Origin of the sequence: Lysinibacillus capsici, assembly GCF_020217405.1 — a bacterium.
GTDB lineage: Bacteria > Bacillota > Bacilli > Bacillales_A > Planococcaceae > Lysinibacillus > Lysinibacillus capsici.
On record NZ_CP084108.1, the window covers coordinates 2,998,920 to 3,460,292 of the forward strand.

Annotated in this window: 443 protein-coding genes, 1 tRNA gene, 1 other RNA gene, 7 pseudogenes, 5 riboswitches and 8 other annotated features (1 of these 465 cut by a window edge); of the genes and pseudogenes, 96 read left to right on the top strand and 356 right to left on the bottom strand. The window is 37.1% G+C overall.

The genetic code is table 11. The annotated features are described in order from the left end of the window. The 8 genes from LCP48_RS14790 to nusB form a co-directional block, all read right to left on the bottom strand. Positions 1-12, bottom strand: the 5' end (the start) of a protein-coding gene (locus tag LCP48_RS14790; protein WP_004231167.1) for a TlyA family RNA methyltransferase. It extends 807 nt beyond the left edge of the window; 12 of the gene's 819 nt are visible here — the first part of the coding sequence; it begins with the start codon at positions 10-12; its stop codon lies off the left edge, out of view. Further along, positions 12-1,913: a 1-deoxy-D-xylulose-5-phosphate synthase gene (gene dxs, locus LCP48_RS14795; RefSeq protein ID WP_004231165.1), complete on the bottom strand. Its 1,902-nt coding sequence runs from the start codon at positions 1,911-1,913 to the stop codon at positions 12-14. The genes LCP48_RS14790 and dxs overlap by 1 nt, the downstream gene beginning before the upstream one ends. A gap of 163 nt (positions 1,914-2,076) precedes the next feature. Further along, a complete protein-coding gene (locus LCP48_RS14800; protein WP_004231163.1) occupies positions 2,077-2,958 on the bottom strand; it encodes a polyprenyl synthetase family protein in 882 nt (293 codons plus the stop codon). A 3-nt stretch (positions 2,959-2,961) separates the two neighbouring features. Next, a complete protein-coding gene (locus LCP48_RS14805; RefSeq protein ID WP_004231161.1) occupies positions 2,962-3,195 on the bottom strand; it encodes an exodeoxyribonuclease VII small subunit in 234 nt (77 codons plus the stop codon). Next, a complete protein-coding gene (gene xseA, locus LCP48_RS14810; RefSeq protein ID WP_004231159.1) occupies positions 3,192-4,550 on the bottom strand; it encodes an exodeoxyribonuclease VII large subunit in 1,359 nt (452 codons plus the stop codon). The genes LCP48_RS14805 and xseA overlap by 4 nt, the downstream gene beginning before the upstream one ends. A gap of 230 nt (positions 4,551-4,780) precedes the next feature. After that, positions 4,781-5,596 (bottom strand): undecaprenyl-diphosphate phosphatase, encoded by an 816-nt coding sequence (locus LCP48_RS14815; RefSeq protein WP_004231157.1) that lies wholly within the window; start codon positions 5,594-5,596, stop codon positions 4,781-4,783. A gap of 129 nt (positions 5,597-5,725) precedes the next feature. Beyond that, entirely contained in the window at positions 5,726-6,580 is an 855-nt protein-coding gene (folD, locus tag LCP48_RS14820; RefSeq protein WP_004231154.1) for a bifunctional methylenetetrahydrofolate dehydrogenase/methenyltetrahydrofolate cyclohydrolase FolD, read from the bottom strand. A gap of 31 nt (positions 6,581-6,611) precedes the next feature. Further along, positions 6,612-6,995 carry a transcription antitermination factor NusB gene (gene nusB / locus LCP48_RS14825; RefSeq protein ID WP_004231146.1) on the bottom strand — a complete coding sequence of 128 codons (384 nt, stop codon included), beginning with the start codon at positions 6,993-6,995 and terminating at the stop codon, positions 6,612-6,614. 385 nt (positions 6,996-7,380) lie between these two features. Between nusB and LCP48_RS14830 the strand changes: the two genes are divergently transcribed. Continuing rightward, complete coding sequence (locus tag LCP48_RS14830) at positions 7,381-8,283, top strand: MerR family transcriptional regulator (protein ID WP_004231145.1); 903 nt, start codon at positions 7,381-7,383, stop codon at positions 8,281-8,283. A gap of 129 nt (positions 8,284-8,412) precedes the next feature. Beyond that, a complete protein-coding gene (locus LCP48_RS14835; protein WP_009370205.1) occupies positions 8,413-9,582 on the top strand; it encodes an MFS transporter in 1,170 nt (389 codons plus the stop codon). A 95-nt stretch (positions 9,583-9,677) separates the two neighbouring features. Here the strand turns inward: LCP48_RS14835 and LCP48_RS14840 are convergent, their stop codons facing one another. Next, a complete protein-coding gene (locus LCP48_RS14840) occupies positions 9,678-10,088 on the bottom strand; it encodes an Asp23/Gls24 family envelope stress response protein (protein ID WP_004231142.1) in 411 nt (136 codons plus the stop codon). 111 nt (positions 10,089-10,199) lie between these two features. After that, the gene (locus LCP48_RS14845) at positions 10,200-10,526 is read right to left on the bottom strand and encodes a nucleoside triphosphate pyrophosphohydrolase (protein ID WP_004231140.1); all 327 of its coding nucleotides are present in this window, start codon (positions 10,524-10,526) and stop codon (positions 10,200-10,202) included. Positions 10,527-10,629: 103 nt separating this feature from the next. Between LCP48_RS14845 and LCP48_RS14850 the strand changes: the two genes are divergently transcribed. Next, positions 10,630-11,037 (top strand): hypothetical protein, encoded by a 408-nt coding sequence (locus tag LCP48_RS14850; protein ID WP_004231138.1) that lies wholly within the window; start codon positions 10,630-10,632, stop codon positions 11,035-11,037. Positions 11,038-11,213: 176 nt separating this feature from the next. On the opposite strand, the gene accC is transcribed toward LCP48_RS14850, so the two are convergent. From accC to LCP48_RS14915, 13 genes are all read right to left on the bottom strand, one after another. Continuing rightward, positions 11,214-12,581 carry an acetyl-CoA carboxylase biotin carboxylase subunit gene (gene accC / locus LCP48_RS14855; protein WP_004231135.1) on the bottom strand — a complete coding sequence of 456 codons (1,368 nt, stop codon included), beginning with the start codon at positions 12,579-12,581 and terminating at the stop codon, positions 11,214-11,216. Between the two features lie 14 nt (positions 12,582-12,595). Further along, complete coding sequence (gene accB, locus LCP48_RS14860) at positions 12,596-13,102, bottom strand: acetyl-CoA carboxylase biotin carboxyl carrier protein (RefSeq protein ID WP_004231133.1); 507 nt, start codon at positions 13,100-13,102, stop codon at positions 12,596-12,598. Between the two features lie 200 nt (positions 13,103-13,302). Next, on the bottom strand, positions 13,303-13,857 hold the full coding sequence (locus LCP48_RS14865) for a SpoIIIAH-like family protein (protein ID WP_004231131.1): 555 nt from the start codon (positions 13,855-13,857) through the stop codon (positions 13,303-13,305). Next, the gene (locus LCP48_RS14870) at positions 13,858-14,277 is read right to left on the bottom strand and encodes a hypothetical protein (RefSeq protein WP_004231129.1); all 420 of its coding nucleotides are present in this window, start codon (positions 14,275-14,277) and stop codon (positions 13,858-13,860) included. Between the two features lie 62 nt (positions 14,278-14,339). Continuing rightward, positions 14,340-14,483 carry a hypothetical protein gene (locus LCP48_RS14875; protein WP_004231124.1) on the bottom strand — a complete coding sequence of 48 codons (144 nt, stop codon included), beginning with the start codon at positions 14,481-14,483 and terminating at the stop codon, positions 14,340-14,342. 1 nt (position 14,484) lies between these two features. Continuing rightward, the gene (locus LCP48_RS14880) at positions 14,485-15,396 is read right to left on the bottom strand and encodes a stage III sporulation protein AE (RefSeq protein ID WP_004231121.1); all 912 of its coding nucleotides are present in this window, start codon (positions 15,394-15,396) and stop codon (positions 14,485-14,487) included. A 12-nt stretch (positions 15,397-15,408) separates the two neighbouring features. After that, positions 15,409-15,786 (bottom strand): hypothetical protein, encoded by a 378-nt coding sequence (locus tag LCP48_RS14885; RefSeq protein WP_004231118.1) that lies wholly within the window; start codon positions 15,784-15,786, stop codon positions 15,409-15,411. Positions 15,787-15,791: 5 nt separating this feature from the next. Beyond that, on the bottom strand, positions 15,792-16,001 hold the full coding sequence (locus LCP48_RS14890) for a hypothetical protein (protein ID WP_004231117.1): 210 nt from the start codon (positions 15,999-16,001) through the stop codon (positions 15,792-15,794). A 90-nt stretch (positions 16,002-16,091) separates the two neighbouring features. Continuing rightward, positions 16,092-17,099: an NAD(P)H-dependent flavin oxidoreductase gene (locus tag LCP48_RS14895; protein ID WP_004231116.1), complete on the bottom strand. Its 1,008-nt coding sequence runs from the start codon at positions 17,097-17,099 to the stop codon at positions 16,092-16,094. 195 nt (positions 17,100-17,294) lie between these two features. Beyond that, positions 17,295-17,852, bottom strand: a complete 558-nt coding sequence (efp, locus tag LCP48_RS14900; RefSeq protein WP_004231115.1) for an elongation factor P — start codon at positions 17,850-17,852, stop codon at positions 17,295-17,297. Between the two features lie 17 nt (positions 17,853-17,869). Then, complete coding sequence (locus LCP48_RS14905) at positions 17,870-18,931, bottom strand: M24 family metallopeptidase (RefSeq protein ID WP_004231114.1); 1,062 nt, start codon at positions 18,929-18,931, stop codon at positions 17,870-17,872. Positions 18,932-18,933: 2 nt separating this feature from the next. Beyond that, complete coding sequence (gene aroQ / locus LCP48_RS14910; RefSeq protein ID WP_004231111.1) at positions 18,934-19,368, bottom strand: type II 3-dehydroquinate dehydratase; 435 nt, start codon at positions 19,366-19,368, stop codon at positions 18,934-18,936. Positions 19,369-19,490: 122 nt separating this feature from the next. Further along, a complete protein-coding gene (locus LCP48_RS14915; protein WP_009370203.1) occupies positions 19,491-19,919 on the bottom strand; it encodes a hypothetical protein in 429 nt (142 codons plus the stop codon). A 109-nt stretch (positions 19,920-20,028) separates the two neighbouring features. On the opposite strand from LCP48_RS14915, the gene LCP48_RS14920 reads away from it, so the two are divergent. Then, positions 20,029-21,000 (top strand): DUF1385 domain-containing protein, encoded by a 972-nt coding sequence (locus LCP48_RS14920; protein ID WP_050779473.1) that lies wholly within the window; start codon positions 20,029-20,031, stop codon positions 20,998-21,000. 36 nt (positions 21,001-21,036) lie between these two features. Here the strand turns inward: LCP48_RS14920 and LCP48_RS14925 are convergent, their stop codons facing one another. The 6 genes from LCP48_RS14925 to LCP48_RS14950 all read right to left on the bottom strand — a co-directional run bounded on the left by LCP48_RS14925 (position 21,037) and on the right by LCP48_RS14950 (position 25,690). Continuing rightward, positions 21,037-21,771: an ABC transporter permease gene (locus tag LCP48_RS14925; RefSeq protein ID WP_009370202.1), complete on the bottom strand. Its 735-nt coding sequence runs from the start codon at positions 21,769-21,771 to the stop codon at positions 21,037-21,039. After that, a complete protein-coding gene (locus LCP48_RS14930; protein WP_009370201.1) occupies positions 21,768-22,493 on the bottom strand; it encodes an ABC transporter ATP-binding protein in 726 nt (241 codons plus the stop codon). The genes LCP48_RS14925 and LCP48_RS14930 overlap by 4 nt, the downstream gene beginning before the upstream one ends. Next, complete coding sequence (locus tag LCP48_RS14935; RefSeq protein ID WP_009370200.1) at positions 22,483-22,950, bottom strand: DUF3021 domain-containing protein; 468 nt, start codon at positions 22,948-22,950, stop codon at positions 22,483-22,485. Before LCP48_RS14935 ends, LCP48_RS14930 begins: the two co-directional genes overlap by 11 nt. 10 nt (positions 22,951-22,960) lie before the next feature. Then, positions 22,961-23,401 (bottom strand): LytTR family DNA-binding domain-containing protein, encoded by a 441-nt coding sequence (locus tag LCP48_RS14940; protein ID WP_004231099.1) that lies wholly within the window; start codon positions 23,399-23,401, stop codon positions 22,961-22,963. 399 nt (positions 23,402-23,800) lie between these two features. Then, complete coding sequence (locus LCP48_RS14945) at positions 23,801-24,727, bottom strand: alpha/beta hydrolase fold domain-containing protein (protein WP_004231098.1); 927 nt, start codon at positions 24,725-24,727, stop codon at positions 23,801-23,803. Between the two features lie 486 nt (positions 24,728-25,213). Beyond that, positions 25,214-25,690: a hypothetical protein gene (locus tag LCP48_RS14950; protein ID WP_004231078.1), complete on the bottom strand. Its 477-nt coding sequence runs from the start codon at positions 25,688-25,690 to the stop codon at positions 25,214-25,216. 478 nt (positions 25,691-26,168) lie between these two features. Between LCP48_RS14950 and LCP48_RS14955 the strand changes: the two genes are divergently transcribed. After that, entirely contained in the window at positions 26,169-29,129 is a 2,961-nt protein-coding gene (locus LCP48_RS14955; RefSeq protein WP_225340323.1) for an S-layer homology domain-containing protein, read from the top strand. Between the two features lie 115 nt (positions 29,130-29,244). Here LCP48_RS14955 and LCP48_RS23525 read toward each other — a convergent pair whose 3' ends face one another. From LCP48_RS23525 to LCP48_RS15020, 13 genes are all read right to left on the bottom strand, one after another. After that, complete coding sequence (locus LCP48_RS23525; RefSeq protein WP_081456929.1) at positions 29,245-29,370, bottom strand: IS3 family transposase; 126 nt, start codon at positions 29,368-29,370, stop codon at positions 29,245-29,247. Positions 29,371-30,115: 745 nt separating this feature from the next. Continuing rightward, complete coding sequence (locus tag LCP48_RS14965; RefSeq protein WP_225340324.1) at positions 30,116-31,819, bottom strand: hypothetical protein; 1,704 nt, start codon at positions 31,817-31,819, stop codon at positions 30,116-30,118. Between the two features lie 97 nt (positions 31,820-31,916). Next, positions 31,917-32,153, bottom strand: a complete 237-nt coding sequence (locus LCP48_RS14970; protein ID WP_225340325.1) for a hypothetical protein — start codon at positions 32,151-32,153, stop codon at positions 31,917-31,919. 220 nt (positions 32,154-32,373) lie between these two features. Continuing rightward, a complete protein-coding gene (locus LCP48_RS14975) occupies positions 32,374-33,312 on the bottom strand; it encodes a hypothetical protein (RefSeq protein ID WP_225340326.1) in 939 nt (312 codons plus the stop codon). Positions 33,313-33,417: 105 nt separating this feature from the next. Next, positions 33,418-34,416 carry a DUF4238 domain-containing protein gene (locus LCP48_RS14980; RefSeq protein WP_225340327.1) on the bottom strand — a complete coding sequence of 333 codons (999 nt, stop codon included), beginning with the start codon at positions 34,414-34,416 and terminating at the stop codon, positions 33,418-33,420. A gap of 133 nt (positions 34,417-34,549) precedes the next feature. Further along, positions 34,550-36,826: a hypothetical protein gene (locus LCP48_RS14985; protein WP_225340328.1), complete on the bottom strand. Its 2,277-nt coding sequence runs from the start codon at positions 36,824-36,826 to the stop codon at positions 34,550-34,552. A 136-nt stretch (positions 36,827-36,962) separates the two neighbouring features. Beyond that, a complete protein-coding gene (locus tag LCP48_RS14990; protein ID WP_225340329.1) occupies positions 36,963-37,691 on the bottom strand; it encodes a hypothetical protein in 729 nt (242 codons plus the stop codon). Positions 37,692-38,382: 691 nt separating this feature from the next. Further along, entirely contained in the window at positions 38,383-38,739 is a 357-nt protein-coding gene (locus LCP48_RS14995) for a hypothetical protein (RefSeq protein ID WP_225340330.1), read from the bottom strand. A 24-nt stretch (positions 38,740-38,763) separates the two neighbouring features. Beyond that, the gene (locus LCP48_RS15000; protein WP_225340331.1) at positions 38,764-39,117 is read right to left on the bottom strand and encodes a hypothetical protein; all 354 of its coding nucleotides are present in this window, start codon (positions 39,115-39,117) and stop codon (positions 38,764-38,766) included. An 18-nt stretch (positions 39,118-39,135) separates the two neighbouring features. Further along, a complete protein-coding gene (locus tag LCP48_RS15005; RefSeq protein WP_225340332.1) occupies positions 39,136-41,277 on the bottom strand; it encodes a sacsin N-terminal ATP-binding-like domain-containing protein in 2,142 nt (713 codons plus the stop codon). Between the two features lie 115 nt (positions 41,278-41,392). Further along, positions 41,393-42,388, bottom strand: a complete 996-nt coding sequence (locus LCP48_RS15010; RefSeq protein ID WP_225340333.1) for a hypothetical protein — start codon at positions 42,386-42,388, stop codon at positions 41,393-41,395. Positions 42,389-42,867: 479 nt separating this feature from the next. Further along, complete coding sequence (locus LCP48_RS15015; RefSeq protein WP_225340334.1) at positions 42,868-44,868, bottom strand: TnsD family Tn7-like transposition protein; 2,001 nt, start codon at positions 44,866-44,868, stop codon at positions 42,868-42,870. A 60-nt stretch (positions 44,869-44,928) separates the two neighbouring features. Beyond that, positions 44,929-45,924 (bottom strand): DGQHR domain-containing protein, encoded by a 996-nt coding sequence (locus tag LCP48_RS15020; RefSeq protein WP_225340335.1) that lies wholly within the window; start codon positions 45,922-45,924, stop codon positions 44,929-44,931. A gap of 150 nt (positions 45,925-46,074) precedes the next feature. Here LCP48_RS15020 and LCP48_RS15025 point away from each other — a divergent pair, with 150 nt between their 5' ends. After that, positions 46,075-46,425, top strand: a complete 351-nt coding sequence (locus tag LCP48_RS15025) for a helix-turn-helix domain-containing protein (RefSeq protein ID WP_225340336.1) — start codon at positions 46,075-46,077, stop codon at positions 46,423-46,425. 42 nt (positions 46,426-46,467) lie between these two features. On the opposite strand, the gene LCP48_RS15030 is transcribed toward LCP48_RS15025, so the two are convergent. The 13 genes and pseudogenes from LCP48_RS15030 to LCP48_RS15090 all read right to left on the bottom strand — a co-directional run bounded on the left by LCP48_RS15030 (position 46,468) and on the right by LCP48_RS15090 (position 65,849). Further along, positions 46,468-46,962 (bottom strand): hypothetical protein, encoded by a 495-nt coding sequence (locus tag LCP48_RS15030; protein ID WP_225340337.1) that lies wholly within the window; start codon positions 46,960-46,962, stop codon positions 46,468-46,470. A 9-nt stretch (positions 46,963-46,971) separates the two neighbouring features. After that, on the bottom strand, positions 46,972-49,017 hold the full coding sequence (locus LCP48_RS15035) for an AAA family ATPase (protein ID WP_225340338.1): 2,046 nt from the start codon (positions 49,015-49,017) through the stop codon (positions 46,972-46,974). Further along, complete coding sequence (locus tag LCP48_RS15040) at positions 48,998-49,183, bottom strand: hypothetical protein (protein ID WP_225340339.1); 186 nt, start codon at positions 49,181-49,183, stop codon at positions 48,998-49,000. The genes LCP48_RS15035 and LCP48_RS15040 overlap by 20 nt, the downstream gene beginning before the upstream one ends. Further along, positions 49,173-51,263 (bottom strand): DEAD/DEAH box helicase family protein, encoded by a 2,091-nt coding sequence (locus tag LCP48_RS15045; RefSeq protein ID WP_225340340.1) that lies wholly within the window; start codon positions 51,261-51,263, stop codon positions 49,173-49,175. Before LCP48_RS15045 ends, LCP48_RS15040 begins: the two co-directional genes overlap by 11 nt. 17 nt (positions 51,264-51,280) lie before the next feature. Then, the gene (locus LCP48_RS15050) at positions 51,281-54,397 is read right to left on the bottom strand and encodes a hypothetical protein (RefSeq protein WP_225340341.1); all 3,117 of its coding nucleotides are present in this window, start codon (positions 54,395-54,397) and stop codon (positions 51,281-51,283) included. A gap of 140 nt (positions 54,398-54,537) precedes the next feature. After that, positions 54,538-54,856: pseudogene (locus LCP48_RS23435) on the bottom strand (heteromeric transposase endonuclease subunit TnsA); the annotation flags it as partial. Positions 54,857-55,033: 177 nt separating this feature from the next. Continuing rightward, positions 55,034-56,854: a TnsD family Tn7-like transposition protein gene (locus LCP48_RS15060; protein ID WP_225340343.1), complete on the bottom strand. Its 1,821-nt coding sequence runs from the start codon at positions 56,852-56,854 to the stop codon at positions 55,034-55,036. A gap of 235 nt (positions 56,855-57,089) precedes the next feature. Beyond that, positions 57,090-58,766, bottom strand: a complete 1,677-nt coding sequence (locus LCP48_RS15065; RefSeq protein WP_225340344.1) for an ATP-binding protein — start codon at positions 58,764-58,766, stop codon at positions 57,090-57,092. Next, entirely contained in the window at positions 58,741-60,903 is a 2,163-nt protein-coding gene (locus tag LCP48_RS15070; RefSeq protein ID WP_225340345.1) for a Mu transposase C-terminal domain-containing protein, read from the bottom strand. Before LCP48_RS15070 ends, LCP48_RS15065 begins: the two co-directional genes overlap by 26 nt. Continuing rightward, the gene (locus tag LCP48_RS15075) at positions 60,900-61,739 is read right to left on the bottom strand and encodes a TnsA endonuclease N-terminal domain-containing protein (protein WP_225340346.1); all 840 of its coding nucleotides are present in this window, start codon (positions 61,737-61,739) and stop codon (positions 60,900-60,902) included. The genes LCP48_RS15070 and LCP48_RS15075 overlap by 4 nt, the downstream gene beginning before the upstream one ends. A gap of 151 nt (positions 61,740-61,890) precedes the next feature. Then, positions 61,891-63,672 (bottom strand): annotated as a pseudogene (locus tag LCP48_RS15080) (vitamin B12-dependent ribonucleotide reductase); the annotation flags it as partial. A gap of 399 nt (positions 63,673-64,071) precedes the next feature. After that, positions 64,072-64,869, bottom strand: a pseudogene (locus LCP48_RS15085) (ribonucleotide reductase N-terminal alpha domain-containing protein); the annotation flags it as partial. A gap of 200 nt (positions 64,870-65,069) precedes the next feature. Beyond that, positions 65,070-65,849, bottom strand: coding sequence for a lipoate--protein ligase family protein (locus LCP48_RS15090; protein WP_004231074.1), 780 nt, complete (start codon positions 65,847-65,849; stop codon positions 65,070-65,072). Positions 65,850-66,110: 261 nt separating this feature from the next. Between LCP48_RS15090 and LCP48_RS15095 the strand changes: the two genes are divergently transcribed. Then, positions 66,111-66,497 carry a rhodanese-like domain-containing protein gene (locus LCP48_RS15095; protein WP_004231073.1) on the top strand — a complete coding sequence of 129 codons (387 nt, stop codon included), beginning with the start codon at positions 66,111-66,113 and terminating at the stop codon, positions 66,495-66,497. A 545-nt stretch (positions 66,498-67,042) separates the two neighbouring features. Further along, positions 67,043-67,119, top strand: a riboswitch (glycine riboswitch). A 164-nt stretch (positions 67,120-67,283) separates the two neighbouring features. Then, positions 67,284-68,621 (top strand): amino acid permease, encoded by a 1,338-nt coding sequence (locus tag LCP48_RS15100; protein ID WP_004231071.1) that lies wholly within the window; start codon positions 67,284-67,286, stop codon positions 68,619-68,621. Positions 68,622-68,654: 33 nt separating this feature from the next. On the opposite strand, the gene LCP48_RS15105 is transcribed toward LCP48_RS15100, so the two are convergent. The 21 genes from LCP48_RS15105 to comGA form a co-directional block, all read right to left on the bottom strand. Next, positions 68,655-69,620, bottom strand: a complete 966-nt coding sequence (locus tag LCP48_RS15105) for a glutaminase (RefSeq protein ID WP_004231070.1) — start codon at positions 69,618-69,620, stop codon at positions 68,655-68,657. A gap of 69 nt (positions 69,621-69,689) precedes the next feature. Beyond that, a complete protein-coding gene (locus LCP48_RS15110) occupies positions 69,690-71,105 on the bottom strand; it encodes a M20 family metallopeptidase (protein WP_004231069.1) in 1,416 nt (471 codons plus the stop codon). 19 nt (positions 71,106-71,124) lie between these two features. Then, positions 71,125-72,345 (bottom strand): MFS transporter, encoded by a 1,221-nt coding sequence (locus LCP48_RS15115; RefSeq protein WP_004231067.1) that lies wholly within the window; start codon positions 72,343-72,345, stop codon positions 71,125-71,127. 304 nt (positions 72,346-72,649) lie between these two features. Next, a complete protein-coding gene (locus LCP48_RS15120) occupies positions 72,650-73,951 on the bottom strand; it encodes a hypothetical protein (RefSeq protein WP_225340347.1) in 1,302 nt (433 codons plus the stop codon). Between the two features lie 153 nt (positions 73,952-74,104). Further along, positions 74,105-76,954 carry a hypothetical protein gene (locus LCP48_RS15125; RefSeq protein ID WP_004231066.1) on the bottom strand — a complete coding sequence of 950 codons (2,850 nt, stop codon included), beginning with the start codon at positions 76,952-76,954 and terminating at the stop codon, positions 74,105-74,107. 275 nt (positions 76,955-77,229) lie between these two features. Continuing rightward, on the bottom strand, positions 77,230-79,566 hold the full coding sequence (locus tag LCP48_RS15130; protein WP_004231064.1) for an ATP-binding protein: 2,337 nt from the start codon (positions 79,564-79,566) through the stop codon (positions 77,230-77,232). Beyond that, a complete protein-coding gene (comX, locus tag LCP48_RS15135) occupies positions 79,557-79,715 on the bottom strand; it encodes a competence pheromone ComX (protein WP_004231062.1) in 159 nt (52 codons plus the stop codon). The genes LCP48_RS15130 and comX overlap by 10 nt, the downstream gene beginning before the upstream one ends. Positions 79,716-79,992: 277 nt before the next feature. Next, complete coding sequence (locus LCP48_RS15140) at positions 79,993-80,376, bottom strand: SMI1/KNR4 family protein (RefSeq protein ID WP_225340348.1); 384 nt, start codon at positions 80,374-80,376, stop codon at positions 79,993-79,995. A gap of 29 nt (positions 80,377-80,405) precedes the next feature. After that, entirely contained in the window at positions 80,406-81,353 is a 948-nt protein-coding gene (locus tag LCP48_RS15145) for an ADP-ribosylglycohydrolase family protein (protein WP_225340349.1), read from the bottom strand. Between the two features lie 30 nt (positions 81,354-81,383). Further along, complete coding sequence (locus LCP48_RS15150; protein WP_202341209.1) at positions 81,384-82,151, bottom strand: macro domain-containing protein; 768 nt, start codon at positions 82,149-82,151, stop codon at positions 81,384-81,386. A 436-nt stretch (positions 82,152-82,587) separates the two neighbouring features. Next, positions 82,588-84,051 carry an aminomethyl-transferring glycine dehydrogenase subunit GcvPB gene (gene gcvPB / locus LCP48_RS15155; RefSeq protein WP_004231058.1) on the bottom strand — a complete coding sequence of 488 codons (1,464 nt, stop codon included), beginning with the start codon at positions 84,049-84,051 and terminating at the stop codon, positions 82,588-82,590. After that, positions 84,044-85,390, bottom strand: coding sequence for an aminomethyl-transferring glycine dehydrogenase subunit GcvPA (gene gcvPA / locus LCP48_RS15160; protein ID WP_004231057.1), 1,347 nt, complete (start codon positions 85,388-85,390; stop codon positions 84,044-84,046). The genes gcvPB and gcvPA overlap by 8 nt, the downstream gene beginning before the upstream one ends. 25 nt (positions 85,391-85,415) lie before the next feature. After that, positions 85,416-86,519: a glycine cleavage system aminomethyltransferase GcvT gene (gcvT, locus tag LCP48_RS15165; RefSeq protein ID WP_004231055.1), complete on the bottom strand. Its 1,104-nt coding sequence runs from the start codon at positions 86,517-86,519 to the stop codon at positions 85,416-85,418. Positions 86,520-86,767: 248 nt separating this feature from the next. Further along, a riboswitch (glycine riboswitch) is annotated at positions 86,768-86,860 on the bottom strand. Between the two features lie 144 nt (positions 86,861-87,004). Further along, positions 87,005-87,520 (bottom strand): shikimate kinase, encoded by a 516-nt coding sequence (locus LCP48_RS15170; RefSeq protein WP_004231053.1) that lies wholly within the window; start codon positions 87,518-87,520, stop codon positions 87,005-87,007. A gap of 20 nt (positions 87,521-87,540) precedes the next feature. Further along, entirely contained in the window at positions 87,541-87,702 is a 162-nt protein-coding gene (locus tag LCP48_RS15175) for a hypothetical protein (protein ID WP_225340350.1), read from the bottom strand. 16 nt (positions 87,703-87,718) lie between these two features. Continuing rightward, the gene (gene comGF / locus LCP48_RS15180) at positions 87,719-88,144 is read right to left on the bottom strand and encodes a competence type IV pilus minor pilin ComGF (protein WP_004231048.1); all 426 of its coding nucleotides are present in this window, start codon (positions 88,142-88,144) and stop codon (positions 87,719-87,721) included. Continuing rightward, positions 88,137-88,454 (bottom strand): hypothetical protein, encoded by a 318-nt coding sequence (locus LCP48_RS15185; RefSeq protein WP_009370183.1) that lies wholly within the window; start codon positions 88,452-88,454, stop codon positions 88,137-88,139. Before LCP48_RS15185 ends, comGF begins: the two co-directional genes overlap by 8 nt. Further along, on the bottom strand, positions 88,447-88,884 hold the full coding sequence (gene comGD, locus LCP48_RS15190; RefSeq protein ID WP_225340351.1) for a competence type IV pilus minor pilin ComGD: 438 nt from the start codon (positions 88,882-88,884) through the stop codon (positions 88,447-88,449). Before comGD ends, LCP48_RS15185 begins: the two co-directional genes overlap by 8 nt. Further along, on the bottom strand, positions 88,884-89,222 hold the full coding sequence (gene comGC, locus LCP48_RS15195) for a competence type IV pilus major pilin ComGC (RefSeq protein WP_004231042.1): 339 nt from the start codon (positions 89,220-89,222) through the stop codon (positions 88,884-88,886). Before comGC ends, comGD begins: the two co-directional genes overlap by 1 nt. Positions 89,223-89,232: 10 nt before the next feature. Then, a complete protein-coding gene (comGB, locus tag LCP48_RS15200) occupies positions 89,233-90,306 on the bottom strand; it encodes a competence type IV pilus assembly protein ComGB (protein ID WP_004231041.1) in 1,074 nt (357 codons plus the stop codon). Then, entirely contained in the window at positions 90,281-91,300 is a 1,020-nt protein-coding gene (gene comGA / locus LCP48_RS15205; protein ID WP_225340352.1) for a competence type IV pilus ATPase ComGA, read from the bottom strand. The genes comGB and comGA overlap by 26 nt, the downstream gene beginning before the upstream one ends. A 327-nt stretch (positions 91,301-91,627) precedes the next feature. Between comGA and LCP48_RS15210 the strand changes: the two genes are divergently transcribed. Together LCP48_RS15210 and LCP48_RS15215 are read left to right on the top strand one after the other, a co-directional pair. Beyond that, the gene (locus tag LCP48_RS15210; RefSeq protein ID WP_004231037.1) at positions 91,628-92,338 is read left to right on the top strand and encodes a helix-turn-helix transcriptional regulator; all 711 of its coding nucleotides are present in this window, start codon (positions 91,628-91,630) and stop codon (positions 92,336-92,338) included. 117 nt (positions 92,339-92,455) lie between these two features. Beyond that, positions 92,456-92,698, top strand: coding sequence for a DUF2626 family protein (locus tag LCP48_RS15215; RefSeq protein WP_004231035.1), 243 nt, complete (start codon positions 92,456-92,458; stop codon positions 92,696-92,698). Between the two features lie 75 nt (positions 92,699-92,773). Here LCP48_RS15215 and LCP48_RS15220 read toward each other — a convergent pair whose 3' ends face one another. Beyond that, positions 92,774-93,418, bottom strand: a complete 645-nt coding sequence (locus LCP48_RS15220; protein ID WP_225340353.1) for an MBL fold metallo-hydrolase — start codon at positions 93,416-93,418, stop codon at positions 92,774-92,776. A gap of 169 nt (positions 93,419-93,587) precedes the next feature. Between LCP48_RS15220 and LCP48_RS15225 the strand changes: the two genes are divergently transcribed. Further along, positions 93,588-93,767, top strand: coding sequence for a DUF2759 domain-containing protein (locus LCP48_RS15225; RefSeq protein ID WP_004231029.1), 180 nt, complete (start codon positions 93,588-93,590; stop codon positions 93,765-93,767). Between the two features lie 55 nt (positions 93,768-93,822). Here LCP48_RS15225 and tyrS read toward each other — a convergent pair whose 3' ends face one another. The 5 genes from tyrS to rpmG all read right to left on the bottom strand — a co-directional run bounded on the left by tyrS (position 93,823) and on the right by rpmG (position 98,880). Further along, positions 93,823-95,037 carry a tyrosine--tRNA ligase gene (gene tyrS, locus LCP48_RS15230; protein WP_225340354.1) on the bottom strand — a complete coding sequence of 405 codons (1,215 nt, stop codon included), beginning with the start codon at positions 95,035-95,037 and terminating at the stop codon, positions 93,823-93,825. 109 nt (positions 95,038-95,146) lie between these two features. Beyond that, positions 95,147-95,389: a binding site (T-box leader), on the bottom strand. Between the two features lie 257 nt (positions 95,390-95,646). Further along, a complete protein-coding gene (locus LCP48_RS15235) occupies positions 95,647-97,542 on the bottom strand; it encodes an LTA synthase family protein (RefSeq protein ID WP_004231024.1) in 1,896 nt (631 codons plus the stop codon). A gap of 280 nt (positions 97,543-97,822) precedes the next feature. Beyond that, on the bottom strand, positions 97,823-98,032 hold the full coding sequence (locus LCP48_RS15240) for a YqgQ family protein (RefSeq protein ID WP_004231021.1): 210 nt from the start codon (positions 98,030-98,032) through the stop codon (positions 97,823-97,825). Beyond that, a complete protein-coding gene (locus LCP48_RS15245; protein WP_004231015.1) occupies positions 98,025-98,618 on the bottom strand; it encodes a 5-formyltetrahydrofolate cyclo-ligase in 594 nt (197 codons plus the stop codon). The genes LCP48_RS15240 and LCP48_RS15245 overlap by 8 nt, the downstream gene beginning before the upstream one ends. A gap of 112 nt (positions 98,619-98,730) precedes the next feature. Continuing rightward, complete coding sequence (rpmG, locus tag LCP48_RS15250; protein ID WP_008408521.1) at positions 98,731-98,880, bottom strand: 50S ribosomal protein L33; 150 nt, start codon at positions 98,878-98,880, stop codon at positions 98,731-98,733. A gap of 159 nt (positions 98,881-99,039) precedes the next feature. On the opposite strand from rpmG, the gene LCP48_RS15255 reads away from it, so the two are divergent. Together LCP48_RS15255 and LCP48_RS15260 are read left to right on the top strand one after the other, a co-directional pair. Further along, the gene (locus tag LCP48_RS15255; protein WP_004231013.1) at positions 99,040-99,483 is read left to right on the top strand and encodes a hypothetical protein; all 444 of its coding nucleotides are present in this window, start codon (positions 99,040-99,042) and stop codon (positions 99,481-99,483) included. Continuing rightward, positions 99,484-99,969 carry a hypothetical protein gene (locus tag LCP48_RS15260; protein ID WP_225340355.1) on the top strand — a complete coding sequence of 162 codons (486 nt, stop codon included), beginning with the start codon at positions 99,484-99,486 and terminating at the stop codon, positions 99,967-99,969. It abuts the gene before it with no gap. Between the two features lie 44 nt (positions 99,970-100,013). Here LCP48_RS15260 and LCP48_RS15265 read toward each other — a convergent pair whose 3' ends face one another. From LCP48_RS15265 to LCP48_RS15305, 9 genes are all read right to left on the bottom strand, one after another. Next, positions 100,014-100,586, bottom strand: a complete 573-nt coding sequence (locus LCP48_RS15265) for an anthranilate synthase component II (protein WP_004231011.1) — start codon at positions 100,584-100,586, stop codon at positions 100,014-100,016. Further along, the gene (gene trpE, locus LCP48_RS15270; protein WP_004231010.1) at positions 100,583-101,968 is read right to left on the bottom strand and encodes an anthranilate synthase component I; all 1,386 of its coding nucleotides are present in this window, start codon (positions 101,966-101,968) and stop codon (positions 100,583-100,585) included. The genes LCP48_RS15265 and trpE overlap by 4 nt, the downstream gene beginning before the upstream one ends. A gap of 140 nt (positions 101,969-102,108) precedes the next feature. Then, positions 102,109-102,319 (bottom strand) — a binding site (T-box leader). A 39-nt stretch (positions 102,320-102,358) separates the two neighbouring features. Next, on the bottom strand, positions 102,359-103,429 hold the full coding sequence (locus LCP48_RS15275) for a mechanosensitive ion channel family protein (RefSeq protein ID WP_004231009.1): 1,071 nt from the start codon (positions 103,427-103,429) through the stop codon (positions 102,359-102,361). Between the two features lie 76 nt (positions 103,430-103,505). Next, on the bottom strand, positions 103,506-104,378 hold the full coding sequence (locus LCP48_RS15280) for a vWA domain-containing protein (RefSeq protein WP_225340356.1): 873 nt from the start codon (positions 104,376-104,378) through the stop codon (positions 103,506-103,508). 177 nt (positions 104,379-104,555) lie between these two features. Beyond that, positions 104,556-105,215, bottom strand: coding sequence for a phosphate signaling complex protein PhoU (gene phoU, locus LCP48_RS15285; protein WP_004231007.1), 660 nt, complete (start codon positions 105,213-105,215; stop codon positions 104,556-104,558). 13 nt (positions 105,216-105,228) lie between these two features. Continuing rightward, positions 105,229-106,062 carry a phosphate ABC transporter ATP-binding protein PstB gene (gene pstB / locus LCP48_RS15290; RefSeq protein WP_004231006.1) on the bottom strand — a complete coding sequence of 278 codons (834 nt, stop codon included), beginning with the start codon at positions 106,060-106,062 and terminating at the stop codon, positions 105,229-105,231. Between the two features lie 12 nt (positions 106,063-106,074). Continuing rightward, a complete protein-coding gene (gene pstA / locus LCP48_RS15295) occupies positions 106,075-106,953 on the bottom strand; it encodes a phosphate ABC transporter permease PstA (protein ID WP_004231005.1) in 879 nt (292 codons plus the stop codon). Position 106,954: 1 nt separating this feature from the next. Further along, the gene (gene pstC, locus LCP48_RS15300; RefSeq protein ID WP_225340357.1) at positions 106,955-107,902 is read right to left on the bottom strand and encodes a phosphate ABC transporter permease subunit PstC; all 948 of its coding nucleotides are present in this window, start codon (positions 107,900-107,902) and stop codon (positions 106,955-106,957) included. Positions 107,903-107,966: 64 nt separating this feature from the next. Continuing rightward, entirely contained in the window at positions 107,967-108,941 is a 975-nt protein-coding gene (locus tag LCP48_RS15305; protein ID WP_225340358.1) for a PstS family phosphate ABC transporter substrate-binding protein, read from the bottom strand. A 243-nt stretch (positions 108,942-109,184) separates the two neighbouring features. On the opposite strand from LCP48_RS15305, the gene LCP48_RS15310 reads away from it, so the two are divergent. Next, positions 109,185-109,376, top strand: a complete 192-nt coding sequence (locus LCP48_RS15310; RefSeq protein ID WP_009370174.1) for a hypothetical protein — start codon at positions 109,185-109,187, stop codon at positions 109,374-109,376. A gap of 145 nt (positions 109,377-109,521) precedes the next feature. Here LCP48_RS15310 and LCP48_RS15315 read toward each other — a convergent pair whose 3' ends face one another. The 4 genes from LCP48_RS15315 to LCP48_RS15330 all read right to left on the bottom strand — a co-directional run bounded on the left by LCP48_RS15315 (position 109,522) and on the right by LCP48_RS15330 (position 114,964). Further along, complete coding sequence (locus LCP48_RS15315; RefSeq protein WP_202341218.1) at positions 109,522-111,726, bottom strand: peptidoglycan D,D-transpeptidase FtsI family protein; 2,205 nt, start codon at positions 111,724-111,726, stop codon at positions 109,522-109,524. Between the two features lie 283 nt (positions 111,727-112,009). Next, a complete protein-coding gene (locus LCP48_RS15320; protein ID WP_004231000.1) occupies positions 112,010-112,615 on the bottom strand; it encodes a superoxide dismutase in 606 nt (201 codons plus the stop codon). Positions 112,616-112,790: 175 nt separating this feature from the next. After that, a complete protein-coding gene (locus tag LCP48_RS15325) occupies positions 112,791-113,270 on the bottom strand; it encodes a DUF456 domain-containing protein (protein ID WP_004230999.1) in 480 nt (159 codons plus the stop codon). A 62-nt stretch (positions 113,271-113,332) separates the two neighbouring features. Further along, the gene (locus tag LCP48_RS15330) at positions 113,333-114,964 is read right to left on the bottom strand and encodes a Na/Pi cotransporter family protein (RefSeq protein ID WP_004230998.1); all 1,632 of its coding nucleotides are present in this window, start codon (positions 114,962-114,964) and stop codon (positions 113,333-113,335) included. A 194-nt stretch (positions 114,965-115,158) separates the two neighbouring features. Between LCP48_RS15330 and LCP48_RS15335 the strand changes: the two genes are divergently transcribed. From LCP48_RS15335 to LCP48_RS15350, 4 genes are all read left to right on the top strand, one after another. Then, the gene (locus LCP48_RS15335) at positions 115,159-115,677 is read left to right on the top strand and encodes a DUF1189 family protein (protein WP_004230997.1); all 519 of its coding nucleotides are present in this window, start codon (positions 115,159-115,161) and stop codon (positions 115,675-115,677) included. Positions 115,678-115,729: 52 nt separating this feature from the next. Beyond that, positions 115,730-116,074 (top strand): hypothetical protein, encoded by a 345-nt coding sequence (locus LCP48_RS15340; protein ID WP_004230996.1) that lies wholly within the window; start codon positions 115,730-115,732, stop codon positions 116,072-116,074. 96 nt (positions 116,075-116,170) lie between these two features. Beyond that, entirely contained in the window at positions 116,171-117,286 is a 1,116-nt protein-coding gene (gene ispG / locus LCP48_RS15345; RefSeq protein WP_004230987.1) for a flavodoxin-dependent (E)-4-hydroxy-3-methylbut-2-enyl-diphosphate synthase, read from the top strand. Positions 117,287-117,298: 12 nt separating this feature from the next. Next, entirely contained in the window at positions 117,299-117,871 is a 573-nt protein-coding gene (locus LCP48_RS15350; RefSeq protein WP_004230984.1) for a 5' nucleotidase, NT5C type, read from the top strand. A gap of 59 nt (positions 117,872-117,930) precedes the next feature. Here LCP48_RS15350 and LCP48_RS15355 read toward each other — a convergent pair whose 3' ends face one another. Both LCP48_RS15355 and LCP48_RS15360 read right to left on the bottom strand, forming a co-directional pair. Beyond that, positions 117,931-120,018 carry a methyl-accepting chemotaxis protein gene (locus LCP48_RS15355; protein WP_009370171.1) on the bottom strand — a complete coding sequence of 696 codons (2,088 nt, stop codon included), beginning with the start codon at positions 120,016-120,018 and terminating at the stop codon, positions 117,931-117,933. Between the two features lie 160 nt (positions 120,019-120,178). Then, the gene (locus tag LCP48_RS15360) at positions 120,179-122,266 is read right to left on the bottom strand and encodes a methyl-accepting chemotaxis protein (protein ID WP_225340359.1); all 2,088 of its coding nucleotides are present in this window, start codon (positions 122,264-122,266) and stop codon (positions 120,179-120,181) included. A 406-nt stretch (positions 122,267-122,672) separates the two neighbouring features. On the opposite strand from LCP48_RS15360, the gene LCP48_RS15365 reads away from it, so the two are divergent. Together LCP48_RS15365 and LCP48_RS15370 are read left to right on the top strand one after the other, a co-directional pair. Further along, complete coding sequence (locus LCP48_RS15365) at positions 122,673-124,022, top strand: IS1182 family transposase (RefSeq protein ID WP_225340360.1); 1,350 nt, start codon at positions 122,673-122,675, stop codon at positions 124,020-124,022. Between the two features lie 154 nt (positions 124,023-124,176). Further along, positions 124,177-125,534, top strand: a protein-coding gene (locus LCP48_RS15370) for an IS3 family transposase (protein WP_085986378.1) whose coding sequence is annotated in 2 segments (ribosomal slippage) — positions 124,177-124,630 and positions 124,630-125,534 — 1,359 coding nt in all. Because the reading frame shifts where the segments join, the coding sequence is not laid out codon by codon here. Between the two features lie 99 nt (positions 125,535-125,633). On the opposite strand, the gene LCP48_RS23365 is transcribed toward LCP48_RS15370, so the two are convergent. Then, on the bottom strand, positions 125,634-125,762 hold the full coding sequence (locus LCP48_RS23365; protein ID WP_004227289.1) for a hypothetical protein: 129 nt from the start codon (positions 125,760-125,762) through the stop codon (positions 125,634-125,636). 198 nt (positions 125,763-125,960) lie between these two features. Here LCP48_RS23365 and LCP48_RS15375 point away from each other — a divergent pair, with 198 nt between their 5' ends. The 6 genes from LCP48_RS15375 to LCP48_RS15400 all read left to right on the top strand — a co-directional run bounded on the left by LCP48_RS15375 (position 125,961) and on the right by LCP48_RS15400 (position 130,450). Then, positions 125,961-126,446 carry a hypothetical protein gene (locus LCP48_RS15375; RefSeq protein WP_225341044.1) on the top strand — a complete coding sequence of 162 codons (486 nt, stop codon included), beginning with the start codon at positions 125,961-125,963 and terminating at the stop codon, positions 126,444-126,446. Positions 126,447-126,661: 215 nt separating this feature from the next. Beyond that, a complete protein-coding gene (locus LCP48_RS15380) occupies positions 126,662-127,003 on the top strand; it encodes a MerR family transcriptional regulator (protein ID WP_036218600.1) in 342 nt (113 codons plus the stop codon). 32 nt (positions 127,004-127,035) lie between these two features. Next, positions 127,036-128,370, top strand: a complete 1,335-nt coding sequence (locus LCP48_RS15385) for a hemolysin family protein (protein WP_004227284.1) — start codon at positions 127,036-127,038, stop codon at positions 128,368-128,370. A 91-nt stretch (positions 128,371-128,461) separates the two neighbouring features. After that, positions 128,462-128,866, top strand: coding sequence for a hypothetical protein (locus tag LCP48_RS15390; RefSeq protein WP_004227282.1), 405 nt, complete (start codon positions 128,462-128,464; stop codon positions 128,864-128,866). Positions 128,867-129,004: 138 nt separating this feature from the next. Continuing rightward, positions 129,005-129,454 carry a helix-turn-helix transcriptional regulator gene (locus LCP48_RS15395; RefSeq protein ID WP_009370152.1) on the top strand — a complete coding sequence of 150 codons (450 nt, stop codon included), beginning with the start codon at positions 129,005-129,007 and terminating at the stop codon, positions 129,452-129,454. A 261-nt stretch (positions 129,455-129,715) separates the two neighbouring features. Further along, positions 129,716-130,450, top strand: coding sequence for a metallophosphoesterase (locus LCP48_RS15400; RefSeq protein WP_225340361.1), 735 nt, complete (start codon positions 129,716-129,718; stop codon positions 130,448-130,450). A gap of 70 nt (positions 130,451-130,520) precedes the next feature. On the opposite strand, the gene cyoE is transcribed toward LCP48_RS15400, so the two are convergent. From cyoE to LCP48_RS15425, 5 genes are all read right to left on the bottom strand, one after another. Continuing rightward, positions 130,521-131,471 (bottom strand): heme o synthase, encoded by a 951-nt coding sequence (cyoE, locus tag LCP48_RS15405; RefSeq protein WP_004227273.1) that lies wholly within the window; start codon positions 131,469-131,471, stop codon positions 130,521-130,523. Between the two features lie 314 nt (positions 131,472-131,785). Then, on the bottom strand, positions 131,786-132,439 hold the full coding sequence (locus LCP48_RS15410) for an alpha/beta hydrolase (RefSeq protein ID WP_009370150.1): 654 nt from the start codon (positions 132,437-132,439) through the stop codon (positions 131,786-131,788). Between the two features lie 38 nt (positions 132,440-132,477). Continuing rightward, entirely contained in the window at positions 132,478-133,035 is a 558-nt protein-coding gene (locus LCP48_RS15415) for a hypothetical protein (RefSeq protein ID WP_225340362.1), read from the bottom strand. 319 nt (positions 133,036-133,354) lie between these two features. Further along, complete coding sequence (locus tag LCP48_RS15420) at positions 133,355-134,056, bottom strand: tetratricopeptide repeat protein (RefSeq protein WP_216486782.1); 702 nt, start codon at positions 134,054-134,056, stop codon at positions 133,355-133,357. A gap of 100 nt (positions 134,057-134,156) precedes the next feature. Next, complete coding sequence (locus tag LCP48_RS15425) at positions 134,157-134,636, bottom strand: thioredoxin family protein (RefSeq protein WP_009370145.1); 480 nt, start codon at positions 134,634-134,636, stop codon at positions 134,157-134,159. 192 nt (positions 134,637-134,828) lie between these two features. On the opposite strand from LCP48_RS15425, the gene LCP48_RS15430 reads away from it, so the two are divergent. Then, positions 134,829-137,126, top strand: a complete 2,298-nt coding sequence (locus LCP48_RS15430; protein ID WP_225340363.1) for a YhgE/Pip domain-containing protein — start codon at positions 134,829-134,831, stop codon at positions 137,124-137,126. Positions 137,127-137,205: 79 nt separating this feature from the next. Further along, a complete protein-coding gene (locus LCP48_RS15435) occupies positions 137,206-137,718 on the top strand; it encodes a PCYCGC motif-containing (lipo)protein (protein WP_004227258.1) in 513 nt (170 codons plus the stop codon). Positions 137,719-137,750: 32 nt separating this feature from the next. On the opposite strand, the gene LCP48_RS15440 is transcribed toward LCP48_RS15435, so the two are convergent. Both LCP48_RS15440 and LCP48_RS15445 read right to left on the bottom strand, forming a co-directional pair. Next, the gene (locus LCP48_RS15440; protein WP_004227256.1) at positions 137,751-138,170 is read right to left on the bottom strand and encodes a hypothetical protein; all 420 of its coding nucleotides are present in this window, start codon (positions 138,168-138,170) and stop codon (positions 137,751-137,753) included. A gap of 304 nt (positions 138,171-138,474) precedes the next feature. Then, complete coding sequence (locus tag LCP48_RS15445; RefSeq protein ID WP_004227254.1) at positions 138,475-139,011, bottom strand: hydrolase; 537 nt, start codon at positions 139,009-139,011, stop codon at positions 138,475-138,477. A 395-nt stretch (positions 139,012-139,406) separates the two neighbouring features. On the opposite strand from LCP48_RS15445, the gene serC reads away from it, so the two are divergent. Both serC and LCP48_RS15455 read left to right on the top strand, forming a co-directional pair. Next, positions 139,407-140,495, top strand: coding sequence for a 3-phosphoserine/phosphohydroxythreonine transaminase (gene serC, locus LCP48_RS15450; RefSeq protein ID WP_004227251.1), 1,089 nt, complete (start codon positions 139,407-139,409; stop codon positions 140,493-140,495). 280 nt (positions 140,496-140,775) lie between these two features. Then, positions 140,776-141,135 (top strand): hypothetical protein, encoded by a 360-nt coding sequence (locus LCP48_RS15455; RefSeq protein WP_004227250.1) that lies wholly within the window; start codon positions 140,776-140,778, stop codon positions 141,133-141,135. A gap of 582 nt (positions 141,136-141,717) precedes the next feature. Here the strand turns inward: LCP48_RS15455 and LCP48_RS15460 are convergent. The 3 genes from LCP48_RS15460 to LCP48_RS15470 are packed head-to-tail and all read right to left on the bottom strand — an operon-like array spanning position 141,718 to position 143,766. Then, positions 141,718-142,146, bottom strand: a complete 429-nt coding sequence (locus LCP48_RS15460; RefSeq protein ID WP_004227247.1) for a Fur family transcriptional regulator — start codon at positions 142,144-142,146, stop codon at positions 141,718-141,720. Continuing rightward, positions 142,143-143,006 carry a metal ABC transporter permease gene (locus tag LCP48_RS15465; protein WP_009370139.1) on the bottom strand — a complete coding sequence of 288 codons (864 nt, stop codon included), beginning with the start codon at positions 143,004-143,006 and terminating at the stop codon, positions 142,143-142,145. The genes LCP48_RS15460 and LCP48_RS15465 overlap by 4 nt, the downstream gene beginning before the upstream one ends. 13 nt (positions 143,007-143,019) lie before the next feature. Continuing rightward, a complete protein-coding gene (locus LCP48_RS15470) occupies positions 143,020-143,766 on the bottom strand; it encodes a metal ABC transporter ATP-binding protein (RefSeq protein WP_004227240.1) in 747 nt (248 codons plus the stop codon). A gap of 165 nt (positions 143,767-143,931) precedes the next feature. On the opposite strand from LCP48_RS15470, the gene LCP48_RS15475 reads away from it, so the two are divergent. Beyond that, positions 143,932-144,168, top strand: a complete 237-nt coding sequence (locus LCP48_RS15475) for a Nif11 family protein (protein ID WP_004227236.1) — start codon at positions 143,932-143,934, stop codon at positions 144,166-144,168. Between the two features lie 44 nt (positions 144,169-144,212). Here the strand turns inward: LCP48_RS15475 and LCP48_RS15480 are convergent, their stop codons facing one another. Both LCP48_RS15480 and LCP48_RS15485 read right to left on the bottom strand, forming a co-directional pair. Continuing rightward, positions 144,213-145,106, bottom strand: a complete 894-nt coding sequence (locus tag LCP48_RS15480) for a deoxyribonuclease IV (protein WP_202341232.1) — start codon at positions 145,104-145,106, stop codon at positions 144,213-144,215. Positions 145,107-145,118: 12 nt separating this feature from the next. Further along, positions 145,119-146,420 carry a DEAD/DEAH box helicase gene (locus tag LCP48_RS15485; RefSeq protein WP_004227232.1) on the bottom strand — a complete coding sequence of 434 codons (1,302 nt, stop codon included), beginning with the start codon at positions 146,418-146,420 and terminating at the stop codon, positions 145,119-145,121. Between the two features lie 293 nt (positions 146,421-146,713). Here LCP48_RS15485 and LCP48_RS15490 point away from each other — a divergent pair, with 293 nt between their 5' ends. Next, positions 146,714-147,769 carry a 2,3-butanediol dehydrogenase gene (locus LCP48_RS15490; RefSeq protein WP_004227230.1) on the top strand — a complete coding sequence of 352 codons (1,056 nt, stop codon included), beginning with the start codon at positions 146,714-146,716 and terminating at the stop codon, positions 147,767-147,769. Positions 147,770-147,819: 50 nt separating this feature from the next. On the opposite strand, the gene kdpC is transcribed toward LCP48_RS15490, so the two are convergent. The 3 genes from kdpC to kdpA are packed head-to-tail and all read right to left on the bottom strand — an operon-like array spanning position 147,820 to position 152,249. Further along, positions 147,820-148,464, bottom strand: coding sequence for a K(+)-transporting ATPase subunit C (kdpC, locus tag LCP48_RS15495; RefSeq protein ID WP_004227228.1), 645 nt, complete (start codon positions 148,462-148,464; stop codon positions 147,820-147,822). Between the two features lie 11 nt (positions 148,465-148,475). Next, on the bottom strand, positions 148,476-150,539 hold the full coding sequence (gene kdpB / locus LCP48_RS15500; protein ID WP_009370137.1) for a potassium-transporting ATPase subunit KdpB: 2,064 nt from the start codon (positions 150,537-150,539) through the stop codon (positions 148,476-148,478). A 15-nt stretch (positions 150,540-150,554) separates the two neighbouring features. Then, positions 150,555-152,249: a potassium-transporting ATPase subunit KdpA gene (kdpA, locus tag LCP48_RS15505; protein ID WP_009370135.1), complete on the bottom strand. Its 1,695-nt coding sequence runs from the start codon at positions 152,247-152,249 to the stop codon at positions 150,555-150,557. 373 nt (positions 152,250-152,622) lie between these two features. Between kdpA and LCP48_RS15510 the strand changes: the two genes are divergently transcribed. The 4 genes from LCP48_RS15510 (at position 152,623) to LCP48_RS15525 (ending at position 157,728) form a co-directional block, all read left to right on the top strand. Then, the gene (locus LCP48_RS15510) at positions 152,623-155,328 is read left to right on the top strand and encodes a sensor histidine kinase (RefSeq protein WP_225340364.1); all 2,706 of its coding nucleotides are present in this window, start codon (positions 152,623-152,625) and stop codon (positions 155,326-155,328) included. Then, positions 155,321-156,028, top strand: a complete 708-nt coding sequence (locus LCP48_RS15515; protein ID WP_009370132.1) for a response regulator transcription factor — start codon at positions 155,321-155,323, stop codon at positions 156,026-156,028. The genes LCP48_RS15510 and LCP48_RS15515 overlap by 8 nt, the downstream gene beginning before the upstream one ends. Before the next feature lie 160 nt (positions 156,029-156,188). Then, complete coding sequence (vrrA, locus tag LCP48_RS15520; RefSeq protein WP_004227219.1) at positions 156,189-156,683, top strand: VrrA/YqfQ family protein; 495 nt, start codon at positions 156,189-156,191, stop codon at positions 156,681-156,683. Positions 156,684-156,759: 76 nt separating this feature from the next. Then, positions 156,760-157,728, top strand: coding sequence for a 4-hydroxy-3-methylbut-2-enyl diphosphate reductase (locus LCP48_RS15525; RefSeq protein ID WP_004227216.1), 969 nt, complete (start codon positions 156,760-156,762; stop codon positions 157,726-157,728). 46 nt (positions 157,729-157,774) lie between these two features. Here LCP48_RS15525 and LCP48_RS15530 read toward each other — a convergent pair whose 3' ends face one another. Both LCP48_RS15530 and LCP48_RS15535 read right to left on the bottom strand, forming a co-directional pair. Next, a complete protein-coding gene (locus LCP48_RS15530) occupies positions 157,775-158,476 on the bottom strand; it encodes a response regulator (protein WP_004227213.1) in 702 nt (233 codons plus the stop codon). An 18-nt stretch (positions 158,477-158,494) separates the two neighbouring features. Next, on the bottom strand, positions 158,495-160,075 hold the full coding sequence (locus LCP48_RS15535) for an ATP-binding protein (protein WP_039884643.1): 1,581 nt from the start codon (positions 160,073-160,075) through the stop codon (positions 158,495-158,497). Positions 160,076-160,186: 111 nt separating this feature from the next. On the opposite strand from LCP48_RS15535, the gene LCP48_RS15540 reads away from it, so the two are divergent. The 3 genes from LCP48_RS15540 (at position 160,187) to LCP48_RS15550 (ending at position 163,451) form a co-directional block, all read left to right on the top strand. Then, the gene (locus LCP48_RS15540; protein WP_004227208.1) at positions 160,187-161,236 is read left to right on the top strand and encodes a TRAP transporter substrate-binding protein; all 1,050 of its coding nucleotides are present in this window, start codon (positions 160,187-160,189) and stop codon (positions 161,234-161,236) included. A gap of 264 nt (positions 161,237-161,500) precedes the next feature. Next, positions 161,501-162,760, top strand: a complete 1,260-nt coding sequence (locus tag LCP48_RS15545; RefSeq protein ID WP_009370130.1) for a dicarboxylate/amino acid:cation symporter — start codon at positions 161,501-161,503, stop codon at positions 162,758-162,760. Between the two features lie 154 nt (positions 162,761-162,914). Next, a complete protein-coding gene (locus tag LCP48_RS15550; protein WP_004227203.1) occupies positions 162,915-163,451 on the top strand; it encodes a tubby C-terminal domain-like protein in 537 nt (178 codons plus the stop codon). A gap of 56 nt (positions 163,452-163,507) precedes the next feature. On the opposite strand, the gene LCP48_RS15555 is transcribed toward LCP48_RS15550, so the two are convergent. Next, a complete protein-coding gene (locus tag LCP48_RS15555) occupies positions 163,508-164,134 on the bottom strand; it encodes a hypothetical protein (RefSeq protein ID WP_004227202.1) in 627 nt (208 codons plus the stop codon). 232 nt (positions 164,135-164,366) lie between these two features. Here LCP48_RS15555 and LCP48_RS15560 point away from each other — a divergent pair, with 232 nt between their 5' ends. Then, positions 164,367-164,546 carry a hypothetical protein gene (locus LCP48_RS15560; protein ID WP_004227198.1) on the top strand — a complete coding sequence of 60 codons (180 nt, stop codon included), beginning with the start codon at positions 164,367-164,369 and terminating at the stop codon, positions 164,544-164,546. A 184-nt stretch (positions 164,547-164,730) separates the two neighbouring features. On the opposite strand, the gene LCP48_RS15565 is transcribed toward LCP48_RS15560, so the two are convergent. The 16 genes from LCP48_RS15565 to LCP48_RS15640 all read right to left on the bottom strand — a co-directional run bounded on the left by LCP48_RS15565 (position 164,731) and on the right by LCP48_RS15640 (position 180,659). Next, positions 164,731-166,056 (bottom strand): purine-cytosine permease family protein, encoded by a 1,326-nt coding sequence (locus LCP48_RS15565; RefSeq protein WP_004227197.1) that lies wholly within the window; start codon positions 166,054-166,056, stop codon positions 164,731-164,733. Positions 166,057-166,114: 58 nt separating this feature from the next. Further along, on the bottom strand, positions 166,115-166,432 hold the full coding sequence (locus tag LCP48_RS15570; protein ID WP_004227194.1) for a cupin domain-containing protein: 318 nt from the start codon (positions 166,430-166,432) through the stop codon (positions 166,115-166,117). 2 nt (positions 166,433-166,434) lie between these two features. Further along, the gene (locus LCP48_RS15575) at positions 166,435-168,189 is read right to left on the bottom strand and encodes a hydantoinase B/oxoprolinase family protein (RefSeq protein WP_004227191.1); all 1,755 of its coding nucleotides are present in this window, start codon (positions 168,187-168,189) and stop codon (positions 166,435-166,437) included. After that, the gene (locus LCP48_RS15580) at positions 168,189-170,231 is read right to left on the bottom strand and encodes a hydantoinase/oxoprolinase family protein (RefSeq protein ID WP_004227188.1); all 2,043 of its coding nucleotides are present in this window, start codon (positions 170,229-170,231) and stop codon (positions 168,189-168,191) included. Before LCP48_RS15580 ends, LCP48_RS15575 begins: the two co-directional genes overlap by 1 nt. A gap of 24 nt (positions 170,232-170,255) precedes the next feature. Beyond that, entirely contained in the window at positions 170,256-170,801 is a 546-nt protein-coding gene (locus LCP48_RS15585) for a helix-turn-helix domain-containing protein (protein WP_036218593.1), read from the bottom strand. 225 nt (positions 170,802-171,026) lie between these two features. Further along, positions 171,027-171,566: an NADPH-dependent FMN reductase gene (locus LCP48_RS15590; protein ID WP_004227183.1), complete on the bottom strand. Its 540-nt coding sequence runs from the start codon at positions 171,564-171,566 to the stop codon at positions 171,027-171,029. A gap of 214 nt (positions 171,567-171,780) precedes the next feature. Beyond that, a complete protein-coding gene (locus LCP48_RS15595) occupies positions 171,781-172,029 on the bottom strand; it encodes a DUF2164 domain-containing protein (RefSeq protein ID WP_004227180.1) in 249 nt (82 codons plus the stop codon). Positions 172,030-172,142: 113 nt separating this feature from the next. After that, entirely contained in the window at positions 172,143-172,367 is a 225-nt protein-coding gene (locus tag LCP48_RS15600) for a hypothetical protein (RefSeq protein WP_048392200.1), read from the bottom strand. 14 nt (positions 172,368-172,381) lie between these two features. Next, positions 172,382-173,503, bottom strand: a complete 1,122-nt coding sequence (locus LCP48_RS15605) for a Nif3-like dinuclear metal center hexameric protein (RefSeq protein WP_009370121.1) — start codon at positions 173,501-173,503, stop codon at positions 172,382-172,384. A gap of 1 nt (position 173,504) precedes the next feature. Next, positions 173,505-174,197 (bottom strand): tRNA (adenine(22)-N(1))-methyltransferase, encoded by a 693-nt coding sequence (locus LCP48_RS15610; RefSeq protein ID WP_004227171.1) that lies wholly within the window; start codon positions 174,195-174,197, stop codon positions 173,505-173,507. Positions 174,198-174,361: 164 nt separating this feature from the next. Beyond that, positions 174,362-174,727: a c-type cytochrome gene (locus LCP48_RS15615; RefSeq protein ID WP_004227169.1), complete on the bottom strand. Its 366-nt coding sequence runs from the start codon at positions 174,725-174,727 to the stop codon at positions 174,362-174,364. Between the two features lie 461 nt (positions 174,728-175,188). After that, positions 175,189-175,755 (bottom strand): hypothetical protein, encoded by a 567-nt coding sequence (locus LCP48_RS15620; RefSeq protein WP_004227167.1) that lies wholly within the window; start codon positions 175,753-175,755, stop codon positions 175,189-175,191. Between the two features lie 244 nt (positions 175,756-175,999). After that, positions 176,000-177,127: an RNA polymerase sigma factor RpoD gene (rpoD, locus tag LCP48_RS15625; RefSeq protein ID WP_004227165.1), complete on the bottom strand. Its 1,128-nt coding sequence runs from the start codon at positions 177,125-177,127 to the stop codon at positions 176,000-176,002. Between the two features lie 32 nt (positions 177,128-177,159). Beyond that, entirely contained in the window at positions 177,160-178,992 is a 1,833-nt protein-coding gene (dnaG, locus tag LCP48_RS15630; protein WP_004227161.1) for a DNA primase, read from the bottom strand. Positions 178,993-179,198: 206 nt separating this feature from the next. Beyond that, positions 179,199-180,011, bottom strand: coding sequence for a pyruvate, water dikinase regulatory protein (locus tag LCP48_RS15635; RefSeq protein WP_004227157.1), 813 nt, complete (start codon positions 180,009-180,011; stop codon positions 179,199-179,201). Between the two features lie 15 nt (positions 180,012-180,026). Then, positions 180,027-180,659 (bottom strand): transcriptional regulator CcpN, encoded by a 633-nt coding sequence (locus LCP48_RS15640; RefSeq protein ID WP_004227151.1) that lies wholly within the window; start codon positions 180,657-180,659, stop codon positions 180,027-180,029. A 427-nt stretch (positions 180,660-181,086) separates the two neighbouring features. Between LCP48_RS15640 and LCP48_RS15645 the strand changes: the two genes are divergently transcribed. Further along, positions 181,087-182,472: a glycine--tRNA ligase gene (locus tag LCP48_RS15645; RefSeq protein WP_004227145.1), complete on the top strand. Its 1,386-nt coding sequence runs from the start codon at positions 181,087-181,089 to the stop codon at positions 182,470-182,472. A gap of 52 nt (positions 182,473-182,524) precedes the next feature. On the opposite strand, the gene LCP48_RS15650 is transcribed toward LCP48_RS15645, so the two are convergent. After that, positions 182,525-184,243, bottom strand: a complete 1,719-nt coding sequence (locus LCP48_RS15650; RefSeq protein ID WP_004227139.1) for an HD-GYP domain-containing protein — start codon at positions 184,241-184,243, stop codon at positions 182,525-182,527. Between the two features lie 836 nt (positions 184,244-185,079). Here LCP48_RS15650 and LCP48_RS15655 point away from each other — a divergent pair. Continuing rightward, positions 185,080-186,480, top strand: coding sequence for an S-layer homology domain-containing protein (locus LCP48_RS15655; RefSeq protein WP_225340365.1), 1,401 nt, complete (start codon positions 185,080-185,082; stop codon positions 186,478-186,480). Between the two features lie 24 nt (positions 186,481-186,504). On the opposite strand, the gene recO is transcribed toward LCP48_RS15655, so the two are convergent. The 13 genes from recO to rpsU all read right to left on the bottom strand — a co-directional run bounded on the left by recO (position 186,505) and on the right by rpsU (position 197,842). Continuing rightward, on the bottom strand, positions 186,505-187,290 hold the full coding sequence (gene recO / locus LCP48_RS15660; RefSeq protein ID WP_004227133.1) for a DNA repair protein RecO: 786 nt from the start codon (positions 187,288-187,290) through the stop codon (positions 186,505-186,507). A gap of 219 nt (positions 187,291-187,509) precedes the next feature. Next, positions 187,510-188,427 carry a GTPase Era gene (gene era, locus LCP48_RS15665; RefSeq protein ID WP_004227129.1) on the bottom strand — a complete coding sequence of 306 codons (918 nt, stop codon included), beginning with the start codon at positions 188,425-188,427 and terminating at the stop codon, positions 187,510-187,512. Then, positions 188,414-188,827, bottom strand: coding sequence for a cytidine deaminase (locus LCP48_RS15670; RefSeq protein ID WP_225340366.1), 414 nt, complete (start codon positions 188,825-188,827; stop codon positions 188,414-188,416). Before LCP48_RS15670 ends, era begins: the two co-directional genes overlap by 14 nt. Before the next feature lie 59 nt (positions 188,828-188,886). Further along, positions 188,887-189,237: a diacylglycerol kinase family protein gene (locus LCP48_RS15675; protein WP_004227121.1), complete on the bottom strand. Its 351-nt coding sequence runs from the start codon at positions 189,235-189,237 to the stop codon at positions 188,887-188,889. Continuing rightward, positions 189,238-189,711 carry an rRNA maturation RNase YbeY gene (gene ybeY / locus LCP48_RS15680; RefSeq protein ID WP_009370108.1) on the bottom strand — a complete coding sequence of 158 codons (474 nt, stop codon included), beginning with the start codon at positions 189,709-189,711 and terminating at the stop codon, positions 189,238-189,240. An 8-nt stretch (positions 189,712-189,719) separates the two neighbouring features. Next, positions 189,720-191,840 carry an HD family phosphohydrolase gene (locus LCP48_RS15685; protein ID WP_004227107.1) on the bottom strand — a complete coding sequence of 707 codons (2,121 nt, stop codon included), beginning with the start codon at positions 191,838-191,840 and terminating at the stop codon, positions 189,720-189,722. Positions 191,841-192,145: 305 nt separating this feature from the next. Next, positions 192,146-193,102 carry a PhoH family protein gene (locus LCP48_RS15690; RefSeq protein WP_004227104.1) on the bottom strand — a complete coding sequence of 319 codons (957 nt, stop codon included), beginning with the start codon at positions 193,100-193,102 and terminating at the stop codon, positions 192,146-192,148. A gap of 2 nt (positions 193,103-193,104) precedes the next feature. Continuing rightward, positions 193,105-194,217: a sporulation protein YqfD gene (locus LCP48_RS15695; protein ID WP_225340367.1), complete on the bottom strand. Its 1,113-nt coding sequence runs from the start codon at positions 194,215-194,217 to the stop codon at positions 193,105-193,107. A 1-nt stretch (position 194,218) separates the two neighbouring features. After that, positions 194,219-194,467: a hypothetical protein gene (locus LCP48_RS15700; RefSeq protein WP_004227095.1), complete on the bottom strand. Its 249-nt coding sequence runs from the start codon at positions 194,465-194,467 to the stop codon at positions 194,219-194,221. Between the two features lie 54 nt (positions 194,468-194,521). Continuing rightward, positions 194,522-194,998: a hypothetical protein gene (locus LCP48_RS15705; protein ID WP_004227092.1), complete on the bottom strand. Its 477-nt coding sequence runs from the start codon at positions 194,996-194,998 to the stop codon at positions 194,522-194,524. 26 nt (positions 194,999-195,024) lie between these two features. Continuing rightward, on the bottom strand, positions 195,025-196,029 hold the full coding sequence (floA, locus tag LCP48_RS15710; protein WP_004227087.1) for a flotillin-like protein FloA: 1,005 nt from the start codon (positions 196,027-196,029) through the stop codon (positions 195,025-195,027). Between the two features lie 3 nt (positions 196,030-196,032). Continuing rightward, a complete protein-coding gene (locus LCP48_RS15715; protein WP_004227083.1) occupies positions 196,033-197,361 on the bottom strand; it encodes an NfeD family protein in 1,329 nt (442 codons plus the stop codon). A gap of 307 nt (positions 197,362-197,668) precedes the next feature. Beyond that, positions 197,669-197,842 carry a 30S ribosomal protein S21 gene (gene rpsU / locus LCP48_RS15720; RefSeq protein ID WP_004227078.1) on the bottom strand — a complete coding sequence of 58 codons (174 nt, stop codon included), beginning with the start codon at positions 197,840-197,842 and terminating at the stop codon, positions 197,669-197,671. A 252-nt stretch (positions 197,843-198,094) separates the two neighbouring features. Further along, positions 198,095-198,236: riboswitch (cyclic di-AMP (ydaO/yuaA leader) on the top strand. A gap of 115 nt (positions 198,237-198,351) precedes the next feature. On the opposite strand from rpsU, the gene LCP48_RS15725 reads away from it, so the two are divergent. Continuing rightward, a complete protein-coding gene (locus LCP48_RS15725; protein WP_009373828.1) occupies positions 198,352-199,689 on the top strand; it encodes a TrkH family potassium uptake protein in 1,338 nt (445 codons plus the stop codon). Between the two features lie 25 nt (positions 199,690-199,714). After that, a complete protein-coding gene (locus LCP48_RS15730; RefSeq protein ID WP_004227067.1) occupies positions 199,715-200,371 on the top strand; it encodes a potassium channel family protein in 657 nt (218 codons plus the stop codon). Positions 200,372-200,422: 51 nt separating this feature from the next. Here LCP48_RS15730 and LCP48_RS15735 read toward each other — a convergent pair whose 3' ends face one another. The 16 genes and pseudogenes from LCP48_RS15735 to LCP48_RS15810 all read right to left on the bottom strand — a co-directional run bounded on the left by LCP48_RS15735 (position 200,423) and on the right by LCP48_RS15810 (position 215,875). Further along, complete coding sequence (locus LCP48_RS15735) at positions 200,423-200,992, bottom strand: manganese catalase family protein (protein ID WP_004227065.1); 570 nt, start codon at positions 200,990-200,992, stop codon at positions 200,423-200,425. Between the two features lie 24 nt (positions 200,993-201,016). Then, positions 201,017-201,280 (bottom strand): spore coat protein CotJB, encoded by a 264-nt coding sequence (locus LCP48_RS15740; RefSeq protein ID WP_004227063.1) that lies wholly within the window; start codon positions 201,278-201,280, stop codon positions 201,017-201,019. Continuing rightward, positions 201,273-201,500 (bottom strand): spore coat associated protein CotJA, encoded by a 228-nt coding sequence (locus tag LCP48_RS15745; RefSeq protein ID WP_004227061.1) that lies wholly within the window; start codon positions 201,498-201,500, stop codon positions 201,273-201,275. Before LCP48_RS15745 ends, LCP48_RS15740 begins: the two co-directional genes overlap by 8 nt. Before the next feature lie 135 nt (positions 201,501-201,635). Next, positions 201,636-202,307, bottom strand: a complete 672-nt coding sequence (gene deoC / locus LCP48_RS15750) for a deoxyribose-phosphate aldolase (RefSeq protein WP_009373827.1) — start codon at positions 202,305-202,307, stop codon at positions 201,636-201,638. Positions 202,308-202,515: 208 nt separating this feature from the next. Continuing rightward, positions 202,516-203,850: a tRNA (N(6)-L-threonylcarbamoyladenosine(37)-C(2))-methylthiotransferase MtaB gene (gene mtaB / locus LCP48_RS15755; protein WP_004227055.1), complete on the bottom strand. Its 1,335-nt coding sequence runs from the start codon at positions 203,848-203,850 to the stop codon at positions 202,516-202,518. A gap of 15 nt (positions 203,851-203,865) precedes the next feature. Further along, the gene (locus LCP48_RS15760; protein WP_009373826.1) at positions 203,866-204,603 is read right to left on the bottom strand and encodes a 16S rRNA (uracil(1498)-N(3))-methyltransferase; all 738 of its coding nucleotides are present in this window, start codon (positions 204,601-204,603) and stop codon (positions 203,866-203,868) included. An 80-nt stretch (positions 204,604-204,683) separates the two neighbouring features. Beyond that, on the bottom strand, positions 204,684-205,625 hold the full coding sequence (gene prmA, locus LCP48_RS15765) for a 50S ribosomal protein L11 methyltransferase (protein WP_004227050.1): 942 nt from the start codon (positions 205,623-205,625) through the stop codon (positions 204,684-204,686). A 21-nt stretch (positions 205,626-205,646) separates the two neighbouring features. Further along, the gene (gene dnaJ, locus LCP48_RS15770; RefSeq protein WP_004227049.1) at positions 205,647-206,765 is read right to left on the bottom strand and encodes a molecular chaperone DnaJ; all 1,119 of its coding nucleotides are present in this window, start codon (positions 206,763-206,765) and stop codon (positions 205,647-205,649) included. Between the two features lie 233 nt (positions 206,766-206,998). Further along, positions 206,999-208,840, bottom strand: coding sequence for a molecular chaperone DnaK (gene dnaK, locus LCP48_RS15775; protein ID WP_009373824.1), 1,842 nt, complete (start codon positions 208,838-208,840; stop codon positions 206,999-207,001). Positions 208,841-208,915: 75 nt separating this feature from the next. Continuing rightward, complete coding sequence (gene grpE, locus LCP48_RS15780; RefSeq protein ID WP_004227038.1) at positions 208,916-209,488, bottom strand: nucleotide exchange factor GrpE; 573 nt, start codon at positions 209,486-209,488, stop codon at positions 208,916-208,918. A gap of 17 nt (positions 209,489-209,505) precedes the next feature. Continuing rightward, positions 209,506-210,534, bottom strand: a complete 1,029-nt coding sequence (gene hrcA, locus LCP48_RS15785) for a heat-inducible transcriptional repressor HrcA (protein WP_004227036.1) — start codon at positions 210,532-210,534, stop codon at positions 209,506-209,508. A gap of 89 nt (positions 210,535-210,623) precedes the next feature. Continuing rightward, positions 210,624-211,769, bottom strand: a complete 1,146-nt coding sequence (hemW, locus tag LCP48_RS15790; RefSeq protein WP_009373821.1) for a radical SAM family heme chaperone HemW — start codon at positions 211,767-211,769, stop codon at positions 210,624-210,626. Between the two features lie 172 nt (positions 211,770-211,941). Continuing rightward, positions 211,942-213,105, bottom strand: a complete 1,164-nt coding sequence (gene chrA, locus LCP48_RS15795) for a chromate efflux transporter (protein ID WP_009373820.1) — start codon at positions 213,103-213,105, stop codon at positions 211,942-211,944. An 85-nt stretch (positions 213,106-213,190) separates the two neighbouring features. After that, a complete protein-coding gene (locus LCP48_RS15800; protein ID WP_004227019.1) occupies positions 213,191-214,039 on the bottom strand; it encodes a DUF4179 domain-containing protein in 849 nt (282 codons plus the stop codon). A gap of 103 nt (positions 214,040-214,142) precedes the next feature. Further along, positions 214,143-215,341 (bottom strand): annotated as a pseudogene (locus LCP48_RS15805) (DHH family phosphoesterase). A 306-nt stretch (positions 215,342-215,647) separates the two neighbouring features. Beyond that, positions 215,648-215,875 (bottom strand): hypothetical protein, encoded by a 228-nt coding sequence (locus tag LCP48_RS15810; RefSeq protein WP_009373817.1) that lies wholly within the window; start codon positions 215,873-215,875, stop codon positions 215,648-215,650. Between the two features lie 702 nt (positions 215,876-216,577). On the opposite strand from LCP48_RS15810, the gene LCP48_RS15815 reads away from it, so the two are divergent. The 5 genes from LCP48_RS15815 (at position 216,578) to LCP48_RS15835 (ending at position 221,477) form a co-directional block, all read left to right on the top strand. Beyond that, positions 216,578-217,006 carry a hypothetical protein gene (locus LCP48_RS15815; RefSeq protein ID WP_004227005.1) on the top strand — a complete coding sequence of 143 codons (429 nt, stop codon included), beginning with the start codon at positions 216,578-216,580 and terminating at the stop codon, positions 217,004-217,006. Between the two features lie 20 nt (positions 217,007-217,026). Further along, entirely contained in the window at positions 217,027-217,302 is a 276-nt protein-coding gene (locus tag LCP48_RS15820; protein WP_004227003.1) for a hypothetical protein, read from the top strand. Between the two features lie 237 nt (positions 217,303-217,539). Continuing rightward, on the top strand, positions 217,540-217,815 hold the full coding sequence (locus LCP48_RS15825; protein WP_004227001.1) for a flavin-dependent monooxygenase: 276 nt from the start codon (positions 217,540-217,542) through the stop codon (positions 217,813-217,815). Positions 217,816-218,152: 337 nt separating this feature from the next. Further along, entirely contained in the window at positions 218,153-219,796 is a 1,644-nt protein-coding gene (locus LCP48_RS15830) for a pyridoxal phosphate-dependent decarboxylase family protein (RefSeq protein ID WP_225340368.1), read from the top strand. Next, positions 219,780-221,477, top strand: coding sequence for a methyl-accepting chemotaxis protein (locus LCP48_RS15835; RefSeq protein ID WP_004226996.1), 1,698 nt, complete (start codon positions 219,780-219,782; stop codon positions 221,475-221,477). The genes LCP48_RS15830 and LCP48_RS15835 overlap by 17 nt, the downstream gene beginning before the upstream one ends. Positions 221,478-221,555: 78 nt before the next feature. On the opposite strand, the gene LCP48_RS15840 is transcribed toward LCP48_RS15835, so the two are convergent. From LCP48_RS15840 to LCP48_RS15875, 8 genes and pseudogenes are all read right to left on the bottom strand, one after another. After that, positions 221,556-221,984 (bottom strand): GatB/YqeY domain-containing protein, encoded by a 429-nt coding sequence (locus tag LCP48_RS15840; protein ID WP_202341256.1) that lies wholly within the window; start codon positions 221,982-221,984, stop codon positions 221,556-221,558. Positions 221,985-222,037: 53 nt separating this feature from the next. Then, entirely contained in the window at positions 222,038-223,057 is a 1,020-nt protein-coding gene (locus tag LCP48_RS15845; protein WP_225340369.1) for a DUF1835 domain-containing protein, read from the bottom strand. Positions 223,058-223,357: 300 nt separating this feature from the next. Then, positions 223,358-224,347: a zinc-dependent alcohol dehydrogenase family protein gene (locus LCP48_RS15850; RefSeq protein ID WP_225340370.1), complete on the bottom strand. Its 990-nt coding sequence runs from the start codon at positions 224,345-224,347 to the stop codon at positions 223,358-223,360. Positions 224,348-224,365: 18 nt separating this feature from the next. Continuing rightward, positions 224,366-224,479 (bottom strand): hypothetical protein, encoded by a 114-nt coding sequence (locus LCP48_RS15855; RefSeq protein ID WP_404805905.1) that lies wholly within the window; start codon positions 224,477-224,479, stop codon positions 224,366-224,368. Then, positions 224,477-224,775 (bottom strand): annotated as a pseudogene (locus tag LCP48_RS15860) (GNAT family N-acetyltransferase); the annotation flags it as partial. The pseudogene LCP48_RS15860 and the gene LCP48_RS15855, both read right to left, overlap by 3 nt. A gap of 69 nt (positions 224,776-224,844) precedes the next feature. After that, entirely contained in the window at positions 224,845-225,528 is a 684-nt protein-coding gene (locus LCP48_RS15865) for a VOC family protein (RefSeq protein WP_225340373.1), read from the bottom strand. Positions 225,529-225,614: 86 nt separating this feature from the next. Then, positions 225,615-225,953, bottom strand: coding sequence for a cupin domain-containing protein (locus tag LCP48_RS15870; protein WP_004226984.1), 339 nt, complete (start codon positions 225,951-225,953; stop codon positions 225,615-225,617). Positions 225,954-226,025: 72 nt separating this feature from the next. Continuing rightward, positions 226,026-226,778 carry an SMI1/KNR4 family protein gene (locus LCP48_RS15875; protein WP_004226982.1) on the bottom strand — a complete coding sequence of 251 codons (753 nt, stop codon included), beginning with the start codon at positions 226,776-226,778 and terminating at the stop codon, positions 226,026-226,028. Positions 226,779-226,927: 149 nt separating this feature from the next. Here LCP48_RS15875 and LCP48_RS15880 point away from each other — a divergent pair, with 149 nt between their 5' ends. From LCP48_RS15880 to LCP48_RS23370, 3 genes are all read left to right on the top strand, one after another. Next, the gene (locus tag LCP48_RS15880; protein WP_225340374.1) at positions 226,928-227,257 is read left to right on the top strand and encodes a hypothetical protein; all 330 of its coding nucleotides are present in this window, start codon (positions 226,928-226,930) and stop codon (positions 227,255-227,257) included. 13 nt (positions 227,258-227,270) lie between these two features. Then, positions 227,271-227,816, top strand: a complete 546-nt coding sequence (locus tag LCP48_RS15885; RefSeq protein ID WP_004226976.1) for a GNAT family N-acetyltransferase — start codon at positions 227,271-227,273, stop codon at positions 227,814-227,816. A 357-nt stretch (positions 227,817-228,173) separates the two neighbouring features. Then, entirely contained in the window at positions 228,174-228,308 is a 135-nt protein-coding gene (locus LCP48_RS23370) for a hypothetical protein (RefSeq protein ID WP_004226973.1), read from the top strand. Between the two features lie 133 nt (positions 228,309-228,441). Here the strand turns inward: LCP48_RS23370 and LCP48_RS15890 are convergent, their stop codons facing one another. From LCP48_RS15890 to LCP48_RS15925, 8 genes are all read right to left on the bottom strand, one after another. Beyond that, positions 228,442-229,311: a GH25 family lysozyme gene (locus LCP48_RS15890; protein WP_225340375.1), complete on the bottom strand. Its 870-nt coding sequence runs from the start codon at positions 229,309-229,311 to the stop codon at positions 228,442-228,444. Positions 229,312-229,535: 224 nt separating this feature from the next. Beyond that, entirely contained in the window at positions 229,536-229,925 is a 390-nt protein-coding gene (locus LCP48_RS15895) for a tautomerase family protein (RefSeq protein ID WP_004226969.1), read from the bottom strand. A gap of 508 nt (positions 229,926-230,433) precedes the next feature. Next, on the bottom strand, positions 230,434-230,673 hold the full coding sequence (locus LCP48_RS15900; RefSeq protein WP_009373799.1) for a hypothetical protein: 240 nt from the start codon (positions 230,671-230,673) through the stop codon (positions 230,434-230,436). A 602-nt stretch (positions 230,674-231,275) separates the two neighbouring features. After that, positions 231,276-231,557, bottom strand: a complete 282-nt coding sequence (locus LCP48_RS15905; protein ID WP_225340376.1) for a hypothetical protein — start codon at positions 231,555-231,557, stop codon at positions 231,276-231,278. Positions 231,558-231,576: 19 nt separating this feature from the next. Further along, positions 231,577-231,705, bottom strand: coding sequence for a polymorphic toxin type 50 domain-containing protein (locus tag LCP48_RS23530; RefSeq protein ID WP_081456915.1), 129 nt, complete (start codon positions 231,703-231,705; stop codon positions 231,577-231,579). Between the two features lie 221 nt (positions 231,706-231,926). Further along, positions 231,927-232,646, bottom strand: a complete 720-nt coding sequence (locus tag LCP48_RS15915) for a hypothetical protein (protein ID WP_225340377.1) — start codon at positions 232,644-232,646, stop codon at positions 231,927-231,929. A gap of 755 nt (positions 232,647-233,401) precedes the next feature. Next, entirely contained in the window at positions 233,402-233,743 is a 342-nt protein-coding gene (locus LCP48_RS15920) for a DUF2834 domain-containing protein (protein ID WP_004226958.1), read from the bottom strand. 314 nt (positions 233,744-234,057) lie between these two features. Further along, positions 234,058-234,198 carry a hypothetical protein gene (locus LCP48_RS15925; protein ID WP_004226955.1) on the bottom strand — a complete coding sequence of 47 codons (141 nt, stop codon included), beginning with the start codon at positions 234,196-234,198 and terminating at the stop codon, positions 234,058-234,060. A gap of 349 nt (positions 234,199-234,547) precedes the next feature. On the opposite strand from LCP48_RS15925, the gene LCP48_RS23535 reads away from it, so the two are divergent. After that, positions 234,548-234,742: a tyrosine-type recombinase/integrase gene (locus tag LCP48_RS23535; protein ID WP_404805906.1), complete on the top strand. Its 195-nt coding sequence runs from the start codon at positions 234,548-234,550 to the stop codon at positions 234,740-234,742. A 102-nt stretch (positions 234,743-234,844) separates the two neighbouring features. Here LCP48_RS23535 and lepA read toward each other — a convergent pair whose 3' ends face one another. The 4 genes from lepA to gpr form a co-directional block, all read right to left on the bottom strand. Continuing rightward, complete coding sequence (lepA, locus tag LCP48_RS15935; RefSeq protein ID WP_004226914.1) at positions 234,845-236,671, bottom strand: translation elongation factor 4; 1,827 nt, start codon at positions 236,669-236,671, stop codon at positions 234,845-234,847. 507 nt (positions 236,672-237,178) lie between these two features. Beyond that, on the bottom strand, positions 237,179-239,056 hold the full coding sequence (locus LCP48_RS15940) for an acyltransferase family protein (protein WP_004226912.1): 1,878 nt from the start codon (positions 239,054-239,056) through the stop codon (positions 237,179-237,181). Positions 239,057-239,652: 596 nt separating this feature from the next. Further along, positions 239,653-240,507 carry a stage II sporulation protein P gene (gene spoIIP / locus LCP48_RS15945; protein WP_225340378.1) on the bottom strand — a complete coding sequence of 285 codons (855 nt, stop codon included), beginning with the start codon at positions 240,505-240,507 and terminating at the stop codon, positions 239,653-239,655. Positions 240,508-240,627: 120 nt separating this feature from the next. Beyond that, complete coding sequence (gene gpr / locus LCP48_RS15950) at positions 240,628-241,644, bottom strand: GPR endopeptidase (protein WP_004226908.1); 1,017 nt, start codon at positions 241,642-241,644, stop codon at positions 240,628-240,630. Between the two features lie 163 nt (positions 241,645-241,807). Here gpr and rpsT point away from each other — a divergent pair, with 163 nt between their 5' ends. Continuing rightward, a complete protein-coding gene (gene rpsT / locus LCP48_RS15955) occupies positions 241,808-242,056 on the top strand; it encodes a 30S ribosomal protein S20 (RefSeq protein WP_004226906.1) in 249 nt (82 codons plus the stop codon). Positions 242,057-242,151: 95 nt separating this feature from the next. On the opposite strand, the gene holA is transcribed toward rpsT, so the two are convergent. Beyond that, positions 242,152-243,162 (bottom strand): DNA polymerase III subunit delta, encoded by a 1,011-nt coding sequence (holA, locus tag LCP48_RS15960; RefSeq protein WP_216485515.1) that lies wholly within the window; start codon positions 243,160-243,162, stop codon positions 242,152-242,154. Between the two features lie 165 nt (positions 243,163-243,327). On the opposite strand from holA, the gene LCP48_RS15965 reads away from it, so the two are divergent. Further along, positions 243,328-243,465 (top strand): YqzM family protein, encoded by a 138-nt coding sequence (locus LCP48_RS15965; RefSeq protein ID WP_004226902.1) that lies wholly within the window; start codon positions 243,328-243,330, stop codon positions 243,463-243,465. Positions 243,466-243,493: 28 nt separating this feature from the next. Here LCP48_RS15965 and LCP48_RS15970 read toward each other — a convergent pair whose 3' ends face one another. The 12 genes from LCP48_RS15970 to LCP48_RS16025 form a co-directional block, all read right to left on the bottom strand. Next, positions 243,494-245,389: a DNA internalization-related competence protein ComEC/Rec2 gene (locus tag LCP48_RS15970; protein ID WP_263643090.1), complete on the bottom strand. Its 1,896-nt coding sequence runs from the start codon at positions 245,387-245,389 to the stop codon at positions 243,494-243,496. Between the two features lie 395 nt (positions 245,390-245,784). Further along, positions 245,785-246,354 carry a ComE operon protein 2 gene (locus LCP48_RS15975; RefSeq protein WP_225340379.1) on the bottom strand — a complete coding sequence of 190 codons (570 nt, stop codon included), beginning with the start codon at positions 246,352-246,354 and terminating at the stop codon, positions 245,785-245,787. A 105-nt stretch (positions 246,355-246,459) separates the two neighbouring features. Further along, the gene (locus LCP48_RS15980; protein WP_216485518.1) at positions 246,460-247,086 is read right to left on the bottom strand and encodes a helix-hairpin-helix domain-containing protein; all 627 of its coding nucleotides are present in this window, start codon (positions 247,084-247,086) and stop codon (positions 246,460-246,462) included. Between the two features lie 239 nt (positions 247,087-247,325). Then, a complete protein-coding gene (locus tag LCP48_RS15985) occupies positions 247,326-248,063 on the bottom strand; it encodes a class I SAM-dependent DNA methyltransferase (RefSeq protein ID WP_004226893.1) in 738 nt (245 codons plus the stop codon). After that, positions 248,064-248,408 carry a ribosome silencing factor gene (gene rsfS / locus LCP48_RS15990; RefSeq protein WP_004226890.1) on the bottom strand — a complete coding sequence of 115 codons (345 nt, stop codon included), beginning with the start codon at positions 248,406-248,408 and terminating at the stop codon, positions 248,064-248,066. Continuing rightward, on the bottom strand, positions 248,405-248,977 hold the full coding sequence (gene yqeK / locus LCP48_RS15995) for a bis(5'-nucleosyl)-tetraphosphatase (symmetrical) YqeK (RefSeq protein ID WP_004226888.1): 573 nt from the start codon (positions 248,975-248,977) through the stop codon (positions 248,405-248,407). The genes rsfS and yqeK overlap by 4 nt, the downstream gene beginning before the upstream one ends. Further along, positions 248,946-249,536, bottom strand: coding sequence for a nicotinate-nucleotide adenylyltransferase (locus LCP48_RS16000; protein ID WP_004226885.1), 591 nt, complete (start codon positions 249,534-249,536; stop codon positions 248,946-248,948). Before LCP48_RS16000 ends, yqeK begins: the two co-directional genes overlap by 32 nt. Positions 249,537-249,545: 9 nt before the next feature. After that, entirely contained in the window at positions 249,546-249,848 is a 303-nt protein-coding gene (gene yhbY / locus LCP48_RS16005) for a ribosome assembly RNA-binding protein YhbY (RefSeq protein WP_004226882.1), read from the bottom strand. Positions 249,849-249,853: 5 nt separating this feature from the next. Next, positions 249,854-250,684, bottom strand: coding sequence for a shikimate dehydrogenase (gene aroE, locus LCP48_RS16010; protein WP_004226879.1), 831 nt, complete (start codon positions 250,682-250,684; stop codon positions 249,854-249,856). A gap of 32 nt (positions 250,685-250,716) precedes the next feature. Continuing rightward, entirely contained in the window at positions 250,717-251,820 is a 1,104-nt protein-coding gene (gene yqeH / locus LCP48_RS16015; protein ID WP_225340380.1) for a ribosome biogenesis GTPase YqeH, read from the bottom strand. After that, a complete protein-coding gene (locus LCP48_RS16020; RefSeq protein WP_004226872.1) occupies positions 251,817-252,338 on the bottom strand; it encodes a YqeG family HAD IIIA-type phosphatase in 522 nt (173 codons plus the stop codon). Before LCP48_RS16020 ends, yqeH begins: the two co-directional genes overlap by 4 nt. Before the next feature lie 36 nt (positions 252,339-252,374). Next, positions 252,375-253,157, bottom strand: coding sequence for a phosphatidylserine decarboxylase (locus LCP48_RS16025; RefSeq protein WP_009373781.1), 783 nt, complete (start codon positions 253,155-253,157; stop codon positions 252,375-252,377). A 136-nt stretch (positions 253,158-253,293) separates the two neighbouring features. On the opposite strand from LCP48_RS16025, the gene pssA reads away from it, so the two are divergent. After that, entirely contained in the window at positions 253,294-253,794 is a 501-nt protein-coding gene (gene pssA / locus LCP48_RS16030; RefSeq protein ID WP_048392670.1) for a CDP-diacylglycerol--serine O-phosphatidyltransferase, read from the top strand. Positions 253,795-253,880: 86 nt separating this feature from the next. After that, positions 253,881-254,588 (top strand): RNA polymerase sporulation sigma factor SigK, encoded by a 708-nt coding sequence (gene sigK / locus LCP48_RS16035; RefSeq protein ID WP_004226867.1) that lies wholly within the window; start codon positions 253,881-253,883, stop codon positions 254,586-254,588. A 330-nt stretch (positions 254,589-254,918) separates the two neighbouring features. Here sigK and mtnN read toward each other — a convergent pair whose 3' ends face one another. The 16 genes from mtnN to recD2 form a co-directional block, all read right to left on the bottom strand. Continuing rightward, positions 254,919-255,611 (bottom strand): 5'-methylthioadenosine/S-adenosylhomocysteine nucleosidase, encoded by a 693-nt coding sequence (gene mtnN, locus LCP48_RS16040; RefSeq protein ID WP_004226864.1) that lies wholly within the window; start codon positions 255,609-255,611, stop codon positions 254,919-254,921. 60 nt (positions 255,612-255,671) lie between these two features. Next, entirely contained in the window at positions 255,672-256,331 is a 660-nt protein-coding gene (locus LCP48_RS16045) for a YrrS family protein (protein ID WP_004226862.1), read from the bottom strand. Between the two features lie 143 nt (positions 256,332-256,474). Then, entirely contained in the window at positions 256,475-256,963 is a 489-nt protein-coding gene (greA, locus tag LCP48_RS16050; RefSeq protein WP_004226860.1) for a transcription elongation factor GreA, read from the bottom strand. Positions 256,964-257,138: 175 nt separating this feature from the next. Beyond that, positions 257,139-257,777, bottom strand: a complete 639-nt coding sequence (gene udk / locus LCP48_RS16055; RefSeq protein WP_004226858.1) for a uridine kinase — start codon at positions 257,775-257,777, stop codon at positions 257,139-257,141. Next, positions 257,777-259,057, bottom strand: a complete 1,281-nt coding sequence (locus tag LCP48_RS16060) for a peptidase U32 family protein (protein WP_004226855.1) — start codon at positions 259,055-259,057, stop codon at positions 257,777-257,779. Before LCP48_RS16060 ends, udk begins: the two co-directional genes overlap by 1 nt. Positions 259,058-259,071: 14 nt before the next feature. Continuing rightward, positions 259,072-260,004, bottom strand: coding sequence for a peptidase U32 family protein (locus LCP48_RS16065; RefSeq protein WP_009373774.1), 933 nt, complete (start codon positions 260,002-260,004; stop codon positions 259,072-259,074). Between the two features lie 5 nt (positions 260,005-260,009). After that, positions 260,010-260,642: an O-methyltransferase gene (locus LCP48_RS16070; protein ID WP_004226849.1), complete on the bottom strand. Its 633-nt coding sequence runs from the start codon at positions 260,640-260,642 to the stop codon at positions 260,010-260,012. Positions 260,643-260,928: 286 nt separating this feature from the next. Continuing rightward, positions 260,929-262,056 carry an endolytic transglycosylase MltG gene (mltG, locus tag LCP48_RS16075; RefSeq protein WP_009373773.1) on the bottom strand — a complete coding sequence of 376 codons (1,128 nt, stop codon included), beginning with the start codon at positions 262,054-262,056 and terminating at the stop codon, positions 260,929-260,931. Positions 262,057-262,205: 149 nt separating this feature from the next. After that, complete coding sequence (locus LCP48_RS16080) at positions 262,206-262,733, bottom strand: DUF1292 domain-containing protein (protein ID WP_004226844.1); 528 nt, start codon at positions 262,731-262,733, stop codon at positions 262,206-262,208. Between the two features lie 372 nt (positions 262,734-263,105). After that, on the bottom strand, positions 263,106-263,414 hold the full coding sequence (locus LCP48_RS16085; protein WP_004226842.1) for a DUF1292 domain-containing protein: 309 nt from the start codon (positions 263,412-263,414) through the stop codon (positions 263,106-263,108). Positions 263,415-263,432: 18 nt separating this feature from the next. Next, entirely contained in the window at positions 263,433-263,849 is a 417-nt protein-coding gene (gene ruvX, locus LCP48_RS16090; RefSeq protein ID WP_004226840.1) for a Holliday junction resolvase RuvX, read from the bottom strand. Positions 263,850-263,851: 2 nt separating this feature from the next. After that, positions 263,852-264,118 carry an IreB family regulatory phosphoprotein gene (locus LCP48_RS16095; RefSeq protein WP_004226839.1) on the bottom strand — a complete coding sequence of 89 codons (267 nt, stop codon included), beginning with the start codon at positions 264,116-264,118 and terminating at the stop codon, positions 263,852-263,854. Positions 264,119-264,206: 88 nt separating this feature from the next. After that, the gene (gene alaS / locus LCP48_RS16100; protein ID WP_225340381.1) at positions 264,207-266,867 is read right to left on the bottom strand and encodes an alanine--tRNA ligase; all 2,661 of its coding nucleotides are present in this window, start codon (positions 266,865-266,867) and stop codon (positions 264,207-264,209) included. Positions 266,868-266,954: 87 nt separating this feature from the next. Further along, positions 266,955-267,170, bottom strand: a binding site (T-box leader). Positions 267,171-267,238: 68 nt separating this feature from the next. Then, complete coding sequence (corA, locus tag LCP48_RS16105) at positions 267,239-268,204, bottom strand: magnesium/cobalt transporter CorA (protein ID WP_004226828.1); 966 nt, start codon at positions 268,202-268,204, stop codon at positions 267,239-267,241. Positions 268,205-268,448: 244 nt separating this feature from the next. Then, positions 268,449-268,614: riboswitch (M-box (ykoK) riboswitch) on the bottom strand. A 57-nt stretch (positions 268,615-268,671) separates the two neighbouring features. Beyond that, on the bottom strand, positions 268,672-270,105 hold the full coding sequence (hpaB, locus tag LCP48_RS16110) for a 4-hydroxyphenylacetate 3-monooxygenase, oxygenase component (protein WP_004226827.1): 1,434 nt from the start codon (positions 270,103-270,105) through the stop codon (positions 268,672-268,674). A 123-nt stretch (positions 270,106-270,228) separates the two neighbouring features. Beyond that, positions 270,229-272,661, bottom strand: a complete 2,433-nt coding sequence (gene recD2, locus LCP48_RS16115; protein WP_009373770.1) for an SF1B family DNA helicase RecD2 — start codon at positions 272,659-272,661, stop codon at positions 270,229-270,231. 189 nt (positions 272,662-272,850) lie between these two features. On the opposite strand from recD2, the gene hisA reads away from it, so the two are divergent. The 3 genes from hisA to LCP48_RS16130 all read left to right on the top strand — a co-directional run bounded on the left by hisA (position 272,851) and on the right by LCP48_RS16130 (position 275,608). Beyond that, positions 272,851-273,618, top strand: a complete 768-nt coding sequence (gene hisA / locus LCP48_RS16120) for a phosphoribosylformimino-5-aminoimidazole carboxamide ribotide isomerase (protein WP_004226824.1) — start codon at positions 272,851-272,853, stop codon at positions 273,616-273,618. Then, positions 273,615-273,902, top strand: a complete 288-nt coding sequence (locus LCP48_RS16125; RefSeq protein ID WP_004226823.1) for a hypothetical protein — start codon at positions 273,615-273,617, stop codon at positions 273,900-273,902. The genes hisA and LCP48_RS16125 overlap by 4 nt, the downstream gene beginning before the upstream one ends. A 956-nt stretch (positions 273,903-274,858) precedes the next feature. After that, on the top strand, positions 274,859-275,608 hold the full coding sequence (locus LCP48_RS16130; RefSeq protein ID WP_009373769.1) for a GTP pyrophosphokinase: 750 nt from the start codon (positions 274,859-274,861) through the stop codon (positions 275,606-275,608). Positions 275,609-275,697: 89 nt separating this feature from the next. On the opposite strand, the gene LCP48_RS16135 is transcribed toward LCP48_RS16130, so the two are convergent. The 5 genes from LCP48_RS16135 to cymR form a co-directional block, all read right to left on the bottom strand. Then, positions 275,698-277,143: an MDR family MFS transporter gene (locus LCP48_RS16135; RefSeq protein WP_225340382.1), complete on the bottom strand. Its 1,446-nt coding sequence runs from the start codon at positions 277,141-277,143 to the stop codon at positions 275,698-275,700. Positions 277,144-277,316: 173 nt separating this feature from the next. After that, positions 277,317-277,976 carry a tetratricopeptide repeat protein gene (locus tag LCP48_RS16140; RefSeq protein WP_004226819.1) on the bottom strand — a complete coding sequence of 220 codons (660 nt, stop codon included), beginning with the start codon at positions 277,974-277,976 and terminating at the stop codon, positions 277,317-277,319. Positions 277,977-278,050: 74 nt separating this feature from the next. Then, a complete protein-coding gene (gene mnmA / locus LCP48_RS16145; RefSeq protein ID WP_004226816.1) occupies positions 278,051-279,175 on the bottom strand; it encodes a tRNA 2-thiouridine(34) synthase MnmA in 1,125 nt (374 codons plus the stop codon). Positions 279,176-279,253: 78 nt separating this feature from the next. After that, positions 279,254-280,402: a cysteine desulfurase family protein gene (locus tag LCP48_RS16150; protein WP_004226813.1), complete on the bottom strand. Its 1,149-nt coding sequence runs from the start codon at positions 280,400-280,402 to the stop codon at positions 279,254-279,256. Between the two features lie 277 nt (positions 280,403-280,679). After that, entirely contained in the window at positions 280,680-281,099 is a 420-nt protein-coding gene (gene cymR, locus LCP48_RS16155) for a cysteine metabolism transcriptional regulator CymR (RefSeq protein WP_004226809.1), read from the bottom strand. A gap of 203 nt (positions 281,100-281,302) precedes the next feature. Between cymR and LCP48_RS16160 the strand changes: the two genes are divergently transcribed. Continuing rightward, on the top strand, positions 281,303-282,589 hold the full coding sequence (locus LCP48_RS16160; RefSeq protein WP_004226806.1) for a replication-associated recombination protein A: 1,287 nt from the start codon (positions 281,303-281,305) through the stop codon (positions 282,587-282,589). 82 nt (positions 282,590-282,671) lie between these two features. Here LCP48_RS16160 and LCP48_RS16165 read toward each other — a convergent pair whose 3' ends face one another. From LCP48_RS16165 to hisS, 15 genes are all read right to left on the bottom strand, one after another. After that, the gene (locus tag LCP48_RS16165) at positions 282,672-283,388 is read right to left on the bottom strand and encodes a hypothetical protein (RefSeq protein WP_004226804.1); all 717 of its coding nucleotides are present in this window, start codon (positions 283,386-283,388) and stop codon (positions 282,672-282,674) included. A 278-nt stretch (positions 283,389-283,666) separates the two neighbouring features. Beyond that, positions 283,667-284,185: a hypothetical protein gene (locus LCP48_RS16170; RefSeq protein WP_004226800.1), complete on the bottom strand. Its 519-nt coding sequence runs from the start codon at positions 284,183-284,185 to the stop codon at positions 283,667-283,669. Positions 284,186-284,394: 209 nt separating this feature from the next. After that, entirely contained in the window at positions 284,395-284,781 is a 387-nt protein-coding gene (locus LCP48_RS16175; RefSeq protein ID WP_004226797.1) for a hypothetical protein, read from the bottom strand. 141 nt (positions 284,782-284,922) lie between these two features. Further along, a complete protein-coding gene (locus tag LCP48_RS16180) occupies positions 284,923-285,684 on the bottom strand; it encodes a tRNA threonylcarbamoyladenosine dehydratase (RefSeq protein ID WP_004226795.1) in 762 nt (253 codons plus the stop codon). A 302-nt stretch (positions 285,685-285,986) separates the two neighbouring features. Continuing rightward, positions 285,987-287,069: a DUF871 domain-containing protein gene (locus LCP48_RS16185; RefSeq protein WP_004226790.1), complete on the bottom strand. Its 1,083-nt coding sequence runs from the start codon at positions 287,067-287,069 to the stop codon at positions 285,987-285,989. Between the two features lie 23 nt (positions 287,070-287,092). Further along, complete coding sequence (locus tag LCP48_RS16190) at positions 287,093-288,418, bottom strand: PTS sugar transporter subunit IIC (RefSeq protein WP_004226788.1); 1,326 nt, start codon at positions 288,416-288,418, stop codon at positions 287,093-287,095. 47 nt (positions 288,419-288,465) lie between these two features. Further along, positions 288,466-288,786, bottom strand: a complete 321-nt coding sequence (locus tag LCP48_RS16195; protein WP_004226783.1) for a PTS lactose/cellobiose transporter subunit IIA — start codon at positions 288,784-288,786, stop codon at positions 288,466-288,468. Positions 288,787-288,804: 18 nt separating this feature from the next. Then, complete coding sequence (locus tag LCP48_RS16200) at positions 288,805-289,116, bottom strand: PTS sugar transporter subunit IIB (protein WP_004226780.1); 312 nt, start codon at positions 289,114-289,116, stop codon at positions 288,805-288,807. A gap of 226 nt (positions 289,117-289,342) precedes the next feature. Further along, a complete protein-coding gene (locus tag LCP48_RS16205; RefSeq protein ID WP_004226776.1) occupies positions 289,343-290,518 on the bottom strand; it encodes a GNAT family N-acetyltransferase in 1,176 nt (391 codons plus the stop codon). Positions 290,519-290,605: 87 nt separating this feature from the next. After that, entirely contained in the window at positions 290,606-290,884 is a 279-nt protein-coding gene (locus LCP48_RS16210; protein WP_004226773.1) for an HPr family phosphocarrier protein, read from the bottom strand. A gap of 18 nt (positions 290,885-290,902) precedes the next feature. After that, a complete protein-coding gene (locus LCP48_RS16215) occupies positions 290,903-291,622 on the bottom strand; it encodes a sugar isomerase domain-containing protein (RefSeq protein ID WP_004226771.1) in 720 nt (239 codons plus the stop codon). A 4-nt stretch (positions 291,623-291,626) separates the two neighbouring features. Next, positions 291,627-292,349 carry a GntR family transcriptional regulator gene (locus tag LCP48_RS16220; protein ID WP_004226770.1) on the bottom strand — a complete coding sequence of 241 codons (723 nt, stop codon included), beginning with the start codon at positions 292,347-292,349 and terminating at the stop codon, positions 291,627-291,629. 557 nt (positions 292,350-292,906) lie between these two features. Continuing rightward, positions 292,907-293,106, bottom strand: a non-coding RNA gene (gene ssrS, locus LCP48_RS16225) — 6S RNA. A 139-nt stretch (positions 293,107-293,245) separates the two neighbouring features. After that, on the bottom strand, positions 293,246-295,015 hold the full coding sequence (aspS, locus tag LCP48_RS16230) for an aspartate--tRNA ligase (protein WP_004226768.1): 1,770 nt from the start codon (positions 295,013-295,015) through the stop codon (positions 293,246-293,248). 65 nt (positions 295,016-295,080) lie between these two features. Continuing rightward, complete coding sequence (gene hisS / locus LCP48_RS16235; RefSeq protein ID WP_004226766.1) at positions 295,081-296,349, bottom strand: histidine--tRNA ligase; 1,269 nt, start codon at positions 296,347-296,349, stop codon at positions 295,081-295,083. 188 nt (positions 296,350-296,537) lie between these two features. Continuing rightward, positions 296,538-296,780, bottom strand: a binding site (T-box leader). A 164-nt stretch (positions 296,781-296,944) separates the two neighbouring features. Between hisS and LCP48_RS16240 the strand changes: the two genes are divergently transcribed. Continuing rightward, the gene (locus tag LCP48_RS16240) at positions 296,945-298,531 is read left to right on the top strand and encodes an N-acetylmuramoyl-L-alanine amidase family protein (protein WP_202341285.1); all 1,587 of its coding nucleotides are present in this window, start codon (positions 296,945-296,947) and stop codon (positions 298,529-298,531) included. Positions 298,532-298,574: 43 nt separating this feature from the next. Here the strand turns inward: LCP48_RS16240 and LCP48_RS16245 are convergent, their stop codons facing one another. The 7 genes from LCP48_RS16245 to LCP48_RS16275 form a co-directional block, all read right to left on the bottom strand. Beyond that, positions 298,575-299,981: a YfcC family protein gene (locus LCP48_RS16245; protein ID WP_225340383.1), complete on the bottom strand. Its 1,407-nt coding sequence runs from the start codon at positions 299,979-299,981 to the stop codon at positions 298,575-298,577. Positions 299,982-300,610: 629 nt separating this feature from the next. After that, entirely contained in the window at positions 300,611-300,826 is a 216-nt protein-coding gene (locus LCP48_RS16250) for a DUF2642 domain-containing protein (protein WP_004226745.1), read from the bottom strand. Positions 300,827-300,897: 71 nt separating this feature from the next. Beyond that, entirely contained in the window at positions 300,898-301,338 is a 441-nt protein-coding gene (gene dtd / locus LCP48_RS16255) for a D-aminoacyl-tRNA deacylase (protein ID WP_004226741.1), read from the bottom strand. A gap of 32 nt (positions 301,339-301,370) precedes the next feature. Beyond that, the gene (locus LCP48_RS16260; RefSeq protein ID WP_004226739.1) at positions 301,371-303,566 is read right to left on the bottom strand and encodes a RelA/SpoT family protein; all 2,196 of its coding nucleotides are present in this window, start codon (positions 303,564-303,566) and stop codon (positions 301,371-301,373) included. 205 nt (positions 303,567-303,771) lie between these two features. Then, entirely contained in the window at positions 303,772-304,686 is a 915-nt protein-coding gene (locus tag LCP48_RS16265) for a pseudouridine-5'-phosphate glycosidase (protein ID WP_216485522.1), read from the bottom strand. Positions 304,687-304,690: 4 nt separating this feature from the next. Continuing rightward, on the bottom strand, positions 304,691-305,782 hold the full coding sequence (locus LCP48_RS16270) for a carbohydrate kinase (RefSeq protein WP_009373750.1): 1,092 nt from the start codon (positions 305,780-305,782) through the stop codon (positions 304,691-304,693). Positions 305,783-305,896: 114 nt separating this feature from the next. Continuing rightward, a complete protein-coding gene (locus LCP48_RS16275) occupies positions 305,897-307,147 on the bottom strand; it encodes an MFS transporter (protein WP_004226733.1) in 1,251 nt (416 codons plus the stop codon). 184 nt (positions 307,148-307,331) lie between these two features. On the opposite strand from LCP48_RS16275, the gene LCP48_RS16280 reads away from it, so the two are divergent. Further along, positions 307,332-307,790: a MarR family winged helix-turn-helix transcriptional regulator gene (locus LCP48_RS16280; protein ID WP_009373748.1), complete on the top strand. Its 459-nt coding sequence runs from the start codon at positions 307,332-307,334 to the stop codon at positions 307,788-307,790. Positions 307,791-307,829: 39 nt separating this feature from the next. On the opposite strand, the gene LCP48_RS16285 is transcribed toward LCP48_RS16280, so the two are convergent. From LCP48_RS16285 to LCP48_RS16320, 8 genes are all read right to left on the bottom strand, one after another. Next, positions 307,830-308,342 carry an adenine phosphoribosyltransferase gene (locus LCP48_RS16285; protein WP_004226730.1) on the bottom strand — a complete coding sequence of 171 codons (513 nt, stop codon included), beginning with the start codon at positions 308,340-308,342 and terminating at the stop codon, positions 307,830-307,832. Positions 308,343-308,365: 23 nt separating this feature from the next. Continuing rightward, positions 308,366-310,696 (bottom strand): single-stranded-DNA-specific exonuclease RecJ, encoded by a 2,331-nt coding sequence (recJ, locus tag LCP48_RS16290; RefSeq protein WP_009373746.1) that lies wholly within the window; start codon positions 310,694-310,696, stop codon positions 308,366-308,368. A 141-nt stretch (positions 310,697-310,837) separates the two neighbouring features. After that, the gene (gene trpA / locus LCP48_RS16295; RefSeq protein WP_225340384.1) at positions 310,838-311,629 is read right to left on the bottom strand and encodes a tryptophan synthase subunit alpha; all 792 of its coding nucleotides are present in this window, start codon (positions 311,627-311,629) and stop codon (positions 310,838-310,840) included. Then, positions 311,626-312,837 carry a tryptophan synthase subunit beta gene (gene trpB, locus LCP48_RS16300; RefSeq protein ID WP_004226717.1) on the bottom strand — a complete coding sequence of 404 codons (1,212 nt, stop codon included), beginning with the start codon at positions 312,835-312,837 and terminating at the stop codon, positions 311,626-311,628. The genes trpA and trpB overlap by 4 nt, the downstream gene beginning before the upstream one ends. After that, the gene (locus LCP48_RS16305; RefSeq protein ID WP_004226715.1) at positions 312,837-313,451 is read right to left on the bottom strand and encodes a phosphoribosylanthranilate isomerase; all 615 of its coding nucleotides are present in this window, start codon (positions 313,449-313,451) and stop codon (positions 312,837-312,839) included. Before LCP48_RS16305 ends, trpB begins: the two co-directional genes overlap by 1 nt. After that, positions 313,448-314,239 (bottom strand): indole-3-glycerol phosphate synthase TrpC, encoded by a 792-nt coding sequence (gene trpC / locus LCP48_RS16310; RefSeq protein ID WP_004226713.1) that lies wholly within the window; start codon positions 314,237-314,239, stop codon positions 313,448-313,450. Before trpC ends, LCP48_RS16305 begins: the two co-directional genes overlap by 4 nt. Beyond that, complete coding sequence (gene trpD / locus LCP48_RS16315; RefSeq protein WP_004226710.1) at positions 314,239-315,267, bottom strand: anthranilate phosphoribosyltransferase; 1,029 nt, start codon at positions 315,265-315,267, stop codon at positions 314,239-314,241. The genes trpC and trpD overlap by 1 nt, the downstream gene beginning before the upstream one ends. Further along, on the bottom strand, positions 315,267-316,595 hold the full coding sequence (locus tag LCP48_RS16320) for a glutamine amidotransferase (RefSeq protein WP_009373658.1): 1,329 nt from the start codon (positions 316,593-316,595) through the stop codon (positions 315,267-315,269). The genes trpD and LCP48_RS16320 overlap by 1 nt, the downstream gene beginning before the upstream one ends. 99 nt (positions 316,596-316,694) lie before the next feature. Continuing rightward, positions 316,695-316,931: a binding site (T-box leader), on the bottom strand. A gap of 320 nt (positions 316,932-317,251) precedes the next feature. On the opposite strand from LCP48_RS16320, the gene LCP48_RS16325 reads away from it, so the two are divergent. Then, positions 317,252-318,940, top strand: a complete 1,689-nt coding sequence (locus LCP48_RS16325) for a methyl-accepting chemotaxis protein (protein WP_004226707.1) — start codon at positions 317,252-317,254, stop codon at positions 318,938-318,940. Between the two features lie 103 nt (positions 318,941-319,043). On the opposite strand, the gene secDF is transcribed toward LCP48_RS16325, so the two are convergent. Beyond that, complete coding sequence (secDF, locus tag LCP48_RS16330; RefSeq protein ID WP_216485525.1) at positions 319,044-321,311, bottom strand: protein translocase subunit SecDF; 2,268 nt, start codon at positions 321,309-321,311, stop codon at positions 319,044-319,046. Positions 321,312-321,656: 345 nt separating this feature from the next. Next, entirely contained in the window at positions 321,657-321,965 is a 309-nt protein-coding gene (locus tag LCP48_RS16335) for a post-transcriptional regulator (RefSeq protein ID WP_004226703.1), read from the bottom strand. Positions 321,966-322,058: 93 nt separating this feature from the next. Here LCP48_RS16335 and LCP48_RS16340 point away from each other — a divergent pair, with 93 nt between their 5' ends. Continuing rightward, the gene (locus LCP48_RS16340; protein WP_004226701.1) at positions 322,059-323,576 is read left to right on the top strand and encodes a putative polysaccharide biosynthesis protein; all 1,518 of its coding nucleotides are present in this window, start codon (positions 322,059-322,061) and stop codon (positions 323,574-323,576) included. On the opposite strand, the gene LCP48_RS16345 is transcribed toward LCP48_RS16340, so the two are convergent. Next, positions 323,573-324,208: a DUF421 domain-containing protein gene (locus LCP48_RS16345; protein WP_004226699.1), complete on the bottom strand. Its 636-nt coding sequence runs from the start codon at positions 324,206-324,208 to the stop codon at positions 323,573-323,575. The genes LCP48_RS16340 and LCP48_RS16345 overlap by 4 nt on opposite strands. A gap of 138 nt (positions 324,209-324,346) precedes the next feature. On the opposite strand from LCP48_RS16345, the gene LCP48_RS16350 reads away from it, so the two are divergent. Continuing rightward, positions 324,347-325,198 carry a polysaccharide deacetylase family protein gene (locus LCP48_RS16350; RefSeq protein ID WP_004226697.1) on the top strand — a complete coding sequence of 284 codons (852 nt, stop codon included), beginning with the start codon at positions 324,347-324,349 and terminating at the stop codon, positions 325,196-325,198. A gap of 73 nt (positions 325,199-325,271) precedes the next feature. Here the strand turns inward: LCP48_RS16350 and yajC are convergent, their stop codons facing one another. The 7 genes from yajC to LCP48_RS16385 all read right to left on the bottom strand — a co-directional run bounded on the left by yajC (position 325,272) and on the right by LCP48_RS16385 (position 331,689). Next, positions 325,272-325,538 carry a preprotein translocase subunit YajC gene (gene yajC, locus LCP48_RS16355; RefSeq protein WP_004226696.1) on the bottom strand — a complete coding sequence of 89 codons (267 nt, stop codon included), beginning with the start codon at positions 325,536-325,538 and terminating at the stop codon, positions 325,272-325,274. Positions 325,539-325,791: 253 nt separating this feature from the next. Further along, entirely contained in the window at positions 325,792-326,937 is a 1,146-nt protein-coding gene (tgt, locus tag LCP48_RS16360; protein WP_004226695.1) for a tRNA guanosine(34) transglycosylase Tgt, read from the bottom strand. Positions 326,938-326,994: 57 nt separating this feature from the next. Beyond that, the gene (gene queA, locus LCP48_RS16365; protein ID WP_004226694.1) at positions 326,995-328,035 is read right to left on the bottom strand and encodes a tRNA preQ1(34) S-adenosylmethionine ribosyltransferase-isomerase QueA; all 1,041 of its coding nucleotides are present in this window, start codon (positions 328,033-328,035) and stop codon (positions 326,995-326,997) included. A gap of 17 nt (positions 328,036-328,052) precedes the next feature. Continuing rightward, a complete protein-coding gene (gene ruvB / locus LCP48_RS16370; RefSeq protein ID WP_004226692.1) occupies positions 328,053-329,057 on the bottom strand; it encodes a Holliday junction branch migration DNA helicase RuvB in 1,005 nt (334 codons plus the stop codon). 18 nt (positions 329,058-329,075) lie between these two features. Next, entirely contained in the window at positions 329,076-329,696 is a 621-nt protein-coding gene (gene ruvA, locus LCP48_RS16375; RefSeq protein WP_004226690.1) for a Holliday junction branch migration protein RuvA, read from the bottom strand. 111 nt (positions 329,697-329,807) lie between these two features. Then, positions 329,808-330,587, bottom strand: a complete 780-nt coding sequence (locus tag LCP48_RS16380) for a phosphotransferase (RefSeq protein WP_009373667.1) — start codon at positions 330,585-330,587, stop codon at positions 329,808-329,810. Between the two features lie 88 nt (positions 330,588-330,675). Further along, the gene (locus tag LCP48_RS16385) at positions 330,676-331,689 is read right to left on the bottom strand and encodes a LysM peptidoglycan-binding domain-containing protein (protein ID WP_225340385.1); all 1,014 of its coding nucleotides are present in this window, start codon (positions 331,687-331,689) and stop codon (positions 330,676-330,678) included. 141 nt (positions 331,690-331,830) lie between these two features. Here LCP48_RS16385 and LCP48_RS16390 point away from each other — a divergent pair, with 141 nt between their 5' ends. Further along, complete coding sequence (locus LCP48_RS16390; RefSeq protein WP_009373670.1) at positions 331,831-332,364, top strand: transcription repressor NadR; 534 nt, start codon at positions 331,831-331,833, stop codon at positions 332,362-332,364. Between the two features lie 116 nt (positions 332,365-332,480). On the opposite strand, the gene LCP48_RS16395 is transcribed toward LCP48_RS16390, so the two are convergent. The 22 genes from LCP48_RS16395 to LCP48_RS16500 form a co-directional block, all read right to left on the bottom strand. Continuing rightward, on the bottom strand, positions 332,481-332,873 hold the full coding sequence (locus LCP48_RS16395) for a thiol-disulfide oxidoreductase DCC family protein (protein WP_004226682.1): 393 nt from the start codon (positions 332,871-332,873) through the stop codon (positions 332,481-332,483). Between the two features lie 24 nt (positions 332,874-332,897). After that, entirely contained in the window at positions 332,898-333,776 is an 879-nt protein-coding gene (gene pheA / locus LCP48_RS16400) for a prephenate dehydratase (protein WP_004226680.1), read from the bottom strand. Between the two features lie 165 nt (positions 333,777-333,941). Beyond that, positions 333,942-334,397, bottom strand: coding sequence for an ACT domain-containing protein (locus tag LCP48_RS16405; protein ID WP_004226679.1), 456 nt, complete (start codon positions 334,395-334,397; stop codon positions 333,942-333,944). 24 nt (positions 334,398-334,421) lie between these two features. Continuing rightward, entirely contained in the window at positions 334,422-335,711 is a 1,290-nt protein-coding gene (gene obgE, locus LCP48_RS16410; RefSeq protein WP_004226677.1) for a GTPase ObgE, read from the bottom strand. Between the two features lie 5 nt (positions 335,712-335,716). Continuing rightward, positions 335,717-336,244 (bottom strand): Spo0B domain-containing protein, encoded by a 528-nt coding sequence (locus LCP48_RS16415; protein WP_004226675.1) that lies wholly within the window; start codon positions 336,242-336,244, stop codon positions 335,717-335,719. A gap of 179 nt (positions 336,245-336,423) precedes the next feature. Further along, positions 336,424-336,723, bottom strand: a complete 300-nt coding sequence (gene rpmA / locus LCP48_RS16420) for a 50S ribosomal protein L27 (protein ID WP_004226673.1) — start codon at positions 336,721-336,723, stop codon at positions 336,424-336,426. Continuing rightward, positions 336,720-337,076, bottom strand: coding sequence for a ribosomal-processing cysteine protease Prp (locus LCP48_RS16425; protein WP_004226670.1), 357 nt, complete (start codon positions 337,074-337,076; stop codon positions 336,720-336,722). Before LCP48_RS16425 ends, rpmA begins: the two co-directional genes overlap by 4 nt. Positions 337,077-337,092: 16 nt before the next feature. Continuing rightward, complete coding sequence (gene rplU, locus LCP48_RS16430) at positions 337,093-337,401, bottom strand: 50S ribosomal protein L21 (protein WP_004226667.1); 309 nt, start codon at positions 337,399-337,401, stop codon at positions 337,093-337,095. A 14-nt stretch (positions 337,402-337,415) separates the two neighbouring features. Beyond that, positions 337,416-337,493: a sequence feature (ribosomal protein L21 leader region), on the bottom strand. Between the two features lie 45 nt (positions 337,494-337,538). Further along, entirely contained in the window at positions 337,539-338,150 is a 612-nt protein-coding gene (locus LCP48_RS16435; RefSeq protein ID WP_004226666.1) for a zinc metalloprotease, read from the bottom strand. Next, entirely contained in the window at positions 338,140-338,694 is a 555-nt protein-coding gene (locus tag LCP48_RS16440; protein ID WP_004226663.1) for a peptidoglycan DD-metalloendopeptidase family protein, read from the bottom strand. The genes LCP48_RS16435 and LCP48_RS16440 overlap by 11 nt, the downstream gene beginning before the upstream one ends. 93 nt (positions 338,695-338,787) lie before the next feature. Next, on the bottom strand, positions 338,788-339,585 hold the full coding sequence (minD, locus tag LCP48_RS16445; RefSeq protein WP_004226660.1) for a septum site-determining protein MinD: 798 nt from the start codon (positions 339,583-339,585) through the stop codon (positions 338,788-338,790). A gap of 1 nt (position 339,586) precedes the next feature. Beyond that, positions 339,587-340,255, bottom strand: a complete 669-nt coding sequence (gene minC, locus LCP48_RS16450; RefSeq protein ID WP_004226657.1) for a septum site-determining protein MinC — start codon at positions 340,253-340,255, stop codon at positions 339,587-339,589. Positions 340,256-340,282: 27 nt separating this feature from the next. Then, positions 340,283-340,807, bottom strand: a complete 525-nt coding sequence (gene mreD / locus LCP48_RS16455; RefSeq protein ID WP_004226656.1) for a rod shape-determining protein MreD — start codon at positions 340,805-340,807, stop codon at positions 340,283-340,285. Continuing rightward, positions 340,807-341,721, bottom strand: a complete 915-nt coding sequence (gene mreC, locus LCP48_RS16460) for a rod shape-determining protein MreC (protein ID WP_004226655.1) — start codon at positions 341,719-341,721, stop codon at positions 340,807-340,809. Before mreC ends, mreD begins: the two co-directional genes overlap by 1 nt. A gap of 13 nt (positions 341,722-341,734) precedes the next feature. Beyond that, positions 341,735-342,754 (bottom strand): rod shape-determining protein, encoded by a 1,020-nt coding sequence (locus LCP48_RS16465; RefSeq protein WP_004226654.1) that lies wholly within the window; start codon positions 342,752-342,754, stop codon positions 341,735-341,737. Positions 342,755-343,333: 579 nt separating this feature from the next. Beyond that, complete coding sequence (gene radC, locus LCP48_RS16470; RefSeq protein WP_192807141.1) at positions 343,334-344,005, bottom strand: RadC family protein; 672 nt, start codon at positions 344,003-344,005, stop codon at positions 343,334-343,336. 33 nt (positions 344,006-344,038) lie between these two features. Beyond that, positions 344,039-344,632 carry a Maf family protein gene (locus tag LCP48_RS16475; protein WP_004226650.1) on the bottom strand — a complete coding sequence of 198 codons (594 nt, stop codon included), beginning with the start codon at positions 344,630-344,632 and terminating at the stop codon, positions 344,039-344,041. Positions 344,633-344,730: 98 nt separating this feature from the next. Next, a complete protein-coding gene (locus LCP48_RS16480; RefSeq protein WP_004226648.1) occupies positions 344,731-345,375 on the bottom strand; it encodes a hypothetical protein in 645 nt (214 codons plus the stop codon). Between the two features lie 168 nt (positions 345,376-345,543). Then, positions 345,544-346,794, bottom strand: a complete 1,251-nt coding sequence (locus LCP48_RS16485) for a bifunctional folylpolyglutamate synthase/dihydrofolate synthase (protein ID WP_004226646.1) — start codon at positions 346,792-346,794, stop codon at positions 345,544-345,546. Continuing rightward, complete coding sequence (locus tag LCP48_RS16490; RefSeq protein ID WP_192807140.1) at positions 346,791-348,071, bottom strand: bifunctional folylpolyglutamate synthase/dihydrofolate synthase; 1,281 nt, start codon at positions 348,069-348,071, stop codon at positions 346,791-346,793. The genes LCP48_RS16485 and LCP48_RS16490 overlap by 4 nt, the downstream gene beginning before the upstream one ends. Before the next feature lie 134 nt (positions 348,072-348,205). Further along, the gene (locus tag LCP48_RS16495; protein WP_009373683.1) at positions 348,206-348,604 is read right to left on the bottom strand and encodes a hypothetical protein; all 399 of its coding nucleotides are present in this window, start codon (positions 348,602-348,604) and stop codon (positions 348,206-348,208) included. A 265-nt stretch (positions 348,605-348,869) separates the two neighbouring features. After that, the gene (locus LCP48_RS16500; protein ID WP_009373684.1) at positions 348,870-351,515 is read right to left on the bottom strand and encodes a valine--tRNA ligase; all 2,646 of its coding nucleotides are present in this window, start codon (positions 351,513-351,515) and stop codon (positions 348,870-348,872) included. Between the two features lie 82 nt (positions 351,516-351,597). Further along, positions 351,598-351,855: a binding site (T-box leader), on the bottom strand. A gap of 90 nt (positions 351,856-351,945) precedes the next feature. Between LCP48_RS16500 and LCP48_RS16505 the strand changes: the two genes are divergently transcribed. Then, positions 351,946-352,152, top strand: coding sequence for a hypothetical protein (locus LCP48_RS16505; RefSeq protein ID WP_225340386.1), 207 nt, complete (start codon positions 351,946-351,948; stop codon positions 352,150-352,152). Here LCP48_RS16505 and LCP48_RS16510 read toward each other — a convergent pair. From LCP48_RS16510 to LCP48_RS16590, 17 genes are all read right to left on the bottom strand, one after another. Continuing rightward, entirely contained in the window at positions 352,129-352,893 is a 765-nt protein-coding gene (locus tag LCP48_RS16510) for a hypothetical protein (protein ID WP_004226638.1), read from the bottom strand. The genes LCP48_RS16505 and LCP48_RS16510 overlap by 24 nt on opposite strands. A gap of 81 nt (positions 352,894-352,974) precedes the next feature. After that, positions 352,975-353,421 (bottom strand): SRPBCC family protein, encoded by a 447-nt coding sequence (locus LCP48_RS16515; protein WP_004226635.1) that lies wholly within the window; start codon positions 353,419-353,421, stop codon positions 352,975-352,977. A gap of 532 nt (positions 353,422-353,953) precedes the next feature. Further along, on the bottom strand, positions 353,954-355,246 hold the full coding sequence (gene hemL, locus LCP48_RS16520; RefSeq protein ID WP_004226632.1) for a glutamate-1-semialdehyde 2,1-aminomutase: 1,293 nt from the start codon (positions 355,244-355,246) through the stop codon (positions 353,954-353,956). Next, a complete protein-coding gene (hemB, locus tag LCP48_RS16525; RefSeq protein ID WP_004226631.1) occupies positions 355,247-356,227 on the bottom strand; it encodes a porphobilinogen synthase in 981 nt (326 codons plus the stop codon). It abuts the gene before it with no gap. Next, positions 356,224-356,985, bottom strand: coding sequence for a uroporphyrinogen-III synthase (locus LCP48_RS16530; RefSeq protein ID WP_004226630.1), 762 nt, complete (start codon positions 356,983-356,985; stop codon positions 356,224-356,226). The genes hemB and LCP48_RS16530 overlap by 4 nt, the downstream gene beginning before the upstream one ends. Beyond that, positions 356,975-357,907: a hydroxymethylbilane synthase gene (gene hemC, locus LCP48_RS16535; protein WP_004226626.1), complete on the bottom strand. Its 933-nt coding sequence runs from the start codon at positions 357,905-357,907 to the stop codon at positions 356,975-356,977. Before hemC ends, LCP48_RS16530 begins: the two co-directional genes overlap by 11 nt. 18 nt (positions 357,908-357,925) lie before the next feature. Then, a complete protein-coding gene (locus LCP48_RS16540) occupies positions 357,926-358,753 on the bottom strand; it encodes a cytochrome C assembly family protein (RefSeq protein WP_004226624.1) in 828 nt (275 codons plus the stop codon). 183 nt (positions 358,754-358,936) lie between these two features. Then, positions 358,937-360,301: a glutamyl-tRNA reductase gene (hemA, locus tag LCP48_RS16545; RefSeq protein WP_004226621.1), complete on the bottom strand. Its 1,365-nt coding sequence runs from the start codon at positions 360,299-360,301 to the stop codon at positions 358,937-358,939. Between the two features lie 197 nt (positions 360,302-360,498). Continuing rightward, positions 360,499-363,417 carry a vWA domain-containing protein gene (locus LCP48_RS16550; protein ID WP_004226620.1) on the bottom strand — a complete coding sequence of 973 codons (2,919 nt, stop codon included), beginning with the start codon at positions 363,415-363,417 and terminating at the stop codon, positions 360,499-360,501. 18 nt (positions 363,418-363,435) lie between these two features. Then, positions 363,436-364,884, bottom strand: a complete 1,449-nt coding sequence (locus LCP48_RS16555; protein ID WP_004226619.1) for an S-layer homology domain-containing protein — start codon at positions 364,882-364,884, stop codon at positions 363,436-363,438. Between the two features lie 181 nt (positions 364,885-365,065). Next, positions 365,066-366,727 carry a hypothetical protein gene (locus tag LCP48_RS16560; protein ID WP_004226616.1) on the bottom strand — a complete coding sequence of 554 codons (1,662 nt, stop codon included), beginning with the start codon at positions 366,725-366,727 and terminating at the stop codon, positions 365,066-365,068. A 145-nt stretch (positions 366,728-366,872) separates the two neighbouring features. Further along, positions 366,873-367,046, bottom strand: a complete 174-nt coding sequence (locus LCP48_RS16565; protein WP_004226614.1) for a YjfB family protein — start codon at positions 367,044-367,046, stop codon at positions 366,873-366,875. Positions 367,047-367,181: 135 nt separating this feature from the next. Next, positions 367,182-367,763 carry a ribosome biogenesis GTP-binding protein YihA/YsxC gene (gene yihA, locus LCP48_RS16570; protein WP_004226613.1) on the bottom strand — a complete coding sequence of 194 codons (582 nt, stop codon included), beginning with the start codon at positions 367,761-367,763 and terminating at the stop codon, positions 367,182-367,184. 4 nt (positions 367,764-367,767) lie between these two features. After that, the gene (gene lon, locus LCP48_RS16575) at positions 367,768-370,092 is read right to left on the bottom strand and encodes an endopeptidase La (RefSeq protein ID WP_004226610.1); all 2,325 of its coding nucleotides are present in this window, start codon (positions 370,090-370,092) and stop codon (positions 367,768-367,770) included. A gap of 229 nt (positions 370,093-370,321) precedes the next feature. Beyond that, on the bottom strand, positions 370,322-371,593 hold the full coding sequence (clpX, locus tag LCP48_RS16580) for an ATP-dependent protease ATP-binding subunit ClpX (protein ID WP_004226608.1): 1,272 nt from the start codon (positions 371,591-371,593) through the stop codon (positions 370,322-370,324). A 681-nt stretch (positions 371,594-372,274) separates the two neighbouring features. Further along, a complete protein-coding gene (tig, locus tag LCP48_RS16585) occupies positions 372,275-373,564 on the bottom strand; it encodes a trigger factor (RefSeq protein ID WP_004226607.1) in 1,290 nt (429 codons plus the stop codon). Positions 373,565-373,682: 118 nt separating this feature from the next. Continuing rightward, positions 373,683-374,666: a hypothetical protein gene (locus LCP48_RS16590; protein ID WP_009373690.1), complete on the bottom strand. Its 984-nt coding sequence runs from the start codon at positions 374,664-374,666 to the stop codon at positions 373,683-373,685. 215 nt (positions 374,667-374,881) lie between these two features. On the opposite strand from LCP48_RS16590, the gene LCP48_RS16595 reads away from it, so the two are divergent. The 7 genes from LCP48_RS16595 to LCP48_RS16625 all read left to right on the top strand — a co-directional run bounded on the left by LCP48_RS16595 (position 374,882) and on the right by LCP48_RS16625 (position 382,156). Then, positions 374,882-375,346, top strand: a complete 465-nt coding sequence (locus LCP48_RS16595; protein WP_004226605.1) for a hypothetical protein — start codon at positions 374,882-374,884, stop codon at positions 375,344-375,346. A 240-nt stretch (positions 375,347-375,586) separates the two neighbouring features. Continuing rightward, positions 375,587-376,429, top strand: coding sequence for a DUF2785 domain-containing protein (locus LCP48_RS16600; protein ID WP_004226593.1), 843 nt, complete (start codon positions 375,587-375,589; stop codon positions 376,427-376,429). Between the two features lie 826 nt (positions 376,430-377,255). After that, positions 377,256-378,161 (top strand): cytochrome aa3 quinol oxidase subunit II, encoded by a 906-nt coding sequence (gene qoxA / locus LCP48_RS16605; protein ID WP_004226591.1) that lies wholly within the window; start codon positions 377,256-377,258, stop codon positions 378,159-378,161. Positions 378,162-378,222: 61 nt separating this feature from the next. Beyond that, positions 378,223-380,166, top strand: coding sequence for a cytochrome aa3 quinol oxidase subunit I (gene qoxB, locus LCP48_RS16610; protein WP_004226589.1), 1,944 nt, complete (start codon positions 378,223-378,225; stop codon positions 380,164-380,166). Position 380,167: 1 nt separating this feature from the next. Continuing rightward, on the top strand, positions 380,168-380,767 hold the full coding sequence (gene qoxC / locus LCP48_RS16615; protein WP_004226587.1) for a cytochrome aa3 quinol oxidase subunit III: 600 nt from the start codon (positions 380,168-380,170) through the stop codon (positions 380,765-380,767). Next, positions 380,767-381,051 carry a cytochrome aa3 quinol oxidase subunit IV gene (gene qoxD / locus LCP48_RS16620; RefSeq protein ID WP_004226585.1) on the top strand — a complete coding sequence of 95 codons (285 nt, stop codon included), beginning with the start codon at positions 380,767-380,769 and terminating at the stop codon, positions 381,049-381,051. The genes qoxC and qoxD overlap by 1 nt, the downstream gene beginning before the upstream one ends. Positions 381,052-381,298: 247 nt before the next feature. Further along, a complete protein-coding gene (locus LCP48_RS16625) occupies positions 381,299-382,156 on the top strand; it encodes a DUF6612 family protein (RefSeq protein WP_225340387.1) in 858 nt (285 codons plus the stop codon). A gap of 60 nt (positions 382,157-382,216) precedes the next feature. Here the strand turns inward: LCP48_RS16625 and LCP48_RS16630 are convergent, their stop codons facing one another. From LCP48_RS16630 to LCP48_RS16650, 5 genes are all read right to left on the bottom strand, one after another. Then, positions 382,217-382,636 carry a universal stress protein gene (locus LCP48_RS16630; RefSeq protein ID WP_004226579.1) on the bottom strand — a complete coding sequence of 140 codons (420 nt, stop codon included), beginning with the start codon at positions 382,634-382,636 and terminating at the stop codon, positions 382,217-382,219. 50 nt (positions 382,637-382,686) lie between these two features. Beyond that, positions 382,687-383,763: a PQQ-dependent sugar dehydrogenase gene (locus tag LCP48_RS16635; protein ID WP_004226575.1), complete on the bottom strand. Its 1,077-nt coding sequence runs from the start codon at positions 383,761-383,763 to the stop codon at positions 382,687-382,689. Positions 383,764-383,807: 44 nt separating this feature from the next. Further along, positions 383,808-383,969, bottom strand: coding sequence for a hypothetical protein (locus LCP48_RS16640; RefSeq protein ID WP_004226572.1), 162 nt, complete (start codon positions 383,967-383,969; stop codon positions 383,808-383,810). A gap of 151 nt (positions 383,970-384,120) precedes the next feature. After that, complete coding sequence (locus tag LCP48_RS16645) at positions 384,121-384,537, bottom strand: YugN family protein (RefSeq protein ID WP_202341304.1); 417 nt, start codon at positions 384,535-384,537, stop codon at positions 384,121-384,123. A gap of 171 nt (positions 384,538-384,708) precedes the next feature. After that, positions 384,709-384,798, bottom strand: coding sequence for an SDR family NAD(P)-dependent oxidoreductase (locus LCP48_RS16650; RefSeq protein ID WP_004226567.1), 90 nt, complete (start codon positions 384,796-384,798; stop codon positions 384,709-384,711). A gap of 278 nt (positions 384,799-385,076) precedes the next feature. Between LCP48_RS16650 and LCP48_RS16655 the strand changes: the two genes are divergently transcribed. Next, on the top strand, positions 385,077-385,232 hold the full coding sequence (locus tag LCP48_RS16655) for a LuxR C-terminal-related transcriptional regulator (protein ID WP_009373937.1): 156 nt from the start codon (positions 385,077-385,079) through the stop codon (positions 385,230-385,232). A gap of 133 nt (positions 385,233-385,365) precedes the next feature. Here LCP48_RS16655 and LCP48_RS16660 read toward each other — a convergent pair whose 3' ends face one another. The 4 genes from LCP48_RS16660 to LCP48_RS16675 all read right to left on the bottom strand — a co-directional run bounded on the left by LCP48_RS16660 (position 385,366) and on the right by LCP48_RS16675 (position 389,892). After that, complete coding sequence (locus LCP48_RS16660; RefSeq protein ID WP_004226563.1) at positions 385,366-385,827, bottom strand: SAM-dependent methyltransferase; 462 nt, start codon at positions 385,825-385,827, stop codon at positions 385,366-385,368. A 91-nt stretch (positions 385,828-385,918) separates the two neighbouring features. Continuing rightward, positions 385,919-387,109 carry a Ger(x)C family spore germination protein gene (locus tag LCP48_RS16665; protein ID WP_004226561.1) on the bottom strand — a complete coding sequence of 397 codons (1,191 nt, stop codon included), beginning with the start codon at positions 387,107-387,109 and terminating at the stop codon, positions 385,919-385,921. Continuing rightward, on the bottom strand, positions 387,106-388,203 hold the full coding sequence (locus tag LCP48_RS16670) for a spore germination protein (protein ID WP_004226558.1): 1,098 nt from the start codon (positions 388,201-388,203) through the stop codon (positions 387,106-387,108). The genes LCP48_RS16665 and LCP48_RS16670 overlap by 4 nt, the downstream gene beginning before the upstream one ends. A gap of 21 nt (positions 388,204-388,224) precedes the next feature. After that, positions 388,225-389,892 carry a spore germination protein gene (locus LCP48_RS16675; RefSeq protein ID WP_225340388.1) on the bottom strand — a complete coding sequence of 556 codons (1,668 nt, stop codon included), beginning with the start codon at positions 389,890-389,892 and terminating at the stop codon, positions 388,225-388,227. A 224-nt stretch (positions 389,893-390,116) separates the two neighbouring features. Here LCP48_RS16675 and LCP48_RS16680 point away from each other — a divergent pair, with 224 nt between their 5' ends. The 3 genes and pseudogenes from LCP48_RS16680 to LCP48_RS16690 all read left to right on the top strand — a co-directional run bounded on the left by LCP48_RS16680 (position 390,117) and on the right by LCP48_RS16690 (position 394,293). Next, a complete protein-coding gene (locus LCP48_RS16680; protein ID WP_004226553.1) occupies positions 390,117-391,121 on the top strand; it encodes a nucleoid-associated protein in 1,005 nt (334 codons plus the stop codon). A 386-nt stretch (positions 391,122-391,507) separates the two neighbouring features. Then, the gene (locus LCP48_RS16685) at positions 391,508-392,632 is read left to right on the top strand and encodes a hypothetical protein (RefSeq protein ID WP_009373933.1); all 1,125 of its coding nucleotides are present in this window, start codon (positions 391,508-391,510) and stop codon (positions 392,630-392,632) included. Positions 392,633-392,802: 170 nt separating this feature from the next. Then, a pseudogene (locus LCP48_RS16690) lies at positions 392,803-394,293 on the top strand (serine hydrolase domain-containing protein). A 117-nt stretch (positions 394,294-394,410) separates the two neighbouring features. On the opposite strand, the gene LCP48_RS16700 reads toward LCP48_RS16690, so the two are convergent. Both LCP48_RS16700 and LCP48_RS16705 read right to left on the bottom strand, forming a co-directional pair. Beyond that, positions 394,411-395,406, bottom strand: a complete 996-nt coding sequence (locus LCP48_RS16700; RefSeq protein WP_004226547.1) for a DUF4179 domain-containing protein — start codon at positions 395,404-395,406, stop codon at positions 394,411-394,413. After that, on the bottom strand, positions 395,407-395,937 hold the full coding sequence (locus LCP48_RS16705; protein WP_009373927.1) for a sigma-70 family RNA polymerase sigma factor: 531 nt from the start codon (positions 395,935-395,937) through the stop codon (positions 395,407-395,409). 359 nt (positions 395,938-396,296) lie between these two features. On the opposite strand from LCP48_RS16705, the gene LCP48_RS23540 reads away from it, so the two are divergent. Further along, on the top strand, positions 396,297-396,491 hold the full coding sequence (locus tag LCP48_RS23540) for a YjcZ family sporulation protein (protein ID WP_004226543.1): 195 nt from the start codon (positions 396,297-396,299) through the stop codon (positions 396,489-396,491). A gap of 669 nt (positions 396,492-397,160) precedes the next feature. Here LCP48_RS23540 and LCP48_RS16715 read toward each other — a convergent pair. The 3 genes from LCP48_RS16715 to LCP48_RS16725 all read right to left on the bottom strand — a co-directional run bounded on the left by LCP48_RS16715 (position 397,161) and on the right by LCP48_RS16725 (position 401,461). Continuing rightward, complete coding sequence (locus LCP48_RS16715) at positions 397,161-397,799, bottom strand: NAD(P)H-binding protein (protein WP_004226539.1); 639 nt, start codon at positions 397,797-397,799, stop codon at positions 397,161-397,163. A 773-nt stretch (positions 397,800-398,572) separates the two neighbouring features. Beyond that, a complete protein-coding gene (locus tag LCP48_RS16720; RefSeq protein WP_004226535.1) occupies positions 398,573-400,525 on the bottom strand; it encodes a lipoteichoic acid synthase in 1,953 nt (650 codons plus the stop codon). A 414-nt stretch (positions 400,526-400,939) separates the two neighbouring features. Then, positions 400,940-401,461 carry a DinB family protein gene (locus LCP48_RS16725; RefSeq protein WP_009373921.1) on the bottom strand — a complete coding sequence of 174 codons (522 nt, stop codon included), beginning with the start codon at positions 401,459-401,461 and terminating at the stop codon, positions 400,940-400,942. A 606-nt stretch (positions 401,462-402,067) separates the two neighbouring features. Here LCP48_RS16725 and LCP48_RS16730 point away from each other — a divergent pair. The 5 genes and pseudogenes from LCP48_RS16730 to speG all read left to right on the top strand — a co-directional run bounded on the left by LCP48_RS16730 (position 402,068) and on the right by speG (position 405,239). After that, entirely contained in the window at positions 402,068-402,253 is a 186-nt protein-coding gene (locus LCP48_RS16730) for a hypothetical protein (protein ID WP_009373919.1), read from the top strand. 264 nt (positions 402,254-402,517) lie between these two features. Continuing rightward, positions 402,518-403,072 (top strand): hypothetical protein, encoded by a 555-nt coding sequence (locus LCP48_RS16735; protein ID WP_004226519.1) that lies wholly within the window; start codon positions 402,518-402,520, stop codon positions 403,070-403,072. A gap of 664 nt (positions 403,073-403,736) precedes the next feature. After that, positions 403,737-404,408, top strand: a complete 672-nt coding sequence (locus tag LCP48_RS16740; protein WP_004226517.1) for a vWA domain-containing protein — start codon at positions 403,737-403,739, stop codon at positions 404,406-404,408. A gap of 31 nt (positions 404,409-404,439) precedes the next feature. Beyond that, positions 404,440-404,562: pseudogene (locus LCP48_RS16745) on the top strand (IS3 family transposase); the annotation flags it as partial. Between the two features lie 152 nt (positions 404,563-404,714). Continuing rightward, a complete protein-coding gene (gene speG / locus LCP48_RS16750) occupies positions 404,715-405,239 on the top strand; it encodes a spermidine N1-acetyltransferase (RefSeq protein WP_004226515.1) in 525 nt (174 codons plus the stop codon). 89 nt (positions 405,240-405,328) lie between these two features. Here the strand turns inward: speG and LCP48_RS16755 are convergent, their stop codons facing one another. Both LCP48_RS16755 and LCP48_RS16760 read right to left on the bottom strand, forming a co-directional pair. Next, a complete protein-coding gene (locus tag LCP48_RS16755) occupies positions 405,329-405,766 on the bottom strand; it encodes a hypothetical protein (RefSeq protein ID WP_004226513.1) in 438 nt (145 codons plus the stop codon). A gap of 23 nt (positions 405,767-405,789) precedes the next feature. Next, on the bottom strand, positions 405,790-406,011 hold the full coding sequence (locus tag LCP48_RS16760) for a hypothetical protein (protein WP_216486125.1): 222 nt from the start codon (positions 406,009-406,011) through the stop codon (positions 405,790-405,792). A 557-nt stretch (positions 406,012-406,568) separates the two neighbouring features. On the opposite strand from LCP48_RS16760, the gene LCP48_RS16765 reads away from it, so the two are divergent. Further along, positions 406,569-406,901, top strand: coding sequence for a tyrosine-type recombinase/integrase (locus LCP48_RS16765; protein WP_216486122.1), 333 nt, complete (start codon positions 406,569-406,571; stop codon positions 406,899-406,901). Positions 406,902-407,071: 170 nt separating this feature from the next. On the opposite strand, the gene LCP48_RS16770 is transcribed toward LCP48_RS16765, so the two are convergent. Further along, positions 407,072-407,145, bottom strand: a tRNA-Arg gene (locus tag LCP48_RS16770). Between the two features lie 221 nt (positions 407,146-407,366). Between LCP48_RS16770 and LCP48_RS16775 the strand changes: the two genes are divergently transcribed. Further along, positions 407,367-408,113, top strand: coding sequence for an SDR family NAD(P)-dependent oxidoreductase (locus tag LCP48_RS16775; RefSeq protein WP_225340391.1), 747 nt, complete (start codon positions 407,367-407,369; stop codon positions 408,111-408,113). Positions 408,114-408,206: 93 nt separating this feature from the next. Next, the gene (locus tag LCP48_RS16780) at positions 408,207-408,857 is read left to right on the top strand and encodes a hypothetical protein (protein WP_004226452.1); all 651 of its coding nucleotides are present in this window, start codon (positions 408,207-408,209) and stop codon (positions 408,855-408,857) included. On the opposite strand, the gene LCP48_RS16785 is transcribed toward LCP48_RS16780, so the two are convergent. The 13 genes from LCP48_RS16785 to LCP48_RS16845 all read right to left on the bottom strand — a co-directional run bounded on the left by LCP48_RS16785 (position 408,854) and on the right by LCP48_RS16845 (position 419,082). Continuing rightward, positions 408,854-409,552, bottom strand: coding sequence for a YqjF family protein (locus tag LCP48_RS16785; RefSeq protein WP_004226450.1), 699 nt, complete (start codon positions 409,550-409,552; stop codon positions 408,854-408,856). The genes LCP48_RS16780 and LCP48_RS16785 overlap by 4 nt on opposite strands. A gap of 59 nt (positions 409,553-409,611) precedes the next feature. Then, the gene (locus LCP48_RS16790) at positions 409,612-409,773 is read right to left on the bottom strand and encodes a DUF2639 domain-containing protein (protein ID WP_004226448.1); all 162 of its coding nucleotides are present in this window, start codon (positions 409,771-409,773) and stop codon (positions 409,612-409,614) included. A 108-nt stretch (positions 409,774-409,881) separates the two neighbouring features. Continuing rightward, a complete protein-coding gene (locus LCP48_RS16795) occupies positions 409,882-411,342 on the bottom strand; it encodes a protein adenylyltransferase SelO (protein ID WP_009373891.1) in 1,461 nt (486 codons plus the stop codon). A gap of 129 nt (positions 411,343-411,471) precedes the next feature. Next, positions 411,472-411,975 (bottom strand): metallophosphoesterase, encoded by a 504-nt coding sequence (locus LCP48_RS16800; RefSeq protein WP_009373890.1) that lies wholly within the window; start codon positions 411,973-411,975, stop codon positions 411,472-411,474. A 12-nt stretch (positions 411,976-411,987) separates the two neighbouring features. Then, positions 411,988-412,581: an XTP/dITP diphosphatase gene (locus LCP48_RS16805; protein ID WP_004226443.1), complete on the bottom strand. Its 594-nt coding sequence runs from the start codon at positions 412,579-412,581 to the stop codon at positions 411,988-411,990. Between the two features lies 1 nt (position 412,582). Next, the gene (gene rph, locus LCP48_RS16810) at positions 412,583-413,332 is read right to left on the bottom strand and encodes a ribonuclease PH (protein WP_004226442.1); all 750 of its coding nucleotides are present in this window, start codon (positions 413,330-413,332) and stop codon (positions 412,583-412,585) included. A 132-nt stretch (positions 413,333-413,464) separates the two neighbouring features. Further along, positions 413,465-414,262, bottom strand: a complete 798-nt coding sequence (gene racE / locus LCP48_RS16815) for a glutamate racemase (protein ID WP_004226440.1) — start codon at positions 414,260-414,262, stop codon at positions 413,465-413,467. Positions 414,263-414,272: 10 nt separating this feature from the next. Further along, complete coding sequence (locus tag LCP48_RS16820; RefSeq protein ID WP_004226439.1) at positions 414,273-414,725, bottom strand: MarR family winged helix-turn-helix transcriptional regulator; 453 nt, start codon at positions 414,723-414,725, stop codon at positions 414,273-414,275. A gap of 74 nt (positions 414,726-414,799) precedes the next feature. After that, on the bottom strand, positions 414,800-415,021 hold the full coding sequence (locus tag LCP48_RS16825; protein ID WP_004226437.1) for a helix-turn-helix domain-containing protein: 222 nt from the start codon (positions 415,019-415,021) through the stop codon (positions 414,800-414,802). Positions 415,022-415,208: 187 nt separating this feature from the next. Further along, positions 415,209-415,673, bottom strand: a complete 465-nt coding sequence (locus LCP48_RS16830; protein ID WP_004226433.1) for an acyl-CoA thioesterase — start codon at positions 415,671-415,673, stop codon at positions 415,209-415,211. 194 nt (positions 415,674-415,867) lie between these two features. Next, entirely contained in the window at positions 415,868-416,647 is a 780-nt protein-coding gene (gene sdhB, locus LCP48_RS16835; RefSeq protein ID WP_004226431.1) for a succinate dehydrogenase iron-sulfur subunit, read from the bottom strand. Between the two features lie 5 nt (positions 416,648-416,652). After that, complete coding sequence (gene sdhA, locus LCP48_RS16840; RefSeq protein ID WP_004226429.1) at positions 416,653-418,407, bottom strand: succinate dehydrogenase flavoprotein subunit; 1,755 nt, start codon at positions 418,405-418,407, stop codon at positions 416,653-416,655. A 66-nt stretch (positions 418,408-418,473) separates the two neighbouring features. Next, positions 418,474-419,082: a succinate dehydrogenase cytochrome b558 subunit gene (locus LCP48_RS16845; RefSeq protein WP_004226428.1), complete on the bottom strand. Its 609-nt coding sequence runs from the start codon at positions 419,080-419,082 to the stop codon at positions 418,474-418,476. Between the two features lie 272 nt (positions 419,083-419,354). Between LCP48_RS16845 and LCP48_RS16850 the strand changes: the two genes are divergently transcribed. Continuing rightward, on the top strand, positions 419,355-419,789 hold the full coding sequence (locus LCP48_RS16850; protein WP_004226426.1) for a YslB family protein: 435 nt from the start codon (positions 419,355-419,357) through the stop codon (positions 419,787-419,789). A gap of 98 nt (positions 419,790-419,887) precedes the next feature. Here the strand turns inward: LCP48_RS16850 and LCP48_RS16855 are convergent, their stop codons facing one another. The 14 genes from LCP48_RS16855 to zapA all read right to left on the bottom strand — a co-directional run bounded on the left by LCP48_RS16855 (position 419,888) and on the right by zapA (position 436,619). Beyond that, positions 419,888-421,114: an aspartate kinase gene (locus tag LCP48_RS16855; RefSeq protein ID WP_004226424.1), complete on the bottom strand. Its 1,227-nt coding sequence runs from the start codon at positions 421,112-421,114 to the stop codon at positions 419,888-419,890. Positions 421,115-421,248: 134 nt separating this feature from the next. Then, a riboswitch (Lysine riboswitch) is annotated at positions 421,249-421,426 on the bottom strand. Between the two features lie 107 nt (positions 421,427-421,533). Then, positions 421,534-423,324 (bottom strand): excinuclease ABC subunit UvrC, encoded by a 1,791-nt coding sequence (gene uvrC / locus LCP48_RS16860; RefSeq protein WP_004226422.1) that lies wholly within the window; start codon positions 423,322-423,324, stop codon positions 421,534-421,536. Between the two features lie 124 nt (positions 423,325-423,448). Then, entirely contained in the window at positions 423,449-423,760 is a 312-nt protein-coding gene (trxA, locus tag LCP48_RS16865) for a thioredoxin (RefSeq protein WP_004226420.1), read from the bottom strand. Between the two features lie 121 nt (positions 423,761-423,881). Beyond that, positions 423,882-425,261, bottom strand: coding sequence for an amino acid permease (locus LCP48_RS16870; protein ID WP_004226418.1), 1,380 nt, complete (start codon positions 425,259-425,261; stop codon positions 423,882-423,884). A gap of 28 nt (positions 425,262-425,289) precedes the next feature. Further along, positions 425,290-425,523: a binding site (T-box leader), on the bottom strand. Positions 425,524-425,661: 138 nt separating this feature from the next. Next, the gene (locus tag LCP48_RS16875) at positions 425,662-426,639 is read right to left on the bottom strand and encodes an electron transfer flavoprotein subunit alpha/FixB family protein (RefSeq protein WP_202341317.1); all 978 of its coding nucleotides are present in this window, start codon (positions 426,637-426,639) and stop codon (positions 425,662-425,664) included. 47 nt (positions 426,640-426,686) lie between these two features. Beyond that, complete coding sequence (locus LCP48_RS16880; protein ID WP_004226415.1) at positions 426,687-427,460, bottom strand: electron transfer flavoprotein subunit beta/FixA family protein; 774 nt, start codon at positions 427,458-427,460, stop codon at positions 426,687-426,689. 114 nt (positions 427,461-427,574) lie between these two features. Continuing rightward, positions 427,575-428,348: an enoyl-CoA hydratase gene (locus LCP48_RS16885; RefSeq protein WP_009373887.1), complete on the bottom strand. Its 774-nt coding sequence runs from the start codon at positions 428,346-428,348 to the stop codon at positions 427,575-427,577. Positions 428,349-428,362: 14 nt separating this feature from the next. Continuing rightward, positions 428,363-428,944, bottom strand: coding sequence for a fatty acid metabolism transcriptional regulator FadR (locus tag LCP48_RS16890; protein WP_004226411.1), 582 nt, complete (start codon positions 428,942-428,944; stop codon positions 428,363-428,365). Between the two features lie 138 nt (positions 428,945-429,082). Further along, positions 429,083-430,777: an AMP-binding protein gene (locus LCP48_RS16895; RefSeq protein ID WP_004226408.1), complete on the bottom strand. Its 1,695-nt coding sequence runs from the start codon at positions 430,775-430,777 to the stop codon at positions 429,083-429,085. Positions 430,778-431,224: 447 nt separating this feature from the next. Next, positions 431,225-431,638 (bottom strand): DUF350 domain-containing protein, encoded by a 414-nt coding sequence (locus tag LCP48_RS16900; protein WP_004226406.1) that lies wholly within the window; start codon positions 431,636-431,638, stop codon positions 431,225-431,227. 22 nt (positions 431,639-431,660) lie between these two features. After that, complete coding sequence (locus tag LCP48_RS16905; RefSeq protein ID WP_225340392.1) at positions 431,661-434,027, bottom strand: endonuclease MutS2; 2,367 nt, start codon at positions 434,025-434,027, stop codon at positions 431,661-431,663. An 18-nt stretch (positions 434,028-434,045) separates the two neighbouring features. Further along, entirely contained in the window at positions 434,046-435,755 is a 1,710-nt protein-coding gene (gene polX, locus LCP48_RS16910; protein WP_004226402.1) for a DNA polymerase/3'-5' exonuclease PolX, read from the bottom strand. Between the two features lie 58 nt (positions 435,756-435,813). Then, a complete protein-coding gene (locus tag LCP48_RS16915; protein WP_004226395.1) occupies positions 435,814-436,353 on the bottom strand; it encodes a CvpA family protein in 540 nt (179 codons plus the stop codon). A gap of 5 nt (positions 436,354-436,358) precedes the next feature. Further along, positions 436,359-436,619, bottom strand: a complete 261-nt coding sequence (zapA, locus tag LCP48_RS16920; RefSeq protein WP_004226393.1) for a cell division protein ZapA — start codon at positions 436,617-436,619, stop codon at positions 436,359-436,361. Positions 436,620-436,754: 135 nt separating this feature from the next. On the opposite strand from zapA, the gene rnhC reads away from it, so the two are divergent. Beyond that, positions 436,755-437,678 carry a ribonuclease HIII gene (rnhC, locus tag LCP48_RS16925; protein ID WP_225340393.1) on the top strand — a complete coding sequence of 308 codons (924 nt, stop codon included), beginning with the start codon at positions 436,755-436,757 and terminating at the stop codon, positions 437,676-437,678. A 243-nt stretch (positions 437,679-437,921) separates the two neighbouring features. Here rnhC and pheT read toward each other — a convergent pair whose 3' ends face one another. The 3 genes from pheT to LCP48_RS16940 form a co-directional block, all read right to left on the bottom strand. Then, positions 437,922-440,339 (bottom strand): phenylalanine--tRNA ligase subunit beta, encoded by a 2,418-nt coding sequence (gene pheT, locus LCP48_RS16930; RefSeq protein ID WP_216486115.1) that lies wholly within the window; start codon positions 440,337-440,339, stop codon positions 437,922-437,924. A 12-nt stretch (positions 440,340-440,351) separates the two neighbouring features. Next, entirely contained in the window at positions 440,352-441,389 is a 1,038-nt protein-coding gene (gene pheS / locus LCP48_RS16935; RefSeq protein WP_004226385.1) for a phenylalanine--tRNA ligase subunit alpha, read from the bottom strand. A 390-nt stretch (positions 441,390-441,779) separates the two neighbouring features. Continuing rightward, positions 441,780-442,544: a TrmH family RNA methyltransferase gene (locus LCP48_RS16940; RefSeq protein ID WP_009373879.1), complete on the bottom strand. Its 765-nt coding sequence runs from the start codon at positions 442,542-442,544 to the stop codon at positions 441,780-441,782. A 172-nt stretch (positions 442,545-442,716) separates the two neighbouring features. On the opposite strand from LCP48_RS16940, the gene LCP48_RS16945 reads away from it, so the two are divergent. Continuing rightward, positions 442,717-443,112, top strand: coding sequence for a (deoxy)nucleoside triphosphate pyrophosphohydrolase (locus LCP48_RS16945; protein WP_202341320.1), 396 nt, complete (start codon positions 442,717-442,719; stop codon positions 443,110-443,112). Between the two features lie 7 nt (positions 443,113-443,119). Here the strand turns inward: LCP48_RS16945 and LCP48_RS16950 are convergent, their stop codons facing one another. From LCP48_RS16950 to LCP48_RS16960, 3 genes are all read right to left on the bottom strand, one after another. Then, a complete protein-coding gene (locus LCP48_RS16950) occupies positions 443,120-444,097 on the bottom strand; it encodes a sensor domain-containing diguanylate cyclase (protein WP_004226379.1) in 978 nt (325 codons plus the stop codon). A gap of 24 nt (positions 444,098-444,121) precedes the next feature. After that, entirely contained in the window at positions 444,122-444,913 is a 792-nt protein-coding gene (locus LCP48_RS16955) for an alpha/beta fold hydrolase (RefSeq protein ID WP_004226375.1), read from the bottom strand. A 125-nt stretch (positions 444,914-445,038) separates the two neighbouring features. Continuing rightward, positions 445,039-446,388 (bottom strand): FAD-binding oxidoreductase, encoded by a 1,350-nt coding sequence (locus tag LCP48_RS16960; RefSeq protein WP_004226374.1) that lies wholly within the window; start codon positions 446,386-446,388, stop codon positions 445,039-445,041. Positions 446,389-446,539: 151 nt separating this feature from the next. Here LCP48_RS16960 and LCP48_RS16965 point away from each other — a divergent pair, with 151 nt between their 5' ends. The 3 genes from LCP48_RS16965 to LCP48_RS16975 all read left to right on the top strand — a co-directional run bounded on the left by LCP48_RS16965 (position 446,540) and on the right by LCP48_RS16975 (position 448,449). Next, on the top strand, positions 446,540-447,949 hold the full coding sequence (locus LCP48_RS16965) for a glycoside hydrolase family 18 protein (protein ID WP_009373875.1): 1,410 nt from the start codon (positions 446,540-446,542) through the stop codon (positions 447,947-447,949). Positions 447,950-448,080: 131 nt separating this feature from the next. After that, positions 448,081-448,245 carry a YfhD family protein gene (locus LCP48_RS16970; protein ID WP_004226371.1) on the top strand — a complete coding sequence of 55 codons (165 nt, stop codon included), beginning with the start codon at positions 448,081-448,083 and terminating at the stop codon, positions 448,243-448,245. Between the two features lie 12 nt (positions 448,246-448,257). After that, positions 448,258-448,449 (top strand): H-type small acid-soluble spore protein, encoded by a 192-nt coding sequence (locus tag LCP48_RS16975; protein ID WP_004226369.1) that lies wholly within the window; start codon positions 448,258-448,260, stop codon positions 448,447-448,449. 44 nt (positions 448,450-448,493) lie between these two features. Here LCP48_RS16975 and LCP48_RS16980 read toward each other — a convergent pair whose 3' ends face one another. Both LCP48_RS16980 and LCP48_RS16985 read right to left on the bottom strand, forming a co-directional pair. Beyond that, positions 448,494-450,638 (bottom strand): bifunctional diguanylate cyclase/phosphodiesterase, encoded by a 2,145-nt coding sequence (locus LCP48_RS16980; RefSeq protein WP_009373873.1) that lies wholly within the window; start codon positions 450,636-450,638, stop codon positions 448,494-448,496. A gap of 198 nt (positions 450,639-450,836) precedes the next feature. Next, positions 450,837-451,364: an RNA polymerase sigma factor gene (locus LCP48_RS16985; RefSeq protein WP_004226364.1), complete on the bottom strand. Its 528-nt coding sequence runs from the start codon at positions 451,362-451,364 to the stop codon at positions 450,837-450,839. Positions 451,365-451,599: 235 nt separating this feature from the next. On the opposite strand from LCP48_RS16985, the gene sspI reads away from it, so the two are divergent. Both sspI and LCP48_RS16995 read left to right on the top strand, forming a co-directional pair. Next, positions 451,600-451,809: a small acid-soluble spore protein SspI gene (sspI, locus tag LCP48_RS16990; protein WP_004226361.1), complete on the top strand. Its 210-nt coding sequence runs from the start codon at positions 451,600-451,602 to the stop codon at positions 451,807-451,809. A 79-nt stretch (positions 451,810-451,888) separates the two neighbouring features. Beyond that, on the top strand, positions 451,889-453,268 hold the full coding sequence (locus tag LCP48_RS16995) for an FAD-binding oxidoreductase (RefSeq protein WP_004226359.1): 1,380 nt from the start codon (positions 451,889-451,891) through the stop codon (positions 453,266-453,268). Between the two features lie 46 nt (positions 453,269-453,314). Here LCP48_RS16995 and LCP48_RS17000 read toward each other — a convergent pair whose 3' ends face one another. The 9 genes from LCP48_RS17000 to argF all read right to left on the bottom strand — a co-directional run bounded on the left by LCP48_RS17000 (position 453,315) and on the right by argF (position 461,126). Beyond that, positions 453,315-453,827 (bottom strand): GNAT family N-acetyltransferase, encoded by a 513-nt coding sequence (locus tag LCP48_RS17000; RefSeq protein ID WP_009373866.1) that lies wholly within the window; start codon positions 453,825-453,827, stop codon positions 453,315-453,317. Positions 453,828-453,842: 15 nt separating this feature from the next. Continuing rightward, positions 453,843-454,556, bottom strand: a complete 714-nt coding sequence (locus tag LCP48_RS17005) for an amino acid ABC transporter permease (RefSeq protein WP_004226356.1) — start codon at positions 454,554-454,556, stop codon at positions 453,843-453,845. 12 nt (positions 454,557-454,568) lie between these two features. Further along, complete coding sequence (locus LCP48_RS17010; RefSeq protein ID WP_004226355.1) at positions 454,569-455,273, bottom strand: amino acid ABC transporter permease; 705 nt, start codon at positions 455,271-455,273, stop codon at positions 454,569-454,571. A gap of 24 nt (positions 455,274-455,297) precedes the next feature. Beyond that, positions 455,298-456,122 carry a transporter substrate-binding domain-containing protein gene (locus LCP48_RS17015; protein ID WP_009373865.1) on the bottom strand — a complete coding sequence of 275 codons (825 nt, stop codon included), beginning with the start codon at positions 456,120-456,122 and terminating at the stop codon, positions 455,298-455,300. A 20-nt stretch (positions 456,123-456,142) separates the two neighbouring features. Continuing rightward, on the bottom strand, positions 456,143-456,421 hold the full coding sequence (locus LCP48_RS17020; protein ID WP_009373864.1) for a glutaredoxin family protein: 279 nt from the start codon (positions 456,419-456,421) through the stop codon (positions 456,143-456,145). A 13-nt stretch (positions 456,422-456,434) separates the two neighbouring features. Beyond that, positions 456,435-457,448, bottom strand: a complete 1,014-nt coding sequence (locus LCP48_RS17025) for an LLM class flavin-dependent oxidoreductase (RefSeq protein ID WP_009373860.1) — start codon at positions 457,446-457,448, stop codon at positions 456,435-456,437. Positions 457,449-457,493: 45 nt separating this feature from the next. Next, the gene (locus LCP48_RS17030; protein WP_004226347.1) at positions 457,494-458,822 is read right to left on the bottom strand and encodes an LLM class flavin-dependent oxidoreductase; all 1,329 of its coding nucleotides are present in this window, start codon (positions 458,820-458,822) and stop codon (positions 457,494-457,496) included. A 143-nt stretch (positions 458,823-458,965) separates the two neighbouring features. Further along, positions 458,966-459,862: a LysR family transcriptional regulator gene (locus LCP48_RS17035; protein ID WP_009373859.1), complete on the bottom strand. Its 897-nt coding sequence runs from the start codon at positions 459,860-459,862 to the stop codon at positions 458,966-458,968. Positions 459,863-460,160: 298 nt separating this feature from the next. Then, positions 460,161-461,126 carry an ornithine carbamoyltransferase gene (argF, locus tag LCP48_RS17040; protein WP_004226343.1) on the bottom strand — a complete coding sequence of 322 codons (966 nt, stop codon included), beginning with the start codon at positions 461,124-461,126 and terminating at the stop codon, positions 460,161-460,163. Positions 461,127-461,373: the final 247 nt, after the last annotated feature.

The window sequence follows — 461,373 nt, forward strand, 5'->3', positions numbered from 1 at the left end:
TTGTTTTGTCATTATTTATTCAAACCCACTTGCTGTTTTTGTTGAAGTAATACGTGCATACGTGCAACCGTATCTTCTGCTGTCATATGAATTTCCGCGAGTAGCTGATCTACGTTGCCATGCTCAATATATTGATCTGGGATGCCCATTCGATCAACTAACGCATTTAAATAGCCGTGGTCATGAGCAAACTCTAATACACCACTACCAAACCCACCCTGTAGAACAGCTTCTTCAATTGTTAAAATCGGTTTTTGACTAGATAATATACGATGTAGCATATCCTCATCCATCGGTTTGATAAAGCGAGCATTGACCACTTCAATATCGATTCCTTGTTGCGCTAGCATTTCAGCAGCAGCCATTGCCATTGGAATCGTTGTTCCAAATGTCAAAATAGATGCGTCTTTGCCCTCACGTAAAACTTCCCAGCTACCAATTGGTAAAGCTATCAGCTCATCATCTAATGGGACACCCATTCCATTACCACGTGGATAACGAAGTGCAATTGGACCACCATCATAATCAATCGCTGTTTTTACCATATGTTGCCCTTCATTCTCATCCTTTGGCATCATGATGGTCATGTTTGGAATATGACGAAGGAAAGCAATATCAAATACACCTTGATGTGTTTCCCCATCTGCTCCCACTAAACCAGCCCGATCAATACCAATAAAGACATTTAAATTTGGGCGAGCAATATCATGCAATACTTGGTCATATGCACGTTGCAGGAACGTAGAATAAATCGCTAAAAATGGTTTCATCTTTTGCGTAGCTAATCCTGCAGCCATCGTTGCCGCATGTTGCTCCGCAATCCCTACATCGAAGAAACGATTTGGGAAGTCCTTTTGAATACCTTGTAGCTTTGAACCTACAGGCATGGCAGGTGTAATCGTTACCACTCGCTCATTTTCATGAGCAATTTTACGAACCGTCTCAGCAATTAAACTACTCCAAGCGGGTCCAGTAGTCTCAGACTTTACAAAGGCACCATTTTCAATTTTATAAGGACCTGTTCCATGCCAATTCCCAATTGTATCATCCTCGGCTGGCTTATAGCCCTTTCCTTTTTTCGTAATCACATGAACAAGGACTGGCCCTTTTACTTTTTTCGCATGTGATAATGTCATTTCAAGCGCTTCAAAATCATGTCCATCAATTGGACCAAGATATTTAAAACCTAGCTCCTCAAAAAACACTCCAGATACTACTAAATATTTTAAGCTATCCTTTACGCGTTCAACAGTAGAGGCAAGCTTTCCACCTAATACTGGAATCTTATTAATAAGTGACTCCAGCTCTTCTTTGGCTTTTGAGTACTCCTTGGCTGTACGTAGACGACCTAAAACATTGTGTAATGCACCAACATTTGGTGCAATCGACATTTCATTATCATTGAGGATGACAATCATATTTGTTTTTGCATGGCCAATATGATTTAAAGCCTCAAGTGCCATACCACCTGTTAAAGCCCCATCACCAATAATAGGAATAACAAAGTTGTTTTCTTTTTTTATATCACGTGCTGCTGCCATACCCATGGCTGCTGATAAAGATGTCGAGCTATGACCTGTTTCCCACTCATCATGTTCACTCTCCACGCGCTTTGGAAATCCACAAAGCCCTTTGAACTGACGTAGTGTGTCAAATTGACTCGCACGACCTGTTAAAATTTTATGCACGTAAGCTTGGTGGCCAACATCCCACAAAAACTTATCTTTAGGACTGTCAAACATTTTATGCAGCATCATCGTTAACTCAACTACGCCTAAATTCGGCCCGATATGCCCACCTGTGACAGAACATTTTTCGATTAAGAAGGTACGAATTTCTTGGGCAAGCTGCTCAAGCTCCTTCTTATTTAAGTTTTTTAAAAAGGATGGACTAGTTATTTTATTTAAATCCACCTTTCTCACACACCTTTTCAATAAAATATTCACCGCAATTGTGTTTCCACCATTATAGCAGTGTTATCAATATGCTAAAAGTACGAGCACTTCATTGTTTACATATTGCAAACGTTCCCACCTATTCTAGCATATTCTTTTCCTTCAACGCCTTGATTTTCTCTTAGTTTTTACGATGAACGATATAAGCAGCAAAGTCACGTAATAGGCTGACATCTATTGGTAATTGATCGAGTGCGTTAATGGCATGTTGATAATGCTCAGCAAGCTTTTCTTTCGCTCCTTCTAGGGTTAAGAGGGCTGGATAAGTGCTTTTATCACTAGCGACATCTTTTCCAGCTGTTTTTCCTAGTTCTTCAGTCGTTCCCTCAATATCTAAAATATCGTCTTGAATTTGGAAAGCTAAACCAATATGATGCGCATATTCTTTCAATGTAGCACGGTCTTGTGCTGATACATCTGCAAGTACGGCTCCCGCTTCAATACTAAAACGCAATAAAGCACCTGTTTTATTGACATGGACTTGTTCCAATTCAGCTAAATTAAGCTGACGTTGCTCCCCTTCCATATCTAGTACTTGACCACCAACCATGCCTTCTGCACCTGCTGCAATGCTTAGCAATTGGACAAGTTCAATACGCTTTTCAGCAGCGATATCCATGCGTGCTAAAATGCCAAATGCCAGTGTGTTTAATGCATCACCAGCAAGCGTAGCGAGCGCTTCTCCATAAACTTTATGATTTGTTGGCTTGCCTCTTCTGAAATCATCATTATCCATGCTTGGTAGATCATCATGGATTAAAGAATACGTGTGAATGATTTCAATGACCGAACCGACAATCAAACCGTCCTGAAGATTTTCACGGTAAAGCTCTAGTACCGCTAACACAAAAAGCGGACGAATTCGTTTACCCCCTGCCTTTAATGAATAAAGCATAGATTCCTTTAAATCTGCTGGTGCATCAATTTGTTCAACAAGCGAAAACATCGTCTCTTCAATTTGTGGTGTATTGCTTTCAATAAAGTACTTTAATGGCTCATTCATTTCCTAATTCTCTCCCTTTAGTGGATCAAATGCTGTTGTTTCACCAGTCTCTTGGACAATTGATACAAGCTGCTCCTCAGCATGTTGCAGCTTACTATGGCAAAACTTTGATAGCTCCATTCCTTGCTTGTATAAATCAATCGCATTTTCCAATGGCACATCACCCTGTTCTAACTGGCGAACGATTTCTTCTAGTGACGTCATGGCTTCTGCAAATGTTTGTTGTTTTTCAGTCACAACAATTCCCCCTCATTCTTTGGCAAGATATTCGTCACTTTAGCCACAACCTTTCCATCATGGAAGGTCAGTGTCAGTTGATCTTGCTTTTGCACCTCAGTGGATGATTTGATCATTTGCTGATCTTTATATGCTACTGTAAATCCTCTTGTTAGAATAGACAGTGGATTTAAAGCTTCTAATGTTCTAACGGTTGACTCAAATTGTTGTTGCTGTTTTGCCACATAATACGTTGTAGCACGTGATAATTGTTGGATCCGCGCTTCAAGCTCTCTCTGATGAAAAGCAAGTGCCTTTTTGGGTGAATGTTGCTCCACCGTACTATGTAATTGTTGAAGTTGGGTAGCTTTTTTCATCAAGCTCATTTGCATTGCTGCCTGTAATCCTGACTCAAGCTGTGCCAATCTTTCTGTAAAAGGTCGATAAAGTCTTTCCGGCATTGACAATGGATAAGACTGTTGGAGCTTATTTAGACGTTGTCGCTCTGCCATAAGTTGCGACCTAACCATTTGATGAAGCTGTGATTTCTGCGTAAGCACTCGTTGGTAGAGATCCGCTTGATCTGGCACAGCCATCTCAGCAGCAGCTGTTGGTGTAGGTGCACGTAAATCGGCGACATAATCGGCGATCGTTGTATCGGTTTCATGGCCAACCGCACTTATAATAGGGATTCGGCTTTCAAAAATAGCTCTTGCCACAATTTCTTCATTAAAAGCCCATAAATCCTCGATGGAGCCTCCTCCTCGCCCGACAATCAACACATCACAGCTTCCCTCTTGATTAGCCCGTTGAATATTTTGCACAATATTCGGTGCAGCCTGAGCTCCTTGTACAAGGGTTGGATAAATCAAAATTTCAGCAAGTGGGTAACGCCTCTTTAAGGTTGTACAAATATCCCGTATAGCTGCACCAGTTGTTGATGTGAGCACACCAATTTTTTCAGGAAATTTTGGTATCGGTTGTTTCCACTCAGGTTTAAAAAGACCTTCTTTTTGTAATTGCTCTTTTAATTGATTGAAGGCAACAAATAAGCTACCAATGCCGTCCGGTTGCATTTCCTGTACATATAGCTGATAGGTTCCATAGCCTTCGTAAACGTTTACATCCCCTCGGATAAATACTTGCATACCTTCCTTTGGTTCAAACGCTAATTTGGTAGCAGCTGTTTTAAACATCGTCGCAGCTATTCGGGCACCATCATCCTTTAATGTAAAGTAAATATGGCCAGATTGATGAATTTTCACATTCGATAATTCACCTTTTACATACACTTCACGTAAATGTGGATCTGCATCGAATTTTCGTTTAATATATTTTGTTAACGCCTTTACTGTTAAATAAGAAGCAGAGGACATGTTTTCGGCTCCTTTACTAAAATCAAGTTTTTCACAAAACTACACCTATCATAACATTTTTTGCAGTCGTTGACGTGCCAAAATGCAGTTTCGGTAGAAAAAATGACTGTCTTTCTTCTATCGAAAAACAACTATAACACATTCCTACACGTTCTCACTATTAGAAACCGTATATTATGACAAATAACAAACAAAGCCCCATAACTTCATACGTTATGAGACTTTATATTTTAATAAAATAGTAATAAAAGAGTTCCTACAATAAAACAATAATACGTAAAGTAGCTAAGTTTGCCACTTTTCATAATGCCCATAAACCAACGCATCGCAAAATAAGTCATAATGAGTGTTGCCAAGAAAGTGGCGGCATATGGAAGAGCTAAGGCACCTTTATTCGGCTCGTCTAAAAAATCTGTAATGCCAAGGACTACCCCACCCAAACTTACAGGAATATAAAGCATAAAGGAAAAACGTAAGGCTGTATCCTGCTTCATCCCTACTGCTATGGCGGAAATAATCGTAGCTCCTGAACGGCTAATGCCTGGCGTTAAAGCAACTGCTTGCCCCAGCCCTACAATGATGGCATCTTTAGCACGTAAATCTGCATCTTTCTTCTTGCCACGCATATTACGAATTAACCATAATGCAGTCCCTGTCACAAATAGCATGAGCGCAATCGTCGTCATACTTACGTTATCTGCAATCACATCACTTAATAACACCCCTAAAACGCCAGCAGGAATTGAACCGATGACAATATAGAGAGCAAAGCGAAAATCTGCGTTATACCGCTTTTCTCCAGTTTTCAAGTAAAGAAAAAAATGACTGATCAGACGAACAATATCCTTACGATAAATATACATAATAGCAAGTAACGAAGCTGTATTGGTTAAGATGGCAAAAGTAAAACCTTGTTCACCTAGTCCCAGCATTTCGCTAGCAATCATTACATGTCCACTCGACGATACAGGAATTGGCTCTGTAAAACCTTGGACAAGTCCAATAATGATATGCTTGACAATTAACATCATATCGATATTTTCCATAAAAACCTCCTCCTCAGTATGTATGTTCCAAACGTTACATTAGACGACCAAATCGAAGAAAAGTTCTGATTTTACACAACAAAAAAGTCACCTCACACAATGTTGAGATGACTTTCTTCAAAAGGTTTTTTATTTTGCAAGCATATTTTCAGCTGCTTGCACTGTGTTGAATAGTAACATCGTGATGGTCATTGGTCCTACACCACCTGGTACAGGCGTAATATGAGACGCAATTCCATCTACTTCTGCAAAGTTTACGTCACCGCATAATTTATTGTTGTCATCGCGATTAATGCCTACATCAATAACAACAGCCCCTTCTTTCACGTGCTCTTTCGTAATAAAGTTTGCACGTCCAACTGCAGCAATTAAAATATCTGCTTGTTTTGTAAATGAAGGTAAATCTGGCGTTTTAGAGTGTGTATAGGTTACCGTTGCATCCTTTTGTAGAAGTAGTTGTCCCATTGGTTTACCAACGATATGACTACGACCTACGATTACAGCATGCTTTCCTGCGATTTCAATTCCTGAATACTCAAGAAGCTTCATCACGCCAAACGGTGTACAAGGTAAAAATGTTTCTTGGCCAAGCATCATTTTTCCAACGCTTACAGGTGAGAATCCATCGACATCCTTCTCGACAGCAATCGTTGCAATGACTGTATCCTCATCAATATGTTTTGGGAGTGGTAATTGAACTAAGATACCATGAATATCCTTACGTTGATTTAAAAGCTCAATTTTTGCTAGTAATTCCTCTTGCGTTGTCTTTTCTGGTAATTTAATGAGTTCTGAAAACATACCAATCGCTTCACAAGATTTTTGTTTATTTCTCACATATGTAGCTGATGCCTGGTTGTCTCCAACTAACACAACCGCTAAACCAGGTGTCAAACCTCGCTCTTTTAAACGAATGACACGCTCTGCTACAGCATTACGAATTTCTTGACCAATCTCTTTACCATTAATAATTGCACTTGACATAAACCTTCGTTACTCCTTCCAATTCAACACATTATTCTTGTTCTGTAAATTTAGAAAGTACACCATTGACGAATTTAGATGAACTATCATCGCCAAATGTTTTACATAACTCGATTGCTTCGTTTAGTACTACTCTTTTTGGTGTTTCTGGCATGTATAACAATTCATATACAGCTAAACGTAAAACCGTTCTTTCAATTTTGGGTAGACGGGCAAGTGACCACTTTTCAAGATGCTGTTCTAATGTAGCATCGATTTCCTCCAGATGTTCAGCTGTTCCATTCACGATCTTTTCGTAGAAGGCATTGGTAGGTTGACCTTTAATATGGCCCATTGCTTCTTCAACGGTTAGATCCGTATTGTCTAGCTGAAACAAAACTTGCAACGCTTTTTCGCGTGCTTCATGTCGTTTCATGTAAAGCTCTCCTTCTTAAGTGGCATTAAGGTTTATAATAGCATAAAATCACACGAGAAACACGATTTCAAGCAAGTTTTCAATAATCTGAACCTTTTTCAAGGAACTTTTTGTTTAAGCCCACTTCTCATGGAATAGTGGTACTCAAAAATGAATGTTTCCTGTTCGTAATGGTATAATAAAGAAAAAACTTTAGAGGTGTCACAATGCAACATGAAGCTATATGTCCTAGCTGCAAAAAACATTTAAAATGGTTGACAGAGAAGAACAATATCAACAAATGAAGGAACGTAAATCTCTCCTATTTTACTAGGTGGATTGCAAGCATAAAATTCGTTTTGATGCCATTCGAAACTTTTTTAGCTTTTATTAGTGGAGGCCATTTATGAAGGAACATTATTATACGATAGGTGAGGTTGCCAAACTTTCAAACTTATCGGTTCAGACATTACGTTATTATGATCAAATTGATTTATTTAAGCCTGCTTATATCGATACCTTCACCAATTATCGATATTATAAAGGCAACCAGCTATTCTATTTAGACATTATAAAGTCCCTTAAATATATCGGCGTGACGCTCGATGATATAAAAAAAGCACTTAGATTAACCTCTGAGGAATTGCTTGATTTTTTAGCACAGCAGGAGCTACGCATCAATGAAAAAATTTCACGTTTAAACGAAGCAAAAAATACCCTACTGAAAACAAAAAAGCAATTACAAGAGCAAATTGATATCCCAGTCTTCGGTGAGATTTATGTGCAGATAGAGGAAGCAATGCCCGTTCTTCAAGTAACCACTACTGAATTAACACCCACATCGAGCACCAGTACATACTATGCCACTTTAATTAAAATCATCGAAAAGGAAGGCAGTGTCTTAAACAGTCGTTATGGTTGTATTTATCCACTAGAGCCTTATAAAGATGTCAATGACATCATTTATGATGCTATTTTCACTCCTCTATTAACGGAGCGCACATTTTCGCAGCTTTCACCAAACATACAACAAACCATTATTCCTGGAGGTAAATATGTATGCATTGCCTTTATTTACGACCCTGATACTTATTTTTCATTCTATGAAAAATTGAGAAATCATGTATTAGCTCAGCAGGAATTATTTGAGTCACAAGTATATGAGCTATACATGCCCGCAACGCTCACGATGGAGCAAGAAAAGAAATTTATAGTAGAATTAAAGATTAGGCAAAAACAAGAGACACAAAAATGCTCCGAAAAATTAGTGGCGCATTCGTATAACTCCCTACTAGAACTCCCAAACTGATAAAAATTTTAAAAAATAAAAACAAATCTTTTGACCCTATAGTTACTATAGGGTTTATCGTATTACATGGAAATATTCTATTCTAGTAGATTGAAAACATGTATCGCGAACAATTAGAAGGAGAAGTTTATGAGCAAGAAGCAAAATATAACCTTAGCTATTTTATTATCTAATCTTTTCATTGCCTTTTTAGGGATCGGTTTAGTCATCCCTGTTTTACCAACCATCATGAATGAACTGCATATTTCTGGTTCTGTTGTTGGTTATATGGTGGCAGCCTTTGCCATTACACAACTAATTGCATCACCAATTGCAGGTAAGCTTGTTGATACTATTGGCCGCAAAGTTATGATTGTTGCAGGTCTTTTTATTTTTGGACTTTCTGAATTTTTATTTGGATTTGGTCGTTCTGTTGAAATTCTTTTTGTCTCGCGTATGTTAGGTGGCGTGAGTGCAGCTTTCATTATGCCAGCCGTAACCGCCTATATAGCTGATATTACGACATTGGCACAGCGCCCTAAGGCACTTGGCTATATGAGTGCAGCCATTAGCACAGGTTTTATTATTGGTCCTGGGATCGGTGGATTTTTGGCTGAAATTGGTACACGTGTCCCATTTTATGCAGCTGGGGTACTTGGTCTGTTCGCAGCTATCCTGTCATTGCTGTTTTTAAAAGAGCCAACACGTGCTACAGACAATGAAGAAGTAGCACAATCCATGTTAGGTAGTGTCAAGCGTGTGTTTAGTCCACTCTACTTCATACCATTCATTCTTATTTTCGTGTTATCATTTGGCCTCGCTGCATTCGAATCATTGTTTAGCTTATTCGTCGATCACAAATTTGCGTTTACACCATCGGATATTGCCATAATTATTACAGGAAGTGGTATTGTTGGGGCACTAGCTCAATTAATACTATTTGATTGGCTGACAAAGAAAATGGGTGAGATTAATGTTATTCGTTACTCACTAATCCTTTCAGCAGTATTAACATTCGCCATGACGATCGTGAGTCATTATTTTGCCATCTTATTCGTTACATTCTTTATTTTCGTAGGCTTCGATTTAATTCGACCTGCTGTTACTTCATATTTATCGAAAATTGCGGGAAATGAACAAGGATTTGTTGGTGGAATGAACTCTATGTTTACAAGTCTTGGTAATATTTTTGGCCCAATTCTAGGTGGGGTATTGTTCGATATCAATCTGAACTATCCATACTACTTTGCTACAATCGTATTGGTGCTTGGCGTCATACTTGCGTTATTCTGGAGAAAGCCAAAGCATATAGAATTATAAAAATAGCGATACATCCACATGAACCCTAGAGAAATCCATATAAAAAGGACTGCCCTTTGATGAACGAATCATCATTGGGCAATCCTTTTCTTTTTTTATTCATGCACTACGGTTTCTTCTTTTTCAAAGTGAATACCTGTAATATGCACATTTACTTCTGCTGTTTCTAGTGCCGTCATATTAAAAATAGCCTGACGGATTTGCGTTTGAACTTCTTTTGCTACCTTAGGAATGGCATATCCATATTTCACAGAGCAAAATACATCAATTGCAATTTCACCAGTTTCCGTTACACCTGATTTAATGCCTTTATTGTGTACTTTTTTACCGAAACGTTCCACGACACCCGTCGCAATATTCCCACGAGTTGCAGCAATGCCTTCGACTTCATTGACAGCAATCCCAGCCACAACCTCGATCACCTCTGCCGCTACCTCAATTTTTCCAAGCTCTTCTTTCCCAGAAGGTGTTGGTTGTACGAAAGATTGTCCTACTTTCTCTGCCATACAAATATCATCCTTTCCCTTACACATCACAAACAAGTGCTGTACTTACATTTATTATACTATAAAAAGGAAGGTTTGGCTGTCGAAAGCCGTTTTAATTTAAAACTGACTTTACTGATCCACTACATCGATTAAATAAATTCCCTTTTCAAATCCTCCACGAGCTTTTCTCTTGTGTTCACGGATCGCTTCTAGCTCGTCAAAGCTTACATCTAGCACACCGATAGCCATATGAATGAGCTCCAGTATGTCTGCGAGCTCTTCAACACTTTCTTTTTTATCCTCGGCTTCGTAAAATTCTGTAGCTTCTTCTATCATTTTAGCTTTTATTGCCTTTATCAGCTCACTAGGTTCTAAAATGCGTGCATGATAGGATAAACCCTTCGCTTCCATTACTTCTAAAATTTTATCCCTCACTAGCTTATTGTATATAGGCATCCATTGTTTAACTCCTTTTCAGGGGGATTACTATCACTATCTTCTATTATATAGTATTATTTCTATAATATAGAATTGATATAAGATAAAGTAGAGGTAGAGTATGTTACAAAAATGGTTGTTTGGTATCGGTGGGGTTGTCCTCATGTTTACAATGTGTTTTTTATTTTTTGGGAATAGTGCTAGTGAAGATACATTGCTTGCGAAAAATATAATGGAAAAAGCAAATATTGGTACAACTGTAGTTTCACTAAATAAATTAACGGATTTTGATTGGGAAAAAGCGCAAATTTTTGGACCTTATACAACGAAAGATGCGATTGAAGAAACAATGGACATTCAATTTAAAGGTAGTATTAGTGGATTAGATGTACGGGAAGATATTTTCCTTCTTGTATTTGCGAAAGAAGGCCATGCGATAAAAACAGCTGTGCTTTACAGAAACATAGGAGACTATTCAACAAAGAATGGTATGTTAACACCAGATAACGATCTTCTATCTATAAAATAGAACTTTTATAATCTTTTTCACCACACTTCAATTAGTAACGGTTTAAGCTTCTATAACGGTCAATCTTTCTTCTATGATTGATCTTCCTACCTGCAAGTAAGTCCTCTATCTATTTTTGCTTAGACATAAAAAACCTCCTAACTAATAAAAGCTAGGAGGTTTAAACTTGCGTACGCTTACTTCACTTTTTCTGCTACGCCCAATACATCGTTCTCTTCTAGGAATTTTGTATTGAATTGTGCTGATTTGAAGACGTCATTGTTCATTAGTGCTTGGTGGAATGGAATGGTTGTATTAATTCCAGGACCAGATACTTCGAATTCACTTAAAGCGCGGTTCATTTTTGCAATCGCTTCTTCACGTGTATCCGCATGAACAATTAGTTTTGCTACCATTGAATCGTAATATGGTGGGATTGTATAGCCTGCATACACAGCAGAATCAATACGTACACCATAGCCACCTGGTGTTATATACGTATCAACAGTTCCTGCTGAAGGCATGAAGTTTTTATAGGCATTCTCTGCGTTAATACGGCATTCAATCGCCCAACCATTTAATTTTATATCATCTTGTGTGAATGGAAGCTTCTCACCAGATGCAATTTTTAATTGTTGTTGTACAAGATCTACACCAGAAATCATTTCTGTTACTGGGTGCTCAACCTGAATACGAGTGTTCATTTCCATGAAGTAGAACTTGTCCTCTTGATAGTCATAGATAAACTCGATTGTGCCAGCACCTTCATAGTTACATGCCTGTGCCGCTTTTACTGCAGCTGCACCCATTTCAGCACGACGCTCAGAAGATAGGGCTGGAGATGGAGCTTCCTCTACTAACTTCTGCATACGACGTTGAACCGTACAGTCTCGTTCGCCTAAATGCACCACGTTACCGTAGCCATCTGCTAAAACTTGGATTTCACAGTGACGGAAGTATTCGATAAATTTCTCTAAATATACGCCAGGGTTACCGAATGCTGCAGCAGCCTCTTTTTGCGTAATTTCAATACCTTTTACAAGATCTTCTTCTGTACGTGCTACACGGATTCCTTTACCGCCACCACCAGCAGTTGCTTTGATGATGACAGGGTAACCAATTTTAGCAGCCCATTCTTTACCCGTTTCGATATCTGGTACAATACCAGTACCTGGAACAAGTGGAACGCCTGCTGCTTCCATTGTTGTACGTGCAACGTCCTTGATGCCCATAATTTTAATAGAATCAGAGGATGGACCGATAAATTTAATGCCAGCGTTTTCACAAGCTTCAGCAAAATCAGCGTTTTCTGATACGAAGCCATATCCTGGGTGGATGCCATCAGCACCTGTCTTTTCAGCTACACTAAGTAGCGCTGGGAAGCTAAGATAAGAATCTTTTGATAGCTTCGGTCCGATGCAATAAGCTTCGTCTGCTAACTTCACATGTAATGCGTCAGCATCTGCTTCAGAGTACACAGCAACCGATTGAATGCCTAACTCTTTACAAGCACGAATGATACGCACAGCGATTTCGCCGCGGTTTGCAATTAAAACTTTTTTCATTTGTTTTGCACTCCTTACTCAGCTTTTACAAGGAATAATGGTTGGCCGTACTCTACTAAGTCGCCATCTTTAACTAGAATTTCAACGATTTCCCCTTGCACTTCTGCTTCGATTTCGTTGAATAATTTCATTGCTTCTACGATACATACGATTGTTTCGTCCCCTACTTTGTCACCCACTTTTACGTATGCAGGAGAATCTGGGTTTGGTGCTTGATAGAAAGTACCGACCATTGGAGATACAATTTTATGTAACGATGGGTCGTTAACTGATGGTGCCGCTGCAGCTGGTGCTGGCGCTTCTTCTTTCGCTGGTGCAGGTGTTACTGCTGGAGCTTCTGCTGGTGCAGATTGTTGTACAACAGGGGCTACTACTTCTTTTTTAGGTGCTACAGTTTCTGTAACAACAACATTATTCTTTTTAAGTTTTACTTTTGCGCCATCTACTTCATACACAAACTCGTCAATTGAAGAAGAATCCACTAATTTGATAATTTCACGAATTTCTTGAATTTTGAACATTTCTAACTCTCCTTATGAATTAAAATCTACTACAATAACTATTCTATATTTTTTCGTATCAATTTGAAATAGTTAAATGAAAATTAAGTAAATATGAACAAAATAAAAGGCTTTCCTTTACTAAGCGAAAGCCTTTTCATGAAGCTGATATATAACAACCTTTTATGAATTAACTAAAAATTTATTTTTTTCTTTATTTTTTAATAATTATTTGCACTGAACTTGACTTGCACATCATTTGCGCCTTCCATCTCTGTTTTTACCAGATAAATAATTTCGTTTGCTTGTGCTTTTGACAATTCCTCTGCCATCACTGTCACCGACACTTTTTCTCCCTCAGCACGTACAAACGCATCAGAGTAGCCTAATGATTTTACGAGCATCTCAAGCATAGCTTCCGCTGATTCACGTTTAATCAGGCCATCCATTTCATTGTATGCCTCATTTTTTTCTTCGGCAGAATATTCTTCTGAGGCAATCTTTTGTGTTAACTGTTCACGAAGTTGGCTTCTCTCATCACTAACCTGCATACGCATTTCTTCAAATAAGTGACTTGGTGAAGATACTTCTTGTGTTATATCATTTGTTGCTTCCTGATCTGTAACACCTGTGACAGCTGTTTGTTGCAGTGTATCATCTGTAAAAATAGTAAGACCATTGAATTGCTTTGCTGGATCTACCAAATAATACACTGAAATGACTGCTACTAAACTTAATAATGTCATAAACCAAACTGTTCTTCTACGTACGCGCATTTACTTTTCCTCCTTATTTTCCATTGGAACGATAATAATTCGATGAATCGGTAATTGCATCACTTGACTGACGACAGCACGAATTTCATTTTTTACAAAGATATCGGAAGCACCCTCTGAAACAACGAGCATTCCTGTCACGTTTTTCGCGCCTTGTTCAGTCCCTCGAAAATATTGGCTGAATAGTTTATTGGCATCCTGATCATCTGTCATCTCTCCATAATAAAAGTAGACTTTAACCTCCCCAACACCTTCCATTGCCTTCAGGGTTTGCTCAAGTTTTTCTTCATTTGTGAGCGGTGAACCTTTGTCGCTTGTTGAATTCGTTTGATACATAGGTAAAATGATGAAAATTCCCACGGAGGCAGCTATCAAAATTAATACCATTAATGACGTTGTTTTTTTTCGTGTCTTTTCCACATCACTTGTACATTGCCTCCTTTCATCTTCTCTTTTTCAAGTGTATGTACGCTTGTTTCTTCCTATGAATTGATAAATGGAATCTTTAATAGCAATTGCAAAAATACTAACGTGATGACCAACTTTGTCAGCGAAATTATTTCCTTATCATCCGTTAGAAACACAAAAATCTGACAGACAAACAGCAATGCTAATAAAAGAATCAATCTATCTCCCCCCTGCCATGACTTGTACGAACACAATGAGGAAAAAACAAGAAAACATAAATGAAAAAGCAATTAAAAATGATACAGCACATAAAGTAAATAGCGATTTGCTAACTTGATCTAGTAGTCTACAAATATCATCAAAGGCAATCGGTTCTAAAATAGCAGCAAGCATTTTCAAAGAATAGGCACTAACTACAAGCTGTACGGTTGGGATAAAAGACACCGTAATGACGGCAATAAAGGCGCTAATACTTGTAAGAGAAGATGTAAATTGAGTCATATGCTGAAACATCGAAAAACTATCTACAATAAAAGAACCTACAACTGGAATATTTTCTTCAATTAATTTTTTGACGGGCTCTGCTACAGCCGCATTGACACTAAATGCTGCTACACCGCTTGCGGTCATTAGTAAGACATAGCAAATAACTGAGGCCGACACGATGCTCATAATTGTAAATCGAATCAATTCAGCTATTCGAGTAAAGGATATTTCCTTAACAATCACACTGCATACATCAAAGACAATGGCCAAAAGCACGCCAGGAATAAGCCACTTACTACTGATAATGGTGAGGACTTGTACAAAAAACAGTAAAAAAGGCTGCCAGGAAGCAATCGCTGTAATACTACTGGATAATAAAAAGCTCGATGTAAGAATTGGATAAAATGCTGTAAATAGATGGGCTAGTCCTTGTGCAATTTCATCGATTAATGTAAAGGAGTTGACAACAACAGGACCGATTGTTGCTAAAACGATAAGAAAAAAAAGTATCCTTGTCCCTTTTTCAAACTCTGGTAATAGCATGTTCACAATCAAAATGATGATGACGTAGCTGCAAAGCATGAGTGTCATCTTGAGCAAGAGAAAGAATGGGTCGATTAAAAACGATAATATTTGCTCCTGCAATGGCTTCGCTCCTTAGTTTAGCCTTTTTAAAATGGCCGACACCTCCTGTAGAACAGCCAGAAATTCTTTGAACCAATACAGCAAAATCACAATTTTCACTGCAGCAAAAACGATGTTCCCGAGCACTTTATAATTATGTTCTGCCAAAAGCAATGCCAACCACTGCCCGACATAGAACATACTTGCACTGATTAAAATAGCCTTTGCATAAGGTAAAAACGCAAGTGTTTCTAACAATTGTTTGGTGAACGGCAATAAAAGTGTCGAGAACAACATGCCAAAAAGCAAAAAAGAAAACATCACACTGATTAGCGCATGGAGTGGCTGTATAACTTCTTTTATCAGCAATAATAAAAGCAGCATGACAACAGCAACGATGACAATTTCCATTCACATTACCCGGATGAGGTAAGCCATTGGAAGAAGGTTAAAATCTCATGAAAGAATAGACGTAAAAATCGAAGTAATTCTGCTGTCATATATAAATAAGCAATGAAAAAGAGGAAAAATGAAAACTCCTTCTTCCCTGTTTGATCAAAGAAAACATGAAGAAGCGCAACGACTAGTCCCACTCCAGCAACTCTTAATACGTCTTGTAATTCCATTCCTACGCCCCCTCGTGTACAGCAATATATGTCGCTCTTCAAAAAAAAAGACCTCTATACAGATGTATAGAGATCTTCTACGATTAAAAATTATAATAGTTTGCTCACAATGTTTTTGACCGTATCCGTTTGCTGTATGAGATGACTGTTTTCACCCATCCACATGGATAAATATTCCGCATTACCTTGCTCAGCACTTTCCTTACGAATGGTAGTCGTTAGATAATTTTGTAGCGGATAGGGTGCTACTGTCGCATCCTCCATACGTTTCGTAAAATCATTTGCTAAACCTCTTGCTGGTTTACCAGTAAATGCAAGCGTAATCGTCGTTTGTTGTTCTTTTGATGCCAATACAGCATTTTTATAGAGTGGCGAAATTTCGCATTCATCTGCCACTAGTAAAGCCGTCCCAATTTGAACTGCCTGTGCCCCACTTTCAAGTGCCTTTTGAATATCCGCTTTGGTCACAAGGCCTCCCGCAGCTATAATCGGAATCGCAACTTTTCCCACTACTTGTTGTAGTAAGTCATGTAATGGAATTAATTGCAAAGGGTCAGTAAAAGAGCCTCGATGACCACCAGCCTCTCCCCCTTGTAATACAACTGCATCCATTCCTGCTTGCTCCACTAGTATGGCTTCCTCTAATGTGGTAGCAGTACCAATCGTATAGACGCCATGTTCTTTTAATTGTTTAAGAACCGCCGGAGATGGCAGCCCAAATGTAAATGAACAAATCGCTACCTTTTCTTCAATCACAGCTTGAACCTGTCCTGCAAAAACTTCCTTTGATGTTACGCTCTGTACAGGGGATAATCCTAATTCATCGTAAAAAGGTTGCAGTGCCATTCTGGCTTGTTGTAAAACCTCGATATCAATTTTGGGTTCTTCTTGCACAAATAAATTAACCGCAAAGGGCTTTGTCGTTAACTTCTTCACTTCTTGAATAAACTGCTTGGTTTGTTCACCATCTAAGTAACCAGCACCAATTGAACCTAATAGCCCTGCCTCAGCACAAGCCGCCACAAATTTAGGCGATGTCACGCCTGCCATTGGTGCTTGTATAATTGGATATCGCATATCAAATGTTGTTTGTAACATACCTTTCACTCCTTACTCTGATTGTAAACAATTCTACCAGTAATGACCATCTATCTGATGATAGACACTTGATAGTATTTCAATAAAAATTAACTAGTGCTTCTATCTATTATCACATTAAATGAACGGTTTGACAGTATATGTATAAGAAAAAAATAAAAACCTACTCTTTAATCGAAAAGAGTAGGTCGATCATTATGCACGTGAAACGTAAGAACCTTCATCCGTGTTAATAATTAAAACGTCACCTTGGTTAACGAAGAATGGTACTTGTACGATTAGACCTGTTTCAAGTGTAGCAGGTTTTGTACCGCCAGAAGCTGTATCACCTTTGATTCCTGGTTCTGTTTCTGTTACTTCTAATTGAACAGTGTTTGGTAATTCAACACCTAACATTTCACCTTGGTAAGATTGAATATGCACTTCCATGTTTTCTTTTAGGAATTTTAATTCATACTCAATAGCAGATGAAGCTAGTTCAGTTTGCTCATATGATTCCAAGTCCATAAATACATGCTCGTCACCTTGTGCATATAAATATTGCATTTTACGATTATCGATTTGTGCCTTTTCAACTTTTTCACCAGCGCGGAATGTTTTTTCATTCACTGAGCCGTTACGTAGGTTACGTAATTTAGAACGTACGAATGCAGCACCTTTACCTGGTTTTACGTGTTGGAAATCTAACACGCGGTATAATTGGCCATCAACAATAATTGTTAGACCTGTACGGAAATCGTTTACTGAGATCATTTGTGTTCCTCCATAGTTTATAAAATAATGAGTTCTTTTGACGAATGTGTTAGTAGTGCATTACCCGTTTCTGTGATTAAAATATCATCCTCGATACGGACACCACCGATTCCAGGTAAGTAAACACCTGGTTCAATCGTCACGGCCATACCTGGCTCTAGCACTGTATCAGAACGCATCGATAAGCCAGGGCCTTCATGTACTTCAAGACCAATACCGTGTCCTAAAGAATGACCAAATGCTTCGCCATATCCTTTTTCTTTTAAGTAGTCACGTGCAATCGCGTCCGCTTGAATGCCTGTTAATCCAGGACCCACTTTTTCAAGTGCTAACAGTTGAGAAGCAAGGACTGTATTGTACATATCTACCAATTTTTCAGATGGTTCTCCCACAGCCACAGTACGTGTGATATCCGAAATATAGCCATTATAAAGCGCACCAAAGTCTAATGTAACAAAGTCGCCTTTTTCAATCACTTTATTCGTTGCAACGCCGTGTGGTAATGCTGAACGAAGACCAGACGCAACAATCGTGTCAAACGAAGACTGAGTTGCTCCTTGTTTACGCATGAAAAATTCTAATTCATTCGAAACTTCAAGCTCGGTTTTACCAGGCTTGATGAAGCCTAAAATATGTGTAAATGCGTGATCTGCAATTTCACACGCAGCCTTAATAATATTAATCTCTTGTTCCGTCTTAATCAAGCGAATTTTTTCAATTAGCCCAGAAATCGGCACTAAATCTGCTTGAATCTTCGATTTATACAGTTCATAAGTGCCATAGCTTACAGTATCTTTCTCAAAGCCCAATAATTTGATACCCATATTATTTACTTGAGTAGCAATTTCTTCAATAATTGTGGCTTCATGCTTGACAATTCGGAAGTCCTGAATTTGTGCAGCAGCCTGCTCTGTATAACGGAAATCTGTAATAAATACAGCATCATTTTGAGACACAATTGCTACGCCTGCTGTCCCTGTAAAACCTGTCATATAGCGACGGTTGTACCCATTCGTAATTAAAATACCATCGATGCTTTGTTCTTGAAGTGCTTTACGTAGCTTTTGTAATTTCAACATAATCAATTCTCCCTCTCGATAAATGTACGTAGTGCCAGTTCATAGCCTTTCGTACCTAGTCCACAAATTTGACCAAGGCAGGCAGGAGCAAGATAGGAATGATGTCGGAAAGCCTCACGTTTGTGGATATTGGAAATATGTACTTCGATAACTGGCACGGAAATACCTGCTATCGCATCATGCAATGCGATGCTTGTATGGGTATATGCACCAGGATTAAAGATAATACCATCATATTTTTCGTCCTCTGCTTCATGCACCCAATCTACTAGTACCCCTTCATGATTGGATTGACGAAATTCAACTGTAGCACCTAAAGATGCCGCAAGATTTTGAACATTTTCTCGAACATCATCCAATGTTTCATGTCCATAAATATGTGGCTCTCGTTTACCAAGTCGATTTAAGTTAGGTCCATTCAAACATAATAACTTCACGCTTCTATTCGCCTCTTTCTATGTACTTGCCATTTATTTTATCATACACCATGCATTCAGCAACTAATTTCAACTAGTGGTGCCATAAATACCCCCTTAAACGAAGGGGATATTTTGTACCTTCAACTTTGTTTTTGTGCCGTATGTTCCTTTTGATGGAAATTGGCGGTTTCAAGCAAGAAACGTAATAAACAAATAACGGTCACCATAAAGGGAATTGACAGTTTTTTAAAAGACGTAAGCTGTAATGGTAAATCTAAAGCAATCCATTCCAATGTGATGGTCACCAACAGACCTAATAAAAGGGAAGAAAAGACAGCTGGAATGATATATACATAGCGCATAGTCATGTATAAAAATAAGCCGATAATAAATAGTAGAAAAATAAAAAAGGTCCATTGAAATAATTTAGAGCTTTCTTCAAACCAATTCCATTTTTTATAAAACCCTATCGGATGCCATTTAATGAGATGGAAATAATGTAAACCTTTTAAGCACAGCGCTAAAACAAGCGCATTAACAAGTGCTGTAATTGTCGCTACTTTCATCATATACCTCTCCTTTATGCACACTAATTATTTCCTAAAATGTACGTTTAGTGTAGCCATATAGAAAATTTACTATGCGTAATTGTAGAGGTTTTTCACTAAATTTAGTACAATGGTACAGTTGAAATATATAAAGAGAGTGGTGTTAGCCTTGAGCAATTCACCTGTATACGGGGGACAAGCACAATTAGAGGGTGTGATGTTCGGAGGAAAGGAACATACTGTTACAGCCATTCGTCGTAACGATGATTCCATTGATTATTATCATTTCAAAAAAGTACAAAAACCTTTTTTACAAAAGCTTAAAAAAATCCCATTTGTACGAGGCGTGGTCGCACTGATTGAATCCGCTGGCTTAGGCTCTCGTCACATGCAATTTGCTGGGGATCGTTATGATGTGGCACCTGGTGAAGAGGAAGATCATAAAGAAGAAGGCTCTAAACTTCAAATGATACTAGGCGTTGCTGTAGTAGGTATTCTTTCCTTTTTATTTGGAAAATTTGCCTTTACATTAATTCCTGTTTTTATAGCTGATTTTTTCTCAAAATGGATTGAAGGAAAAACGGGACAAATTTTACTAGAAAGCGGTATTAAACTATTATTACTGCTAGCCTATTTATATTTTATCTCGTTAACGCCCCTCATTAAACGAGTATTTCAGTACCATGGTGCAGAGCACAAGGTGATAAATTGCTATGAAGCTGGATTAGACATTACCGTAAAAAATGTTCAAGCTCAATCACGCCTACACTATCGTTGCGGCAGTAGCTTCATATTATTCACAGTGTTCGTTGGGATGTTTTTATATTTCTTTGTGCCTACAGATCCACTGTGGCTTCGTATTTTAGATCGTATTCTATTAATTCCTGTTGTTCTGGGGATCTCATTTGAAGTCTTACAAGCGACAAATGCCTGCCGTAATATTCCAGTGTTACGCTTCCTTGGCTACCCTGGCTTATGGCTCCAATTACTTACAACTCGTGAACCGAAGGACGATCAAGTAGAAGTAGCGATTGCTTCCTTTAATATGCTACGCCAAGTAGAGCAGCAACCTGAAATCGCTGCGACATTAAATCATGATTAATAAAAAAGGCAGCCCAACGTCGGAGCTGCCTTTTTTTCATTTTGTACTGCCTTGCATTTTCCGCTTAAACATAAAGATGGCGAGAATTGTCATAATTACAGTATAACCAAAGACGACAATAAGTGAATAAAACATATGAGCATACTCTGCATATAGGATAGCCCTAGCTGCATCGACTGCGTGCACGAAAGGTAAAAGCTGCGCAATCTTTTGAAATGTTCCACCAATCATATCTAATTCGAACCATGTTCCACTTAACCAAGTTGTCACATTAACAAAGATGGCAAATATCCCTCCTACCTGCTTATCTGTAAATAATGTCCCAAATAATAATCCAAAACTAATATAGAGTGGTGAGATCATTAGAAGTACAAGGATTAGAAAGAGGATCGACTTATTAAATGGCAACCCTAGAAACATGGCGGTAGCTAAACAAACAAAAGTTTGTAGCAGGGCTATTGGTAGTAAAGGTATCATATACCCTAAAATGTAATCAGCGGCAGACAAAGGAGAAACAAAAATCCTCATTAAAAAGGATGAGCTTTTATCTTTTCCTAGTAACATTCCTGAAAACAGTGTGAGAAAAGAAAAACTAAATACAATGACGCCTGGTGCTAGATTATTCATTTCATATAAAGCAAGTGGCATATTTTTTTGCATAACAGAAAACAAGCCTAATAAAAGGATTGGTAAGCCTATACCAAATAATAAAGTGATTGGATCGCGGACAATCTCTTTATGATTCCTTGTTGCAAACGCAGCTACCCTCACAATAACACCTCCTCTGTTTTTTCCAAGAATACTTCTTCTAAAGAATGCTTGCCTGTTTCAGTGATCAATTGTTGTTTCGTGCCTAGTGCACATATTTGTCCATGATGCATAATTCCTACACGATCAGCCAAAGCCTCTATCTCTTCTAAATAATGGGAGGTCAAAATAATCGTGACATGTCCTTTTAAGCGCTTCAATGTGTTCCATACATCATTCCTTGCCCGTATGTCCATTCCTAAAGTCGGTTCATCGAGGAACAATACCTTTGGGTTTGACATTAGGGCCATTGCTACACTTAAACGACGCTGATAGCCGCCTGATAGTGTCTTAGCCTTGTCATGCTGATGTGGTGTCAGTCCGAATAAGGCCATTTTGTCATATACTTGTTGTTGTGCTTTTTCTTTTTTAAAGCCATAAATCTGACTGAATAATAATAAATTTTCATATACCGTTAAATTAGGTGCAACGGCCGTTTCCTGGGGCGAAATATTAATCACTTGTTTTACAGCCTGTGTATTTTGCACAATGCTTTTTCCATCTATTGTGGCATCCCCCTCTGTAGGTGAAAGGAGCCCACACAACATTTTGATTGTGGTTGTTTTGCCAGCGCCATTTTGTCCTAAAAGAGCAAAAAGTTCACCTTGATGGATTTGTAAATTTAAGTGATTAACGACTACACGCTCTTTATAAAGCTTTGTTAAATCTCTTATGTTAATCATCATGCTCTTCACCTCGATTAGTAAGAATCGCATTAATTTTTTCTATGTCACGCTGTGAAAATCGATATTGTAAAACCCATGTCACAATATAAGTTCCGAGAAAGCTGGCTACGAGAGAAAAAACATTCGCCATTGTTTTTGGCATCCATAGTAGCGTTACAATCGGTATCCAAATCATTGCCGTTATGAAAAAGTGGACGAAATATTGCTTCAACATTCCCCAGCTAGCCATTTCAAAAATAAGTGCTGCAAGAGCAAAGGTAATGCCTATCACACCCGTTAATAGAATTTGAGTAATAATTGCAATTATTTCATCTGTAAAGTAAGTACGAAATTCTGGCACCACCCAAACATATTTTCCTTGCCCTATGCCCATCGAGACAAAGAATTGCACAATTTGTCCCATCACTATACCGATCAAAAATCCACCAATAATACGTGTTAAAATGTCTTTTCGCATATTTATCACCTCAGATTCCTAATTGCTTCTTTATTTTGCTCACATAACGCCTAGAAGCGTATGTTTTCGTGCCATTCTTTAATTCAACTCCGATTGTACCTGTTCTACTAATGTCCATATGCTTGATCATATAGCGATTAACTATTTCAGCATTTGAAATACGGAGAAACATTTGAGGATTGAGCTTTTCCTCCAGCTCATAAAGACGCAAACGTACCGTATAAACACCGTGAATGCTTTGGACACAGACCTTTTTTTGCTCTGTATAAATACGCACGATCTCCTTACTATCGATCAATTCAACGCCTTTATGTGAGAAAGCTAATAAAGTGCTTTCCGCTGACGTAGTAATAATTTGCATAAGATGCTCAATGTCATCAGTCATTTTATCTGTGAGAATGATTACTTTGGGTTCTTTATATGTAGGGTCAATCGATATTTCCACCTTCATATGATCACTGTCCTTTCTACGCCTCACTATAAATTTTTCCATACATGTTGTAAATGGATTATCGACAACTGGTCGTTATCAAGGAATAAGCGGTAATCTCAAAGATTCTGGCGAACAATAAAAACACCCTTTAAATAGGCCTATCCAAAGGGGTTAAACGTACAAGTTAGCTTACTTAGAATCTTTTTTTACTTACGTAAAAACACCCATCCTATTCAGGAGCTTTTAAAATATTGGAGGTAAGCTCTAATGATTGATTAAATTTTCCCAAATCAATTGCAATGATTGAGTGTTTTGAGACACTTTTATTTTTCAAACATCTACAGATAAATAAACCTGCTAAAAATGTACATAGAAAAAAACGTATTTTGAATGGCTCAAAACACGTTTTTCTGTGAATTATTTACTTAGGATATTGATAATCTTTTGTTGCGCATCCACTGCCTCAGGGATCGGCATCACAACAAACACATGATTCATCTTAGGATAAACAAAGGTATTGATTGCAACGCCTTGTTCTGTTAGCTTTTCATCAAATTGTATTGCATCTGGATATAAGCTTTCGTGAGTCCCAATAAAATGAGTAATCTTGCTAATCCCTTGAAAATCACCGTAAATAGGACTAATCAATGGGTCCTTCAGAGCTTTATCAGCTGCCCATATCTTTGTTATGACTTCCATTCCTTCACTAGCTAACATGGGATCGTTTTCTTCATATTCCTGAATAAGTGGATTTTCTAAACTCATATCAACACATGCCGACAATAAAATAATATCTTGCGGCTGAGGAAGATTGTCCCGCTTCAACTGTTGTATTAGACCGAGTGCTATATTTCCACCTGCTGAATCTCCTATAACGGTTAATTGATTGGAGCTTTCAATAGATGCTAGAATCTCTTTATAGAAGCTGAGCATTTTTGGGTACGTATCTTGATAGTTAAAATGAGGCACTTTTGGATAGATAGGCGCAATAACTTTTGCATTTAAGGCTTGTGCCATATTATCCATGAACAACCAGTGTAAATTTAAAGGTTGATTTGTCCAAGCTCCACCATGTATATAAAGAATCACCATTTGTGATGAGGACTTTTGGTCATTTAAAATAAAAACCTGCATATCCTCAAATGTTTGCTCCTTCACATCGCTTAAAAGATTAACATCCTCCCCAATCACATAGGGGTGAATATTTTCTGTTCCTCTTTGCTTAATAAATTGTTGAGCATTTTCAATACTAGAAAAGCTCTTTTTATTACTTTGTGAAAACAATAATTTTTCAAATTGCACACTCTCTACAGATCGTTCTCCATTAAAAATTTCTATACTCATGTTTTTCTCTCCTTTTATTGTTCATTCTGTTTCCAAACATGTAATGATTAATAAAGTGATGTGCCAAACCACTAAAACTGAGTATCGATGATGGTAAAATGCATTTTTTTATCGAACTTTATTTTAATTCCACATTTCGAAGAATACTCCTTCCAAAATCTATCATCAAATAAAAAGACCTTCTTGTTGTCAAAAAGCTGCCATTTTGAAACAAAATGACAGCTTTCGATTAGGTATCTATTCCCTCCAACTACCGCTATATTATTGGATTTTAATTTGAGACGACTAACTATACCTATACCTTTTCTAACCTCTTCCACTCTGTGAATGAGGCTAATCAATTTTGTCTTGATAACATGTAGAGAGTTAAGATTAATCATCCTGAAATAATTTATCTACTTCTTTTGATAAATTTCTACCTCATCTTCTGATAACGCTTGATTTTCCTCTGCATCTATTATGTGGAATTCCATCATTCAGAGTTAGCTATACAAAAGCGACACGTATGTATTCCTCGTTCTTTAAGCTTTCAAGGTGATGCAATTCAAGGTCTTTCATCGTGATACGACGGCTTTTTAGTTTTTTATCATAATCCTCTGCCCAAAACCTAATTAATTCAGCTCCTTGCTGTGGTTGTATATGTTCCTTCAAATAACTTAAAAAATCTTCTAAAAATTGAGGACCCCAATTTCCCTCGATGCCGTATACAAAGGGTTTTTCATTATAAAGCTCTAAGTCATAAGGTGGATTATTCCATTGGTATATATTCAAATTTCCAAAAGCCGATTCATCTGCTGCATGTAAAACTCGTGCATCATCATCCATCAGATGCCACGGCTGTGTTGGTGTACTCTCTGTAATTGGATATAATTTTTTTAATTCTCTTACTGTTATTTCAGCAATTCCTGTACAATCAACTGTTTGTAAAGAACTGTTCGCCACTAGGACAGAATATAACGTCATATGCTTGTCTCCTTAAGCTTTAATATTCTAAGCAAATCAATAAACTAACCTGCTCCACATACATTATAGTGAATTTAACATAAATATCCAAAAAATCATCTCGTTCTACAAATCTAGCTAGATGATTGGCTCTCTCTATTCCCTCAAAAAAAACAAGGAGTAGCAATCGAAATGATTTCTTAATAATTGTAAAAACTGCTCATTTAAAAACAAAGAGCAAAATTTAGGGGCATATTTAAAATAACTGATAAAAATCTGATAAATTATTGAATAACACGAAAAGATTACATATTCAAATATAAGTATGGAGTAAATGTATTTATTAAAGACTTGAAAACTCTTCTATCTAAATAGGAAAATTCATTAATTTTTTGAGAGTTATTTGAGAGTTTGTTTATTTATAATAACTTTGTTAATGAATCCTCATTATAAAAAATATAAAACGAGGCATTATCCTATTCGGAAAGGAGAAAAAGTTATGAAAAAAAGCAAAGGATTATTAATAATGACAATTTGTATGTTATTACTTAGCTTGTTTCCTGTAAATTCTGTAGGAGCAGAAGAATCACAAATTGAAGAGCCGATAGCGCCCGAAAAATCTCAACCTGAAGAGATGATAGTTCCGGAAAATGTTTCCTATGCGAGGCATGAAAAAGTTGGTGATGATATCTTCCTTGGAGGAAAATATATCGAAATGGGGATTTCAAAAGGTGGTTCGTTTGGAACGGAAAGTGCAGCCCCGATAGGTTTCCATCCTACTGGACGTCCAAATTTAGGATTTACAGTGGATTCTGATGGGTTTGATAATGGGGAAGCAATGAGCAGTGGCGATTATTTCTTACCTGGAAGCCCATACGAAGGATTTTATGTTGGTTATAAAGAAAGTGATGATAGCACAAAATTATTTTTAAATGCAAATGCTTTAGGATCTATGGAGATTCTAATGAGCACTAATGAAGATTTATCGACAGAAGATAATTTAGTAGCAAAAACGAGTGGGCTAACATCTGATGGTGCATTAAAAATAGAACAAACTGTTTCATTTAAAGCAAATGATAAATTCTTTAAAGCTACAGTGAAAATGACGAATATGACAGATAGAGAACTTTTAGATGTACGTTATATGCGTTCTGTAGATCCTGATATTGACGCGGATAAGAATCTTGTATTTGATACTATCAATTCGGTTCCATTTAACTATCCGAATGATGCTAAATCTGTTGTATTATCGAAGGGTCCTATTACTGGGAATGCATTGATTTTGATGTCTACAGATTCTAAATCACGCGCATCCATTGATAGTTCCAACCCATTTGATCCAACTGCATTTAATGATGACGGTAAAGTAGCTGAAACAACTTATGATTCATGGATTGGTTTAACTTTTGCTGTTGGTAACATGAAACCTGGTGAAGCTAAAACAGTTGAGTATTTTTATAGTTTAGATAGCAATATTGAACAGACTTTAGAGGATGTTGAAAATAATTCAACACCAACTGTAAGCAATAATGCAACATTAAGAGACTTAACAGTTAATGCTTCAACTGTAGCAGAGTTTGAATCTGAAAGGGAAATATACAACGTAGAATTACCAGCAGGTACTACTACGGTTCCAGGTGTAATGGCGACTGTTGCAGATAAGGATAAAGCGAATGCTGTTGTGACAAATGCAACAAGTTTACCAGGCACAACAACAATTGTTGTCACAGCAGAAGATGGGATTACAACCAAAACATATAGAATTAATTTTACGGTTAAGAATTTAACACCAACTTTAAGCAATAATGCAACATTAAGTAATCTAATTGTTAACGCCTCACCTGTAGCAGAATTCGAATCTCAAAGAGAAATATACAACGTAGAATTACCAGCAGGTACTACAATGGTCCCGAAGGTAATGGCGACGGTCGCAGATAAGGATAAGGCGAGTGCTGTTGTGACGAATGCAACAAGTTTACCAGGTACAACAACAATTGTTGTCACAGCAGAAGATGGGTTTACAACAAAAACATATAAAATTAATTTTACGGTTCAAAAATCAAGTAGCAATGGTGATACATGGACGCCAAATTCTATCCCTGCAACAACTAATCCAAGCTCGACGACAACGAAAATCAAAGTACCATTAGAAATTGATGGTAACCATCCACTTGAAAAAACAACAGTGGAAATTGAACGCACTAAACATGCCAATGGTGAAATGACAGACTTCGTCAACTTCACACCATCGCAAGCATTAGAAACTGTAGAAAAAGCTAAACAAATTGGCAATAACATTGCCCGTATCGTCATTCCTGATGTGAATGATGAAGTGGATAAAGTAACAGTAGAAATTCCAAAGCAATCTCTACAAACATTACGTGACAATGGTTTATCACTAGAAATTTCAACAGTAAATGGTCATATTGCAATTTCACATAGCTCAATGGAAGGCCTTGACGATAACTTCTACTTCCGTTTAGTACCAGTGAAGAAAGAAAGCGAGCGTCAAGCGATTGAAGAACGCGCTAAAGTAGAAAAAGTTGTCCGAGAGACACTACAAAGTAACGATTGGGGTGTGGTAGCTCGTCCAATGACAATAGAAACAAATATGCCAAGTCGTCCAGTACAAGTAACACTACCACTAAGAGATGTAAATGTACCAACAGAAGCAGCAGCACGTCAAAAATTCTTAGAGCAACTAGCCGTCTTTATTGAACACTCAGATGGTGAGAAAAAAGTGGTCTTTCCTGAAGTCGTCACAATGGCAAAGGGTGAGCTTGGTCTACGCTTCACTGTAGATAAGTTCAGTACGTTTACCATTATTCAATTTGAAAAGCCAGAGGTAAGCGAGCATGATGTTTATATTAAAGGATTCCCAAACGGCACATTTGGTCCTGATAAGGATGTTACACGTGCACAAGTAGCGATCATGATGGCTCGTATTTTAGGCTATACAGAAGGACAAGTATTGAAGAAAGCACCATTTAAGGATGTAGCCAAAAACCATAGTGCTGCAGGAGCAATTGCCTTTGTAAAAGAACAGGGCATTATGAATGGTGATAATAATGGTAACTTCCATACAAATGCCAACATCACACGTGCTGAAATGGCGGCAGTCGTAGCCAACTATAAACAGCTTTCTGTAGAAGAAGGGGCAGCGATTACATTCAAGGATACAAAAGACCACTGGGCACAATGGATTATTGAAGCAAACCGTACTGCTGGCATCATCAATGGTCTTGAGAATGGAAGCTTTGCACCAAATGCTGCTTTAACACGTGCACAAGTAGTCGTAATGATGAATCGCATGTTTGAACGTGGTCCATTAAACGGCGTCACAAAACCAAGCTTCCCAGATGTCAAAGCAACACATTGGGCATTCAAGGAAATTGAAGAAGCCGCAAACTCTCACTCTTATATAAAAGATACAGTTGGAAAAGAACAGCTTTCAGAATAGAAAAAGCCAAATACAAGAGGCTAAAAACAAAAAGAAAAAATGTTAGACCGCTTGTATTGGTAGTGACTCCTTAAAGTTAGAGTTTTATTTATGCAGCTAATTGGCTGGCATAAGTTCAGTAAAATACTGAACTCATGCCGGCCAATTTTTGTTTAATTCGATCATTATTATAGTAATCGATATACTTTTCTATTTTCTTCTTTAACGTTTTGTAGGATATTAATTCTTCTCCGTAATACATTTAGCCAAAGAATTCTCCATTACGGCATTGTCTGCACAGGTTGCTTTACGAGACATGCTTTGGAAAATCTTATTTTGCTTTAATGTTATCACCCATAAAATGATGTTGATAGTGCCACCCCTAACTTGAATGAATTGCTGCACAAAATCATTTTCAATTAGTTTATTGAATATATCTAACAACACTTCTTTTGGTTGGACTAAGCTTCCCCGTAGCTCAACAAAAGTCTCTTAATTGAAGTAATTTGCATCTAAAAAATTCTTCTTGTTATATAGCCAATTTTAGATGTTCTGTTTGTGTTAGACATAAAAAATACCCCTTTAGATAAAATATCTAAAGAGGTATTTCATTGCCATTATATAGATCGCAACTTTATTTCAAAGCCACAACAAATTGTAGGTTTGAAATAAAGTTTGATCAAAATGAAGCCATTAAGCCTAATTTTATAAGACACATTAAAAACCCGTTTTGAAATAAAGATTGATCAAAACGGGTTTTAGTTTGTGAAGTGTTTCACAGTTGTTTGTAAAAAAGTTTGATCAAAAAAATATAATAGACAAATAATCAATTTAACCAAGCAATAAAAATGAAAATTTAACTGTAAAAGTTGAGCAATAACAAAAAGCCCGCCAAAGATTATTTTCTTCGACAAGCCTTTTTCAATTTCAAGAAATTCTAAAATAGGACACAAAAACCGTCTCCCTGTCCTCGAGAGTCACAAGTTTAACATAACACTATATATACACTAGATAAAATTGTTTACAATGTCAGTTACTACGGCATCAATTGAATTGTCTTGTTTGCAAGTATTGTTAATTGCATCAACAACATAATTTCTATTTACCAATAAATAATACTGGATAGTAGCCTCAGTATCAGTATAATTTTTGTACAATTTGTTAAACAATGCTTTTCGTAAAAGATTTTGTTGAATCTCAAGCGTGGTCACAGTACCGTCAAAAATAGGCTTTTCATTACGATCTACCAATGGATTTTCAAGAGAAATTTTTGAAATAAGATAAGTAATCCATCTTCTAGCTGTAACGGCGACAACTGCTGTTGTTGCATAACGTAGTTTACCATTATTCATTGTTGTTATGCCACCTCGTGGTCCTATACGAGAACCATTTAAAGATGGATTTGTAATATCGTTGTTAATATCACTACAAGATAGATATTGCAACTGCGGTTTCGTAAAACTCGTTGCTCCATATCCAACATATGGATTATCGTAGCGTGAAAAATCATTTTTCAATTCTTGTATTCTAGCGTTATTTTCAGTCATAATAATATTTTTTGCAATATTTGCTTCAAAAATTAGTTCCATACCTTCCTGTAATGCCGAAATCATGTTCAGCATTTTTTCAAAAGAAGCATTAACAGTCAATGTATAAAACCCAAAATCTGATTCTTCTAAAAAATCATTTTCATCTTCTGAAAAAGAAGTACATGAAGGTAACAGAAATTGAATTTTTTCATTTGTAAAATACGAGTCATTAAATCTAAACTTTTTCTTATCAGACTTATCTTTATAAAATTCGCCAATGTCCAATTGATCTAATAGTTTAAATGTAGATTTGGATTTTACAGCAACTGCTTCTGGACTAAAAACTGGATGTTTTTCTTCTTGAATATTTTCTATCATATGTCTTATATTATCGACTGTAGCTTTTTGACCATTTGACTTAAATATTTCGAACATAAAGTCTGTTCTATTATGAACTAAAAACACAGGCAATGATTCAAAGACACTTTTCAATACATCTTTATATAACTCCGTAACAATGTTTGGATATGTGTCACTACAAAAGAACACAATTCCATCTAAATTATCTAGTCCTAATTCTGATAGTGACTTTGAAGTTTGAGACTTTAGATCATTATTAAGCACAATATCTAATAATCCTCTAGTGTCCCTAATTCTTAAATCTATATTTTTGTCCTTTAAGAAAAGAGTTAATGTTGAATTCGCTGGAACACGTAATATTAATTTGCGAACAAATGTATCAATTGTTTCTGAACACATAAGTTTTTTCAAAAGTTGCTCGCTAGCTAGTTCACTTTTCAAACTTTCAATCTGCTCTTTAATATGCTCCTTTACATTTTGCCCTTCATCAAGTGTAGTTAATTTTAAAACATCAGTTAGTACCTTATATTTCTTGATTTGAAGATTATATTTCTCTAAGTTGCCATCTACTGAACCCATAATATTTTGCTCAAATAAATCAATATCTTCAATAAATATCCCATTACCTTCAGTGTTTTGAACGATGTGGTACTCGACAGTTGTTTTTGTTCTACCATCATCACCACTAGCAAGATTAATAATTATTTCCGGTACATGTGTTAATGCCGCAATTGATGTAGTTTTACCACATTTGGTTGTTCCTATGTTTGCTAATGTAATTGTTTTTGCCGATGTGCTGCTAATGTTTAAAGAATTATTCATAATAATTCTCCTTTCATCTTTTTACAGTACTCGTTATTTAAAACAAAAAAGCAGTTGCAACTAAACTTAGTCACAACTGCAATAATCTCAGTTCGTTCTAAGTACAAGTCAAACCAATAGGTAGAATCTTATCTGCAATAGTAGAATAAGAGTACTGATTTATTTCCATTTTAATACATTTTAAATGCCACGTCAAAATTTTTTCATCTTTTATTTTTTGCTTATTTTGCAAGTTATTAATTTCCACCATACCGTTTAAGAAATTCCCATAAGGAATTTTTAACCTATTTATTACTATAAAAGGAAAAATTTCATTATAAAACAGAACTTTCACTTCGAAGTTCACCCAAATTAATTAACCCATAATTCTGATTACTAGAAAACCTAGGTATTGTTTTTTTATAGATCATGTGTGGCATACATTTCAATAATTATTAAATCAAAACAGCAGGTTAAAGGTTCACTAAATCCTTGCGGAATGCCGTGGTCAAATTCGAATATCTTTAATTTCACTTAGTCATCTCTTTATATTACTTACTAAAGTTATAACTTCTTTAGATCGTATTTAACTTATGTATAAAATCTGTTTGTAATTTAACATATTTAACAAAACTTATCAGTAGCAACATGGTTTCCGTTTCATCCTTTATAGTATCTGTTGGATGACTTACTTCATTTCTTGTAAGCCTAATAAATTGATTAAATGTTGTACGAGCTTGTGAATCAATATGCCCTCTAATTTTGTTATCTAAATTCAAATTAGTTAGATATTCTTCTAAAAATTTATATTTCGTAGATATCTTCCAATCACTATCAATATCTGAACTAAATTGCTTATCAAAATTATTTTTCACTCTGAAGTTCTTTTTAGCTGTTAAATTACTTTTATGTCTAATTAAATGTTTTTCAAACGCCTCAATAATATCTAAAGTAATCTTTTCAGAAGCAAGGCCCACCATTATATTTGTCGCTTGATAACAAGCAGTATTAAAGCATCTTACTGCTTCTGTCAGATAGTATTCAACCCAATTATCTAAGTTTTTTATTGACTTTATTTGCGTCAAGAAACCATTGTAATCATAAGGAAGTATATCTATTTCCTTCAAACAACTATGCCCATGATCTGTTACATGAAAAGATGGTAAAAAAGGGCTTTCTCCATAGATTCCTGGAGCAATAATGTTTTGATTCAACAACAGAGCAAAAGCCTCATACATAGTTTCAATTTCATTTCTAGAAAAATTCGTATTTCTTCCTTCAAATAAATTCATACCACTTGAACCCCAGGCAAAATTAGAGAGTGGGATTGAATTTTTAATTAATCCTTTTTTTATAGCCAAACCTTCTGTTAATGAAAACAATGCATGTGCATTACCTGAATAACCATATTTTTTAAACGTAGCTTTATTAGCTAAAATATTTTCATCCTCTGTAGCAAGAGCTTCTAACATTAATTTTTTCATTTGATGAATTGTTAATCTTTTTTTAGTCATAACATTCCTCTATTTCTAAATAATTTTTAAAAGATAACTTATCACGGCGACGAAGATAAATATTATTTAAAACGCTAAACAACTCATACACACATAGATTATTATTTAACAATGAATAATAAACTCATCGGCATTAGAACGAATAATATCGTTATAATTTTTTACTGCTTCATCAGTGATGTGCGTAACGTAGTATATCTTATAGCTTTCTTTATACTTCCCCTTTGCCATTAAAATTCTAGGAGTTATAGGAAGTAAACCAACCAACTTCTTATCTTCCCTCACATACGTGAACGCTGGACTGTCGCTCGTAATAAATTTCGTCGGACCATCAGCTATTAAAAAATGAAAATTTGTATATTTTAAATTAGCATTCACCTCTTCAAAGATTATACCTGTGTCGTTTAGATACTGCCTGAAAAACTTTAATAATAAATTGTGTCGAAATTCATCAGATGCGGTTTTTAATGATGGCAATAATCTTTCATTTGATGGTATCTCAATATTGCCTAATGAATTACTTGTTAAATTTTTATATATTTTTTCAAAGACCTGATTTGAAATAAAACCTCTCCAATCCAAAGCAGTAAAAAATTTCATTAGATATTCTCTGTCAAAGATAGCAACTTCGCCATTAGGCATATTTAACAAAGTTGATTCAATCTTCGCAACTTGTGAAGCCCAATTATTTTCATATTTGCTAGACCAATTACTTTCAATATCCTTTATTTTTATTTTTTCAATTTCTCTCTTAATACTTTTTTTACTTACTAGGCTACCATCCGCTCGCTTAACTACCCACTTTTCAAAATCATAATAGTATTTATTCATATCGAGAGGAGATTCAAGTACATTACCTTCATATTCAACAATATACGACAAAATAGGTTCAAAAATTATATTTGCATCACTTTCTGTGCAGATAGGCATTCCAGCTTTAATTGAATGAAAATCTGTTATTCCCGCTATTCTCTCTTTATTACGTTCAACAATTTTGCCAGGTGACTTTAGAAATTCTATGTTGAGTGTACCATTCCCATGCGCCCATGCTGACATATATGTTTGGGGAACAAGATGATGGTATTTTGCTTGTGTTTCATTCATAGTTTATTCCTCCATTACTTAAATTCCCATCCATATTAGCTTAAATTCGGACTTTGAATACCATATACGTGCAATTGCAATCTCTTATATTATTGACTTACCTTTTATTACTTTATTTTCACGTACTCATTTATTATATGGAGGGATTTTTTATGCTGTACCTAGATTTCCTTATATTTTCCCTAGTTTGCATCAACAGTTCAAAGGAGCTAACATCTAACTTCTTAAATAAATTAACATCAACTAAATTCGTTAATAATTTCTTAATATCTCCTTTTCTTTCTATTCCTACCAAAATACACAAAGTATCTTCTTCATGATTTGTTACTCGTTCCATTAAAAATCTTCTTCTTAAAATTATATCTTTAAATAACTTACTAGATGCCTCCATAATAAAAATCATAATCACTGGAATCTCATCAATTTTATGTTCTCTCTCATAGTTATAAGCCGCATAAGGATTGTAAAACATTTTCCTATACCTGCTTTCAACTAATCTCCTAGTCCTAGTTCTTAAAAAATCTGCTATATGCCCTCTCGTATATGAATCAAGTAAGAGAAGATAGCGGGCTAACTTTATGTCCAATACATTATTGGACTCATCCAGCAAACGTATTAATTTTTCAAATTCACTTTCCATACTTTGCTTTGGTTTTTCTTTCTTCATATCATATAAAATAAAATCATTTTCATCTAAACCCAACTTTTTCATATGCTTATATGCCATATATTCATTAATTTCATCTCTATGGCTTGCAAAATGAATCGAGGCTAGACCATTATTTCCATCAAATTCTTCAAGTAATTCCTCAACATAATTTGAATAATCATTATAAGCTAAATACATACCCAAGTGATCTAATTCATCATCTAACTTAATATATTCATTACACGATGCTTTACTTCTTTGATATAAAAAATTTAAGAAGTGACTAGGTGAATCTAGAATTTCCGCATACACCCTTAAATCCCCAACTGAAATACACCATACAGGTAGAGAAGAATTTTGGATTAAATCTGTTTTTTCAATTTGTGCAGCCAGCTCGTTTAAATCATCTAATGTTACACAACACGCTTGAACAAAATTAGCTTCTTTTAATTCTGCAATAAATTGGTATTTCTTCTTAGATTCTTTATGATAAATTTCGATTTTATTGTTCCTTTTATATTCTTCATAAAATCTAATTGTTTGGTTATAAGGGTTTTCTGTCAATTCTTTTAGTGATGATTTAAAACTTTCCTCATCTGAAAATGGTGATGCTGGCGAAATTGCTCCTGCTTTAACTTCAACAATAATCATCACATCATCATAAATTATTACTCCGTCACACTCGCACCATTCATTTCTTCCATTTGCACCAACAGGAGCCTTATAGTATATGTTTTTATATACCTTGGCTTTTGGTAGCAACTTCTCTAATAACTCAAATGGTAACTCTTCAGATAAAGATTTCTGTATTTCATTTATTTCCAATGATAAATTAGGATTAGCTTTTCTTAACACCTTTACAAATGTTCTATAAAAATTATCCAAAAGATTATCTATTGAAGTACAGTAGAATTTATTATTATATTTTAAAAACGGCTTATACTTTTGAGGTAATTCTTTATTCATTACTTCAATATCGTATTGATAATAATCCGGTAATTCACCAATTGAAAGTGAAAAATGATTAATAAATTCAGCAGGCCAGTTTGTTATTACTTGAACATTAAAGAATTCTGCAAAATCTATTATTTTTTCTTTATCAGCAAATTTAATAGCAGTTTCTATGTTAGGTATAATCTGCATTAATCCACTAGTTCGTAATTGCATACTAATTTTTTGGAGACCACTTACTATATCCTCACTTGTCAAACCAAATTCATCTTTACAAATTTTTGAATAGGGTGTTATTAATGATGTAAAATGTTCTTCTTCAAAATATGGATATAATTTTCCTGAAACATTTGTCGTCATTCCTTGTGAATACTTAATTAATTCGTCCTTTTCAACAACATTTATATACACTGCATTCAAAATATATAATTCTTCAATATCTTTTATTAACTTTCGAGATTTTTTATCATTAATAAATCTCTCATGGTTTTTATCATTTGAAGATGTAACTAAAATACTTTGTATAAAATCTTGAATCTTGTTTAACCCTGGAGAAACGTTACCATTAATACTAACCTCTGGATTACCTAAGTGTTTTATAGTCCTATATAATTCAATCAAAATTATATTTAATAGCGGATCAGTTTCATTAATTATTTTTTTTATAGATATTATTTTATTTGATATTTCACTTTCTAATTTCTCTATATCCATAAAAGCTAATGGTTTTTCGCTCACTCCTGGTAACCTTCCTCTCCACTTTAGATTCCTAAATCGCTTTTTTAATCTAGAAAAAATTTGTTTAGACACCTGCATTCCCCCATCTATAATCTCAGGTCATATAGTTGAATTAGAATTACTAGTAGCCGTTCTTACTACTAAAAAAAACAACATCTCAATTCCAAAATATTGAGATGTTGTTTTGGGCAGAAAATTCATTAAATTTTTATCTATTCCGTTGTTTCCACTCTTCGGCTCTTTTAAATTTATTTACCATGATTTCAACATTCTTTTCATAACTCTCTCTACTATATTTTTGAGGCAAAGTTTCAATTTTAGCATAGACAGTATCAAAATCTCTTTCGAATGTTCTTGGTGACGTTGAAATTTTAATTATCATCTCAATGATTAATTTAGCTTTTTCCAATCTTTCTTTGGACTTAAAATAATTATTACTATGAATTAATTGTTGTACTCTAACTTCTGGTGAATCAACATTTGTATTGAAAGTATAATACCACTGACCATGTGCAATTTTATTTCTAATCAGTATAATTTCATTAATATCTCGGTTTATAAAATTTAATATATCCTCATAACGCACTTGATTAGTACGACCTAATTTACTTTTTATATCAAGGCTAGAAAAATTTCTCCCGTTAATAGGAATAGCAAAAGCTTTGGCAAATGCCCAATTCAAAACATGCTTCCATTTTTGCTCTAAACTATTGGCATTCAACAAAACTAAATCTCTATCATCTTGGGAAAATTGCGCTTCATGTATTAATTTATAAAAACTGACTTCCATCCAAGCGCCTATTAAAAATGAATGTATATTTGTATGCATTTTGGCTTCAATATCATTTTCAAATTTTAAAGCTTGTTTAATAGCTTTTTCAGTATTTTTAATAGTTGCCGAAAGTTCCTTTAAATTTTTACTGTGTTTACTATACATATTTTCACCCCTGATTCCTAAACGCCAAAAAATACAAATCAAGTTATATTTTTTGGCGTTTGGGAATCGAACCCATGCCAGAACTACTTTACCCTTTTAGCTCTAGCGATTGCTATAACAAATAAGATGGGTAATACCATAGCAATCGTGTTAACCATTACACTATACGCCCTAATTTAATTATATCATTCTGATTTAGTTATTTTTACCATGAATTTTTGCTATCTTCACAGATAAATATGATCTTATACCTTGTTTTTTATCGTTTCAAATTCTTATCACTCTGTTTTTTGAATAATATAATCTGTTAGATAAGGTCTTATTTCCTTGAAATTCTTACTCTCTGTCGCACAAGCTTCTCTAGCCTTGGAAAAATATACAATACCCTTCTCCTCTAGCATTTTATCAATCATTAAACAGCAACATCTAATTCTAAATTCCTGTACTTTATTGATTTTATTTGCGTATGGTAAGAATGTACTTTCTCCATAAATTCCTAGAGAAATAATATTTCGGTTCAATAAAAGTACACAAGCCTCATACAGAATTTCAATTTCACTTCTTCAGTACATTACTAATCTAGAGTTCGTTATACATCTATAACTAAAAGGTGTTAAAAAATCAAAAAAAACGATTAGTATTAACACTAATCGCTAATTATTCTTAAACCTTCTATCATAATATTTTGTAACTACCATATAGTAGCTGGATTCCTTACAGGATACACTCTAATTTTTGCAATCTCTTCATTACTAGCAACATGAACATTAAAAGAGAATGTATCAATTCCTTCAAACCCGTCTAAGTCAATTCTTTCTCTAAAACTTGTACCTATAATTTCCCCCTCAGAATTATAAACACTTCCAATTATAATTATATCATCAGAAAGTTGTCCCCCAATAATTTCACCAACGATTTTAATCCCATTATCTCCACCATACCAAGAATCCTGAAAGGCACTCACGTTAAATTCTTCGATTAGAAACTCTTTTTCAAAAACATCAAACCTTTCAATTATTTCTTTCGGGAATTTCTCACCGTTCTCCATTGTTTAAACCTCCTCTAAAAATAATTATGCTCTCGGAAATACACGAATCTTTCCAACTTTATGTCCATTTGGTACATCTACACTGATCCTAAACGGAAATATCCCTTTAAAAGATTCTGGCTTAATATTACTCGTTACTAACCCATTACCATATGAATCATTTTCATCTGATGCAATAATATCACCGTCTTTATCATACACACTACACATAATTAAAAAAGAATTCTTTAAGTTATCGCCAAATATTTCACCATTAACAATAACTTCATTCTCAGTTGGCATATACGCATATAAATTCATTTCGTCAATTCCATATTTCTTCTCTATGTTATATAATCTTTGAATTTTATCTTTCGATATTTTTCTTGGGTGTCCCATAAAATATAATCCCCCTTATCAATTGAAAGAATAATTAGTAAAATCACCTTTATAAGAATCACAAATCCATTCCCAGCGAGTAACTCTTTTGGTTAATTGTAGCGTATCAATTGGATTTTTTATGTAGCAAACTTCTAATCCATCGTTCGTTTGCTTTACGATTGCTAGAATATAACTGTCTTTTAATTCATGTGCTGTTGAATATTCATTATTTGTTAATGATATAGTTGATCCTAGTTTATCTACACTCTTAACCTCTATATAGTCGGTTCGATTTGATCGCTGCACCTCTAGATCATAGCCTAAATTACTTTTACTAACATCAATCACTTTTTTTACATCCTCATCTATCTCTAAAAAAGCAGCTAAATTTGTTTCAGCTGCTCTCCATTTGCTTATAGAAGCCCTAATGTTGAGACTTTTTTTATTCATCTCCTTTTCCTTTAAACTATTATTTCCCCTTTGATAAAAGGAGTTTGAAAAAATATGAGTTTTATTCAATTCCTCTATTCTGTTATTTTTTAAAAGAACGTTAACTACATTATCTTTTTCAAAATCTTCTAGATTTTTATCGTTTAAAGCTGATATTAATGAAGGTTGCATTTTATTAATGAACCATTTGAAATCTTGTGGATCATTTAAGTTATTTTCAATTATCTTCAAAAACTCATCATCAAATTTAGAAGTAGGTTTTTCGTTTAAAGAAAAAATCCCATCTGAGAAATATATAATTTTTGCATTTTTTATTTTCTCCTGAATAGTTGTATTATGACTAAATCTATATTTACGAATAAACTCACCTATAATTTCTTGACTCCCATTTATAAAAGGAGTTTTCTTACTTGTAGCTTCTAATATTTCTTCTAAAAATAATGGTTTAACGCCAAATTTTTCTCCAAACTTTAGAATGCCAGGATATTTACTTTCCATTCGTTTATCGAGAGGTGTAAAATCGAAAAAATCGCAAAATTTATTGAAATCATTGAAATTTAACCATTCAGGGTTGATTCGTATTTTTTCTATTGATTGATTGTTAAACCATTTCTCTTTCTTTAGCTGGTCTTTTAAGTTTGTTAAAAAAATATCTTTGAATTTTACAACTGAAGAAAAGCGAGAAACCAAACTTTCCTCAGTAGTGCTTAGTACCTCAAATAGACCTGTAAAAACATCATCTTTTCCTTCATTTACATATCCCTTTATAATGTCAACAATCAATTTCGAACATCTGTTCAAAGATTCTTTGGATAAATCATCATTGACTATTTTTGTTCTTGATGGGTCAGTTGAGAAGTCTCCATTAATTTTAAAAGGTAATCCTACATTGTCTTTGGTAGGCATAAAAGAGTGAACCACTGACCTTTCATTTGATAATGGTATAATTCGCTTTTGATTATCCAGTAAGAAGGCTACAGATGTGGTTTTATCTTCTGATCGAGAATTTCTTAAAACCAGCCATTCTTCTTTATAATCATCATCGCTAATTGTTATATATTCTTCAAAACCATTATTAACTCTTTTCACACTGATGGTTTTAGATAGCTGCGTTTCAAATACAATCTGTTTTATACTTCTTAAAAAAAGTAGCGAACTTGAGTCAAATGAATCAATTTCTTCTTCTAAATTATTAGAGTTTGTATTTTCAAAGATAAAAATGGTTTTAAAATTTCTATCCAGGAGATTCGAAATAATATCTGAATGTTCCATTAAAGGATTATATTTATGTGGGATCCTTATTAAAGGTACTGGGATATCTGAATCTATTAGTTCGTTAGTCAGCTCTCTAGAAAAAGTTAAACCTAAATCGCCACTTATAATGTGTACACGCTCCGCTAAATTCACTACGGATTTAAACCCAATACCTCTATATCCAATGGATTTTCCATCTCTCTTTTTGGTCGAAGATCCGCTACGACAAATGGAAATGATATCATTTTCATTAAAAAACCTTCCATCATTAGCAACAATTATATAACCTTTATTTTTACTGATATAAAATCTAATTGAAGCAGCATCATCGGCATTTTGTAATAATTCTATAATGGATCGATTATGATAACTTTCCGCTATATAAGTTTCCATATGAGCTAAATCTGACAAAAGCAACGGTGAATTTTTGGCTTCCTCCAGAAAATTACTTTGTATTTTTTCTATAATTCCCATTAAATCTCCCCTTAGGTGAAAAAGGATATATTTTAAATTATGATAATCAAATTACTTTACTATTTTTTCTTATGATTAATAATCTCTTCAAATTCTTATTTTCAAATGAATAGTCTTATTGAACAGTATTTACTCTACTACGTAATGGCAACAATTCTGGATATATATTATTGTGTTTGTTCAGTTTTGCCTCTGTTCTTAAACTTTTATTTTGTTGGGTATGTTGAAAAGAGAAAATTTGTGTTAATAATTCTACTCCCCCTGCTGCAAGACAAATTTCGTTTACAGATTTATCTTCATATCCAGAATTCTCTTCTAAAAATTTTTTAATAACATGCGAATTATTAAAATTTTTCATAGTTATTTGATAGTCTAAACAATAATCTTTATGCATTTCGATAAATGATGCTTCATCATACTTTATAATATATATAGACTTTTCTAAATCGTTATTAGGTTGAAAATCGATAGCACTATCATCCATTTTAGTGGACATAGAAAGTAAGGTAGCTGAGTAAGTACTTACGGAAAATATTTTTGAGCCAACTCGATTATCGAAATCTGTGTTACTCAGATATACACGTCCAATATCGAATTTTTCATCCTTATAATATAAATTCAAAATGTATAAGGCACCTAATGCATTTAATAAGTTTTCAATTGTTGCTTTTTTTAATGAATTTCTTCGATCATGTTTAACTGCTTGATAAGCTTGCTTCCATTTACACCCACTAGATCCTCGCTTATTAGCTTTATATAAGGGTTTTAAGACTTTATTTGAATCATTATTAAAATACAGATTTGTAGCAGAAATGGCGATTTCTTTTTTACTTATCTTCCATTTTCGTTCTAATAAATCAAGACAATCCGTATCAAAATACAAATCTCTCCGACTACCATTTGTGTCTGTTAAGGTCATATTTCCACCAAGTTCTTGATAAATTTCTTTTGAAATAGCCTCAATTTCTATGGCACAACGAACAATCAAGTCTGCTATATGCATAGAATACACCTTTAGTTGATCATCCGTGATGTGAATGTAATCAGCCAATTTCAAAAATTCTTTCTCCAGGTTTTTATAAACCGGCCAATATAAATTTAATTTACTCATAACATCCCTCCATCACATTATTTAATTTACAATAATTCCCATATGAATAATTCGTCTATAAAAAGTGTAAAATGATTAATTAGAAATTCAACTGGATTATTTGCTATTGCTTCTACATAAAAAGAATCTACAAAATCAGTTATTTTTTTATTCGCATCTTTAAATAACTGTTTCTAAACTAGGCATAAATTGCATTAATCTATTAACACGTAATTGCATACTAATTTTTCGAAGACCACTTATTCTATCTTCACGTGTCATACCAAATTCCTGTTCACAAATTTTTAAATACGACGCTATTAAAGTTGTAAAAGGCTGTTAACTCATTTGGACAACCTCTTTCAAATTATAAAACAGAACCACATAACCATAATATGTAAATTATACCTTTTTAACTATATTAATTAAATGTAAAAAATCATTTCAAATAAAAAATCCTCCAATAAATTTATCTCATTGAAGGATTTTGAATTCTCAAGTTAATTATTAGTGATATATTTTTCCAAATAAGGTTTAATCACCTTGAAATTCCTACTCTCTATCGCACAAGCCTCTCTAACCTTCTCAAAATATACAATCCCCTTCTCTTCTAACATTTTGTCAATTACTAAACAACAGCGTCTAATTCTGAACTCCTGTACTGATTCGGTAATTTCACTTAATAGGGCAGTTGTTTTCGGCAGCTGAGCGTTATGCCTATTATTTGAAAGAGCTTCAATTTCTAAGTGCCTGCTAAATAATTTCTTTGTAATTCTAACTGGCTTTTCTAGTTTCAATAGTTCAGGATAGATTTGCCTGATTCTATTACAATATTCTTCATCCCGCGCTTTCCAATCAACAGCTGGAGCGTTTTTATTATTTTGCACAGGGCTTGGCATATTTGCTTCAAACCACTGCAAATCATTTTCATGCAACCATTTACAAACTCTGTGCAATTGTTTCCACAGCTGTGTTCTTGTAATCGTTGGTTTATTCTCTATTGCACCTAAAATTTGCGCTCGGTATTGCGTACGACGTTCTTCACTATTTCGTGATAGGACCTCACGCTTTGACGGTAATTTGCTATCTAGCATTTCTGTATCGTTTTTATAAAGATACATAAATACTTTTTTTAATTCTGTTTGAAATTGCTTTCTGCTACCATTAGGATTTTTACTGAGCCATTCTAATAGCTCGGCTCGATATGCCGCTGTTCGTTCTGCGGATTTTTGATTAATTGACAGTTTATTTCGAACCGTACCTTCACTTATCCCTAAAGCTAGCGCAATCTCTTCACGATGCATGTTTAAATTTACTAGTTCATTAAATTTCGCTTCCCATACATCCCCATAGGCTGTGATACGACTTCTAGTCCACTTTTCACTTTCATCCTTCTCTGGACCCGTCCTTGTGTATTCAAAACCGCAAGAACACTTGAATTTACCAACGAGAACGTCCGTTTTTTCTCTTTTAGTAATAGATACTTTCGGAACAACAAACTCCTTGTAATGGCTTGCCGCAGGATTTAAGCACGGCCACGGTCCTTTACCAAAAGGTCCATCATCTGCCTTTACATCCAAAAATGAATCAATGTCTTGATCAAAAAAGTATAGTACTAAAAGATGACGAAATGGATGAATCCCTTGCCGCTTATAATTTGTAACGGTGCTTTGCAGCAAATTGTTGTCTCCTGCATCTCTTATATATGAATGAAATCTTTCTAAAAAGCCTTTTGGAAATTTCGCTTTAAACGCTTTTAATAGCTCTGTTTGTCTCACTGATGAATTTTTCATAATCCAATTATTTTCTCTAAGCAAAGACCGATACTTATTAAATGTCACTTCCAACGATATGTTTTCAAGAGGTGCATTTAACAGCTTATAAGCCATTTGTGCAAGCTTTATTTCTACTTCTCTATGCGCTGCTATTTCATCAGTGGTATTTTGACATTTCAATGTATCTAGCACACGCGGATCAAGTCGTATATAGCCATGTCTACTATGATTTTTATAGTCGATAGGATATTTTATTAAATGTTGCTCATGATGTGGGCAATAGTAAATCGCAAGAAGATGATGTTCTCGATGTAAATACGGCTCTCCATAACGCTCAATATCTTCGCTGACACATTTCCTGCAGAAGAAAATTCCTTTTTTATTATCAATTTTCGTAGGAAGAGTCCCTAATCGCCCTTGTAGCCCTCTAGCATCGTTTTTAACATCCTCTAAAACTTTTTGTTGCTTTGCCTTAGTTATAAAAGGTGCAAAGAAAGGATATATAGTATTTTCCGATAAAACCCGTTCTACTGTATATCCTGGGCCTAAATTTTGCACAAGATTAGATAAATGACTGCCTAATTCAATCGTTGGTATCACTGTTCTACTATCAAATAATTCTTCAAGAGTATCTACAAAACTAACATTGCCATTATAAAAATGATACCGGCTAATGGCTGAATACAGCAATTCATTTGGATATGGATCCGTAAAAAACGGTAACACTATCCCCCCTCCCATTTCACAAGGAATTTATTAAAATTTAATTGGTATATGCTACTTACCTTAACTTTTTAAGCAGTTTATAATGTCTTTTGCCAAAATTTTCGATCCAGCAGCTCCCTTCAAATATTTCAAATCTCCACTAGCTAACCAGTCAATCTCTTTTAGATTCAATAATGTTTTAGCAATTTTTGAAGAGTCTGGCTGTTGTGATTTTGTAAGATAATTTTCATTAATGACTTGATTTCCAGCTATAGCTAAAGCATTTAAGCCAGTTATATGAGTCATTCGATACAATTTGTTATCCGCCCACTGCTCTGGAAATAGTTCCTTAATTGTATTGAAATAAAATAGGCACAGGTTTAATTTCTTCTCCTTAGGAAGTTTCTCAAGATTTGATTTCTTAGTTAACAATTTCACCATGTTATATAGATTTTGGAGCGTAATATTCTTTTCTTTACTACGATTTCCAGTTAATGTTCCTTTACTAAAAAATGGACTTTCTGGTTTCAAGATTAAATTCGTTGCGACCCAACTTAAATCATCATTATTTCGATTTAAATATCGACTTAATGATGTTCCAATGCCCTTAGCCTTTGTATTAATCACATCAAAAAGCTTAATTTCCTCATCTTCATCCAAATAATGAAATGCTAAAAATGGGATGATTAACGTACTCGCTGTATCATTAATATACTTTTCAATTCCCCCAAGACGATGTTGACCATCCATTAAAGTACCTTTCTTTTTACAAATAAGACGCCCAACATTTGGTCGATGCTTATCATACGCATGAAACTCCCAGTTACCAGCTGCATTTAATAAAATCGGTGTATATAAGGAATCCTCTCCCTGAGATAAATAATCTGCAAAATCTTCACAACGCTTACGGTTGATCAGCCGCTGATATCCTTTCCCTGACGAGTCATTATATAACTTTGAATATGAAAAATTAACTGCAACTTGCGAAGACACAAAACCTTGATAAGCTACTCGACCACGCATTTTAGATTGAATTACATTCTCAATCGCTATATTTGAAGGTAAATTATTACTCATATTTTTTCTCCTTTACATTTAATCTATATCATTTTAATACCAAAAGATAATATAAATCAATTAAAATAAACTTATAAGTTATTTTTTTTATAATTCAATGGTATGTAATGCTTGTTTCACCTCACATACGCTTAAATGGGGTGATACAAAATGGACTTAAATAAAAGAGTAGGAATGAACATCAGAGCAATTAGAAAGGCACAGAAATTAACAATCGATGAACTAGCTGAAAAATGTGACTTTCAATCCCCTTATCTGTCGGATGTTGAACGCGGAGAGAGAAATATTACGTTACAAACTTTAAATAAAATATTAGATGCGCTTGAAGTAGATCCAGGAAGTGTATTAATTCCTGAAAGCAGAACTAATGAAAAGCCTGAAAATATTAGAGAAGAACTTTTAAACATTTTATTTAATACACTTGAGGATAAGAATGAAGATGATATTCGAATGTTATTGAATATCACTAATGAGATTTTTGGTCGATTTAAAACAAATTAAAAAGCAGCTTGTGAATTTTAATCACAAGCTGCCTTCTATTTCTTAATAATCTTCATACTCCATTAAAAATTGTAACCAACCTTTTTGAAAATCTAAAGAATCAATACCACCGATAAAAGTATAATGATTATCTCTATATGTAAAATAATCCTTTAAGAAGTATTCCCACAACAATTCCATACCTTTATCTGCGTAATGTTCAACAATAGACTTCAGAGACTTAACATCATCAAAACTTTCAGATTTTAATCCCTCTCCCCCTAAAGTTGCAATTAAGAAATATATAGTTCTTAACTCATTTGATTTTATTGAAGAAAAACGAAACTCAGTAGTATCTGTAATTGATTCAGATTTTTCCCCTTTACTTAAAGCTAATGTAGCACAGAATAAAAATAGTTCACCATTATCCTGAAATAATAGTCCTTCCTTTCCATTATCTCTATCACCAGCTAACTCTTTATATATTCCTTGAAAAGACTTTCTATATCTTAGACGTACATCATCACCGAAATTAATATAACGAATAACTTTATTCATGCCTTTACCCTAACGTTTAGCAACAAATGTTTCAACGTTTCCTTCCTCAATAATTGCTTTACCTGGTCCAACTAATTTAATTTCATATAATTTTCCCCAACGTTTTGTAGGTCGTAATGCTTTTACTTCAGCATTAGTAAATTCGGTATCGGTAACTAATAAAATCCATTGAGCTGCTTTCTGAGGAATTATTTCTAACAAATTGTCCCGATTTTCACCTGATATTCGACCAAAAGGTGTGTCCATAAATAACGGTGTCTTTAATTGATCTCCTGTACCTTCAGAAATTTCCAATAATGCTAAGATAAATGAAATTGATAAAATATGCCTTTGACCAGATGAAATGTTTGATAAGAACTCAAAATTACTAAATGATTTAACATCTAATGAAAAATCTTCTTTTACAATAACATTACTAAAGTTCATCCTTGAATCTTCGTCTAATAACTGTTTGAAAATTCTAGTTGCAACTGTTGATACTTGCATTGCCATTTCTTGTGTAAATTGATCTTTAACTTTTTCTAATTCTTTTAAGGATTTTTCTGCGAATTCTTTGTAATCTTCAAAGACCGTTTGACTTGCTTCTAATTTTTTTAATTCTCCACATTTTCGATTTTGAATGTTATACTCTTCGCGTTTAGTAATAAGTGTCTGTTTTGCCTTTTGAATTTTTGAGTCCCACTCTCCCATCTTACGAACAAGATTTTCTCGTGAAATCTCCTTTTCTTTAGCTTCTTGATCACCTATATTACCAATTACTTTATCAATTTCGTCAATTTTTGTACTTACTACTTTAATTTCTCGTAATAAGATTCCTATATCTTCACGTAATTGCTGGATATCTTTTTTACTATCCATCGACTTATTATTAATAATTGCTACATTTAGATTTAATTCATTTAATGCATCTCTATATTCAGATTCATTAATATTACTTAGAATGTTTTCAATATGTAAATACTCAATGGAACCTTTATTTGCAGATGTACCACAAACCCCGCATTTTTCCTTATCCAAAAATTCCTTCAGCAGATTGTAACTTATATTAAAACTCTCTCCTAAATTATTCTTTTCCATTTCAATATCCGTATCTGCTGCGTATAAAATAGTATCAGATATAGCAAATATAGCTTTACTTCCAGCTTCTCTAACACTTTGCTCCAGTCTTTTCTGTGTTTTTTTCAGAGATTTCAATCTCTCTTCAGCTAATTCACGTTCTTTTACTTTTTCTCTTACCGTTCTATTTTCTTCTAAATATTTATCAATTTCTTCTTTATCTCGCTCCATTTCTTCTAGTTGAACTTCTAAGGTTTCTATTTGTTCCTCGAGTTCTTTTTTCTGTCTTTCAATATCATCAAGTTTGTCTAAAGCTAAAGAATATTCTCCTTTAGCTTCCCCCTTAATCTTTTGTTTATATGATTTATATATTTTTTCAATTGCATCAATTGAGTTGTACAAAGAATCTATACCTAATAATTTCTTAATACCTTCTCTTACCTGACGACGTTGTTCAACTGTAGATTTAGTCATCTCTTCTATTTGCTCTCCATCAAATAAAAAATATTGTCGCATTTTTTTACTTAGAGCTTCTTCAGCAAGACGATTAATATCTTCGATTTCTCTATATGCATTGGTACAACCGTTTTCATCAACAACTTTCAAATAAGTTTCATCCCATAAATCTGCTTCTTCAATATCTGTACCTTCTTGTGTAACTGCCATGCTACGCTTTATTTCGTAATGTTTGCCATTATGCTCATATGCAACTTTTACAGAAACATCAACATAGCCATCCTCTTGAAGTGCAGCAATGTTTCCTATGTGTAAAATTTCCTCTTCATTTTTCTTATTCTTACTTAATTGACCATCTCGTTCTAGTTGCTTATCACCATGAAATGCATAAATAAATGCACGATAAATAGTTGTTTTTCCTTTACCATTAGCCCCATAAACTACGGTTACATTTTCAGTACCATCTTCCGAATTTGCAAATTCAATTCGATGAGTGCCATAATATTGCTTAAAGTTTGTCATTTCAATCCATTTTAGTTTCATGGCTTACCTCCACATAGTTTGAAATATTTCTTTGATATTTTTTAATTACTTCATCGACCGTTCCATTCTCACTATCTATTAAAACGTCCTCTATAAACTTTTTAATTTGGACATTATCAGTTTCAAGCATATCAATAATTTTTTTGTGTATATTATTATTCGTCATATTCTCCTCCTAATATGCTATATATTTCTTCACGACTTAAATATAATAAATGAGTTAAATTAAATTTCTTTAAAAAAGGTCTAATGTAATTTAGACATTCTTGACTATTCAAAGCGCAAAACTGAAACTCCATAAATCTTGCCAGTTCTTTTTTTATAAGTAATTTATTCGATTCTAAGTCCCGATTATCCGTTGGAAATACTAAATAATCATGAATAATAGCTTTACTTTTTCCATCAGATAATCTTAAAACTCTTCCTCTGCGTTGAATAAATTGTCTTGGATTACTTGTATTAGCTAAAAAATATGCTCGTTTTGTTGCAGGTATATTAACTCCTTCGTCTAAGCATTTCATGGCTACTAAAATTTGGATTTCTTTATTTCCGAATTCTTCTAAATATAAAAGTCGATTCTTCACTTTAGTAGTGCCTACTATTTCTTGCACAAATAAATCATAATTTGAAATTTCTTTTAAAATACTTCTATGACTCCCCTCTGGACAATAAACAATAGTATATGCAATATTTTCAGTACCTTCTTTTTCTATCTGTTCTTCTAAATCCATAAAAAATTGAAACTGTTTATTCTCTGCTACATGTATAATTTGATTCCTTTTTCGAATTAAACTCTCTAGATGCTCCTTAGATTTATTTATAGCACCTGCTATTTGACTAGAAAGACTAGTATATTCTTTTTGTTCTTCTTCATTTAAGAAAACTATTTTGGGAATATAATCATAAGGAGTTAGGAAACCTTCTTCTATAGCCCTTTCAATTGGAAAATTGAATACTTCTTTATCAAAGTAGTTATTTAAGATTTCAGTACCTTCTAAATCCATCCAGCGCTCAGGTGTAGCTGACAAACCTAAACGCAATTCTATATTCTCAACTAGACTTCGTCTCAACATTTTGGATCCTAAGTAATGAACTTCATCAGCTATAAATAAAATTTCATTTTGTCTTTTTATTCTTCCTAATAAAGACAAAAAACCTTCTAAATCAGCATTAGACTGATGTGTTACTATTAACGTTAAATGTGTAATATCACCATAGTTATAATCATCAATAGCTGATCGCATCTGAAGCTTCCAATTACGATTTGTACTTAAGCATTCTAATGGTTCGTAACCAAATTTTTTAGCATCCTCTGCCCATTGATCAACTAAATGTTGAAAAGGTACTGATATTACATTAACTATTCGTTTTTGTTTTCTAAATTGTTTCACACTCGCTGCAAGGGCTGTAACAGTTTTTCCTGTACCAGTAGCCATAGATAAAAAACCTTTATTATTATTATTCTCCCATGCTTCAATGGCTAAATGTTGGTAATCATATAGCTTATAATCTGAAGGTATAAAGGGTCCATCTTGTTTATCTTGCTTATCCTTTTTTTCTGAATAAGGTCTTTTATCATTTATTCCTTTTAGTTTTACTATTTCTTGCTTTATACTTTCTGGAATGTCAAATACCTTATAAAAGTCATTCTCTCCCTTATTCAATTGTTCAAATTTTTTGTCATGAAATTCAATATAAGGGGCTAAACCAATTTCCCAAGATTTAAACAAAGATACCCCCTCTCCATTTTGCATATATGCATTATAAGAATCATTTAACGAACCATGTAAAACTATTTTGTCTCCAGCCTTGTCTGTAAAAATCGCATATTTGTCATGAAACATCCCTGAAGAATTTCTTGGGATTGCAATTTTAAATGTTAATAATTCGTCTGCTACTAACCATGCTAATAACACTTTACTATCATAGTTCATATTACGATTCATTTTTTCGACTTCTCTTAAAAGAACACTATGTAAAGTAGCACTAGTTTTAGCCTTTTCGCCGTACTCTATTGCTCCTAAATCTATATTTTCTAAATGGGGAGAAGTAATAATCGTTGCATGACCATTATTATTTATGAAATCCAATAAGCCACTCAGATTTATTGATAACCATTGGCTTGTAAAATAGCCTACACCACGTTTATACTCAATCGATTTTTTCAATAAAGGGACAATTAAATCTTCGCTAATATTATCAATTGAAGTATCGTAAACAGCTTTTAGATTCAAAGATTTAAACATAGCTCACCTCAATTTTTTTATTGCCTTATCCATATAATTATGCCATCGTGTTGATATTGAGCTTCATCATCTTCTAAGATACGTTTAAAATATTTATACGTCATAACTTCATGACTAACTAGCCATTGCTCTAATTTTTTTATCGTTGTTCTACCTTCAAATACCACTTTCAATGTATGAACTATTATCGATTCTATATCTTCCAAGTTAAATTTATTATCTCTTGTAAAGAGTACTGTGTCCTTTATAAATGGAGTAAAGAACCGGCCAGATATTTTTAATACAGCTTTTAAAAGATCTACTGTCCAAACTTGATTATCGGTTAATTTAGGAAATTCTATTGCTTGTTGTAATAGATACAACATATCGTCATTAACTGAAATAAAAAAATACCCTTGATTTTCTTGATTTTCAACATAATATTCATAAACTTGTTTAGCTAATTTATCAATCTTCGCTTCAGTAAGTTCTAAAATATCTCTATGCACATACATAGCGCCTTTTTCAATAGGTACTATCATATGAGACAATGAAAATCTGATTGAAATCTCATTTTGAGTCCATCCCTGACTAGTAAAATGATTATTAATTTGCGAAATAAATACAACTTTCCCTTGTTCTAATAAGTATTGTTCTAACTGCCCCTTTAATGAAACTTGTCCTAATTTAATTACTTCTTTATTGGATATCTGAGGGTATCTATAAAATGTGAATACATCAGGATAGTAATATTTAATTAATGAAAATAATAAATGATATGAATTTATCTTTGCACGCTTCAATAAAGCTTTTTTTATAATCGTAATTGGAATGGGAACATCAAATTTCTCAACTTCATTTTTTAATTGTGTTACCAGCATATTTAACTTTTCTTCGTCTACCTCAACATTATCAATATGAACATATTGAGTAGCATTATATTGTACGATACTATTACAATCTAATGTGAGCCTTTGTTCAAAACTAAATGTAGGTAATCCTACAGTCTTTGTGAAGTATTCAAAAGCTGCTGAACGATCCAATGGTTCTCCTGCATTAAAGAAAAATTCTTCTATTTGTTCAACTTGTGTAACATGTTCACTATCAGCATTTTCAATTAAACGAATATAAGGAACTTTTCTAAAATAAATTGTACTTGGCTCTAAAAATTTTAAAATTGTGTACAACGCATAGTGATTATCAATATTCATAAGTGCCAATTTCTCTTGAAAACGTTCAAAAATTAAATTAATACTCATTTCAGGTAAATTATTTTCTTTTAAATGCAACTCGATAGATTCTATGATTTCATTAAATTGCTCTAACTTATAATTTTCAATCTTTGTTTTAGGTACATAATATCCTCTGTTCCAAAGATATGCTGTACGCTGAATATAAGCTGTAATACTTCGTTCTGTAAAATTGAATTCTACACTAGGTAATTCTTGTTTTAGCATGTCAATTAACTTCGCTGCTTCTTTAGGTAAAGATAGCCCCTCTGAAAAATACATACAATAAACTTTATAAGCCATGCTCTCTAAGGATGCTTTTATAAATAAATTTGTATTACCTTCTATTATCAATTGCTTAACATCACTATTTTCCCAAATTAAATATACAGGGATAGTAGTATATTCTTTTTGTATTTTTTGTAATAAATTATTTAAATCTGAATCATTAACATATAGCTTAGATGAAAATAAATTTTCCATCTCAATTTGGACAATTCCTTGCATCATCTGAATTTCTTCATAAGATGCCTGATGATAAAACCCTTCTTCCTCATATTTCCAGCCGTTACTTAATTCTGCTAATATCGCTCCAATAAATCGGCACTCTTCAAATGTAAATATCACATCAAATAATTCCTCTATTTGATTCACAGTGAAAAAGGGTTTAGATTCTTTATAGTCACGAAGTTCAATCCAAAACCAATAAAAATTGTTAACAAATTTTATTGCAGTTTTTTTTACTATTTGCCTAACTCTTTCTCTAGTTAAATTATATTCTTTAGCTACAAATTCTAGAGTATTCACACCACCAGTAAAGCCTTTATAGCGACTTAAAAAAATTGCTAAATTTCTTTCATCACAACCTGTTTTCTCATCTGATTCACAAACTAGCTTACAAAAACCCTTAAAATCTATAACATCTTGATTTTCAAGATTATACTGTGTTAAGCCAATTAAAAATTGAAGAAACTGATCTATTTTTTTACTCCCTAATTTCGGTACCCGTCCTAATCTATCCATAATATTACCTTTTAAATCTTTGAAGAAAATATCACCTTCATTCTCTAAATATTTTGCTATTGTAGGGGTAAAACATTTATAATCAATTTCTCTATCAAGATACTTGAGGGGAATTTGATAGATTGCACCATTAATTAATAATTCTCCTTCACCAAACTCTTTATGAGCTACTACAAGGTTATTTTCTATTTCATTTTGTTCTATATATATTCTATTTGAAATTTTATCTAAATATTCAAATAATTTTTCTTTCTTTCCAATACCAACACCCATTTTTCTGCTAAAATATAAATCTAAATCCTCAGGTAAATCTTCTACATACCTAATTTGATCATCCTCAAAATGCTGATTAATTATTCTCATAGATGTATCTGTGATTTTAATTTCTAGCTTAAATTGGTCAGAAGAGAAATTCAGAAATTCATTATTAAGCTTTACATTTTTATTTAAACTAACTAATACCCCATTAATACATAAATCCCCAAACTCTTTTTCGATAATTTCCATCGGTATATAACCGCTTAAATAGTTCATTAACTTTTGTCGATTAACACCACTCAAACTTTCTTTAGTTTCGAAACCAAGATTACTTAAAATACGTTTAAGTTGTTCATGTTGGAAAATATCATTTAATTTTAAATAATCCTCAAAACTAAAAGTATCTTTTGTATCTACAATAATATTAAGCCTACTGTGAAATCCTTTAAATGTTATATTATAAAGAGCTAATACTCGTAAAAGCTGGTTAAACATATTTGGATTTTCTTTAGATATTTTATTTAAATTTTCGTCATTAAAATCGCCAAACCAAGATGCTTCAAAATATTCTTGGCATTGTTGAAAATTTGTTTGATATTTCGAAATTTTAATCCCCTTTAAAGTTTCATCAATATTATCAATCACAGAACTTCCTATCCCCTTTTATATTTATATTTATATTGCTGTTCACTCTATTAGTTCTATATTATCACATAATTCATTACAAACTTCCCTTTATTATTCTATATATTTACAAAAAACTGTAATCTGTATTATAAATCTAAGTCATTTTTGAAGGCAAAATTAAAAATGAGTCCATCTGGCTCATTTGTTTTTGGAATTGTCGGATGTTTAATACCTAATTCCTCGGCAATAACAATTGTTTCTGCCAAAGGTAATAAAGGAAATTGTTCTCGAATATCGAAAAACAAAATCAGAATATTCATATAAATAAAAGTGATTTCGTTCCAAGTCTGATAGAAATTCATGCTGTCTATTTATTTTATTACCTTTTAAACGGGTAATTCGACCGTCTGAAGACACATCTTGAATAGTTAACCAAGGTTTATAATCCGCACCAACTCCAGAACCCCGACCTGGTATGTTTACTAGTCAGTTAAAAACTAAGTCAGAAAAAGAAATTCATTTAATAATTAAATTAGCCAGTGAAATTTTTGAAACATATGCAAAATAAAAAGGCGTGACTTAAAATAAAGTCACGTCTATGTTGTCATAGATAAAATTCTTAAGTCATATATTGGAAAAATTTTGGATGCAAAGCTACATCAATAATTTATGATTAATGTATTCTTTTAAATCATTTTGGATTTCTATAAAGTGTTCCTTTTTAGTTATATTAGCTATAGTTCTTATTTTAGATAATGAAATAGTTTCATTTTTTTCTATTAATTCATCTATAATTTTTGTACATCTACGGTACTGGTATTCCCTGACTGTCTCAATTATAGAATGTAGTAATTCATTACTTCTAGGTAACTTCTCTATTTGATTTTCTAAATTAGAAAGTATACCTAGTTTCTTCCCTATAATAGATTTTGAAATTCTTACGGGCTTATCCAATTGTATTAGCTCATCGTAACAATTCTTTATTAATTCAGCATATTCTTTGTCCCTTTCTTCCCAGTTAACAATCTGTTTATTCTGAGCCTTTTTTCTTCTCTGGGGTAACATTTCATCAAACCAATTTGGGTCATTTACCCTTAGGTAATCATATATTCGAGGAGCTATCTTGTATAAATCAGCTCTATGATATTCAGGGAAGTTTCTCATTAGTTCTTTCATTTGTCTTTTATATGAATCAAGTTTAAAGAATTTCCTTTTATACTCAGGAGGATTTGTTAAATAGTTCTTTACTGTTTTTGGTGTTACATTTAATTTTTGAGCTATTTGTTTTAAATTATATCCCTCTTCATATAAAACATATAATTTGCTTACCCACTCCTCTCCAAACCTATAAATACTATAATATTCATATTTATTTTCCCCTTCTGTATCTGGTCCTTTTCTTGTGTAAGAAAATCCACATGAACATGTAAAGATTCCTATTAATCCATATTTCCTCGTACTTATTGAAACTTCTTGAATAGTATCTTCTTTATAATGCTTAGCCACCATATTCAAACATGGCCATGGACCTGCACCAAATGGTCCTTTATCTTCTTTAATCTCCATAAAAGAATATATATCTTCACCTAAAAAATGAATCAACAATAAATGACGGAATGGATGAACAGCAGTTTTTGAATTACGCGAAATATTCCTTAACCAATTTTCACTTTTAGTCATATCTACGAAGGATTCATATTTTTCTAAAAAACCTTTAGGAAAACTTCCATTAAAATAATCGTGAAGCTTTTCCTGTTTAACTAAGCCCTCTCCCATGATAAACCCATGTTTTCTTAATAAGGTTCTATATTTTAGATTTATTTCTTGTACTGAATATTTATTAAATTGTAAAATAAATAATTGATTTGCCATCTCTGCTAATTTAATTTGAACTTCCTTATATAGATCCTTTTCATTCTCCTCAATATTAAAATCCATTATATTCATATCTAATCGAATATATTGAAACCTACTTTTTTCGGAAAAGTTAAAAGCATATTTTTTTAGTTTTATAGAGTGATACCCACAATAATCAATTCCTTGTAGTTGATGTTCTCTATGTATGAAGGGTTCTCCCCAAAAATTTATATCTTCTTTTGCACATAAAGAACAATAATATATTCCGTCTTTTTTGCAAATACTCCCTGCAGTCATTCCTAATGCATTATATATTCCATTTCCATTTCCACTACTTAAATTTATTATTTGTATTTGACGCTCCTCAGTTAAAAAAGGAGAGTAATATGGATATATGGTATAATTTCCTAAAATCAGTTCTACAGAATAATTTCCGCCTATATTTTTAACAAAATCATAAATCCTAGTTCCTATTTCCAAATTCGAAGTAACTGTGCGACTAGAAAAAACCTCTTCTAAAGTATCCTTAAAGTCAATATTTCCAGAATAAAAATGATATCTTGCAATTGCTGAATATAAAAGTTCATTTGGATATGGATCTGTGAAAAATGTTAACATTCCATTTCATTCCTAACTTTTTGTTTTAAATAACCGCTCTCTTAAAATAGATGTTCTTATCTTACTTTCTATATATCTTTCTAAACGAGGTTTTATTTCATGAAAATGCTACGTTTTAATTGCCGCTTTTCGTTGCACTCTCCACATTATTACTGACTCATTATTTTTAATCCCCTTTTCACAATAATCCATCACCAGTATCAACCTATATCAATACCATTTAATATTTTGCACTTTATACCTCAGATTTTATATAACCATTATCTTTTAATAATTCGTAAGGATGTTTCTTTTTTCTCAATGCTCGCTCTCTTAAATCCAATAATTGTAATATTTTATTTGAAGTATCTACATGTTTTTTCTTTTCTTTTGCTTTTTCATTCAATTTAATTAAAAATGGAATCAACCTAGCCTTAAGAGTATTCTCATCCGTATCAATCGGTGCATCTTCAACTATTTTTTTCGTAGCTTTTGCGATTTCACTTGAAGATAATGAATCAAATATACCTATAGCTGCTACTTCCAGGCTTAGACCTTCAATTATTTCCTTTTGCTTGTAAGCTATCGTATTCTTTCGTTCTTTCATCGCAGCCTTAATCTTACCTTCATACTGCGTACCCCTCTTATGATTCATCATCAATTCATCCAAATTAATCATTATATCCTCGTACTTATACATAGCAGCAAAATCATTATTCCTAATTGCATTTAACATTGGCTGGATAATTTTCATATCCTTCTTAGCAGTTTGTTTTAGCACCCTTACTGTAATGATTTCATTTTCATTACTCTCATCAAACAATACCCTCTCTTGAGCCAAGATAAAGAGGTTTACAGCTACTGATGTTATTCCCTGACATTCCTCATAGAAAGTCTTTTTAACCACATCTGTAAGCTCTGAACGTGTTTTAAGACATTGTAACTCCCAAAGTGTTTCTAAAAAGAATTCCCATTCTTCACTATCTTCAGCCATACGATCCCATATAATAGCCCCTTCACTTGCTGCACGACGAGCTTGTCTAAAGTTACCTTTGAATAATTGCTGAGCTTTAGACGTACCAATTAAAACAGTTGGAATACCTACTGTATTTGATAACGTAACGAAGAAGTTTAGCATTTCTTCTTGTTCATTTTTTGCATTTAACAGGTGCTGAATCTCATCAATAACTAATACACCAATTCCATACATGCTCGCTAGTGAAGTCATATGCAGTAGCATTGTAGATGTCAAACGGTTTAAATATCCAAACTTTTCTAAATATCGTGTCCCTAGTAAATCGTCAATAGCTTTGAAAAAGCTCTTACATAATGTTGAAAGACTTCCATCATAGGGACAATCAATCTTTAACCAAACAATTTGCGTCCGATTAAACGGATGTTGTTCGTATATTTCATGTTTTATTATCTGAGGGTACATTAATAACAGACGCTCAATTGCAGTTGTTTTACCGATGCCTGAGATACCAATAATCGATAGGCTATCTGCTGTTGAGCGAATATGATTTAAACGCTCATCAATATAATTATGGGCTTGCTCCTCATCTTCACGCAGTTCATGTAGCATTCGAATTCTTTCAAAAAATGTTTTATCTAAAGGATTTCTAGCTAAATAACCACGGCGAATCAACGTTGATAACCTACGCTCTACTTCAAAATGTATCGGTAACGGCTGAGTAAAATTTTTCACACGTTTCAGCACATGATAACGAATATTTGTTTCACTCTGCTTATCTCGCTCACTAATACTTGGTGTTACTATAAAGCGTTCTAATACATCATCTTCACTAAAAATTGGTGGAAGAGCTTCAATAAAAGGGTTTTGAGCGTATTCCATAAGCAGCTGTGGCTTATAGTTGGCTTCTTCCCTATCACCCTTTAAGACGGCATTATTCATCTTTTCCAAATTTCTCATCTCGCTTCCTTTTCAATTTTTCCATAAGACGTGAAGATGTTTTCTCTTCTGGTTGTTCTTCAATTTTTGTTTTCATTGTAAAATCTATAATCTCTGTTGGTTGTTTATCTACAGCAGACGTAGGCGATAAATCAAATTTCTCTTCTTCTCTATTAACTTGTTTTTCATTAGCTTTATTATCTCGAATCGTGGCTAGCTTTTCTTTTTTACTTGTTGGTTGATGTAGTGCCTTTTTCTTCTTTTGCTCTGCTGCCTTAATAATTTGATCCATCATCGTATCTGTATTAATTGTCAGTTGCACTTGCTTAGAGCGTTCCTCTTCCTCTAATTCATTTCGGAGTTGGTGCTGAAAAATAATATCCTCTAAAAAATCCCATTTATATTGTTGGCTCACCTCTAATAAAATGCACGTCTCATAATCCATTCCGTTATCATTCGGGATATAAATTTTGTCTAAATAGCGTGGGTCATACACAATATTGATACTTTTATTTTTTAACTTGGCATACCATTGTTCTTCAATTGCCCGTTTTGAGCCGTATAATAAATTTTTGAACTTGATACCTGCTCGTGAAATGGTTGCTTTGCCACGTGGCAATACATTTAGACGTAAAATATCTCTATCTACTATACGGAGACGCCCTTTACGATTTTGAATGCCCCAGTTCCATAGATTAATAGGTGTTGGTACAACCCCATCGGTAATCATCTCTTTTTCCATTGGATACTTATCGATAATTTTATGGTTATGCTGTAGCATCATTGTGATGATTAATGCCGTAAACTCTTTTAAATTCAGCGTAGCATCTAGCCTATAATCTCTGTCCCCACGCTCTCGATATTCTTTTTGAATAGCACCAGGTGCTTTTTGCTTCACTTTTCCGTTAATTGTACGGAACTTACGCTCAACAATACCTTTTAAATCTCCTCGATACGCTGTTGTATTTTCAATTTTGATGTTTAAATTATTAATAAGTCCTTCTACGGCATAGCCTTCAAATTCTCCTCGGTCTGCAATAATAATTTCCGGCAAATGATGTGTCGGCCATTGCTCTTCTATAATATCGATATTATATTGCTTACAAAATTCAACTTTATCAGCAACCATATTATCTAAGGCCATCATTGCACCTAGCCAAGACGGTCCTTCTAAGCCTACATAAATTCCTGTAACGATACGTGAGTACACATCAACAATTGCATAAATAACAGGTCTACCAATAATACGATTCACATCAAAAGCACTCACTAAATAAATATCTGCAATTGTTGCATCAATTTGAAAACGAGTACCAGGTCCATTCGTTTCAACCTTTGAATTACTTAAAATCGGACGATGCTTTAATTCATATTCTTTAGCGCTTTTACGGAACTCAATGTCCTTTTTAGGGTCCTCTAATTTCTTGAACCAATAATAAAATTGATGGTAAGATGGAATGCGATTAGACTCCCAAATGTGATATTGGATTTCCCCGTTTTCTTTATAACGGTCTGAATAAAAATCACGCAAAATAAAATGGTATACATCTTTTAACGAATAGTCATTAGCCTTGCGGTAGTATTTATTTATAGCATGTTCAAATTGCATTTTTATCTCATCTGTTATATTAATACCGCTTCGATACTCACTATTTACAGTTACTCTACGTGGACGACCTATTTTGTCATTGCTTAATTTTTTCGTTTTCCCTCGACCACCTGAGTTTGCGTAATCAGGTAACATAGCATTTTTATTCATGCCACGCTGCCAGTAACGACTTAATAGTTTTTTCACCTTTGTTTTTCCTAGTCCGCTCTTAGATACAATCTCTACAATCTTTGCTTCACGTCCCTGTTTCTTTAGAAGCTCCTTAATATTAGGAAGAAGAAACTTTTCTACGGTTTCCCAATCCTCGTCTCGCTTATTCATTTGTACAGGCGTTAATTCGCTATCTGGAATTGCTCTAGCAAAAGGATCTGCTACTATCAATAACTCTCCTTGTGCAAGCTCTAATTCTAAATGGCTGTACAACTCTCTTTTTGGCATTGCACTCGTAGTATCGATATTAACAACGTAGACATAGGATTCTTCAATTTCAATAATACGAATACGCTGTGAATCAGCTGTATACTGTAAAACTTGGTTAATATAAATCATCCATATTTCACCTGCTTCAGTTTGCTTTCATCGATTAACTGAATGACAATGGGTTGCTCTACGTTTAGTGGCTCTAACATATCTACTCGTATAATTTTTTGCACTAGCAAATGATAAAATAATGTCATACTACTACCTAGAGGCATATGTGTTTCTTTATCAAATACATTTGTAATTTCTCTAACACTTTGGCTACTTTCTAAAAGTCGCTGCAATAATGCCATCGCTAAATCTTCAATATGCTGAGGGCTTAAGTCTTGAAAAGCATCATAATGTTGGAGGTTATAATAATCATGAATATAGCTAATGTTCCTCGCCATTTCTTTAGGAATTTCTAGCTCCGTTACAATCCCCCAATCAATTTGTCTTCTTTCCCAATAAACTCTTTCAATTTCAAACTTCTCGATAACCCGCTCTTTTAACAGTTCGTCTTTCATTTTAATTGTTCTAGCAAGCTCAACAAATCCTTCACCTTTATCTACGGTTAATAAAAAATCCGTTGTCATTACAACTGGCTCATTTGTTTTTGGGTCTGTAGGATGTTTAATACCTAACTCATCTGCAATGACAATTGTTTCTTCCAACGGTAATAAAGGAAATTGCTCTCGAATATCAACAACAAAATCCGAATATTCAGTTAAATAAAAGTAGTTTCGTTCCAAATCTGATAAAAACTCATGTTGTCTATTAGTTTTAATACCCCTTAAACGTGTAGACCGACCTTGTGAAGATACATCTTGAATGTTTAACCAAGGTTTATACTCGGAACCGATACCAGAACCCCGCCCTTCTTTAATCCATTTTTCTATTCTAGATGTTCTTGCTCGTTTAGACATAAAAAAAACACCCCTTTAGACAAATATAATCTAAAGAGGCATTTCATCGCAACTTTTTTACAACCGTCGCAACTTTATTTTAAACATCGTATCTTTTTTATAAACATCGCAACTTTATTTCAAAACTACACAAATTAATTTAAAATATTATTTACAGGCCACATTTCAACTGTGCGCCACAGTTTGTACATGTATTACAGCCGCCCATTTCTTCGACTGTGCCTTTACGGCATACTGGGCATGTATTCCCAACGTCTGAGCCAATAACAGTTGTTGACTCTAACGCTTGAATCGTATCTACTAATACGACTGGACGTTTTGTATGTTCTTCAACTAATTCCTCTTCAAATGAAAGTTGATCCATATCATTTTCTTCTGCTTTTAGTGTAAGTACTTGTGAATCACGGCTACCGTCAACATAGACCGTACCACCTTTAGCGCCACCTTTATATAGTCGCTCGTACACTTTTTCAACTTGCTGTACTGTATAGCCTTTTGGTGCGTTTACAGTTTTAGAAATAGAGGAATCGATCCATTTTTGAATAATACATTGCACATCAGCATGTGCTTCTGGTTTTAGCTCCATTGCTGTAACGAACCATTCTGGAAGCTCTTGCTCATTTACTTCTGGATGACGGTTCAAATATTCTTGGACAATTTCAGCTTTTACTTCAATGAATTTACCTAGACGACCAGAACGATAGTACGTGAAGGAGAAGTATGGCTCAAGACCTGTTGCTACCCCTACCATTGTTCCTGTTGACCCTGTTGGTGCAACCGTTAATAGATGTGAGTTTCGGATACCAGTCGCTAAAATTTGCGCTTTGATATGAGCAGGCATTTTTTGCATAAAGCCTGTCTCTGTGAAGGCTTTACGTAAACGAGCTGTTTCTTCGTCTGTAGCACCTACTAAGAATGGGAAGCTTCCACGCTCTTTCGCAAGCTCTGTAGACGCCTCATACGCAGTTTCAGCGATTGTTTTAAAGATTTCATCGACTAACGCATTACCAGCTTCTGAACCATATTCTTTTTCACAGTAAATCAGCAAATCGGCTAAGCCCATAACGCCTAAACCAACACGACGTTCACCAAGAGCTTGTACACGATTTTCTTCCAAGAAGTAAGGTGTCGCATCAATCACATTATCCTGCATACGAACACCAACACGAACTGTTTCACGTAGTGCTTCGTAATCAACTGATTGATTTTCTTTATTCGCAAACTGTGCTAAATTCACAGCAGCTAAGTTACACACAGAATAGGGTGCAAGTGGTTGCTCGCCACATGGGTTCGTCGCTACAACACTTTGACCGTATGCCTTTGCATTTGTCATGTCATTGGCGTTGTCAATGAAGAAAATACCTGGCTCTGCTGAGTATGTTGCACATACATTAATTAAATTCCATAATTCTTTTGCTTTCATTGTACGGTATGTGCGGACTTTATAGCCCATTTTCTCCCATTCACGAACATCACCAACTTCATGCCATTTCGTGTTGTAAACGCTCATTTCTTCCTTTGTATATTCTTCAACGGCTGGGAAACGAAGCTCGAAGTCAGCGTCTTTTTCAACTGCTTCCATAAATTCTTTTGTTAATGTCACAGAAATGTTGGCACCTGTTAAAAACTCTGGGTTATGAACAGTGTACGTGCCACCATCACGTAATTTATTTTCAGCATCACGAATGATCGCTGTATCAAAGCCACCTAAGCCTTCAATGTTTTTATAATTCACGATGCCTTGATACATCGCTTCTTCTTGCATAGAAAGTGGCTTGAAGTTTAATTTTTCTTTGGCTAGACGGATGATTGTTTCATCCGTAGTATTTTCGATCAGGTAACGCAGAATACGTGGATTTTGCATTTTGGAAATAATAAACTCCACAATATCTGGATGCCAATCTGCTAGCATAATCATTTGTGCCGATTTCTTACGCGGGTTCGCTACCCCCACTCTCTATGTCACCATAGAAGTTGAGACCATATCTTACATCTTATTAGATGCCCTCGCACTTCGGAGTGGCTTCACTCCTACTCTACTCACTTCCGCTAACCTAGCGTGTTTTCGATGGTCGTTGAACCTTCCCCTTTAAAAGGAGCTTGGCTGCTGATTGTCTTTATCCCACTGCTATTTTCAAGCATTCACGTTTACCGTTTCCGATTACGTTGTAGCTAGCAGTGCATTTATAATGCGTTTTTTAACATTTTCATGTGGTTGTATCGCATCATAAACATCCATATTTCCCACCTCGATTAAAGTGACAATATTTCCGTTAAAGAGTTTCCAGCAATTCACGAGGTTTGTTTACGCAGAAGCACCTAGATTATGCTTACCTCTGCGGCTACCACCTTGTTCGACAAGATGAGTCAGCTTCGCAATATCATCTAACCATGAGACAGATCCAGATGATTTACCGTTTACACCACGAGCTAGCGTGTTGCGTGGACGTAAAGTTGAACCATTTGTTCCTACACCACCACCACGGCTCATAATTTCCATTACTTGCTTACGATGATCACTGATCCCTTCACGAGAGTCAGCGACAAATGGCATCACGTAACAGTTAAAGAAAGTTACATCTGTTTCAGAACCTGCTCCATAAATTACGCGCCCTGCAGGGATGAATTTTAAAGAGACTAATTGCTTATAAAATTTCTCAAACCACTCTTGGCGTTTTTCTGGTGTTTTTTCAACAGCAGCAAGACCTGTTGCATTTCGTTTTGCAATTTGTTCATAAAATATCTCAAGAGGCTTTTCTAACACGTCAATTGAACGCGTAATCACACCCGTTTCTTGCTCTTGCGGATCGTCTAATGCGCTACGATAATCTTCTTCAATCAAAATCTCTGCTGTTTTTGTAGACATATCCAATTTTTGAATTGTCCCTAAACCACGTGCAGGAAATTTCGGATCAGCTTTTACCGTTAATACAACAAAGTCGCCAGCTTTCAATGTTTTCTTTTCTGTGTCTTTAAACGAATAGCGATCGATCATGACAAGTCTCGATACACCTTTGTGTGTAATATGCATATCAGATGTTACGGGGTGTACCTGCGGGAATTGTTCAATATCCTTGTTTAACTGTTCAAATTGATTGTTTACTTCGGGTTGATGATTTGTGAGTACCATCGTTTTGCCTCCCTTATTTTCTTCATTACAAAATAAATACACAATATCTCGTGTTGTTAAACACTACATATTGTGTATATGTCTTTAAAAAAGATACTATATATAGTTTTTTAATTCAACTCTTGCTTTTTTTAATAGATTCAGAACTACTTGTTATGACTAGGATTAAACGTTAAAAAATATTTTTTTCATACCATTTTTTACTTTTTAAAGTTCCACTCATCTGAAGCATATTTTTTTTCTTCTAAAGCTCGGACATATTCTAATTGCTCCTCAGAAAGTGTAAATGGTTTTAGTTCAATTTGCAACGATTTTGCAAAGCCATCTCTAAAAGCTGTCACACATTGTTCAACTGTCACTGGCTCTTTTACAAGACTGTTGATGGCAACAGCCTTTTCTGGTAGCTTTCTACGCATACGATTCTTCGCTTCTTCACTGGAGAAATTAAATACAGATAATAATTTCTCTTGATCTAAATCTAATAAAATGGCACCATGCTGTAAAATGACACCCTTTTGACGCGTTTGAGCACTTCCAGCTATTTTTTTCCCTTCTACGACAAGTTCATACCAACTTGGTGCGTCAAAGCAAACAGCACTTTTTGGACTCTTCAGATCCGCTCTTTTTTCCTCTGTATCAGGTACACTAAAATAGGCATCCATACCCAGGTTATGGAAACCTTGCAAGATTCCCTCACTTAACACACGATATGCCTCTGTTACAGATTCTGGCATATTCGGATAGCTTTCTGTCACGATGACACTATAAGTTAGCTCATGTTCATGTAGGACAGCTCGTCCACCGGTTGGACGACGAACAAAACCTAAGCCTTGTTCACGCACGGCATCTAAATTAATATCTCTCTTAGCTTGTTGAAAATACCCAATGGATAATGTCGCAGGCTCCCACTCGTAGAAACGAATTACTGGTGGAATTAACCCCTCACTATGCCAATCAAGTAATGCTTCATCTAGTGCCATATTAAAAGAAGGACTACATTTCCCTGAATTTAAAAAATACCAAGTTGTCATATGTTCATCTCCTACAAATATACTGATCCATCAGGCCCCACCCGTGGGTCAACTTGAACGAATATTATGCTACAATTCAAATTGCAAACAATTGCTTGTGAAACGAAAAAGGCGAATTCACTACAACCTAGTTAATTTTATCAAACTCATTGGACTATCGCTAGCGCATCTTTTATAATAATAGAGAAGATAGAAAGGGGTAAGAAAATCTTGGACATACTTATCACAATCGGTGTCGTTTTAGTAGTCACAATTGCATATATCGGAATTAATGCACTACGACTCAAAAAAGCCGTAACCAACCTAACACAAGAGCAATTTATTGAAGGCTATCGTAAAGCGCAGCTGATCGATGTTCGTGAGCAAAAGGAATTTGATGCTGGTCACATTCTTGGTGCACGAAATGTTCCTTCGACAACACTACGTCAACGTTATAAAGAAATCCGCCCAGATTTACCAGTATATCTATACTGTCAAAATACAGGCCGTAGCTCACGTGCTGCACTATTTCTTAAAAAACGTGGGTACAACCAAATTTACCAACTTCAAGGTGGTTTCAAAACTTGGACAGGTAAAATAAAAGCAAAAAAATATTAATGCTCCCATCAAAAGAAGTCGTCTCAAAGTACTATGAGACGACTTCTTTTTTAAAAAATTCAGAGTTTCTACTATATTATATCTATTTCGAATGATGCTGTACGAGCTTTTTGTATATTAAGTCTGTGATAATATGTAGGGATAGAAAAAATCCAGCAGTAAAATGAAATATAGTCCCCTTTTTGATACCAAGTCTACTTTGAACGAGTTTCACTACTTGAGTCGGGTCCTCATCAAAATGAGCGCTTTAATACTCTTTTGGAGAAGGTTTCTCATATGTTTGAGCGCTTCGATAGCTATAACCAAGCGAGCTTCCAATAATCCACCTCATATTTAAAAACCCCTTCACGAAACACTTTGATGACCAAAAATACTATTTTTCGTTAGAGATATACCAGTTATGAACCCTATTCTTCTATTTTTCTGAAAATAGCTAAAGTTTATTGTTGAATAATTTTAGAAGCACTGTTAGGATGTATAATATCTTACAATAATAATTGAATATCAAGTTAATAAGCTATGAATGCTATGGATCAAACTATAGCAGGAGCAGTTCTGGAGAGAGCGCACATTGCGTCGCCGAAGGGTTCACTATCTCAGGCAAAAGGACAGAGGAGTAATACGCTTTTATAAGCGATGCTACATAAAATATTTTACCTATTTCATGTAGACATCTGCGAGTAAATGGTATTTGTTATTCTGACGTTTTTCCGAGACTAGTGTTACAACTAGTCTCTTTTTATTTTTCCAGTCATAGTTTTTTATGCATCTTTGAGGGGGATTAACGTGGAACAGCAACAATTAAAACGAGATTTAAAAAATCGCCATGTGCAGCTTATTGCCATTGGTGGAACAATTGGGACTGGTTTATTTTTAGGCTCTGGGAAAGCCATTGCCTTAGCAGGGCCTTCGATCATCCTAGCTTACTTAATTGTAGGGACAGCGCTATTTTTTGTGATGCGTGCCTTAGGTGAATTATTACTATCCAATGCAGGCTACACTTCATTTACGGATTTTGCATCCGAATACATAGGGCCTTGGGCAGGTTATGTAACAGGTTGGACATACTGGTTCTGTTGGATTATGACGGCGATGGCAGACATTATTGCGGTGGGGGTTTATACACAATATTGGTTTGATATCCCACAATGGGTGCCAGCCATTGGTTGCCTCGTATTGTTATTATTACTAAATCTATTAACTGTTAAGCTTTTTGGTGAGCTAGAATTTTGGTTCGCTATTATTAAAGTTATTACGATTGTAGCGCTTATTATTATTGGTCTTTTTATGTTAGTAACTGGCTTTCAAACTAGTTCAGGAGCAGTATCAGTTGATAATCTGTGGGCACATGGAGGCATGTTCCCAAATGGTATATACGGCTTTTTAATGGCCTTCCAAATGGTTGTCTTTGCATTTGTTGGGGTGGAATTAGTGGGGGTTTCAGCAGCTGAAACAGCAGATCCTCAAAAAAATATTCCTTCTGCCATTAATAAAATTCCATTTCGTATTTTGCTTTTCTATGTAGGGGCATTATTTGTCATTTTATGTATTAACCCATGGTATGAGATGTCTGCTTCAAGCAGCCCCTTTGTCCAAGTGTTTACATTAGCAGGTATCCCGATTGCTGCTGGTATTATAAATTTTGTTGTGCTTACTTCAGCGGCTTCAGCAGGTAACAGTGGGTTATTCTCCACAAGTCGGATGCTCTATAATCTTGGTAACAATAAACAGGCATCTCCAGCATTCGCAAAACTCAACAGAAACAGTGTACCAAGTAATGCACTCGTTATTTCCGCTATTGTTGTATCAATTGGTGCTCTGTTAAGTAAGTTGATGCCAGAGAATGCCTTTAGTGTTGTGACGACCATTAGTGCAATTTGTTTTATATGGGTGTGGAGCATTATCATCATTTCGCACATCATCTACAAACGAAAAAAACGCGCTTTACATGAAGCTTCCATCTTCAAAGCACCACTGACACCTTTTATCAACTACGTTGTGCTTGCGTTTTTTGCCTTTTTATTAATGGTGATGTTTATTTCTGAGGCTACGCGTACAGCACTGCTGTTAACACCAATTTGGTTTATCGCTTTATTTATTATTTATAAAATGAAAAAAAGATGACTTCAGACTAATCGCTGAAATCATCTTCACTTATTAAAAAATAGTCATATCCCATTCTGTTGCTAGCTGTTTTAGCAACTTTACACCTGCCACACTGTTTCCTATTGGATCAATCGCTGGTCCGTAAATTCCAATACCACAGCCAGTAGGAAACGGTGAGTGCAGACCTGCATGCCCTGGAACAGCCGCAAGAATCGCGCCTGATACACCACTTTTGGCAGGAAGGCCGATGAATGCCGCGAACTTCCCTGAGGCATTGTACATACCACATGTCACCATCAAGGCCTTCGCTAATTTTGCCACTTGTTTAGGGAATAGCTGTTTCTTTAACAGTGGGTGATAGCCATCATTCGCAATAACTAGGCCAATCATGGCTAAATCTGATACATTGACTTCAATTGCACATTGCTTCAAATAAACCTCAAGCGCCGCTTCTACTGGACAATCTAAGAACCCTGAATCCATTAAGTAGTAGGCTAATGCTCGATTACGATTAGCCGTATGCCACTCTGACTGGAATACTTCTTCATTGATACTTAATTGCTTGCCGATGATTTGTTCTAAAAATTGTAGAATCTTTGTGACCTTCTCTTGTGGAGAATGACCAGCCAACATGGAGGATACCGTAATAGCTCCAGCATTAATCATCGGGTTAAAGGGTTTACCTGGCTGATGACTTTCTAAGCGAATAATTGAGTTAAAGGTATCTCCTGTTGGTTCAACATCTACTCTTTCTAAAACATATGGTAAGCCTCGATCCATACAGGCTAAAATAAAGGTAATGACCTTGGAAACGCTTTGAAGGGTAAATAGTTCTTCGGTATCTCCCGCTTTGATTTCGTGGCCTTCAGTCCCAACAATCGCCACAGCTAATTGGTTGGGATCTTTTTGGGCTAAAGCAGGGATATAACTAGCGCATTGCCCTTCTTTGGCAGTAGCACGATACTGTGATACCCACTGTGTTAAAAGTTGATGCTGATGATTCGGTTGTGTTGACATGTTGTGTTCTCCTTTCAAAATGAGGCAAAAACAGAGCCTCCATAGTTCTCCTATGAAGACTCTATCCCGTTAGCGCTTAGGTGGCTGTGTTCCCTCTGGAATTAAAGATTGATATGTTTCACCATCAAGACGTTCTTGCCATTCCTTTTTCGCTTTTTCAATATATAGAGGATTATCCAGCAACGCTAAGGCTGTACAAGCCATAATTTTAGCAGCCTGTAGCATTCCTTTATGCGCTATTGGGGTAACTCCCTGAGACACTACCTGCCATGTATGTAATGGTGTCCCTAATGCCATGCATACAGTTGTACACTGCACGGTTGGTACGTTCCAGCTAACATCTCCAACATCTGTAGAGCCACCCATAATAAATTCAGGTAGCATGCCTGGAACATGATTAGCAATCACTTTTCCTTGTAATAGCTTGGCATCTTCTTTACGCAAGCCCACTAATGAAGCTGCTTGTACTTCTGGTGTAAACGTATTGAAAATAGCCTGCGCATACTGTTCATCCTCTATTGTATAGTCTGGCATACCGATTTCAAGTATTTGTTGATACATCACATCATAAAGTGTTTTATTTGTAATAAGACTCGAAGCAGCACCTTCAAACTCAATGTCCACTGACGTCCCTGTCATCATTGTGGCTCCCTTTGCAATGTTCTCAACGCGCTGATAAATTTCCTGCACTTGCTGCTTTTTAGGTGCCCTAACTAGATACGTTACCTCTGCATATGGTTGAACTACATTTGGCGAAGTCCCGCCTGAATTAGTAATGGCATAATGCACACGAGCTTCTGGAATGATATGTTCTCGTAAGTAGTTTACCCCAACATTCATAAGCTCAACAGCATCTAAAGCACTTCGTCCAAGATGTGGTGCAGCTGCGGCATGAGCACTTTTGCCCGTAAACTTAAACGTTGCTGCATAGTTTGCTAGAGAACTACATGTCATCACAGTCGAAAACGTACCTGGATGCCAAGAGATCGCGATATCAACATCATCAAAAAGGCCAGCCTTTGCCATATAAGCTTTACCAGATCCATTCTCCTCTGCAGGACAACCGTAAAAACGGATTGTTGCTAACTGATGATTTTGCTCTAAATAATCTTTTACAGCAACAGCAGCTGCGAATGCGCCAGTACCTAATAAGTTATGACCACAGCCATGTCCGCTTCCACCATCCTCAAGAGGCTCATGTTGTGTTGCCCCACCTTTTTGACTCAAGCCTGGAAGCGCATCATATTCACCTAAAAAGGCAATGACAGGCTTGCCAGAACCATAAGTTCCAACAAGCGCTGTTTCAAGACCAGCAACACCGACTTGTGTTTGAAAACCCTCTTTTTCTAGTGCCTGTTTCATATATTCCATCGATTTCTTTTCTTGAAAATGAAGCTCGGGCACAGCCCAAATCGCATCGCTTAATGCTACTGTAGCTTGCTGTTTTGCTTCAATTAACGTTGAAATTTTTTCATGATAACTCATATGTGTCCCTCCAATTTCATTATGCTTTTAACAATGTTCCTTTTTGGTCGTTTAGTGTGACAAGCGACACAATACAGATAAGCGCAAAGCCAATTAACATCCAAAAGGCTGCATCAAAGGAGCCATTAAAGGCATCAACCATAAATCCAATTGCCATTGGTGTAACAAATCCTGCTAATTGTCCACCTGTATTAGCGATCCCCATTGCAGAACCTGTGATAGAAGAAGGTAATTTCTTGAGTACAATAACAGGTAGTAATGTAATGACAAACGCAATAAATATCGACACGACTGTTTGGTAACCAATAAATAACGACACTGTTTTGGCAGTAAACATTAAATACAATAAAAGACCAATGACTGCGCAGGAGATGGAGCCTAACACCTTCTCCATACCTTTTGGTAGCTTATCAATGATATAGCCACTACCATATACACCAATTATCGTTGTAATGGCAGGTATTGTTTGCGCCCAACCAATGGACATTAAATCCAAGCCTCGATTTTTTTGAAGATATGTTGGAATCCAAGAAACTAATCCCCAGTTCACTGCATAAATACAAAAATAAGCAATGATTAAATTCCACATTAGGGGTGTTTTCAATAATTCTTTAAAATTCACTTTGTTCGTAGTATTTTCTGTTCCAGCTATAGCTGCCTCATCTTGTGGGAGTTTAATGTATTTCCAATATAAAAAGGCAATTATTGCTCCAATTGCCCCAATAATGATAAACATCATACGCCAGCCAATCGTTCCCAATAAATAAGCAGCTAGTAAAGGGACGATGAGTGAAACAATGCCACCAGAAGTAAGCATAATGGACATCGCTCTACCTCTTTCCTCTTTTGGGAAAATCGTAGCAATAATTTTAGAGCTTGATGGCTGAAATCCACCCTCACCAATGCCAAATAAAAAACGAATCACAATCATCGCTGTTAAAGACCACGCAATAGCTGTTAGACCCGTAAAAATAGACCACATAATAACAGCCATCAATAAAACTCGTTTTGCGCCAAATTTATCGGCCAGCCAGCCACCCGGTATTTGCATAATGGCATAGCCTAAAAAGAAAGCGCTTAAAATAATACCCGTAGAAGATGCATCCAGTTGCAAATCCCCTGTAATCGAAACCACTGCATAGTTCATAATATAGCGATCTAAATTCCCTAAAGACCAGCCTAAAAATAAAAGTGCAAGGATGACATTTCTAGATTTCTTCGTTATTTCATTTGTTGTCATTTATATCCCTCCCATATATAGAAATCCTCTCTTTATTGCCACGACTATTCTTGAATATGTTTGCCCCCTTGTCCGTAAATCCCCTTTTATATACCGACATTTTCGTTATATATTCGTATAATAATCAAAGTTCAATAAAAAGACAAGATTTTTTTGAAAATTTCTAATAGATAATCGTCTTCGTAAATCCCTATTATTTACCTAAATAACCGCTGAATTTAGTGATTTATCAGTATTTAAGGCTTCAAAAAGCATAAAAAAATGTCCCACACCATTTATTGGTTTGGAACATTTCTGTAATTTTTCAGACAAGTTGATACATTTTAATAGGTCTGCCTCGGGTATGCTGCAATTCTTCCCCACAAATTCTCGCCAAATCTACTTTACATAAATCTGCTACGATTCGTTGGGCATTTCTCTCGCTCATTTGCAGTTGTGTCGCTAAATCCTTTGTCGTAAAATGCTTCCAATGCATTTTTTGTACAAGTGCATGGATTTTCATATAGGTTTTAATACTAATATTCCCTTTTTTTAGTTTTTCTAAAATATAAGGGTCTTCTGCTCGGTAGGAATAGGATAGCTCTTCTACATTCCCTACTGATTCAATAATGGTGCCATCATCCTGTATCATCACGATGTCAATAGCCTCATTTTTCTTCGTCTGTCTTAGTCCTCGGTGAGCATGTAACTCAGCATTGAACACTGTTTGAGCAAAGCCAATGCCTGCTGTCACCTTTGTCTCCATTTCAATCGACAACTGATACATTTTTTCCTGTAAAAATCGTATTTGCCCTTCAATGGCACCTCTTGTACTAAAAATCGTATATTTGCCATTCCCCTCTTCAATAAGAGAGCCATCAATCTGTTCACAGAGCTGTAGTAGATTTTCCTTCGTACGCAATTCTAAATATTGAATACGATAGCCTTGCTTCATGCGCTCTTTTAATGAATCGAAGTCCTTAATTTCAAGCATGACTGCACCAATTTGTGTCTCTTTGTAATAGGACGTTTTGATCTTCTCTGTAAAAAGTTGAACTGTATGATAAATTTCTGTTTTTGTCGGGGAAACCCAATAAGATGGAACTCCTCGTTTCTTCAGCTCTTCATCTACAGAGGGATAACAAGTAATCGCAAAATCAATTTTGCCCGACTGCCAAAGACTATAGTGGAAATCAAATAGCTCTTGTGGATCAATAGCGACATCAAATTCTTTTAGATACATATGATGGACATTATGCTGAATCTCTGCAAGACTTTCTGAAGCCATTTGAGAAGGCGAAGGAATAATATCGATACTAACATTTTCTATAAACTTTTTTTGCTGATAGGATTGCTCTAAAAAACCCCGATAAATAGCCGCTTCGGAAAAAATAATATGGGTCAATTTATCTTTGGATACATTCGTTTGACTGGCAAGCTTATAAGGGATGTAACCAGAAAACAACCAGAAATCGACAGCCTGATTATGTGTCTCCACAAGATGCTTTGTTTCCGTCGCCATTTCATATATATACGGAATAAATTCCATATCCTGTTCGATTTCTCGTGCTAAGGCAATAATTCTTTCAACGGATTGAATGGGACCAACAACACCTATTTTATACATCTTTTGTTCCTACCTTCTTTGTGAAACTACAATCTTTATGTAAAAAATTTCTTCCTTTGTTGTACATAGTATAGCGGACAATCAAATTACTAGACAAATCTTATGTATAAAGAAAAGCCTCGAAAATTGTTCGAGGCCATCTGAAAGTAGCAATTATTGCTCCGTTGGATACATGTTTGTATAGAGTAACTCTAATCTTTTAGAGAGCTTTCCATAGGCTGTTTGCCACGCTTTACGTGCAGCATCATTACTGCTCCCTGCTGGTTCGTATATAGCATGCACCTCTTCAACCTTCTTCAAATCACCCTCTGCTTGTGTGAGCTTCGAATAATTTTTAACAACCTTCTTATCAGCATCACTCAGAGCATCATAGGCTTTACGGATTTCACTTACTTTCTCCTGTAAACCATTGATATATTCACCTTTTACAAGAAGTGAATTGATGGATTCAATTAATGACAATGCATTTTCATTCGTTTGCTGTTGTCCTTTTTGCTTATCAATAATCAATTGTCTAGTTCCTGCATCAATCAGGCTCACTTGTTTAGATGTAAGCTTTTCATATGCCTTGATCACAGTGCTTGGATTTGAAGCAAAGGATTTCTCATAGGTCTTCATAAAGCTTTCCACTTTTTTCACGTCTGCAAGCGCAGTTTTTAAAATATCATAGTTCGTAATCAGTTTTTTCTCACTTGAACTAAGGCTACTATATTGTGTAGAAAGATTTTTAATACGTTCAATCGTTACGACATAGAGATTATTGGAAACAATTGTGGCAATATCATTATTTAACTGTGTAATTTTCGATGCATTTTCATCTATATTTTGATTTTTTAATAAAGCTTCATATTGTTCTTTTGCTAAATGCTGCTGATTCGCAGGTAATTTCGCATAAGCTTTTTGCACTGTTTCAATTTTTTTAGCCTTTTTCGCAGCATCTGTTTCTTCTCTAGCAGTCTGTATTTTTTTATAGAAGGATTTTACACCTGTAATATCCTTATTTGCTGCTGTTAATAAATAATAATTTGTCACGTATTTTCTTGCAGCTGAAGACAATTTTTTATAGGATTCAGAAGCTGTATTAACAGCGGTTTCTAATTGATTGAATGAATATTTCGTAACATCCGCAAATTTGGCAATATCCGCCTTTAACAACTCTGCTGCTGCTTTATCTGTAGGCACTTTACCATTGCCATCAACTGAAATCTTTGGCGTGTTTAGTAAAAATTCTTCAGCATTATATACAAGTGATTGCTGTAAATTTGTAAGATTATTATAAGCCTTTAAAGTACTGGTATAGCTTGAATTAAGTTTACTTTCCGTCACACCAGTTGTTGCAGATAACTTTTGATAGGCATCCATATCTTTAATTACTTTTTCAGCTGCTTTTAAATCTTTCTGTAAGGTAACAAGACTATCGTAGCCAATAATTTGTGCTGCCGAGGCTTTCGTTAAGCTCTTATACTCCTTAATCATTTGATTAACATTATTGACATGACTTTGCCATGAACCAGCAGACGGATTGAACGGATAGACATCATCGCTAATATAGCTATCTATCACATTATTTAAATTTATAATTTGGCTTTCTTCTGCACGTTCTGCTGTAGTCAAACGCTGCACATACACATCTGGCACTAACTTTAATTGTTTATATGTTAATTTTTCATAGGCTGTACGGATTGATTTAGCAGTCGTCACTTGTTTATTAGGCGTACTATTTGTAGCTAATTTATCAAATGATTTAATGAATTGCTCGACCTTTTTAATATCCGATTTAGCCTCAGACAAAATTGCTTGGTTTTGAACAGCAGCTCGGTAGCTTTGTGATAATTTCTCAATATCTGCTTCGATTGTCTTCACGCTTGCTTGTAAGGAATCAACATCAGAAGCTACATACTTCACAAGTGAATTCTCATAAGATAATAAATTAATAATAGCTTGATTGAGTTTTCTCACTTCTTTTATCTCTTCAAGATCATTTGGCTCGTTTAACAGATTTTTAATGCCCGTATATAGGGTCTCACCTACATCTAAGCTACGCTGTAACAGATCTAGCTTATTATAAGCATCTTCTAGTTCCTTTATTTCTTTTTCATTACTAGTCTCTATTTTGCTCCATTTTTCATTTAACTTAGTTATTAATTCAATATCAGCAAGTGCTCGCTTTAAGACATCATAATTAGACACATTACCTTTAGCTGCTGCTGATAAGGATTGATAGTTTTTTTCTAGTTCCGCAACTTTAGCACCAAATTCTGCTATGCTTGATACATTGTATTTATTATCATTGACCAGTAAAGCTTTAATCTCTTTCGTTAAAGTATCAGTGGGTTGTTTAGAGACCGTGATGGTATCAGATAGTTTAGATTCCGCAAAGGAAAGACCCACGTTTGCTTTGACAGTGACAGCAATATTTTTAATATCCTTTTCAATAGCATCCTTCGGAATCGTATATGTACTACCTGAAGCACCCTCTATGATAGTAAAGGAGTTATCACCTAATTTATAAAACCATTGATAACTATATGTAATTTGATCACTTTGCAATTTTGCACCTTTCTTATCAGTTACAGTAATACCAGCTACTTTCACTGTTTCTCCAGGTGCTACAAAACCAGCGGATTGACCTTCTAACGTCGGAATGGTGATATCGAGCTCTAATGGCTGAATAGTGCGCGGTGCACTTTTAAATTTTTTACCGTCTGTCGTAGTTGCTTCCACAAAAATGCTTTTTCCAGCTGCTTCAACAGGCACTTTTAAGGAAATAGATGTTGCTCCAGAAATGGGCTTATTTGTTGAACCCTCTTCCCCAGTAATTTCCTCTAGATAATACCATTGATAGGCATTGACGATACTATCATTTGGTAATTTTTCTACTTTTAATGTTGCGTTGACGATATTATCTCCAGTGACTGAAACTGTTTCGGCCGCACCTGCTACAGTGGGAACAATAAGTGCAACAGGAATAGCTGCTGCTGTTAAAAATAATTTTTTATTCAAATCTATTGACCTCCTCAATCCTTCTCCTGATTATATCGGTCATATGGCCATAATTTCCTTGAATATTAGGTAAATACTCTAAAAAGTGCATTTTTTCCTGATTTACTATTCACCAAATGATATTTTTTTGATAACATTTTATCATTTTTGATTTATTAACTTATATAAATAAATACATTTTCAAACAAAAGCCTTCTAACCCACATTCGTAGCCTCTACGAAGAGATTAAAAGGTGTTAAAAAAGTATATGCACGTATGCTTCCGCTTCATCTGGTTATCCTTGTATCATATAAGTTGGTCGGGTCAGGGTCTTATAGGTATAGGGATTCGTATGTTGGGTTTCACTTACTTGAATACGAATCGTCATCCCTTCTCCTACTTTGCTATCTAATGCGAATTTCCCATTAAAAGCTTGAACTCGCTCCTGCATTCCTTGTATGCCCATAGAATCGGCAAGTAGAATATCATCTATATTACAACCAACACCATCATCACTATACAAAATTTGGAATCCTTCTTCGGTGCCCAGTAAATGTATTTCAACTGTATTAGCATAGGAATGTTTTAACGCATTGTTTAATAGTTCTTGGAACAGTCGATAAATCATTAAATTTAAACGCTCATCCTCTAAATAGAGGCGGTCAATCGTATATATCAAAACAAAATTAGCACGTTTATGAATTTTTTGTATTAATTTTTCAAGGGCTGCATTTAAGCCTAATGTATCTAATAGAGGTGGCTTTAAGTTTTCGCAGTAGCCCCTCAAATCATTCAGAGAGATAATCATATGTTCATGAAGCTTTATAAGTTTAGATGGGATCTCCTCTCTTTCTTTTGTATGCATGAGGACATCCATCTCCCTTGCAATGTGCAATTGTTCTTGTAAAATCGTATCATGAAGTTCCTGTGCCAACTGATATTTTTCTTCCTCGAACCTTAGCCAGAGTAATTTATTGAGCCATGGTAGCTGTCGATTATCGGCTTCTTTCATATGCTTTAACTGATTTAAAAGCTCCTCAACCATTTTTGTGTTTTCGATAAAATTATTTAAATAGAGCAGCAATAATTCTAGCCATAGCAGTTCCTCGTCCTTGAGATAAATCGTTTTATTATGATCCACAACAAGGATTCGTTTATAGTTCACATCTTGATGAATAAAGGCAATATAGAAATGATCTGTCTTTTTAATATCTCCCAAGCCTAATCGTTCGACTAATACCTCATCTATTTGATGCTGCGTGTATTCTTTGGATTTATTTGTTAAGGTAACTTGATGCGTTTGAAAATCATATGTGAGCACATACACACTTTCCATTTCAAGCTGAACCACAACCTCTTGTACAAATTTCTCTAATAAGTCCTCAATCTTCACCACTCTACCAATACTCTCAACGGTCGTATACAAGCGGTGGATGTAGTCGCCTTTTGTAGAAAATAAAATTTTCCGCTTACGATAATCAATCCGCTCTTTGATGTAGAACAACGCCATTAACGATAGAAAGGCAAAAAAGAAAATCTCCGTCATGCGCGAAACTGATAAATCTGCAAATAAATATAAACCGATTAATAGCCATATCGTAAAGCCAAATGAGAAATTAAAATAATAACGTAATCGAGAAATGAAATACTCCATATCAAAAATACGTTCAGTGAGTTGTGTAAAAATGAAGCTGAATGGAATTAGTAAAAGAAATATTGAACTTATATCTGCCGAAAGAATTTGATTGTGGAAAAAAATTTCTGGTAACGCATATAGAAAAAGGAATGGTATAAAAGGAATTATTATACTACTTAATAGGATTTTAAGTTCTGGAATTCTATATTTAACGTAACTAAAAATCATTATACTAAGAATAGCTACTAGTAATAAAAAAAATAGACCTAAAATAATACTTGAAACTATAGAATGAATTCCGTCATAAACTATTCCGAAGATACTTAAAATAATTACAGCTATAGGAAGTATATATAACGAATTAATATTTTTTATAAACGGCCATCTTATATTTAGGAAGCCAAAATACTCTTTCAAAAACTTTAATAAAAGAACTAGACAGAGAAGCATGCTCCCACGGTTTACTATAATTCCAAAAGGGTTTAATATACCTGAAGCACCTATGCTTAGATATGCTAAAGAAACAGATAAAATAAACAAAATTAATAAGTTTATTAAGATTGTATTTTTAGGTTTTAGATACAAATAAATTGAAATTAATAGAGATAATAAATAGTAACTAGTTGGCACAAGGAGAACAGAATAGAACTGTTGAGTGATGTCAAACGGCTTTATTTTTATCTCTTTTAGTTCCCCGTTCGGTTTCATTATTGTTATTTCATTTGCTGATCTAATTACTAAATCATATTTAAGATTAGTTATTTTATCTATATTACTCCCATTTACACTTAAAATATTATCTCCAATCTCTATTTGCTGCTTTAAAGCCCAATCTTTATAATAAGGATTCGTTATTTTCCAAACATCATTTTCCTCTTTAACCTCTATATTAATAAAAGGTTTACTATAAATGATAAATAATAAATAGAGACCTATTATTAAATATACACTTATAGTAAACCAAAACCTTTTATTGTTATTTGTCTTTAATTCCACAAACGATTTTCAAGGTTCAGTTCTTCATCAAACGAATCCAATATTGCCTTTTGTTCTAATGCTGTTACACCAATGAGAGAAGCTTTTTTTTCTTTTAACAATGTCACTAACGTCGGATTTTGCTCTAAATACTGAATCATGTTAATCATTAAAATCGCCTCATTTCTTCATTTTTTTAAATTTATAGTCACTATTTTTTGCCAATAATTCCTCTTAATAAGGAATTATTAACCATTTATGTAACTATATTTTCATTATACTACCTCTCTCCAATAATTCAACATAATTTTCTAAAAAATTCAAAAAATAATAGATTACGTAATAATTTTGCTTTATTTTCAATTATTTTTCTCCAATAATAGACATAAAAACAAATGAAAAGCTCCTTCCTTCTAGTAGGAAGAAGCTTTTCATTTGTCTCTTTTGCTAATACTGACACCCTTCTTGTAGCCACTTGTAGAAATCACAAGTAATCAATGTTGCATGCTTTGGATTCATATCACCACTATCTACTGCTAAAACACGACAATCCTCTACCTTTATGTCCATTAAAAAGACCATTCCTCCACTATCATCACCAATTGCAATATAGCCTTTTGCATATTCCTCCACTTCCCAAGTCTCGTTTCTTTCTAAAACTTCCTCTGTACCATAAATGAACACGCCGTTTGTAAATGTTAAACCGTTACTTTCCTTTAATACAAGTGTATACGCACTAGGAAGTTGGCAATTCAGCCTATGTTCTATGTGTACAATATGGTGATCTGTTGCTGGTGGATTTGCTGTATAGCTATTATGTATAGGTAACATGTCGTCACCGTCCTTTCCAATAAACTTTTTTACGTCTGTGCTGCACAAAATTCATAAAACGCCAAGATTAAGTCATCTACCTTTTGTTTACTGACAATTTTACCTAACCATTCTTCTGGAATTTTGTCCAACTGTTTATACATACCCGCGATTGATCCTGTAATCGCCCCAACGGTGTCCGTATCTTCTCCTAAATTAACTGCTTTTAGAATCGCGTCTTTAAACGTTGTAGAATTACCTACACACCAAATGGCCGCTTCTAGCGAATGAACAATATAGCCGTTTGATTGAATCTCATCTTCAGGCGTATTTAAAAAGTTTTCATGAAAAATCCTTGCATAAGCATTTAGCTCTGCTCTCATTTCATTCTGTAAATTATTTTGCAGTAAGTCAAAGACCTCTTTTAAGGCCACTTCTAGTGAATTATTTCGGTATAAGCTTAATAATAGTTCAATGTAAATGATGGACCCTACTATGGAACGCGGGTGACCATGAGTAATCTCTGTATACTGATGAACTAATTCTTTTCTTTTAGTAAAATCTACCTCATGCATGACCATGAATACTAAAGGAGCTATCCTCATTAACGTACCATTGCCATTATCAAACTCGCCCGTTTTACCACATTGTGCTGGCGGAACACCTTTTTTATAGTTCGAAACGGCTTCGGCTGTAGTAATTCCAATATCAAACATTTCGCCAAATGGTGTGAGATAGCCCTGCTCCATGTATTGTACAAATTTGTTCATTAATGTTTTGGTATCCCCATTTTCAATAATGTTCTCGACTAGGCAGAGTGTTAGAGAAGTATCGTCAGACCAAGTGCCAGGTGGCTGATTATAAGTACCGTACCCCATCACATCTTGCACATGGAAAGTCCCTCTTTGTTTAAACTCAACAGGTACGCCCATTAGATCACCAATAATCCCACCGTATAAAGTGTCAAACACCCGCTCCCGCAATTTTGTATCTACCATAGATACCACCCCTAACTTTTTTTTAAATTATCACAATTCAAAAACAGTACATTCAACTTTATAATAAATCAATTCCTTATTTATTATTTTTTCAATCTCTCTCCAATCTCCTCCAGTTAAACCTGAACCAATTTTAGGCATCTGTATCGATAATCTATTTTTTAATGCAAATCTCGCAACTTTTCTTAAACATAAACGAAGCGCATCATAATCCATATAGGTTGTACGATCTTTGTCATTTTTCCTCACACCATGTTGTGCAAGCATATTAGCAACAAAAGTAGCTTTCTGCTGGTCTACACATACAAACTGAACTTCTCCTAACTCAAAAGTTTCTTTATCCTTAGACCATTTTACATATTCCCTTTTGGCTAAAGGGAATTGCTTTGATAAAGATAAAACAAAGCCTTTTCCCCAAATTCCTAAAATATTAACAACATGGATGATGAGTGTATGTTCTTCTAAAGGAAGAGAAGCATCGCCCTTTAAGTAGTTAATTTGAGATTTGTTAGCTACAATTCCTTCCTGCCATTTATTCTCAAATTCTAATCGAGTAATAGGTATACTATCGCTTAAATCTAAATTATCGATATGTCCGTCATACAATAAAAATCCAATATCTTCGTTCCAATCATGCAATGATGAAGAACTATACATATCGTTGTTAATTATGTTGATCTGCCTAGTTGCAACGCCATCATCAAATTCTGTATATAATTGTCCATAACCTTTTAAAAATTCAATATTATCACATTTATAGTATAATAGACTATCACCAAACTTGATATCTTCTTCCACTACTTTAACCCCCTTAATAGAACCACCCTAAACCTATCAAAGATTTTGATTAATTATACTATCGATTGTAGATAGTTAGGCACTAACTCTAAGTCCATAAATCGAATCCCTTTATGGTGCCTTTTCCACACAATGATTTAAATTTTTCTGAACATTACAAGTATCTTCCCAGTTTAAATCGTTTAATGGAAATAAATCAAGATCAGTGTCTTTTATCACCAATCTTATATACTTATCAACGAAACCTCTATTGCCTGTCTTTTCATACATTTAATAAAGCAAAATGAATCTTTTACTTTTGATTTACCTTTTGTACTTACAACATGCAAATTAGCTATCACATAATCCTGTAATACATTTCACTATTGAAGATTTATTTAGCTTGTAATTTAAGGTGCAAAAAAACCGTTCACATGAATGTGAACGGTTTTGTAGACTATGCTTTTTGATAACGAAGCACTGGTGTACGAGCAGCGCGTGTTTCGTCTAGACGAGATACGACTGTTGTATGAGGTGCTTCTTGAACGATTGATGGATTTTCTTCTGCTTCTTTCGCAATTTGAATCATTACATCACAGAATGCATCTAACGTTTCTTTTGATTCTGTTTCAGTTGGCTCAATCATCAATGCCTCTTCCACATTTAATGGGAAGTATGTTGTTGGTGGATGGTAGCCAAAGTCTAACAGACGTTTTGCGATGTCTAATGTACGAACGCCTAGTTTCTTCTGACGACGACCCGATAAGACAAATTCATGTTTACAGTGACGGTTATATGGTAGATCATAGAATGGCTCTAAGCGACGCATCATGTAGTTGGCGTTTAATACAGCATATTCTGTAACAGCTTTTAAGCCATCAGGACCCATTGTACGAATGTACGTATAAGCACGAACATTGATACCAAAGTTACCATAGTAAGGTTTTACGCGTCCGATTGATTGTGGACGATTGTAGTCAAAGTGGTATGTGCCTTCTTCAGTTCTTACTAATACTGGTTTTGGTAGGAATGGAATTAAATCTGCTTTTACACCTACTGGACCAGAACCTGGACCACCGCCACCATGTGGGCCTGTAAATGTTTTGTGTAAATTTAAATGCACACAGTCAAAGCCCATATCGCCAGGACGTGCTTTACTCATTACAGCATTGAGGTTCGCACCATCATAGTACACTTTACCGCCTACAGAGTGAATTAGCTCTGCCATTTCGATAATGTTTTCTTCAAACAACCCTAGTGTATTCGGATTCGTTAACATTAGAGCTGCTGTATCAGAACCTACTACTTTGCGAAGGTCTTCGATATCAACTAAGCCATTTTCATCTGATTTAACAGTGATTGTTTCAAAGCCCGCTACTGTCGCTGATGCTGGGTTTGTACCGTGAGCTGAATCAGGAACGATTACCTTGTTACGGTGTCCTTCACCATTTGCTTCATGGAAGGCACGAATCATCATTAACGCTGTCCATTCACCATGAGCACCTGCTGCTGGTTGTAATGTAACTTCATCCATCCCAGTAATTTCTACTAAAGAAGTTTGAAGATCATAAAGAAGCTCCATTGCCCCTTGTGCTGTTGATTCATCCTGTAATGGGTGAACATTTGCAAATCCTGAAAGACGTGCAACTGTTTCATTAATTTTCGGATTATATTTCATCGTACAAGAGCCAAGCGGGTAGAAGCCAGAGTCTACTCCATGGTTTCTACGAGAAAGTGCTGTATAATGACGCATAATATCAAGCTCAGACACTTCAGGTAGTTCTGCTGCCTCTGAACGTACTAAGTTTGCAGGTAATAAATCTGTTAGGTCTACCTCAGGCACATCTAGTGCTTCTAAACTATAGCCAACGCGACCTTCTTTTGAAATTTCAAAAATGAGTGATTGATTTTCGTTATGCATTAAGAGCCCCCATTTCTGCAACAAGTGCATCAATTTCTTCTTTCGTGCGTAATTCAGTTACTGCGATTAGCACATGATTTTTAAGAGAGTCATAATTTTGACCTAAAGGATAGCCACCGATAATACCCTTTTCGATTAAGCCTTTATTGATTTCCTTCACACATTTATTCGTTTTCACAACGATTTCATTGAAGTGTGCGCCTTGGAATGCTACTGTAAAGCCTGCTGCTTCAAAGGCATTTTTTGCATAACGTGTTTTCGCGATGTTTTGAGTAGCCATTTCACGAATTCCTTGTTTTCCTAGAGCTGTCATCGCTACAGAAGCTGCAAGTGCAAGTAGTGCTTGGTTCGAGCAAATATTCGAAGTTGCTTTATCACGACGGATATGTTGTTCACGTGCTTGTAGTGTTAATACGTATCCGCGACGGCCTTCACCATCCACTGTTTCACCAACAAGACGTCCTGGTACCTTACGCATCAATTTTGTTGTCACTGCAAAGAAACCACAGTGTGGGCCGCCGAAGGCTTCAGAAATACCAAATACTTGCGCATCACCTACACAAATGTCAGCACCAAGCTTGCCAGGAGGCGTTAAAATTCCTAATGCCAATGGGTTAGAAGATACAACGAGTAAGCTTTTTGCAGCATGTGCAATATCCCCGATCACTTGGATATCTTCCACTTGGCCAAAGAAGTTTGGATATTGGGCAATAACAGCTGCTGTGTTGTCATCGATTAACTCTTTTAATGCATCCACATCTGTCACACCGTCTTTTTGCGGGATAGTCACGATATCAATGGATTGACCATATGCATATGTAGCAACAACATCGCGATATTCTGGGTGCACTGCTTCTGACACTAAAATTTTCTTGCGACGCGTATGACCAGCTGCCAACATACCTGCTTCTGCCAATGCTGTACCACCGTCATACATAGAAGAGTTAGCAAGATCCATTCCCGTTAACTCAGCAATCATCGTTTGGAATTCAAAGATGGCTTGTAGCTCACCTTGTGAAATCTCTGGCTGATATGGTGTATAAGCTGTATAGAATTCTGAACGAGAAATAACATGGTCTACGATCACTGGTTTATAGTGGTTATAAACACCTGCACCTAAAAATGATACGTTGGCATTTGTGTCCTTATTTTTAGCAGCAAGTGCCGTTAACTCTTTTAATAAAGCAGATTCTGATTTTGCTTCTTTAATATCATAAAGGCCTTTAAAACGGACTTTCTCAGGAATATCCTCAAATAACTCATCGACTGAGGATACACCGATTACGTCTAACATTTCTTTTTGATCTTGCTCCGTCATAGGTAAATAACGATGTTTCATAAATGTAGGTCCCTCTTTTCAACTATTATTTTGAACGCTTGTAAAACGGTGTTTCTACTGTTATTACCTTTAAGTGTTTACCGCGAATTTCAATTTCTAACTCAGTTCCGATTGTTGCGAATTGACTGTCAATTAATGCGTGACCAACATTACGTTTAGATGAAGGAAGCTGTGTACCCGTTGTCACTTCACCGATTTCTTGACCATCCTTAAACACTTTGTAGCCATGGCGTGGAATGCCTTTATCAACCATTTCAATGCCTACAAGTTTGCGTGGTAGACCATTTTCCTTTTGAGCTACTAATGCTTCATGACCAATGAAGCCTTCTTTATTTAATTTCACAGCGAAACCAATACCAGCCTCTAGAGGAGAAATTGTTGCTGATAGCTCTTGACCATATAGTGGTAGCCCAGCTTCAAAACGAAGTGTATCACGACATCCTAGTCCAGCTGGAACAACTCCTTTTTCTTGACCTGCCTCTAAAATTTTACCCCAAAGCGCTTTGATGTCTTCTGGAGCACCATATAATTCAAAGCCGTCTTCACCAGTGTAGCCACTGCGAGAAACTAAAACTTTATGTCCTGCAACCTCCACATTCTCTTGGAAGCGGAAAAATTTAATGGCACTTACATCCGTCGAAGTAAGGGATTGAAGAACCTCTTCTGCTAGTGGACCTTGAAGAGCTATTTGTGCATAGGCATCCGATTGGTTATCAATCGTCACATCATATTGATGTTGATTTTCCATCATCCAATCATAGTCTTTTTCAATGTTAGCTGCATTGACACATAATAAATAGTGATTGTCAGCTAATTTATATGTTAGTAAATCATCAACAACGCCACCATCTTCGTAGCACATTGCCGTGTACTGTGCTTGACCGTCAACAATTTTTGATACATCATTTGATAAAAGATTTTGTAAAAAACCTAATGCATCGGGACCAGTTACTAAAATCTCTCCCATATGTGATACATCAAATAAGCCTGCACGATTACGCACTGCATCATGTTCTTCTTTAATAGAAGAGAATTGAACAGGTAATTCCCATCCACCGAAGTCAACTGTTTTTGCACCATATTTCGCGTATTCTTCAAATAGAGGTGTACGTTTTAATTCATTCGCCATTCTTTTTTTGCCCCCTTATTGTTAGTTACATTTTTACTGGTAGTAGTTCGTCTGCTTTTTGTATTCCTACAGTCAATTACATAAATCAGGCTATAGACATAAAAAAAGACAGACGAACCCCTTTTCGGGATTCTCTGTCCTTGCACCTGAAAGTTACACCAGACTGGCTCGCAAGCTCTACGTTGCCAATCAGTCGGCTTTCCCCTTTGGTGGCTGTTATTGTTATACTACAGCTCTCTCCAGAGTTGCGTCTTGTACGAGTCCTTTTACCTGAGAGATTCATAGCCCATTGCTACTTGCTCCTTCGGTGGCGTCTACACGCTCTCTCCCCGCACAATCATCCGCCCAAGATAAATCTTGGTACTATTTAGTATTCAATGAACATTTAGTTACTTATTTGTCTATATCCTAACATTAAATGCATTGGAAAGGCAATCATTTTTTAAAAGATAATAAAACACGAACATTAAATAAAACAAAGTAAATCATCGTTCGTTTTTCAACCTTTTTACTTGAAATACTAAATACTCTAGAATTTGGCGAATCGTCCTACCTTCTGTCAGTACCTGAATATGACCTGCATCACGGTAAAACTTCCTTCTGTAGTGATACAGACTTTCTAGCTCCTCCTTTGTAGAGCTCTGTACAATGGGTCTATTTGGATCATGCTGAACTCGTTTATAAATATCCTCAAACGACGCATCTAAAAAAAACACCAGTCCACTGCGTCTCATAATTTTTCGATTTTCAGCATTGATGGCAACGCCCCCACCAGTCGAAATAATACAAGCCTCGTCCCTGAAATTTTTCAAAAATTCTGTTTCTATTTCTCGAAAGTGGGCCTCACCGTATTTTTCAAAAATCTGTGGAATTGTCATCCCCTGCTGACGCACAATCTCATGATCCATATCATAATATGGCATCTTCAATAAATAGCTTAAACGTCTTCCTAATGCACTTTTTCCACTACCCATAAAACCAACTAAATATATTTTTCGCAATTCGATTCACCTTCTTATAACTACGATTCTACACTGTCTGACAAAATTTGTCCCAATAAATTTATCGTAGCTCGAACATTCAATTTTTCTAGCCCATCATATGTTCGATACTGCATTTCATAAGACATATAATACGCAAGAACAAAAGTAGTTACAAAAAATAATAATGCAATTGCGATCAAAAAAATAGCCCCTCTGTCATTTTTCAATAATTGGCACATAAAAGGTTCGCTCCTTTTGAATACCACTATCCATTTCAACAGCTATCGTCAGCTTATTTTCGGAATAGCTAAATTGACATTTATTGATTCCTATTAGCATAGGAACATGTCCACCCTTTACCTGCTCACGAATAATATTCGAGTAGCAATCAATATGATGGAGCGTATTAGCTGTTTGGAAAGTTATTCTTTTTTGATCCTCCCGAATGGAAAAGGTGGAAATATCTTTTAGAGAGAGGTTCAAATCAGAAACAAATAGTTCCCACTTTGTTTGTTCATCTGTTAGCATAGTGGACTTCATTTCAGCAAACCAAAGTATTATAAGGACAAAAAAATGAGAAATAAGCACAAAAACGACTAATTGAAACATAGCTTCTATTAAAGTATAGCCTTTCTCATTCATGCACTTCACCTGTCACTTGAATACATTTTTGGCGTGACTCCAGTAAATTTTGAAATTGGACACAAACTTGTTGTTCGTCAACTTTCCAATGATAAGCAACCTGTTCAATGATTCGAGAGCCCTCTGTTACTTGTATCGCATGGTACTGTTTTAAACCTTCGTATGCTGTTTCAGCTGCAATTAGCTCCATTTTTTTATTAGCAAGATTTGTTTTCATCGTATAGGTAATGGGGATTAACGAGGTGCAAAGTAACATCAAAATACCCACACCTAAAATAGTTTCTACAAAAGAATAGCCTGACTCATTCAATCCTAGCTCTCCCTCGTCCTAATGTTATGATTACTTTTTTCTTGCCCTGTGGTGTTTTAAATGCCATGGTGCCTGCTGTCATCACATTGCCGCTATAGTTATAGACAAGTGTTTGAATTGAACTCTCAGCTGGCAAAAATTCAACCCCCTTTGGAAAAGAGCGTTCATATAAATGAGTATAAATATCTTTTTGAATAGTATAACGATTTGTTGAACCTTCCATTTTCAGGGCTATATATTGTCGTTGGCTCATACTAGAGGTTTGAATATATTGAATATCCAGTTGTAATTGCATAAAAAACCGTTCTAATTCCTTGGTTTCTGCTATTTTCAATGAGAATTTACTAACAATCGCTGTTAAACTCATAACAAGAAATAAGACAACCAGCATTTCAAGAATCGTAAAACCACCGTTTTTATGAACATTCATTAGCTATCAGTACCTGTTTCCAAGTTGACATTGGCTGGGCGTACCTCTCCCTCATTAGTAATGACTATTTCTTCTTTATTTGGGCAGGTTGTTTCATTTTCCTTTAAATAGCCTTTTGCCACTAAATCATCTAAGGTAGGATAAGCCATATAATCTACACGATACGCCTCTACTTGGCCTTGTACCATGCTTATATAAGCTGTACAGCCTTTCTTATCTATTGTGGCGAAATGCTTTGTAACATTTGGGATTGTAATTAAAATAAGAATGGATATAATTAACAGAACTATAAGCATCTCGATTAAAGTAAAACCAGCTTGTTGTTTGAGACGTTTCATCATCTTCCTCCTAAACTAATTCAATCATGTGATAGATGGGTAATAATAAACTGATATAAGCCGCTATTATACAAGCAGCTATAAGGATAAAGAAACTAGGCTGCACAAAAGCTAATATTTTTTGTAAAAGCTGTTCCTGCTTTTCCATTAATAAATCGCTATACAATACTAATTCTTTTCCTAAATAACCGCTGTGTTCGCCATGCTCTACGAACATTGGAAAATCTTTTTGAAAAACGGCCATCATCGTTACCGCCTGTGTCAGTGATTCTCCAAAGATGACTCTTTCTTTTATACGCTGTGAAAGAACTTGGAGAAATGGTTGTAGCTGCTGTTCCTCTAATAGCTGAAGGCTTGCTTGTAATGAAAAGCCACTTTGTAGTAAGCTGCCTAAATAAGCAGCAAACTGCCTTGTCAATGCCAGCCTAAAATAGCGCTGTATAAAGGGGATTTTTAATAAAATTGTTAGTTGATGAGCAACAGCTTGTCGTTTGAGATAGAATCGAAAAATGATTAAGCTACCTATTACTATGAACATGGTCGAGATAACTACATCTGGTACATGTAATAACAGATTGGACAACGCAATACTTGTCTCTTCTGTTTCAGAGGTACGACTGACGACCATTCTTTCAATGTTCGGTAAAAAAAATGTACGAAACACAAAAAATAACAACAATAAAAAGATAATCAGTGTGACAGGGTAGATCAGCAGCTTGATTAGCTTTTTCTTAGTCTTTTCACTTACTGTTATCTGTTTAGCCACACCTTTAAATGCTTCTATCATGTGGCCATTGTTTTCCGCCACCTTAATTGCCATTAAATAATGATTCCCTAGCTGTAATGTTTCAAATATCCCTGCAACCCCTACTCCTTGTCTGAGCTTTTCATCAATTTGGTGCTGTATGTCCTCATGTGCTTCGATATGATGAGGTAGTAGCATGGAAATAGCTTGGGGAAATAAATATCCTTCCTGCATTAATACACATAAACGATTGAAAAGCTGAGCTTGCTCCTTTACCCGCCATTTCGTAGCCCGATTATAAAAAAGAACAATTTTATCGATGTATGTTTGTAACTGCATATAGGCTCTCCACTAATTCCTTTTGCCCCATTAATGTTAAGTCATAAGGAAGTTTGTAATTTCCCATATCCTTGATGGCGGTGATGGCTCTTGATAGATGATCGTCATGTAATATTTCATAGACAGCTCGACGTTCTCCATGTAGAGCTGAGGTCTGAACAAGCATTTGGGCAACTATACCGATAACCGTTTGACGAAGCTCCTCTATCGACACACCTAAATCCATTAAACGATAGAGACAATTAATGGAGTCTTTTGCATGAATAGTGGAGACAACTAAGTGCCCTGTTAGAGAGGCTTGAATGGCAATATTTGCTGTTTCTCTATCGCGAATTTCACCAATCATAATGACATCAGGTGAATGGCGCAAAATGGCTTTTAATCCTGCAGCATATGTAACGCCTGCTCGCTCGTTGACTTGAATTTGAAGTAAATTGGCTTGGCTGTTTTCTACAGGATCTTCTAAAGAAATCACATGTCGATTCAATTCTGTGGAACAGTAATGGATTAGGGAATAAAGTGAAGTAGACTTGCCAGAACCTGTTGCTCCCGTAAAAAATAGAAGACCTTGTCGGTTTTGTACCAGCTCCATGAGTTGGTGAGCTGCGCTTTTGGAAAAGCTTAGGGAAGTTAGTGGAAATGCATGATTTTGGAGAAGTAAACGAATAATTAAGCTTTCTTTTAAAAATACAGAAGGCAGTGTGGATACTCGAAACGAATAAGAATTTTGCTCCATTGCTTTTTGAAAGGCACCGCTTTGAGGTTTACGACGCTCACTAATATCTAATTCGGCAAGAAATTTATAGTAAGAGATCATTCTTTCTGCAAGTTCATGAGGTAGCTCACCAGCGTGGAGAAGTTTATCATATTTCCGAAAATAGATCCGATACTTTATGTTTCCTGGAACTAACAATAAATCGGATGCTCCAAAATGATAGGCCTTTAGTAAAAGTTGCTCACATTTTTGTTCGACAACTGTTTCAAAACTCTGCATATATGCACCTCTCTTTTAGTTCATTCGAATATGACCGCTCTATTCGTTATTTCCTAGTATAAGGAGGAACTCGCCACGAGAAAAGCCCTTTTCAGAAAATAAAAATTTGCAAGTTAATTTTCTGCCAATAATGTTTTTTGCTATAAAAATGTGGATAAAGTGCAATTTTCCACTAAAAAAGAATATAAATGCATGAAAAAATTAATATTTATGCCGAAATGAACTGTATCTTTTTCAATAATACAATATAATAGTATCAACATGATTATTTTCCTAACACTTGGTAGACGAACATAATTTTTATAATAAATTAAAGAGGTGAAGCTTATGATCCATCCATTAAAAATTACTAGTACACTAGCGGATGAAACAAGATACTCTATTTATGAGTACATATTGCAAGAGAAAAAAACAGTTACTGTACAACATATTGCTGACAAATTCGGTATCCATCCAAACGTTGCTCGACTTCATTTAACGAAGCTTTCAGAAATAAACATTATTACAGCTGACTATGTAAAAACAGGTAAAGGTGGCAGACCTGGACGTGTTTATAAAGCTTCAGAAAAAGGCGTATCTCTTACTTTTCCAAGACGTGATGAAGATCGTTTATTAAAATGGACGATACAATTAATTGAAGACTTTGGTCCATCTGCATTAACAAAATGCCAGGAAATTAGCTACCAAGATGGCTACCAGCAAATGAAAAATTATATGAGTGCTGAATTGACATTAAGTAATTCTCTTTCCTTCGATGAAAAACTTCAGCTATTAACGGACAATGCCGCTTTAATTGGCTATATTCCACAAATTCAACAAACTGAGCATGGAAAAAAAGTAATCTTCTCCATTTTCAATTGTCCATTCCAGGAGCAACTGACAGCCTATTCTAAAATTGTTTGTTCATTACATGAATCCTATTTAAAAGGGCAATTAGATGCATTGTTTACGAACAATGAATTTGTGCAAATGGAAAGTATGATACATAATTGCGATTTATGTAAATATGAAATAAACGTGACAGAAATCGATAGCTAGATTAAAAATCCATTTGTTTGTCACAAACATGGAGAAGTTCCAGTTTACAGACACCTTTCATATCATTTATAATGAGTAAGAGATTATTGTGTCGTGGGCAAAAGGAGGGGAAATTTCATGGATAATATGTATAAAGTTATGGCATTCTGGACAGGTATTTTTGCAGTTATGTTCTACCTTGGAGGTATGAACGAGGTATCGCTATTATTCTTAGGTAATACAGGTTTATTCTTATTATTAGGCTTCTTAAACCTTTCAGAACGTATGTACATGTACATTTTCGGAGCATATTTAACTGTATTCTTCGCTGGCTTCACGTACTATACAACATTCATTCACGTACCTGGTGGCGGTCATTAATACAAACAAAATCGCGTATCTCACTTTCGGTGAGATACGCTTTTTTATGTGCTAAATCAGTTTATTAGCCATATTTTAAAATCCATTTAAAAAAGGATTTGTCTCCATTTCTGCGCCTACCGTTGTATAATTACCGTGTCCAGGATAGATAATAGTATCCTCAGGTAATGTCAACAGTTTATGATGGATTGATTCCAATAAAATTTTGGTTGATCCACCTAATAGATCTGTACGTCCTACACCTTGTTCAAATAACGTATCTCCCACGATGGCAAAACCGTCATTTTCAAAGATATAGGAAATACTCCCCGGTGAATGCCCAGGTGTAAAAACTGCTTGAAACACAAAATTACTCATTTCAATTTGCTGTTCTTTTTTGATAATTGTATCTTGCGCTGGTGCAGCTACCCTATAATCTGGTAATGCAGGATATTTACTAGAGCCATTCTTCGTTGGATCTGCTAGCCAACTAACTTCCTTTTCATGAATCCATACAGGAACGTCAAATACCTCACGCACTGCATCTACTGCCCCTATATGATCAAAATGGGCATGTGTTAAAAAGATAGCAAGAGGTTTTAAGCCGTTGCTACGGATTGCTTTAATTAGACGCTCCGCTTCTTCACCTGGATCAAATACGATACATTCTTTTTCTTTATTCGATACGATATAGCAATTCGTTTGGACGGGACCAAGAGAATAACTTCGTACGTTCATCATAGTTATCACCTCAATTTCCTATTATACAGGCTTTGCCACAATTTGACGATAAATGTTCATAGTTTACAGTATTTTAGTCCTCGACAAAAACAAGTAGAACGTTTACAATTAAGGAGGAATATTGTTTGCGACATTCATTTTCTGATGTCGAAAGGAGTGTCTATTTTTAATGAACTTATTAATGGTTATTTTTGGTCTAGTAGCGATTTTAGCTGTATTTGGTACATTCCAAGCAATTAAAGAAAAGAACCTTTTAAGCGTTGTTTTCAACTTATTAAGTGCTGCTGTATTCGGATGGTTCGTCATCATGACGATTGTTCACAGCGGTTACCCACCAAAATTACACTAAAATTCAGACAAAAAAAGAGCAGTCTCCTCGGAGATTGCTCTTTTTTTGTCTGTTATTACTTATTGAATTGAAGAAATCGCTTCTTGCCAATTTGTAGGATATCATTATTCATTAACACTTGCGATAAGTCATCCATCGCCATTTTTTCTCCATTCAAGGATACTCCTTTTTGCTTGATTAACCGCAAAAACTCACTCTTACTTTGAATAAAACCCATTACCACTAGTTGTGGAATGATATCCACGATTCTTTCCTTATCAATTTCCAAGAGCAGTATAGGAATGTTTTTTGGTATTTCCTTTTTTTGAAATGCTGCTTCAAAATAAGCTCTTGCTTCCTCCATTGCTGTAGATCCATGGTATAAAGCCGTTATAATTTCTGCTAATAGGAATTTCAAATCGCGGGGATTCTCTCCCTTTTGTAGTCTATCTTGAATAGCCTGCACATGTAGTGGATGCTCATCTGTTGCTAATTCGAAATATTTGATAATTAAAGTATCTGGGACTTCCATCACCTTTTTAAACATAATCTCAGGTGCTTCGTTGATGCCAATATAATTACCTAAGCTCTTACTCATTTTTTCTATGCCATCTAATCCCTCTAGCAAGGGCATAAAAATAGCAATTTGTTTTTCTAATCCCCGATGCTTTTGTAAGGTGCGTCCCATTAAAATATTAAAAGTCTGATCCGTTCCACCTAACTCTATATCTGCCACAAGTTCTACTGAATCATATGCTTGCATGAGTGGGTAGAAAAACTCATGTATACCAATTGGAATGTGCTGCTGGTAGCGTTTCTGAAAATCCTCGCGCTCTAAAAGTCGAGCAACAGATGTTGTGGCTGCTAGCTTGATGACTTCTTCAAAGGATAGCTTCGCTAACCATTCACTATTAAAACGAACCGTTGTCTTGTTCGGATCTAGCACTTTAAAAATTTGCTCACAATATGTTTGGGCGTTATTCTTCACTGTATCGTCACTTAAGGCTGTTCGCCCCTTGGCTTTACCTGTAGGATCGCCAATTCGTCCTGTAAAATCACCGATAACAATAACTGCATGATGGCCTAAATCTTGCATTTGCTTGATTTTTCGTAGAACAACCGCATGACCTAAATGAATATCTGGTGCGGACGGATCTAGCCCTAGCTTAATCGTTAAAGGTCGCTGTTCTTTATATGATCGCTCTAATTTTTCAAGTAAATCCTGTTCGTCAACGATCTTGTTAGCACCTTTCTTGATAATCGTCATTTGCTCCTTTGGTGTTAAAAACATACGAAACATCTCCTTGTAATATTAAATATTAATATTGCAAGTTCTATAAGAGTAAATGTGGGGTACCGTTTTTGCTTAAAAGGCATAAAAAAACGCCTTTAGGAAATTCCTAAAGGACGTAGATAAACGTGTTACCACCTTTTTTCGAGAGCGATTCACATAGCCCTCCTCAATAAGTACAGCCATAGCGATACTTTTGCAATGATTACGGATGCAACCCCGTCGTAGCCTACTAAAGTTTCGGTACGCAGCTTCCAAGATGTATTCACTTTAATATCCCCTTGCGCCTCTCAACAACCGGCTACTCTCTGTTAGTTCCATTAAAGTTACTCGTTCTTTTCAATGCCTTTCACTCTTATACTCCGAAATGCGAAAAACAAATCTTCGTTATGCAGATATTTACACTTATTATAATCGTATCTTTCTATTTGTCAATAAAAAGAAGTGCCCAATAAAGTGTATTCACGTTGCATCATGTTGTAAAACATTGCGAAAGGTGTTTTCTTTAGCATAAGATTCACAAAAAAAATTTATGAATGGTTGATTGTGACTAATTCCTTTATATTAGCTATATAAAAAGAGAGATCCCTATACGAGATCTCTCATTGATTACTTAACTGAATCCTGCTTTAAATTACCTGTTTTTTCGTCATAGAAGCGAAGTAAGTCGCCATTAATGATGGCATCGGAATTTTCTAGCTCCATTGTGGCACGATCAGCATAAGACTGACATGGCTCACCATCTATTTCTTCGCCAGTTGCTTTGTCATAGCAAGCTTCACCAGCATAGACGTATTTATCTGTAATAAAGCGTCCATCACGGAAGACTACAAAGTCCTCATGCTCTGGAGAGAATAAATCCGCACCCATTTGCATATCTTTTGACGTTTCAACGCCAAGAAGGTGTAAGATCGTTGGACGTAAATCCATTTGTCCTGAAATCTCAGTCATTTCTTTTCCATCGCCCGCTCCTGGGATGTGGATGAATAAAGGTACTTCTTGAAGCATTGCATTATCCATTGGTGTAATTTGATCTTTACCTAAATATTGTGCCATTGCTTTATTATGGTTCTCAGAAATACCATAGTGATCCCCATACATCACAATAATAGAATTATCATAGACACCTTGATCTTTTAACTGTTGGAAGAAGTCTTTTAAAGCCTCATCCATGTAACGTACTGTTTGGAAGTAACGATTTAATGTACCTGAATTTGAATCATATTCAGGAATCATAATATCTTCTGGGTCCAATGTAAATGGATAATGGTTCGTTAAAGTAATAAGTCTAGAGTAGAATGGCTGTGGCATATCTTTCATTAAAGCAGCTGATTGCTCTAAGAATGGAACATCTTTCATTCCCCAGTTTACAGCTTGCCCCTCTTCCACAGTATATGAATCTATATCGTAGAATTTATTAATTTTTAACGATTGATACATCATGTCACGATTCCAGAAAGATTTATTATTAGGGTGCATGACATTTGTAAAGTATCCATTTTCTCCAAGGCGTTCAGCCATTGAATTATACGTATTTCCACCATGCGTGAAGAATACAGCACCTCGACCTAAACCAAACAATGAGTTTTCAACAATAAACTCCGAGTCAGATGTTTTTCCTAAACCTGTTTGGTGGTAGAAGTTACTGAAATAATACGTATCTTTATCTTTTGTTAAAGAGTTTAAGAATGGCGTAATTTCATGACCATTCATGTCATTATTAATGACAAAGTTTTGTAGTGACTCCATCGATACCACAATCAGGTTACGACCTTTATATTTCCCAAACATCTCTGGATTTACTGCAGCTTGATTAGAGCGTATATAGTTGTTCACTTCTACTAGTTCACTACCATCGGCTAACGCACGTTGGGCAGATGATTTAGATTGAATATAAATGTCATACAAGTGGTAATTGTACGTACCAATGTTTTTTACTAATAATTCGCGGTCAAAACTACGTGTTAGTAATTGTGGACGCTCCGTTTCTGCTAATCCTAAATTTAAGAATGTCATTGCTATTGCAAGCACAAAAAATGCACGACGGAATTCAATATTCACTTTAAATGCATCTTTCATTTTTGGTAAAAATTTATTCGCCAAGATTAAGATAACGACATCAACGAAATATAATACATCCCAAGGCTCAACAATGGCTGCTACTGATGTTCCTAAGTCACCAAAGTTACTTGTTTGGAATAATACTGGTAGCGTAATAAAATCATTGTAGAATCGATAGAACGCTACATTTCCGTATAAAACAATGGACAAAATAACGCTGACCGTAATCAAATAACGATTTCTAGCTTTTGCTGATTTAAAGAATAGTGATAAACCATACGTAAATAGCAAGAAGCTTAATGGATTAATAAATAAAATAAACTGTTGCATTGCATTTTCAATTTTCATTTCAAAGCTTGTGTGGTAAACAATGACCGTTTTGATCCAAGTTGCTATAATTGCTAGTATCATAAATGAATGTTTAGGCCACTTTATTGATTTCATTCCTAACATCCTCCCTACTTCCTTACAAAAAAATAATAATTTTTTACATTTTGTTACGGAAACAAAATATATCTTAATCCTTTTTTAACAGATAATCAACACATATCTCATGGAAAATTTTTTCTCTTTGCTCTTTCTATGCACCAGATATCTATATATACGTTTTGCATTGTAAAAAGTTTCATAAAAACATAAAAACAGCGGAAACCCACTGTTTTTAAGAATATTACATACATGTTACATTAATTTTACAATACCCAATTACATTATATTTCAAACATTACTTTTTATGCTCTTCCATACGAAGTCTTGTTGTTTCTTGTCGAATAAGCAGTAGGGCCATTTGATAATCTTTTATATCTAGTACATTCGCTTTATAGAGCTCACGTATTTCATCCTCCATCAGCATCAAATCGCCAATAGGATCACGTGTATAAATATAGGTACCATATGTTTTCAAGAGTTCATAAATATCTAGCATTTTATCCATTTTCGTTCGCTCCTCGTTGTGCAACACAGTCAATACGTTTTGTGGGCGTCACAATGATATCTACTGGGCAATCATGTGCTTCAGTAGGAACACAATCAATGATTTGCTCATCAAAGAGCAACGACATCAGCTTACCCTTATTATAGTTTAATACATAGCGGTCATAATAACCACCGCCATAGCCAATTCGATAACCGTATGGATCAAAAACAACGCCTGGTACAATAATGATATCCATCTCATTTGCGTCAACAAACTCACTTTTTGCTGGAATAGGCTCACGCAAATGCATATATACAGTTTCAAGCTGTGCAAATGAATCAATTGCATAAAATGACATTTCTCTTGTTTTCGGGTGACATTTAGGAACTGCGACCTTTTTCCCTAGTTTCCATAATTCCTCAATTAGAAGAATTGTGTCGACTTCTGGCTTATTTGAAATGGTCATGCCAATTGTATTTGCTTCTATTATATATGGTTCCTGTAGCACCTTTTTTAACACAGTTAATGATTGACGATAATAATCTTCATCTGTCAAGGTTGCAAGGTCTTGGCGTACCGTGTTTCGTAAAGTTGTTTTATCCATCTAGGCTACCTCCTATATCGTAAAACGTCATATCCTCCTGGAATTGTTACATTGAATGATTTGATAAAATGTAGAAAGCCAAAACCACTTGTGGTTTTGGCTTAATGAGCGATTACTTAGTTTCACGGTGAAGAGTGTATTTCTTCTCGCGAGAGCAATATTTTTTAAGTTCAAGACGCTCTGGATTGTTACGCTTGTTCTTTTTAGAAATGTAGTTACGTTCGCCGCAATCTGTGCAAGCTAAAGTAATATTTACGCGCATCATTAACCCTCCCACTCTATATCAAGAATTTAAATTTGAGCATGATTTATACGACTAACCTATTATAACATAAACTGAAAAAAAATCTACCTTCATTTCATATTAAGTTTGCATATGGTAAAATATCTTATAATTACATACTACATTGAGGTGAAACTAATGGATGTATCCATCGTATTAATGAGTATCGGCATTTTTCTAATCATTGTTTCGTTCTTTTTCAAAAATAGCGCGAAAAAAATCGAACAAGATGTCGAAGAATTATCTATCTCCATTTTCCAAGAAACGAATAATTTAAAGCGTCGCCTTAAGATTGTGGAGGAAGAACTTTTACTAGAGCCTGAGTTCCAAGTGAAATCAAAATCAAGTACCCCTCCAAAAGGTCAAGATCCTAAAGTGCACCAAGTCATGCAGGCCGTTCAACAGGCTGCACAGGCTTCAAAAGTTGGACAAACAACAGCACCCGCAAAACCGATTCATCAAATTATTATTAGTCAGGTACTTGAATTAAATAAACAGGGTCTTTCTGTAGCAGATATTAGTATTCGCTCAAATTTAAAAGAAGAGCAAGTTCGGCAAGTGATTGCAAACGGGGGGCGTTGATTGTTGAATAAGTCTGCCATTCGTGCATTTGGTATAGCCATTTTTCTTGTTGGGGCATTGCTCGCACTCGCAAACCGCTTCGATGTAAATATTGGTCTTCCTACCAAGGGATTTTCCAATCAACAACAGGTAGAAGAACTACAAAACAAATTAAGTAAGGCCAATCAAGAAATTGCCTCGTTAAAGGATCAATTAAAGCAAGTACATACGACTGAAAAAACTTCTACAACAGATGCATCTGAACAAGCTGATGAAGAAACAGCTACGGATGAAACAACGATGTCTCTGCAAATCTATAGTGGCATCACACCGTATAGTGTGGCACAAAAACTTGAAGACGGTGGTATTATTACCAATAGTGTTGAAATGGAGTTACTACTCGCTAACCCTAAATATGCTAGAAGCTTACAAATCGGCTCCTATGAGGTCAATTCTTCCATGACCTTAGAAGAAATAGCTAATTTAATTACAGGCAAGAAACAATAACTTAAAAAGCTGTCGCCCATTCATATGAGGCGACAGCTTTTTTATTAAGCTATACTTTCTAAAAAGGCTTGCATCATCATACTGCCTTCTTTTGTGCCAATTGATTCAGGATGAAACTGCAGCCCATAAAGAGGATATTCTTTATGTTGAATGGCCATAATCTCTCCGTCATCACCCGCTGTGGCGAGTATCTTAAAATCTTTGTGTAAAGTTTGTTCTTCAATAATAAGTGAATGATATCGCATAACCTCGATATCTCCATCTAATTGGGCAAATAAACCTGTTTGCTCGTATTGTAAGGGGGACAGCTTTCCATGCATAATGTTTTTGGCCTGCACAATATTTGCGCCAAAAGCCTGCCCTATCGATTGGTGCCCTAGACAAATACCTAAAATAGGGAATTTTTGATAGAGTTCCTTGATGACGTCTATCGTTATCCCTGCTTCATTTGGCGTTCCTGGCCCTGGTGATAAAATGATGGCTTCTGGCGATAGTTTTTGAATTTCTTCTATAGTAATGGCATCATTTCGTATGACCTTGACGCTTTTTCCAAGCATACTGATTTGTTGAAATAAATTATAGGTAAAAGAATCATAGTTATCTATTATTAGAATCATTTTTTTACCTCCAATAGGGCACGTGCCTTATTCAGTGTTTCTTGATATTCTGACAATGGAATCGAATCATAAACAATACCTGCTCCTGCCTGTACATGTGCCTTTTGGTCCTTAATGAGCATCGTGCGAATTGCGAGGGCCAAGTCCATATCACCAGTTGTCGAAATATAGCCTACTGCTCCCGCATATACCCCACGCTTTATTGGTTCTAATTCATTAATCAATTGCATGGCACGAATTTTTGGTGCCCCTGACACTGTACCAGCAGGTAAACAAGCACGAAGTACATCCAGAACATGAAGGTCATCTCGCAATTCAGCAACCACCTCAGAAACCATATGCATCACATATTTATAGCGCTCTATTTTCATGTATTTGGTTAGCTTGACGGAACCGACTTTTGCAATACGACCAAGATCATTGCGACCTAAATCCACTAACATACGGTGTTCAGCTATTTCCTTGCTATCCTCTAATAGCGCATTTGCGATTGCTTCATCCTGTTCTATTGTCGTGCCACGCGGCTTTGTACCCGCTATTGGGTTGGTTGTCACTTTTCGATTTTTTACCTTTACAAGACTCTCAGGAGATGTTCCTAAAATAACATAGTCTCCATAATCCATATAAAACATATAGGGTGACGGGTTAGACGTGCGCAATTGACGATAGAGCGAGAATGGCGAACCTGTAAACGGCGCAGAAAAACGTTGCGATAACACAATTTGGAAAATATCGCCTCTCAAAATATGCTGCTTAGCACGTTCCACTAAAGCAATAAATCGTTCCTTCGAAATCATTGGCTTAAACTGTAACTCATCCACCTTTAATGCCTCAAAGGTTGTACCTGCACAAAGCTGTTGCTCCATCGTTGTAATAGCAGCTTCCATCTCCTGTAATGAACGTCCATCCTGAAATAGATCAATCGAAGCGAGTGTAATTTCCTGTGTTAGATGATCAAAAACAATAAATGTATCATAGAAAAAAACATGAACATCAGGCATGGCTAAATCATCCTGTAAATAGTCACCTATTTGTTCTGTGTAAAATGCTGTTTCATAGCCAAAGAAACCTATAGCTCCTCCAAAGAAAGCAAAAGGGTAGCTTTCTTCATGAAAGGGTATTAGTTCTTTTAATCGATCAAGCACATTGCCCCTAGCCTTGTCATTTTCTACTCCTTTTGAAAACACGAATTCTTCATTGTTTCCTTTTAGTTCAGCCACTGGATTGATGGCGATAAAGGAATATCGCCCACTTTCCTCATGTTTCGCTGAGGATTCGAACAACATTTTATGCTGCCCTTTCAGTGATTGATACACAGAGATCGGGGTCATCATATCCCCCTGTAATACTTTCATAGCATACTTTCTAAGCTCAACTGTCATACTCTCTTCTCTCCTTCTCTAAGCTCTGCTCATCTACACCTCATCTATCTTTAGCAGCAGAAATCTGCTAAAGGCTTTCTCTTCATTCAGCTAAAATATATGCTGTCTAAAGAAAAAAATATAAAAAGGCCTTTCCATCACAAAAGGACGGAAAAGCCGTGGTGCCACCTTCATTGGTCTCCTGATAAGAAAACCCTCTTTAAGCCTTATAACGTAGGCATCCGCTAATCCGTACTGTTTTCAGGATTAGAGCTCCGAAGTCCATTCACTAAACATTTGTACTAGTTTTCACCAACCACTAGCTCTCTATAACAAATTGTACTAGTTACTACTCTTCATCAAAGCTGATTTCTTGGTAATATTGTAAAGCAAACTATCTTACAATTCAATTTATTTTTTATTTCGTAGACTTTCATCTTCAGGATGGCTAGCTAATGTAATCGATAGCTCCTCCATTATTTGACGAATGGCAAATAAAATATCCTGTCGTACTTCCAGCATAACAGCGGTATCATTTGTGGCAACAAAGAATCGAACAAGCACGCGATACGAATCATGATGAAACTCATCTATAAATACATGAATCATGTCTTTCTCTGTTTTAGCATGTAAATAGATTTCCTTATGAATGGCCGTTAAAGCGCTACGGATGTCTTCCTCATCATTATCAGCAGCGATATATAAAAACTGCTCACATTTCCGTTTTTCTCGTTTAGATAAATTATAAAGTGGACGATTCACTAAATAGGAGTTCGGCACATATACAAGTCCTTTGTCTCCTGTTTGAATTAACGTACTTCTTAAATTGATATCCTCAATCGTTCCTTCAATTTTTTGATCCTCTGTCGCTATCCAATCTCCTATTTGGAATGGATTATCTAAAGCTACGGACATGCCACCAAATACATGCGCTAGTGTATCGCGAATCCCAAAGGCAATCGCCACACCCGTTAAGCCGATTCCAGTTAAAAAACCATTCAGATTAAAATCCCAAAAGGAAGCAATCGTAAACATAGCAAAAATCATGATAAGTACTTTACCTATTCGTAGGAAAAACGGTAATAAAACATTCTGATCCTCTTCGCTCGTTAATTCAAATGGTTGTTTCGTATAAAAATTCAAAACATCATAAATCCCTTTAAAAGCAAGAAACACCATAATAGACAATACAAAATTCTTAGTTGATGTATGCGTAAATAAAGGAACTTTTATTAAATAAGATAAGCTGAGCACAATGACCGTCGTCATAAAGGCATAGCCAATTGCTTTACTAAATTGAGCCAGTACATTTGCTTGGAAATTGCGCTGACGATCTTTTAAAAATAGCACGATACGATGAATAATTTTTTTGATGATGAATCGTTGAATAAGCCACCCGACTAAACAAATAATGACGGCAATTAAGCCATCTAGCCAAGTTGGGACTGTAAATTTAGGTAATAGCCAATGTAATGAATCCATGTATTTCTCCTTTATAACTACCTATGTATCGCCAGCAAAAAGGAGCCGACCTTCAGGAATGGTGAGCCCCTTCTTGTTATTGTATGGCATCATCTGCAAAAAAAGCCTTACTAGCAAACCAAAATTGCTGTTTATTAAAATTATGTTCATGCATGGCAATCACTGAAAATTCAGCATGATATTTTTGCTTCATTTCCTTTAGCATCGTTTTGGCTTGCTTGCCAACGAGATGCTGACCATCAATAGGTGCTCCTTCTGTAAAAATAATGACATCTGCCTCTGTACCTAATTGATTTTCCTGTAGCAATGCTTTCACAAATTGTAAAACAGGTAAAATGGCCGCCTCTCCCCTTGCCTTATATTCGATAAAACTCTTAAAATCAGCTAAATTTAAATGCCCATTTTCAAAACGATAGTGGACATGAATTTGCCGATCATACGGTACAATGTATAAATCACGGCCTTCCCGATGCGCACTTATAAATAACGCTAAAATCATACTTTTACAAATCTCAGAATAAGCGGCCATTCCTGTCGTTTGTTCTAAACAAATAATCATCGGGCCAGGGTCTTGTTGATAATCATGAAAGGGTACATGGTAAACATTTCCGCTTTTCGTTGTCTGTTGCTTAAGCTTTTGACGTCTAAGCTCTGACCATTTTCGTTCATAATACTGGCGTTGCTCTTTGCCGTTTGCTAAGCGTTCTGCCTTCTCAATAGCAGGAATATTCTCTTGGATTTCATGCATGATATCCGTCAATTCCAGAGCAAATGCTGCCATATTTCGTAATGGCTCACTCTTGAAAAAATAATCGATAAAATAATGTTGTTCCCCTTCACTTAACTCCTCTATATGTAGGTTTTCATAGAGAAAACGTAAATAGTCAAGTTGTTCTATTGTCAACGGCTTGTCAAATTGCTTGATGAGGGATTCAATTGCATCTTTCATATAGCAGCACCTCCTAAGCACCACATTTTTTGGATAATGTCTATAGTATAACCAAAAATTTTTTTTGACAATACAAAAACGCTCGCTATAAAGACGCTACAGCCAAAAACAATGTTGCTGCTTCAGGAGATTTTTTTCGACAAATGAAAAAAAGAGCTAAAACGCAGCTCTTCTCTCTTAATTATTTAATTCATAATGTTTGCCCTTTACTAAGTAAAATAGATGTTCAGCAATATTTGTAGCATGATCAGCAGAACGTTCTAAATAGCGGCAAATAAATGTTAGGTGTGTAATCTGTGAAATATGGGAGGGGTTTTCTACCCCAGCACGAAGTAAAAGGGTGATCGTTGCCCCGTATAAATCGTCCACGTAATCATCTAACTCAGCAATCTCTTTAGCGCGTACCGTATCTTCCTCCGTAAAGGCCTTCATGATGCTCTCTAGCATTTCTACTGTTTTATTACACATAGTTTGGAGATTTGTTATTGGGAAAATCATTGGCTCCTTACCGATTCGAATTGCTTCTTTAGCTATATTAACCGCATAGTCCCCTACTCTTTCCATATCTGAAGCTGCCTTTACAAGAACCATGAGACGGCGTAAATCTGTTGCTACTGGCTGCTGCTTGGCAATCATTAGGATCACATGATCATTAATTTCTTCTTCAAGGCGATTAATGATTAAATCGTCTTCCAAAATTTTCAAAGCCTTTTCTAAATCCTGCTCTACCAATGCTTCAAAAGCTGTTTTTAATGCAAGGATACTGCTATTGGCAATTGCAAGAAATTGCCCCTGTACCTCTTTTAACTCTTGTTCAAAACGTTCACGTACGATCATTCATTGCTCCTCCTTAGCCGAAACGTCCCGAAATATAGTCTTCTGTACGTTGATCTGCTGGTGTTTGGAAAATAACATCCGTTTTATCGTATTCGACAACCTCTCCACTTAGGAAAAATGCTGTACGATCAGAAATACGTGCCGCTTGCTGCATATTATGTGTCACGATGACAATGGAATAGTCCTTTTTCAGTTCTTGGACCAACTCTTCCACTTTCAATGTAGAAATCGGGTCTAAGGCAGATGTTGGCTCATCCATTAAGATGACATCAGGCTCAATCGCTAAGCAACGTGCAATACAAATACGTTGTTGCTGACCACCTGATAATCCGTAGGCATTTTGATTCAAACGGTCTTTTACCTCGTCCCAAATGGCTGCCCCTCTTAATGATTTCTCCACAATTTCATCCAGAATTTTTTTATTTTTAATGCCATGAATTCTTGGTCCATAGGCAATGTTATCATAAATAGATTTTGGAAACGGGTTTGGCTTTTGGAATACCATTCCTACACGTGTTCTTAATTCCTCTACCGTATAGTTTTTATCTAAAATATTTCGCTCACGGTATAAAATTTCTCCTGATGTACGAACGATTGGTACAAGTTCAACCATGCGGTTTAATGTTTTTAGATACGTAGATTTCCCACAGCCAGATGGTCCAATAATAGCCGTTACTTCATTTTCATAGATGCTTAAATTAACATCTTTTAAACCATGATGGTCACCATACCATAAGTTTAAATTGCGTGTATCATAGACAATATTTTTCGCCACATCTGCTACAGACTTAGTCGTTGCCTGATTCCGTTTGACAATTGTTTTTTCCTCTTTAAAATCTAATACCATAAGGTCACCTCATTAATAACGTTTTTGGAATTTATTTCGGATATAGATGGCGATCGAATTCATTAATAACAGCACTGTCATAAGCACTAAAATACCTGCGGCTGCTACATACTGAAAGGCTTCTTGTGGTCGTTTTGCCCAATCATAAATTTGCATTGGTAATGCTGTAAATTGACTCAGTAAACCATTCGGTAAAAACTGCAGGATAACTGGAATTCCAATTACAACTAGTGGAGCTGTTTCTCCTATGGCACGAGACAAGGCTAAAATACTTCCTGTTAAAATACCTGGAATGGCAGCTGGCAATACAACACGCAAAATCGTTTGCCATTTCGTTGCTCCCATGCCATATGAAGCTTCACGTTGTTCGTTTGGCACTGCACGAATAGCCTCTTGAGCTGCTACAATGATAACCGGTAAAATTAACAAACTCATTGTAAAGCCAGCAGCTAAAATACTTTTTCCTAGTTCCATCATACGTACAAAAATAGTTAATCCAAGTAATCCAAAAACAATGGAAGGAACACCTGCTAGATTCGATATATTCATGCGAATAAAGTCATTGATTTTATTTTTCTTGGCATACTCCTCTAAATAAATCGCAGTACCAACTCCTAAAATAATCGATACTGGTGCTACAACTGCCATTAACCAAAGCGAACCGATTAAAGCAGCTTTGATACCTGCCTTATCCGCAAATCGTGATGCAAAATTCGTCAAGAAATCGATGTTTAAGTAATCAATTCCCTGTGTCACAATGCGGTACAGTAAAACAGCTAAAGTAACAAGTGCAAACGTTGTAGCTAAGAAAAATAGAGTTTTCCAAACTTTATTTGCTGTAATACGCTTTGTCATTCGTTTCATGACGACTGTGTCATCCATATAGCGCATGCTAGTAAACCTCCCTGAAGCGTTTCGAAATATAATGAGCAAGTAGATTCATTACTAGCGTAAAGATAAATAGTGTGAATCCTACTGAATAAATTGAGTAATAGATGGTTGTACCGTAACCCGCATCACCAGTTGAAACCTGTACAATGTATGCAGTCATTGTTTGAATAGAGTCTGTCACATTGAGGTCAAATTTCGGTGTTGAACCACCTGCAAGTGATACAATCATAGTTTCTCCTATTGCCCGGGAAATAGCTAACACAACTGAAGCGATAATCCCTGAAAGCGCAGCAGGTAATACTACTTTGATTGCTACTTCAAATTTCGTCGCACCTAGAGCTAAGGCTCCCTCACGCATACTATTTGGTACAGATGACATGGCATCTTCTGAAAGAGACGTAATCATTGGTAAAATCATAATCCCTACAACAATACCAGGACTTAATGCATTAAATAGTTTAAGTTCAGGTACAATTTCTTGTAAAACTGGTGTGACAAATGTTAAAGCGAAGAAGCCATAAACAATTGTTGGCACACCTGCTAATACCTCTAAAATAGGTTTCACTGTACGTCGTGTTTTCTCACTTGCATATTCACTTAAATAGATAGCTGAAGCAATTCCAAATGGTACAGCTACTACAACTGCAATAAGTGTCACTTTTAATGTACCAGCGATTAATGGCAGTATCCCAAATAACGGTTCGTTACCTGAAAACGGTAACCATTTAGTACCGAAAAGGAAATCCGTAATCGACACGCGTTTAAAGAATTCGAACGTTTCAAAAATAAGGGTGAAAACAATGCCAAATGTTGTTAATATCGAAATAATAGCTGCAGAAAATAATAGAGCTGGCATGGCTTTTTCCACTATTTTCTTTGTTTTTTGGTTGCGCGAATTTGCAATTAATTGCTGCACAGATGATGTCTTATCTTCCTTTTGAGAAACCATTGGGAGCTCCTTTCAAATAAGTGAGGGAAAGAGCATACATCTCTTTCCCTCTATGCATGTCTTCTTATTTTAAGCCTTCTAAAGTTTTTAAGCCTTCAGTATATTTTTCTTCAGGTAAACGAACATAGCCCACTGCTTCAGCCATATCGCCTGCGTTTTCAAGTGTAAATTTAATGAAGTCGTAAGCTGCTTCATTGTCCTTCATCGCACTATTTTTTACGTATGTGAATAATGGACGTGAAAGTGGTGTATATTCGCCACCTTCAATTGTTTCATTTGTTGGCTCTACGCCATTTACTTTGACAATGTTTAATTTATCTTTATTTTCAAGGTAGTAAGCATAACCGAAGAAGCCGATCGCATTTTTATCACCAGAAACACCTTGCACTAGCATATTATCATCCTCTGATAATGTTGCTGAGCTTACTAGATCTGCACCATCTAAAATTACTTCATCAAAGTAGTCGTATGTGCCTGAATCAGTACCTGGTGAATAGTAAACGATTTTTTCATCTGGCCAAGATGGATCAATATCAGACCATTTTTTCTCTGTTCCATCTTCAATCCAAATTTTTTGTAGTTGTTCGACCGTTAAATCCTTCGCCCAATCATTTTCTGGGTTCACGACTACTGATAAACCGTCATATGCTAAAGCTAGCTCTGTAAAATCAATGCCCGCTTCTTCTAATTTCGCTTTCTCTTCATCTTTTATATTACGAGATGCATTTGAAAAGTCTGTTTCACCTGCGATGAATTTTTCAAAACCACCACCAGTACCAGAAACCCCCACTGATACTTTGACATCTGGTTGTGTACCTGCATACTCTTCAACAACTGCCTCAATGATTGGTGCTACTGTTGATGAGCCGTCTCCAGCTACAGACCCTTGTAGCTTTTCATCAGCAGCTTCTTGTCCTGAGCTTGCTGGTGCGTTCGTTTCTGTATTGTTTCCGTTTTGTGCAGAATCGCTACCACATGCACCTAGCATTAATGCAGAACCCATTACCGCTGTCATCGTTAAGTACTTCCACTTTTTCATCTCATTTGCCTCCGTCATGAACTGTTTTATAGTTATTTGTCTTACAATCTTTACTATAATGACTGATTGTTGAAGTCGTATAAACGGTTCGTAAAAGAGATGTAAAGGAATGTAATGCTTTGTAAACGTTTGTAAAGATGAATTTACAATAGGGGAAACTTGCTTCCTATAGGAAAGGTGTTATAATAAGCAAATGTGTCAGGAAATATTTATTTTAATGATAAGGAGCGTTTGACCTTTGTCATGAAACATGCAAAAGTACAAAATGTCGATTATTTTAAAACATATTTATCATTAGTAATGGAACATCGGGACTACACACTTCAAGAGGCGATTGATTTTATGCTAGCTTCTTATTTCTATAACAATATAGAGCTTTATGGTGTAAAACCAAGAGAGCAATTTGAATTAGCCATTCAGCAATTATCCGCATAAAGGCACTAAATATCTGAAAGGGGCGTTTTGCTATCCAAACGCCCCTTTCCATTATTCATGTCTAGTCTTAAAAAAGTGAAAATAAAACGGATTTGGAAAATAATTTTTCCAAATCCGTTTTGTATTAGCGCATATCCAATACCCTTTATTCCTGCTCATTCTCTCCAATTTTTTCTTCCGTAATCGCTGGTAAAATTGGCTGTTTTACATTACTATCTGTGACTTTTTCAGCTTGATATTTAGCTTTTAATTCAAAATACTTATCTAAAGAACGTCTAGCAATGACATTATTTTGATAGTAGTGTGGCGCTAAATTTGTATTAACCCATGGGATCACAACTGCATAGGCAATTTCAGGATTTTCATATGGGGCAAAGCCAACATGCGTTAAATTAATCGTATTTATGCCGTAGTGCTCACGTAATGGACCATAATACACTACCTCTGCAGTCCCTGTTTTCCCTGCTGCTGTATATGGAGCATCAGCAAATTGTGCTCGTGCTGTACCATGTGAACCAGTATATACACGACGTAGCCCTTGCTTTACATAATCGATCTCTTCTTTAGGATTATCAATTTGATTCAAAATAGTTGGACCTACTTCAGTTACTAATTGTCCTAATTGCTTTCCATCCTGTGATGGGTCACGAACCTCTTTCACTACATGTGGCTGAATACGATAGCCACCATTGGCAACTGTCGAAATATATTGCGCAAGTTGAAGCGGTGTATACGTATCATACTGACCAATAGCCAAGTCGAGTGTTTTACCACCCATTGTAGGACCTGATGGACCACTCACTCCACTAAATTCATTTGGTAAATCAATGCCTGTTTTCACACCTAAACCAAATTGCGCATAATTATTACGCATTTTTGAGAACGTATCGTCCTTTAAGCGTAATGGCATACCATAACTATAAGGGGTTCCATTAAGCAGCAACGCAATTTTAAACATATAGGAGTTGGAAGAACGTTCTAATGCCAACAAGTCATTCATCGGAATATATCCAGCCCTGTTAAAAATAGACGTTTTCGGATCCGTGCTAGCTAATTTAATCGGCTCGTCTCCCATTGAAGTACCCATCGAAATAACGCCCTGATTGTAGCCAGTGAGAACTGTTGCTGCTTTAACAGATGAACCTGCCTCATAAGCCGTTGTAAACGATCCATATGCATAGTCAACGACTTCATTTTGCCCTGTCTCGGGATTCTTTTCTATTTTCTTACCTACCATCGATAAAATGTCGCCTGTATTTGGATCCATCATAATTAGGAAGGCACGGTCTAATAGATAGGAACCTGGAAGAGCTTTTAATTTAAGCAGTTCTTCTTCTACAATCTTATCCGTTTCAGCCTGCAGTTCACTATCCAAGGAAAGGATTAAGTCTTTACCTGGCTCCCCTTCATAAGTTGTGACTGTATCGACTACCTGACCTTTTTTATTGGTAATATTTTTGACGACTGTTTTTTGACCTTGTAGTAATTCTTCATATTGTGCTTCAATGTAACTTTCTCCCACACGGTCATTACGTGAGTAGTCACGTGCTAAATAGTAATTGAGCTTCTCTTTCGGTATCCCTTTTGTTGGGACCGTTGTACGTCCAAGAATAGATAAAGATGATAATTTGACACGTTTCCAGTCTGTTGTTGTATTAACACCTGGTAGTTCAGTTAAACGCTCCGATACACGAGCAAATTCATCTGCTGATACATTCTCACTTTTAATGATTTGAGGGGATAGATTATAGCCAGACACCATTTCACGATAAATCGCTAATACTTCTAAATCTGCCTCTGTTAATTGTAAAAGTTCTTCGTTTGTGATACGTTCGCGTACCAGTTTATCAATCTCTGCATTAATTTGGCTGGTTGTAATATTTTCTTGTGCATTAATCTTTGTTTTTTCTGCCTCTGTGACTTTTTCATAGGCTGCATCGTGATTTTGTAGTATCCAGAAATCCTGTTTATCACGCAATGTGACACGCTTTGTTGGCTGTTCAATCAATTGTGCCAGCTTTTTCGCGATATCAAGCATCTCCTCTGTTGTGGTCGTTTGCATTTTCGTATACGTTATGGCATTTTCTGGGTGATTATCCACTAAAATACGACCATAACGATCATACATGCGTCCCCTTGGTACACTTGTATTCACAGGTACCTCTTCTTTACGCTCTAAATCACGTACATAATCTTCCCCTTTGACGATTTGCATATAGCCAAGTCTAAAAATTAACATTGAAAATACGATAAATATTGCAAAGAAAAGGATATTCATACGAAATGTTAAGTTAGAATGATGTTTTGCTTTAACACTCGCCGCGCGATTTTTTCCTGGTGCTTTGCGCATATGTATTCCCCTCCTCATCTTCTGATCATTTCAATACACGATACCTAGTATACCATTCGAAGGTATGACAGAAAAGCACGCACTTTCGATTTCTTATGTAAAACATCATTTATTTGACGGTACTTTATGGAGAAAGGTTGCCCTATTCCACGCTCTCCTAATATTTCGGCTTCATTATCCTGATATTTTCAGATTCTATCCCTTAATTTGCAGTTTAATCCAACAAAAAAGGCTATGCCCCGTGATTGCTCACTTTAGGCACAGCCAATTATTCTATTCGTTATTATTTTGCAGCTTGGAATTTAGCTTCTACTACATCCCAGTTTACTACGTTCCAGAAAGCACCGATGTAATCTGGACGACGGTTTTGGTAGTTTAGGTAGTATGCATGTTCCCATACATCTAAGCCTAAAACTGGAGTTTTCCCTTCCATTACTGGAGAGTCTTGGTTTGGAGTAGACGTAACAGCAACTGAGTCACCATCAACGATTAACCAAGCCCAACCTGAACCAAAGCGAGTTGTAGCAGCTTTAGCAAATTCTTCTTTGAAAGCATCAAAAGAACCGAATTTAGCATCGATTGCTTTTGCTACTTCACCAACTGGTGTATTTGAACCGCCTGGAGCGATTACTTCCCAGAATAATGTATGGTTAGCATGTCCGCCACCGTTGTTGCGTACAGCAGTTTGTTTGTCAGCTGGAAGAGCATCTAGGTTTGCGATTAAGTCGTTAATGTCTTTATCTGCAAATTCAGTACCTTCTACTGCTGCGTTTAAGTTTGTTACATAAGTATTGTGGTGTTTAGAATGGTGAATTTCCATTGTTTTTGCATCGATATGTGGTTCTAATGCGTCATAAGCGTAAGTTAATTGTGGTAATTCGTAAGCCATTGTTAAGTTCCTCCCTAAAATAAGAAATAATTAGTACATCCTTAGATTATCAAAATTGGTCAAACCATTCAACGAAAAATACTTCAATTTGAAGATTTCAGCCTTTTGACCGAAATACCGATATGTTTACTATCTTACCCTTTACTCACACACACTAAACCTTAAAAGTGAGGCATTAGATGGCGATAAAAAATACAATAATCATAACAATTTGAATAACAGCCTTGACAACAGTAGATGTCAAAAAGCCAATTAAAGAACCGACACCACTTTTCACTGCCTCACTAAATGTACGTTTCTCAACGATTAGTTCCGCAATCACAGCCCCTAAAAATGGTCCAATTAAAATCCCTGCCACAGGGATCACAAATGGACCAATTAATAACCCGATGGTGCTCCCCCACATGCCAGCATTGGAACCACCAAACTTTTTGATACCAAACGCATTTGCCACAGTATCCGCCCCAAATAACAACACGACAAATAGTATTTCAATGACCCAAAACCACCAGCTTAGCTCTGCGAATGAGAAAAATAAGCCATAGAGCAAAAATCCACCGACTAAAAACAGTACTCCGGGAATAATTGGATACACTAAACCAATAAATGAAATAATAAAGCAGGCAATCACTAAGATCCAGCCAACAACTTCCATAAAGATTCTCTCCTTTTAACGTGCATTGCCTTTCATACGAAATAACAAAGTGAAAAGTTTCATTAATGACGAATGCCTAAAATAGAATCTGCAATATTTACTGCATGGTCTCCTATACGCTCTAAGTTGCTAACGATATCCATATAAACAATTCCTGCAGCCCCACTACACTCATTTGTGTTTAATCGGGCAATATGCTTTTGACGTAGTTTATCTTCCATATCATCAATCAGGCTTTCTAGCTCTGTTACTTCTTGAGCTAAGCTCAGGCTAGCGGTATCTAATGCTTCTATACTTTTGCGTACTGCCTCTATGGCTAAACTAAACATACCTATTAAGTCCTGTCGCGCTGATTTACTTAAGCTTACCTCGTGGTGATCCTTGTACTGTAAAAGCTCTAAAATATTTTCAAAGTGATCCCCAATTCGTTCAAAATCCCTTACATTTGTCAATAAAGTATGATGTCTTACTGAGTCTGCACGGGAAAGAGGCTGCTTAGACACCATTACTAAATAATCAGTAATTTCATTGTCTAGATGATTAAGCCCGACTTCTAGCTGTAGCACCGTTGGAATATGCTCTACCTCTCCAGATTTCATATATAGAAACGTTTCTTCCAACCCACGCAATGCATGTTCACCCATTCGCAATACCTCTTCTTTAGCTTGACCCAGCGCAATAGCAGGTGAGGAATCAATGAATGATGGATCTAAATGCTTAGTTGTTACATCGATATTGCCATCATGTCCCGGCAGTAGCTTTGTAACTAATGCTGCGAGTCCAGCGATAAATGGTAGTTGGATCATCATATTAAAGACATTGAATGAGCCATGAGCAATGGCAATCTGCATGCGAGGCTCTAAATGAAATACGCCACTGATCCACTGTACATATTGCATAAACGGTGTGAACAATAACATGAAAATAATCGTCCCAATCACATTAAATAATACATGAGCCGCTGCTGCACGCTTAGCGTAAATAGAAGCACCAAGAGAAGCTAAAACAGCTGTAATGGTCGTGCCAATATTTTCCCCAAACAATATCGGTAAGGCACTATTTAAACCAATTAATTGTTCTGCATATAAACCTTGCAATACCCCCACCGTTGCGGTAGAGCTTTGCACCAGTAAGGTGAAAATGGTTCCTAAAAATATGCCTACTATCGGTTGATTACTTAAATGAAGCGTTAACGATGCAAAATCTGCAAGCTGATGTAACGCCTGCATACTAGCACTCATCAACTCTAGCCCTAAAAATAAACCGCCAAAGCCAAATAGAATCTGACCAATATGTTGATACGTTGCTTTCTTTAAGAAAAATAAACAGGCAGCCCCAATTGCCAATAAAGGGTAAAAATAGAGTCCAATATTAATACCAATAATAAATGCTGTAATCGTTGTACCAATATTCGCCCCCATAATGACGCCGATTGCTTGACGCAATGTTAAAAAACCAGCACTCACTAACCCTACAGTGATGACTGTTGTGGCAGAACTTGATTGTATGCAAATCGTTACAAATATACCAACTAGGACACCCATAATAGGGTTTGTGGTAAAGCGATTTAACCATTCACGTAACCGATCATCCGCTGATTTTTGAAGCCCATCCCCCATGAATTTAATGGAAAATAAAAAGACCCCTAGCCCGCCTAAAAACTGAAAGAGAATGCTTTGCCAATCTATTGTCAATTGTTTTCGCTCCAATTCCTACATCTCTACTATCCTCGTTCTAATCATTAAATGATTCCAAACAAAAAGTAAAGAAATCCTTTAACTTCTTTACATAATGTTAACATTTTAACATCAAGACCCTCCTCATTTATACTTCTTTCATATCTTGTCCTCTTTGAACATGTTAAAATATCGATTGGAGGAGATATAGCATGAAACACTCACAGCTTTTTATTGATAGTCTTATACATCCTAAAAAACTAGCAGCCTATCGTTTATTACCTATTGGAAAGGTTATTCAATATACTTTTCTACTGATTACCATTGTGTCTGTATTCTCTTTAGGTCGTTTTGCAGCAGGTATGTCCGTTGATACATTCGATATGGACAGTTTAACTGGTTTAACAGATTACATAGAGGGCATTAAATGGCTCTTATATCCATTCACCTTCCTAATGCTTTTCGTCGTGACAACAATGCTTATTTTTGCACAAATTGCCCTTTATGCTTTAGCAGGTTTATTTATCTTGAAAGCGATGAAGCGTCGAGGTGAGTATCGCCATATCTGGAGAACAACTACCTTTGCGATCACTTGGGCTACGTTACTTTCGATGTTAACAGACTATCTGCCCGTTAGTAGTACTGTTATCACTGTACTATCTTTATTTTTAACCATTTCTCTATTAATTGTGGCCTTTACAAAATATCCAAAACAACCAAATATAAAATAATGTGCATGAATCCCCTCTCTTCTCAATATAGTGTAGAAAAGGAGGGGATTTTTTGCGAGCATTCATCTTGACAACTATCATCATCGTAATTGCCTTTGTCGTCAAAGTAGATTTAACAGAAGGGTCCATCCCACTTGCGGCTTTATCCACAAAGAGCTCAGAAAATGGACTTTGTGAACAACAGCGTGAGCCAAATTATATTACCGTACAAACGATTGAAGGAGATACCATTCATAGTTTATTTGCTCTACACCCTGCTAAAGTTCCCATGACCTTTCCAGAACGCTTACAACTTTTTTACAACTTAAACCCACACTTACAATTACAAGCACTAGTTCCAGGTGAAAATATCAAGCTTCCTCTCTCATTTGAGCTCGAAAACAAATGCGGAAAATGAAAAGTTAGCGTTTCTTCCTTGTCCTTATTTTCTTACACTGCTAAAATAAATGACAGTGACGGCTGAAAATAGTGGCCCGAAAAGGAGAGAAAGTTAATGAGTGAAATTTGTCACCGTTCAAATACACGTCCTGTGCGTGTCGGTAACTTAACAATTGGTGGTAGTAATGAATTATTCATTCAAAGTATGTGTACAACCAAAACACATGATGTAGAAGCAACAGTTGCAGAAATTCTTCGTCTTGAGGAAGCGGGCTGTCAAGTTGTTCGTGTTGCTGTCCCAGATGAACGTGCAGCAGACGCGATTGCCGAAATCAAAAAACGTATTCATATTCCATTAGTAGCTGATATTCATTTTGATTATAGATTAGCATTAAAAGCCATTGAAAATGGTATTGATAAAGTACGTATTAATCCAGGTAATATTGGTCGTAAAGAAAAAGTGGAAGCTGTTGTTAATGCAGCCAAGGCAAAAGGTATACCCATTCGTATTGGTGTAAATGCCGGTTCATTAGAGCGTCATATTTTAGAAAAATATGGCTATCCTACAGCTGATGGTATGGTAGAATCTGCTCTACACCATATTAAAATTTTGGAAGACTTGGACTTCCACGATATTATCGTATCAATGAAAGCATCTGACGTTAATCTTGCCATTGAAGCCTATGAAAAGGCGTCTAAGGCCTTTAATTATCCGCTACATTTAGGGATTACAGAATCTGGGACGTTATTTGCTGGTACTGTAAAATCAGCAGCAGGTCTTGGAGCCATCCTATCAAAAGGTATTGGAAATACATTACGTATCTCCCTTTCTGCTGACCCTGTGGAAGAGGTTAAAGTAGCACGAGAACTATTAAAATCCTTTGGTCTCGCTTCTAATATGGCAACACTGATTTCTTGCCCAACATGTGGACGCATTGAAATTGATTTAATTTCTATCGCAAATGAAGTAGAAGAATATATTTCAAAATTAAATGTACCGTTAAAAGTAGCTGTTCTAGGCTGTGCGGTAAACGGTCCTGGAGAAGCGCGTGAGGCAGATATCGGTATTGCTGGTGCCCGTGGTGAAGGCTTGTTATTCATGAAGGGGAAAACAGTCCGTAAAGTGCCAGAAGAAACAATGGTGGAAGAACTGAAGAAAGAAATTGATAAATTAGCAGCAGAAATGGAAGAAAAACGCGCAGCGGAAGAAGCTCAAAAAGCAAATGCCTAAGGAGGTGCTAGCATGAAAAAGCCCCGCTTTGGTATTGATATTGATGGGACTGTGACATGTCCAAGTACACTCATTCCACATATTAATAAACAGTACAATGTAAATATTACGCTGGATGATGTTTGTGAATATGATTTTTTATCTGCCTTCCCACACCCTATTGACCGAAGTGCCTTTAATACTTGGTTTAAGGAAAATGAACCTTACATGTATGAAGTCTCTGAAGTGGCAAAAGATGCAAAAAATATTCTAAGCGCTTGGAAAAATAACTTTGAGCTGTATTATATTTCTGCACGAGGTGAAAATGTAGCAGACATCACGGTCAATTGGTTTAAATCGCAAGCTATACCTTACGACCATATCGAGCTTCTCGGCAGCCATGATAAACTAGCCGCAGCAAAAAAACATAATGTAGAAGCTTTCTTTGAGGATAAACATGATAATGCGGTGATGCTGGCAGAGGAGTTAAAAATACCTGTTGTGTTATTTGATACACCTTATAATCGGCTTGCCGTTCCTAATAATGTTGTAAGGGTTTATAACTGGCAAGAAGCGAATCAATTTATTTCACACTTTTTCAAATAAGTATAAGAGCTGTAAGCAAGGTTGGATGAAAATTTCACCTTGCCTACAGCTCTTTTAATTTAATATTGAAATTTAGCTAGTGCTGCCTGTAATGAGTCCGTCATAGCTGTTAATTGTTGGGCTTTGCTATTGATGTCATGAACCGCTAAATTCTGCTGTTCCATTGTTGCCAATAACTCCTCTGTTCCTGCTGAGGATTGCTGGCTAACAGCCGTCATATTTTCCACTGCACGTACAACCTCCTGCGTCTCCCTTTGAATGATACTGGAGGCAGCTGTCACATTATCGATTTGTGCTACTGTATCGATAATATGGCATAAAATCGCATCAAGTGCCTGCTTATTGGCATCAATATATTGCGTATTGTTTTCCATAGCTAAGACAACACTTTGCATAGCATCACTAGCCTTTGCTGCTTCCCTCACAACCATATCAATAATGGAGGCGATTTGACTTGTTGATTTGGCTGATTCTTCTGCAAGCTTTCGTACTTCCTCTGCCACAATCGAAAAGCCCTTGCCATGCTCACCTGCACGAGCAGCTTCTATCGCCGCATTTAATGCTAATAAATTTGTTTGACCTGCAATAGCATTAATGACTTGTAAAATACGATTAATTTCTGTTGATTGGTCGCTGAGCTGTTGGACGACCATAGCTGTCAGTGACACTTTTTCAGACATCACTCCCATCCCTTGAATAGACTGCTCTGCATGAATTAAACCTTGTTTAGAAGACGTTGTTGTAAGCTGAGAATCCTGAAGCATTTCTTCAATTGCCATTTGAATTGCTTGCAATTTCTGCTCAACCTCTTGTGTAACGCCTAATGTGGTAGACGCCTGTTCGGCTTGTACGGTAGCACCTGTCGCCAACTCACTTGTTGTTGTTAACACCTGTTCGATACTGATGCTCATATCATTGGTAGAAGCACGTAATTCTCCGCTGTATAGATTCACCTGATTGGAAATAAGTGTAGCCGCTTGTAACAGCTCGCGCATATTGTCTGTCATATGATTCATTGCATGTGCAAGCTCGCCAATTTCATCCTTCGAACGAACCTGTAACGGCTCCACTGCTAAATTTCCACCAGCAATGGTTTTGACCTGTTCCACTGTCTGAACCACTGGTTTGACGATCCGCTGAGCTATCCAAGTAATGGCACCAACTAATACAATAATACCAATAATAGCTAGTAGTATTGATAACCACATTGCCTCACTTGCGGCTGCCATTACCTCATCAGATGGAATAATTACCTGCAATGCCCACGGTGTCGACGTTTGACCAATTTGGATAGGTGAGACAGCAATAAAGGAAGCTTCTTGTAAATAGGATGAATAATCCTCTACTAAATAGGATTTGCCCTGTTCAACAGCAGACAAAACTTTATCCGCACTTTTATATTTTTCCATTTCAGTCACTGGTCTATTGACATAATCAGGAGATGGATGGGCAACAAATGTCCCCTTATGAGACACAATGGCACTATACCCTGTATTATAGAGTACATTTTCATTATTAATGGCAACCAATGTTTCTAAGCTTATATCAATTCCAACAAGACCAACGACATTTCCATTTATTTGAATAGGTATAGCTGTGGAAGTCATCAATACATCTTGACCATCAATTGGGTAAGTTAGCGGCTCTAAAATAACCTCTTGTTTCAACGTTTTAGGTAATACATAATAATCACTAGTTTCATAGTCTTCTAGAGGAGCAAGCGTCACACCATTGTTGCTGCGTGCCCAATATGGAAGGAAACGACCTGATGCATCATGCCCTTTCGAATTGGCAAAATGAGCATCTTGTCCATCAAAGGCATTTGGCTCCCAAATCGTCCAAACCCCTAGGAAGGTATCATTTTGTTCGAGTAATTGTTTGAGCATCTCGTTTGCTAAATCACGATCTCCCTTATGATTGGCTACCATTGTTTGGAGATTAGAGGCTACTGTCCTTGCTGTATCCATCGCATAATCAAGTTCCATTTGCATTTGATATGCACTTTCGGACGCCTGCGATTGAGCGAGCTGTCGTGCATCCTCCACTGCTAGTGAATTAGTTTTTACAATATTGACACTTAAAATAATGATGAACACAATCATCATTGTAGATAACGTTGTCAGTAATATTTTATGTAGTAATTTCATATGTACCAGCTCCCACCTATAGCAACTAAATAAATAATAGCATTTATGCGTCAATAAATAACTAAATATTCAGAAAAAATAATTCTTATAGAATTTAACTTACAATATAGCTGCATGTCATCCTGTTATACATAAGATGACACGCAGCCTTAGTTCTCTACTAAAAATGGAATTTTGCTAGTGTTTGTTGTAAGGAGTTCGTCATACCAGATAAGCTTTCTGCCATATTTTTCAGCTCATGAACTGCGGTATTTTGCTGCTCCATCGTTGCTAATAGCTCCTCTGTTCCTGCTGAGGACTGCTGGCTGACAGCTGTCATATTTTCCACTGCCCGGACTACCTCTACTGTTTCCGTTTGAATTAACTGAGAGGCAGTTGTCACTTCGTCAATTTGCGCTACAGTATCAACGATATGCTGTAAGATGGCATCAAGTGCTTGTTTATTGGCATCAAGATACTGTGTATTGGTTTGCACAGCAGCCACAACATTTTGCATGGCATCGCCTGCTTTTACAGTCTCCTTCACAACCGTATCAATAATAGCTGCTATTTGACTCGTCGATTTGGCGGACTCCTCTGCAAGTTTGCGTACTTCCTCTGCTACGACAGAGAAGCCTTTCCCATGCTCTCTTGCACGAGCAGCCTCTATCGCAGCATTAAGTGCAAGTAAATCCGTTTGACCTGCAATAGCATTTATGACTTGTAAAATACGATTAATTTCAGTCGATTGGTCACTCAGCTGCTGGACAACAGATGCTGTTAATGTGACTTGCTCCGACATCGCCTCCATGCCTTGAATCGATTGTTCCGCATGAATCAAACCTTGCTTGGATGCCTGCGTAGTCTCCTGAGAGCGATGAGTCATTTCCTTGATAGCCACTTGAATAGCATGCAATTTCTGCTCTACCTCTTGCGTTACACCTAGCGTTAGGGCTGCGTGCTCAGCTTGTAAGGTTGCTCCTGTCGCTAACTCACCTGTTGTCGTTAGCACTTGATCAATACTCACACTCATATTATTTGTGGAAGACATGAGTCGATCACTATAGGTACTTGCCTGATTTGAAATTTGCGTTGCTTCCTGAATCAATGTTCGTGTATTACTTGTCATGATATTGACAGCCTTTGCTAAATGACCAAGCTCGTCCTTGCTATCCTCCGCTAATGGTTCCACTGCTAAATTTCCATCTGCAATCGCTTGCACCTGCTCCACTGTCATTACGATAGGTCGAACAATTCGACGAATAAGCCATGTTAGCACGATTAAAAGATAAATCAGGCCAGCAACACCTATAATGACCATTGTCCATGTGAGTTTTGTTGTTTGTGCTAACACTTCTTTAGTCGGTACTGTGACAAGCAATGACCACGGAGTTTCCGTTTTTCCAATATGAATGGGAGCAGTGACAATATAGCTATCCTCTTGTAAATAGCTTGAAAAATCTTGAATAACGGAAGCCTTGCCCTCCTGAATGGCCGTTTGAATCTCGTTTCTATATGTATACTGTTCTTGCTCAGCAAATGGCTTTGTCACATAATCATTGTTTGGATGTGTCACAAACATGCCATTATTCGAGATAATCGAACCAAAACCACTATCAAATAATTTTACTTGTTGGCTTAGTTGAGCGAATGTTTCTAAACTCATATCCACGGCCACGATGCCTTTAAATTCATTGTCAATCGTAACAGGCACAATGATGGACGTTAATAACACATCCTTACCCGCAATAGGATAAACAAATGGTTCCAAAATCATTTCCTGTCCTTTTTGTTTCGGTAATAGATAAAAATCAGACGTATCATAATCAACAATAGGAGTAGGAACAATACTATCACCATCGCGCGTCCAAAATGGAACATAGCGTCCTGATGCATCATGTCTTTCTGTGTTTATGTATTTTTCGTCTTGCCCGTCGAAGGCATTAGGTTCCCATACAGACCAAACACCCATAAATTGCTCATTATTTTTCAAGATACGTTGGAACATAGCATCTGTTAAAGTACGATCAGCCTTTTGTTCTTCCACCATTGTAGTTAAATTAGCTGCAAGCGTACGTGCTGTATCCATAGCATAATCAAGCTGAATTTGAATCTGGTAGGCGTGATCCGATGTTTCTGCTTGTGCCATTTTTTGAGCTGTTTCTATTGTTAAATTTTTTGTTTGATAAATATTCACAACTGTTATAACTGCGAATACGACAAATACTGTCCCAATGACAGTTGCGAGAATTTTCCCCAATAAATTCATATGCATCATCCCCTTTAGATAGAAAGTAATAGATACCTAACCAATTAAGCTAATTATAGCATCAGTCACCATGAGTAAAGTATCTAAATCAAGAGGAAATATGTCTTTTTTATAGATAAAAACTCCTGTTTCCAGGAGTTTCAGACTGTAGACAAACTCAATGAATTTTGAGTTTGCCCACAGTCTTTTTTCTTTTACAATAAAATAAAGTAAAGCCGTTGATTTCCACTACGGGCGGACGCTTTCCGCGGGCGGGGTCGAGCTGCTTCCCTCGCTTCGCTCAGTCCAGGATCTCGACTTTCCCGCTTTTCCCGCAGGAGTCGCCACCCTTCGTTCCAATCAACTTCTACATAAAGAATTCCTTATTCATCTATTGATAAAAAGTACACTTTCGAGGTGATCAACCATGATGACGAAAAATCAAATCAATGAACGTGAACAATTAGAAATGTTAACGATTGATCAATTAGTTCCCCAAGATCATTTAGTACGAAAACTAGAGGCGGCTATTGATTTTTCATTTATCTATCCTTTAGTAGAAAACCTCTACTCTGCTAAAGGACGCCCTAGTATTGATCCTGTTGTTCTCTTTAAAATGACGTTTATTCAGTACGTTTTTGGTATACGGTCCATGCGTCAAACCATCAAAGAAATTGAAACGAATATGGCGTATCGTTGGTTTTTAGGATTTGGCTTCCATACAGAAGTTCCGCATTTCTCTACCTTTGGTAAAAATTATGTCCGTCGCTTTCAAGACACTGATCTATTTGAGCAGATATTCTATCGTATATTAAAAGAGATTATGCATCAAGGACTCCTCCATGCAGACCATTTATTTATCGATTCTACGCATGTGAAAGCGAGTGCGAATAAACGAAAGTATGATAAAAAAGTTGTGCGAAAAGAAACACGGGCTTATGAAGAGAAACTTCAATTAGAGTTAAATATTGATCGTGAGGAACACGGAAAAAAGCCCTTTTCCCCGGAGAAATTTGAAAAAGAAGAATGGAAAGAAATAAAGGAAAGCACGACAGATCCTGAAAGTGGCTATTACGTGAAGGATGAACGTACGAAACAGTTTGCGTATTCTTTTCATGCAGCGACAGATGAAAAGGGCTTTGTCTTGGGTGCCATTGTGACTCCGGGAAATGTGCACGATAGTCATGTATTACAGCCACTTGTGGAAAGAGTCATTAAAAACGTTCAAAAACCATTAGCTGTTGCGGCAGATGCAGCCTATAAAACACCCGCAATTACAAACTTTTTATTAGAGAATCAAATGTTGCCTGTTCTTCCTTATACACGTCCTAAAACGAAAGATGGTTTCTTCCGAAAGCATGAGTATATATATGATGAGCACTATAATTGTTATCTTTGTCCACAAGGACAGATATTGAAGTATACGACAACGACTAAAGAAGGGTATCGTCAATATAAATCGAATCCTTTGATTTGTGCGAAGTGTCCGAGCCTATCCCAATGTACAGAAAGTAAGCAACATCAAAAACTCATTCAACGTCATATTTGGGAATCATATGTAGAGGAAGCAGAACATTTACGTCATTCCAATGACATCAAACAAATCTATGCAAAGCGCAAAGAAACGATTGAGCGTGTCTTTGCCGATGCAAAGGAAAAGCATGGTATGCGATGGACAACCTTAAGAGGTCTAAAAAAATTGTCCATGCAGGCGATGCTTACTTTTGCTGCCATGAATTTAAAGAAACTGGCTACTTGGACGTGGCAAGTAGCTTAAGAGAGCAACTATGCTCGAAGCGTATGTTGGATTTGGCAATGTATGACCAAATATCAAGACGACATAGGAAGAAAAATGACAAAAGCCCTCGAGAGTGAACTTGAACTGCCCCGTAAAAGTTAGACATCAATCTAACTTTTACGGGGGTTTTTTTATGGCAAAAGTAAATGTTGAACAACGTATTCAAGCAGTTCAACGATATTTAAATGGAAATGAAACTTTGATCGAAATTGCGAAAGATATCGGTGTGACAGCTCAGATTGTCAGTGAATGGGTTCGCCGTTATCAAAAAAATGGCGTAGAGACTTTCTTAAAGTCCTATACAAACTATTCAGCTGACTATAAAATGAATGTACTTAATTATATGAACGAGACAGGTACATCTTCGAGAGACACAGCTGCACTATTCAATATTTCATCTCCTGGCATGATTCGGAATTGGAAGTTGAAGTTTGAAGTTGGTGGTTATGATGCCCTTGTTTCTAAGAAAAAGGGGCATCCATCTATGAAAAAAGAGACAAAAAGAACAACGAAATCAACACCAGCTGAAGGATCTGTTGAGGCGTTAGAAGCACGAATTAAACAATTAGAAATGGAGAATGCGTACTTAAAAAAGTTGAATACTTTAGTTCAAATGCAAGAAAAATTACCAATCAAATCAAAGCGCAAGTAATTTATGAACTAAAGGAAATCTATGAAGTAGTGGAATTAATCAAAGTCGCTGATATTCCACGTAGTACGTATTATTACTGGGAAAAGCGTTTGAATCGTCATGATAAATACGCTGATGTGAAAGTCGCAATTCAGTCCATTTATCATGAACATAAGGGACGTTATGGTTATCGTCGGATCACCAAAGAACTAAAAAAATTTGGTATTCATCACGATCCAAAAACGATTAACTGCTTGATGAATGCCATTGGCATAAAGTGTGAAGTCCGCATGAAGAAATATCGTTCGTATAAAGGTAACGTCGGAAAAATTGCCCCAAACATATTACAACGCGATTTTACAGCGGAAAAAATGAACGAGAAATGGGTAACAGACGTGACAGAGTTCCATCTATTTGGTGAGAAACGCTATTTATCACCCGTCCTTGATCTATGTAATGGCGAAATCATTGCATACACGGTAATGAAGCGTCCAGTGTATAAACTAGTCCATAATATGTTAGAACAAGCATTGGAGCGCCTCGAATCAAGTGATCAAGTCATTCTTCATTCAGATCAAGGTTGGCATTATCAAATGAAAAAGTATCAACAAACATTAAAGCAACATGGAATTACGCAGAGTATGTCCCGTAAGGGTAATTGTTTGGACAACGCAGTCATCGAAAATTTCTTTGGCTTATTAAAATCTGAACTCCTGTATCTACAAGAATTTGAATCCATGGCACATTTTGAACAGGAACTCAACGACTATATTTACTACTACAATCACAAACGAATGAAAGAAAAATTAAAAGACCTAAGCCCGGTGGAGTACCGAACTCAGGTCTTAGCAGTTGCTTAACTAAATATGTCTAACTTTTTTGGGTCAGTTCAACTTCTCGAGGGCTTTTGTCTACAGTCTGAAACTCCTGTTTCCAGGAGTTTTTAAAAGTACAGCTCGCTATATGTCAAGTATGCCTCGTAGCCAACGCTCCACAAAGTTTTCAAACGTAATTCCATAATTATCATAAACAGCATGATAAACAAAGTATGTTCCTAAACGATCAAGCATTTCATCATTAATTTTCATCACAAACCGCTCCTATTCTTTTCGTTTTTTACTAAATATTCAGACTTATATATTTCCCAAATGCCGAACAATCAAGTGGAGGTCGCATCGTTGCAAAACCGTCACAAACTACCGCCTTCATGCCCTTTCTTCATATTTTTCTTTTCGTTAAGATAGTTATAACAACTTACTAGACTGGAGGGACTACTTGTGAAATGGATGACAAAAGTTGCTTGTATCACATGCATCTGTGCACTACTTTCTGGCTGTGGTGGTCGATTTTCAGAAATTAAAGATGCTGCTTCAGGCATCAATTCAGCTGCTAATTCCGCAGCTAGTGCAGTTAGCCGAGATGTCCATGCAATACGTGCACTAGACATTAACTATAAAGATACATTGTTTACGGTTAATGACCTATTTAAAACTATTTTACGTGACATACGCTGGGATTATGACCTCGAAAAAAATGAGCTACATGTGAGAGGTACTTGGCAGCCTCCGCTATTTTCAGATCAGGCATGGAGTGACGACATGAAAGAAAAGCTTGCTGAATCAGGCTTTGTGACTGTTACCTGTAAAATAATTGACGACAAAATTGATAGCGAGCAAACGAGCATAACACTTACATATAATGAAGAAATTCTCTTACAAAAAAATGGTGAGGAAGCTCTCCATCACCTATATGATACTTATTTACTTCCGTAAACTTAGGAACGTCTCTACCATTTAATCATGGCAGAAACGTTCTTTTTTTGAAAAAAATCTTATAATTTCGAAATATCAAAGGCTATCATTTGAATAAACTAAAACCATCACGTTATAATCAAAGTATCACGTGATGGTTTGGAGGTGTTTGCATTGGGACAGAAAAATTAAAGATTGGCGAGCTTGCAGAAAAAACAGGCATTACTAAACGAACAATCGATTACTATACAAATATTGGTTTGCTAGATGCAGAACGTTCTGCAGCAAATTATCGCTACTATGACCCAGCCATGATTAAACGGCTTCAATTTATTGAACAGCGCAAACAACAGGGACTCTCACTTGTACAAATCCAACATGAGCTAAACATCACACCCTATGAAGAAATCGATGTCCAGGTGCTTCGTTTAAAAATGCAAGATTTAGAGCATGATGTTACATCTCTGCTCGCACAAATGAACAAGCAAGATGATAAAAGAATTGAAACGATTAAGAAAAATGTTTCACCCGAAAGTATTGCATTAATGCAATCTTTATTATTACTCATTCATAATTAGGAGGTGACGTTCTGTTTTTACAGAACGACTATTTGGAGACCATAATAAACCTATCGATTTTTACCATTTTATTAGCTTTAACAGGCTTTTTCGTGGCAACAGAATTTGCCATTGTAAAAGTACGTTCCTCAAGACTCGACCAGCTGGTTGCGGAAGGCAATAAAAAAGCAGTTGCTGCGAAACATGTTGTTCAACACTTAGACGAATACTTATCAGCCTGTCAATTAGGGATTACTGTAACCGCTCTTGGTATCGGGATGGTTGGTGAAAAAACTTTTGAATTTATGCTTCACCCGCTATTCGAAATGATCGGCATTTCCGATAAATATATGACAATCTTTACAATTGGAACAGCCTTTGCCATCGCTACGTTTTTACATGTAGTGGTCGGCGAATTAGCCCCAAAAACGGCTGCCATCCAAAAAGCTGAATCCATTACACTTCTTTTTGCAAAACCCATTATGTTTTTCTATAAGATCATGTATCCATTTATTTGGTTCTTGAACGGTTCTGCACGTGTGTTAGTTGGCTTATTCGGTATGAAACCTGCTAGCGAACATGAGCTATCTCATACAGAGGAAGAATTGCGATTATTACTGTCCGAAAGCTTTAAAAGTGGTGAAATCAATAAATCTGAGCTCAAATATGTCAATAACGTCTTTGAATTTGATGAACGTATTGCTCGTGAAATCATGGTTCCCCGAACAGAAATTGTTGGAATTGAACAAAATGAATCTTTTACAAACATTATTCATTACATCGCTGCTGAAAAATATACCCGTTACCCAATCTATGATGGGGACCGAGATAATATATTAGGTTTCATCAATGCGAAAGAACTATTAACCCATGGTCTACTTGAACAACTTACAGACGACTCATTAGTTCTAGAAGATTTCATAAATCCTGTCATTCGCGTAATTGAAACAATGCCCGTTCAAGAATTACTTGTACGTATGCAAAAGGAACGAATCCATATGGCCATCCTAATGGATGAATATGGTGGTACATCTGGTCTTGTAACAGTGGAAGATATTTTAGAAGAAATTGTTGGTGAAATTCGAGATGAGTTTGATGATGATGAAATTGCAGATATTCGAAAAATTACAGATCATCACTACTTATTAAATGCAAAAATGCTTGTGGAAGATGTAGAAAATCTATTAAACATTACGCTGGAAGCTGAAGAAGTGGAAACATTAGGTGGTTGGTTCTTAACTGTAAATAACGGCATTAAAGCATCAAAAAATATTGAACTAGGCTCCTATATTTTTAGCATCTATGAGCAACAAGGTCATCAAATTCATTATATTGAGGTTCGTCCTCTTCGAAAAAATCTACTTCTTAAAACAGAGGTTCAATCGTAACTGTAGGAAACAGTATTCCTTATTCCATTATTAGCCATTTCACTATATAATGAATAGAGAAAAATGATTTTAGTTGTAGGGGGCCATACACATGACATTATTTAAGCTATATCATTCAGATGGTATTCACATTATTACTGACGTAAAGAAACACAAAACAAATATTGAGTTAAAAACAATCACGGGAGAAGTTCTATTTATTATCGTGGTAACAGATGAAAATTACACAGTCTACGATGATCGTTTTGCAGGAGCTTCCAAACAATTAAATTCAGTTGAAGCTTTCGATATTGATGGGAGTTTTCGTAGTTTAGATTTCGATAATATGCGCTCACTATTTAAAGAATCTTTTACAAAGCTATTACAAGAGATTGCTGTGTGTGTCAAAAATAAAGAGGAGCTTGTGGATATTGATACACTCCGCCATAAAGTCAGCGCTCAGATTAAAGGCATCCACTTCAGGGTGATCTCGGATACGAAAAAATATGAAATCTAACATCCAACAGACTGTCCATTAGGGGCAGTCTGTTTCAATTTTACGCGATCTAAGCAACTTCCTAAGATGAAAGAAAAACACGCTTCTTTACTTTCATGTATAATGGAACTTAACAATCTGAAAATAAGGGGTGTTAGGATGAATCGTGAACAATTAATCACACTCGTTTCAGAAAAACTGAAATTAATCCGTACAGAAAAAGCTTTCACACAGGATCAAATGAGTGATTTACTAGGATTATCAAAAAAAACACTTGTCCAAATTGAAAAGGGCCGTATACTAGCTGGCTGGACAACCACTGTTACAGTTTGCACATTGTGTCGAGACAGTACAATTTTACAGCATGAGCTTGGTGGTGATCCATTAGAGGTTGTAGATTTAATCGCAAATAATGGAACATTGCAGCCAAAAGAGAAAACAATGGGTGGATACATATGGTGGAAAAACATTCAGGAGTATGGTGGTTTTCGACTACAGCAAAACGTCATCAGTCAGCATTATCGCATTTTAGACAGCAATAATTTTCGCCTCATTTCAACATTTGATGAACAAATAGCCAAGCAAGCATGGGAAAAACTACAGATATAATTTTTAAGTCAAACAGTAGGAGCATTGCAATTTGCTTCTGCTGTTACGTTTCAAGCATTTCCCCTCCTCTCATAACTCATCTTCTCTAGACAAATGAATAAAGCTATAAAATCATCCTTCATATGATAAACATAGTAGTAAGAGAATTGTTTCTTTAAAAATTCTATGAAAAAAGCTAGGAGAAGCTAGAAAAGTCGAAACTTGTAGAATAATTCTCTATACTTAAGGGTAAAGCTGTACTATTAGAAAGGATGCTCGTACATGAACCGTATACTAGCAATTAGTGACATACATGGAGAATTAGAGCTACTGGAAGAACTATTATTAAAAGCAAACTATGACCCAATGAACGACCAGCTTTTTCTTCTTGGTGATTATATTGATAGAGGGCCCTCTTCTAGTGGTGTGTTAAATTTAGTGAGTGAATTACAGACAAAAGGTGCACGCGTTTTACTAGGCAATCATGAGGCGATCATGCTCAATGCATGTCGTTCAGGCCTTGCTAAGCCATGGAACCATTGGGTAGGGCTTTGTGGTGGTGAGGCTACATTAGCAAGCTATGGCTATCAGTTGGCAGACTTTGAGGAAGCCATCCAAAGTAATACTCTGCCTAGCTTTATTAAAACGCTCCCTAAACTCGAAGAACATTTACAGTTAATCGAGACATTTGAAATATATATTGAGTTAGAGGATGCTATTTTCGTCCACGGTGGCGTTGTGCCAGGTGCTGCAATAGCCGAAACTGACCCCATGCGCTTACTTTGGATTCGTGAGGAATTCCACGCAGGCTATCAAGGGGAAAAAACAGTAATCTTCGGCCATACCCCTACTTATAACCTGCATCATGATCCAACTGATTATCGTGTTTATTTCGGAGAAAATAATATTATTGGCATTGACGGTGGAGCTGTTTTTGGCGGACGATTACATGCATTCGAATGGCCTAGTCGCCAAATCATTTCTGTCGATAATAAAAAACCAACAAGTAACGAGTGAACTTGTTGGTTTTTTATTTTCGTAATTGTTTTCGCACTACTTATTTTTTTCAGGGCAATTTTTGAAAAAATTAATATAACTTAAAAATAACGCCTACTAGCGAGTACACAATGACTGTTGAGAATAGTATAGTCATATGGAATAGGGAAAAAACAAACATTTTGGTAGCCCATTTCACTTGATCTGTATTACTATGATAACCGTAAATACTCATCACTAGCCAAGCAACACTTAAGATCAATGCCACAAGCATGATGCCTACACTTAGCGAGCCAAATAAAAAGCTTGATAAAATCAATAAGATTAAATAGAAATTGGTTTGATAATACGTTCGACGCATCCCTTTGATAACTGGTAGCATGGGCACACTGGCTGCTTCATAGTCTACACGTTTGCGAATGGCAATAGCATAGAAATGTGGCATTTGCCAAATGACCATAACAAAAAATAAACCAAGTATCGCTGGGTGTGTAATATCTGTAGATACAGCAGACCAACCAATTAATGGTGGCACCGCACCACTAATACTACCGATTTCTGTATTATATATCGTACGACGCTTTGTCCACATTGTATAAGGGACTACATATAGGAATACACCTAATAATCCAAATGCCGCTGCTAAAGGTGACGCAAGTGCCAACACAGCTACTCCTATAATTAACATTACAACAGCTAATGATAACGTCGATTTTGCTGACATTTCACCTGTTACAGTTGGTCTGCTTTGTGTACGAGGCATAATTGCATCAATATCACGATCATAGACATTATTAAAGGCCCCTGCAGCTCCAATGACAAAGGCGGAACCGATTGTTGAAAAAATGATTTCTGGTATATTGTCTACAAACGTCATTTTATTTTTGTACATGCCTAGCGTTAAACCAGCCCACATAGGTATTAAATTGGATTTGATAATCCCTGTCTTGACGGTTTGCGCTAAAATAGAAGAACGTGATGACTTCCCTCTTGGTTTTTCGGAGGATAGTGGTTTATGCTCCGTTTTCAGATTTTGTTCCATTCAGCTTAATTCCTTTTCTCCATAATTTCTACACGCTTTCATCGATAGAAAGCGACAAAATTTGCATCTAGCACATCAAATTATTATTTTACCCCTTTTAGATCTGTTCTGTCTCTCTTTTCACATAAAGTACATGTTTTTCATCTAACAAAGAACGTTCATTCACAACATCTACTATGATACCACCGACTGACGTGAATTTGAACCTTCTTGCCTCGATTCTTCCAAACACTATTGGAGAAAAATAATTTGATAATAGATCGTATCACAGTAGGCAAAAAAAACCGAGACAAATTTTTGCCTCGGATTTCCTTTTATTGAATTTCTTCCTGTAGTTGCTGCGCTAAAAATGCCACTAGATCACGAAGATTATCAGGTGTTACACCATGTCCATCTGGGTATTGTTTAAATGTCACCGTAGCACCAAATTGTTCAAAGATCTCCTTGCTTTCCATTCCCCATTGAGAAGGTATTACATAATCATAATCACCGTGCGAAATAAAAGCATGTAAATGTTCTACAGAACGAATGGCATATTCCTCCGTCACAAACCTTGGCGTATAGCCACTTAATGCAACAATACCCGTCACTAAATTCCCCATCACAAAGGCCAGTGATTGTGCTAAAACCGCCCCTTGGCTAAAGCCTAAAACAAATACTTTATGAGGATCGATTTGGTATTCTTCGATGGCCTCTAATATAAATCGTTGCAATGCAATCAACACTTTATCGAAGATTGCACGATCTGGTTGCCCCACCTCTTGAATGGTAAAAAAAGCATAGCCGGGATGTTGCGTAATTGGCCCTCGTAAGCTAAATATATGACATTGCTCTTGAAAATCCTGCACTAATTGTGGTAAATCATCCTCATGGCTGCCCATGCCATGAAGCAAAAAAATAGCGGGATATTTCTTCGTAGGGTCCATATTTGTTGGTTGTGTATGGTTAAAAGTAAATGGTGTATTCATTTAATCAAATTCCTTTCGCGTGAAGCTTTGTAACAAAATTAGTGTAATTTTGTTTTATTAATTAATCCATCTGTATGGTAGGCAATGTAGCCATTGACAATTCGTATCGTTTCCTGTGGGTCTGCGTCAAAGAGTATTTTTGATTGCTCTGGCGTGGATACAAGCACGGTTAATAAATCCATACGCATGGAATGCCCAGCAGAGCTATAGGCATAGTCATAAATAATTGCTTCCTCAGTCATGCCTTCTGTCTCATATTGCTTATGGAATAAATTCTTTGCAGCATCTAATTGCTCTGCCACTTGTTGACGAATGCGCATCTGATGCATTAATAATTCCTCTTCAAGAGCTGATGGCTTTAGCCATTCCTTAGCTTGAAGCATTTTTAGAAATTCCTGCTCCCAAGCCTGTTCATTCTCCGTAAAATAAAGCATATTCATCATCAACATGTCCCAAAAGTCCATAGATGTCGCGGCTGATTGTCGCTGCATAGTAATTGTTTCTTTAAAATGATCTTCCACTTTTGTAATATTCATATTGCGAACTAAATGATTACATACGTTTTCTATAAACTTATTTGCCGCTTCTTGTGCCATAAAAAATCCGTCCTTTATATCTACAAATCATTTTCTTTCTTATCATACCATGATTGTGAAATATGGCAACGAACCCTGCTCACTTGATTTCTCAGTAAAAAGGACGTCTCCATATGCATTGGAGACATCCTCACTGTGTTGGAAACAAAATGACACGCTGGCGGAACGGAAATCGACCCCACGCCTTGCCAAAAGGTCTTTTTTCGCTCTTGGCATAATCTTATTTCAACAAAATAAGGATGTCTCCATATACATTGGGGACATCCGCATAATATTATAAAACTATTGAAATTAGTTTTCTGTAGAAGACTCCTGAATGTTAGGAAAAAACATAGCTATCCATATTATCTACTGTATTTTGAATGGCATCTTTCAATGACCGCTGCTGTTCGCCACAAGAAGTTAGTGCATCCTCTAAAGTGATTGCTGCATTCGCCATAAATGGAGCCATTTGCAAATCCTTAGCTAATTGAATAAGTACAAGCGCTTTATTCCATTTCCAACGAGGATTTGTTGGATCTAGCTGTATCGCTTGTTCTAAATAACCGAGCGCATCAAATGGCATCCAACCAAAACGATGCATCGTCTGCCCTGTGATTCCCCAATAGACAGCCTTATTCGGATTTTCCTTTACTGCTTGTTGAAAGCAGTGAACACTCTCATTGTATTGATGTGCGAATAGGAACAGCTCTCCCTGTGTAAAAAAGGATTGTGCCTTGTCTGCAGGTGTTCCAGTTTTTGCGACTTCCTCCAATTGCTGAATACGCTTCGCAAATGACTCTTCATCTTTTATTGCCCGTATTTCTACAACTAGATCTGATTCTGGATAGCTTTCATCAGCGCGTTCCACATGCTGTACTTCGATATGACCAGTTGGCTTTGGATAACGATCATATTCATATTCTTCTAATAATCGAATATACTTTTGTGCTAGTGCTTTGTCTGCTTCATTTGTCACCTGCTTCGCTAATTCATAGCATTTCATCAGTTCACCATTATAAAAATAATCATCCATTGACATTCATCATTCCTCCAGTGTACAACTATTCAGTATTTTTAGTATACACTACAAAAACAAAAGAGACCGTATCTAAATAATTATGATACAGTCTCTTCCTTTTCTATTTATTTAACACAACCGTATTTAAGAACGTTCGTAAATCTTCTTCTTTAAGAGCTCCTACAAAGCGATTTACTTCTTTACCATCTTCGAAACGAATGAATGTTGGTGTTGCTTTAATATTATATTTTCCCCATAAATCATCGTATTCATAGACATTCAATTGAGCAATATCAACACCAAGCTCATCGGCAATTGGCATTAATACTGGTGTAAATGCTTGACAGTGTACACAGATTGGACTGAAGAAGTAAGCATTAACCGGTTCGCCCGCTTTAATTTTAGCTTCTAGTTCGTCTGGTAACATAATGTTTTGATAGTTTTCATCATCCAATTGATCAATTGTTTCTTGTTTTAGTTTTTTATCGCCATAAGGGTTATTTGCGCTTTCTAATTTACTTTTGTTTGAGACGTTGGTAAGCACAATAATTGCTGCAAATAAAACAACAATCACTGAACCAATTATTAATAATTTTTTCACTAAAGTAGTGACCTCCTTTTTTACACTAAAAGCCCTAGTTTTAGTGCATTCGCGATTGATTATAAATTGTTTTGAAAACCTAGTAAACTAATTCGCCTTTAAATGAAGATATTTCACATTTATAACATAATTTCAAGTATATTTGGGAACATACATAGTGAGAGTTTATGCAAATTTGAATGTGGGGTGATTATGATGAAAAATTCGTTCCAGCGTGTTTTTCAAATTTATACAAAAGATATCCGGAATATTGTCACAAACTGGGTCGTAGCTGTCATTATAGGTGGACTAATTTTTCTTCCTTCTCTTTATGCCTGGCTAAATATTTATGCCTCCATGGACCCTTACGCCCACACCTCTAATATGAAAATCGCGATTGTCAATGAAGATACGGGAACCACTGTAAGAGATGAAGCAATAAATGTCGGGAATGAAGTAATTGAGACTTTACGTACGAATAAAAGCTTTACTTGGAAGCTCGAGACAGAGAAAAAAGCTAAGGAACAATTAAAAAATGGTGATTTCTTTGCAGTCATTATCATTCCAAATGATTTTTCGCAAAAACTAACCTCTATTCTAACCGACAAACCAACGAAGGCCCATATTGATTATTATGTAAATGAAAAAAAGAATCCTATTGCTCCTAAAATTACAAGTAAAGGCGCGAGCGTACTTACACAGCAGGTTTCGAATGAATTTGTATCCACCGTCAATGGGACACTTTTTTCTATTTTTAATACAATTGGAATTGAAATGGAACGTGACATTCCTGATTTTCGCAAATTTGAAAATTATGTTTTTACTATAGAACAGCATTTACCTGATATTAATTCATTTTTAACTCAAGCCTCTACCCAAGGAAAAGAGGCAAATCAATTACTTAATCAGGCACTGACACAAGTTCCACAGGTGGAACAACTAACAACAGATGGTTTAACTACCATTCAAAAGGGTTTACGTTTAGTGAATGAAGCAGATGCTTTATTTAATGAACTATCTCCTATCATCAAAAAGGATGTCACAACTGTTCAAAATATTGCCCAACATTTTACAGATATCATCAATAAGCTCAATCGTATAAATATTGACCCTGCCTCTATTACACAAACGAAAGAGGCACTTAAAAATCAATTGTCAACTTCTAAAGATAGCATAACCAAGAGTATTCAAACGCTTGAGGCAATGCAAAAATTAATTCAGGCAGATGCTTCGACTCGTAAGCAATTAGAAGACTCTTTAACAACCATTATTGGTTCTTTACAGGAAAGTAATGCAGAAGCGAATCAACCAATCATCGAACAGCTTACAGCCATTCGCGAAGCCTTGGAACATCCTCCAAACTTCATTGATTCTACGTCAAATGCGCTTAGCTCATTACAACAATTACAGACTCTACATGACGATTTACTAAATAAAATAGATCAATTAAAGCCAATTGATAAAGATGTTATCAAGCAAGACATTACAGCTATTCAGCAAATCGCACAAAATGCTACAGCTAATTTACAAAAATTCTTATCCTACTATAACGAAAGTCTAGAGCCACAAATTCGATCGACCCTTACCAGTGCGAAACAAACTTTAACTAACGCTTCTACCATGCTGACAAATGTAAAACAATTCATACCTCAGGCAACAGATAAATTGACTAAGACCAAAAACACGCTAGGTACAGCAAATCAAGCTATTCAAAAAATACAAACTGAATTTCCAACTTTAAGTGCTAAAATCAAAGAATTAGCGAATAAACTACGAACTCTAGAAGAAGAAGCGGATCTAGCAGAGATTGTACAATTACTTAAAAATGATGTCAACGCCGAACGTGATTTCTTTGAGGAGCCTATTAAATTAAAGGAACATCGCATATTCCCTATTGCGAACTATGGAACAGCCATGACACCGTTTTACACAGTACTCTCTATTTGGGTAGGCTGTTTACTGTTAATTTCATTATTGTCTGTGAATCTCCATGGAGATTCACCTTATAGTATTCGAGAAATTTACTTTGGTCGACTCTTAACATTTGCAACTTTCTCGTTGATTCAAACTCTAATTATTACCATTGGAGATATTTTCTTAGTAGACGGCTCCATTCAAGCACCTGCCTACTTTATCTTATTTGGACTTTTCATTAGTCTCGTATTTGTAACGGTTGTCTACACACTCGTTTCCGTCTTCGGTAATGTAGGAAAAGCATTAGCCATTGTGATGCTTGTGTTACAAATTGCAGGCTCTGGGGGAACCTATCCAGTCGAGTTATTGCCGAGGTTCTTCCAAATAATCAACCCTTTCTTACCTTTTACGTATGCGATTGAAATGATGCGTGAAGCTGTCGGCGGAATTATTTGGTCAACAGTCTGGATGGACCTCATTTTCCTATTAGGTTTCTGGTCCATTTTTATCCTGTTCGGATTCTTCTTAAAAAAATTATTGAGCGAGAAAATGGAACATTTCATGAACAAAACACGTGGATTAGATATATTTCACTGATTTTCAACGAGGCGTCTGTAAATGTTTATGAAAACGATGTTATAATGGAAGTATTGTTAACATGTAGGAGGCGCTATTTTTGAAGAAATCAATTACTATTTTTGTTGTATTGGCGTTACTGTTATTAAGTGCTTGTGGAGAAAATAAAAACAGTGCTGAAACCTCTCCTAAAGCAAATGACGCTTCACATGAAGGTCATGACCATGCAGAGGCATCTGTTGATATCCAAGAAGAAACGGCTTCTGCTGACGTCCTACCAACCTTTTTAGAGGGCAAGCAAGAAAATATACGCTTAGTCTATCAAATCGCTGGACAATCAACAGAGATTCTCGAATGGATGCCATGCTATTGCGGCTGTGGGGAATCTGCTGGCCATAAAAGTAATTTAAATTGCTTTATTCAGGAAAAACGTGAGGATGGTTCGATTGTTTGGGATGATCACGGGACACGTTGTTTAGTGTGCTTAGAGATTGCTGTCCAATCAGCACAACTGCACAAAGAAGGCAAGAGCTTAAAAGAAATTCGTCAGTTCATTGATGACACGTATAAAGAGGGCTATGCAAAACCAACACCAACGGACATGCCTGCATAAAAAAGCAAAGTCGCACATTCGCGACTTTGCTTTTATTGTTTTAGTTGATTTTTCTTTCGTTTACGAAGGATGATATACAGTATAACAGCAATGACAAGAATGAGCCCAACAAATTCTGCAATTAAAACATAGGATATTTCATCTTTTTTAGCTACTTTCACGTCTTCCTTATCAGCATTTTGATCTACGGCCACGACAAATTGTCCTTCTTTTGTTTCAATCGCAGCGTCTGCCTGAGAATTCGTCTCTTTCAAGTGAGCATAAAAGTCACCTTTTACAGAAGCATTTTCTAATGAATGAATCCATAATAAAGGCTCTTTTTGCTGCCAGAAATTTTTCGTTATGAACACATATTGGCCAATTGCCTCAGGTAAAAACCCTTGCGAGATAAGCTGCTCAGATGTGTAAGGGATTCTTGAGGCTTGCTTGGAAAGCCATGTTAGCTGTTCCATTTCTCCCATAAAAATGACTGTTTATTAATAGTCATCATCCTAATTAAATGTTATTTACCCATTACGAATTCCCGATTTTTAATTATAGTATACAACAAATGGAATAGCTAAGTTTTTATGTGAGTAATGTCACGGATAATCTAGCCCTTAAATAAAAAAGATGCCCGAGAAAGGTCTATAGACTCTTCGGACATCTACACTTTTTCAATCTAACCTAATTTCTTTGTATATATTTCTCTTGAAAACAAAATTGTTATTACAATGATTGGAATACATATACCCATTGTTTCAATTTTAGTTGGCATTATTTAACAAGCTTCAAAATGGTTTTAAAATGTTCATGATCTGCACGTTGTAGTAGCTCATATAAGATCATTTCGGTGCTAGTTGGGGAAATTCCAAGCGCATGCATCTTTGTAAGCCCAATTTCTTTATTTGCCTTTGTTCGAGAGGATACGGCATCTACAACAACCTCTACTTCAAATCCTTGTTCTTTCAGCTGTCTAGCCGATTGGTACACACAAATATGTGTTTCGATACCTGTCACAATGAATTGAGTGCGTCCATTTTCCTTCATCGCTTCTACAAATGCCTCTTCTTGGCACGCACTAAAGGCCATTTTAGGAATCGGTTGCCCTTGTAAATGCTGAGCAATCTCAAGCGCCGTTCCGCCTAAACGACTTGGATTTTGTTCTAGCCATAAAATAGGTACTTCCAGTGCCTGCATTGCTTGTACGAGCTTTGCCACATTTTCAATTACCATTTCACTGTCATCAACAATTGTTGCTAACTTTCCTTGCACATCTACAACTACTAAACAAGCTTTCTCTACGGTAAACATCCTAAACACCTCTTTTTCTTTTCTTTATAATATTATACAAAAACCTGCTTATCTCTCGTAAAGTAATAAGAAAATTTCTCTAACAAGCGATTTTAATGGTTTTGCTTTAGCCTGTAGATTTCACACTTCTAATAAAGGAATATTCGTAAACAAAAACACGAACATTATCATTTTTATTGCCATAAAAAATATTTAATATACGGAAAATATAACTTAATTTCAAAAATAAACTTCTTTTTGTTCGTTTTTAATGAAAAATACCTGCTTAAATGTGTACATTTTGTTGCGAGCCTGTCGCCATTCTGCTCAAATATTAAGAATTTTATTTTTTCTCTTGAAAATTAGGTTATAATCCAGTAAAGTTCTGTTATTAACCAAACAAGGAGTGTACCACTTTGACACAACGTGCATACAATTTCAACGCAGGTCCATCTGCTCTACCACAAGAAGTATTAGAAAATGCTCAACAGCAATTAGTAAACTTCCGTGATTCAGGTATGTCCATTATGGAAATGAGTCACCGAAGTGCCATTTTTGATGAAGTACATAACGAAGCCATTACTTTATTAAAAAAACTTTATGCTATTCCAGAAAACTATGAGGTACTTTTCTTACAGGGTGGAGCAAGCCTTCAGTTTACAATGGTGCCCATGAACTTCTTAACAACTGAGCAAAAAGCTAGTTATGTATTATCAGGCTCATGGTCTGAGAAAGCTTTTAAGGAAGCTAAATTATTTGGGATACCTGTTGAAGCTGCAAGCACAAAAGAAAACAAATACCGCAATATTCCTGCTTTAGAAGATATCCAATTCAATGAAGATGATGCATATGTTCACATCACATCTAATAATACGATATATGGTACGCAATGGAAAAACTACCCTGATACAGGAAATGTTCCATTAGTGGCAGATATGTCAAGTGACATCCTATCTAAACCAGTTGATATTGAAAAGTTCGGAATCATCTATGCTGGTGCTCAAAAAAACCTTGGTCCTTCAGGTGTAACGGTCGTAATTATTCGCAAAGATTTACTTGAAAAAGCCAATAAAAATATTCCAACGATGCTAAAGTATACAACACATGCCGATAGTAACTCACTTTATAATACACCTCCAACATTTGGAATCTATATGCTAGGCGAGGTGTTGAAATGGGTTGAAGCTAAAGGCGGCGTAGCAGAAGTTGAAAAACATAATGAATTAAAGGCAAAAGTCATTTATGATGCCATTGACAATAGTAACGGTTTCTACAAAGGCCATGCCACACCTGAAAGCCGTTCTTTAATGAACATTACATTCCGCGTTGCAGATGAGGAGCTGGAAAAACAATTCCTTGCAGAGGCAAAGGCAGCAGGTTTTGTTGGGCTAAATGGACATCGTTCTGTAGGTGGTTGTCGTGCTTCCACTTATAATGCAGTACCCCTTGAGGCATGTGAAGCTTTACGAGATTTCATGGTAGATTTCCAACAAAAACATCAATAAACTTCTATTTAAAAGATGAATCTTTACAGAAATGTAAAGACTCATCTTTTTTTTCGCGCTTGTAGAAGGAAATAAGAAATCTATCCCTATACAATTAGCTTGATTAGATGTTTATAGCAATATTTCAGCTTAGGGCTTTACACATTGCAAAAGTTTTTGAGAAAAATATAGATTTTTAAGCTGCCTATCGGACATATCGCCAGCCTCTAGCTATGCACCAAACATAGATTATTACTGTAAGGGTTACCTTTACGAAAATAGAGGAAGGGAGGTCTAGACAATGGAAGATAAAAGATACATGTCACATATGAACTGGCAAGGCTGTAAATGTCCTAAAAAAGAGGAAAAATGCTGTCAACGTAAAGTTGAAAAATGTCCTTGTCAAAAAGAGGAAAAATGTACACCAAGAATGAGCAGCAACTGTAGAGGGTGTATTTGTCACCAATTAAGAAAATTAGAGCTAGCTACTACACTAGATATCTTCTTATCTGGAGGTATTAGCTTCTTAGGTGTGACTTTCATTTCCTTCGATCCAAGAAATTGCTGTGCATACTTCCTTGAGCCAGGTGCAGCAGCTGCTTCTCCTTTAATCGTAGATTGCAATAAAATTGTTGCGATTCGTCGAGTGGCAGTAGCTTAATCCTTTTAGAGGGTAGCCTTCTATAGGCACCCTCTTCTTACATAGAAACAAGAAGATGTCAACGACAGAAGAAGCAACTTTGCAAGGCGAGGGGTTGATTTCCGTTCCGCCAGCGTCCTTTCCAGGGGGCGTCCGATGAGCCGCTTCACTCACTTCCGTTCGCTCCAGGGTTTCATCAGTGACGCTAAATCCCCTAGGAGTGACGCTGGCTCCTCTCCAATCAACCATTCTGCAAAGTGTCTTTACTTTTTTCATAGTAGCATAGTATTAAAATTGCCCATTATCTGTATTCATAGAGGGGATAAGCTCTTATTTTCAATGGGGAGAAGTGATGAGTGACAAGAAGTGAACACCTTTACTTTATTTGAAAACCTTTGCTAAAAAGATAACACTTTTGTAGGTTGGAGTGGAAGGCTACTTGATTCCCGTGGAATAGCAAGACAGGCGAACCCCTAAACGGAGCGGTAGCGGAGGAAGCGGCTCGGCGCTCGCCCACAGAAAATCAAATAGCCTGCAACGGAAATCCATTTCTACCTTTCAATTGACTGTTTTGTTTTTCAACACTAAAAAACGCTGTCACATTTAATGTGACAGCGTTTCATGTTTACAATCAGGACATTTACCATATATTTCAAACTTATGATTTTCAATTTCATAATCAGGCAATTTTTCACCTAACATTTCCATTGGACAGAGATTAAGCTCTTTGACGTTGCCACAGTCCATACAGATAAAATGATGGTGATGATGCGCAGATTCACAGTGCATACGGAAATTACGTTCCCCTGATAGCTCTGTTTCTTCTAATATTCCAAGTTTCACAAAAGTAGCTAGGTTACGATAAATGGTATCAAAACTCATTCCCGGAAAATCTTTTTTTAAAACATCTAATAAATCACGGGCTGTTAGATATTTATCTGTTGCTGCAAACATATCTAATATTAACTCCCGTTTATCTGTTTTTTTATAGCCATTTTCCTTTAATATTTCCCACGCTCTTGAAATATTCATTGCGCTACCTCCCCCTGCTTTGCAGCCATTTTAAGTGCTACTTTCTTCCCTAGGATTACAAGTAACAAAATCAGAATAGAAGTGACAACAATCGTGCCTCCTGGCGCTAAATCCATATAAAATGCGCTAATTAGACCAATTAGTACAGCTGTTTCTCCAAAAACAATGGCAAAAATGATGGTTTGTTTAAAGCCCTTTGCCAAGCGCATTGCTGCTGCAACAGGCAATGTCATTAGAGATGATACAAGTAAAATACCAACTATGCGCATACTTGCCGCAATGACAAGTGCTGTCACAATCATAAATAAAAGATGAACCCAACGAGCCGGAAGTCCACTAGCTTTTGCATATTCCTCATCAAAAGACAAAACAAATAATTCTTTAAAAAATAAAAACAAAAAGATAATCACAATGGCAGCAATGCCAATCACTACCCATAAGTCTTGACGAGATACAGCAGAAACCGAGCCGAATAAATAACTCATTAAATCTGTGCTAAAACCACTGGCAAGTGAAATAAAGATGGCGCTAATTCCAATACCACCCGACATGATGATTGGAATGGCAAGCTCCTCATAGTGCTTATACAAACGTCTTAAACGCTCAATCAAGACAGAGCCACTCACAGAGGCTAGTATTCCTAGATAAATAGGATTGAGCATTGCAAAGGCTGTTACCGATTGACTAATGTATAAGCTCCCAGCAATTCCTGCGAGTGTTACATGCGACAAAGCATCCGCAATCAAGGATAGCCTACGTACAACAATAAACACACCCAGTAGTGGCGCAAGTATACCAATTAATAATCCAGAGAAAAAGGCATTTTGTAAAAATTCATAATGTAAAATTGCTTCAATCATGTGCCTGCTCCTTCTAGTGAATCTTTCTCACGGAATGGCCATACCAAGCGTCTAGCGCATCCTGAGAAATATTATCAAATTCATTTTTATAGCCGTGGAAGTGAATAGTTTGATTCAAACACGCTACATGGCTGATACGATTCGATACCGTATCGACATCGTGTGTGACAAGAATCATCGTAATTCCTTGTTCCCGATTTAATTTCGCCAGCATATCATAAAATGACTGCACATTCTCGTGATCAATGCCGACAGTTGGCTCATCTAAAATGAGCAGTTTGGGATCACTGACTAAAGCTCTTGCAATAAAAACACGTTGTTGTTGTCCACCAGATAGCTCTCCAATGTTGCGATTCATATAAGCATCCATGCCAACTGCCTTTAAAGCTTCTTGTACTTTGTCTTTGGCATCTCGGCCAGGTCTTTTAAAAAGCCCTAATTTTTTCGTTAATCCACTTTTCACGACCTCTTGCACGGTTGCCGGGAACCCAGAATTAAAGGCATTGGATTTTTGCGAGACATAGCCAATCCATTCACGGTGCTTAAAATTTGCACTTGGTTCACCAAATAATTTTATTTCTCCGGATAAAGGTTTCAGCAAACCTAAAATTATTTTTAGTAGTGTTGATTTTCCCGAACCATTTGGGCCGAGTAGTGCTAAAAAATCTCCCTCTTCTACACGAAAAGAAATGTTTTTTAAAACTTGCGTATAGTCATATTGAAATGACACATTTTCAATGTCAATTAGTGTTGTTTTCATGCATGATCGCTTCTTTCTAATTCAAAATCATTACGATTTACAAATTGTAAGTATAAAGGAAAGTGCAGTTTTTGTAAAGAAAAGAGGATGGATGCTTTTTCGAACAGCTGATTGCAAGTGTGTAAATGATTTCGTGAAAATAAATAAGATAAAGGAGGATTGACTTTGAGTATTCAATTTTTACAGCAATTAGCACAAAGCACGGATAAGGAAATTGTCGCGATTGCTCGTGAAGAAGGCTTTAGCATTACGACTTCTGAAGTAAAAAAACTTCGACCTTATTTGGAGCAATTCTCATTTTCTTGGCTATTTTTAGGTATTCCTAAAGATATTCTTGTTGAAGTGGAGGCCGTTTTAGGAAGAAAGCGCTCTCGTCAACTCATCGCCTTGTTTACAAAATAAAAAAAGCCCGAAATCAGAACTAGCCTGATTTCGGGTTATTGCTTTTAGCCTTTTAAAGCTTCAATATGTTCAGGCTTAAAAGTACCACTTCGTAACATATCAATTTCCACTTTATACGGAGCTACCTTAGATTTAGCGTCACTCTTGAGAGGGACAAAGGGTGTTTCTAAAATTTTAGGAACATCCATTAATTGTGGATGGTGTACTACATAGTTGAGGGCATCAAAACCAATATGACCAAAGCCAATATTTTCGTGACGATCCTTGCCTGCACCGCGCACATTTTTGGAGTCATTGATATGCAATACTTTAATGCGTTCCACGCCTATAATTTTATCAAATTCGTTTAATACACCATCAAAATCTTCCACGATATTATAGCCAGCATCATGTGTATGACAAGTATCAAAGCATACTGAAAGTCGCTCGTTATTCGTTACACCATCAATAATTTTAGCAAGTTCTTCAAAGGAACGTCCACATTCTGTCCCCTTCCCTGCCATGGTTTCTAATGCAATTTGAACGGGATAGTCCTGAGAAAGTACCTCATTTAAACCTTCAATGATTTTAGCAATACCAGCATCAGCACCAGCACCTACATGGGCACCTGGGTGTAAAACAATTTGCGTTGCCTCCAGTGCCGCAGTACGTTCAATTTCCGATTGGAGAAAATCTACACCGAGACGGAATGTTTCTGGTTTTTCCGTATTGCCAATATTAATAATGTAAGGTGCATGTACAACAATATTGGTCATCCCATGCTCTTTCATATGCAGGAGTCCATTCATAATGTTCAAGTCAGCAATGGCTTTGCGACGTGTATTTTGCGGTGCTCCAGTATAAATCATAAATGTATTGGCTCCGTATGACAGTGCCTCTTTACTAGAGCCGAGTAGCATTTCTTTACCGCTCATCGAAACATGTGAGCCAAGTAACATATAAAAGCCCCCTTATTTTTTACCGCGTGCCTTTAAGCGACGTTCACGTTTTTTAATTTTTTCCATTTCCCACTTCATATTACGTTTATAGCCAGGTTTTACCTTTTTGGGCTTACGTACCAACGATTTTGCTTTCACATCAATTTCATTCTCTTGCTTCACACGGTTTTTACGTGCATGACGCTCTTTTAACTCTGACCATTCGCCATCTTTTACATCTTTTTGCACAAAAGGAATGCCCATTTTTTCTACGCGAACTACTGCATCCTCGTCTGATGGCTCAAATAAAGTGATGGCTGTCCCTTTATTGCCTGCACGCGCTGTTCGACCAACACGGTGAATAAAGAATTCTAAGTCCTCTGGAATCTCGTAGTTAATAACATGAGAAATGCCTTGGATATCAATACCCCGAGCAGCTAAGTCAGTTGCTACAATGTATTGGTAGTCAAGATCACGGATTTGCTTCATCATTTTTTTACGATCACGTGGACTTAAATCACCGTGAATTTGGCCACAACGGATACCATGCTCATTTAAGTAGCCAGCAACGTGTTCTGCTGTCTTACGTGTGTTGGTAAAGATAACAGCTAAAAAGGGATTAATGCCCTCAATGACTTCTAATAAACGTTTATTACGCGATTTTGAGCGCACTGGTACAAGCACAAAATCGATGCCTTCTGCCACGGGTCGTTTATCATTCATATGGACATGCACTGGCGCTTCCATATATTTCTTTAAAAATGGTTGAAGTTTTTCTGGAATTGTTGCAGAAAAAACATACATTTCAAGCTTTTCTGGCATCTGTGAAGCAAATCCATCAATCTCTTCAATAAAGCCCATATCAAAAGCTAGATCCGCTTCATCGACAACTAAAATTGGTGCTGTATGCACAAATAACGCTTGTGCTGAAACAAGGTCACGAATACGTCCTGGTGTTCCAACAACAATTTGTGGCTGTGTTTTTAATTTATCAATGGAGCGTTGTTTGTCCGTACCCCCAATAAATAGTTTTGCTTGAATAGCAGTTCCTTCTATTAATTGATTTAATGCATCAAAAATTTGCTGTGCTAACTCTCGTGTAGGAGAAGTAATAACGGCCTGTACTTCCTGTTTTTCTACATCAATACGTTGAACAATTGGAATTAAAAAACTATGTGTTTTCCCTGTTCCTGTATGTGCCTGTCCAATAGCACTTTTCCCTTTTAATAAAAGCGGAATAATTTCTTTTTGAATTGGTGTCGGTTCTGTAAAGCCAAGATTTGCAATGGCGTCCTGCAAAAATGGCTGAAAATTATAATCAGTATATTTTGACATCATTCGTTCCTCCTAACATCTTTTTCATTGTACCATGATTCGAACTTTAAGGTATATTTACGTTCTATTTCTTACTAGCATAAACATATTTTTAATGTTTTATTATCACCGTAACAAAGCCCTTATCAAAGGTACTTGAAATACGCAGAATATGCAATCAAAAAAGCGCTGTAACAATGTTCGAAAACGCTTGTAATATGTAATTTTTATGTCAATTTATAGGGAACTAATGATTAGTAGATTCCCCACATGTTATGATAGATTTGTAAGATATTATGGGAGGTTGGTAGATTATGAAAGCAGCAAGATGGTATAAAGCAAAAGACATCCGTGTAGAAAACATTGAAGAACCAGTCATCGCACCTGGAAAAGTAAAAATCAAAGTACATTGGACAGGGATTTGTGGCAGTGATTTACATGAATACGCAGCTGGGCCAATCTTTATTCCAGTGGAGCAACCTCACTATGTAAGTAAAGACATAGCACCTATTGTAATGGGACATGAATTTTCAGGTGAAGTAGTTGAAATTGGCGATGGTGTTACATCTGTTAAAATTGGTGATCCTGTAGTAGTAGAACCAATCCTTGCATGTGGCGAATGTGCTGCCTGTAAAAAAGGTAAATATAATATTTGTAAACATTTAGGTTTCCATGGTCTTTCAGGCGGTGGCGGAGGATTCTCCGAATATACAATGGTAGATGAAAAAATGGTTCACAAAATGCCAGAAGGGCTTTCTTATGAGCAAGGAGCACTTGTAGAACCAGCAGCAGTCGCTTTACATGCCGTGCGTCAAAGTAAATTAAAAGCCGGTGACAAAGCTGCCGTCTTTGGAACAGGACCAATCGGGCTTCTTGTCATTGAAGCATTACGTGCAGCGGGCGCAGCAGAAATTTATGCTGTAGAGCTTTCAGCAGAGCGTGCCGCAAAAGCTTTAGAACTTGGTGCAACAGCCGTCATTAACCCTAAAGAGGAAGATGCCGTTGCGCGTCTACATGAATTAACAAATGGTGGTGTAGATGTTGCCTTTGAAGTAACGGGCGTTCCTGTGGTATTACAACAAGCTATTGACTCCACAACTTTTGAAGGTGAAACAATCATCGTGTCGATTTGGGAGTCTACAGCGGCTATCCAACCGAACAATATCGTTTTATCAGAGCGAACAGTCAAAGGAATTATTGCCTACCGCGATATCTTCCCAGCCGTAATGGAGCTGATGACACAAGGTTACTTCCCTGCAGACAAGCTTGTAACGAAACGAATTGCTCTTGATGAAGTGGTAACAGAAGGCTTTGAGGCATTAATGAAGGAACGTAATCATATTAAAATTTTGGTAAATTCTCAAGCATAAAATACGATCAGGTAGAGAACCAAGCATTTCTCTACCTGATTTTATAGTTATTATTGTTGTTTATTATCCATTTTTTTCATGATTGTTAAATTTGCCATTAGAACGTTCACTTTATTTTCTCCAAAGATCCCTAGTGTTCGTTTCTCCGTATTTTCTTCAATGATTTTTTCAATCTCATCTTCTGAAAGACCGCTTGCTTGGGCAATGCGCTTCACTTGAATGTTTGCAGCCTTCACACTAATATGTGGATCCAGCCCTGAGCCAGAAGCGGTCATTAAATCTGCAGGTATATCTTGGCGTTTTACTGTTGGGTTTGCTAGTAGAAACTTCTTGATATCTGCTTCAATTCGCTTCTTCAATTCTGGATTAGATGGTGCATAGTTAAAAGTTCCAGAGGTCACTCCACTATAATTTAACTGACCATTTTTGTCTGGTACCATATCATCCTCAGTATAAACATTATAATGAATGGCTGAAACACGTCCCCAGAAATATGATGGTGCTGAAAAGGATTGACCGATCAGTTCTGAACCAACAGCTTTACCATTGATTTCTAGTAAACTACCATTTGCTTGATGCTGAAGTAATCCTTGAGCTAAAGCAGTCACCGCAAACGGGTAGATTAGCCCACACAGTATAAACATTGTTATAGTAATAAGAAATGCTTGCTTTAAGTTTACAAATAATTTTCGCATGTACCTTCCTCCTATAGCCCAAAACTACGGCATAGTGGACCAACTAGTATGTCAATTAACTTAATCCCAATAAAAGGGGCTATAATACCACCTATACCATAGACGAATAAATTTTTATTCAAAAGTTTTGTAGCACTCATTGGTTTATACGTTACACCCTTTATTGCAATTGGAATTAACAAAGGAATAATGATTGCATTAAAAATTAAGGCAGAAATAATCGCACTTGTTGAAGAATTAAGTTTCATTATGTTTAATGCGCTCATCTCAGGCACAGCCACCATCAACATAGCAGGTATGATGGCAAAATATTTTGCTATATCGTTAGCGATACTAAATGTTGTTAAAGCGCCACGAGTCATCAGAAGCTGCTTCCCTATCTCTACAATTTCAATAATTTTAGTTGGGTTTGAATCTAAATCAACCATGTTAGCTGCTTCTTTTGCTGCATTTGTACCTGAATTCATTGCAAGCCCGACATTGGCCTGCGCTAACGCTGGTGCATCATTTGTACCATCACCAGTCATTGCTACTACCTTCCCTTGTGCCTGTTCATCCTTAATGACTTGAATCTTATCCTCAGGTTTGCTTTCTGCGATAAAGCTATCTACCCCAGCTTCCTTTGCAATGGCTGCTGCAGTAAGTGGATTATCTCCTGTACACATAATGGTTTTAATTCCCATTTCACGAAGCTGTTCAAAACGTTCCTTTAGTCCAGCCTTGACAATATCCTTAAGATAAATAACGCCTAAAATCTTATCATTCAGTGCTACGACCAGAGGCGTCCCCCCTACTGTAGATACTTGTTGAACCAGCAACTCTAAATTTGAAGGAATACTGTACCCTGCCTTCAAACTCTCTCTTTTTATTGTATCGTAGGCACCTTTTCGAATTTTTGTGCCATCCACCCTATCTAAGCCACTCATTCGTGTTTGTGCAGTAAAGGGAATATGTTTACTTGTTTGGATAATGTTTTTTTCACCGTCCGTATTCACCCCTAATTCGCAAGCAAGCGTTAAGATCGATTTTCCCTCAGGTGTATCATCTGTTAGAGAACTAAGCCATGCAGCTTGCATTAACTCTTCCCTGACAACTCCTTTTACTGGTAGAAACTCAGCTGCCATTCGATTGCCATATGTTATCGTGCCAGTCTTATCTAAGATTAATGTATCCACATCTCCGCAGGCTTCCACCGCTCTTCCAGACATTGCGATGACGTTAAATTGTGTTACCCTATCCATACCAGCAATACCAATTGCGGATAATAATCCACCAATCGTCGTAGGAATTAAACAAACTGTAAGTGCTATTAATGTTGCGATAGAAATTGGCACATTCAAATACATAGTCATTGGATAGAGGGACACTACCACTAACAGAAAGATAATTGTTAAACTTACTAGAAGTGTATTAAGGGCTATTTCATTTGGTGTTTTCTTACGGCTAGCCCCTTCAATTAGCGTAATCATTTTATCCAGAAATGATTCACCAGGCAATGAAGTAATTTCAATCATCAACCAATCACTCGTAACCGTTGTACCACCCGTAACGGATGAAAAATCTCCACCTCGTTCTTTTACAACAGGGGCAGATTCACCTGTTATTGCTGATTCATCCACAGTTGCAATGCCATCAATGACTTCTCCATCATTTGGAATTACCTCTCCAGCTTGAACTAATACAATATCTCCTTTTTTTAGGTCATTGGCCTGTTTAAGGATTTCCGTACCATCATGAAGCAAAACACGAGCCTGTGTCACTGTCTTTGTTTTTTTTAAAGTTTGAACTTGTGCTTTACCTCTTCCTTCTGCAATTGACTCTGCAAAATTAGCAAATAGAATTGTAACAAAAAGTAGGCTAGCAACTATTCCATTGTATAATCGAGCGTGTTCTTCTACTACACTCCCAAACATATTTGGAAAAAGAACTAATAGCAGCACAAACAAAAATCCTACTTCTACAACAAACATAACAGGATTTTTTAGCATATAAGTGGGACTAAACTTCTTTAAAGCATCTATCATGGCATTTTTCAGCATCTTACTTGTCAAAAAACTCTTTTTTACTGTTTCCATATGCTCTCTCCTCCATTAAGAATAAAGTTGTAAATGCTCTGTAATTGGACCAAGTGCTAAAGCTGGTAAAAATGTTAGCGCACCAATCATTAAAACGATAGCCACAAGTAAAAAAGTGAAAGTAGTATTATCCGTTTTTAATGTTCCTATTGAATCACTGTGCCAAAACTTTTTGGCAAGTAGAGACGCAATCGCCAGTTGAATGATTATGGTTAAATATCGTCCAAAGAACATGGCAAGTCCTGTTGTTACGTTCCAAAATGTGGAATTATCTGCTAACCCTTCAAACCCTGAGCCGTTGTTGGCAGAGGCTGAGGCAAATTCATATAAAACCTGTGATAATCCGTGAGCACCTGGATTCGTAATTCCTGCTATTCCTGACGGTGTTACAACTGCTAGTGCTGAAAATAGCAAAATAATAGCTGGATGAATCAAAATGCATAGTGCAATTAACTTCATTTCTTTCTCTTCAATCTTTTTACCTAAAAATTGAGGAGATCGCCCAATCATTAAACAGGCAATAAAAATTGTTAGTAGAACATACATCATCATGTTCATCAGGCCGACCCCTTTACCACCAAAAACGACATTTAGCATCATATTAAACATCGGTACTAGACCACCAAGAGGCGTCAATGTATCGTGCATATTGTTAACAGATCCTGTTGTGAACGCGGTAGTGACAGTGGTAAATAATGCTGATTGTACTACTCCAAAACGCATTTCTTTCCCTTCCATGCTCCCTAGCTCCTGGGTTATACCGAGTTCAATTATCATTGGATTACCAGCCTTCTCTGCTATGTACACAGTCACTAATCCAAGTAGAAACAATATACTCATTGCTGCAAAAATAGCTAAACCTTGTTTTCCAAAAATAGTTTTCTTTTTTCTACTAGCGATCATCAAACTAAAGGCAACTACACAAGCGCCCGGCAATAGCATCATCGATAACATCTCCACTATATTTGAGAGAACGGTTGGATTTTCAAAAGGTGTTGTTGAATTGGCTCCGTTAAAGCCCCCACCATTCGTACCTACATGCTTAATTGATTCTAGAGAAGCGACAGGTCCAAGTGCAATATCTTGTAATTTTCCTTCGATCGTTTGTACTGTTTTATTTGCACTCAAGGTTTGTGGTGTCCCTTGAGAAACTAAGATAATGGCAACAACGATGGAGATAGGCATTAAAATACGCGTAATAACACGAATAAAATCAATAAAGAAATTCCCAATAGTATCTGTTTTTGCAACAAGACGACGACAGAATGCCATACAAGCTGCATAACCCGTAGCTGCAGATGTAAACATCATGAAGATAATGACTAGCATCTGTGATAAATAGCTGAGTCCAGATTCACCACTATAATGTTGAAGGTTTGTATTCGTCATAAAAGAAATGATCGTGTTAAATGAAAGTGTAGCTTCCATACTGCTAATATTATTTGGATTTAAAAACAGTAAAGCTTGAATGCGTAACAAAATATATCCAATAAAAACCATAAATGCATTTGAAAGTATTAATGAAAGTACATATTCTTTACCATTCATATCTACTTGTTTAATACCACACAATTTATAAATGGCTGCGTCAACTTTGTCTAGAATAGGATCAAGCCAAGTTTTTTGGTGTAATGTTACCCGATATAGATAATGCCCAGTTAAGATAACGAGCGGTAAATAAATAATTAATACGATGGCTATTTGCCACATAGTGCATTACCTCCTAACAGCCTTTAATAATTTTCAGGACAAAGTAATGCATGCCCTAGATAACCAAACAAGAACACAAGTACAATTCCAATAAAAATCCACATTTCTATTTCCTCCTTATTGCTCATCCACTAGTTTGAAGCACCATGTGGTTAATGACAAAATACTTCCAAAGCTTATCAGTAGCAATACAACCATATAAAAGTCCATCAATATAATACCCCTCCTTCATTTAGGTTGTTTTCATCATACTCACTTTCAAATTAATGTAGTGTTAGGAAATCTACTTTTCTATTAAGAAAGCATAAAGAGGCAAAATCTTTATACTTTCTTAATGGGAGTTAACGCTATAATACAAATGAGGTGAACGAGGATGGAAAATACACGTCCAACTCCTGAGATGTTTTTAGCAAGACTTCAACAGGAGCAACAAATTGTAGGGAATTTAAAAATCTTTCTCGGTTATGCTGCTGGAGTAGGTAAAACGTACGCAATGTTAGATGCAGCCCATCAAGCTCAAAAATTAGGTAAAGATGTGGTGGTTGGCTATGTAGAACCACATCCTCGTCCAGATACGTTAGCTTTACTAGAAGGGCTTGAGCAAATTCCTACGAAAAAAATAACCTATAGAGAAAAAGTGTTTTATGAATTAGATATTGATGCCATATTGCAACGCAAGCCAGAAATTGTTCTTATCGATGAATTGGCACATTCGAATGTTCCAACAATGCGGCACAAGAAGCGTTTTGGAGATGTTGAAGAACTACTTTCAAAGGGGATTCATGTTTATACAACTGTAAATATTCAACATATTGAAAGCCTTCATGACTTAGTAGAAGAAATTACTGATATTAAAGTACGAGAGCGTATCCCTGATTACTTAATTGATCAAGCATCTCAAATAAAAGTCGTAGACATTGAACCAGATGAGCTAGTACAACGCCTACAAGAAGGTAAAGTATATGCAAAGCAACAAGCGGAAAAAGCACTGCATTCTTTTTTCCGCAAACAAAATTTAGTGTCATTACGAGAAATCGCATTACGTAGAGCAGCGGATACAATTAACTATAAGCAACTAAACAACCATGAATCTGTCAAACACCCTGTACAAATTGAAGAACACCTACTAGTTGGTATCAGTAGCTCTCCTACAAATGCAAAAGTTATTAGAACCACTGCAAGACTTGCACAAGCATTACACGGTAAATTTACTGCTCTTTATGTGCAAAACCTGCAGGAGAATGAAGGAAATAGTGCAAATTCTGAACGATTACAACAACACATTAAACTTGTTGAACAGCTTGGCGGCCATGTCGTCATTGTTCAAGAAGACGACGTAGCAGCAGCCCTTGCTAATTATGCTCAAATTAGTGGGGTCACCAAACTTGTTATCGGACGAACCAGTATGAGGAAAAAATGGTGGCGACCTAGCACAAAAATAAGTGACCGCCTGAACGAATTTGTTCCGAACTTAGCTCTACACATCGTACCAGATCAAGAAAATGAACCATTTTATTTTCCTAGTATAAGCAATAAATTATCATTTGAATGGCTTGATTTGTTCAAAATGTTTATCGTATTTTGCTTCATATCAGTTGTCGGCTTATATCTATATACAATTGGTATAAGCGAGTCAAACATTATTACAATTTACATTTTAGGCGTCCTCATCCTTGCTATTTGGTCAACAGGATCGATGATGAGTATTATTAACTCCATGATTGCTGTCTTACTTTTTAATTACTTTTTTACAGAGCCTCGATTTTCATTTGATGCTTATCATCGTGACTATCCAATGACATTTTTTATCATGTTTATCTCTGGCGTAATTACGAGTAGCTTAACAAAGAAGATAAAGGAGCAAACCATAATAGCCATTCGTAAATCTTATCGAATGGAGGTACTCCTTGAAACAAATCGTAGGCTTCAACATGCTAAGTCTATGGAAGAAATAATAGTTGAAGGCATGTCTCAAATTGTTAAATTAGTAGAAAAGCCTGTACAATTTTTCGAAATCAATAACCAGGTAGTGGAGAAATCCTCTTTCTTTCGTACTGAAACAATGTCTAGTAGTGAAAATCAAAAAATAGCTGTACTTTTCGATAATCCAAATGAATGTGGTGTTGTTAGTTGGGTGACAAATAATAGGCATGTAGCAGGTGTATCCACAGACATATTTCCTGAAGTGAACGCTTATTATATACCTGTAATCTCTAATGGAGATGTGAAGGGTGTTATAGGTATTGCCCTATCTAAAGTCTCCCCATTGCCTGCATTTGAGCGCAATATTTTGCACGCCATTATTAATGATTTTTCATTCGCCTTGGATAAATGGTATTTACAGAAACTTAATGAGGAAGTAGCGCGAGAAGCTGAAATGGAACAGATGCGAGCTAACCTTTTACGTGCAATCTCTCATGACCTTAGGACACCACTCACTGCTATCTCTGGAAATGCAGATATATTACTCAACAATGCACCACGAATACCAGAGATTGAAAAAAATAAATTATATGAAGATATTTATAAAAATTCAAAATGGCTTGTACAAATGGTTGAAAATTTACTAGCTGTATCTAAGTTAGAGGATGGGCAATTTGCGTTAGAAATGCAAATTGAACTAGTAGAAGATATTATTCAAGAGGCACTTTCCCATGTTGTTCGTCACAACAATACACATAAAATATCTTATGAAATTAAACCTGAGTTTTTATTTGCTGTAATGGATGCTCGATTAATCATACAAGTTTTCATTAATATCATCGATAATGCATTGACTTACACCCCATCAGGCAGTGCCATTTCTATTATAGTGAAAGAATCTGATGGGTTCGTAAGTTTTAGTATTTCTGATAATGGGCCTGGAATCGATGACGCTTTAAAAAGTAGCTTGTTTGAGCCATTTACAACTGGAAAAGTACAACGCAGCGATAGTAGACGAGGTCTTGGTTTAGGCTTGGCACTCTGTCAAACAATTTTAAAATTACATGGTAGCAGCATAAACGTTTCAGATAATAAACCTCAAGGAACGATTTTTAACTTTTCACTGAAAAAAGGAGTAATGAAATTTGATGAGTAAACGAATTCTTGTAGTAGAGGACGATGTAGCCATTGCCAATTTAATTAAAATGACATTAGCGACAAACCATTATGAATACGACATTGCACGTGATGGTAGTAGTGCACTTCAAAAGGCTCTTACCATAAAACCTGACGTTTTTATTTTAGATTTAGGTCTACCAGACATAGATGGCGTAGAACTAATCACAAAAATTAGAAGTTGGAATCAAACACCAATTATCGTCGTAAGTGCTCGTGGAGAAGAACATGATAAAATTAATGCTTTGGATGCAGGTGCAGATGATTATGTAACAAAGCCATTTAGTGTGGAAGAATTATTAGCTAGAATTCGGGTTGCCTTAAGAAGAATGGCCTATGAACAACCACTTGAAAAAGAGAATCCCATTTTCACAAATGGTTATCTTCAAATTAATTATGTTGATCATACAGTATTTGTAAATGGAAAAGAAATACATGTGACACCGATTGAATATAAACTTTTAATTGTTTTATCCAAAAATGTTGGGAAAGTTCTAACACATAATTATATTTTAAAGGAAATTTGGCAGAATGCTCTTCAATCAGATGTTCCAAGTTTACGAGTATTTATGGCTACACTTCGAAAAAAAATAGAAGTTAATCCAGCACAGCCCAAACTTATTCAGACACATGTACGGATAGGCTATCGAATGCTTCGCTATCATGAAGAGGATGAATAAATTTGGAACCTAAGGTCTAGTTGTATTTGGACTTCTACTTTACAAATTCCATATTACATTTGATTTTATTTAGCTTTATCGAACCCTCCTATTAGCCTTTGCATATCATAGCTATAGTCAGGTATGTCATCAATGAAAAACAAGTAGAAAGGAGATCATTATGGTATTTCGACCACCTTATCCATACCCAATGTATCCGGGTGGCATGAGAATGCCCATGCCCATGCAAACACCTCCACAGATGTCGCCACAGTCCTTTTTCCCGCCTGGAGGCTTCCCTGTTCAACCACGAATTCCAGGCGGCTTTCCAATGGCTAATGGAATAGGTTCATTTGGAGGGCAAATGCCGATGCCACCTGTGCAAGAAGCTTCGAAAGTCGGTTCATTTTTACAGCAAGCCAATAGTTTATTTAATACAGCCAAAACCTATACCCCTTATATCCAACAAGCTATGCCGATGGTGAAAAATATTCCATCACTCTTAAAATTGTATAAAGGATTCCAAGGACTTCCTTCCGCTGGCGGTGGAGCAACTGAAGCAGCAGGAAGCGATAGTAAGGCTGCTGGAAGTAGACGGTCATCTAGGCAAAGTGCATCATTTACGCCGCCCGAGCCACTTCCATCTAAACCACGTATTTTCCAACCACCAATGTAAATGAACGTTTCTTTGTATTCACTGTCACTGTCCGTTATAATGTAGATAGGTAAGCTTGAAAGGAGTCACAACCACCATGCAAGTATTAAAAATTAATCCACGTGGCTATTGCTACGGTGTTGTGGATGCGATGGTGATCGCTCGTAACGCCGCACTTGATAAAACATTACCAAGACCTATCTACATCTTAGGGATGATTGTGCATAATAAACACGTCACAGATGCGTTTGAAGAGGATGGTATCATCACGTTAGATGGTGATAACCGCCTAGAAATTATTGAACAAGTTGAAACAGGTACTGTCATTTTTACAGCACATGGTGTTTCACCGGAAATTCGTGAGATTGCGAAGCGAAAAGGCTTAGTGTCCATTGATGCTACATGTCCTGATGTAACAGTTACCCACGATTTAATTCGTGAAAAATCAGCAGAAGGCTATGACATTATTTATATTGGTAAAAAAGGACATCCCGAACCAGAGGGTGCTATTGGCGTTGCCCCGGATCATGTCCACTTAGTTCAGTCTTCTAACGATATTGATGCTTTACAATTAACGAATGATAAATTACTTGTCACAAATCAAACGACAATGAGCCAATGGGATGTCGCCCATTTAATGGATAGTTTAAAAGAAAAATTCCCACATATTGAGGTACACAAAGAGATCTGTTTAGCTACACAAGTCCGTCAAGAGGCTGTTGCTCAGCAAGCAGGTGAAGCAGATTTACTTATTGTTGTTGGTGATCCTAAATCCAATAACTCGAACCGCTTAACACAAGTTTCTGTAGAAATTGCAGGAACACCATCCTATCGCATTGCAGATGTTTCAGAGCTAAAAGTAGAATGGTTAAAAGGTATCAACATCGTTGCTGTAACAGCAGGTGCCTCTACGCCAACGCCAATTGTAAAAGAGGTTATTAACTTCCTTGATCAATTTGATGAAAATGATCCATCTACACACGAGATTAAGCGTACAGTGACACTAGATAAAATTCTGCCAAAGATTAAGACAGCAACACCTGTTGATAAAATCATGCCTTATTAATTACTCGCAAAAAATCCTGATTGCATAATGACAATCAGGATTTTCTTTATTTACTAAAGTAATAGTTTATAGGACGCCCAATGCCACCATAATGGACATCCATTGTAATTTCCTCTTGTTTTTCAAGATAATCTAAATATCTTCTAGCTGTTACGCGGGCAATGCCAATTCCACTGGCTACTTCTTCTGCTGAAGCACCATCCACCGATTGTAAAAAGTGCACAACCTTTTCAAGTGTTGTACGATTAAAACCTTTTGGGAGATTTTTCTCGGATTTCAATGTAACAGATTGATCCAATATGGTTTGTCCATCACGATAATGAAATAACTGATCTAATTCTCCCTGTGTGAGCTCACGTTCTGTTTGAGTTTGCTTGTTAAAGCGTAAATAATTGTCAAGTGTCCCTTTAACACGTTCAAAAGAAAAGGGCTTCATAATATAATCAAAAACACCTAGATGTAGTATCTGTTTCACTGTCTCCATATCATTTGCAGCCGTCACGGTAATAACATCTACTGGTAGATCGAGCTCACGTATTTTGCGTAAGCTTGTAATACCATCTTGCTCTGGCATAAAAATATCCATAAAAACTAAATCAGGCTTCAGAAGACAAATTTGCGTAATACCTTCTAATCCATTAGGTGCCTGTCCAACCACTTGAAAATGCTCTACCTTTTCAATAAATTGACGATTTACCTCTCGTACCATTGGGTCATCCTCAATTAATAATACTCTGATCTGTGCCACTGCTAGCCCTCCATCCCATTAAGAATAATAAAAGGTGATTAAAAAACTTGTTCCTTTGTTAGGCTCAGTAATGACTTCGATGTCACCCTGTCCTTTTTCGACGATTTCCTTTATTAAAAATAACCCTATTCCACGGTAGTTTTTCTCTTTTGTAGAATAACCATTATCAAAAATGTGCTGCTTGACCTCTTCCGTCATGCCAACACCATTATCAGTTACTAATATAGCTAATACGTCATCATCTTCATCCACAGAAACATGAATCACCTTCTCCTCGACCTGTACATCCTTTAATGCATCAAATGCATTTTCTATCAAATTACCAAAGAGAATGACGAAATCATGATGATCCAAATTAGCTGGAAATGATGTTAATCGGCTTTCACGGTCAATTTCCAATCGAATTCCTTGTTCCTTCGCGTAGGAAATTTTACTGAGCAATAGCCCAGAAATATTTTCATTTTTTATTCGTTCGTTTAAAAAATTAGTGATTTCATCATGCTCTTCCTTCACTTGTGTTAAGTAAGAAAGTGCCTGTTCATGATGACCTAGCTGTAAAAGACCGGCTATCGTATGCAGTTTATTTTTATGTTCATGTGTTTGTACACGAAGGGCTTGGACAAATGCTCTAACGCCTGTTAATTCTTCTGCAAGCTTTTTCACTTCCGTACGGTCTTTAAACATGGCTACTGCCCCAACAGTTTCGCCATTAACCTGTATCGGAATTCGATTACTCATAATACTATGATTATTAATATACAGCTCACGATTAAATAACGGCTGATCCAGCTCTAAAATTTCAGGAAGTCGTGTATCTGGCAAGACATGAAAGATTTTCTGTCCTATCAATGTAGAGGGTTTTTCATAAACGCCTAAGATATCACAGGCTTTTTCATTAAAAATCGTAATGGTCAAATCATTATCGATAGCAATGATGCCTTCGTGCATGGCATTAAACGTTTCTGTACGTTCTACATACATTTTGGCAATTTCATGCGGCTCTAACCCAAACATTTGTTTTTTCATATGAAGCCCCAATGTTCGTGCTCCCCATGCACTAAATAGTAACGATAATAGAACAGTAATCATTAGTTCGGTTTGCATTGTTTGCAGTAACTCCACTACCGTAAGAACACTGTAACCTACTACCGTAACTCCTATTTGGTGTCCTTCACGATTCATAATCGGAACAAACGCACGAACCATATTACCATGTTCCCCACGTGCAATCGACGTATAGTAGTGCTCTGAAAAAGCAGCGTTTAAATCGCCAGATTGTGATATTCGACCAAGTTCCTGGCTATTAGGATGAGAATATTTTCGTCGTTGCATATCAAGAACAACAATATATTTTGCCCCATTGATATCACGGATTTCTTCTACAACAGGATTAATATGCTGTACGGCATCATAGTAATTTTCACTAGCAATATATGTTTTTATTTCAGGAAGCTGTGAGACGGTTTTTGCTACAAGGAGTGCTTGATCACTTAGCTTAGTCTTTTGCTCATTCATGACAAAACCTAACAAAAAAGTACCGCCAATGCTAAAGGAAAGCATGAGAATAAAAAAAGTCAGAGACATAATTTTTCTTTGCATGGATAACTTCTGAAATTTCAACTGACCGCCTCCCTTCTACTATATTTTAGCTTACTCCATATGTTAGAATAACAAAAACATCAGAAAATACGAATTAATTGGGTGTATACAATGAAAAAATTTATTATTGGAACGATTATAACTGTGCTTGTGTTAATCCTCACTATCAGTGTTCAACAAGGATTACTATTCGCCAAGCCACTTCCCTATGATGATGAGCAAAAGGGTTTAGACACGCAGATAACCATTCATTTAAGTCATGTCGTCGCTGAAAATACCCCTAAAGGTCAAGCTGCCAACAAATTTGCTGAGCTAGTAGAAGAAAAAACAAACGGGAAGGTCAAAGTACATGTCTACTCCAACTCCTCTTTATTTAATGATGAAAATGAATTTGAGGCATTGCAAAAGGGAGAAGTGGAAATGATCATCCCTACTTTTTCTAAAATGACAGCTTATGTACCTAATTGGCAGGTGCTTGATTTACCCTTTCTATTTAATACAAATGAACAAGTAAAGGAAGTCCTAACGGGTTCTATTGGTGAACAATTGGTCAATGAGCTAGAGCCGTTCCATATTAAAGGGCTTGGCTTTTGGTACAATGGGTTTAAGCATCTAACCTCTGTTGAGCAGCCTATACATACATTTGAAGATTTACAGGGCTTACGAGTACGTACGATGCCAAGTAAAACATTAGAAAAGCAATTTGAAGTGGTCAATGCAACACCTGTACCTATTTCTTTTAGTGAGGTCTTTTCGGATTTAGAAAAGCATGCCATTGATGCACAAGAAAATACCGCTTCTAATATCTATTCAAAGGGTTTTTATAAAGTACAAAAGCATATGACTATCACCCAGCATGGGATTTTAGGCTATGCTGTATTAATGAATGAAACCTTTTGGAATTCACTACCTATCAAAATTCAGCATCAGCTGTTGGATGCTATGAAAGAAACAACCGATTGGCAATTTGAGCAGGCTGAACTTATGAATGAACAAGATATGGACAAGCTGAAACAGCTAGATGATTTTGATGTATATACAATGAGTCCTCAAGAAAGACAGCGCTTTAAGGAACAACTTGTACCTGTTTATGATTTTTATAGAGGTCATATTCAAAACGATCATGTCTTAGCAGAGATTGAAAAAATCGTTGCTCCCTAATACTTTTGTTCATTAATGAAAAAATCCTTACAAAACGTAAGGATTTTTTCTTTTGTATTATAATAGATTCCAAAATCTCATAACTACTATAAAACAGCTTCAAACCCTTGACATTACTAGCTTTAATCCCCCCTTCTCTCAGAATGAACAAAATGAACAATACAACCATTACGGTCATAAACACTATTGTCGGAAAATTTCAGCTATGATAACCACATGAAAGCGTTCACACAATATTCATAGATGTTGTAGGGGGAGAACTATATGCGGATAAATTTTAAAAACTTAACAGTACAAGTATTGATCGCCATTGTCCTAGGGATTATCGTCGGAGCAACATTCCCAGAATTCGGGGCAAAGCTCAAAATATTGGCGGATATATTTATTAAACTTATTAAAATGTTAATAGCACCAATTATCTTCTTAACAGTCGTAATCGGCATTGGTAGCATGGGGGATGTCAAAAAGGTTGGTAAAATTGGTGGAAAAGCTTTAATTTATTTTGAAATTGTATCAACTTTTGCCCTTGCAATTGGCTTAATCGTTGTCAATATTGTTCAACCAGGTAAAGGTTTTAATACAGATGCAGCAAGCGGCGCTGATGTTTCACAATATACCGAAGCGGCGTCTGCAGAACATGGTTTAGGTGCATTTATTATGCAAATTATTCCTGAAAATGTAGTTGGTGCTTTAGCAAATGGTGAATTATTACCAGTCTTGTTCTCAGCTGTTTTATTTGGACTAGCTGCTGCGGCGATTGGAGAACCAGCTAAACCTGTTATTAAATTTTTCGAGCAAGTAGCAGATATTTTCTTTAAAATCGTTAACATGGTGATGAAAATTTCACCCATTGGTGCGTTTGGTGCTATGAGTTATACAATCGGAAATTTTGGACTTAAATCATTAGGAAACTTAGGATTTTTAATGCTATCTGTTTACATTACAATGTTCATTTTTATTGTTGTGATTATTGGATTGATTACCCATTATTTTGGCTTTAGTATTTTTAAATTTATCAAGTACATTAAAGATGAAATCTTTATCGTTATCGGAACATCTTCATCTGAATCTGCATTACCTTCCATGATGCGTAAGCTTGAAAACTATGGTTGTTCAAAGCAAGTGGTAGGGCTAGTGATTCCTACAGGCTATTCATTTAACTTAGATGGAACATCCATTTACTTATCAATGGCTGCGATCTTTATTGCGCAAGCCTATGGTGTGGATTTAGATGTTTGGCATCAAATTACGTTATTAGCCATCTTAATGCTTACTTCTAAAGGGGCAGCTGGTGTAACAGGCTCTGGCTTTATTACACTTGCAGCAACATTAGCAGCATTCCCGATGATCCCAGTAGAGGGGATTGCCCTTTTAATCGGCGTAGATCGCTTCATGTCAGAAGCACGTGCTGTTACAAATCTAATTGGTAATGGTGTCGCAACAGTGGTCGTGTCAAAAATGGAAAAAGAATTTGATACAGAGCAGGAAAAGCGAGCTCTGTCTGGTCATACCCAAATATCATAAAAAGAAAAGGGCTGCTGAAAGCGAAATAATTTGCTACTTCAGCAGCCTGTTCATTTATTTATAGAGAGGTATGTAAATAAAAAACACCATAGAGCTAGTTTCTTGAAACCTCCTCGACTGCATACTCGTATCAATAATGACTGGAGGTCTCTTTATGACAACATTTACACTTACCTATCCGAAGGGCTTTAAAAGCTTTACTGATATTCCAATCGTGAATGAACACAACGAAGCAGTATGTGTACTTCAAAAAATGGAACGTACCTCTGCTGGTAAAGTACTGAATGCTGTCTTGCTGGTAGCTGCACAGCAAACATTACCATTCCGTTATGAGACACGCACTACATTAGGTGTACCACTTTTTCAAGTACAACCTACCCTGCTAACAAAAGGAGTCAGCCATCAAATTGTTATGCCTGATGGTAGCTTGATACCCATTCAACGGAAAACAGTGCAATTATTAGAATCCTCTTATTCATTTACAATGGACGATTTAGAATTTCGTTTTGAAAAGGATTTTACCTCTACTGCTTATTTATATTGCAATGATGAAAAGATTGCTAGTGCAAGCTCTATGGAAACTGAACTAGTACTGACAGGTATACAGTTTAAGCTTTTCCATACGGACGATATGCACTTTGTTGCACTCCTCGCAACCCTTTATCAAGCACTCTTTGCATTCACTACATAGCCATAACAAAGGCATCGAGCGTTATTTCTCGATGCCTTTGTTATGACTTAAGATCGCTAATTTAGTTTTTCCCGCTGTGTATTTAATATGTTAATGACATAAGACTGATTTGGTGATGCATTTGTTTGTAAAATCTTCTTAATGGCCTGTTCCATCCTCATAGCTAACTGTAAATCTTCATGAGTGGTGCTCTTGATCGTTGTTTGAATCGTAATGGTTGTTCGATTTTCAATGACTAAATATTCGTATACATCAAAAGCCTCTAAACCTGTGATTAAATCTTCCATCAACAGGTTAATATCAGCCCCCAGCATTTTGTTGTCATCAAGCAATGAAGTAAACTCCCATCTTTCAAAAACAATTGGATAGTCTTTTAATGTCGAGGTTTTAATCACATTTTTTGCAATGGATTCCATGTCTTTTTTGACGGACTGAAAATAGTCTTCTTCGCCTACAACCTGGATCACCAATTCCTTTTCTGCAGTCGTTTTGACATCAATGCCAACATACTTTTCAAGAAGCTTATCCTTCAATCTAGATAGGCTCAACTCTTCATTTGTAATAAGCGGTTGTCCCTCTTTTGTTGTTTCTGATTTATTATCTATTTTTATTTTATCAAACAGGATCAATAGAGATATGATGACGACTAACAATCCTATAACGAACCCAAATCGTTTGACCATTGAATCCCTCCTGTTACGAAGGTATGACCCCATTCAAAACAATATTCACTGTTTTCATGGTCCTGTTCTATCAAATTTATCTCATCGAACAGCTTGTCATTGGATTGCTTATTTTCACCCACATATTCCGGGACACGAAATAAATTTGCTTGTTTTTGTCCTTTCTGTGCCATGCTTCTCAAAAAGGAGTACACTTAAGAGGTAGTAATTCTATCATTTTGGAGGGTTTTATATGGAATCAAAAGCAGCGGATATTAAAAATATGCTTACATTAAATCTGCTCATACAAATTTTAGAAGAACGTGGCATTATGACTGATAAAGAATTAAAGGAACGCCTCACAAATACAGTAAAACTATCTTCTATGGAGAATGATTTAAAAGAAAAAGTCATTGAAGAAATCAAACATTAATGGTAGCTGTCTCATCCAAAAGGACCACTTTCATGTTGATAGTATTACTGAAAGTGGCGTTCTATTAATTTGAAACTCATAGGAAAAATCTCTACTCCTATTACGATTTCCATTATAAAGTTGCATTTTATTTTAATATGGAACTACCATCAAAAATGATCCTCCAGTATCCTTTGATTGATCCCTAATCCGATAGATTATTTCCTGTAAATTGATCAGGGGCCACTTGTTTCTTTACTTTCATTGCGATTAAATAAATAACGATCGAAACAAATAAAGATAGTACTGCAGGTAAGCCCATTGGATTCACATATTGGAAATAGTACCCAATCATAACAGCTGCAACGACAGCAATCGTAGCCATCCAATTCCATCCTTTTATTTCAACCCATTGTCTTTTACGGATTAAAAAGAAGTCAGCAAACATAACACCTGCTATAGCTGGATAGAGCAAAGCCGTTAAATATAGGAAGTCTGTAAAGTAATCTAGAATGCCCATTAAAGCAATAATTATGGCAATTATGGTACCAATAAATGTGAGTAACGCACGTCCCTTACCTGATGTCACATTTAAAACATTGGCTAACGCTAATCCCATACTATAATTGTTAACCAATTGAGATGTCCAAGTAGCTAACCATAAGATGAGGAAACCCCAAACTGGAAAACCTAAATTCATCATAACATTCACGATATCAGGATCTCCCACACCCACAGACATGATGGCTCCTACAATAAATAGAGGGAATCCAATTAAAACTATCCCACTTGGAATAATAAAATTGTCTTTCCAAGTCGGCTTTGCGTAACGAGTGTAGTCAGAAGCAATTACCCATTGTGACACATTGACACCAATTACAAGGCTAATAGCTGCCATTATGGTCATCGATGGTTCAGGACTCCAAGATGCAATTGTCTGCCAGCCCGTATTTTTTAATGCTAAATAAATACCACCAACAATTAACAATAAACCCGATGGGACAGCTAAATAATCTGTCCACTTCATTGAACCATAGCCAATAATGGAAGGTACAGCAAAAAGAAGACCTGCCACTGTCGTGACTATTGCCCAAGCTAACCAGTCATGTTTATAGTCAATCCCAAACATAGCAGCAATGGCATTTCCAGCAACAGCCGTTTGTAATGCCCACCAGCCAAGTGAAACAATAAATATTGTCAATCCAACTATTAACTTAGCTTGAACCGTTCCAAAGCTTGTTTTGGCAATAACTGAAGAAGGTAGCCCTGTTTTTGCACCGATATATCCTTGTAATGCATTACCAAGCCATTGAAAAACAAATAAAGCAATGATCAATATTAAAAAAATCTTACCTAATCCGAAACTAGCTGATAAACTTGCTCCTACCATTAAAACAGGAATGGTAAATTCAAGCCCACCAAATATCATTGTTGGTGTAATCCAATGTTGACGATCATTCTCTGGTATTGGTGTTAATGCAGGATCTTTCCCAAGCATAGATGTTTTTTCTGTCTTGACTTCATTTTTCATTTTACTTAACCCCCTTACTGTATGTGTTTATTTGTAGCTTGTTTTCTATTAAATCTCTTTATCTTATATCCAATAGCGCATAGACAAGTTCAACCATTTCATCACTATCATTTTTACACCAATGAGGTTCTCCAGCAGGAATATAGGAAGCTTCTCCTTGTGAAATTCGGTAATTTTCCCCACCGGATTCTCCAGTTAAAGTACCTTTTACAATAAAGGAGTACTCATTTTCTAAATGAGAAGTTGTCCCTTCTAATGGTAACCGCTCTCCTGGTTTTATTTGGACAAAGCCAAACTTTATTTGGCTATCGTTGTATTTGTCTTGAAATAGATTCTGTTGAACAATATCTTTCTGTGATACTTCTTTAATAATCATAGTTATTCTCCCTTTACTACTAGATTTCTTTCTGGCATTTCTTCAAAGCTGTAGTCTGACTCATCTACAAGAACATGAAAAATAGCTTCTGCTTCTTTTCTTGAAAAATAGCCATTTTTCACATCATGTGCTACCTGTTCCGCTGGACGTTTAAGTGGATTTCCATAGCCTCCACCCGTGCCAGTCATTAATTGAACCACATCATTTTTATCTAGTTTATATCTTGGATAGACCCCGAATGGTCCATCTACCTGGCCATTCGCTTTTTTTACATAAAATTCATTCGGCGAACCTTCATGTCCATTGTTAATCCCCCATGGTAAAAACTTATTCCTACCAAAGGTCACTGTTATTGCTTGATTGTCCGTCATGGCTCTATAGGATCTGATTACTCCTTTACCCCCAATGTATTCTCCAGCCCCTGCTCCATTTCTATCTTCTCTTAAACAATATTCATCAATTAACACACCGTAGCGAGTTTCCGCTACCTCAATTGGCACATTATACGTCTCACCATCCGAAAAACAGAATTGACCAGAGGCTCCATCAGCATCGTTTCCACCACCCCATCCACCTACTGATGGTTCAACAATTAAAAATGGCTCTCCTGTATCATGATGTGTACCACTTAACGTTACAGCACAAACGGATAAAAACTGACCAGCAGTTAATCGACTCGGTATATGCGGTGCCAAGGCTTTCCATACTAAATCTAAGCTGCCAAGCAAGGTCTCAAAATAATTGGACACAGGTACTGGTCTTTCCGCAGACATAATTGATTGAGGATCAACAATTATTTTTAGTGGTCTAAACACACCATCATTTACATCCTGCGCTGGATTTGTAATAGCTAAGAAGATTGCACGTACAGCTGATGCTAAACCTGTATAGGAACAATTCATTGGTCCAGGTACTTGAGGAGAACTTCCCCTAAAATCACAAATAAATTCATCGTCTGATATTGTCACTTTCACTTTTATTGGAAATGGTCCGTTACCAATCCCATCCGTATCAATAAAATCTTCTGCGTAAAATTCTCCTTTAGGTAAGCTAGCAAGCTCCTGCTTGGCCATTGCTTCGCCATGATCTAAATGATATTCAATTGCTGCCAATATGGTAGCTAATGTGTATTTATCACACAATTCCCTTACTCGTTTTTCTCCTGTTCGAAGAGCTGCAACTTGTGCAAACATATCTCCTAAAGATAGATCTGGGAACCGCACATTTGAACGTATTATTTCAACAAGTGCTTCATTCAATTTACCTTCGTCATAAAGTTTGATACATGAAAACTGTAGCCCTTCTTGAAATATGTCAACAGAATCGTTAGTAAATGAACCTGGATCTTTCCCTCCAACTTCAGTCCAATGAGCTTTATTAGCTGAAAAAGCAATTAATTGACCTTTATAAAAAATTGGCATTACGAGTCCAACATCTGAAAGGTGTGAACCACCGCCTTGATAGGGATCATTAATTATAATGATATCTCCCTCTTTTAATTTATCTCCTGGATATTTATTTAACGTTTCTTTTACCATAAAAGTGAGCATGCCGATAAAACCTGTCACACCATTACCCTGAGTTAATAAATTACCTTCTGAATCTGTTAAGCCACTCGCATAATCTAATACTTCATAAATAATGGGACTCATTGAAGTTCGTGCTAAAGCTACAAACATTTCATCTCCAGCAGATAGCAATGCATCCTTCACAATTTCTAAAGTAAATGGATCAATTTGCGGATTGATTACAGTCATTACGCTTCCTCCTTTTCAATGACAATATTTCCATAAGCATCTATATAGAGTGATTGATTATGATAGATTACAGTAGCTGCAGCTCTTTCTTCCACAATAGCAGGACCATTTATCTTCATTTCAATAGGTAATAGCTCACGATCATATATATTTGTTCTCACCCAGCCGTCATTTTCAAAATAAACATTGCGTTGTTCTATTAATGCATCTTGTAAGCTAGTTTGACGCTCAATCGTTTTTAATTTAGGTTTACCAACCTTCCCAAAGGCCGTCACATGGATATTAACGATTTCTGTCTCCGCTTCTGGTAGTTTAAATGTAAAATTCTTTTCATGTAATAAATTAAAATCTGCAATCGCTTTATCTAACATTCGTTGATTCCATTCACCGCCCTCTACAGGTACCTTCACAGTATGCTCCTGACCTAGATAACGCATATCTGCATAGCGTTGGAAAAATACATGATCTTTGTCCATACCTTCTTCTTGGAAATGTTGGAATGCCTGATGTTCAATATTTGCCCATATTGAATTCATTTTTGTTAAATCAAGATTATTCATACGTTTAATGTATGTTTGAATATAATCATGACGTAAATCTGTCATGAGCATCCCCCATGCGGAAAACACTGGTGATGCAATTGGAATAATAACCTTTTTAACACCTAATTCCAAAGCTAAAGCAGGTGCGTGCATCGAACCTCCCCCACCAAATGCAATCAAGGTAAAGTCTTGAGGGTTATGACCTTTACGAATAGAAATCAACTTTAGAGCATTTAACATATTGGAATTGGCGATACGAATAATTCCAAGTGCAGCTTCTTCAGCAGACATATGAAAATGTTTCCCAATTTTTTCTTCAATCGCATTTTTTACATTGTTCAAATTCACCGAGTAATCAAAGTTCTTCGGTGATAATCTACCAGTTAATAAATTTGCATCCGTTGTAGTCGGCTCTGTTCCACCTTGACCATATGCAACTGGTCCTGGTCGAGCACCCGCTGACTGAGGCCCTACTTTTAATGAACCTGCACCATCAATCCATGCAATGGAACCACCACCGTTACCAATCTCAACAATATCAACAACTGGTGTTTTAATTGGATAACCTGCACGTCGAGTATCTTTTTCGATATAGTAATCTGTTGAAACTTTTACTTCGCCATTTTCAATCAATGAACATTTTGCTGTTGTTCCACCAATGTCGAAAGCAATAATATTTTTTTCTCCTAGTAATTCACCGAGTACCGCTGCACCTAAAATACCAGCAACTGGGCCTGATTCTACCATATTAATTGGTAAACGCTTCGCATTATCAAATTTAGTGGTACCACCATTTGACTGCATAATATAACTTTGCTCTATTTCAATAGTATCTTGTAATTTTTGCTCAAGTCGATCAATATAAGTTGTTGCAGTTGGTTGTACATAAGCATTTAAAACCGCTGTATTAGTGCGTTCATATTCACGCCACTCTTGTGTAATTTCACTGGAAGCGGATACCTGAACTTCTGGCCACAATTCCTTTATTTTTTCTACAGCTGCTTTTTCATGCTCGTTATTAACATAGGAGTGTAAAAAAGAGATTGCAATGGCCTCAACCTGTTCCTTCTTAAAATATTCAACTATTTCTTCTAGTTCATTAATTTCCAGAGTTGCTAATACTTGTCCTTTATAATTAAGTCTTTCAGTTACTTCTCTGCGTAAATACCTTTCTACAAATGGCTGTGGTTTTTGATACTTAACATTAAATAAATCAGGTCGATTTCCACGAGCAATTTCCAACACATCCCTAAATCCCTTAGTTGTAATTAGACCCGTCTTTGCCCCTTTACGCTCAGTTAAAGCATTGATAATAACCGTTGTGCCGTGAATAAACATTTCTAAATGCTGTTGATCCACTCCACTTTTCTTAATAACATCAATGACTCCTTGTTCAAAATTTGGAGGAGTTGTATTACTTTTTTCATAGCCGAAATTTCCATGTTCATCAACATACACTAAATCTGTAAATGTACCCCCAATATCTGTTGCGACTCTCATTCCATTCACCCAACCTTCCTTTTTTTAGAAAATAACTGGCGTTAACACACTTAAAACAATACTCTCTTCATTCAAAGGATTTTCCCATGAATGTGGAACTTCAGAAGGATAATGAATTGTTTCACCTTCTCTAAGAAAATATTCTTGCCCATCAACCTTAAATAGGACAGCACCCTTTAATACGTAATAAAACTCTTCCCCTGGATGACTCGATTCTTGATTTTTGTCCATTTGACCTGGGGCCAGCTTCACAAGCAACGGTTCAAGATTTCTTCCGTTAAAATGTCCATTAAGTCGCGTATATTCTATCGAAGATGCTTCTAATTTAAATGGTTTGCGATCAGTTTCTTTTACGACATACGTATTATTTGAATCGGACTCGAAAAAGTAGGTGATCGGAACTCCAAATGCATCAGCTATTTTTTTTAGAGATGTAATAGCCAGTGAAGATGACCCCCTTTCTATTTGTGAAAGAAAACTAATCGATAAGTTTGTTTTTTCACTTAAATTCTTTAATGTCATGCCTTGATCAATTCTTGTTTTTTTTATGGTTTGATGAATATCTTCCAAATTGCCACCTCTTTTTTTGATTACACTGTATTTTTTGAAGTATAACCATAATTTTTTTAATAGTATCATATTATTTTCCGAATTAAAAGAATATTTTTAATTTTATTATTTTCACAAAAATAAAAAAGCCCCATTCACCGTACTAGTGAATGGAGTAGAGTAATTTTATTAACACATTTAAGCAAAAAAACAATATGCATATAAAAAGTGCATATTACTATGAAATTATGATCGAATTGTTTTCAAAGCCGTTGACCATGGTACAAGCTGATCTAACATTTGATGAACAGAATCTGCTTGCACCTCTTTTGGTTTAAAGACAGAGCCGTTTTCAAAATCAGTAAATAATGATAATGCTGGATGCACTCGAACATCAGCAACTAGCAATTCTCCGAGAATTCCTCGTAGATGCTCTGCTGCACGCGCTCCTCCAACAGAACCATAAGAGACGATACCAGCAGCTTTATTGTTCCATTCCACACGTAAATAATCTAATGCATTTTTTAATGCACCTGTAATGGAGTGATTGTACTCCGCAACAATAAAGACAAAGCCGTCACAAGCTGCTATTTTTTCTGACCATGTCGCTACCCCAGAAGTATCTCCACCTGGTTCACCTAAAAATGGTAATTTAAATTCAGCGATATCAATTATTTCATATTCCGCATCACGACGTTTTTCCGCAACTTCCTTTACCCAAGTTCCAACTTGTGGGCTTACACGACCTTCTCGCGTACTTCCTAAAATAATACCGATTTTTAACATATGACGCCTCCTCTTATCATCCATTCTTGTGACTCCATCACGGTTCTTCGTACGTGTTCGCCACTCGTAACCATTTTGGTCAGGGAAATATCCCTTTATTCATCACCTGATAATTAGCTCTGAATAGTTAGAATTGAATTATCTCTAATTCAAGATTAAGGTACCATCAAGCTTTCTTACCTGTCAAATATTTAAACTAGAGGGAAAAGGAGGATTATTTTATTTTAATGGGCTGCTCCAATGCCTCTAATTCCTCTTCAATAGAGGCGTATTGTCTTTCCACAACATATTTGGCATCTGACAAGGCAGCATTATAAATATAGGGGGCAATATGCTCCTTGATAAAATCTAACATACGTTCAGCTTCAAATTCACTAATGTCTTCATCACGCTGATTATAAAAAAACCGTTGGATATCAGCAAGAATTATTTCCTGCTGATCTTTAGATAAACGAATAAACAAGACAACTCTCTCCACTTCTGTTAATCAATTTTTTCTTCATCTTATCACTGTTTATAGATTTCTTGCATTCAAAAAGGCTGAAACACTAGTACTGCTAGCGTTCAGCCTCCATCTCATTGTTTACATTCAAATGAGTAGCTAGTGGATAAAAAGTTTTTCTCCTTTGCTACAATCGCTTGTCCACCATCATCTTCACATTGCTGTGTCATTGCATCGATTTTCTTATCATTGACCATATTTGTCATCACCGTCATACCAATACCAAAAACAACGATGAATAAACCAATCATGATCCATAGCTTGCCGGCTTTATTACCAGCTGGTCTTTCATTAGCCATATTTGTTCCCTCACTTATACAAATAAAAATGGTTCTGTATGGATCGTTGATTGGATGAATTCAACCAAGTATTTTTTATCCTCACATAGTTCAGCCATTTTTTTTGCTACTCCTGCAATCATTACCTTTTCTACATGATGCCCAGGATCTACTATTTGTAAATCAATGGCTTGTGCGTCCTGAGCTGTATGGAAGTACATATCGCCTGTTAAGAAAACATCAGCTCCTGCACGTTTTGCCGCATAGATATATTTATTACCATCTCCACCAACAAGCGCAACCTTGCTGACCTTCGATTGTAAATCACCCACTACCCGAACAGCTGGCACATCTAGTTGCTGTTTAACGAATTCAGCAAATTGTTGTAACGTCATTTCCTTTGTTAAGTAACCTACACGCCCTAATCCCATCACATTTGTTTGCTGCTCAAGACGTATCACATCATAGGCAGGCTCCTCATAAGGATGACTAGTAAGCATGGCCTTTAACACGCGGCCTTTCATGGATTCAGGAAAAACAACTTCTACCTTTACTTCTTCCTCCACATGTAATTCGCCAACAGAGCCAACGAACGGATTAGCTCCTGCTAATGCACGGAACCGACCTTCTCCAGTCGTTGTGTAACTACATGCTTCATAGTCGCCAATACGACCCGCCCCAGCTGTTGCAAGCGCCTCACGTAATGCTTGTGCATTAGTAGTTGGTATAAAGACTGCCAGCTTCAACAAATTCTCAGCATACGTTTCTTCTAATATTGAACGGTTTTTTAGCTGTAGGGCATCTGCTAATAAATCATTTACCCCACCTTCGGCTACATCTAAATTTGTATGAGCAGCATATACAGCAATATCGTGTTTAATCAGCTTTTCATATAAGCGCCCTGCTGGATGATCTGTGCGGATATTCGCTAGGCGTCTAAAGATTGGTGGATGATGTGCGATAATCAGCTCACAGCCTTTTTCTATTGCCTCATTTGCCACGGCTTCATTGACATCTAACGTCACCAACACTTTACTGACAGGTTTGTTGAGGGTCCCTATCGCTAGTCCAATTGGATCATTATCCATACAAGCTAGTTTTTTCGGTGACCATGCTTCGAACACTTGAATAACTTCTTGGCCATTTACCGTTTTCATCTTACAAAACTCCTTCTACTAAATGTATCAGAGCCGTTAACTCTGCACGTTTTTCTTCAATTTCAGGTGTTTGTTCTGCCTCTTCAATGGATTGTAGTACACGTTGCCAATTGTCTTTTTCACGCAACCATTTTTTCGTAAATGCTGGTGATTTACGCAGGCTTAGCTTAGGTCCAAACAAAATCTCTGCTGTAGAGAGCTCCATTTGGCCTCTTTGTAACACAAGGATTTCATAGATTTTATCATCTTCCTCTAAAATCTCTTCATCAAGAATCGCCCATTGATGTGCTAAAGCCCACTCACGGATAACCTTGGCGTGAATATTTGGTTGTAGGATTAGACGTGTGACACCTTGAAGCTTTTCTGGATGCTTCTCTAGAATGGAAACAATTAATGGTCCACCCATGCCAGCTATTGTCACTGTATCCACATGGTCAGCTTCTTCGATCGCTGCTAAACCGTCTGCAAGGCGTACTGTAATTTTTTCTGTTAAGTTTTCCTTCTGTACTTGTCCTACCGCTGATTCATAAGGTCCTCTTACAACTTCACCTGCTATGGCATATGAGGCAGTCCCTTTGTGAATTAAATAACATGGTAGATAGGCATGGTCACTACCAATATCCGCCATGACTGCTCCTGTAGGAACAAATTTTGCTACTGCTTCTAATCGCTTTGAAAGTTTTTGTGCGTTCATTTTTATACCGCCTATCTTCAATAGAGTCCATTAATAGTATGGATGATGTCGTGAAAAAAAACAAATGGAGTTGTCTCACATTTCTATGTGGACAACCCCATCTTCATGATGCTTAAATCTAAAAAGTAGCTGTACTATTTCAGTACAGCTACTTGTCAGTTTTACTATTCTAAAGTAGAAATGTATTCAGCGATTGCTTTTGCTTCCTCTTCAGTTTTCATGTTTGGTTGCATTGGAGTACCTTCGATACCCTTTGTTAAAACTTCTACGATACGAGCTTCATCTAAGCCATGTAGGTTTGGACCCATACCACCAGTTAAATCACCACCGTGACAACCGATACAAGATTGTACTAATGCTGCTCCATCACCACCAGCATTTGCGTCTGTAGTTTCTGTAGTTTCGCCACCGCCCTCATGTTCAGCAGCAATTTCTTTCTTGTTATCTGCACCTTGTAAAGACATGAAGAAAATAAGACCAATACCAAATGCAAGAATTAAGATGTAAGGAACGACTGGATTGTTTTTCATAAGTTTCCCCTCCTCATTTTAAGTCTACTTCTATTATAATATAGAATCAGTCAACATCTAATATTGTACTTCATTAACAAAGAAACGAAAAGCCCTATTCGCTAAGTTTTCCTTTGTTTGTAACAAATTCGACATTTCTGTATCTATTGGATAAAATATGTCTTGCCAACATCCAAAATTGGTCAAATTTATCCTTTTATACAATTTCTTTTTCATTATATTTATGCTGTTATCATACCCTTTTCACTCATTCATATACCCAAAATTAAAAATCTGTACGTTTCTAATTAGCGTACAGATTTTGAATCTCCTGAGGTAAAAACTTTAACATAATACTTACCCTACTATAGATAAATTGTCACAAATTATGGTTTTATATAAACACTAAAGTTCAATTAAGATTCTAACCTGATTTAGTAGATGGAGCCCTTTGTACATCGATACAAATAACATTTGCTAAATCAAGATAAATTTATGATATAGTACCCCACTAGTGCTATTAATCCTAAAGCACCTGAGACTGTGAAATATAGAAGTTTCATTTTAATACCTGACAAAAGCCAAATGACACAATTTGCTGCAATCAAGCAAAATAAAACCGTATTATTTCCACTAAAATATGTAGTACAAATGCGGATCGACATACTAAATAACAGGATGGCCGCTAGTACATGAAAAATGGGAGCTAGTAGATGTTTTTTTCGAGCCATTTGCCACGCAGCAATAAATAAGATGCATGCGCCTACTCCCACGATTACTGTAAAAATCAATGTTAATGATTGCATTGTAAAATAAAGTGCCAAAACAGCCATTATGGCGATACATAGACCCACTACCAATAGGATCATTTTTCTTTTTTCTGATGGCAAGACCGCTTGTTTAGGATGTTGCACTGGTTCTAACTCCTCTATATCAGCCCCCTCCGTATAAAGAGCTGCTAAAAAGTCACAATAGTGCTCAGGTAAAAGTTTATTTTGCTTCCAAAACAAAATTTCATTAAGGATTATTTTTTTGCGAGGATTTGTCATAGTGTTAGCTCCAAACATTGCTTAATAATGGTTGTATTACAATTTTATCTCACACTATTTGAAAACACATCTGTATAAAGTCGCAAATCTAGCATTTCCCTCATTCTAATTATCTATGATTGCATAACATCGATAGGTGAATAGCAGGGCTAATTTCTTTTTGTTCACTTTTCAAGTCTATAAAAAAGAGCTATACCAATTAGTCATTATCTCACTACTTGGATAGCTCCAGCTATTTTAAATTTTATTCTAAGAAGTCTTTTAAACGTTTACTACGAGAAGGATGGCGTAATTTTCTTAGTGCTTTCGCCTCGATTTGACGAATACGTTCACGCGTTACGCCAAACACTTTTCCAACCTCTTCTAATGTACGTGTGCGACCATCGTCTAACCCAAAACGTAAACGAAGTACGTTTTCTTCACGGTCTGTTAATGTATCTAGTACATCTTCTAATTGTTCTTTTAACAGTTCATAGGCTGCATGGTCGGAAGGAGATTGTGCTTCTGAGTCCTCGATAAAGTCTCCTAAATGGGAATCATCTTCTTCTCCAATTGGTGTTTCAAGAGATACTGGTTCTTGTGCAATTTTTAAAATTTCACGTACTTTTTCAGGTGTTAAATCCATTTCTTCTCCAATTTCCTCTGGAGAAGGCTCACGACCTAAATCTTGTAAAAGTTGACGTTGTACACGTATTAATTTATTAATGGTTTCGACCATATGAACAGGAATACGAATCGTACGCGCTTGGTCAGCGATTGCGCGTGTAATCGCCTGACGAATCCACCATGTAGCGTAAGTCGAGAACTTAAATCCTTTACGGTAATCGAATTTTTCAACAGCCTTAATAAGACCCATATTTCCTTCTTGAATTAAATCAAGGAATAGCATTCCACGACCAACATAGCGTTTTGCAATCGATACAACTAGACGTAAGTTCGCTTCCGCAAGGCGTTTACGTGCTTCCTCGTCCCCTTGCTCAATACGTTCAGCAAGTGCAATTTCTTGCTCAGCAGATAATAAATCCACTCGGCCGATTTCTTTTAAATACATACGTACAGGGTCATTGATTTTAACACCTGGTGGCACACTCAAATCATTTAAGTCGAAAGTTTCTTCGTTCGCTTCTTCTTTCATTAGACTTTCTTCTTCAAATTCTTCTTTTCCAATGATTTGAATATCTTTATGCTTTTCAAGATCCTCAGCAAAATGGAAAATTTCTTCGTTTTCCAATTCATAAGGTGTTAGTTTCTCTGAAATTTCTTTCATTGAAATTTCACCCTCTGTTTTTGCTTTTTCTTGTAGGAATTTTTTTGCATCATCTAATGTAATTTCTACTTCTATCTCTTTTGAACGTTCTGACTTGTCCGCCATAAACCTTCCTCCTTCTAAACAACCGAATCGGGTTAAATCGCCGATAACGATTTTCTTAAATGAATAATCTGTTGGGCGATTTCAAGTGCACGTGCATACTCATGCATCTTCTCCGCTTCCTTTGACTCATGCATCTTTTGATAAATTTCTTGCTCAATTCTATGTTTTTGAAGCTGACGGATAGAGTCCATAACCTCTGCCTCTGCTTGATCAGGATCTCGCTCAACTAAAGCCGCTTCCATGACAATTTTTCGCAATTCAGCGTCATCCAAAATTTCCACAAAACGTTGATAATCAGGATGACCATACTCCTCATAAAATCCAACTAAGCGAACAAAAACTGCCATATAGGCATCTCGTACAAATGGCTCTTTTTGCTCACTACGTAATACCCTGTCCACTACATCTATATTATGAAGCATATGAGCCAGTAATAAACGTTCGGCACGTTCAGCTGCGTCCATAGGCTTTTGTTGTTGCGTGACTGGCATTGAAGGTATCTGTGTAGGCATTTCTACTTTAGCAGAACGTACCTGATTAGCCTCCAGTTTTCGGAATTGGGCATAAATGGCTTCTTCCGAGATGTTTGTTTCATTTGATAGCTGTCGTATATACAAATCTCGTTCAACTGGTGAAGATCTTCCCACTAGATGCTCAAGAACTTCTTGAATATATTGAAGCGTATCATTTTCAAATTGAAAGTTCTTATTGCGTCTAGCATGCATCATCATAAAAGCAATATACGCATGAGGTTTTTCCAAAATTTGTTCCTTAAATACTTGTCCACCTAAAGTGTGAATGTATTCATCAGGATCTAATTTTTCTGGCAACACGGCAATATCGACTTTCATTCGCTCTGTATGCAGTAGCTGCGCCGCTCGTTTCGCTGCATCAAATCCAGCATTATCACCATCATAGCAAATCGTAATTTGCTCTACTAAGCGCTTTAGCTTTGTGATATGCTGATTTGTTAACGAAGTACCCATTGTCGCAACAACATTCATTACACCTACAGAGTTGGCTGCTAAAACGTCCATAAATCCTTCCATCAATACTACTTGACGATTTTTTCTGATAGAAGTTCGTGCTTTATCTAGGTTATACAGCACTTCACTTTTTTGGAAAATTGGTGATTCTGGACTATTTAAATATTTTGCTTCCTCACCATTGGATGAAAGGATACGTCCTGAGAAGGCAATAATTTTACCGTTCTCATCTCGAATAGGAAACATGATACGTCCTCTAAAACGATCAAAATAACGTTCTTCTCCCTCTCTTTTGATGATTAAGCCACTTTCGGCAATTTCTTGTAAGTTATAACCTTTTCTTTCAAGCAATATTGTTAATGCATCAAAGCTTGGGAGAGACCAACCAATGTTATTAGATTCGATAAGTTCCCTTGTAAATCCTCTTTCTAGCAAATAATTTAAAGGTTCTTCACCATCCTCTGTATTCAACAGTAAATGATGAAAAAAATCTGCTGCAAAAGCGTGTGCTTCTTTCATCCTTTCATCCGCTTTAGATATCTTTTTCGTTCCTCCAGGGAAACTTGGCTCAACATCTAAGTGTATGCCAACACGTTCCCCAAGTTTCACAACAGCATCTGGAAAAGAAATGCCTTCAATATCCATTACAAAAGTAATGGCATTGCCGCCTGCACCACAACCAAAGCAATGAAAAATTTGCTTATCTGTAGATACAGAAAAAGACGGTGTTTGCTCTCCATGAAATGGACAGAGACCAAACCAATTTCGCCCACGCTTAGTAAGCTGCATGTATTCACTAATAACATCCACGATATCTGATTGTGTGCGAATCTGCTCAATTACTTCTTCTGGAATCTTCCCTGCCAAATCCATCACCATCTTTAATATTTGCGTTCTAGAAACACAATTCGCTATTCGTTTTAAAATTCCTTTATTTCTCGACAAAAAATTAGGATTTTTCTCTTATAAATATTTTTACCACAATTTTATTATTATAAAACAAAAATTAGTTTTTATCTATACCGTTTTTAAAATCCACTCAAAAAAACCGCCTCTGCTAACCGAGGTGGTTTAAAATTCTATCCTTATTTACAGGTCAAAATATGTTCGATAATCGTATTTGCTGTCTCTTCAACAGCTTTATTTGTCACATCGATAACTTGACAACCTATTCTACCGACAATTTTTTCAAAATGCTGAATCTCATCAAGAATTCTTTCATGCTGTGCATAGATAGCATCATCATTCAAGCCGAGAGACATTAACCTTTCTTTCCGGATTGAGTTTAACTTCTCAGGGGAAATAATTAAACCAAAGCATTTTTTAGGGTCTATCTGTAATAGCTCTTCTGGTGGTTCTACCTCTGGCACTAAAGGTACATTCGCCACTTTATATTTTTTATGGGCTAAATATTGTGATAGTGGTGTTTTAGAAGTTCTTGATACACCAACTAGTACGATATCAGCTTGTAATAGTCCTCGTGGATCTCTACCATCATCATATTTTACCGCAAATTCAATCGCTTCAATTTTTTTGAAATAATCATCATCCAGCAGATGAACAATGCCAGGTGTTTCCAATGGATTTTCTTCCATAAAAGCTGCCATTGATTGTAAGGCCGGACCTAAAATATCCACAGCCTGAATTTTTTCTTGTTCACATAAATCATGTAATAATTTACGCATTTCTTGGCGAACTAGTGTATAAACAATAAATGCTCGCTGTTGCGAAGCAAGAAAAACAATTTTACGGATAAGCTCCTCTGATTGAATATGTGGAAATCGACGAATTACAGTATTTTCAAGACCCGGTCGGAACTGGCTAATAACCGCTTTTGCAACTTGATCACCAGTTTCACCGACAGAATCAGATACAACAAATACGCGTAATCTTTTCATGCAGCTCTCCTTCATTTAGACATTTTGTGCAAGAGATAAGAAAGCCCGTGTAATCGTTGTTTTTGTAAGACGACCAACAATCGTTAAACCACCCTCTTGCGGTTCAACTACTGGTAGTGAATCAACCTCACGTTCAATAAGTTTGTTCGCTGCAACAATTAAAGAATCTGATCTTTCACAGTACGAAATATTTGGCATACGCGTCATAATAATATGTACTGGAATTTTATTTAAATCCTGCGTACCAATACTTGTACGCAGTAAATCTTTGCGAGATAGTACGCCTGTCAAAAACTCATTCTTATCTACGACAAAGAGTGTACCAACATCTTCTGAAAACATAAAGCAAATTGCATCATAAACCGTCATTGTTTCAGGGACAACTACTGGCCCTGAATGAAAATCCTTCACTTTTAAATTGTGAATACTATCTATTAATGTAACAGATGCCTTCTTACCTGAATAAAAATAACCAACCCTTGGTCTTGCATCCAGAAATCCTGCCATTGTTAGGATTGCTAAATCCGGTCTTAGAGTTGCTCTTGTCAGATTGAGACGTTCGGCAATATGTTCCCCCGTAATAGGGCCATTTTCTTTCACAATTTGTAATATGTCTTCCTGACGTTTATTGAGTTCGATTGGACTCACCGCCTCAAATCTAATAGTGTTATACTTATGCTCAATTATTATATACTATTTTAATAATTATTGCGAATTAAAGAACTACATGCTACAATATTGACACATACGCTTGCTCTATCTGTATTTTCGAGCAAATTGCGTTATACAGGCGATGATGGGAAAAAAGTATCTGTTCCATTCTATAGCGAGTAGAAGATGGTGAAAGTCTACACAGCAACAGAGAAAAGGCACTCCCTGAGCTAACTTTTTGAAAAGAGGTTTTAAACTACTTGTTTAAAACAATCAGGGTGGAACCGCGGGTATTAGCACTCGTCCCTGGGCATACATTGTGCCCGGAGACGGGTGCTATTTTCATTTAGTTGCAACTGAATGAAAAAACTTTGGCGTTTTTACCGCTAAAACAACGTATTAAAAAATTAAAGGAGGCTATTTTATGGCTAACAAATCAATGGAAACCATCGTATCTTTAGCGAAGCATCGAGGCTTTGTCTTCCCTGGTTCTGAAATCTACGGAGGTTTAGCAAACACTTGGGATTATGGTCCACTAGGTGTCGAATTAAAAAATAATATTAAAAAAGCATGGTGGCAAAAGTTTGTTCAGGAATCTGAATACAATGTAGGTATCGATGCTGCTATTTTGATGAATCCAAAAGCTTGGGTTGCTTCTGGTCACGTAGGAAACTTCAATGACCCAATGATCGACTGTAAATCATGTAAGGCCCGCCACCGTGCAGATAAAATTATCGAAGACGCTGCATTAGCGAAGGGCGATGAAATCATCGTTGATGGTATGACATTCGACCAAATGAAAGAAACAATGATTAAATATGACGTAGTATGCCCTGATTGCGGAAAGGCTGATTTCACAGATATTCGCCAATTCAACCTCATGTTTAAAACATTCCAAGGTGTAACGGAATCCTCTACAAATGAAATTTATTTACGCCCAGAAACGGCACAAGGTATTTTCGTGAACTTTAAAAACGTTCAACGTTCTATGCGTAAACGTACACCATTTGGTATCGCACAAATCGGTAAATCTTTCCGTAACGAAATTACACCAGGTAACTTTACATTCCGTACACGTGAATTCGAACAAATGGAGCTTGAATTCTTCTGTAAACCTGGTGAAGACCTTGAATGGCATGCATATTGGAAAGAATTCTGTAAAAATTGGTTACTAAACCTAGGCATGAAAGAAGATTCGATGCGCCTTCGTGACCATGAGGATGATGAGCTATCTCACTACTCTAACGCTACAACAGATATCGAATTCAAATTCCCATTTGGCTGGGGAGAGCTTTGGGGTGTAGCGGATCGTACAGATTACGACTTAAAACAACATATGGAGCACTCTGGTGAAGATTTCACTTACATTGATCCTGTATCAAACGAACGTTATGTTCCTTATTGTATTGAACCATCATTAGGAGCTGATCGTGTAACATTAGCTTTCCTGTGTGATGCCTATGATGAAGAGGAACTAGAAGGTGATGATAAACGTACGGTTTTACGTTTCCACCCTGCTCTAGCTCCATTTAAAGCTGCCGTGCTACCACTTTCTAAAAAATTATCTGATGAAGCTACAGATGTTTGGGCTGAACTACGTAAAGCCTTCCCTGTTGATTTTGATGAATCACAATCAATTGGTAAACGTTACCGTCGTCAAGATGAAATTGGTACACCATTCTGTATCACATATGATTTTGATTCAAAAGAGGACGGCCAAGTAACAGTACGTCATCGTGACTCTATGACACAAGTTCGTATGCCTATTGCTGAAGTAAAAGCCTATATTGAAAAACACCTACAATTCTAATCACTTTAATGCTCAAAAAAGAGGGGGTAGCCAGCAGGCAACTCCCTCTTTCTTATGCTTTATATGTTGAAAATAAGCGCTCTTGCATTTTTTCTTCGAATGAAAACTTTTTCATGCTCAAACCTATTAAGCTCACTAATAGCTCCTCAATATCCGCTAGTGAGTAATAAAGGAATGTACCTTCTCGCATTGGACGAACGCGTTTGTCAAAAGTTAGTTCATCTTCAATAAAGTAAGCGACATTAACATCACAATGTTCCATCAATTGTGTAATACGTTGATCATCACCTGGGTTTATAAAGAATGGCACAATTTTATCAATATACAAAATACTTTGAACAAGCTTAATGAAGAAATTTTCACGCAACGATGTCTCCACAACTAATATGGTCGTTTGCTCATGTTGATAATCCATATATAAAACGTTTAATTGCTCTTCTAGTAGCGTTTTTAAAATACCAATAGAATTGCGATACTTTGTCATATCCGTTTGGATTTCTCTTGTTAGTAAACGTAAAATACGAAAGGCTGGCAGAAAAATTTTTAAGACAATTTCTTTAGGATGTAAATGGTCAATTAATTTATTAAAATGAATTCTCAGATTATTTTCATCACAGCGGATTAATTGCTCCACAAATAAGTTAAAAATCTCTTCGAAGCTATTAGCTCGATAGTCGATCATTTTTGTAATTCTCACACTATAGTTCAAAGGTAGATTCATTGATTTTTGCTCATCTAACAATCTTACTTTTGGTAATGTAGGAAATAAATCATAAACAAGTTCTACTTGTGCACTGCGATTATCTGATAGCATAACAACAGAGTTGACTGGGTAAATCCCTAAACATTCTACAAATTTATGCATAAAGCTCTCATTATATAAATGTCGATCTCTGTATAAGACGGCTAAAGCATCTGTAGCACCATAGCCAACATGATAGACTCTCTTGGATGTCATCGCTGAATATACATCAACAATTTGTAATAATTGTACACCATCACTCATATCATCCGCACAAAGTTGATTTGGATAGCCCTTTCCCGCAAAACGTTCATGATGATCTCGTGCCAAATAGGCAATGTCTTCCTCGTTATGTTCCATGAGTAGCTCGTAGCCTTTTGTTGTGTGCGTCTTTACAATATCAAACTCATCTTCAGAGAGTTTACGTTTCAGATTTAATATTTCTTGTGGTATAAAAACCTTCCCGATATCATGGAACAGGTAGCCCCTAGCTAATGTTTCAATATCTGTTAAACCTAGGTATCTAGCAAAAATTGTACCTAATACAAACACATCAAATGAATGGACAAATGAATACTCGTCCCATTCCTTTAAACGCATAAGTAGCTCATAGCGATGTTTTTTTTCCAAAATCTTTTCAAAAACACCTCTTACATAAGCCGTATCTTGTATGCTTTTAAGAATTTGTCCATAGCGTAATTCGTGCACGACATTTTCCAACGTTGTCATAAAAAGCTGACTGACTGTCTCTTTATAATCATCCACAGGATCTCTTTTTTCAATTAATGGGGCAAATAGATCTTCATATTCTCTTGTTCGTTGAGCACTTAAATCATGGACAACTCGAACTGAATCAGATGGCAAATAGACAGATAATTCATCTACTTTACGAAGTTTAAGTAAGGCAATAATTCGCTCCGTTAAAACTAAATCCTTTTTAGCCAATAAACGATACTCTGAAAAAATATCTTCTGCTAAGATATCATTTGCTTCAACTTCACGAATACTTAAGGTTACTTTTCGTAGCATATATTTTGCCACATACGCAATGTACTAAGCACTATGTGACTCCCTCCTTCTTCCATAGGACTGCGCTATTCTGATAAACGTATAACAATACGTTTTGCTGATAGAGGCTTTTATATTTCATAGGCATGTCTAAAGTGATCTAGCGTACATCAGTTTCGATGGAGATTAAACGACTTAATTATATTTAAAAAATATAATTACCATTATCTATACCATTTACAATATCATAGGTTAAAATGCCTTTTCAACTAGTATATGGGTCTCGAATGAACAGTTTCTACCACTTATATAATGAAAACTAAACAAAAATACAAATCTTTTTACCTATTAAAATACTCCTAAATATAGATATAAATATAAATATAGATAAATAAGACTTTATATTATTCATTTAAAGACAAAAAAATAACGAATAAAATTAAATTTCTGCAATAATTTTATTTTGTAAAAATTGAAATTTATTCATTAAAAAGAAAGGTAATATAGTTGCATCCTCCTATAAAATCAAAGGTATTTCTTTTTATTTAAAAGATAAAATGAAGCGAGTTTTGCGCTACGCAAGTTAATTAGTTTTAACTCATCCTTTTACTTAAGGCATCATTGATTACCCAACACGTCATGATATGGATGAAATTCCCTCTATGCGTTGTTCCATCTATTTGGTATAAATAAGTTATTATAGTTAGTATTAGCTGTTAAATAATGAATAATTAACAGGCTAAAGACACATCACCTTAACATTCATTCGTCCGGAAGTTTGAACTGATACATAGGAAGGTCTAACCAGAAACATATATACTATAAAATTTTCTATTGTACTTTTTGGAGGAATTTAATTGCAGTCTCAACGTTTATTTCAACTAGCTATGGCTTCTGCTTTAGTAACAAGTGCGATTATTATCGCACCACCCGCACATGCAGCATCATTTTTCCCTGATGTCAACCCAACCACTGAGGAAGGTAAGGCTATTATTCAATTAGCAGAGCGTGGCATTATTTCAGGCTATATGGATGGGACATTTAAACCTGCTAATCCTATTACACGTACACAGGCAGCGAAGATTTTAGCAGGTATTTTAAAGTTAGATACAGTTCACGTAAAAAATCCTCAATTCAAAGACATAAAACCTGGCGATGAAAACTACGGAGCCATTGCAGCATTAGCAAATGCTGGGATTATTAATGGTGCAAATGGATACTTCTACCCTACTCAACATATAACTCGCGAGCAAATGTCCAAAATGATTGCGAAAGGCTTTGGATTAACAAGTACGAGTAACACGCAATTACCGTTTACAGATGTTAAAAAGGGGATTGAATTTGAGCCTCATATTAAAGCTTTGTTTGCAAATGGGATTACCAAAGGAACATCTGCAACGACTTTTGGCCCAAAAAGCAATGTAAAGCGCTCTCAATTGGCTGCTTTTGTTGTACGAGCTGAAAAGTTGCAAGGCAATTCAACCGTCTATGCAAATCAATTTAAGCAGGACTATATTTTTGCCTCTTATGGTGGTCTTGAGCCAGCAGAGGATATTTTCACATGGCATGAAGAGGAAGATATGACAGAGTCAATCACGATAACCCCTATAAAAGAAGGTACGGGCAAATTAGTGATTACTGGATTTACTGATGATTCAGAGGATTTTACTGACATTTTTTATTTAGTACATGTCAAAAACGTAAATGGTAAGCTGATGGTAACGCTTGAAGAAGTAAATGAAGATGATTATATCGAAAATTCACCACTCGATTTGTCTGAGAGTAAATTACCATTCATGCCAGCAGAGGTGACGGTGCAAAACACGAATGGACAGCCACTCGCTTCAAATTTATATAACTTTAATCAACAAGATCAAACACTATCCATCTTGCAAAATGGACAATTCATTGTTACATTTTCAAATGGGACACAACAGCAAAAGATGGCTGCAGATGTGTATTCCTATGATTTTGTTCGCAGCATTGATTTATATCATTTGACAGATGAATTAATACTAACAACGCTAGAATTACCTTTTAAACCAACACATGTAGCACTCGAAAGCTTTGGTTTTGAGCCAGTGCCTGTAAAAGCTACAATTCTTAACGGACAACTACATGTTACGCCAAAAGCTGAAGGTCTAGCGATTCTCCATTTAACAGGTAGTAATGATCAAACAGCATACCTTTATATTGAAAGTAAAAAAATTGCTGGACAATGGGCCTTTTTAGTGTCAGAGGATGAGGATGCATTTTAAATAACGTGAAATGTCAGATGAACATTATGATTCATCTGGCATTTCGTCTTTTGAGCGAATTTGAAATTCAGGTGTTCGCTCTAGCTGCTCAATAAATTTCCGGGTTTTAAAACGAATACCTGTTTGTTCTTCGTAGATGGTTGTAATGATTTTTTTGATAAAATATTTTGTTTCCTTTTTCAGTTCTATTTTTCCTATTTGATCGATTGGAATAGTATAGAACATACGAATCAGTTTTAGCTGTGTTGGCGTTAAGCGAATGATATAGGGGTCATGCTGATAACAGCGATGGCATAAAAATCCTCCTTGAGCAAAGGAAAAAGCAAATTCCCCATCTACAGCGCCACACGCAGCACAGGCATGTAAAATAGGTTGTACACCTGTATAGGGCAACATTTTCCATTCAACAAATAGCGTAATGGCTTCAGGATCGTAGCCATCCTCAATTGCTTGTAGTGCATGTAGTAAAACATCGAATGCAAAAGGCTCTGGCTTTCCTTCTTCCACAACTCGCTCCACTAATTCCATAATATAGCTAGCATAAGCAGTAGCCATAATATCTTCACGAATATGGCGCATTGAATTTAAATGTTCTCCCTGTTGCAAAGTCCCCATGCCCGTATGATGTTGTACCATAAACATCCCATAGGTAAAGGGTTGCGTGATGGAAGCCAATCTACTAGAAGGTTTTTTTGCCCCTCTAGCCATCGTAGCCACTTTGCCAGCTTCCCGAGTTAGCAAAATAACAATCTTATTAGATTCCCCATAAGCGCGAACCTTTAATACAATCCCCTCCCATTTATGAAGCATAATCCCCCTCCTTTCATAAAAGAACTATCCATGCAAAGAGAGCTGCCCAAAATAATTTTGGACAGCTCAAAAATAAAAATGATCAAATACTTCTAGATCCTTTTGTGCCTACAAGAAGAAGTTAACCTAAAACCGTCACGTCAAAATTTGGCGTCTATTCCTGATTCAACGGGCAATGTTCGCGAACGTTACAATTCATTTGCTAAGCCAGGAAAAAACTTAATATTCATCATCACGGAATCCAAAATCGCGTAAATGTGTAGCTTTATTACGCCAATCCTTTTGCACCTTTACCCATAGCTCTAAATAAACTTTAGACCCTAGGAGCATTTCGATATCCTTTCGCGCACGTGTCCCTACTTCTTTAAGCAAGGCTCCACGCTTTCCGATAACAATCCCTTTTTGCGAATCACGCTCCACAATAATCGTAGCCGCTACATGAATTTTATCCTCATTTTCTTCATCACGACGAATTTTATCAATTACCACTGCGATAGAATGGGGAATTTCTTCACGCGTTAAATGTAGGACTTTTTCACGAATAAGTTCAGATATAATAAATCGTTCAGGATGATCTGTCACTTGATCGGCTGGGTAATACTGAGGTCCTTCTGGTAAATACTTCGCCAATGTCACTAATAAATTTTCAACATTATTGCCTTGTAGCGCAGAAATCGGTACAATCTCCGCAAAGTCATAGCGCTCTTTATAGCTCTCAATAATTCCCATTAGTTCATCTGGATGAATGGCATCAATTTTATTGATGACCAAAAAGACAGGTGTTGGGTTTCCTGCTAGCATTTCTAAAATAAATTCATCACCTTTACCGAGTTTTTGCTCAGCATTAACCATAAACATAATAACGTCCACTTCACGCAATGTGTTTTTAGAAACCTTCAGCATGAAATCGCCTAGTTTATGTTTTGGCTTGTGAATACCTGGTGTATCAATAAAAATCATTTGGCTATCATCTGTTGTTAGTACGCCTTGTACTTTATTTCGTGTTGTTTGTGGCTTATCACTCATGATCGCAATTTTTTGGCCAATGACACGATTTAAAAATGTCGATTTGCCAACGTTTGGACGACCAATGATGGAGATAAAGCCTGATTTATAGCCATTTTTAGTTTCCTGCATTCTCTAAATCCTCCGTCGTAAATGCAAACGGTAGTAATTCGCCCACTGACGTTACCGTCACATCACCTTTTAAGTTCGTTAAATAAACAGGCATAGTTGGAGTACAAAACTCCATCATGACCTGGCGACATGCTCCACATGGGGTGCATGGTCCGTCCGTATCAGCTACAATGGCAATGGCCTCGAATTCGTAAATTCCCTCCGATACTGCCTTAAAAAACGCTGTACGCTCAGCACAATTTGTCATACTATAGCCCGCATTTTCAATATTACAACCGTGAATAACCTGTCCATCTTTTGTTAGTAGAGCTGCCCCTACTTTAAATTTTGAATAAGGAACATAGGCTTTTTCACGTGCCTTTTTTGATTCTTCTAATAATGCATGCATATCCATTGGCATCTATACTAATTCTCCCTCACATTTATGGTTTATTTTCAATTAGAAGACACTCATTTCCATTAAAACCATTTTGGCAGAAAGATGAGTAATCCGATTATAGCACTGAATAGCGCAAATACAAGCACTGCACCTGCTGCAATATCTTTTGCTTGCTTAGCAAGCGGATGTATCTCTGGGGAAGCTAAATCGACTACCCGTTCGATAGCTGTATTCATCATTTCCAGCGCAAACATTAGTGCTATTAATAGTAGCACAATATACCACTCCATACGAGATAAACCTGTCAAATAACTAGCCAGTATAACAATGATTGCACTTACTATATGTGATTTCAAATTTTGTTCTTTACTTGCAGTTATGATGCCTTCAAAAGCATAGCCAAAAGATCGCAAGTATTTTCGAAAATTCATCTAATCTCGACCTAAGCCATAAGTTTGGAGAATCTCATCTTGCTTTGCAAACATCACTTTCTCTTCTTCTGGCTTCATATGGTCATAACCAAGTAAATGTAAAAAACCATGTACAGCTAAAAAGCCTAATTCTCGCTCAAAGGAATGATTATATTCCTCTGCTTGCTCTTTTGCACGATCAGTCGAAATAATGATATCACCTAATACACGTGGCATCCCTTCAAAAATAACTTCCATTTCCCCTTCCCCTAGCTCCTCTAGTGCAAAGGAAATGACATCTGTTGGCTGATCTTTGCCACGATATTCACGATTAATATCTTGAATTGCCTTGTTCGTTACAAACGTCACCGAAACCTCTGTTTCTGGCTCAATATTTTCTACACTTGCAGCATGCTGTAATAGCTTTTCAACAAGTTCGATATGTTGTGCTCCCACTTCATTTGTTTCATCCGTAAAATCAATTGTTAAAATCATAGATCCTCCTACTTATCTGCCTTTGGATATTCAATACGTGAATGGAATATCCCATTCAACGTTTCACAAAGTACTCTCTCTATACATTTTAACTCTTTTATTGAAATATCGCATTCATCAAACTGATTATCTTGGACCCGATCATCGATAATCGCTCGTACTAGCTTCTGAATTTTCTCTGCATTTGGTTCTTTCATAGAACGTACTGCTGCCTCGACACTATCCGCAACACTTATAACAGCTGCTTCTTTTGTTTGTGGTTTGGGCCCTGGGTATCGGAACTTTGCCTCATCAATATTTTTTCCTTCTTCCTTTGCTTTAAACAAGAAGAATTTTAACAAACTTGTGCCATGATGCTGTAAAGCGATATCAATAATCTCTTGAGGCATTTTATAACGTTTTAACATATTGGCACCATCTGTCGTATGGGCGATAATAATCTCTGCACTTGTTTCAGGTGGTAAAGAATCATGCGGATTGATGCCTGACATCTGATTTTCGATGAAAAAGGAAGGTCGTTTGGTTTTACCAATATCATGATAATAACAACCTACACGCGCTAATAAACCGTCAGCACCAATCTCTTCACACGCAGCTTCCGCTAAGTTCGCTACCATCACACTATGATGATATGTCCCTGGAGTTTCCATTAATAATTTTTTTAATAATGGATGGTTGGGATTGGATAGCTCAATTAAACGTAAAGATGAAAGCAAACTAAACGCCGATTCAAAGAATGGTAAAAGTCCCATCGTTAATGCCCCTGAAAGCAAGGCAGATAACATCGCTGCTATTAAGTAAAATGCTAACTCTGGTAAACCATAGGATGATTGTGTCATTAACAAATAAAACGCGATAAATGCCATGTTTACAAGGGAAATCACACCTACCGCATGTAAAATATGTGAGCGTTTTTCCACACTACGCAAAAAGAATAGGCTTGCAAACCCTCCGAATATGATATACAGCGTAATTTCCATTTGCATAACTGAAGAATAGCCTTCTTGAAAAATTACTCCTGCTGATGCAGCCGTCATAACTGTAATTAATACGGCTGCTCGCTCATCTGCTAGTAATCGTACAAGCATCGTCGCTAGTGCTGTAGGGAATAAAAAGGCAATCGTCACATCAAAGCCACTAGAAACTAAGCTAATAAATTTCATGAGCAAAATAGACAAGCTATAAACAATCACTGTCACTAACAGTGCATTACGTTTTTTTCGTTCGTTCGTCTCCCAACGCTCAAATAAAATATACATAAACATCATTTGCAGTAGCGTTAAAATAATAAGCCCTGCTATCGGCTTAAAGGAGGCTTTATTACTAACCATCCCTAATAGCTCTAATTGTCTAAAAGCCTCATTGTCAATAATTTGGCCTTCTTGAACAATAATCTGACCTTGTAAAATGCGCGTTGGCTCTACACTTTCTTTGGCCTGCTGTTTTCGAATCTTTGTTTGTTCTTCGTTAATTGTTTCATTTTCAATAATGCTTGTACGTCCTATTAACACGACTGTATTGAATATTTTATCAGGATATCCTCGTTGTCCACGAATCTTTGTCTCAAAATCATTTTGTGCAACAAAGACGTTCTCTGGTCGGATGGATTTTTGTAAATATTCCTCTACAAATTTAGATAATTGCGTACTTGTTCTAGTTAAATCATCTTCACTTTGCACTAACAGACCTTCCAGCTGAGAATCAGTAAAAATTAACGGCATCTGGTCTTCGTCAATGGATTCAAATTTCTTTCGAAGCTGTGTAACTTGGTCTGCAATAGGAATAGGTTCCTTACTATTTGCAACATCTTTTTTCACTTCCAAAACATAATCAAATAATGATGTTACAATCGCTGCTCTTTGCTTGGCGACATCCTCCGAAAATTGATAGACTGAATCCACTGCATTGGCAGCTTTTTCTCGCTCTAGCTGAGTTTTATAAGTGTCTTCAATCGTTTTAGTAGATCGTACGGTTTCAGGCGCAAGCTGTAATGGTTTGAAATCATATGTAACTCCTTTAACATTGCCATACATGAACCCAAATTGTAGGCCACCTGTTAAAATGAGAATGATGATAAGAAAGTAGCGAAAACCGATAAGCTCTGTAAATTTTCGAAGTTGTTTCTCCATCTGGCACCTCCTCTATCTACCTACTATCATACCAATTCAACATACATTTTTCTCGAAAAATGTATAAGAAAGCAAAAAACAGCTATGCATCTTCGCATAGCTGTCACATTTTTTTCCATATTTTGATTAAATTCGTGGTTTAGGTTTTAACTATATAGATGTTTTAAACCTCGTTACCCCTATCGCTTGCGGGGCAGACTTTAACAACCCGTTGCCCCTGTCGCTTCGCTTGCGGGGCAGACTTTAGCAACCCGTTGCCCCTGTCGCTTCGCTTGCGGGGCAGACTTTAGAATTGCTATGCAATTCTAAAGTTGCTGTTCTTCGTAGGCTTGAATGATTTTGGCTACGATTGGGTGACGTACGACATCACCTTGTTCTAGGACTTGGAAATGGATAGATTTAACATACTTTAATGTACGTTCTGCTACAATCAAGCCAGATTCTGTATTTTTGGGTAGGTCGATTTGTGTTTTATCCCCTGTGATGACCATTTTAGAGCCGAAGCCTAGACGAGTTAGGAACATTTTCATTTGTTGATGTGTTGTATTTTGTGCTTCATCTAAAATAACAAAGGCATCATCTAATGTACGGCCACGCATATAGGCTAAAGGGGCGATTTCAATTGTTCCACGTTCAATTAGCCGCTGTGTTTGTTCTGAGCCGTAGATGTCGTTTAAAGCGTCGTAGAGAGGTCGTAGATATGGATCGACCTTTTCCTTTAAATCCCCTGGAAGAAAGCCTAGTGACTCTCCAGCTTCAACAGCAGGGCGAGTTAAAATAATTCTCTTTACATGGCCGTTTTTAAGTGCCTGTGTTGCCATGACTACCGCTAAATACGTTTTCCCAGTACCGGCTGGACCAATACCGAAAACGACGTCTTTATGACGGATTGCTTGTATGTATTCTCGTTGACCAATTGTTTTTGCACGAATTGACTTACCTTTCGTCGTGCGTGCTATTTCTTCATCATATAATTCTGCAAAATACTCGATTGTTCCTTTTTGTGTCATTTCAATAGCTGTTGTAACATCACGTTGATCAATATTAATACCTTTCCGTATGACCTTCAATAAAGCTTGCAGAAGAAATGTTGCCTGTTCCTTAGCATTTTCTTCACCCGCAAGTTGAATTTGTTCACCACGCGTAATGATATGAACATTAAGTGCTTCTTCAACTAATTTCATATTTGCATCGGAAATACCTAGTAGCATAACCGCTTCGTTTGGATTATCCACCTGTAATACAGTTAACTGTTCTGACATAATCATTCTCCTTGTAGGCCTTGTATTGGACTTGCAATGTTTTCATTGACTAAAAATAGAACTTTCCCTTCAACTGTACCATTCCCCCACTTTGCCTGTAAAAGGTTTTCTTTCTTGATGATTGTTTTTGCAGGTAACGAGCGTAATACTTTTTCATGCAATAAAGGAATCAGCAATGACTCAATTTTCGATTCATCCAACTCTACTTGCATGGTTTTCGTCTGTTGCTCCTCTACAATCGAAACATAGGGGGATAGCCAATTTGGTAAATTCTTCCTTTGTACATAATCCACCTTTTCCTGATGTATACCCTTTATCAACACTCGCCATTGCTTTTGCTGCAAGGTTTCCACGGTAATTTTTGTTGGAATTTTAAATGAACATTCAAGCCAATAATCTGCATAAACCTCTCCCTTCGCCCCGACAAAAACTTGATCTGTGCCACTTTCTAATACACCACTTACGAGGACGTCACCTTCGTAGGCTGTATCATTTACTGAAATTTTTCGCTCACCATGCTGTATATTAAAATGTGTAATGACACCACTTTTCGTTGCTACTATATGGGAGGCTAATTTATCAGTTGTTTGCTCAGTTTGTTTAGGTGATTCTTGTGGTCTCAAAATTACTCGTCCGCCCTGTTTATCAATATGAACCCACGATAGCTCTCGGTGTTGTTCTAACAGCTTTTGTCGTATAACCGTATTGGAAGGTAACTTTTTTTGTGATAAAGGGGTTTCTAGTTGAAAGGTTTCATGAAAAGTCTTACCTAAACGCTGCTCTAATTCTGGTGTGGCGGCTTCGATGTCCACTCGCCATATGACTTGTGCACAAAGAATTGGAATAGCAATCATAAAGGCTAAGCCCAATAAAGTCCAAATTTGCGCTCGAAAAACTTGAAGCTCATCTGAATAAAATACAGCCATTTTTAAGCGAAAACGTCTTCGTACACGGCGAATTTTTGGTAGATAATGCATCGTCGTTTCAAAGGAAACTTCCTGCTCACGAAAGACAACACGCTTTAATGGGACATGTTGAGCGTGCAATGCTTGAATAAAAGGATGAACATTTTCATGGCGCTTTATACGTATAATAATTGGCCGATTATTCCACATTTTAGCTCACACCCATATTCTTTGTCATTTTCATATGAAGCTCCTGTAGATTGTCAACAGTAAGATGTAGCATTTCTTCTTTGAGCGCATTGATTGTCACTGAATCCGCATTGACAGTAATATGATAATCTGCATAGACAAACGAACAGGTCGTCGTATCTGCATGAATAAAACGGTAGGGTCCAATAATCTTTAATGATTCGTATTCTAACAACTCAAGTAGTGGCGTTAATTGAAATAATTTTTTCATAAAAAATGCCTCCTTCTTCGGCAATATATGCATCGAAAAAGGAGGACATGCTAGTTATTTTCTTTTTGATTTCGGTGGCCCTAATATTTCAGCCATCACGATTGCTTGCATAAGATCATTTTTAGATTGAGGTAGTTGTAAAGTCGAATGTGAGCCAACTGACTGCACTTCCTTTTTTTCAGCACCTAATCGTCCTCGACTTTCTCGATTAGAAGAACGGCTAGGGATATCTGCTGGAATGACAGTTGGGGCAACATAGCTTGGTATCTCTCTTTTCACTTGTTCTTCAACAAATTTTTTAGGCTCCTCGACTTTCTCATTTTCTGGAATCCAATCTCCTATAAATTCTCGTGCAAAATCTTCAAAACTCTGTGCTTTCCCAGTACGATGTGACGCTTTCTCCGTAACCGGAGGCTCCACCACAGTATCTTTATTAAAAGGAGGCATCTGCTTCTGAGGCTTTTTATTTTTTGATTTTCCGAAAATAGAGCTGACTATGGCAATTATGGCAAAGAGTATTAATTGTTCCATATTATTAGTTCTGCTCCTTTCCGTTATTAAGCATTAGGTTCATTTGTTTCAGGTTTATCTGTGCTCACTTTTGAAATCGAATCGCGCATCGCTGTATCCGCTTGGATATTACGATAGTTCATATAATCCATAATACCAAGATTACCAGAACGTAAGGCTTCAGCCATCGCTTGAGGTACTTCTGCCTCTGCTTCTACTACTTTCGCCTTCATCTCTTGAACACGTGCAATCATTTCTTGCTCATTTGCAACAGCCATAGCACGACGTTCCTCGGCTTTTGCTTGCGCAATGTTTTTATCTGCCTGTGCTTGTTCAATCTGTAATTCAGCACCGATATTTTTACCGATATCTACATCGGCAATATCAATGGACAAGATTTCAAAGGCTGTTCCTGAATCTAAACCTTTAGATAATACTGTTTGCGAAATCATATCTGGATTTTCTAAAACTTCTGTATGATGTGTCGCTGAACCGATAGTTGAAACGATCCCCTCACCAACACGAGCAATAACTGTTTCTTCACCAGCACCACCGACTAAACGCTCGATATTGGCACGCACGGTAATACGAGCCTTTGCTTTTACTTCAATCCCGTTCATTGCTACACCTGAAATGAAAGGTGTTTCAATAACTTTTGGATTAACGGACATTTGAACAGCTTCTAATACATCACGCCCAGCTAAATCAATTGCTGCACAACGTTCAAATGACAGTTCAATATTGGCACGATGAGCCGCAATTAAGGCATTCACTACACGGTCAACATTACCACCTGCTAAATAGTGACTCTCTAACTGATTAATCGTTACAGGTAAACCAGCTTTATGTGCTTTAATCAACGGATTAACAATTCGAGACGGGATTACACGGCGTAAGCGCATCCCAATTAATGTGAAAATACTCACACGTACACCTGCTGCTAATGCAGAAATCCACAATGCTACGGGTACAAAGGTAAAGAATACCGCAAGCACAATGAATAAAATAACTAGTCCAGCAATAGGACCAATCAAAGCTAAATCAAAACCCATTTTCTATTCCTCCATCTCTTTATCTGTTTGTCTCACAACAATGCGTGAGCCTTCAACTTTAATAATTTCTACATGTTGATTGACATCGATATAGCCACCTTCTGAGACAATATCAATGCGTTCACTACCAAGTACCATTGTTCCAGATGGACGAAGTGGCGTAAGCGTTTTCCCAATTTTCCCTAACAGTTCTGTGCGATTCACATTGGATACATACCCTTCTTCTGTCGTGGTTGCATCCATTAACACAAGCCTGTTTAAGACATGCAGTTTTTTTCCGAAAAATTTCATCAGAATCACCATTCCTATCATCGCTATCACAAGCGCAATGAGAATTGCTACTATCATTTGCATCATATTTGCACCTGCCAGTATCAGACTTAGTACTATTAAGACACCACCTAAAATACCAACAATTCCACCTGGGACAAAAAACTCTGCAATTAAAAGGGCTAACCCAACAATAAATAACAATAATGTTTCATATCCCGCAAAGCCGGCCACCATATGTCCAAAGAAGAATAAACCAAGTGCTGATAAGCCCATTATACCTGGAACACCAAATCCTGGCGAATAAAGCTCCATCACAAGTCCTAAACTAGCGATAGACAATAGAATAGGTACAATGATGGGATTTGTAATAAAACGAGCTAATTTTTCAGAAAAGGTCGGTTCAATGGGAACAACATCACTACCATTCAAGTTGGTTACGTCTAAAAGCTCCTGAAAATCCTTAACCGTCCCTTCAGAATATTTAACCTTTAATGCTTCTGAGGCAGATAGGGTTAACAAATTCTTTCCGCCAGCACGGTATTCTGGTAGTTCATAGTTGGTATCTGCCATTGCTAATGCATACTTAGGGTTGCGCCCTGACGTTTCTGCTGCTGCTTTCATTTGAGCAAGCCAAGCGCTATTAGCCTTTAGGTCGGCCGCATTACCTGCTGAATCGATAACTGCCGCTGCACCGATTGTTCCATTTGGAACCATGTAGATCTCATCCGCATGTAAGGCTAAAAAAGCTCCTGCTGAGTGCGCATCCTTATTAATATAAGCAATCGTCCTTATTTGCGTTGCATCCATAAGCATGGCGATATCATTGGCCGCATTCACAAAACCGCCAGGCGTATGTATTTCTAAGATAATCGCCTCTGCATTGTTTTCTTCAGCCTCTTTAAAAGCTCGTTCTAAAAATGCATGAAGTCCTCGTTCTACTTCATTATGAATCAGAACATGATAAACCTTATTACTGGCAAAAGCCGAAGTTAATGGAAACGCTAACAAAAAAGTCATCCATATCACTAGTAAATAGCTGAGGATTCTCCGTTTTCGCATCTTTTCCCCTCCCTTCTAACATGCCTCTCCTCTGTATATACGGTCAATCATGCGAAAAGTTTCACAAATCTTAAAAATTTATTCACTTATTTATCATTCGATCTAATGCAATTACCAACAGTATGTGCAAAAAAGCCGTATGAATCAAAGTGAATTCATTCGGCTTTTTCATATGTACGTAAAGTTGAGCAATGTAAAATACCTGAAATTAATCAAAAATGTGATTAATTTCAGGTATAACTTTGTCTGCTCAGTGAATCATACAATTGCGTGTTATGAACGTAGGGATTTTTAATGGGAAATTAAATTACCACTTACGTTTACGTGCAGCTTCTGATTTCTTTTTACGTTTTACGCTAGGTTTTTCGTAGAACTCGCGCTTTCTAACTTCTTGAATTGTACCACTTTTTGATACAGTACGTTTGAAGCGGCGAAGAGCATCTTCAAGCGATTCGTTTTTGCGAACGACAGTTTTTGACATCTCTCTTTCCCTCCCTCCGAACACACGTCAATACACAATTAGGCAAATCACCTTCTGTTGTGTACTAAAAAATTATATCGTATTGTCTAATAATGGTCAATAGAAAGTATGCGAAATTATCAAGTGAATTTTTGGTTTTATTTTTGCTCGAATTATTCATACAGAAATCGCCCACAATAAAAATAATTACATTTTCCTAACAATTAAGGGGTTTACAAAAAATAGAATAAGGGCGTAGAATAATCACATTCAATTTCATATCGGCCAAATCTCAACTATTTGAGAACGGAGGAACCAATTTTTTGGGGTTAATTCTGCTTTAGCAGAAGGGATGAGAAAGCTCTTTCGCCATCCTACCCGTCAGCTAACTTCGTCGGCTAAAGCGAAGGAGGTCGTTATTGACCACCATTATGAGCATGCTTTCTGTCATTTTCATGCTCTTATCGTAGGTCTTTTTATTATGCCATTTAACAAACAGTTGTTTACTATTCAGAATTGAGGAAAATAAAATGAACAATTTTAAAAGAGCATTAAACCCTCCAAAAGTTCTCGTATTGGGCTTTGCTCTCATTATTGCCATAGGGACGTTTCTTTTAACAATGCCATTTTCTACAGAGGATGGGAAGGGTTTGCCCTTTTTAGATGCTTTATTCACTGCTACATCAGCTACTTGTGTCACTGGATTAATTGTAGTTGATACAGGTGATACGTTCTCTACTTTTGGCGAAGTGGTTCTTTTATTCTTAATCCAAATTGGCGGTTTAGGATTTATGACATTTGCCACATTATTATTTTTACTGCTTGGAAAGAAAATTTCATTAAAAGAAAGACTGCTGCTTAAAGAAGCATTTAATAATATCTCCATAGCTGGTCTTGTTCGATTAGTAAAAAGAATATTGCTTTTTACAGCATGTATTGAAATAATTGGTGGTCTTATTCTATCGATTCGTTTTTCTTTTGATATGCCCATTGGAAAGGCCCTTTATTTTGGATTTTTTCATGCCATATCCAACTTCAACAACGCTGGCTTCGATTTAATGGGTGGCTTTAACGGAATGACTGCCTATGTTGATGACCCCTTTGTTGTTTTCACCATCTGTGCTCTTATTACAATCGGTGGATTAGGCTTTATTGTTATGAATGAATTGTATGAATATCGTGTGACTAAAAGGCTTTCTGTCCATTCAAAAATAGTCTTAGTAACCACACTTTTGCTAACTGCTAGTGGAACCATTTTGATATTTTTGTTTGAGTATGGCAACCAAAAGACACTTGGATCATTATCCGAATGGGGTAAAGTGTTAGGTTCCCTTTACCAAGCGGTTACACCACGAACTGCTGGCTCCAATACACTGGCTATTGGAGACTTAACGCATTCTACATTATTTTTAATGATCATTTTCATGTTTATTGGGGCAGGCTCTGGGTCGACTGCTGGAGGTATTAAAATCACAACCTTTGCTGTTTTAGTGGCTACTATGTGGTCACAAATTCGAGGAAAAGAAGATGTCGTTCTCTTTAAACGTAGAATTGTCACTGAAACTATTTTAAAGGCTTTGACGGTTACAATGTGTGGAGGATTAATTGTTGTAGTCGTGACGATTCTTCTCAGTATCACGGAACAGCATCATAGCTTTATGATGTATTTATTTGAGGCTACCTCTGCATTTGGTACTGTTGGTCTTTCGATGGGCCTAACCCCAGATCTAACACCTGCTGGTCGTCTTCTTCTGGTTATTACCATGTTCGCAGGAAGAGTAGGACCACTAACCATTGCTTTTGCCATTGCAAAACGAAGAAAAAAAGAGAGTTTCCGCCACCCAAAAGGAAATATTATGATTGGATAACCAAATGAGAGGAAGGCAAAACGCTATGACCATTAAACAATACGCTGTGATTGGCTTAGGTAGATTCGGAACAAGCGTCGCTCGCAGATTGCATGAAGCTGGACAGGAAATATTAGGAATTGATATAAATGAAGAAAGGGTAGAGGATGCCGAACCCTATGTGACTCACGCTGTGGTTGCAGATACAACAGAAGAAAAAGCCTTAAAATCGATTGGTATTGGTAACTTCGATTGTGTTATCGTGGCGATCGGTAATGATATGCAATCTAGTATTTTAACCGTCTCTTTATTAAAAGAGCTAGGGATCAAAAAAGTGATTGCAAAGGCACTGGGTAAAAGACATGGGCAAGTGTTAGATAAAGTAGGAGCTGATTGGATTATTTACCCAGAAAGAGATATGGGTGAACGTGTGGCTAATCAACTCCTATCCCCAAATATGTTGAATTATATCGAATTATCAAAGGAATACAGTATTGAAGAAATTATGATTCCTTCCAAAATGGCTGGACAAAACCTTCGTGACTTAGACTTGCGTGCAAAATATAACGTCAGTGTAATTGCAATTGTGCGCGAGGGAGAAATTATTATCTCCCCTTCTCCTGAGCAAATTATTGAAAAGGAAGATTTATTAGTAATGATTGGTCATCGAAAAGATCTTAGCTTATTCTCAAATATCCAATAACCACAACAAGGCTGTGTCAAGTTCACCTTGATACAGCCAGCCATTTTTGTCTTAGAAAACTTTCTTTTGATCTCTATCATCTTTTAAAATTTCAACAGCCTCTCTGAAGCGTTGGGAATGAACAATTTCCCGTTCACGTAAAAACTTCAAACTATCATTTAAATCCGTGTCATCTGATAAGTCAATAATCCATTGATATGTGGCACGCGCCTTTTCTTCAGCTGCAATATCCTCATACAAATCCGCTATAGGGTCACCCTTTGCTTGAATATAGGTTGCTGTGAATGGTACACCTGAGGCGTTTTGATAGAATAGAGCCCGATCGTGATTTACATAATGATCACCCAAACCAGCTTCTTTCAGCATTTCTGGTGTTGCATCTTTTGTTAGCTTATAAATCATCGTGGCAATCATTTCTAAATGTGAAAATTCCTCTGTTGCTATATCGGTCAATAACCCTACTACTTTGTCAGGAATCGTATAGCGCTGATTCATGTAGCGTAGAGCGGCTGCCAGTTCCCCATCCGCTCCTCCATATTGTTCAATTAAAAACTTTGCAAGCATTGGGTTACATGTACTAACCTTTACCGGATACTGGAGTTTCTTTTCATAATACCACAAAGATTTTTCCTCCTAGTCTTTTGTTTAGACTTGCCATGGCCATGGTGTATCAATCCAGTTAAAAGGATAATTTGAATAGCTTCTCCCAAAATTCATGAGCGGTCCATATTTTTGCTCAAAATCAATTTTAAGTTTCATACTTTTCTCTGTATTTTCATTAAATTGCTGAATGGCGTCATAATCGTGTGGATGAGTGTCTAAATAGAGGTTTAATTCAACAATGATGAAATCAATTGCTTGTATTTCTTCTAATTGCTTATAAAATTCGGGCGGCATCTTTTTAGTCATGCTTCCTCCCTCCTTTTAGGGGAAATGGGTATGGGCTAAACAACTGTGGCCATAGGGTTCCTGCCATTAGCGCTTCTCTTGCGGTTGGAAATTGTGGAAGTCCAGGTGGTTGAAAACCCATATATAGTTGTGGGGGTGTTGCATAATACTTAACTTCTATAGGTTTACAAGGATCAAAGGGGCTAATATAGGGCCTCCAAGACTTATACTGTGTAAACATGACATCCTCCTTTCTGTATTTACATTCATCAGTGGAGTATATGTGCATAGAAAATTATTATGCTGATTAAACACAAAGAAGCCATAAGCTCACGTCAATGTACACATGAGCTTATGGCTCTATAAAAAGATAAAATTAATAGTTGGAGTCGGCAATTAAACCATTCATAATCGCTACACCAGAGCTAGCCCCAATACGAGTCGCACCAGCTTCTACCATTTTTTTCATGTCCTCTAAGCTACGAACACCACCTGATGCTTTTACGCCAAGATCTGGACCTACAGTTTTACGCATAAGCGCGATATCCTCTGCTGTTGCTCCACCAGTAGAAAAACCTGTAGATGTTTTCACATAGTCAGCACCCGCCGCTACAGCTAATTCACATGCTTTCACTTTTTCCTCATCTGTTAGTAAGCATGATTCAATAATGACTTTTACAAGCGCGCTATCTTTAGCTGCTTCTACTACTGCTGCGATATCTGCTTGTACAAGCTCATAGTTTTTATCTTTTAATGCACCGATATTAATAACCATGTCTACTTCTTTTGCACCGTTAGCAATGGCATCTTTTGCTTCAAATGCTTTGACTGCTGGCGTATTGGCACCAAGTGGGAAGCCGATAACCGTACAAACTAAAACGTCTGTACCCTGTAATAATTCACTGCTACGTTTTACCCAAGTCGGATTTACACAAACAGAAGCAAAGTTAAATTGTTTAGCTTCTGCACATAATTTTTCAATTTGTTCTTTTGTTGCCTCAGCCTTTAATAATGTATGATCAATCATACGTGCAAAATTTTTTTCCATTGTTGAACGCTCCTTCATTAAACAAGATGTACGTACCTCTTCGAATCATACCACTTTTTCATGTTGGCGTCTAATATCTTTCTATTTTATTAGTTTGGCTCAATTCAATTCCTACTATGACATGGATATGCCAATTTATTCGAGTATTCCCCTCCTCCTGAAGCAACAAAAAAAGGATTGCCTCCAACCGTTAGCAATCCTTTTCATATTAATTAACTGTTTCTAAAACACGAACAAATTGACCTTGTGAGTGTGGATAGCCTGCTTGTGTAATTTTTACTTTGACAAGCTGACCAATGAGACTTTCAGGTCCTTCAAACACTATTTTTAAGTAATTGTCTGTATAACCAGTTAGAAGCCCTTCTTCTTCACTGCCATCATGGACAAATTCTTCAGGAATCACTTCTAATACTTGGTCTTCAAAACGAGAGGCATATTCTTTTGCCAATTGATCATTTAAAGAAATAAGGCGATGCACACGCTCATTTTTAATATCTTCATCAATTTGATCTTCCATACGTGCAGCTGGTGTTCCTGTACGTGGAGAGAATGGGAATACGTGTAGTTCAGAGAACTTATGATCACGAATAAAGTTGTACGTTTCCATAAATTCTTCCTCTGTCTCACCTGGGAAACCAACAATGACATCTGATGTGACGGCTAAATCAGGTAAGGCCTCATGTAGTTTCGTTAAACGTTCACCGAAAAACTCCATTGTATATTTACGACGCATACGTTTTAAAACCGTATCAGATCCAGATTGGATAGGTATGTGTAAATGATTAACAACAATTTTAGATTCTCGAAGAACTTCAATAACTTCATCTGTCAATTGACTAGCCTCAATAGATGAAATACGAAGGCGCTTTAAGCCTTTTACATTGGCTTCTAAATCACGTAGTAGCTGTGCAAGATTATAATCTTTTAAATCTTGTCCATAGCCACCCGTATGAATACCCGTTAAGACGATTTCTAGGTAGCCAGCATCAACTAGTTGCTGAGCTTGATGTAATACTTCCTGTGGATCACGAGAACGCATTAAGCCGCGTGCCCATGGTATAATGCAAAAAGTACAGAAGTTGTTACAGCCTTCCTGTATTTTTAATGAAGCACGTGTACGGTCTGTAAATGCAGGTACATCTAATTCCTCATATACACGATTTTTCATAATATTACGTACGGCATTAATCGGTTGGCGTTCTGCACGATATTGCTCGATATAGCCCAACAATTTCGTACGATCCTGCGTTCCTACAACAATATCAACGCCAGGAATCGCCATAATTTCTGCCGGGGATGTCTGTGCATAGCATCCCGTTACACAAATAACCGCATCAGGATTTTGTCGCACTGCACGACGTATCACCTGGCGAGATTTCTTATCTCCAGTATTGGTAACTGTACAAGTATTAATAACATAGACGTCTGCTTGATGATCAAATTCTGTACGATCATAGCCCTCTTCCTTGAACAGTTGCCAGATTGCTTCTGTTTCATAATGATTTACTTTACAGCCAAGTGTGTGAAAAGCCACTTTTGACAAGGCTGAACACCTCTTTCATTCAAATTCATAGGATATGGCAGACAGTGCGTATAATGGCGCTGTTTCTGCTCGTAAAATTCTCGGTCCTAATGACATCGTTTGAGCGCCTGCTTGTAATAACGCTTCCGACTCTTGACGAGAAATGCCCCCCTCAGGACCAAAGATAATAAGCATTGATTTCGACTTCTTATCATACACGTTTTTTAGCTTCTCCGCAAACCTTGTGCGCTTTTCAGCCTTTGCATCCTCTTCATCAGCAATAAAAACGGCATCGAATTGATCTATTTGTTGTACTAGCTGTTTAAATGATATGGGTTCAAAAACTGTTGGAATATGCGTACGGTGAGCTTGTTCCGCAGCTTCCTTGGCAATTTTCTGTAATCTTTCTTGCTTTTTTGCACCTTTTTTCTTGTCCCATTTTACAATGGAGCGTTCAGCTTCAAAGGGTAATAAAGCAAACATTCCTAGCTCTGTGGCTTTTTGGGTAATAAGCTCCAGCTTATCACCCTTCGGTAAACCACATGCTACTGTTACTTGAATGGGTAACTCTGGGGAAGGGATTGTTTGTCCAGTCGCTTCAATGACGACCTCATCCCCTTCAAATCCTTCAATTGTGCATATATACGCAGTGTTTTGTGCAACAACTACAATGTTGTCGCCTTGCTTCATACGCATCACTCGTTCAATATGCCGTGCATCTTCTCCACTAATACGTGCATTTTCGATAGCTGTTTCAATAAAATAACGTTGCATGCCACACATCCTTTCTAGCAAGAAAGGAAAACGCCAAATCACAAGCACACGGCTCACGATTTGGCGCTTCCTCAGTCATGTTATAGTGGACGACGGGCAATAATGGCTACCCAATCTTCCATTAATAATACTTCTTCGATCACAAAGCCTGAAGCTTCAAGTGCTACTTTCACATCATCTCGCTTTGCTCCGATGATGCCCGAAGTGACATATAATCCACCTGGTTTTACAATTGTATACGCGTCATCTGTGAAGGACATGATGATTTCAGCCAAAATATTAGCGACTACTACATCTGCTGGTTCTTTTACAGTATCCAATAAGTTACCATGGAACACTGCCACCTTATCTTCCACTTTATTTAATGCTACATTTTCTCGCGCTGAACGTACAGCTACCTCATCTAAATCAAGCGCATGCACACTTTTGGCACCAAGTAATGCTGCACCAATAGACAATACACCCGATCCTGTACCGATATCAACAACTGTATCCCCTTCTTTAATGACCTTTTCAAGCCCTTGTAAACACATTACCGTTGTTGGGTGGGTACCTGTACCAAATGCCATACCAGGGTCTAATTCAATAATTAGTTCATCTGTTGAAACAGGTGTATATTCCTCCCATGTCGGTACGATAGTAAAGCGTTCAGAAATCTTAACAGGATGGTAGTATTGCTTCCAGGCAGTTGCCCAATCTTCTTCATTGACTTCGACAATGGATACCACATTTTCACCGATATCAATGTTAAAGTTCGTTAAATTTGTGATAGCTGCTTTTATTTCTTCGACTGTTTCATTTAAAAAACTAGACTCCGATAAATAAGCTTTAACAATCACGCCATCTTTCGGAAAATCATCTTCATTTAGCGCATAAATTTCACCATATTGATCTTCACGTGGCTTCGCAAACTCTGCAGAATCTTCGATGACAACACCACTTGCACCTGCTTCATGCAAAATATTCGAAATTGCTTCCACCGCATCATTTTTTGTATGAATGGATAATTCTGACCACTTCACGTAGCTCTTCAGCTCCTCTAATTATTCACCTTGGAATTTTTTCTTAATTTTGTCGAATAGTGAACTACCTTGTTCTTCAGGGATATCGCCACTAATTTCTGCAAATTCTCGTAATAATTGCTTTTGTCTTTCCGTTAATTTTTCTGGTGTCATTACTTTTACTGTCACATACTGATTACCCATACCATAACCATGAACATTTTTAACACCTTTATCTTTTAGACGGAATTGAGCACCTGACTGTGTTCCAGCCGGAATACGTAATTTTACTTTCCCATGGACTGTTGGTACTTCAATTTCATCCCCAAGTGCTGCTTGAGGGAATGTTAATTTCAACTCGAAGTAAATATCGTCTCCATCTCGTTCGAAATCCTTGTGACCTTGAACGCGGAACATAATATATAAATCCCCTGCAGGTCCACCGTTTATACCTGGTTCACCTTGACCAGATACACGAATTTGCTGTCCATCATCCACACCTGCTGGGATTGTCACTTTAATTTTCTTACGTTTTTGAACTTTTCCTTCTCCACGACAAGTCGTACATTTTTCTTTAATAATTTTACCTGTCCCATGACATGTTGAGCATGTACGACGGTTCATCATACGACCAAATGGTGTATCCACTGCTTGATTGATTTGTCCTGCACCTTTACATGTCGAACATGTTTCTGGTTGCGTGCCTGGTTTTGCTCCTGAACCGTGACATGTTTCACACGTTTCATCTTTTGGGATTTCTATTTCTGTTTCTTTTCCAAAAATAGCTTCCTCAAATTGGATGTTCATACGATATTGCAGATCATCCCCTTTACGTGGAGCATTTGGATCCTGACGGCGACCACCTCCGCCAAAGAATGAACTGAAAATATCCTCGAAGCCGCCAAAGCCGCCCCCTCCAAAGCCACCACCAAAACCAGCATTCGGATCCTCATGACCAAATTGGTCGTAGCGTGCTTTTTTCTGGTCGTCACTTAATACTTCATATGCTTCAGCGATTTCTTTGAATTTTTCATCTGCGCCTGCCTCTTTATTAAGGTCAGGGTGATATTGCTTTGATAATTTACGATATGCTTTTTTAATCTCATCTTTTGTTGCCGATTTTGTTAAACCAAGCACCTCGTAATAATCGCGTTTCTCCATGATTCACACTCCGCTCTGTTTGCATAAAATCTATTGTAACATGCAGTTGAAAAAACTGCCTTAATTTTTCGATTAAACGTTCTATAAATTCCAATAATGAAGATACTCACTTCCTAGCAGCTAACGTATGCAACTAGCCCATAAATGGTGCATTTACGTGAAGTGACCTCACATCATGACAAAAGCCAAAGCCGCAAGCGGTCTTTGGCTTTTTCACTTAACTGTGTTACTTCTTATTTATCGTCTTTTACTTCTTCGAATTCAGCGTCTACAACACCGTCATCTTTTTTACCAGCGCCAGTGTCTGCACCTGCATCGCCGCCTTGAGCTGCTTGAGCAGCTGCTGCCGCTTGTTCGTAAACTTTCATCACTAGTGGCTGTAATACGCCTTCTAGTTTTTCTTTAGCTGCTTTAATACCTTCTAATTCACCAGCTTCAAGCGCTTTTTTCAATTCATCACGAGCATCTTCAACAGATTTTTTCTCGTCTTCCGTAATTTGCTCACCAAGGTCAGCAATTGTTTTGTCCACTTGGAATACTAATTGGTCTGCTTCGTTACGAAGATCTGCTTCTTCTTTACGTTTAGCATCTGCTTCCGCATTAGCTTCAGCGTCTTTTACCATGCGTTCAATTTCTGCCTCTGATAAACCAGAATCAGATTGAATCACAATTGTTTGCTCTTTGTTCGTACCAAGATCTTTTGCTTTTACAGATACGATACCGTTTTTATCAATGTCGAATGTTACTTCGATTTGAGGCACACCACGTGGTGCTGGTGGAATATCTGCTAATTGGAAGCGACCTAATGTTTTATTGTCAGCTGCCATTGAGCGTTCACCTTGTAAAACATGAATATCTACTGCTGGTTGGTTATCAGCTGCTGTAGAGAAAACTTGAGATTTTGAAGTAGGAATAGTTGTGTTACGGTCGATTAATTTTGTGAACACGCCTCCCATTGTTTCAATACCAAGTGAAAGAGGTGTTACGTCAAGTAATACAACGTCTTTCACATCACCTGTTAATACGCCACCTTGTACTGCAGCACCCATTGCAACAACTTCGTCAGGGTTAACACCACGGTGAGGCTCTTTCCCTGTTTCTTTGCGTACTGCTTCTTGTACTGCTGGAATACGTGTAGAACCACCAACTAAAATAACTTGGTCAATTTCAGAAGTTGACAGACCTGCATCAGATAATGCTTGACGTACTGGTCCTACTGTACGATTTACTAAAGGTAAAGTAATTTCATCAAATTTTGCACGAGTTAAAGAGATTTCTAAGTGTAATGGACCTGCTTCACCAGCTGTAATGAATGGTAAAGAGATTTGAGTTGATGTTACACCAGATAAATCTTTTTTCGCTTTTTCAGCTGCATCTTTTAAGCGTTGCATCGCCATTTTATCTTTTGATAAGTCAATGCCATTTTCTTTTTTGAATTCAGCTACTAGATATTCGATAATTGCGTCATCGAAATCATCTCCACCTAGTTTGTTATCACCAGCTGTAGCTAGTACTTCAAAGACACCGTCACCTAACTCAAGGATAGACACGTCAAACGTACCGCCTCCAAGGTCAAATACTAATACTTTTTGATCTTGATCTTGTTTATCTAATCCATAAGCAAGAGCTGCAGCAGTAGGTTCGTTGATGATACGCTCTACTTCTAGACCTGCGATTTTACCAGCATCTTTAGTTGCTTGACGCTGTGCATCGTTAAAGTAAGCAGGAACTGTAATAACTGCTTTTGTCACTTTTTCCCCTAAGTAGTCTTCAGCATAGCCTTTTAAGTATTGAAGAATCATCGCAGATACTTCTTGTGGCGTGTAGTCTTTATCTTCGATTGTTACTTTTTCAGCTGTACCCATTTTTGATTTAATAGAAATGATTGTGTTAGGATTTGTTACTGATTGACGTTTCGCCACTTCACCAACTTGACGTTCACCATTTTTAAAGGCAACAACAGATGGCGTTGTACGGTTTCCTTCTGGGTTTGGAATTACTTTTGGTTCTCCACCTTCAAGTACAGAAACGCAAGAGTTTGTTGTTCCTAAGTCAATACCAATAATTTTGCTCATTAAAATTTCCTCCTATTATGTCAACGCAAGGGATGCGTTTTCTAACTAATTTTAATTGACTAAATAGTGCAAAGACTATTCGTTCACAGATACCATTGTTGGGCGTAATACACGATCCTTTAAGATATATCCTTTTTGTAGTTCGCGTAAGACGATACCCGTTTCTTTTTCACTATCTTGTTCTTGCATAACAGCTTGGTGAATTGTTGGATCAAATTGCTCACCTTCAGCTTTAATCACTTGCAGACCTTCTTTTTCTGTTGCTTCAATTAAAGAGCGATACACCATTTCAATTCCTTTAATGATCGATGCAGTCTCTTCAGAAGTTGTCTCTACTTGTAAAGCACGTTCAAAATTATCAAGGACTGGTAATAGATCAGATAGTAAGCTTTGGGCGCGATACTTTTCAGCTGCCTCACGGTCTAACTGATTACGACGGCGCATATTATCGAAGTCAGCACGTAAACGTAGGTGACGATTTTCTTCGTCAGCCAGCTTTGCTTGTAGTTCAGCCAGCTTAGCCTCATACTGTTCTTCAATTGATAACTCTACTTCTTCCTGAACTTCTGTTTGCTCTACTTCCTCAGTTGTCGTTTCAGCTTGTACATCTTCTTGTACTAAATCTTTGTTTTCCGTTGTTTCCGTCACTTGAATCCTCCTCATTATCATTCACTACGATTCTTCATAAAGGCTTGTGTTAAATCCAAGCGCATTACGTCTAATAAAGCTACAACACGTTTATAATCCATACGTGTAGGGCCAATAATAGCAATGGCTCCCTGTTGATCATCACCAATAGAATAGGTAGTGGTAATGACACTGCAATTTTCCATTTCTAGTTGTTTATTTTCTGAGCCTATCCGAATATGAATACCTGATTCATTCGGGTGGAAAAGTGACTGCACTTGGCTAGTCGTCTCCATCAAGTCCAAAATCATCCGGACTTTATTTAAGTCATGGAATTCTGGTTGGTTGAACATATTCGTTTTCCCACCATAGAAAATTTTACTTTCTGAATTATGCATTGTTGCTGTGATAAGTGCGCGAATAAAATCATCCGCTGACCGAACATGTTGCTGTAACACGGCTAGCACTTCAGCTTCAAGGCTTTTATGGAGATCCTCTAATGAAACTCCAATAAGGCGATCATTTAAGATATTCACCATTTTCTCTAAATCAGAAGCGGTAAAGTCAGGTGGTAGATTGAACATGCGGTTTTCTACATGCCCATTATTCGTCACGATAATCGCTACTGCTGTGTCGCTTGAGAGAGGGACAATTGAAAACCGTTTAACACGATGCCTTTGGACATCAGGTCCTAAAAGTATGGAAGTATACGATGTCAGCTCTGATAAAATATTGGCTGACTTTCGGATAATATGCTCTACTTCTACTAGTCGATCATTAAAAATTGATTGAATTTGTTGAATGTCCTTGGAATTAATACCTTGAGGACTCAACAAATGATCTACATAAAATCTGTAACCCTTTTCCGAAGGCACTCGACCAGAGGAGGTATGCGTTTTTTCTAAAAAGCCTAATTCCTCTAAATCCGCCATTTCGTTTCGAATAGTGGCTGGACTAAATGTAATCCCTTGTTTTTTGGAGATTTGGCGAGAACCTACCGGCTGCGCAGACACAATAAAGTCGTCTACAATGACTTGCAATATCTGTAACTGCCGATTTGTTAGCATGATTATCACCTCTGTTAGCACTCAACTAAGAGGAGTGCTAATACTATTATTAAGTTATCAAATCCCACATTTTATGTCAACGATATCGCTCAATCTTCTAGCAAAAATTGTTGAAATACTTCATTGCCCACAAAACGTCCTTTTCTCGTCAAGCGTACCCCAAGCTCATCCTGTTCTAAAAGCCCCTTTGACACTAGATCTTTTATTACCACATCATAATGGGCAGACATAGGTGTTTTAAATTTCTCTTCATATATAGAGTGCATAACACCCTCTGTTTTTCTTAGCCCTAAAAACATTTGTTCTTCTCTTTTTTCCACTTGTGATACTTCATGTGCGTGGACAATTGGTAGCTCATTTGCCTCAATAGCTTCCATATACTTTTTTAATGGACCGTGATTGGAATAGCGTATACCTGCTAAATACCCATGAGCCCCTGCGCCAAACCCCACATATTCATCATTATCCCAATAAATCTTGTTATGCTCTGAACGATACCCAGGCTTTGCAAAATTACTAATTTCGTATTGTTGAAGCCCATGTAAGGCCATTTGTTGCATCAGCACATCATACATATCCGCTTCTAAATCTTCTGTCGGTAAATACAATTTTCCTTTAGCGTACTGATTATAAAAAATCGTTTTGGGTTCTACAATAAGAGAATAGGCAGAGAAATGTGGCAAATCAAGAGTAAAAGCTTTGGCTAATGAATCCTTCCATTGCGCCATTGTTTGTCCAGGTAAGCCATACATTAAATCAATGCTGATATTACGGAAGCCAATTTTCCTAGCCAAGGCGATTGTTTCATAGACATGATCATTACTATGAGTGCGTCCAATCTTCTGTAGCAATCCCTGGTCAAAAGATTGTACCCCCATGCTTAAACGATTGACACCACCGTCGAACAACACCTGCAATTTGGCTGCAGACAATTCATCTGGATTTGCCTCTGATGTAAATTCTGTCACACTATTCATTGGAATATACGTATGAATAGACGTTAGTAGTTTGTCCAATTGCTCAGGCGATAAAGCTGTCGGTGTTCCGCCACCAAGAAAAATCGTCTCGATGTTACGGAATTTTTCAGGATGTTTTTCTGTTGTCAGGGCCATTTCCTTTCCAAGCGCTTCTATATATTCATCCACTGGTTGATTTTTAAAATAAAATTTATTGAAATCACAATAATTACAGATTTGATGACAGAAAGGAATATGAATGTAAACACCTCGTGCCATAGCAATCCCTTCTTTCGCGTTAAGTCTTTTCCATTTCTACATTATAACGAATCGATAGAAGGAACGCTATGAAACCCCACAGATACTTTTAATGAATATTGATTCTGTAATGACAAAACAAACTGCACCTCCGATTATTAGTTAGAATCTAACAATCGAAAGTGCAGATTTTTCATGTATAAAAAATGACGCCCACAGCAATTCCTAAAAGCACCAATAAATAAGGTTGTATTTTCCATCGAATTAAACACCATAAAAAGACAGCCACTATGAAAATATCTAACGTGCTGAGGATGGTTTGTGTTACAACGGGATGTACAAAAGCAGCGGCTAGAATGCCAACGACCGCCGCATTTGCGCCTGCCATCGCACCTCTAAGACGTGCAATACGGCTTAGGCTAATCCAAAATGGTAGCGCTCCAACCACTAGCAAAAACGCTGGTAAAAATATTGCGAAAGTAGCAATAATAGCCCCTGGAACGCCAGCAATGACCATACCGATATATGCAGCAAATGTAAATAAAGGGCCCGGAACTGCCTGTGTCATACCGTAGCCAGCTAAAAAATCTGAAGTACTTATTTGACCACTTTGAACAAATTGTGTTTCCAGTAAAGGTAAAACAACGTGACCGCCACCGAATACTAAGGCACCTGCAAGATAAAACTTCTCCATCATGGAAATCCACTCATGCTGCCATAAGGCGGCTAATACAGGTAAACCTAGGAGTAGCATGAAAAAAAGTACTAGTAAAACAATGCCCGTGGTTTTTGAAATAGGTATATGAACTAATTTTGAGGTATTACTCGCGTCACTTTTTTTCAGAAGTTGAAAGCCTAAACAAGCAGCGATCAATATTGCTACGATTTGAGCAAATGGATTTAGCCACGTCAATACTGTTAACAATGTCAATATAGCAATCAACCAGTGCCATTTTGTCGAGAGTAATTTTTTGCTCATATCAAAAATAGCATGAGCGACAATCGCCACTGCTACTAACTTCAAACCATGAATCCAATCCATCTTAAACTCTGTATACTTGGAGAAATAGGCAAAAATTATAAGTATCAGAACAGATGGTAAGGTAAAACCAAGAAATGATAGAAAGCTTCCTAATACTCCTCCTCTAAGTAAGCCAACCCCCATCCCCACCTGACTAGATGCAGGACCAGGCAAAAATTGACTTAACATAACGAGTTGACCATAATCATGTGCAGAAAGCCATTTACGCTTCTGTACATATTCCTGTTGAAAATAACCTAGATGAGCTGTTGGGCCTCCGAATGAGGTACAGCCCAATTTTAAAGCAACAAAAAAAATCTCCCAAAGCCTTCGCAAACTCTCAACTACTTTCCATATCTTTTATTTCATTTTACATGGAAAGCAGTTTTTATTAGATTAAGAGTTTGTAAAATTTAATTCATTATTCATCTTTCTTTATTTTAATTGCAGAACCTACTTTACTACCCTCTTTATTGATTGGAATTAAAGTGTAATTTTTTTCTGTTAAATAGAGTGCATCTACACGACTTCCCCACCTTGTACCCTCTTTATTTAATGGATAGGGTGTGGCAAAAGCCCATGATTGTCCAGATTTTGATTGGATTTTAAAGTGTAACGCATCATTGACAACACTTTCCTCAGCATGAAAATAAATGGTTGTGGAAATAGGTGTGGAGACAACTTTGTCAATGGTTATTTCCTGCTGATCACCATGCTTTACTTTTTTATCAATAGAAAAGATTTCACGATCTTGTTGTAATTGCTCTTGTGAAGCATCTACCTGAAATTCCCATGGCTTCTCAATTGGTGTTTCAACATTCCAATCTTTATAACGAATAACTAATTCTAATTGTTCATCAGTCGGAAAATCATCCATTTTAATACTATTGTATATTGTATAGACGTTGGCAGACTTTGCTATGGACTGTCCTCCATTACGAACCATATAATCTTGACCATTGACGAGAATTTGCGGAAAGAAAAATACTTGATGGTCTAGTTTAAACTCTTTTCCAGGTTCGAAAGTTGCATTCAGTAAAATTTGATTATCATCTATAATCACTTCATTTAATGTTAACCTTCCTAAGCTATTGCTAGCTGTTTTCCCTACATCCGTTTTATAGGCTTCAAAATTCACATCCTGATCCCACCACAAATACAGCGTCGATCCACTAGCAATCATTAATAAAAGGATCACAATAATAAGCCATTTCTTACTTCTCCGATTTTCCTTATCCAAATCCACAACTCGAATCATATCATTGGACAACCGTACACCTCATTTTTTATAAAGATCATTATGATTCATTGTAGTGCTCAATCATGCATTATATAACCTTCTATGTTGAAGATTCATTATGTATAAAAGGATATTACACCCCTTTATGTAGATGACGAACTTTATTGACTTCATGCATTAAATAGTCCACAAAGAGATCATCTCTTACTAGCCATGCTTGATTATTTCGCTTTAAAAACCACTCTGCTTCATTAAAGCCCGCAAAGGATTGTGTCAGTGGCATGTTATTTTTTTCAATTATCCAATCAACCTCATCGTTTGAATAGAGCATAAACATTTCATCTTGCTGATTTTTATAGAAAGTCCCAAACGTAGACCCTTTTATGTTATAACGATTTCTTTTTGCATCCTCTGGAATAGGCTCTATATGGAATGTTGCCACTACATACTGCTTGTAAGCTTCCACCGTTAATGAGCAGCCAGCAGCCTTTTGATGTCCACCTCCACCATATTTGGCGGCAATAGCTGACACATCAATATGATCATGAATTGTTCGAAAGGATATCTTTTTACTGCCCATATTGATCATCGCAATATAATCAAGATGCGGATTTTCCTTTCCCAATTCATTACCAAGCTCAGAAAGATAGGATTCTGCATAGACAACCCCAGCATAGTATTCACCCAAAGTGGTTTGAATAAGCTCCCGTTTCTTACGTCGAATGTAACGCTCTGTTTTTTCTTCTTCCATGCTTAAAATTTTCTTTTCAAAATCATCGAAGTCAAAGTGATCACTTGTTTTTAAACGCTCGAGCATTTTCTCTTCAAACTCTTCAATCGACACTAAAAAAAGAGTGCATTTAATCTTTGCGCTTGTAAATTGCCGTTCTTTTCCCATTCCCATGTATCGTATTGTCTTACTAACTCTACAAATTCAGAAATGGCTTCTGTTTTTTCTAATAGTCCATGGATAACGAGGTATTGATAATATAAAGATGTAGCTGACGTTAAAAAGCCTTGCTCATCCTCAATTAATACCTTTCCCCACTCATATTGATTGAAATGAAGTGCTGTCTTATGATGATCCAACAATTGCACATTACCTGTCGCCTGATAATAATCATGAATCCTTTTTTCATTCTCTTCATTTGGAGAAAGGTCAGTAATAAACAAAAATGTTTTCTGTTGATCATTCTCCAAAAAGAATTCGATTTCGCGATCAAGTGCTGTAATGGAATTGTAGCGTATTTTCACCTTATCGTTAAAAGCAAGCTTGGCTAAAATCCCACACCCTACTCCGTCTAGATCATTATGTGATAATAATTTATACATGTTCTCACCTCCACTGTAGTATGGTTATTTTTTCAGTATTCAAACAGATAATGACGTTCAATACGTAACAACATTGATATTGTTTTCCAGATAACATACATTAAAATCATACATCTTTAGGGTGAAAGAGAGGACACAGTGAATGAAAAGGAAACTAGTTTATAGTGGAATCGGATTTATCTGATCTTTGCATTAGCATTTTCAGCTTATTTAATAAGTCTAATGTAATGTGAGTTAAGGATTAATTCATCTACCTGTTCCGTTGTTACAACGAATTTTTCTCCCAATGTACCTCCACTCCCCCTTTTAAAATTCTCCTTCATCTGATTCACCCATTATGATTACATCCAATTGGAATTGGTCATATTGGCTTCTTGTCATAAGGAACTCAGATATATAATTTTTATTCTTTTTTATTTCTTTAAACTTATCTTCCGCTTCTTTTTTAGAATTAAAAGATAATAGAGGCTCTCTATCTGTGTCCAAATCAATATAGGTAATTACATATTCTTCATCATTAGAAGGTGTTTTCACATAAAGCCCTCCCTTTACCCTTAATGGTTTTTAACTACTTATGATTTGAAGCGGTAAGCCGTATCATGATGTTTAGAAAAATAATCAAGCATTTGACTATGACTAATATTTTCGAACACTTCTTCTTTTCCATCTTTTTCTTCTTGGATAACCACTTGATAAGACCTCACAACCTCACCAAACACTTCATTTTATTCAATAATATTACATCTACTATTAGAAAAAATTTAGTTGCTTGGAACACATTTAAAAGTTATACATAAGCTTTACTAACTTATCGAAATCCTTATCATCAAATGTTACAAATTCTTTTTCTAATATCGAAAGTGCTTGTTGTACCGCTTCATCTTCGTTAATATCTAATGTTACACCTATTTAGTAGAACAGAATATACTTCGTAGTATAAAAGAAAATATAACAATTGGTATATTTATGGTAATTATATATTTTCAATGTTAGAATTTTCTATGAATGGTTTTTGTATATCAACCGTTCCCGAAATATCAGAAAAGAATGGGGGTCTTAAATGAAAAAATCAGTCCTACTTAGAGTATTGGCATTTATAGCCGTATTGCTTATCCTTTTTTCAGTTGGGATACAAACCTATGATTTTCTTATCCTATTGTTTGCTGTTTTCTTTATAGGTACCCCGTGGTACAAATTTTTCAAAAAAAGTAAATTTAAATTTAGGAAGGTTAGTAAATGAAGAAAAAATTAATCTTTTTTGTAATGGTTATGTTTTTAGCATTTCAACCCCTATCTGTAAATTTAGGTGCTTTAGCTAAAGAAAAAAATGAAACTACTGACACTACTGATTGTAATAGTTGCTCACAACAAGCACCTTTGCAAATTGAAAAGAATGGTTTCCTTAATGACTCAGTAGTTGTAAATGAAGTGAAACAGGATTTAGATATTGCAGAGAATTTCACACATAGTGAATACAGTAGAGAAAACTTTGATTGGCAAAATACTGAGTATATGGATTACGGTAAAAATAAAGATGGATTAATGATTCCTTATAAAAAGAACAATGAAAGTTTTGATATACGATTACTGACTACTTATGATAAAACAACTGGTGAAGTTGGTGAATTTATCATAATGAAATCAATGTTACTTATGCAACATTGAATAACGAAGACATGCTTGGTATGACTATTGAAGCAAGTACAAATAAAGTAATTGATAAACAAGTATATTTCGATGAAAACTCAGAAGTTTCCCTTTTATCAACTAACAGTGCTAAAGCAGGTTATTGGAGTGATTCATGGGAATGCTTAAAAAACTATTGGTATGATGCACCTGAACTGACAAAACAAATATGTAGTGCTGCGTGTGCGTCAGTAATATTTGGTGGAAATGTTGTAGGTGCTGTCGCTTGTGCTAGTTGTTTAGGTTCTCATGTTATGGTATGTCTAATCCATTAATAGTTAATTAAAAATCCCCTTCTTTAGACGTTTAAAACGTACTTAGAGGGGATTTTTATATAGAGGACTTACTGGAAGTCACCCCATATGGTACTATATTATTCCGCATGTTCTTTCATTAATTTATCAAGTGCTTTACCATAAGCATCTTTGTTTTCCTTACTTAACTCATAAAGTGCGTTTCTCCATCATCGTACCGTTTTTATTGGGGATGCTGCGCATGCTGTTACACCCGACATGGGGCAAGGGGCATGTCAAGCAATCGAAGATGCTCGAATATTAGCAGAATATCTTAATAAGTATGAAAATATCACTCAAGCATCTGCCAATTACAATGCCCATCGAAAAGAAAAAGGAAATACAATCTCTAAGCAATCATGGAATATTGGCAAAATGGCTCAGATGAATAATCGTTTTTTAATTAGCCTAAGAAATAAGTTATTACAATTAACACCTCCAGTAATGATTCAAAAACAAGCACATCATGTCTATAATTTTGAAACCACAAAATAAACCAACTATAACAAAACGCTTAAAATCTGCATTTTCTTTGTGCAGATTTTTTCTTTTAACTAGGCAAATAGATAAAAAGTAATAGCGCTTAAAGTTTTTCTTATAATAATATTATCATCCTTTTTCATCTCAAGATATTTCTTTAAGAATTAAGCCGCAGTAAGATAGTTAGAATTTGTAAATAAAACTTAGATTTTTCAGAAATGTCTATAAATATTTTTTCAGTAAAATATAATCACCATCTCTGCTAAAATATGCTATTATACTTTTAGTATAATGTCCTATTTTTATTAAAGTAAAAATAGAGGAAATATGAACTATAAAAAGGATGATGAATATGCAGAATATCCAACAATTATTCCAGAGCGAAGATGGAAATATCCAACAAAGAGAGAATTTTTTGTCCCTATTAGAGAAAATTGTTTCCTCATTAGATGAATTAAAGAACCCAAATAAGACAACTCTTGGTCCAATGAAAGAGCGATCGGCTAATTTTTATCAAGAGCTTATGCAAGAGCATCAAGTGCCAACAACTGGGATTGGACTAGATCAAGTTGTACAAGAATTGACACATTTAATGCAAGGACACCCTTATCATACACGTAACTTTGTAACAAATGTTTTACCAATGGCAAGTATTCCTGGAGTGTTAGGACAGTTTACAAATGCGCTATTAAATGGCAATAATTTATGGGATGTTTATGGCCCTGCTGCTGCTGAGTGTGAGGTTAAAGTAGTAGCAATGATGTCTAAATTAGTGGGCTATGACTATACAAAAAGTTTTGGCTATACAACGTGGGGTGGACAAGGTGCTGTTTTCAGTGGACTTCGTCTTGCCATTGCAAAACAATTCCCTCAAGCAAAAGAAGATGGTGTTCCTACTAATTTATATTGCTTTGCTTCAGAGAATGCCCATTACAGTCTTTTAAAATCAGTAGAAGCAGTGGGTATCGGCAGTAAACATTTAGTGCGGGTAAAAGCGGGTAAAGATCATTCGATGGATGTGGAAGACTTACGTGCACGTATGACAGAAGTCATCGAAAATGGCGGTATTCCTGTTTATGTAGTAGCGACAACAGGTGCTACTGATCAATTTGGCATTGATGATGTCCAAGCCATCAAAGAAGTCACAACAACCCTTGAGAAGAAATACAACTTACAACCAGTACATATTCATGCTGATTCGGCTTTAGGTGGTTTTTATGCCTTCTTCAATGATTATGATTATAATAAAAATCCACTCCAATTCGAGGCAGAGGTTTTACAAGGATTAGCACAAATCCATGAACGTATGCAGCATTTATCCATTGCGGATAGCCTATGCTTTGACTTCCAAAAGCTTGGTCAAACTCCTTATTTAACTAGTCTATTCTTAATTAAGGAAAGTAAAAGTTTACAGCTACTAGATATGGAGGACTTTGATACGCCATATGTAGGCAATCGTGGTTATGGCTCTTATCATACTGGCTATACATTAGAATGCTCTCGTATGGGTAGCTCCATTGCAATTTTTGCTGCATTGCAGGCATTCGGTAAGGAAGGCTATCAACAACTATTAGCTAATTATGTACGTGTGAACTTAGCATTCCGTGCTCAATTAGCTGAAAAAACACCAATGCTACAGGTGGTTAATGAATCCAATATTGGGCCAGTCACAGCGTTCCGTTTATATCCAGACGGCATGAATTGGCAAGCTGAACAAGCTGGTCACTATACACAAGACCAAATAGAACACATAAACGGTATCAATGCTTCATTCTTTGAAATTATTGGAGAAGGTCGAGACGAAGTATTTTTTGGTGACACAACGCGCGTTTGCACGGTTAGTACTAGGGATACCACACAGCAAGTACCAGTTGCAGCGGCAAAGTTTTTCTCTATCTCACCTTATACAGAGACAGAACATATCTCTAATATGATTCATTTCTTACAGCAAAAGCTTAAAGTACTGGAGGCGTCACACATTGCGTATCGTCACTAAATTTAAGAGTTCTTTACTCTACAAATATATTGCCAGTTTCACCATTCCAATAGCGATTATTTCCTTGCTCTTTAGTATTGTGTTATTTGCCGTTTCTTACCGCATTATCGACAATTTTGTTATTAAACAATTTGAATCTACTTTAGAGATTACATCGACCACGATTTTTGAAGATATTGAGAAAAATGATGTAAAAGCAGCGGATAATGGTAGCCCTGACAAATACAAAAAGCTTTTGGATCAATTAAATGCAACGGTTAAAAAATATGATGTAGAAAACGCCTATGTCCTTTCTAAAGCAAACGGTAAGGAGCATATCGTCGCTCTAAGTAATACCGACAATCATCAGCAAGATTATGTATTTAGTGAAGAAATGCATGAAGCCGTAGCATCTGGCAACACACAAACAAGCGATATTTACAAGGATGAGTATGGTATCCATAAATCCATTTTTATCCCATTTAAAGATACAGATATTATTTTCGGTTTAGATATGGATGCTTCCTTCATTTCTAAGCTACAAACGGAGACACTTTGGATTTGTATTATTTTAACGATTGTCTTTGTAATTTTTGGTATAATCGTTGCTTACTTTATTAGTGTGGGCATTACGAAGCCAATAAAAAAAATGACGCGCTATGTTGGTCAAGTTGCACAGGGTGATTTAGCTGTCGAACCACTTCAAATAAAAGGTTCCAATGAAATCGCCCAACTTTCATCAGGCATTGAAAACATGACGGAAGATTTGCGTTCGTTAATTACACAAATCGCTCAAAATGCTGAACAAGTGGCCGCAATGTCAGAGGAATTAACAGCAAGCTCCGAACAGACAAGTGCATCCATTCAGCAAATTACCTCTTCTATGCAAGAGGTGGCAGCGGGTTCAGAAAAGCAAACCTCTTCGATAGAAGAAGTGGATAGTCATATTACAACCATCTCTAACAAAATGTCAGAGGTAGTGACAAGTGTAACCGATGTTACAGATAAGGCATTCCAAGCATCTGCTATATCAGAAAAGGGCAACACTACCATACAAGATGCTACTGAAAAAATGGCCGTAACATCTCAGGCTATTCAAGAGTCAGCAGTGGTAGTAGAACGTTTAAGCACATATACAAATGAAATTGGGGATATTGTGACATTGATTACCCAAATTACGGATCAAACGAATTTGCTTGCATTAAATGCTTCGATTGAGGCAGCGCGTGCAGGTGAACACGGTAAAGGCTTTGCTGTTGTGGCGGAGGAAGTCCGTAAATTAGCCGATCAATCTTTAGAGGCTACTAACAGTATCCGTACACGTATTGAAACGATTAAAGAGGAATCTGCACAAGCTGTCAAATCAATGGCTATCAGTAGCAGTAATCTTGCCGAAAGCTCAACAACATTCAATGCATCTGGCGAGGCATTTGCTGATATCTATGCCCACGTCACAGCACTTACAAAGGAAATGGACCATGTCAATAACGTGATGTCATATATCAATGAAGGTGTTAGCAGTATCGCTAGTTCCGTTGAACAAGTGGGAGTTGTAGCTGTACAAGCTTCAGGCAATATTCAAAACGTAGCAGCTGCCTCTGAGGAGCAATCCGCAAGTATCGAAGAAATAACAGCTTCCTCTAATAACTTAGCTGAAATGGCTCAACAGCTCCGCAATATCATTCAAAAATTCCAGTTATAAAATATAAGAAATCCGCTATGCCCATTTTCGGCATAGCGGATTCTTCTTTCCAAACTCTCCTACCAGAATGGTAAAGGTTTAGGCAATAATACTTTTCACAACTTTTGAAATAACGGCACCTTCAGCCTGACCTGTCAGCAATGGTTTTGCAATTTTCATGGCTTCTCCCATGTTCATTCCTTTTCCAACACCCGCTGCCACTAATTTGTCTGCAATTTCTTCTTCTGATAATTGCTTTGGTAAAAAGGATTTCAAAAGTGTCAATTTGGCTTCCTCTTTTTCAATTAGGTCTTCTCGCCCAGCCGTTTGTGCTCCTTCTAAAGCCTGATTTGTTTGTTTGACCTCTCGATTAATAATAGCCATTTCTTCCTCAGCTGTTAAAGCCTCTCCCTTTTCTTTTTCAGCTGAATCTAATGCTGATTTTAAAAGAGATAATACACCCTTCGCTAATGTATCTTTTTCTCTCATTGCCGTTTTTAATTGTTCAAATACTTCTGTTTTTAACAATGATCTCACTCCTTCTAACCGTCTATATCAAAAAAATTATATCATAAAAATCATCAAGGTTTATAGTTCGTTGCGTCTGCTAACTTTACTTTATAGTATAATATTCCCTTTAACTCGCCTTCATAAGTAAAAATGCCTTGCTGAATTAATTGGCGTAGACGATAGTCAATCCATTCAACCTCTCTCAATTCTTCCATATGCCCCAGCACCTCTCCAATTAACCTAGCGGCCACTTGGTAATGAGTTTCCTCTTGTTCTTCCTGTAAACGTTTAGCACAGGCAATGATCAAGTCATCCTCTCTATCTTCATTATGATTGCCCCAGAGTTCATGATATTTCCATGTATGTATGCAATCGTAATCATCCATTAACAGATTTAGCCCTTCTTTGCATAGGGAGTGCCTCAATGCTTCTTTTAATGGCCTTCCTTGGAAGTGTTCATAAAAGTAAAGTAAATCCTCTGTTCTGACCTCTCCAGTCGATCTTGGATAGTGATCCTCTGCTAACTGTGGTAAAGTATATAACTCATGAAATAACTGAAAAGTATCCAATACATAGATAGCATTTGTTTTCTGTTCGAGCATCGCCAAAACGAGTCGAAGTCCTATTTGCTCATGAGCATTTTGACAAGTCCAAATCATTATAGCCTGATGAGGGGGGATATTTTTAATTTTCTCTATTGCTTCCTTCATCTCCCGCTCACATATAATCAATCCATCGTCTTCTATTGTATAGCGCTGTTCCAACCATTGATAACGTGCTTCAATCCCGTCCCATGTATGTACATTTTTCAAAGGACCAACAGAAAAATTACCTGGCACAACAATGATTTCCTCGGACTTAGCATAGTCAGGATTACGAAAGGCTGCTTTCAAGTTCCCCCCAGGTGAATGACCGAATATAATATGCACCGTTTGTACCTTTAAAGGATCCCGCTCCTCCGCTTGCTGTAATAAAAACTGTAACATGCTGTCTCTTGATTGTTCATTTATTAAAGTTAAAAGAAGCATCGACTTCGCATCAGCTTCACTCAATCGTTGTATTGACTGTTTTAGTTGGTTGATTTTCTCCATCATCTGTACTCCTTTATTTAAAAACACCTAACCTTATCATACCTTTTTATTACCTCAAATTACTAATTTAGTTAGTTTTATAAAATGATAGGTTATTACTATTGCTAGTGAGTTCTTTAATCTGGGCGGAGGTTCACTTACTTTGAGCGGCTTTCTTACTCTTTGGAGCGGGGGCTCACTTCTTTTGACTATTTGTAGCAGGCCAATGTATGAACTATTTTCTTCAGAGCTAAAAACACTCATTTTCCTATAAAAAAACATACTACCCGTATTAGCCCAACTACGACGGTAGTATGTTACTTAATCAACATTCGTTAAAAATATCTTTCCTTTTTTAGTTCCCTCAACAGCATAAATTGCCTTATGGATATCCAATAATGGAAAATGAGCATGTACATTCATCATTTTTAAGGAGCCATCCTGTACAAGGTGTATAAGTTGTTGCATCGTTTGTTGCCATTTTTCAATTGACGTCTGACGTTGCCAATGGCGTAAATGAAACATCTTCGCTTGTACCTTTGCTTCCTTCACAATATATGTCCAATTTACCTGAATACCCGATAAAAGACCAATAGCTAAAAAAATACCCTCGGGCTTTACGCAGAAGGCAAGCTGATTGCCTGCCTCTCCACCAATCGAATCAATTGCTGCATCTGCTCCCTTACCATTTGTTAATGCCATAACCGTTTCGTAAAGTGGCATTTGAGAGGTATCAATGACAAAAGCTGCCCCAAGTTGCAGTAATTCTTCAGTATGCTGATTACTTCGTGTCACAGCAATAAGTTGATAGCCTAGCAATTTCGCAAGTTGAGCATAGAGATGTCCAATGGCAGAACCACAAGCATTTACTAATAAGACATCGTTTGATTGTAAATTAAGTACCTCTGAGCATGTTACGAAGGCTGTAATTGGATTAATATACATTTGTGCTGCTGTAAAATCATCCATAGTTTCAGGAATAGTCACTGCAAAATCTACTTGCGTTTTCACTATTTCCTGCCAAGTTCCCTCTCCCCGTAACGGCAATACGCGCTGACCAATAATCTTCGGTGAAACAAGCGGTCCAACAGCTTCTATTATTCCTACTCCCTCATAGCCAGGTATAGTTGGTAAAGTGATTCTATGAGCATATTTCCCCCATATTGGGATTAAATCTGAGGGATTAATCGGTCTGGCTAGCATACGAACAAGAATTTCTTGACCTTGAGGAGGCTCGATTGTTTTATTCTCTAGCCTTATTACCTCTTGCGGGTTTCCAAATTCATAGATTTTTAGGCATTTTACTTTCAACGATTCTAGCTCCTTTATTCATTCCGTATAAAACAACATCATACCAGGAGCATCTATTTCACGTTCTTTAAATCCAAGCTTCTGATAGAAAGGTTGTTTACCTTTAGCACAAAATAATTGAACCCATTTTATATTTTCTTTTTGACATTGCTCTAAAAGAGCATCCATCACCATTGTGCCAACACCTTTCGTTGATAATCAGGGTGCACCATCACATCACAGATAAATGTTTGATAGATACCATCAGAGATAATACGTCCATAACCAATTAGATTTTCTTTTTCATATATAGATGTACTGAACCAGTTATTACAAATAGCCTTGTATAATTGTTCATACGTATACAGCCCTTTTGCATTCCAACCAGTTGTTTGGTGCAATGCTTTATACGAGTCTATCGTTGGATTTGTTTCTTTGATTATATACATATAACACCCTCCTTATTTTGAATAAATATACAAAATAACATATATTTAATCAACGATAAGTTTATGATGTCAAAGTTGCAGAAGCGTTAATTGACCTTCTTCATCCATATTTAATTGTAAAGCTTCATCTATTTCAATACTAATCGGGCTGATTACTGCTTTCTTATCAGAAAAATACCAAAGACGTCCACTCGGTCCTAAAAGGATATTGGCTCCGTCTTCATAGTTCCCTAGAAAATTAAGGCTATCTAGTTGAATTTCCTTGTTAGCTATGGGATTAATAGCATACTCCTTTAACTTTTCAGCAATTGTCCGAATGTCATCTGACGTTAAATTGATTTCTCCAATATGTAACACTTGCTCTACAGAAAAATTAACTTCAGCATCTTTTGGATTTATTTCCTGTCTTGCAATAAGCTCCACTATATTGCCTTCAGGATCGTAGAAATAGCATGCATATGCTTTTAAAAAATCAAAATAGACTTCATCCTGCCCCTCTGAATCCAGCAAGCCTACATGCTCATTTGCCCAAATCTTTGCCTGTTGAAATAAGTTACTAGGAATATTTAATGCAAAATGATACTGCTTTGGCATTTTAGAAGGAATCTTCTCAAATATCATCCTGCTTTCCCCCAAGGCTATTGTAAAATAATCAGCTGTTCTTTCTAACAAAGTAAAGCCTAACAGATCAACATAAAACTGCTCCATTTTTTGCATATCATGGACATATAATTTTACCTTCGTAATCTTCATCTTTAAGCACCCCTTTACACCCCCTACTATACAAGGAGCTGATAAGAATGGCTTCATGCAAAAGAATGAAGTTTACTTTCGTATAGTTAAAGCAGCTCTCGGTCTCCCCTGCTATTTGGCTGCGATATCACGAGGAATTCAACATCTTCTTGTGAATCGTTTCGCATTTGATGTGGTACATTGGGAGGTACTTCAATTCCCTCAAGTTGCTTTAACTCAATTCTTTGGTCATTCAGTTCTATTGTAGCGGTGCCTGAAAGAACAAAGAAAAACTGCTGTGCATGATGGTGATAATGATTTACCTCAGCTGTTTGAGCAGGCATCCTCTCATGTATCACACTAAGCTCCTTATTTTGTACAAGATGCCAGCCATCACACTGTGCTCCCCATTGATAGTGTTGTGCTAATGCCTTGTTAATTTTCATTCTTACTCTTCCTTTCCTGTGAAAATTCAAATACTTTAGAGGAGGAATGTCCATGATTCTTGTTAATTTCACTCATCCAATCAATTCAGCTAAGCTAATTTTCCTTTTTTGAAAATCTGCACCGATATTCTGTAACTCAGCTTCTAACTTTAAGGCACCTGCTTCAACTCCCCTATAAATTATTAGCGGTGGCTGTTCTAAAGCCTTTCTCGCTTGTGAATAATCATAAGATAATAATTTTTTTAGCAACAATAATGTCTTTAGTTTATCTTCTCCTTCCCCAGTAATAGTTAATTCATAGTACGCTATAGAACTTTCTTCAGGCAACATTTCTTCTAAACCAGGTGGAATCAGTACACTTTCAAGGAACAAAATTAAATTGTCATAAGCCATTGAAAAATGCCAGCTGCCTGTCCCATGAAGAGCGGTAAAAACAGCTGTATCCCCTCTTGATAGATCCAGACAATAGGGATCGCCTTCATCTGTTGCGATGACTAAATAATCATGTGGCCAATCCACAATCACCTCTTCTGTCACCGGATTATAATTATAGCCCTCCTGCCCTGGTATTAAATCTCTTGCGCTATAGATCATTAGATTAGTATAATCACCTGTAGCCCATGTGACCCTTTCAACAACATAATGTCTCAAAAAATAAATATACTCTGCTGGCAATGACCACCCACCATCCACAAATTGGCTAATATCCTCTTCTGATTGCTGAGAAAAAACCATGGGATAGGCTGACTCCCGCTCCTGAATCTCATCTATAAAATCACGCATTTGCTCTAATACTGCATCGAGTTTCTTTTCTAAATCTTTCAATGGAATTCTCTCCTTTTAATGACCAAGTGTCTTTCTTGCATTTTAACATACCCCATTATTAACCAAATAAGGGGAACATGTTATAATCATTAAAATAGACTGATAGTAGGCATAACGTAAACAAAAATAACGGATGGGAGCGATCTGTCATGCAACATATGAATGAACAGACAATACAGCCAGCCAACACGGAATTTTTGAAAGCACTTCGCTATTTAGATTATGGTAAGGTAACACAAGGGGAAGCATGTCTCAAACAAGCCACTCATTTAGCAAATCTGCTAAATGACCATATCACATTTATTCGTGCTGCCATTTGTTATGGAGAGTTGCTATGGCACGCTGAAAAATATGATGCCTCCGATCATTGGTTACAGCTGGCACTTGATCGATTGACTGTAGTACAGCAAGATTTAAATGATTTACTAGATGTGCAACGAGCTCGATCCCTACTAAACCACCGACGACATCCATTATAAGGAGCAAGCAATCTTGAAATTACTTATTAGACGTCCAGAACAATCGGACATCCAGACGTTACACGAATTCTTTGATCTTGTCATTCGGGATACTTATAAAAAAGAAGGAATTGCAGAGCTAGTGGACGATCAACAGCATGAATGGGAAACGAAAAAACAGTACGTAGCAATGGACTTAGAAAGCCAGGGCGAAAAAAGATTTTTCTGGTTAGCTTTGAATGAAGAAACCAATGAAATAATAGGCACTATCGAATGTGGTCAAGCCAACGAAATCATCCAACAAACGATCAAAGAGAATCTATTCAATTGTCTAGAAATCGGGACCGTTTTTGTTCATCCTGACTATCAAAATCGTGGGATCGGCACCGTGCTACTACAAAAAATGCTCCTGACGTTAGAAAATCGAAGGGTTCCTAGTTTTTGTTTAGATAGTGGATATAAACAAGCGCAAATGATCTGGCAGAAGAAATTTGGACAGCCTGATATTGTCCTTGAAAACTATTGGGGAACAAATAATCACCATATGATATGGAAGCGAACACTACCATTCCGATTATAGAAGGAAAAAATGCTCTATCAGATAACACAAAATCTCTATGTAAATAACAAATCTTTAGTCAATAACATGCTTTATGCATACAATATAAAACACTTTCCAAAAGATTTACAGGGTCGTTATTAAGAAATATACTCAAGCTTCGTGGTTTAGGGTATGACAAATTACAATGAATACTCAGTGTGACTTCCACTTAGCTTTCATGCGTTACCATCTGATGAAAATCATCCTAATAAAAATTTATGGGACTCTTGATTAAGTGGGATAAAACTCTAAAAAAGACTTTGGGTCAGTATGATGCTTGGTTCGCAATAAAGAGATTATAAATGCTAATACTTATTATGTTTGGAGGGGAATGAAATGTTAAAATTCATTGATGATTTAGCTGGTGCGGTTTTCGATGTTTTTATGTTGTTTTGTTATTTCTTTGCAGGCGTAATAATTGTAGGAGTCCCCATTTTTTTACTAGCTAAGTTTTTCCTATTGTTTCATTAAATTTCAAACAGGTTGGTCCCACTTTGAAAGGAATCACTATAAACAGTGATTCCTTTTACGATTAACGAATACGCTCCATAATAGGAAAATATTTTTTGCTTGTTCTCTGGTACTTATGGGCGAGACAATGCTATTATTTAATAAATTTATCATAGAAACGTTTGAGCATCGTTGCCATCTGTTGTCTTGTGAGTGTATCTGTAGGGTTCATACACTTGCCATCTCCTCGTATAACTCCCTTTTCAATGGCCCATTCCCAATCTTCTTTATGTATTGGTGATACCACAGCATTTGATTGTAATTCTGCTTTCCCAACTAACAACTCTTTCATTTCAGTAAGTTCCTGTTTTAGTTGCTTATTTTCTTTCTTTAATTCTTCATACTGAGACAATGATATCTCCTTCTTATTCGTATCTGTGAACCAGGATAAAGACTTAGATCCATTTAATTGGTTTAAATCTACAGTTCCTTTAATCCCTGCTACAATCCCTTTATCTGTGTACTGCCATAAGTCACAAGCAAAGTTTGGCTTTAGTCCAGGTGAACTAGAGCCACTATAGCGAGGAATCCACAAGAAATCATAATTTTTAACGGTATCCATCAGATAAGGTTTGAAAAAATGATGGCCTGTATATAGTCCGACTTTTACAGCCTTACTTTTTAAATAATCTATAAACACCTGTGTGCCTTGTACGATATTTTGGACACTAGCACCAAAGCTTTCTTCGATATCTACAACATAAAATAGTGGATTATAGTTTTTTGCTCTGTTATAGAAATCTTTTGCTTGTTCCAATGCCTCAGTACCATTTTTAAAGGTAACATAAATATAAACGCCAAAAGGTACCTTGTACTTCATACAAGCTTCTATATTTTGAATGTATTTACGGTCAATTGTGCTTGTACCATATTGAGTGCGGATTATAGCCAAATCAACATCTTTATAAGCTTCAGACCAATCAATATCTCCTTGATGATGTGAAATGTCTATGATATAACTCATTCAATTGTCCCCTCCCTAAAAAATAGTAAATAAATTGTGGATAGAAGCGAACCCATTGCTTCAAGCATTATTTAGAATCATTCATTAAAATAATAGTTATGTAGATTATTCTAGTCCTTATAGGTTCTTTATTTAGTGGTCAGATCATTGTTAAATAATAAAGAGGGAGCACTTTTCACAGAGTGTTCGTTAGTCGAATTAGCTAAAAAATTAGCGACTTTATGTCATATATTTACTTTGTAATTAAGTGCTAATTCATCCCCAGGTAACCCTCTTATTCCCCAATTATGTTTAGGCGTTTCAAAAATTGTAATTTCAACATCTTGAGGTGAAATATTTAATTGGTTATTTATGCGTTCAAATAGTAGCTTTACTAATTGTTTTTTAGCTTGAATCGTTCTACCTTCAAACATACTAATTTCTATTATTGTATAGGATTCAGTTCTTTCACTTGCAAAATAAAAATCCTCTTTGTCCATAGGAAAAAAGCGATGAAATTTCTTATCTAGTGGATATTCAAGTGCGTCTACCATACAAGAATGGATAATATTCGATAATGTTTCCTTAATGGGATTTAACCTTCCGTTAACACCATAAATTTTAATTTGTCCCAACGACCTCTCACCTTTCTTGACTTACTAATCTAAACTCAACTACCAAATACTGTTCTATAACGATATTATAAAATTCTTCAACATGACCATCAAGCTAATTCCTATGCTTGATTTCATTTAAACAATCACTCAATCTATTCATGAAACAAATATGAACTATTTAAACCAACAATCCCAAAGTAATAACTCTACTTAACTGTGACTATAATAACTGCAATACGCTGCAAGCTCAGGTAGAAACAGTTATCCAAATAGTACACATTCTGTTGTTCCAATCTGGTAAAGAAATAGATATAAAATATATTATTGTTGCTGACAAACTAACGTTTGAAGTAGTGGGTGCCTATATACCTTAAAGCTCCAGGAAATGAAAGAGAGAGTGAGCGAAACTCAGGACATACTGTTGCTTCGTTAGTTTCTACACCTTTACATTTATATAATTGAAAAGGAAGAAAATAGAATTACCAAAAACCAGCTACTCCATTTTAAAATTAGCACCTGGTCTTTATTATTCAATTTCAAAATTGACCCAAACTTTATATCTACCCTCAATAGCACTTTCTGTATAAACTCTACACTCTTTTATAGAAGCTAATCTAAAAGCAAGTGAATAGGCTATTTTGTAATCTGGAGTATCATAGCCGTTATAAATTCTTCCATATATTTCATTTGCAATTGAATCTGCCCAGGTGTCAGCTTCATATAGAGTATCGAAAAGTATTTCTTCTCTGTTCCATTTAATAGTCATGTCATAAACTCCTACGTAGTAATAGAAATAATCTAGATAAATGTATTGTTAGGGATTTGAACTGCATATTTCAAAGCAAGTAGCTACGGACCGTTTCGTAAAATCTTTAAATTGCACTTTACAAATAATTTGATTTTTCCGAAAATTGAAGAGATTGCAATTACAAAGGGCTATTAATATAAAATTATATGAAAGTACTATAAAATTATTTCTAATATTGAGAAAAGGTGGAAGTAATATGAATTCAATAGACAAATCATTAATTTTAGCGATGGTAGTAGGGTTATACGTATATATAGCCAGTAAAAGTGAAAATAGTGTGCTTCTAAATTTTGTCACACTTTATATTATAATTTCAATAGTTTATTTATTATTTAGAAAAATTGAAAAAGAGTAGGGAAAGATAACTTAATTATAAGTAGGAGATTCGAGACCTTTGAAAAGAATCACAGTAAACTATTTAAAAAGAAAGCAAGTGATAGTAGCCAAAACAAAAATGCCCTGGTACACAATAAAATCTAGTAACTGGGCATTATTATTACTAATTACTACGTTGTGTATCATTTTTTACGACATAATTTTCTTCAATAGTTGCAAAAAAATCAGTCACTTTTAAAAATTATTTCCCCTGTTTCCTCTATCCTAATAAGTATAGGTTTATTTTCACCTGTTCCAATTTCAATACATTTACAATTAAATACATCTCTAACTAGTGCTACATGATATTCTTCATAACTACCATCGTCAAGTTCTAACCCGTTGTCAGAGTCGTAGAAAGTGTCGATTTCACAAATACTAGTCTCTCCATCTTTCCACATAATTTCTAATCTCGGCTTTGATATCCCATACTCCAGCAGCTTTAAAACTGCATTATCATAAATCATTTTCCCACTTCCCCTTTTCTTAAGGTGCAGATGGAACAATATGAGCGTCTGCTTTACTATTATGTATTATACCATTTTGAGTAGTTAAATAATGGTTGGTTTTGGAATCAAAGTAATCACCAAATTTTCTTCCGAAGTTCCTCTTTATTTACATTTATCATATTACCTTTTCCAGCATAATTTTCAATAAGCTCGCAGAAATGCTCATTATATTTTTTCTTTATGTCCTAATATGTCATGTTTATTTTCTGAACACGGTGGCATGAAGGTGGAAGAAAACATTGAAGACCACCCATAACAGAGTAGTCTTAATTGGCAAATTTCTAAACATCATTCCCATGAATAATTCAGGATTTTTATCAAATTCTTTTATTTATTTATGACTTCTTTAAAGCCTATTCGATGTATGATAAGACGATAGCCAGCGTATCCTTCTTCGTCTAGAAACTCCTCAAATTCTCCGTAGACAATTATAGGTGTATTGTTTTTATAAGCGTTCTGCATGTTTCTAATAATTTTTTCTTTCACGTCAGGGTTAGCGCTCTGAAAGTGACAATTTATAAGCTCGGAGTATTTACTTAGATAAAAAGATAGAGTGCCATCACTATGTTTTTCGAGTCCATCTGGAGGATTACCGGCTGTCCACAATAAAGTTTTACGCATTGCATAGTAAGCTTTCTCCATTCCTAGTTCTGTAAGCATTACATTTATATATGTATCTTGATCCTCAAAAGTAGAGTCCAGCTCTAACGTATCAAGACGTATTTCTCCTACGTTGTCATAATTTTCAAAACTAGAATCTTCTCCGTCTAAAATGTCCGACTCTTTAAGTTCTACTACAGTTGATTGATTTTCTCCGATAGCAGTATACTCAGGTGGTGGTGTCATATACTCTGAGCCGCCTCGTTCCTCTATTCTTTCTTTCGCTGCCTCCAGGCTGTCCTCACTGAACATAGACTCTACCAGTTCTTGCGTATGAATTTCCTTTTCAACTTCGCCCATAGACTGTTCTTCTGTCTCTGAACTACACCCTGCAATAATTACAAATAAAAGTGCGACAATTGTTATAATAACGCTTCGTATTTTCATATTACATACTCCTCCCTCTAGTTCAATTTTGTTAGAACCCTTTTAATAATACCTCAAATAAAGTTTATTTGGATAACTATTTCCATTTATTACAAAAGCCCAAGGTCTATATTTAGCCAATTATAAAAAGGTATTTAACGTTTTTTATATAGTGTTTCTTTTCTATAAAATGCATTAATATTAGACTACTCCTCAGCCTTGCTATAGGTATGATAAGGGAAAGTTTAGGATCCCTCAGGTGCTGCACCCCAAAAATTAGAGTTGAAAATCTAATCTTTAGGGTGTTTTCATAAGTAAGATATAGCAATGAATTTAAAATAATTGGTGTTATCGAATATTTAAAAGGTACTTTAGGCTATAAATTATTAGCCATTAAATTTGGTATTCCTGTCGTTTTGTTACGCCGAACGACTCAAAAACAACTCGTAATGGAGGTGACAGACGGTATTGCTAAATTTATAAATCTGTCTCAACTAAACCAGCATTGTATCTAGTTGAGAAAATACCATTGGTTGGATCATAACTTTTTTTCAACAACTTTGTTTTATAAACGTTAAAGCTACAGGTAATAGTTTTAAGCAATAGCTAGTTTTATTCCATCTATCTACTTTCGTTTTCAAATACTCCGTCCATCACACCTAAATGAATACAAAAAAACCACTCATTACGGAGTGGTCTTCTTAGGAATTATTAAGCTCTCGTTGGCCATCCATGTAACGCAAAATCAACACTACACCAAAAAAAATGTAGGATTTTTACGTTCTTACATTGGAGTATAATAACACTTCTTTCTTTATGTATGGCTCTCTGAAAAACAAAAATAACGGTAATGCCAGCGATAAACCAACTGTAAACAAAGTTAATAGACATATCCACTTTTCTTTAATGTTATACTTTCTTGACTCATTAAACATAAAGATTATAAAAACAAAGCATGAAATAAAAAAGTCAACAGCAAAGAAGGTCGATATCGAGTTTGCAAATAATAAATCTATTAATAACCCTAAATCAAATCCGTTTTCGTTCAAGAATTGCCACAAAAAATAATACGGAAATACTGTGCCGATAATCGCAAATAACAAGTACACTTTTCTCATTTAAATTAATCTTCCCCTCTCTATGATTTTAATCATACCTCATAAAAAATTAATTTAAATACATATTTCCATTCACCATTCCAGTCAATTTTCTAATGATGGTTCATCATGCACTATTGATTGTGGAAGGCTTCCTATTTCCTTTAACCAGTTATAGAAATGTGCAGGACGCTCAATAGGAGGAGGTTTTTCTATAGATGATGATTGAATAGGCTTAACTTTTAAAGCCTCTACAGTCTTGTTAAATGCTCCTACGAATACTGCTCTAAATGTACTAGTAATCGTTAATGTCGTAATATCACGGATGATATTAATTAAAAGTCCTTAGCATTCACGAAGGCACGTACATCGTTCATTTTTATAGCTAAGATACATTTGTGAAGTTGGTCTTTCAATTCATCAACTAATGGCAATGAGTGCATGAAATCGAACTGCATCATTTGGTACTCGTTCATGTACTCCTTTTTCTTTTCAGCTTGCTAAGCTAATTTACTGCCAAGAATCATAATATTATTTGCTTTTTAGCTTAAAAGAACTAGATGGTTGGGTTTCAGATTGTGGAGGGCAAACCGCATCATTACTAGCTTCTTCGACTGTCTCTCGTTGGGACATAAGGATAATGCAATAAATACTAGCCCCTTTCATTAAAGAAAGCCAAAAAGAAACAAATTGAAAATCGGTTGAAGTATGGCGAATTCTATCTTAAGATCCAAATCTCGATTTTGTTTGTAAAAAGAAAACGGAGAACATTACACCCCTGCTGTTATAAAGTATCAAACAAGAGATCTAACCAAAAAACTAGGCATCGATTTCAATTATTATTCTTTACATCATACTCATGCAACGATGTTAATTGAAAGTGGACAGCCCATAAAAACTGCTCAAAAAAGATTAGGACACAGCCGATCAGCCATTACTGAAGACTGCTATGTCCATTTAACACAGAAGATGGCAAGAGATGCTACCGATATTTTTGATGCCATCGCTAAGGATTTATAAATTACTGGCACAATTTCAATGCGGTGGCAAATCGGTGGCAATCTCCATCCAACTGATACAAAACTATTTGCTTAAACCTCTATAAACCTTGTTATATCAATATTACTTCGAATCATCCATCTTCAGCACAGCCATGAATGCCTCTTGAGGGACTTCGACTGAGCCTACTTGTTTCATACGTTTTTTACCTTCTTTTTGTTTATCAAGAAGTTTTCGTTTACGAGAAATATCTCCCCCGTAACATTTCGCTAATACGTTTTTACGGATGGCTTTAATTGTTGAACGCGCCACGATTTTTTGTCCAACTGCTGCTTGAATTGGTACTTCAAATTGTTGGCGTGGGATTAATTCTTTTAATTTTTCTACGATGATTTTTCCTCGATCGTAGGCAAAGTCACGGTGTACGATAAAGCTTAGTGCATCGACTTGCTCACCATTTAATAAAATATCCATTTTCACTAATTTTGATGGCTGGTAACCAATAAGTTCATAGTCGAATGATGCATAGCCCTTTGTATTTGATTTTAAATAGTCAAAGAAATCATAGACAATTTCTGATAATGGCATTTCATAAATAATACTTACACGGGATGTATCAATATAATCCATCGTCATGAAATTACCACGCTTCATTTGACAAAGTTCCATAACCGCTCCCACATAATCATTTGGTACCATGATTGTTGCTTTCACATATGGTTCTTCGACACGATCGATTTTTTGTGGGTCTGGCATAAAGGATGGATTATCGACTTTAAGCTCAGTACCATCTGTCATATGAACATTGTAAATTACGGAAGGTGCTGTTGTAATTAAGTCGATATTAAATTCACGTTCAATACGCTCCTGAATAATTTCCATATGTAGTAATCCTAAGAATCCACAGCGGAAACCAAAACCAAGTGCTTGCGATGTCTCTGGCTCATATTGTAGAGCAGAATCATTTAGCTCTAGCTTTTCTAACGCTTCACGTAAATCGTTGTATTTGGCTGTATCGATTGGATACAAACCACAGTAGACCATTGGGTTCAAACGGCGATAACCAGCTAATGGCTCAGCTGCAGGACGATTCGCATAGGTTACAGTATCCCCTACACGTGTGTCTCCTACATTTTTGATAGATGCGGTTAAATAACCTACATCACCCACTGTTAATTCAGCCTGTGGCACAACTTTTGGTGTATGTACCCCAACTTCAATAACTTCGAATTCCGCACCTGTTGCCATCATGCGAATTTTATCGCCAGGCTTGACAGTACCATTGATGACACGAATCGAAATGATAACACCTTTATAGGCATCGTAAACAGAGTCAAAAATTAAAGCTTGTAGTGGTGCATCTGGATCACCAGTTGGCGCTGGTACCTTCTCTACGATTTGCTCTAAAATATCCTCGATACCAATTCCTGCTTTTGCAGAAGCTAATACTGCTTCAGAGGCATCTAATCCAATAACGTCTTCTACTTCTTGACGTACACGTTCAGGGTCAGCTGCAGGTAAATCAATTTTATTGATTACAGGTAAAATTTCTAAGTCATTGTCAAGTGCTAAGTAAACATTTGCTAGTGTTTGTGCTTCAATCCCTTGTGCTGCGTCCACAACTAATATGGCACCCTCACAAGCAGCTAAACTACGTGATACTTCATATGTGAAATCGACGTGTCCTGGTGTGTCGATTAAATGGAATGTATACACTTCGCCGTCTTTTGCTTCGTACTTTAATTGAACTGCATTTAACTTAATTGTAATGCCTCGCTCACGCTCTAAATCCATTGAGTCGAGGAGCTGTGCCTTCATCTCACGGGAAGTTAAAGATTTTGTTTGCTCTAAAATACGGTCAGCAAGCGTTGATTTCCCATGGTCAATATGTGCAATAATAGAGAAATTTCGTATATTCTCTTGTCGTTTTAAACGTGCTTCTCGGTTCATCTTTTCCACTCCTAATTAAACTATAATGAATTATACTATGAACATAACGCAAAGTACAACAGCAACTAGACTTGAAAGCCTATAATATCAATACTTTCAGTGTTTCACATCGTTTTTAAATTTTACAATATTAAGTATATAAATGCAGACAAATCAGCTATAGTAGTACTCGATGTGTAGCAGTTGAAATAAAAATGCGTCCACTCGACATGAGGAGAGATTCTCGCCTGATCAACCAAGAAAAGCACGCTATCTCCAAAAGATATCATCATCCATATTGCTAAAAAGCGTGAACACAATTCCCTTTTTATAAACCTAAACTATGATTAGTAAAAGAAAGAATGAACAACGCACCATCTTCCACACAATAGAACAAGTCAAATGTCAAGCTTACCATATAGGAGCAACAACTAATAGAATACATATAGGTAGAGCAAATAGTTCCCTTTCTAAGATATAGAAAAAGTCAGCTACGCAGACAAAACTGTGTATACTGACTTTATTATTTTATTTGTTTAAGGATTGTTGAATGAGCTTTGTTAAAACTTCTACCCCTTTTTTCTCTAAATGTACACCGTCTGGGGCAAAGTATTCAGGGTGATTGATTGCTGCTGCATGCCAGTCAATTAGTGTTATTCGCTCATGTTCCTGTGCTTTTTGCAGTAAAGCTTCATTCACCTTTGCTTCCCATGAACGCGGCACACGTGTATTCACTAAATAAATATCGGCATTTGAAAAAGCTTCAAGGAGTGCATCCATTTGGTCAGTCGTAAAATAACCATTTGTCCCCAATTGTAGAATGACTGCATGATTAGGTTGATTAAAACTTGCATAATTTGGTGCAAGTTTTACAGCTTGTGAAACTTGACGCCCTATTTTTCCATCGATTGTAATAGTCGGATACATATTATGTAAGCTCGGTGCAATATCAATCATTAGGGAATCGCCAATGGCTAGTATGCCACGATAAAACTCATCCTTTTCAGGCTCAATAATGGGGTTATTTTCTTCTTGCTTAGTCGTTTCTATCTCCTGAACATCCTCTACTCCCTCATCCTTGCTTTGAGAAGGTTTGTCGGTTGAGGCTTCAGCTTGTTTGTCCTGCTTGTCATCGCCATTAATTTTTATCGTTGTTGGCAACATTTTAGATGGGTTTTGCTGACTTTCACCCACTACACCTGTCATGCCTGTGAAAAATACAAGCAGGAAGAGTGGAACCATAACCGTTGATATTTTTCGTGGAAAAGTAAGGCTTCCCCATTTATTTTTATTACAAATCAGATATTTTTGACAATAGACTCGGAACCCTTCTTTCCGGATGGGCATTTCAATGAAGCGATAGGATAGCTCTGCAATCATCAGGATTAGTAAAAGCTGCAGGAAGATTCGCCAATAGGAGGGATTACCAATTTCATGAATGGGTGTCCCTAAAACCATGACAGGATAATGCCATAGATAAATGCCGTAGGAACGAGAGCCTATCCAACATAATGGCTTCCATGCTAATATTTTTCCTAGTATGCTAACTGGATGAGAAATACATGCAATCAAAACGGCAGCATTCAAGCAAAATAAAAACATACCTCCTCTATAAAGAAAGGATTGATATTCATCCACATACACTATGCTTACTAAAAAAATAGTAAGTGCAATGAAACTCATAGTATTTAGTTTCTTCACATGGTTCGCTGATAATTTTTGAGAAGATAGTCTTTTCATTGGCCAAACAAGGGCTAGCCAACAGCCTATTAATAATTCAAAACAACGTGTGTCCGTTCCATAATAGACACGACTAGGATCAGCGCCAGGCTGATAAAGTAAGGCCATTACGAATGCTGAACAAAGGGCACCACAAAAGACGATATTTGCTAGTTTATTTTGCTTTTTAACAACAAAAAGTCCAATCATTAAGAGCAATGGCCAAATCAAGTAAAATTGTTCTTCAATGGCTAATGACCATAGGTTTTTTAAAGGTGATGGAGAACCGAAACTATCAAAATAAGAGAGTTTATGAAAAATGAACCACCAATTACTTGAATAAAAAATGGAGGACAGTGCATCCCCGCGCAAAGTATGGAGAAGCTCTTTATGAAAGAGCATTGCCCAAACAAATGATGTAACAATCATAACGTAGGCCGCTGGTAGTAGCCTTCTAAATCGTCCCACCCAAAATTTCTTTAGGCTGACTGTTAATTGATTGCCCTTTAAAGGTAAGATGGTAGAGGTGATTAAATAGCCCGATAATACAAAGAAGATATCTACTCCTAAAAAGCCACCTCTAGCCCAACTAAAGTTAAAATGATAAGCAATAACTGCTAACACAGCCAATGCTCGAATCCCGTCTAGTCCAGGAATATAACGATGATTTAATGACTTACCTGACATACTATTCCTTCCTTCAATAATCTCTCAATTTCGTTTCGGTATAATGTTTTGGTATTTTCTAGCTATACAATGAGAAGTTAATCTAAAAGCGCTGTCACAATCTCTAATAACCGCCCACGGCTATGGATAGATGATAGTTACATCCAAATGCTACAAGGAGTAACGCTTTTTGAAGGTATTCCCTTCTGCATCAAGATAAAACCTGTTGTCACGTAATAGAACCTTTTGATTGATAACCATCCCCTCTCTATTATTTTTGCTTATTCACTTAAATGTTTGACGATTGAAATACGATAAAAGTTTGAGAGAAAAATGAAACGTTATCACTTTTTGTCTTCTAAAAATTCATATGTATATTTGCTATAGACTTAAAAAGGCATTCCCAAAAGTGGGATATACTTCAAAAGTATGTTTGCTTTATTTGCATATGCCTTCATTTAACGTTTTATCATGAAATTCGCGAGCCAACTTGAAAATTATAAGACAAGAATGGAGCAATGGAAAGACAATTAATGAGAATTATTTCTGGAAATTTTATTATCATACAATATTAAAAAAGTGAGCCCACAAGAGTCCCACTTTTTAATATGATTGGTCTATTTTGTTGAATCATTGACAAACGCTTTTGAAATAGCCTTACCAATTACAGCAATCGTACGATTAACCTCTTCCTCAGTATTACCAATTCCACCAATCTCAATAATCATCATTTGCTTTGCTAAATCCTGATTGTATCGCCCATCAACCCCATCACCACTTTTAGAAATAACCCCTTTAGAAATTTTGGGAACGATGGCATTTAGTGTGGATGATAAACTTTCAGCATAGGCTGTATTCCAGCGGTAATTAGCATGTTCTGCCCCAACAACAATAGCGATTTTCGCATAATTTTCCCCATTATATGAGATCGTTGTAAGATCATGTTTTAATGAGTCACGATGTAAATCAACTATTAGATCATAATTATTTGTCTCTAAATGCTTACTTAAATATGGCCTCATCACATTATAAGATTCATGATAGCCTTTACCCTCTTCTTGTAGTTTCTTCATAATATCTACATCAAGAACATCCGTCTTTAAACCATTTACATTAAAATGATTCACAATCTTATCCTTCAGGCTCATAATATTGACCGTTTCATGAGAAGTCGCTACCTTACCACTCACTGCTTTCACCATGGGTTCATATGCTTCATGCGTATGGGTAAATAACACTAACACTTTAAATGGGTCCGGGTCTAGGGCTTGATCTGGTTCAGGTTCTTTCGTTTGTTCCAGTACACTTTGTTCAGCTAAATTGGTAGCAGCAAACACGACTTGCTTATCTTCTGATTGTTTGATCGGAGTCGATGCTTGCTTGTTGAACGGAAGTTGCCCAGCAATGACAGGTAATACGAAAAAGAACAATAATATACCAAATGACCATTGTAGTTTTTTTAGCAAAGTCACACCCTCCTCCCCATATCGTATGGAGGGGGGATGTTAATTAGAACGAAAATATATTTCTTGTTTTACGCATAAAAAAGCGTGTTTTAGAAGGACTACCCTAAGCGTTGTTTCTTCATTATTTTATAAATCACTTGCCCAATCCATAAGCATAGAAGCCACTAATTTTGCATAGCGATCAATCCAATAGTCTGCTTCTTTTGGTGTAACCATCAATTGTGTGTGGGAGCCAGCGAAGGTTTCCTCAAATAGCTGCTGCCGCTCCTCCTTCGTCCATGTCGCCCATTCTCCAAATATAGGTTGTACTAATGTCATATCCAGTTCCTTGTTAATATCTGGTTGCCATGAGGATAATGAAAGCTTCGATGACGGTTTACTGCGTTCAGCCACACGTGCAGCTATCGAACGGAGCATAGTTTCTACCGCATCTGCAATTAGTACAGGTGCATCTACTACAGTAGGGATCCCTATTGCTGTTACGGGAATGCCAAGCATCTCATAGGAAATCTCTTGCCGTTGATTACCTACGCCTGAACCTGGATGTATGCCTGTATCTGTTAATTGAATCGTTTTACAGAGTCGATTACTCGCTCTTGTAGCAAGTGCATCTACTACAATGATTAATTTCGGTTGCAGACGTTCAGCAATAGCAGCCACAAATTCACCTGTTTCGTAGCCTGTTTGTCCTGTTACACCAGGAGCATACATAACAAATTTTTCATCAATGACATCTAAACTATGCAAATGGTCAATTAAATAGGGACCTATTGCATCGGGTGTAATAGTGCGATTTCCTAAACCGACTATTAAAATTTTATCGTCTTCTTGCCAAGAAAGTGCGTCATGCATTTTTTTGAAATTTACAAGCAATTCTTGTTCAAGTTGTGCAAAGCCTTCTTGATCTTCTAATGTTAGTGTCGGGACAGAAAGGGTAATATACTGCCCTTCCTTTTTACCAATTTGCTTTTCCCCTTCAGCGTCTACAAGAACATCTGTAATTTTTACTCTACCAGCATTCCGATCTTCAATTTGAATGCCACTTGATTGTTCAAGCTTTTCTTTTTGCTCTTTGGTCTGATGGACAACTACCTCTTCTGATTCATCAATTAAATCTGTTCGTTGCCAATTAAAATTTTGCATACAGTTCACCTCAAGCTGTAGTTTGTTCAAACTGTCAAGTAAATATTCTTTGCATTTATCTATTGCAATTTGGCCAAGCGTTTGTTAAAATGATTTTTGTTGTATTGACACAAGAAATCAATGAGAAGATATCATCTCGTACCTAATTTAGGAGGTGAAATATATGCCAAACATTAAATCTGCGATTAAACGCGTAAAAGTTAACGAAAAAGCTAACATTGCTAATTCTCAAGCTAAATCTGCAATGCGTACTACAGTGAAAAAAGCTGAAAACGCTGTTGCTGCTAACGCTGAAAACAAACAAGAACTTTTACAAGCAGCTTTCAAATCTTTAGATAAAGCAGCTTCAAAAGGACTTATCCACAAAAACGCGGCGGCTCGTAAAAAGTCTCGCCTTGCTAAAAAAGCGTAATTGTTTAAAGGATCAGATACTCTATTAGGAGTAGCTGATCTTTTTAATTTTATAGAGAACATAGAAAGCTGCCCTTATTGGACAGCTTTCTTTTCCTATAGTTGGCGCAATAAAAATAGCTCTAGATAGCGCTCTCGATTTCCACCAGACGATTTAAGCTGTAAATCAACCTCTGCTAATTGATATAATGCCCGGAGCAAATTTTCTTCTGAAGGCCGATGCCGTTGCTCAATCATAAGTTTGACACGATACGGATGAATTTTTAGATTTTTAGCAATTTGTTGAGGGTGATAACCTTTTTTCAATAAATAAAAAACATTTGACATAGTACGAACATTGGATGCTAGCAAGCCCACTAACATAATAGGTTCTTGTTTTTGTCGCAATAAATCATGATAGATGGACAAGGCTCCGACAGAGTCATTTGCCAAGTATGCGTTAAGCATTTTAAAGGCATCTTGCTCTAATGTCTTTGCCACCAAATCCTCCACTAAAGAAGTTGTAATTTCGCCCCCATCACCTAAATAAAGGGTTAGCTTGTCAATTTCCATCTGTAATTGTAGCATGTTGGCTCCGACCATCGTAACAAGCAATTCAATAGCATCTTGTGTAATGCTATTACCTTGTGTTTTGACAATGCCTTGAATCCATATGGCTAAATCCTGCTCTTTTGGTGTTTCTGCTTGTACAAATAATGCATACTCTTTCATCATTTTAGTCACTTTTTTGCGTTCATCCAATTTTTCATAAGGGGCAATAAAAACCGTTACGGAAAAATCAGAAGGATTCGACAACCATGTTTCCAATCGTTTCACATCATGATCGATTTTTTCCTTCCCTTTCTCGGTTGCCTTTAAAAACGAAGCATTTTTAGCAATAATAAGCTTACGTTCTGAGAAAAAAGGAATGGTATCTGCTTCATCCATGACCACATCTACTGGTACTTCTTCTAAATCAAATGTGGTCATCTCCAGATCTTCTTCTGGACCCATTGCCTCTTTTAAACGTTTAATGGTTTCATCTATAAAATAGCTTTCTTCACCAACAAGCAAATATACTGGTGCAAGCTCACCTTTTTTTATTGTATTCCAAACCGTTGAAATCATAATTTCCCCTCCATCTAGCAATACTATTAGTATACATGATTTCATAGTCCTTTGTGTCTTTGACCGAATTGTGTCGATTCCTTTCCAGACGGGGAAATCACCTTTTCGATATAGCTTTTATGACCATGTTGTCTTATAATAAATAACAGAATTGGAGGGATAACAATGAATCCATTTGAAGGAAAAAACATACAATGTCGACGTAACGATGCCATCGATTCTGGTGTTGGCTTCGGTGTATCATTTGGCGTTTTCACGCTTATGTTTATTATTGCAACTATAGTAGAATTTGTATCACAGTAATTGGACTTATGCAGGAAAAGGGCCTTGGTCATTGGACAAGGCCCTTTTCCTTTCCGTTAACGGACCAGCGATTATCACGAATACTTATTTCGATTGATCCATTCACCCCTGTTGTCCATGTCACTAAATGTCTACTGACAAATCGTTGTACTACTTCTTCATGTGGATGACCATAACGATTATGGAGACCTGCACTAAAAACCGTTAATTGGGGCTGTAGCAGCTCGACAAAGGCTTCTGTGCTCGATGTCTTACTCCCATGATGCCCTGCCTTTAGTAATGTGAGATTGGCCAATAAAGGTCCATAACGATTGATCAGCTGTTGTTCGCCATATTGCTCCAAATCCCCTGTAAATAACGCTGTAAACGCCTTTTGCTGCATGTACAGGACAAGAGAATCATCATTTCCCTCATAAATGGCATCATCAGGCCATAAGTAATAAAAATATGTTTCCCCTACATGCCACGAAGTCCCCTTCATTTTTTCTTTAATAGGAATATGTCGCTTATTGGCTTCTCGTAATAAATCATGCATTAAAGGCTCATACAATGAACCAGGTGTAACGTGTATTTCCTTCATGTTAATCTCTTGTAATACTTCCTCTGCTCCCTCAATATGATCTGCGTCCGCATGAGAAGCAATAAAAATATCGATAGTACGTATACCCTTGCCTTTTAAAAATGGGACGACAACTTGCTTCCCTACCTTATAAGGACTATCTGCTTTCTTCCACAATTCCTGCTCAAAGCGCAATACGCCACCTGTATCTATAACATAGACAGCCCGTCTAAAAGGCAATTCAATGATAATACTGTCTCCTTGTCCTACATTTAAAAAGGTAATCTTTGTTTCGTTATACAACATGGGTGCTAAATGAATCCAAATAGCAGGGATGACAAGGATCAAAATAGCTCTCCTGAATCGTTTTATTTCCAAATAATAGAAGCTCACTAAAACACTTAACATCGCCACACAGCTCAGCCAAATAGTTGGTTTGCCTGGTGTCCATAATTGCCAAGGAAGCTCTTGCATAGAAAAGATTATTTCGGTCAGCCATTTACGCAGTGGTTCATAGCCAGCAAATAGGACATTAGCAAGTGGTAAAGAAAGATAAGATAGTACAAAGGCTATCATGTTAAAGGGTAATATAACAAATGAAAACAGTGGAACAAAAACAATATTGACAAAAAACGAGGATAAAGATAATTCATAAAAATGATGGAGTAATAGTGGGTAAACGAGCAGTTGGCACATGAATGTGATAAAAAAAGAACGACCTAGCCAAGTTCTTGTCTGCTTAAAAATAATACCAGAATAAAGAAGACTAACAGTTGCTAAATAGGATAGCTGGAAACCAATTTGGAAAATAACACCTGGCTCAAGCAAAACAAAGCCTATAAAGCTAATAGCTAATGCATCATCCATCGAAAGAACCCACTTAAAAAAGCGCAGTAACATCATCAATTCTACTACAGAAACAGCACGCCATACGGAAGGTGCTCCACCTGCAATGACTCCATAAACCGGTAAGAGGATCAATAACACGACAGTAGCCATTTCCTTGCGAACTCTTATTCTAAGCAATCCTTCAAAAAAGAGCCAAGACATCAGCGCGATATGTAGCCCAGAAATCGCAAATAAATGGGTAATACCAAGCTTTTGATAGGCACGTTGCAGTTCATCCTCCATCTGATCTTGCACCCCTATTAAAAGTGCTTGAGCCTCTGCTACAAGTGATTTTGGAAAAGTCCTCTCTATATGCTTTTTCATATTGTGTCTTACTTCGGCAAGAATAGTGAAGATGGAGGTTTGTTTTCCTATATAATGCCAATTCGTGATTTCAACAACGCCTGTTGCTCCTTTGCTCGTTAAATAGTTTGACATGGAAAAGGCATAAGCATGTGCAGCTGGAGAGGGAGTCACGAGTTCACCTTTTGCAGAATACGTCATTCCAGTTAATGTGGTATTTTCATAAAAATTTTTCTCTTGTTCCGAGGAAAAAGTATAAACTACGTAAAGTTTTTGGCCATTTGTTGTTGTAGCAAACCCACGGAGTTTTTGCCCGTTTATTTTATAGTCACTTGACCAAGTTATAGGGAAGGTTGACGGTAAAGGGGAAGGTTCCGTGAGATGATTGATAGAAAGGAAAAAATAAGTTAGTAGACCACTAGTTAGTACAAAAATTGCAAGAAAACGTGACTCACCTTTTATGGTGAGCCACAGGACTAGTAGCAGTAAAAAAATGAGTAGCCATGCTGATTTGTATACTGCAATAGCAGCTATCAGTACAGCAAGAGCTACCATAATCCATCTATGCTTTAAAGCTTGATGCCAAATAATGCATTCACCTTCTGTTCATATGGGAGCAATTTTTCAGCAGATACCCCACTCTCGCGAAGCTCGTGCAGCATTTCTGTATACAAAGCTAGTTTGTCATCTCGTAAAAAATCAATTTTACGTTCATCAAAGGGTACATGAACTACTTCCACTCCAGCTTTTGCAAATAACTCCTGTCCATAGGGATTATTTTTATAATCTGTTGCATAATACACACGTTCTATGCCAGCTTGAATGATAGATTTTGTACATGGTAAACATGGAAAATGTGTTACATACAAATCAGCACCTTTTGTCGGTGTTCCATATTTAGCACATTGCAGTAAGGCATTCATTTCAGCATGCACGGTACGGACGCAATGATTATCAACCACATAGCATCCTTTTTCGATACAATGCTCGTCCCCTGTAATGGAACCATTATAACCACCTGCAATGATGCGTTTGTCCCGTACAACAGTTGCTCCTACAGCTAGTCTTGTACATGTACTGCGTAATGCGAGTAAATGGCTTTGTGCCATAAAAAATTGATCCCAAGTAATTCGCTCCATATGACTACCTCCAAAAATTGTCTAACAAATTAACTTTCTCTTGCTTTTCTACTATAGTGTAGCCCTTTTAGAAAAGGGGCGTCAATATACCATCATGTAAAAGCATTACTTTACGGTAATTGAATCCTTTAGCTTCTCAAATGTTTTATCACCAATACCACTAACATTTTTTAAGTCATCTATGGTTTGAAACTGCCCATTTTCCTCTCGATACGTTAGGATACTTTGTGCTTTAGAAGGACCGATTCCTGGCAATGTCGCTAACGTTGCCACATCAGCTTTATTGATATTAATCTTTTGCTCCTTATTCGTCTCAGTAGGTAACGTTAACAGAGAAGAGGATCCTTCCTCTAGCTGTTCGCCCATGATAGGAATATAGATTACCATTTCATCCTGTACCTTTTGGGCATGATTGATAAATTGTGTGTCAGCATTCTCTGTATAGCCACCAGCAAGCTGTACAACATCTTTTATACGTTGGTCTTGCTCAAGTTCATAAACGCCTGGATACATTACAGCACCCTTTATTTCCACAAATACCTGCTGCATAACCGCTTCCTCAGCAGATTCACTCAAATTTTTTTCTTCAATAGGTTGGATTGTTTCGATGAGCTCTTCTTGGGGAGGTGAAGAGTCAGAACTCGAAAAATAGAAGTAACAAAGTCCACTGACGACTAGTATGCTGGGGAATAACATACTTTTTTTGTACTTTTGCCATAAAGATTGTAGCACAGTACCATCCTTTCCTTGCGAAAGGTCATCATATGGAGTTATATATATTTTACACTACGGATGGGTGGTTGAAAATGATAAAAAATCGTCAGGAGTTTAGGTTTTTTATCCTTCTATACAGGTTTTATCCGACAATTTAGCCTCTTTATCCGCCTATTCAAGTTTTCTATCCGCTACTTTAACCTTTCTATCCATCAAAAAAGCCACACTGCCAATTACACAGTGTAGCTCCCTTTTCTTTATTTCACTGCACGAATAAAAATGCGTTCACTTTCCTCATCAGGTGCATCATCTGTAAAGTCTGCTGTAATTTCCACATGACTAAAACCGATGGCACGCAACCAAGCCATATACTGCTCGATAGTGTAAGTACGTTGCACGTGCTCCTCATCAAAGCGTTCATATAATTCACTTGCGTCATCTCGTACATAAAATGTCATTTGATGAATAACCGAATGTTCAAAGTCGGCAGGCTCCGTATGCCATATATAACTAATGTCACCATCATCATATGTGAACGGACCATCTAAAAAAATCTCATTCATTTTAAATAACGAATGGACATCAAAAAACAGCTGACCTCCATCACGCAACGCCGTATAGATACGTTCTAATGTCGTATAAACAGAGTGCTCCTCTACCACATAATTCAAGGAATCAATTGTAATTGTGACAACATCGATTTCCTCAAAGCCATCTAGTTCGACCATAGACATACAGTATAATGGGGCATGATAGCCTGCACCAGCAAAGCGTTCTGCGGCAATGGACAGCATCTCTTCAGATAAATCGATTCCACTGACTTGATAGCCAGATTTTGCAAATAACAAGCTAAGTACACCAGTGCCACAGCCAATATCCAACAGTTTTGGGTACTGGTTGCTTGGTGCATGCTGTACAACCCAATCTACATAAAGATTGTAAGGAATATCCGTTTGCAGCTCATCATAGACATGAGCAAAGCGTTCGTAACTCACTTAGGCCTCTGGCATGTCTAGTTGCGGTGCATCGCCCCAAAGACGCTCTAAATTATAATAAGCACGCTCATCCTTATGGAATACATGTGCCACAACATCGCCTAGGTCAACTAGTACCCAGCGAGCTCCATCGAATCCTTCGACACGGCGAATTTCATAACCTTGTTGTTCAGCTACATCCTGTAATTCACGTGCAATGGCTTGCACTTGGCGATCTGAGTTACCATGAGCAATGATAAAATAATCGGCTAAAAGGGAAATTCCTTGCATATTTAAAACGACAATATCCTCACCATGTTTGTCGTCAATTGCTTTGTACGCTGCTTGTAATAAAGTTGAAGTCATCCTTCACTATCCTCTCTGTTCATCATATCGTTATAACATTCTATAGATAAAGGATAAATCGGTTGCTTTGTGTCAATTAAAAATGCCAAAGTATGGCGTACACATGCACTCATCGCCTTATCCAAATTTTTTTGTGCTTTTTTGCGCAGTCGATCAACTCCCTCAAATCGACGGTTCGGTTCAATCATATCTGCGACAAAAATAATTTTTTCTAAACGGCTCATATTAGCCCGCCCAGTTGTATGGAAACGAATAGCATTCAACAGCTCTTCGTCTGTGATGCCAAACTCACTTTGTGCTATATATGCACCTACTGGACCATGGAGTAATTCACTACCCCATCCAATTAGTCTTTCATCTAATTTTTCATCACGAACGATATTCTCCATCCACTCAATGTCAGCATATTTAGCAATATCATGGAGGATAGCTGCTGTTTCAGCTTTTTTTACGTCCTCGCCATACTTATAAGCTAGGTTGATGGCCGTTTCCATCACTCCGACTGTATGAATATAACGTTTTTCAGGCATTCTTGGCTTAATCGCCGCTAAATACTGTTCGCGTTCCATAAAGACCTTCCTCTCGTATGAACGTCTCTACTGCTTCTGGTAGTAGAAATGTCACCGTTCCTCCTGTAGCCAGGCGTTCACGAATCAGTGTGGACGATAAATCGATTTGAGGTATTTCCACCATACTTATAGGGTACTCTGTTGCCGCGGCTGTCCCTGGACGCTTTACTCCAACAAACTGAACAAGTTTCACTAAATCATCTATACAATGCCATGTATGTAGCGAATCAATCATATCGCCACCGATGATAAAGTAAAATTTCACATTCGGCTCTCTTCTACACAATGCAGAAAGTGTCTCATAGGAATAGGATACGCCACCCTTCTCAAGCTCATACGACTCTACTGAAAAATAAGGAAATGGACGAATCGCACGTTTTACCATTTCAAGTCGCTCAACATTACTAGCATCAAAACGTGCATGCTTATGTGGTGGGATGGCATTAGGCATAAAGCGGATTTCATCAAGTTCTAGCGCATGAAAAACTTCATTTGCCATTAAAAGATGACCCATATGTGGTGGGTTAAATGTACCTCCAAGTAAACCGACCCTTTTCATCGTCTCACCTTATTTCGTTACTTTTGGTAATACAATCTTTTTATGATTGCGGGACTCTTTATATAAAACAACTGTCAGACCGATTAATTGGACAAGCTCCGCATGAGCGCCTTTGGCTAATGCTTCAGCGACTTCATGTTTATCATCTTCACAGTTATCTAAAATACGTACTTTAATCAATTCACGTACTTCTAATGCCTCGCGAATTTGCTTTGTCATTTCATCATTAACGCCACCTTTTCCCACTTGGAAAATAGGTGTTAAATGGTGTGCTTCTGCACGTAAAAAACGTTTCTGTTTACCTGTTAACATAAAAATTAGTTTCCTCCTAATTGCGCCTTCAGTTGCGCAATCATTGAATTTGTATTTGGATAGTTTCCTAACCAGTGTTCAAAAGCGATGGCTCCTTGATGGACAAACATTCCTAAGCCAGTGACAATCGTTGCTCCTTTTTCTTCAGCCGCTTGTAAAAAAGGCGTCATTAATGGATTATACACAATATCCGCAACAATTGCTTCTTTCATCAGCCGATCTAATGAAAATGGCATTGAAAAATTGCCCGTAGAGAGGCCAGCTGATGTCATTTGCACAATAATGCTGAAATCAGCTAGCGTTTCTTCCGCTTGTTGTAATGAAATGGCACGTCCCATACCCATTTCATCAATAATCATTTGTGCATTCGTCACCGTACGATTGGCAATGGTTACATGACAATAGCCTTGTTGCTGCATAGCAAAGGCAATGCCTCGAGCTGCACCTCCAGCACCAACAAGTAATACAGGCTTGTCTTTGTGAGAAACCCCAACGGCTTCTTCGAGTGATCGAACAAATCCAATACCATCTGTATTATAGCCTTTTAGCTTTCCTTTTGTTGTTCGTACGACGGTATTCACTGCGCCCATTTTTTGGGCCAGCTCATCTAGCTCGTCTAGATATGGAATGATTGCTGTTTTATGAGGAATGGTCACGTTCCAGCCACTTGCCCCTAATGTCTTCAAACCAGCAACAGCAGATTCTAATTGATCAGGCGTTACATGTAAAGGAATATATGTCGCATCAATTGACATGTCCTCAAACCAAGCATTGTGCATGGCAGGTGATTTTGAATGTTCAATTGGATCACCCATAACTGCAAACCACTTCTTCATTTTCTAGTCCCTCTCTCTACTATGTCCTCCATTTAGATCAGCGAAGGACGAATTGAAACTTGTACACCTTTTGGGGCGTAAGCTGCTACTACTACATTCGCATGTTGAACGGTAATCCAGCCAAGCCCAGAAAATACAACATCTGTTTTCGCTTCTTGGATGGAAAATTCGTGACGAACCAATGGCGGTAACTGGTCGATAAAGTCCGCAGTTGGGGGTGCCAATAATTCTCCCTTATGCTCTTCATATAACGCATCTGCCTTCTCAAGCTTTGTACGATGAATTGGTAAATCATTTGCCACATGGATGGTAAAGGCAGAACGGTCACCCTGAATAAAATCAAATCTTGCCAATGCACCAATAAATAGAGTTTGCCCTGCATTTTGTTGATAGACTTTCGGCTTAATTTCTTTTTTCGGCATAATATATTTTAATTCACTGGAATCAATATGATGAGCCATTTGATGATGATTAATAATACCTGGCGTATCATATAATGCACTACCATCATCCAATGGAATGTCAATCATGTCTAAAGTAGTACCTGGGAAGTGTGAGGTTGTAATCACTTCACCCTCACCTGTTGCCTGCTTAATAATTCGGTTAATGAACGTAGATTTCCCAACATTTGTACAGCCAACAACATATACATTTTGTCCTTTACGATATTCGTCGATGGCTTCCATTGCTTCTGCCATCCCTTTGCCTTTATGGGCACTGACTAATAGGACATCGACAGGCTGTAGTCCAAGAGCCTTTGCTTCACGCTTCAGCCAGTTGATAACTTTTTTGGGCTTCACTGACTTTGGTAATAAATCAGCTTTGTTGGCAATCAATAGGACAGGATTCTTCCCTACAAAACGATGAAGCCCTGGTAGCCAGCTTCCATTAAAATCAAATATATCAACAATTTTTACGATTAAGCCTTGCTGTGTACCAAGACCATTTAAAATACGTAAAAAATCATCATCTGTTAACGATACTGGTTGAATTTCATTGTAATTTTTCAAACGGAAGCAACGCTGGCAAATGACCACATCCTTTTCTAATGATGATGGGGGTGCATACCCAACTGCTGTTTTATCTTCTGTTTGAATTGTTGTACCACAGCCAATACAATTTGGCATTTCAATCATTCTTGTTCCTCCCAAGTTATAATTCCTTTTCGTTTCAAATCATTAAATACGCGACGTTCAATAAAACGATTTAATTTTGTTACAAGCCCATCTGATTGTGCAACAGGCTTCACGAGCACTGTGTGTAAGCCTAAGCGATTTGCTCCCATAACATCCGTAAGGAGTTGATCTCCTACCATTACTACTTCACTTGGACGCAAGCCTAGTTGAATCAGTGCATTATAAAAAGCATTACGAAGTGGCTTTTTCGCCTTGTGAATATAAGGGATACCTAACGGCTCAGCAAAATGCTTTACACGAGCTTCCTTGTTGTTTGACGCAATAATAACACGAATACCTGATTCTTTCATAATGCGTAACCATATGATTAGCTCTTCTGTTGCATCTGGACGATCCCATTCAACAAGCGTATTATCTAAATCCGTAATGATTCCTCTAATCCCTAATTCCTGTAACTTTTCCGGCGTAATTTCAAAAATATTCGTCACAAATTCGTTCGGTAATAAAAAATTATACAAAATAGCGACCCCTAATCTTAACGTATTATTCGACCATTATAGCATATTTGCAAAGGCTTCACCCATTCGAATTGGACTTCCTTTTACAACATTATCCGTAAATTTAATTGTATCCTTTTCAAACAGCATCACAACAGTAGAACCAAATGAGAAATAACCAACTTCTTGCCCTTTCTGCCATTTCGTTGTTGTATTGGTAAGCACAATGGAATTCACAAAGGTCGCACCTACTTTGATAAATGCAACATGCTGATTATTTACTGTTTTCAGCTCAGTCACTAAACGATAATTATGAGAAATTGGTTTTTTACCGTATGTAAGACCTAACTGATTCACAGGATAAGATTTCTGACCAAGTGTATATTGTCGTAAGACTTCTCCATCTATCGGGCTATGGATACGATGGTAATCAGCCGGACTTAAATAAAAAACGATATAATGTCCGTCTGCATATTGTGCAGCTCGTTCTGTATTGCCGAGTAAATCTTGTAATGCATAAGGCTTACCCTTCACAAGAAATGTCATATCCCATTCAATACGTCCAAAGGACTCCACTTTTGCATCTACTGGGCTGGCATATACAGTTGGATTTTTTTCAATAGGGCGAGCTTCTTCAATAAGTTCTCTTGTAAAAAAATCATGTAAACACGAAAATTGTTGTTGTTTTTTTGAAACTTCTTCAAGGTTAATATCGTATAACTTCATGTAGCTTGGAATTATACGTTTACTCCACTTCGCTTTTGCAATTGTCTGCAAAAGATGGGAAGATTGCTTACCATTCGTTAGTTCTATCAAGCGTTGATATAGTTTTTCTTTCATACAGTAAAACCCCTATCCATTAATTTAGACTGTCAATTTTTTCGCATTCGAAGTATAATGGTACAATATCTTAAGTGCAAAGGAGTGATCCCCCTTGTTTTTTTATCACAAGTTGGTGGATACCACGGTTAAGAAAATGAAATCGCACGCAGCTAACTTCATAACAATTAGTAATATGTCCTTTGGAGGCGCGGCTATTATGGCCACTCTACATGAATACTATAGCTATAGTGTCTTGTTTATCTTTATAGCAGCTCTTCTTGATCGCTACGATGGTAAGGTAGCGAGAGCGCTCGGACAAGTGTCAGAATTAGGTAAACAATTAGATTCTATGAGTGATATTATATCATTTGGTGTAGCGCCTGCATTATTAATGTATGAAGTTGTTCTAGTTGATTTTGGTTTTGTCGGCATGATGATGGCCGTATTATTTATCGTCTGTGGCGCTATGCGTTTAGCTCGCTTCAATATTAGCGAAGCGAACGGTTATTTCACAGGTTTACCAATTACAGCCGCAGGTACGTTCTTAACTTTAACGTATTTCGCAGCTTATACGTTCCATCCGGCATTTTATCTTTTCCTTTTCCCCATTTTAGCTTTACTCATGATTAGTACATTTACGTTAAAAAAAGTGTAACAGCACATTTGCTGTTGCACTTTTTTCATTTCCCACTGCTTTTAAACATATACTGTCGAAAAATGGGGAAAGGATGAAATCATTCAATGAGCGGAATTTTTACATCGATGTTGCAGTTATGGCTTGAAATCCCTGCATTGCTTGGCTATTTAAAGGGGCAAACATTCCATAAACCCTTTTCAAAAGAAGAGGAAGCTGCTTGTATTGAACGATTTTTAGGTGGCGATGAGCAAGCACGTCTTGATCTAATAGAACGTAATATGAGGCTTGTCGCGCATGTCGTTAAAAAATTCCATCCAAAACATGAGCAACTCGATGATTATATTTCCATTGGAACAATTGGACTAATGAAAGCCGTTGAGAGCTATACCCCTGATAAAAAAACTAGACTTGCCACATATGCAGCTCGTTGCATTGAAAATGAGATTTTAATGCATCTACGCACCCAAAAGAAAGTGCAAAAAGACGTTTCGCTATTTGAGCCGATTGGAACTGATAAAGATGGGAACGCACTGCAAATTCGTGATTTACTTCAGTGTGATGAAGAAAGTGCCACAGAGAAGCTAGAACATAAAGAGCATGTAGCACAACTATACCACTATTTGCATATGCTCGATGAACGTGAGCTCGAAATTGTGACACTCCGTTATGGATTAAATCAACAGGATGCACTTACACAAAAGGAAATTGCAGCACGCTTAAATATTTCACGTAGCTATGTATCTCGCATTGAAAAACGGGCACTTATTAAACTCTATCAACTATATAAACGAGACCAAAAAACTATTGAATAATATATTGTAAAATGGTTATGAAAAAAATTCAATCCTTCAATGGCGGAAGAATATGCCTATTTTATGGCATATAAAAAGCTCCCCTGCAACATGTCTATGTCGCAGGGAAGCTTTCCCGTCATACTAATGTGCTGATTCAGAGAGTTCTGCTGAAATCAATGTACCTATTAAAGTTGTAATAATGACTACACCTGCTGTTAAAAATAACATCATGAATGCCTCCCATTCTATTATGAAGAGATTTATTAATGTCAGTGTAGCATTTGTTTTTTGTATTAACTGTGATTTTTCTCACAGAATAAACCACACATTTTGACCATTCTGTGTAGTTTATAGTGAGGAAATTGCTTTTAATACGACTTGTGTCGAATGTTTTGCAGCAACTGGTAAAAATTCATCGAAGCTAATATTCGATTCTTTACCTGCAATATCTGATAATGCACGAATGACTACAAAAGGTGTAGCAAATTGATAACAAACTTGTGCAACTGCGGCTGCTTCCATCTCTACAGCTTTCATTTGAGGAAAATGACGACGAACAACCTCTACACGTTCAGGATCATTCATAAAAGCATCTCCAGAGCAAATTAAACCAACGCCATACTGATGCTCTCCAACTGCCTTCACAGCCTCCTCAGCTACCTTCATCAATTTCTCATCTGATTTATATGCTGCTGGCATACCAGCCATTTGTCCAATTTCATAGCCAAAAATTGTGACATCTACATCGTGGTGACGAACTTCATCAGAAATAACGACAGCGCCTACCTCAAGAGCTTCATCATATCCACCTGCAGAGCCTGTATTAATGACAACATCTGGTTTAAACTCATGTAAAAGAATTGTCGTAGACATAGCAGCATTTACTTTACCAATACCGCTTTTTAATAATACGACTTCCTTCCCTTCAAAAGTTCCTGTTGTATACTCACTACCTGCAATCGTTGTGCTGTGTGCATCGTCTAATGCTGCTCTTAGAAGCTCCACTTCCTCTTCCATTGCGCCAATTACTGCAATTTTCATGTACTGTTACTTCCCTTCTTTTATCAACTCTATTAAAAATAATCAAAAGAGTAATTTTCGTCAATAGGCGCCTTCTAATGTATTTAGTTGCTCTAGCTTCACAGGCTTCCAACCTTCATTATCAACCCATTCCATGCTTACACGATACATTTGAGATTTATCATTTGTAGAAACAGTAGCAATGGATGAATTAGGACCACCATTATTTTGCATACGCCAGATGATCATATTGCTTTGGTCAATACCTGTCACAGTAGATACTGTTGCTACTTTCTCAGCCCAGTCTACAGACTTGTCGTCATATGAAGACACATGCTGACCTGTTTGAGTTGTAGGTGTTGGCTGCCAATTTTTATTCGTGATGACCTTCTCAACAATAGGATTATCTGATGCTGATTCTTCTGCTGTGCCTTGTTCTTTCTGGGATGTCTCAGGTTCCGATTCTTCCTCTGAAGGTTTATCTTCTTCTACAGCGAGATCTTCTTTTTCTTCATCCGTCGGTTCTTTCTCTACTTCTTTTTCATCATCACCGCTCTGTTCTTCTTGAGCTGGTTTCTCTTTCACTGCTTGATCTGCATCATCTTGCCATTTAAACACATAGGTTGCTGTGATAATAATGAGTACAACCACAACACCAATTAAAACATTCAATAGTTTATCTAGCTTTTTATTACGAGATGGCTGCAAATGACGACCACTTCGAGTTTGTCGTTCACTCATAATGTCTCCCCCTCTCTAGGCAATATTCTATCAAGTTCGACAGCACTTGCAAAATAATTCTACTCATTATTTTGCTACATAGTTTTCACGCTAAAAATGGTACAAGCAGTCAGCCAAAGGCCAACTGCTTGTACATATACATATTATTTAATTGAGAGAATTTTCACTTTCATTTCGCCGCCAGGTGTTTGAACAACAACCTCTTCCCCTTCAGCACGACCAAGTAGACCTTTTGCAATTGGTGATTCATTCGAAATACGGAATTCCATAGGATCTGCCTCAGCAGAACCAACAATTGTATAAGATTCTTCATCTGTTGATGGCTTACCATTGATGATTTCTACAAATGTAACCGTTTTCCCTAGTGATACTACACTGTTATCTGTCTCGTCTTCAGAAATAATCACTGCATTACGAATCATTGATTTTAATGTTGAAATACGACCTTCTAAAAAGGCTTGTTCTTCTTTTGCAGAATCGTACTCAGCGTTTTCAGAAAGATCTCCAAAATCACGTGCTATTTTAATACGTTCAACGATTTCTTTACGTGTTTCAGTTTCTAATTTTACTAATTCTTCTTCTAATTTACGTTTTCCCTCAGCTGTCATAGGGTACTGTTTTTCATTTGCCAAAGTCCTTCACTCCTTGTTTCTTCAATATAAAAACATAAAACTCGACTAAATGCATGTGAGATGCACTTAATCGAATTTTATTATTTTTAAACGTTTTCAAATTACGCTTTGACCTAATAGTATGCATGCTTTTTCAAAATATGCATGTAAATATTGTCAATACCACTCTATCTTATTACAATACGTTGTCGGTTTCAAGAATAGTTTTAATTTTCGTTACCATTAAATCAATCGCGACCTCATTATCCCCACCTTCTGGAATAATGATATCAGCATAACGTTTCGTTGGTTCAATAAATAAATTATGCATTGGTCGAACCGCTGATAAATACTGCTCAATCACCGAATCTGTTGTACGTCCACGCTCTTTAATATCACGCATAATGCGGCGAATAATACGTAAATCTGAATCTGTATCCACAAATAATTTAATATCCATTAAATCACGTAAATCAGCATCCTCTAGAACTAGAATACCTTCTAGTATAATAACGTCTACTGGTTCAACATGTATAACTTCTTCTGCCCTTGTATGCTGGACGTAATCATACACAGGTTTTTCAATTGGTTGACGAACTAACAACTTTTTTATGTGTTCAATTAATAAATCATTATCGAAAGCTAACGGATGATCATAGTTAGTTCCTAAGCGTTCTTCAAATGTTAAATGACTTTGATCCTTATAATAAAAATCTTGTTCAATTACCACAACAGAATGCTCACGGAAAACATCATAAATGGCGCGCGTCACGCTCGTTTTTCCGGAGCATGAGCCACCTGCGATTCCGATGACAACAGGGCGCTTCACTGCCATTAGTTATTCTCCTTTCGCATCATGTTATGCGGCTTCAATGGTGTATCGCATTTAAATTTAACAATTTGTAATGGATGACGTGCTGCATCTAGGCTATTGCCATCCTCGTCCCAAATTTCACCCATTGTTAAACGGAAATTCTCAATTTCAGGACCAAAGAATTCTACTTCATCACCAGGTTTAAAATAATTACGCTGTTGCATTGTCACTATTTTTGTCTCCGGATCATGTTCTAAAATAAGTCCAGCAAATTCATAGGTTGTTTTACGACCATGCACACCAAACATCTGCTCCTCAAAGCCAGGTGCATCATGGAAGAATGCTTCAGCCGTATCACGGTTAGCACATTTGTCTAATTCCTCTAGCCATTCACGTTTAATGTTAAAGTTATCTGGATCTGCACAATAAGCATCAATCACTTTACGGTACACAGAAACTACTGTCGCTACATAGTGAATGGATTTCATACGACCTTCAACTTTTAACGAGTCGATACCTAGCTCAATCATATGAGGAATCGCTTCAATTAATTTTAAATCTTTTGGACTCATCGCAAATGGTGCATGGCTCTCATCGAAAAGTGCTTTTTCTTCACCATCTTCTAATTCATATAGATCATAGTCCCAACGGCATGATTGGCAGCATCCCCCTCGGTTTGAGTCACGAGCCGTCATATGATTAGAAAGAACGCAACGACCAGAGTAGGCAATACACATTGCTCCATGCACAAAGGCCTCAATTTCAATGTCGACCTTTTCTTTCATCAGCTTCATTTCTTCTCCGCCGACTTCACGTGCTAATACAACACGATGTAAACCTTCCTCTTTCCAGTACTGGACGGCCTTCCAGTTGGACAATGATTGCTGAGTAGAAAGGTGAATTTCAAGCTTAGGTGCTGCTGTACGACATGTTTCAATAATGAGCGGGTCTGCTACAATAATACCAGTTACGCCCACTGATTCAATATCCTTTAAGTAACGCTCTAAGCCATCCATATTTTCATTGTGGGCAAAAATATTTGTTGTTACATATATTTTCGCACCATATTGATTGGCAAATTCTACACCTTCACGCATCTCTTCAATTGAAAAGTTATCCGCATTCGAACGTAGGCCAAACTCTCGCCCACCGATAAATACAGCATCTGCTCCATAATGGACAGCTATTTTTAATTTCTCTAAACTACCCGCTGGCGCAAGTAGTTCTGGTTTTTTAGTAATGACACGTTTACCGTTGACAATCTCACGGATTTTGTCATTTTGCTCTAACGCTAATGCCATGTTATTGTCCCCTCCTAGTAAACTGTTTCCTTGAAGATAAAGCCTGTATCTAATGGTCTAATAGCTGGTTGAATATCTTCAATTTTTGCTAATAAATCGTCTTTTATTTCTTCATATGCGTCTTCTGATTCGTCAAAATACGTATCGATCGCTTTTCGATAAGCTTCTGTTACCGCGACTACATAGTCTGGTGTTTGAAGTACACCTTCAATTTTCAGCGCATCGATGCCACCCTCAAATAATTCGCCTAGTTCATCAATCATACACATATCATTTGGACTGAAAATATGTGTACCATTCACATCTTCATATATTGGATATTTATTATTTCGTTCATCATCATGTAGGAACATATTACGATTTTCTTGGCGGTTTTCAATAGCCATTACTTTATCTTGATATAAGAAATAATGGCCGAGTAATGGGCGTTTTGATTGGAACATACATGTCATGCCATGTACTTGTACTTCAATTTCCATTTCAGTATTTTCTTTAATCTCTAATACTTCATCAAGAGAAAGCTCACGCGCTAATACGGCACGCGTTGCACCACGTTTCCCCCAGTAATTAGCTGTAAACCAGTTTGTAGCTGTCGTTTCTGGATTCCAATGTAACGGAATCGTAACACCTTGCTCTCTGCGAATAATGAGTACCGCTGGATCACCGTAAATTAAACGGTCCACACCGATACGTTGCATTTCTTTTAAATAATCTGCAAGTGCCTCTAGTTTCTCATTATGGAAAAGTGCATTGACTGCAACATATACCTTTTTACCCGCTTCATGAATAAGCTTTGTCGCTTCTTCTACTTCTTCAACCGAGAACTCTCCTGCTAGACGTAGACCAAATTGTTGTTCACCAATAACAAAAGCATCTGCTCCAGCGGCTAAAAGTGCTTTTATATGTTCTAATGATTGTGGTGTCACAAGCAATTCTGGTTTTTTCATAGTAGTCACCTCTTCAAACATAGTAATAAACCATCACCGACTGGTAAAAAAGCACTTGTATAATCTGGGTGCTGCATAATCCAATCCGTAAAGTTTTTTAAATTGCGAATCATTGTTCGCTTACGACGTGGAACATCCTTCAACTCTAAATCAGACAAACCATGCATGTACATATTATCGATATACAATACCCCACCTGATTTTACTAAAGGTGCATACTTTTCAAAAAAGCGTTGGTATTGTCCCTTCGCAGCATCAATAAAGACCGCATCGAATGTTGTGTTAATGGCCTCGTCATCCACTTCTAAAGCGTCACCCTCAATGACCGTAATTCGATCTGATACAGTCGAACGTTTAATATAGGCTTTTGCCCTTGCTACACGATCTTGATCACGTTCAATTGTAACAATTTGGACATGAGGCAATGCCTCTGCCATACGAATAGCAGAGTAACCAATTGCTGTACCTATCTCTAAAATTTTTGACGGATTTTGAATACGCAACAGTTGATTTAATGCATCAATACCTGCTAGCTGCATGATCGGTACGTGATGCTCCTCCGCATATGCTTCCATTTCTAAAAGCAATTCATTACGTGGCTGTATAAATGATTGTATATATGCATCTGATAATTCCATCGTTTCCACCCTCATTTAAAAGGCAACGAGCGTTTGCCGTTGTCTGTACTTCATCATTTATCAACAAAAAGAAAAAGACCAAACGTGATGTCTTGGTACTTTGCCATACAAAAATGAGCAATTGCTTCGATATGCTCAAACAATTGCCACCACGCATATTTGTCCCGCATAAATGAACGGATTGATCAAAAATCACACTTTATAATAGCATGAAAATAGAAGGAAAGCTATTTTTCTTTCCTTCTATCCATCTGTTTGCTATACGATTTTTGTTCTTCCTATACGTTTACTCTTCTTTTCGTAAATATTTTTCTACCTTCTGCAAATGCTCATCATAGGTTTTTGAGAAGTGGTTGACACCCTCTTTATCTGCTAGGAAGTAGAAATAATCTGTTTGACTTGGATTTAATGATGCCTCAATCGAAGTTTTACCTGCACCCGCTATTGGACCAGGTGGTAGACCTTTATTTTTGTATGTGTTATAGGCATTATCCACTTCTAAATCCTCATATAAAACACGATCCTTGTGATCACCCAGTGCATAGAGCACGGTTGGGTCTGTTTGTAGTGGCATCCCTTCATTGATTCGATTATAGAAGACACTTGCAATAGTCTCTCGATCCGTTTGAGCAGTCGCTTCTTCTTCCAATAATGAAGCAAATGTTAACAGCTGATGTACGGACATTTGTTTTTCAGCTAATACATCACTATAGTTCTTCACCACATTGTTCATGGCTGCTATCATCTCTTCTACAATCGCTTGTAAGGATGGTTTTTCCTCATAATAAGAATACGTAGCTGGATATAAATAGCCCTCTAAGTCGTAGCGAATATTGTCAGCTAAAACCGCCTCTGTAACTAGCTCGGGATAATTAGCCATCATTTGTTGAACAAATGTGTCACTCGTCACAAGATCCATAAATTCTTTTTGTGTGTACGGTGTTTTCTTTTCAATCACTTTCCCAATTTGTTCAAGTGTTAAGCCTTCTGGGACCGTCATCGTAAAGACAGGCTTACGATATACCTTCCCTGTTTTCAAGCTTTCAATAAGTTCATCAAAAGTCATTGCCTGTGTTAAATCATAATTTCCCGCTTGAAATTGTGATTCATTTTTAAATTTTGCATAGTACTTAAAAACACGTGCATCTTTTATGACACCTTTTTTCTCTAGTAGTGTTGAAATAGAGGACAAACTAGAGCCAATTGGTACTTCTACCGCAATCGTTTTCGTTGCATTAGGGTCTAGTGGTTTTAAAGCACCTTTTACATAATTGTACCCAAATAAACCAACAACGCCAATTATTAGTACGAAAACAATGGCAATAATTGCGACGATTTTTCTCACGATTTTTACCTCAGATTTTCTTTCTTGCATTTTTGAAAACATTTCTTGTTTTTTAGAACCGTTATCCACGGGTTTCCCCCCTATCACTATTCAATATCATACTAGAAATCAACTTTCACGACAAACAGAAATCGACAATTCAGGAGAAATTACATATGTAAAAAATCTGCCAACAACTTTCGTTAGCAGATTTTTGAGCATTCTAGAAATAGTTTATCCTATAAAGTGTTTAATACTTCTTCTACAAATTCCCATTCTTCATCTGACTCAATCGGGTATAATTCTTCAATCTGGCCTTCATTTCCAGCTATATATTGGGCAGCAAAAATATCACGCTCATCAATCGGTTCATCTGTTGCTGGCACATATAATACATACGATTTACCGAATTGCTCAGATGAAAACGTATGAATGACTTCGCACACTTGATCTTTTCCTTCTTCGTCTGTCACAGTAATTAGCTGTGGTTCTTCTTCAAATTCATCTAGTAATGTTAACACCACTTCATTAATCATTTCCCATTCTGCGTCTGTTTCAACAGGCTGTAAATTTGTCATCTCACCTGTATTGTCATCATAATCAAAAGTCATCGCCGAAAGGTCTCCTGGAATTTCTTGACCGGTTTCATCTAGAAGGGAAAATAACACATAGGACTTGTCCTCCGCATCAAAGGTAATGACCACACGACACTGCTGTTCCTTACCATCTTTCCCGATGATCATAAATTCTTGCGTTTCTTCATTCATCCTGTTTCCTCCTTTATGACAATTTGATGTCATTTATTAAATCGCTTTTGAGGCTAGACACTTTAGAATAGCTTCTCCTATTTTTGAGCAAGTTTTCCCTGTTTAGGAGCTTTTCTTCTCTACATTTGGGCAGGCTCTCGAAATTTTCGAGCGTGGCTTTGAGCGGAGCCTCCATTCTTGGAGCGGTGCCACTCTAATTCTAAGCGAATCCTCTAACTTTATGAACGTTTCCCAACAATTGTGGATCAATTTCACACATCTACAATGCATTCATTCCTCCATTTAACAATCCTTCTACAGTAGAAAAGCTTCAATAAAAAAGGAACAAGGACTGCAAGCTGCGATCCTTGTTCCAAGCTTTGAGTTAGAAGATTAGTCTTCGTTTTCATCCTCTAAAGCGTTTAAAACGTCCTCTACCATATCCCACTCTGCTTCAGTTTCGATTGGTGTTAATTCACCATCTTCACCATTTTCAGATGGTACAAATGAAGATACAAAGATTTCAACTGAGCCATCTTCATCTTCCTCTGCGCCTACCATTGAGTAAAACACATATGATTTGCCAAACTCTGGAGATTCATGAACGTGAATCACTTCACAAAGCTGCTCGTTTCCGTTTTCGTCAATCACTGTAATGTGTTGAACATGTAGTTCTTCTTCATGGTTATGCTCGTGTGCCATGCATAGTCACCTCATCAATTAATTTTTGCTATCTAAGTAGCCTTGTAAAATCATCACAGCTGCCATTTTATCAATGACCTGCTTGCGCTTTTTGCGACTCACGTCCGCTTCGATCAGCATACGTTCAGCAGCCATCGTCGTTAAACGTTCATCCCATAATTTGACCGGTAGTGAGAAATGCTCTTCTAAAAGCTTTTTATAGTTCTCAGAAGCCTCTCCACGCGGTCCAACCGTATTATTCATGTTTTTTGGAAAACCTACAACAAATTCTGTTATAGTATATTCCTTTACTAGCTCAGCGATACGGTCAATACCGAACTCACCATTAGCCTCATCAATTTTTACGGTTTCAATACCTTGGGCGGTCCAACCAAGTGCATCACTTACAGCAACACCCACAGTTTTTGACCCAACGTCTAATCCCATAATTCTCATTTCTAGTCCTCGTTATTCTTTTTGATATAAAATTTAACAAGCTCCTCTAGAATTTCGTCACGCTCAAGCTTGCGAATTAAATTACGAGCATCCTGATGGCGAGGAATATACGCCGGATCACCAGAAAGTAAGTAACCAACAATCTGATTGATAGGGTTATATCCCTTTTCCTCTAATGAAGAATGAACTTTCAACATTACCTGCTTGACTTCCTGTTCCATTGATTCTTCTGGAAAATTAAATTTCATCGTTTGATCAAATGAACTCATGACCAGCACCTCGCTTTCAGAAATAAGGAGATGTGCAAACAAGCTCATCTCCAATTTCTCTTTATTATAACATGTTTTGGTGAATTAATTAAATGGATTTAACATAATCATACACAGAAAGTAGTGCTTCATCAAGTTTTGATGCATCTTTTGCACCTGCCATCGCCATATCTGGACGACCGCCACCTTTACCACCACATGCTTCCGCAACCATTTTCACAATATTCCCTGCATGGTAATTGCCACCAACTAATTCTTTTGAAACACCAGCACATAGCATAACCTTATCGCCATCCACTGCTCCAAGAACGATAACAGCCTTTGGCATTTTCGCTTTCAAATCATCCATCATCTGACGCAGTTGGTTATTGTCTTTTGCTTCTACCTTTGTAGAAAGAACTGTGACATCTCCAATTGTTTGTGCTGCATCAACAATTGCCCCAGCCTGAGCATTGGCAATTTTTTGAGATAATGCTTCGTTTTCACGTTGTAATTCTTTGTAGTCTGCTTGTAAAGCCTGTACTTTTGTGACAATATCTTTAGCATTTGCTTTTAATAATGCTGCTGCATCATTTAATAATGCTTCTTCTTCTTTTACTGCTTCATAAGCAACTTTTCCTGTAACAGCTTCTATACGACGAGTACCTGCACCGATACCACCTTCTGAAACAATTTTAAAGAAGCCAATTTCAGAAGAGCGTTTAACATGGATACCACCACATAGCTCAATCGAATAATCTCCGATGGATACTACACGTACAACATCTCCATATTTTTCACCGAATAATGCCATAGCACCCATTGCTTTTGCTTCATCAATGCCTTTTTCTTCAATAACGACCTCTATATCATCCCACACTTTTTCATTTACAATACGTTCAATTTGTTGTAATTCTTCTTTTGTAACTTGACCAAAGTGAGAGAAATCAAAACGTAAACGGTCAGGTCCTACATATGATCCAGCTTGGTTTACATGATCACCTAGCACATCTTTTAATGCACGTTGCATAATATGTGTTGCCGTATGGTTTTTAATGATTAAATTGCGGTCATCACGATTGACCACTGCTTGCACTGCATCTTCCACATGCATTTCACCAGTTTCAACTACTACTGTATGAAGCGGTTGACCATTCGGTGCTTTTTGAACATCTTTTACGACAGCCGTAAAGCTATCATTTGAAATAGTACCACTATCGGCAATTTGGCCTCCCATTTCAGCGTAGAATGGTGTCTTTGCTAAAATAACCAATGCTTCCTGACCTTCCGAAGCGACTTTCGCAACTTGACCATTGACGATCATTGCAGCGATTTCAGTATTAACAGTTAACGTATCATAGCCAACAAATTCACTTGCAACCGTTAAGTTTGCTAATACCTCATTCTGTACTTGCATCGAATCAACATCTTGTCGTGCAGCACGCGCGCGTTCACGTTGCTCTTCCATCGCTTCCTCAAAACCTTCATGATCTACTTTCATGCCTACTTCCTCTGCATATTCTTCCGTTAGCTCGATTGGGAAACCATAAGTATCATATAAGCGGAAAGCATCTGCTCCTGGGATGTAATCATGACCGGCTGCTTTTTGAGATTCCACTACTTCATTAAAGATAGCTAAACCACCATCTAATGTTTCATGGAAACGAATCTCTTCATTTTTAATGACACGTTGAATAAATTCGCATTTCTCTGTCACTTCTGGATAGAAGTCTTCCATAATTTTACCCACAGTTGGTACAAGTTCAAACATAAATGGTTTTTCAATGCCAATTTGTTTAGCATAGCGAACCGCACGACGTAGTAAACGACGTAATACATAGCCACGGCCTTCGTTTGACGGCAGGGCACCATCACCTATAGCAAATGCTACTGTACGGATGTGGTCTGCAATCACTTTAAATGGTGTATTAATATCTTCTTCTGAGCCAAAGATTTCATTTAAGTCTACTTCGCCAGGTCGTTTATATTTACGGTTGGCAAATTCCTCGATTTTTTCAATGATTGGCATAAATAAATCAGTATCAAAGTTTGTTGGTACATTTTGCACGACGGACACAATACGTTCTAAGCCCATACCTGTATCAATATTTTGCTTTGGTAGTGGCGTGTAAGTGCCATCAGGATTATGGTTAAATTGAGAGAACACAAGGTTCCAAATTTCAAGGTAACGCTCATTTTCTCCTCCTGGATACATTTCAGGATCATTTTCATCTGAGCCGTATTCTACGCCGCGATCATAAAAAATCTCTGAGTTCGGACCAGATGGACCTTCTCCGATATCCCAGAAGTTCCCTTCTAAACGAATTAAACGTTCTTCTGGAATACCGATTTCCTGATGCCAAACATCATAAGCTTCCTGGTCTTCAGGGTGAATCGTGATAGATAATAATGCTGGATCAAAGCCCATCCATTTTTTATCTGTTAAAAACTCCCAAGCGTAATGAATTGCTTCTTTTTTAAAGTAGTCACCAATAGAGAAGTTTCCTAACATTTCAAAGAATGTATGGTGTCGAGCTGTTTTCCCAACGTTCTCAATATCGTTGGTACGAATCGATTTTTGTGCATTTGTAATACGTGGATTATCAGGGATAATACGGCCATCAAAATATGGTTTCAAAGTTGCAACACCTGAGTTGATCCAAAGAAGTGATGGATCATTTATTGGCACAAGTGGTGCTGAGGGCTCATGATGATGCCCCTTTTCTTTAAAAAATTCCAAATACATACGGCGAATATCTACTGCTTTCATTGGATAAATTCCTCCTATTTTATATTGTAAAATCACGATACGAGTCCTGCGATCTACCGAAGAAAATAAAAAAAGCCCTCATCCCCAAAAAGGGACGAGGACTTGTCATTAGTCTCGCGGTACCACCCTAGTTGTAAGTAAAAATCTTACTTACCTCTTTAGCACTTGTAACGTCAGTGAACGGCAGGGATTAGCTGCACTCTGGAGTAGCTTTCGGCATTTGCTGTTGTGAGGATTTTTTCAGCCTAGAAATCCCTTTCTTGTGCACACACAAATACGTACTTTTTCCATCATCGTTTTTACTTTTTCTATCGAAAATTATAAAAAAAATCTATTGCGCTGTCAATTAGTACTAGTATGACTAACACTAACTAAGCAATCATTTTTTTGAAATATATCCACATACCCCATGTAAAAATAACTAAGAAGGCGCTAATTGCAATCGTTGTATAAGGGGTATCTTGATAAGGTAAAGGTACATTCATTCCAAAAAAACTAGTAATTACTGATAGTGGTAACATAATTGTCGAAATGACCGTTAATAAATTCAGCTTTTCAATGGATTTCCCACTGATAATTGAAAAATACGTATCAAGCGTGCTGTTCACTAAATCGCGATATGTCTCTGTGGAGTCGACAATACGTTCTAGATGGTCATTCAAATCTTTATAGAATGGAATATTTTCTTCTTGAATGTCAAATTTCCACTGACCATTGATTGTAGAAAAAATTCTTCTTTGTGGCATAATGGCCTGACGAATTAAAATAATTGTCCGCTTCAATGCAAGAAATTCCTCTGTCACCACTTTTGGTTGATAATCATAAATTTCTTCTTCTAGTTCATCTATACGTGCGCGAATTCGTTCTAATACTGGGAAGTATTCGTCTGTAATACCGTCAATAATAGTATGCAATAAAAAATCAGTACCCTTTTCTAAATATCTTGGGCTATTGACACAAACATTCTCCATTTTCCCTAGCCATTGCAACTTTTGTTTATGCACAGTCACAATATAGTTTGGTCCCATAAAAATATTTAACTCAACTGTTGTAATTTCATTGTTACTTTTCTCATTATAGATTGGTGCATGGAGCACAAAAAATTTATAATCACCATAACTATCCATTTTTGGACGTGAGCCTTCATGTAAGCAATCTTCAACTGCTAGTGGATGAAAGCCAAATACATCTGCTATATTATTCAATTCATTATAACTATAGGCATATAAATCTACCCATAATAAATCTTCGTTATGAATAGGGAGTTGTAAATCAATCATATTGAAATCATGTTGGACTGTCTTGCTGCTGCTATTATAATAGTGGATTTTAATCATTGCATTTCACCTCATGTTTGTTATTGAGGGAAACAAAAGGTCATCCTTATCACCTTTTGCCTGCATCGGTGATCAGAAATCGATGACTTTTTATATGTTTCCGTTTGCCTAAATGATACTTATTCGGTTCAGGACTACTATCCATTTCTCATCACCTTCCTTCCATAACAAAAACACGCCTTCTACGAATGAAGGCGTGTTGAATACACATATCAAAAAATAGCAATAAAATACATTGCATGCTTGTTACCTTCAAACGTTGAGTTTTAGCACTATGCGGCATAGGAATATGTCCAGCTACGTTAAAAAACACCTTATTTCGATGATTTCTGTTGACCCATTGGCGTCTCTCGACATTTTTGGGTAGTAGCGTATCTCCAGCATAGGAGCCTCACCTAACGAAGGGAGTCTTATTTTTTTATTCCTGTAAATGATAACGGATAGTTTCACAACTGTCAAACTTTCTATCAATCATTTTTCAGAAAGTCTTCTACTCTTTGCACTAAATGCTCTCGTTGATAAGATTGATAGAGCAAGCTAGATAAACGTACAGGATCACCAAAGAAAAAGCGTTCGTACAATGTCTGTCTTGTGCCAAAACTACTCATCGTTAAATCCCAAGCTAAACGGAATTTCTTTACTCGCTCTTCTCCTTTGTCTTTGAATGATTGCAAATAATGTTCAAGATCACCATCATCTACTGAAAATGCATGTTCAGTCGGTATAGACATCAAGCCACTTGCTCCTAGTTGCTGGATAATTTCCGTAAAAGTTGGATATACTTTCGGGAAAATTTGAATAGCTACTTGGAGGGTTGCAAGGTCAGGTCGAATAAAGCCAAAATTATCTCTTTGTGCATCCACTTCTGATTTGATTAACAGTGCTTTCATCGTTTCTAATGGCACAATCACATCCACCACTTTTTGTTGTACATGTTGATAGTCTCCGATGTTAATAGTGTCCACTATCGATTGCACAACCCCAAGTACAAATTCGGTCTTGGCAATTTGGCGAGATAACACTTGATGTAATGTGTAAGCTTGGAAGCCACTGACATTCATAAATTGATTGGCCACTTCTATATTTTCATAGTAAAAAACACGTTCCCATGGGACAACTACATCATCAAACACAACGATTGCATCCATTTCTTCAAAACGAGCACTTAACGGATAATCAAAGGTAGAATCTCCCCCTACAAACGATTGCCGACATAAAAACTTTAAGCCTTTAGTATTACTTGGAATAGAAAAACCGAAACCTTTTCCTTCATCATAGCCATTTGTCGATAAAACAAGAAGCTCATCTGTTATGCCACCCTGTGTTGCTAGTAATCTTGCCCCTTTAATGACTAAGCCCTCACTTGTCTTCCCAATGATTTTAGCAGCAATGGTTACTTCTTCATCCTCATAGTAATAGCGTTTGCGATTTACCTGTGGTTCGATAAAGGTATGTGTCATCGTAATATCATTCTCGCGAGCATACTCATAGAACTTTAGCAAATGCTCTGGGAAACAATTTGGCTTCTCTTTTAAAAAGTCTGACGCTGATGCAAGGGCCATTAATGTTGTATTCATATAATCAGGGCTTCTCCCCATAAAGCCTTGTGAAGATAATGCCCATTCTCTTGCCGCATGGCGCCTTTTCACAAGATCTTCTGGCGTCAATACTTGAAGAAAGGACATGCCAACTTTCTGTTTGCTAGTTGGCGATTCATAGGTCATTTTTTCAAGAAGTGCCTCTTGATGTTGTAAATCAAAAAGTTTCGCTTGACTCTGAATAATTCCTTTAAAGGCAGGATGTTCTGACACCTTCCCTGTCACGATTTTCCCATCTATCGAAATATACGTTTTTAAAGCATCAATTCGTTCAATATACTGCTGCCCTGTCATTATCGGCATGCTGTCACCCCTATACATTCCCTATGTTTTTGTACTTATCTAGTATATGAAATGTCCAAATATTAGGTGACGATACATCAATTAGAAAAACCCGATTAGACAGTCTAATCGGGTATATTTATTTTAGTCATCCAAAAAATCATAAGGAGAGACATCATTCATACCAATCATTGGATGAATATAAGGGGCTGTTTCTACTGTTAGCTTTTGTTCAATGGAAACAGGCTCTTGCATCCCTTCATTTTCAACTGACACTGCCTCGACTTCCACAAGTTCTTCCTCAATTTCCATTGGGTTAAGTCTTGCACGTAAAGAGGTGAAACGCTGTAGGTCATCTGTACGTTGTAAACCATCTGCAAGTACATCTGGTTCACCACATAAAATCAAAAAGTTTTTAGCACGTGTAATACCTGTGTATAAAAGATTACGCCGTAACATTTTGGAATACCCTCTAACCACTGGCATAATGACCGTTTGAAACTCAGAGCCCTGTGATTTATGGATGGAGCAACAATAAGCTAGTGTCAATTGATTGAGATCGCTTCGTTGATAGGTCACTTCAATGCCATCAAAGGATACGATCAATAAATCTTGTTTTTCGACCGTCTCTTTCGCCTTAATAATACTAATGACCTCACCCATATCTCCATTAAAGACATTGCTTTCTGGTTGATTGACAAGCTGAAGAACTTTATCCTTTATTCGATAGGTTACATCCCCAAAGACTAGCTCTTTTCGTGTTCCAGTATCGTTTGGATTAATAAGCTCTTGAATCATTTTATTTAAACTATCTATCCCAGCTGGTCCTTTATACATGGGTGCCAACACTTGGATATTACGGATTTCCTGACCTTTTGCGACAGCACTTTTGACAACCTGTGTTACAACGTTGGCAACTTGATCGGCTGAAGCCTTAATAAACGAACGATCAGAGGTTTTAGCTGTTAACTCTTTTGGAATCGTTCCTTTTTTTATTTGATGGGCAAGTTCAATAATCGTTGAGCCTTCTGCTTGTCGGTAAACATCTGTTAGCTCGACGGTTGGTAGCTGCTTGGATGCTAATAAATCTTTTAACACCTGTCCTGGACCTACTGGTGGAAGCTGATCCTGATCTCCTACAAAGACAACTTGAACATCTTCATGTAAAGCTTTTAATAATTGATGGGCAAGCCATGTATCAACCATGGACATTTCATCCACGATAATCAGCTTACCTGTCACTTCACGCTCTGTTTCTTCCTCTTTTTCTTGCCCTGTAAAACCGAGCAGTCGATGAATGGTCATCGCAGGCAGCTCTGTTGATTCGGCTAATCGTTTAGCAGCACGTCCAGTCGGAGCACAAAGAATAATCGGAAAAGGCTCCTCTTTTTGAGCATACTCTTTTGGATTTAAGGATAGGCCATGAAGCTTTGCATACACTTCTACGACTCCCCGTACAACAGTGGTTTTCCCCGTACCAGGACCACCCGTTAATATCATAACGGCTGAATTTAAAGCCTGCTCAATGGCATTCGCTTGTGTTTCTGCATAGGTAACATTGAGTAGCTCCTCTGTTTCTCCAATGGCTTTTCGAATTTCATCTTTACTAAAATGTTCAGCCTTATTATTCCGTTCGATAAGCGATAAGATTTTCGATGCAATCCCTACCTCTGAAAAATACAGTGACGGTAAATATAACCTTGTCTCTTCCCCACAAATTTTGCCTTCTTCACGGAGTCCGATGCAGGCTTGAGAAATATCTTCGAATGGTATCTCCTGTCGTTGGCTTTGTTCAAGCATTTCCTTAACGAGCGGTAAAACATGTTCTGCATCTAGATAGACATGTCCATCTGATAAAGCTGCTGTATTTAAAATATGTAAAATCGCTGCTTTGACACGATCAGGATGTTTACCAGTTATACCTAATTTTGCACCTAGCTCATCAGCTCGAAAGAAACCCACTCCTTCCACATCTTCAATTAAGCGGTATGGATTTTCTGTCAGTAATTCAATGGCTTCTGTTCGATAGGTTTGATAAATTTTCATGCCAAGCTGTGGACCAAATCCCCACTCATTCAATTGAATCATGATCCGCTCTAAACCTAAGTTTTGCTCAATGGTGCGGTGAATGACTTCTTTTTTTTCAGCAGATAGGCGCGGAACAGCATCGAGGGCATTAGGATCTTCTAAAATAACACGGAGTGCATTCGCACCTAGTTTTTCAACAATCGTTTCAGCTGTTTTTTTCCCGACCCCTACGAAGAGGTCACTAGATAAATAATGAATAATTCCTTGCTCAGTTGCAGGCACTTCTTTCGTAAATGTCTCAATTTGAAATTGAGCACCGTATTTAGGATGTTGTTTTAAAATACCAGTAAATCGATATTGTTCGTCCATTTGTAGTGGGGGAAAATAACCAACAACAATAATTTCTTTATCTTCATATTGCAAATTCGTCTCTTGAATTTTCACACGTACAATCGAATACATATTTTGCGCATTATGAAAGATAGAGACGATCGGACGTCCGAGTATAAAAAATTTATTGAGTTCAAATAAATCTAAATGATCTGTCATGTTCGGTCCGTCCTTTCTTATAGTTTTCAATCTTTTTATTTTACCATAGCCACATGAAAATATCGCAGACAAAAATAGATTCGCTTCGTTATTTTTACATTATTTTGACAAATGACAATTCTCTGCCTTTATCCTCCGTTCCATGCTATGATTAATATGAATTATTTGCACGGAAGGATTGTGAAATTATTGGAATTTAGACCTTGCATCGATTTACACGATGGCAAAGTAAAGCAAATTGTAGGCAGCACTTTGGGATATACAAATCAAGCAGTTGTTGAAAACTTTATTTCTCAACATGACGCTAGCTACTATGCACAAATGTTTGCCCAAGATCGTTTAACAGGTGGACACGTTATTATGCTAGGCTCTGGTAATGAAGAAGCTGCCCTATCCGCTCTAACAGCCTATCCTCAAGGCTTGCAAATAGGTGGTGGCATTACGGCTGACAATGCTCAAAAGTATATTGATGCAGGTGCTTCGCATGTCATTGTCACATCCTATATTTTTCATGATGGTCAGCTCGATTTAGCACGTTTAAAGCGTTTAAATCAATTAATTGGTAAAGAACACCTTGTCATCGATCTCAGTTGTAAGATGCGTGACGGGAAATGGTTTGTCATGACCGATAAATGGACTACATTTAGTCACTTCGAAGTCAATGCTGCGTCGATTGCCTATATTGAAGATTTTTGTGATGAGCTGTTAATACATGCTGTCGATGTTGAAGGAAAAAAGGGTGGCATGCAGGAAAGCTTGGTACAGGACTTAGCTGCTTGGACATCTATCCCAACTACTTATGCAGGCGGCGTTCGTTCAATCGGAGACTTAGAAAGATTTAACCAATTAGCCAATGGAAAACTTCATGTAACCATTGGGAGTGCGCTTTCTATTTTTGGTGGCGATTTACCTTATACAGATGTAGTAGAATATTGTAAAAAAGGCGGGATTTTGTGAAGCTTATTTATAAAGATTATATTTTTCCATTTCAAGAAACTAATTTAGAGAGAATTATAGATGGTAAATATTTTAAAGTGAATAAAAAAGATAATTCTCTTGCAATTCAAGTGCAACTTGACAACGAACAAATGTTACTGGAATTTTCAAAATCGTTAAAGGCAACTTGTGGCTTTTTACGCGATCAAGAAACAGAGCCTTATATCGGAACCTATATTGATTTACAAGTTTTCGTTGATGAGTTTAATAAGCGTTATAACTTAAATGCTGAAATTATTAGTTAAAACATGGGGACAGATGGTTCCCTTTGTTTTAACCTCAAATCCTCTTCTGCATTCTTCCTTGCCCCTATTTCTGAAACCTTTTCATTGTCATGTGAGTTATATATTGTATAGCATAACCATAGGGGGTTTACATGACAAAACTACATACTCAATATGTCCTTCCTTATTTTTTATGCTCCCTGCTCTTCTAATAGGGATGATCACCATGATCTCCTATGGCGTAGGCTTTCATATTTGGATACAGAACTTGTTCATCTGGGTTGTTGGCATTAGTTTTTGCTATGGAATGTCAACAAAAACTACCCTAAAATTTTTAGATATTAGCCCTCTTTCTATTACAACTGTTTTAATCGTTTTACTCGTTATGCCCTTTTAGTTTAATGGTATAGAGGGTGTCCATCGAAGGATAACTTTTGGCCCGTTTAATTTTTATATAGCTAGTATTAGTTTGCCTATATTAATTGTTTATTTATGGAAGCTTTCAATAAATAAACATTTATCATTTACGATAGGATTCAAGTTCCTCATAAAAGGTATATTATTAATGCAACCAGATGCAGGGCAAATCACTACGTTTGCTTGTGCCTCCACCATCATTTTATGGAGAGTTGTAGAAAATTCGATTTGGAAGTACTTTTCACTACTCTTATTCGCTTTTTTGTCATCGCATCATGGATTTTTCTTGATCATTAAGCTCCAGTCCCATATGTGGAGCAAATTATTTTTTAGTGGCTGACATGGGCAGTATTTTGCTTTTTTTAGGTGTTTTAGCACTCCTATTGTTAATTTATCCATTCTTTGTCCCATGGAAAAAAGATACCTTGTCACGTTCGTGGGTCATTTTCCTATGCCTATTATGGGCTATGAATTTCACCAATGATCGGCTATCTCATTGCCATCACAGCTATACAAAAAATAAAAATCGAACAAACCGTAAAAGAAAGGATTTACAAACGATGAAAACTGAACTAGAAGTAAACACTTTAAAATCATTTCAAACTGAATTAACACGCTTCTTTTTAGCTTACAAATTTGCTCTACAGGAAGTGGAAACGAAAATTAATATATTACAAGAAGAATTTAAGTTAATTCATGAATATAATCCAATTGAGCATGTATCTACACGTATAAAATCACCTAAAAGTATTTTAACGAAGATGATGAAAAAAGAGCTTCCTCCATCAATAGAGGCTGTGCGTGAAAATATCCGCGATATAGCTGGTGCTCGCATCACCTGTTCCTTCGTGGAGGATATTTACAAGGTAAGTGCCATGTTACAAGCACAGCATGACATGGAAGTTGTTGAGGTGAAGGATTATATAGCCAATCCAAAAGAAAATGGCTACCAAAGCTTACATCTCATTATTAAAATTCCTATCTTTATGTCAGACCATATGGAAAAGGTCTATACAGAGATCCAAATTCGTACAATTGCAATGGATTTCTGGGCAAGCTTAGAACACAAAATTTATTATAAGTATAACAAAGAAGTACCTGAGCATATTCGTCATGAATTAAAGGAGGCCGCACTACAAGCAGCTGAATTAGATCGAAAAATGGAGCGACTGAATAAGGAAATCAATATTTTAAAAGAAAATGAAGCCGAGCCTTCATTGCTAGACAGTACCCCCATCGCACATTTAGCGAAATACTTAACGGAACTACCTGGCAATCAAATAATTGATGACACTCTATTCAAAAAGTAAATTTATTCTATGGTTTAGTCGTCAAATGAAAAACCCACCTCACACGCTGCTTGATCACAGAATGTGAGGTGGATTTTACTTTTTATTCACTATTGCGCTTTCCTTGTAGATTTCGTTGCTACAAAAAAGGAGAAAATAAGAGCACCAATAGCAAAAATAAAGGTAGCTATATATACATAACTGACGCCATTCGCAATAGTGTCCTTTAAAAAGCTTACTTCTTCTAAATTAAACCCACCTTTTGCAAATTCACCATTTAATTGAATTTCACCTTTTCCTAATGAAGCCATTTTTTCACTCGTTGCCAGGTTGAAAATCATACCAAATAGCGCTGCACCAATCGCTTGGCTAAATGTATTTGTAAAAGAGTTCAAACCAATTGAAATACCAAGTTGCTTTGGATCTGCCACCTTTTGTATGGAAATCATCAACATCGGCATAATAAAGCCCATCCCTAGCCCTATTAACGATGATGCGAAATAAACGCTGAAATCATTAGAACCTGAAGATAGTCTTGCCAACAATAGTGTACCCGTAACAAGTAAAATCGTACCCATTTGGATAATACGTTTATTTGTTAAACAACCGATTAAATAACCTGCCATAATCGAGTTCACCGTCCAAAAAATAGACATTGGTGTTAATAATAAACCAGCCTGCGTTGCATTTTTGCCTAAAACACTTTGGGCAAATATGGGAATATAAACGGTCACACCAATGACAATAGACATGCCACTTAAAGTTAATGCATTAATAACCATTAGTCGTCCATTTTTAAACAGTGTTAACGGAATAATTGGCTCCTCTGCTTGCAACTCCACCCAGATAAAAATACTTAGGAATACAAGAGCAACACCATATATTAGAAGAGATTGGCCTGATAACCAAGTTTGTGTTTTACTGTTTTCGATAATAACAAACAGTAACGCAACCATGCCAATTGTAAAAAATACTGCACCTAAGTAGTCAATTTTACGCTTCACTGCCTCTAGTTGTTCTTTATAATGTTTAGCAATTAAGTAAATAGAGGCTAAACCAAACGGTACATTAATGAAGAAAATAAAGTGCCAAGATACTTGGTCAACAATAAAGCCGCCAAATAATGGACCTACTACACCAGAAACGCCCCATACCATACTTAAATAGCTTTGTCCTTTGGCACGCTCTTTTTCAGTTTTAAACAACTCACCAACCATTGTTAATGTGATGGGCAAAATTGAACCTGCGCCAATACCTTGAATTGCTCGAAAAACAATTAATTGCTCCATGGATTGAGCTAAACCACATAACATAGAACCTACTAAAAAAATAATGATACCTGTAATAATCATCCGTTTACGGCCAAATAAATCAGCTAATTTACCAAAAATAATCGCCGCTATGGCTGAAGCTAGTAAATAAGCAGAATAAATCCAGCTTATTAAGTCTACACCTAATAAATCAGCCGTAATACTCGGAATAGCAGTACTAACAATAGTTCCCTCAATTGCAGCGAGTGCTGTTACAAGTAATAGTGCTATAAATACTTTATTCATTCTGTCACCTTTTCCTTTCCTGCATGACATACATTACCAAGTTTGAACTAGAATTAAAAGAGAAAGGGATTTAATTTATAAAAAAATAAACGATGTTTTTCTGTTTTACTAGATAAAATCAATAAAAAAGCAGCAGGAATGTTAATCAACATTCACTCGCTGCTTATTATCTATCAGTTAAATCGTTGAGCAATCATATCGTAAATATAACGTGCTTGGTCATATTCAGGTTGTAAGGTAAAGGCTTGTTTCAAATGATACATGGCATCTTCTGTTTGTTCAGTGGACACGGCATATAGTACGCCTAAATTATAATGTGCATCTGCATTATTCCAATCCTGTTCAATCAAGAGATCCAGTTCCTTCTTCCCTTCCTCAAACATTTCTAATGCACATAGTACTATCGCATAGGCTAAACGAATCTGTGTATCTTCTGGAGCAATTTCTACTGCACGTTGTAAATAAGGTAATGCCAATTTAGAGTTATCCATACGTTCAAAGCATTTCCCCATCATATAATAGACATCGGCACCTTCAATATGATGTTTTAGCGCTTGCTCATATAGCTTCACAGCCTCGGCATAGCGTTCAGCATTGTAATATAAATTGGCTAGACCGTAATAGGCTGTAGCTGCTGATTCATCCACAGTGATTGCCTTTTGGAAGAAACGTTCTGCACGCTCAGTATCCTCTAATACGGCTAATAAATTGCCGAAATTTACATACCCAATAGCATTTTCAGGCTCTGCCTCAATTGCTTTTGTAAATAGTTGAGCAGCATCCTCATAACGTTTTTCTTGAAATGCTTGGATGCCCTGTTCATTATAGTTCATTTGTTCTTCACCTCTATGTAGCGAAAGACTGCTTTTAGGAAGCCAAGAGGCCGTAAAAGCAGTCTTAACGCAATTTATCCAACATATGTTAGTTTTTCATTACTTTTAAAGACTTCATCAATCGTTCCGCCACCCATACATTCTTCTCCGTTGTATAGCACTACAGCTTGGCCAGGTGTAATTGCACGTACAGGTTCTGCAAATGTAATGTGTGCACGCCCATCTGGTAAAATTTCAACTTCTACTGGTGTATCGGTTTGACGATAACGGAATTTTGCTGTGCAAGAAAATTTCCCAGGCAATTTTTTTGTCGAAGTATAGTTCATTTTCACAGCAGTTAATGATGTTGAATACGAGTATTCATTGTCAAAGCCTTGTCCGACAAGTAAAACATTACGTGCTAAATCTTTCCCTAGAACAAACCAAGGCTCGCCGTCTCCACCAATACCAAGCCCGTGTCGTTGACCAAGTGTATAGTACATTAAACCATCGTGTTGGCCCATTACAACGCCATCCATTGTTTCCATTTTCCCAGGTTGTGCTGGTAAATATTGACTCAAGAACTCCTTGAAATTACGTTCACCGATAAAGCAAATGCCTGTTGAATCTTTTTTCTTTGCCGTAGCAAGGCCAGCTTCTTCTGCAATTTTTCGTACTTCTTTTTTCTCTATATCACCAATTGGGAACATTACATGCGCCAATTGCTCTTGCGATAATTGATTTAAAAAGTATGTTTGATCTTTATTATCATCAACGCCACGTAACATTCTAACTTCACCATCACCATTACGATCAATTCGTGCATAGTGACCTGTCGCTAAATAATCAGCACCAAGGTTCATGGCATGCTCTAAAAATGCTTTAAATTTAATTTCTTTATTGCACATAACATCAGGATTTGGTGTACGCCCTGCTTTATATTCTTCTAAAAAGTAAGTGAAAACTTTATCCCAATATTGTTTCTCGAAATTGACAGCATAGTATGGGATACCAATTTGATTACATACTTTTATCACATCGTCATAATCTTCCGTTGCTGTACAAACACCGTTTTCGTCCGTATCATCCCAGTTTTTCATAAAGATTCCGATTACTTCATACCCTTGTTGTTTTAACAAGTATGCCGCCACCGATGAATCTACCCCACCTGACATGCCGACAACAACTCGAATTTGAGAGGGGTCACGTGTTTCTTTCATTGTGGTCACCTTTTCTTTTATCTAATTACAGTTTGTGTTTCAATACTTTAACGAAACATAACATAAGTATCTTGCAAATTATTTTTTAGCTAGTTTTTTCACGATTTGAGCCGTTTTTTCTGCTGCATCTTGAATATCCTTTTCCGTTAAACCCTGCCCAAAGCTGAATCGGATGGAATTTCGTAGCTCCTCTGCACTTTGTCCAAACATTGCTACTAACACATGTGATGGATCAATCGACCCAGCGGTACATGCAGAACCACTAGATACACAGATTCCTGCCATATCAAGATTCACTAAAAATGATTCTACTTCCATGCCCTCAAAGCTAATATTTAAAACATGTGGCAATGACTGCCCTTCATCACCATTAACATGGAATGCTAGCTTTTCCTGTGAAAAAACAGCAAGCATAATTTGCTTAAAGTGATTGTATAGTGAACGCTTTTCTTCACGCAACTCATTTGCAACTTGCACGGCAGTCGCAAAAGCTATAATGGCAGGTATATTTTCAGTACCTGCACGACGTTTTTTCTCTTGTGCGCCCCCAAGAGCGTAACTTGCTAACGGTGTTCCTGCTTTTTGATAAAGGAATCCAACACCTTTTGGACCGTTGATTTTATGAGCAGATACACTTAATAAATCCACCTGTAATTCATTTACATCAATGTACTCTAAGCCATAAGCCTGAACCGCATCTGTATGGAATATGGCACTATGCTCACGCAATAACGCGCCAATTTCAGCAATTGGCTGAATCGTTCCTACTTCATTATTTCCATACATAATTGTTACTAAAATGGTATCATCACGAAGGGCTTTTTGGACATCCTCAACCGCGACACGCCCTCTTTGATCGACAGGTAAATAGGTCACCTCAAACCCATCACGTTCAAGTTTTTCACAAGTATGTAATACTGCATGATGCTCTACTTGCGTTGTAATGATGTGTTTTCCTTCATTTGCACGGGCATAGACAGTTCCTAAAATTGCCATATTATCAGCTTCTGTGCCACCACTTGTGAAAATAATTTCCCCTGCTTGCGCACCAACTGATTTCGCCAATAGCTCACGTGCATCATCTAGATATTTCCTTGCTTCTCGACCTGCTTTATGAATACTCGATGCATTGCCAAATACCTGCTGCATAGCAGTTGTCATTGCTTCTATTACTTGGCCATTCATTGGAGATGTGGCCGCATGATCGAGATAGATATATGAATTCATGTTGAAAAACTCCTTTTTAAACTCTGTGACATCTGCCAGAGGCTTTCGCTTGATTCAGTTAATGCTTGCAAAATCAATACAAGTATTCTTCACTCCTCTATGAGAGGGGAATCTTCCATACTTGGTGGTTCATTTTAGTACAAAAACATTTGCTGAATCGAGATAAAAGCACAAAACCCACATCACTCATCGTAAAATAGTCATTGGGATGTGAATAGTTCACAATCTCCCAAAAAGATGATGTGAATGCAGGAATAGCGCTTTAGCTTAAACTATTTTAAATATAGAACATATAGCCTTCCACTACATTTTCTTCTGTATATTGTGCTAAATCTTCAATTGTTGTTGTATCTAACACATTTTTTACTGCATCCCGAATACGTAGCCATAATTCACGTTGCGGTGCTTCTTCATTTTCAATACCTTCTACTGGTTGAATCGGCCCTTCTAGCACACTAATAACATGGGCTGCTGAAATTTCGCTAGGTGGATTTGCTAGCATATAACCACCATAAGCACCACGTACACTTTTTACTAAGCCTGAATTACGAAGCGGAGATACTAATTGCTCTAAATATGCCTCTGAAAGTTCCTTTTCCGCCGCAATTTTACGCAAAGGAATTGGCCCTTCCCCATAATGCTTTGCTAATTCAATCATAATTGTAAGCCCGTAACGGCCCTTTGTTGAAATTTTCATTTTATCACCCTCAATTAGTCTAGTCAAAATACTACCAACAGTATATCATAATCTCCTCTTGATGAACTCGGAAATACACCTAGAAGGATATGATATACTAATTACAGCGATTCAAAATCGTTCAAAATCCATATGAGTGCTTTATTTTAGCGTAAAAAAATGTATGAAGCAAAAAATGACAACGACAGAAAGGGGAAGTTATTTTGCACAATGAACCACTCGCTTTTCGAATGCGACCTTTAACCCTTGATGAGATTGTTGGTCATCAGGATTTCATTGGTCCCAACACAGCCCTTTATAAAATGATTCAAAATGAACATGTCCCTTCCATGTTGTTATATGGAGAACCTGGAATCGGTAAAACATCCATTGCCAATGCCATTGCAGGAAGCTCCAAGCTCCCTTTCTTCGCACTTAATGCCACACGAGCTGGCAAAAAAGATGTGGAAGATATTGTACAAGAAGCCAGAATTTCAGGGAAAGTAATACTTTTCTTAGACGAAATTCACCGTTTCAATAAATTACAGCAGGATACGCTATTACCACATGTAGAAAATGGATCAATTGTATTAATTGGTGCCACGACAGAAAATCCCTATCATGATGTTAATCCAGCGATTCGTTCACGATGTGGAGAAATTTACCAGCTAAAACGCTTAACGAAGGAAAATTTAATCGAACTAGTTGAAAAAGCACTTGCTGATGAAAGACGGGGACTAGGTAAGTATCATTTTGCCTTAACACCATCACAAATTGAACAAATTGCAGCCGCAGCAAATGGAGATGCACGAAAGGCATTAACTTTGCTAGAATCTATTTACTATGCCAGTGACGAGGTGGATGGACAATCGGTTGCTGCCGACCATGTTATTGAACATCTCATTAGTCGAATTGGTGTGTATGGCGATAAAAAAGGATCACATTTTTATAATTTACTATCAGCCCTGCAAAAGTCTGTGCGTGGTAGTGATACCAATGCTGCTCTGTATTATCTAGCGCATTTATTGGAAACAGGCGATTTAGTGGCTGTCAGCAGACGCCTACTTGTTATGGCCTATGAGGATATTGGTCTAGCTAATCCCGAAGTCGGACCTCATATATTAGCTGCTATTCAAGCAGCCGAACGACTAGGATTACCAGAGGCACGTATCCCACTTGCCAGTGCTGTCATTGAAATGTGCCTTGCCTCAAAATCCAACTCAGCCATTATGGCAATTGATGCTGCCATTAAGGCTATTCATGGAGGTAAAACAGGTGATATCCCTCATCATTTGCGAGATGCTCATTACGAGGGTGCAAAAGATTTAGGACACGTTGGCTATCAATATCCTCATAACACTCCGATCGGTACTTTTGGTGGCTGGGTAGACCAGCAATATTTGCCAGACGAACTTGTAGGAACTGAATTCTACAAACCTGTTATTGCTGGTGAGGAAAAGCGCATGGCTGGCATCTACGACAAACTAAAATCATTTCAAGATAAGAGATAATAAAACAAAAGCAAAGTCACTATCTTAAGTAATTGATAGGACTTTGCTTTTTATATACCAACAGGATAGGCTACTCTAGCAATCATCCTGTAAAGCTCGGGTTATTTGTTGTATATCGTTCTTGGTAAAACAAATTTAATGGTTCTGCCAAATGTCGAAGTAATGACAAAATGGATTCTTTCACATCTCCTTCATTTGCCTTACTATGCAAAAAAACAATCAGATTATACGACTGATACAACAAGCTCGCAAACTCTTGATTGTTTTCTCTTACCTCAAAGCGAATTGCTTTTACAGCAATTGCTTGTGCAATTTTTTGTTCTCTTGTTTCACAGGAAGGCTCCTTACTTAATTCATCATCCGACACTCTGTATAACCGTTTTAATGCGCCATATACTTCTTTATTTCCACTAAATCGATCTTTTAACCATTGCAAGACGAATTGCAAAAGAATGACTGCATAGATAAGAGAAAGACATTCATCGCCTCGTGATTTTTTTGCTAAGCGCTGGAAATATTCTGCTTGTGTGACTAGTTCAAACAGAATTAAACGTATTGGATAAAGCATGGCATGACCGCTATTGATGTACAGCTTTTCTCGATCTCTATACATAGCCAACCAAATATCTTTGACCAATGAAATAGATTTCCTTGTGGAGAGCGCTAATTGACACTGAATAAGCTCCTGTTCAATTGTTGGTTGGATAAGCTGTAGAAATAAAAGTTCATCTTCCTCACTAACTAATAAAAGCGGCTTTTCCAAATTCGCCAAATCTATTTCTATTCCATTTACAATCATTGCTTAGCCCCCTTCCAATAAGTTCTTACAGTGTGAGCACATATATTACCAATTTTCTAACTATAATTCGACAAAAAAACATAAATACCTTTCAAAAAAATATGCCTTTTTACTTTCCCCACAATAAAAAAGAACCCACGCTACTAAAAAAGGCAAGTAAATCACTTTCTTTCCACATCGAACATTGTAGGAAAAACTGATTTAATTCCAATTAGTTACGTAGATTCTTGACGTATAGGCTATTTTCAGAAAATAGATAGTCTATTATTGTCTAAGGTCTATGCCGGAAGTTCTTGATCCACAAATAATTTAAACTGTTGAAGACATTGCTTCACTTCCCCTTTTTGTGACAGCACTTCGTTGCGTATGTTTGTTGCTTTTTCTTCATCCTCTAGCACTTCAGTTAAAAGAGCCATGATATCTTCTAATAATTGCTCATTCTCTTCCTGCTCAATACTCGGTAAGGAATAGGCTGCTATTGTTAATAAATGCTCTACTTTTTCAGGTGTTTCTTGCAAAGCATTCGAAGAATAATAGGTCGATGCAGCTAAAAAGTAGCATAATTTTGCACAACAATCGATAAATAAATGCCAATACGTATTTGCTTTTGGTAATTCCCCTGCCCGCTGATTAACATATTCCTTATAATAGGTAGTGACTTGTATATATAAAGGATTCAATTCTCTCATGGCTTTCGGATAGTTGTTGGATGTATCCAAATAGTCAAATACAATGGCATTCATTTTCTCTTGAAGTTTCACAATATCTAAATGATCACGAATTACTTGAATTTCCATTTTCCCACTCTCCCATATGTCATTTGCTGTTTAGCTTCCTGGCTATTCACTGAGTAGCACCAAGCATCCCAAACAAACAGATCGATTATCTAATGGATGATTCAAATTATATCAATAAACCATCTGAAGTAGTGTGGACATGAAAAAAATAAGACAATTTCGTGAATTAATAGCATTTTATGTACATAAGAGGAACTATTTTGGTAAAATTATACCCTTTGTACATAATCATCAAATAAGCATTGTTCATTTGCTCGATCGATAATTTCAATAATACTTCCATGCACATATTTTTTAATGCGCTTTTGAGGTATATAAAAATAAGCATTGTTCATAATTAACCATTCACTTAATGTTAAATCACTACCTGCTTGTTGATTCGTTAAGATTTTTTTATGTCTCAGAACATCAGCCATTTTATAAAAACCTTCTGACAATTCGTAGGCTGATACATCAAAATTAAAAATGGGGCTGACAACCTGTCCAACATCAAAAATATGTATAGTTTGATTTTCTTCATCTATAGCTAACTCTACTGTGCTAATCTCGTCGAAAAGATTTAAACCTCTATACTCCATTTGATAAATTTTTTCCATTTGTATACGCCTCCTTTTTTATAACGGTATAATTGTAACACAGAAAAAGTAGCTACCTCTAAATACAATTAAGGCAGCTACTTCTACGAAAATGAACATTTGTGCTGTTTTTTGACTATTACCAAAGCATCGTATTTGATATTAACCTTGTACGCGCGTAATTTTTACATCTTTTAGGATGGTATTGACTACCCAGCTTGCTGCAATTAAACCTGCTACAGACGGTACAAAAGCGTTAGATGAAGGTGGCATCTTTGCTTTGCGAATTGCTGCATCAGGCTTACCTACATGTTCGACAACATCTGGACGTACAACAATTGGACTTTCATCTGAAAATACAACCGTAACACCCTTATGAATTCCTTCTTTACGTAGCTTAGTACGAATGATTTTAGCCAATGGGTCTGTATGTGTTTTTGAAATATCTGCAATTTGGAAGCGAGTAGGGTCCATTTTATTTGCTGCACCCATGCTTGAAATAATAGGAATATTACGCTTTAAACATTCCTTCATTATATGAATTTTATACATCACTGTATCACTTGCATCGATCACATAATCAATGCCTTGCGCAAAAAACTCTTCATAGGTTTCTTCCGTATAAAACATGTGCATGTCAATCACTTCACATGCTGGGTTAATATCTGTAATACGCTCTTTCATGACAGCTGATTTTGATTGACCAACTGTTGATAGGTATGCCACAAGTTGTCTGTTGACATTTGTAATATCTACATTGTCCTTATCGACTAGAATAATACGGCCGATTCCGCTTCGCGCACATGCCTCAGCAGCAAATGAACCGACACCACCCACACCAAGAATGGCAACCGTTGTATTTTTTAATTTCTCGAGACCCTCTGTTCCTATTGCGAGCTCGTTACGTGAAAATTGATGTAACATCCTGACACTCTCCATCTATGAATTTTTATTAGTAAACCTAGTTATATACTAAGATAAAATCAAAACCTATCTTACATTTTATCATGTTATTGTTCAAGATAAAAATATAAAGAAAAAGTCAAAATTGTCTACTTAAATCCTTTGAGATAATCATCCATAAAAGATTTCATCCCATTTTGCAATATATAAGGTAAAATGGCACATTAAAAATTAGTTCATGAATCAGGTAAATCTTATATAACATTATGTTCAACCACATAAAGAAAAAGAGATTGATGACTCAATCTCTTTCTCACTCTTTTTTACTTTGTAAAACCAAATGATGCCCATGGTTGAATGCATGTTAATAAAAATAGTTCTTCTTCTACAATGCTAGCTACGACATTACTCGATCCCGTATTCGGAATGTCCTTTTGTACAATCTGTAGCTCTCCCTTATAACGAACATCTAAATTATTATCAATCGTGACATCTCCTCTTTTTAATGGCCGTATATCATGCACAGGAAAATCTCCATTTTTATATTTCACACGGGATTGGGTGCTCCGAATCACGTATTCAGACACATCACCTCGATTAAAATGAGGCTCTTTATAAAGAATCGTCTCCTCTAAAATGCTCGTGTCTCCAGACTGGACAACCCTTAACTCAAGCTTATTACGATTTAATTGTCCTAATGCACGTAGTTCTTCCTCAGAAGCAAACATATTGCCAATAATACAATCGTCAATTAACCCCGTATGCCATAAATCTTTCGCCTGTACAGCGATTGGGAGATGACGGTGTTCCTCTAATGTAGGCAATCCGTGCTCTGTTTGCTCCCAAGGTCCATATTGACCATGTTGTGAGGATATCATCGCTGCCGTTCTCACATTGTGCGCTTTAAAGTGTTGTGACGTTTGTAAAAAATGCTGACGAGATAGCCCCGTAAAGCGTTTTGGATAAAAATTATGACAGCCGATAATGTTCTCCTTATTAGGCTGATAAGAGATAATATTATCTACATACTTCGTACCATTACTAATGTTTAATTCTATTTTTAGATGACTTCCATCAAGTGACATTAACGCTTCTTCTTGACCTGAAAATCCCATGTCTAAACGTATAGCTGCCAAATAATAATGTTCTTTTAAATAGCCAATATCCCTATAGGTTAAGCCTAAATCATCAAAAACATCTGGTGCAATATCAGCGGATATGTCAAAGCCGAGGCGTTGCGCAAATTCGTTGATTTGTTGTAATTTTTGACGCTCCTCATCCTGTTTTAATGACATTAGGCATGTGAATATACGATCAAAGCCATTGTCATAAGCCAGCTGAACATAGCGTTTCATCTCCTCTAGCGTACTATGCTGCGGATATAGCGAGATTCCTAATCTTTTCACTTCAAACCCTCCGTTAATTGACGCTATACTTCCACTTTTTGTCCTCTGGATTCCACTACAGATTCCTCACTCTGTGCCGCTAAAGCAGCTTTTTGCTCATTCTGCCTTGCCATACGGTTCGCCATCGAGATAAATGGCAGATAAATACAAACAGCGATGACAATTAAGACCATACTCAAAACAGCACCACGCCAAGATTGAGTTGCTAAAAAACCATTAATAATTGGCGGTGTTGTCCAAGGCGGTGAAACGGTAGCGGCTGGCACCCAGCCCCACTTCGTTGCAAAGAATGCAATGGTTACGTTGATCATTGGTGTCAAAATGAACGGTACAAATAAAACCGGATTTAATACAATTGGTAACCCAAAAAGTAATGGCTCATTAATATTGAAAATTCCAGGTGCTGCGGATAATTTCCCAACTGTATTATATTGCTTATTCTTTCTCGCAAATATGAAAATCGCAATAATGAGTGCTATTGTCGTGCCAGAGCCTCCCATATTAATAAAAGCATCAAAGAATGGTTTATTGACAATGTAAGGCGCAACTTTACCAGCAGAGATAGCTGCAACATTTTCGTTAATAGCTGGTAAATTAATCGTTTGCATGAATGGCTCGATGATATTTGCTCCATGTACGCCAAGTGTCCATAAAAATGTAGGTATAAATGCCAAAATTAAAGCAGCAATCCATGTATTTGTAAGACCCATAAATGGCTCTTGAATCGCAGAGTAGAAGGACCCGACAATATCTGGTATATCAAAACCTGCTGAAATAATGGTGCGTACTAAAGCAAATATTCCAATCGTAATAATGGCAGGAAGTAACGCAGCAAATGATTTGGAAACAGCTGGTGGTACACCAGTTGGCATTTTAATTAGTAGTTTAGGATTGCCAGACAATCTACAAAACAATTCTGTAGAAAGTAGTGCTACAATCAGAGCAATAAATATACCACCCGTGCCTGTTGTTAAGCCGGTTAATCCGCCTTCCCCGAAAGTCCCAAACGTCATGTAGCTTGATAAACTAATTACTCCAGCAGACAGACCATCTTTTTGATAACTTTTAGCAAGATGATAAGCAATAGTAAAGGCAAGTAGCAGTGAAATGATATTAAATGTAGCACTCCAAATATTACCGCCGAATTGAGTCCATGTCTCATGTTTCCAAATGGCATCGAGTGTGTTTTGATAAAATTTAATAGGCAAATTGTTAAAAAGTACAGCCAAAGATCCCACAATCGTTAAAGGCATAATCGTAATAAATCCGTCACGAATGGCAACTAAATGACGCTGATTCCCAACCCTAGCAGCAACCGGTACAAACTTTTCTTCTAAAAAATGGAACACTCACATACACTCCCTTTGCTTTTTATTGATAACATCAAAATTAGATGTTACTCCCCTTGGATTCGTTCATATAGCTCAATCATTTCCTGTGCTAAATCTCGAAAAGTAATAGCATTCATTAAATGATCCTGGGCATGAATTAATAACATCGAAACCTCTACCTTTTCTCCCCTTGCTTCTTGAGACAGTAACCCCGTTTGAGCATGATGCGCTTCAATTAATGACTCATTCGCTAATTTGATTTTTTCTTTTGCTGCCTCAATTTGCCCCTTTTTTGCTAGCTGAATAGCTTCCATACACTCACTTTTCGTATTTCCACTATGCACAATCAGTCCCATAATGGATGCCATTAATGCTGTATCTTCCATTCCCCATTGCCCCTTCTTTCATCCAATTAGTTGTAGAGCCTGTTTCAGGACATTTTCACCGTTCATCATGCCGTAATCCGCCATATTGATCACATCGATTGGAAAGCCTTTATCCTTATATTTTGTTTCAAATGAACCTTTCAAATAACGAACCTGTGGGCCTAATAAAAGAACATCAGCCTTCTTTGTCGCTAAGATCTTTTCCACCTCTCCTTCAGCAATGGCGTAAATATCGGCGTCAATATTTTGCTCTTGCGCTGCTTTTTGCATCTTCGACACTAATAAACTAGTACTCATACCTGCTACACACACTAACATGATGTTTTTCATTCGATACACTCCTTTTATTTTCTTCGATTGTGTAATCGCTTACTTATTTTGAGAATAGCACCTATTGGTATATACCACAATATAAATTTTACATTAAATTTATTTATATCAAGTTATTTACAAAATTGGGCTATATCAATTTTGTCGTGAAATTAATGATTATAATCAACTGGTATAGTCCAGAAAAAAAGCCAAAAATTTTTAAAATTTTCTTATTATTCAATACCTAGAAATACTCATAAAATGCTGGCTTTTCAGTAGGGATTGCCCATTCCCACTGTTCGATCACCTTTTCTACCGTAGGTTGATTAGCATAGACAACTGTTTCTTTGACAGAAAGATAACCTACCATCATCGCAGAAAAAAGATTAATTGGTAGTGTTAACATATGCTTATCAGAAACTGAACTTGTCTCAATTATTGCGACCTGACCATTTTTATTTATTTGATAAACATGCTCATTCCAGAGACAAAATGGATCTTCAATACGAATCGTTAATGTTTCTTGAATATCCTTCCACGGATACTGCTGCATAAATGCATAAACATCTACTACTCTAATCATCACATCCTGTATGACTTCCCTTTTGAATTGTGGCTCCTTGAAATAAAAGCCAAAAGGATCATGATTACTAGTAACTCCCGTTATGCTGCTGACACTCGCTGCATGAGATGTCATATAACGCCACATAGCTTGTTCAGCTAAGAGATTTGCTACAATAAAGTCTTGGATAGTAAATGTCCCATCTCGAATCGTATAACGAATATAGCCTTCTAAGTTATTGCCTTGAAAATAGACAGCAAAGTGACTATCTGGGCTCCTTCTTTCAAGTCTTTTCCACCACGCATCATCCCTTACCATGCCACCATGTTGAACGATTGCCTGTGCATTATGAAAATCCTTAATCATCTGAAAGAGCGCAGGATCTAACCACTCAAAGCTCATCCTTTTTATGACGTCTACTTGTTTCCCTAAAGAGGGAAACATAGTTTGAGGAATTGTATAATGAAGCTTCTCAAAAAATAATTCCCAACCAAAATAACGATAGAAGGACACAGAAAATGGTGCTAATACTGAAATCGTTTGTCCATTGTCTCGCATTTTTTGCAGCGCTTCTGTCATAAGCCTTTTGATAATACCCTGTTGTCGATACTCAGGATACGTTGCAACAAAGCCGATGCCTCCCATTTTAAATGAAACTCCATACACTGTAATATTTAGCGGTAATATTAATAGCTGCCCAACAATTTTTTTGTCATCATAAGCACCTAAGGTCGTGCTTTGCTCAATCCAATAATGAAAATCCTCTCGACGAGCCCCTGAGTACTTATTTGGAAAGCAATAGTCTCTCAATCGATGAATCTGCCCATAATCATTAGGCGAGACGATGCGAATGTCCATTTAACCACCTCTAAAATTCTTAATATTCAGATAATTAATAATAAGATTCTTTTACAGTGGCGTGATCACAACCACTGCACGAATCTTTTATTCCTCTTGCCATACTTCTCCTATTGCTTTAGACAACATGACTTCATTAATAGTTTGAAATAATGTTGCTACATCTGGCCCATCTGCTGAAATTTCCACTATACTTCCTGGTTTTACACCTAGTGACATTACGCCCATAATAGACTTTAAATTAACGGATCTTTCTTCGTATATTAATTTAATATCACTTTGGAATGGTGTCACTGCAGTTACGAGTAATGCAGCCGGTCTGGCATGAATACCTTCAGTAGATGTAATTTTATACATTTTCTTCATTTACATACCTCCACTCTTTCACGTAAAATTAATCCGATGTTGATAGTTGGCAATCATTTTCTCATTATGTGACCAATCCGAATCAACATTATTGCTGACAAAAATCGGTAACTCTATTGAGGACTTTGCTAGTGTTTCTATGATTTCACTGAACAAAGCATTTAATAGTAATGAACCAATAACAGTAGATGCTGGCGCATACTGTATGTCATGTATAGTTAGTACACCATCACCAATCGGTATATGGGTATTAATTACAAAATCTACCACATCTTCTAGCCGCAGCCCACTGTGATGACGTGTAGTCTGTTCCTTATAGTGGAGCGATTGGAGGGATAGCACAAATATCCCTGAATCCTTTGCTAATAAAGCGGCGTCAATAGGTGCTGCATTTCTCCCTGAGGTTGAAATGACGATGCAAACATCATTTTCACGAAAGTCAAACTGTTCCTTATGCTGTTCAATAATAGTTGAGTCTTTCTCATTGATTGAAGAAGCTAATGCTCCAGCATGTAAAGCTAATGGTTCAATAAATATAGGACGGACGGGTACTAAACCACCTGCTCGATAAAATGCCTCCTGTGCCAATAGCTGTGAATGACCACAACCAAATAATTGAATTATCCCACCTTTTTGGAGACGTTGGACAATGATTTGAGCCACATCACTTATATGTGATGCCTCCTGTTCCTTCACAACCTGGATAAGCTTTTCGATTTCAGAAAAATATGCATGCATAAAATCACCTTTTAATTTCACTTATGAATTTATAACGATCAGCTCGATACGTACTGCGTACAAGCTCAAAGGGCTTACCATCTGATAAATAACTTGTACGTTTGATAATTAAAACTGGTGCTGTTTGATTAATTTGTAGAAACTTACTATCCTCTTTCGATACGATGGCTGCCTCCATCTGTTGTACCGCATTCCCAATTTTTTGATGGAACTTTGCTTCGATTAAGGCATAAAGCGAGCCCATTATTTGCTTCTCATCCAACTCCGGATAGATTTTAACTGGGATATATGTTCTTTCGATTGCCATTGGTTGCGCATCTGCATTTCTTATACGCACTACAAAAAACACTTCTTCGCCAGACTCTATCATTAAATCTCTTGCGATATCCACAGGTGGTATGATTTTCTCAAATCGTAATACCTTACTGCTTGGTTCCATTCCTCTTGCTCGCATATCTTCCGTGAAACTCGTTAAGCCTTTTAACGGTTGCTCTAATTTTGGATTTGCAACATACGTTCCTCTCCCTTTTTCTCGATATAATAGACCACTATTTACTAGATTGGTAATGGATTGACGAACAGTCATTCTACTTACATCAAATTGTGCAGAAAGCTCTCGTTCTGATGGGATGGTCTCACCAATTCTGTATTCTTCTAAATAAATTCGTTGTTTAATAATCTCTTCTATTTGTATATAAATAGGTATATGAGAATTTTTCTCTAACAATTCTTGCACCTTCCTTATCGCCTTTATGATTTCTCCATACAACTTGACCTCGTCAGATCACGTTTTTTGTATTTCGCATGATTAAACAAAGCTAAATGATATCCACTGACAACAGTGTGAAAACGACATATTGACACAGTCGCTTGAAGTGGTGACTTTCTCACTATCATTGTAGCATCTGCGCTCAATCGTTGTACCATTATATTCTCAACTTACTAATCACTGTCTCGTAATTTGATGCAATTTGCCTTCTTTTCAATAGGCTTCTCCCTCACTGTGTTTAGTATTAGCCACAATTAAAACGCTTTCAAAAATCCTTTTCATAAAGTGTTTATCCTCGTATTATCTGCCTAAAGGATTAATGCGGATATAGCTTTTCAAAAAGGTATAGTTGTCTATACCAATTATATGCTGCTTCATCAGAAATAAAAAGTAATCTTTCCTATTTTCTAAACATTCGCTCAAAACACTCTACTAGTTCTTTGCTACCATGTACCTGTTTAATTTGATGTAAAAAAAGGAGCTATCGATAAGCTCCTCTCAATCCTATGTATAGGACGAATCCCAATTGTGCCGTAATGCCAAGAAACATTCGTTTTGAACCCGCAATTTGCAGGTGGGTGCCCGCTTTGCAACTTTAAACGTCCCGCTTTGTTAGGGGCATGTTTGCGACTACAAAATGAAGGCTCCCGATTCTATAATGTTCGGTCAAAACTGTGAAGTAGAGTTAGCAGTTAGACAAACACATCAGGATTCGTATTACAGTTATCATAACACCACTTTTCTGATAATTCAAACGATTTTCTCTAATAATCTATAATTTCTTAAGAAAACGCAAAAAATACCTAGATTCCCAACAGTATTTGCTAGGTAATCCAGGTATTTTGAATTATACATTATTTTCTAAATGGTTTGATAGCCAGGCTTAGTTCACTTAGTTGCTCAGGAGATACTTCGCTTGGTGCTTCTGTCATCAAGCAGCTTGCGCTAGCTGTTTTAGGGAATGCGATTGTATCGCGTAAATTAGTACGGCCTGCTAATAGCATAACGAAGCGATCAAGACCAAAGGCAAGACCTGCATGTGGTGGTACCCCGTATTCAAACGCTTCTAATAGGAAGCCAAATTGTGCTTGTGCTTCTTCTTCTGAGAAGCCAAGTAATTCAAACATTTTTTCTTGTAGGTCACGTTCGTAAATACGTAATGAACCACCACCAAGTTCATAGCCGTTTAAAACGATATCATATGCTTGTGCACGTACTGCTGCAGGGTCTGTGTCCATTAACGCTATATCTTCATCAAACGGGCGTGTGAATGGATGGTGTGCTGCATAGTAGCGTCCATCTTCCTCCGAGTATTCGAATAATGGCCAATCAGTAATCCAAAGGAAAGCAAATTGTGATTCATCAATCAGATTTAAATCTTGTCCTAATTTTGTACGAAGAGCACCTAATGAAGCTGCTACAACAGCGGCTTTATCTGCTACAAATACTAGAATATCGCCAACTTCTGCTCCCATACGCTCGATTAAGGCTGCTGCTAATGCCTCGTCAAAGAATTTCGCAATTGGTCCGTTTAAGCCTTCTTCTGTTACCTTTAACCAGGCAAGACCTTTTGCTCCGTATATCCCAACGAATTTTGTTAACTCATCCATGTCTTTACGAGAATATTTGTCAGCTGCACCTTTAATATTGATACTTTTCACTTGTTTTCCTTGTGCAACCGTATCAGCAAATACTTTGAAATTACAGCCTTCAAAAATATCATTTAACGCCACAAGCTCTAAGCCAAAACGTACATCTGGCTTATCTGAACCATAACGATCCATTGCTTCTTGGTATTTCATGCGCTGGAATGGTGCAGGAATGTCAATTCCTTTTACTTCTTTCATAACCGCTTGAATTAAGCGCTCGTTCATTTCTAATACTTCTTCTTGTGTTAAGAAGCTCGTTTCAATGTCCACCTGTGTAAACTCTGGTTGACGGTCAGCACGTAAATCTTCGTCACGGAAGCAACGCGCAATTTGGAAGTACTTTTCAAAACCAGCAACCATTAATAATTGCTTAAATAATTGAGGTGATTGTGGTAAGGCATAAAATTCACCTTCATGTACACGTGAAGGAACTAAATAGTCTCGAGCACCCTCTGGCGTTGATTTTGTTAAAATTGGTGTTTCAACTTCTAAGAATCCTTCATTTTGTAGGAAGTTACGAATTGTACGTGTCACATCAGAACGCATTTTGAAAGTATCGAACATTACAGGACGACGTAAGTCTAGATAACGATATTTTAAACGTAAATCTTCTGATACATCTGTACGATCTTCGATTTGGAATGGCGTTGTTTTTGCCGTATTAATTACGACTAATTTTGTTGCTTCCACTTCAATTTTACCGTTTGGTACATTCGGGTTGATTTGATCCTCTGTACGAAGGATGACTGTGCCTTCCACTTCGATCACATATTCACTACGCACTTTATCCGCTAATGCGTGTGCTTCTGCAACATCTGGACTAAACACAACTTGCGTAATACCTGTACGGTCACGCAAATCAATAAAAATTAAACCACCAAGGTCACGACGACGCTGTACCCAACCTTTTAATACGACTTTTTCGCCTTGTAACGCTTCTGACAGCTCGTTACTAGCATGTGTTCTTGTAGCCATTGTTAAATTCCTCCAAAATATCTTCAATTTATGTAGCATTTCCTAGAAATGCTCTCTGTCTATTTTTAAGCTTTGTGTGTTAAATAGTTCACTAGCTCTGAGAACGCCACTTTGTGCTGCTCCCCAGATTCCATATGTTTTACAGCCGCTGCTTGCTCTTCAAGTTCTGTTTCACCAAGAACAAGTGTATATTTTGCACCTAGTCGATCAGCTGATTTCATTTGAGCTTTCATTTTACGGTCTAAATAATCCATCTCTGTCGCAAGTCCCTTCGCTCGGAAAGTGCTTGTCAGCTCAACAGCCTTTTGCTTCGCTTCATCGCCCATTGCAATAATGTAAACATCTAGCCCTGAAGCTGTGTCTAATTCCACACCCTCCGCTTCAAGTGCCAGCAACAAACGCTCAATACTTAATGCAAAACCTATACCTGGTACATCTGGACCGCCAATTTCTTGCACTAATCCATTGTAGCGTCCACCACCACATAATGTTGTAATAGCACCAAAGCCTGATGCTGTGGACATAATTTCAAAAGTTGTGTGATTATAATAATCCAGTCCTCGTACAAGATTTGGATCGACCTCATATGAAATACCCAATGTGTCTAAGTACGATTTCACTTGAGTGAAATAACCAGCTGACTCTTCTGTTAAGAAATCAGTTAACGCTGGAGCCGTTTGCATTAATGGATGCTCACGATCTACCTTACAATCTAAAATTCGCAATGGATTCTTTTGTAAACGATTTTGACAGTCTGAGCAAAATTCATGAATATGTGGCTCAAAATGCTGTAATAAAGCAGTACGATGTGTATCACGTGTTTCTTTATCACCAAGAGAATTAATCACTAATTTTAAATCCTTTAAACCCGCTGATTCGTAGACGTCCATAGCAAGAGCAATGACTTCTGCATCAATCGCAGGATCTGCTGAACCGATTGCTTCTACCCCAAACTGTACAAATTGACGATAACGACCAGCCTGTTGGCGCTCATAGCGGAACATTGGTCCTAAATAAGAAAGCTTAACTGGCTGATCAGGAGCACCAAACATTTTATGCTCCACATAGGCACGTACGACACCAGCCGTATTTTCTGGACGTAGTGTTAAGGAACGCCCTCCACGATCTTCAAATGTATACATTTCTTTTTGTACAACATCAGTTGTTTCCCCAACACCACGTGCAAATAGATCCGTTTGCTCGAAAATTGGTGTGCGAATTTCGTTATAGCGATAAACACGACAAATATCACGAATAATCGCTTCAACTTTTTGCCATTTTTCAGATTGACCTGGCAAAATATCTTGTGTCCCTCGTGGCACTTTAAAACTCATGTAATTCCCTCCTATATTGATTGCTTATGATAGAGCAGCTGTAGTCCCACTTTGAGCGAATGAGCCTTTGACGAGCGCTTTTCATACTAATTGGAGCGCCTTCCCCTCTTTTATGAGCAAAAACAACAATCCCTCTAAAAAACTCATTACTGTTTTGAACAACAAAAAAGCCCTCGTCCCTTGCAATAGCAAGGGACGAGAGCTGTATAAGCTTCCGCGGTTCCACCCTAGTTGACACAAATAATTACATGTGTCCTCCTCTTAATCGGATAACGGCCGATTCCGTTTTTTCCTACTAGGCACTGCTTTTCAGAAAAAAGCCTCTCAAGTGTTATTCACGTAATACATTTTTGTAGGAAAGATTGCAGCCTAAGTCTTTCCCTCTCTTTTCCAATAGTGGTATACGCTACTTGCTTGGTCATAAGCGATTAATCATTTTTCGATTACCCTTTATGTTAGTCACTAGCCAAAGCAATGTCAACTATTTTTGTATTTTTCATCAGTCTATGTTGAAAATAACTAATTCTGTTACCATTTTACCACGAATTTTATGATAAAAGCATGGTAAAATAGCACAAGGAATAGGAGGAATCTGATGAGGACAAAAATTTTACATAGTATAATCATCTTCGTACTAATGGTAACGATGGCGATTCCAAATAAGAACTTTGTTCAAAGAGCTTCCGCTGACACCAGTGATCTAAAAGTCGCTGGAACGATTCTTCATTTGCGAGAGGGTCCTGGATTGTCTTATCCCATTATTACGACTTTAGAAGAAGGTGACCCTTTAACCTCAATCGGTCGAGAAGGTGATTGGTACCAAGTCAAAGCAGGTAATTATGAGGGATGGGTTGCCTCTTGGCTGACAGCACCTACTAATGCTAAACAAGCGATCGACAAAACCGTCATTTCACAAGTTGACCGTTTAAATATTCGAACAGAACCAGATATCTCTTCAGCTGTTCTTGGTCAACTTTCTACTGGTAACCAAGCAAATCTCGTTGAAGAAAATGGAGAATGGGCAAAAATCGATTGGAATGGACTAACAGGATGGGTGTCGAAGGATTATGTCACGATCAACGATAACCCTAAAAAAGAAACGGAACCCAAAGAAAATGCTGTAGAAGTAACTACTACAACCACGGCACCCGCTAACAAAGATACAACCTTCACCATTTTAGTGGACACCCTTAATGTTCGTAAGAAGCCAGATTTGAACGCTAAAAAAATCGGCACAGTAACAAAAGGACAAGCCTTTAAAGTACTCGCACATGAGCATAATTGGGTACAAATTCAGTACAATGATAAAAAAGTAGGTTGGGTCTATAGTTTTTACGGTACATTCTCTAATAAAGTAAAAAGTACCTCAAAAACATCAACTTCCAAAGAGTTAGAGTCTGTTACGATTATCTATAATGGGACAAACCTACGAACGGATGCCTCAACAGCAGCAGAAGTGGTTGAACGTGTAGATGCTGGTGTAAATTACCCGATTGTAGGCGTTAAAAATGATTTTTATGAAATACAACTAGACGACGAAAAAACAGCTTTTGTCGCGAACTGGGTGGTCACAACAAGTTCCAATAAAGCGATAAGTCCACAGAAAGAAAAGGAAGAGCCTCGTAAAAAAGGTACTTTAACTGGATTAACGATAGTTGTTGATGCTGGTCACGGAGGAAATGACCATGGCACAACTGGTCAACGAGGTACAGAGGAAAAGGGCATTACTTTAAAAACGGCCACTCTGCTTGCTTCTAAACTAAGTGCTGCTGGCGCAAACGTTGTCATGACGAGAGAATCGGATGAATATGTGGCATTACGTAAGCGTGTATCGATTGCCCATCAATATGAGGCAGACGCCTTTATTAGCCTTCATTATGATGCCACAGATGATAGCTCCATTAACGGCTACACATCCTACTATATGAATAGCAATCAAAAAGGGCTTGCTGAAGCAATTCATGATGGTCTTTCCAATAAACTAGATTTAAGAGACCGTGGTACACAACAAGGGAATTATTTGGTATTACGAGAGAATCGTCAAAAGGCCGTCCTTATTGAGTTAGGCTTTTTAAGTAATTCAAGTGAGGAGCGCGTCATTACAACAGCTAAATTCCGTGAACAAGCAACTCTTGGTATTTATCAGGGAATTCTCAACTACTTTAATGAACAAGATGACTAAGCAAAAAAGCTGTGGATGATAACATCCACAGCTTTTTTCATATTTAAGATATTCCTAAGGCTACCGCAGCAATTAGCGCCAGACAGGCGATCAATGCCCACCCAAGAATCATCTTCCAGATAAACTTAATCCACTTTTCATATGGGATACCTGCAACAGCTAAATACGCCATTAATGCAGACGAAGTAGGAATAATAGAATTCGTTAAGGAATCCCCATATTGGAAGGCTAAAACAGCCACTTGTCGCTCTAATCCTAATAAATCAGTGATTGGAATCATAATCGGCATTGTTGCAGCTGCCTGTCCACTACCAGATGAAATAAATAAATTCAAAAGAGCTTGTATAAATAACATGCCGATTGCACTGATAGCATGTGGCAAATGTCCAATTGTTTCTGATGCTGCATAAACGATTGTATCAATAATTTTCCCCTGCTCTAAAACAACCGTAATAGCACGGGCAAAACCTACAATTAAAGCACCAAATGTTACAGCCTTGGCTCCCTCAATAAAGGAATCAAAGATAGTAGCAGGTTTTAAACCACCAATTAATCCTGCAACTAACCCCATAATTAAAAAGGATGCAGTTAGCTGCGTTAAGAACCAGCCCCAGTTAAAGACACCATAAATATTAAAGCCAATCCCACAAGCCATGACAATAAATACGAATTTATGCTTGCCTGTTAATGCAGGGATGTCAATCGCAGAAACATTAGATTTAGCTTTTTGCTCAATATCGTAAATAACACTTGCTTGAGGATTCTTTTTCACCTTAAAAGCATAGCGAGAGACATAGAAAATAGCAAAACCTAATACAAAAACATAGACTACAGCACGGAAGCCAATCCCTGAGAATAATGGTACGTCCGCTAATGATTGCGCTACACCTACCGTAAAGGGATTAAGCATTCCTCCAAAAAATCCACTAGCGGCACCAAGTGTAATCATAGCTGTTCCTGTTACAGCATCAAAGCCCATCGCGCGTGCAATGGCCACACCAATTGGTACAAAAATAATAGTCTCTTCCGCCATCCCCATTGTAAAACCACCAACAGAGAATAAAATCATCGATAAAGGAATCAGTAGTTTTTCTCTGCCCTCTAAAGCTTTTACTCCTTTATAAACACCAGCCTCAATAGCACCTGTAGAACGAATAATACCAAATACACCACTGACTAAAAAAATGTAAAAAATAATTTGAGCCCCTTTTTCGAGACCCATTGGAACCGCTGTAAACATTTCAAAAAAAGAAACTGGTTCACTCTCAATATGATGATAGCTTCCATCTACAACGAGCATTCGCCCTTCTTCATCCTCTACACGTTCAAACTCACCCGCTGGTATGATATAGCTTGCAATACCTGCTAAAAAAATAATAGCAAAAATAATCGTATATGTATGAGGTACTTTCAACCAGCTTTTCTTCTTTATCCCCTGTTCATTTTCCATTAAATCACGCTCCTTTTTCTGATTAGACATTAGCAGTATATTGTCGCTATTTGTCGCTAATTGAAAATAAATATACATGAGTTTAAATTTATTGTAAAGTATTAATTTTCTATTATTTCTGAAAGCACACGCTACCTTTCCTAATTAAACCTCTTATTCCTCTCCTATAAACACGGACACATACTTAAATAATAATGGGCATTTCCAACGTTATTTTTTGTTTTCCAAAATAATAATTTCATCTTATATGACAAATTGTTTTTTATTAAGGCGGGAGCAATATGCGGCGGTGTTAGAAATGATAAAGTTGTATGGATTGTCCTTAGATGCTTTTTATTCATGAACTTCATAAAGCACTCCCATTATTAGTGGGATAAACCTAAGATGAAAGACATCAAAGTTTGTAAGTAGAATGGAAAATCACAGTGGTTAGCTATCCATGAGGAATCAAATGGACTTACTTACATATCATTTATATTTTATTAAAAAAATAATATTCAAAGAGTAGCAACTGTTTTAATAGTTTTTATCTCTTCGAAATAAATTTGCTATTCAGGTATTTTTATTTGCCCTAAACAAATAAAAAAGAACCTTCTATCATTTATTATGATTTGAAGGTTCATACTTTCTCATTTTTTTGTAGTTTCCAATGTAACCCATACAATTTCCTCCATCCGAATGAAGAAAGGCGTACGATTTATCTCAAGAACCATATGGTCAGGTAGTATGGATAATAAAATACCTTGTTGAATATTTTTTTCTGTTTGCACAACTACCGCCTGGCCAATCATCATGTTAAGAGTTTCGTATAAATATGGATTTGTTATACTTCTCGTCTGCGTCATGTTTAAGACACTCCTTCCTATAAAACTAACCATACTCTTTAGTATATGAAGGAATTATAGGAAATGTTCCATTATTTTGACTCTAGAAGAATTGTGACTGGACCATCATTAATTAGTGCTACATCCATCATGGCACCAAAAATACCTGTTTCCACATGTAGGCCATGCTGGCGTAAAGCTTGATTAAAAGCCTCCCACAGTGGCTCAGCTACTTCTGGTCTAGCTGCATTGATAAAACTTGGACGATTCCCTTTTTTTGCATCCCCATACAATGTAAATTGTGAGACGGATAAAATAGCGCCCCCATGCTCTAAGATCGAATGATTCATTTTTCCATCTGTATCTTCCCAGAGTCGTAAATTGGCTACTTTTTTTGCTAAATAGGCAACATCCTCTTGTGTGTCTTCATGTGTGATTCCCACTAAAAGAACATAGCCATGATCAATTGCTCCTGTAACAGTTCCGTCAACTGTTACAGAGGCAGCTTTACTGCGCTGTAATACTACTTTCATGTACTAAACCCCAATTCTATATTGCCTATCCATTAGTTAATGACACGTTGCACCGAATAAATATCAGGTGTTTGTTTAATTCGCTCAACTACTTTATGCAAATGTGAAATATTTGAAATAGAAATAGTTAAATGAATTGTTGCCATTTTATCACGGTCAGCACGACCACTTACTGCTAAAATATTCGTTTTCGTTTCACTAACAATTTGCATGATTTCATTTAAAATGCCAGGTCTATCAAAAGCTGAAACTTCAATATCAACAGGGTATTCCTTTTTCTCAGGAATGACACCATGCTCCCATTCCACTTCAATTAAGCGCTCCTGCTCATCCTCAATTTGAATATTTGGACAGTCCTCACGATGGACAGAAACACCTCTACCCTTCGTAATAAAACCTACAATATCATCACCAGGAACGGGCGTACAGCAGCGAGAAAGTCGAATGAGCATATTATCAATACCCTTTACAATAACACCCGATTCCGTACGTTTTTGTGGAATTGGATTTTTCATTTTTTGTTCAATTTTCTCTAGTGCTTCTTCCTGCTCACGTTCTTTACGACGTTTTTCAGCTAAACGATTTACGACCTGTTGCGCAGTAATACCATTCACACCAACTGCAGCATACAGATCTTCTTCATTTGTATAGTTAAATTTGTCGCATACCCGTTTTAGGTTTTCGGAGGACATCGTTTCCTTTAAATCGAAATCCTGAGCACGGATTTCTTTTTCAATCATTTCTTTACCTTTGACAATATTCTCTTCACGCAGGTGTCGTTTAAAGAATTGCTTTATCTTATTCTTCGCCTGCGAGGATTGAGCTATTTTTAGCCAATCGCGACTCGGACCAAAGGATTGTTTAGAAGTTAAAATTTCAATGATATCGCCTGTTTTTAATGGTGTATCAAGCGGTACCATCTTCCCATTGATTTTCGCTCCAATCGTACGATTTCCCACTTCGGAATGAACACGGTAGGCAAAATCAATAGGAACAGAACCTGCTGGCAATTCAATGACATCGCCTTCAGGTGTAAAGACATAAACCATATCAGAAAATAAATCAAATTTTAAGGATTCCATAAATTCTTCTGCGTTGGAAGATTCATTTTGGAACTCTAAAATTTCACGGAACCACGTTAATTTTTGGTCGACATTCTGCTTTTGATGATCTACGTTTTTGCCTTCTTTATATGCCCAGTGCGCCGCAATCCCGTACTCTGCAATTTTGTGCATTTCCTTTGTACGAATCTGTACCTCCAACGGATCACCATAAGGTCCAATAACAGTCGTGTGTAGAGACTGGTACAGGTTTTGTTTTGGCATAGCAATATAGTCTTTAAAGCGTCCTGGCATTGGTTTCCAAAGTGTATGCACAATCCCTAATACGGCATAGCAATCTTTAATACTATCGACAAGAACACGAATGGCTAATAAATCATAAATTTCATTAAACTGTTTCTTTTGTAACACCATTTTTCGATAGATACTGTAAATATGTTTTGGTCGACCATAGATATCTGCGTCAATTTCAACCTCGTTCAGTTGTGATTTCATCTCAGCCATCACATTTTCTAAATAAGCTTCACGTTCATCACGTTTTTTCTTCATCAGACTGACAATACGATAATATTGTTGTGGGTTTAAATAGCGCAGTGCTGTATCTTCAAGCTCCCATTTTACAGTCGAAATTCCAAGACGATGAGCAAGTGGTGCAAAAATCTCGAGCGTCTCTTTTGAAATGCGTCGTTGTTTTTCAGCAGGTAAATGCTTTAACGTACGCATATTATGAAGACGGTCTGCTAGCTTAATGAGGATGACACGAATATCTTGCGCCATAGCCACAAACATTTTCCGATGATTTTCTGCCTGCTGCGCCTCTTTTGATAAATATTTAATTTTCCCTAGCTTGGTAACACCATCAACAAGCACGGCCACCTCTTCGCCAAATTCACGTACCAAATCATCCCGTGTAAAATCCGTATCTTCGACAACATCATGTAAAAAACCTGCCGCTACAGTTTCTGGGTCCATTTGTAATTCAGCTAGAATACCTGCTACTTGTACTGGGTGAATAATATACGGTTCACCTGAGCTACGGAATTGCTCAATATGGGCATCCCTTGCTAATTCATATGCTTTTTTCACGAATGCGACATTTTCATCATTCATGTAGGATTTGACTAACTCAAAAACGTCCTCAGGAGTCAAAATTTGCTCTTTCGCCATAACATGTCCACCTTGCTCGTCAAATTTTTCAGATTAGATATAAACTTAATTGTATAAAATATAGTGGTCTATTGTAAAGAGACTGTATCATTTAGTTTAGTTAATCTCGTGAACAGTTCGAAAAATGGAAAAAATATTCTTCTTTTTAATAAAAAAGACCCTCTGCGACTTCACGTCACAAAGAGTCCTTGTTTCGACAAATTGATTAATGTAATTGATTGTAAGCTACAGCAATTTTCGCGCCGACTACTGCATTGTTTTTCACTAATGCAATGTTAGCATCAAGACTTTTACCTTCTGTTAATTCTTTAACTTTGCCAAGTAAGAATGGTGTAACGTTTTTACCTTGAATGCCATTCTCTTCTGCTTCAACTAAAGCTTTTTCAATAATGTTTGTAATAAATGCATGCTCTAATGCTTCCGCCTCAGGAATTGGATTTGCGATGACAGCGCCACCTTTTAAGCCTAATTGCCATTTCGCAGATAGCATTGCTGCAATTTCTTCTGGCGTATCTAATTGGAAGTTTACATCAAATCCACTTTGACGTGTGTAGAATGCAGGTAATTCATTCGTACCATAACCAACCACTGGCACACCTTTTGTTTCAAGATATTCTAATGTAAGACCGATGTCTAAAATAGATTTTGCACCCGCACAGATAACGGCAACATTTGTTTGTGCTAATTCTTCTAAATCAGCAGAGACATCCATTGTTGTTTCCGCACCACGGTGTACACCACCAATACCACCTGTAACAAAGATTTCAATACCTGCAAGCTCTGCACAGATCATTGTCGCTGCAACTGTTGTAGCACCTAATTTTTTCGTTGCTAGTAAGTAGCCTAAGTCACGACGTGAAGCTTTTGCAACACCTTGAGCATTACCGAACATTTCTAGTTCTTCATCTGATAGACCTATTTTAATTTTTCCATCAATTAATGCAATTGTTGCTGGGACTGCACCATTATCGCGAATAATTTGCTCAACTTCACGCGCAGTTTGCACGTTTTGTGGGTATGGCATACCGTGTGAAATAATTGTTGATTCTAACGCAACGATTGGTAGACCTTTTGCTTGTCCTGCTTTTACTTCTTCTGATAATACGATGAATTCTTTCATGTTGTTATTCCTCCATTTCATTTTTCAATAAATCTACTGATAATTCAGGTCTTACTGTATAAGGAGATGCCAATGTATTTTTTGCATTGGTTAATCCAGCATCAATACATGTCTCAAAAGATTGTCCAGTCAGCCAACTGTGAATAACAGCGCTAACAAAGGCATCTCCTGCTCCTGTCACATCTTCAATTTTGTCAATCACTTTAGCGGCAACATGACAAGGGGCAATCGTTGTAGATGCTGCATAAACGCCCTTGCTACCAGCCGTGATAATGACATGCTCCGCACCTAATTGTAGGAGCTGTTGTAAAGCTTTTTCATAATGGGTAGCGTTTTCAATTTTATGTCCAACAATCGTTTCCGCTTCATCTGTGTTACAAATAAACCAAGTTACGCCTTGTAATGTTTCAGGTAGTCGATTCATTTTTGGCGAAGATACTGGCACAATGACAAGTGGAATATCACGAGCAAGGGCTACTTGCTGGATATACGCCACTGTTTCTTTTGGACAGTTTAAATCCAAAATAAAACAGCCCGCGTTTACAAGCATTGTTTCATGTTTTTTCAACAAGCTCGGTAACAGAAGGTCGTAAACTTCCATATTTGCTACAGCTAGTGCTAGCTCACCCTGTTCATCCATGATGGCAGTATAAGAACCTGTGGAAGCCTCTGCAAGCTGCTCTACATAACGTAGATTCATAAAGGATTCCGAAGCCTCTTGGATCACTTGCCAATCAGCATCCTTACCTGCCGTTGTCAGTAGCGTCACTTGGTGGTTTAATCTGCCTAAGTTTTCAGCAATATTTCGACCAACGCCACCTACACTAAAGGAAGAACTGGCAGGGTTAGATGTTCCAAATTGAACATTGCCCTTGACATGGAATTTTCGGTCTAAATTAGCTCCACCGATGCAAATAATTTCATTTTCTTCGGGTAATATATAAGCACGACCTACAATTTTTCCTTGCTTCGTTAAACTAGACACTAAATTAGCAAGCACAGGACGCGACAGATTCATTGCATCTGCCATTTCTTGCTGAGACATAAACGGATTCTGGCGAATTAAAGCAAGCACCGCCTGTTCTCTTTCATTCATAGCATCACCTTTTATTATATTTGTTTATATTATAAACTTTTGTTTGTGTTATGTCAAAAGATTCTTTATTAAAAAAGTTGAACCTCATCTTACGAAGGTTCAACTTATATTTGTTTATGCTTGCTGAGGTGTTTGTTTTTTAACAATGATAACGAATAAGCTGGCCATTGCACAAAACATTCCTGCAAGGAAAAAAGCCCATGTATAAGAATTAAAAAATTTATAAATTAACCCGCCACCATACGCAGCAACCGCTGCTCCTGCTTGATGTGAAGCAAATATCCAGCCGTAGATAATACTGCTTTTTTGCGTACCAAAAATTTGTCGTGTCATACTGATGGTTGGCGGCACTGTAGCAATCCAATCTAGTCCGTAAAAAATCGTGAAAATCGTTAATAAAACAAATGATCCTTGTGCGAGTGCATAAGGGAGCAATAATAGAGATGCGCCTCTTAACAGGTAATACCAAAACAATAACCACCGATTATCGAAGCGATCAGATAACCAGCCAGACGCAGTTGTACCTAATAAATTAAAAATGCCCATAAAAGAAAGAAATGATGCGGCAGTGACTAAAGGAACGCCAAAGCTAATACAATAAGAAACAAAATGAGTACCAATTAATCCGCTTGTCGATAGCCCACAAATAAAAAAGCTACCTGCTAAGAGCCAAAATGCTTTAACCTTAATCGCCTCAAGTAAACCTTTAAAAGCCATCGCTATTGGATTCTTCTTTTGCTGTATTGGTTGTTCCTCTATAGCCTCCTCTTGTCCATAAGGAGTTAACCCCATATCCTGAGGTCTATTTTTTATAAAAAGCGCAATCATGAAAAACATTATGATACTAAGGAGTAGCATTAATGTGATAGCCCATCGCCAAGAATAGTGTTCAATAATGATAGCTAGAACTGGTAATAAAATTAACTGACCCGTGGCTGTACTTGCCGTTAAAATACCAACCGCTAATCCTCTGCGTTTTACAAACCAATGATTCGCCACATATGGGCTAAGGACGGTTAAAAAGAGACTTGCTCCAAGACCAATAATGCCCCCCCAAATAATGATTAGCTGCCAGGATTCACTCATCAAAAATGTTAAAGTCATTCCGAATACTAAAGTTGCCATAGCACCTAGCATCATTTTCTTTAGGCCTATGACTTCAAGCAACGCAGCCATAAATGGTCCAGATATGCCATATAAAAACAAACTTACAGCAAAAGCTAAAGCAATGGTTGAACGATCCCAGTGAAATTCTTTTTCAAGAGGATCGATAAACACGCCAGATGATGACATTGTAATTCCTGCGACAATTATCGAGAAAAATGTGACGATTAAAATAAACCAACTATAATGAACACGCTTCACCTCAACACCTTCTTTTCTTTGATAGACTATAAAACATGTATATACATGTTTTAGTCTGCTTATTTCATTTATATGTATATACATGTATAATCATAGTAATCGTTCATAAAGCTGTCAAGAAGGAAATTCTAGTTATTGGGTGTATACTTATAATGAGTAGAATCCCCTTAAAGGAGTACTGTCGATGAAGAATCAACTTAAAAATATTGATTATACACAAATTTGTGTTTGTGCAAACCTTAGAAAAAAAACAAGGGTTGTCACACAATTATATGATAAGCTGCTACAGCCTACAGGTTTAAAAGTTACACAATATTCAATGCTTGCACATATCGACCTTCAACAAGCTGTCTCAATCAGCCGTTTAGGTGAAATTTTACAACTGGATCAAACCACTATAACACGTAATATTAATCTATTAAAGCAACATGGCTATGTTGAGTTAAAGCGAGATACCAATGATGCTCGTACCAAAAAAATAACGCTCACTGAAAAAGGTTTAGAAAAGCTGCATGAAGCAGCACCTATTTGGCAAGGCATTCAAGATAGAATTATCGAGGATATTGGAACCGAAAAATACGCAGATTTCTACGATACCTTGCGAACAATGCAAAAAATTATTCAAGCCTATGACGAAGTATAAAAAAAGCGCCCACAGTATAGGGCGCTTTTTGCCATGCTCTTAATATTGAATAAGTGTTTTAATATTTAAATCGCCAAGCTTTTCGCGACCATTTAATTCTAGAAGTTCAATCAGGAATGCACAGCCTACTACCTGACCACCTAATTGTTCTACTAAACGAACCGTTGCTTCAACTGTACCACCAGTCGCTAGTAAATCATCACAGATTAAAACTTTTTGACCAGGCTTAATTGCATCATGATGCATTGTTAACGTATCTTTACCATATTCAAGACCGTAGTCTGCACTAATTACCTCACGTGGTAATTTACCAGGTTTACGAACAGGGGCAAAGCCGATTTCAAGTGCATAGGCAACTGGACAACCGATAATAAAACCACGTGCCTCAGGGCCAACAATAATTTCAGCGCCCACTTCTTTTGCATATTCTACGATTTGGTCTGTTGCATATTTGTATGCAGGACCATTATCCATAATTGTTGTAATATCTCTGAAGGTAATGCCCTCTTTCGGCCAATTTTCAACCGTTGTAACGTATTGCTTTAAATCCATGTTATTGCTCCTCCTACGAAACGTTATTCGTCCGCTGATGTTAAACGTTCATCAAACCATTGTTTTAATTCTATATAAGGAGCATAGACAAGCTTTTGCTCCATTTCAATCTGTTCTGAACGTTGTTTGTAAGACGGTGCCTCTGTTAGTGCTTGTTTTGGAGCATTCACGTTGACAGTCGTCAGTCCACTCTCCATTTTAACAAAATCAAGCTCAAAAAACACCTGTGTCATAAATTTTAGTGTATCTAATGGCCACCCCGTATGCTTCGCTAAATCTGCGATATGCATATCAAGCGGAAAGGCTGGTCGATTTTTCAAAAACTTATAATACCAAGCAAATTGCTCACGAGTAGGTAGACCACTGAAGTATTGCGAGTCAGGCATATAAAAATGAGCATAAATACGTGAAGGGGCTGTCTTCTGTAAAACGTCCTCTAGCTTTTGAACATTGTGTGGCAAGTCTAAGAGCACGATGTAATCACTTTGTTCAATATTTGAAAGGGCTGGGTCAACCAGTGTAATAGGTTCACCGATTAATGATTGATAATAGGTCATCGTTTCTGGACGAAAGGCGATAAACCGGGCCACGTCCTTCGGTACCGTATTCAGCCATCGAGCTGTTTGACGGATACCACGAATATCAAATAACTGCCATTCTGTAGTTTGGACATCCTCGATCATAAATTGGGCTTTTTTACGTCCCTGCCATTCGTTAATTTGCAAATCGCCTATAAAGGAAACTTTGATGCCATACGTTAATTCATCATGTAAATGCCCTTTGTTAAAACCAACACTATCCAATTTATCATAGCCGTTTGTTATTTCCATTTTAATATGATTCTCGCCCGCTCCAATTTTACGCATGGAGGCGATTTCTACATTCTCCAGCACATACACAGGCTTAGGGAAATCTGTGCCAAATGGTCCTAGTGTTGAAATTTCCTCAATCGCATCCGCTGAAATTTCGTCTATGCTGAGCGGTATATCAATATGCACTACAGGTGTTAATTGCTCCTCTGTTAAACAGGCTCTTGCCTGAGCATCTAAGCGAGTACGTAGTTCATCCACATGCTCTAATGATAAGGTCATACCTGCAGCCATAGGATGTCCACCAAAATGCGGTAAAATATCTCGATTTTTAGCTAGTTCATTATATAGATGAAAACCTTCAATACTTCGAGCAGAACCTTTTGCTATGCCCTTTTCGGGATCGAGTGACAGCACAATCGTTGGGCGGTAATACAGTTCAACGAGACGTGAGGCTACAATTCCTACAACACCTGCGTTCCAGCCCTCGCCAGCAACAACAAGAACTAAGGAATGGCCGATTTTTTCATCTGCTTCAATCAGTGCGATGGCTTCATCTGTAATACTTTTCACAATATCTTTGCGCTCGGTATTGCAGGCATTTAGCTTTTTTGCCAATGCGGTTGCTTTAGCATTATCCTCCGCCATTAATAATTCGACACCAGGAGCTGCTTCACCTAGACGACCAACAGCATTCAATCGTGGACCAAAATAAAAGCCAATCGTTTCTTCTGTAATTTTCATCTGCTCTGTACTGGCTATGTCACACATCGCTTGTACCCATGGACTAAGGGAACGACGCATTTCTTGTATGCCCCTCTTCACGAGATAGCGATTTTCATCCACCAACGGAACCAAATCTGCTACAGTGCCAATCGCCACAAATTCTATTAGATGGCTTGGTAGTTCACCATAAAGAGCATGTGCCAGCTTAAAGGCTACCCCTACTCCTGCTAGCTCGCCAAATGGATATTGCCCTTCTGGTATTCGGGGATGAAGAATAATATCTGCTGGTGGTAGCTCCTCACCTGGCTCATGGTGATCTGTCACAATGACATCCATACCAAGCTCCTTTGCTACTCGAATAGGCTCAATACCAGATATACCATTATCCACTGTAATGATTAACTGTACACCCTCTTCATAGGCCTCCCGAAATAGGGCTTCATGCGGACCATAGCCATGGATAAAACGATTCGGAATTTTAAAGGAGACGTCTGCTCCAAGATCTAGTAAAACATGTAACATAACGGTTGTGCTTGTCACACCATCCGCATCATAATCACCATACACTAAAATTTTCTCACCATTTTCTAGTGCTTGTTCAATTCGTGCTACCGCTTCAGCCATACCATGCATAAGAAATGGGTCATGGATATTTGCCTCAGTCATATTTAATAAGCTTTCTGCCTCAGCCGTTGTTTCGCAGCCTCGTGCTGCTAAAATTTTTGCTGCAATCGCAGAAAGTTGTAAGTCATTTTGTAATGCTTGTACAAGTGTTGCGTCAGGACGCTCCACCTGCCATCTTTTTTTCGATAGAATCATCTGCTCACTTCCTTACGAAAGCTATTATACCGAATTTCTATAGGTTGCGCACTATCCGTTAGATTGATAGTTTTATCCATCGATTTTTAATTTCTATTCGTCACTTTTCCATTTCTTTCATCATCAAAAAAGCCTACTCTTCTAAAGAGTAGACTTTTCTAACACACCTTTCGAGGCGGCTACTAATGCTTCCACCGTTGCCAAATCTCCTTGATGCAATGCCGTCACAATGGCACTACCGACAATTACACCATCTCCCAAAGCCCCCATCTTTTTCACTTGCTCTGGTGTTGAAATACCAAAGCCTGCAAGCACAGGGATTGGACTTGCTTGACGTAAGCTTGCAAAATGCTGTTCTAAATTATTGGCAAAACGCGATCTTGCTCCTGTGATCCCATTAACGGTCACTGCATAAACAAAGCCCTGACTAGCTGCTGCGATGCGTGCTATACGCTCTGGAGGGCTTGTTAATGAGATAAGCTGTACCACATCAATGCCATATGGATTTAATGCATCACGTAACAACTCACTCTCTTCCAACGGGACATCTGGTACAATTAATCCCTTAACTCCCCCAGCTACACAGGCTTGCGCAAAAGGCTTTAAGCCATATGCTAATACTGGATTGAAATAAGTCATGACTACGAGAGGCACTGTTATTTCATCTCTAAATGACGCGAGTGTTTGCAACACGTTTCTTAATGTCACACCAGCTTTGAGTGCACGTTCTCCTGCTCGTTCGATTGTTGGACCATCAGCAACAGGATCTGTAAAAGGAATCCCTACTTCAATAGCTGTTACCTCTAATTGCTGCAGTTTTAAAATAGTTGGCTTAATGGTCTCTAGCCCTCCGTCACCTGCCATAATATAAGGTATAAAAGCTTTATGACCTTCAGCTTTTGCCTGTTCGATCGCTTGCTGTAAAGTTGTCATTTAACATCCCCTCCTAGTGCAGCTCGAACTGTGTGAACATCTTTATCTCCTCGACCAGATAAGCACACAACAATGATCTGATCTTTTGCCATGGTCTTTGCAAGTTTTGCCGTATAAGCAATGGCATGAGAACTTTCAAGTGCAGGCAGTATCCCTTCCGTTCGGCTTAATAATTGTAGTGCCTCCAGTGCTTCAGCATCTGTGATGGAGTCAAATTGAGCTCGACCAATATCATGTAAATAACAATGCTCTGGTCCTTTCCCTGGATAATCTAACCCAGCTGAAATAGAATGTGCTTCTTGGACAAAGCCGTTTTCGTCCTGTAATAAATACATGTAGGCGCCATGTAATACCCCTAATTGTCCACCTGCGATGGCCGCAGCATGCTTCCCAGTTTCAAGACCACTTCCTGCTGCTTCAACACCGTATAAGGCAACTGATTCATCATCAACGAATGGGTGAAACATACCGATTGCATTACTGCCACCTCCAATACAGGCAACAACTGCATCAGGTAAACGCCCCTCTTTTTGCACGATTTGCCTTCTTGTTTCTACTCCAATGACACGCTGAAAGTCCCGAACAATTTTGGGGAATGGGTGAGGACCTAAGGCAGAGCCTAAAATATAGTGGGTATCCTCAACATTTGTCACCCAGTAACGTAGGGCAGCGTTCACAGCATCCTTTAATGTTTTAGAACCACTTTCCACCGATTGAACCTTTGTGCCAAGCAACTCCATACGAAAGACATTTAACTGCTGACGTTTTATATCTTCTGCTCCCATAAAAACAACACATTCTAGATTTAATAATGCACATGCAGTAGCTGTTGCCACACCATGCTGACCAGCACCTGTTTCAGCAACGATTTTCTTTTTACCCATGCGTTTGGCTAGAAGTGCTTGCCCAATCGCATTATTAATTTTATGTGCACCTGTATGGTTTAAATCTTCACGCTTTAAATAAATCTTTGCTCCATCTAGCGCCTTCGTTAAATTTTCTGCGTAATAGAGCGGTGTTTCGCGGCCAACATAGTCTTCTAAATAATAGGACAGCTCCTCTGTAAAGGCAGGGTCTAGTAATGCTTGCTCATAAGCCGCTTCTAATTCAAGCAAGGCTGTCATTAATGTTTCTGGCACAAACCGACCACCAAATTGTCCAAAACGCCCTTCTTTTGTCGGTACACTATTTGCTATTGATATTCCCATCATTTGCTCCCCCTCTTTACTGCCTGTAAAAAAGCTTGTATTTTGGTAGAATCCTTGCTTCCATCTGTTTCTACACCACTTGAAACATCCACCATAAAAGGCTCTACATCCGTAATGGCCGCTTCAATATTGTCTACATTGAGACCACCCGCTAATAGTAATTTTTCTTTGGGAATCCCTACTTGCTCAAGGAGTGTCCAATCAAAAGTGTGACCACTCCCACCTTTAAACTCTGTACCAGGCGCGTCAAATAAATAATAATCTACTTGATAATTAGCTGCCGCTTGAACATCCTCTTTATCTCGTATTGATAATGCCTTTATGGCGGGATAACCTTGCTCCTGAATAAATGCTGGCGATTCCTCTCCATGATATTGCACATAATCTAAGGGTACTTGCTCTACGGCTTCTTTTAATTCAGCTGGCGTTGGATTAACAAAGACACCTATTTTTAAAACGCCTTGTGGTACATGCTTTGCTAACTGTTGGGCTTGCTCAATGGATACACGGCGTTTACTCGGTGCAAAAACAAACCCTATAGCATCTGCACCAGCATGAACAGCTGTTTTGACATGTTCTTGCTCCTGTAGACCACAAATTTTGACCTTTGTCATACCGATGCCTCCTCTTTACTTACTTGCAAATCTCGTAGTGCTTGCCCCGCATCTCCACTCCTCATCAAAGCTTCACCTACCAGGACACCACTAGCCCCCATCGAGGCTACTAGCTTCGCATCGTCCTGCGTCCATATACCGCTCTCACTAATTAATACTCGATTCTCATCAAATGGAAACACATTAGCAATTTCTCTGGTACGCTCTAGGCTTACTTCAAAGGTACGTAAATCACGATTATTAACGCCAATTAACTTTGCATTTACAGCAAGAGCGCGTTCAAGCTCCTCACAATCGTGTACCTCCACTAAAACTTCTAGGCCTAAGCCCGTGGCATAGCTATATAAATCACGTAATGCATCATCAGTTAAGGCTGCCACAATTAATAAAATAATAGATGCACCTGCTGCCTTGGCAAATCGAATCTGCACTCGATCAATCATAAAATCCTTACAAAGAAGTGGCGTATCTACAGCACCAGCAACTGCTGCTAAATCTTCAAAGGAGCCTTTAAAAAATTCCTTGTCTGTTAAGACCGAAATAGCTGCTGCTCCTGCTAGTGCATAGACTTTTGCTTGAGCAACTGGATCTGCTCCACCAGCTATTAACCCTTTGGAAGGGGAAGCACGCTTCATTTCTGCGATGACTTGCAGTGTTTGAGCTTGACACAATGATTCAAATAACGAGCGACGTGGCGTTTCTGTAAAGTTTGCTAAAGGATCTGGCTGCTCTAATAAAGCACCTACCTCAATCTTTTTTTGCAGTAATATTTTATTGAGTATATTCATTACCCTACCTCCACTTCTTTAATTTGCATGCTATATGTTACAACCGCCTCTAATTTCTGTTGTGCTCTCCCGCTAAAAATACTTTCCTTTGCCATAGCTACACCCTCTTTGATGGTTTCCGCTTGACCATAGCCAAATAAGCCGATGCCAGCATTTAATACTACTGTATCTAAATAAGGACTCCGTTCCCCAGCCAATATTTTTTGCATAATCACCGCATTTTCATCTGCAGTGCCACCACGGATGGCCTCTAAAGGGGCCATTTGAAGACCGACATCTTCTGCGGTTAGGGAAAAGGGAATTAGATCTCCTTTATCTACTAAAACCAATGTATTTTGACCTGCTAATGAAGCCTCGTCTAAGCCTTGTGGCCCTGAGACGACAATGGCCCGCTCACGTCCAAGCATTTGTAAGACTGAGGCATATTCCATGACAAAATTCGGTCGATTAATGCCTGTAAATTGTGTGGATAATGGGACCGGATTTGTTAAAGGACCAACAAGATTAAAGATTGTCGGTTTTCCTAATGAACGGCGAACTTCACCAATTCTCTTTAATTTCGGATGAACATTCGGTGCATAAATAAAAGCGATTCCCTCTCTCTCTAGCAAATGGGCTGTTTGAGGGATGGAAATAGCTGTATGAATACCTAGTGCCTCTAGCACATCTGAGCTACCAGAGGAGGAAGAGATTTTACGGTTCCCATGCTTGGCAATTTTGACACCCGCTCCAGCTAACACGAAAGCAGAAGCTGTACTGATATTAAAAGTATGAAGACCATCTCCACCTGTACCGCAATTATCCATATAGCTACCTTCTTTTACGACTATATCAAGAGCAAAAGATCGCATAATAGTTGCTAATGCAGCTACTTCATGTGCAGTTTCTCCCTTTGCAGCTAAAGCTGTTAAAAAGCTTGCTATTTCTTCCTTAGGAGTATCATCTTGAAATAACCATTGCGCTGCCTGTAACATTTCTTCATACATGAGATGTGTTCCCTGCAGTACTTTCCTTTGTAATTGTTCCATTAGTTTTGCCCCCCATTGTTCACCAGTAACTGTAAAAATGTCTGTTCTTCCTCTTGCACTTGATGTAAAACGTTTTGCACATTTGTATATTTGGTAACAGTTATTGTTGCTTGCAAATGCATGGTATCCTGTTTAACTACAATCGATTGACCTGCTAAGGCAAAATCCAAATGACCATTAAATCCAATAAAGCCGAGAGCACCAAAATAACCAGCTGCATGCGGAAGCTCCGTTGCTGAAAGTGGGGATATGGTTGCTGCTAAAACATCCAGGGCATGAAGCATTGGTAAAAGCTTTCCTTCCACCCTAGTCGTCATGTGCAGTGCCTTTTTGGACCGCTGAATACGCATAGCCTCCATGACCTGAACAGAATCTCGAAAACAAACCGACTGTAATTCTTGCTGAATAGCCCTAACAAGAAGTGCATGTGATTGCCTAATGCTTTCATGGTTGTATAATTTGCGTTCATTTTCTCGTTCTTCATTTTTTGTTTCCCCTCGCGGATATGTTCCTTCTGTAGGAGTCGCAATAACGCTTTCACCTTTTACTCGGATTAGACTTTCAGGAGAAGTACCTAACACAACATGATCCTCAAACTCTATATAATACATATAGGCTGCAGGCTTTTTTTTACGTAGCTGTCGATACAAAGCCAACGTATCACCTTGAAAGTTGGCTACATTGCGGTTCGGCAAAACGACCCTTGTTATGTTATCTTGTAAATTGGCTTGCATTGTCTGTAAAACCGTTGCAAATGATTCATTTGTTGTAGTATCAAGCGGTTGATAACGATAAGATGCTTCGTCACTGATATGCCCGTTTACTATTTGTTGAGCCAAATCTTCCAAATCAGGTTCTTGCTTTTCTGCATCTATAGTTGTATGAATCAATGTCACTTCATCTGTTTGATGATCGAATACAATAATCGTTTCATAAACATGAAAATGAGCATCAGGCAGTTCTATTTTTTTATCTACGAACATCGTTGTACCGCCAAAGCCTATATATCCAACGGCACCACCTGAAAATGGAAATTGTGTCGTATGGGAAATACGTGGCATGAGGCGTTTCAGAAGGACAAAAAGTTCCCCTTGATGCACATATGTTTTTCCTGTTTTATAGGAAACCTCTTGGATTTCTTGGCCCACACCTTTATATGTTTTTCGTGGATTAGCCCCAATAAAGGAAAACCTTCCAGCTCCTTCGTGTTGGGCAGAACTTTCCAATAAAAATTTATGTTTTCCCTGTAAACGCCTAAAAATCAAAATAGGTGTTAAAGAATCGCCATTGATCGTTTTCATTTTTGTTCTTGAACTCGTTGTTTGCATAGCTATTTTGCTCCTTTTTCAAAGATTCCTTTAGCTAATGTCTAGACGAATGCTGAATGAAAATAAAAAAGCCCTCTGCAAAAAGGATTATTCCTAATTGCAGAGGACGATTATGACCGCGTTGCCACCTCATATTAGAGCATATGCTCTCACTTTTGTGCTTTATGGGTATGGTAAACCACACCTTGAAAGCACCCCTATAACGTGGGGAATCACGTTCGCTTTTTTATAAGCGACTCTCATAAGTCCATTCACATAAGCTGTAAATCAGTTTACACCAGCCACTGACTCTCTTTATTACACACTTAGGCTACTACTCTTATTCAACAATTTCTCAGCTATTCTCATCTAAACTCAGCTCATCTGTTCTGCGGCTGACCTCGCTCCCGAGACCTTCTACCTTTACCGAACAAAAAGTTAGCCTTAATTTTATGCCAATCCAATACTATTGTCAATCAATTCTGACGAAAACAGTTAAAATTCCTATTTTATCAGCAGAATCAAAAGTAGGTATATTATCCTTCTATAAAAACTTATTGGAGAATAAGATTTCCTACGATTGAAAATCTCTTGACTATTGACCATGTAAATATATCAAGTTATAGTAATTTCAGAACATCAATTTTTTCCATATAATAAAAGAAAGTAGGAAGTTTATGTCCGTTCGAAAAAAATTAAATATAGGATTCATTTCCTTAACATGTTTACTTTTTATCTCAAGCATCGTATCATTTATTCAATTTAAAACAACACAGAATGATTTAGAAGAAGTATTGAAGCATCGGATGGTACAAATCCAATTAACAGATAAAATCCAACAACAACTTGCATCTCAAGGTTTATTTTTACGCTCCTATATTTTAAATAAGAAGGACGAAACAGCTAAGGCCAATTTAGAGCGCTATGAAAAGTTGTTACCTGAAACAGTTCATGAACTTTCTACTATTGTTCGATCAGATTATACAAAAAATATTATGCAGCAAATTACGGAATTGCAAAAAGAGTTACTATCAAATTCACAGAAAGCTTTACAAGCGTTTAATAGTGGCAACATGGATCTAGCACTCTCTATCATCAATAATGATGTTACAAAATACAATAAGGACATTTTTAAGTTAACAACTGAATTATTAGCTTATCACGATGAACAGCTTCAAAATGTTGACCAATCTGTTAATCAAACCGTTTCACGCGCTATTATCATTGCTATTAGCCTTCTCCTTGCAAGTATTATTATTGGTTTATATTTTATGCATATGGTCAAAGCCTCCATTGTCCTGCCCCTACGCAAGGTAATTGGAGCAGCAGATACATTAGCACAAGGTGATTTAACAATTGCGGAGCTTGACCATCAATCAAAAGATGAGATCGGTACACTTGCAAATGCAGTCAATACATTAAAACAAAATCTAGCTGGTTTAATGACTAACATTCAAGATAGCGCATCCCATTTATCGGCTGTTTCAGAAGAGCTTTCTGCTAGTACAGAGGAAGTAACCGCAACTTCTGATAATATTGCTCAACGAATTCAAGATAATGTAACACATATCACTTCTTCTGCTAGTGCCTCTCAGCAAAGTGCTGTGGCAATGGATGAAACTGCTTCAGGTGTCCAACGCATTGCGGAGGCGACTCAAAGTCTTCATCATAATGCAGAAAATCTGACTCAGCTTGCCCATACAGGTGGTGCAACGATTGCAACAGCAAAAGAACAGATGAATATGATCGCACTAGCAACTTCTGATATTGCAACATTAACGCAAAAACTAAGTAAGCAATCAGAAGAAATTGGACAAATTACAACAGTGATTACAGCAATCTCAGCACAAACAAATTTACTGGCACTAAATGCAGCTATTGAAGCAGCAAGAGCAGGAGAACATGGAAAAGGCTTTGCAGTCGTAGCGGATGAGGTACGAAAACTTGCTGAGGAATCGAATCAATCTGCTAGCCAAATCGTTGCTATTACAAAAGAAATTCTAACAGATACGCAAAATGTAGCAGCATCAGTAGACAATGGTTTAGCTTCTGTAAAGGACGGCGTAGCCAAAATTCATGAAGCTGGAGATGCTTTCTATTCCATCACCTCTGCTGTTGCTGCATTCACAGAGCAAATTGAAGAAATTTCTGCCACATCTGAAGAAATCTCTGCTAGTGCAGAGCAGGTTGCAGCTTCTGTTACGGAAATTGCCAATGTTTCTAACCAATCAGCAACGAATTCTCATATGATTGCAGAATCTGTTGACGAGCAAGTTGCGACCATGCAGCAAGTAAATACTGTCGCAGAAGAATTAAGTGAAAATGCACAACAGCTACAAGGCTTAATCCAGCAATTTAAACTGTAAATACTATATGAAAAATCTGCTGCTTTTTTAAAAGGCAGCATTTTTTTGCATGAAAAAAGCAGAGAATAGAAAACTATTCGTTTCCCATTCCCTGCTAACTATCTTATACAGTAGGTTCGTCTGTACCCCATTGTTTTTTCTCTTTTTTGTGTAGCTTTCCATCTGATTTTTTCATTTCACGAATTTTTAATGAATACCAGATTTGAGCTGCGATACAGATTGAAGAATACATACCTGTAATCAAACCAATCAATAACGCGATAGAGAAGTTTTGAATAGATGGTGCACCAAAAATTAATAGGGCTACAACAACGATAATTACAGTTAATACTGTATTAACCGAACGACCCATTGTTTGACGTAGCGATTTATTCACGATATTCGCCAATACTTCACGGTCATTAATGGTATCATAGCGATTTAAGTTTTCCCGCATACGGTCAAAAGTAACAATCGTATCATTGATGGAATACCCAACAATTGTTAATACAGCTGCAATGAACGTAATATCTACTTCTAAACGCATGAAGCTAAAGACGGCAACGATTAAGAATACATCATGCAATAATGAAACAATTGCACCAATACCCATGCGCCATTCAAAACGAATTGCCACATAAATGATGATCCCTATTGCTGCAAGAGATAAAGCCTTAATCGCATTTTTTACAAGTTCCTTACCAACTGTAGGCGATACGGTACTTACCGCTGGTTCATGACCATATTTTTCGCCAGCTTCTTTTTTAATTTCTATAATTTCTGCTTGTGTAAGGTCATCTTTATAGCGAATGACTGCTGTATTACTTTTCTCACCAGAGAGTATGATATCCTCTGAAGAAAAATCAATGCTATCTAGATATTTGGATACTTCTTCTTTTGTTAATGTTTGGTCAGATTCAATTTGGACACGCGTACCGCTTGAGAAATCAATACCTAGGTTCAGGCGGAAAATGCCAAGAACCACTAAACCAGCCACTAAAATGGCTAATGAGAACGTATAGAATTTCTTACGGTTATGCACAAAGTCAAATCGATCAAATTTCGTTGATAAATCTAATGTACCAATATTTTCATCTAGACTATGCTGTTTGGATTTTGCAATACCAAACCACGCTGGACTGTTGAAATAGCCACTGTTAACAAGTAGTCCTAATAGGACACGTGAGCCCCAAACTGCTGTTAAGAAGCTCAATAAAATACTAATAATTAATGTGGTAGCAAATCCTTTAACAGAGCTTGTTCCCCATTGGAACAATACTGCTGCAGCTAATAAAGTTGTCAACTGCGCATCAATAATGGCTGATAAAGATTGTTTAGACCCAATTTGGAAGGCTTGTTTAACGGAATAGCCTACTCGCAGCTCTTCACGAATACGTTCAGCCGCTAGAATATTGGCATCTACTGCCATTCCTATACCCAGGACAATGGCCGCAATACCTGGGAGTGTTAATACCGCATTAATCCAGTCAAAGACCACTAATACTAGGAAGGTGAACACAGCCAATGTAATAATAGAAATAAAGCCTGGTAAACGATAGTAGAATAGCATAAATAAGAAAATAACTACTACGCCGACAATACCAGCAAAAATCGTACTTTTCAGTGCTGCATCACCAAACTGAGCACCAACAGAAGTTGAATAAATTTCATCTAGTTTTACAGGCAATGCTCCTGCATTTAAAATATCTGCTAAATTTTTTGTTTCTTCAACAGAGAAATTACCACTAATCATAACATCTGTTGTATTTAATGTTTGACTAACAGTTGCTGCAGATGCATAGCGAGGCTTTGCCTTTTGTGATTCCGCTTTATAGGAATCGACACCCTCTTCAAAGTCTAACCATACAACCAGTAAATTTTGACCTGCGGGTTTTGCCGCAATTTTACTTGTTATATCAGCAAATTTTTTCGCATCTTTTAAAGTTAAGGATACAATCGGACGATTTTGTTGGTCAAAAGAGTCTTTAGCACCGTTAGCTTTCAAATCGTCTCCATCTAATAATAAATTATCATCAACATCACGGAATGTTAAATTCGCAGAAGTAGACAATAACTTACGTGCCGATTCCTGATCCTCAACACCAGCTAATTGCACGCGAATACGATTTTTGTCCTCAACCTGAATACTCGGTTCACTAACCCCCATCGTATTTACACGTTCACCAAGTGCAGTGGATGTTGCTGTGACAATTTCTGGTGTAATTTTTTGTCCTTCTTTTAATTCATTTACCTCGTAAAGCACTTCAAACCCGCCCTGTAAGTCAAGACCAAGCTTGATGTCCTTTAAGACGCCGTTTACAGTCGTACTAATACCTGCTGCCAATAGCACGATAATCAGTAGGAATGCAACTATACGACTTTTTAGTTTCATTAATAAATCCTCCTCGAATTGGTGTAAGGGCTGTCCTTACACGCCAAACAAGTAACTAGCATACCTTTTGAAACGTTTAATCCTCCTTTTCATCTAGAATCGTGTTACCTGTGCTTCAAAAAGGTTGCTTTACTTATTTCAATCGTTCATAACGCGCAAGTTTATCTTAGTATTATTAGGTACTAGCCTTCTAAATGTCAATAAAAGCAATGAAGACTTATGTAAGTAAGAACTTATTCAAAATAAAAAAAGCGCAACACACTTATTATGAAACAGGTTGCGCTTGGTGTCAATTCAACACGTATAGGATTCTTAGAATTATTGTAAAATTTGACACATCATTGATTACGTTCTGACTGGACCAAGCAGTAATTGTAACTCGTCTGTATTCACTTCTTCAAACCAATTATTACTTTGTAAAAACTCTACTTGATTAAATGAGACGATATCAGATGGTGATACCGAAAAAATGGTAGAAATAACTTCATGTAAACGTAGTTGCTCAACTTTCTTTTTACGCCATTTTTTTTCAATACAGTAGCGCCAGAGTTCTTCGGCTGTAATAGCATTATATTGATAATGCTGGAACTCTGCTATCTTACTATCAATTGCCGGACGAATCTTTTCAAATAGTTGCTCATATTGCATACTCATTTTGAATCATCTCCAATCAAAGTCGTAACGTAAGACATGCTTGCATACAAATAGTGTAAATGAATTTTTGCGGCTTGAGAAGGGACGGATGGCATGAGTTCTTTTGTACGAGGTACATTATTTTTAATGTTTGTGATTTTTTTATCTAAACTTTTTGGCTTCTTTTATAGAATGCAATTTATGCGGATTGCTGGTGAAGAGGCTGTCGGTATTTATATGACCGTCTATCCAGCGTTTATTTTCTTCATCTCACTCATTCAACTAGGACTACCTATCGCTGTTGCTAAAATAGTGGCTGAACTACTAGCAAAAAATAAACGTGAGAACATCTTTGGTGTCATGCGTACAGCCATTCTTTGGTCATTCATTGGCATGATCATTTTTATGCCACTCGTTGCACTAACAATACCATATATTTCAACAACTCTATTACATAATGAACAGACAACATTTACACTATGGATTGCACTCTTTGCTGTACCAGTATCAGTTGGATCTGGTTTATTACGTGCCTATTTACAAGGTGTTGCTAAGATAACACCGACAGCATGGGCACAAATGATCGAACAAATTGTACGTATTAGCTTTATTACTTTAATGCTACCCTATGTGGCTAATTACAATAATGCTGCTGTCACAGCTGCGGCGGCAATGGGCATTACACTGCTAGCCGAAGTTGTAGCATTCTTGTACTTATGGCTACACTATATCGTTTCCAAAAAGAAATTACTGACACGAAAAACTAAAATTGAAGGGTATCCTGCATCACCAATGTTGCGTATTGCCCTTCCCTCTGCAGGCAGTAAGCTTTTTGGTTCTTTCACTTGGTTTTTAGAGCCGATTATCTTTTTAAAAGCATTAACTGTGGCCGGTTTAACCGCCTCTGCTGCCACTATTTTATATGGTGTCATCTCCGGTGTTTTGGTGCCATTACTGTTATTTCCTGCGTTTGTATCAACAGCCTTATCGATTGTGCTGATTCCAGCTGTTAGTGATGCCGTCGCTCGTCAGCACATCCCGCTATTACAGGAACGAATTTCGGTGTCCCTAAGATTGTCTTCGCTAGTGGGTTGCTTTGCTGCTACGTATTTCTTTGTGCATGGAGATGAATTAGCTATGAAGCTTTTTCATTTAGAAGAAAATCGTGGGTACGTTAAAATTTTAGCACCTATTTTTTATTTTTATTATATTCAAAGTCCTCTACACTCCATCTTACAAGCAATTGGTGAGGCAAGAGCTGCCATGATGAATTCCATCTATGGTGGGCTAGGTAAACTATTTGTAATGTTTGTACTTGCCTCTCAACCAGGTATCCAGGAAAAAGGAGCCGTTGTAGCTATTGGCTTTGGGGTTTTACTAACGTCATTCTTGCATATTGCAACAGTTAGACAACGTAAAAACCTGCGCGCTGGCTTCAGAATGTTTGTTGTGCCTTATAGTTGTTTTATTGCTGTTTGCGTCGCCCAGTATTTCCTTATTCCGATACTATCCCTACCATTTATTTTAAGTAGTGGTGTCACATTATTTTTGCTATTCACCTTTTTATTATTTACCAATCAGTTGCGTATTACCGATTTCCGTTACATTAAAAAATTAGCGAAGAAAGTCTAGGATTCCTTTAATTGGATATGCAGCTTATTGTCTTCCCAAATACAAAAAAATACCGTTTCACTGTCAGTAATATTATTTTTTGCTAGCTCACCCATTAGCCATTCCACATCTTTATGCATAGTAAATAAATGTCTTTCTTGGATATCACCGTCGATAATCAATGGATACACAAAGGCTTTTTCATCTTTTTTATAGACAGAAAGATTGCCTGAAGGCTCTAAATACGCAAACGCTACATCTGTCACAGATGCAATTCCGTTTTCTCGTAATTGCTGACATAAATCATCTAAATTATAGCGGTGTTTTCTCATCTCACTCTCTAAAATAACACCGTCTTTTACTAATAAAGCAGGGTCACCATCCACTAGGTCACGTATTTTTTTGAACTTTAATGACAAAAAGGCACTTAATATTTGAATAAAGAGCAAAATAATGATAGGTAGTATCGCATTAAAGAGAGGATTTTTATAATCGTCTAGCGCAAAGGCTGCTACTTCTGCAATTAATACAAATACGACCAAATCGATGACTGATAATTCACCTACTTCTCGTTTACCCATTAAACGGAAAACGATGATGATAAACACATACAAAAAGCAAGTTCTAAAAATAATATGGTAATATTCTTCCATATAAACACCCCCATACTATCAAGGTGACCTTACTTATTGTTTTTTATACAGTTTTCAAGGAATAGTCCCTACTTGTTCGTACATACTAACATAGAGCTTAAATGCTTATCACAATAAACATGCAAACAAGGTGAGGACATGACAAAAAAAATAATTGTTTTCGTTTTTGTTTATATCCTTTTTCTTATTAGACCTCATCTTATTTACGGGTATCAAGAACAGGAAATACCTATTCTTATGTACCATCATTTAGAGGACAATATAAACAATACTACAGTTATTTCACCCAAGAACTTTGAAAATCAAATGAAATTGCTTAAAATGGAAGGCTATCAGGCCATTTCTGCTCAGCAATTATATGATTACTTAAACGACCAAGCGCCGTTACCTCAAAAGCCTGTGTTAATTACTTTTGACGATGGGTATTTTAGTAATTATGAAAAAGCTTACCCGATATTGAAAAAATATGGTATGCATGCAGAAATTTTTGTGATTGCAAGCAGAATCCTAGAGATGAATGGAAACAATCACTATCCAAATGAAACTGCAAAGATGAATTGGGATCAATTAATGGAAATGAAGGATTATATTACAATTCAGAGTCATACTTGGGACTTACATTATAAATTACCTTCAAAAAATGGTAAGCCTAATGGCGCAGTATATGGTCCTAGTATTGTGAATGGGCAACTAGAGAGTCAGGCTGAATATGAAGAAAGGGTAAGAAATGATTTTATTCATTCAAGAAAAATAATCAAAGAAAAGCTAGGATATGAACCCATTGCAATAAGCTATCCTTATGGGATTTATTCACCCTCCACCATCAAATTAGCCAAGGAAGCTGGCTTTAAGATGGCCTTTGTCATACAAAATAAACGTGTAAAAAAAGGCGATTCCCTATTTACATTAAGCAGAATAACGATAAATGGCAATGATACTGATGAGGCATTCATTCATAAATTAAAAACTGCAACTGCAAAAAACACTTAAACACAGCCATCCAATATTGTATAAAAAAGACTTACAATATAGCTATCGCCTATTGTAAGCCTTTTCTTCTTTGTTACTGATTGTCATTGACAATTCGTCCAATTGCTTGACGGTCAAATTTCACTCGTACATTGTCAGCAATTTTTAATGTCACTGCTGTGTCTTCAATTGCATCAATAACACCGTGTAAACCACCAATTGTAATGACTTTATCTCCACGTTGCAAACTACTTTGCATATTTTGTGTTTCCTGCTGTCTTTTTTTAGCTGGACGGATTAAGATAAACCACATTGCAACGAACATTAATAATATTGGTGCTAATCCTAATAATTGATCCATAATAGCATCTTGCCCCCTTTCCAAATCTCACTTTTTTAGTATAGACTATTCCACCATTAAAAAGCGATGGACAAGCCCAAAAATTTTCTCAATTACTAATATTTTTTCTATGATTGACAATATTTTGCTAGAAATATTCACTTTTTACAAAGTTTTGAATGATTTGCAAAACTATTGCTATGGATGATGGACATTAGGGGATGCCTAATGTCCTTTTTTAATTTAGCGCATGTAATGATCCTATTCGTCTAGTTTAAAAGTTTTTTGCATTTGGCCCATTAAAGCCGTATTTTTCAAAGAACTCTTCACGGAAATCACCAAGACGATCTTGACGAATTGCCTCACGCACTTGCTCCATCAATTTTAATAGGAAGTGTAGATTATGATAGGATGTTAAACGAATACCGAACGTTTCTTCCGTGCGAATAAGGTGACGAACATAGGCACGAGAATAATTTTTACATGTATAGCAGTCACAGTTCGGATCAATCGGCCCAAAGTCACGTGCATATTTTGCATTTTTCACTACTAGACGTCCTTCTGATGTCATCAGTGTTCCATTACGTGCAATACGTGTTGGCAGTACACAGTCAAACATATCAATACCGCGAATTGCCCCATCAATTAAAGAATCTGGTGAGCCAACACCCATTAAATAACGAGGTTTATTTTCAGGCATCATTGGCGTAGTAAATTCTAAAACGCGGTTCATCACATCTTTCGGTTCTCCAACGGATAATCCACCAATTGCATAGCCTGGGAAATCTAGTTCTACTAACGCTTCTGCTGAGCGGCGACGTAAATCTTCGTACTCTCCACCTTGAATAATGCCAAATAAACCTTGCTCCTCTGGACGCTGATGTGCTTCCTTACAGCGTTTTGCCCAACGCGTTGTACGATCAACTGATTTCAGCATATAGTCATGTGTCGCAGGATATGGTGGACATTCATCAAAGGCCATCATAATATCAGAACCTAGATCATTTTGAATTTCCATTGCCTTTTCTGGGCTCAAAAATAATTTATCTCCATTGAGGTGATTACGGAAATGAACGCCTTCCTCCTCAATTTTTCGGAATTGACTAAGTGAAAATACTTGGAAACCACCTGAATCCGTTAAAATTGGACGATCCCAGTTCATAAATTTATGGAGTCCGCCTGCTTCTTTGACAATATCATTACCTGGACGAAGCCATAAATGGTACGTATTGGACAGAATAATACCGGCATTCATCTCTTTTAATTCTTCTGGTGACATGGTCTTCACCGTTGCTTGTGTGCCAACAGGCATAAATGCTGGTGTTTCAAAGGAACCGTGTGGTGTATGAACAATGCCAAGACGTGCTCCTGTTTGTTTACATGTATGAAGTAGTTCATATCGAATTGCTGGTTGTGTCATAAAATAAATAATCCTTTCTTATCTGAAGTAAAAACAGTACTCCGATTTTATCCACTATTATTTTTTGGGACGTATAAACATTGCATCACCAAAACTAAAGAAGCGATATCTTTCTTCTACAGCTTGCTGATAAGCACTTAAAATGGTCTCACGAGTGGCTAGCGTACTAACAAGCATGACTAGTGTTGATTTTGGTAAATGAAAGTTTGTGATTAACCCATCCACCACCGTAAAATTGTAGCCTGGATAGATGAAAATAGACGTCCAACCTTGTTCTGCTCGCACTTCTCCCTCATATTTAGAACCAATTGTCTCTAATGTACGAGTAGAGGTTGTCCCAACAGCTATTACCTTGCCACCGTTACGCTTTACGCGATTAATTGTATGTGCTGCTTGTTCTGAAACACTATAGAATTCCGCATGCATTTCATGGTTTTCAATCGAGTCTACACTAACGGGACGGAAAGTGCCAAGACCGACATGTAGCGTAATAAAGACAACCTCTACGCCTTTAGCCTTCACTTGAGCTAATAGCTCCTCTGTAAAATGCAACCCAGCTGTAGGTGCTGCAGCAGAACCACGCTCTTTGGCATAAACGGTTTGATAACGATCTTTATCCTCTAGTTTTTCACGAATATAGGGAGGTAACGGCATTTCACCAAGTTGCTCTAATATTTCATAAAAAATACCATCATACTGAAATTCAAATGTACGTCCGCCATGTTCAAGCTCACCTGTACATGTAGCTGTTAATAAACCGTCTCCAAATGTGATGACTGTTCCTACCTTTACACGCTTTGCTGGTTTTACAAGTGTTTCCCACTCATCTGTACCAGCCATTTGCTTCAGTAGCAATACTTCTATATGGGCACCTGTTTCTTCTTTTACACCCATTAAACGAGCAGGTAAAACTCTTGTATCATTTAGTACAAGACAGTCTCCAGCATGTAGCTCGTCTAATACATGGGCAAAATGGTGGTGTTCCACTTTATTTGAGCCCGGTGTCACGACCATTAATCGACTCGCTGTACGATCGACTAATGGTGTTTGGGCAATAAGCTCCTCTGGTAATTCAAAATCAAAATCTTCTACACGCATGAAAATAACTTCCTTCTTTATGTTTGTTGGGGATACTCATATCCAAAATGTTCGTAGGCTAAATGTGTGGCTACTCTTCCTCTCGGGGTACGTTGAATAAGGCCAATTTGCATCAAATAAGGCTCGTATACATCTTCTATCGTAACCCGTTCCTCACCAATTGATGCAGCAAGAGTATCTAAGCCTACTGGTCCTCCTCGGAATCGCTCAATCATATTAGTTACAAGTTTATGGTCAATATGATCAAGCCCTCTAGGATCTACTTGTAACAGCTCTAGTGCTTGCTGTGCAAGACCCTCCGTAATCATACCATCTCCAAGCACTTGTGCATAATCTCGCACTCGTTTCAATAAACGATTGGCAATTCGAGGTGTTCCACGTGAGCGTCTCGCCATTTCCATTGCTGCTACTTGCTCTATTTCTACCTCAAATAAATGTGCACTTCTCACAACAATTTCTGCAAGCGATCGGTCATCATAATATTCTAGGCGCAGCAACACACCAAAGCGATCTCTTAGAGGAGCTGATAGGGCACCCGCTCTTGTTGTTGCACCTACAAGGGTAAAGGGAGGTAAATCAAGTCGTACAGAACGTGCTTCAGGACCTTTTCCTACCACAATATCTAAGCAGAAGTCTTCCATTGCTGGATATAATACTTCTTCAATAGCACGGGGCAGGCGATGAATTTCATCAATAAATAAAACGTCCCCAGGCTCTAGTGAACTTAAAATAGCTGCCAAATCTCCTGGACGCTCAATCGCAGGGCCACTTGTCATGCGTACGTTAACATTCATCTCATTTGCGATAACAGCCGCTAAGGTCGTTTTACCAAGTCCTGGAGGTCCATATAGCAACACATGATCTAAACTTTCTTGGCGAAGCTTTGCCGCTTCAATGAATATTTGTAAGTTTTCCTTTACTTTATGTTGCCCAATGTACTGGGCTAATTTTTGAGGACGTAAAGATAACTCAAACTGCTCATCATAGCTCCCTGCTTCACTTGCCATCATACGTTCAGACATGCACCTTTCCTCCTTTCCTTATTTTAATTTTAGCAGTAGTTGCAATGCTTGTTTCATAAAGGCATCTGTCGTTTCAAGTTTATCGTTATCCTCTAGCTGTGGTTTAATTTTTTCTAGCTCTTTTTCAGAATAGCCAAGTGCCATTAAGGCAAGTAAGGCCTCTTCTAATTCGTGTTTATACGCATTCACACCAAACAAAGGTAACTCATCTTCTGCACTAGGTAACTCCAGTGTATCTAATAATGAACCAAGTTTGCCCTTCAAGTCGAGGATCATTTGACGTGCTGTTTTTTTACCAACTCCAGGGAATTTCACTAAAAACGCTTCATCCTCTCGTTCAATTGCGCTAATAACCTGTTGTGGATTACCTGTAGCTAAAATCGCTAAAGCGCCCTTTGGTCCTATTCCTGACACTAAAATAAGCTTACGGAATAACTCACGCTGATCTAGATTAGGGAAGCCATATAAAACTTGTGCATCCTCTCGTACATGCAAATGAACATATATCTGTTGTTCAAGGGCAGATGTTCGAAAAGCAAATGGATTGGGCGTATTAAGTTGCCACCCAATCCCCTGTTGTTCCAGCACAATAAATTCAGGTGTAATACGAGTAATTTGTCCTTTTAAATAATCATACATCTATAATCCCTCACAATCGTCGTCTTCGATTATAGCATATAGCGAACGAATGCTCGACAAAAAGTAGCGTCGAAACGCCGTTCGCAGACAAAAATGACCGCCAATTGACGGTCATTTCTTGACAAATCTATCAATATCGTACCACAGTTTTGGCCAATAGGTGAGGGCTCGTTTTGTAAACGGTACTAAATAATCTAAAAATACTAGCTGTTGCTCTAGTGGTAAATCTATAGCAAACAGCCATTCTCGTAATAACTCATTCGGGTATTTCAAACGATGAAGCTTTCTTTTATCCAGTCGTTTTAGCCCAGGTAACTCTGCAAAAATCTTTCCAAGATCATAATCTACAGCAGGTAACACACGATGTAACCATAAAATATACTCGTCATCCGCTTCACCAAGGTGTGCTAAATCAAAATCAATTAAACGTAATTGTCCATCGGAGCACCATAAAAAATTATGATGAACTACATCCCCATGCAATAGCGTAATCTCTTTTTCAGGTGCATCTTCCAATGCAATCAATTGTAATGACTTATCACTATAATGCAGTATTTGATCAATTTCTTCTTTCGTTAAAAATGTTCGAAACTCATTTCTTCTACTTTTAAAACGCATATAACGCATTTGCCATTTTAAAAGCTGTGAGTAGGTATGCAAGCCTGGCATGCGCTGCCACGCAATCTTTTTATGTGTATCATGTAAAGCGATTAATAGTCTAAGAGATTCCTTACGATCTTTTTTATGCGCAAAGTTAGCACCGTGGCTTCCTTCTTGCCACATTTGCACAATTAACTGCTCATCATCGCTCTGAACTAATGGTAGGATCAAAGAAGGTTCCATACGTCCTAATTGGCGATGAATGGTTCTTACCTTCTCTGCAATTTCCACTTGCTTTGCACGTTTGACAAAATAATTTTTCGATCGATACTTATATTTCCAAATATTTGGCTTTACTTCTTCTACAATATATGCTTTTTCACCATCGATAAGGCGTCATCCCGCCTGGGAAATAATGTGGTGACATCCAAGGACCTGTTGCTGATGGGCATGGTGGTGGACAATGTGTCGGACATGGTGGTGGCGGGCAATGACAAGGGTCCATTTGCCAATTTGGCATCATCATTGGTTGTGTGCCACAGCCACAAGATTGACCCATATTCATATCAGGCATCATCATTGGTTGTGTGCCACAACCACAGGATTGCCCCATATTCATATCAGGCATCATATCCATTTGCGGCTTCATTTGGTGATCTTGCGTATGGAAGAATGGTGATGTGGACTCTAAAAAGTCTTCCATTCCACCAACTTTATGATCTGGCATGTCATAGGACATTTGCTGCTGTGGCATCGTATAATGCTCGACCTGCGGCTGCATTGGCATCGGCCACCACATCTGATGATAGATCGGCTGATGGCAACTTGAACAATGTGGTACGGCAGGCATTTGTGGCATGATATGCATTGGTGGATGTGGTGCTGGTTGTGGCATTGGCTTCGGTTTAGCTACAGGTGGTGGCTGTATTTGTACAGGTGGTATTGTAACATTTTGCTCCATTTGTGGCATCACCAATTGCTGGTGCCAATTCATTTCCACAGGCTGCGGTACCCACATCGGCTGTTGTGGCATCTGCATTGGCATTGGCATCGGTATTGGTATCGGTATCATTTGTGGTTCTGGCATTGGCATAGGTGCTGGTGGTGGCGGTACAATTGGCGGTGGTGGTGGCATTGGTCGCTGTACCTCTTTTTTAGGACTTTCCTTTGGTGTCTCCTTATGCACTTGTGTTTCCTTTTTCGGCATTTCTTTATGTGAATCTCTATGCGGCTCTTTGTTTATTTTTTCAGGCAATATAATTTCCATGCCTGGAACAATATAATCTGGGTTGGCAAGATGGACATTGAGCCGCTTCAAATCTTCAAACGAAATGCCGTACTCTTTTGCAATCTTCCACAATGTATCTCCCTTTTGAACAATATGAATACGCAATTTTTTCCTCCCTTCCTCTCTACGTATCATATGTTCAATGTTTCATTTGGATACAAAAATTTCAGCAAGTTAGAAAAGCTTCATGGTACACTAATTCATAAGGAACGCGGATTCCTTTATTACGAGCAGGGGTGATCTCTTATGAAAAAAATGTTAGGCGAAGAACGCCGACTGCAACTATTAGCGCAATTAAAAAAAAATAAAGCACCTATAACTGGGACAGACTTAGCAAAGTTCGCCAATGTTTCTAGACAAGTAATCGTCAATGATATGACTTTATTAAAGGCAAGAAATGAGCCTATTATTGCCACAAGCCAAGGTTATCTTTATATGCATCAGGAACAAATACAGCAAACCGTTGAACGAACATTCCCTTGCTTGCATACATCAGAGCAAACGGAAGATGAATTAATGACGATTGTTGACTGTGGCGGAACCGTCAAAAATGTCATTGTCGAACATCCAATATATGGTGAACTGACAGCCTCTATCATGGTATCCAACCGCCATGAGGTGAAACAATTTATCGAACGTGTGAATGCAACACAGGCCAACTATTTATCTGCTCTCACTGGTGGCATCCATCTACATGTCATCACAGCACCCTCTGTAGAAGTTTTAACATTAATTGAGCAAGCTTTACAGAAAAAGGGCTACTTAGTGTCAGATCAATGAATAGCAAAAGCACCGTCTGAAAAATTGATTTCAAACGGTGCTTTCTGTTTTTTAATGCAAGTATTGTCTCATCAAGCGTGGGCTTCTGTCCGTAACTATCGTTCCCTTAGGCCCTATCAGGAAAGAAATCTTTGTCGTTGAGCAGGCGTAGGCAATAAGCATTCACTTTTTTTTCCAAACAAACGATAGCGTTGCTTTGCAAATAATCGATATAATGCATTGCGAATAAATGGTGGGACAAGGATGAAGGCATAGAAACAAGGCCACAATCCATCAAATTTACGGCAAATGTTTAACGCAGCGGTAGATTCAACAGACACTTTCCCTTGCTCAATAAGAATTACACTATCAATATTCTTTGGTATATGATATTGAGTGAGAAGCGATTGACCAACCTCGCTTTGCAGCGATGCAAATTGAAAATAGCCAGCTTGATCATGTTTGATGATAAATTGAACAGTGCTATCACAAAAATTACATACACCATCGAATAAAATAATCCCACCCATCTTCTTTCCTCCTCCTTCACATTACTATGCTTCGTCTGATGTTACATAAGTAAAATAGGTACCCAGAGATTTTACTTTGCAACCTAGCGCAGCTAATTCTTCCATTGCCCCACGCATCATCGGTTCCTTTTCATCTGCTAATACATCAATCATAAAGAAATAATCACCTAATCCTGTTTTTAATGGACGTGATTCAATTTTACTTAAATTTAGCTGACGCCATGCAAAAACAGAAAGCACCTGATGTAATGCACCTGAACGATCTGTTGGTAAAGTAATCATAAATGTTGTTTTTGCTTGCCCATCTGATAGCTCTTGTGGCAATCGTTTATTTTGCTTAGACAGTACATAGAATCGTGTATGATTAAAATGAAAATCATGGATATTCTGCTCCACTATTTCAAGACCATACTTTTCCGCCGCGGCTGCATTACCGACTGCCGCTATACACTCTTGTGGATTCTCTGATACATATTTCGCTGCTGCTGCAGTTGAAGTTGTTTGATGTAATGGTACATGACTAAAACGATAAAATAAATATTTATGACATTGAGCTAGTGCATGCGGATGAGAAAAAACACCTTCGATTGACTGCCAATCATCCTTCTGCGCTTTATTGACCATTAAATGCTGCTGAATTTTCAGCAATAACTCTCCAGTTACATAAAGTGTTGCCTCATGGAATAAGTAATCTAATGTTAATGATACAGAGCCCTCTAGCGCATTTTCTAGCGGCACGACAGCTAAATCTACCTTTCCCTCTGCAACAGCCTCTATACATTCTGGAATCGTGGCACACGGTACAAGCCACTCATTTGGAAAAGTAGCCTTTGTTGCTAAGTATGTAAATGATGCTTCTGGTCCTAGATAGGCGATTCGATTTTCCCATTGTTGCTTTGTCATTGCAATTACCTCCTTTATGGCACAATAAGGAGCAGTCCCTCGTGATGAATAACGCAAGGGACAGCTCCTTATTTGAGCTTTGTTATCGTATCTTTACCCATTGGGGTTATTCAACACGATGTTTGTCATTTTGTCAAAAATTAAAGGATTGAACACTCTCTGTGATTATAATGCTCCAGAGCTAATCACTTCCGCTGATTCCACAAAATCTAAGCGTTTTAATTGCTGGATAAGATCATCAAGATCACAGGTCATGCTTGTTACATCTAATGACAATGTAACATTAGCACGTCCCTGAATAGGGATTGTTTGATGAATCGTTAAGACATTACAATGTGTAATTGTCACCGTTTCTAAAAGCTTGGCAAGTGTTCCTTTTCTATCTTGAAGCTGTAAAAAGACTGTTAAAATGCGTTCCTGCACAATTGAATGAAAAGGAAAAACCGCATCACGATATTTGTAAAACGCACTTCGCGATAAATCCACCTGCTTTACCGCATCCCAAATGGAAGATACTGAACCACTTGACAGTAAGTGTTTCGCCTCCAAAGTTTTTTGCATTGCATCCGTTAAAACATCCTCACGAACTAAATAATATCGCTGATTCGCAACATTCTTCATACGCTTCCCCCTAAAACTCATGTCTTAATCGACAAATTCAAATTCAAACTCTTGTAGGCGTACTGTATCGCCATCCTGTGCTCCACGCTCACGCAGAGCCTCGTCCACACCCATAGCACGCAATTGACGAGCGAAACGACGTATCCCATCCTCACGGCTAAAGTCTGTCATTTTAAATAAACGCTCAATTGCATAGCCACTAATAATAAATGTACCATCATCATCACGTGTGATTTCGAAATCTTCACCTTTCGCCTCATGCTTGTACATGACAGTTGCGTCTGATTGTTCTTCTACTTCTTCATACAGTGGGAATTCAGGCGTAACTTCTAAGAGATCCGCTATAGCAAACAACAGTTCTTTTAACCCTTGACGTGAGACAGCAGAAATTGGGAAAATTTGAACGTCTTCTCCAACCTTCTGACGGAATGCTGTTAAATTTTCTTCTGCATCTGGCATATCCATTTTATTGGCTACAATAATTTGCGGACGCTCTGTTAAACGAAGATTATATTGTTTTAGCTCTTCATTAATTGTTAAATAATCTTCATATGGATCGCGACCTTCCATCCCTGACATATCAATGACATGAACGATAACGCGTGTACGTTCGATATGTCGTAAAAATTGGTGACCTAATCCAACTCCTTGATGGGCTCCTTCAATCAGCCCTGGTAAATCAGCCATCGCAAAGCTTCGATGGTCATCCGTTTCAATCATGCCTAAGTTCGGTACAATTGTTGTGAAATGATAAGCACCAATTTTTGGCTTAGCAGCGGAAACAACAGATAAAAGTGTTGATTTACCAACACTTGGGAAACCAACTAACCCTACATCTGCTAAAACTTTTAACTCTAATATAACATTTAATTCTTGTCCTGGCTCACCTTTTTCAGAAAGTTCTGGCGCTGGGTTGGCAGGAGTAGCAAATCGAGAATTACCACGTCCACCTCGGCCTGCTTTCGCAATAACGGCTCTTTGCCCATGCTCAACTAAGTCAGCAATAACGGCATTTGTTTCTTCATTCATAACCACTGTACCTGGTGGAACTTTAACAATTAAATCTTCCGCATTTTTACCGTGCATGCCTTTACTCATACCATGCTCGCCACGCGGTGCTTTAAAATGACGTTTATAGCGGAAATCCATTAATGTACGTAAGCCTTCCTCTACTTCAAATACGACATTACCGCCATGTCCACCATCTCCACCTGCTGGACCACCATTTGGTACATATTTTTCACGGCGAAAGGCTACCATACCGTCTCCGCCATCGCCACCTTTAACATAAATCTTTACGTGATCGACAAACATTTAGTTCACTCCCTATTTGCACTCAAGACATATTGCCAGCGCGTATTTGTCTGCTCAATTGTTTGAATGTCGAATTGTTTCAAACCTTTTTCGGTGAATGCATCAGCACTCCATAACCCATTTAGCGTGAATGTCACGGCAAATGTATGATCGTCAACACGTACATCAAGCGTTAGGATCTGCTCTGTAAATGGATCTAATGTATCATAAACATGCATAACTGTTTTGTTTAAATAATCTACAACTTCCTGATCAATATCATTGGTCACAGGCTTTTTTATCTCACCGCTTAGCTTCCATGCTAATGATGGGTATCGCCATCCTGCTGTTTGAAGCCATTCAATTGTTTGTGGTAATTGTAGTCGATTGAGGATAGAAAACACTCGTAATTGTTCTGAATAATGTTGAATAAGTTTTTTCGATTCCTCGATTCTACCTAAATCTAAATTCATGCGAATCAGTTGCAGTTGATTCACATAATCATGATTTGCAAAACGTAATACTTCACTAATGGTTAGTGATTGATTGTTCATCCCATTCACTCCAATAAAGTTATCCTTACTAGTATAACAAGTTTTGCTGTATTTTTCCCTTAATTCTTTAATCAATTATACCCTGGTGTCATTGCGTCCAAAATCGGCTTTTTTGAAATTTAGCCAAAAAAAGGACTGCAATAAATGCAGTCCTCCGCTTTATGATATCTTATAAAAGATTAAGCTTCTTGTGGTGCTGGGTATACAGATACTTGTTTGCGATCGCGACCTAAACGTTCGAATTTAACAACGCCGTCAACTTTAGCAAATAGTGTATCGTCACCACCACGACCTACGTTTGTACCTGGGTAAATTTTTGTACCGCGTTGACGGTAAAGAATTGAACCACCAGTTACGAATTGGCCATCAGCACGTTTAGCACCAAGTCGTTTAGACTCAGAGTCACGTCCGTTTTTAGTAGAACCTACCCCTTTTTTCGATGCGAAAAGTTGAAGGTCTAAAGCTAATAATAATTTCATCGAGTTCCACCTCCTACTTGGTTGTAGTTGATTTGGATGTATTGTCCGTAATTTTGCACCATAGAATATACTTGGGCAGTCATTACTTGAACAATTAACTGTAGTTTTGCATCTACTTCAGGCTCTAAGTCTGATGGTAAATCTACCTTGAGATAGCCTCCACCTTCAGCAGCTTGTTCGATTTCTGGCTGAATTTGTAATAATGCATAAATAGCATTAACTGTACCAATCGCTATAGTTGATGCTCCTGCACATACTAAATCCTTACCAGATTCATCATAACCAGCATGTCCTGAAAATTCGAATGCTGACACATGTCTATTTTCATCGTGATGAATCGTAACTTGTATCATTCTCTATACCTCACAATTAAGCGTTGATTGCTTCAACAACTAATTTTGTGTAAGGTTGACGGTGACCTTGTTTACGACGGTAGTTCTTTTTAGCTTTCAATTTGAAAACAACGATTTTTTTCGCACGGCCTTCTTTAACAACTTTAGCTGTTACAGTAGCGCCTTCTACGAATGGAGCGCCAACTTTTACGTTTTCGCCACCTACGAATAAAACTTTATCAAAAGTTACAACCTCATCAGCTTCTACGCCTAATTTTTCAACATAGATTTCTTGACCAGCTTCTACTTTGACTTGTTTACCACCAGTTTCAATAATTGCGTACATTTTACTGCACCTCCTCTTAGACTCAGACTCGCCTGTTTCATAAGGTGATCTTACTAGATACTTAAACCTTTACAGAGCGGTTGTAGTAGCACGGGTGCTACAAACAATAACATTAAAATATTACCACACGATTTTTTTCAAGTCAATCTATTCATAACATATTTTTCAAAAGCAACTCGATATTTTCGATAACGCCATTCTTTCAACACTTGCAACCAAATGAATAAATTTATGATGGCTAAAAAAATAGATTGTGGCAAGAACTTGAAAGTGACAAGTAATAGTATAGTAGCTACGATGAATGATAACCAATAATATAGCTCTATCACGTGAGCTCTTGGATATTTTAAAAATAGCCAGGCTAACAATATCCTTCCACCATCTAACGGTATGATGGGTACAATATTTACAGCCAATAACACGAGGTGTACATTTATAAGCTTAGTAGCGAGTAAATCAGGCATAAAAAAAGCGAGGCCAATCCCAATAATCGTAGCGATTGGCCCTCCTAATGCAATCCATAGGAGTGACGAAGCTTGCACAACCGCTGGATTTTCAAATTGAATCTCTCCCCCGTATGGTGTGATTACGCAGGATTTCACCTTCACTCCACACATTACTGCCGCAACTAAGTGACCAGCCTCATGCCACAGTAATGAAAACAGAATGATCGCGTAATAGGCTAACTGGCCACTAAAAATCATGACAAATACGAGAGGGATACACAGAAGATGTAATTTAATCCTCATTTGTCTCCGTCGTTTCAAGCCATTGTACTATTTGCTCTAAATCATAATGGGCATCTCCCTTTTCGATGGACACATAAAGTTGACCCGCTTCTTTCATGCCAATTAAATCATTTGCTTGAATAGATGTGTATGGTAGTTGAGCTAAACTATCTAACATACCATAGGAAACGGTTGTACCATCCTCATAGCTGATGGTCATGGTCTTACCTGTGTATTTTGTATGGCCAGTAAAAACGACTAATCCATTCTGACCAGCATAGATAGGTAAGCCAACATCATACTGCAATAGATAGCCTTCTTTAAATACTTGGGCATTCGCAAATGTTAAAAGATCTGCTTGCCCTACATCACTAGAAACCATGATGGTCTCTTTTTCTTTTTCGAACCAGCTTTGTCCGAGCTCACTTAAATACGTTAAATCAGCAGAGGTTGTAACAAGCTTCCGAACAGGTGTATCCACTACACCCTGATCCTCTAATCGAATTACAAGCATGATCGTCGCCACAAGAAGTATTGTGACAAACCATTTCCATTTTTTAAACAAGCCCTCATCCTTTTTTCCTCACTATATGTGATTGCATGTCCAAACATGCACAAGAAAAAACCTTCCCGTACTATTGCACGAAAAGGTTTTAATTTATTTTGAGAAAAGGGCTTTAAGTTTTGAAAACATCCCTCTTTGCTCATCTTGTATAGCCATTAATGGCACTGATTCACCAAGAATACGACGGGCAATATTTCGATAGCCTAATGACGCTTTATTTGAGGGGTCCATTACAATTGGTTCGCCTTTATTAGAAGATGAGATGACGCCTTCACTGTCTATAATAATGCCTAATAAATCAATAGATAAATGAGTTGTAATTTCATTGACATCCAGTGTATCACCGCTCTTCATCATATGTTGTCGAATACGATTAATGATGAGTTTAGGTGCTGTGATCTCTTCCTGCTCCAGTAAACCAATAATACGATCTGCATCACGAACAGCAGAAATTTCAGGTGTTGTGACAACAATCGCATGATCTGCACCAGCAACAGCGTTACGGTAGCCTTGCTCAATTCCCGCTGGGCAATCGATTAATACATAATCATAGTCTCTTTTCAATTCCTCTACTAAGCTCTTCATTTGCTCAGGGGTAACAGCATTTTTATCTGTTGTTTGAGCAGCAGGTAATAAAAATAGTTTCTCATCTACGCGTTTATCCTTAATCAATGCTTGATGAATTTTACAGCGTCCCTCCACCACATCAACTAGGTCATAAATAATACGATTTTCAAGGCCTAAAATCACATCTAAATTACGTAGGCCAATATCTGTATCCACTAAACATACTTTTTTACCTTGTAGAGCCAATGCAGTCCCAAGGTTAGCCGTTGTCGTTGTTTTACCGACACCGCCTTTACCTGAAGTTATGACGATCGCTTCTCCCACACTAGCTTCCTCCCTTAGACACATTTAACAATGGTCGAATATTTTTTAAGGCATGAATTTGATCGTACGTAATGCGTCCATCGTAGCCAATAAATGCACAAGTCATTTCTACTTGATTTATCGCTTTTACATGTTCATCTGACATTACCTGAACTTGATCGGCAATCATGATATGCGTGGCTTCAAATCGAGATGCTGCAATGATTGCTTCTTTATTACCTTGCATACCAGCATGTGCAATCCCTTTAAGTCTACCTAGGACATATACATTACCTCCAGCCTCAACACGACCGTTTGGATTGACATTTCCTATGATGGTAATATCCCCGGATGAACGCAGAATTTGTCCAGATCTGACCACTCCTATATATGTATCTTGTTGGCTTTCAAACATCTTCTGGTTGCTTTCGTGGACAGTCAGTACTTCACTTTGCACCTTCGATACAATAAGCTGCTCTGTTTCTTCTATAATTTTTATAAGTTCATTTAATTGTTCTTCAGTACAGTATCGATAGCCTAAGTATAATTGTACATCAACTTTACCATCGATACCGCCCTCTAAAACTTTATTCTTTAATTCTTCCACTAGTTCACCATACGCACATTGGTCGTCTAGGCGTAGTACAAAACCGTCCTTCGTTCCCTTCATATTAACTAACTGTTTTTTCATGAATGCCTCACCTCACGTTGTTCTTTGTTAAGAAACCTCACGTGCTCTCTGTAAGACACGCGCATTAATTAGATACTTGAAGGCCCACCCAAGAATCATTAAAAATAAAGCATTCGCAATGATTGTTGGTAGTAGTCGTGAACGTAAGAAATCCGCTAAAGGAATTGCTGTAAAATCGATTAGGAAAAAGAATTGATAGAGAATAAATTCTAAAATCGCTACTAGTACAACTGAAATTGTAGTTGTTACAACTAAGTGCTGGTGTATAACTTTCACGATAGACCCTGCCAAAAAACATATAAGTGGATAAAGTACTGAATATAATCCAATAATATCAATGTAAAACACATCATACAAGACACCAAAAAAAAGTCCATACATTACCGCTCGTTGACGGCTGTAATAGATGGATATAAAAATAAGGTATAAGATTAAAAAACGCGGTACCAGAAAATAGACTTCCCCTTTAATTTCAATCGGGGAAAGCATAGCAAATTCTGGTTCTAACAGGAATAGTAAAACCGCTACAGAGGGAATGAGAAATCGAACCATCACTCCGCCTCCTCTTCACTCGCCTCTTGCGGATTCGATAAATCCTCATTCGTTGCATTGCCATCTGAACCATCAATACTTGTGGATGTTCGCTTGGCAATCACAACATGCTCTAAAATTGAAAAATCAGCAGATGGTTTGACATACGCCATTTTTGTTAAACCATGATCATCTGTACTAACTTCCATAATTTCTCCTATCGGCACTCCCTTAGGGAAAATACCACCAAGACCTGAAGAAACTACTTGCTCGCCTTCTTTCACCTTCATGCTAGAATCGATTCGCTTCATAATGAGTTCATTACGTTCTTCATCAAAGCCCTCGATTAAACCGTATGCTTCTTTTTCTCCTAGCACCATCGCGGAAACACGATAGTTTGGATTATTTGTATTTAAAAGCTCTACTTCAGATGTGAAAGGTGTAACTAGGGTAATTTTCCCCACTAACCCTTTCGCCGTCATAACTGCCATATTTTTTTTGACTCCATGAGAAGACCCTTTATCTAAAATAATTTTCTCTTCCCACTGGTCAGGATTTCTAGCAATCACTGTTGCTTGAATTGGATTAAATGCCTTTAAGCTCTCAGTTTTATCCAAAAGCTCTCGAAGCTTGTTATTCTCTGATTTTAAATCCGTAGCCTCAGCTTGTACAACAGCAAAATCTTCTAAGCGTGCTTTTAAACGTTTATTTTCTTCGTACGTGTTTAAGAGGGAGTCAATACTATTAAAAACACCATTAATATAATTCGCCGGCTTCGCAACAAGCGATTGTGCGAAACCGACAGTATCTTTAATAATTTGCTCTGGTAAAGTTGCATTCGTCCGATCACGTAATGAGAAGCTAATCAATGCCACAAGAAAAACCATGCCTATGAGCAGCAAAATTACTTTCTTATTGAAAAAAAAGTGTGGCATTGCCTAAACCTCCTTACCCTTTAACTTGTTGTTGACGAATTAAGTCGATATGATCTAATGCCTTACCTGTACCAATCGCTACACAGTCTAAAGGATCTTCTGCAATGAATACTGGCATATTTGTCTCTTGGCTGATTACTTTATCTAAGTTTGTTAGCAGTGCCCCACCACCAGTTAATACAATACCGCGCTCCATTACATCAGCAGATAATTCTGGAGGTGTTTGTTCTAATGTTTTACGAACACCGTCAATAATAGAGGCAACCGCTTCACGTAATGATTCAGAAATTTCCTGTGAAGAAATTTCGATTGTTTTCGGTAATCCTGTTAACAGGTCACGTCCTCTAATATCCATTCGCGCTTCTGGTCCTTCTGCCAATGCAGTACCAATTTCCATTTTTACGGCTTCCGCTGTACGTTCACCAATTGTTAAATTATACGTTTTACGGATATACGAAATGATGGATTGATCCATCGCATCACCACCAACACGTACAGATTCACTCGTCACAATACCACCTAAAGAAATAACGGCAACTTCTGTTGTACCTCCACCGATATCAACAACCATTGACCCTGTAGGATCCCATACAGGAAGATTTGAACCGATTGCTGCTGCAAATGGCTCTTCGATTGTGAACGCCTCTTTTGCACCTGCTTGTCGTGCAGCATCAATAACAGCACGCTGCTCCACTGAAGTAATACCATAAGGTACACAAATCATAACATTTGGTTTTTTCCAGTTGCCTCCAGAGTTTTTACATGCTTCTTTTAAATAATACTCGATCATTGCTGTTGTAATATCGAAGTCAGCAATAACGCCATCTTTCATTGGACGAATCGCTACGATTGAGCCAGGTGTTCGACCAATCATATTTTTCGCATCATTACCAACGGCAACAATATCCCCTGTTTTTGTATTTTTTGCTACAACTGAAGGTTCACGTAATACGATCCCCTTTCCTTTAATAAACACTAATGTATTCGCTGTGCCGAGGTCAATCCCGACATCTTTGCTTCCTAGTCCAAACAAATTGTGTACTCCCTTTCTATATAAGCCATACTTTCGTTGACATCCAATATATTTGACGACAATGTATAGGAAATTGAATTGTGTAAATACACAATTGACTCCTGTCAAAGTCCATAACACCTGTCAAAGTTTTTTATCTCCATCAGCTGGTAGTTTACACCTATGAAAAAACTACACACTCATTCATCTCACCACCAATTTTGATGGGAGTCCTCCCTGAATAAAGATAAAATTCATACCGTTCATTATAACGGAAAAACGCAAGAATTTGTAGTATCACATACTTCATCTCACAGAAAAGATACTATTTTAATTCCCTCTTAAACTAAAAATAGTACGTATAGATTAGCATATAATTTTTATTCCCATAAGACAATGTGTATCAGGCTACCAATTTTTGTGAAGATAATTGCTTTTCTATGAATACATTAACGTTATGTAAGAAAAAAGGTTCGCCAATATACCACAAAAAAATACAAAAAATTTTTAGGCTTGGTTATAATTAAGGCCATTTGTAAAAGAATTTTCTATACAACGAAATGGTTTCATCATAAAAAACTCTGCATATTGTATGCAGAGTTAAAAATATCCTTTTTCCTTTAAACTAATATATTGATGGTCGCCGATGATGACGTGATCTATCAACTCTATCCCTATAATATAGCCTGCTTCAACAATTCGCTTTGTTACTTCAATGTCCTCCGAGCTCGGTGTTGGCACCCCACTTGGATGGTTGTGGGCACATATAATAGAGGCGGCAGACCTTTTGACAGCTTCTCGAAATATTTCTCTAGGATGAACGATGGAGGCATTTAAACTGCCAATGAAAATCGTCTGCTTATGAATAATTTGATTTTTTATATTTAAAAAAAGCACTACAAAATGCTCCTGATTAAGCGACGTCATATCAGGCATTAAGTAAGTTGCTGCATCTTGCGGAGAACGTATCGTGAATTTCTCATCATTATGTTTTTGAGCCAGTCTTCTACCCAGTTCAATGGCAGCCATTAATTGAATGGCTTTCACCTCACCTATTCCTTTAATAGCCATCATTTCTTCGATGGTTGCGTGCTTCAAATGATGGAGTCGTTCAAAAACATTTAATACCCTATTTGCAAGAACAAGCACAGATTCTTCCTTTGTGCCTGTCCTCAATAAAATAGCGAGTAGCTCTTGATTCGATAAACTTTCAGCCCCTTGTCGTAATAGCCGTTCACGAGGGCGATCCTCTATATTAACATCACGTATCATCAAAGTTGGTAAAGCGTCTTCTAGCAAAAATATTCACTCCTTCGCAAACTGGACTATCTGTAGATCCACCAATTGCGAAAACAAAGCTGCAAGTGGTAGACCTACAACATTGTTATAATCTCCTTCAATACGTTTAACTAATAATGTACCAATCGTTTGAATGCCATAACCACCTGCTTTATCAAAAGGATCTCCTGAATCTACATAAGCTTCGATTAATTCCTGCGATAGACGGTGGAAAACAACTGTTGTCTCTTCCACAAAGGTCGTTTCCTTTCCATTCGGTTCGATTATAGCGACCGCAGTCATCACACTATGCTTGTTATTTGACAAACGTAATAAGTGAGAAATAGCTTCCTCACGCGTTTTAGGTTTATGTAGTAGCTCTTGATTGTAAACAACGATTGTATCTGCACCAATAATCGTGGCATTAGCTGCTTTTTTGGCTACATCACGCGTCTTCAATAAAGCTACTCCTTTTACATAATCCTGCATTGTATGAGCTTGTACACTTGTTTCTTCCACTTCACTTGTCAAGACTTCAAACGGGAGTGCTAGCATGTTAAGCAATTCCTTGCGCCTAGGGGAAGCAGAAGCAAGGACAAGCTTATGATTTGTTTTTAACATTATCTGATCATTCCTCCTTATCCTTATGATACAGAAGAATGCACAATTTGAAAATTTTCAAAAAAACAAGATAATGAAGATTTCATTATTATTTATTGTTAAAATTTCACTTGAAGACACGTATTTTTAGATTGGTAATGTGCAAAAACATGCAGACGAATGATGTTGATATCGTTGGAAATAGTAGAGGCCGCTGCACCAATGGACTGCCAATCCTCAGGTAGCGTTGAGTCCTTGCCATTTTCCTTAAAATTTAATTTTGCGGCATTTTTATCTGCTAAAGCAGTTGGTAGTTCTGCCAAGGTCGGTTCTTTACAGCTTTCACCACTGACGCTAAATGCCTTTTTAAAGGTAGCGGGGTCCTGTAAAAATTTTAGCTGACTTTCCTCCGTCACCATGCTTGTCCACACATAAAACTTGTCATCAACTTGAACAATCGCGCTCTCTTTTAAGGCAGGATACTCAGCAACAAATGAACTTGCGCTCTCATAGTTTGAATACACGCCAGCTTGGCTTGCATAAAACATCGATGCGTTAGATGTATTGGTTGTCTCCCCGGCAGTTGGAATCGTTTCTGTTTGTGATTGATTATTTGCCACTTCACTACCATTTTTCTTTAAAGGTAATTGTGTGCTGGCTTGTAAAACGCCCAGAAAAATTGCTACACCTAATAGACCAACAAATCCACCAATAATCATTGCTCGAAATATTTGTTTTTTCATCACATGACTTACAATTTTCATTTAACTATCACCTCATCCTTCCACCTGTCTATGCCAACATCATATGATATTATATGTACATTCCAAAGGGTAAATGCGAATTTATTATTTTTTGATACGGAACTCATTGCAATCCTAAATTTGCAGCCATAAAAAAACTAGGACTCACTATCAAGAGCCCTAGTTATTTCATTGTTTTAATCTATGACGAACCTCTGTTAATAAATATAACGAACCTGATACAATGGTTCTCTGCTGTCTATGTGATTGTGCCTGTATAAAGGATGCATAGTCAACCAAGGTTGTTTTCGATGTTGCATGAGAAAGTTTGACCATTTGATGGGCTGGCATTGCTCGTGAATTAGCAAAATCAACGAAATAAAAGTCATCACTCACCTGCTCTAGAAGTCCGAGAATCTGCTGAACATCTTTATCTGCTAGTATGCCAACGACAAAGGTTATGTGCTCATTTGGATATTCACACTGAATCGTTTCTACTAATTTTTCAGCACTTGCAGGATTATGTGCACCATCCAATATAACGAAAGGCATTATTTCTTCAAAGCGTCCCAAAATAGAGGCCTTTTGCACAGCTTGACGAATAGCTGTTTGATCAATAGACACGCCTAATACTGACGCCACTTCAAAAAATGCTGTAATGGCGAGAGCCATATTCTTTCCCTGATGTGCCCCCTTCATAGTACGTTTCAGGTTCGCTATTTGGATCTGCTGTACGTCATTTATATAGCTTTCTCCATCAGTTGTCGGCTTAATGGAAAAATGCTTACCTAATGAAAATAGAGTGGCTTTTTTTTGATTGGCTACTGCATCCACAACTCGCTTCGCCTCACCCGGCAAATCACCAATAATAACTGGACGTTGTTGTTTAATAATACCTGCTTTATGGTGTGCAATGCTTTCAAGCGTATCCCCTAAAAACTTTGTGTGTTCTAAAGCAATACTTGGGATAATAGAGACAATGGGTATTACCACATTTGTGCTATCCAATAAACCACCCATTCCTGCTTCAATCAGCGCAATATCCACCTGCCCATTGACAAAATGTAAAAATGCCGCCACCGTCAGCAATTCAAAATCGGTTAGTTTGCCACTCAGCCCAGCCTCATGCATCTGTTGGAAAACTTGATCCATTTCAGCCTCTGTTATAGGTTGACCAGCTATTTGAATTTGGTCATGAACATCAACGATACACGGTGACATAAATTTGCCCACGCGTAAGCCATGTTCTTGTGCAATTGCCTCTAGAAATGTTAACGTAGAGCCTTTGCCATTTGTGCCTGCTAAATGGACAACACGCAAAGTTTGCTCAGGATTCCCTAAATATGATAAAGCCTCTTCAATCGCTGTAAGACCTGGTTTAATGATATCATCACTTTTAACCTGCCATTTCTCTTTATAATGATCAAAGCTTGGGATCATTGTCCTTCCTCCTGTAGCCACTGTCGAACTTGTGCTATAAAGTATAATGAGCCTGTAATGACAACAATATCCTCTTTATGGCGTTTTTGCACTACTGTTTGAATGCTTTTTAGCCATTCTGTATGAAACGTTTTATTTGCATGAGTCGACAACATCGCTAAGCTTTCAGCAGGCATTGCATTCGGTAGGTCTATTTGTGTAAAAGTGATGGAGGTAGCAACAGCATCCATTAGTTCTATACTGTTTGCATGATCTTTATCTGCTAAAGCCGCATAAATAAAGTGATAATGGTTTCTTGGATAGACATTTTTTAGTGTTTGGATCAGAGCAATTGTCCCCTCTGAATTATGAGCACCATCTAGCACAATTTGATTTGGCCATTGCTCAAAGCGGCCTGCCCATTGCGCCCATTGTAGACCTTGACAAATAGAATCATCAGCAATGCCAATTGCCCCCTGCTCACGTAATGTTAGCATGGCTGTGATTGCCAAACTTGCATTATTTATTTGATGTTGACCAGCCATTTTTAATGGTATATCCTTCATCAAGACAGGGTCCTTTTCATATGTAAAGTGCTGATAGTCAGCACTTTGCCAACTATTTTTCACCGTGAAGTCTTGCCCTAAAACATAGCATGTCGCATGTCGTTCCTCTGCCGTGGCTTTAATGACAGCCAATGCCTCCTCATTTTGAACACCTACAACAACTGGTATGCCTTCTTTGATGATACCAGCTTTTTCAGCGGCAACCTTTGCGAAGGTGTCGCCTAAAAAGGCTGTATGCTCTAACGAAATCGTTGTAATAATAGCTAAAAGCGGCGTTACGACATTTGTCGCATCCAAACGTCCTCCAAGCCCTGTCTCAATAAGCGCTATATCTACACCTTCATGTGCAAAATACTGAAACATAATGAGTGTAACTACTTCAAAAAAGCTAGGAAATTCGCCATTGTAGTGTTCTTCTATAATGTTCGCGAGTTTATTGAAATAGTAGAGAAATTGCTCATCCGAAATTTGGTGGCTGTTAATGGTCATACGTTCATTAACTCGCTCTAAATGTGGAGACGTAAATGCCCCTACAGTGTAGCCTGCATGTTGAAGCATTTCTCTTAATGCGTTCACCGTAGAACCTTTACCATTTGAACCTGCTACATGGATTACTCTTAGCTTGTTGTGAGGTTCATCTAAATGCCCTAGTACTTCTCGCATAAGGACAAGTGGCGCACGTTTATAATCAACTGCTTTTAATGTAAAAATAAATTTTGTACATTCGTTCATTGTGTTAAACAAAAGAAACACTCCTTCTTACTGCAATATCTTTATTTTAGTACAAGTAACGTTTAATAACATAGCAAAATGACAAAATACAAAAAACACGCAGCTAGCAACTGCGTGTTCGTATTAATATTATTTTAGTATACTTTATGAGCACCTAATAAAGCACCCATATTATTTAAAATAGTTTTCGCATCACTATTTAATAAAGGATGAACATCTGGGCGTTGCACTAATTCAAAAGCGTTTTTTAATGTTCTTTTTAACATCGATATATCAAAATCTGAGCAATACTCATTAATTTTTTGAATCGTTAATAAATCTGTTCGTGATAATTTAGAGCTATCCTGTTGGGGGTTACTGTTTGCTAATATATGCTTAATAAGGACACGGCCACTTGTATTCAATAAACGATAATACTTTGCTTCGGATAATTTTAAGAGATTCGTTTCGATCAATACTCTCGCGCTTACAAAGTCTAATTCATCACATGCTTTGTTGACTTTTGTAATAATGGTTGCAATATTTCCTGACATTCTCAACACCTCATGGGCTCTTATTTTCTTTACTAACAAAGACTGTCTATCTAAAAAACCATTCATTCTCAATTTCAGATTTAGTTTTTCACGGCTAAATAACATGAAATTAGGTTGTGTTTCCTATTAGTTCAGTGTCGAACATCATCTATTAGACCAATTTATTTAAAATAATACTATATATTTTTACCCAATTCAATGCATATCTTTAGCTCTATATAAAAAAAAGCAATGGATGACTTTTTCGTCATCCACTGCTTCATCTTTACATATTTTTTAATTCTTCTAAACGTTTTAAAACAACTGCATGCTTGCTTTCGTAATCTGCTAATTTCTCACGTTCTGCGTTGACTAACGCTTCCGGTGCTTTTGATACAAACTTCTCATTCGATAATTTACCTGTAACAAGCTTTACTTCTTTTGCCCATTTCTCTAATTCTTTTTCAAGACGGGCAATTTCTTCCTCTAGATTGATTAGTCCAACAAGAGGTAGGAAAACTTGTGCTCCTGTCACAACAGCCGTCATTGATTGTCCTGGAGCCTCTAAACCTTCACCAATTGTTAAAGTGTCAGGATTACAGAATTTTTCTAAATATGCTTGATTCTCTTCAAGTACAGCTGCTGTTGCTGCATCTTTCGCTGAAATAAACAACGGTACTTTTTTGCTCATTGGTGTATTTACTTCCGCACGAATATTACGTACTGAACGTATAATATCCATTAGGAGCTTCATATTATCTGCTTCATCAGCAAAATGAAGATCTGTGCGTACTGTTGGCCATGCTGCCACTGTAATAGATTCACCTTCGTGTGGTAAGTGCTGCCAGATTTCTTCTGTAATGAAAGGCATAAATGGATGTAATAGACGCATTGTTTGATCTAGTACGTAAGCTAAAATAGATCGAGTTGTCTTTTTAGCTACATCATCCTCACCGTAAAGTGGTAATTTTGCCATTTCAATATACCAAGAACAGAAATCATCCCAAATGAAATTGTATAATTCACGGCCAACTTCACCGAATTCATAACGCTCTGCAAGAGAGGTTACGCGTTCAATCGTTTCATTTAAGCGCGTTAAAATCCATTTGTCAGCTACTGATTTTTCACCCGTTAAATCGATCTCATCATATGTCATACCATCCATATTCATAAGCGCAAAACGTGATGCATTCCAAATCTTATTGGCAAAGTTCCATACTGCTTCAACTTTTTCAGTTGTATAGCGTAAATCTTGACCAGGTGATGAACCAGTAGCTAAGAAGTAGCGTAATGAATCTGCACCGTATTGTTCAATGACATCCATTGGATCAACACCATTGCCAAGTGATTTACTCATTTTACGCCCTTCACCATCACGTACTAAACCATGAATTAGCACATCTTTAAATGGACGTTGATCTGTAAACTCAAGGCCTTGGAAAATCATTCGAGAAACCCAGAAGAAAATAATATCATAGCCTGTTACTAATGTATTTGTTGGATAGTAACGTTTATATTCTTCATTTGCTTCATCTGGCCAACCCATAGTAGAAAACGGCCATAGTGCGGAAGAGAACCATGTATCTAGTACATCTTCATCTTGCGTCCAGTTTTCTGCATCTGCTGGGGCTTCTTTACCTACGTATATTTCGCCTGTTTCATTATGGTACCAGGCTGGGATTTGATGGCCCCACCATAATTGACGAGAAATACACCAATCGCGAATATTCTCCATCCAGCGAGAATATGTGTTTTCAAATCGAGCAGGAACAAAGTTTACTTTCCCTTCTTCGTCCTTTTGTAGCTCTAGGGAAGCATCAGCAAGTGGTTGCATTTTAACGAACCATTGTGCTGAAAGATATGGCTCAACAACAGCACCAGAACGTTCAGAGTGTCCTACTGAATGCATATGCTCTTCAATGCGAATTAACACACCTGCTTCTTGTAAATCAGCAACAATTTGCTTACGGCATTCGAAGCGATCCATTCCTTTATATTTGCCCGCAAGATCATTCATAGTGCCGTCTTCATTCATTACTAGAATGCGCTCTAGATTGTGACGATTACCAACTTCAAAGTCGTTCGGATCATGGGCTGGTGTCATTTTTACAACCCCAGTACCAAATTCCATATCAACGTACTCATCAGCAACAATTGGAATTTCGCGACCTACAATCGGTAAAATAACATTTTTACCAATTAAGTGCTGGTAACGCTCATCGTTCGGGTGAACAGCTACTCCAGAGTCACCAAGCATTGTTTCGGGACGTGTTGTAGCAACTTCTACATAGCCTGAGCCATCAGCTAATGGATATTTCATATGATAGAAGGCACCTTGCACATCCTGATAAATTACTTCAATATCAGACAACGCTGTTTTTGCTGCTGGGTCCCAGTTGATAATACGTTCACCACGATAAATTAGGCCTTTTTCATATAATTGAACAAAAACTGTTTTTACCGCATCTGAAAGACCTTTGTCTAATGTAAAACGTTCACGTGTATAATCTAATCCAAGACCAAGCTTTGCCCACTGATCACGAATATGTCCAGCATACTCTTCTTTCCATTCCCATGTTTTTTCAAGGAATTTTTCACGTCCTAAATCATAACGTGTAATATTATCCTCACGCAGCTTGGCTTCTACTTTTGCCTGTGTTGCAATACCCGCATGGTCCATACCTGGCAACCATAGGGCATCATAGCCTTGCATGCGTTTCATACGAATGAGGATATCTTGTAATGTTGTATCCCAAGCATGACCTAGGTGTAATTTACCTGTTACGTTCGGTGGTGGAATAACGATTGAATAGGGCTTTTTCCCACTTTCAGGCTGTGCCTCGAAAAACTTCCCTTGTAACCACCATTCATAGCGACCAGCTTCAATGGACTGTGGGTCATATTTAGTTGGCATTGAAATGTTTTCTGTCATATTGACTCCTCCTATTGTTTGAAAACTGTTGGTAAAGAAATACTATTTATTTTTTTACCCAATAAAAAAAACTCCTCTCGTCTAAAAGGACGAAGGAGTTTTAGTTCGCGGTACCACCTTTAATTCCAGCAGGGTTAAGATAAATGTTAAATGACATATTTTCTCAGCCTATTCTACTGGCTCTCAATTCGGTAACGGTGTTTAACCGGCTTTAACTACTATTAGTTCACTAAAGCTGCTCAAGGGCTACCTTCAATTCCGTACAAATAGAAACTTCTCAGCTACCGTTTCCTCTCTGAAAATGTAGTCAAAATTTACTCTTCCCTATCATAGCATCTGTATTTGATTTTCCTTATTGTACCGCAGGATCGTGTCATTTTTCAAGTGATTTAGTCATCTTTTAGTAAGAGGAAAGTAAAGAGAAAAGGAAGTGACAATTCAAATGCGACGACGCAAGTATAACCCTTGGCTTTTACCACCCTGGCTACGACAAGTTCGTTTTTATTGCAGAACCATTATCGTGCCGATTTGTGCTTTTCAGTTTATCCGTGTCATTATTGTGCCAACATCAGGTGATTTAGTCTTCTTATTACTCCTGCTACTTCTCTGCTATTTACTTTTGAAAGATATCATTTGAAACACGAACTTTAAGCGGTGTATATTCTTCTGTTAGATCCCAAATCATAGAAGGCACTTCATGCCAAGTACTGGATTCACGTACAACAATATGGCTTGAGGATTCTCTTAATATAGCTTTTTGGTCAACTGTTGTAGAATTCTCTTGGCGTGAAGCTGCTGCTACTGCGGCAGGTTGTTTCACTTGAACACTTTCTTCAATTACAGCCAATGTCTCCTCTTGTTCGAAAGCATGTGTTGATAGGTGCGGATTGTCTAACTCATCTTTTTCAACAACAGGTTCATATTCATTGAAAGCACTTGTAACTGTCCACTCAAGCTGACACACCTGATTTGTCAGACTAGGGCGAATATCCTTGACCATTAAATCTTTGACATCGGATTCTTTTGGTAAATCCACATGTAAAGGAACGGCATACTCAAAATAACCAGTATCTCCTTGAATATCAAGGGCATCAATTGTAATTAAATCTTCATTTTCTGCAAATGCTTGCATATCTTGAAAATCAAAGCGAACGTGTGCGGTGATATGATAGATGCCCATAAGTCGCAAAGAATCCTCTAACTGCATTGCCTGCCACTGTGGCTTAATTTGAACAGCTGCTATTTCAGTTGGGCAGCCATATCCAGGAAAACAAAATGTTTCGCGCATATTCCAAGTTTTGTGTTCGATAATAATCCCTCCCTTTGCATCATATGACGATTTGAAGGATAGTATGCTAGGGTGTTGCCATTTGAACATAGTTAAAAATAGATACTACTAAAAAAAATGGCATGCTAGAAGTAATAGTCTAGCATGCCATTCCCATGGATGTTCGTATCATTAAACATTTACTAATTTAATTTTATTTGCCACACGATCTGTTAGCATTTGTGTTGCCTTTGGTACAATCGGTTTAAAAATCGGATTTAGAACAGGGCCAGCTAACCCGCCCGCAACGACTTCTAAGAATCCTGTCATTTTAGTATTTTCAGCGTCGATACTTTCTGCGAGGAAATAGCCATTTCCTGTGAAGTTATCAGAAAGGCCCTTTAATTCAAATGTAACTTTTGATGGTGCTAACCATTCTAAGATTGTAATTTCTACTTCAACTGTTTTTTTCAAAACGCCAACATTGCCTTTAAAAGTCCAATTGGAGTGTTTCTCATCAATCATTTCATGTGCATTATAACCAGGGACAAGCTTTGCCCATTTTTCCATATCACTAACGAAATCCCATACATGTTCAATCCCTACGGGTACTTCGACCGTGTGTGTGCCTGTTGCCATATCAATTCACTACTTTCTTTTATGAATAGCTATATTATAAACGATATCGCCCACAATTTGGCTATGCTGAAAGATGTAATTTTGACAAAAGCAGGTCCTTCATCCAGTATAGTTGAGCTTACTTACTAGTAAATATATGCTATCATTCCTTTTTGCTCATGTATTCCTCAAGCACTATAATGCTTTCAGCTTAATCCATTAAAAAAGGTAATATCAAGGGTAGAAAAAGCAATTTTGCAAGGCGAGGTTGATTTCTGTTCCACCAGCACTCACTGCGTTCTTGCACCTCTCCATACAATGAATAGTGAACATATTCGCATTATTTGAAAACCTTTGCTATAAAGAAACATTTTTATGGGTTGGAGTGGAGGATGCTTGACTCCCATGGGATAGCTAAAGAGCTGAGGCCACAGGAAAGCAAGTAGCCTACAACGGAAAGCATTTTCACCTTTCGCAAAAATTCTAGTAATGGTTTTGTTTTTTAACAGCAGAAGAGCATGCTAGAAATAATTCTAGCATGCTCTATCAAATCTTATTGCGCTAATTTCGCAAATACTTTATGGAATGCTGCCACCGTTGTCGCAATGTGCTCTTCCGTATGAGCTGTTGAAATGAATAGTCCCTCGAATTGAGAAGGAGGTAAGAAAATACCTTCATCTGCCATTAGACGGAAATATTCAGCAAATAATTGTAAATCTGATGTTTTAGCAGAAGCAAAATCAATGACATCTTCATTCGTGAAGAAGAAGCCAATCATAGAGCCTGCACGATTAACAGTGTGCGGGATATTATATTTAGTTGCTGCTTCACGGAAACCAGCCTCAAGCTGATCTCCTAATTTTTTAAAGTAATCATACGTACCATGATCTAAACGTGATAACGTTTCATAACCGGCTGTCATCGCTAACGGATTCCCCGATAATGTTCCTGCTTGATAAATTGGTCCAGCTGGTGCTACTTGCTCCATAATTTCTTTTTTCCCAGCGAATGCACCTACAGGGAGACCACCTCCGATTACTTTACCTAAAGTAGTCATATCAGGCGTTACCCCAAAATACCCTTGTGCACAGCCATAATCTACGCGGAAACCTGTCATGACTTCGTCAAAGATTAATAATGCACCGTGCTCTGAAGTAAGGGCACGCAAACCTTCTAGGAAACCTGGTTGTGGAGGCACAACACCCATATTTCCTGCGACTGGCTCCACAATTACTGCAGCTAACTCTGCGCCAAATTTCTCGAAAATCACTTTTGCCCCTTCTAAATCATTATAGGCAACTGTCAACGTATTGCGGGCGATATCTGCAGGTACGCCAGGGCTATCAGGTAGGCCTAATGTGGCAACACCAGAACCAGCTTTAATCAATAAGGAGTCACCGTGACCATGATAAGACCCTTCAAACTTTAAGATCTTATCACGTCCTGTAACACCACGCGCTACACGTAATGCAGACATAGTAGCCTCTGTTCCTGAAGAAACGAATCGAATCATTTCCATTCCTGGTAGACGGTCTAATACTAATTGAGCTAAGCGATTTTCTGTATAGCTTGGAGCACCGAAGGAAGAACCCTTCGCAGCTGTATCTGCAATTGCTTTCACTACCTCGGGATGTGTATGTCCTAAAATTAGCGGACCCCAAGACAATACATAATCAATATATTCATTGCCATCAATGTCTTTAATGATTGCCCCATGGCCAGATTCCATGAAAATCGGGTCCATATTTACTGATTTGAATGCGCGTACTGGGCTACTTACACCACCCGGCATTAATTGAACAGCTTCAGCATAGGCTTGTTTCGATTTTTCGTAAGAACGTGTCATTTATTTCTCCTCCAACCAACGTGCAACATCTTTTGCATGATACGTAATGATTAAATCAGAGCCTGCACGTTTCATGCCTAATAATGTTTCAAGCACAACTTTTTTCTCTTCAATCCAACCATTTATAGCAGCCGCTTTAATCATTGCATATTCACCTGAAACATTATACGCAACAAGCGGTAATGGATAGTTATTTTTCATGTCTCGAATAATATCTAAATAGCTAAGGGCAGGCTTGACAATTAGGAAATCTGCGCCCTCTTCGATATCTGACTCTGCCTCACGGAATGCCTCTAGACGATTTGATGGATCCATTTGGTAGGATTTACGATCACCAAATTGCGGAGCACCATCTGCAGCATCACGGAAAGGTCCATAGTAACTGGATGCATATTTGACTGCATAGGACATAATCGGGATATGTTCAAAACCAGCTTCGTCCAGACCAGCGCGAATTGCCGTTACAAAGCCATCCATCATATTAGATGGAGCAATGATATCAGCGCCAGCTTTTGCTTGTGATATCGCCGTGCGGGCTAAAACGTCTAATGAAGGATCATTCAAAATTTGGTCACCCTCAATTAAGCCACAATGTCCATGATCTGTAAATTCACATAAGCATGTATCCGCGATGACTAATAACTCAGGATGACGGGTTTTAATGAGACGAGTCGCTTCCTGCACAATGCCATGATCATGAAATGCGCCTGTTCCAACTGCATCCTTTTCAGCTGGCAAGCCAAATAAAATAACCGCAGGAATACCTAATGCTACAACCTCATCCACCTCTGCCTCTAATTTATCCAATGAAAATTGAAAAACGCCAGGCATTGAATGTACTTCATTTTTAATATTTTCGCCTTCTATTACAAAAATAGGATAGATCAGGTCCTCTTTATGTAAGTATGTTTCTTTTACCATTGATCGCATCGTTGCATTGGTACGCAAACGACGGTGTCTTTGAAATTGTAGTTTTGTCATGATTTGTCCCCTACTTTCATAATTTCTTCGATGACTGCTTGCATTGTATAAACACTTGGCATAATATCCACAGTAGCACCGTATTGTTCAAGAGCTGCTTCCGTAATATGGCCGATGGCTGCAATGTGAACTGCTTCCCAGCCAATATGTGGCACAACCTCCATTGCATAAACGTCAACTGCTGAAGGACTAGCAAAAATCACTGTAACATCTTGATGTTGCTGGATGCAATTGACAATAACAGATGTTTGATCATGTCGTTCTATCGTTTCATAGACTGTCCATTCTTTTAATTCAAAAGGCAATCCATCCTTCAGCGTACTTTTCGCCTTTTCTCCTCGAATAAACAGACATCTCGGATGATTACCCGCTACACTCGGAAACTCTTTAACGAAAATATCAGCACTAAATATGGAAGGCATAAAGCTCACTTGAAATCCTAAATTTTCTAGTGCTGTTGTTGTTTTAGTTCCAATAGAAGCTATTTTTCCTTGGAAGTGATTCGCATTAAATTGATGTCGATGCATTTTACTAGCAAAAGCTTCTACAGCATTTTGACTAGTAAAAATCAACCAATCATATTGCTTTACGCGATTCAATAGTTCAGAATCCTTGCTATCTAATCGTTCACAAGTTTCAATTAATGGGGCTACGATGGCCTGTCCACCTAAAGCTGTTATATTTTCGACAATGGTTGTTGTCTTAGATGTGCCTGTTAAAAGTATGGTTTTACCCTTAAGAGGTAAATTACTCGGCATCTTGCTCTGCCTTTACACGCTGAATTAAATCGAAAGCACCTTGTTCTGTTAAAATAGCAGCTAGCTCTTCTCCAATTTTTTGTGCATCTGTACCGACTACTGTTTCTTTAAAGACAACAGATGCGTCTGGAGCAGCAACAAGGCCTGTTAATGTAATTTCTTCCCCAATTGAAGTGGCATACCCAGCAATCGGTACTTGACAACCACCATCCATTGCCGCCAAAAATGCACGTTCTGCATGTGCTTCTTGCCATGTAAATGAATCCGTCAGTTTACCTAATTCGGCTAAAAGCTCCGCATCATCTGCACGACATTCAATGCCTAGAGAACCTTGCGCTACAGCTGGTAGACATTGTTCTACAGGTAAAAACTCAGTGACTACATCATCACTCCACCCAAGGCGTTTCAAACCAGCCGCTGCTAAAATAATGGCATCATATTCTTCTGTTTCAAGCTTAGCTAAACGTGTATCAACATTTCCACGAATCCATTTAATTTCGATATCAGGACGTACTGTTAAAAGCTGTGCACTACGACGTAAAGAACTTGTCCCAACGACTGCTCCCGCAGGAAGGTCAGCAAATTTAACATGTCCTTTCGAAATAAATGCATCACGAGCATCTTCACGTGGTGGAATACAACCAATTACTAGCCCATCTGGCAATACAGCAGGCATATCTTTCATAGAATGAACAGCAAAGTCAATTTCTTTATCGTAAAGGGCTTGTTCAATTTCTTTTACAAACAACCCTTTCCCGCCTACTTTTGAAAGCTGTACATCTAAAATTTGGTCACCTTTTGTTACAATCTCTTTTACTTCAAATTCGAATGGTACACCAGCCGCTTTTAATTCATTAATGAACCAATTTGTTTGCGTTAGCGCTAGTTTACTTCTCCTAGAACCTACAATAATTTTTCTCAACAGTCTCCAACCTTTCTTCTAATACCATAAATGGAATCGCGATAAACTACTCCCTAAGAAGAAGTTTACAACAACTAATAGATAGGCATAAATATGTACCCATGCATAAGTTGTACCTGTCAACTTGCTTTTGCGATTCACATATAGGATAAAACAATACAAAATTAAAATAATGAAGGACCCTATGATTTTCGCATCGAAAATCGAAAGACTCTCTAATGTTAATAGTGCCCATTCAAACCCTAATATTAAACTTATAAATAACATCGGAATTCCAATAAAAAATGAAATATTCATCCAGCTGCTTGTCTGCTGCAAGGAAGGCAATCTAGTCCATAAATGCGACCACTTTTTCTTTTTCAACAATCGATAAAGAACGAGATACAAAATGGCAAACACAAATGTTAATGTAAACGCTGCATAAGACAATATTGCAAATGATATATGAATAAAAAGCATCTCCGAAATTAAAGTATCCCCGACAGCTCCTGTAGGACGTTTCGGCATAAAAGTAAATATACTAGCGAATAAGAATCCTAGTATATTAATAATAAACACAGGTAAATCCACCCTTGCTATGCAATGAAGGATAATGGATAACGTCACGAGTAACCAGGAATAAAAAAGTATTCCCTCAGACAAGGATAAAATCGGAAAACGCTTCGTTTCCACAAACGTTAAAATGATAATGGCACTTTGAATCATCCATACAAATGAAACAAGCCAAAAAGCAATTCGTCTTGCACGTACTTGCTTATAAAAATAATCAGTAAAGTAAAAAACTAGACTGATCGCATACAAGACGATCATCACTTCATACAGCCTCGTCATGGTCAAATCAGCCAATAGACATCCCTTCTTTGTCGTGAAATTAATAAACTATTCTAGCATAGAAAACAAAAAAAACGTTTTCGTATCCTTAGTTTACCATACAGATACGAAAACGCCTCATGTAATATCAGTAGAAAATCCAATTGCGCGTAACACCCATATACAATCACAGCTTTCTATGTGAGCGCAATAGATAATTTAGAAAGAGTACTTTGGTTCAGTAGAAGTCTGAGATACCTGTGCGCGTTCTTTGCGCTCAAGCTCTTGCTTTGTCATCTCATGAACTTCAGCTTCCACAGCATCCTCTATACCAAAAATTTGTTGGAATAAACGTAACTGTTCATTTGCTTTTGGAGAATTAGCCATTTCTTTAGCTTGCAAGATTGGCTCTTTTAACAATTGATTGATAATAGATTTTGTATGTTTGCTTAAAATTTTACGTTCACGTTCCGTTAAATCTGGCATTTTATTTTCGATACTTGTCATAGTCTCTTGTTGAATACGATTTGCTTTTTTACGTAATGCTGAGATGACTGGCACTACCCCAAGCGTTGCTACCCAGTCTTTAAATTGCACAACTTCTTCGCCAATCATATTAGTAATATCAGCAGCAGCACGTTCACGCTCTGCTAAGTTCGCTTCGACAATACCTTGTAAATCATCAATATCATATAGGAATACATTTGGTAGGTCGCCAACTCGTGGGTCAATATCACGAGGAACCGCTATATCTACCATGAATAATGGTTTTCCTTTACGTAAACGTTCCACGAATTGCATTAGCTCGTAATCAATAACATAATCAGTAGCACCTGTTGAAGTAATTAAAATATCCGCTTCTAACAAAGAACATTGTAATTCCTTCATTGATTTAGCTTCACCATGGAATTTAGCTGCTAAACTTTCTGCTTTTTCAAATGTACGGTTAATGACAGTAACTTTCCCTACACCACTACCGTAAAGGTTCTCAATTGCAAGTTCCCCCATTTTACCTGCACCTAAAATAGCTACATGCTTGCGTTGTAATGAGCCAAAAATTTTCTTTGCTAATTCTACAGCAGCATAGGAAACGGATACCGCATTCTCACCAATCGCTGTTTCATTATGAGCACGCTTTGCAAATGTTACTGCTTGTTTAAATAGCTGATTGTATACCGTTCCTGTTGTGCCAATCTCTTGTCCACTTAAAAAGCTTTTTTTTACTTGCCCTAAAATTTGTGTTTCACCTAGAACCATTGAATCGATTCCAGCTGTCACTTTAAATAAATGTTCGATTGCCTCATCTTCTTCACGAATCGTTAAATACGAAGAAAATGTCTCCACAGGCAAATCAAACCAGTTGGCTAAAAATTGTTTCACAAAATGACGTCCAGTATGCAATTGATCCACAACAGCATATATTTCTGTACGATTACATGTCGAAACAATTACGTTCTCTAATATACTTTTTTGCTTTTGCAGCGCTTCCATTGCTTGTGGCAGTTCACTCTCAATGAATGATAACTTCTCACGTATTTCAACAGGCGCTGTTTTATAATTCAAGCCTACTACGATGGTATGCATGAATAACACCTCACACGTTCTAATTCACAAATCTCATTATAGCACAGTTCGACAAGAGTTCATCAATAATTTGTGAACATGTCATGAAGAACTGCAATTCGTCATCCACATTAGAATTATTATAAACTAAGTGTAACAAATTATACGTGTTGTTTCAAATTAAAAAACTGCCCCCATCATCGGAGGCAGTTTTCTCATTAATTTGTTATTGTAACAGTCTTTATTGCAATCATATTTCCATCTTTATCGTATGCTATAAACTCAATCTCATCATTGACTTTAAAGTCCTGCATCGTTTGAACAGTTTTTGTTAACATATAAACTTGATCACTACGCTTTTGCAAATCAAATTGGACATCTCCACTGATTGAATTAAAACGTACATTCATCTTCGCAACATTTTGACAGTTACCATCAACTCGAGCACTCATTGTAATATAACCTTTTCGTAGCGAAACACTTGTCTCTTCAAATAAATCTTCTGGATTGATACAGCTCGAAGTTTGCGTTTTACATAAAATTGTATCAATTAACTTCTGGAAGACTTGGTGCAATTGCATATTATCAATTGCATGGAAGTATGCTCCGCTCGTTTCTGAAGATAATTGCATTAAAGTGGCGTCATTTACTTGTGATTTTTTGCCCATACTTACTGTGTATACTTTGACCCCTTGCTTTTTCGCTTCATTTATAACTTTTGTCATTTTTGATTTACTTGTTTTACCATCAGATACAACAACAATCGCTTTGGATGTTTTCGAATCATTCGAGAATTTTGTTAAAGCAATATCGATGCCTGCAAAAATATCGGTTGCACCCTTTTCTTTCGATGCTTTATAAAGGTCTTTTTTCAACACATTTTCTGTTGTACCTTCTCCAAGTACTGTTGCTTTTGTATTGGTTTCAATGACTATGTTATTTTTAGCCTTTAATTGATTGATTAGTTCAATCATTTTCTTCCCACGATAATTTGTTGGATCAACAGCTTTCATGGAAGAAGAATAATCCACTACATAGGCAATTTCTGTTGCTAAAGAACAAGAATTTTTACTGAAGTATGGATTCGTGAAAATATCTTTCGTCACTGTTTTATCTTTTAAACCCTTCAAGGACGTTGCATAGCGAGGGTCTATTGGATTGACAAGTCTTGCTTCCACTTTAGATTTACCATATATAACTGAATCAAAGTAGGCTACAGCAGTACCTGGATTTCCTGTATTATTTAATGGATCAGAAGTGTTCGTAATGAATGAAGCTGTTTTTTCTACTCCGTCATACTTAATTTTAACAGTCCCTTGATAATCTGTAATAGGCTCTCCACCAGGACGCACTAAAGTCACCATTACTTTTGTATAACGATCTTTTCCTGATGGTCTTGATGCCGCATCCGCACTTTCCTTTAGTGCCTCTACTCGTTTTTTAAAGGCCTCTACTTGTCCAAGTAATTTACCGCCTTGGTATTTTAATAATACTGTACGGTCATAGTTACTTAAGTTTGTGAAGATCGAATAAATCTTCATAACACTATCATAATGTTCTAATGTTAAATCTTTTTCGTCTGGCATTTCTTTCATAAGCTGAATAATGGCGCCGACTGGATTTATATTCTCTACCTGTGAGGCAATATCATCGTCAATGCCCTGAACGCGATAAATAGGACGACCATCGTCAGCAATTAAATACATTATTTCCGTTTTAGCTGGCATTGTAACAGAGTTCTCAAAACGTGTCTTTAAAAGTTCCTCAAATAAGTAAACAGAAATATTATAGTTTTCAAATTGAAGAATAGCATTTTCATAACCTAATGCCGGATATTTAGGATCAGATCCACCGTAACGCAAATAGATGTTTTGCACATTCCCTAAAACGTCCGTCACATTTGTTTGCTGCCCAATACTAAATAATTTTTTATCTGAATTAGCATTGAGAGGAACTGGACTATAAACATCAATTAAGTTTTGCGTAAAGAACTCTGGAATATCTTCACTTTTTGGAAATTCAGGAATCACGCTCCCATTATCATCTGTATTTGCTGGGTCGTATACTTGGTAATCAATACGTAATTCAGGCTGTGGTGCATAACGCACTTCTGCGTTTAGTTTCTCTCCAACAAGACACTTCATTGCTGGGTCCGTATTATTAATCAGTTCAAAAGTTATTGTATCACGTACTGATTTAGTTAGTTTTGGTGCTACCACTATAGCAGATACAGTTGAACCATCCGATTGGACAATGTCAACTGCTTCACCTGAGGTATCAACAATATTTCCGTAGGATGCCTTAACGCGGAATGAATAGGATTTATCATCAGCGATAGGATCACCATTACAAGCCTTTAAAGACACCGTAACTAGTGTTGTATCCACATTATTTGCAATTAAATCAGGCTTTTCCACCACGATACTCTGCAATGCATTATTAACATTACTTGGTCCAGTAAAATCATTTGAATTATCCTTTGGCTCTTCAAAATCAGCACTACTAGATCCCATAAAACCAGGAGGTAACGTAATACTATCATTATCACGACCAGCTGGACTACGTTTTAATCCTTGTACTGCGAAAGTGCTATTTTGAACAGCACGATAGAAAAATACAGCAACATCACCCCGTGTTAATTTTGTGGAAGGATTAAAGCTAGCAAATGTGTTTTTGCCTGTAGAACTTGTAGATAAATCATTTGAATATAAATATTGAACTGCCTGTGGCTCATCTAAATCTAAGCCTTTAAAAGCCGCGTAGATTTGGGCAAATTGGCCACGTGTTACAGCTTTTGTTCGATTCGTATTAACATGTGTACCGTTAAATGGTAAATAAAAATCACTATAGAAATTATAAGCAACACTATCTATATAAGATAAAGCATAGTTCCGATCTAGTTTGGCAAACATCAGAACAAGATCGCGATCTGTCACTTGATCATTTGGTAAAAAATTACTTGCACTATTTAAGGACATCAGGTCATTATCGACCGCCCATGAAATAGCTTTATAATTATTGCTATTTGTTGGAACATCTCTAATTGTTGGAGCTGCTTGCGTAACAGTAGGTGTAGCTGTCATCAGTAGAAGCATGAAGCAAAGCATAGCAAGCAATGCTTTTTTTACATAGGTCATTTTTGTTCCATCCTTTCTTTAGTTAAAGAACAATATGTCATCACGATAGTTTTGTTTTAAGTCATCCTCTAAATATTTCAAGAATCGTTCTAGAACAACTGATGCCTCTGCACGCGTTAGCGGTTTATTTGGATTAAAACGACCAGCAGCATCACCAATCATTAAGCCAAGTTCATTCGCTATATAGATGCCATCTCTCGCATAATTTGGAATCTGTTTGTCATCTGTAAATTTAGTTAAGTATCCAGGATCAGGTGCTCTATTTTCTAGTCCTAAGGCACGGACAAAGATAGTTGCAGCCTGCGCTCGATTAATCGCATTATCTGGCTTAAAGTAGTCAGCTGATACACCTTTAATTATCCCTTTATTTAAGGCTGATTCAATATAGCCGTAATCTTTAATAGAACGTTTCAAGTCTTTAAAAACACTTGTAGTAGGTGTCTTTTTTGATTTTTTTTCTTCAAACACACGTAAATCAACCGCTTTACCAATAGCCGTCGTAAAATCAATACGTTTCATTGGTGTATTAGGAGAAAAGAAGTTACTTGAATCTGAGTAAATACCTAAAGAATAAAGTTTTTCAATTGCTTCTTTCGCATAATGGGTTGTTAAATCTCTGAATTTAGGAATGATAAGACGTTCAATTGTCGGCATGTACTCTGTATCTAAATCAAGTGTACCTTTTTGTCCTGAAGATAGGTCGTATGTATATTCAGAAATAACATCCTTTTCACTTACGACTGCATATCCACCTTCAAAACTCCCTAAGCTACCGAGATTTTCCTCATAATTTAACACACGTGATTTACTTGTAGATAAACGATTTTTCACATGACTTGTTTTACCATCACTATAGGAATAAACAGACTCCGTGATTTGAGTTTCTGTCGCACCCCAGAAGTTCTCATAGCCTGCATGTCGACTATCTGTTTCAATTGTTACTGTGTTTTGAACAGCATTTTTTCCTTTTCCTGTTTCAAAAGCATAGGTTTTTCTAGAAATAATATTTCCTGAGTAATAATCAGAGGCTGCACGATTATCAGTAACTGTTCCTTGTGAAAATTGATAATCGACTAAGGAATAAGTAATGGCGCCAATTGTAATTTTTTCCGTGTATTTCTTCACTTCACCATTGGATGTTTTTTGACCAAGAACTGCATAATCCACTACATCCGATTCATAGGCAATATTTCTTGTCAATGTAGCGCCATTGCTTGCTGTTAACTTCATGCTATACGTTTCAGTTAATTTACCTTTGGATTCTTTTTGTGCAATTTTAATATCTTTGCTTGTCCCTTTAAAAATAACAGGTGTCCCTGAAAGGAACACAGCTTCTTCATATGTATATTCATTTTTTACTGCACCTGTTGTTTCTAATGAAGCGGCTGATGCATTGAACGGAATAGTTGTTCCAATCAAAAAAACAGCAAGGACTAGAAACATGATTTTAGATAATTTTTTTTGCATTCGCTTTTCCTCTCTTTCACTGTGCATTTGCGTGCATAATGAAGCTTGTTTCTAATACCACTAAAAAAACTGCTTGTCTTGCGAATGTATACACAATTTAGCCTATTCAAAGTAACTTCCTCATCTTTAGCTTATGAAACATATTCGCATAAGACTCGCAGATTTTTTTAGTTTAATATTGCTAATCTACCAAAATAAAATGAGCTTTAACAAATCGATCTGATAATACAACTAAACGATCAGATGGCTGTAAGTCAGAAGCTTGAATCACCTTACCTGCTTTAATCAGTGTCGCTTGGTCAATATTCATATTAACCATTTCACCCGCTTCATACCAACGACCATTTTGCCATTGACTAACACTCTTGACATTAATGACTGCAGGATACGTAGATTTCACAGACTGTAGTTTCCCTGCGAGCATTAGAGGGGCAACAGGTTTAGCCTTGTCTAAAATATGAAGAGCTTGTACATGGCCTTCCTTCACATAGAAATAACCATAATCTCCCTCAGATAAGTAAAGTTCAATATCTGGCATGACACTATACGTTTTATTGCCGTCATCTACCATAGCTTTCGTTGAATTACTAACCGACAGTACCGTACGATCTGCTTTCTTGAAAACATTCGATTCAATCTTCATCGCATCGTCAATTTCAATTACATATCCATCTGCTTGAGATAAGCGTCCATAATATAATTCATGACCTGCAAGATTAGGTGACATGAAGCTATCACTTGTAACTTGTATTACTTGGGCATAGTGATCACGAGTAGCCCCATCAGCCACAACAAATGCAGTACCATATGCCATAAGACCAGTAGGTTCAATTAATCGTCCATTTCGAATTAAAATAGTTCCATTATGGAAATACATTGTTCCTGCTGTTTTCAATTTCAGTAGTTGGTAATCTGTATCAACAGACAGCATTGGTTCGTAATATGTTCTTTCATTATTTTTCAATACAACAATTTTCTCTATTACTTCCTTACCAAATTGTTTAACGGTCGCATAGTATGCTTCGCTACCTATATAATTTTTCAGTTGACCTTTCTCGACTTTCGTATTCCCAACATATATTGGTACTTTGGATGTAAAAGGCATAGTTGAAAGATCATTTGTTGTTTGAGAGCCAAATTGCCAGTTAACAAAGGCATGCTGATTTTTCACGGTAAGCTTGTTGGCATTAGGATTGACTGCTTGTATCTCGCCTTTATATAAGTTTTCAACGAGCGTACCTGTTTCACTGATAGCTACCTTTGATATGACTGAGGAAGTTTTATTTTTGAAACTTAATTTAACTCTATCCCCAACGTATAAAGCACTAATATCTGTTGCAGAAGAACCTTTTTGATAATTGGTTTCTTTATTTAAATAGTATGTCGTTTCTGCGCCAACATCTGGTTTTACCATGATAAATAAACCATTTGGATCAATACTCGTTACGACACCAGCAGTTGTTTTACCATTACTGCTTTCTGTTGAAGGTACATTTGTTTCTGTTGGTGTATGGGAGGTACCGCGAAGTTCAACAACACTTCTAAGAGAAATTTCAGCCTCGACTTCCATCCCCATCTTAAAACCCTCAATCGTTGTAGACGTATTATTAATATATAATCTAGTATTTTTATTAATATTAAACGTTACAGTTCGCCCACGATCATTTTCCAAAGTTATTTTACTAAGTTGCTTTTCTATCGTACCATCTGGTTTCGTATATTCTGAAAAAGTTACATCAACAAATGTCCCTGTCACTAGTTGGGCAGCTTTAGCAGATTGATTAAAGGAAAAACCAACTATCATCAATAAAGTAATCATCAGTATGTATAAATATTTTTTCAAAAAACCTGCCTCCTTACTAATTATTAGTATATCGTATTATTGGTAGTTTTTCTTATTCGAAAAGTTACATTTTAGGCCTTCTTGAATTTATTTCTAAAAACACAAAAGTTGAGGTAGCTTTTAACATCAAGCTACCTTGCCTACTTCATACCTGAATATCAATTGTATGTCCGGCTGTTGGATGTGGAGCATCTAACATTTCAACTAACTGTTCTGTATTTTGCTGTTGCATTTCCATTGCCTGTTTCGTAACAGCTAAAGATACATTTTGCATAAGTGTTGTTTGGTTCATTGCCATCGATAAAGCTGCGATATCCATCTAGTCCACCTCCTATCTAATTTATCGGACAAATAGTTACATCATCAAGTATTTTCCCTAATTTTCTACACCACTCGATTGAAAATACAAAAACATCTATTGTCCTAACACTTTAGATACAATAGATGCTTTTTACTACATTTTATTTTCGATTGTTTTCCATGCTTCCTCAAAGCCAAGTCCCGTTTCTGAAGAGAAGACAATAAGAGGATCACTTTTTTCCAACTCCAATGTCTCTTTGACAATTTTCTTATGTTTATCCCACTTACCTTTTGGAATTTTATCTGCCTTCGTTGCAATGACAATGCAAGGAATATTGTAATGCTTTAAAAAATCATACATCATACGATCATCAGCTGTTGGAGGATGTCGCAAATCTATAATTTGTACGACTGCTTTTAACTCCTGGCGTCCTGTAAAATAGCGCTCGATCATTTTTCCCCATGCCTCACGCTCTGTTTTAGAAACCTTTGCATAACCATACCCTGGAACATCTACAAAAAACAGCTGCTCTTCAATCTTATAAAAGTTAAGGGTTTGTGTTTTACCAGGCTTAGATGAAATACGTGCTAAAGCTTTACGTCCGATCATTCGATTTATGAAGGAAGACTTTCCTACATTCGAACGACCTGCTAATGCAAATTCTGGCAGTCCATCTTCTGGATATTGGTCTGGTCGTACCGCACTAATGACCATTTCGACATTATGGACTTTCATTTTTTTAAAAACCTCCGTCCAGCGCATAGGCTAATACTTCATCAGCCGATGACACTAGTTTAAATGTTAGTTGCTCACGTACACTATCTGGAATATCCTCTATATCACGTTCATTATCCTTAGGACAAATGATTGTCGTTAATCCTGCACGGTGAGCGCTTAAAGTTTTTTCTTTTAAGCCGCCGATCGGCAATACACGGCCACGCAGGGTAATCTCACCTGTCATACCTACCTCGCGGCGAATCGGGCGATGTAGAATAGCCGAAACGATAGCTGTTGCCATTGTAATACCAGCTGAAGGTCCATCTTTAGGTACAGCACCCTCTGGCACATGGATATGAATATCATGTGTATCAAAAAATTCTGCATCCACATTAAGGTGTTCCATCTTCGTGCGTACAAAGGATAATGCTGTTTGAGCAGATTCCTTCATTACTTCACCAAGCTTACCAGTAAGTTGTAACTTCCCTTTACCTGGTGTTAAAGAAACTTCAATTTGTAATGTATCTCCACCAACTGTTGTATATGCAAGTCCAGTTGCGACACCCACTTGATTTTCCTTTTCAGCCTGTCCATAGCGGAAACGATGTTTACCGAGCAAATCTTGTAATGATTTTGAACTAACCGTTACGCGTTTTTTCTCACCAGATACAATTACTTTGGCAATTTTACGGCAAAGCGTAGCGATTTGTCGTTCTAAACCGCGCACTCCTGCTTCCCGAGTATAGTAACGTATAATATCAGTAACTGCTTCATCTTTGATTACCACTTGTGTTTTTTTCAAACCATGTTCTTTAAGCTGCTTTGGTATGAGATGATTTTTTGTAATTTGAGCTTTTTCGATTTCAGTATAGCCTGCTATAGAAATTACTTCCATACGATCCAATAATGGTCCTGGGATGCTACTTAAATCATTGGCAGTTGCAATAAATAACACATTAGATAGATCATATGGTTCCTCAATATAATGATCACTAAATGTATTATTTTGTGCAGGATCTAAAACTTCAAGCATGGCTGCTGCTGGGTCACCTCTAAAATCATTCGACATTTTATCGATTTCATCTAATAAAAATACCGGATTAATGGTACCTGCTTTTTTCATTCCTTGAATAATACGTCCTGGCATTGCACCAACATACGTACGTCGATGTCCGCGAATTTCCGATTCATCTCGAACACCACCTAAAGAAATACGAATAAACTTACGATCTAAACTTTCGGCAATGGAGCGAGCTAATGATGTTTTACCAACACCCGGAGGCCCTGATAAACATAAAATTGGCCCTCGAAGTGAATTTTTCAGCTGACGTACTGCTAAATATTCTAGAACACGTTCTTTGACTTTTTCTAATCCATCATGATCACGGTTTAAAATATTTTCAGCATGGGTAATATTCATGCGATCCTCTGTAGCATTTGTCCACGGTAATGAAATAAGCCAATCAATATAATTGCGAATAACACCGCTCTCTGCACTAGCTCCAGGTATTTTTTCATAGCGATCCAATTCTTTCAGTGCTGCTTCCTTTGTTGTTTCTGGCATACCAGCTTCGTCAATACGCTTCCGTAATTCTGCAACTTCTCCAGTTTTCCCTTCGCGATCTCCCAGCTCCGTTTGGATAGCTTTCATTTGCTCACGTAAATAATATTCTTTTTGCGTACGCTCCATTGACTGCTTTACTTTGGAATTAATCTTCTTTTCTAGATCCAATACTTCCTGTTCATCATGCAAGCGAATAATTAAATGATCTAGTCGTTTTTTAACGCTTAGCATTTCTAATACTTCTTGCTTGTCGGCAATTTTAAAGGGCAAATGAGAAGCAATAATATCTGCTAAACGGCCAGGCTCTTCAATATCCGTTACAGTATTGATCGTCTCAGTCGTGATTTTATTGGATGATTTTGCATATTTTTCAAAATACGTCAACAATGTCCGCATTAATGCTTGTGTTTCTACATCTTTTTCAGTTGACTCCTCTTTAATCTCGATATCGACAACCGTATACTTCTCTAACGCACGATAGTTTTTCCACGTTGCACGAGCAACTCCTTCTACAAGGATACGTAATGTGCCATTTGGTAATTTAAGCATTTGTTTGACATAAGCAATTGTACCAACTGAATACAAATCTTGCTCTTCAGGTTGTTCATCGTGCATTTCTTTTTGTGTTACCAATAAAATCATTTGGTCCTCTAACATTGCCTGCTCAAGGGCCGCTACAGAACGATTTCTACCCACATCAATATGTAACACCATCGATGGGAATACTAAAAGTCCACGCAAAGGCAATAATGGTACATTTGTTGTTTTTTGTATTGTCACCATGCGGGCATTCACCTCCGTCAAAATTTTCATGTTAACATCCCGCGCTACTAGTATGTGTTTAAAAAGTTGATTCACACTAGATATTGAAGCGAGCCAAAAATTTCTTCAAGTTACAGCTGCTTTATGTAGGAATGAATAAAAAGCTGACTGTCGATATGTGCGAATATTGCACAATCGAAGTCAGCTAATTACTCTCTATCTCACAACGGTAGACAGCCACATCTATTCATTATGCTGAAGTTTTAGTGTCGCTACCTTCATCGAGTTCAGTGCCATCTTCAAGAAGCAATTTCGGTTTTTCTTTATCCGTAATTGTTTTTGCTGTAATGATACATTTTTTTACGTCTTCACGTGAAGGTAATTCGTACATTACATCAAGCATTGTTGACTCAATAATTGAACGGAGACCACGCGCACCTGTTTTACGTTCAATTGCTTCCTTAGCAATTGCCACAAGAGCATCTTCATCAAATTCAAGCTCAACGCCATCTAATTCAAGCATTTTTTGATATTGCTTGGCTAGTGCATTTTTCGGCTCTGTTAAAATTTGTACTAGTGCTGCTTCGTTTAATTGCTCCAGACTCGCAAGTACAGGTAATCGACCAATGAACTCTGGTATTAAACCAAATTTCAATAAATCCTCCGGAATCAGCTTGGACATGATAGAACCTTCATCTACATCTACTATATTAGGATCTGAACCGAATCCTATTACTTTTTCACCCTGACGTCGTTTAATAATGGTTTCAATACCATCAAATGCACCGCCAACAATGAAAAGAATATTGGTTGTATCGATCTGTAAGAATTCTTGATGTGGATGTTTTCGTCCTCCTTGTGGTGGAACACTTGCAACTGTTCCTTCAAGAATTTTTAGGAGTGCCTGCTGAACACCTTCGCCGGAAACATCTCGTGTAATAGATGGATTTTCCGACTTACGTGCAACCTTGTCAATTTCATCAATATAGATAATCCCTTTTTCAGCGCGTTCGATATCATAATCAGCTGATTGGATTAACTTTAATAAAATATTTTCAACGTCCTCACCAACATAACCTGCTTCAGTTAAAGAGGTAGCATCCGCAATAGCGAATGGAACATTTAAAATACGTGCTAACGTTTGAGCTAATAAAGTTTTACCGCTACCAGTTGGGCCGATTAACACAATGTTCGATTTTGCTAATTCAATATCATCAATTTTACTATTCGTATTGATACGTTTATAGTGATTGTAAACTGCGACTGCCAATGCTTTTTTAGCACGCTCTTGTCCAATTACATACTCATCTAAAATCGTTAAGATTTCTTTTGGTTTTGGAATATCTTGGAATTCAATTTCCTCTTCTACACCTAGTTCCTCTACAACGATCTCTGAACAAAGCTCGATACATTCATCACAAATATAAACCCCTGGACCTGCAACTAATTTACGCACTTGTTCTTGTGGTTTTCCACAAAATGAGCATTTTAAATTGCCTTTTTCATCATTAAATTTGAACAATATGTTTCACCCCTATTCAAGCAACAATCTTACAAGATTATTGAACCTTTATCAAATAAATTGTCTGCATCATTTACGCCTCAGTAATTATGCATGTGTAGATTATAACGCATCGACATGTACTTTACTTCATTTGTCCTTCGAAGCATGCTATAGGAACCTGCTTACTTCGCCACCTTATACTGCTATAAAGTTACATTTATTCACTTCCGACACACTACAAACTACTGATCTCTATTTATAAATCTACTACATTCATCAACCAAGGGTATATCACTCAAAAAATAAATTTTATTTAGTTAGAACCTTTCTGAATGAAGTTAAGTTTAGCATCGTATCAATTTCGCCTTGACTCTAATAGCGCTAGGACTTCAATCAAAATCCTTGACGCCTGCCAGCAGACACTATCTTCATCCAGTCGTGGTTTAAACACACACTAAAAAGGTTAAAAAGTTTACAGCTCGCCATCTATGTGAGATGGGAGTTTTTTGTACCTGACATTATACTTTGGATACAAAAACATCTGCTGAATGAAGATAAAAACTAAAACAATACTATGTATAAGTGAAGTATAAAGTGAATTAATGTTAAGGGGACTGATTTCTAAGAGTTTATGTGATAAAACAAGGCACGGATGAATGCCGTACCTTGTTTTTTTGGGCTATCTAATTACACAAAATCTTATTCAGTAATTTTAGCGTTTTCTACTAAAAATTCAACTGTTTTTTGGATTTTGATGTCGTTTTCAAGTACTGCTGTTCCACCTAAAGCACTTGTGATTTGATCTTTAGTCATGTTAAATTGAGCAGCCATTTTTTCTAATTCTGCTTCAATATCAGCTTCAGATGCTTCAATTTTTTCTGCTTCAGCAATTGCTTCAAGTGTTAATGATACACGCACACGGCTTTCAGCTTCTTCTTTCATTTGGCCACGTAAGTCTTCTTCTGATTGACCAGAGAATTGGTAGTAAAGGTCTAGGTTCATACCTTGCGTTTGTAAACGTTGACCAAATTCTTGTAACATACGATCAGTTTCAGAGTTGATCATACCTGCTGGTACTTCAAAATCAGCATTTTCAGCTGCTTTTTCTACAAGCTCATCACGAAGAGCTGCATCTGATTCTGTTTCCTTTTGAGCTGCAGTTTGTTCTTTAATTTTAGCGCGTAAAGCTTCAACGCTTTCAACTTCTGGATCTAATTCTTTTGCAAATTCATCATTTAACTCAGGAAGAACTTTTGTTTTAACTTCTTTCACTGTTACTTTGAAAGTAGCTTCTTTACCAGCTAATTCAGCTGCATGATATTCTTCTGGGAATGTAACAACAACATCTTTAGATTCGCCAGCTTTAACACCAACTAGTTGCTCTTCAAAACCTGGAATGAATGAACCTGAACCGATTTCTAGTGGATAGTCTTCACCTTTACCACCTTCAAAAGCTTCTTCACCAACGAAACCTTCAAAGTCGATCACAGCTGTATCACCTTCTACGATTGCTTCGTCTTCTTTGATTTCAAGCTCTGCTTTACGAGCTAATTGATCTTGAATTTGTGCATCTACTTCTTCATCTGTTACTTCTACTGGAAGTTTAGATACTTCTAGACCTTTATAGTCTCCTAGCTTTGGTTCCGGTTTCACTGTAACTTGTGCAGTGAATGTGAAATCTTGTCCATGTACAAAGTTTTCTGTACCAGCGATTTCTGGGTAATCAACTGGCATAATCCCAGCTTCATCAATTGCTTTTGCATAAGATTCAGGAACAATGATTTCTAATGCATCTTGGTATAGAGATTCGATACCAAAACGTTGTTCAAACATTTTACGAGGCATTTTACCTTTACGGAAACCTGGTACGTTAATTTGTTTTACAACTTTTTTGAACGCTTGGTCCATTGCTGCGTCGATTTCTGCAGCAGGTACTTCGATTGTAAGAGTACCGATATTACCTTCTTGTTTTTCCCATTTTGCTGACATGTATAAATACCTCCAAATAAATAATCAAGTTTAGATGTTAGACAATTCATTCGTAACTACGATTTTGACAACCATTTTAGTATAACATAGATGTGTATAGTTTCAACTTATTTCATACCTAATGTAGTTCTGTTAGCTTTTCTAACATTTGTAAAAAGTCAATGATTTCATAGTCCATTTCTTGTACATTTCCAAGCATCGCTAAGACAAAATCAATATAACTATAGGCAACATCATCTGCTTCGAACGGGTGCCATTCAAATGGATACGTTACAATCGCATGCTTTGCCATTAAATATTGTACCATTTCTAACGTTGAAGGGTCTTGTTCTAGCTTCACTTCTAGTATATTTTTTATTTCTCCATACTGTGGTAGCTGGTTAGGTAATACTAATTTAGTAGGATTAACAATTTTTGTTTGATTAAATTTGGCCACTGTAACATTGATAGCTACTTCTTGTTCTACTAATAATATGAGTGCTAGACTTTGGACAAACGGATGGATCGTTGAACATTCAATAATCTCTTTCAATGGCTCTTTTAGTTGTCTTACATTTGTATCCATCAGTCGATGTAAGCGCATGGATTGCTCATTTGGACTAAGTGCCCCAAATTTCTCAAGGTCATATTCCTGTTCTTCTATTAACCGCTGTGCATTTTCTTTTTTTTCTAGATTCTTAGACACTTCACTATTCAAATTTTTTAAACGTTCAAATTTTTCAATTTGATCCTGAGGCAAAACATTTTCTTCAAGTAGGGTTGTAATTAATGACTCTACTTGATGGTATTCTTTTAACTGCATGCATACGGTAATGTACAATTCCATGATTTCTACATAAAATGACGTACCCATTGAAAATAATTGCTCACAAACATTCTTAGTCTTGCTATAGTCCTTTAATTCATACAAGGCAAAAGCATACGCACTAAGAGCAAGTTCATCTCCAGCTTCGTACACAAATGCCTTTTCAAAACTCGCCACCGCTTTTTCATACTGAAAATTTTCAGCAAACATATGTCCTTCACGTATTAAAGTTTGGACAGCGCCCGGAAAAACAACAACATTGTCATGTTTAATGACATGACGCTTTCTTTTTGTCATTTTTCTCACCTCTTTGTTCTAATTTTTCATTTCTGCTATTTACTAAAAAATCCACAAGTTTCTTGTTTTTAACAAAAAATTATTGCTTTTGCATTCATATTTTGTAATAAATTGTATTATAATTAGAATAGTCTAAAATTTATCACAATTCGCAGACACTCCCCCTTTGTTGTCTGCATCAAGAAAATCAAGTTCTTACACAAGGAGTGGAATCCATGCAATTACTTGATACAATTACAGAATTTGATCATTGTATCTCATCTGCATTCGAGGCATTATCGATTAAAGTCATTTCAATTTCTACAACGGATGGCCCTTTTCAAGATAAGCCGATAGAATTTGAACTTTTAACACGCACCAAAATTGATGTCTACACACAAGAAGCCAGCACCTATATTTTAAAAATCCAAGGGTGTATTCCTGGATCTATTGCACTTGGTCATCAAAATGAGTCTCTTTCCATTATTCCTCAAAAAGTAAACATTGAATGTAACTACAAGCTGTTACATGTTGATAAAAAAGATATGCAGCAGATTTTACAGCATCCTGAACCAAATCGTCACTATAGTGAATGGCTTATTGATACAATCAAAAATGCCAATATTCTTGTCGAGTTAAAGACAAATCAACACACGCTCACTGAATGGCCAATTGGCATTAAATCAGCAGTCATTATTTAGCTAGACAAAGACATACTTAAATAGGTATGTCTTTTTATTGTTCACATTTTAGTTTTACCATTTAATTGCGTTTCTATCATAACAACTTTCTATAGTTTCTGGAAATAATATTGTAAAAATTATGTTTTAAAGAGGACATTCTAACTGTGCTTATTTAAAATGAAGGTTTCAAATTTACCCCTTCGAAATGAAATGGCGCTATAATATATAGTACAAAAATAATTTGGGGGCTTTTTTAACGTGGATATTAAAGAAACATTACAGTCTTTTTCAACAATGACACTGTCTGAGCGTCAGACATTTATGTTCCAGCATAGTGATTGGCTATTACAGGAGATGTTAGCCCATATTGGCTCAGTTGATGCCGAGTTACGAGACCACCTCATTTATCGCACCTTTGTTGATTTACTAAGTGATAATTTATTGAATTCTCAACAACTTCAATATTTGTTTGATACAGTTACGGGTGAGGATTTTTTATATTTACATATCGGAGATAAAACAGAGGATAGTGTCTTTACACGTTCGTTTTCCGCTTTACTAGTTGCAGGTCTTCTTGCAAAGGACGCTGAATTACTCGTTTTAAGAGAGGAAAACCTACAAGTGTTCTTTAAAAAAATTGGCCGTTATTTGTTATTAGAACAGGATACGAGAGGATATGTTCAGGAAAAAGGATGGGCACACAGTATTGCACATGGTGCAGATTTAGCTACAACAACAATAAAACATCCAAAATTCGATTTACAGCATGCGCCATCCATTTTACATGCATTAAAACTTGTCACTTGGAAAGAAACAGTCTTTATTAACGATGAAGAGGAACGTTTAATTAATATAGTGGATGCGTTATTGCTTCAGAATTACTCAGAGGAAGCACTGATCGAATTTGTTGAGCAGGCTTTTGATAAGTTCGAGATGCATTTAATGACACAAGGTTATAATGAGCTCTTCTTTAGCGGAAGAACTTGTACCTTAAACTTTATGAAAACACTGTATTTTTCTTTGAAAATGAATAATAAAGCTCCACAGCTTCAAAATACGATTTATGCACAAGTAGCCAAATGGTTGAAGCTTGGTGATTGACAGGTAATTTTAAAAATGCTGAATTACACCGCTTAATTCTTGATAACATAATTTTTTTCTAAAATACTAGCAAACTAAGAACGCTCTTAGTTTGCTTTTTACTTTTCAGATAAAACAAAATAAGTAAAAATAAGGGTATTAAAGAAAAACAGTTATTATATTAACATAATTAATATTTCACTCCATTTATTCCCTCCTTACTCATTCCTTTCATTGAAAATTCAACCTATTGTTTCCACAAAACGTCATTGCATCTACTCCTTTTTTGAATAAAAGGCAAATAAAAAATCCCGAAAGGACTGGTATGACAATGATTTTATTACAAAACAGCGTCTAAAATGTGAAATACCATTTTTCACATTTTAAATTATTTACTTAGGTAAACATCAGGAATGTAGTATTTTCAACGTTTACACAGTGTTTAATAAATAAACCCTATAAATACCAATACTAAAATAACGATTTTTGTTCAAAAAATGTTCAAATTCAATACCTCTATACTATCATTTTCATAACAAAATTATGTTTTTTCTTAAAAACAGGGCGTATAATCCAATGTGCAAACAACGAGAGAATGTGGCAATCGTAGTTAACCAAGTACGTATTTAAACGATTGTGCACATCATTGATTTTGCTAACGCTTGCATCAGATCAATCAACACTAGATTTTATGTTTCATATTGAACCATGCCATTGTAATTTCTTATGTTGTTGATTGATACGCCAAGATAAAAGAGGTGACCTCAGTATCAACTATTTGTAAATGTGACACTGACAAAAAACACATGAATTTTATGAATAGCCGTTCTATAGAAAGGAGTCAAACATGAAGAAAAAATTAAGTTTAATGTTAGTAGCATTGAGTGCGATTGCTCTTCTTGCTGGATGTGAACCATTAACAGTGTTCAATCCAAAGGGACCTAATGCTGAAACATTATCAAACACAATTATCTTATCCATTATTACGATGGCCTTTATATTGCTAGTCGTGTATGTGCTTTTGGCTTTTATGCTTACAAAATATCGTGCATCAAAAGCAGCTGCAGATTATGAGCCTCCTCATGAAGAAGGAAGCCATCTGCTTGAAATTACATGGACAGTAATTCCAATTATTATCGTAGCATTTTTAGCTGTTGTGACAGTAAGAACAACATCTACAGTAGAAGCTCAACCAGCAGGTTATGACGATAAGGAGCCTTTAGTGATTTATGCATCATCATCAAACTGGAAATGGCACTTTAGTTATCCAGAAGAAGGTGTTGAAACAGTTAACTATGTAAACCTTCCGGTGGATCGTCCAATCGAATTTAAGCTTTACTCATTTGGTCCAATTACAAGTTTCTGGATTCCTCAATTAGCAGGTCAAAAATATGCTATGAGTGATATGTTAACAACAATTCACCTTGCAGCAGATGAAGTTGGTTCATTTATGGGACGTAACTCTAACTTTAATGGACGTGGCTTTGCAGAAATGGAATTTGAAGCACAATCTATGACACAAGAAGACTTCGATAAATGGGTTGCTGATGTTAAAGCGAAAGAGGCACCATTAACAGAAGAAAAATTTGATGAGCTTTTAGAGGCAGAACATGTTGGTCGCCAAAGCTTCTCATCTACACACTTAGACTTTAGACCAGCTCCAATGGAACATGGTAAACACATGAATATGGATGAAATGGATCATGGGGATATGTCTGAAGAAGACATGAATAATGAACATTCTGGTCATTAATTTGATTTTATCGTTGAACGAATCGAGACATTAATTTTTAATTCTGAAAGGAGCGCATCCAATGAGTATGGAAGAATTATTCCATCCAATGCAAGAACCGATGATTTTAGCGGCAGCTATTAGTATCGTAGTTGGTGCAGTGGTTATCGTAGCAGGCCTTACTTATTTCAAAAAATGGGGCTATTTCTACAAAAACTGGCTATCAACTGTTGACCATAAAAAAATCGGGATTATGTATATCGCAGTAGCATTATTAATGCTATTCCGCGGTGGTATCGATGCACTATTAATGCGTGCACAAACAGCCGTTCCAGATAACGGACTTCTTGATGCACAACACTATAATGAAATTTTCACAACACACGGTTTATTAATGATTCTATTTATGGCAATGCCATTTGTTATCGGCTTAATGAACATTGTCATTCCACTTCAAATCGGTGCACGTGACGTTGCTTTCCCACGTCTAAATGCTGTCAGTTTCTGGTTATTTGCAGCAGGTGCTGGTTTATTAAACTTATCATTCATTATCGGTGGTTCACCAGACGCTGGTTGGACAGCCTACTTCCCGCTTGCAAGTACGGAATTTAGTCCGACTGTAGGGAATAACTATTATTCTTTAGCCCTTCAATTATCAGGTATTGGTACTTTAATGACTGGTGTTAACTTTATCACGACGATCATTAAAATGCGTGCCCCTGGTATGACATTAATGAAAATGCCAATGTTTTCTTGGTCTATTTTAATTACAAACATTATTATCGTATTCGCGTTCCCAGTATTAACTGTAGCGCTTGCTCTGATGATGTTTGATCGTCAATTCGGCACAAAATTCTTTGCGATGCAAGACGGTGGTATGGATATGCTTTGGGCCAACCTTTTCTGGGTTTGGGGACATCCTGAGGTTTATATCGTTATCCTACCTGCTTTCGGTATTTTCTCAGAAATCATTGCAACATTCGCACGTAAAAACTTATACGGTTACAAATCAATGGTGATGAGTATGGTGGTCATTTCCCTACTATCATTCGTAGTTTGGGCCCATCACTTCTATACAATGGGTCATGGTGTAATGGTAAACAGTGTTTTCTCTATTACAACAATGGCAATCGCAGTTCCTACTGGGGTTAAAATATTTAACTGGCTACTCACAATGAGGCACGGGAAAATTCAATTTACAACACCAATGCTTTATGCACTTGGCTTCATTCCTATCTTCACAATTGGTGGAGTTACAGGGGTAATGCTAGCGATGGCAAGTGCTGACTACCAATATCATAATACGATGTTCTTAGTTGCCCACTTCCACTATGTTTTAATTCCAGGTACAGTATTTGGTGTCCTTGCAGGTTACCACTACTGGTGGCCTAAAATGTTCGGTTTCCGTCTAAATGAAAAATTAGGGAAAGCTGGTTTCTGGTTCATTGCCATCAGCTTCAACGTAACATTCTTCCCGCTATTCATTTTAGGTTTAGATGGCTATGCTCGTCGTATGTACACTTATTCTGAGTCTACTGGTTATGGTCCATTGAACATGTTATCGTTCGTCGGTGCTCTAGGACTTGCAGTCGGCTTTGCATTAATCGTCTACAATATTTACTATAGCTGGAAGCATATGCCTCGTAATGAAAAGGCAGATGTTTGGGATGGTCGTACACTTGAGTGGGCTACACATTCCCCAGTACCAGAATATAACTTTGCCGTAGTGCCTACCGTTACTCGCTTAGATGAGTTCTGGTTCGCGAAAAAAGAAGGTCGCGATATTACGGCAGGTACAATCGAAAAAATTCACATGCCAAATAATACAGGCACACCATTCTGGATGAGTGGATTCTTCTTCCTTGCAGCATTCTTCGCTGTATTTAATCTATGGATTCCAGCCATCATCAGTATGCTTGGTGTATTTGGCTTCATGATCCATCGTTCATTTGAAAAAGATCATGGTCGTTACATTTCAGTTGAAGAAGTAATGGCAACTGAGAAAAGCTTGAGAGGTGATAAATAATATGAAAATCGATTCTTCACTTCCATTAGAATATAGTACAGAGGAAAACCGTCTAAAAATCTTTGGTTTTTGGATTTTCCTTGGCGCCGAAATCGTGTTATTTGCCACATTGTTTACTGTGTATTTCACACTTCATACACGTACAGGTAGTGGACCAAATGGTGCCGAAATTTTCGAATTAACTCCAGTTCTATGGGAAACATTCTTATTATTAACAAGTAGTTTCACAATTGGTCTTGGTGTTCATGCAATGCGTATCGGTCGTAAAAAAGCGATGATGACATTCTTTATCATCACTCTATTACTAGGCCTTGGCTTCTTAGCTATTGAGATTGATGAATTTGTCACATATGTACACGAAGGTGCGACGATTCAAACAAGCGCATTCTTATCTTCCTTAATGACTTTACTTGGAACGCACGGTGCCCACGTAACATTCGGTTTCTTCTGGGGCGTAGCTATTTTAATCCAAGTAGCGAAACGTGGCTTAAACCCACAAACGGCTAATAAAGCGTTTATCTTCTCACTGTACTGGCATTTCCTAGACGTTGTTTGGATTTTCATCTTCAGCTTCGTCTACTTGAAAGGACTGATTAGCTGATGAAGGAATTATTCCCAAAACAACATGTGATGGGCTTCGGCTTCTCACTACTACTAACAATCGTAGCTTTAGCAGTTGTTAAATTTGATATGTCTCTTAATATGGCATTTGGAATTTTACTAGTAACGGCTCTTGCACAGGCAACTGTACAATTAGTATTATTCATGCACATCGGTGAATCTGAAGATAAAAAAACGTTATATACAACAATTTTATACTCAGTATTCGTAGGTGTTGTGACTATCATTGGTACATTATTTGCTATGATCTGGGGCTATAATTGATCCATTACACTACGGTGTAAGCAAAAGGCTGTCTGAACTTATCATCCTTGTATGATAAGTTCGTGACAGCTTTTTTGTTTTATCCCTATTCATTTGGTAATTATCACGTTTACCACTTACAAAAGTAGGAATAATGTTATTTTTTTAATAAAAAAGTAGTTCTTTTCTAACAATTTATGAAACTTTTCCTTTTCTAGTGCGTATAGTAGTAGATAGTGTTTTTTACCAAGAATAGGAGATGAAAGTAATGAAGAAAATTTTTAAAGTATTAGCAGTCGGAACACTAGCGTTGACACTTGCCGCTTGTAATTCAAGCGCTACGCCTACGAAAGACACAACTAATAAAAGCAAGCTCACTTTAGAACAAGTGTATGACAAGGCAGTAGAACGCCAGGCTGATATTCAAAGTGCAAGTGCTAAAATGGATATGACACAGGTGACAAAGGTTGGGTCTGGTGAAGAAGCAATGGAGTTTTCAATCGACTCCAAAATGGAGATGGATATCATCGTTGATCCACTTGCAATGCATTTATCAGGATCTATGACAATGCCTGATATGATGAATGAAGGTGAAGAAACAATGGACATGCCAATTGAAATGTATATGAAAAAAGATGCAGGCTTATTTATGAAGGATTCGACAACAGACAGCTGGTTAAAGCTTCCTAATGAGGACTTTGATGCTATATTAGATCAAACGGCGGCTTCTGCTGATGCGAAAGAACAGCTAGAACAATTGAAAAAATTCATTAAGGACTTTACATTTGAACAAACGGATGATGAATATGTCCTTACATTAAATGCAAAAGGCGATAAATTCAAAGAGCTAATCGATTCTGAGATTAATAAGTCTATCCAAGAAATGGGTCTAGAAGAAAACCCAATGGATCAACTATCAATTGAAAAAATTAACTACGTGCTACACATCGATAAAGAGACTTTCGATACGAACAAAATGGATATGAATTTTGACTTAAAAATGGCCGTAGAAGGTGACGAATTGTTAATGAATACAAAATCAGTCGTTACGTATACGGAATTTAATCATCTAAAAACAATTGATATACCTCAAAGCATTATTGATAACGCTCAAACAATCCAATAATAAAAAAACCTGCTTGTCGACTAGCACAAGCAGGTTCTTTTACTCTAAACTATTTAACCACTAACGAACAATCAACACATCACAAAGCGCATGACGTACGACTTTCTCTGCTACAGAGCCTAACATCATTTTCTCCATACGATTTAACCCAGTTGCACCACAAACAATTAAATCAACCTGAGGTAATTGTGTTAAAATACCTTTCGGTGAACCTGTTTCTACAATGGATTCGACCTCTTTGACTCCTGTCTGTAACGCCTCTTTTTCTAGCTTTTCCATTTTAAGAATGTTTTCCTTCTTCAATTCCTCGGCATATTTTAAGTCATATGCTGAAACTGCTCCAAACGATTTTGTATCAATGACATTCACCAATTGTAAAAGAGCATTGTATTCCTTTGCTAATTGACTCGCTCTATCCAATGCTTTTAATGATTGTTCTGAGAAATCAATTGCTACTGCAATCTTAAGATAGTTTGCCATGTTTGTCCTCCCCATTCTTCCTACCATTCCATGTTTTCTCAAATATTATATCACAATGGCGTTCGATATAGTTTATCATCCTGAGGTTGTGGATTTCCACGACCATCTGTATTATTGCTAATAAAATAAAGAAACTTTTCATCCACAAAGACATCACGAATTCTACCAAATTCTGATAGTAATTCATTGTGTTTGTTCTTATTTATATCAAAAGCTAGGACTGCTGTACCTCTTAGGGCAGCGACATATAATTGATCATTTACAATAGCAATGCCTGATGGAGCCCATGTGGTAGAAGCACCGGATGTAAAAAGAGGTGTTATCATCCCCTGCTCTTTCTCCATTCCTTCAATAAGAGGCCAGCCATAATTCTTCCCCTTCTCAATGATATTAATTTCATCACTTGCTGCATTGCCATGTTCACTGGCATACATCGTCCCATCAGTAGACCATGTTAAGCCTTGTGGATTTCGGTGTCCATAGCTGTATATATAGGATTGAGGAAAAGGATTATCATTCGGTATGGAGCCATCCAAATTGATGCGCAAAATTTTTCCTTCTAAAGCTTCCACGTCCTGTGCTAAAGAAGGTTGTGTTGCATCTCCTACCGTTGCATACAGCTTTCCGTCAGGACCTATTTTCAATCGTCCACCATGATGATATGTACCACTCTTTATTCGATCCATAATAAGATCCTGTTCGACCCATTTATCATCGCTAAACGTTAACGTAACAATTCGATTAAATTGTTCCTCTCCCTCGACATACGTATAATACGCATAGGCAACTTGACTGGTAGGAAAATTAGGCGCTAATACAAATCCCAACATACCCGCTTCTGGCGCAGTTGATAGCTCCTTTTTCAGGATAATCTGCTGCCTATCAACGCTCCCTTCTGCAATTTTTACAATATTGCCTGGCCTTTCTGCTATATAAAAGACATCTCCACTTTTTTGAATCGACCATGGTGTCTGCAATTGATCTGCTATTATTTCAACAGAGGAATTCATAGCATCTATCGCGTGATTTCCCTCACTCTCTAACCTTTTATTGGTATTATCCTTCGTTGACGTACAAGCAACACATAGAATCATTGTTAGCAGTAATAAAGGCATGTAACGTCCCATGATTATTCATCCTCTCATTTGTGAAAAATAGAAAGAGACGCCACCTAGACGCCTCTCTTACTTTTTATACTTTCAAGCAGGATTATTTCACCAAATGTTCTTGTTTTTTCTAACACCTCTAGAAAGGCTTCTTTACGATGGATGAGTCGTTCTTGGTGCAATTTCTGATAGGAATGCTGAAAATCATCTATAGCTATTTTATCCATAAACTCACCTCATATAGTAGTACATGCTAATACCATTATAATGTTGGAAAATTCTTACGACAATTCTAATTGTATTTTTGATTACATGTTCCCAAAATAACAAGGAGAAAAGACATATAATTTCTTGTAGCAGCCATTTAAATTTATCTAGCTAATGAATGAAAAATGGAAGTACTTTTTCTTCCACAGCTTGTTCACCTGCTTGAATCCATCTACTTTTATCATGAATGTATCCATCTTTATCAAGCGGGGTTTGAAATTGGCTAACACCAGTTGCATCTAGTAAGGAGCCCTCATCATAATCTAGACCAATATTCTCAACATGCTTAATGACAAATGGCTTTTGAAAACGAATTTGAGCATCTTCATTATCAAGCTCTCCTGATGTGACGATAAAAGGGACACGTAAATAAATAGTTTCTCCTGCCTCTTTCCATAATACCGAGTCAAAGCTACCTTTATAGTACTCCCAATTCCCGCCGATCGTGAAACCCCGATCGGCAATTTTATCTCGTAAATAGCCAAACCCTATCTCTTTTCCAACAATTTTTGATTCAAATTGTAACATTTTACATTCTCCTCCTTTCACTCGATAAAAGTTTAACCTAAAAGACGACATTACAAACTAGCTAAAAGATCATTTTGCTTAAAAAAAATCCCGAAACCTGAGTAAATTATGGTTTCGGGATTTTCTTAAATTTTTTATAAAGGCACTGAAATATTTCGATGTAACACACATTTAGTAGCTTCCCTTAGTGGCAAGCAATTTTGCAGTCTCTTTTCCAATACCACTTCCAGCACCTGTAATAATGACTACTTGTTGCCCCATATTGATATATGCTCCCCTCTTACAAACTATGATAGTATTTTAATTTCATTAACTTAAAGCCTTCATAATTGTTGTTTTGAGCTACCTCATTTCAATGTTTTGTGTAATAATCAAATCCACCTAGATACATTAAAAAACTTCGAGGTTGGCCCCCGTATACCAGAAATCACCTTTGACGTAGAGTGTTGCATTAGCAACCTCTAGAAGAGGAAATCGATATAAATGATAAGCTGTTAGATGACATGACCACCTTTGGAAATATGATTGGACTGCTTATCATGCAAGCTAGAAAAAGCAAAAAAGAGGGCTTTCTGAGCAAGCGTGAATTAGAGGTAATGAGACAGGTAGCGCAGGGAGATAGTACAAAGGAAATAGTAGATGTTATGAAATTAAGTGAATTAACCATTACACAATATGTAAAATCTGCTATCTAAAAATTGCGTGCCAAAAATCGCTCTCATGCCATTAGCATTCTTTATCAAAAAGGAATCATTCTTTAAAAAATCAGGGGAGCACGCTACTCCCCTTTTTTAGTAACCCACAATTGTCTGCGCTTTAACAACTTCCTTACCCCCAGTAGGCCTTCATTAAATCTATTGACCACGCTGGCTGTTTAACATCCTCTTTAGGCAAAAATTCTTTCATTACAGGCTTTATGTCTAGTATAGGTGTGCCATCTATAGCGTCTAGCCCTTGAACGATTAATCCTCTTGATTTGACCTCTAACAAGGCAACAATTGTACTTCCTAATTTATTAGGTCTATTCTTACCTCTTTGTGCAAAAATGCCGACCTCAGGATAATCATCATTATTTCTCGGATGTCTTGCCTCATATTGAATCTGATCGTCTGTAACCTTATCAAAATAAAAAATAACTTCTAGATGAGAAAAATCTTCTATTCCTTTTAAGGACGCCTCTTGGATATGATCAGCAAGTTCAATAGTTGAAATAATCTCTCCCCAATGATCATCTTTTATCATTTGCCGATTGTTACGAACGGTAGCGATTGATTGAATAGTATATTGCATGTCTTTTATCCCCCATCTTTTCGAATATCTACTATATGTCCTTTCATTCCAGAATAGACTAACTGGACAGAAAAAAAGATGATTAACGATGTTAATCACCTGACGTGCCATAATCCTTAATGGAAACATTCACTTCACATGTAATAGGAACCTCACTAAACGTTTGATCCCATTCTTTTTTTCTTTTTTGCCATACTTTCGGGTAATCGATTCTTAGTTTATTGTCAAATCCAGAAACATCTGTTTGAAATTCATGTTGCGTTTTATCTAGTGCTTTCCTCACTAATTGTTCTATCTCTTTTTCAAATAATTTCTCTGCTTTTTTCAAAAATTGATTGTCAAATGCTTTATCGGAGAGAACCCAATGTTCAGCAATTCTTCCCTCTGATTGAATTTTTATCGTAAAGGAGATTTGATCGCCTTTTACATGTGGAATAATTTTACTTTTAGCTGAAATAATTTCATACACAATGGGTGCTCCTGACTCCTCATCAAAGCCTTTGACAAGACCACCTTTCGCATCGCCAGACATCCATGCAATTCCTTCTAGGTCACTCTCATTTAAAAATCCTCGTAGCTTTTTGGTTTTTCCTTCAATGATAGCAGCGCCTGCAAATTTTACTTCTCCATTTTCCGTACTCACATTTTGCAATAAAAAGCTAGAGTCTGAATACAGCTTCCCCTCTAGTTTGGCTACGGTCATCGGAGGCAAAATTTTAGTCGTCCTTTCATGTCCCTCCATCATTTCTACTAATTGAAAGGCAGGAATTTTAGTTGGTTCATTTGTTTCCAGTGCCTGACTTGCCTGATCCCGAGCAATAAAGAGCAGTCCACTTGGCCGTATTTCTAATTCTCTTAGAAAAAAATCCAACGTTTGCTGGAGATTGATAGTACTAGCCAATTCCTCACCAATAATAATTACTTTGGAATGTTCAGCAAAGGAACGTTTATCCACCTTTAACAGCATATTTCGTAAAGTTGGTAACACCGCATCACCTGTCTCAGAAACATTTTTATACGCTTTTCCTGGCAATGCTCCCTCTTTTGTTCCAGAAACCGTTGTCTCTGACGTAACAAATTGATTGGTAATTGTTAGCAACTGTCTGTTTGCATACCTAGCATCTTGTTGCTCTTCAGAGGAAACATCACCCGTCTCTAAATCCAATGATGTACCTACAATAAGGCCTAAATCCTCTATCTCTTTACTACTCCAACATCCAGTAAGAAGTAAGGTTACCGTCGCAACTAGAAGTAAACGTACACAGCATTGTATTCGCTTCATGCTTTCTTTCCTTTCAATTTCGAAATAAGGAGTAAGGTTATCGGTACTAAACCAAATAAAATTAATGCAGCATGACCAATCTTATCGCCAAATGTAAAAAGATCATTAATATTTTTAGGTGTCATCGCAATAATGTAGATAATTGGCAGTAATCCATATAAGAAAGGATGCATATTTTTCTTAAACAGTTGGGCTAAACCTAAAGTGGCCGCATAATAAGTAATCGTAAAGGTAGCAAAGATTTGCATAATCCAAATTACAAGAAGAAATGACTCAAAGCGTTCAAAAATTAAACCAGGGATTTCAAAACTTCGCATTAATTCAATCGTTGGCCAAGTCCTTGTCATAACACCTTCAATAGATAGAGCACCAATGACCATCACAACCGTGATGACATAAAAGAGCAAAGGTATGGCAATACCCGCCAGTACAACCTTTACGGCTTTTGATTTATCTGATGGGTACATAAATGCCACAAGTAGTAGCATAATTTCAGGCCCTAAAAATGCCAGGGTCGCTGTTTTTATTCCCTTTAACATCGGAACAACGCCCAGACCGAGTACTGGTCTCAAATTATCGATTTCAAAAATCCCTAAGCTTAAAAAAGCCACAAGTAAAAAAATAACAAAGGTAATAGGAAAAATGATTTCAAATAAGCGAGCAATTGTATTGATGCCACCGCTTATTAAGTAAAGCCCAACCCATAAAAAGGGCAAAATAATCGCCCAAGTGGGGGTCCCTTCTAATAAGAAGAGAGAGGTTACTTCAGCCATGATGCGAACTTCAAAGGCAGAAATGGTAAAAAAGTAGGCAATTACACACGCACTTATAAACCACCCTAACCACTTTCCTATGATATCTTGATTATATTGATAAAATGTTTTGTCAGGGTATTGTTGGCTTAGCTTCACAATGATTACACCTGCAATCATTGCAACGACACCACCTAAAAATACACTAATCCAAACATCTGGCGTTTTTACCTTTTCAACAGATGCACGAGGTAAAGTAAGAATCCCAGTGGCAAGAATATAGTTAATAATAATAACAACTGCTTGTGATGTCGTTATTTTATCTTTCATACTGCTGTTCATGGCTGTTTTGCTCCCTTTCTCTTATTCCCCTTTGCGGACCGAATCTTGTGGCTTTAACAATTTAGGACGATGCTTCATCATCTTTAACGGCATTCGTACCATAAAATCTTTCCAATCACCTGCTCGATACGGAATAGTTGGGCTCAAATATGATACACCGAAGCTCTTTAGCTTTACTAAATGACTGCAAAGGAATAAGAAAAATAGAATGATGCCATATAGTCCAAATAAAGCTGCGGAAAACATCGCGACAAAACGTAGCATTCTTAGCGTGATACCAGCATTATATTGAGGGATAGCAAAAGAGGAAATTGCTGTTAATGCCACCACAATGACCATGATTGGACTAACAATTCCTGCCTGTACGGCGGCTTCTCCAATAACAAGTCCCCCAACGATCCCCATTGTCGGACCAATCGGCTTCGGTAGACGAAGTCCTGCTTCTCGTAATATCTCAATAGCGACTTCCATAATGAGGGCTTCAATCAATGCTGGGAACGGTACTCCCTGCCTTGTTGCCATCATGGACAGCGCTAGTTTAGTGGGGATTAAACCTTGATGAAAAGATACAAAAGCAATATACAGGGATGGGCCAAATAAAGAGATGCCTGCAGCAAAATAGCGAAGCAAGCGAATAAGAGAGCTCGACAACCAACGTTCATAGTAATCTTCTGGTGATTGCAGTAGCATATTAAACGTGACTGGCACAATTAATACAAAGGGAGTTCCATCTAAAAGAATTGCGACTCGTCCCTCTAATAAAGCAGCAATAACCCGATCAGGACGTTCGGTACTCTGCACTTGCGAAAATGGACTGAGGTAATTATCCTCCATCAATTGCTCAATATATCCCGATTCAGCAACATCATCCAAATGGATTGTTTCAATTCGTTCCTTCACCTCTTTGACGAGATTAGGCTGTACAATTTCATCTATATAGGCTAAAACCAACTCTTTTTTCGTACGTTCGCCTACTTCCATCTCAATAATCGACAAATTTCGATTCTCACCATGCTGCCTTAATAAAGAGGTATTCACACTTAATTTTTCTGTGAAGCCCACTCTTGGTCCACGTACCATTGCTTCAGAAACAGGCTCCTCAAGATTTCGAGTTTTGCCATGTGCCGTGCCAATGATAAATACATTCTGTATGCCATCCACAATTAATACAGTGGAACCAGTTAATACTTTGCCAACAGCTTTCATGACTTTCGATTCCTCTAGCAGATCACTCACTGGTAGGATTTCATTTCTAATTGAATGTTGTAGTTCATGACCTCTTAAAACAGACGACTTTTCTGTATGTCCATTCATTAATGATTTCAAAATATGTTTGTCAATTAATTCTTTATCGCATAAACCTTTTAGCAAAACGATTGCTGCACGATTATCCGTATTTCCTATTTGAAATTCTCTAAAATGAATATCCCAATTATGGCCAAGTTCTTTCCTCATTTGTAAAAGATCTTTATTATAATCCCCTGTAAATTGTTCTAACGTTTTTTGAACAGGGATGTGTACACTCTCACCTTGTTCACTTTTTTCTTTCATCTCAATTTTGCCATTGCTCTTATTAACAAATAAAAAAACATGAAACAATTTATAAATTAAATATGGAATAAAAAAAGCTAAAAAACCTTGTAAAAAAACTTGCCAATGTGGCATGTAGGAAATCACCTTTTCCCACATATTGATCACCCTCTTTAGTACTCTTGTACAGAGTATCTCTACATGTTTTTATCTTTATCTAAGCAGCAGTATTTTAAACTTCCAATCCTCAACATTCTTTCATAACAAGACACTAACATTCGGTGACCATAAAAAAACCAGCCTCAAATGAGTACTGGTACTTATAAAAGCAATCTTTAGCTTATGGTATACTAGCTACTATGAAAAATTAGAAGGTGAAATTTATGCTAGAAGTCAGTGAAAGTAAATTAGCACAATATAGTCTGCATTTTTTGAGTGAGACGCTTATTTTAGGAGAAGAAGTTTTTACACAACCTGAGGTCATGTTAGAAGCAGCCTTTACACAGCTCGCTTTTAGTAAAATTGATTTGGAACAGCAATATGCATTTTTCCATGAAAGCTCTATTGCACTCAATGAAGTTTTTACGTATTCGAGCGCCATTTTCGAACAGGAAAGTAACTTCCAAGAACATTCACAAAATATTGCCAAGCACTTACATAGTGTGTCACAGCATCCTAATATTAAAAGCGGAGAACTGTTTATTGGCCTTTTTGAAAATTGTTTACTATTAGATGAGGCAAAAAAGATTCTCGCTATTGTCAAAATCGATGAAAAAGAAATGTTTTTAGATGTGAAAAATGAACACAATCAAATGATCGTGAACGGCGTGGATGGCATTAACGTTAAGAAAATTAATAATATGGCTATTATTGTTGATATGGGACAGGATCAATCTCCTGCTGTTTATATTAAAACAAAACGTAAAGAAGATATTGTTTATTGGCAAGAACGATTTTTAAAAATTAAGGCAGCGGATGAGCATTATTATAAAACCAATTTAGCATTAACAGAATGCAAAAAATTCATTTTAAAGGAAGAAAATTATACTAGCACAGAAAAACTTGGGCTCTTGAATAAAACACTGGATTACTTTAGAAATGAAGAGGAGTTTCAGGTAAATCATTATATTGAAACTGTTTTTGAGCAAGCGGACACTACTCAAAAAGATATCATCATTAATTCGGTCAAACCCTATGAGACTGTCATTTCTGATAGTGCGCTAGAAAAGGCTGAAAAGAAATACAAACGTAAAATCAAACTGGATTCCAATATTGAAATCCAAGTAAATATTCAACATATCGACCAAATAGATGAATTAATTGAAGTTGGCTATGATGAGGCAACAAATCGCAAATTCTATAAAATCTATTTTCAGGATGAGCAGTAGAAGAGCTTGGATTAAACGGAAGTGTCTGCAAATTATCTTATAAGATTAATCATTAGAATGACAGCGTCTCTCCTAAAATCTTCAATTAGGAGTAAAGAGCTTAAAATAGTATAAGCTGCAATAACGCCTTAGTTCGTGCCCATGAAATTTCTCTAGAAGCACTGTAATCCTTGTAAATCTTTGCTTCGATAATTAACCCTTTACATGGTGTGAGCTGTAAATAATAGCTATTTTCCAAAGACTTCAGATACTAAAACAGTGGTCATTATCATGAATCCTCCACTCTTTAATTTTTTGAAATTTTTTTCAAAAAGCTAAAACTTTTTCAGTTGGTAAAACGTCTAATAATTGGTAACAGAAGTTAACCTAAAGGAGAATTGATAAATATGAAAAAACCTGCTAAAAAAACATGGCTATTAGCTTCAGCATTAACACTCGGGATGGCTGTATTAACACCGCTTCAAGCCGGTGCAACAGCTGTTGATACAACAAATAATGTAACGATTCAAATAGAACAAAAAATAACAGGTACCATTAAATATTTTGATGGTGGCAGCATTACCCTTAAAGGAACAGATGGAAAAAACTACTACATCGGTTTACACAATTTCTCAGATAAACAAATTGAGCAGTTAAAGCTAGCAGAGGGGCAAGAAATTTTAGTTGAGGGTAGTATTGTGAAAGATTACTCAGATTTCTTTACCTTTGCCGTCTATAAAAAAAGCTTACCTAAAGAAGTAACAAAAGAAGAATTAGTCCAACTAGAGAAACTCTTTTCTGACATGAAAAAGGCTGAAAAAGAAGAGAATTATGAGGAAATGGAACGAATCTATGAGGCGATGGATAACATCACAAGACCTTACGAATTAGCAATTTGGCAACCTGAGCCTTTTGAAGAATTTATTAATGAAGCTGCATTCGCTGAAAAAAATATTGTTATCAAAGCTCAAGATAAAGAACAGCTAAAAACACTTTATAGTAACTGGATTAAGTATGTAAAAGAAAATAAAGCGGATGAGGCATCAGAAAACATTGATAAAATTTTCACTATTCTTGAACCTTATTACCAAGAATTATATCCACCTTTAACTTTTGAAGAGTATATGGCGGATATGAACGTCGATTTAACAAAAGAGGAACTTGCAAAACTTAAAACGCTCTATGAAGAGTCACAAAAAGCTGAAAAAGATAAAGACGAAGAATTGGCCATGAAGAAATGGGATGAATTCTATGAAATACTTCGCCCACACTTTAAACCAGTTCCCTTCGAGGAATATATGGCAGATATCGAATTCAGCATTAGTAATGCGGATTACGCAAAATTAAAACAACACTATGAAGAAGCAGTTGCCCTTGAACAAAAGGGTGAAGATGAAAAAGCTGGTGAGCAATGGGAAGCCTTTTATAAAGTTTTAGACCCTTACTACGAAGCGAACAGAGAAATTCTTATCTCACCATCTAAATTAACATTTAACGGTCAAGATTTTACGCCAGAGCCAGAAACAAATTAAATAAAATTTCAAGGGCCCTCCTATTGGTTTTAGGAGTGGCCCTTTTTGGAGTGACAATTTTGTCATGTTATCCCGGAAATAGTCATGTTAATCGATGGTTTACCCTTATTTTTCTTGTTACAGTAAACCATGTTGTCACAAGCACATTACGTTCTAAGGAGAAAAACAACATGACATTATTCATGAAGAAATCGGTGATGATGACAGTAATGTTACTGTTCTTTTCGTTCACACCCGGATTTGGACACGCAGCATCAAATGATGCAATTAGTAAAATTGATCAGTTTATTAAGGAGCAGCAAACCATTAGTAAAATCCCAGGAATTTCAGTAATTATTGTTGATAAAGGGAAAACCGTCTATCAACGGGGCTTTGGCTTTGCAGATACGAAAACAAAAACGCCGGTTACCTCTGATACTCTTTTTGAGCTAGGCTCCACGTCTAAAGCATTTACAGGTCTTGCTATTTTTCAATTAGAAAAGCAAGGTTTGTTAAAACGATCCGATGATGTCAGAAAGTATATCCCTTGGTTATCATTAACCTATAAAGGCGAGGATCAGGCTGTGACAATACAGCAGCTATTGTCTCATACTAGCGGAATTCCCTCAAATTCCATTACTCGAATCCCAGAAAGCACAGCGGATAATGCCCTTGAATTAACAGTTAAAACACTACTGTATCAATCTCTAAATCGTCAACCAGGTAGTTCTTTTGAATATGCAACCATCAACTATGATGTCTTAGGACTCGTCATTGAACAAGTGGCAAAACAGCCATTCGATCAGTATATTCAACAGAAAATTTTACAACCTGTTGGTATGCATCAATCTTTTGTAGGGATTCACCAAGTACAGTCCACACATATGGCTTCTGGCTATAAAATAGGTCTAATGAGAGAGCAGCCATTCATACCACCTATCTATCGTGGCAATATCCCTGCTGGTTATATCATCAGTAACGCTAATGATATAGCCAGATGGTTAAAATTACAGTTAGGAAACAGTGATATCTATTCAATCAGTAACAATTTAATTCAAGAATCCCATACTCCAGATCTAACAGTGGAGCCTTTTGATACGAATACTTACTATGCAAACGGTTGGGCCGTTGTGAAAAAGGACACAAAGTCATATATCTACCATGCTGGTGAGAATCCAACCTTTTCCTCGTATTTCATTATGCAACCTGACGAATAATTCGGGGTTGCTATTTTAGCCAATATGAATACAAGCTCTACCACAGCGATTGGACAAGGTGTTATGGATATATGGGAGGGCAAAATGATTGACATGCTACATATCAGCAGCTATCAAAAGCTAGATAAAATTGTGACAATCATCTGTGCTATCATCATCGCAATCAGCATTATTTTCTGTTATCTATTCGTTAAGAATATACGCAGCCTTTATAAAAAACAATGTAGTATGGCAAAGCTAAATTACAAAAGAATATTGTTCTTATTTACCCATACTATACTTGTGGCGACAATGCTGACAGCAATATTTATCACACCTAACACAGTACTTGGCGGCTTAAATTGGACATTTATTAAAGTGTGGGCACCAACTTCAATTACATTCCTGTTGTATAGCTCCATTTCGGCCAGTTTTCTATATTTATTATTAGGCTTTATGATTATTGGTACTAAAAGGAAGAATTAAAAATTTAATAGCTTGATGAGCTAATGGTAAAGATACTAACCTGTATAATTCATTGAAACAACTTCAATGATTTGATTTTCTTCAGCCTTTGGAAAGAAGTTGTAGGAACAGACCATATCATTTTAGAGAAATATTAATACTTGGGAGCGGAACAAGCTCTTTCCGCTCTAATGTTTTTTCGTCAACAATTCTTATAGTTGGCGTAATGATTAGCGTTCGAATATCAGAATCAGGTATAAAAACCTCAACATAACCATTTACTCGCCCAGAACCGCTTTTAATAGTTGTTGCTCCTACCTTTTCATATACATTTCCAAGATTATCTTCTATGTCTACCATTAAAAATTCTGTCTCCCAGTCAAGATTTCCCTCAAAATAAAGAGTGGTTATATATTTTCCCTCTGTTATTTGATTATATAATAGCTGGTATTGATCATTACCAAATGGTATATTTACTTTTCTTGAATACGCTCGGGTTGGTGTAAGTTCTAATTGAAAGTCCCAAGCTCCTTCTACAAGAGTTGTATTTTTCATACCTATAAAATCTTTAGGACGCCAATGTACATTTATCGTTTCATCTATTACTTTGTCTGAAACTCTCGCCGTAAACATACCAATCCAAGTAACATCATTCTTTTTAATGATTTGATGACTAAGTACGTCTAACTTGTTTCCGTTGACTTCTAAATCACCCTTCCAAAATAGAGGGGGATCATCTATCGATTCTTCATGTTTCATTTCATAACTAACCGATACAACAGTTCCATCGAAAAAAGCCTCAGCTAATTCAATGGAGGTTCCGTTACTTTCGTCTTTTTGATTGATGATTGATGCATGATCACTAAATACTTGTAATTGGGGACTATCATTGCTATTTAATAGTTGCTGTACAATTGGTACTCGATTAGCCACTACAGGTAGCCAAATGCTACTACTAGTAAAAATGAATGTGAGCATGGCGACTATACTAACCCATTTCCATTTTTTAAAAACATACTTCTTGGTTGAAGATGACCGTAAAACACTTTTTTCAATATTAAACTTTTCCCAATCAGATAATTCAACTGGTTCAATCTCTTCAACATCTATTCCGATAAAGTCTTTTTCGTTCATTTAGATACCTCCCAGCTCTTCTGTTAACTTTAACTTACCTCGATATAAACGATTTTCAACAGCTGATTTAGATAGAGCAAATATCTCTGCGATTTCTCCGTTGGAATATCCTAAGTAGTATTTCAATAGAAAAATTTCCTGATCGTTTTTACTTAAATTTAAAATACTGATAAACAGTTGCTCTTTTTGTACTCTTTGTTCAACAATTCTTTCTGGAAGATCCTTGCTATTTGTAATTGATGAAAGTAACTCGACTGTTTTAGGCTTATTTTGAAGACTTCTATATGTATCAATCGCTTTATATTTTGCGATAACACCAATCCATTTTTTAAAATCAATCTCATCGCCAGAAAATTGAATACTCTTTTGCCAAATGGTTAGAAATACATCGTTGATACATTCTTCAATAGCTGTTTGATTGGGCTGTAACACTTTCACTACTATGGCTTTCACATAACCTCCATATTTGTTAATCACTTCTCTTAAAGCTTGTTCTTCCTTTTTTTGTAGCTGATTAATTAATGAATACACGATGTTAGAAAACCTCCTTTCTTCTCTACAAGTAATAACGAGCGAATGAAAAAAAACTCTCACAATATTTAATAAAAAAATAAATGATTCCTTTCCACAACAGATTGAAGAAAAATAGAAACAGATTAACATAGACTTACTGTTTCAAACCTGTTCCACCATCATTCATCAAAAAATTGACAATAATGATGGAGTGGATTGACAACTAATCTTTAGTTTCATTCATATCAAATGTTTAGTGATACGCATCCTTTGCCCAATATCCCTTTTAAAATTACGTAAATACGATTCATTAGACGAATACCCTTTTCTCTTTCAACGGCATTCATACAATAAACTGAAAGAAAGGAGAGATCTTGATGGGATACTTTGGAAATATGGGTAATTTCAATTGTTGTTATGGAGGCTATGGTAATGACTATAGCGGGGGTTATAACATGAGTTGTGGTATGGACTATGGCGGTAAAAATAATAGTTCAACATTCGTTTTAATCGTTGTGCTATTCATTCTTCTCATTATTGTTGGAGCAGCTTTCGTCCAAAAAGAATATTAATATTTATTGATAAAACATGAAAAAGGGATGATCTTCATTATTGGGAGCCAATAATAATGTCGATACATCATAGCAAAAAGGGTCACTCCCCGTCTAGTGGCCCTTTTTAAATCTGTATACCCTTTGCCTTATTCAATTTTATATTTTCCATTTCCCACATTTTCGGTAATACACATCGCTAAAGAAATATAATAAGCCCCATTTTTACACCCATTCATCCCCAATATCTACTTTTACATCATAAAGTTTTTTAAAAATGAAACCATCTAAAGCCATGAATCGTAAACTTATTTAAGAAAGCCAGCACTTTTTTTGTAAAAGGGGTCGAGTAATGTGAAGAAATGGTTGCAAGAAAGGAAAAACACAAGGAGAAGAGAGAAGAGACGTAATGATCAATATTCTTTAATTGACTTATTTCTTGACGTACTTGTTTGGATACCAGAATTGCTTTTCCTCCCATTTAGAATCATTTATTGGTTGTTAAGAGGGGTTGGAAGGTTTATTGGAGAAGGTTTTAATTAAAAGCTATTCTAAAGGAAATCATTTGAGTTTTTGAACCAATACGATTGAGGCAAGGGAAAATTTTGTGGAGCATTCAAAAGGGATAACGTCATTTAGTTGATGCGCTGACCCTATCCCTTTCCAAGTGGCATCCCCCTTTAAATTGGATTAATTGGATATAAACGGTGCTTTTTGTACATATTTTTGATTTTCTATTTGGTTAATGGTGAATGTAGCTATATCCCTATTTGTTATCTTTGTCCCTGGCATATCTCTAAGATTTTCCTTTATGAACCCTACTTCTTTTCCCTCTACTATAAATGGAAGTCTAATTAGGGTCCATTTGATTACTTGATTATGGCTAAGTAGATGCCATTCTTTTTTCTTATCCATCATCATTTTTGAATAAATAATTTTAAATATCTTTGCACCTATTCTATTTATCATACTCTTTGTATCTCCAGCAATGGTTAGAGATCCACCCGTTACCCCAATATAACGATCCACATGTAAATCAGACATGACTCCCAATATATTTTCCGTTACTTTACTATAAATTGGTTTTTCTTTCATTGGTTGACCAAAAGTATTGATAACGATTTGACAATCTTTTAATAGCTTTTGAAGATCTTCGATATTTTGTGCATTTCCTTCTATTACCTCAATCCTACTGTCTCTGAAAACTAACTTTTCTGGGTTTCTAACAAGCATACGTACGTGATATCCTTTCTCTAATGCTTTAGAAGCCATGTAACGCCCCGCTTTACCTGTTCCCCCAATAATTGCAATCTTTTTATAAACGTCCATGATGCCCCCTGATTATCATAATAATATGTATACGGGCAAATCATGGTTTGGATTCATTAATTCTATTATTCACGTCTCTGAATCAAATGAGATAAAGGAATAGTAATTTTGTTCATTCAGAGCTTTTGTCTAAACAAAAGAAAAAGAACCACTCTCTTAAAAGAAAATGGCACTTCCAACGCCTCATCGTACTTACTTGATAATACGCTTTTTAGATGTACTCAACTTAACTCTTGTGTAAAAATATAGATCAGTGGTGCATATTATTTACTAAATCTTTATTATATGCAATCCACTTCTCCATTTCTCTCTCGACTGCTCGGTTTTGCCATTCAAACCAAATACCTGTACATTCACTGCAGTGACTATCGACACCCTTTTTTTCATGTGTATCTTTACATGTAAACACAGTCTTTTTACGACAACTATAACAGTAAATGATTATGTCTTTATAAAACTCCATCCCGATCAACTCCTCAAATTTACACCTATTTCTTTCCTTTTTTCATCTAAATTATTCTTTAAAAAGAAATACGTAAGGATATGAGCGCCATCATGTTTGTCCTTTCCTTTCCTAATAATAAAACGATTCAAACCCTTACCATTAAAGGATTTGAATCGCTTTTTCAGTTAGTCCATCTTTTCAATTTGAATCTTAAAGAGAATATAAAATCCTAGTATTACAAAAGGACCTATAAAAAAAGCAATTCAAGGTCATGGTATGATATCCTATAGACTTTGATATCGTACACAATCCCTTGAATTGCCTTAAATTATTTAGACTCTACATTTTCATCAGGAGAGTAATTATATTGAGAAGGATCAACTGGCGTATAACCTGTTGGCGTATAGAATCTCAATAAGTCACCATTTACGACTCTATCAGATAACGCCAATTTATGATCTACTTCATTTTTAATCTTCTTTGCTTCCTCCAATTGACTGTCGTCTAATGGTAAGCCTGTTTTATTATCATAATATTTTTCATTAATTGAATAAATCGTAGGGCTGACAAAATCGCCATTTCTAAATGGTACAATTTCATCATGCTCTTCTGATAATAAGTCTGAACCAAATTGAACAAATTGTTGTGAATCAATTCCTAGTAAATGCAATAACGTTGGCAGTAGGTCTGTTTGGCCACCATAGCTATGGTTGGTACCACCTTGTATGCCTGGAACATGTATAAATAATGGTACACGTTGTAAATTAGCACTTTCATATGGTGTAATCTCTTTTCCAATGACTTGTTCCATCGCTTTATTATGATTATCGGAAATACCGTAATGGTCACCATAAAGCACAATCATTGAATGATCATATAAACCTGATTCTTTTAATTGCTGGAATACCTGTTGAATTGCTTCGTCTGCATAACGCGCTGTTTGGAAATAATTATCAACGCTTGCATCTCCCGTATTGGCTTTATCAATTGTCACTAAATCTTGATTCATTTTATATGGATAGTGATTCCCTACCGTAATTAATTTTGTATAAAAAGGTTGTGGTAAGGAGCTTAAAAGATTTTGAGATTGTTCAAAGAATGGTTTATCTAACAAACCATATTCAGCCATGTCCTCGGAAGTACCTGTGTTATAGTAACTAGCATCAAAGAATTTGTCGAATCCAAATGATTTATAAATCACATTTCTATTCCAAAAGCTTCCGTTATTACCATGGAATACAGCTGATGTATAACCATAATCTTTTAAAATACTTGGAGCTGCCTGATACGTATTTTGTGCTTTTGTAATATAAGCTGATCCTTGAGGTAACCCAAATAAAGAGTTTTCAAGCATAAATTCTGCATCAGACGTTTTCCCTTGACCTGTTTGATGGAAGAAATTATCAAAATACAATGTATTCTTATCTTTTGCTAATGAATTTAAAAATGGTGTTACTTCTTCACCGTTTAATTTATAGTCGATTAAAAAGTTTTGGAATGATTCTAAATGTAAATAGATAACATTCATTCCCTTAGCTGCACCAAAATATTGTGCTTTCGGTTTGGCATAGTTTGATTTTGTATAGTTAATTACTTCTGTAATATCACTACTATCAGCCAAAGCTCTCTGAGAAGATGCTTTCATCGTTTCAACTGAGTCATAAATCGTATAGTTATACATCCCTAGATATTTCACAATATAGTTTCTATCAAAACCACGTGTTAAAAGTTGAGGACGATTAGATTCAGCTAGTCCTAAATTAAGGACTGATACCGCTAATGCAAAGGCAATGATTGCCATTCCCTTTTTATAGCCAAAACGCTTCGAATCTTTTGGGATTTTTTTAGAGAATAGTAGATAAAACATAACAAAAACATCCACAAAGAATAAGATATCATAAGGTTTTAGCAAAGAAAGAACACTGCCGCCTAAATCCCCGAAGTTCTGCGTTTGGGAAAGTGTAGGTAATGTAATGAAATCACTAAAGAATCGGTAATAAACAATGTTGGCATATAAGACAATAGACATCAATGTGTAAACTACAACGAGTGATGTGTATTTTCTTTTTCCTTTAAATATAAATGAAAATCCTAGAAATAGCATTGCTGAGCCTAGTGGATTTATTAGTAAAAGGAATTGTTGAATGATTCCTTCAACACCTAAGTCAAATTGTGATAGTTGAGAGATGTATGTTTTAATCCATAACATTAATACTGCTACTATATAAATTCCTAAAAAGTTTTGTAATAGGTTATCTTTTTTATTTACTAGATTTTTCATTTTTGCACCTACCTTTTACTGATTAAATTAAAATCTAGATATATATACTGATAAGTACTGTATTGCACTTTATAAAATGTTACGTTACAATAGCTTTTTTCGCGACCAATGTATAGTACTCCCCATTTAAACTTCTGTCAAGTTGTTAGCAATTCTTCATATAAATATTTCTAATTAACCTAAATATTGTTCAAAAAATACCCAGTAAGCATAAGTTTTTAACTAACTTTTACTGGGTACTTTAAGCCATAATTAACCTTTATGAAATCTGCCCCGCAATTTTTCTCATTTGGGCATCAAAAAATCTCCCATTCAAATGAATTGGAAGATTTTCTGGAACACTATTTAGACTAAAAAACAAGATTCTATGACATCGTTTTCTAGCATTTATACATTTCTATAGAATCTTTCTTTCTATTTAGACGCTTTAATATTTATTTGAGCACTTACTGAATCTTTCAATGATGAAGAAAGACCTCGTCTGATTAAATTTGCAGAAACAGGCGCTCTCCCCATCTCCCTTGCCCAAATTGATAATTGTCCTATATGGTGAATTTCATGTGCAATGGTATGACGAATGATTTCCCCCCATGTATGTGTCTCCATACTACCATCGTCTAATGAAATATGAAGTATACGCCCTTCCATACTGTCATCCCATTGGTTTACAAAGCTTTCTACTTCTAAATAAAATGCAGCTTCCAATTTACGAACCTTTTCCAAGCTACTATATTCATCAAAGCACTCCTGAAAATCAGTTTTCCCTTGTAATAGACGAATCCAACTCCATTCAACATCAATGATATGGAAAAGTGTGTGTAGTATACTGCCCATTCCACCAGTTCGGTTTTGAAAAAGTTCTTCATCAGTCAACTCTTCACACCAACGAAACCAGTCTTCCCTAACTAGCCAATTATATTTAAAAAATGTTTGCAAAAAAGCACCTCCGTAGTTGTTGAATATTATAACTCACAATTTCTTCATATAAAGTGAGGATTCCTTCTCTGCTCTTTTCACATATCCAAATAAGCACTAAAAGTAACATAAGTATAGCAACATTTCTAAGGTCAAAGTCTAGTAATCACCACTTCTGGTTACTCTTATGAATTTTTCTATAAACGTAATCTGCGTTATCTAAGTTTTTCCAGCTACTAATAAAATTTAGTATTAGCATAAAAATTCCAAATAAAATAAATGCCACCATATATTTACCTATGAAAAATAAAACAAACGTTGCAACCAAAAGGAATATCATTAAAATTATTACGAGGATTTGTAATTTCCCCTTCTTCTTCTCATCCATCTGTTCAACCTCCAATTAGAGCGCCGATACTTTTCTAAAATGTCTTTGGTTTATTTTAACATAAAAATTCATTATTTCTAAAAAATCAATTATTTTATGCAAAAATCAAACATCAGAAAGTTCCTACCAAATTTACCTTACATAGTCTTGGGGTGATCTGAAATATTTAAATATGAAATAGAAATAAACAAGGGATATTTTATAGGGTAAGTTAAATAATATCTTGAGGAGGTGTTGACATGAAACGAGATAAAAAAAATACAGAGTTTGCAACAGACGAGCCAACAAAAACAAAACAATCATTTGCTAGTGGAGCAGACTCCAAAAAACCTAATGGGCGCAAAGAATATACTGAAGCCCCACGCCCACAACGAGAAGAAGACCTTATTATGGATGAGAAAAAAGGTAAGTCAACTTCATTATAATGTAAGACAAATTAGCGTTTTATCTATATTGACCACTCTATTAGAGGTGGTCTTTTTTAATTTTCTCCGCATCATGTAACCCTATATAAAGATTGAGACCACCCATCATGGAGTGGTCTTTCTACTCTTATTAAATGCAGATTATTTTAATTAAATCATCTCATATTAAAGAAAAAAAGTAAATTTATGTTTTTTAACCTAATTTTAACCTTTTGTTGATAATCTATAGTTGTTTCAACAATTAAATTACTAGGAGGAATAATTATGACAGTAGCAGTAAAAAATTTTAGTAGTATTATGAATCAAATGAGAGATGCTTATACGGGCGAGCAAACAAAAGAATTTTCTTTAGCAGCGTTCATTGGACTTCAAGCCCCTTCATTAACAGATGCACCTGATGAATTACAAAAACTAACACAAGAATATCAGGAGAACGTTAATCATTTTTATGTGCAAGAAGAATTAGACTTAAAAGAGAATGTTAAGCAGTTAGAGAATGATAAAAATCAAACAGCTTTCTTTGAAAATATGCGGAAGAAAAAAGAGGAAGCTTTAAAAAAATCGGAAGACATGATCAATAAATACTACGATTCATTGATAGATTTTGGTGAAGAGCATCCTTCAGCCCAAACACTAATCCTTACTATTGCTGATAAAGTCGGTGCCTTTATACAAGATATTATGGATAAAGTTTTAAATGTTTTTGTTACTGTTGTGGAAACTGTAAAAAATGCGATAAGTGCTGCTATTAATTTCATTTCCACTACTTTTAATTCAATTGTTAATACTACGAAAAATTTCTTTTCTAGTTTATTTTAAAAACATTCTTAGCAGGACTGTCTCTGGACAGTCTACGCTATGTATCATAAAGTATCACCTCAGCAATGCCTATTTTCTAAGAAAAAAAGTAGTTATTTATTAGATTGCTTCTCTAAAGATAAAACAGGTGTGAAAGTGCTCCTCAGTACTAGACACCTGTTTATTCATTTAAATTCTTAATTATGCAATTCTTTATATTTTAATCTAGCACCTCTTTTTATCTCGATGCTCTGTATGATAGAGGGGCAATAAATGTTAACCAATAATAAACTCCTGATTTTTCAAACCCACTTGTCATGATCCCTGAATCAAATTTACAAAGCCACGATTTCTCAATCTTGTCTTTATCTACAGCATGTCTAACGTAATCACGTATTGCTGCTTTAGTTGTCTCCTAATTCTAACGATTTTTGGTGTTTTATTATATTTTTCCAACCATTAAAAACCCCCTCTAAAGCGCTAATCTATAAGATTTCTCAAACTTATCTCGTAACAAATCAAATCTTTTTAAAATATACTGTTTCATTAACCTTCTGTTAGCAAAATGTCGACATTTATCATTTACTATATTTATCGTCAATCGATTATAGTTAAAATTCATATAGTTATGTTATGGTATATATAAATAAAAGTGGTTTTTATTACAATACATAGGAGGAGCAAAATGTCTACTATTTCACTTAGAAAAGATAAAGTAAAAATCGTACTCACAAAGAAAAAATTAACCGGGGTTCGTGCTAAAGTTGGTCTTGTATTGGATATCTCAGGCTCAATGAGACACTTGTACAAAATTGGCGAGGTTCAAGAAGCAGTAGAGCGAATCGCAGCAGTAGCTTCCCAATTTGATGACGATGGCGCTTTAGATATCTGGGTCTATGATAATGAATTCTCTCGTCTACCTGAAGTAACTGAGTACAACTTACTAGGCTATGTTGAAAAAAACATCCTTAATAATGATGAGGTCCATAAATTCGGTCGAAACGATGAGCCTCAAGTTATGGCTGATGTAATCAAAAAGTATACCGTTGAAGAACCTAGTGATGTACCTGTCTTCCTAATTTTCATCAATGATGGCGGTTGTAAAGCTGGCATTAAAAAATTCATTGTGGAATCCTCAACGAAACCAATATTCTGGCAATTTGTGGGCATCGGCGATTCTAATTTTGATGTATTACGTAAGTTAGATACTATGGAAGGACGCTACATCGACAACGCAAACTTCTTCCACTTCGAGGACATCGAAACAGTATCCGATGAACAGCTATACGAAAACCTATTAGATGAGTTCCCTTCTTGGCTACAAGAAGCAAAGGAAAAAGGAATATTGGCACAATGACTAACCTTGAAACAAAAAAGCCCAGGCTCACATGGCACATTTTGAACAGGAACTCAAAGACTATATTCACTACTACAATCACAAACGAATGAAAGAAAAATTAAAAGACCTAAGCCGGGTGGAGTACAGAACTCAGGTCTTAGCAGTTGCTTAACTAAATATGTCTAACTTTTTTGGGTCAGATCAATCTAGTCACTCGTTGGAGTGGCTTTTTTTATGAAAATAATTACTATTTATAATCACTTGACTATATAGTTGCTATACAGCTTAAAATTCTTATGAAATCTATTTTAGGAGATATTTAGAATGCTAGATAATATTAAGTTAAGGCCCTTAGAAAGAGAAGATTTAAAATACGTTCATAAATTAAACAATGATTCTATGATAATGTCATATTGGTTTGAAGAACCGTATGAATCTTTTGTAGAGCTGCAAGATTTATTTGATAAACATATTCATAAGCAAAGTGAAAGACGCTTTATTGTGGAAGATGAAAAGATAATTATCGGACTAGTTGAACTAGTAGAAATTGACCTAATTCATCGTAACGCAGAATTCCAGATTATTATTGATCCTAACTGTCAAGGAAAAGGTTATGCCTACATTGTTACTACACTCGCTATGAAATATGCTTTTAATAATTTAAATCTGCACAAATTATATTTATTAGTCGATAAACAAAACGAAAAAGCTATTCATATTTATAAAAAAGCAGGATTTAATATAGAAGGAGAACTTCGGGAGGAGTTTTTTACCGGTGGTTCTTATAGAGATGCTCTTCGTATGTGCATTTTTCAATCTGAATTCCATAATAAAGTAACGCATGCTTAAATTTGTTACTTTTAAAAAATGCCCAGGCTCAAAATAAAAATTGAGTACCTGGGCTTTCATGGATTAATTTATAAACAAATTTTTTTACATTAAATCTCCAAATTAGGCATTGTTATCCTTACAGCTAATTCTACTATTGGTTTTGAGAATGTACTTGGAATCATGGGACTTGGTAAATCTCCATCATGATTGGCAAGTCCAAAAGATGCTTCTCCTATATGAATCCAATCTATATCATCCGTACCCTCTATAAAACCTATAAAATGATAATCTGCACTATAAGTATCATATCCATCCTTATTGGGGATTGCTCTCCAAACTTCGGCTTCTTTTGTAGGATCTACTCCAAATTGTTTAAAGAAATTTAAAATTTCTGGACTAGTGAGCTGAATTTGTTTCGTGTAAAGTTGACAATCTTCACAACCACAATGAGCTTTTTCAGAAACCTTCGGAAGTGTTTTGTATAATTCTAAAGTTTTCTCTTTATCTACTTTTACAACATAATCATTTATCTTAATTTCTTCCATAATAACTCCTCTTATTTAGATTATTATTGTGGAATTAACCAAATCACATTACCTGCTTCTTTATTTGAATGATCAGGAAAAGCATTGAAACTTAATAATTTTCCATCCTCTATAAAGAAACGAATTTCTAATTTTTTATCTCCTTTTCCGTAATACGTTTTTATTGAGTTAAAACCATATTTTACCACATTATCTTGATCTGATCTATGTATATCTTCTACAATATACTTTACAAGTTTGTCCATATCACCCCAATCTTTGAACCGATTATCCAACAAACACATTAATACGTATAACTAACAGGTATTCAAATTCTGTTGGACGGGGCAAGAAACATTTTAAAGACAAACCAACAAAAAATTACTCGTGCCGATTACCAAATATTTTTAAATGCGTATGGGAAAGTAAATCAAGAGAGACTGTTAGAAAGCTTAATACACATATAAGAGCCTGTGTAAAGGACGCAATTGAGGAAGGATATATTAACAATAGACTTCACTCGCAAAGTGGAATTAAACGCTTCTAATAATTCTAAGAGTGAAGATCAACATTTGAACTACAATGATAGTGTCAAATTATACAAAGAATTATTTAATCGCCTTCCACAAGCACATACCATTTAATTTATTGGGTTTGTATGAGGATTAAGGTTTGGCGAGTTAACTGGACTAACTCCAGATTGTTTCGACTTTAAGCTAAATCAAATAAAAGTTGATTGAGCATTGGACTATAAAAGAGGAACTGATTCGGACCAATAAAAAATGAACAATCGGAGAGAAAAATATCTATTGATAAGAAAGTTATGAATGAATTTAAGAAGCTAATTTTAGCAGTTCCTGAAAATGAAAACAACCTGGTTTTTTATAGACAATCGTCCATTAAAACAGTAACAAATGAAGGTGCTAATAAATTATTACGAAAAACACTAGATGTATTAGAAATCGAACATATTTCCATTCATGGTTTACGTCATACACATACAAGCGTCTTAATCTATAAAGGAGCTAATATTCATTCTGTTTCTAAACGATTAGGACATTCAGATATTCAAACAACACTTAATCACTATTCGCATGTATTAAAAGAAATGGAAGAACGTGATGAAGAAATAGCGATTAATGTTTATTCATCTTAATTTCTTTGTTTATCATGTTTACATTTTGTTTACCTAATTTATTTTTTATATGTCATTCAATGTGATTCTTAAAAGTACTAATATAAGCAAAAAACGCTCAAAACCCAGTGTTCGTAAGGTTTCAAGCGCTTTTCAGTTTGGTTAAAAATTAACCTTTGATTTGCTATTGACGTCCCAGGAGGGATTCGAACCCCCGACCGACGGCTTAGAAGGCCGTTGCTCTATCCAGCTGAGCTACTGAGACATGATGTCGTTTCTTATGTATACCATAGGAAGGACAATATTTATTATATGTACTTTATAGCATAATGTCAACATTAATTTTACTATGCAGGCAAGGTTTGCCTCATATTTTTTATCATATGTTGCTACAGCATCCATTATACCATTTCCTCACCCACTTAACAGGACGGATAGCAAAATATTTGCTACACTATTGGCGATAAAAAAGTAGGAGGTTTGCGGATGTTTAAAGATTTAGTCGTTATGGTCACAGGTGGTGCACAAGGGATTGGTAAGGGTATTACGCTTGCATATGCACAACAAGGTGCAAAAGTGGTGATTGCTGATTTGAATGCAGGCTTAGGTCAACAGTTAGAACAGGATATGCTTGCTCAAGGCTACTCTGCATTATTTGTTCCAACGGATGTGACAAAGGAACAGGATATCATTCATTTGATGCAGCGAGCTGTTGAGCAATATGGGACCATTCATATTTTAATTAATAATGCTGGGAAGTTCCAGCATCAATCTCCTTACGAGGTGACGTTTGATGAGTGGCAGGATTTGTTGCAGACGAATTTAACGGGTTCTTTTTTCTGTGCCAGAGAGGCTGCAAAAGTGATGCGACATAATGCAAAGGGTGGTTCCATTGTTTCGCTGGCCTCAACGCGAGCTGAAATGTCAGAGCCTCATACAGAAGCTTATGCGGCTACAAAGGGAGGGATCATCGCATTAACACATGCTTTAGCGCGATCTTTAGGGCCAGATCAAATTACGGTGAATTGTATTTCACCTGGGTGGATTGAAACAGGTGATTACGAGGCACTGCGGCCAATCGATCATGCGCAGCATTTGTCAGGAAGGGTTGGTCTGCCTGAAGATATTGCACAGGCTTGTCTCTATTTAACAAACCCTATGAATAACTTTGTGACAGGTATTAATCTTACAGTTGATGGTGGCATGACGAAGAAAATGATGTATGAGGCGTAATTTTGTCGTCTCTTCTTTTCTTTCTGGTTCTTCATACTCCGAGATTCCTTGGAGTATGCTACTGTAGGAGAAAGAACAAGAAGGAGTGAAGCCTTGTACCCCTATTCAAATGGTTTTTCATTAAGCCAGCTGTATCATGCCCCCTATACGCAGTATACGGCTCCAATTCGTCACTTTTTACAGTCAAATGATTACCGACGCTGTATTAGTAAAGGCGAAGCAGACTTTATGGCTATGAACCGCTTACTTTGGATGGAGCATGTGAATTGGACACGGATGACTATTATAAGCATTGTGTTTAATTTGCCTGATTTACCCTTTGTGCAGCAGCGTTTACTACGCAATGCAACCGATTTAGGGAATTGTTTACGCCCCTTTTATGGTGACTCCGTGGCGAATCGTTATGCAGCTTTAATTAAAGAGCATCTGGTAATTGCGGCTCAATTAGTGACAGCTGCCGCGAAAGGTGACGCTACCACAGCGGAAGCTAAAGAGAGGGAATGGTATCGTAATGCAGATGATATTGCTTTCTTTTTGCATACAATCAATCCATACCTAAGTCGAGAGGCCGTACAAAAAATGTTTTATACGCATTTAGCTTTAACGAAAAATGAGGCTGTCACGATGATACAAAAAGATTATCAGGCTGATGTAGAGGTATTTGATGAAATTGAAGCAGAGGCACTTGCGATGTCAGATATGATTGCCAGCGCCATCGTTATGCAATTTTGTTACCTCTTTTAATGCAAAAATCTTGATGGATTTATGATCATTTTATGCTCAACTGCTGGAGGAAAAACTCTCGCCGTTTTGTTTTTGGCATAATGAGCACGAGGCTGCATGCCCTGAAGTTTCCCCTTCATAAAAGAGGCTAATGTATTGCTTTGAATCGTTACGTTGGCTCTTTTTAATTCCCATGGGGAGTGGTGAATATCAATGCGAAAAAGTGTATCCTTCCATTTCGCCCATGAATGGTAGCGCTCTACAATCCATCGGTCAAAACTAGTATTGGTCTTGTCTCCTATTGTATAAATAACCCTCAATCTTTCGTCGCATGCTTTGTAATGGCTTGTGTATGAATAGTGATTCCCTCTTTGTTTTACTAGGATGTTGGAATGGCGATATGGCAAGCTACCTATTGCCGTTATTTTTGATAGGAAATAATTCGTCACATCTAAATGAAAAAAATAGATGCCTTTCATGCCGTTATACTCCACATATGTTCGGACATTCAATTGTAAATAGGTAGTCATCCCAGGAAGAGGTGGTAGAAAACGTAGCCGATGTCGATAAACTTTAAAAAGGACAGCACTAAGCCAAGCATTTTGTTCAAAGAGATCGAGCTTCAGTTCTTTAGGTACATGTTTTTCGAGTTCTTGAGGGGCTATTGGCCAATGTAAAAATAGAACATCTTGCCATGTTTGAGTCATCATCCACATAGTAAAACTCCTTTCTAATCACTAGTTTTTCCTAGAAAGGAGTTCTTCAAACAAACGGTCTATTGATCTTGCTCAGCAGACTCTATTTCGACATAACGATAATATAAGTTTCGTAATTCAGATTCTTTATATAAGCCTAAATGACTTTTAAATTGAGGATGAACCATTATGCCATGAGCACGTAATACTTTGACAAACCAACCCTTTGAATACTTATGCACCGACCCTATTCTCCTTTATTTTTATTCATACATAGAATATGCGTTTGAATACGGTAGAGTGCCTTTATACAAATAAAAAACGAGAGAATAAATAGCTCTCGTTTTTACTTATGTGCCACAAAACGTACGATAAGGTTGATTAGTCGGTTCCGGTAATGAAGCGTATTCTTGTTGCTCTTTCGTATGAGCATAAGGCTGAGCTAGGACTTTTAGTAAGTTGTTCATCACACTATAATCGCCTCTTTCTACAGCCGCTTCCAAAGCTTCTTCTACCCTGTGGTTACGTGGAATAACAGCTGGATTATGTTGGCGCATTAATTGTTGTGACATGTCTTTTGTTTGCTGCTGTCTCGCTAATCGAGCTTGCCATTTGTGATGCCAGTCTTTAAAAGCTGATGCATTAAATAATGGGGAATCCTCCAATTGCTCAAACGTTAAGGTGATAAATGTATTCGTATAATCAGCTTGATATTGCTGCATAAGCTGAAGAAGCTCTTCAACAAGCTGGATGTCTTCTTGCTCCTCATTAAAAATGCCTAGCTTTGCACGCATTCCTTCCAACCAATTTTCTATATATAATTTCGGATACTGTTGTAGCGTTTCTTGTGCCAGTTGAATGGCTTTTTCTTGATCATCATCAATTAAAGGTAGTAAAGACTCTGCTAAGCGCGTTAGATTCCAGCCACCGATATTAGGCTGATTTCCATAAGCATAACGTCCTTGGCGATCAATCGAGCTAAACACAGTCGCTGGATCATAGATGTCCATGAATGCACAAGGACCATAATCAATGGTTTCACCGCTAATGGTCATATTATCAGTGTTCATGACGCCATGAATAAAGCCCACTAACTGCCACTTTGCTATAAGGGAAGCTTGTTTCTTTATGACTTCATTTAACAAATAAAGATAACGATTTTGATTGCCAATATTAGCTGAGTAATGTCTTTCTATTGCATAATCAGCTAAGAGCTGTAGCTCCTCCTCTGTCCCCCATTGCGCAGCATATTGAAATGTCCCTACCCGCAAATGACTACTTGCAACTCTTGTGACAATAGCGCCTGGTAGTTCCGTTTCTCGAATAATCATTTCACCTGTAGTGACTACTGCTAGACTACGTGAGGTGGGGATCCCTAGTGCAAACATCGCTTCACTAATAATATATTCCCTTAGCATTGGACCGAATGCAGCTCGCCCATCTCCACCCCGAGAATAAGGTGTTCTACCTGATCCTTTTAGAGCAATATCATACCGATCATTTTGAGGTGTAATTTGCTCCCCATATAATAGAGCCCTACCATCACCTAGCATATTAAAATGACCAAATTGATGCCCTGCGTAAGCCTGTGCAATCGGTTCGCCATCTTCTGGGATTGTATTACCAGCTAAAACGGCTAATGCTTCCTCACTCTTTAAAGCCTGAATGTCTAACCCAAGTGAGCCTGCAACTGATTCATTTAATAAGATCAATTTTGGTGAACGAACAGGATTTAACGATATGGCGGAATAAAAAATACTTGGTAGTTGAACGTAACTATTATCAAAATGCCAGCCAATTGTTTTTTTCATGTTTTCTCCTTTATTGCCTTTACGATTTATTTTTGCTATTTCAGCATGAATCATTCATAGGCAATTTTACCATTATCAGTAGCCCAACTAAAAATCCGCATACTTTACTAGTTATGCGGATTTTCTCTATTATTGTCGATCAAATGTATATGTAGCCATACATTGATTATCATCTGTCATGCAATCAACTTTAAAAGATGTCGCATTGATTTCCACAACAGCAAAGCTTTTCTCTTTACGACCACGTGGTTTTAATAAGCTGCCTGGATTTAAAAATAGGATATCATCCATCATTTCGGCACCAAGAATATGTGAATGACCAAAGCAAACGATCTGTGCACCTACTTCTTTAGCCCGATAGGATAATGATAAGATGGAATTTTTCACATTGAATAAATGACCGTGTGTCACAAAAATCTTTACATCATGGACCATGAACATTTCTTCTTCAGGGAAAGCTTTCTCACGATCACAGTTTCCACGTACTTTTTTCAATCCTTCTAATGCCTCATGTGAATAGGGAAGTTCACTATCTCCACAATGAACCACAATATCTATTTCAGGATAAAAACCTTTAACCTTTTCGATGACATGGCTGTCACCATGTGTATCGCTCATAACAAGCATTTTCATGGATATCACCTCTTATTTGATAAGATTCGGTAATTGCTCCTTTAACTTGCGAATTGCATTGCCTCGGTGAGAAATAGAACCCTTTTCCTCTGGTGAAAGCTCAGCCATCATTCGATTTAAGCTTGGCACAAAAAAGATTGGATCATAGCCAAAGCCATTCGTTCCACGCTTTTCATGGGCAATGACGCCTTCACATGTACCAAATACCGTTGTTGTTGCGAAATCAGGTCCTGCAATTGCAATACAGCAGCAAAAACGTGCTGTACGTTTGTCATCTTCGACACCTTGTAAATTTTCTAACAGTTTAATCATGTTTGCTTCATCGTCATGGTCACCAGCATAGCGAGCGGAGTACACACCTGGCTCACCATTTAATGCATCTACTGCTAAACCACTGTCATCTGCAATAACAATGGTATTAAGCTCCTTCGCCAATGCTTCTGCTTTTAAGATGGCATTTTCTTCGAATGTTGTTCCTGTTTCTTCTATTTCCATATCTGGTGCCACTTCAAACATTGTTACGACTTCATAACCAAGTGGTCCAAATAATGCTTCAAAATCTTTTGCTTTTCCTTTATTTTTTGTGGCGATGACTACTTGTTTCATATTATTGATTCCCTCCAACTTTGTGTGCCAGTTCACCAAGCGTTATTTTTTGAAGCTCAACTAATTGTTGTATGCCTTTTTCACCTAATGCTAACAATTCATTTAGTTCTTCACGAGAAAAAGTAGCTTCCTCACCAGTACCTTGTAATTCAACAAATCGTCCTGCGCCTGTCATCACAATGTTCATATCAACAGCTGCAGCCACATCTTCTACATAATTTAAATCAAGAATAGCACCTTGTTCTTCGACGATCCCAACACTTGTTGCTGCCAAAAAGTCTGTTACCGGGAATTTTTCAAATGGCTTTTCTTCAGCAAATTTAGCAATGGCCTGTGTCATGGCAACAAATGCTCCCGTAATGGAAGCTGTACGAGTACCGCCATCCGCTTGAATGACATCACAGTCAATCCATACAGTACGTTCGCCTAGCGCCTCTAAATCGACTACAGCACGCAATGCACGCCCAATCAAGCGCTGAATCTCCATTGTACGACCATTGACTTTCCCACGAGAGGATTCACGTGGTGTACGTTGAGCGGTTGCACGGGGCAACATGGAATACTCGGCAGTGATCCACCCTTTCCCTTGCCCACGTAAAAAACCAGGTACCTTGTCTTCAATCGTTGCGGTGCAAATTACTTTTGTATTACCTACTTGAATTAATACGGAGCCTTCAGGGTGTAATAGATACTCACTATCTATTTTCACAGGTCGTAGCCCATCTGCATTTCTACCATCAAATCTTGTCATATATTTCGCTCCTCCTAAAAACTTTCGCGCCCTCATCTTATCATAATTTGTGCCATCAAAAAAGTACTCGGTGGCTTATGTACAATGCTGAAAACGGCAAAAATCAGCCTAGCCTGTTGCTAAGCTGATTTTTTATTTTAATGTGATACGTTTTATGTCGAGAGTACCTTGCTCTAACCAATTCTCAGCAATCGAACGGAAAATTGGAACAGAACCAGTTGCAAAAAATCTATGAGCAGGCACCGCATTTGCATTTGCTAAAGTGCCATTATACGCTAACATTTCCTGTACATCCTTTGCCGTTTCCTCCGCAGAAGATAAAACATTCACATCTTCTCCGACAACAGCTTCAATTTGTTTTTGTAAAATAGGATAATGTGTACACCCTAAAATAACCGTATCAAATTGTCGATTTTTCAACGGCTTTAAGCCTTCTGCTATTAAATTATTTGCAAAGTCACCTTTATATTCGCCACTTTCTACAAGTGGTACGAATGTGGGACAAGCTAGTGGAATAATATGTGTTGACGTATTGAGTGACAATAAGGCTTCTTCATACGCCCCACTTTTAATTGTTCCTTCTGTTGCAAGCACAACGACTTCATGTCGCTTCGTTTTTTTTACAGCTGCACGTGCGCCAGCATTGATAACACCTAGTACTGGAAAAGGCATATTTCTTTGTAAACTTTCGAGTGCTACTGCAGTCGCTGTATTACAAGCTATAACGAGCATCTTAACATTCATTTTTTCGAGTGCTTTTGCCATTTGCCAAGTAAAATTCCGTACTTCCTGACGACTTCTTGGACCATACGGACACCTTGCTGTATCGCCAATATAATAAATCGTTTCGTTTGGCAATCGCTTCATGATTTCTTTTGCTACGGTTAAACCGCCTACTCCTGAGTCAATAACGCCTATCGGGGCATTCATACTTTCCGCCTCAATCCTGTTTCATGTGTACATGTAGTTTTTCTAAGTAGCTTGATAATTGCGCGACTTCTTGATCATTAAAACCAACAAGCATCTCTTGCAAATATTGCTGTCTTTTTTCAATAACTTCTTGAATGATACGTTCGCCCTTTTCGAGAAGATGAACGACAACGACACGGCGATCATTTTCATCACGCACACGCTTGACTAATTCATTTTTCTCCATTCGGTCCACTAAATCTGTTGTCGTGCTAAAAGCTAAATATAAACGGTTTGATAATTCGCCAATTGTAATATCACCAAGCTCTTCTAACCACTGTAATGCAACAAATTGTGGCGGCGTAATCGCATAATCGGAAACAATTTCTCTTCCCTTTTGCTTCACGATGGCCGCTATATAGCGTAATTCCTTTTCAACCGTTGCAACGGTTTCAGGTGAGTGCTTTGTTACTTCATCCGACATATAACTATTTCACTCCTAAAAATACGTTGAATAGTTCTATTTTGTCGTTTTTTTCACGAAATAGCAAGTGTCCATTAGTCTAATTTAAATTCTTCCAAGCGTAACAGCTCAATTAACGCCTGAGATCGATTCGTTACACCTAGCTTTTGAATTGTATTGGAAATGTGATTTCGCACTGTTTTTTCACTAATACCAAGCTGCTCTGCAATATCTCTCGTTGTTTTTTCAGCTAATAAAAGCGCAAATATTTCACGTTCTCGGTTTGTTAAAAGAGAACGATGATGAGAGCCATTCATTCAGTTACACCCTCCTCCCCCGCACGTATTGTAACTTATGTTAAGGGGCAGGAAGCGGTGACGGCTATTTGCATGATTATTCCATGTTTCCTTAAAAATTTCGAAAATTACATTGTTACATTCATAAATTTTACGTAAAAAGTAAAACCTACTATTTCAATGAATTTACATATACTTATATGTTGAACTAGTGAGGCAGAATGGCCAACTGAATGAATTTCGTTTTTTCTTCCTCTGAAATCGGCACACTTTTACCTGTACGAGGATCCATTTGCACAATCGTTCCACGACCAGTGAAACAGATTTCGTCCTTTTGATTTTTTGCTAGATAGTGAATGTCCATTGAAGAATTCCCAACTTGCGCAATTTTTGTATAGATTCGTAGTACGTCATCAAAGAAAACCTGCTTTACATAATCACATTGTAAATCGGCTACAATTGGTATAGATTTCACATTCTCTTCTCCAACTGAGGGCATTGAAATTCCTAAATATCGGAAGTAATCAATTCTTGCTTGCTCAAAATATGTAAAGCTTATCGTATTGTTCATATGACCATACATGTCTGTTTCTGAAAATCGAACTCGTACCTCACTAAAAAATGAAAAACCCTTTTCCCACTCTTGAAAATTATCGATATAATTTGCCTTCATGATATACCATCCCCTGTCATGTAATTGCCCGTCTTTTATCAATCAACGGCAAACAAAATGAATACATATTCATTATAAAAGAAAATGCTATATTATCATAGAAAAAACGTAAATAAACAACTTGATAAATTTCATTTCTATAACTATAAAAAACTCCCTCACACGAAGTGTAAGGGAGTTCCGCTTGTCCGATATTAGTCTACGTAGTGGTCAGAACCGAAGAAGTTACGGAACATTTGCACTGTAGTTGCACGGTTTAATGAAGCGATGGAAGTTGTTAAAGGAATACCTTTTGGACATGCAGCAACACAGTTTTGAGAGTTACCACAGTTCGCAAGGCCACCGTCACCCATAATCGCATTTAAACGTTCATCTTTAATCATAGCACCAGTTGGGTGAGTGTTGAAAAGACGTACTTGTGATAATGGAGCTGGTCCAATGAATGAAGCCTTTTCAGACACGTTTGGACATGCTTCCATACATACACCACAAGTCATACATTTAGATAGTTCATAAGCCCATTGACGTTTACCTTCTGGCATACGTGGACCTTCACCTAAATCATACGTACCATCGATTGGTACCCATGCTTTAACTTTTTTAAGAGCGTTGAACATACGTTCACGGTCAACTTGTAAGTCACGAATAACAGGGAATGTTTTCATTGGCTCCAATTTAATCGGCTCTGTCAATTGGTCTACTAGTGTAGAACATGATTGACGTGGACGGCCATTGATCACCATTGAACATGCACCACAAACTTCTTCTAAACAGTTCATATCCCATGATACTGGTGATGTGTTTACACCATCTTCAGTAACAGGATTTTTTTGAATTTCCATTAAAATTGAAATTACGTTCATACCATGACGGTAAGGCACTTGGAATTTTTGCCAGTAGCTATTGCCGCCTTGTGTATCTTGACGTAAGATTTCCACTTTGACCATTCTTCCAGTATTAGCTGCGATTTGCATAACTTTTAGTCTCCTTTCGCAGAGTAGTCGCGTTTACGTGGTGGGATTAATGAAACGTCGACTTCTTGGTACGTGATGATTGGATTACCAGTAGCTGGGTCAAACTTCGCCATTGTTGTTTTTAAGAAGTTCTCATCATCACGGTTAGGGAAATCAGGTTTATAGTGTGCACCACGAGATTCATTACGTAATAGTGCACCTTTTGTCATTACTTTTGCAAGCACTAACATATTTTTAAGCTGACGTGTAAAGTGTGCGCCTTGATTGCTCCATTTTTGCGTATCATTGATGTTGATGTTGTTCCAACGCTCAGTAAGCTCATCAAGTTTTTTCAATGTATCTTCAAGCTGATCATTGTAACGTACTACAGTCATTGTAGCAGTCATCATTTCACCAAGCTCTTTATGCAGTAAGTAAGCGTTTTCTGTGCCTTCCATTTTCATGATAGCATCCCATTTCGCTTGTTCCTCTTTTACACGAGCATCGTAAATCTCTTGTGGAAGATCTTCAGCATGCTTTTTAAGGTGTTTTACATAGTCTACTGCGTTTGGTCCTGCAACCATACCACCGTAGATAGCAGATAATAATGAGTTTGCACCAAGACGGTTTGCACCATGTTGAGAGTAATCACATTCACCTGCTGCAAATAGACCAGGAATTTCAGTCATTTGATTGTAGTCAACCCATAATCCACCCATTGAATAGTGAACTGCTGGGAAAATTTTCATTGGTAATTTACGAGGGTCATCCCCTACGAATTTTTCGTAGATTTCGATGATACCACCAAGTTTAACGTCCAATTCATGTGGATCTTTATGTGAAAGATCTAGGTATACCATGTTTTCGCCATTGATACCAAGTTTTTGGTTTACACAAACGTCGAAAATTTCACGTGTCGCAATATCACGTGGTACTAAGTTACCATAAGCTGGGTATTTCTCTTCTAAGAAGTACCAAGGTTTACCGTCTTTATAAGTCCAAATACGACCACCTTCACCACGAGCTGATTCTGACATTAGACGGTTTTTGTCATCTCCAGGAATCGCTGTTGGGTGAATTTGAATGAATTCACCATTCGCATATGAAGCACCTTGTTGATAAACGATAGAAGCAGCAGAACCTGTGTTAATAACAGAGTTTGTTGTTTTACCGAAGATAATACCAGGGCCACCAGTCGCCATAATAACAGCGTCTGCACGGAATGATTTAATTTCTTCTGTACGCATATCTTGCGCTACGATACCACGACAAACGCCGTCTTCATCGATAATAACACCAAGGAATTCCCAGTGTTCATATTTATTTACTAAACCAGCTACTTCATGAGAACGAACTTGCTCATCTAGCGCATATAGTAATTGTTGACCAGTTGTTGCACCAGAGAAAGCTGTACGGTGCATTAAAGTACCACCAAAACGACGGAAATCTAAAAGCCCTTCTGGTGTACGGTTGAACATAACACCCATACGGTCCATTAAGTGGATAATGCCAGGTGCTGCATCACACATACCTTTAACTGGTGGTTGGTTCGCTAGGAAGTCCCCACCATATACTGTATCATCAAAGTGGATCCATGGAGAATCCCCTTCACCTTTAGTATTTACCGCACCATTAATTCCGCCTTGCGCACAAACAGAGTGTGAGCGTTTTACAGGAACTAATGAGAATAAATCAACTTCAGTACCAACTTCAGCTGCTTTAATCGTTGCCATCAGACCGGCAAGACCACCGCCGACAACAATTATTTTGCTTTTCGCCATGATTATTTCTCACTCCTCTTAAAAAATTGCAATGATTGCATGTGCTCTATCGTAGCTTCTATGGAATTATACAAAAGCTAAAATAGCAGCCACACCAACTACACTTAGAATTACGAAAAGAATGTTTGTTACGTAAGTAGCGATCTTTTGAGACTGAGGAGATTGTGTAATACCCCAGCTTACTAGGAATGCCCATAAACCGTTAGATAAGTGGAAAGTTGCTGATAAAATACCAACAATGTAGAATCCAAGCATGAATGGATTAGCAACAATATTCGCCATCATGTCGTAATCAACGTGTGTGCCAAGTGCTTTTTGAATACGAGTTTGGAAAATATGCCATGCAATGAATATCACTAAGAATACACCCGTAAAACGTTGTAAAGAGAACATCCAGTTACGGTATGTGCTGAAACGTCCTGTGTTTGGTGTAGCAGTGAATGCAATGTAGACACCATAGAATGCGTGGAACATTAATGGAATATAGATGACAATCCATTCAACTAGGATAAGGAATGGAATCTTTTCCATTACTGCGGTAGCATCATTGTAACTTTCTGCCCCGCCTGTTGCTGTAAAGTTAATGAACAGGTGCATCGTTAAAAACAGACCTACTGGAATGATCCCAAGTAGAGAATGTAAGCGACGCCATAAAAACTCTCGATCTTTCGACAAGACTGTTACCCCCCTTAGTACTTAAAATAGCACAACAAAAGAAGTCATCATTTTGTAAATGATACTTCATTGACTGTGTATTTCATCATGGTACAATATTATGACATGTTTATTGTACTCTCAAGAGCTACGAGCGTCAAGGCAACTCGGAGTTTTTCATAGAGCTTATTAAAGAACTAATCTAGTACATGATGCGTCGTTTTTTCTCGAAAAATCTATCATTACTTTATTACCGTTAAATTTTAAGAAAATTCTAAGAAAGAAGGATAACAATGTTAAACACTCCATCTCCTACAATCTCATCATTTGGCTATGAGATCATTCGTGATCATATTCTATCTTCTATACTCGGTAAACATGAAGATGACGTCCTTTATTGGGCAGGTAAAGAGCTTGCTCGCAAGTTCCCATGTAAAAGTCAAGATGAACTTATCGCATTTTTCGCAGATGCCTGCTGGGGTACATTAGAACTCATAAAGGAATCAAAAGATGGACGTATTTTCCAGTTGACAAATGACCCTGAAATTCTGCAAATAAAGCAGCGTAGCTTTAAACTTGAAGCAGGATTTATAGCAGAGCAAATTCAACTAGCTAAAGGCTACCTGACAGAATGCTATAGTGAAAAACGGGAAAAGCAACAATACGTCATGTTTACAGTCAAATGGGACGTTAAAGAACGTATTATGAATACCATTCCCTCAGAATAATTAAAAAGGATTGTCTCCCATTAAAGAATGGGATGACAATCCTTCTTTTTTCTTCCTTTTATTTCGGTCAATTACATAAAATGCTGTTTCTTCTATTATTATATGTAAAGTGCTTGCTCTAAATTAAATTCATCATGGAGAGCATTAGCTGCTTGGATCATATCATCCTGTGGTACAACAACGGACACTTTTATTTCAGAAGTACTAACCATTTTTACAGGGATATTTTCACGACGTAACCGATCAAACATACGAGCGGCAACGCCTGGATTGGAAGCCATGCCTGAACCAATAATAGAAACTTTTGCTAGTCCAATTTCGAAGTCGGCAAAACTAAATCCGAGTGATAATTTACTATCCTCTAAAACACGTAATGCTTCCGCAAATTCCTCTTTTAAAATGGAAAACGATACAGTTGGCTTCAACCCATCAATAATGGCTTGGACAATAATATCAACATTAATACGGTTCTCTGCAAGCACCGTAAATATATCTGCTAATGAAGCATTCGAAAAAGCATCATACCCTACTGTTAAACGAATAATATCTGATTCAAATGCAACACCACGAACGACTAAATTTTTTTCCATTTCCACTTCCTCCTTCAATAAAGTGCCTACTGATTCTATTAAACTGGAGCGTATAATAACAGGCATTTGAAATTTTTTCGCTAACTCCACCGCACGAGGATGTATGATATGAGACCCTAAATTCGATAACTCCAACATTTCATCATAGGAAATTTCTTGTAGCTTTTGGGCATTTGTAACATACCGTGGATCTGCTGTATAAACACCATCCACATTTGTATACATATCTACTCTCTCCGCTTCCAATGCTATGGCAAGTGCAACAGCAGCTGTTTCAGCTCCACCTTTCCCAAGCATGGTGATATTGTGCTCTTCGTCAATCCCTTGTTCTCCAGCAATAACCACAATTTGTCCCTGTGCAAAGTGTTCTTCCATTCGATTAATATCTATATAGTCGATACGAGCATGCCGATACATACCATCCGTATGTATACCAGCTTGCCATCCAGTTAGAGACACCGCCTCATAGCCTGCTTCCTGCAAGGCGATGGCAAATAAAGCACTTGATAATTGAGAGCCAGTTGACAACACTGCATCTAATTCTCTTTTCGACACATCGTCAGTTAGTTGGTGTACCATCAATTTCATCTCTTTCGCAGTGTGTCCCATTGCTGCAACGACCACTACTACATCCAATCCTTTGTCCTTTTCAGCAATCGCTTTCCTAGCAGCCTCTTGGATTTGTTCAGTAGAAGCTAATGCAGCTCCCCCAAACTTCATCACGATTTTAGCCATTTCTTTCGTTCTCCCTTCCAGTTCATGTATTTTACCAAATTACAGGGGGGTAAAACTGTTTCTAGAAAACTAAAAGGCAGCCTCCACATAACGTGAAAGCTGCCCATAACATGTACAATAATCGTAACTTGCGCATGTGTGATAGCTCTCCGAAACGTTTAGAATCGACAGTCTTACATTTCTTAAATGCAAAACCAGTACAACATAGGAACAACAATACTGTACTTCGGCAAGCTCCCCTTTCACACAATATCTCTGGACTTGTCCATCCTCCATCGTGTTACTCTTGAATCTTGCACCTCTATCATCACTTTAAAGTGAATGTATTCAATTCATTAAGCCTTAGCGTAAACAAACTAGTCACACAGTTGGCTCTCCATAACATTGAAAACAATGTTATTTATAACCATAGCATATGCCTATTCCTTTGACAATGATTGTTGCTGAAAATAGCTAAAAATTTGGCTTGCTAAATTAGCGGGCATCCCAGCCTCCTGTAATGCTAGCTCGCTCGCCTCTCGAATTTTTTTGACTGAACCGAAATGTTTAAGCAGCTGTTGCTTTCGTTTTGGTCCTACCCCTTCAATTTGATCTAATACAGATTGAATGGCATGTTTCTCATGCTGTTGACGCAAGAAGGTAATAGCAAAGCGATGGACTTCGTCTTGAATTCGTTGTAATAAATAAAAGCCATCACTTGTACGTTTTAAGCTAATCACTTCTGGTGGATCACCAAACAATAGCTGAGATGTATTATGCTTATCATCTTTGGCTAAACCAGCAATCGGTATAACAAGACCAAGCTCATCTTCTAGTACTTCACGGGCTACTTCCATTTGTCCCTTACCACCATCAATTAAGACTAAATCTGGTAATGGTAGACCTTCCTTTAAAACACGAATATAGCGACGACGTATAACCTCCTGCATTGCACCGTAATCATCATGTTTGGCTGCTGTACGCGTTTTATATTTTCGGTACTCCTTTTTCGCAGGCTTCCCATCAATGAAAACAACCATAGCAGACACTGCATCCGTTCCATGCATATGACTATTATCAAAAGCTTCAATTCGTAAAGGTGCACTAATACCCATTGCTTCACCAAGTGCCTCACAAGCACCAATCGTACGTTCTTCCTGACGCTCTATTAGCTGGAATTTAGCTGCCACAGCAATTTCAGCATTTTTGGTAGCTAATTCAACCAATTCCTTCTTTTGACCTCTTTTCGGTGTGAGCACTTTAATTTCTAATAATTCTGTTAAGATAGCTGCATCAATGGCTTGTGGAATAAAAATTTCTTTTGGCTTAATATGCTCTGGCTTTTCATAAAAGCGCCCAACAAATGTTAAAAATTCTTCCTCTGCATCTTGATAGATCGGGAAAATTGAGACATCACGCTCAATCAGCTTTCCTTGGCGCACAAAGAAAACCTGAACACACATCCATCCTTTTTCAACAGCATAGCCAAAAACATCTCGATTTGTTGTATCACTTGAAACTATTTTTTGCTTCTGCATAACCGTATCAATATGGGCAATTTGGTCTCGGAATTCCTTCGCTCGTTCAAATTCTAGGTTTTCTGCAGCTGCTAGCATTTTAACTTCAAGCTCTTTTTTGACTGTCTCCACACCACCATTTAAAAACTTCGTCATATCCTCAATCATTTCTTGATAAACCTGACCATCAATTTCCTTCACACAAGGTGCTAAGCATTGACCCATGTGATAGTACAAGCAAGCCTTGGAAGGTAATTGAACACATTTGCGCAGCGGATACAATCGATCCAATAGCTTTTTCGTTTCACTTGCTGCATAGGCATTCGGATAAGGGCCAAAATATTTAGCCTTATCCTTTTTTACCTTCCTTGTCGTAATCAGACGAGGATGTTTTTCATTCGTAATTTTTAAATATGGATAGGTCTTATCATCCGTTAACATGACATTATATTTTGGATCATGTAATTTGATGAGATTCAGCTCTAAAATAAGTGCTTCAATATTTGATGACGTCACAATATACTCAAAATCTTCTATTTCACCTACAAGCCTTTGCGTTTTCCCTTCATGTGTTCCAGTAAAATATGATCGTACACGGTTTTTCAGAACTTTTGCTTTACCGACATAAATGATAGTCCCTTGTCGATCCTTCATCAAATAGCAGCCAGGTTGATCTGGTAAAATATCCAGTTTCCGCTTTATTAAATCGTTCATTACCTACCTGCCCCCCCTAAGTAAAAATTCCCCTCATTAGAATAATGTTAGTTATTTTCTTTATTATATAACGAAAAAAAGCCGAACACATCAATTGATGGTTCGGCTTTGTGAACTTCATTCATTACGCATGTTTTGCGATAAATGCTTCTAAAGCTTCTTTTGGTTGGAAGCCTACTGTTTTGTCAACTAATTCTCCATCTTTAAATAATAGTAAAGATGGGATTGACATAATTTGATACTGAGCTGCAGTACCTTGATTATTGTCAACGTCAACTTTTACAATTTTAGCCGCACTACCTGCTGCGTCCATTTCTTCAAGAACTGGCCCAATCATTTTACATGGTCCGCACCAAGCAGCCCAAAAGTCTACTAGTACTAACCCTTCTTTAATATCATCCTGGAACGTAGCATCTGTTGCATGTACAATTGCCATTTGAAATCCTCCTTAAGCTTACTATGATTGTAGTATAGCATGGATAAATTCACTTGAGCGAACAATCTGCCTACAATGTATTTTTTATGCAAATCTCTGTCGAAAATTCAATACGCAGTCATTAGTTGGCTTGATAACGACCTTTCAATACATAGGTTAACGTAATAAAAAGGTAAATAGCTAACGTAATGCCTGTCACGATTATAGATGTGGTAAAAATAATCCCGATTAGAATCGCACTTAACGCCAGTATAGCTACCCAAGTAGTATAAGGGAACCATTTAACTTCATAGGCACTTGTGTGTTCTGCTTGTTTTTTACGTGATTTTAAATGTGCAATCGCAATAATTAACCAAATAAATAACACAGTATAACCAAGTGATCCCATTAGAAAATCAAATGTTTTGCTTCCCGCATATAAAGATAAAATGACCCCTAAATACATCGCTAAAGTACACATTAAAATAGCATATACTGGTACTTTTCGTTTCGATAAATAAGCAAAGATTTTAGGCACACGTCCATCTACAGCCTGGTTATATAGTACGCGTGATGAACCATACAGTCCTGAATTCATTGATGAAATAATGGCAAGTAACACAACAGCGTTCATAATATGGTCTGCCCCTGGAATACCAACCATTTTAAAAACCATGACAAATGGGCTTTCAGGAACCCCATTTACTTCATTCCAAGGAATTAAGCTTACGATAATAAAGAACGGCAGTAAATAAAAAGTAACAATACGCACTAATGTACTGCGAACAGCTTTTGGTACTACTTTTTCAGGATTTTTCGTTTCAGCTAATGTAATCCCAATGATTTCTGTCCCACCATAAGAGTAGATCACTACAAGCATGGCAGCAATTAATCCGGTTGAACCATTTGGGAAGAACCCACCATGCTCCGTTAAGTTAGCAAAACCAACAGCACTATGATTTCCAAACGTCACAAGCAATAAAATAAGTCCTGCAATGATAAAGACAATAATAACAGTAATTTTGATTAATGCTAGCCAATATTCTGTTTCTGCAAAGATTTTTACGGATAATAAATTAATCGCTGTTACTAACACAGAAACAGATAGTGCCAGTATCCAAATTGGATATTCTGGTAGCCAATATTGAATAAAGATAGCAGCCACGACAGACTCTGCTGCAATATTTAAAACCCACATTTTCCAGTAGATCCAATCTAGGAAATAAGCAGGATATTTGCCTAACACGGACTGCACTAAATCTCTAAAGGTTCTTGCTTCTTTATTACGCACGGCCATTTCTGCTAAGCCTTGCATAACAAATAATAAAATAATGCCGCCGATTAAATACGCAATCAGCACTGATGGTCCTGCCATATCAATGGCTGCACTACTTCCTTTAAATAATCCCGCTCCAATGGCTCCACCTAATGCCATCATCGTAATATGACGCGAGGTCATTGTTCTTGTTAATTGTTGCTTGTTTTTTTCCACTTTCTTACCTCCTAAAAAATCAAAAAGCATATCGTCTATTCCTTCATCATCAAATGAAAGAAGAGACGACATGCTATCAGCAAACCGCGGTACCACTCTAATTGGCTCTTGAGAACCCAGCTTAAAAAACCACGTAACGAAGGTTAACCGTCAAACAAATAGAATAATCCAATAATTCTATTTGTGTTACCACTCCTAGGCAAGTTCAAAGTCTTATTGGTCTGCGTTGCACCAACCCGCAGCTCTCTTCACCGAATAACGAGCTTTTACTACTCCTAATCTTTGCGTTTCAAATCATTAATGTATCCATCACTATAATGTCTATCGTTAATTATGTCAATATTTTATTTTGCAATAATTTTCAAATAGTATTTTTTGAAATGGAAAACAATATAAAAAGCAGGAAGGGTTATCCCTTCCTGCATCTGTATTACGCGTTCACTTTTAATGCTTTAAATTCTTCAATTAGAAGCGGAATAACTTCAAATAAATCTCCTACGATACCATAATCCGCTACTTTGAAAATATTTGCTTCAGGATCTTTATTGATAGCAACAATGACTTTTGAATTGGACATTCCAGCTAAATGCTGAATTGCGCCTGAAATACCTGCTGCAATATAAAGATCTGGTGTGACAACCTTACCTGTTTGTCCGATTTGAAGCGAGTAATCACAGTATTCAGCGTCACATGCACCACGTGAAGCACCTACTGCACCGCCTAGTAAATCAGCTAGCTCTTTTAATGGCTCGAAGCCTTCTTCTGACTTCACGCCACGACCACCAGCAACAACTACTTTCGCTTCTGAAAGATCTACACCTTCTGAAGATTTACGAACAACTTCTTTAATAATTGTGCGCAGATTTGTAATTTCTACAGAGATTGCAGACACATCACCTGTTTTACCTTCTGTTTTTTCTAAAGGTGTAATGTTATTTGGACGAATAGAAGCTAAGACAACGCCTTCTTTAACTTTTACTTTTTCAAAGGCTTTACCAGAGTAAATTGGTCGGATGAATACCACATCATCGCCTGCACCTTCAATAGCAGTGACATCAGATACTAGACCTGCTTGTAATTTGCTTGCAATTTTTGGCGATAAATCCTTCCCATTTGCTGTATGACCGAAGACAATACCTGCTGGTTGTTCTTGCTCGATAACAGCTAATAGCGCTTGACTATAGCCATCAGATGTATATTGTTTTAAATGTGGGTGTTCCACTGTTACTACTCGATCAGCACCATATTCAAATAATGGACCTGTTAAACCTGCTACAGCATCCCCTAAAAGTACCCCAACAACTTCGCCACCATCAGCGATTTGTTTTGCAGCTGCAATTGCTTCGAAAGAAACATTACGTAAGCTTCCTTCACGAACTTCACTTAATACTAATACTTTTTTTGACATAGCATATTCCCTCCGTTACCCTTTAAGATTCGATTGACATCAAATAATTAAACAACTTTTGCTTCCGTGTGAAGTAGATTTACCAGTTCTTTTGCTTGTGCAGAAAGGTCGCCTTCTAAAATACGGCCTGCTGCTTTTTGAGCTGGTAAGAAGATGTCTACTGTTTCAATCTTCACTTCTACATCATCTTCATCGATATCTAAATCATCTAACTCAAGCTCTGCAAGCGGTTTCTTTTTCGCTTTCATAATACCTGGTAGAGATGGGTAACGAGGCTCATTTAAACCTTGCTGAGCAGTTACTAATAACGGTAAAGAAGTTTCAATTACCTCTGAATCCCCTTCGATATCGCGAACAATTTTCGCAGATGTTCCGTCAATTTCAAGTTTTGTAATCGTAGTTACATAATTCATATCCAATAAATCAGCAACACGTGGACCAACTTGCCCTGAACCACCATCAATCGCAACATTTCCTGTTAAAATTAAATCTGCATCTTTATCTTTTAAGTATTCTGCTAGTAGATAAGCTGCTGCATGTTGGTCCAGCTCATCTAGATCATCTTCTGTATTAATAAGCACTGCTTCGTCTGCTCCCATAGCAAGTGCTGTACGTAATTGCTTCTCTGCATCCTCGCCACCAATTGTCACCACTGTTACTTTACCACCAGCAGCATCGCGAACTTGGATTGCCTCTTCAATGGCATATTCATCATAAGGGTTGATAATGAATTCTGCGCCGTCCTCTTGGATTTTACCACCCGACACAACGATTTTTTCTTCTGTATCAAACGTACGTTTAATTAATGCAAAAATGTTCATATATCCATACCTCCTGGAACGTTTTATAATTCTAAGTAAACTTATAAATATTATATATTTTCAGTTTCGATAACGCCGATAACATACTGAACGTTGCTATCGACATTTGGAAAATTATTTGCCAGTAAACACAGGCTCACGCTTTTCAATGAATGCTTGAATTCCTTCTTTGGCATCTTCTGTGACAAACACTGTCCCAAAGGATTTAGCCTCTGCTTCAATGCCTTCATAGAAGGATGCATGCTTTGCATATTGCAATGTTTGAATAGCTGCTTTTAAAGCAATTGGGCTTTTCTTAGCAATGCTCTTAGCAATCTTTAACGTCTCTTCTAGCAATGCTTCGTCTGAGAATGAACGATTTGCTAAGCCCCACTGAACAGCTTCGTTACCAGAGATTGGTTCACTTGTAAACATCATTTCAGCAGCCTTTGCTACTCCAACATAGCGTGGTAATCGCTGTGTACCACCAAAACCAGGAATAAGCCCTAATTGTAATTCAGGTAAACCTAATTTTGCTGATTCAGTGACAAATCGCATATGACAGCTCATTGCTAACTCAAGCCCTCCGCCTAATGCCGCACCATGGATGGCTGCAATTACAGGCTTAGAAAACGACTCAACACGCTCAAAAACCTGCTGCCCGTTGCTAGCTAGCTTTGTAAATTCCTCACCAGATTCTACCCCAATAAATTCTTTAATGTCTGCCCCTGCAGAGAAGAAACGGCCTTCACCATGAAGTACAAGGACTCTTACAGCATCCTCGTGTTCTACAGCATCTAGCACAGCGTTAACTTCTGCAATAATACCACGAGATAATGCATTTGCTGGTGGACGTGCAATTGTAATAATTGCTACTCCATCTTCTACTTTCCAACTTAGAAATTCCATTTCTCCACATCCTTTTAAGCTTTAATGCCGTTCAGGATTAACGCCTGAACCTTTGGAACCTGTTCCATCAAATCATATCGATAGTCATTCATAACCCACGACGTAATAGTTTCATCAATTGTTCCAAAAACCATTTGTCGAGCCAAGCGTACATCCATCGTCTGATTGAACTCACCTGTAAGCATACCCTCGATTAAAATTTGATCAAGTAGCTGTAAATACTCGCGCAATACTGAATTAATTTTTAATCGTAAGTCTTTGTTTGACTGGCGAAGCTCTAATTGTGTGACAGTTGCTAGGTATCGATCTGTCGTTAGAACATTAAAATGATTTTCAATCATTCGTGAAAGTTTGTCTTTAGACGTACTCCCATTTTCTATTATATCTTGTAATGACTCTACAAAAACAGCCATTTTTTCATTAAAGACAGAAATTAATATATCTTCTTTATTTTTAAAATATAAATAGATTGTTCCATCGGCCACCCCTGCCTGTTTGGCGATTTTCGATACTTGCGCTTGGTGATACCCATTTTCCGCAATAACGATGACAGCTGCATCAATAATTTGTTTATATTTTGGCTTATCTCGTTTCACTTTTATATCACCACCTAAAAAACATGCACACGTCGATAGGACGTGTAAACCTAAAAAAATATGAAAATATGAATGGTCATTCATTCATATTTTCATATTATATTTTACAGCATTGCTTGTCAATACTTTCACACGTATTTATTTCGCTTCTTTATTCGCTAATTTTGTTTTTTCTTCTTCAACTAACGTACGGCGTAAAATTTTTCCTACAGCTGTTTTTGGCAGCTCTTCTCTAAATTCATAATAACGCGGAACTTTAAAAGCCGCTAGATGCTGACGGCAATATTTATTTAATTCGTCCTCAGTAATCGAATATCCTTCTTTTAACACAATATAAGCTTTAACTGTTTCACCACGATACGGATCAGGTATTCCTGCCACTACGCACTCTTGGATCTCTTCGCGTTCATATAACACTTCTTCTACTTCACGTGGATAAATATTAAAGCCGCCTGCTATTATTAAATCTTTTTTACGATCTACCACATAGAAGAAGCCTTGCTCATCCATATAACCAAGATCACCTGTTAAAAACCAACCGTCAGCAAATGTCGCAGCTGTATCCTCGGGACGGTTCCAGTAGCCCTTCATTACTTGTGGTCCTTTAACAGCAATTTCACCAACTTCACCGATAGGTAGCTCTTCTGTATCACCTGTACGTAAAATAACCGCTTCTGTATTTGGCCAAGGTAAACCAATTGAGCCAATCACTCGCTTACCCCAAATTGGCGTAGCATGTGTTACAGGTGAGGTTTCAGTTAACCCATATCCTTCTACTAGCTTTCCACCAGTAACGGCTTCAAACTTCTCTTGCACTTCAATTGGCAATGAAGCTGAGCCACTTAGGCATGCCTTAATGGATGATAAATCATAATTCGAAATGTCTGGGTGATTTAAAAGGCCAATGTATAAGGTTGGTGCGCCGGGGAACAGGGTTGGTTTTTGTTTATCAATCGTTTTTAATGCCGTTTCTGCATCAAACTTCGGTAAAAGCACCATTCTATTTTGAGTAAATACAGATAAGAGCATAACAGTTGTCATGCCATAGACGTGGAAGAATGGTAGAATGCCCATAATGGTTTCTTCACCATGCACACATTTATACATCCAAGCATCACACATTGTCGTATTGGCAATCAAATTTTTATGGGTCAACATAACCCCTTTTGGGAAGCCTGTTGTTCCACCCGTATATTGAAGCAATGCTAGGTCCTCTTCAAAATCAAATGGAATATTGTCAATCACCTTAATCGGTGCAGAACGCATTATTTCTGAAAATAGGTGATTTTGACCGCTATGTTCAACCTTGACACTAAAGCCATACTGCTTCTTTTGAATAAATGGATAGACTAAATTTTTCGGGAATGGTAAATAGTCCTTAATAGCTGTTACAATGACATTTTCAAGTGACGTCTCTTTCATAATTTTCATGACTCTTGGATATAAAATATCCATTACGAGAATAACCTTTGCTCCTGAATCAGCCATTTGGTATTGAAGCTCTCGTTCAGTATAAAGTGGATTTGTTTGTACTACAACAGCACCTGCATACATGGCACCATAGTAAGCGATTACACTTTGTGGCGTGTTAGGCAGCATAATCGCTACTCGATCTCCTTTTTCCACACCTAGTGTTTGTAAATAGTTTGCGAACCTTAAAGCTGACTCATATAGCTCGGTGTACGTCAAATCCTTTCCCATAAAATGAATCGCTACTTTGGATGGATTCTTTTTATAGGCACGTGTCAAAAACTCTTGCACTGGAATTTCCTCAAACGTTAAAGACGATGGTACTTCTTCAGGATAATTTGCTAGCCATGGTTTTGCTGTCATACGTCCTCTCCCCTTTGTCCCAAACTTTGTCAATTCTTATATTTATTATAATGAAAAAGAAATACAGTTTCAAACAGAAAATAGAAAATAAATGCATTTTCGATTAATTATTATGCAATTAACAACATTAATATGATTGGTATTTATCGGGATTTATTTGAATACACCTTATGAATGCTCGTTCATTATTGAGTTACTTCATAAAAAAATAATGAGCATATTCCTATATTATAAAAATAATTTTTCTACCCTTTAATAGAGTTATATGAAAGAAAATTAACAGGTTGTAGTAGAAATTTATGATATGTACAATTAACAAAAAACGCATCCTCACAAAGAGAATGCGTTTTTTATTTAAATCGTTAACATATAGTAGACACCTACTGCCAAAAATGCAATACAGACAACGATTAGTACTTTTGCTAATTTTTCCATGTCATGACACTCCTATGCAATACTTGCCCCAATTACAAACGAAAGACCGACTGAAATGGTAAAGGAAATGAAACCAACTGAGCGATTATCATTGGCAATCTCTTGATCAACGTTAAAACGAGGTGTCATAAATTCAAATAAAAAATACGCTACAATCAATAATGTAAAGCCAAAAAGACCCCAACCGATCATTTCACTTAACGTGCTATGACGTGCAATGGAAAAGCGGAAGATATTACAAATCCCTAGTATTTTCCCACCTGTTGCAAGAGACACAGCGACATTACCTTTTTTAATTTCTTCCCAATTTTTATATTTCGTAACGACTTCGAACAATGCCATCGAGACGACTAAACATAATACTACAACACTAAAATATCCTGCCGTTTCGATAATTGGATATCGCCAAAAGCCAGAATTCAGCATTTTTCTCCGTCCCCTTTATAGCTTATTTCAATTCAACAACTGTGACGCCTAAGCCCCCCTCACCGACTTCACCAAAACGGAAGGATTTTACGCGCTTATGCTTTTTCAAATAGCTTTGAATACCTTGACGTAAAGCCCCTGTACCAACTCCATGAATAATGGACACACGACCATAATTAGAGAGTAATGCATCATCAATATATTTCTCTGTTCTTAAGATTGCATCCTCATAGCGTTCACCACGTAAATCTAATTCTAATTTCACATGACTATTTCGATTTTTCACACCAGCTGTTCGTAATACAGGCTCTTTTTCAGGTTTAATATACTCCAAATCACTATCTGAGATTTTCATTTTTAAAATCCCCATTTGGACAACCCATTCGGTATTCGACACCTTTTCTAACAAAGTACCTCGTTGACCATAGCTTAACACCTTTACCTCGTCTCCGACAACTAAGTTTTGTGCACGAGCTTTTACTTGTGCCGCCTTTTTTAGTACTTTATTGTCTTCAAGTGGTGTTGCTTCTTCCAAGCGTTTACGTGCTTCAATCAATTCATGCTCCTTGACAACTTGATCAGCATTTTTACGCATTTCTCGCAGCTCTGCAATAATCGCTTCTGCTTCACGTTTCGCTTCATCAACAATTTTACGCGCCTTTTCCTTTGCCTTCTTATCAAGCGCCTCTTTGCGCTCCTCATAGGCTTGCAATTTATCTTGAAGCTCTTTACGTAATGTCTCTGATTCTAATAGTAATGCATGCGAACGCTCTGCATCATCTTCGGATTGGCGACGTGTTTCTTCCAATGAGGCAATCATCGATTCAACCTCATGTCGATCGGTTCCAGTAAAGCCTTTGGCACGATCAATAATGGATTCAGGTAAACCAAGACGACTGGAGATTTCAAATGCATTTGATCGTCCAGGTACACCGATAAGTAGACGGTATGTCGGGCTCAAAGTTTCAATATCAAACTCTACACTGGCATTGGCTACACCTGGTCGATTATAGCCATAAGCTTTTAGTTCAGGATAGTGAGTTGTAGCCATTACACGAGCACCGCGTCCATGTACTTCGTCTAAGATTGAGATGGCTAAAGCCGCCCCTTCCTGTGGGTCAGTACCTGCCCCTAACTCATCAAAAAGAACAAGTGATTCGTGATCAAATTTTTGTAGGATGTCTACAATATTGACCATATGGGACGAGAACGTAGAAAGTGATTGCTCAATTGATTGCTCATCACCAATATCGGCAAATAATTGCTCAAATACAGCAAGTTCTGAGCCATCTAATGCTGGTACTGGTAATCCCGCTTGCGCCATTAATGTACACAGACCAACCGTTTTTAATGTCACCGTTTTACCACCTGTATTTGGACCTGTAATGACAATAGCTGTAATGTCTTTACCAAATTCAATATCATTAGGAATAGCTGAATCTATTGGTAGCAGTGGATGACGCGCACGTATTAGTCGGATATAGCCATCCTGATTCATTTTCGGCATTGTACATTTATTGGCTTGGCCATATTTGCCCTTTGCTAAAATGACATCGATATCGCCTAATACCTTCACTAAATTAAATAAATCTGATGCTACTTCTTGCACCATTGCACTTAATGCTAGTAAAATACGTTCAATTTCTGCATGCTCTTTCATTTTCAAGCGATGAATTTCATTGTTTGCTTGGACAACAGAATCTGGCTCAATAAATAAGGTTTGACCAGAAGAAGATTGATCATGAACAATCCCACCATAATGGTGACGATATTCTTGCTTTACGGGAATAACAAATCGATCATTACGAATTGTCACAAGTGTATCAGAAAGCATTTTCGCCGCATTACTTCCCCGAATTAAACTTTCCAGCTTAGAGCGGACTTTCCCTTCTTCAGCACGCAAAGATTGGCGAATAGAGCGCAATGTTTGACTAGCAGAATCTAAGACAGCACCATTGTCGTCAATACAGTTATTGATCTCATGCTGCAATCCTGTTAAGACAGGCATTGCTTCCTTTTTGGAGATGAAATGGGGAATATCAATCACTTCATCGGCTTCTAAATCTTCAATAAAATTGCGTAAAATTCGGCTTGCTCGAATCGTGCTCGAAATTTCCATTAGTTCTACTGCTGCTAACATGCCTCCTATTTGAGCACGTCTGGCAGAGGGACGGACATCGAAAATTCCTCCCATAGGTACATTGCCCTTCACACGCAAAATGGATAGTCCCTCATCCATTTCTTCTAATAATTGTACTACTTTAGCAAAATCAGTTTGTGGCACAAGCTCCTCAATGGCAGATTTACCAATGGAGGAAGTACAATAGGAAGCCACTTGTTGCCTAACTTTATCGTATTCTAGTGTTTTCAATGCGCGTTCAGCAATCACTGAGAACACCTCCTCAGCCTATTTATTTCGTTGTATGAACGCTTCAAACTGTTCACGCGTCCATGTATTCACAATCATATCTTTCGGTAACCATGCTCTATTTGCATAGCGAACCCCAATATCCATAAAACGTAAATGTGCAATATCATGCGCATCTGTGTTGATGGCTACTGGTACACCTGCAGCGCATGCCATTTCTAAATGTTCTACACATAAATCGAGACGATACGGATTTGCATTTAACTCTAAAATTTTACCATATTCCTTTGCCCAGGCAATTAACTGTTTCATATCAGGATTATAACCATCGCGATCTTCAATAATTCGACCAGTCGGATGGGCAATCATATGAACATAGGGATTTTGCATAGCTGTTAGTAAACGTGCCATAATTTTATCTTGTGATTGTGTAAAACTAGAATGAATGGAAGCAATAACAAAATCGAGCTCTTTTAACACCTGATCTTCGAAATCAAGGGAGCCGTCTGGTAAAATATCCATCTCCGTCCCTTTAAAAAAATGAAAATCTGGATGTGCTGTATTAAACGCCTCAATTTCTCCACGCTGCTTTTCTAAACGCTCCGGTGTTAATCCATTTGCTACTTTTAGGAATTGCGAATGGTCTGTAATAACGCTATATTGATAGCCCCGTGCTAGTAACGCCTCGCCCATTTCTGCAACAGAGTATGCACCATCTGACCATGTTGTATGCATATGCAAATCAGCTTTAATATCCTCTAGTCGAACTAAGTTTTGAATTAGGTTTGTTTTGTCAAATTCTGCTGTTCCTGTCCGTAAGCTCGGTGGAATCCAAGGTAGATCAAAATGAGCGAAGAATGCTGCCTCGTCTTGGAACGTTAAAACGGTACCATCTTCCTGTTCCACTCCATATTCACTTATTTTTTCACCACGGGCTTTGGCAATTTGCCGCATACGAACATTATGATCTTTTGAACCTGTGAAATGATGCAACGCAGTCGCATATTCATTATCTTTCACTAAACGGAAATCAACGCTAACTGGTTCATCTAAGTCTAAAATCACCGAAATTTTTGTATCCCCTGCCGCCACGACTTCTTGAATGGCCAAGCTATTTAACAAGTTTTCACGTACTTCCTCAACTGCTTCTGTCACAACAATAAAATCAATATCTTTGCTAGTTTCTAACGCGCGACGGAAACTCCCAGCAACTGAAAACCGGTCTACTTCCTTCATACTACCTAGAAGCGCCTCAATTTGTAAAACCACAGGCTCAAGCTGCCAAATTGGTAGTCGTTCTGAACGATTTGCTAAATTGGCTAGCTCCTTTAAAATTTTCTCCTCAGATTTCACAGCAAATCCAGCTAATTCACGTACTTTTCCAGCTTCACAAGCTGCCTTTAAGCTTTCGGCAGAGTCAATACCCAGCTCTTGGTGAAGTTTCGCAATTTTTTTTCCTCCTAAGCCAGGTAATTTTAGCAATGGCAGTAACCCTTTAGGTACAACCTCTTCTAACTCCTTTAACAAACTCGATTCACCTGTTAACATTAAGTCCTCTATTACAGCCGCAGTACCCTTGCCAATACCTTTGAGTTTTGTTACATCATCCATTTCGCTTAATGAACGCTCGTCCCCCTCTAGTGCTGCCGCAGCCTTTCGAAAGGCTGATACCTTGAATGGATTTTCTCCCTGTAGTTCCATATATAAAGCAATTTTTTCGAGTGTGCGAATAATTGTTTTTTTATTCATTGGTAATTCCTCCTATCGTAAAAACACTTCCCTCAAGACAGAGAGAAGTGCACAGTTACTATTGCATATAAATATACCACCAGTTTTGGAACATCTTTGTAATAATTGGTGTATGCTCCAACATAAGACCACTTAACAATGACTTCGACATTAAATTTTGTATGGCATCTACTGGTAATAAAGCGCACACATATAGCAAAATAAACATAATTAAATAGTTTTCAATCATGCCAAGTAACGCCCCAAGCCAACGATTCACTGTATTTAGCACAGGCAAATACGCGATAAAATCAAATATCGATGCCACGATTTGCAACGTTATTTTTACTGCAAAGAAAATAACAGCAAAGGCAATTACCCGATAAAAGGTACGGTCTAAATCTAGACTATCAATGACAACGCCAAGGCTACCTGTGTCAGTGACGCCTGGATATGGAACCCAAAATACAAATTTTTGTGCTAATGGCTTATAATAAATATACGCAACAATTAGGGCTACTACAAAGCTGACAATATGCATCATCTGTACAATAAAACCTCGTTTTGCACCGACGCCTATACCAGCTAACAGTACCACTAATATGATTAAATCTAACATTCTCTTCAACCCTTTAACTTTTTCAATTCTTCTTCTAACTGCTCCATTCGTTCTTTTAATAGTAAATAATCATGAACTGTATTTACTGCTGTCAGAACAGCAAGTTTTGTGCTATCAAGTGAGGGATTATGTACGTTCATCTCGCGCATACGGTCATCAACAATCGAAGCAACAAGTCGCATATGGCCAATGGATTCAGAGCCGACCATTTTATATGCATGACCATATATTTCAACAGAAATTTTATTCTTTTCTTGTTTTTCCATAGTCGCACCCTCCTATAAATTCGATGCACACACGATTTTAGAGGCTTGTGAGCACCATCACACAAAAAAGCTATTTATTATCATACCATGAAAGGTATAAAATTGTGAACAACGAGGACAGAAAGGAACGATTAAATGGCAAATATTGTGCTTTCCATTTCAACAAATATTCAAAAAGAGGTGATGGCTTACTATGCAACGCACTTTATAGAACGAAAGACTCCTGGTGTCATATTTGCTGCAAAACTACCAGATACAGCCATAACTATGTATAAATCAGGAAAATTAATGTTCCAGGGGGGCGGTGCTGAACGCGAGGCAGCACGTTGGGGAACTGTTGAAAAAACTGCTACTCCAGTCTCCACTATTGGGGCAAAAGGGGATGTACTGCCTAACAATTTCGCAACCATGTCTGTCTTAGGCTCAGACGAAACAGGCACAGGTGATTATTTTGGTCCAATCACAGTGGCAGCAGTGTATGTGCCTACTTCCAAAATCGAACTCATGAATGAGCTTGGTGTAAAAGATTCAAAAATGCTAACAGATGACTATATGAGGAAAATTGCACCTGATTTGCGTGTAGCCTGTGTCCATAGTGTTCTCGTCTTACGTAACGAGAAATATAACAACTTACAAGGAAAAGGCTATTCCCAAGGTAAAATGAAAGCCATGATGCATAACAAGGCACTACAAAACACGCTATCAAAAATGGCACCTGAAAAACCTGAATTTATTTTAATCGACCAATTTGCTGAACGTGGTGTCTATTACAATTATTTAAAAAATGAACGTGAACTTGTACAAGAAAATGTCTACTTTTCTACTAAAGCAGAACAATTACATGTAGCTGTGGCTACAGCATCTATTTTAGCTCGTGCTGCCTTTTTAAAGGAAATGGACCGTTTGAGTGACATTACAGGGCTTACATTACTGAAGGGTGCCTCTAACAAAGTAGATGTGCAAGCAGCCCGAATCTGGCGTAATCAAGGCGAAGAATTTCTACGCTCCATCACAAAATGGCATTTCGCCAACACTGATAAAGCACGGAAGATGAAGTAAATCGTACTATTGGTTGCTTAAAAAAGCTTTTTTGGGGTTCCTGAGGAGCGTGAGGCGCATTAGGAACCTTTTTGGAGCGGTTTCCTCCCTGGGGGTAGCGCTTCAGGCACCTTTTTGAGCGCTTGCCTCACTTTTTGGATCACTCCACACTTTCTTTTGAGCCGATTCTTCACCTTTTAGATCATCATTTTCACCCTTCTCAAACAAAAAAGACTGCCTCGTAAGACAGTCTTTTTTCATATATTAACGTACTTCTGTGCCTGCAATCGTAGCAATCGCTTTTAACACTTTGTTATGTGCGGCCACTACCTCTTCGTCTGTTAAAGTACGTTCTGGATCAAAGTATGTGAGAGAGAAGGCAACCGATTTTTTACCTGGTTCCATTTTCTCCCCTTCGTAAACATCGAATACGCGGATATCTTTTAATAGTTTCACACCCGCTGCATCAATAGCTTCCATTACTTCGCCCGCTGTTGTTGTACGGTCCATAATAAGAGCGATATCACGAGACATAGCTGGGAAACGAGGCACTGGTGTGTAAGCAAGTGGTGCTTCTTGTGTTGTTGCATTTAATAGCGCCACTAAATTCATCTCCATTACATACGTGTCTTTTACACCCCATGCTTTTTGCTCTGCTGGGTGAAGTCCACCGATAATGCCGACTTGCTTGCCATCTAATAAAATGCTAGCCGTACGACCTGGATGTAAGCCATCCACTTGTGATTTCACAAATGTCATGCGATTTGCTAAGCCAAGTTTGCCAATGACACCTTCGACGATACCTTTTAGCACAAAGAAATCTACAGCTTTTTTCTCACCTTGCCAAGCATGGTCTAGCCATTTGCCAGTTAGTACTGCTGCCACATGCTCTTCCTCATAAGGTTGCCCCTCATCTGATTGACCAAGGAACACGGAACCAATTTCATATAAAGCCACACCGTCAGCTTGACGTGCAACATTATATGCAGCTGCTTCGATTAAATGTGGAATAAGGCTTTGACGTAATGTAGAACGCTCCTCACTCATTGGCATAAGCAAGCGAGTTACCGGCTCAGCTTTCAAAGCAAAACGTTGCGACAATGCATCCGACGTTAACGAATAAGTTACCGCTTGATATAGGCCAGCCCCTTCCATGTAATGACGAACAACACGACGATTTGCTTGATAAGGTGATAAATTACCTACTTGTGTTGCACCCTCTGGTAATGTCATTGGGATTTCATCATAACCATAAAGACGAGCAATTTCCTCCACGATATCCTCTTCAATTTTAATATCTTGGCGACGTGTGGGTGCATCAATAATTAATAAACCATTTGCTGCCTCTACACCAAATTTTAAACGCTCTAAAATAGAAAGCATATCTTCTAATGCAATCTTCATACCTAAACGTTCATTAATAAAATCTGGGGAAACGACTACTCGCGCTGGTGTTTTATCCAACTCATCTACTAAACATGTACCTTCTAATACTTCGCCTCCTGCTAATTCAGCAAGTAGAGCGGCAGCACGTTCAGCAGCTGGTAAGACACGATTTGGATCTACCCCTTTTTCGAAACGAGCCGATGCATCTGAACGTAGGCCAAGATGACGAGACGTTTGACGCACTGTTAAACCATCAAAATAGGCTGACTCAATGACAACAGTCGTAGTTGAATCTGTTACCTCTGAATTAGCACCACCCATTACACCAGCAATGGCTACTGGCTCTTTGCCATTTGTAATGACTAAATCTGAAGCTTTTAATGTACGTTCTTGGTCATCTAATGTTGTAATTTTTTCACCTTCTATTGCTTTACGAACAACGATTTCACCCGTTGCTAGACTATCATAGTCAAAAGCATGTAGAGGTTGACCATATTCCATTAATACATAGTTCGTTACATCTACGACATTATTGTGTGGACGTACTCCCGCAGCCATTAGACGATTTTGTAGCCACATTGGTGATTCACCGATTTTTACGTTTTTCACAACTTTTGCTACATACATAGGATTTGCTTGTAAATCTTCTACATGAAGCTTCAGGTAATCCTGTGCTTTTTCACTAGCAGTTTGATAGGAAATTTCTGGATATTTAATTTCCTCTGAAAGAATGGCACCTACTTCATACGCTACACCTAGCATTGAAAGGGCATCTGAGCGGTTTGGTGTTAGTCCTAGTTCCAACACTGTATCACGTAGGCCCAATATAGCCAGTGCATCTGTGCCTACTTCTGCATCTGCTGGTAGGACAAAGATACCTTCTGAATACGCCTTAGGAACAAGCTTTCCTTCGATTCCAAGCTCTTGTAAGGAACAAATCATTCCGTTCGATTCATGACCGCGAAGTTTTGCTTTTTTGATTTTAATGCCACCTGGTAAATGTGCACCTGGACGAGCAACAATGACTTTTTGACCAGCATCAACATTCGGTGCACCACAAATTATTTGTTGAGGCTCTGCTTCGCCAACGTCAACTTGGCAAATATTTAACTTATCAGCCTCTGGATGTTTCTCCTTAGAAACTACATAACCAACTACAACTTTATCCATAGCATTAGCACGATCAATTACTGCATCTACTTCGATCCCAGAGCGTGTAATTTTTTCTGCTAATAGCTCAGGTGCTAAGTCCTGCGTATTGATATAATTTTTTAACCATTCTAATGATACTAACATGTTTTATCCCCCTTACGCTTCTGTTCGCTCAAATTGTGATAAGAAGCGAGTGTCACTTGTATAGAAATGACGAATATCGTCAACACCATATTTCAACATTGCAATACGTTCTGCACCAATACCAAATGCAAATCCTGAAACTTTCTTTGGATCATAGCCAGCCATTTCTAATACGTTTGGATGCACCATACCAGCTCCTAGAATCTCAATCCAGCCAGTGCCCTTACATACGTTACAGCCTGCTCCACCACATTTGAAACAAGAGATATCCATCTCTACTGATGGCTCAGTAAATGGGAAGAAGCTCGGACGTAGTCGAATTTCGCGGTCAGCACCAAACATTTTTTTCGCTAACGTATCCAATGTTCCTTTTAGGTCACTCATGCGAATATTTTCGCCAATGACTAAACCTTCAATTTGCATAAACTGATGTGAATGTGTTGCATCATCATTATCACGTCGGAATACTTTACCAGGACAAATTATGCGAATCGATTCACCTTTTTTGGCTTCCATCGTACGAGCCTGTACTGGTGAAGTATGGGTACGTAATAATATTTCCTCGGAAATATAGAACGAATCTTGCATATCACGAGCTGGATGTCCTTTTGGTAAATTTAGTGCTTCAAAGTTATAGTAATCCTTCTCCACTTCTGGACCTTCAGCAATTTCATAGCCCATTCCTATAAATAAGTCTTCAATTTCTTCAATGACACGTGTTAAAGGGTGACGGTTCCCCACTTTAATTTCACGACCTGGTAAAGTGACATCAATCGACTCACTCGCTAATTTTTCAGCAATGGCTGCCTCTTCCAACACGGTAATCTTTGTTTCTAATACTGCCGTTACATTTTCACGGACATTATTCACTAAAGCACCCATTTTCGGACGTTCTTCAGCTGATAATTTCCCCATCCCTTTTAGTAAATCAGTAATAGGTCCTTTTTTCCCTAAATACGCAACACGTACTTCATTCAATTCTTTTAAATTTGCAGCTGCTTCAATTTTAGCAAGTGCTTCTTGCTCTAATTGTTTTAATTGCTCTTCCATGTTAAACCCTCCTCAGAAAATAAATGCCTGCTTTTTAGACATAAAAAAACTCGCCCCTAAAAAGGGACGAGGACATTTTCGCGGTACCACCCTAGTTATTGCAAAGCAAAGCCTTACAATCACTTCATTGACATAACGACTTGATAAAGCCGGCTTACCTTTACAGCATGACACTGGTCCCGGTAGCTGCTCGCAGGCTGAATTCAAAACCGCATTGAAACGGCGTTGGCTCTCAATCTCTGGCCTACGCTCCCTGTCGTCCATTCACAATCTTTACTACTTCCCGGTCAAAGCATTTATTATTTAAAACTACATTTTAGAATAAATTATACAATAATGGACTGTAGCAAATCAAGAGACAACTGCCTCAATCCCACAATGAGCAATTAATTACTTGGCAAAGCCATATAAAACAATACCTGTTGCTACTGCGACGTTTAATGATTCAGCCTGTCCAAAAAGAGGAATGATCATATTTTGATCTGTCATCGCTAATAACTGAGGCTGAATGCCACTTCCTTCATTCCCCATAATAATCGCAAATGCACCTGTATGCTGAATATCACTATACGGCACCGCTTCCTCATCTAATGCAGTACCAAATACCGGTACACCTTGATCCTGTAATATATCTATCCATTCTGCTAAATCTCCACGCACTACCGGAATATGGAAATGGGAACCTTGAGCAGCACGTAGTGTTTTAGGATTATAAAGATCGGCACAGCCTTTTCCTAAAATTACAGCATCTAAACCTGCAGCATCTGCTGTACGAATCATTGTTCCAATGTTACCAGGATCTTGGACAGCATCAATTAATAACACTTTTCGCCAAGTAGTCATCACATTATCCACTAAGACGGGCTGTTTACATACAGCAAAAACACCTTGGGAAGTTTCTGTCTCCGCAAATTCCTTCGCTACCGCAGTCGATACCTCTACAATAGCTATATCATCGATTGGCCATAACATTGGCAAATCGATACCTTCACGCACTATAATTTGTAATACTTGGTTTTTATTTTTTAATGCTTCTTCAACAAGATGAAAGCCCTCTACTAGGAATTCACCCGAACGTTCACGCTCTTTTCTTGTTGTCGCTAACTTTTTCCAATATTTCACTAACGCATTTTGCGTAGATTCAATTCTCTTCATCGCTACCTCTTACCGCCTTTTTCCTATATATTGACCACTATTATACCCTACGAAATAGCAAATTTCATAGCTAAGTAAGAAAACTGTTATTTTCCTGTGGTGGCAAGTGGCGTACAACTTAAACATGCTATAATCATACATATCTAACGAAGACACAAAGTGAGGTATATAAATGAAAAAAACAATACATGTAGTAGGGGCTATAATTGAAAATGAGCAACAAGAAATTTTCTGTGCTTTAAGGAATCCCCAAATGATATTAGCAAATTATTGGGAATTCCCTGGCGGTAAAATAGAGCAAGGTGAAACACCAAAACAGGCACTTTCTCGAGAAATTCTTGAGGAATTTAACTGTACGATTCAAGTAGGGAAACAAGTGGCTGTAACACTCCATGAATACGAACAATTTTTCGTTCATTTAGAAACATACAAAGCTTCAGTTATTAAAGGCACACCCCAAATTCTAGAACATGCTGAAGCAAGATGGGTTCCCCGCAACCAATTGCTTGACCTTCCATTTGCTCCAGCAGATCTTCCTTCTATTCAAAAATTAATGGCCGAATTGTAAAGGCTATTCACTTTATCTCATGAAAATGAGTGACTTTGTTTCGTCCATGCTCTTTCGATTCATACAATGCTTTATCTGCTTTTTTTATCAATGTCGTCTCTGTATCTTCTGAAGTTACTGTGGCAATTCCCATACTGATCGTAAGACTGCCTGTTGGCCAACCATCCTGCTCCACAGTGTGTCTAATTTTTTCACCGATTTCTTTTGCCACAGGTATCTCGGTCTCTGGTAAGATGATCATAAACTCCTCCCCACCATAACGAGCGACGATATCTTCTAGACGTACTTGTATTTGTAATAGTTGTGCCAATTGAACGAGGACATCATCTCCAACTTGATGACCATATGTATCATTGACCTTTTTGAAATGATCGATATCTAAAATGCATAACGAAAAAGGTTCTGCTGTCTCATAAAAACGATTAAAATGTTGTTCGAGTTGTTCCTGGAAAAATCTCCTGTTTTTCAAGCCAGTCAATTTATCAGTCATTGATAATTCTACTAAAGCAGCATTCATGTCCAATAATTTCGCCTGCTGATGTTCTATTTCTACATGAATTTGCTCCAAATTAGCTAATGCACGATCCTTTTCTTGATAGGCAGCCTCAAGTAGTTTTTTGGCTGATCGTAATTCTTGTTCATAATCTATGCGCTTTTTCATCTTTACTAAAATGCAATCAATTCGCTCTACCAAATCCTCTTTGTACAATTTAGCATTCATTAAAAACGGAACCGACATCCCGTCCTTCTGTTTGAGATGAATGAATAATTCCTCTACTTGTCCCTCTAGATTAATCATAGGATAAAAATAAGAGTGAAAAATCATCTTATTGGGCGTAGATAGAAGAATTTCTAGATGCATATGCAATAATTCCTCTTGCTCATAGCCGATCCAATCTAGCAGGGTTTGATTGATTTCTGAAATAAGCCCTTCATGTGTGATGGAAAGAAATCCACATGGAGCATTGTTGAGTCGTTTTTCCATTGTTGATAATCCTTTCATTTTTCCCTACAAAAAATCTGCAATACATTGTATCGTTTCATTTGGGTGACTAATATGTGGATAGTGACCTTTTGCTTCCATTAATTGTAACGTACTATTTTTGAGATGCTGATGCAAATAATCTCCAACACCAATTGGCACAATACTATCTTCCGAGCATTGGATAATTAACGAAGGAACGGAGACCTTTGATAATTCACAACGATGATCAGATAAAAATGTGACCTCAGCAAATTCTTTTGCAATGATAGGGTCTGCTGCTATAAAGGTTTTCTTCAGTTCCTGTGTTAATGCTGGCTGTTCAGGATTACTCATTGCAATTGGTGCCATATAGCTAGCCCAACCTGTAAAGTTCATTTCCATCATGTCTAATAACTCCGCTATATCACTTCGCTCAAACCCCCCTCGATAACCATCATCATTTAAATAACAGGGAGAAGGACCAATCATAATCAATTTCTTAAAATAGTCAGGGTGCTGGATAGATGCGAGCAGTCCTATCATGGCACTAATGGAATGCCCGACAAAAATACTATTTTGTAATGATAGCGTTTCAATAATGTCCAATAAATCTTGTACATAGCCCTGTAACGATTGATATTTCTCTGATGAATAGGCATTTATATCTGAGTTACCTGAGCCTACATAATCGAATAATATAATCTTATATTTGTCCATAAATGCAGGCGTAATGAAACGCCACATATTTTGATCACAGCCAAATCCATGTGCAAAAATAAGCGGTTGGTCCCCTTGTCCGAGTATTGTTACATTATTACGAACAACAATATTTTCCATTCCAATCAATCCTTTTAGAAATATATGTAATAGTTTTATTGTGACCCCTTAAACAGTATTTATCAAGCTAAAACGTGAAAATCAAAAAGGAGCAGGAGTGCCGCTTCACCTGCTCCATTGTCCAGCTACAACCACTTCCTAATAGGTGGGATACTCTGCTGAAATTGAAATACATTATACGGATCATATTTTGTTTTCACTTCACGAAGCCTTCTAAAATTACGTCCGTAATAGGCTGTATGCCAGTCCTTAATATATCGATCTGGAAAATTCACATAATCACCAGACGTATAAGGTGATAAAGCTTGACGTAAATTTTCTACCCACTTAATATTTTGTTCTTCCTCTTTCGGTTTTTTCCAGGAAGTATTATATTCTTGAGCTATTATCGCATTGCGATAGTAATAGGCTGTATGCTGGGGAGCAATTTCACCTACTGCTCCTCTTAAAGACTGTTGCCATATTGTTGTATTTGAATTAGGTGCATGGGCTAAAAATTCTTTCATCCTCTGAATCGCCTTATATGGAAACGGTCTCTCCAAAAATGACCCTGATCTTTTTCGATAGGCAGGCTGATTACCGCTTGGTAAATCAAAAAATTCTATTGCCTTGCTATATGGCACTTCCTTTATCCAAATACTTGTTGGCAAGCCTGTTTTTCTAAGAGGGCGAAGCAATTTCTTTAATTCAGCTGCTGTTCCTATAAACTCACCTTGTGCGACTATCTCACCTACTTCCTTTGTTTTTAGCTCAATCTGTGAGGTTAGACGCTTATCTGTATAGGGAGCCCATTTTTGCCACGCATCAAAGACCACTTCAAAGTCATCCCATCCCCATGTAATAGAGAACAGTGATACCTCATTAATCGCATGAAGCTTGAATGTCAAAGAAGTGACTATACCAAAATTGCCTCCTCCTCCACCACGACTTGCCCAAAACAAATCATGATGTTGTTGCTTATTCGCTCTGATTACCTGAGCACCCTCATGTTCACTAGCTACCACCGTTTCGATTTCAATAAGATTGTCACAAGTTAATCCAAATGGTCGTGATAACATCCCAATCCCACCACCGAGGGTCAAACCGACCACCCCAACACTACTTTCTGTACCAGCAGGAATGGTAACACCATGCTCCCATAATGTACGGTATACGTTTCCCATATTAGCTCCAGCATCAATTCTAGCCGTCATTTCTGATAGATTTACCGAAATATCATTCATATCACTTACATCAATGACAAGCCCTTTATTTACTAAAGAAAAATTTTCATAGCTATGACGACCACTTCGAATTCTGAAAGGCTCATTGTTTTCTCTAGCCCATTTTAAGGCATTAACCACATCTTTCGTTTTTTGACAAAACACAATGACACTCGGATATTTGGGATTATTTAAATTATTATTCGTTCTCGCTTGTTCATAATCCGAATCTTCAGGCGTGACGATTCTTCCTGTGAGCTTCGCCTTTTTCAACATCAAGCCCCTTTCTCACAATGATACTTATCCTATGCAACTCATTGAGAAAGAATTTAAAATTTCAGCTTTTTTCTAGAATCACACTAAAATACTCTTTTTCACACTTGAAACATATGATGCACTAATAACAACGTGTTGGAGGTGTTCTATGCTTATCCATGTGGTAAGTGCTGGCGAAACACTGTGGCAAATCGCTAATCGTTATGCTGTACCCGTTCAATCGATTAGCCAATTAAATGCATTAGCTACTCCTGATCAATTAGCCATCGGACAATCACTGGTTATCCCTTCTTCTTATACAATTTATACCGTTCAAAATGGAGATACGTTATGGTCCATCGCACAGAAATTTAGCGTTCCCTTGCAATCTATCATAATAGAAAACCATCTAACGAATCCCGATCTATTAACACCTGGAACGAAATTAATTATTCCACCCATTGTTCATAACGTGCAGCCAGGAGAAACTTTATGGCAAATAGCACAGCGCTATGGTACGACCGTCCAAGCCATTGCAGTAGAAAATAATCTAAACAATCCCAATATGCTTTATGTCGGTTCACAATTGATGATCCCAAGAAAATTACCGATGATTGAAGTCAATGCTTATTCCTACCAACCTTCAGAAGAAGCTGTAGACTCCATTAATGCTATTGGTCATCTACTAACTTATTTTAGTCCTTTTGCTTATAAGATGAAGGAAGATGGGACATTACAGCCCATTACGGATGAAAATATGATAGCGGCAGCAAAGGCTAAACATATTATCCCTATGTTAACGCTCACTAATTTTACTTCTACAGAAGAAGGCTCTAATTTAGCACATGTCGTCTTGTCCAATGCAGAATTACGTAAAAAGGTCATGAATAATGTGTTACAGGTGATGCAAGATAAAGGTTATCAAGTATTAAATATTGATTTTGAAAATGTTTTACCTGCCGATCGAGAAAATTTCAATGCCTTTATTCAATTGGCTGTGGATACCCTTCACCCAAAAGGCTATTTAGTTTCAACAGCGCTCGCACCTAAAACAAGTGCTTCACAAACTGGGACATTATATGAAGCGCATGATTACGAAGCACATGGGAGAATAGCAGATTTTGTTGTATTAATGACATATGAATGGGGCTATCGTCTTGGCCCTCCACAAGCCATTTCCCCCATTAATGAAATGCGAAGAGTCGTGGAGTATGCTTTAACCGAAATACCAGCTGATAAAATCTTATTGGGTTTTGAGTTGTATGCACGTGATTGGCTCTTACCTCATGTCAAAGGCCAAGAAGCCGAAACATTTAGCCCGCAGGAAGCGCTCAATAGGGCCATCAAATACGGGGCAACAATTCAGTATGATCCAACGGCACAATCTCCTTTTTATCGATATGTTGATGAGCAAGGAAGGCAGCACGAGGTATGGTTTGAAGATGCAAGAAGTGCACAAGCCAAATTCGACATGACTAAACATTACAACTTACGTGGCATTAGCTATTGGGCATTAGGATTCCCGTTTCCTCAAAATTGGGTTTTATTAAACGATAATTTTTCTGTTAAAAAATCTTAATACTCATTATTGTTCGCAATAAACAAAGAGCTATGCGAATTTTTCCTTGTGAAGTGCGATCTGTGCTGACGGGATAAAAAGTTCATTTCAAAGCCATATTAATTTATATCAACAGGAAAGGAGCAACTCACATGGGAAGAGACAATAAACAAGGTCAAAGCAATAATAAAGGCTCATTACCTCAAACGCCAAAAAACCAAAAGATTGCACCAAATAAGGTGAGTGAGGAATTTTCTCAAGAGTTTATGGAGCTAATTAATACAGTCACACAAAATAAGAATAAGCAGAAAAAATAAGGGGGGCTTCAGTTGGATTTTCAGCGTGCACAAGAAATTGTCGCCTCACCTTTAGAATTTGAAGTGAGCTATAATGGCGTTTCCATCTGGATCGATCAGCTCCACGATGATGAAAAAACAGCGACAGTTCACCTACGCCGTTCTTTAGAAGAGCGATCTGAAGTAGCTATATCCGAATTAAAAGAAGAATATCTCGTTCACTAAACAGCAAGAACCTGCTTACTCAATAGTAATAAGCAGGTTCTTTTTTAAATAATATAATCTTCAATATATTGAAGTTGTGTTAATACTTCCTCCACACGATGATGTAAATCTTTATAGGTTTCGGTCATTTGCTGAGGGGATATTGGCTTACTGAATAGATAGCCCTGAATATAATCACAGCCACCATCTATTAGAAAAGATAATTGCTCCACTTCTTCAATGCCCTCTGCCACAACCTTCAAACGTAAATGTTTAGCCATCGAAATAATCATGGAAACAAGTGCTTCATCATTTGGATTATGTGGCACGTTTCTCACAAATGTTCGGTCAATTTTTAAACAATCAATTGGGAATTCCTTTAAATAAGATAGAGAGGAATAACCTGTTCCAAAATCATCTACAGCAATTTGGATACCTAATGCCTTTAACTCATGTAATAGCTGTGTCATTTGATCAATATTCATGGTCATACTTTCTGTAATTTCTAATTGTAAAAATGACGGATCTAAATTGGTACGTTGTAAAATATCTTGTACCATTTCTACTAAATCCTGTTGAAATAACTGGCCAAGTGATAAATTTACTGCCACTTTCATTGGAGGTAAGCCTTGTTTCTCCCATGCTTTCGCTTGTGTGCATGCGGTTTCTAAAATCCATTTACCTAGCGGGATAATAAGGCCACATTCTTCAGCAATAGGAATAAAGACATCAGGTGGAACAAAGCCACGCGTTGGATGACGCCAGCGTACTAAAGCTTCGACCGATTCGATGGTGCCTGTCTTTAAGTTAACCTGTGGTTGATAGTCTAAGTAAAATTCATTATTTGCTAACGCATTATGTAAGTCTTGCTCTAACAAGATTCGATCTGCAATACCTTTAGACATATACGGTTTATAAAAAAGAAATCTTTGAGGTATTTGTCTAGCCTCTCGCATCGCTAACTGTGCATGCATTAATAGCTCTTCACCAGTCCATTGCTCCTCATAGAGAGCAATCCCAATATTTAGACTGCCATTCAATGAAAATAATTGGACCTGTAAAGGATCTGTCATGGCACTTTTAAGATTTAAGCAAAATTGCAGTAGTTCCTCAATCGTCTTTACATGGTCAATATAAATAACAAATTGTCCCTCACGCAGTTTAGTTGCAAAATAATGAGGAGGTACAATCGATTGAATTCGTTCTGCAACAAGTTTCATCATTGTATTAGAGTTACTTATACCAATGGACGAACGAATTGCCGCAAAGCGATCAATTTCTATGGCAATAATAGCCTTTTGCGCTTTATGTTGATGTAAATTTTCTTTTAACGTCTTTAGTAGTAAATGTTCATTTGGCAACAATGTAATATCATCATGATAAGCTTGGAATCGAAGTTCCTGTTGAGATTGTTCAAGATCCTTTTTAATTTTCAATAGCTGCTGAAATGGTTTTTCCACAGATGTATAATAAATCGCCTTTAGGAAAAAATAGAATGCTAAAAATTGATAGATCAGTGCTGAGAAATCCCATATTGCATTTTGATCTTGACTAACAATAAAGAAGATATCACTCACAATGAGAGAAATAGCTGCGCTAATGAGCCACATGGAACGCTTCGGTAATTTTTTTACATATGTACTAACAATAGCAATGGTTAAAATTTGAAGAATAATAGCAATTAGGTGTACCATATTATCAATCGTATCTAACCAATTTTTAGGCAATATTTTGGGCGAATTATAAGCCAGAAAAACGCTTCCTAGAACGAAAAGCATCGAACAACCATATGTCAGTATCCGATGATTCATGGTTAATCGCTTTTTAGGGTTTAAAATAATAAGTATAAATCCAATGGCTAAGTACAAACGCATTAATATATGTAGAGGCTCGTTCATAAAGTTCCATTCTCTAGATTGGCTAAAAAACAAGCTAATTAATTCTAATAAGGCAATAATGAAAAACATGTTTCCTATGTATAAAGTTTGATTGGATAATAAGTGTGAAAATACTAAATAGGATTGGATCGCAATTGCCATTGTAAAAACGATGATTAATACTTGTATCACCAATTTTATATCTTGATACATGTTACCTTGGAAAACACCATATATTTGATTGCTAAAGCTCAGTAATGGTATGACAAGTAATAAGGGTAATACCATGTACCAAATCTCTTTTTTCTCTATCGGATTAAACCTTCTCTCCACTCCAAACCCTCCATACTACTATCTAAACATTCACTAGGAAATTTTATCTATCTATATCGATTATTTAAATTTGAATTGTATATTTCTTTGACTTCTTACAAATCATAACACTTTTATCGGAATTTGTATGCACCTATGTGAAGTATGCTAATATTCATTTTATTTCAATATTAGCATACTTTTGATATTTTTAGTGCATTATTCCACTCTGAAAAGTTGAGATTTCAGCCTCTGGACGATTCTAACCCTTCTTTTTTTGATAGCAGCAACAGATAGACCTAGTGTATTGGCTATTTCTGGATCACTGTAATCTTCTACATAATAAAGTAGTAATATTTCTCTTTCTATCTGCTTAAGCTGAGACAACTTAATCTCAAGTAAGCTAGGATTTTTTTGATTGTCCCATCCCTCCAAGTCATTAAGAATAAAATTGAGTGTTTCACCATCAACAACCGTTATTCGCTCTGAATAGTTTTTTTCCTTTGATAATTCATTTAGAATCTCACCTTTTATCGAAGAATAAAGATAAGCAGAAAATTGTCCCTTTGCTGGATCTGCTTTTAGCCATGCCCTCCATACAGCAATAGAAGCAATATGACGATAGTAATCAAAATCCTTGTAAATATGGAGCTGTGTGAAAATGGCTGTAATCATTGGTTGCACTGCCTCTAAAATTTCTTCAAAAGATTGTGTTAATGAAAGCTTGTGATCGTTTCGAATGGACATTCTACTTCCTATCAACTGTGCACAGTTCAATTTTCCTAGGTAACACAATCTTAGACTGTCATGTTGCTTGAGAGCTAATGCTCATTTTCAGCATTTCAGCGCGCAGAAAGAATAAAATGCCTGGCATATTTAGTCATAATTCCCCAAAGTTATTGCAAAAATTATCTATTTTCTTTGGTATTTCATACATATTTAAACGTTAGTTGGACAAATTACTACTAAGGAGGCGATATAGATGAATTTTCAAATAAGAGATGCAATTACAGCGAATGTACATGGTCAATCTGCCGCAGAATTCAAAGACATTGTGGAAGATGCTATTAATCGTGGAGAAGAGCATTTACTACCAGGGCTTGGGGTGTTTTTTGAAAAATGGTGGAAGCAATCCAGTCCATCAGAACAAGATGAATTTGTTCAAAAATTAGAAAAAGTATTTGCTAACTGATTTTTAATGAACTGTGCATTCCATTTCCAATAAATGCGTGATAAAGTTTTACTTATCAGAAAATTTTGGAGGGATTGGAATGACTGTTGCAGTAGAATTACTTGTCAATCAACTCAAACAGGTTTTATTAGAAGAACAAGTGTCAACAAACGAAACGGTACGACAGCTACATGGAAAGGATGAATCTCATCATATGATGAGATTACCTGATATCGTTGTCTTTCCCCGTTCCACAGCTGATGTCAGTGCCATCTTAAAAATTGCACATGCACAACGTGTACCAGTTGTACCATTCGGTGTTGGCTCCAGCTTAGAAGGAAACGCGATTCCTATTGCACATGGTATTTCTATTGATTTCTCTGAAATGAATAAGATTTTAGAAGTTCGACCTGACGACCTTCTTGTAAAAGTTCAGCCTGGCGTCACGCGCTCTCAACTGAATAAGGAGTTAAAAAAACACGGTCTACAATTCACAGTGGATCCAGGTGCAGATGCAACACTAGGTGGCATGGCTGCGACGAATGCTAGTGGTACGACTGCTGTGCGTTACGGTGTTATGCGTGATCAGGTTCGTGATTTAGAGGTTGTCCTTGCAGATGGCTCTGTCATCCATACAGGTAATTTAGCCGCGAAATCCTCTTCTGGTTACCATTTAAATGGTCTATTTGTCGGCTCTGAAGGAACACTTGGCTGCTTTACGGAGTTAACGTTAAAAGTGTATGGTATACCTGAATTTGTGACAGCGGGGCGAGCTGTTTTTGACACAGTTGGAGATGCTGTTAGTGCTGTTACCGCCTTATTACAGGCTGGTAGTTCAATTGGTCGAGTGGAATTGGTCGATGAATCCTCTATGAAGCAGGCCAATGTCTATAACGATACATCCTTTAGCGAAAAACCAACATTGTTTTTAGAATTCCACGGAAACGAAGCGGGTATGCATGCGGACATCGCATTTGCTACAGAAATTTTTGAGGACTACAGCTGTCTATCCGTCGAATTCGAGCAAGATAATGCTGCTCGTAATAAGCTTTGGGAAGCACGACATTCTTTAGCCTATGCATATATTCATGCTTATCCTGGTAAGAAGCTCATGTCAACGGATGTCTGTGTACCAATCTCTGTGCTTGCTGAAACCATTTTATATGCACGAGAACAGCTTGATCATGTTGGACTCGCAGGTGGGCTTGTGGGCCACGTGGGCGATGGAAATTTCCATGCACTTTTAATGTTAAATCCAAATGACGCCGAGGAGCAGGCAAAAGCGGATCGCTTCAATGAACAAATCGTGCAATATGCATTACTTCGAGGTGGCACATGTACGGGCGAGCATGGTGTTGGCATTGGCAAAATGAAATACCAAGCCACTGAGCATGGTACCTCTTTAGTCGTCATGAAAAGCATAAAAGCAGCGCTTGATCCACTTAACATTATGAATCCAGGAAAGATTTTCACACTATAATTAACATTAAACCCGCTGATTGACTAGAGCATCAGCGGGTTTATCATTATAAATCATAACGGAAGCTCTTGACTAATATATCTCCCTTGTAAAATTCCTTCGACTCATCTCGCACAAAACCTAATGATAAGTAAAGATTTATGGCAGCCTGCATCATATCACCTGAGTGTAAATAAAGTGCCTGATCCTGTCTCTTTCTAGCAAAGGCAAAACTTTCATTTAATAATTTCTTAGCAACCCCTTGCCCTCTGCCTTTTGGATGCACACCTAATAAGCGCACAATCGTCGATTGAATATTTAGCTCTGGCAAGCCATACGCTTTCCCTGCATCCGTAAATAGTTGTAATCCACCTAATATGTCATCTCCGCGTTTTGCAATTAGAATTGTTTCTGCATTCGGATTACCAACCGAAGCACGGATATCACTTAAATATGATTGCCAGCGCTCTGGGTCTTCATAGTCCTTTTCATATTGCGCATAGCTCTCAACTAAAACTTCAAGATAGCTTGCATAATCTTCCTCTTGTAAATGTTCAATCACAATGTTCGCTACTGTCATTCTAATTTCCCCTTTCTATGATGAAAAACCGCCTTTACTATAGGCTGTTACTCTTTTTTCAATTCGGTGTGACACCCATTCTACGATGATTGAAATTCCCCAATAAATAAGACCAACAGCAATAAATGACTCTAAAAACTTTAAGTTCATGGACGCAATAATATTTGCCACACCGGTCAATTCTTTAATGGATAGGAAAAATGCTAATGATGTAGCATGTAAAAAACCAATAAAAACATTCGTCAAGTTGGGAATAGATTGCCCAAATGCTTGTGGTAAAATATAACGTCGCATCGCTTGAGGAAATGTTAATCCAATCGCATATGCTGCTTCTAATTGTCCTTTAGGTACAGCTAATATCCCTGAACGAATAATTTCTGAGGCATAAGCCCCTGCACTAAGTGTTAAGGCTAGTATGACAAAAAATAAAATAGGAATAGAATTTGATTGTATCTTTAAATGAAGCAAATTAGCCACACTATCAACTAGCATTGGCAAGCCAAAATAAACGAGCATGATATGCATAATGATAGGTGTTCCTCTGAAAAATGAAACATAAAAATTAAGTACAGATGAGACTATTTTTATCTGTTGAATGCGCACGAAAGCTACAATTATGCCAATAACGATTCCTAATAAAACAGGTGTAATAGTCATGAATAAGGTTAACGGTATTACTTTACTAATTTCTCGTAATGCTTCTACTATAAAAGTGATATCAATGGTCATAGTATATTCCCCCTATTGTGAAGCAAGCTCCTTTGGCATATAGCGATTAAAATAGCGTTCATTAAATTTAAATACTTTTTCAAGGATGATCACGATGACATAGTAAACAATTGACAAAGCTACATAGATTTCAAACGCTCGTGTCGTAGAAGCAATCAAGGTTTCCCCCCTCCCCACCATATCCATTACACCGATGGAGAATGCTAACGATGTATCTTTTAATGAACTAATCATTGTATTTGCTATATTTGGAAAAGCAACACGTATTGCCTGTGGAAAAACAATTCGCATAAAAGCCTGTGATCCACTTAAGCCTACTGAATAGGCCGCCTCCATTTGACCCCGATCAACGGTTAAAATTGCTGCACGAAATATTTCGGCAAAGGCTGCCGCATTGCTGAATGTGTACGTAATAATAACAAAATACATTGCATCCATTCGTGTCACATCAATATGAATGAGCTTTAACAATGCGGGTATACCGTAAAATACTAAGAACAACTGCACTAAAATGGGTGTACCACGAATAAAGGATATATAGATTGTAATAACTTGCTTCAATATTGGTATGTGAAGTAGCTTTGGTATGGCTAGCACAATCCCAAGCATCATACCAAAAAGTATGGAGAATACTAGAATCTCGAAAGTTATGGGTAAATACTGAAGCAATGTTGGAAGTACTTCCGCAATTAGCACGACATCAAAGTTATTTTCCATACTGCCATCTTCCTTTCCTATTCATTAGAAGTCTACTGTATAATCATCACCCAACCACTTTTTACTAAGCTCACTCACTACCCCCTCATTCTTTAATTCAACGATTGCTTCATCTAAGCGCTCCTGTAACTTCACTTCATCTTTATTGAGTAAAAAGTAGACCTTTGAATTTAATAATGTATCACCTACAACCTTTTGCTGTGCCTCATTGCTTTCGTTATAGTATCGAACAGCAAACGGTGTGGTAATAATGGCATCAATTCGTCCCGTTGCAAGTTGATTATTAACATCAACTGAGCCAGAAGAATAAACGATATTTGCTCCTAAATTGTGCTCTTTATTATATTTTTCAATAAAGACAGCTGAGTTACTTGTTGGTGAGACACTCACATTTTTCCCTTTTAAATCCTCAATGGATTGAATTGCATTATTTTTCTCGTTGACTGTCACCTTTAATGGGAAAACATTATACGGTTCTTTATTAAATAAAAACTTCTCCTCGCGCTCACTATTAACTTCCATTTGATGGGCAATAAAATCTATTTTTCTTGTTTCTAAACTTAGTAATAAATTGGAGAATTCCATTGTTTTAAATTCAAACTCATACTCGGGTAGCTTCTCATCAATTGCACGAACAAGCTCTACATCATAACCAGTTAAATTTCCCTTGTCATCTAAAAAACAGATGTTTGGAAACTGAGTTCCCGTACCAACTATAATTTTTTGAACATCCTTGCCACGCTGTGCTGTTTTTTGAGCACTGGCGTCACCAACTGTTTTTTCTGAGTTTGCACACGCAGTTAATAGTGCTGCTAGCACAAGTAGCAAATAAAATGATATTTTTTTCATAAGATTCCTCTCTCCTTCTGTTATACATATGAGGGTAGATTCACGGCAAGTGCCTTCTGTAGATGCTCTAAACCAATTGCTGTTACGGCTCTATAGATACCTGTTTCACTTGAACCAATTTCTACAACGGGTACATGTCGAACACCATACTTTATATCAAGGATGTCTCTAAAATTATCATTAGACGTGACATCAACTGTTTTGTAGGAAATATGTCGTTCTTGTAGATAAGCTTTTATTTCCTCGCAATAACTACAACCTTGCTTCGACCAAATGATTATATCTAAACTTTTTGTCATATCATGACCTCCCTTAGATTACCTTCACCTTTTGCTGTAACTGCAAATGGACAGGACTTAAAAGCTCAAACGAACGTTGACGTTCAAATTCCTTCAAGATGGGCGTATGCAAAATAAATTCATCAATTTGGAATCGTACATGGTAGTTATCTAAAATGGCTTTAATTTCCTCTGCTGTACCGTATAAAATATCGGCCTCATACTGTTCCACTGTATATTCCTCTCTAGATTCCTGACCAAATTTCTCAGCTAGCTCTACTGATTGTAGCGTCAGGCTTCTGCCACTTGCTAAATGTACCTTTGTAATTTTTTGATCTCCTATTAGTTCTTTCGCTTCCTCTTTACTTGGAGCAGCAAGTGCAGCAATGGAAAGCGCAAAAGTACCGTTTGGATGATGACTGCGATAGGTTGAAGCCGCTTGCACCAACACATCATTATCACTATTAATAAATCGAGCAAAGACAAATGCAATGCCGAGTTTTCCTGCAAGAGCAGCACTTTCAGGGCTAGCGCCAAGTAAAAATAATGTTGGCTTTGTCTTTGGAATTGGCGTTGCTTGTATACCATATAATTCGTGCTCTTTTGGTATGGATTGCTCAATTAATTGCTGTAAAAATATTAGTCTCTCTTCAAAATCTTCCCCTTGATTGAGTGTGCCATATTGTAAAGCCTTCGTGGAAAGTGGCAAGCCACCAGGGGCTTTACCGATGCCTAAATCTACTCGTCCTGGCTCCAATGATGCTAGAACATGGAAATTTTCCGCTACTTTATAGGGGCTATAATGCTGTAGCATAACCCCTCCTGACCCAATTTGAATGGATTTGGTTTTGGCAAGTAAATAAGAAACTAATATTTCTGGAGAAGAGCCTGCTAATGACTCTGTATGATGATGCTCCGATACCCAAAAACGTGAATAGCCTAACTGCTCAGCTCGTTTTGCTAAAGCCACCGTTTTTTGTAATGCTTGTTCATTGGTTGCTCCTTCAATGATAGGGCTTTGATCTAATATGCCTAATGTATAACTCATACAATACCTCCCAATTTCTTTTATTCAAATAAAATTACTTGGTTTTCAGACAGATTGTTTGATATAGCGACTTTCTTTGAAGGGTAAACCTAAATTCCCACGCAAAGTATCTGCCTCATAATCTTTACGATATAGCCCTCTTGCTTGTAAAATTGGCACTACTTTATCAACAAAATCTTCAAGAGCACCAGGGACTGTCACGCCAATAATAAAACCATCTGCTGCTTCCTTTTCAAACCATTCTTGTACAAGATCTGCTACTTGCTCAGCTGTCCCAAAAAAGGCTGTTTTTGGTGTCGCCTCGCGTAAAGCGACTTGACGTAATGTCAGACCCTCCTGCTTAGCATAACGTTTAATATAATCGGTTGTGCTTCTAAAGCTATTCGCTCCAATATCCCCTAGATCAGGAAACGGTGCATCCACATCGTATTGGGTAAAATCATGATGGTCGAAGTAACGCCCAAGATAAGCAAGAGCGCGGTCTATGGAAACTAACTCGACGATTTCTTGATATTTCGTCTCTGCTTCCTCCACCGTATCGCCAATAATTGGTGATATACCTGGAAAAATCTTCACTTCTTCGGGATTTCGTCCAAATGTTGCCACCTCTTTTTTTACTCTCGAGTAAAACTTCCGTGCCTCTTCAATAGATGCCCCATGTGTGAAAATGGCATCTGCATCTTTTGCAGCTAATCGAATACCTGCATCAGACGACCCAGCCTGGAAAATAACGGGCTGGCCTTGCTTTGTTCGACCAATATTGAGTGGTCCTTGGACTGAAAAATATCGCCCTTTATGATGTAATGTGTGTAATTTTTCTGGATCAAAAAATTGATCTTTGTTGACATCTGCAATAAACGCATCATCATCCCACGAGTCCCATAAGCCTTGGACAACCTCTAAGTATTCTTCCGCAATTTGGTAGCGTTCTGCATGGCTAGGATGTTGGTCGATTGTTTTGTTATAGTTCAAAGCAGTACTTTCTAATGGAGTCGTTACAACATTCCATCCAGCACGCCCAGCACTAAGATGATCTAATGAAGCGAATTGTCGTGCTACTGTAAACGGTTCGCTATAGGAAGTTGAGACTGTTCCAACTAACCCAATGTTTTTCGTCGCTACTGCTAAAGCCGATAAAATTGTAAGAGGTTCAAATCGATTTAAAAAATGAGGAATGGATTTTTCGTTAATATATAAACCATCCGCAATAAATGCTACATCAAATTTTCCCTGCTCTGCTTTCTGAGCCTGTTGAATATAGAAAGGTAAGCTTACACTTTGATTGCTCACCACCTTTGGATGACGCCAACCAGAAATATTTCCTCCTACCCCATGAATAATTGCTCCAAATCGAATTTTATCCTGTCTAGCCATGTCAATTCCTCCTCAATTTTTAATTTACTAAACATAGTGGTTAAGTATGTTTTATTGGATTGAGAATGATATTACCGTTCCTTTAGACGATATGCAATAGGTATAGTAATAGAAAAAATTTTATGTGGTGATAAAATTTTTTATCAATACGTGTCTCCTATGCTTTCAAAATGCTTAGCTGTTTCACAAATTGTCTGCCAAAAGGCTGATGGCAATGTCTCCTTCTCTTTATAGGTTAAAAATATATGTTGGTTCATATCCAGCAAATGCTTAACGTCTATCTCCACAAATTCACCGTTTTCCAGCTCCTTTTTGATACAAAGATGTGGTAAAAAGCTTAGATATTCTTTTGTCCTAATAAATTCTTTGGCAACTTCTAAATGATCTGTTCGTACCTCAATATTGGCTGCTACTCCCTCTACCTCAAACATTTTATGCACATAATTCCAATCAAACGCGCCACATTCAAAAAATACCATTTTCTGTTGAGCTAATTCTTTTGCTTGAATGAGTTCATCTAGTTGTAATGGATGATCACGGTGTTTGACAAGTTTCACTGTATTGTTCAATAAAAGCTCGTTCTCAATGTCATTCCCATGTACATATTGAATAAAGCCTAGATGAATTTGGTGGCTTTGTAGCTTTTCTAAAATGTTTGCTGTGGAACCTGTAAATAATTGAAAACGCAAATAAGGGAATTGCTCTTTCCATTTAGGCAATGCATAGGCTAAAAAATACTGAGCTGTTACACCGTTTGCACCAATACATACCTCATCGGTCTCCTGCGTTTCTTCTAATTGCTTCTTTCCTTGCTGAAATGTTTGCACAATTTGCGTGGCAAATGGTAAAAAATCTTTCCCTTTCTCTGATACGCTCACACTTCTTCCATCTCGGTAAAATAACTCCACACCTAGCTCTCGTTCTAATGACTTAATACGTGCAGTTACAGTCGGCTGTGAAAGAAATAATGCATTGGCTGCTTTATGGATACTTTTATAATGGACAACATATAAAAATGCCTCGATATGGTCTATATTCACGAGGAGTTCACCCCTTCATTAATTATTTAACCTATTATATAAATAATCCCTTATATTCTCTATAAATTATAAGAAAACTATGTTTTATATTTTTTGACAAAGAAAAAAAGTAACCCAGCGTCTCCCAGGTTACTTTACTATGTAGCGATGTAGCCATCCATCTTGACAACAAACATCGCACGTGGTGAACATCCCTCTGTCTGCCTACCACTTTTATGTTATTCACATGAACACCCTCTGTTGGCCATGTAAACTCTATCTATCGTACTTCTCAACTCGAGAAAGCATATGTCTAAATTTAAGCTAAAATCGATGCTAATACAGCTTTTTGTGCATGCAATCTATTTTCTGCTTGCTCAAAGATGTAAGAATTAGGTCCATCAATGACTGAGGTTGCAACCTCTTCCTCACGATGTGCTGGTAAGCAATGCAAGAACATATAATTTGGTTTTGCATAGGCTACTAGCTCATCATTAATTTGATAGCCAGCAAAGTCTTGTAAACGTTTTGCTGCTTCTTCCTCTTGACCCATAGATGTCCAAACATCTGCATAGACGACATCTGCATTTAATACTGCTTCAACAGGATCATTCGTGATCATAATCGTACTGCCATTTGCTGCCGCAATCGCCTGTGCTTTAGCGATGACTTCCCCATCACATTCATACCCTACAGGAGTCGCAACAGCTACATTCATGCCAACATGTGCTGAAGCTACTACGAGTGAGTGTGCTACATTGTTGCCATCTCCTACATAGGCAATTTTAAGTCCTTTTAACATGCCTTTATTTTCTGCAATCGTCTCTAAATCAGCTAATGCCTGGCAAGGATGATAAATATCCGTTAATCCATTAATAACTGGGATTACTGCATGCTCCGCCAGCTCTTTGACCATTGCGTGAGAGTTTGCACGAATCATAATACCATCTAAATAGCCCGATAATACATGGGCTGTATCATAAATCGATTCGCCACGACCAATTTGCAAATCACGTGCATGCATAAACATACTTTTTCCGCCTAATTGATTCATACCAACTTCAAATGAAATACGTGTACGAGTTGAATGTTTCTCAAAAATCATACCAAGCGTTTTACCTTCTAGTAATCTTGGACATTTCCCCTCTTTTGTAATCATTTTAAGTTGTGTTGCTAATTCAATAAGATCTTGAACCTCTTGACTTGTATAGTCTAGCAAAGTTAGTAGATCTTTTCCTTTTAAACTAGACACTAACTTTAACTGTACTTCTTCGAGTAATTTCATAGCCTTCGCTCCTTATATCGTTGCTGTTGAAATTAGTATAACATGCATAAATATAAAATCAACTGAATTTTTATAATTATTTTTTATTATTATTCATTTGTTATTAAATGTGACAAAAATTCGTCAAAACGAATATTTATGCATATATAACCTATTTAGATTATCAGTTATTTATGGATAAGGTACTAAAATGTATCAAAGGGACAGTGTGTAAAAATAGTTTGGAGCTTTATCATCTATTGGTAGA

Coding starts and splice junctions, on each gene's coding strand:
- LCP48_RS14800 (WP_004231163.1), bottom strand. CDS start 2,958: ATGAATGAGCCATTAAAGTACTTTATTGAAAGCAATACACCACAAATT.
- xseA (WP_004231159.1), bottom strand. CDS start 4,550: ATGTCCTCTGCTTCTTATTTAACAGTAAAGGCGTTAACAAAATATATT.
- LCP48_RS14815 (WP_004231157.1), bottom strand. CDS start 5,596: ATGGAAAATATCGATATGATGTTAATTGTCAAGCATATCATTATTGGA.
- folD (WP_004231154.1), bottom strand. CDS start 6,580: ATGTCAAGTGCAATTATTAATGGTAAAGAGATTGGTCAAGAAATTCGT.
- nusB (WP_004231146.1), bottom strand. CDS start 6,995: ATGAAACGACATGAAGCACGCGAAAAAGCGTTGCAAGTTTTGTTTCAG.
- LCP48_RS14830 (WP_004231145.1), top strand. CDS start 7,381: ATGAAGGAACATTATTATACGATAGGTGAGGTTGCCAAACTTTCAAAC.
- LCP48_RS14835 (WP_009370205.1), top strand. CDS start 8,413: ATGAGCAAGAAGCAAAATATAACCTTAGCTATTTTATTATCTAATCTT.
- LCP48_RS14840 (WP_004231142.1), bottom strand. CDS start 10,088: ATGGCAGAGAAAGTAGGACAATCTTTCGTACAACCAACACCTTCTGGG.
- LCP48_RS14845 (WP_004231140.1), bottom strand. CDS start 10,526: ATGCCTATATACAATAAGCTAGTGAGGGATAAAATTTTAGAAGTAATG.
- LCP48_RS14850 (WP_004231138.1), top strand. CDS start 10,630: ATGTTACAAAAATGGTTGTTTGGTATCGGTGGGGTTGTCCTCATGTTT.
- accC (WP_004231135.1), bottom strand. CDS start 12,581: ATGAAAAAAGTTTTAATTGCAAACCGCGGCGAAATCGCTGTGCGTATC.
- accB (WP_004231133.1), bottom strand. CDS start 13,102: ATGTTCAAAATTCAAGAAATTCGTGAAATTATCAAATTAGTGGATTCT.
- LCP48_RS14865 (WP_004231131.1), bottom strand. CDS start 13,857: ATGCGCGTACGTAGAAGAACAGTTTGGTTTATGACATTATTAAGTTTA.
- LCP48_RS14885 (WP_004231118.1), bottom strand. CDS start 15,786: ATGGAAATTGTCATCGTTGCTGTTGTCATGCTGCTTTTATTATTGCTG.
- LCP48_RS14890 (WP_004231117.1), bottom strand. CDS start 16,001: ATGGAATTACAAGACGTATTAAGAGTTGCTGGAGTGGGACTAGTCGTT.
- LCP48_RS14895 (WP_004231116.1), bottom strand. CDS start 17,099: ATGTTACAAACAACATTTGATATGCGATATCCAATTATACAAGCACCA.
- efp (WP_004231115.1), bottom strand. CDS start 17,852: ATGATCTCAGTAAACGATTTCCGTACAGGTCTAACAATTATTGTTGAT.
- LCP48_RS14905 (WP_004231114.1), bottom strand. CDS start 18,931: ATGTTGAAATTACAAAAGCTACGTAAAGCACTTCAAGAACAAAGCATC.
- LCP48_RS14915 (WP_009370203.1), bottom strand. CDS start 19,919: ATGATGAAAGTAGCGACAATTACAGCACTTGTTAATGCGCTTGTTTTA.
- LCP48_RS14920 (WP_050779473.1), top strand. CDS start 20,029: ATGGTACAGTTGAAATATATAAAGAGAGTGGTGTTAGCCTTGAGCAAT.
- LCP48_RS14930 (WP_009370201.1), bottom strand. CDS start 22,493: ATGATGATTAACATAAGAGATTTAACAAAGCTTTATAAAGAGCGTGTA.
- LCP48_RS14935 (WP_009370200.1), bottom strand. CDS start 22,950: ATGCGAAAAGACATTTTAACACGTATTATTGGTGGATTTTTGATCGGT.
- LCP48_RS14940 (WP_004231099.1), bottom strand. CDS start 23,401: ATGAAGGTGGAAATATCGATTGACCCTACATATAAAGAACCCAAAGTA.
- LCP48_RS14945 (WP_004231098.1), bottom strand. CDS start 24,727: ATGAGTATAGAAATTTTTAATGGAGAACGATCTGTAGAGAGTGTGCAA.
- LCP48_RS14950 (WP_004231078.1), bottom strand. CDS start 25,690: ATGACGTTATATTCTGTCCTAGTGGCGAACAGTTCTTTACAAACAGTT.
- LCP48_RS14955 (WP_225340323.1), top strand. CDS start 26,169: ATGAAAAAAAGCAAAGGATTATTAATAATGACAATTTGTATGTTATTA.
- LCP48_RS23525 (WP_081456929.1), bottom strand. CDS start 29,370: ATGTATTACGGAGAAGAATTAATATCCTACAAAACGTTAAAGAAGAAA.
- LCP48_RS14965 (WP_225340324.1), bottom strand. CDS start 31,819: ATGAATAATTCTTTAAACATTAGCAGCACATCGGCAAAAACAATTACA.
- LCP48_RS14975 (WP_225340326.1), bottom strand. CDS start 33,312: ATGACTAAAAAAAGATTAACAATTCATCAAATGAAAAAATTAATGTTA.
- LCP48_RS14980 (WP_225340327.1), bottom strand. CDS start 34,416: ATGAATGAAACACAAGCAAAATACCATCATCTTGTTCCCCAAACATAT.
- LCP48_RS14990 (WP_225340329.1), bottom strand. CDS start 37,691: ATGTATAGTAAACACAGTAAAAATTTAAAGGAACTTTCGGCAACTATT.
- LCP48_RS14995 (WP_225340330.1), bottom strand. CDS start 38,739: ATGGAGAACGGTGAGAAATTCCCGAAAGAAATAATTGAAAGGTTTGAT.
- LCP48_RS15000 (WP_225340331.1), bottom strand. CDS start 39,117: ATGGGACACCCAAGAAAAATATCGAAAGATAAAATTCAAAGATTATAT.
- LCP48_RS15005 (WP_225340332.1), bottom strand. CDS start 41,277: ATGGGAATTATAGAAAAAATACAAAGTAATTTTCTGGAGGAAGCCAAA.
- LCP48_RS15010 (WP_225340333.1), bottom strand. CDS start 42,388: ATGAGTAAATTAAATTTATATTGGCCGGTTTATAAAAACCTGGAGAAA.
- LCP48_RS15020 (WP_225340335.1), bottom strand. CDS start 45,924: ATGAGTAATAATTTACCTTCAAATATAGCGATTGAGAATGTAATTCAA.
- LCP48_RS15025 (WP_225340336.1), top strand. CDS start 46,075: ATGGACTTAAATAAAAGAGTAGGAATGAACATCAGAGCAATTAGAAAG.
- LCP48_RS15030 (WP_225340337.1), bottom strand. CDS start 46,962: ATGAATAAAGTTATTCGTTATATTAATTTCGGTGATGATGTACGTCTA.
- LCP48_RS15035 (WP_225340338.1), bottom strand. CDS start 49,017: ATGAAACTAAAATGGATTGAAATGACAAACTTTAAGCAATATTATGGC.
- LCP48_RS15040 (WP_225340339.1), bottom strand. CDS start 49,183: ATGACGAATAATAATATACACAAAAAAATTATTGATATGCTTGAAACT.
- LCP48_RS15045 (WP_225340340.1), bottom strand. CDS start 51,263: ATGTTTAAATCTTTGAATCTAAAAGCTGTTTACGATACTTCAATTGAT.
- LCP48_RS15060 (WP_225340343.1), bottom strand. CDS start 56,854: ATGTTAACATTTTTCACAGATCCATATCCAAATGAACTTTTATATTCA.
- LCP48_RS15065 (WP_225340344.1), bottom strand. CDS start 58,766: ATGAGAAATTTGGAAAAGATGAATAATGCCGTCTTAAAGGGTGATAGG.
- LCP48_RS15070 (WP_225340345.1), bottom strand. CDS start 60,903: ATGATTTATATTAACCAAGTTTTACAGTATACAGCTGATTCACAGCGT.
- LCP48_RS15075 (WP_225340346.1), bottom strand. CDS start 61,739: ATGTCTAAACGAGCAAGAACATCTAGAATAGAAAAATGGATTAAAGAA.
- LCP48_RS15090 (WP_004231074.1), bottom strand. CDS start 65,849: ATGGCACTAGATGAAGCATTACTTGATTGGCATAGTGAGGGGTTAATT.
- LCP48_RS15105 (WP_004231070.1), bottom strand. CDS start 69,620: ATGTCAACACAACCGAATCATCAGCATCAACTTTTAACACAGTGGGTA.
- LCP48_RS15110 (WP_004231069.1), bottom strand. CDS start 71,105: ATGAGTTATCATGAAAAAATTTCAACGTTAATTGAAGCAAAACAGCAA.
- LCP48_RS15115 (WP_004231067.1), bottom strand. CDS start 72,345: ATGACAACAAATGAAATAACGAAGAAATCTAGAAATGTCATCCTTGCA.
- LCP48_RS15120 (WP_225340347.1), bottom strand. CDS start 73,951: ATGTATAAAATAGGTGTTGTTGGTCCCATTCAATCCGTTGAAAGAATT.
- comX (WP_004231062.1), bottom strand. CDS start 79,715: ATGATTAACATGATTCAGTATTTAGAGCAAAATCCGACGTTAGTGACA.
- LCP48_RS15140 (WP_225340348.1), bottom strand. CDS start 80,376: ATGTTACCTATACATAATAGCTATACAGCAAATCCACCAGCAACAGAT.
- LCP48_RS15145 (WP_225340349.1), bottom strand. CDS start 81,353: ATGGTAGATACAAAATTGCGGGAGCGGGTGTTTGACACTTTATACGGT.
- gcvPB (WP_004231058.1), bottom strand. CDS start 84,051: ATGCATAACGAAAATCAATCACTCATTTTTGAAATTTCAAAAGAAGGT.
- gcvPA (WP_004231057.1), bottom strand. CDS start 85,390: ATGAAACATCGTTATTTACCTATGACGGAGCAAGATCAAAAAGAAATG.
- gcvT (WP_004231055.1), bottom strand. CDS start 86,519: ATGGCGAATGAATTAAAACGTACACCTCTATTTGAAGAATACGCGAAA.
- comGF (WP_004231048.1), bottom strand. CDS start 88,144: ATGAATGAGAAAGGCTATACTTTAATAGAAGCTATGTTTCAATTAGTC.
- comGD (WP_225340351.1), bottom strand. CDS start 88,884: ATGAATGTTCATAAAAACGGTGGTTTTACGATTCTTGAAATGCTGGTT.
- comGC (WP_004231042.1), bottom strand. CDS start 89,222: ATGAAACGTCTCAAACAACAAGCTGGTTTTACTTTAATCGAGATGCTT.
- comGB (WP_004231041.1), bottom strand. CDS start 90,306: ATGCAGTTACAAACATACATCGATAAAATTGTTCTTTTTTATAATCGG.
- comGA (WP_225340352.1), bottom strand. CDS start 91,300: ATGCAGAGTTTTGAAACAGTTGTCGAACAAAAATGTGAGCAACTTTTA.
- LCP48_RS15210 (WP_004231037.1), top strand. CDS start 91,628: ATGATCCATCCATTAAAAATTACTAGTACACTAGCGGATGAAACAAGA.
- LCP48_RS15215 (WP_004231035.1), top strand. CDS start 92,456: ATGGATAATATGTATAAAGTTATGGCATTCTGGACAGGTATTTTTGCA.
- LCP48_RS15220 (WP_225340353.1), bottom strand. CDS start 93,418: ATGATGAACGTACGAAGTTATTCTCTTGGTCCCGTCCAAACGAATTGC.
- LCP48_RS15225 (WP_004231029.1), top strand. CDS start 93,588: ATGAACTTATTAATGGTTATTTTTGGTCTAGTAGCGATTTTAGCTGTA.
- tyrS (WP_225340354.1), bottom strand. CDS start 95,037: ATGTTTTTAACACCAAAGGAGCAAATGACGATTATCAAGAAAGGTGCT.
- LCP48_RS15235 (WP_004231024.1), bottom strand. CDS start 97,542: ATGAAATCAATAAAGTGGCCTAAACATTCATTTATGATACTAGCAATT.
- LCP48_RS15240 (WP_004231021.1), bottom strand. CDS start 98,032: ATGGATAAAATGCTAGATATTTATGAACTCTTGAAAACATATGGTACC.
- LCP48_RS15245 (WP_004231015.1), bottom strand. CDS start 98,618: ATGGATAAAACAACTTTACGAAACACGGTACGCCAAGACCTTGCAACC.
- rpmG (WP_008408521.1), bottom strand. CDS start 98,880: ATGCGCGTAAATATTACTTTAGCTTGCACAGATTGCGGCGAACGTAAC.
- LCP48_RS15255 (WP_004231013.1), top strand. CDS start 99,040: ATGGATGTATCCATCGTATTAATGAGTATCGGCATTTTTCTAATCATT.
- LCP48_RS15265 (WP_004231011.1), bottom strand. CDS start 100,586: ATGATTCTAATAATAGATAACTATGATTCTTTTACCTATAATTTATTT.
- trpE (WP_004231010.1), bottom strand. CDS start 101,968: ATGACAGTTGAGCTTAGAAAGTATGCTATGAAAGTATTACAGGGGGAT.
- LCP48_RS15275 (WP_004231009.1), bottom strand. CDS start 103,429: ATGGATTCATTACATTGGCTATTACCTAAATTTACAGTCCCAACTTGG.
- LCP48_RS15280 (WP_225340356.1), bottom strand. CDS start 104,378: ATGAAAGATGCAATTGAATCCCTCATCAAGCAATTTGACAAGCCGTTG.
- phoU (WP_004231007.1), bottom strand. CDS start 105,215: ATGATCGTACGTGAACGTTTTGAACAAGAGTTAAAAGAGGTACAGGGG.
- pstB (WP_004231006.1), bottom strand. CDS start 106,062: ATGGTATTAGATTTTAAAGAGGAAAAAACAATTGTCAAACGGAATCAG.
- pstA (WP_004231005.1), bottom strand. CDS start 106,953: ATGCGCTATATGGATGACACAGTCGTCATGAAACGAATGACAAAGCGT.
- pstC (WP_225340357.1), bottom strand. CDS start 107,902: ATGGTTTCTCAAAAGGAAGATAAGACATCATCTGTGCAGCAATTAATT.
- LCP48_RS15305 (WP_225340358.1), bottom strand. CDS start 108,941: ATGAAAAAGTGGAAGTACTTAACGATGACAGCGGTAATGGGTTCTGCA.
- LCP48_RS15310 (WP_009370174.1), top strand. CDS start 109,185: ATGAAACATGCAAAAGTACAAAATGTCGATTATTTTAAAACATATTTA.
- LCP48_RS15315 (WP_202341218.1), bottom strand. CDS start 111,726: ATGCGCAAAGCACCAGGAAAAAATCGCGCGGCGAGTGTTAAAGCAAAA.
- LCP48_RS15320 (WP_004231000.1), bottom strand. CDS start 112,615: ATGGCTTACGAATTACCACAATTAACTTACGCTTATGACGCATTAGAA.
- LCP48_RS15325 (WP_004230999.1), bottom strand. CDS start 113,270: ATGGAAGTTGTTGGCTGGATCTTAGTGATTGCCTGCTTTATTATTTCA.
- LCP48_RS15335 (WP_004230997.1), top strand. CDS start 115,159: ATGAAACACTCACAGCTTTTTATTGATAGTCTTATACATCCTAAAAAA.
- ispG (WP_004230987.1), top strand. CDS start 116,171: ATGAGTGAAATTTGTCACCGTTCAAATACACGTCCTGTGCGTGTCGGT.
- LCP48_RS15350 (WP_004230984.1), top strand. CDS start 117,299: ATGAAAAAGCCCCGCTTTGGTATTGATATTGATGGGACTGTGACATGT.
- LCP48_RS15355 (WP_009370171.1), bottom strand. CDS start 120,018: ATGAAATTACTACATAAAATATTACTGACAACGTTATCTACAATGATG.
- LCP48_RS15360 (WP_225340359.1), bottom strand. CDS start 122,266: ATGAATTTATTGGGGAAAATTCTCGCAACTGTCATTGGGACAGTATTT.
- LCP48_RS15365 (WP_225340360.1), top strand. CDS start 122,673: ATGATGACGAAAAATCAAATCAATGAACGTGAACAATTAGAAATGTTA.
- LCP48_RS23365 (WP_004227289.1), bottom strand. CDS start 125,762: ATGAAAATTAATGATGAAATGCTTGATCGTTTAGGAACATACTTTGTT.
- LCP48_RS15375 (WP_225341044.1), top strand. CDS start 125,961: ATGACAAAAGTTGCTTGTATCACATGCATCTGTGCACTACTTTCTGGC.
- LCP48_RS15390 (WP_004227282.1), top strand. CDS start 128,462: ATGACATTATTTAAGCTATATCATTCAGATGGTATTCACATTATTACT.
- LCP48_RS15395 (WP_009370152.1), top strand. CDS start 129,005: ATGAATCGTGAACAATTAATCACACTCGTTTCAGAAAAACTGAAATTA.
- LCP48_RS15400 (WP_225340361.1), top strand. CDS start 129,716: ATGAACCGTATACTAGCAATTAGTGACATACATGGAGAATTAGAGCTA.
- cyoE (WP_004227273.1), bottom strand. CDS start 131,471: ATGGAACAAAATCTGAAAACGGAGCATAAACCACTATCCTCCGAAAAA.
- LCP48_RS15410 (WP_009370150.1), bottom strand. CDS start 132,439: ATGAATACACCATTTACTTTTAACCATACACAACCAACAAATATGGAC.
- LCP48_RS15415 (WP_225340362.1), bottom strand. CDS start 133,035: ATGGCACAAGAAGCGGCAAATAAGTTTATAGAAAACGTATGTAATCAT.
- LCP48_RS15420 (WP_216486782.1), bottom strand. CDS start 134,056: ATGTCAATGGATGATTATTTTTATAATGGTGAACTGATGAAATGCTAT.
- LCP48_RS15430 (WP_225340363.1), top strand. CDS start 134,829: ATGATGAAAAATTCGTTCCAGCGTGTTTTTCAAATTTATACAAAAGAT.
- LCP48_RS15440 (WP_004227256.1), bottom strand. CDS start 138,170: ATGGAACAGCTAACATGGCTTTCCAAGCAAGCCTCAAGAATCCCTTAC.
- LCP48_RS15445 (WP_004227254.1), bottom strand. CDS start 139,011: ATGTTTACCGTAGAGAAAGCTTGTTTAGTAGTTGTAGATGTGCAAGGA.
- LCP48_RS15455 (WP_004227250.1), top strand. CDS start 140,776: ATGGAAGATAAAAGATACATGTCACATATGAACTGGCAAGGCTGTAAA.
- LCP48_RS15460 (WP_004227247.1), bottom strand. CDS start 142,146: ATGAATATTTCAAGAGCGTGGGAAATATTAAAGGAAAATGGCTATAAA.
- LCP48_RS15465 (WP_009370139.1), bottom strand. CDS start 143,006: ATGATTGAAGCAATTTTACATTATGAATTTTTACAAAATGCCTTTTTC.
- LCP48_RS15470 (WP_004227240.1), bottom strand. CDS start 143,766: ATGAAAACAACACTAATTGACATTGAAAATGTGTCATTTCAATATGAC.
- LCP48_RS15480 (WP_202341232.1), bottom strand. CDS start 145,106: ATGTTACTTGGCTCACATGTTTCGATGAGCGGTAAAGAAATGCTACTC.
- LCP48_RS15485 (WP_004227232.1), bottom strand. CDS start 146,420: ATGTCAAAATATACTGATTATAATTTTCAGCCATTTTTGCAGGACGCC.
- LCP48_RS15490 (WP_004227230.1), top strand. CDS start 146,714: ATGAAAGCAGCAAGATGGTATAAAGCAAAAGACATCCGTGTAGAAAAC.
- kdpC (WP_004227228.1), bottom strand. CDS start 148,464: ATGCGAAAATTATTTGTAAACTTAAAGCAAGCATTTCTTATTACTATA.
- kdpB (WP_009370137.1), bottom strand. CDS start 150,539: ATGGAAACAGTAAAAAAGAGTTTTTTGACAAGTAAGATGCTGAAAAAT.
- kdpA (WP_009370135.1), bottom strand. CDS start 152,249: ATGTGGCAAATAGCCATCGTATTAATTATTTATTTACCGCTCGTTATC.
- LCP48_RS15510 (WP_225340364.1), top strand. CDS start 152,623: ATGGAAAATACACGTCCAACTCCTGAGATGTTTTTAGCAAGACTTCAA.
- LCP48_RS15515 (WP_009370132.1), top strand. CDS start 155,321: ATGAGTAAACGAATTCTTGTAGTAGAGGACGATGTAGCCATTGCCAAT.
- vrrA (WP_004227219.1), top strand. CDS start 156,189: ATGGTATTTCGACCACCTTATCCATACCCAATGTATCCGGGTGGCATG.
- LCP48_RS15525 (WP_004227216.1), top strand. CDS start 156,760: ATGCAAGTATTAAAAATTAATCCACGTGGCTATTGCTACGGTGTTGTG.
- LCP48_RS15535 (WP_039884643.1), bottom strand. CDS start 160,075: ATGCAAAGAAAAATTATGTCTCTGACTTTTTTTATTCTCATGCTTTCC.
- LCP48_RS15540 (WP_004227208.1), top strand. CDS start 160,187: ATGAAAAAATTTATTATTGGAACGATTATAACTGTGCTTGTGTTAATC.
- LCP48_RS15545 (WP_009370130.1), top strand. CDS start 161,501: ATGCGGATAAATTTTAAAAACTTAACAGTACAAGTATTGATCGCCATT.
- LCP48_RS15550 (WP_004227203.1), top strand. CDS start 162,915: ATGACAACATTTACACTTACCTATCCGAAGGGCTTTAAAAGCTTTACT.
- LCP48_RS15555 (WP_004227202.1), bottom strand. CDS start 164,134: ATGGTCAAACGATTTGGGTTCGTTATAGGATTGTTAGTCGTCATCATA.
- LCP48_RS15560 (WP_004227198.1), top strand. CDS start 164,367: ATGGAATCAAAAGCAGCGGATATTAAAAATATGCTTACATTAAATCTG.
- LCP48_RS15565 (WP_004227197.1), bottom strand. CDS start 166,056: ATGAAAAATGAAGTCAAGACAGAAAAAACATCTATGCTTGGGAAAGAT.
- LCP48_RS15570 (WP_004227194.1), bottom strand. CDS start 166,432: ATGATTATTAAAGAAGTATCACAGAAAGATATTGTTCAACAGAATCTA.
- LCP48_RS15575 (WP_004227191.1), bottom strand. CDS start 168,189: ATGACTGTAATCAATCCGCAAATTGATCCATTTACTTTAGAAATTGTG.
- LCP48_RS15580 (WP_004227188.1), bottom strand. CDS start 170,231: ATGAGAGTCGCAACAGATATTGGGGGTACATTTACAGATTTAGTGTAT.
- LCP48_RS15590 (WP_004227183.1), bottom strand. CDS start 171,566: ATGTTAAAAATCGGTATTATTTTAGGAAGTACGCGAGAAGGTCGTGTA.
- LCP48_RS15600 (WP_048392200.1), bottom strand. CDS start 172,367: ATGGCTAATGAAAGACCAGCTGGTAATAAAGCCGGCAAGCTATGGATC.
- LCP48_RS15605 (WP_009370121.1), bottom strand. CDS start 173,503: ATGAAAACGGTAAATGGCCAAGAAGTTATTCAAGTGTTCGAAGCATGG.
- LCP48_RS15610 (WP_004227171.1), bottom strand. CDS start 174,197: ATGAACGCACAAAAACTTTCAAAGCGATTAGAAGCAGTAGCAAAATTT.
- LCP48_RS15615 (WP_004227169.1), bottom strand. CDS start 174,727: ATGAAAAACAATCCAGTCGTTCCTTACATCTTAATTCTTGCATTTGGT.
- LCP48_RS15620 (WP_004227167.1), bottom strand. CDS start 175,755: ATGACAAATCCTCGCAAAAAAATAATCCTTAATGAAATTTTGTTTTGG.
- rpoD (WP_004227165.1), bottom strand. CDS start 177,127: ATGGCGGACAAGTCAGAACGTTCAAAAGAGATAGAAGTAGAAATTACA.
- dnaG (WP_004227161.1), bottom strand. CDS start 178,992: ATGGTGATGGATTTGGCAGGGAAGATTCCAGAAGAAGTAATTGAGCAG.
- LCP48_RS15635 (WP_004227157.1), bottom strand. CDS start 180,011: ATGAAAAGATTACGCGTATTTGTTGTATCTGATTCTGTCGGTGAAACT.
- LCP48_RS15645 (WP_004227145.1), top strand. CDS start 181,087: ATGGCTAACAAATCAATGGAAACCATCGTATCTTTAGCGAAGCATCGA.
- LCP48_RS15650 (WP_004227139.1), bottom strand. CDS start 184,243: ATGCTACGAAAAGTAACCTTAAGTATTCGTGAAGTTGAAGCAAATGAT.
- recO (WP_004227133.1), bottom strand. CDS start 187,290: ATGCTTCATAAATGGGAGGGGATTGTATTAAAGGTTCGCGCTTATGGG.
- era (WP_004227129.1), bottom strand. CDS start 188,427: ATGCAGGAAACTAAAAATGGCTATAAATCAGGCTTTATCTCCATCATT.
- LCP48_RS15670 (WP_225340366.1), bottom strand. CDS start 188,827: ATGCCAATGGATATGCATGCATTATTAGAAGAATCAAAAAAGGCACGT.
- LCP48_RS15675 (WP_004227121.1), bottom strand. CDS start 189,237: ATGAATTTTCGAAAATACTTGCGATCTTTTGGCTATGCTTTTGAAGGC.
- ybeY (WP_009370108.1), bottom strand. CDS start 189,711: ATGATTTTAACAATTGATTTTACGGATGAAACAAATGAAGTGGGAGCA.
- LCP48_RS15685 (WP_004227107.1), bottom strand. CDS start 191,840: ATGGAGAAACAACTTCGAAAATTTACAGAGCTTATCGGTTTTCGCTAC.
- LCP48_RS15690 (WP_004227104.1), bottom strand. CDS start 193,102: ATGTCAGAACAGTTAACTGTATTACAGGTGGATAATCCAAACGAAGCG.
- LCP48_RS15695 (WP_225340367.1), bottom strand. CDS start 194,217: ATGTGGAATAATCGGCCAATTATTATACGTATAAAGCGCCATGAAAAT.
- LCP48_RS15700 (WP_004227095.1), bottom strand. CDS start 194,467: ATGAAAAAATTATTTCAATTAACGCCACTACTTGAGTTGTTAGAATAC.
- LCP48_RS15705 (WP_004227092.1), bottom strand. CDS start 194,998: ATGGAACAATTAATACTCTTTGCCATAATTGCCATAGTCAGCTCTATT.
- floA (WP_004227087.1), bottom strand. CDS start 196,029: ATGGGTTTTGATTTAGCTTTGATTGGTCCTATTGCTGGACTAGTTATT.
- LCP48_RS15715 (WP_004227083.1), bottom strand. CDS start 197,361: ATGCGAAAACGGAGAATCCTCAGCTATTTACTAGTGATATGGATGACT.
- rpsU (WP_004227078.1), bottom strand. CDS start 197,842: ATGTCAAAAACTGTCGTTCGCAAAAACGAATCGCTTGAAGATGCTCTT.
- LCP48_RS15725 (WP_009373828.1), top strand. CDS start 198,352: ATGAACAATTTTAAAAGAGCATTAAACCCTCCAAAAGTTCTCGTATTG.
- LCP48_RS15730 (WP_004227067.1), top strand. CDS start 199,715: ATGACCATTAAACAATACGCTGTGATTGGCTTAGGTAGATTCGGAACA.
- LCP48_RS15740 (WP_004227063.1), bottom strand. CDS start 201,280: ATGACTAAAAAGATGCCGCCCGAATTTTATAAGCAATTAGAAGAAATA.
- LCP48_RS15745 (WP_004227061.1), bottom strand. CDS start 201,500: ATGTTTACACAGTATAAGTCTTGGAGGCCCTATATTAGCCCCTTTGAT.
- deoC (WP_009373827.1), bottom strand. CDS start 202,307: ATGGAAAAAAATTTTGCACGTATGATTGATCATACATTATTAAAGGCT.
- LCP48_RS15760 (WP_009373826.1), bottom strand. CDS start 204,603: ATGCAACGTTATTTTATTGAAACAGCTATCGAAAATGCACGTATTAGT.
- dnaJ (WP_004227049.1), bottom strand. CDS start 206,765: ATGGAGAAACGCGATTATTACGAGGTGCTTGGTTTAACAAAATCGGCA.
- dnaK (WP_009373824.1), bottom strand. CDS start 208,840: ATGAGCAAAATTATTGGTATTGACTTAGGAACAACAAACTCTTGCGTT.
- hrcA (WP_004227036.1), bottom strand. CDS start 210,534: ATGCTAACAAATCGGCAGTTACAGATATTGCAAGTCATTGTAGACGAC.
- hemW (WP_009373821.1), bottom strand. CDS start 211,769: ATGGCACGAGGTGTTTACATTCATATTCCTTTCTGTCATCAAATCTGT.
- LCP48_RS15815 (WP_004227005.1), top strand. CDS start 216,578: ATGAAGAAAAAATTAATCTTTTTTGTAATGGTTATGTTTTTAGCATTT.
- LCP48_RS15820 (WP_004227003.1), top strand. CDS start 217,027: ATGACTATTGAAGCAAGTACAAATAAAGTAATTGATAAACAAGTATAT.
- LCP48_RS15825 (WP_004227001.1), top strand. CDS start 217,540: ATGGGGCAAGGGGCATGTCAAGCAATCGAAGATGCTCGAATATTAGCA.
- LCP48_RS15830 (WP_225340368.1), top strand. CDS start 218,153: ATGCAGAATATCCAACAATTATTCCAGAGCGAAGATGGAAATATCCAA.
- LCP48_RS15845 (WP_225340369.1), bottom strand. CDS start 223,057: ATGGAGAAAATCAACCAACTAAAACAGTCAATACAACGATTGAGTGAA.
- LCP48_RS15865 (WP_225340373.1), bottom strand. CDS start 225,528: ATGAAGATTACGAAGGTAAAATTATATGTCCATGATATGCAAAAAATG.
- LCP48_RS15870 (WP_004226984.1), bottom strand. CDS start 225,953: ATGAAAATTAACAAGGCATTAGCACAACACTATCAATGGGGAGCACAG.
- LCP48_RS15880 (WP_225340374.1), top strand. CDS start 226,928: ATGCAACATATGAATGAACAGACAATACAGCCAGCCAACACGGAATTT.
- LCP48_RS23370 (WP_004226973.1), top strand. CDS start 228,174: ATGTTAAAATTCATTGATGATTTAGCTGGTGCGGTTTTCGATGTTTTT.
- LCP48_RS15890 (WP_225340375.1), bottom strand. CDS start 229,311: ATGAGTTATATCATAGACATTTCACATCATCAAGGAGATATTGATTGG.
- LCP48_RS15900 (WP_009373799.1), bottom strand. CDS start 230,673: ATGACTATTAAATGGAACAGAGAAGAAATACTTTTCGATACTCTATAT.
- LCP48_RS15905 (WP_225340376.1), bottom strand. CDS start 231,557: ATGATTTATGATAATGCAGTTTTAAAGCTGCTGGAGTATGGGATATCA.
- LCP48_RS15915 (WP_225340377.1), bottom strand. CDS start 232,646: ATGAAAATACGAAGCGTTATTATAACAATTGTCGCACTTTTATTTGTA.
- LCP48_RS15920 (WP_004226958.1), bottom strand. CDS start 233,743: ATGAGAAAAGTGTACTTGTTATTTGCGATTATCGGCACAGTATTTCCG.
- LCP48_RS15925 (WP_004226955.1), bottom strand. CDS start 234,198: ATGAACGAGTACCAAATGATGCAGTTCGATTTCATGCACTCATTGCCA.
- lepA (WP_004226914.1), bottom strand. CDS start 236,671: ATGAACCGAGAAGCACGTTTAAAACGACAAGAGAATATACGAAATTTC.
- LCP48_RS15940 (WP_004226912.1), bottom strand. CDS start 239,056: ATGTCAGGTAAGTCATTAAATCATCGTTATATTCCTGGACTAGACGGG.
- gpr (WP_004226908.1), bottom strand. CDS start 241,644: ATGCAAAATTTTAATTGGCAACGAACAGATTTAATTGATGAATCAGAA.
- rpsT (WP_004226906.1), top strand. CDS start 241,808: ATGCCAAACATTAAATCTGCGATTAAACGCGTAAAAGTTAACGAAAAA.
- holA (WP_216485515.1), bottom strand. CDS start 243,162: ATGATTTCAACGGTTTGGAATACAATAAAAAAAGGTGAGCTTGCACCA.
- LCP48_RS15965 (WP_004226902.1), top strand. CDS start 243,328: ATGAATCCATTTGAAGGAAAAAACATACAATGTCGACGTAACGATGCC.
- LCP48_RS15975 (WP_225340379.1), bottom strand. CDS start 246,354: ATGGAGCGAATTACTTGGGATCAATTTTTTATGGCACAAAGCCATTTA.
- rsfS (WP_004226890.1), bottom strand. CDS start 248,408: ATGACTTCAACTTTATTACAAGCAGCGTACAAAGCAATTGACGACAAA.
- yqeK (WP_004226888.1), bottom strand. CDS start 248,977: ATGGAACGCGAACAGTATTTAGCGGCGATTAAGCCAAGAATGCCTGAA.
- LCP48_RS16000 (WP_004226885.1), bottom strand. CDS start 249,536: ATGAAAAGGGTCGGTTTACTTGGAGGTACATTTAACCCACCACATATG.
- yhbY (WP_004226882.1), bottom strand. CDS start 249,848: ATGTTAACAGGTAAACAGAAACGTTTTTTACGTGCAGAAGCACACCAT.
- aroE (WP_004226879.1), bottom strand. CDS start 250,684: ATGAAGAAGTGGTTTGCAGTTATGGGTGATCCAATTGAACATTCAAAA.
- yqeH (WP_225340380.1), bottom strand. CDS start 251,820: ATGATTGAAATGCCAAATTGTATTGGCTGTGGTACAACAATTCAAACA.
- LCP48_RS16025 (WP_009373781.1), bottom strand. CDS start 253,157: ATGAAAGAAAAACTATATCAACGCTTGATAGAACTAACGAATGGTAAG.
- pssA (WP_048392670.1), top strand. CDS start 253,294: ATGAAATCGCACGCAGCTAACTTCATAACAATTAGTAATATGTCCTTT.
- sigK (WP_004226867.1), top strand. CDS start 253,881: ATGAGCGGAATTTTTACATCGATGTTGCAGTTATGGCTTGAAATCCCT.
- mtnN (WP_004226864.1), bottom strand. CDS start 255,611: ATGAAAATTGCAGTAATTGGCGCAATGGAAGAGGAAGTGGAGCTTCTA.
- LCP48_RS16045 (WP_004226862.1), bottom strand. CDS start 256,331: ATGAGTGAACGACAAACTCGAAGTGGTCGTCATTTGCAGCCATCTCGT.
- udk (WP_004226858.1), bottom strand. CDS start 257,777: ATGGCAGTGAAGCGCCCTGTTGTCATCGGAATCGCAGGTGGCTCATGC.
- LCP48_RS16060 (WP_004226855.1), bottom strand. CDS start 259,057: ATGGCATTAGCGTTAGAGCAAAATGACAAAATCCGTGAGATTGTCAAC.
- LCP48_RS16065 (WP_009373774.1), bottom strand. CDS start 260,004: ATGAAAAAACCAGAATTGCTTGTGACACCACAATCATTAGAACATATA.
- LCP48_RS16070 (WP_004226849.1), bottom strand. CDS start 260,642: ATGGAATTATCAGATGCATATATACAATCATTTATACAGCCACGTAAT.
- LCP48_RS16080 (WP_004226844.1), bottom strand. CDS start 262,733: ATGAATGAAGAAACGCAAGAATTTATGATCATCGGGAAAGATGGTAAG.
- LCP48_RS16085 (WP_004226842.1), bottom strand. CDS start 263,414: ATGGCACACGAGCATAACCATGAAGAAGAACTACATGTTCAACACATT.
- ruvX (WP_004226840.1), bottom strand. CDS start 263,849: ATGAGAATTATGGGATTAGACGTTGGGTCAAAAACTGTGGGTGTTGCT.
- LCP48_RS16095 (WP_004226839.1), bottom strand. CDS start 264,118: ATGAGTTCATTTGATCAAACGATGAAATTTAATTTTCCAGAAGAATCA.
- alaS (WP_225340381.1), bottom strand. CDS start 266,867: ATGAAAGCAGTAGATATTCGCCGTATGTATTTGGAATTTTTTAAAGAA.
- corA (WP_004226828.1), bottom strand. CDS start 268,204: ATGATTAAAATCCACTATTATAATAGCAGCAGCAAGACAGTCCAACAT.
- hpaB (WP_004226827.1), bottom strand. CDS start 270,105: ATGCCGATAATGACAGGGCAGCAGTATATTGAACGAATTGATGCTTTA.
- recD2 (WP_009373770.1), bottom strand. CDS start 272,661: ATGACAGATCATTTAGATTTATTTGAACTCAATAAATTTTTTATACTC.
- LCP48_RS16130 (WP_009373769.1), top strand. CDS start 274,859: ATGAAAACTGAACTAGAAGTAAACACTTTAAAATCATTTCAAACTGAA.
- LCP48_RS16135 (WP_225340382.1), bottom strand. CDS start 277,143: ATGAATAAAGTATTTATAGCACTATTACTTGTAACAGCACTCGCTGCA.
- LCP48_RS16140 (WP_004226819.1), bottom strand. CDS start 277,976: ATGAACTATAATGAACAGGGCATCCAAGCATTTCAAGAAAAACGTTAT.
- mnmA (WP_004226816.1), bottom strand. CDS start 279,175: ATGAAAGAAACACGTGACCCCTCTCAAATTCGAGTTGTTGTCGGCATG.
- LCP48_RS16150 (WP_004226813.1), bottom strand. CDS start 280,402: ATGAATTCATATATCTATCTCGATCATGCGGCCACATCTCCAATGAAT.
- cymR (WP_004226809.1), bottom strand. CDS start 281,099: ATGAAAATTTCAACAAAGGGCCGTTACGGGCTTACAATTATGATTGAA.
- LCP48_RS16165 (WP_004226804.1), bottom strand. CDS start 283,388: ATGATTGTAAATGGAATAGAAATAGATTTGGCGAATTTGGAAAAGCCG.
- LCP48_RS16170 (WP_004226800.1), bottom strand. CDS start 284,185: ATGGAAATTCAAGTAATTCGTGATCATTTAGATATTGTGAAACTTCAA.
- LCP48_RS16175 (WP_004226797.1), bottom strand. CDS start 284,781: ATGGAAAAAATTTATCAAATGGAGTATAGAGGTTTAAATCTTTTCGAC.
- LCP48_RS16180 (WP_004226795.1), bottom strand. CDS start 285,684: ATGTTACATCAATTTTCACGTAACGAGCTCGCAATAGGAACAGAGGGT.
- LCP48_RS16195 (WP_004226783.1), bottom strand. CDS start 288,786: ATGGAAGATACAGCATTAATGGCATCCATTATGGGACTGATTGTGCAT.
- LCP48_RS16200 (WP_004226780.1), bottom strand. CDS start 289,116: ATGAAAAACATCATGTTAGTGTGTGTAGCAGGTATGAGTACTAGTTTA.
- LCP48_RS16205 (WP_004226776.1), bottom strand. CDS start 290,518: ATGGACATTCGCATCGTCTCGCCTAATGATTATGGGCAGATTCATCGA.
- LCP48_RS16210 (WP_004226773.1), bottom strand. CDS start 290,884: ATGAAGAAAATGTATAAAATTACATCTACTGAAGGTATTCATGCCAGA.
- LCP48_RS16215 (WP_004226771.1), bottom strand. CDS start 291,622: ATGCATGCATATTTTTCTGAAATCGAAAAGCTTATCCAGGTTGTGAAG.
- aspS (WP_004226768.1), bottom strand. CDS start 295,015: ATGGCTACAAGAACACATGCTAGTAACGAGCTGTCAGAAGCGTTACAA.
- hisS (WP_004226766.1), bottom strand. CDS start 296,349: ATGAGTTTTAAAGTGCCACGAGGGACACAAGATATTTTGCCAGGTCAA.
- LCP48_RS16240 (WP_202341285.1), top strand. CDS start 296,945: ATGAGGACAAAAATTTTACATAGTATAATCATCTTCGTACTAATGGTA.
- LCP48_RS16245 (WP_225340383.1), bottom strand. CDS start 299,981: ATGGAAAATGAACAGGGGATAAAGAAGAAAAGCTGGTTGAAAGTACCT.
- LCP48_RS16250 (WP_004226745.1), bottom strand. CDS start 300,826: ATGACGCAGACGAGAAGTATAACAAATCCATATTTATACGAAACTCTT.
- dtd (WP_004226741.1), bottom strand. CDS start 301,338: ATGAAAGTAGTATTACAGCGCAGTAAAGCTGCCTCTGTAACAGTTGAC.
- LCP48_RS16260 (WP_004226739.1), bottom strand. CDS start 303,566: ATGGCGAAAGAGCAAATTTTGACTCCTGAGGACGTTTTTGAGTTAGTC.
- LCP48_RS16265 (WP_216485522.1), bottom strand. CDS start 304,686: ATGAAAGAATTCATCGTATTATCAGAAGAAGTAAAAGCAGGACAAGCA.
- LCP48_RS16270 (WP_009373750.1), bottom strand. CDS start 305,782: ATGAATGAAAGAGAACAGGCGGTGCTTGCTTTAATTCGCCAGAATCCG.
- LCP48_RS16280 (WP_009373748.1), top strand. CDS start 307,332: ATGAAGAATCAACTTAAAAATATTGATTATACACAAATTTGTGTTTGT.
- LCP48_RS16285 (WP_004226730.1), bottom strand. CDS start 308,342: ATGGATTTAAAGCAATACGTTACAACGGTTGAAAATTGGCCGAAAGAG.
- recJ (WP_009373746.1), bottom strand. CDS start 310,696: ATGATTCTATCGAAAAAAAGATGGCAGGTGGAGCGTCCTGACGCAACA.
- trpA (WP_225340384.1), bottom strand. CDS start 311,629: ATGACAACTTTACAGCAAGCGATCGAACAGGCAAAAGCTGAAGGTCAT.
- trpB (WP_004226717.1), bottom strand. CDS start 312,837: ATGGGAATATCAATAGCAAATAGTGTACCGACAAAAGAAGGGCGTTTT.
- LCP48_RS16305 (WP_004226715.1), bottom strand. CDS start 313,451: ATGACAAAGGTCAAAATTTGTGGTCTACAGGAGCAAGAACATGTCAAA.
- trpC (WP_004226713.1), bottom strand. CDS start 314,239: ATGAATATACTCAATAAAATATTACTGCAAAAAAAGATTGAGGTAGGT.
- trpD (WP_004226710.1), bottom strand. CDS start 315,267: ATGGAACAATTACAAAGGAAAGTACTGCAGGGAACACATCTCATGTAT.
- LCP48_RS16320 (WP_009373658.1), bottom strand. CDS start 316,595: ATGCAAACAACGAGTTCAAGAACAAAAATGAAAACGATCAATGGCGAT.
- LCP48_RS16325 (WP_004226707.1), top strand. CDS start 317,252: ATGTCCGTTCGAAAAAAATTAAATATAGGATTCATTTCCTTAACATGT.
- secDF (WP_216485525.1), bottom strand. CDS start 321,311: ATGAAACTAAAAAGTCGTATAGTTGCATTCCTACTGATTATCGTGCTA.
- LCP48_RS16335 (WP_004226703.1), bottom strand. CDS start 321,965: ATGAGTATGCAATATGAGCAACTATTTGAAAAGATTCGTCCGGCAATT.
- LCP48_RS16340 (WP_004226701.1), top strand. CDS start 322,059: ATGAGTTCTTTTGTACGAGGTACATTATTTTTAATGTTTGTGATTTTT.
- LCP48_RS16345 (WP_004226699.1), bottom strand. CDS start 324,208: ATGGAAGAATATTACCATATTATTTTTAGAACTTGCTTTTTGTATGTG.
- LCP48_RS16350 (WP_004226697.1), top strand. CDS start 324,347: ATGACAAAAAAAATAATTGTTTTCGTTTTTGTTTATATCCTTTTTCTT.
- yajC (WP_004226696.1), bottom strand. CDS start 325,538: ATGGATCAATTATTAGGATTAGCACCAATATTATTAATGTTCGTTGCA.
- tgt (WP_004226695.1), bottom strand. CDS start 326,937: ATGACACAACCAGCAATTCGATATGAACTACTTCATACATGTAAACAA.
- queA (WP_004226694.1), bottom strand. CDS start 328,035: ATGCGTGTAGAAGATTTTGATTTTGAATTACCAGAGGAGCTTATTGCC.
- ruvB (WP_004226692.1), bottom strand. CDS start 329,057: ATGTCTGAACGTATGATGGCAAGTGAAGCAGGGAGCTATGATGAGCAG.
- ruvA (WP_004226690.1), bottom strand. CDS start 329,696: ATGTATGATTATTTAAAAGGACAAATTACTCGTATTACACCTGAATTT.
- LCP48_RS16390 (WP_009373670.1), top strand. CDS start 331,831: ATGAAAAAAATGTTAGGCGAAGAACGCCGACTGCAACTATTAGCGCAA.
- LCP48_RS16395 (WP_004226682.1), bottom strand. CDS start 332,873: ATGGGTGGGATTATTTTATTCGATGGTGTATGTAATTTTTGTGATAGC.
- pheA (WP_004226680.1), bottom strand. CDS start 333,776: ATGACAAAGCAACAATGGGAAAATCGAATCGCCTATCTAGGACCAGAA.
- LCP48_RS16405 (WP_004226679.1), bottom strand. CDS start 334,397: ATGAAGAATGTTGCGAATCAGCGATATTATTTAGTTCGTGAGGATGTT.
- obgE (WP_004226677.1), bottom strand. CDS start 335,711: ATGTTTGTCGATCACGTAAAGATTTATGTTAAAGGTGGCGATGGCGGA.
- LCP48_RS16415 (WP_004226675.1), bottom strand. CDS start 336,244: ATGAACAATCAATCACTAACCATTAGTGAAGTATTACGTTTTGCAAAT.
- rpmA (WP_004226673.1), bottom strand. CDS start 336,723: ATGAAATTATTATTAGCTTTAGACCTTCAACTTTTCGCATCGAAAAAA.
- LCP48_RS16425 (WP_004226670.1), bottom strand. CDS start 337,076: ATGATACAAGTTACGATTCATCACGATGAAAATAGACATGTGTCAGCA.
- rplU (WP_004226667.1), bottom strand. CDS start 337,401: ATGTACGCAATTATTGAAACTGGTGGTAAACAAGTCAAAGTAGAAGCT.
- LCP48_RS16435 (WP_004226666.1), bottom strand. CDS start 338,150: ATGAGGATTAAATTACATCTTCTGTGTATCCCTCTCGTATTTGTCATG.
- minC (WP_004226657.1), bottom strand. CDS start 340,255: ATGAAAAAACAGTTAGTTAATATGAAGGGAACGAAGGACGGTTTTGTA.
- mreD (WP_004226656.1), bottom strand. CDS start 340,807: ATGGTTCGATTTCTCATTCCCTCTGTAGCGGTTTTACTATTCCTGTTA.
- mreC (WP_004226655.1), bottom strand. CDS start 341,721: ATGCCACACTTTTTTTTCAATAAGAAAGTAATTTTGCTGCTCATAGGC.
- radC (WP_192807141.1), bottom strand. CDS start 344,005: ATGATACGTGATGTTAATATAGAGGATCGCCCTCGTGAACGGCTATTA.
- LCP48_RS16475 (WP_004226650.1), bottom strand. CDS start 344,632: ATGTTAAAAACAAATCATAAGCTTGTCCTTGCTTCTGCTTCCCCTAGG.
- LCP48_RS16480 (WP_004226648.1), bottom strand. CDS start 345,375: ATGAAAATTGTAAGTCATGTGATGAAAAAACAAATATTTCGAGCAATG.
- LCP48_RS16485 (WP_004226646.1), bottom strand. CDS start 346,794: ATGATCCCAAGCTTTGATCATTATAAAGAGAAATGGCAGGTTAAAAGT.
- LCP48_RS16490 (WP_192807140.1), bottom strand. CDS start 348,071: ATGAACGAATGTACAAAATTTATTTTTACATTAAAAGCAGTTGATTAT.
- LCP48_RS16495 (WP_009373683.1), bottom strand. CDS start 348,604: ATGTCAGGAAATATTGCAACCATTATTACAAAAGTCAACAAAGCATGT.
- LCP48_RS16500 (WP_009373684.1), bottom strand. CDS start 351,515: ATGACAGAAAACATTTCAATGCCAACTAAATATGACCCACAGTCCATT.
- LCP48_RS16510 (WP_004226638.1), bottom strand. CDS start 352,893: ATGTTCAAATGGCAACACCCTAGCATACTATCCTTCAAATCGTCATAT.
- LCP48_RS16515 (WP_004226635.1), bottom strand. CDS start 353,421: ATGGCAACAGGCACACACACGGTCGAAGTACCCGTAGGGATTGAACAT.
- hemL (WP_004226632.1), bottom strand. CDS start 355,246: ATGACACGTTCTTACGAAAAATCGAAACAAGCCTATGCTGAAGCTGTT.
- hemB (WP_004226631.1), bottom strand. CDS start 356,227: ATGACAAAACTACAATTTCAAAGACACCGTCGTTTGCGTACCAATGCA.
- LCP48_RS16530 (WP_004226630.1), bottom strand. CDS start 356,985: ATGCCGAGTAATTTACCTCTTAAGGGTAAAACCATACTTTTAACAGGC.
- hemA (WP_004226621.1), bottom strand. CDS start 360,301: ATGCATACCATCGTAGTAGGCTTGAATTATAAAACAGCGCCTGTTGAA.
- LCP48_RS16550 (WP_004226620.1), bottom strand. CDS start 363,417: ATGACCTATGTAAAAAAAGCATTGCTTGCTATGCTTTGCTTCATGCTT.
- LCP48_RS16555 (WP_004226619.1), bottom strand. CDS start 364,884: ATGCAAAAAAAATTATCTAAAATCATGTTTCTAGTCCTTGCTGTTTTT.
- LCP48_RS16565 (WP_004226614.1), bottom strand. CDS start 367,046: ATGGATATCGCAGCTTTATCGATGGCAATGAACCAAACAACACTTATG.
- yihA (WP_004226613.1), bottom strand. CDS start 367,763: ATGAAAGTCCATAATGTCGAAATGGTCATTAGTGCGGTACGACCAGAC.
- lon (WP_004226610.1), bottom strand. CDS start 370,092: ATGGTGACAATACAAAAAACAACAAATGTACCATTATTGCCTTTGCGT.
- tig (WP_004226607.1), bottom strand. CDS start 373,564: ATGTCAGCAAAATGGGAAAAACAAGAAGGTAATATCGGTACTCTTACA.
- LCP48_RS16590 (WP_009373690.1), bottom strand. CDS start 374,666: ATGACAAAAAGAAAGCGTCATGTCATTAAACATGACAATGTTGTTGTT.
- LCP48_RS16595 (WP_004226605.1), top strand. CDS start 374,882: ATGCAATTACTTGATACAATTACAGAATTTGATCATTGTATCTCATCT.
- qoxA (WP_004226591.1), top strand. CDS start 377,256: ATGAAGAAAAAATTAAGTTTAATGTTAGTAGCATTGAGTGCGATTGCT.
- qoxB (WP_004226589.1), top strand. CDS start 378,223: ATGAGTATGGAAGAATTATTCCATCCAATGCAAGAACCGATGATTTTA.
- qoxC (WP_004226587.1), top strand. CDS start 380,168: ATGAAAATCGATTCTTCACTTCCATTAGAATATAGTACAGAGGAAAAC.
- qoxD (WP_004226585.1), top strand. CDS start 380,767: ATGAAGGAATTATTCCCAAAACAACATGTGATGGGCTTCGGCTTCTCA.
- LCP48_RS16625 (WP_225340387.1), top strand. CDS start 381,299: ATGAAGAAAATTTTTAAAGTATTAGCAGTCGGAACACTAGCGTTGACA.
- LCP48_RS16630 (WP_004226579.1), bottom strand. CDS start 382,636: ATGGCAAACTATCTTAAGATTGCAGTAGCAATTGATTTCTCAGAACAA.
- LCP48_RS16635 (WP_004226575.1), bottom strand. CDS start 383,763: ATGGGACGTTACATGCCTTTATTACTGCTAACAATGATTCTATGTGTT.
- LCP48_RS16640 (WP_004226572.1), bottom strand. CDS start 383,969: ATGGATAAAATAGCTATAGATGATTTTCAGCATTCCTATCAGAAATTG.
- LCP48_RS16645 (WP_202341304.1), bottom strand. CDS start 384,537: ATGTTACAATTTGAATCAAAAATTGTTGGAAAAGAGATAGGGTTTGGC.
- LCP48_RS16650 (WP_004226567.1), bottom strand. CDS start 384,798: ATGGGGCAACAAGTAGTCATTATTACAGGTGCTGGAAGTGGTATTGGA.
- LCP48_RS16655 (WP_009373937.1), top strand. CDS start 385,077: ATGCAAGCTAGAAAAAGCAAAAAAGAGGGCTTTCTGAGCAAGCGTGAA.
- LCP48_RS16660 (WP_004226563.1), bottom strand. CDS start 385,827: ATGCAATATACTATTCAATCAATCGCTACCGTTCGTAACAATCGGCAA.
- LCP48_RS16665 (WP_004226561.1), bottom strand. CDS start 387,109: ATGAAGCGAATACAATGCTGTGTACGTTTACTTCTAGTTGCGACGGTA.
- LCP48_RS16670 (WP_004226558.1), bottom strand. CDS start 388,203: ATGAACAGCAGTATGAAAGATAAAATAACGACATCACAAGCAGTTGTT.
- LCP48_RS16675 (WP_225340388.1), bottom strand. CDS start 389,892: ATGTGGGAAAAGGTGATTTCCTACATGCCACATTGGCAAGTTTTTTTA.
- LCP48_RS16680 (WP_004226553.1), top strand. CDS start 390,117: ATGCTAGAAGTCAGTGAAAGTAAATTAGCACAATATAGTCTGCATTTT.
- LCP48_RS16685 (WP_009373933.1), top strand. CDS start 391,508: ATGAAAAAACCTGCTAAAAAAACATGGCTATTAGCTTCAGCATTAACA.
- LCP48_RS16700 (WP_004226547.1), bottom strand. CDS start 395,406: ATGAACGAAAAAGACTTTATCGGAATAGATGTTGAAGAGATTGAACCA.
- LCP48_RS23540 (WP_004226543.1), top strand. CDS start 396,297: ATGGGATACTTTGGAAATATGGGTAATTTCAATTGTTGTTATGGAGGC.
- LCP48_RS16715 (WP_004226539.1), bottom strand. CDS start 397,799: ATGGACGTTTATAAAAAGATTGCAATTATTGGGGGAACAGGTAAAGCG.
- LCP48_RS16720 (WP_004226535.1), bottom strand. CDS start 400,525: ATGAAAAATCTAGTAAATAAAAAAGATAACCTATTACAAAACTTTTTA.
- LCP48_RS16730 (WP_009373919.1), top strand. CDS start 402,068: ATGAAACGAGATAAAAAAAATACAGAGTTTGCAACAGACGAGCCAACA.
- LCP48_RS16735 (WP_004226519.1), top strand. CDS start 402,518: ATGACAGTAGCAGTAAAAAATTTTAGTAGTATTATGAATCAAATGAGA.
- LCP48_RS16740 (WP_004226517.1), top strand. CDS start 403,737: ATGTCTACTATTTCACTTAGAAAAGATAAAGTAAAAATCGTACTCACA.
- speG (WP_004226515.1), top strand. CDS start 404,715: ATGCTAGATAATATTAAGTTAAGGCCCTTAGAAAGAGAAGATTTAAAA.
- LCP48_RS16755 (WP_004226513.1), bottom strand. CDS start 405,766: ATGGAAGAAATTAAGATAAATGATTATGTTGTAAAAGTAGATAAAGAG.
- LCP48_RS16760 (WP_216486125.1), bottom strand. CDS start 406,011: ATGGACAAACTTGTAAAGTATATTGTAGAAGATATACATAGATCAGAT.
- LCP48_RS16765 (WP_216486122.1), top strand. CDS start 406,569: ATGAATGAATTTAAGAAGCTAATTTTAGCAGTTCCTGAAAATGAAAAC.
- LCP48_RS16775 (WP_225340391.1), top strand. CDS start 407,367: ATGTTTAAAGATTTAGTCGTTATGGTCACAGGTGGTGCACAAGGGATT.
- LCP48_RS16785 (WP_004226450.1), bottom strand. CDS start 409,552: ATGTGGATGATGACTCAAACATGGCAAGATGTTCTATTTTTACATTGG.
- LCP48_RS16795 (WP_009373891.1), bottom strand. CDS start 411,342: ATGAAAAAAACAATTGGCTGGCATTTTGATAATAGTTACGTTCAACTA.
- LCP48_RS16800 (WP_009373890.1), bottom strand. CDS start 411,975: ATGAAAATGCTTGTTATGAGCGATACACATGGTGACAGCCATGTCATC.
- LCP48_RS16805 (WP_004226443.1), bottom strand. CDS start 412,581: ATGAAACAAGTAGTCATCGCCACAAAAAATAAAGGAAAAGCAAAAGAT.
- rph (WP_004226442.1), bottom strand. CDS start 413,332: ATGACAAGATTTGATGGTAGAAATGCAGATGGGCTACGACCTGTGAAA.
- racE (WP_004226440.1), bottom strand. CDS start 414,262: ATGAATGCCCCGATAGGCGTTATTGACTCAGGAGTAGGCGGTTTAACC.
- LCP48_RS16820 (WP_004226439.1), bottom strand. CDS start 414,725: ATGTCGGATGAAGTAACAAAGCACTCACCTGAAACCGTTGCAACGGTT.
- LCP48_RS16825 (WP_004226437.1), bottom strand. CDS start 415,021: ATGAATGGCTCTCATCATCGTTCTCTTTTAACAAACCGAGAACGTGAA.
- LCP48_RS16830 (WP_004226433.1), bottom strand. CDS start 415,673: ATGAAGGCAAATTATATCGATAATTTTCAAGAGTGGGAAAAGGGTTTT.
- sdhB (WP_004226431.1), bottom strand. CDS start 416,647: ATGCAAATCGCAGCTAATACTGGAAGAATGGTCAAAGTGGAAATCTTA.
- sdhA (WP_004226429.1), bottom strand. CDS start 418,407: ATGGCGAAAAGCAAAATAATTGTTGTCGGCGGTGGTCTTGCCGGTCTG.
- LCP48_RS16850 (WP_004226426.1), top strand. CDS start 419,355: ATGTTAAACACTCCATCTCCTACAATCTCATCATTTGGCTATGAGATC.
- LCP48_RS16855 (WP_004226424.1), bottom strand. CDS start 421,114: ATGGCTAAAATCGTGATGAAGTTTGGGGGAGCTGCATTAGCTTCTACT.
- uvrC (WP_004226422.1), bottom strand. CDS start 423,324: ATGAACGATTTAATAAAGCGGAAACTGGATATTTTACCAGATCAACCT.
- trxA (WP_004226420.1), bottom strand. CDS start 423,760: ATGGCAATTGTACATGCAACAGATGCTACGTTCCAGGATGATATTAAA.
- LCP48_RS16870 (WP_004226418.1), bottom strand. CDS start 425,261: ATGCTTTTTGATTTTTTAGGAGGTAAGAAAGTGGAAAAAAACAAGCAA.
- LCP48_RS16875 (WP_202341317.1), bottom strand. CDS start 426,639: ATGTCAAAAAAAGTATTAGTATTAAGTGAAGTTCGTGAAGGAAGCTTA.
- LCP48_RS16880 (WP_004226415.1), bottom strand. CDS start 427,460: ATGAACATTTTTGCATTAATTAAACGTACGTTTGATACAGAAGAAAAA.
- LCP48_RS16885 (WP_009373887.1), bottom strand. CDS start 428,348: ATGGAATTTCTAAGTTGGAAAGTAGAAGATGGAGTAGCAATTATTACA.
- LCP48_RS16895 (WP_004226408.1), bottom strand. CDS start 430,777: ATGACAGCAAAACCATGGCTAGCAAATTATCCTGAAGAAGTACCATCG.
- LCP48_RS16900 (WP_004226406.1), bottom strand. CDS start 431,638: ATGCTGAATTCTGGCTTTTGGCGATATCCAATTATCGAAACGGCAGGA.
- polX (WP_004226402.1), bottom strand. CDS start 435,755: ATGAATAAAAAAACAATTATTCGCACACTCGAAAAAATTGCTTTATAT.
- LCP48_RS16915 (WP_004226395.1), bottom strand. CDS start 436,353: ATGTTAGATTTAATCATATTAGTGGTACTGTTAGCTGGTATAGGCGTC.
- zapA (WP_004226393.1), bottom strand. CDS start 436,619: ATGGAAAAACAAGAAAAGAATAAAATTTCTGTTGAAATATATGGTCAT.
- rnhC (WP_225340393.1), top strand. CDS start 436,755: ATGGCAAATATTGTGCTTTCCATTTCAACAAATATTCAAAAAGAGGTG.
- pheT (WP_216486115.1), bottom strand. CDS start 440,339: ATGTTAGTATCATTAGAATGGTTAAAAAATTATATCAATACGCAGGAC.
- pheS (WP_004226385.1), bottom strand. CDS start 441,389: ATGGAAGAGCAATTAAAACAATTAGAGCAAGAAGCACTTGCTAAAATT.
- LCP48_RS16940 (WP_009373879.1), bottom strand. CDS start 442,544: ATGAAGAGAATTGAATCTACGCAAAATGCGTTAGTGAAATATTGGAAA.
- LCP48_RS16945 (WP_202341320.1), top strand. CDS start 442,717: ATGAAAAAAACAATACATGTAGTAGGGGCTATAATTGAAAATGAGCAA.
- LCP48_RS16950 (WP_004226379.1), bottom strand. CDS start 444,097: ATGGAAAAACGACTCAACAATGCTCCATGTGGATTTCTTTCCATCACA.
- LCP48_RS16955 (WP_004226375.1), bottom strand. CDS start 444,913: ATGGAAAATATTGTTGTTCGTAATAATGTAACAATACTCGGACAAGGG.
- LCP48_RS16965 (WP_009373875.1), top strand. CDS start 446,540: ATGCTTATCCATGTGGTAAGTGCTGGCGAAACACTGTGGCAAATCGCT.
- LCP48_RS16970 (WP_004226371.1), top strand. CDS start 448,081: ATGGGAAGAGACAATAAACAAGGTCAAAGCAATAATAAAGGCTCATTA.
- LCP48_RS16985 (WP_004226364.1), bottom strand. CDS start 451,364: ATGTCCATTCGAAACGATCACAAGCTTTCATTAACACAATCTTTTGAA.
- sspI (WP_004226361.1), top strand. CDS start 451,600: ATGAATTTTCAAATAAGAGATGCAATTACAGCGAATGTACATGGTCAA.
- LCP48_RS16995 (WP_004226359.1), top strand. CDS start 451,889: ATGACTGTTGCAGTAGAATTACTTGTCAATCAACTCAAACAGGTTTTA.
- LCP48_RS17000 (WP_009373866.1), bottom strand. CDS start 453,827: ATGACAGTAGCGAACATTGTGATTGAACATTTACAAGAGGAAGATTAT.
- LCP48_RS17005 (WP_004226356.1), bottom strand. CDS start 454,556: ATGACCATTGATATCACTTTTATAGTAGAAGCATTACGAGAAATTAGT.
- LCP48_RS17010 (WP_004226355.1), bottom strand. CDS start 455,273: ATGGAAAATAACTTTGATGTCGTGCTAATTGCGGAAGTACTTCCAACA.
- LCP48_RS17015 (WP_009373865.1), bottom strand. CDS start 456,122: ATGAAAAAAATATCATTTTATTTGCTACTTGTGCTAGCAGCACTATTA.
- LCP48_RS17020 (WP_009373864.1), bottom strand. CDS start 456,421: ATGACAAAAAGTTTAGATATAATCATTTGGTCGAAGCAAGGTTGTAGT.
- LCP48_RS17025 (WP_009373860.1), bottom strand. CDS start 457,448: ATGAGTTATACATTAGGCATATTAGATCAAAGCCCTATCATTGAAGGA.
- LCP48_RS17030 (WP_004226347.1), bottom strand. CDS start 458,822: ATGGCTAGACAGGATAAAATTCGATTTGGAGCAATTATTCATGGGGTA.
- argF (WP_004226343.1), bottom strand. CDS start 461,126: ATGAAATTACTCGAAGAAGTACAGTTAAAGTTAGTGTCTAGTTTAAAA.